The sequence below is a fragment of the Geothrix fuzhouensis genome (assembly GCF_024609325.1).
In the GTDB taxonomy this organism is placed as follows: Bacteria; Acidobacteriota; Holophagae; order Holophagales; family Holophagaceae; genus Geothrix; species Geothrix fuzhouensis.
Genome location: NZ_JANHMQ010000001.1, coordinates 1127268 through 1581026, shown reverse-complemented (window position 1 = coordinate 1581026; position 453759 = coordinate 1127268). Strand labels below are relative to the sequence as shown.

The following is a 453759-nucleotide window of genomic DNA, read 5'->3' as shown; positions in this document are numbered from 1 at the left end:
GGGTCTTAGGAAGCAAACAGGATAGGTGAGAGCATGGAAGCCGCGCCGATCCTATGGAAAACAAGTACTACACCCGTTCAAAGATTTCCGAGGCGAAATTCCGCCACCTCGTGAGGTGCTTTGCGCTCGATCTGACGGCGACGGAGACGGCCGTGATGACGGGGATCAGTTTGCGTTCCGTGAACGCGATCTACCTCCGCATCCGTGGACGCATGGCTGAGGCCTGCGAGCGCCAGTCGCCCTTCTCCGGCCAGGTGGAAATCGACGAGTCCTATTTCGGGCCTCATCGGGTCCGTGGAAAACGAGGCCGAGGTGCCGGAGGCAAGACCATCGTCTTCGGCATCCTGAAGCGCGGAGGTCAGGTGTTCACCCAGGTGGTTCCCAATTGCAGCAAAGCCGCACTGCTGGGGGTCATCCGAGGTCACGTGAAGCGGAAAACCACCATTCACAGCGACGGTTGGAAGGCTTACGACGGTCTCGTGGATATGGGCTACCAGAAGCATCACCGGGTCAACCACGGCGCCAATGAATTCGCCCGGGGGAAGAGCCACATTAATGGCATCGAGTCCTTCTGGAGCTACGCCAAGCGCCGCCTCGCCCGATTCAATGGCATCTCCAAGGCGACCTTCCACCTCCACCTCAAGGAATGCGAGTTCCGCTTCAATTGCCGCCATGAGGATCTCTACCAGACCCTCCTCAACCTGCTACGCTCTCATCCGCTTTGACCCTGTTTGCTTCCTAAGACCCCTTTTTGTTTGAACGCGGCGTTCAATTTCGAGGATGTTCAGAGAAAATCCCCTTCATCCCTTCTATCCCTGTTCAAAAAGATCTTATGAACAGGGATAAAGGGGATGGACGGGATCAACTGCTATCGACCGGAGAGGAACAGTGAGGGCCGGTGAGACGGCATACATCCTACTCACCGGCTCTCAATGTGACTCACCGGTGGAAAGAATTTCTTGGATACTCGGCACTTTTCCTCGCCCCTTTTGGTCGATTCTCCTCCTTATTTATGCCTGATCACATATCAAAGAGGGGTCATTGAAGTTCCTATTCACAGGGGGAGAACGCTCATTCTCCCTTGCCCGGGTTCAACAAAGGGGGTCCATTGATATTTTGAGCCGAACTGGAGATGGAGCTTGAACACTAGGTTTCATCATCAGCTCGAAGCACTCGTTGTTTCCCGAAAGCCAATACATCCCTGCGAAGAGCACGGAACGCATCCGAATTCGCAACTCGATCTGGGTGATCCCTGAAGGTTTGGTTGATTCGCTGTTTTTGCCGTACAGAAATTCTTAGCTGTACTTGGCTGCATCGAATCATTCGGTATTTCAAGTAGTTGCCGACTCCAGCCGGAAGTTGATATGCGGAAGGGGTGATTCTTCCTCCCTTGACCCTGACCTTGGTGCCCATCCAGTCTTTCGGCTTATCCACTTTGATGAAACCGAAGAAAAGAAATCTCGGCAACTTCACATAGACGTAACAGGTGCCTGGGCTCGAAGCGATGTCCATCTCAGGATTCCGCTGAGCCCAGCGATTAAGGTTTGGGGGAGCTCCTCCGGGCCAATCGCTGATCTCTCCATGAAGCGGAAGAATATGTTGCTCAAATTTGCCTGGGTGGGGGACTTGTCCTAACAGGAAGAGGCGCCATCTTTCCAATGCTTCAATCAAGGCTGCTTTTTGCTGATCATCAAAGTGCGTTAACTCACCGCGTGAACAAAGGAAATGTGCAGCTCTCCAAGATAGGGATACAGCGAATTTCAACATCCATGGACCATACTCAACGGATACCTTTTCTTCAGAGCACAGTGGATGAAAGACTTCATTTGCAAATGGGGTCTCGGCCTCTTCAGCTAAGAGCTGCTCGCAGCAGCCACAAAGCCAATATTCCTTGACACCATCCTGGGCGCGAAGATTTGGTTTGTCGCTGAAACGCAGATATCCGGTACCAGAGGTTTCCTTGAGCCATCGGAATACAAAAGCCGGAATTATATGGCTCTCCTTCAGTTCTCGATGCTGGAGACAGAGGCGGCAGATTGCCTGAGGCATGTAATAGCATAACAAATTCTAGCTTCATCTAATTGTCTTTGTTGTTCGTGGCTTAATTCAATTTACCGAATCGGTGGAGGAAGAATATAACATCCAAACAGACGTTAGGAATGAATGTTCCGAATCGCTGAGCGTGATTTCCGAGGCTCAGGATTAATCTGGATCATTACTCGCGATATTTTGCCGCCATGGTCTTCAGCGTCGCGGCCATATGGGTTCGTAGCGCCTTCGGTTCCAGCGCTTCGGCATCACTACCGAGCTGGAGGATGTAGCGGGTGGGGCCGTACAGGTCCGTGGCCCTGAAGCTCAGCAGCACCGTGCCACCCTTCTCCTTGCGCACTTCGACGCGGGGGAGGGCGGGGGGGGCGTCCAGGAGGGCCTGGGGCCAGTTGGAGCCGCCCACGCGGACCTTCACCTGGAAGGGCGCGGCGGGGCTGAACCAGCCGCCGATCTGGAGATCGCGGGCCTGCTCCAGGGGGCGCTTGTCGGGGATGAGGCCGCGCCTGGGGAGGGCCTTGGCCTCGACGATGCGGGCCAGGCGGAAGTGCCGGGGCTCCTGCTTGGCGGGGTCCCACGCCAGCAGGAAGGCGCCGCCGGAAAACACGTCGTGGGTGAGGGTGAAGGGCACCACCGTCCGGGCGCTGGTGCGGCCCGTGGAGGCGGCGGCATAGGTCAGCTCCAGCTCGCGGGGGCCTTCCGGATGGCCCAGGGCCATGAGCACCTGGGTGAGCATCTTCGTGTCGAGGGCCTGCTGGTCGTCAGCGCCGCCCCGCACACAGACGTGGGACTGGAGGGCGTCGAAGAGGCTCCGGTCGCGACTGCTGAGGTGGCTGTCCGCCAGGGCGCGCAGGCCTTCCAGCTGGTCGTACCACATCTCCGTGGCCGTGCCCTCCAGGGCCATGAGCGCCACTTCCAGGGCGAGCCGGGCGTGGGGCGTGATCTTGCTGTCCCAGTCCGGGGCCTTCTCCAAGGTGAAGTGGATGACGGCGGGCCGGCCTTCGCGTTCCTTGCCGAAGCGGGCGCCCTGGTCCTCCAGCAGCGTGATGGCGCGGTCCACGGTGCGCATGGCCACGCCGCCCAGCTTCCGGGCCAGCCCAGCCTTGGTGACGCCGCGATCCCCGGCATCCCGGATGGCCTCCAGCACCGCCTGGAGGCGCTCAGGCTTCACGAGGCTGGCCCCGTCGGGGCGGGGGGATTCAGGCGTTTTGCGGGACACGGAGCGGACCATGGGGACCTCCAAGTCCAGGATTGGCCAGTGACTGTCGAAGGGCAAGGGGAAGTCGAGGCCTAGTCGGGACAGCCGCTATCATGGGGCATGGAAGCGTCGGCAAGCTCAGCCTCGGGTCGTCTGGCTCACATGTTCCGGCGAGGCCGGGCCAGGCGGGCGGGCCATGTCCCCATGGACGGCCTGCCGGCGATCGCCATGAGCGCCAAGGCCGTGCAGGTGCTCTCCGGGCCTTCCGCCTTCCGATCGGAGCTTCTGGAGCGCATCGCGGGCGCCCGGCGCCGGATCATCCTGGTCTGCCTGTATCTCCAGGACGATCCGGCCGGGAGAGAGATCATGGAGGCCCTGTATGCCGCCCACCGGGCGAACCCCGGGCTGGACATCCAGGTTCTGGTCGATCAACACCGCGCCCAGCGAGGCCTCATCGGGAAGGCCAAGAGCTCAGGCAATGCGGCCATGTACCGGGAATTCGCAGCCAGGTATGGGCCTGGTGTCCGGATCCTCGGTGTGCCTGTCCACAGCCGGGAGCTCTTCGGCGTGCTCCATCTGAAAGGGTTCATCTTCGATGACAGTGTGCTGTACAGCGGCGCGAGCCTCAACGACGTGTACCTGGGCCGGGACGGACGCTACCGGCTGGACCGGTACCATCTGTTCGAGTCCAAGCCCCTGGCGGATTGCCTGGCGGAGTTCGTCCGTGCCACGTTCCTGAACCAGACGGCCGTGACCTCCTTGAACGATCCGGCCGACGCCCCCGCCGAGGGATCGGCGCATGATCTGCGAACCTTCCGGCGGGAGCTGCGGGCCTCCCAGTACGTCTTTGAAGGCGGCCCGGTCCGTTCCAACGAGGTGGCCGTCACGCCCATGGCCGGTCTGGGCGCGGGCAACCGGCTCAATGAAACGATTCTGGCCCTGGTGAAATCCGCCCAGCGGAAGCTGGTCATCTATACGCCCTACTTCAATCTGCCGGGGGAATTGCGCCGGGTCTTGTCCCGCCAGCTGGCCCAGGGCCGGGAAGTCACCATCGTGGTGGGCGACAAGGCCGCCAATGACTTCTTCATTCCACCCAGCGAGCCTTTCAAGGTCATCGGCCTGCTGCCCTACCTCTACGAGGCCAACTTGCGGCGCTTCACCAAGGCCCACCGGCAGGTCATGGCCGATGGCCGGTTGAAGGTCTACCTGTGGCACCACGCCGACAACACCTTCCACATGAAGGGCCTGTTCGTGGATGACAAGATCGCGGTGGTGACCGGGAACAACCTGAACCCCCGGGCCTGGAACCTCGATCTGGAGAATGGCCTGGTGATCCAGGATCCGCATGGGCTGCTGCGCAGCCAGCATGCCCGGGAGCGGGCCTCCATCCTGAAGCACGCCACGCGCCTGGCCGGCTTCCAGGATCTGGAAACCCCCAGTGCCTACCCACCCAAGGTTCAGCAGGCGCTGAAACCCATGAACCGTACCCGCATCGACCGGCTGCTCAACCGGTTGCTGTAACGCTCCGAGGATGGGGCGTCCTCAACCCTCAGGTCCCTGGGTGCGTCTGACGGCGGAGGTGGCGGGATACCGGACCGGGCAGGGCCCTGCCCCGGGACGAGGGGCGTTCGCGCTAGGGCGTCCAGAACCCGGAGAAGGGTTCGAGGTCCCAACCGGCCTCCGGGCGCCGGAATCGGGCCAGGAGCCCTTGGGCGGCAGGGGCCTCGGCCACCAGCACGGCGTGGCCACCGGCGTAGAGGAGGCTCCAGAGGGCCGCGCGCAGGGCGGGTTCGCCCAGGCGGGCCAGGGGAAGCTCGACCCGGGTGTCGTGGTCCCAGCCGAGGGTCGTGTTCAGGCGCCGCAGGCGCAGCATGAGCTCGCCGTGGGTGAGGCCCCCACTGAAGGGCGTTGCCTCGGTGAGCTCGTGCTCGCAGGCGTGGTAGGGGCCGCGGCCGTCCTGGTTGTTGAAGTGGGGGCCACCCAGGACCTCCGGCGGCACAGGTTGCCCGGCCGGATCCCAGGCCAGGCCCGAGGCGGCGGCGGCCAGTTCGGCGGCCCAGTCCCAGGCCGTGCGAGTGCTGCTGAAGATGGCGGAGGGCGACGAGGTGGCCAGCAGGCCCAGCGCCACCCCTTCGGTGCGGTTGCGGAGCTGGGCGTACGTGAGGGTCCCCCAGTCGGCAGTGGTCAGGGCCGGCCGGCCTTGGAGTCGCGCGGCGCGTTGGATGAGGAGGTCCCGCAGGGTGGAGGCCATGAAGCAGTGTCGCAACATCGGGGACCAGATCCGCAAAATGAACAGGGGTGATCAACCCTTTCTCCGGCGGGTGGGTCAGAGGGGTATCCGCTTTCCCATCCCATCCGGAGCCCGGCTCCGTCCCCTGGAGATCCCCATGCGTCCCGTTCTTCGCACCTTCTCCGTGCTGGCACTGCCCTTGTCCCTCACGGCCCTGGCCCTGAGCGTGGCCTGCGGCGGCGGCTCCTCCAGTTCCGCCAGTTCCACCACGCCCATGGGCACGGCGGCCGTCATCCTCACGGACGCCCCGTCGGACCAGTGGTCCGCCGTCGAGGTGGTGGTGACCCAGGTGGCCTTCCTGAACAAGGCCGACCACACGAAGGAGGTGGTGGCCTTCCAGGGCGCCAGCGCCAAGATCAACCTCGTGGACCTGGACAGCGTGGGTGAGCTGCTGGCCTCGGACCAGATCCCCGCGGGTACCTACGATGCGTTGCGCATCAGCATCGACCCGACGAGCGTGAACCTGGTGAAGGCCGATGGCACGGTCATCCCGCCCAGCCAGGTGAAGGTGGCGGGCAGCAGCGTCCTCGTGAACCTCAGCGCAGATTTCGTGGTGACGGCCAACGGCAGCAACGCCGTGCAGCTCGACTTCGACCTGGCGCATCCGCTCTTCCTGGTACAGCTGCCGGACGGCACCTGGGTGATGAACCTCCAGGTCAAGCACCGGCCCATCGCCAACGGCATGACCGGCGTGGCGCAGCTCATGTTCCGCCACCGCAAGGGCACCATCGCCTCGGTGGGCACGTCGAGCTTCGTGCTCCATACGGACAGCGGGAACGACTTGATCGTGAATGTGGGAACAGGCGCCTGGTTCTTCGACGCCGACACGAAGACGCTCGGCAGCCTCGCCGGTCTGGCCGCCGGGAAGTACGCCCTGGTTTCCCTGCGCATGCAGCCGGATGGCAGCCTCTGGGCCGTGCGGGTGTGGTACAGCGTGAACCCCCTGCAGGCCTGGTCGCCTGAGGGCCATGTCTACGGTGTAGATCAGACAAACAGCCTCATGGTGGTCAGTTCTGCCAACGGCACGCCACGGACCATCGCCATTGATCCGGACACAGCCTTCACCTATCACATGACCCAGACCTTCGGCACGGGTTCGGCAGCCCTCGCCAACCTGTGGACGGGCTTCAAGGTGCAGGTCCAGGTGAAGGATCCCCTGGCCACGCCCATGCACGCGCAGTCCGTGAACATCCAGCGCGCCGTCGACGGTGGGCGGATCAGCGCGGCCTCCACCAGCAGCTTTACCTACCAGCACGCCAGCGGCGACCACCTCCACGCCTATGACAGTGCCTTCGCCTGGTGGTACGTCGGCTTCCCGGGCCTCGCCTCCACCAATGTGGGCGCCTTCGCCTCGGCCTGCTCCGGCATGGGCGCGGGCATGATGGGGACGAGCACGCTCTCTCCGGACCTGATGCCCCGCGGCCTGAGTGACCTGGTGTGGAACGGCGGCACCAGCGCCTGGGACGCCGCCAGCGCCATCTTCATGCCCGTGGCGTTGCCGCAGGGCACCATCAGCACGTCCTACAACGGCGGCCAGCTGGGCTACACCTTCGTGGACGCCACCGCCACCACCCAGACCGTCACCGTCACCCTGAACACCACCGTGGGGATGCAGCCCCTGGTGCTGGCGGTGGCCAAGCAGTCCGGGGTGATCACAGTGACGCCGGTGGCTGCGGCCTCCTGGGCCACGGCGCTCGTCTCGTCCGCCCCGTCCCGTGTGGCCGTCGTCCCCAAGCCGGACGGCACCTATGCCGCCTGCGCGGTGGTGGTGTTCACGGGATTTTGAGCCAAGCCAGGTCCCAATAGGAAGCGGTGCCTCGGCACCGCTTCTTGTCTGGAGTCAGGGGATGGCCACCATGGCACCGACGGTGAAGTTCGGGTGGCGATTCATGAGGGGGTGGGGCGGGGGAACGTGGAGAATCTGCGTGAACCCGGCGTGCAGCAGGGCCTGGTCCCACGCCTCGGGCGTGAGGAAGCCGTGGCGCGGGCGCCAGCGGGGATCGAGCTTCACGCTGGTGAAGGCCTTGATGAAGTTGAAGAAGAATTCCAGGTAGAGCGGGGTGTCGAGACTGGGCTTCAGGCACTCGCCGATGACCAGGCGTCCCTCGGGTTTCAGGTAGCCGTGGAGGTCCCGCAACGTGGCTTCGAGATCCTGGGCCACATGCAGCACGTTGATGCCCACGATGGCGTCGAGGCTGGCAGGGGCGATGCCTTGGGCTGCGAGGGGCCGGTTCAGATCCAGGGACTGGAAGGCAAGGGGCAGGCCTGGCGCGGTCGTGCCCAGATTCCTCTGGGCCCGCCGCAGGAAAGTGGGAGCCACGTCCGTGAATCGGTACTCGGCGATGCGGCCCAGCCACCCCTGCTCGGCGCCCAGCTCGGCCACCAGCTGCGCGAAGGAGCCAGCGCCGCCCCCCAATTCGAGCACCCGGGCGCCAGTGGGCAGGCCCTCGCGGAGGGCCAACAGGGTCAAGAGGTTGTTGGGGAAATAGCCCAGGTTCCCGTTGCGGAAGTAGGCCAGCCAGAGGGGGAACAGCGCCAGATCGAAGAGCAGGGCGTCGCCGTCCTTGCCTTCCGTGAAGAAGGGGAGGATGTGGGAGCGCACGCCGTCCAAGAGGTCGAAATTGGCCGCATGGCCGGGGGCCTCGATTTCTACGGCCTCGCGGAGGCCCGCCAGATCCAGGTCCGGCTGACCCGTGAGGAGGTAGCTGTCTCCCTGCTGGGTAAGCATCCCTTCAGCCGTGAGGAACGGCAGCATCCAGGCCAGGGGCTTGCGCGCCTGATCGGGCAGCCCTTCGCAGAGGCCGTCCAGGGTGACGCCGCTTCTCAGGCGAGTCTCCCAGCCCAGGTCGAAGAGCAGCAGAAGGCAGATGCGGGCGGTGTACAGCCCGGAAGCCCGGTGCAGGGTCAGAAACGGGCGCGTGAACAGCGGCGCGATCTCCGGTCCCAGAGGGCCCAGCAGATCGAGGCTTGGCGGGGCCTCGATGAGACCGAGGCGGACGGACATCAGTCCATCATCTCGCTGATGCTGCGGCCGCCGTGGATGCGCAGGATGGCGTCGCCGAAGAGGGCGGCGGTGGAGAGCACCCGCAGGTTGGGCAGGGCCTTGGCGCGGTCGGGCGGGACCGGGATGCTGTCGGTGAGCACCAGCTCGTCCAGGTTGGCGGAATTGAGCGTCTCCACCGCGTTCCCCGAGAGGACGCCGTGGGTGACCCCCACCCGGACGGTGCGGGCACCGAACTCGCGCAGAATGCGGGCGGCTTCCTTGATGGAACCGCCGGTGGCGATCTCGTCATCGTAGATGATGGCGTCCTTGCCCTTCACGTCGCCGATGAGGGCCACGCTCTGGGCCTTTTCCGTGTCGTCGAAGCGGCGCTTGTCGATGATGGCCATGGGCACGGAAAGGCGCTTGGCGAAGTGGCCGGCGAACTTGGCCGCCCCGGCGTCCGTGGCCACCACAACGGCATTGGAGAGATCCTTGGTCTTGAAGTAGTTCGTGAGGGTGGGCGTGGCCAGCAGCTGGTCCGCGGGTTTGCGGAAGAAGCCAAGGATCTGCGGCGCGTGCAGGGTCATGGTGAGCACGCGGTCGGCACCGGCGGTCTCCAGCAGGTCAGCCACCAGGCGGGCCGTGATGGAAATGCGCGCCTCGTCCTTCTTGTCGCTGCGGGCGTAGGGGAAGTAGGGCAGCACCGCCGTGATGCGGGCGGCGGACGCGAACTTCAGCGCGTCGATGAGGATCAGCAGCTCCAGCAGGTTGTCGCTGACGGGCGGGCAGGAGGTCTGGATGACGAAGACATCCGATTCGCGTACGTTCTCTTCGATCTTCACCTTGATGTTCTCGTTGGAGAACCGGGTGATCTTCAGCTTCCCCAGGGGCATCCCCATATGCGTGGCGATACCCCTCGCCAGGTCCGGGTGGCTGCTCCCGGAAAAGACCTTCATCTCGCCAAACATGGATCCCCCGATCTCCGACCCAGTGTAGCCCACCCCCTGGGTGGAGGTCGTCACAGGGATAAAGAAGCAGCCGCCAGACCTGGTTTCGGGAGAGAAATTCAGCTTTCGTCAGCGCTGGGGCCGTAAATGGACGGAACCGGCACCTCCAGCATCCGGAGGTAGACGGCGAGCTGGGCCCGGTGGTGGATGAGGTGGTTCATGACGAAGCCGCGGTAGACGGCGATGCGGGGCATGGCGAACAGGACCTGGCCGTTGTTCTTGAGGCTCCAGACCACGTGGAAGGCCTCGTCGGAGGTCCTGGTCAGGGCGGCCAGGGCGGCCTCCACCTGGGCGTCCAGGGTGCGGAGGAGGCCTTCAGTCGTGCTGCTGGGCTTCGGCTGCCGGGCCTGGGTCTCGGGCAGGCCGAAATCCAGCTCGGTCTCGGTCATCGTGCTCACAGTCCAGCCGGGGATGTTCACCAGGTGGTTGGCCAGGTCGCCCAGGGTGAAGGACTTGGGATGGGGGCGGTAGTCCAGGTGGGCCGCGGGGACGCGCTCGATCACGCGGCGCAAGGTGGCCATTTCGTGTTCGAACTCGGGTAGGAGGGCTTGCGCGAGGGCCATGGAAGCTCCTTGGGTGGTTGAGAGACCATGGTGCCCCCAACTCCTGACAGCCTGGTGGCAGGAGTGTTTGGACAGGAATCTTTAGATCTGGTGCTTTGCCGTTCGGATTTTTCCCAGGTAATCCTCCAGGCCCCGGCCGGCGACCGCCTCGAAGGGCCCGAGCAGCTCCGTGGCCTGGATCCGGTCCACCCGGAAGGTGCGGAGGGCCTCACGGAGTTCGCACCAGGCGGCCAGGTGCCAGCGGTAACCCCAGAAGATCACGCCCAGGGGTTGGAGCACTCGCTCGGAGGTGGTCCCGTCCGCCCGGGTGTAGGCAATCCGCACCCGCCGTTGCTCGCGGAGGCCCTGGCGCAGCTCGCCGAGGAAGCGGGCGGTCTCCGGGGGGATATGGAAGTCCGGTACGAGAAAGGGCAGGTCGGACAGGGCCCGCCTCCGGTCCGGGGGCAGGACGGCCTCCACCTTCCGGAGGAGGCTCTCCGCGGCCTCCCGAAGCGAGGGATCTCCCCAGGCGGCCACGACGCGGGCGCCCAGCAGCAGGGCCTCGCCCTCCTCCGCGTTGAGCATGACGGGCGGCAGGTCGAAGTGCCGCGGCAGGCTGTAGCCCACGCCGGCTTCGCTCTCGATGGGCACACCCGAGGCCATGAGGTCGGCGATGTCGCGGTAGAGGGTCCGCTCGCTGACGCCGAGCTCCCGGGAGAGCTTGGCGGCGGTGCTGATGCGGTCGCGCCTGAGCAGCTGCACGATCTGGAACAGGCGGTCGGCGCGGCGCATGAGGATTTGGGGCTCTGGGGCGTCCGTCCGGATCGGGCCTAGACCCGACCGCCGCCCACGCGCTCGATGCGGGCGCCCACACCCTGGAGCTTCTTTTCCAGGCCGGCGTAGCCGCGGTCGAGGTGGTAGATGCGATCCACCACGGTCTCGCCCGCGGCCACGAGGCCGGCGATGACGAGGGCGGCGCTGGCGCGGAGATCCGTGGCCATGACGGTGCAGCCCGTCAGCTTGGCGGGACCGGCCACGATGGCCGTGTGGCCGTCCGTGCGCAGGTTGGCGCCCAGCCGCTCCAGCTCCATGGCGTGCTGGAAGCGGTTCTCGAAGATGCCTTCGTTGATGACGCTGATGCCGCAGGCCTGGGTCATGACGGCCATCACCTGCGCCTGCAGGTCCGTGGGGAAGCCGGGGTAGGGCAGGGTGGTGATGTCCTTGGAGCGCAGCTTCTGGCCGCATTCCCGCTGGATGCGGAGCTGACGGCCATCCTGGCCCTCGCGTTCGGTGATGACGCAGCCTGACCGCTCCAGCAGGTCCAGCAGGGCGCGCAGGTGTTCCGGCTCGCAGCGGTCCAGCACCACGTCGCCGCAGGCCGCCGCCACGGCGCACAGGTAGGTGCCCGCCTCGATGCGGTCGGGGATGACGGCATGCTCGCAGCCATGGAGGCGCTCGACGCCGGTGATGGTGAGGGTGCCCGTGCCGATGCCCTCGATCTGGGCGCCCATCTTGACGAGGAGCTGGGCCAGGTCGCCGATCTCGGGCTCCTGGGCGGCGTTGCGCAGGACCGTTGTGCCTTCCGCCAGGGCCGCGGCCATGAGGATGTTCTCGGTGGCGCCCACGCTCACCTTCGTGAAGGCGTGGTCGATGGCCTTCAGCCGGCCCTGCACCGAGGCGTGGATGTAGCCGTGGCTGATCTCGATCACGGCGCCCATGCGCTCCAGGGCCTCCAGGTGCAGGTTCACGGGCCGGGCCCCGATGGCGCAGCCGCCGGGCAGGCTCACCGTGGCCTTGCCGAACCGGGCGAGGAGGGGCCCCAGCACCAAGATGGAGGCCCGCATGGTCTTCACCAGGTCGTAAGGGGCCTTGGGATCGTCGCTGCCGGTGCAGGCGAGCTTGGCGGTCAGCTCGAAGCCCTCGCCTTGCGGTTCCAGCGTGGCGTCCGTGCCCAGGGCCTGGAGCACCTTCACCATGGTTCGGATATCCGCCACCGCGGGCAGGTTGGACAGCACGACGGCGTCCGGCGTCAGCAGGGCTGCCGCCAGGCAGGGCAGGGCCGCATTCTTCGCCCCGGACACCCGGATGCGTCCCCGCAGGGCCTGTCCACCTTGGATCACCAGTCGGTCCATCGAAACTCCAGCCTTCCAGCGTAGCCCAACCTTGCGGAGGGGGGAGGGATCACCATGCTTGAAGTGGGGTTGGGTGGAGGACGGCCCCAAAGGCTTACCCCGGTGTTCCCACCATGAAACCTGGCGATCCCCGAACCTGGATGTGGACCCGCGCCCTCGAGGTGTTGAACGAGGCTGAGCGCCTCCAGAAGCAGTTCTTCCATGTGGGCCGATCCAACTCGCCGCGCCCGGCCTGGGAGCCACCGGTGGACATCTTCGAATCCGACGGGGCCCTGCACATCGTGGTGGCGCTGCCCGGCATGTCCGTCGACCGCCTGAAGGTGCTCTGGGAAGACACGGACCTGGTGATCAGCGGAGATCTTCCCGTGCATTGGGCAGAGCGCATCGGCGCCATCCACCGCATGGAAATACCCCATGGGCATTTCGAACGCCGGATCGAAGGTCTGCCCCCGGGGCTCCAGGCCGTCCGGAATGAGCTGTGCGACGGCTGCCTGTTCCTCACGTTTCGGAAGGCTGAAGGCCCATGAACGAGAACCCTGGATCGCGGGCCGACCGCGAAGCCACTGGAGAGGCGGGGCCCAACCTGCCGAAGGATGCGACGGCCATCATCGCGGTGCGCAAACTCGAACTCTTCCCCGGCATGGTGACGGTGGTGACCATCGGGCAGGGACAACAATCCGTCATCGCGGCGCAGGAGGCCATCAAGGCTGAACGTCCGCTGGGCCTCCTGCTGCAGCGAGATCCGGCGGAGGATGAGCCGGGTCCAGAGGATCTATACCAGGTGGGAACCCTGGCCCACATCCTCCGATTCATCACGACGCCGGATGGCACCCATCACCTCATCTGCCATGGCGAGCAGCGCTTCCGGGTCGTTGAGTTCCTTGAGGGCTGGCCCTTCCTGGTCGCCCGGATTGCCCGGGTTCGCGAAGACGACACCCTGTCCAGCCCCCTGGAAGCTCGGCTGGTCACGCTGCGCCAGCAGGTTCAGGAATACGCCGAAGCCCTTCCCATGCCGCCCTTGGAGCTGATTAACGCCATCCAGCAGCTCACGGCGCCCGGGCCCGCCGCGGACCTGGTGACCGGGCTGATGGACATCAAGGCCCAGGACAAACAGGACATCCTCGAGACCTTCGACGTACGGGAGCGGCTGGACAAGGTGCTCGCGCGCATGGCCCACGCCCTGGAAGTGATCCACATGTCCCGCAAGATCACCGAGCAGACGCGGGAAGCCATGAATGCCCAGCAGCGGGAATTCCTCCTGCGCGAGCAGCTGAAGCAGATCCAGAAGGAGCTCGGGGACACGGACGAGACCGCGGCGGAGCTGGAAGCGGTTGCGAAGGCCATCACCGACGCGAAGATGCCGGAGGAGGTTGAGAAGCAGGCCCGCAAGGAGCTGAAGCGCCTGCAGCGCATGCCGGATTCGGCCGCCGAATATTCCATGATCCGCACCTACCTGGACTGGCTGACCGAGCTGCCCTGGTCCCGTGAAAGCGAGGCCGGCATCGATATCGCCGAGGCGCGGAAGATCCTGGACGCGGACCACTACGGCCTGGAGAAGATCAAGAAGCGCATGCTCGAGTACTTGGCCGTCCGCAAGCTCAACCCCGGCGGCAAGAGCCCCATCCTCTGTTTCGTCGGTCCTCCTGGCGTGGGAAAGACCTCGCTCGGCCAGAGCATCGCGCATGCCACCGGGCGGAAGTTCGTGCATGCGAGCCTCGGTGGTGTCCACGATGAGGCGGAAATCCGGGGCCACCGGCGCACCTACATCGGCGCGCTGCCCGGCACCATCATCCAGGGCATCCATGGCGCAGGCACGCGCAACCCGGTGTTCATGCTGGACGAGATGGACAAGCTGGGTGCCGGGGGGTTCCACGGGGACCCGGCTTCCGCCCTCCTGGAGGCCCTGGACCCGGAGCAGAACGCAACCTTCCGCGACAACTACCTCGGCCTCCCCTTCGATCTGTCCCACGTGATGTTCATTGGCACAGCCAATGTGCTGGATACCATTCCGGGGCCCCTCCGGGACCGGATGGAGGTGATCCACCTCCCCGGCTACACCGAGGAGGAAAAGCTCGAGATCGCCCGGCGCTACCTGGTGACGCGGCAGCTGGCGGTTCACGGGCTGACGGCGGAGCAATGCGCCTTTGAGGAAGGGACCCTCACCGCCATCGCCCGGGACTACACGCGGGAGGCCGGGGTCCGGAACCTCGAGCGGGAAATCGGATCTGTGCTCCGCCACATCGCCATGGGCGTCGCCGAGGGGGCCGTGGCGACCGTCCGGGTGAAGCCGGAGGATCTGGGCGAGATCCTCGGTCCACCCCATTTCGAATTGGAGAGCGCCATGCGCTCGGGGCGGCCAGGCGTGGCCACGGGGCTCGCCTGGACGCCCGTGGGTGGCGACATCCTGTTCATCGAGGCGGCCCGGATGCGGGGCAGCGGCAAGGTCCTCCTGACCGGCCAACTTGGCGAGGTGATGAAGGAGAGTGCCCAGGCCGCCCTGTCCCTCCTGAAAGGCCACCTGGGCGAGCTGGGCCTGGCGGGCGAGGATTTCGAACAGCTGGACGTCCACCTCCACGTGCCTGCCGGGGCGACGCCGAAGGACGGACCCAGCGCCGGCATCGCCATGTTCGTGGCGCTGGTCTCGCTGTTCACCGGACGTTCCGTTCGCAGCGACACGGCCATGACCGGAGAGATCTCCCTGCGGGGACTCGTCCTGCCAGTGGGCGGCATCAAGGAGAAAGTGCTGGCGGCCCTGCGTTCCGGAATAACCCGGGTGATGCTGCCCTCACGCAACCGGAAGGAACTGGAGGACATTCCACCCGTGGCGCGGGAGCGGCTCCAGATCATCTGGATCGACGAGGTGAATGAGGCACTCGACGCAGTCCTGGAAGAAGGTCCCGGCGGCTGAGCCGGATTCTGCTGTGACTGGCCCGTTGGACGGGTTCACCTCAGAGGATGCGTCCCACCATGGCCTTCACCGGTAGGGCCCCCCAGCTCCGTCCGTCCTGGCTCTGGGGCCGGTTGTCACCGAGAACCAGGTAGCCCTCACCGCAGCCCAGGCGACCCAGGCCGGACCGCTCCGGGTACACCACCCAGGGTTCGTCCAGGCGCTGGCCGTTGATCCGGAGGTCGGGGCCCTGCCATTCGACGGTTTCCCCGGGGAGGCCCAGCACCCGTTTTGCGGAGGAACCATGGGGCCCCTCCACCACCCAGATCTCGCCCCGCCGGGGGGCATGGCTGGCCCAGGCCCGCAGGGCCCAGCGCAGGTCGCCGTCCCTCAAGGCGGGTTCCATGCTGCGCCCCGAGACGCGCACTGGATGGACCACCAGGAGGGGAGACAGGGCCAGGGCCAGGGCGGCGAGGGGGATCCAGGGTTTCATCGTGTTTCCTTCCGGGCTCAGCCCCGCACCGCCATCCGTCTGCCCCGGCCATCCGTTAGGGCCACTTCCTTGAGCTGGGCTGGGGCCGAGACGAAGGGCGCCAGCTCGGCCAGCAGGCGCTGGGCCAGGGTCAGGGGGCCAGCCAGGCCCAGATCCGAGAGGAGCTTCCCCTGGAGCGGGGCCAGGCAGCGATCCAGGGCGGCCTCCAGGTCGCGGAAATCCACCACCACGTCGAAGCCATCCAGCCCTTGCCGGGTGGCGACGACCTCCACCGTGTAGTCGTGGCCCTCCCAGGCCTCGCCGGTCCGGAACACCACCGACAGGGGACGGGTCACGGCGGCTTCAAACAACAAGGGGGAATCGGGACTCAAGGCGGGCTCCGGAAACTGACTCCAGGTCGGGACTTCAGTTTGTCATGGCCATGGCTACACTGTCCCTTCGACCGCATACCTGATAACCGGGTGAGACAATGGAATGGCCCGCAGCGCCCCGCTGTGGCCTCTTCTGAACGTTGACTGCTGGGAGGGACCACCATGAAGGCCCTGGAAATCGCGCTGTTCTGGATCATGACGCTCGCCGCGGTCGGGTTCTTCGCCTGGACCATGCGCCTGCGGATCGCCACCATGAAGGCCGGTCTGCCGGACAACCGCTTCGACCAGCCCTGGGTGCGCCTCAAGGGCGTCTTCACCCTCGCGTTGATGCAGAAGCGCATGGTCCGCGACAAGTATGCGGGCTTCTACCACATCCTCATCTTCTGGGGCTTCTGCGCCTTGTCTCTGCGCACCATCGGGCTGGTGCTGGAGGGCCTCTTCCCCGCCTTCCACATGACCGAGGCCCTGGGCGTCTTCGGCCTCGGGTATCAGACCACCAAGGACATCTTCGAGGTGCTGGTGCTCGTGGGCATCGCCCTCGCCACCTTCCGCCGCCTGGCCGCCAAGCCCTGGCGCCTGGAAAACTCCTGGGACGCCTGGGCCACCTTGAGCCTCATCGGCGGCCTCATGGTCACGGACCTTCTGGCGGACGGCGCCTTCGTCGCCCTGCACCATCCGGCCTGGGCCGCCTGGTCTCCCGCGGGCGTGGCGGTGGCCGGCTGGCTGGGCGGACTGAGCCAGTCCGGTCTCGTCGTACTCTACAAGACGATGTGGTGGCTCCACCTGGCGACCCTCTACTTCTTTGCCAACTTCCTGCCCTACTCCAAGCACTTCCATGTCTTCACCTCGCTCTTCAACATCTACTTCCGGGAGCTGGAGCCCCAGAAGAACCTCAAGCCCATGGACCTGGAGGCCGAGCACTTCGGCATCAACCGGATCCAGGACTTCAGCTGGAAGCAGATGCTCGACTTCTACACCTGTGTGGAGTGCGGCCGCTGCCTGGAGAACTGCCCCACAACGCTCACCGGCAAGCCGCTGCGCCCCAAGGATTTCGGCAATGACCTCCGCGACTACCTGAAGGCCACGCCCCTGGAGCAGATGGGTCAGGACAAGCCTGTGCCCGAGGATCGCCTGCTCATCGGCGGCCCGGTGCCCGAGGGCTCCTATTGGAAGCGCGACGACGAAGTGGCGCCCTGGAGCAAGGAGCAGCTGGAAGGCTGGATCAGCCAGGACACCATCTGGGCCTGCACCAGCTGCGGCTACTGCGAATGGGCCTGCCCCCTGCAGATCAGCTTCGTGGACAAGCTCGTGGGCATGCGGCGCTACCTCACCCTGGAGGAGAGCAACTTCCCCGCCGAGGCCCAGGTGGCCTTCAAGGGCATGGAACGCCAGGGCAACCCCTGGAACCTGGCCCAGGCCGATCGCGCCAAGTGGGCCGAGGGTCTCAAGGTGCCCACCGTGGCCGAGAACCCCGAGGCCGAGTACCTGTTCTGGGTGGGGTGTGCAGGCAGTTACGACGCCGCGGGCCAGAAGGTCTCCCAGGCGCTGGTGAAGCTGTTGAAGGCGGCCGATGTTTCCTTCGCCATCCTGGGCACCGAGGAGAGCTGCACCTGCGAATCCGCCCGACGCCTGGGCAACGAGTACCTGTATCAGTCGGCCACCGAGGCCAACATCGAGACCCTCAAGGGCCACGGCGTGAAGAAGGTCGTCACCAACTGCCCCCACTGCCTCAACACGCTCAAGAACGAGTACCCGGCCTTCGGCGGGGACTTTGACGTCGTGCATGGCACCGAACTGGTGGCGAAGCTGATGGCCGAAGGGAAGCTCAAGCTGGACCAGACGGTGAATGCGGACCTCACCTACCACGATCCCTGCTACCTCAGCCGCATCAACGGCCAGGTGGAAGCGCCCCGCGCCATCCTCGACGCCATCCCCGGCGTGAAGCTCACGGAGATGGAGAAGCACGGCGAAGCCACGATGTGCTGCGGCGCCGGCGGCGGGCGGTTCTGGCTGGAGGAGCACCTGGGCAAGCGCGTGAACCACGAGCGCTTCGAGCAGGCCCTCGAAACCAAGGCCACCACCATCGCCGTGGGCTGCCCCTTCTGCAACGTCATGCTGAACAATGCGGCCGGTGAGACCAACCACGAAGGCGTGGCCACCACGGACGTGCTGGAGCTGGCGGCCAAGGCCTTGAAAGCCTGATCCACCCCATGGCGGGGGACCACCCCGGGGCGCGTCCCGCGTCCCGGGCCCCGCCCGGGCGGAAGATTCGTCCCCACGGCCACCACACCATGTGGTCAGATGATGGGGTTCCCGCTCACGAGGCTCCAGGTATGCGCATCGCAGCGAAGATCATCTCCCTCACGGTCGCAACTGCCACGATCGCGGGCCTGGCACTCGGAACCTTCCTCATCATCGAGGGACGGCGTACGTCGGAGCAGCGCATCGAGCAGCTCGAGCGGACCCTGCGTGCCGACTACGACCGGCGGGCACGTCTGGAGGTCGAGACGGCGGCGTCCATGCTCGCCAGGATCGCCGAGCGACAGCAGAAGGGCGAGATCAAGGCCGAGGAGGCGAAGCGGCTTGGTGCTGACCTCCTGCGCGGGCTCCGGTACGACCAGGAAGGCTACTTTTGGGCGGACACGGTGGATGGCCTGAACATGGTGCATGCCACCCAACCCATTCTCGAGGGCAAGAACCGGATCGATGCGGTGGATCAGAAGGGCACCCCGTACATGCGGGACATCATCCGGGCGGGCACCAGCGGTGGTGGCTACAGCGACTACTGGTTCCCGAAGAAGGGCGGCACCGTGTCGCTCCCCAAGCGGGCCTACTCGCTCCTGGTTCCGTCCTTCGGTTGGGTCATCGGCACCGGCAACTACGTGGACGACATCGATGCGATCGTGGCCACCGAGCGGGCGGCCGCCACCACCGACATACGGCAACGCACCCAGGTGCTGCTCGCCGTGGTCGCCGCATGCCTGATCGTGACCGTGGCGGTGTGGGCGACCTTCGGGCACCGGATCGCCCGGCCGATCGTGGCGATCACCGCCAGCCTGGGCCGTCTGGCCGGGTACGACTTCCGAGATGACGACTCGCTCCGGGCCTTCGAGGCCACGCAGGACGAGACCGGCACGATGGCCGGCGCCCTGCGCGCCATGCGGGAGGCCGTGGCCTCCCTGGTGGCCACGCTCCAGCACTCCGTCGAGGTCGTCAAGCAGGTGAGTACCCAGCTCAACGCCACCTCCCAGGATGTGAGCCACGGTTCCTCGGAGCAGGCGGCCTCCGTGGAGGAGTTGACGGCTTCCATGCAGGAACTGGCCGCGGGTGCGGCCCGGGCTGCGGAGGATGCCAAGAAGGCGAGCGAACGGGCCGCAGGGGTGGCCGAGGAGGTGCGCGTCGGGACCAGCGCCGCCGCAGAGACCTCGACGGCCATGCGCGACATCGCCGAGCGGATCGGCATGGTCGAGGATCTTGCCTACCAGACCAATCTCCTGGCCCTCAATGCGGCCATCGAAGCGGCACGCGCCGGCATTCACGGCCGCGGCTTTGCGGTGGTGGCCGTCGAGGTGCAGAAGCTCGCAGAGCGCAGCCGGGAAGGAGCCAAGGAGATCCGCGCCATCTCAGATCGAAGCGTGGACATCGCCGTGCGCGCCGAGGCGCTGCTTACCCGGGTGGCCCCTGAGGTGACGCGGAGCGCCCGAAAGCTGAAGGCCTTTTCCGACGCGGCCATGGCCCAGGATCACACCGTCCGGGAGATCAACCGCGCCCTCGAGGAACTCTCCCATGTGGTGCAGCGGCATGCGACGGCCGCCGAGGAGATGTCGGCCACTTCGGAGGTCTTGTCGTCCCAGGCTGCAGCCCTCGACGAAAGTGCCAGGGCCTTCGTGCTTGAGGGACCTGCCCACGACCTTGCCCCAGCCTGAGAGCTGATCAGGAGGCGGGTCTCGGTTTCGCCAGCGCAGTCTTGAACGGGTTCCGGGTCGCCCGGAATGGGCTGGCTGCCCGCTTTGAGGAAGCCCTCCACCATCGCGCCGATGAGGAAGCGGTTGCGGCGCAGGATCTGCTGGGCGCAGTCCTGGGGAGCCAGAGGCGGGAGGCGGGGTTCTTGTGGCGGTTGGCGTGGGCGCACTCCACCACGCTGCTCTCGGGCAGGCCCGCCCCCGAACCCGGGGCGGACGGCTTAACTGCGATCCATGTCGGCATGAGTGCGCACAAACAGAATCAACATTGCGCCCAGGGGTGAATGGCATATTCATGTAATAAGGTGATGTTGTAATCGCCTATGAACTTGTTTTTACAGTGATCACTGATCACGGGAGAGGGCCAGTGGTCCTCATCGCAGCGGCCAACGACTTCCGTTTACAGGGGGTATCTAATGGCTTGGTCAAGGATCAGTCGATGCGCGGCGACGCTTATTCGCCTCCTTTGTGTGCCCGTGCTCCTGGCCCTGGGGGTGGTGGGCGGCGCCCTATGGAGCCAGGCTGCTCCGGCCGGGATCACCGTCCTGACCCAGCTCACGGACCAGACGGTGAAGTCCGAGATTCCGCCCGAGAACCCGGTGGTGAACCTGGCTCCTTTCGTCACCGAGAAAAGGGCGGGGCTCGTGGCGACCACCTCGGACTGGGGGCCGAAGGCCGTCTATGCCTGGACCTTGACCGGGGGGACGCTCACCTCAGGCCAGGGAAGCCGCGCCATCACCTTTACCGCCGGCGTAGCCGGCACCACCCTAACCGCCCAGGTGGTCGTCACGGCCTATGGCGGCAGCGGCTCTGGGAGCGCCTCCGCCACCGTGGTGGCCGCCCCCAACGCTGAACTGGCACTGCCCTTGAAAACCCACCCCGGCGATACCTGGATGAAGGCCAGCGTGCCCCACCAGCAGGGAATGACCTACCTCTGGTCCATCGTTCCCGACAACGGCAGAGCCAGCATCACTGCCGGACAGGGTACCCACGTGATCAGCTTCTCGGCAGGCCCATCGGTGGGCACCTTCCACCTGAAGGTGGATGTCCAGAACCAGGCCGGGGATGCTGTCGCCTCCACTCGGAAGGTCACCATCCAGACGGGAACCTGGCTGGTCAAGAACGGAGGTGCATCCGTCACGAGGTACCCTTGCCAGTCCACACGCCTCCCCAGTGGCCGCGTGCTGGTGACAGGCGGCGGCGGGAACAGCGCCGAGGTCTACGATCCCGAGACGGGGCATTGGAACCTCGTCGACAGCATGGCGAACCCGCGGGACAGGCACACCTCAACCCTCCTCAACACCGGCCAAGTGCTGGTGGCTGGCAATGGCACGGCCGAGCTCTACGACCCCGCCTCGGGAACCTGGCATCACACGGGCAAACCGGGAACCTCGCGGCGCGCCTACACGGCCACGCTGCTGCTGGACGGGACGGTGCTCGCAGCAGGCGGTGACACGGCCACCGCGGAAGTCTACGACCCTGCCGCTGAGAAGTGGACGTCCACCGGCAGCATGGGCATCGCGCGGACCTTCCACACGGCCACGCGGCTGCTGGATGGGAAGGTCCTGGTGGCCGGGGGCTCCGAAGACAACCCCGTCACGGAGCTCTACGACCCGGCGAACGGCACCTGGGTTTCCACCGGCAGCCTAACCCTGGCGCGGAACGAGTGCGCGGCCACTCTGCTCGCGGATGGGAAAGTCCTCGTGACCGGAGGTTCAATCTTCCCCTGGGATATGTCCAGCGCCGAAATCTACGATCCCGGGAGCGGGACCTGGACTCCCACGGCCACCATGGGGCCAGAACGCCGCTTTCATACGACCACCCTCCTCCCGGATGGGCGGGTGCTGATGGCGGGTGGTGAACGCCGTGACAATTTCTTCTTCAGCACGGCCATCTTTGATCCCGTGGCAGCGACCTGGACAACCGCCGGCAACCTGGGAACGGGGCGGTTCGGCCACACAGCCACCCTGCTCCAGGACGGTACGGTCCTGGTGACCGGCGGCCGTGGATCCCTGTACTTCTATGATATCGCCAGTTCTGAAATCTACGACCCGGGAGCCGGGACCTGGAAGCCACTGCCTGGGCAACCGAGAGCCCCCCGCGAGTTCCACACAGCCACCCTTCTCGCGAACGGGCAGGCGCTCGTCGCGGGAGGAGAGAACTTCCCGCGAGGAAACCTAAACGATGCGGAAATCGCCGCCCCTGAAACGGGATACTGGACGCCCACAGATAACATGGGGGCGACCCGCATGAGTCACACAGCCACCTTGCTCTCGGATGGGAAAGTGCTGGTGGTAGGCGGTGACTCGCAGTCGCAGCCAGGCTTCACCACCGCTGAGCTCTACAACCCTGCTGAAGGGTCCTGGACGTCGGTTGGCAATCTAAACGAGATGCGACGCGGCTATACGGCCACGCTGCTCCCGAACGGGAAGGTCCTGGTCGTGGGCGGTTCCGGCGGAGGCATCGAATTGAAGAGCGCCGAACTCTACGAGCCCGCCACCTCAACTTGGCGACCCACGACCGGCCCCACAATCGCCCGTTCCGGCCACACCGCCACCTTGCTTCCCACCGGGAAGGTGTTGGTGGTCGGTGGTGGCAGTTTCTCTGATCCGATCGCCAACGCTGAACTCTACGATCCTGCTGGAGAGACCTGGACCGCCGTGGGAACGCTCGGAACGGCCCGCAGTGGCCACCTGGCCACCCTGCTGTCGGATGGGAGGGTACTTGTGACAGGCGGGACTGGGGTTTCCGGGACCTTGGACAGTGCTGAAATATTCGATCCCGCGACGAACGGCTGGCTCCCGACTTCCGCCATGGGATCGGTGCGCACACGCTATTCGGCTGACCTCCTCACGAACGGCAAGGTTCTGGTGGTGGGGGGTAGGGATTCTTCCAACGCCATCCTCGGCAGCGCCGAGCTCTACGACCCCGCCACGCAAGTGTGGTCACCGGCGGATAACCTGGCCTTGCCCCGGGCAGGCCATCGTTCCATCCGTTTCCCCAACGGAGATGTCATGGTCACTTTCGGTCGTGGTGGCGATCTGGTCACCGAGATCTACAGGCCCTAGACGGCAGCACATCCTTGAGCAGGTCCCGGGTCTCCCGGAGCATCGCGGCCGTGTCGTCCCAGCCCAGGCAGGCATCCGTGACGGAGCAGCCGTATTTCAAGGTGGAAAGGTCTGCCGGGATGGGCTGGTTGCCTTCCACCAGAAAGCTCTCGACCATCGCACCGATGATGGATTTATTCCCCCGCAGGATCTGATGGGCGCAGTCCTGGAGGACCAGGGGCTGGAGGTGGGGGTTCTTGTGGCTGTTGGCGTGCGAGCAGTCCACCACGATGTTCTCGGGCAGGCCCGCCTTGCGCAGGGCGACTTCAGCCAGGGCAATGCTGACGGTGTCGTAGTTGGGGCGGCCGCCGCCGCCGCGCAGCACCAGGTGACCGTGGGCATTGCCCCGGGTGCGGACGATGGCGGCGGAGCCCTGGTCGTTCAGGCCCAGGAAGCTGTGGGGCCGGGAGGCGGAGAGGATGGCGTTCACGGCGGCCGCCAGATCACCGTCCGTGGCGTTCTTGAAGCCCACGGGTGTGGAGAGGCCGCTGGACATCTCCCGGTGGGTCTGGGATTCGGAGGTCCGGGCGCCGATGGCCGTCCAGCTGATGAGGTCGCCGATGTACTGGGGCGTGTTGGGGTCCAGGGCCTCGGTGGCGGCAGGCAGGCCAACTTCGCCGATGCGAAGCAGGAACTCCCGGGCTTTCCGCATGCCCTCCTCGATGTGGAAGGAGTCATCCATGTGCGGGTCGTTGATGAAACCCTTCCAACCCGTGGCGGTGCGCGGCTTCTCGAAGTAGACCCGCATCACCAGCAGCAGGGTGTCCGCGACCTCGTCTGACAGCGCCTTGAGCCGCCGCGCGTAGTCGAGGCCGGCCACCGGATCGTGGATGCTGCACGGCCCCACCACCACCACCAGGCGGGGATCCTCCCGGGTCAGGATGCGCTGCAGGTCCCGGCGACCGCCGGCCACGGTCTCGGCCACGCCATCCGGGACGGGCAGGGCCGCGTGGACCTCGGCCGGGGAGGGCATGCGGTCGAACGAATCAATGTTGAGGTTCTCAAGCGCCTGGTGGGTCATGGCTGGGCCTTCCGGAAGAAAATGAAAAACCCCGGTCCCTTGGGAGGATCGGGGTGGTCAGTGGGATGTTCCAGGTGTCAGGCTGGACCCTCGCCGTGCCACGCACGATCCGTGTGCGGGAACCAATAATAGGTATGGAAGCGGGGGGTCATGGGCGGTCCAGGGTGTTCCATCCTGGACTGGGAGGCGCGGAACCGTCAAGGCGACGCGAGAACAGGCGAGGAGCAGGAAGGCCTGCCCACCGACCCACGCTCCGGCTTGGCTTAGCGGCGCCTGGAGTTCGTTCTGGAAATGCTGAGATATTGCTGTTTTTTTATTAGTCATATTCATATTTATCAAACGCTTGGATTGATAGATGACATGGACTAGGCTGGGGTCCTTTCTCGGGAGCCGCCATGGACCGTCGCACCCTTCTTGGAACCCTCGCCGCCGGTGCCGTGGGCGCCGGCCTGCATGCCAAGGGCCTAAGCCCCGACCCGACCGACGTGAAGCCCACCGGCCATCCCCTGGCGGAGTACGCTCCCCGCGCGTTCGACTTCGGCACAGGGCTGACTGGCCTCGGCAAGGAGTTGGTGGCCGAGCACCTCACCCTCTACAAGGGCTACGTCACCCGCACCAATGCGCTCCTGAAGGACGTGCTCGCCGCGGAGAAGGAGGGCAAAGCCAGTCCGATGGTGCAGGAACTCCGCCGGCGTCTGGGGTTCGAGTTCAGCGGCATGCGCCTGCACGAGCTCTATTTCGAGGCCATCTCCCAACACGCCGCCAAGCCCAGCTCGACGCATCCGCTCCACCAGGCCATCGCCGGCACCTGGGGTTCCTTCGATGCGTGGTGGGCCGCCTTCAAGGCCACCTGCACCATGCCGGGCATCGGCTGGGGCGCCCTCGTGAAGGATCCCGTCACCGGGCGGCTCATGAACGCCTGGTTCCAGGACCACGAGAACGCCGTGGCCGTGGGCACCCAGCCCCTCCTCGTCGTGGACGTCTGGGAACACGCCTACGTGAAGGATTACGGCGCCACGGGGCGGGCCAAGTACGTGGACGCCGTGAAGCCGCTCATCGATTGGCGCGTGATCGAGAAGCGGTTCTGATCTGCGAACCTCCTCGGGCAAGGGTTCAAGGTCCCGTCGAGAGCGGTCATACAAAATTGTCGTAATGATCCATTTCTGACACAATTTTGTAGAACCTATTGCCGGAGCCCCCATGGCCGCCTCGGAGGATGCCCTTCACCTCTCGCCCCTGCTGGAGCTGAGTCAGGCTCTGGCGGCTTCCGATATCCGGGCATCGCTGCCGCGGGTGCTGGAGATCCTGGCAGAGGCTTTCGGGGCGCTGAACGGCGCGATCCTGCTGGCCGACGAGGAGGGGACGGCCCTGCGGATCGAGGCGGCCCGCGGCCTGTCGAGCCAGGGAGTGGCGCGGGCCCGCTACCGCCTGGGCGAGGGCATCAACGGGCGGGTGCTGGCCAGCGGCAAGGCCATCGTGGTGCCACAGGCCAGCCAGGAGCCGCTGTTCCTGGATCGCACCGGCGTCCTGAAGGAGCAGAAGCGGAAGAAATCGGACATGTCCTTCTTCTGCATCCCGGTGTTCCTGGACCGGAAGACGGCGGGAACCCTCTGTCTCACGGTGCCCTTCGACCGCCACCGCGACTTCGACCGGGACACCAAGCTGCTCCAGATCGCGGCCTCCATGGTGGGCCTGGCCATGAAGGTGGCGAAGCTCGTGGCGGCAGACCGGCAGCGGCTGGTGGAGGAGAATCAGCAGCTGCGGCTGGAGCTCCGGGAGCGCTACGACCTGCATCACCTCATCGGCCACAGCCACGCCATGCAGCGGGTCTACGAGGCCGTGGCCCAGGCGGCGCCCAGCAGCACCACGGTGCTCATCCGCGGCGAGTCCGGCACCGGCAAGGAGCTGGTGGCCCACGCCCTCCACTACAACTCGCCGCGGGCGGACAAGCCCTTCGTAAAGGTGAACTGTGGCGCCCTGCCGGAGACCCTCATCGAGTCGGAGCTGTTCGGCTACGAGCCCGGCGCTTTCACGGACGCCCGTCAGCTGAAGAAGGGCCGCTTCGAGCTGGCCCATGGCGGCACGCTGTTCCTGGATGAAGTGGGCGAGCTGTCCCCGGCCACCCAGGTGAAGTTGCTGCGGGTCCTCCAGGAACGGGAGTTCGAGCGCCTGGGGGGCGTGCGGCCCGTGAAGGTGGACGTGCGGTTGCTGACCGCCACCAACCGGAACCTGGAGGCCGCCGTGAAGGCCGGCACCTTCCGGGAGGATCTCTACTACCGGCTGCACGTCTTCGAAATCTTCATGCCGCCTCTGCGGGAGCGCCAGGCGGACATCCTCCTGCTGGCGGACCATTTCGTGGAGAAGATCGCCGCGGCCCAGGGCAAGGATGTCCGCCGCATCTCCACCTCGGCCATCGACATGCTGGCGGCCTACCACTGGCCCGGCAACGTCCGGGAGCTGGAGAACGCCATCGAGCGGGCCATCCTTGTCTGCGAAGGCGGGGTGATCCACGCCCACCACCTGCCGCCCTCCCTTCAGACCGCCGAGGTATCCGGTACCGTGCCGGGGGCGGCGTTGGGCGATGCGGTGGCCGCCTTCGAACGGGATCTGCTGCAGGACGCCCTGAAATCGGCCCGGGGCAACCGGTCCCGCGCCGCCCGGCTCCTGCAGACCACGGAGCGCATCCTGAACTACAAGATCCAGAAGTACGGGCTGGAGCCGGAGCGGTTCCGGTCTTCTTGAGGTTCGATGTTACAAATTTGTCATATATACAGGATTGAATTACATTTTTGTCAATCCTGTTTGGATAAAAACCGATCATTGATTTTAAATTAAACCGAATTATTTAAATTTTTAAATACACATTGTTGGCGGTATTTCCAACAGGCACGTTCCCTGCTCTCTCTTTCGGGCACAAGGGTCCGATGGTCGGTCCCTGGACTCAAGGAGGATCGGAACGGATCGTGGCCTGGCCCGTCCTAACGGATTCCCACGGCAAAGGCCACACCGATCCCCCGCCCGAATGAAGGAGGATCTCCCATGAACCGCCGAACCCTGTACAGGGCCCTCGCGGTGGCAGCGGCCTTTGTGGCCCTTTCCCCGCTGCTTTTCGCGGCCGATCCCAACGGCGGCGCCACCGGCGGCATCCAGAACGTGCCGGCCCAGACCGCCGGCGCCCCGACGCTCCAGGAGATCGGCGCCGCGGTGGGACAGACCCGCGTGGCCCTCAACTTCGTGTGGGTTCTCCTGGCGGGCTTCCTGGTGATGTTCATGCAGGCAGGGTTCGCTCTCGCGGAGACGGGCTTCACGCGCGCCAAGAACGCCGCCCACACCATGATGATGAACTTCATGGTGTATGGCCTCGGCATCCTCGGCTTCTGGGCCGTGGGCTACGCCCTGCAGATGGGTGGCTCCGGCGCGACCATGGGGGCGGCCCTCAGCGCCCCGGAAGGCATGTCGAAGCTCATCGGACCCACGATCCACGGCAACCTCTGGGGCCTGTTCGGTGCCAAGGGCTTCTTCCTCACGGGCGCGGCCTATGACGTTTCCGCTTTCGCCATGTTCCTGTTCCAGATGGTGTTCATGGACACCGCCTTGACCATTCCCACGGGGTCGATGGCTGAACGCTGGAAGCTGTCCGCCTTCATCATCTACGCCCTCGTCGCCTCAAGCCTGATCTACCCGGTGTTCGGGTGCTGGGCCTGGGGCGGGGGTTGGCTGTCCACCCTCGGCAAGACTCTCGGTCTTGGCCATGGCTACGTGGACTTCGCCGGTTCCGGCGTGGTGCATCTCACCGGCGGCGTCATGGCCCTCACAGGCGCCATCGTCCTGGGCCCGCGGATCGGGAAGTTCATCAAGGGCAAGGCCCAGGCCATCCCAGGCCACAACCTGCCCATGGGGGTACTTGGTTGCTTCATCCTGGCCTTCGGGTGGTTCGGGTTCAATGCCGGCTCCACCCTGGCGGGCACGGATCTCCGCATCGCCGTCGTGGCCACCAACACCATGCTGGCCTCGGCCTCAGGCGCCCTGCTGGCCTACCTCTATACCTGGAAGAAATTCGGCGCGCCTGATCTGTCCATGGCCGTGAACGGCATGCTGGCCGGTATGGTGGCCATCACAGCCCCCTGCGCCTTCGTCACCGCGCCTTCGGCCGTGCTCATCGGGGCCATTTCTGGGGTGCTGGTGGTCGTGGCGGCCCTCTTCGTCGAGAACACCTTGAAGATCGACGATCCGGTGGGTGCCATCGCCGTCCATGGGGTGAACGGGGCCTGGGGGCTCATCGCCCTGGGACTGTTCGCGGATGGCACCTACGGCCAGGGCCTGAACGGCGCCGCCTCCGGGGTCACCGGCCTCTTCTACGGGGATGGCCGCCAGCTCGTCGCGCAGTTCATCGGCATCGGCGCCAACCTCCTCTGGGTCGGGGTGACGAGCTACGCGCTCTTCAAGGTGCTGGACAAGACCCTCGGCATGCGCGTCTCGCCCGAACAGGAAATGGCCGGTCTCGACTTCCATGAAGTATCCGCCCCGGCCTATCCAGGCGACGGTGCCACGGTGAACACCCCGGTGCTGGTCTTCCCCAAAATCGTGAAGCCGGCGGTCGCAGTCAGGCCGACGCCCGCACCCGTTGCCGCCCCCCTGGGAGGTGAGGCATGAAGCTCATCACAGCCATCATCCGGCCCGAGCGGCTCGAAGACGTGAAATCCGCCCTTTTCGCTGCCGAGGTCACGGGCCTGACCATCATCCGGGTGGCGGGCCACGGCGGGGAGAAGATCGCCGTGGAGACCTACCGAGGCGCCCAGATGGCGTACGAGTTCCATGAAAAGGTGCAACTCGATATCGCGGTCTCGGAACCCTTCGTGGACGTCACCATCAAGGCCATTCTCGGGGCCGCGCGCACCGGGGAGGTGGGCGACGGGAAGATCTTCGTCCGCCCCCTGGACCAGGTGATCCGGATCCGAACCGGAGAACTTGATATCGAGGCCCTGACCCCGGAACCCCTCCGCCACCACTGAACCCAACCGGGCAGGGGGGCCCACCCGCGGCGATGCCGGCCGCGGGTGGGGGAGCCTCTGCCCTCGCCTCCATCGCCTCCTCCCAGGAGTCCCCACATGTCTCTGCTCAAACCCCTTGCCATGGGGGTGGCCCTCGCTCTGGACCTCGCCGCCCAGAGCCCCGCCACTCCCCCTCCGCCCGCGCTCCTGGGCTTCACCCTGGGCGGTTCGGCCACCATCGGCTCCCAATACATCTTCCGCGGGCTCACCCAGACCGATGGGAAGCCCACGGTCCAGGCGGAACTGGACCTGGTCCATCCATCCGGGTTCTACCTCAGCACGAGCTTCAGCAACATCTCCTGGTTCACGGACCAGAACGCAGGGGTCGCCAGCGCCCCGACTGGCCTGGGGTCACCGGCCGCGGTGGGGGCGCCCCTCTACGAGCCGGGCAAGGTGAATTCCGCGGCGGTGGAACTGGATCTGTTCGGTGGCTACAAGTGGGGCTTCGCCAAGGACTGGACCCTGGACGTGGGCCTCTTCCGCTACCTCTACCCGGGCACCTACGACAACCTCGGCGCCTATCGGAACCCCGCCACCACCGAGGCCTACCTGGGCCTGAGTTACGCCTGGGCCACCCTGAAGTACTCGCAGGTCATCAGCGCGAACACGTTCGGCGTCAACAACTCCGGTGGGACGAGCTATGCCGATCTCACCCTGGCGATCCCTCTTGGTGGAAGTGGATGGACTGTGCTGGCGCATGGAGGCAGGACGGCCTACGCAACCAAGGCGAACCCAGGCTATTTCTTCAACGGAAGCTACGTGACCGGAGACAACGCGCTGTTCAGCTACTCGGACTACAAGCTCGGCATCGCCAAGGAGATCAAGGGCTACGTCCTCACCCTGGCCGCCACCGATACGGACGCCAAATCCCGCGCCGCCGACCACGACCTCACCATCTACGAGAACGTCATGGGACGGAACATCGGAAAGAGCACCGTGACCTTCACCATCACGAAGAGCTTCTGAATCGGGCGCCGTGCTTCCGGAGACATCAATGGCCGGTGGAACAGGGCTGGAAGCCTTTCAAGGTCTCGGGCCCTGGTCTTCCGCGGCTGGATTCGCGCCCTTCCTCCTCCTCCTCGCGGCCATCGCCTGCTTTCCACTGGTTCCGAAGCTCTCCGGCTGGTGGGCGCACCTGCGGAACAAGTGGGTACTGGCCGCGGTCTGTGGCCTGGTGGGCGTCGGCTTCCACTTCTCCGTGGCGGGAGATCCAGCGCGGCTGCTGGAAACCCTCCTGGACTATCTGGCCTTCATGGCTCTGCTGGCCTCGCTCTACGTGGTGAGCGGCGGCATCCACCTCTCGGGGGCATTCTCCGGGTTGCCCTGGCTGAACACGGTCTTCCTCGCTGTGGGCGCCCTGCTGGCGAACGTGATGGGCACCACGGGAGCCAGCATGGTCCTGATCCGCCCGCTGCTCCACGCCAACCGCCGGCGACGCCACAAGACCCACGTCGTGGTCTTCTTCATCTTCGTCGTGTCGAACACCGGCGGGCTGCTGACGCCCCTGGGGGATCCACCGCTCTACCTGGGCTTTCTCAAAGGCGTGCCCTTCGCCTGGACCCTGGGCCTGCTGCCCCAGTGGGCGCTGCTTCAGGCCCTCCTGCTCACCATCTTCCATTTCCTGGACGAGATCGTCTTTCACCGGGAGGAGATGGAGACCAAGCATGCCCTGGTGGAGGACCTCCGGCAGGCGGAGCGGCCCCTCCACATCCAGGGTTGGGTGAATGTGGGGCTCCTCTTGGGCATTCTCGCCGTGGTGCTGGGGGCGGGCCAGCTGCTCCTCCCCGCCCTGCGGCCGGGCTGGGGCGACGCGCGGGCGGAGGCCCTATGCAAGGTCGCCCAGATCCTTGCGCTGGGGGGCATTGTGGCCTTGGCCCTTGCGAGAAAGGCCCACCCTGCCGGCGAAGTGCCCTTCCGGCGGAACCACTTCAGCTTTGAGCCCCTTGGCGAGGTGGCGGGGCTCTTTCTGGGGATCTTCGGCGCCATGCTCCCCGCCCTGGACCTCCTGCGGGCCCACGCGGCCCTCCTTCCCCTGGACCGGCCCTGGCACTTCTTCTGGGTGAGCGGGCTCCTGAGCAGCGTCCTGGACAACGCCCCAACCTACCTCACCTTCGCCTCGCTCGCCGCTGCCAAAGCAGGCGTGATGGCAGGAGGGGGCGGCGCCTCCCTCGGAGCCCTGGCCCAGACCTCTCCAGCGCTGCTGAAGGCCGTGGCCTGTGGATCGGTGTTCATGGGCGCCAATACCTACATTGGCAACGGGCCCAACTTCATGGTGAAGGCCATCGCCGAGCACAGCGGCCTGGAGATGCCGACCTTCCTCGCCTACATGGGCTGGTCGGCGGCGGTGCTGCTGCCGCTGTTCCTCATCGAGACATTCGTGTTCTTCCGCTGATCCCAGGCCTCAGCGTGGTGTTCGGGCGGACGGTCACCCCCTGGGGCCAATTCCGATAAGCTGATCCCATGCCGCTCGATCCGCGCCTCCTCGAGATCCTCTGCTGCCCGGCCTGCCACGGCGACCTGGTGGAGAAGGCCGAGGGTCTGCACTGCCAGAGGTGCGGCCTGCTCTACCCCATCGAGGACGGCATTCCCGTGATGCTGGTGGATCAGGCGAAGCAGGTGGACCTGTGAGGCTTGACCGCGCCCAGGCTGAGTCGCTGCTCCGGCGCGTGGATGGCTGCAAGGTGGCCGTGCTGGGCGACGTGATGTTGGACGAGTACCTCTTCGGCGAAGTGAGCCGCATCTCGCCCGAGGCGCCCGTGCCCATCGTGCGGGTGGTGCGTGAGCAGGCGGTGCTGGGCGGGGCGGCCAACGTGGCGGCCAACCTCAAGGCCCTGGGGGCCGAGCCCTTGCTCATCGGCACGCTCCAGAAGGACACCGCGGGCGACCGGCTGCTGGGCCTGCTGGGCCGCCTGGGCATCTCCATCTCCGGGCTGGTGCTGGATCCCTCGCGCCCCACCATCATCAAGACCCGCGTCATCGGCCAGCAGCAGCAGATGCTGCGCATCGACCGCGAGGAGGCCGGGCCGCCGGAGGCCGCCGTGCTGATGGGCCTGAAGGACCGCCTGGAGCGCGCCCTGGGCGAGGCCTCGGCCCTGATCGTCTCCGACTATGCCAAGGGCACGGTGAACGAACCGATCATGGCGGCGGTGCGGGAGCTCTGCGCGGCCAAGGGCCTGCCCTGGATCGTGGATCCCAAGCCGGCGCACAAAGCCCTCTATCGGGGCGCGACGCTCATGACGCCCAACACGAAGGAAACGTCAGAGCTGACCCACCGCGCCGCCAAGTCGGATATGGAGGTGGCCGAGGCCGGGGGGGCGCTGGTGGCCGAGCTGGGCCTGCAGGGCCTGCTGGTGACCCGCAGCGAGCGCGGCATGGCGCTCTTCGCGCCGGACGGCGACCACCGGGCGCCCTGGATGGTGCCCACCGAGGCCCGCGAGGTCTTCGACGTGAGCGGCGCTGGCGATACCGTCATCGCCGCCTTCAGCGCCGCCATCGCCGCCGGTGCGGACTGGCGGGAAGCCGCCATGCTGGCCAATGCCGCCGCGGGCCTGGTCGTCGCCAAAGTGGGCACGGCCACGGTCACCCCCGCCGAGCTGCTGGCCCACTACCACGAGCAGGAAGCGAACTGACGGTCGGCCAGGGGTGGAAGCAGGGACAGTTCCGATCCGACGTGGGGCTCACGAAGCCGGTCCCCGGCGCAGGCTCACCGGAAGATGGCGTAGGGAATGAACCCAAGGCAGAGGAAGCCGAGGACGACCAGCCAGGTCTCGGAGGCGGGATCGAAGAACTTCTCCACGGCCCCCGGTTTGCCATCGGGCCTGACGTACCCCGGGCCGACATCCCCGGCCCGGCAGATGGGGAGGTCGGGGAGCGGCTCGCCGCGACCTGCGGCCTGGGCTAGGGCCAGGGCACGGTCGGCGGTCGCGATCTCCTCCTTCCGTTGCAGGATGAAGCGGAACCGCTCCTTGGCATCGAAGTCGAATTCGTAGGCCTGACCCGTCCATTTCGTCCCCGAGTACTCCTGCACCCGCTGGAAGGCGCGGGCCTCGGGAAGACGGTAGATGTCGAGGGGGCGGTGGCTGCCCCGGCCCTTCACCAGATTGAAGGGGGTCAGCAGGAGAAAGGGCGGGAACTCGGCCCGGAGGACCCGGACGTACTCCACCAGGGCCAAGGGACCGTAGACCAGGCCCAGGAGTCCCACCCAGGGCACGTAGGCATCCGCCGGGCGAGGCCAGTCCTGGAAGTCCGCCATCAGAATCCAGGCGGAGGCGAGGCCGAGGCCGAGGCAGAGCACCCCCATGACGGGCAGCCATCGCCTGCCATCGGTTCGATAAAGCGTTCCCTCGCCCAGACCCCGCGCCTGGACGATCCGCCGGAGGCGGTCCAGACGATCGGGCGGCAGATCCTCCAACCGGACCCGCATCAGGCAGGACCAAACGGGCGCTCGGGCATTGCCGAAGGCCGGGCTGTCCCGGTCAGGCCCTGGTAGGTCGCCTCGTCCACCTGCTCGGGATTGGCGTGGGCGAGGGCGGCGATCCACTGCGGCTGGGCCGCGACGTAGACGGAGGTGCCTGCGTCGAGGCCCCACCGGCCGCTGCCGGTGTAGAAGGCAGCCTGCCCCCAGACCGCCTGACTCGGCTGGAGCGGGTGGCGCCGGCGCTTGAGGTAGCGGGCCGCCAGATAGGTGAGTACTGCGACCCCCAGCCCGACCACCGCACCCCCGGCGATGGCGAGGTTGGCCATGAGGCTGGTGCAGACACCTGTCACCGGGTCCCGCAGGACATCGGACAGGGCGACCGAGGCCGCGATGGTGGCGATGAATCCGAGGACCACCCCGACGTACCCCCAGCGCCGCAGGGTCGCCCCCGAGGCGGCCTGGGGACGGCAGGTCCCGCAGTAGGTGAAGGTCTGATAGTAGGTGGTACGGGTCACCCAACCCTCGAGGCCCTTGTAGCCGTAGCGGATTTTCAGGTCCGCCGGACCAAGGCAGTTGGGGCAGACCGCAGGGATCACCTGAGCCTTCCCCTTCATGACGATGCGCGTCCAGTTTCGCGGCATGGGTCCTCGCAGGTGGTTGGATTGGAGGGCAGTATCGGATGATCCGGGCCCGATTCAAGTCACGAACTAGCCCAATGGCCTTGACGAAGGTGTTGGGACTGCGATCCTGGGGCGACCCCCCTGCCTGGATGCCCGATGGAGAACAGGACCTTTTCTGCCTGCCCGATCCCCCGGCCCGGCCGCCGGGCGGGGTTCGTGCGGCATGACCTGTTCCTTCTGGCGACGCTGGTCTTTCTGGCCCTGGCGGTGGTGCTGCCCCGGCTTCTCCACGGCCAGTGGAAAGGGGCGATGCTCGGCCTCCTGATCCTGGGAGGCACGGTCCTGGCCGGGATCCTGCTCCTGCTGGCGGTGGACTGGCTCCAGCAGCCGTCCGACCGGCCGGTCCAGGGTTGGTCGGAACGCTTGGCGTGCGCGATCGGCCATCTTCTGCGCTTCGCCCTCTTCGGGTCCATCGGTGCCATCATCGCTTCCGCCCTGGCCGCCAACCACCGCGTGGGGGCACACGGGGAGAACCTCGCCGCGGCGGTGACCGGCGTGCTGGCCGGCCTCCTCGGCACCGCCCTCTACCTCCACCTGGGGAAGACCCGGTTCTGGCCTGGCTTCAGGCGATTCGCGCTGGCCTCTCTGGGGGCGTTTTTCGGCGGCATCATCGGAATCCTGGGCCCTGATCCCTGGGGCGTCGACGCTGGGATCCTCCTTCCCCTGGTTGTGTTCCTCGTCCTGGCGCTCCTGGGTCGCATCGCCCCCGCGCCACCGGTGGAGATCCCTGACTCCCGGAGAGGCCCATGAACGCGCAACTGTTCGTGCTGTCCCTTTGCTTTTTGCTGGGCACCTCGCCTGTCCGCTTGGCTGCGGGCATGGCCCAGGGGGTGGAGGACCAGGAGTGGCGGGGACGGTACCACGGTGACTCCGAGACCAGCGCCGAGGTTGTGACCAACACGGCGCAGTGGAACCGGCTCTGGCGTCGCCTGGACCAGTCGGCCCCGCCCCTGGACTTCACCCGCTGCTGTGCCGTGGTGGCTTTCGCGGGGCGGCGCCCCACGGGTGGTTTCACCCTCGAATTCCTGAACGCCGTGCCCCAGGGGGACGACCTCCTTGTTCGTTGGCGGGTGCGGCCGCCAGCCCCCGATGCCTTCGTCACCCAGGCCTTCGCCCAACCCTGGAAGGTGAAGGTTCTGATGAGGCCCAAGGGCACCGTGAAGGTGGTGCGTGCGGAGCCATGAGGCCCAGCCCAGATGAAAGGTCCCATGAGTGATGAAGGCATCGAACGGGCGACCACGCAGTTCCTGGAATCCATCCAGGAGCGCTTCCAGATGGCCGAGTACGCGGATTCACGCGGCCATCGGATCGAAACCCTCCTGCCCGAAGAAGTGGCGGCACTCCGGTCCCTCATGGCACAGTGGACCGCCCAACGGGAGAGTAAGAACCTCGAACTGGTCCTGGAACTGGATGAGCGGGCCCGGAAGCATGTGGTGGCCTTCTTCGGGATCCTGCCCCTGATCGAGGCCCGGCTTCAAGGGCGCAAGGGGGGGGTCCTATACCTGGCCTGCGACGGCAACGGCGAGGCCGGGGCGCAACTGGACCACGGAGCCTTCATGCTCACGGGGTCTCCAGTGACCTTCGGCACGTGGGAGGAAGTTCTGCCCCGGTTCGAAAACGGGTACAAGCCGGTCTCCCTGGCGGACCTCTGGGTGATCGGGGACTTGGACTGGAGCGGGAACCCCGTGGGTGACCCGATCGCGGCCCAGCGCCGGGAGGGCCTACAGCGGGTCCGGATGTCCCCGGCCTGCAGCAAGGTCCTCCTGCACCAGCGCGGGAAGGCCAGCCTGGTCGCCTTTCCGCTCAAGAAGGGGGGCTGCTTCATCGCCACCGCCGCCTGCGGATCCCCGGATGCCTGGGAGGTCGAGGTTCTGCGGGGCTTCCGGGACGAACGGCTGCTGAGACGTCGCTTCGGCCGGTTCGCCGTGGACGCCTACTACCGGATCTCCCCGCCGCTGGCCCGGTGGATCGAGCGATCGCCCCGGCTCCGCCGGTGGGTCCGCCGCGCCCTGATCCAACCCCTGGCGCGCCGGTTCAAGAGAGCCTAGCTGAAGGCCTGACAGGCCCGGATCAGCAGGGGATGATCCGGCAGGATCCGGAGCCCGTTCTGGAGGCAGGCGCGGGCCTCCGGAAGCTGATCCAGCTGGGCCAGGGCCGTGGCCTTGGCTGCGTAGGCGGCTGCCACCCGGGGATCGAGTTCCAGGGCCCTGCTAGCGGATTCGAGAGCCTCGCCGAAGCGCCCCAGCTCCACCAGGGCCGTGGCCCGGTTGCTCCAGGCTTTGGCGTAGATGGGATTGATGATGAGGGCTCGCTCGGCGCTTGCCAATGCCTCGTCTGGACGGCCCTGCCAGCGGAAGAGAATCGCCTGGTTGTTCCACGTCATGACCGCCGCGGGATCCTCAGCCAGGATGCGGGCGATCAGGTCCAGGGCTTCGTCTGCAGGCAGCCGCTCAACCAGCAAGAGGGAGATGGCGTTCAATTCCGCGTAGCGTCCCGTCTCGTGGCACCTGCGGATACTCCGCTCCAACCAGGAGGAGGTTCGCTGGTCGTCCCCGGCGTCTCGGGCGGCCAGGGCTGCGTTCACGAACGGGATCACCTCCTCCGGGGCGCTTCGATGAGCGGATTCAAAACAGGCCAGAGCCCCGGGAAAGTCGCCCCGGCGCATCCGCACGCGGCCCAGGGCGCAGTGGGCCTTCCAATGGGCCGGATCCAGCCGCAGGGCCGTTCTGGCCGCGTCCTCCGCCTTTCCCAACCGCTCGAGGTTCAGCCAGGAGCCGGCGAGGTTGGCCAGGGCGTCGGCCTGGGCAGGGGCGTCCGGCTCCAGGGACGGTGGCGGTGGGGTTCCCTGCAGCCGCAGGTGCATCGCCTCCAGGGCTGGCACCAGTTCCTGGAATCCGGCCGGCCGTGCCTCGGGATCGCGCTGGAGGCAGGCGAGGATCAGGTCGGCGAAGGGGTCCGGCAGGCTGGGATCCGTGCGCCTTGGGTCGGGTGGGTCCTGTACGCGGTTGAGCCAGGGCTGGTCGTCCGGGAAGGGTCGCCGGCCGGTGACCGCCTCGAAGAGGGTCGCGCCGAAGGCGTACACATCCGTCTGCGAAGTCCGACAGGGTGCCTCCAGGTACATCTCCGGCGCGACGTAGCCGAATGTGCCAGCCAGGGTGTCCGCCTCGGCGTCTGTCCCAAGCCCCGGGCAGAGCGAGAGGCCAAAATCCGCGACCTTCACGGATCCCTCCCGCGTGATCAGGAGATTGGAGGGCTTGAGGTCCCCGTGCACGAGGCCGAGCCGCCGCTCTGCATAGGCCAGACCCCGGGCCACGTCCACGGCCACCCACAGGGCCCGGAGCCAGTTCATCCGTCCGGCCTGGATTTCGTGGTGCAGGCTTCGGGCCCCCTCGACGTACTCCATCACCAGGAAGGGCAGCCGGAGGTGCTCCTCCACGCCATAGGCCAGGACGATGTTCGGGTGGGCGCCAAGAGCAATCCATTGGGCGGCCTCAGTGTGGAAGGCGTCCAGGGCCCTGGGTCCGATGAGGTGCTGGCGGAGAGGGGTCTTGAGAGCGACCCGGCTGTCCCCTCGCCGGTAGGCCTCGCCGGTCTTCGCCTCGCAAACGTAGACCCGGCCGAAGGCCCCGTTGAGGCTGTCAAGGATGCGATACCGCGCGGCGATCCAATCACCCTTCTTGAGGGCCTCCCCAGAGGCGGCGGCCTTGATGAAGGCCTCTCCCAGCCGTTCAATCGCCGCCTTCGGGGCCAGCAACACCGTGGATCCGTACACTTCCGCCAGACGCTCGGCCGGGATCACCCCTTCCCGCTGCAGACGCTCCAACTGCGGGCCATCATCTGGGCCGCAGTGGAGGATCTCCCGGAACTGCTCAGGCGTGATCCATTCCCGTTGAAGGGCCACCAGGGCGCGGCCGGGTTCCAGTCGGGCGGAGAGGGGGGAATCCATGGGCATGGCCCTCCTCGTAGGTTTGAGGCGATCCCGGGGTCGGTGGGACCCGAGCCGTCGCCACCGCCCAACGTCACTGGGATGGAGGTCAGTTCCTCAGTTCGATGGCCAGCAAGAACCGGTCGCCCTTCGCGAGGCGTTCCTTCACCTGGGTGAAGTTCAGGTCGAAGGTCTCGGTCTCGCCGGGCTTGATGGTGCCGACTTTGGTGCCGCCAGAAGCCACGCCCAGCAGCTTGCCGTCCTTGTCCAGCACGGCCACGGCGAAGCCCGGAACCTTGGGGTATTTGGCGGTATTCGTCACCTCCACCTGGGCCCGGGTGCCGAACTCGGCGCCCTGGAGGATGTTGAAGAACCCCGGCTTCACCTCCCGCCGGTTGAAGAAGATGCTGGTGACCTTGAGGCCATCCACGTTCACCGTCAGGGGGATCATGCGATCCCAGGCGAAGGGGAGGGTCTCGGCGTAGTAGGAGAGGGAGACTTCGGCGACTGGGGCAGGCGCGGGGGTAGCCGCTGGCGGCTGAGTGGCCGGGGCCTGGGTGAGGCAGACGAGGGCGGCGAGGGCGAGGATCTGCATGTCAGTTCTTCCCGAAAAGGCCACCGAAGAGGCTCTTCTTGGGAGCGATCTCCAGGATGGGGGAATCGAAGGAGGAGCCCGCGTCCCCGCGCTCGCGCCGCAGGCGTTCAAAGATCGGACGCAGACCGGGGACTTTGTGGGCTTCCAGCCAGTTCTCGCTGTGTTGCCTGGCCACCAGGTGGTGCTCCAGGATCCGGCCTTCCTCGATCCAGGCGGCCAGCTGGGCCATGGTGAGGCTCGGGTAGATTTCCTCGCCGATCTTCAGGCGCAGCCGTTCAGCGCCAGTGTCCTCGGCCGGAGCGGGTTCAGTGGCCTGGACGGGCGAGGGGGCCGGACTCGGCGGTGCCGGGAGAGGGGACAACAAGTCCGAGGGCCGCAAGGCCTCCGTGGGCTGGCTCGGCGCGCCCGTTCGCAGGGCGGCCATGAGGTCCTCCTGGGAGAGGCGCATCGTGGCGGTGGAGGGCGCCTGGAGGGTCTCCGGAAGGTGGCCCGTGAAGGTGGGCTCGTCGCCGTCCGATCTGGGCGGCAGGCCGGGGGGGGTGGCGCCCCCCTTGCCCAGGGTGGCCTCCAGGGCCGACAGCGTGGCTTCCATGTCCGTGGGCCCGGACTCCTTGGGAGCCTTCGACGCTGAGGGGACCTCCGGCATGCCGGCGAACAACTTGCTGATGGCATCCCGGGCGGAGCTGTACGTGCCGGTCAGGGTGTCCTCGCCGACTTCCGGCACCGCGGCGTCGGGGGCCACGGGGGCGACTGAGGGCGCGGCGAAGGGGGCCACCGCTACCGGAGTTGCTTCGATCGGTGCGGCCTCACCCGGTATCCCGGGAAGGGATGTCGAGAGGCCCGACAGGGTCTTTTCCAGTATTTCCGCGTCCGTGCTCTCCAGATCGCCCAGGGTCAGGGAGGAGGGGGCCGGCGGTGCCTCCTCAAGGTGGGCGGCTGGCACCGGCTCCAGGGCAGCGGCTATGTCCGCCAGGTCGTAACTGGCGGTGGCGGCAGGGGCCTCGGGCGGCGGGAGTGGGGCCGCGTCATGCAGGGGGAACACTTCGCCGCAGGAGAAGCACCGGGCCCGGCGGAGGAAGGGTTTCAACCGCTCTGGACGCAGGCGGTATCGGGTGGAGCAGCTGGGGCAATGGATCGCTTCGGCCACCTGGAACTCCTGGAGTTTCAAGCAGGATAGCACTGCGGCGGAAGGCGGCCAAACCGCGAAGGCCCGACCCCCGGGTATCCTCATCGGACGGAGGTCCGCTTGCGGGGCGTGTTCATCACCATCGAAGGCGTTGAGGGTTCGGGGAAGTCGACCCAGATGCTGCGGCTCTCCGAGCGGCTGCGGCATCTCGGCCTGCCCCTGGTGGTATCCAAGGAGCCCGGCGGCACGACCCTGGGCCGGGAACTCCGTCGCCTGTTGCTCGAGCCCCACGCCAGCGGCGAAACCTGGTGCGCGGATGCCGAGCTGCTGCTCTTCTATGCGGACCGGGCTCAGCACTTGGAGAAGGTGATCCGGCCCGCTCTGGCCGAGGACAAGGTGGTGCTGGTGGATCGCTTCGAGGATTCCACCCGGGCCTACCAGGGCGCCTGCGGTGTCTCCGAAGCCACTCTGGACCGCCTCAGCGAGATCGTGCTGCGGGGCCTGCGCCCGAACCTCACCGTGCTGCTGGACATGGATCCGGAGGTGTCGCTCCAGCGGGTGGAGGTCCGCAACCTGTCGCTGGGGGGGGAGTTCGCGGAAACCCGCTTCGACCAGGCGGCCCTGGAATTCCACCGCAAGGTGCGGAACCGCTTCCTGGTCATCGCCCAGGCCCACCCTGCCCGGGTGGCCCTGGTGCCGGCGCGGGATCCCGTGGATCAGGTGGAAGCCTCCATCTGGGCCCGGGTGGCGCCGCTCCTGCGCAGCGCCGGGTTCCAGGTGGATTGATGTTCGCCCAGGACCTCGTCGGCCACCACGCCATCCGCCAGCGACTGCTGGACCGCCTCCAGGGGGGGCGGATCCGCGGCTCGCTGCTCTTCACGGGGCCCGAGGGCATCGGCAAGCGCCGGGTGGCCCTGGAACTGGCCCGGCGCGAGATCTGCTTCCGCCGCAACGCCTGCGGCCAGTGCGAGGGCTGCCGCATGGTGATGGGGGATGACCTGCCCTTCGAGCTGCCCAACCTGCTGCGCATCGTTCCCGAAGGGAAGGCTGGGGTCATCCGCATCGACCAGATCCGCGAGGGCCTCGATTCCGAGCGCCAGCCGCGGTTCAGCCGGGGCGTCATCGAGTGGGCCTCGCTGGCGCCTCCCGTGGGCTGCCATCGCTGGATCCTCGTGGAGGAAGCCCACCGTCTCAACGAGAACAGCGCCAACCTCCTGCTGAAGACCCTCGAAGAGCCGCCCGAGGGCACCCATTTCATCCTGGTGTCGCATCGCCCCGAAGCCCTGCTCCAGACCATCCGCAGCCGCTGCGAGCGCATCCCCTTCGCGCCTCTGGGCCCGGAGGAGGCCTGGGCCGTCGCCCTCCAGAACGGCTGGACCGAGGTGGACCGCCCCCGCTGGACCGCCCTGGGGGAGGGAGGCCTGCGCTTCCTGGACGAAGCTGCCTTCCGCCGGGCCGAGGCCCAGGTCGAGGCTTGGCTCGCGCTGCTGGGGGGGCGTTCCTTCAGTGAGGCCGGCCAGGCCCTGCTGCCCGAACGGGATTCGTCCGTGGCCCAGGGCGAGCAGCTGCGCCAACCCCTGGAGCTGCTCCTGCGTCTCCTGGCAGACGTGGCTCGGCTGCGTGCTGGCGAAGCTCCGGCGCTGGAACCCTGGCGGGAGGCCCTGGAACCCCTGGCGGCCCAGCCCCGGGACCTGAGGCCGGCCCAGGAGGCTGCCCTGGAGTCCCTGCGGAACCTGACCCGGAACCTCAGCCCCGAGCCCCTGCTGCGGGAAGTGGGACTGGCCCTTCAGGGGGCGTGATCCCGATCACCGCCAACCCCGGTACACTGGATTCAGGAGCCATGACTCCTGAACTGGAGCCCCCATGACCGACCCTCTCTACGGCCACGACCTGCTGTCCCTCCTGGTGGGGAAGGGTGGGACCTGCCGCCTGGAGGAGCTGCGTGCCGCCTCCGTCGCCGCCCACGGCGCCGCGGCCACTTACTGCAACTGCCATGGGGATACCTTCGACTTCGACGGCGTCATCGCCTTCCTGGGCAGCAAGGGCAAGATCCAGCTGGCTGATGGGACCGTGATCCTGGGCATGGCCCCCGCCTGCCAGCACTGAGGTCACTGCCGCCCCGGTCCCGTACACTGGGGCACGGGAGTCCCGCATGAAGCTGCTACGCATCAATCATCTGGGTATCGCGGCGCCGGGCCTGGACGAGGCCATGGCGCGGATGGCGCGCCTCTTCGACATGGGCGCCGACCACACCGAGGCCGTGCCCGAGCAGAAGGTGACCACGGCCTTCTTCCCCGTGGGCGAGAGCACCCTGGAGTTCCTGGAGAGCACCGATCCCGAGGGCCCCATCGGCAAGTTCCTGGCGAAGCGCGGCCCCGGCATCCACCACGTCTGCTTCGAGGTGGACGACATCGACGCCGCCGTGGCCCAGCTCCTGGCCAAGGGCGTCCGCATGATCGACCAGGCCCCCCGGAACGGCGCCCACGGCTGCCGCGTGGCCTTCATCCACCCATCAGAGACCGGTGGTGTGCTGATGGAATTGAGCCAGGGGGGCTGACGGCCTCTTCCAGGGCATCCAGGCGTCCCACATCCAGCTCGGTCATGCCGTCCGCCGTCGCGAAGATCATGGGTTTGAACCTCGCGCCCCAGCTCACCTCCTCGGCAGTGTAGGAGGTTCGGGCGTAGATGGTCTGCGAGAAGGTGTCGTCGAAGGCCTTGATGAGGACGATGAACTCGGCCTTGGCCCGGCGCAGGTCCTCGGACGTCATGCCCCGAAGGGGGCTCTCCTCGTCGATGGGATGGACCACGGTCCAGTTGGACGGGAAGAGGTGGATCTTCGAGCGCTCGAGCGGCAGCAGGGTGTAGCGGCGCAGGCCGGATTCCGGATCCTCGAACGACAGACTCACCGTCGCCTCTACTTCGATGAGCTGATTGCTGCGCATGTTGACGAGGCGGAACATGAAGCCCGTGATCTGCCGGTAGGGGGCCACCACAGCCCTGGCGCTGAAGCGCAGGCAGGCCTGGGGCCGGGAAAACCGCCCATACAGGAGGCCCGTGGCCAGGGCGAAGGTGAGGAGGCCCAGGAGGGACTCCAGGGCCGCCACGGAGCTGGCGAGGGTGCCTCTGGGGCTGATGTGCCCGTAGCCCACGGTGGTGAGCGTCTGGGCGCTGAAGAAGAAGGCATCCTCCAGGCGGGCCGAGAGCGTCTCACCGCCCGGCCGGATGAAGTGCTCCATCCCGACGCCCAGGTAGACGAGGGCGAAGAGGGCGTTGGTGACGAGGAAGGCCAGGAACAGCAGCCCCAGGAAGGGGCCCCAGCCCATGGTGATGAGGTGGTGGTAGAGGTCGTAGGCCCGGAAGCGGGGAAGGCCCAGGCGGCGCACATTGAAGGAACCGTCCTTGTTGACGCCGCGATGGGACCCCCCCTGGAGGCCCAGGCCGAGGTCGTCGGGGAGAGAGGGTCCGCGGAAGGGGGAGACCATGGCGTCCTGCGAGGAAGGGAAAGCCCAAAGTGTAGCGACAGGGAGCCGATCCGCCAGAAAGTAGGTCGCATGCTCCCGCTGGCTTGGGGGCGGGACCGGTCAGGTCAGCCCACCACTCCCAGGTACCCCAACCACAGCGCCCGTCCGAAAAACACCACGACCGGCGTGGCCAGGGCGAGGAAACAGCCGAAGGGCAGCATGGTCTGCCCGCCGGTGCGGCGGGTGAGCATGAGGGGCAGGCCCACGGCGGCGCCCAGGCCCGCACCCAGGAAGAGGATTCCCAGCATGGGACCCCAGCCCCAGAAAGCGCCCAGCCAGGCCAGCATCTTGAAGTCGCCCATGCCCAGGCCGTCGGTCTTGCGGATGGCCTTGTAGGTCAGGTTCAGCAGGGCGGGGGCGCCGTAGCCAATGACCAGACCCAGGAGGCTGGCCTGCCCGGTGACCGTGGGCTCGAAGCCGTGGTAGGCCGGGGCGGGCTGCAGGCCGTTGTGGAAGGCCAGGGCCTGGATCAGCGTGTCGCCGCGGCCCCAGGCGTTCACGAGCGTTTCGGGCCGGACCAGTTGGGGTAGGGCGAACAGAACGCCGAGGGCCATCAGGGGGAACTGGATCACGTCCGGCAGGATCATCTCCGTGAAATCCGTGAAGAACAACACCACCAGCGCGTAGGCGCAGATCACGGCCTTGACCCAGATGAGCGTTCCGAAGGGGAAGAACCAGTGGGCGCTGCCCAGGATCAGGCCGCCCAGCAGCTCCACCAGGGGGTAGCGCACCGGGATGCGCCAGCCGCAGGCCGCACACTTTCCCCGCAGCCACAGCCAGCCGAAGAGCGGCACGTTGTGCCAGGGCTTGATCTTCGCTTTGCAGGACGGGCAATGACTGGCCTTCGTCACCACGTTGCGATCCTCCGGCGCCTCCTGGGGCAGCCGGTGGATGAGCACGTTGGAGAACGAGCCCAGCAGCAGCCCGAAGGGGGCCAAGAAGAGGCTCAGGATCCAGGGTGGAAGGTCGAGAAATGGCATTGAACAACCATACCGGGGACTTCCTTCCGGTTCGCGGCAGAATGAAGGGAACACCCAGGAGTCCCCGTGTCCCGTCTGCTGTTCTGCCTCTCCCTCACCGCAGCCCTGGCCGCCCAAGCGCCGGTTCCGGTGCCCCCGACCTCACCGCCCCCCTCGGCCGCTCCCCTTCCCGTACCGGTGGCCAAGCCCCGGGTGCAGCTGCTCACCAGTTACGGGCCCATCGTGGTGGAGCTGGAGCCCGACCTGGCCCCGGAGACTGTGGCCAACTTCCTTCAGTACGTGAAGGACGGCCACTACAAGGGCACCATCTTCCACCGCGTCATCGAGGGTTTCATGATCCAGGGCGGCGGCCTGCTGGAGAACCTGGACGAGAAGCCCACCCGTGCGCCCATCGTCAATGAGGCGCCCCAGACCTTCCGGGCCGGCCTGAAGAACACCCGCGGCACCATCGCCATGGCGCGCACGGGCTCGCCCCATAGCGCCACCGCTCAGTTCTACATCAACACCGTGGACAACAAATCCCTGGACCATCGGGACATGAGCGAAGATGGCTACGGCTACTGCGTCTTCGGCCGGGTGGTATCGGGCATGGACGTCGTGGACAAGATCGAGAAGGTGCGGACGGAGTGGCGCGAGGGCCAGAGCGGCGTGCCGCAGTACCCCGTGCGACTCAAGGACGCCGTGCTGCTGCCGCAGCAGCCGTAGGTGATGGACCGTCCTGTCCTCCGCCCCCTCCTGGTCTGGATCTTCGGCGCCCTGGCGCTGGCGCTGTCTGTGTGCCTGTGTTTCCTGCTGGCCCCCTTTCTGGGTGGCCCGGGGGCCTTCTGGCTGGTGGCGCCCCGCTACATCCGTGGCACGGCCCGGGCCTTCGGCATCCGCCGGGAACTGGAAGGCTGGGAGGCGCTGCCGCCCGACCTCCGTAGCGGCGCCCGGCCCGCCGTGTTCATCGGCAATCACACGTCGCTGTTTGATCCGCCCCTGATGATCTCCACACTGCCCTGCCGGCCCGTGTTCGTGGCCAAGCGGGAACTGGCGCGGGTGCCCTTCCTGGGTTGGGTGATCTGGTTGGCGGACTTCATCTTCATCGACCGACGCGACCGCGAGGCCGCCCTGGCGAGCCTGGAGGAGGCCGCCATCCGCATCCACGCCGGGCAGGCCATCGTGGCCTTCCCGGAGGGTACCCGGAGTCTGGACGGGGGCCTGCTGCCGTTCAAGAAGGGCGCCTTCGCGTTAGCCTTCGAGGCCGGCGTGCCCGTGGTGCCCTTCGCCATCCGCGGGGGCCCGGACATCCTGCCCAAGGGAGCCTGGCGCGTGCGGGGAGGCCTCTACCGGATCACGGTCGCTGCGCCTCTGGAATCCAGTGCCTACCCCGATGCCGATGCCCTGCGTGAAGCTGCCGAAGCGGCCGTGCGCGGGCTCGTGAATAAGGCCTGAACGCCCTCCGCAAACCCGGTGAACAACCCTTCGGGCATGCGAATCGCGTGCTCCGTGGTGGACAACCGGCTAGTTGATCACCTTGATGGTCGGCGGTGCCTGCGGCCGCTGGCGATCCTTGGGGATGAAGATGGCGCCGAGGACCGACGCGATGACGCTGCTCACCAGGGCGCCGAAGAACCCCGCCCAGAAGCCTGAGACTGTGAAACCGAGGCCAAGCCGTGAGGACAAGGCTCCGGCCAACCAGAACACCAGGCCATTGATGACGAGGCTGAAGCACCCGAAGGAGCAGGCCACGGGCACGAAGGCGATGAGCTTCAGGAGGCTGCCCACGGTGGTGTTCAGGGCGGCCAGGATCACGGCCACGATCAGCAGATCCAGAAAAGTGCCATGACCCAGGCCCGGCACGACGGCGCAGGCCACCAGCAGGCCGATGGCGGAGAACAGGAAACGCAGCAGGGTCGTCATGTGGGCATCCCGTCCTTCTCTTTGGCCTGGGTGATGACGCTGCCCGGGGGCACGCTGCGGGTCAGCCACACATTGCCGCCGATGGCCGAGCCTTGGCCGATGGTGATGCGGCCCAGCACCGTGGCATTGGAGTAGATGATGACGTCGTCCTCCACCACCGGGTGGCGGGGGACACCCTTGACGGGGTGCCCGTCCGCATCGAGGGGGAAGCTCTTCGCGCCCAGGGTGACGCCTTGATAGATCCGCACGTTGCGGCCGATGATGCAGGTCTCGCCGATGACGACGCCGGTGCCGTGGTCGATGAAGAACCGTTCGCCGATCTGGGCGCCGGGGTGGATGTCGATGCCCGTGAGGCTGTGGGCGTGTTCCGTGATCATGCGCGGCAGCAGGGGCACTCCCAGCTTGAGCAGCTCGTGCGCCAGGCGCTGGTTGGTGATGGCCAGCATGCCCGGGTAGGAGAACAACACCTCATCGGGGCTGGTGGCGGCGGGGTCACCCTCGAACCCCGCCAGGATGTCCGTGGCCAGCAGACGGCGCACCTCCGGCAGCCGCGCCAGGAAGGCCCGGGCCAGTTCAAGGGCCCGCTCACCACAGTCGCCGCACGCGGGATCCGCAGCCATCATCCCCCGCTGGATCTGGTCGCAAAGGCCGTGGAGGGTGCGGTCCATGCGGGCGCCCAGGTGGTAGCGGAGAGTCTCAGTATTCAGCTCCGAGGCGCCGAAGTAGCCCGGGAAGAGCAGGGCCCGCATCTCCTCCACCAGCGCGGCCAGCGCGGTGCGGGAGGGGAACTCGCGACAACCCAGGGGCATCTCCGTGAGGGCCGAGGAAGCCTCGGCCAAAGCCTCGACCACCGCATGGAGGTCGGGCCGGTTCTCCGGAGGTCGCTTGCCAGGCATGGGGACTCCAGGTTCCGCCCGGACCGGGGTGGTCCGGTGGGACAAGGATGCCATGTCCGTAGGCCGCGCGGAGCTAGTCCCGCACGTAATGGCAGGTGTAGCCGCCCGGGTGCTTGATCAGGTAGTCCTGGTGGTATTCCTCGGCCGTCCACCAGGGGCCGGCCGGCGTGATCTCGGTGACGATGGGGCGCTTCCACTTGCCGCTGGCGTCCACCTCGGCCTTCACCCGCTCGGCGGTCTGCCGCTGGGCCTCGCTGTGATAGAAGATCGCGCTGCGGTACGAGGAGCCCACATCGTTGCCCTGGCGATTGAGCGTGGTGGGGTCGTGCATGCGGAAGAAGAAGCGCAGCAGGGCCTCGAAGGTGGTCTTCGTGGGGTCGAAGCGGATCTGCACAGCTTCGGCATGGCCCTCGTGGTGCTCATAGGTGGCATTGGGGACGGTGCCGCCGGTGTAGCCCACTTCGATGGCGATGACGCCGGGCTGTTTGCGCAGCAGATCTTCCATGCCCCAGAAGCAGCCGCCGGCCAAAGTGGCAATCTCCTCCTTGGCGACAGGCGCGGTCTTGGCTACCCGACCGAACAGGGGCAGAAAGCGGCCCAGGCCCTCGCTCTCCAGCTGGTCTACGGGCACGAAGCGCAGAGAGGCCGAATTGATGCAGTAGCGCAGGCCGCCCTTGTCGCGCGGGCCGTCATCGAACACATGGCCCAGGTGGGAGTCTGCCCCCTTGGATCGCACTTCTGTGCGAAGCATGCCCAGGGTGGTGTCGCGCTTCTCCACCACTTCATCGGCCGCCAGGGGCTTGGTGAAGCTGGGCCAGCCACAACTCGAGTCGAACTTGTCCTTGGACGAGAAGAGCGGCTTGCCGCTCACCACGTCCACGTAGATCCCATCCCGGTGGTCGTTCCAGAACTCGTTCTGGAACGGCGGTTCTGTGGCGGCCTCCTGGGTGACGCGGTACTGCATGGGAGTGAGCTTCTTCTTGAGCACGTCGGAACTAGGCTTGTCGGGCGCGGTCACGTTCACCTCTCGATTGGGCGGGGTCGGGGCCTGTTCCTGGCGGGGGAAGGCCAGGGCAGCACCCGCCAGCGCCACCGCCGCGACAGCCACCAGCCAAATGCTCCTCTTCCGCATGGATCCTCCGAATGCGGATTGGATGCCGCCGGGGGCACCGGCGTTTCACCGGATGAGCGACAATGGCGTCCCAGGGGAGGTCCCATGCGGTTCATCTTCGAGCAGATCCGGGTCGGGGGCGATCGCAACTTCGGGTACCTCCTGGGGGACCGGGAGGCAGGTGTGGGCGTGCTCATCGACCCCTCCTTCACGCCGGAGGCCGTGGTGGAGCGGGCCCGTGTTCAGGGGCTGAAGATCACCCACATTCTCAACACCCACGGCCACGCGGACCATTCCAACGGCAATGAGGGTGCCAAGGCACTGACGGGGGCCCTGGTGGCCGGTGGCCCTGGCCACCCCGGAACCCTCGACCTCACGCTCAAGGACGGGGACCGCGTCCCCTTCGGGACCTACTCGATCCGTGCCTGGCATGTGCCTGGCCACTACCACGACCATCTGGCCTTCCTGGTGGAGGGCGAGGACGCGGGCTTCACCGGGGACCTCCTGTTCGTGGGCAAGGTCGGGGGTACCCAGAGCGAAGCCGATGGCCGCACCGAGTGGACCAGCCTCCAGCGCCTGCTGCGCGAGTGGCCGCCCCACACAACCCTCTGGCCCGGCCACGACTACGGGGCCCGACCCAGTTCCACGATTGAATGGGAACGGCGCTACAACCCCTTCCTGCTCTGCCCCGACGTGGAAGCCTTCCTCAAGGCCAAAGGCGAGTGGGCGGGGTTCAAGGCAAAGCACGGGCTGAAATGAACCTTTCCGAAAGGACCGACCTCGTGACCTCGTTTGAAATGCCCCCCGAGGCGCAGACCGCCGCAGTCGATGCCGCCATCACCAGCCGCCGGTCCATGCGCGCCTTCCTGCCCACGCCCGTGCCCCGGGCCGTGGTGGAGGACATCCTGCGGGTGGCGTCGCGGGCCCCATCGGGCACCAACATCCAACCCTGGCAGGTCCACGTGCTGACCGGCGCCGCGAAGCAGCGGCTCTCCGACCGCATCCTCGCCATCTACAAGGATCCCGCCGAGCTGGCGAAGCACGAACACGAGTACGAGTACTACCCGAAGGAATGGACCTCGCCCTACCTCGACCGCCGTCGCAAAGTGGGTTGGGACCTCTACGGGCTCCTCGGCATCGAGAAGGCGGACAAGGCCCGGATGCACGAGCAGCACGGCCGCAACTACCGATTCTTCGACGCCCCGGTGGGCCTGATCTTCAGCATCGACCGGATCATGCAGATGGGCAGCTGGCTGGACTACGGCATGTTCCTGGAAAACATCATGGTGGCAGCCCGGGCTCGGGGCCTGCACACCTGTCCCCAGGCCGCCTTCACCCAGTTCCACCGCGTCATCGCTGAGGAGCTGGCCTTCCGGCCTGAGCAGATGCTGGTCTGCGGCATGGCCCTGGGCTACGCCGATCCGGCGGCGGTGGAGAACAGCCTGGAGACCGAGCGCGCCCCGGTGTCGGAGTTCGCCCGGTTCCTCGAAGGCTAGAGCATCAGGGCGTGGGCCTGAGCGTGTCGAGCCGGCCCCTTGGGAGCAGACGCTCGCCACGGTCAGTGGCCGCTGTTATCCCCCGCGAGCTTCCGCGCCAGTTCTCCCACCACGCTCTTGGCGTCGCCGAAGAGCATGAAGGTCTTGTCGAGGAAGTAGAGCTCGTTGTCGATGCCGGCGAAGCCCGGGTTCTTCGAGCGCTTGATGGCGTAGACGGTCTTGGCCTTGTCGGCGTCGATGATGGGCATGCCGTAGATGGGGCTGGTCTTGTCCGCGCGGGCGGCGGGGTTCACCACGTCGTTGGCGCCGATGATCAGGGCCACATCCGCCTGGGGCAGGTCGCCGTTGATCTCATCCATCTCCACCAGGTCGGTGTAGGGGATCTCGGCCTCGGCCAGCAGCACGTTCATGTGGCCCGGCATGCGGCCCGCCACGGGATGGATGGCGAACTTCACGGTGACACCGCGCTTCTTCAGCAGGTCGTAGAGCTCGCGGACCTTGTGCTGGGCCTGGGCCACGGCCATGCCGTAGCCGGGCACGATGACCACCAGGCTCGCCTGCTCCATGACCTGGGCCGCGCTCTCCACGGTGTCGGACTTGTAGGCCTTCTGCTCGCCCCCCGCTGCCGACGTCTGGGCCTGCCCGAAGGCGCCGAACAGCACGTTGAAGAAGGAGCGGTTCATGGCCTTGCACATGATGATGGACAGGATCAGGCCCGAGCTGCCGTCCAGGGCGCCCGCCGTGATGAGCAGCTTGTTGTTGAGCACGAAGCCCATGGCCACGGCGGACAGGCCTGCGTAGGAGTTGAGGATGGAGATGACCGTCGGCATGTCCGCGCCGCCGATGGGGATGATCAGCAGCACGCCGAAGGCGAGGGACAGCAGGATGACACCGCCGAAGGCCCAAGGCGCCCAGGGGGCCAGCGGGTGCAGCACCAGCGCCACGCCCAGGGCCAGCGCCACGCCGAAGAGGGCGAGGTTGGTCAGGTTCTGCCCGGGGTAGGTCACGGGCCGCTGGGGGATCCACTTGACCTCCTGCAGCTTGCCCGCCGCCAGGAGCGAACCAGTGAAGGTGAGGAAGCCCAGCAGGATTTCCGCCACCAGGGCCACGACGATGAAGGTGGTCAGGGCCGCTTCGTTGCGCTGCCCGTAGTAGAGGAAGAACTTCGCCGTGCCCACCAGGCCCGCGGCGAGGCCGCCGAAGGCATGGGAGAGCGCGGTCCGCTGGGGCACCGCCGTGAGGGGCACCTGGGCCAGCGGGTAGCCCACCGCCGCGCCCACCGCGAAGGCGCCGAGGATCCACCAGTAGTGGGTGCCGCCGGTGGCCATCACGCCAGCCAGGGTGCCCGCCACCGCCAGGAGCATGGCCGCCACGCCGGAGAACACGCCCTTGCGGGCCGTCTCGGGATCGCTCATCCAGCGCAGCGACAGGATGAAGAGGGCGGTGGAGACGAGATACAGGAGCTGGACGAGGGTTTCGGCGCTCACTTGGCACCTCCACCGATCGCACGCGGTGCGTGCTCCGGCTCGCCTTTGCTCGCCGAGGTGGAGCCTCCTCCTTCCCGCTTCTTGAACATCTTCAGCATGCGGTCGGTGATGAGGAAGCCACTGACGATGTTCGTGGTGGAACAGAAAATGGCCACCAGGCCCAGGGCGGTGATGTAGCCCGGGTAGTCCTTCCCGGCCGACACGATGAGGGCGCCCACCACCGCGATGGCGGAGATGGCGTTGGTGAGGCTCATGAGCGGCGTATGCAGCAGCCGCGACACGCGCTGGATGACCATCACGCCGATGAAGGTGGCCAGCATGAAGACGAACAGGGCGCCCATGTAGTCGAGCTGCCCGTGCCCGCCGCCGGCCGCGGGGGCCGGGTGGGCCCCGTGGCTTGGTGGAGTCTCAGTGTGTTCCATCAGCATCATCACGCCGTGCCTCCGTATCCGTGGATCAGCCCTGCAGCGCCTTCAGGGTGGGCCCGTGGACCACCTTCCCCTCGTGGGTCACGGCGCAGCCCTTGAGGATGTCGTCGGCCCAGTCGAGGTTGAAACGCTTGGCCTCCTTGTCCCAGAAGGCCGTCATGAAGTTCAGCAGGTTGCGCGAGAAGAGCATGCTGGCGTGGGTGGGCACCGTCGCCGGCAGGTTGAGGGGGGCGACGATCTTCACGCCGTCCACCACCACGGTCTCGCCCAGCTTCGACAGCGTGCAGTTGCCGCCACCGTCGGCGCCGAGGTCGATGATCACCGCGCCGGGCTTCATGCTCTTCACGATGGCCTCGTCGAGCAGCTTGGGTGCGAAAACCCCGCCGATGAGCGCCGTGGTGATGACCACGTCCACCTGGGCGCAGTGGTCTGCCAGCATCTTGGCCTGCAGCGCCTTGTCCTCCGCCGACAGCTCCGCGGCGTAGCCGCCGCTGGCGGAGGCAGCCTGCTTCAGCTCCACGCCGATGTATTTCCCGCCCACGGATTCGATCTGCTCCTTCACTTCGGGCCGTACGTCCGTGGCCGTGACGCTGGCGCCGAGCCGCTTGGCGGTGGCGATGGCCTGCAGGCCCGCCACCCCCGCGCCGAGGACGAAGACCTTGGCGGGCAGGGTTGTCCCCGCGGCGGTCATGAACATGGGGTAGTACTTCGGCAGTTCCAGGGCGCCCAGCAGCGCGCCCTTGTAGCCCACGATGTTGGCCTGGCTGGAGAGGGTGTCCATGCTCTGGGCGCGGGTGGTGCGCGGGATGCAGTCCGTGGAGAAGGTCGTGAGGTTCCGGGCCGCCATCCGCTGCACCGCATCGAGGTTCCGCGTGGGGAAGAGGGAGGCCAGCAGCAGCGCCCCCGAAGGGATGAGGTCCACTTCGTGGGTGCCATCGGGCCGGGCCTGGGGGGCATTCACCTTCAGCACGAACTCCGCTCCGCCCAGGAGCGAATTCGCGTCCGGGACGACCGTGGCGCCCGCATCCCGGTACGCCTGATCCAGAAAATGGGCGGCGACGCCCGCCCTGGCCTCGACCGCCACCTCGATGCCGAGGGCGACCAGCTTCTTGCAGGATTCCGGGTCCAGCGCGACGCGGGTTTCGTTCGCCCTGATCTCCCTGGGAACGGCAATCTTCATGGGGGGCCTCTGGATTGAAAAACGCGAGATGGCCCAAACGTTACCATTGATTGTCGCAAGTAGCTTTATGATGTTTTTTTACGACCACCTGATCCGCGAAGCTGTCCACGCCACCCGATGGTTTCCGAGGGGTTTCCGACGGAAGGCCCGCAGGGTGGTCCAATGGGGTTGGAGGCAGCGGCGGGGATGGACCACGGCTGGGGAGCAGGGTGGTGGGGGCAGGGACCGGCGCTGGCCTACCTGGCGGGCATGGCCGCGGCCCTCTGGCTGCTGAACCAGGCCAAGCGGTCCTTCTGGCTCTTCTCCCTGCTGGTGTTGCCCGGGACCTTCTGTCACGAGCTCTGCCACTGGACCTTTGGCCACCTGCTCAACGGTCGCCCCGTCCACTTCACGGTCCTGCCGAGGCGTGAAGGTCGTGGCCTGGTGCTCGGGGCCGTCACCCTCTCCAACCTCCGCTGGTACAACGCCTTCTTTATCGGCCTGGCGCCGCTGGTGCTGCTGCCCGCGGCCTACGCCCTCCTCTTGTGGCGTCTGGGCGGCAAGCCGACCTTGGGCTGGCCCGAGGCGGCCATGGTGTTCCTCCTGGCGAACCTTGTCTTCGGCTCCGTGCCTTCCTGGCAGGACCTGAAGGTTGCCGCCCGCTCTCCCGTGGGCTGGCTGCTGTTGGCGGGTGGACTGGCCTGGGGATGGATGCGATTGGGAAAGACGCCCGCCCCGGTACCTTCAGGAAGGTCGCCCAGCCATCAGAAGGCCTGAGGCCGATTCCGCCCAGGCCGCGATGCCCTCGGCCAGATCGGGGATTCCCGGGCCGAACCGCGCGGCGCCGATCCAGTGGAGGCCCGGTGGGAGGGCCGCCTCCACGCGCGCCATCCGGGCGCCATGACCCGGCTCCAGCAGCGGGAAGGCGCCCGGGCAAGCCTCCTCCCGCACCTGCACCGCCTCCCCCAGCTCCGGCAGCCAGCGGCGGAGCTCGCGGAAGACACCAGACCAGGCGTCCAGCGCGGACTCCACTGGATAGGCCCCACCCACGTAGGTCCGCAGCTGGAGCAGGCCCGGTACGCCACGGGGATCGCCCCCTGAGAAGGATGCAGCCCCCAGGAGACCCCGGCCCTCTGGCGGATGGATGAGCAGGCCGATCCCCCGTTCCCAGCCGGGCACCATGGCATGCCGGCTGTGCCACACGCGGAGATCCAGGCGGGGGATGGCCTCCAGGATCTGGCTTGCCTCAGGTGCCAGCGGTCGCAGCAGCTCCGCCGTCACCTGGGTCGGGAGGGCCAGCACCACGGCCCCCGCCTCGCGGGCGGGCCCCTTCCCGTGGACCCGCCACCGGCCCTCTGGCAGAGGCTCCAGGGCCCGGGCGGGGCGATCCGTGAACAGGCACCCGAGCCGGCCCGCGAGCGTGCGAGCCAGGGCACCGGTGCCGCCGGCGGGCAGGCGGGTGCGTTCAGGGCCTGCCCGCAGACCGCCGAGGAGCAGGCCTCCCCGGGCCTCCAGGCGCTTCAGGCGCGGCAGCGCCTCCAGGCCGAGGCGCTCCGGCGGTGCCGCGAGGACGCCCGCCACCAGGGCCGGCAGCAGCTCCCGGGCGAAGGCTTCCCCCAGGCGCCGGGCGAAGAACACGTGAAGGTTCTCATCCGGCCCCGATCCCGCCGGGATGAAAGGTTCCGCCAGCAGCCGCAGCTTCCCGCCGATCCCGAGCCCAGGCGCGCACAGCAGCCCCGTCAGCGTCACCGGGCTGGGCTGCCGCCGACCGGCCTTGCCCAGCCAGCGGGGGCCCTTCGGTGGCGAGGGGCGCAGCTCGAGGGTCAGCTCGTGCAGCAGGCGATCCAGGGCGCCGCCCCGGCCCACCCGAAGCCCCTGGGGGCCCCGTTCCAGGTAGCCCACTTCGCCCGCCGGGCCTGGCCAGGGCAGCGTCTGTGCCCAGCCGCCCGGGGCACCGGAAGCTTCCCATACTTCAACCTCGCAGCCGCGCCGGTGCAAATGCCAGGCCGCGAGAAGGCCGGAGAGGCCGCCTCCCAGGACGATGATGCGCGCGCTGCTCGTGTTCCCGTCCACACCACCTCGTGGCCCGCCCGCCATCGCCCCACCACGGGAACCTGGGCATCGCCAGTCCGACTATATCGAGGGCCCGCGCCGATCCGTTTCAAAACGGGGGAAGGGATCGGCGCGGGCCAGGGCCATCGTGGTCACGTGAACTCATCCACGTTCCTTGTCTTTGTTCGGATCGGGCTTCGGCCTGGGGTCGGGAGCTGGCCTGGGTCTGGACTTGTCCTTCTCGGTTGGATGGGGCGCGGGCTCCGGACGGCGTTCTAGGCTGGGCCGCTCGCCAGTCGGTGGCTGAGGTCTGGGAGCCGGCTGCGGCTCAGGACGCAGAGGCCTCCGATCAGGTTCTGGGAGGGGATGCGGCACGGGTGCCGGAGGGCGTTCCGGCGATGGCCGCACGGGCGGTTCCTCCTTGGGCTTGGGCAGCGGTCGGGGTTTCCGATCGGGTTCCGGAAGCGGACGCGGCGCGGGGGCCGGGTGGCGATCAGGCAGGGGCTGCACGGGAGGCTCTTCCTTGGGCCTGGGGACCGGATGGGGAGCGGGTTCCCGGATGGGTTCAGGGGGCCGCGGGGTGGGAGCTGGTGCTGGAATGGGGCGCCCAGGGGGCGTCTCCTTGGGCCGCGCTTTCGGCTCGGGGGTGGGGCTGGCAGGCCTCGCCCCAGGGGCCGGGCCCTTCACGGGCGGCGGCAAGGTCCTCGGCGTGGCCTTCAGGACGGCTTCCGGCACTTGGCCACCGGGGGCCTTGGCCGGCACGACATTTCTGGGCGAGAAATCGGCGGGTCTCACGGTCGCGGCCACGGGGGGTTTGCCGCGGTTGACCGAGGCCAGGAGCTCCCGGTTCCTGCTGGCAGCTTCATGCTGCCGGGTCTGCTCCGCGGTGGGCTGCACGTGTTGTTCGCTGGCCCAGGTCCGTTCCCGCTCGGTGGGGGCGGCGTTCACGCCTCCGGTGCCGCCGTTGTAGGCGGTGTAGGTGTTGTTATTGACGATCACGGTCTTGTTGTAGACGTTGGTGATGGTGGAGGTGTTTACATTGGTGACGGCCCGGTTGTAGTAGTAGCGCTGGCCTTCCCAGTAGCCGCCTTCAAAGCCTTCGCCACCGTAGCCATGGCCATAGTTGATGCCGCCGTAGAAACCCACGTGGGGTCCCCAATAACCGCGGTGGAACACGAAGTATTCGCCTTCCCAGCCCCAGTAGCCGGGGGTCCAGAGCAAGCCCACCCGGGGAATGCGGACCCAGGTACCTGGCACCCAGTAGTAGCCGTCATCGCCCCAGGCCCAGTACCCGGGCGTCCAGGCGTAATCCGGTTCGGGGATCATGGGCTGTTCGTAGACGGGAATCGGCGGGGGCCCGATGGTGATCTGGATGCTGATCTGCGCCACCAGGGCGGAAGGCGCGGCCAGGGCCAGCAGGATCCAGGTGATCCGGGAATCGAAGCGAAGGGCAAGCCGATGGTCGAGCATGGTGTGATCCTCCATAAAGCGTTCAATCGCGAGAAGCACGTCGCAACCGGGGAGACCTCTTTTCCCCCCGCTCCGACCCTGTGGTGAAGAGCACGGAAGGCACGACCTCCGAGTGCCAAGGGGCCTCCGTGGAGGTTGCTATGCATCTTCCGAGCCGTCGATCTAACGACAATTATTTAGATCAGTTAGTGCTCTTGTCCGCAGACGAGGCCGCAGGCCGATCCATCAAGTTGGAGGTGGGATCTCCCTCAATTTGAATGAGGAGAAAGCTCCTCTGCCTGCCCTGGAACACGAATTCTGGGAGACCTGACCCTCCGGCGCGTGGCGCTGCCGCCCGAGCTGCGATCAGGCGTCGCTGGACTGATCCAATGGGCGGGCCTTCGCGGTCGTCACAGCCACCACAGGAGCAGGCCCACCGGTAGGCAGAACAGCCACCCACAGCCCTTGAGCCCGAAGGTGGTGCGGTTGTAGACGCGGTTGTAGGCGGCCTTGCGCGGGTTGGTGAGCCAACCCCAGCCCCGGGGGGCCTTCAGACCGAGATCCTGACGTACCCACCGCGCCGGACTGCTGCGGGCGGCCAGGCGCTTCTTGAGAGACGGAATGCGGAGGCCGATTTTCATGAAATCTCCAGGGACACAGGGTGAGGCTTCTCGTTGGACAAAGGGTGTCGAAATCCACCCTTTCCCACAGCCAGTGGTCTGGACAGCATCAGGGCCCGGTCGCCCGGGCCCTGATCACATTCCGTGTGGCTGGGTGGAGCCGACAGGCCACTTCCCTCAGTTCTTCTGGATCTGGACGGGGCCGAACTGTTCGAGTTCAGCCTTCGCTTTCGTCCCATCGCCGACGACAACGATGGTCTGGTCCTTGGAGGCGAAGTAGGTTCGGCCGATGCGCCGAACCTCCTCCGCCTTCACCGCGTTCACTTTGGGGATGAACTCAGACAGGGCCTCGGGTTTCTGGCCATTCACCCAGTACGTCGCAAGGGTTCCGGTCAGGGCCCGGAGCATCTGGTTCTGGAACAGGTAGGTTCCCCCCATGTAGCGCTTCGCGCTCTGGAGTTCGGTTTCGCCGACGGTGGTCGTGCCCATGCGATCCATCTCGTAGAAGATCTCCATGAGGCTCGCGGCGGTGACTTCGGTCCGTACATCCGCCCGCACCATGTAGCTTCCGCCCGCCTGCCAGCCGGCGGCGCGGGCTCCGGGTGAATAGGTATAGCCCTTGTCCTCCCGGATGTTCTTCACGATCCGGCTGCCGAAGGAGCCGCCCAGGATGACGTTGGCCAATTGCATGGGGATGTAGTCGGGGTGGGTGGCCGACACGGTAGGGCGACCCACCCGCAGGGTGGATTGCACCGAACCGGGGCGGGGGATCAACAGGAACTGATGAGGGGCACTCGTGGGGGCCGCCGCCAGGGGTTGCAGCACTTCACCCGTGGCCTTCCAATCCCCGAAGGCCGCCGAGATCAGCTTGAGGGTGGCGGGCTCCTGGAAATCTCCGGAGATCACCAGCAGCGCCTGGTTCGGCTGGAATCGGGAGGCGTGGAGGGCCCGGAGCATCTCGGGCGTGGTGGCCTTGACCACGTCCGGGGTGATCGAAGCGAAGTGGTAGGGATGCGTCCCGAAGACGGCCGCCTGGAAGGCTCGGTTGGCCTTGAAGGCGGGTTGGGCCTCCTGGGCCAGCAGGCTCTGCAGGGTGTTGGCCTTGGCGAGCTCGACTTCCTTCTCGGGGAAACTCGGGTGCCGGGTGACATCGCCCAGGAGATGGATGAGGATTGGAAGGCCGTTGCTCAGGCTGGTTCCGTAGACGAACACCGCATCAGCACTGGCGAAGGCGCTGAGCTCGCCACCGATCGTCTGGAGTTCTTCGGCGAGCTGCTTGGAGGTCCGCGTGGTGGTCCCTTCATTCAGCAGGCCCGCCATGAGGTTGGCGAGCCCCTGCCGATCGGCAGGATCATGCGCCGTGCCGCCCCGGACCGCCAGGTAGGTGGTGACTTTGGGGAAACCCGGGCGGTTCACGAGCCAGACGGTGAGGCCATTCGGGAGGGTCCGCTGGGCAATGCTGAGTGGAGGAATGGGCCGGTCAGCGCCATAGGGCGGCAGGTCCTTGGGGAGCGGCGTCTCAGTGGCACCGGCCGCAAGGGCGAGTGCGCTGGTGGTCAGCAGCAGGGTGAGGGCGTGGCGGGTCAGGGTCATGTCCGGCTCCTCAGTTCTTCGCCGCGGCGGTGTGATAATCGATGACGGTGCGATTGGGATGGGTCAGGTAGGTGGTGGCGACCCGCTTGAGGTCCTCCACGGTCACCCCTTCGATGAGCCCGGGGATCTCGTTGAGCTGGGCGGCGTTGCCCCAGAGGGCCTGGGCCTTGGCCAGAGCGTCGGCACGGGACATGGGGATCTCCAGGCCCGCATAGAAATCGGCGAGCATCTTGGTCTTGGTGCGTTCCAGCTCCGCGGGCGGGACGCCCTGGCTCGCCACGGCGGCGATGATCTCGTCGATGGCGGCCAGCACCTTGTCCGCATCCGCGTTGGGCTTGTAGAGGGAGAACAGGCTGAACAGCGTCTGGCCGTCGTAGTCCCAGGCGCCCCCCAGGGGGAAGTTGAGGCCGCCGCTCGCGTTCAGCAGCAGTTCTTTGCCCTTCACCAGGCCGAGGTAGATCCGGGAGGCATCGCCACCGATCAGCAGCTCGGACAGGACTGCGGCCGGAGCGTGGTCTTTGCTTCCCCGGGCGGGCATCTTCCAGCCCACCGCCACCGCCGGCACCCGGGCCAGGGCATCCGTCCTGACCTGACGGATCTCGGTCGTGTTCAGGGGCTCCTTGAGGTCGGGCAAGGCCGGCTTGGGCTTGCCGGGAATGCCGCCGAAATACTTTTCGACCAGGGCGAACACCTCGGCGGGCTTGACGTCGCCGGCGATGCCCAGCACGGCATTGCTGGGGGTGTAGTAGGTGCTGTGGAAGGCCTGGACATCCTTCAGGTCCGCATGGTCCAGATCCTCGAACGAGCCATAGCCGTCATGGTTGTTCTCCCACCGGGAGTACGCGGCTCCGGGCAGATCCAGCCAGAAGGTGCCATAGGGCTGGTTCTTGACGTTGACCCGGATCTCCTCCTTCACCACCTCTTGCTGGTTCTTCAGGTTCTGGGGAGAGAAATCCAGGGCCTTGAGGCGATCGGCCTCCAGCCAGAGGATGGGCTCCAGGGCCGAGATCGGGGCGGACTCGATGTAGTTGGTGAAGTCGTAGCGGGTGGACCCGTTGTTGAGGCCACCGCCGCCCTGGATGACCCGGTCGAACACGCCCTTGGGGGCCACGGGTGTGCCTTGGAACATCATGTGTTCGAAGAGGTGGGCGAAGCCGGTGCGCCCCTTGGGCTCAAGCCGCATCCCCACGCGATAGACCACGCTGACCCCCACGGTCGGCAGCGCGTGGTCTTCGGAGACCACGATGGTCAGGCCATTGGGCAGGGTCTTCACTTCAATGGGCAGGCGCCAGGTTGGGCGCTGGGCCGGGGCTGTCGGGCCAGCCACCAGGGCGGACCCCAGGGTGAAAATGGTCCAGAACCTTAATCGCATTGAGAGCTCCTGAGAAAGAAACGAGGTGGTCCCCGTTTAGAAGATGCATGGGTATGGTTCCCTACCACCCTACCGGAATCCCGGCGACTGGGCATCCGGACGCGCGGATTGGGACCAAGAAAGAATCAGTAGAATTCGGATTAGATACGGAGCCCTGCAGCCGCTGGTTAGTCCACTCAGACCCTCGGACGGTCGCTACGGCTGGGCCTCCAGACAGGCCCGAGGCTTGCTCCAAAGGCCGGTAAATCCCATATGATTCGGTTCTTTTGGCCATTTTGGCGGGACCAGGCCAGGGGCTTTGCGAGTAGGTATCAGCCCGCGGACCGCGGGTCCCTGCCACAGGTTCGACGCCCAGAATGCCCGGGCCAAGGGCCGAAGAAAGGGAGCGCCAAGAAAAGAAGAAAAACGATCAGTACTTGAAGGGCTGCGAATTTGAGGCATTATCCAAGTGCAAATCACCTGGCGCCCGATGGCGCTTTCATACAGGAGGCCAGTCCATGGCCGAGAACCTCACCAAAGCTGAACTCGTCGAAGCCGTCGCCAAGACTGCCGACATCACCAAGGCCGCCGCGGCTTCCGCCATCGGCTGCTTCCTTGCTTCCATCGCCGGCCACGTTGGCAAGGGCGGGAAGGTCACGTTGGTCGGCTTCGGCACCTTCAGCCAGAAGACCCGCAAGGCGCGCACGGGGCGCAACCCCCAGACCGGCGCCCCCATCAAGATCGCGGCTTCAAAGTCGATGAGCTTCAAGGCCTCCAAGGCTGCCAAGGCCGGGAAGCCCAAGGCTGCCCCCAAGAAGGCCGCCAAGAAGAAGTAAGCGGTTTTCGTAGTCAAAGAAGGGGCCTGAGGCCCCTTCTTTTTTTGGAGTCATGGGAGAGCAGGGCCTAGGCTCGTCCAGCCTGGGGATTCGGGGCGGTGAAATCCTCGCCGGGATTGATGAACTGATCCATCTCCACGCCCTGCTGGCGGTCGTGAAGCTGCTTGTAGCGGCCCTTCATGGCGAGCAGTTCCCGATGCGTGCCCCGTTCCACAATCTCGCCGTTTTCCACCACGAGGATCTGATCGGCGCTTTCGATGGTGCTGAGCCGGTGGGCGATGACGAACGTGGTTCGGCCCGTCCGGAGCTTGTGGAGGCCATCCCGGATGAGCGCTTCGCTCTCGCTGTCGAGGCTGGAGGTGGCTTCGTCAAGCAGGAGGATGCGGGGATCCGCGAGGATGGCACGCGCGATGGCCACCCGCTGGCGTTGGCCACCCGAAAGCTTGACGCCGCGCTCCCCGACGATCGTGTCGTAGCCGAGTTCGAAGCGATCCACGAATTCATGGACATGGGCGATGCGGCCGACGGCTTCGATCTCCGCGGGCGTCGCACCGGGTTTGGCGAAGCCGATGTTATCGGCCACGGTGCCATCGAAAAGGAAGTTGTCCTGCATGACGACACCCAGTTTGGCCCGGTACTCCCGGAGCCTCAGGGACTCGATGTTCTTCCCATCCACGAGGAGCTGGCCCTGCTGCGGATGATTGAACGCCATGACGAGGGAGATGATCGTGCTCTTGCCGGAACCGCTGGAGCCTACCAGGGCGACCGTGCTGCCCGCGGGCACGTCGAAGGAGATGCCTTTCAGCACGGGCGCCCCTTCCTCGTAGGAGAAGTGCACGTCCCTGAAAGATACGGTGCCTTCCAGGGAGGGTAGCGGTTCGCGGCCGGCATCCTCCTGGTCCTCGGTGGGCATGTCGAGGATCTCCCGGATGCGGTCCAGGCCCGCGAAGGCCTCGCTCACCTGGGTTCCAATATTCGCGATTTGGACCACCGGGGCCGCCATCATGCCCACGAAGAACGTGTACATGATCAGATCTCCCAAGGTCATGCTCCCTGCAAGGATCGCCCGGCCGCCGATGATCATGATCAGGACGCCCAGAGCCCCGACGATGGCGGTGCCGAAGGCTGTGATGGCGCTGGTTCCGGTGAGGGTCCCGGCGATGTTCTTGAAGAGCCGTTCAGTGCCTTCCGCGAAGATTCGGCGCTCACGGTCCTCCGCCACATAGACCTTCAGGATGCGGATGCCGCCCACCGATTCCGTCAGGCGCCCGGTGATGTCCGCCGTGATCTCACTGCGCTTCCGGAACAGCGGCCGCAGCCTCCGGAAGGCCAGGGCCATGGCCCCGCCGAAGACGGCCAGGAAGATGACCGTGGCCAGGGTGAGCCTCCAGTTCAGCCAGAACAGCACGGCCAGGGAGATCGCGGCCGTGAGCACGCCACCCACCAGCTGGATGATGCCGGTGCCCACCAGGTTGCGGACCCCTTCGGCGTCGTTCATGACCCGGGCGATCACGACCCCGCTCTTGGTGCTGTCGAAGTAGCGGATGGGCAGGCGGAGGATGTGATCCTGGACTCGCTGCCGCATGGCCATGATGGCCCGCTGGGCCGCCACGCTCACGACCTGCGAGTTGGCGTAGCTGGTGATGGCCTGCAGCAGCGTGGCCACACCGGCGCCCAGCGCGATGGGCATGAGGAGGTGCCCGTTGTGCTTCCCGATGACCTCGTCGATCAGGTATTTCGTGCTGGCGGGCAGCACAAGGCCAGCCAGGCGGCTGATGAGCATGAGGACCAGGCCCAGGGCCAGGGAGCCCTGGTGCTGCCGCAGGAGGGCCCTGGCTTCCCGCCAGGCGCGGGCCGTGTCCACCTTGGGTTTCGTGTTGCGGTCAGTCATGGGGGCCACCTAGAGCCTCCAGGATGGACTCCTTTAGTGAGAAACGGGCTTGGGCGCAGGAGGTGGAGGAGGAGGCACCGTCTTGGGATCGGGCTGGAAGCCGGGCAGGATCGCATGCGCGAGACCGTTGGCGATCAGCTTGCGGATGACTTCCCACTCGTTGGCCTGGGGGCCGCCCGTGGCGCCGGAGATGCGGATCACCGTGGCCACTTCCTTGGATTCACGATTCTTCAACAGGTTGGCAAGAAATTGCAGGACATGCAGTTTCACCCGCTTGCCATAGGGTTTCCCCTGGTCCTTCTGCCGATCGTAGATTTTCAGGTTCTTGACCAGGGGCTTGATGTAGCCTTCGACCTGGCCGTTCTTGACCTTGATCTCGGTGTAGACCGAGATCAGGCCTTCAGCTACGTCGAGGCCCAGGTGGGCCTTCAGCAGGCCATTGAGGGCCGGCAGCTTGGCCTCCTCGACCTGGAGACGCAGGTCGAAATCCACCGGCTTGGCGGTCGAGCGGATCTTGCCACTGAGCGAGGCCTGGCCGCTGCCCATGAAGGCGCCCTGGGCATGGAACAGGGAGGTCTCCAACCCGATTTGATTGCTCAGGTGTTCCAGGTTGAGGTTCAGACTTGAAATGAACACCTGGTAGGGCGGCGTGGCCCCCAGGTTTTCGACACCGAGCTGGCTGTTTCTCAGTTTCAGCGAATCCACTTCCAGCCACAGCTTAGGGGCATTGCGCACCCGCTCGGCCAGCTTGATGACCTGCTCGGCATGCTCCTTTTCGATCGATTTGGTGGCCCGGCTGGTGACGTAGTTCACGTGCAGATGATCGAAGACGACCTCGGCGACATGAACCTTATGGGCCTCGGGTGTGTATTCCACCGAACCCTGCAGGGATAAGAGTCCACCCTTGGTTTTCACCTGGTAGCTCTGCGCCAGGGGACTCAGGCGATCCAGGGGGACTTGCTCCAGATGAAGCTCGCCCCGGGCAGCCGCGTACGGTTCCCGCAGAAAATCCGCCGCCCCTTTGAACCAGACCTTCCCCGTGTCGAACAGGACGCCCTCCATGGTCACCGGGGAAGGAAAGGTGCTCTTCGACACGGCGATGTTGCGCACATTGGTCGTGACCATGTGGATCCTGGTGATCTGGATCGGCTTGTCGGTTGCACCTCTGGACCGGTAGAGCACGGAACCGTCCTGGACCTGCACCTGGTCGAGCTTGAACGGGAAGATGGATTCCACGGCCTTCTGCCACCCCCGCCCCTTCAAACCCACGTGGCTGCGGACCTCCTCCTCGATCTGAGCGAGGTCGATGTGCAGGGCGGGGCGCACAAGGGTCAGATTTCCAGCCACCTTGAACCGGAGCAGGTCTGGAATCAGTAACGAGAACTTCAGGGCGCCAAAATCAGCCACCGGTGGATCGGGGTGGGTGGTCTGTCTGAGCACCAGATCGTCCAGATCAAAGGCGAAGCGCCAAAGGTGAGGACGGACCCGTCCGATCTTGACGGTGTACCCCTTCAGGTTCGCATTCATGGTTCGTTCGGCCCAGCGCTGCATGGGTCTCGCGAGCAGGACATCCATGCAGCCCAGCCCGATCAAGGCGAGCGCGGCTAAGCCGAGCAGGAGGCTCTTGCCACGGTGGGCCCGGGCCAGGCGGAACAGTCGGGCCCACCGGCCCGGCGGTGGAGGAGGAGCGGGGGCAGACAACGAGCCTCCCGCAAGGGGCTCATCGGAGGTGCCACAGGGGGTGTTGGTAGTCACGATTCCTGAGGGGTGGAAGGTTGCGATTCCAGGTGAGGACCTCAGTCAGTCTGGTCTTTGAGAGAAGCGCTTCGAGGAATTTGCAGGTGAGGGGCTTTGGCCCCCAAGCCAAACAGAGGGAAGCATTGATGACACCAAAAGGTATATTGTTTGTTTATAAATGTTTAAGTTGGTTCATTGGAGAATGGATTTGACCAGCCGATCAAAATGAACAAACGCTTCAATCAAAACAGGCGAAGGCCAGGAGTCCTTTGCGCAATCAGCGAGCCGCTCCTTCGGGAGCCTGCCGCTCTGGGGTGGCGCGGAGCGTCTGATCCAGGGCCATCCAGACATGGTCCGCCACGATGCGGGCCCCTTCGGCGGTGGGATGGATGCCATCGGGTTGGTTCAACCGGGGATTCATGGCGACACCCTCGAGGAGGAATGGGAGCAGGGGCACCCGGTAGGCCTTGGCCAGGCGGGGGAAGATCCCGGCGAAGGCGGTCCGATAGTCTGTGCCGTAGTTCTCCGGGAGTTGGACGCCGGCGAGCACCACCCGCGTTCCCTCCTTCCTGGCGCGCTCCAGGATGATCCGCAGGTTCCGTTCGGTTTCCGCCACCGGGATGCCACGCAACCCATCGTTGGCCCCCAGGCAGACAAACAGCACATCCACCTTCTGCTGGTAGATCCAATCCAAGCGAGCGACCCCGCCCGCCGTGGTGTCGCCGCTGACACCGGCGTTCACGACTTTCCAGGGCCGCCCCTCGGCTCGCAGCCGCGCGTCGATGAGCGCGGGGAAGGCCTGTTCTTTCGCTAATCCAAGGCCAGCGGTGAGGCTATCGCCCAGAAACACCAGGGTGCCCTGGGTCGGCTCTGACGCAGGTGCAAGCGCAGGCTCAGGTGCAGCGGAAGGCGCCGCGGTGGAACTGGGGCCTTGGGCATTCCGGTTGCAGGCGCTGGCCAAGGCGAGCATTGCGGTCAAAAGAACGGCGGAGGGGCAGGCCTTTCTCATGCCTGCAGGATGGCAGGAGTCAGAGCGCCCGTGCACCGGGCGGAATCCGGGCGCAGGCGGCTAGTCTGATGGCCAGGGGGCCGCATGATCTCCATCCGCTCGGTGTCGAAGACGTTCCTGTCCCCCTCCGGCGAACGGCTGCGCGTCTTGCAGGACGTCAGTCTGGAGATTCCCGCCGGGACGTCGGTCGCCATCCAGGGGCCCAGCGGCAGCGGCAAGAGCACGCTGCTCGGCCTCATGGCGGGCCTGGATCAGCCCACCTCCGGGGAAGTGGTCGTGAACGAGCAGGTCATCACCGGCCTCAGCGAATTGGCCCTGTCGCGTTTCCGGGCGCAAAACCTCGGCTTCGTCTTCCAGGCCTACCATTTGCTGCCCCATTTCTCTGCCTTGCAGAACGTGATCATCGCCGCGGAAATCGCGGGCCTGGCCGGGGCCGAAGCGAAGGCCCTGGACGCGCTCGCCCGGGTGGGCCTGCAGGACCGGGCCGAGCACCTGCCGGCGCAGCTCAGCGGGGGCGAATGCCAGCGCGTGGCCCTGGCGCGGGCCATCGTCGCGCGGCCTCCCATCCTTCTGTGCGACGAACCGACCGGCTCCCTGGATCCCGTGAATGCGGACCGTGTCTTCGCATTGCTCCTGGAGCTGCAACGCGACCTCGGGGCGACCCTGGTGCTGGTGACCCACGATGCGCACCTGGCGGGTCGCCTGGGGCTCCACATCGCCCTGGAACGGGGCCGGATCGTGGCGGGCGTGGCATGAGGTTCGCGCTTCGCATGGCCCTGCGGGAGGGGTCCCGCCAGAAGGGCCGCCTCCTGGTCATCGCCCTCTGCCTGGCTGTCGGTTTCGCAGCTTTTTTTGCGACCTACGGATTCAGCGCCCGGGTGCTCAGCGGCATTCGAGCCGAGTCCAGGTCCCTGCTCGGGGCGGACTTCTCCATCTCGTCCACCGGCGCCTTCCCGGACGAGGTGCTTCACAAAACGGTGGACCTGCCGGGCATCCAGGGTCACAGCCTGGTCTACGACCTGGTGAGCATGGCGCACACGGGGGAGGGGGCGGCGACCCTCAGCCGCCTGGTGGAAGTGCGGGCGGTGGATGCGTCTTATCCCTTGGTCGGAAGGCTGGAGCTCCAGGCCGCTGGCCAGAGCGCCAACGCGAAGGTCGGCGGCTCCGGAGCCGTCTTCGTGGAGCGGGGTCTGGCGGACGCCTGGGGCCTCCAGCCCCGCGCCCAGCCGACCCTGGCCGCCCGGTCGGCCCTGTCCGTCGGGGATGGTACGCTGCCGGTGGGTGGGGTCATCATTCTGGATGAAAGCCGTCAGGCCAGTGCGTTCACCCTGGGGCCCAGGATCCTGATCGATCGCGCGGACGCCGAACGCCTCGGCCTCCTGACACAGCGCTCGCGCTTCACGGGGCGCCTGCTCCTGACCTTGTCCCCTGGGGCCGATGCCGCCCGGGTTCGCAAGGAGCTGCAGGCGCTCGTGCGGACCGCCAGCCCGCGGTTGCGCCTGCGCAGCCATGAGGAAGCGGCCACCGCCCTCGCCCGGCCCATCCGGAACCTGAATCGTTTCGTCCAGCAACTGGGCCTCGCCACCCTGCTGCTGGCCATGCTGGGCGCCTGGGCGATCCTCACGGCCTTCCTGGAGGCGCGCGCCCGGGACGCGGCCATCCTCCGCTGCCTGGGGGCCGCGCCCATGGAGCCCGCCCGGGTCTACGGGCTGCTGACGATGCTGCTCCTGGCCGTCGCCCTGGCCCTGGGCCTGGCGGCGGGGCTGGGGGTGGCGGCCACGATCCCCCGCTGGCTGGGCGACCTGCTGCCGGCCGTGATCCGCCAGGGCACCGCCGCCGCGCCGCCCCTGCTGGAGACGGCCTTGGCGGTGGCCATGATCGCGCTCCTGACCCTGCCGCCCCTTGTGCGGTTGGGGGACGTGAAACCCCTCACGCTGCTGCGGGAAGGCGCGGACCTGCATGGGGGGCGGGTCTGGCTCAGCCGGGCCTGTGCCGGTCTGGCGTTCCTGCTGGCGGTGCTGCTCATCGTCCGCAATGCCCCCAGCCCGGCGGTCGGTCTCGGCACCGCGTTGGGAATGGCCGTGCTGTTCCTTCTGCTCTTTGGCGCGGCGCGACTGCTGCTGCGGATCTACCGCCGCACGGCCAAGGCGATGCCGCTTTCGCTGCGCCTGGCCTTCGGCCAGCTGGGGGCCCGCCGGGGCCTGACGGCGCTGATGATGGCGGTGATGGGTCTGGCCGTCTTCCTGACGACCGCCACTCAGTTCATCAAGGACGACATCGTCGCCCCCCTCGCGTCGCAACAGGGAGCCGGGACTCGGCCGAATCTGTTCTTCATGGACGTCCAGTCCTCCCAGCGCGATCAGGTCGTCGCTCGGCTGAAAGCCGAGACCGGGCGAGAGCCCATGGAGGCGCCCATCGTGCGGGCCCGGCTCGCCGCCATCGCCGGGAAGCCCGTGCGCGAGGCCGGGACCAAGGGGCGGGACGAGGCCCCCGAGGAGCCGCGTGGGGAGGGGTTTCGCAACCGCGAGCAGAACCTCACGTGGCGGGACCGGCCCGGTGCCTCCGAGACGGTGGTCGCCGGACGCTTCTGGGCGCCGGGCCTTGCGCAGGCGGACGAGCTTTCGCTGGAACAGGGCTTCGCCGATTCCATCGGCGCCAAGCTCGGCGATGTGCTGACCTTCGATGTGTCGGGCAACGCCGTGACGGGCAGGGTCACCAGCCTGCGCAAGGTCATGTGGCAGAGCTTCCAGCCCAACTTCTTCATCGTCATGCATCCCTCCCTGCTGCGGGGCGCCCCGGCGGTCCACCTGTTGGCGACCGAGGCCGACCCGTCGGCCAAGGCGCGCATCCAGGCGGCCATGGCCAGGGACTTCCCGAATGTCACCCTGATCGATGTGACGGATGTCGTCGCGAAGGTGGGACGGGTGCTGGACATCATCGCCATCATCACCCGCGCCCTGGCGGCCCTGATGCTGGCATCCGCCCTGCTGGTGCTGGTCGCCAGCCTCATCGCCGGTCGCCTGGGGCGGCAGAAGGATCTGGCGATGCTGCGCACCATGGGCGCCTCCCACGGCACCCTGCTGCGCAGCCTGGCCTGGGAATTCCTCGTCCTCGGAGGCAGTTCCGCGCTCCTGGCCACCCTTCTGGCCTGGGGCCTGGCCAGGGTCTACACCAGCCGCGTGCTGGAGTTGCCGACCCATCCGGGCATCGGTCTGGGCATTCTCCTGATGGTGGCGTCGGCGGCCTTGACGCTGGTGGTGGGCGTGGCCGGGAACTTCCGGGTGCTTCGTGCCAAGCCCATGGAGGTGCTGCGGGGGGAGTGAACGATCCGCGCACCAAACCGGGTACAGTCCAAGCACAGGGAGGCTGGACGGAGATGGCGCTTTCGGAGTGGGCCGCGGACTACGTGAACCTGGTGCTGGCGGTGGGTCGCCACGACCCCGATTTTGTGGACGCCTATTACGGGCCGAAGGCCTGGAAGGCCACCGCGGAGGCCGGGGCCCCGCCCCCCCTCGCCGAGCTGCAGGCCGAGGCTGCGAGGATTCTGGCCGGCGTCACGGCTGCGGAGACGCAGGCCGATGAGGCCTTGCGCGGGGACTACCTGCTCGGGCAGCTTAGGGCCGTGGCGGCGCACCTGGCCCGCCTGGAGGGCCACCGCTTCAGCTTCGATGACGAAGCCGAAGCCCTCTACCAGGTCCGCCCACCCCAGCTGCCCGAGGCCACCTTCGAAGCGGCCCTCGCCCGGTTGGATCGCCTGCTCGCCGGCAGCGGCTCCGTGCAGGAGCGCTACCAGAAGGCCCGCGCGGGCATCCTGGTGCCCACTGAGCGCGTCGATGCAGTCTTCCAGGCGGCCATCGCCGAGGCCCGCGAGCGCACCCGCCGGCACGCGCTACTGCCGGGCTCCGACCACTTCCGCGTGGAGTACGTCACCGGCAAGTCCTGGTCCGCCTACAACTGGTACCAGGGCGGGGGCACGTCGGTGATCCAGGTGAACCTGGACCTGCCCATCGCCATGGACCGGGCCCTGGACCTGGCCGCCCACGAAGGCTACCCGGGTCATCACGTCTACAACGCCCTGTTGGAGCAGCGGTTCGCGCAAGCCGCGCCGGAGGGCCGGGGCTGGGTGGAATTCACGATCTATCCCCTGTTCTCGCCCCAGTCCCTCATCGCCGAAGGCACCGCCAACTTCGGCATCGAGGTCGCCTTCCCCGGCGAGGAACGGCTGGCTTTCGAGCGCGACGTGCTCTTCCCTTTGGCGGGTCTCGATCCCTCGGAAGCCGAGCGCTGGTCACGAGTGCAGGCCGAGCTGAAGGTGCTGGCCTTCGCCGACAACGAGGCCGCCCGCGGCTACCTGGATGGCCACCTCGACCGGGCCCAGGCCGAGGCCTTCCTGGTGCGCTATTCCCTGCGCACCGAGGCCCAGGCCGCCCAGCGCCTCCGGTTCATTGACACCTACCGCAGCTACGTCATCAACTACAACCTGGGTGAGCAGCTGGTCCGGACCTGGGTGGAGCGGCAGGGGGGAACGGTCGCGGATCCGGCTCGGCGGTGGGCGGTCTTCCTCGACCTCATCTCCAGCCCACGCCTGCCCAGGGCCTTGGGCCTCTAGAACGAGAACTACCCATCTACAATGGGAAGCGCTCCTGGGAGTCATCCTGCGTCTGATCATCGCCGAGAAACCAAGCATGGGCCGCGCCCTGGCGGAAGCCCTGGGCCTGCCCGGGCGGGGGCGGAGCCTCATCGAGGGGAACGGGCTGGTGGTGACGTGGTGCGTGGGGCACCTGGTGGAGGCTCTGAATCCCGAAGGGTACGATCCCGCTTGGAAGGCCTGGCGCTGGGACCGGCTGCCCATCTTTCCTGAGCCATTCCGCTACGCGCCCATCGCGCAGACGAAGGAGCAGTTCGACGTGGTGGCGAAGCTTCTCAACCGGGCGGACATCACCGAGGTCGTGAATGCCACGGACGCCGGGCGGGAAGGGGAACTGATCTTCGATCTCGTCTATCGCCTGGCAGGCTGCGCCAAGCCCGTCCAGCGCTTCTGGACTTCCAGCCTTACCCCGGAAGCAATTCAGGCGGCCTACGCCGTCATGAAACCCGGCGAGGCCTACAGTGGCCTTCGGGATGCGGCCCGCAGCCGCCAGGAGGCGGATTGGCTGGTGGGCATCAATGCCACCCGCGCTCAGACCCTGCGCATGCGCCGTGCGGGGGCGGAAGATGGCGTGTGGAGCGTCGGGCGGGTCCAGACGCCGACCCTGGCCCTGCTGGTGCGTCGGGAACTGGAGATCCGCGACTTCAAACCCCAGCCTTTCTGGACGCTCCGGGCCCGGTTCACCCACCCCAACGGGGAGTACGAGGGCCGCTGGTTCAAGGAGCAGGACGGGCAGGTCCAAGAGCGCTTCGCCACCGAGGCGGACGTCCAAGCGCTGGCGGCGACCTTGGCAGGCAAGCCCGGGAAGATCCGGAGCGCCACGGGCCGCACCGAAAAGAAGAAACCCGAGCTGCTCTATGACCTCACGGCCCTCCAAAAAGAAGCCAACAAGCGCTTCGGCTTCACCGCCGAAGCCACGCTGGGCCTGGCGCAGAACCTGTACGAAAAGCAGCTCATCTCCTATCCCCGCACCAACAGTCGCCACCTCACCGAGGCCGATGCCCTGAAGGCGCCCCAGTGGATCAAGGCCCTGGCCCAGGGCCAGCTCACGGAGCTGCAGCCCTTCCTCGACCAGCTCCGGAAGCGCTGGCCCGTGAAGCTGGACAAGCGCTTCGTCAATGACAAGGAAGTGGAGGATCACGCGGCGCTGGTGCCCACCGAGAAGCCCGCCCGGGGCCTCGCGGGCGACGAACTGCGCATCTACGACCTCATCGCCCGGCGCCTCCTGGGAGCCTATTTCCCGGACCGGGTGGAGGCCAAGACCACCGTCATCACCGAGGTCGAGGGCGAGACCTTCAAGACCAACGGCACCGTCGTGAAGGAGGAGGGCTGGTCCGCCGTGGATCCGCCCCATCGCCGCAAAAAGACGGAAAAGGCGGTTGATCCCGCCGAGGTGGACGAGGACGCCGAGGAGGACAGCGAGGGTGGCCTTCCCGTGGTGAAGAAGGGGGACGCTGTCGAAGTCAGCTCCCTGCATCCCAAGGAAGGCAAGACCACCCCGCCCAAGCGGATGAGCGAAGGCGACCTCCTGTCCGCCATGCAGGGCGCCGGTCGGGAACTGGATGATGAAGCCTTGCGCGGGGCCATGAAGGACTGCGGCCTCGGCACCCCCGCGACCCGGGCCAACATGATCGAAACCCTCATCAAGCGCACGTACATCGAACGCAAACGCAACGTCCTGCTGCCCACCGACAAGGGCATCCGGCTCATCCAGGGCCTCCCGGCCGAAGCTCTGTGCAGCGCGGAGCTGACCGGCAGTTGGGAGGCCCGCCTGGAACGCATGCGGCGTGGCGAGGAGACCCGCGCCGCCTTCATGGCTGACATCCGTGGCTTCGTGGCCGGCGTGGTGACTGAACTCGAGGAGGCTCCCGCCCCCAAGGCCCACGGGGCCCCTTGTCCCACCTGCGGCCAGCCCATGCGGATCATCCCTAGCACCCGGCGCGGGGAGTTCTTTCATCGCTGTCTTTCCTGCAACATCGTGGAACCGGTGGCGAAGCCCCACTGATGCCCGTTTCGTGTCCAATCATCAAAAATTCAACACGGCGCACGGCCAGATCTTCTCCGTGCGCTTCTCTCCGCATCCTCCACGCCTCCGTGGTGGTCTTGTATCTTTGAATGCTAATTGGCATCACTCGCTGGCTCACCCTGCCCGCGGAACAGGCGGCCTCAAAGCCGTCCGGTCCGGACGCATTCTTTCGTCCGGGGGGTCATGGCGCGGCTGACGACCAGTTCCACATTGGGCGCGACCAGGACCTTGATCCGCCCCACGGTGGTCGGCCGGATCCCCTTGACCATGCGGGGGCGCAACAGCAGATGGCGCTGGATGCGGAGCATGCCGTCGTCCGGGAAGGACTGTTCCACTTCCGCCAGGGTGGCCCAGCGCGTCAAATAGCGGTTCTGGCCTCGGCAAGCCCAGATGCGATCGCTCTCCAGCTCGAAGTGGGTGACCAGTTCCAATTCCATGTAGACCTCCCCATCCCCGGCGCGGATGGGGAAGCGGATGGGCGGCGGCAGCAGCGTCTTCAGCTCGGTGGGGCTGAGGGGCCGGATCAGGCGATCCCGCAGGCGCTGCAGGCATTTGGCCAGGCGATCCTCGAACACCGGCTTCAGCAGGTAGTCCGCGGCGGCAAGTTCGAAGGCCTGCACCGCGTAGGAGGAGAAGGCCGTCACGAAGACCACGGGGGGACAATCGGACACCTCGGCCAGCACTTCCAGCCCGCTGAGGCCGGGCATCTGGATGTCCAGGAAGATGACGTCGACCGCCCCAGGCTCCTTCAGCCAATGGAGCAGGGCCACGCCGTCGCCCAGCTCACCCACGACCTCGCAGCCAGCTTCTTTGAGTAACCGGGAAAGCCGCTCCCGTGCCAGCGGCTCGTCGTCAACTACCAGGGCCTGCAGCTGGTTCATGACTGAATTCTACTTGGGTTGCCTCGAAACGAATGCAGGCGAGCGTGCCTTGGCCGGAGGGGCCGATGGATAGCCGGGCGCCGCCGCCGAAATGCAGGGCCAGCCGCGAGCGCAGGTTCTTCACGCCAATGCCAATGCCACTGCTGACGCCATTGATCGGGAAGGGCTGCCCCGAATTCCAGACTTCCAGGAAGATCGCCCCATCCTTGGCCCGGGCCCGGAGGATCAGGTCGCCGCCGGGGATGCTGGGCGCGATGCCATGCTTGATGGCATTTTCCACCAGGGGCTGGAAGAGCAGGGGGGGGACCTCGATCGAGTCCAGATCCTCGTCCCATTCCCAGGTGATCCGGAGCCGGTTTCCCAGCCGGATGGACTCGAGGGCCAGGTAGTCCGCGACGATCATCCGTTCTTCCCCGAGGGGCAGGCGCATGTGCTCAGACGCCACGAGGATGCGCCGGAGCAGGTCGGAAAGGTGCCGGATGGCCGTCTCGGCGGCCCTGGCGTCCTTGTGGACGAGCTCAGCCAGGCCATTCAACGCGTTGAACAGTACGTGCGGGTGGATCTGGCTCTGGAGCAGCCGATTCTTGGCGACCTGGGCTTCCGCCTGGGAAGCCTCCCGAAGCTCCTCCGAGCGCGCCCGGGCCGCGACCAGTCCTCCCACGACCATCATGGCTGGCCCCACGAGTGAGATGTATAGCTGCAGGAGCTTACCCAGGTCGAATTTGAAATTCCCATGAGTAAGGAACCAAGCATCGATGATGGGAAGCAGTGCTGAGACCAGTCCACAGGTGACCACCGATAACGCGAACCCTAGAATGAAGTTCCAGGGAGAGGGAAGCCGTCGGGGCAAAACCCAGGGTAATGGCGCCAGGAATGCGAAAGCCCCGATGTGAGTGAGCGGTGAGGAAAAGGCGCTGGCCCATATCCACCCGGAACCGGTCCGGTTGGAGGCCCATTGGTCGTGCAGAAGGAAGAGAGCCCAGAGTGAATAGCAGACTCCGATAACTCGCCAGTTTTTGGCTAACGGGAACAGAGAATTCCAGGGGTTCGCCGAATCCATGACACCTCCAGCCCTGGACTCGGCGAACCCAGGCTGACCTTCAGAGAATGGTGAGGGTGGTGGTGAGGGTGATCGGCCGGTGGTCACGGGCATGCTTGGAACCTTGGGCCTCGGTGAATCCAACGGGATGGTTCGCTGCTTGGCTGGCCTGGCTCGAGCGCTGAATGGATTCCTTGCGGAAGGAAAGGGTGGTGTTCATGGGAACTCCCAGGTAACGCCGCGGGGCGCGACCTTGTTTGTGAGCCCAACCTAAACGCCAGCCAATGGATTTCCATGAACGGTATGTAAACACACCTCCAACCGTTGAGCCCCCCAAGTGCCACCATTCAGGGGTTCGATGGTCCACTCGATCGGGACGTGTTGTCCTGAATGGCCTCCCTGAGAAAGCAGCCTGTCCATGCCTCCGCAGCCGACCTGCCAAACCGCTGACTTCTTTGTGCTTCGCAGCCCGAGCCTGCCTCTGGACGCGCTCATCCCCGAGCAGCCATCTGACCCGGGGGGCTTGCGCCTGACCCTACAGGAGCTGACCCGTCGCGACGCTGTGCGGGAAGCTTTGGCCCTTGCGTCTCCGGATCTGGCCTTTCGCGTGGATGCCTGGCTGGAAGGCACCCTGGAAATCGCCGTGGCCCGGAGTGTGGAGCGGGCCCTGGTGAAATACCTCAGCCGGATGAGCCACCGCGCGACGCCCTTTGGTCTTTTTGCTGGAGTAACCACGGGCGCCTGGGGGCCCGCGAGCCGGTTGTCCCTGGGGCCCTGGGAGGCCTGCCGCAAGGCGGTGCGGCTCGACTGGGGCGTCCTGGAAACCCTGGTGAACCAGCTGGAGGGTGATTCGGAGGTGCGGTCGCGCCTGCGTTACCGGCCCAATTCCAGCATTTACGCCTGCGCAGGCTGGTATCGGTATCTCGAATCCAGGGATCAGCCCGGAATGGGGCGCACCTACCACCTGGAGGCGGTGGAAGCCACCCCCCATCTCGACTTCGCACTGCAGCAGGCGGCACCGGGGGTCCGTCTGGACGACCTGACGACGAGCCTGGCCCAGCACCTGCAGGTCCCGCCGGCCGAGGCCCGAGCCTTTCTGGAGCAAATCATCCAGGCGCAGCTCCTTGGCGCGGAGCTCCACCCCCCGCTGACCAGTCCCGATCCCCTCGGCCACGTGATCACCACCCTGCAGGCCGATCCGAGTACCGCCCCACGGGCTGAGCCCCTGGTGAAGCTGGGCCTGGACCTGGACCGGCTGCGGGAGGCCCCCGTCGGGGCACACCCGGACGGGCATCCCAGCCTGGTGGCGTCCTTGGCCGAGCTGGGCCTGCCCACAGACACCCGGGATGTCCTCCAGGTGGACCTCTTCCGCCCGGCCGCCGAGCTGACCCTGTCGCCGGTGGTTCGTCGCGTTCTGGAAGAGGGTGCCGAAACGCTGCGTCGCCTGGCCCCGCCGCGCCCGGAGGGTCCCATGGAACGGTTTCGGGCGGCCTTCACCGAGCGTTACGGAACACGCTGGCTGCCGCTGCTGGAGGTGCTGGACGAGGAAAGCGGGATCGGGTTCGACGGGGCGCCCCCGCTGGAGGGCTCCTTGCTGGAGGACTTGCCCTTGCAGACCGCCACTCCTGCGCCCGGGCTCACCCAGCGGGACCGGTTCCTCCTCGCGCAGCTGTCCCGGTGGCAGGGAACGCCGGTCTGGGACCTGACCGACGCCGATGTGGAAGCCCTCGCCAACCCGGATCCGCAGCCCTTTCCCGCTTCCTTCGCCGCGTTGACCAGCCTGGCGGCCGCCAGCCCCGCCGCCCTGGACCGGGGCGAGTTCCAGTTCTGGATGGAGCACCATTCGGGCCCCACGGCCGCGCGGTGGCTGGGGCGCTTCGCCTCCGGGGATCCCGTCCTGAAAGCCGCCTTGCATCGTCACCTGCGGACCGAGGAGGACGCGCGCCCCGAGGCCGTGTTCGCCGAAGTGGTCCATGTGCCCGAGGGCCGGATGGGCAACGTCCTGGCCCGACCCGCCCTGCGGGACTACGAGATCCCCTTTCTCGCCACCTCCGGCGTGGCGTCCACGCACACGCTCCCCCCCTCGGACCTGCGCCTGACTGTGCGCGGCCAGCGCGTGCTGCTAGCCTCGGCGCGGCTGGGGCGCGAGGTCCTCCCCCGCCTGTCTTCGGCGCACAACTTCACCCGCGGCCCCGTGGTCTACCGGTTCCTGGCGCATCTGCAGGACCAGGACGGGCGCTCCGGCGGATGGTCCTGGGGGGCCCTGGCCGACCAGCCGTTCCTTCCGCGCGTCACCCGCGGGCGCCACGTCCTCAGCAAGGCGCGCTGGCGGATCGAAGCCCGGGAACTGAAAGCGGCCCTGGCGGGTTCCGGCGGCGGGGCCTGGGGCGCCTTCCAGTCCCTGCGGGAACGGCGGCGCCTGCCCAGGTTCGTCACGCTCACCGATGCCGACAACAGCCTGCTGGTGGACCTCGACCAGGCGCTCTGGGTGGAGACGCTGCACCACCTCGTGGCCCAGCGCTCGGGCTTCCTCCTAACAGAATGTTTCCCGCCTCCCGATCAAGCCCTGGTGACGGCGCCGGAGGGCCGGTTCGCCCACGAGCTGGTCATCCCGTTCGAGGCGCTGACACAGCGTCAATCCGGGGCGCCGGCCCTCCCGCCGTTGGCCTTCTCATCGCTGGCCCAGGTGCCCGCGGTCCGGGCCTATCCGCCCGGTTCGGAGTGGCTCTATCTCAAGCTCTACTGCGGCCCGACCAGCGCGGACCGGCTGCTGGTGGAACTGGATCCGCTGCTCCGCCTGACGCACGTGCAGGGCCTTTGGGACCGCTGGCACTTCATCCGGTACCGCGATCCCGAGCCCCACCTCCGCCTCCGCTTCCATGGCCATCCCGGGCACCTGCTCGCGGAACTGCTCCCTCGGCTCCACCAGCACCTGGAACCCTACCGGGCCGCCGGGCTGCTCTGGAAATGGCAGGTGGATACCTTCGAGCCGGAAGTCGAGCGCTACGGCGGGCCAGTTGGCTTCTCTTTGGCCGAGGCGTGGTTCTGGGCCGACAGCCAACGGACCCTGACCCGCCTCGCGGCCGGCCAGACGCAGGAGGAGCGCTGGCGCGCCGGTCTCCGCGATGTGGATGCGATCTGGGCGGCCCTGGGCCTGAGCCCCCGGGCGCGCGAAGCGCTGGCCCAGGCCACCCGGGATAGCTTCCGGAAGGAGTTCGGCGACACCGGACCCATGAGCGCGCAGATCGGCGCGAAGTTCAGGAACCTGCGGAAGGAACTGGCCGCAGGATTTCCCTTGCCGCTGGGTTCGCCCTGCGCCCCCGAACTCGGCGGCCTGTCGCGGTTGCGGGAAGCCTTCGACCAGGGTCTGCTGCAGGAGGGCCTCGAGCGTCTCGCCAGCAGCCTGGCGCACATGCACCTCAACCGCCTGCTACGGGCCAACCCCCGGGAAAACGAATGGGTCCTCATGGAATTTCTGACCCGTCTGTACGACTCCCACCTCGCACGCCTGTCTCGACACTCGGCCCTCTGATTCGGCCAAGGTCCATAAGGGGTCCTCGGCCTGGCAAACATCCGTTCAGGGGTGAAATCCTACCGTTCGGCCGGGGTTCGCTCCGCCACCGGTGGCCACTGCTAGGATCCGCTGCATGGAGGGTTCCTATGGAGACCCGCGCAATCGCGCCACGCTCATCCCTGGGAGGATTTGTGCCTGAAAACCTGGAAGCCCGCGGCTCTGAGAAGCAGGAATGGATCAACGTCCATGAGCCCTACGAGCTGCGCGATTGGGCTATCTACTTCAGTGTCTCCCGCATGAAGATCGCCGAAGCCGTCATGGCCGTGGGCCCCATGGTCGAGGACGTGAAGCGATATCTGGGGAAATGAACCACCTGCAACATAAGATGACCCGACGAACCTGCGGATCGACCCCAATCGTGTGCCAGCGATAAGTTGGATCGACTCTATTCATTAATGAAATTGATGTGATGGTGGGAGAGCTGAACCCCTCTCCAGGTTCGCGCCCTGAAGGCCGCGGAAGGTAACAGTTACCCGTGAGGACGGCCACAGAGCGGGCAACGAGGCCCTGCGTCCGCGCTGTGAGCTCCTGCCTCCGTGGGAGGGCGACCATCGCCGATCTCCTCTGCGCGGAGGAAGAATCGGCTCCAGTTCGGACCTGGAAGTGAACGCAAGTAGACTGGTTAGATCTGGCATGCAGGGCACGATCGCCGCAGGGGGAACGGATGGCTCAGGTTCGCAGCGTCATCACCGGCACGGGTAGCTGCCTTCCCCTGCGCCACATCCCGAATGACGCGTTTCTGGAGCATGCGTTTTTCGAGGGCGAAGGGCAGCCCTATCCCGCCGGTGAGACGGCGCGGATGGTGGCGAAGTTCCAGGAGATCACCGAGATCGCCGAGCGGCGCTACGTATCGGAGGATCGGGTCGCCTCGGATCTTGCCCTCGACGCCGCGGAGAAGGCCCTGGCCTCGGCCGCCATCGACCCGGAGACCCTGGACTACCTCATCGTGGCCCACAACTTCGGCGACGTGACGGAGGGCAGCCGGCAATGCGACCAGGTCCCGACCCTGGCCGCTCGGGTCAAGGCGAGGCTGCGCATCGCCAATCCCTTCTGCGTGGCCTACGACCTGCCCTTCGGCTGCCCCGGCTGGCTTCAGGCCATGATCCAGGCCGACTACTTCCTGCGCTCGGGGGATGCGAAGCGGGCCCTGGTGATCGGCGCCGAGACCCTTTCCCGCGTGTCCGATCCCTGCGACCGGGACAGCCTGATCTATGCGGATGGTGCCGGGGCCGTGGTGCTGGAGGCGCAGGCTCACGACGAACCCGTGGGCATCCTCGCGCACGCGACGCGGACCGACACCCTCGATCACGGCGGCCTGTTGCGGATGGGCCGTTCCTTCGACCTCGACCGCAACGACGGCCAGCTCTACATCAAGATGCAGGGACGGAAGCTCTACGAATACGCGATTGCCACCGTGCCGGGCCTGGTTCGCTTGAGCCTGGAGCGGGCGGGGCTCTCCCTGGAGCAGGTGGACAAGGTGCTGATCCATCAGGCCAACGGGAAGATGGACGAGGCCATCCTCAAGCGGCTCTTCCGGCTCTACGGCATGACGGAGATGCCCGCGGGCATCATGCCCATGACCGTCTCGTGGCTGGGCAACAGCTCTGTGGCCACCGTGCCCACCCTCCTCGACCTGGTGGTGCGGGGCCAGATGGAGGGCCACACGCTGAATAGCGGCGACCACGTCGTGTTCGCCTCTGTCGGCGCCGGCATGAGCATCAATGCCATGGTCTACCGCTGGCCATCTCAGAGATGATTGAGTGCTGAATGAATGGGTATGCGCGGGGTTGATGGAATCAGATCCGCTTCCCAAATTCGAATGATCGTCTGTGCGATTGGTACATATCACACCAAAGGGCTTGGGCAGACCAGGGGACTTGGATATAAGTAATGCGCCTCTCAGCCAGTGGATATGCGTTGGATGTGGCTCATCCCTTCAGAAGGAGTGCCCTTGCAGACCAAGACAACCCAGTCCCTATTCATGCGCACATCTCTGGCCGCGGTCCTGATTTCTGGCCTTGGCTGGGCGCAGACGAAGATCTCCACCACCGGCTACAACCAGCCACCCAAGGCCATCCTGGATGTCATGCGGGCGCCCTCGCCGCCATCCCCGGTGATCAGCCCTTCGCGCGACCGCCTGCTGCTGGTCGCCTGGGAGGATTACCCGTCCATCAGCCGGGTTGCCACGCCCTACCTGAGGCTAGCCGGCGTCCGGATCGAACCGAAGAACCACAGCCGGCACGATACGCCCGGCGGGTACGGGATCGTTCCCGCGGCGCTCAGCTATGAGCTGGTCCGGGTTTCCGATGGCACATCGATCCCGGTCAAGCTTCCCGAAGGGGGCATCATCCAGGCCCCGATTTGGAGTTCAAACGGGCTGCGGTTCGCCTTCTCGCGGGTGACCGAGACCTCCGTGGAACTCTGGATCGGGGATGCCCAAACCGGGGTGGTCCGGCCGATCCCCGGTGTCTGGTTGAACCAGATGCTCGGAGGAGAAGTCCAGTGGATGCCGGACCAGAAGACCCTCCTGGTCAAGGCTGTGCCCGATAAGCTGGGACCGCCTCCGGCCGCCGCTGACGTGCTTCCGGGCCCCAGCATCCAGGAGTCCATCGGCGGGAAGGGCCAGAGCAGCACCTACGAAACCCGGGATACCCTCGGCAACCCCCACGATGAGGATGTGTTCGACTACTACAGCACGTCACAGCTGACCCTGGTGGATGCCACCACCGGCGTGGTGACGCCAGTCGGCGAACGCGACCACTACCTTCAGGCGCGTCCTGCTCCCGATGGGCGCCACCTCCTGGTTTCCACGCTTCGCAAGCCCTACTCCTATGTCACGACCTTCGAGCGCTTCCCCCGGGAGGTGGCGGTCTGGGACATGGGTTCCCGATCTGCCATCACGAAGCACCTCCTGGCCTCGCTTCCCCTTGCGGACCGCGTTCCCATCCATGGGGAGCCCCTCGGCCCCCGCCAGTTCGCCTGGCGTCCCACCGAGCCCGCCACGCTGATCTGGGCCGAGGCCCTGGACGGCGGCGACTGGAAGACCAAGGTTCCTCACCGCGACAAGGTGATGATGCTGAGGGCGCCATTCGAATCGGCGCCAGTGGAGCTGTTCCGCACAGAACAGCGTTTTTCTGGCCTGATGTGGGGGGAACGGCCCGGGCTTGCGCTCCTCTACGAATACGACCACAACAAACACTGGACCCGGACCTTCATCGTCAACCCGGATGCTCCGAAGCAGGCCCCGCGGAAGCTTTGGGACCTGTCCACGGAAGAGCAGTACGCCGATCCGGGCAATCCCGTCTGGCGCCCGCTGCCGAATGGCGCGGCTGTGCTGAGGCAGGAGGGCGAGTTTATCTTCCTGTCGGGCCAGGGCGCCTCGCCTGAAGGAAACCGGCCCTTCCTGGACCGGCTCGACCTTCGCACCCTGAAAACAGAGCGCCTTTTCCGCAGTGGAAAGACTGAATTCGAGATGTTCGTCGGATTCACCGGCCCGGACTCCAAGCAGTTCCTGACCTGGCACCAGTCGCCCCTGGACCCTCCCAACGCCTACGCCCGCAGCCTGGGCAAGGGCATCAAGGCCCCGGCGGGAGAGGCGGCCTTTGCCTCGCAGCGCAAAGCCCTGACGCATATTCCGGATCCCACACCCGAAGTCCGGCAGATCAAGAAGCACCTGGTGACCTACAAGCGGGCAGATGGGGTCGACCTGTCCTTCACCCTCTATACCCCGCCGGGTTACCGGGAGGGAACCCGGGTTCCCGCCATTCTGTATGCCTACCCGCTCGACTATGCGGATCCTGCCAAGGCGGGCCAGGTCTCGGGCTCTCAGTACACCTTCACCCGGCTGAGGAACTACCGCCTCCTCCTCCTCGCAGGCTACGCGATCATCGATAACGCCTCCTTCCCCATCGTGGGTGATCCCACCAAGGCCTACGACACCTACCTCGACCAGCTGGTCGCGGATGCCAAGGCCGCCGTGGACAAGGCAGTCGAGCTTGGCGTGGTCGATCCGGGTCGCATCGGTGTGACAGGCCACAGCCACGGCGCGCTGATGGCGGCCAACCTGGTCGCCCATTCCCCGCTGTTCAAGGCGGGCGTCGCGACCAGTGGTTCCTACAACAAGACCCTCACGCCGTTCGGCTTCCAGAATGAGCGGCGCTCGGTCTGGGAGGCGCCGGAGGTCTACCGCCAGGTCTCCACCTTCTTCTTCGCCGACAAGCTGAAGACCCCGCTCCTCATTATGCATGGGGCGGATGATGCCAATCCCGGGACGACCCCGCTCCAGGCCACGAAACTCTATGAAGCCATCCGGGGCAATGGCGGGACCACCCGCCTCGTCATGCTGCCCTTTGAGCCGCACTGGTACTCAGCGCGCGAGTCTAATGAACAATTGATCTACGAGATGCTGCGCTGGTTCGATACCTATGTGAAGAACCCCCAGCCGGTGGCCACGCCCCGGAAGTGATAGCTACCTAAATCCGGGAAGCCACCCGCCCGGGTTGGCTGGAGGGCGTTTCGTCAGGAAACCCAGATCGACTTCCCACGTTCAAACCATCGTCTAGCCAGCCTTGTCATTCCAGATTGACCCAAGCGTTCCCACGCAGTGGCACAAGCCAGGAGGCCACGGGCATGCTCTCCCGTTCCGCCAATACGGCGGAGTACCGATGGAGTTGGTCCCGGTAGGTCGCAAGCTCCTCCTCCCCGAAGCTCTTGGAGTGCTTGAAGTCCAGGAGGTGGATGCAGTCCTCTCCCCAGACGACGAGGTCCGCGCGACCAAGCCCGCCACTGCTGGCTGCGCCCGCGAGGGGCAACTCCGTGCGACGACGGAGGTGGCGCCAGCCCTTGGCCTCGAATTGCTCCAGGAAGCGCAGCGCGTTCTCGCGGGCGTGAACCACAGGCGGGGCGCTGTCGAGGCAGGCCTGGAAGGCTTCTGGTTCCTCCCAGCGCACCAGGAGATCCCGGAGGAAGGCATGCATGGCTTCACCCTCCTGGCGGGCCTTGCTGCGGGTGTCGCCGGGAAGATCCTCATGGGCGTCGGGGGGCACGGTGATGTCAGCCAGGGCCGTTCGCACAGGCGGTGAGTCCGGCGTGAAGATGACCCGAATCGGCAAGGGTTCCGGCGTCGGTGCATCAGTCAGTACTTTCCAGTCCGGGTGCGCGCTAGCCAGGACCTGCCCCCACTTCGCCCAGGTCTTGAATTCGCTGGGAGGCTTGGGCTCTTTGGGATCCTTTGGCTCCTGCAGCAGCAGGCAGAGGCGCCCCTTGGCCCGCGTGAGGGCCACATAGAGCAGGTTGAGTTCGTCGCGCTTCTGTTTGGATTCCACCAGGGGCTTGAGGTCGTCGTAGGCGCGCCCAGTGAATTTCCCAAGCTTCCAGGCGAGCAGCAGCTCGCCGGTCTCGGGCTGGGTGCGGAGGTCTCCCTTTCTGAAACTGCGCGGATTCACGTTGAGCAGGGGGAGGATCACGTCGTCATACTCGAGGCCCTTGCTGCCATGGGCGGTCTGGATGAGCAGGTCCGCGTCTTCGACGGAGGCAGGCAGGTCGCCTCGCTCCAGGCCGTTCCGCTCGTCATCCAGCAGGGCGTAGGCCACGGAGGGGCTGGCGGGCAGGTCCTGCAACTTGGCAAGCAGTCCGGCCAAGTTGCGCCGTGCCCGCAGGGGCTCCAGCGAACCATGCACCTCCAGGGCTGCAATGGCCTGAAGTACGGCTCCCTGTCGCAGCAAGCGGCCTGCGATGGTCTGGGTGGAGGCCTGCCGCAGCTCGATGAGGAAACGGACGAGATCTTGGTGTGCCTCCGGCAGCAGCTCGGGATCCAGGTGACCCAGGCCGGGCAGTCCAGGACGGCCTTCGCTGCCCTGGGCCAGGGACGCCATTTCGCTATCGGTCATGCCCACCACTTGGCGTAGCAACGCCGCACAGGGGATGGGTCGCTCGGGGTGTGCCACGGCCTCCAGGGCCGCCAGGATGAGCCGCACGCCGGGGCTGTCCCAGAATCCCTCCTTGGCTACCACGTAGGGTTGGATTCCTTTGGCCTTGAGGCGCTGGAGGAGGCTCGGCAGGCGCGTGCGCTGCTTGAGCAGAAGCGCCCGGGTGCGGCTGCCGGTCTTCATGGGAGCGCCGAGGGACTTGGTCCAGCCGGCCTCCCGGGAGAGGCCCGAGATCCAATCCGCCAGGGCCGGTAGGTCACCCGAGGTCGATGGCGCAGGCGTGCGGACCAACCCCGCCGGAGGCCCGGATGGGGTAATGGGTTCCTGGGCACCGTCAAGGTCGCCGACCGTGGGATCCAGCAACGGCCAGACCTGGTCCACATAGGTGTTGGCCAGAGACACGATCTCGGGGGTGGAGCGGAAGTTGGACGCGAGGCGGAAGGCGCCCTCTCCTGCTGCGGTCAGACGATCCCGCAGCAGGTCGGGATCGCCGCCACGGAAGCCATAGATGGCCTGTTTCACGTCGCCCACACGCACCATGCGCTCAGCGCCGAGGGCCTCCAGGAAGGCATCTTGCACTTTGGACGTGTCCTGGTACTCGTCCACCAGGAGCAGCTTGGGCGCGGGCGTTTCCACTCCGTGAGTCTTGAGGCTGTCCAAGGCCTTGCGGACCAGGTCACCGAAAGTGGCCAACCCCTGGGCCTGCTTCTCAGCCTCAAAGCTCTGGAGTGCGTTCACCAGCAGGCAGCGCAGCCAGGCTTCCAGCGCGGTGACCACTGGCTTGAGGGTTGTCATCGCATCGCAAAAAGCGTCGGAGTAATAGGCCGGGGGCGGATTCGACACGCGCCCGCTCTGGGCCTGAGCCCAGCGCAGGTTCGTCTGCAGGTCTGCGCCGTCCAGGGGAACCGGGAGAAGGTTCTCCTTCTTGAAGTTGTGGAGGCCCTTGCCGCTGGGGTGCTTGGCCAGCTCAGGATCCGTGGCGAAGGGCGCCAACGCGGTTCGGGCTGCAACCACGGCACGGGTCAGCGCGTCGCGGTGGTGGCTTGGGTCTTCACCCTTCAGGTGCCCAAGGGCATCCAGGTGGTTGTCGAAGCCCTGCGAAAGTTCCTCCCAGTTCTGCTCGACCCAGGCCAGCAGCAACCGGGCGGGCACCTCATCAGCATGGCCGGCGGGCAGTGTCAGGGCTTCGCGCACCGTCAGTCGCAGCAGCCGCAGCAGGGAGGGATGGCGCACATCGAGAATGGTGTCGTTACTGCCCTCGCCCTTGCTCAGCACACGCATGGCCAGGCTGTGGATGGTGGACACCTGCAGCAGCTCGGCTTCTCGTCGCACGCGGCGCCAGTACGCGCGGGCCTTGGCGGGCGAGCCGACCCAGTGCGCACCCGGCCAGTGCGCGGCGGCTTGGGCCACCTCCCCAGCTGATTTTTTCAGGTACTGGATGCTGGGCAGGTCCTTGAGGATGGCTTCGAGGTCCTTGGCCACGGGCGCGTCGAGGTGCGGCAGCAGGTGCTGCCAGGCGGCCTCATCCAGGGCGGACAGCAGGTCCAGGGGGCGCAGCAGCCGCTCGCGCAGATCTGCTGCTGAGGTCTCGCTGAAGGTGGTGGCCAGGATCTCCCAGGGGCGGATGTCCCCACGGCCCAGCCGGGCCGTGACCAGCACCGTGAGGGTGAAGGTCTTGCCGGAGCCCGCGCTGGCGCTCACCACCAGCGACTGGTCGAGGATGCGGGAATCGCTCAGGTCGAGGGTGCGCATGTCAGTCCCCCTCCCCATCGGTCTCGACGGTCACGTCCACGGGGCGTCCACAGAGGGCCGCCAACTGACACTGGCTGCAGTGCTCGCCGGGAGTCGGCGGGAAATCCCCCGACTCCAGCCGCGCATCGAAGCGGGCGAGGTTCGTCAGCAGCTTCTCGCGCCAGGCTCCATCGGGTCCGGCCTCGGCAAGGGTGGCCAAGTGCTTGGTGAAGGGCTTTGGCTCATCCTCCTTCAGGGGAAAGAGCACCGCTGTGGCCCGTTCGCCCGGGTAGACCTTCTCCGCGAGGAGCATGTAGAGGGGGGTCTGGAGGTGGGATCCGAAGGGCGCATCGTCGTCGGCGTAGGCCTTGAGGTAGGTCTCCTTCGAGGTTTTATAGTCCACCACCCGCAGGAAGGAGAGGCTGTCACTGGTCCAGCGCTCGATGCGATCCACCTTGCCGCTGACAGCCAAGGAGCGTCCATCACCCATATCAAGCGCCACCGGTCCCAGGTTGCCCTCAAGGGCCAGGAGGGTCCGGCGCCAGGTCTCCGGTGGGGGCGCTGCGGCCTTCTTGCCCTTCGGAGCGGACAGGCGTGCAGGGTCGAGCAATGCGAGTTCGCCCTTCTCTGGGGATTCGGCCTGGACATCCCGCAGCAGGGCAGCGGCCAGATTCGGCAGCAGGGATTCCAGGCGCAGCACGGCCTGGGGCCACTGCTCCTGCGGGATGTGGCGGTCCAATTCCTTCAGCCATTGGTCCTGGTGGTCCTGCCAAAGATATTGCAGGTGCGGGATGAGGTCGTCGGCTCCAGCCTCGGGTCCAAGCCCCAATGCCGTCTGGAAGGCGGTCGGCCAAACCTCCACGCCCACGAAGGGCATCAGGGCCTCTTCCATGATGTGGTGCACGAGGATGCCCACGGCCATGGACATCCGAGTGCGCGCATCGAAGGTCTGCAAGCCCCAAACTCGCTCAGCGAATGAACGGAAGGGGCACTTGGCGAGGCCTTCGAGTGCCGTGGGGCTGGCGCTGTCCTGTCCCTTGAGCCAGGCGGCGCGGAGTCCCGGTGCATGGTCGAAGTTTGGCGCTTCCGCCAGCAGCACCTCGTTGGCCGGGCGGGCCTGAGCGGCGGTAGCTCGGGCCTGTTGGTGAGGCGACTGATCGTGGCCTTCCCAGCGCCAGCGCAGGCGACTGTGCAGTGTGGGATCAGGACACCACGGGGCCGCGCCTTCCAGCGCCGTCCAGAAGGGGCCCTGGGACTTCATGCGGCCATCCTCATCCTGGGCGGGACTGAGCACTACCAGGCGCTCGCGGGTCATGGCCAGCACCTTGTTGAAGGCGTACGCCTCCCGCTGGAAGGCGCGGGGAATCTGGTCGCCGTGTTCACTGCGGGGCAACCAGAACCGCTGCAGGGCAGGGGGGAAGGTCGCCATCGGCTCGGCTTGGCTCCAGGCCAGCAGCGCGCGGTTGAAGGCGGCCTTGCGGTCGCCGTCCAGGTCGGGGTTCTCGGCAGGTCGGCTGGGCCAGGCGCCTTCGGAGAGGTCAAGGATCAGGGTGGCGTGGGCGCCGTTCCAGTCGTCGAGGATCGTGCCAGGGGTCACCAGGCGCAGGCCCTCGACGGCTCGGGGGATCTCGCTGCTGCGCGCCGCGTCCAGAAAGGCTTCCAGCGCCAGGAGCATGTCGGCGAAGGTCCAGGTTTCGAGCCCCCAGGCTTCCTTGAGGAGGCCCAACGGCGAATAGAAATCGTCGGGATCCATGTGCAGCCGCAGGGTGGTGGCCAGGGATTCCAGGCGCTCGGCCCACTTGTGTGCCGTCTGGGTGGTGCTCCGCAGGGCGGCCAGTTCCTGCCAGATGCCCAGGGCGTAGTCCTTCACGCGGTCCCGCAGGTGCATGAAGCTGCCTTCAAACGCGGGGGTCCCACTCTGGTCAGCAAGGGCCAGGGCGTCTGCCCAGTGGCGCAGATCGTCGCGCCTCGAGGCGCGGAGCCCTGCGGATACGGCACAGGGGTCCAGCCGCTGCACGCCCATGAGCAGGGTCCAGAGCGGGCTCCAGGCTTCGCTGGCGAGGAGGGGCAGCAGGCCGCCGCGCACATGGAGCGCCACGCCTTCTTCTGCCAGCAGGGGCGCGAGGAAGGCAGCCACCGTCTGAGGCTCGGGATGGATGAGGGTGATCTCAGCCGGGGGAATGCCCGCATCCAGCCAGAGGCAGACCTGTTCGATGGCATGGCGCAGCAGGTCGAGGGGGCCTTCGACGAGCCCCCGTTGGAAGGTGTCCGCATGGGCCTTCAGGTCCAGTGGCCCCTCGAACAGGGATTCCAGAGCGGGCGACCAGGGGGCTGATCCCCAGCCCTCCGGTTCAGAAAGATCGAGGTCATTGGGGAGTCTGTCGCCATGGGCTTCCAGCCCATCGAGGAACCACGCCACGAGCGGCTGGGCACTCCCGAAGAGGCCTGAGGCCTCGCCGCCCTTCTGGGCCGCAAGCCTGAACGTGGCACCACCCAAGCCCGGCACGCAGGCCAGGGCCCGCAGGCGCGAGGGCACCAGGTCGCGAAGCCCTGCCTCCAGCGGCCCATCAGCTTCGGTCCGCTCGATCCAGAGCCCCCGCTTCCCGGCCAGTTCCAGGTCCACGGCCTGCCATAGGGCCAGGTCCGGTTCCAGGTAGCCGCCCGCTTCCACCTCCTTGAGGTAGGCCTCCATGTGGGCCAGCACACTGGCCAGGCTGTGGGCGGCCTTGGGCGGGCCGAGGTCCAGTCCGTGTGCCTGCAATTCCCGAAGGGTGGCCGGCAGCAGGCCCTGAGCCAGCAGCTCCCGGCAAGCCTGGGCACGTGCCTTCAGGGTCTCCAGGCTGGGACCCGCCGCGCGCCCCTGGGCCTTGGCCAGTCTCCGCGCCACCCGCAAGTGCAGCATAAGGCTGACGGCACCCGACACGGGCGGTCGGGGGTCGTTCAGCAGCACGCCATCAAAGGGGTCGTAGCTCATGGAGGCATCTCAAGGACTGACTTGGTTCCAGACCATCCTGCCACAGCGGTTTGGACAGAAAATGTCCGTGGGATGCTCCAGGTTATCTCTGCAGGTAGCGAGCAGCCGTCGGATATGCAATTCACCTTGCGCTTGAACCTACCCACATCGGTTCTTGAGAAGGATTGGACCTTCGAATCCATAGAGCTTCGAAAGGCCAGTGGCTTTGGTTCCATTGGGCCGCGACCGTGGTCGTTCATCGTCTTTCGCGGAGATTTTTCAGTAAATTTCCCGTATTTTGGGAAAATAGAACTCTGATCGTGCCGACTAAATACAAGTAGAGCCTAGATTTCTCTAGGCTCTTTTTCTGGTAGGGCTAACGGGATTTGAACCCGTGTTACCGCCGTGAAAGGGCGGTGTCCTGACCCCTAGACGATAGCCCCATGGGGTGGAACTTGGTGGGCCCTGCGGGATTTGAACCCGCGGCCAACGGCTTAAAAGGCCGCTGCTCTACCGCTGAGCTAAGGGCCCTTGCCGGTGGTTCCAGGCCCGCGTGCCCTCGAGCGCGCGGTGCACGCGAGCGTGCGATGCCTGAATGGGCAGGACGATCAGTGTGCCCGTGAATGGGCGTTTGGTCAACCCAGCAGCGGCTCGAGGAAGGTGCCGGGGTAGACGCAGCCCTCCTGGCGATCGGGGCCGGTGCTGAGGTAGGCGATGGGCACTTCAACGCTTTCGACCAGGGCCTCGAGGTAGGCGTGGGCTTCGGCGGGAAGGTCGCCGTGCTTGGTGACGCCGCGGGTGCTGGCCCAGCCCTTGAACATCTTTACCTCGGGCTTCAGCTCCTTCCAGTCGGCGGCGCAGCTGGGGAGCTTGGTGGTGAGGGTGCCTTCGCCGGTGCGATAGCCCACGATGAGGCCCACCTCGTCCAGGCCGTCCAGCACATCCAGCTTCATGATGGCCAGGCCATCCACGCCGTTGGTGCGGCAGGCGTGGGCGGTGATGGGAGCGTCGAACCAGCCGCAGCGGCGGGGCCGGCCCGTGGTGGTGCCGAACTCCTTGCCCACATCGCGCAGGCGCTCGCCGATGGCGTCGTGCATCTCGGCGGGGAAGGGGCCGGAACCGACGCGGGTGGTGTAGGCCTTGGCGATGCCGAGGATCTTGTCGAGGGCCTTGGGGGACAGGCCGGTGCCGGTGAAGAGGCCGCCCAGGCTGCAGTTGCTGGAGGTGACGAAGGGGTAGGTGCCGTGGTCGATGTCGAGCAGGGCGGCCTGGGCGCCTTCGAAGAGGATGCGGTCGCCGCGCTCCCAGGCCGCCACGAGGTGGCTCTGGGTGTCGCCGATGAAGGGCAGGAGCGGCTTGGCCGTGCGGAGCAGGCCTTCGACGATGGCGTCCAGGGTGGGCAGGTCGGCCGCGCCGGCGCCCAGGCGCAGGCGGACTTCCTCGTAGCCGTGGCCGATGCGCTCGGCCAGGGTGTCGGGGTGGAGCAGGTCGCCCAGGCGCACGCCCATGCGGCCAGCCTTCATCTCGTAGGCGGGGCCGATGCCGCGGCCCGTGGTGCCGATCTTGTTGGTGCCGCCTTCGCGCCAGAGATCCAGGGCGATGTGATGGGGCAGGATGATGTGGGCCTTCTCGGACAGCATCAATCGGCCCGTCAGGTCGAAGCCGCGGGTCTTCAGGCGGTCCAGCTCCTGCTGGAACACCTCGAGGTTGAGGACAACGCCGTTGCCCACCACCAGGAAGCAGCCGGGATGCAGAGCGCCACTGGGCACCTGATGCAGGGCAATGCTCTGACCGTCGACCACGACGGTGTGGCCGGCGTTGTTGCCGCCCTGGAAGCGCACCACGTGCTGGAACTTGGGACTGAGCAGGTCCACGACCTTGCCCTTGCCCTCGTCGCCCCATTGGAGGCCCAGGATCGCCAGATTGGTCCTATCCAGGCTCATGTCGCCCTCCCAGCCCTCCAGTCTACCGTTGCAGCGCGGTTCTGTCCTGGGTAGAGGCGGGTTTGGTCCCGAGTCCAGGCTCGGTTCTGTCCCAGCCGGACCGGGACAACCCGGGGGGAAGGCGCTACCCTGGTAGGCCTCCCTGGAACCATCCTGGTCCCGGGGTCATCCAATCATCCGTAAGGGTGGTCAGCAGCTAACCCGAAAGGGTGTCCCGTGTTCGAAAAATTCACCGAAAAAGCGCGACGTGTGATGTTCTTCGCCCGTTACGAGGCGAGTCAGTTCGGTGCGGAAAGCATCCAGAGCGGCCACCTCCTGCTGGGGCTGCTCCGGGAGTCGGAAAAGACCAGCACCCAGCTGCTCGAACGCATGGGCGTGCATGTGAGCGCCCTGCGGGAGCGCCTGGTGGCGGCGCTGACCCCCAAGGACAAGAAGATCACTCCCAGCAGCACCAGCATTGACATCCCCATGGAGGAGGAGGTCAAGCGGATCCTCCAGCACGCCACGGCGGAAAGCGCCAAGCTCAACCACAAGCACGTGGGGGCCGAGCACCTGCTGCTGGGCATGCTCAAGGAGGAGGGCTGTCTGGCCGGGCGGCTCCTGACGGAGGCGGGCGCGGACCTGATCGCCGCCAAGGAGATCCTGCTGGAGAGCACCAAGGAGGAGAAGATCGCGAAGAAGAAGAAGGAGCACCCGCTCCTCTCCGAGTTCGCCCGCAACCTCTCGGAAATGGCCGAGCGCGGCATCTTCGACAACCTGATCGGCCGTGAGCAGGAGGTCGAACGCATCGTCCAGATCCTCAGCCGCCGCCGGAAGAACAACCCGATCCTGCTGGGCGAGGCGGGCGTGGGCAAGACGGCCATCGTGGAGGGCCTGGCCCAGAAGATCTACGAGGGCGTGGTGCCGCCCAGCCTGGCGGACAAGCGCATCTACGCGCTGGACCTCAGCCTCGTGGTGGCGGGCACCAAGTACCGCGGCCAGTTCGAGGAGCGCCTGAAGTCCATCATCGCCGAGGCCAGCAAGGATCCCAGCGTGGTGCTCTTCATCGACGAGATCCACAGCCTCATCGGCACGGGCGCCGCGGAAGGCAGCCTGGACGCGGCCAACATCCTGAAGCCGGCGCTGAGCCGGGGCGAGATCCAGTGCATCGGCGCCACGACGCACAAGGAATACGCCAAGTACATCGACAAGGACCGAAGCCTGGTCCGGCGCTTCCAGCCCGTGACGGTGAACCCCCCGGATGAGGCCGAGAGCCTCCGCATCATCGAGGGCATCCGCAGCCGCTACGAGCTGTTCCACCGGGTGCGCTACGCCGCCAAGACCATGGAGGCCTCGGTCTACCTCTCCAACCGCTACATCACGGACCGCTTCCTGCCCGACAAGGCCATCGACTTGCTGGACGAGGCGGGGGCGCGGGTGAAGCTGCGCGTAGCGGCCGGCGGCGGTGCCAGCACCGAGGGGCAGTCCCACGAGGAGGAGCTGCACCGGGTCATCAACGAGATGAACGAGGCTGTCCTCAGCCGCGATTTCGAGAAAGCCGTCCTGCTCCGGCAGCGGGAACTGCAACTGCGCGACGAGCTCCAGAAGGATCACGGCGAGCTGACGGACGAGGACTACGCCCGCTTCCCCGAAGTGACCGAGCGGGACATCGAGGATGTGGTGGCCAGCTGGACCGGCATTCCCGTGTCGGCGCTCAAGGGCGACGAGAAGGCCACCCTGGTGAACATGGAACCCCGGATCAACGAGCGCGTCATCGGCCAGCCCGAGGCGGTGAGCGCCGTGGTGCGCGCCGTGCGCCGGGCACGCACGGGCCTGAAAAACCCCAACCGGCCCATGGGCTCGTTCCTGTTCCTGGGTCCCACCGGCGTGGGTAAGACCGAGCTGGCCAAGACCCTGGCGGCCTTCCTCTTCGGCGACCCCAAAAAGATGATCCGCTTCGACATGTCCGAATACATGGAGAAGCATGAGGTCTCCAAGCTGCTTGGGGCCCCTCCAGGCTACGTGGGATATGAAGAAGGCGGCATGCTCACGGACCGCATCCGGCGGAACCCGTACTGTGTCCTGCTCTTCGACGAGATCGAGAAGGCCCATCCCGACCTGATCAACATCCTGCTGCAGATTTTTGACGACGGTCAGGCTTCGGACGCCTTCGGGAACCTGGTGGACTTCAAGAACACCATCATCATCATGACGTCCAATGTGGGCAGCCGGGAGCTGCTGTCAGATAAGAGCCTCGGCTTTGTCGAGCAGGACGGCCGTCCCGACGCCAAGTCCGGCGATGCCATGAAGGTGCTCAAGCGGACCTTCCCGCCCGAGTTCCTCAATCGCATCGACGAGATCGTGGTGTTCAACCGCCTGGGCGACGAGGAGCTTCGGAAGATCGTCCGCCTGTTGGTGGAGGATCTCAATGTCACCCTCCAGAAGCACCGGCTCACCGTGTCCCTCACGGATGCCGCCTGCGACTGGCTGGTGAAGACCACCCTGCGGGATCGCGCCTATGGCGCCCGGCCGCTGCGGCGGGCCATCCAGAAGCAGGTGGAGGACCCCCTCGCCGAGTTGATGGTGGGTCAGGACACGGTGCCTTCTGGCTTCGTGAAGTTCGATCTGGTGGACGAGAAACTCGTCCCCACCCTGTCTGATTCCGGAGACGTGGCCGCTGGCCAGGAAACCCATCTGGTCGGAGCGCCTGAATGACGCAGCGGAAATTGGAATATAACCGGGCTCTGCCCCGGTGGTGGAAGGGCGTGCTGCCCCTGACCCTCGTAGTACTGGTGGGGGGATTCACCCTTCCGCTGGCGGCACAGGACATCGAACCCATCGTCAAGATCGAGGTGGTAGGCGCCCAGAAACAGACAGCCGAGACGGTGATCTTCAAGTCGGGTGTGCATGTGGGCGACGATCTCCGGAACGTCGATCTCAGCAGCGTGATGAGCAGGCTCTGGGCCAGCGGTTCGTTCGATGACATCAAGCTGGAGCTCGAAGACGCCCCGGGGGGCAAGAAGCTGGTCATTCGCATCAAGGAGCGCCCGCTCATCAAGGAGATCGACTACCGCGGCGGCACCGAGGTGGGCATCACCAACATCAAGGACAAGGTGAAGGAGAAGAAGCTCACCATCAATCCGGACACGGTCTACGATCCCGAGGCGGCCCGGAAGATCAAGGATCTGATCGTGGATCAGGCGGGCGAGAAGGGCTTCCGGAACCCCGTGGTGGACATCACGCTCGAGCCCATGGGCCCCGGCGTGGCCCGGCTGGTCTTCGAGGTCAAGGAAGGCGGCAAGGCGAAGATCTACAAGGTCCAGTTCCGGGGCAACAAGGTGTTCTCCAGCTCCCAGCTGCGCGGCGTCATGAAGAAGACGCGCAACCACTGGATGTTCAGCTGGCTCACCACCCATGACCTGCTGGTGGACAAGAACCTGGAAGAGGATCTGGAGAACCTCAAGAAGGCCTACTGGAAGCGGGGCTACAAGGATGTCTTCGTGGGCAAGCCGGTCATTGAGGTAGAGGACCGCACCACCGCGAAGCAGAAGAAAAAGAACGAGAAGCGCGTCAAGGAGGCGAAGTCACCCAAGTACGATCTCCGCGCCACCCTCACCATCCCCATTCTCGAGGGCCAGCAGTTCTTCGAAGGCACCTTCAAGGCCGAGGGCGGCAAGCTCTTCCGCGAGAACTACTACCCGATGAAGTACGCGGAAGTGAAGCGGGACAACCACTCGTTCCTCAAGAAGTTCTTCAACATCCGGCCTTCCATGGAGGCCCCGAAGCCGGGTGCCAAGCCCGTGCCCTTCGATCTGGACGCGGTGAACCAGACCGTGGACAAGATCAAGGAGGCCTACAGCAATCAGGCCTACATCATGTTCCGCGCGGAGAAGAAGTTCGAGATCCGCGAAGAGGACGGCGTCAAGAAGGTGGACACCACCCTGAAGCTGGATGAAGGCGAACCCTACACGGTCCGCCGCATCGAGTTCGAGGGCAACCTCACCACCAAGGACAAGGTGCTGCGCCGCAGCATGATGCTGAAGGAGGGCGACCCCTTCCGCCTCGACATCTTCAAGGATTCGCTGCTGGGCATCAGCCAGCTGAGCTTCTTCGATGTGAAGACCTCCGAACCCAAGGTGGACCTGGTGCCGGACAAGCCCCAGGTGGACGTGGTGATCCGCGGCGAGGAGGCCGGGGTCAACGAACTGCTCTTCCAGGGCGGCTACGGGTCGCTGTTCGGGTTCTCACTCGGCGTGAGCTTCTCCACCCGCAATCTGGGCGGCGGCGGCGAGACCCTGTCCGTGAGCTACAACGGCGGCAAGTTCTCCAAGAACATTTCTGTCGGGTTCACTGAACCCTACGTGTTCGATCTGCCTTACTCGTTCTCCGCTTCCGTCTCGAACGGATCGGCGGACTACGACGCCTCGCGGGTGGGCATCGCCAACGCCTACAAGCAGTACACCCGCAGTCTCGGGCTGTCTGTGGGCGCGCGCCTGAGCAACTGGTTCACCAACCAGCCCTGGGCCTTCTTCACCACCTATTCCACCGGCTACAGCTTCCGCCTGATCCGCATCGAGGGTGGCCGCAACTACTACTTCCGCGACCTGAGCAACCAGCTCACCTCCACGTTCAGCCAGAGCCTGAGCTACAGCACGGTGAATCACCAGTTCAAGCCCACCCAGGGCACCCGCGTCGCCTTCGGCCTGGAGTACGGCGGCTGGCAGTTCGGCGGTGACAAGCCCTTCCTGCGCGCCACCTGGGATTTCGCCAAGTTCGCCAACGTGGCGGACCGACACATCTTCGCCGCGAACCTCAGTTACGGCTACCTCCAGAACCTTGGTCGCGAAGAACTTCCGCTCTATGACCTCTACCGTCCCGGCGGCGAGAACAGCATCCGTGGCTACCGCTATGGCCAGGTGGGCAGCGTCCTCCTGGACAACAACGGTCAGCCCGTGGTGGTGGGCGGCAACAAGCAGTTCATCGCCAATCTGGAATACCAGTTCAAGATCGCGGACCAGTTCCGGCTCGTGTTCTTCTACGACGCGGGCAACGCCTGGGGCAGCGGCACGAAGATCTTCAGCAAGGATCCCGTGGTCTACACCCCTTACGGAAGCACCACGGCGGTCTCCTACACCAATCCCACGCTCGTGCGATCGGCGGGGGTGGAGTTCCGGTTCTTCCTGCCCATCAGCCCCGCACCTCTGCGCCTGATCTGGTCACGGAAACTGAACCCCTATCCGTTCGATACGGATGGGCGGAACGACTTCCAGTTCTCCATCGGCACCACCTTCTGATTGCTGGGGGCTGAGTCCCCCGCGTTACAATGACCCTTTCCCCTTGGAGTCTCCCCATGCGCCTGCTTGCCCCTTCTCTGGCCGCCCTGTGCCTGTCCGCTGCTTTGACCGTTCCCGCCGCGGCCCAGGAAGCCCCCCGCTTTGCCTTCTTCAGCATCAACCAGCTGGTGCGCAGCTCCAAGAAGGCCGGCGCCATCTTCTCCGAGCTGGAGATCACCGGCAAGAACCTGCAGGAGAAGCTCCAGGCCAAGGGCCAGGAATTGCAGACCCTGCAGCAGCAGCTGAACTCTCCCAGCATCGACCCCGACAAGAAGGAGGCCCTGGCCAAGAAGTACCGGGATCTGGAGTTCGAGGCCAAGAAGATGCAGGAAGACAGCCAGACGGAGTACCAGCGCGTGGAGAAGAAGGTCGGCGAAGCCATCACCAAGCTGGCCGGTCCCATCGTCGAGCAGCTGGCCAAGGAGCAGAAGTTGCAGATGGTGTTCTCCGATCAGTCGGTGAACATTCTTTCCTGGGCCGACCAGGAATGGATGAAGGGCTTCACCGCCGAAGTGGCAAAGCGACTGGACGCCAGTGAGGGTGCCGCCGCCCCCAAGTCTGCCGCGCCCAAGCCCGCTACCCCCAAGAAGTAGGAGAGGCCTGAAGGCCTGACCCGCGCATGACCGCCGCCCGACGGCTGCTCCTGCTGCTCACCGGGATCAACTTGGTGAACTACCTGGATCGGTACGTCGTCGCGGCGGTGCTTGAGCCGCTCGGGCATGAGCTGCACCTGTCCGACGCCCAATTGGGGCGCCTGACCTTGGTCTTCATTGCGGTGTACATGTGCGCCGCGCCCCTCTTCGGCTACCTGGCCGACCGCTTCCATCGCCCTCGCCTCGTGGCCGCGGGCGTCGCGCTCTGGAGCCTGGCCACTGTGGGCGCCGCGTTCGTCCACAGCTATCCGGGCCTGCTGGTGATGCGCTCCCTGGTGGGCGTGGGCGAGGCGGCCTACGCCAGCCTGGGTCCCGCCATGTTGGCGGATGGCTTTCATGAATCCGACCGGGCCAAAGTCTTCACCTGGTTCTATCTGGCCATTCCCGTGGGCAGCGCCTTCGGCTACGGGCTGGGGGGCCTGGTGGCCGGCACCTGGGGCTGGCGGGCCTCGTTCCTCGTGGCGGGCGTGCCCGGACTGGCCCTCGCCATCTGGATGGCCTTCCAGATGGACCCGGAGCGTGGGGCCATGGACGAGGCGGTTGACCCCGGGGCGGGCGAACCCTATTTCCAGCGCCTGAAGCTCGTCTTCCGGAACCGGATCTGGCTGGCCTGCACGGCCAGCTACGTGGCCTACACCTTTGCCATGGGGGGCCTCAGCACCTGGGGCCCGACCCTGCTTCAGCGGCGGTTCGCCGTCTCCACGGCCAAGGCGGGCCTCGTGTTCGGGGCGCTGGCGGTGGTGACGGGCCTCCTGGGCACCTTTCTGGGGGGATGGCTCACGGATCGCTGGCAGAAGCGCTGGCCGGATGCCGGGGCCGGCATTTCCGGCCTCACTCTGGTGGCCGCGGCGCCCGTGGTGGCCTGGGCCCTGGCCACCGGCAGTCTTGGGGTGGCCTACGCCCTGTTCTTCGTGGGCATGTTCCTGCTCTTCGTCAACACCAGTCCCGTGAACGCCCTCACGGTCAGCAGCCTGCCCGCCAGCATCCGCGCCACGGGCGTGGCGGTGAACGTGCTGTTCATCCACCTGCTGGGCGACGCCATCAGTCCCGAACTGGTGGGCCGCCGGGCGGATGCCCTCCACGCCCTCGGGGTGGCAGGCGGCGATGCCCTGGCCCGGGCCCTGGTGCTGGTGCTGCCGGCGATCCTGATCAGCGGCTTGGCCCTCTGGTGGGCCCGGCACCGGCCGGTGCACGTCTGACATGGCTGCCAGCCGGGTGGCCCGGTATCTGGCCCGCATGTGGTTCCGGAACCTGCGCTGTGAAGGCCCGACCCTGCCGCCCGGGCCCTGCCTGATCCTGCTGAACCATCCGAACGGCCTGTTGGATCCCCTCGCGGCTGCAGCTCTGCTGGACCGGCGGGCGGGCTGGCTGGCCAAGGCCACCCTCTGGAACCTGCCCCCATTGCGCCCCTTCCTCGCCGCCTTCCGGGCCATCCCGGTGACCCGCCCGAAGGATGGCGGGGCCACCCCGGAATCTATCCAACACTGCTTCCGGAAGGTTCACGAGGTGCTGGGCCGCGGCGGTTCCGTGGCCATGTTCCCTGAAGGTGTGAGCCACTCGGACGCGGACCTGGCCCCCCTGAAGACCGGTGCGGCCCGCATCGTCCTGTCCAGTCCCGTCCCGGTCTCGCTGGTGCCGGCGGGTCTGGTCTACGGGGATCGGGCCACCTTCCGCCACAGCGTCCTCCTGCGTCTGGGCGAGCCGGTGCCCTGGGAGGATCTCGCCGCTCGGGGCGCAGAGTCCGAGGCCGTGATCGAGCTGACCGCCCGCATCCGGGCGGCCTTGCAGCCCCTCACCCTGCACGCCGCCGAAGCCCGGGTGCTGGCCCTGGCCCAGGAGGTGGCCTGGCTCTTGGCGGAAGCTCCGGGAAGCCGGGTGGACCTGGAGGCCCTGCGCCGCCGCGTGCGGGCCCTGGTGCCGCATCTCGCCTCGCTGCCGATGGACGAGCTGGCGGCCCTGGAAGCCCGGGTCCACGGGGCCCAGGCTTGGCTGCGGGCCAAGGGCCTCCGGCCCGATCAGGTGGGTCACCCTTATCCGAGCGCGGAAGTCCGCCACTGGCTACCGAGCGCAGCCCTCCGCCTGGCTTTGGCGGCCCTGCTGCTGCCACTGGCGCTGCTCTTCTGGGCCTCGTACCGCCTGGTGGACTGGGCCGCGGGACGGTTCACGGACGAGGGCGACCAGGCCGCCACCCTGAAGCTGCTGGGCGGTCTGCTGGTGCATCCCCTGTGGGCCGCGGTCCTGGCGGGTGTCGGAGGTTGGCGCTGGGGCTGGCCTGGGGCCCTGGTCGCGCCGGTGGCCCTGCTGCTGGTCCTCCTGGGTCTGCCTGTCCTTGAGCGCGCCGGTGAGGACCTCCAGGCCATCCGCGGCTTCCGCCGCCGCCGAGATCCCGCCGTGCCCGAACTGCTGGAGGCCCGGAGGCAGCTGATGGAAGCCTTTCCGGGGCTGGCAAGGTAGACAAAAAAAAGAGGCGGGGCCGAAGCCCCGCCTCTTCAGATGCGACCGGTGGATCAGTGGCCGAGGATGGTGAACTGCGCAGGAAGCGCCAGCTCCTGGAAGGGAACCGGTGCGATCGGGAGCGCTGCGCCCTGGGTGGGATCCACGACGATGGAAGCGCCGGTGACGCCCATGAAATAGCGCATCTGGCGCTGGATCAGGCCGAGGTTGACCAGGTTCGAGGGATCGATCAGGGAATTGTGGTTGATGCCTGTCTGATCAAACTGGAAATAGCCTTCGTTTGGCGTGGTGTCCGTGAGGGCCACAGCCGCGTTGGCGACCTTGGGAGCCAGCGCGCCGCCGGTGATCGTGAACATGAACTGGGCGGGCACACCTGCGGGGTGGGCCGGCGTGCCACCAGCCGCGTAGGCCAGTTGTTTGAAGCCTGGTGCGATGGCCGCCGCCGCGGCCGTGCCGAGCACGGCACGGCCGCCCAGGGCGTTGCCGAGGTAGCGGGTGTAGGCATTGGGGATGGATGTTTCGCCCACGGCTTCCTGCATGGCGATGCGGCCGGAGAGCCGGCTGGGAAGCCCAGAGGCGAGCGGTGTGGTCATGGATGCGGGATCGGTGGGATCCAGAATGGACTGAGTCACGAGGAAGAACTGGTAGTAGGTGGGCGTGTTCTTGGTGATACCCACGGCCGTGAGGCCGGCCGTGACGACAGGTTCGAAGGTGGAGGCAGTGTCCTGGCCGATATAGCCCCACCGGCCTGCCGGCACGGAGAAGTAACCCTTCATGTCGTTGTTGAGCGTGGCCTGAGTGTAGGGGTAACCCGTGGCGGAAAGCGTGGTGTTCCCGGCCAGGTAGTAGCTCCCGATGATGGAACCCAGGCTGTGGCCCACAAACTTGATGTCGGCCATGGAGGGCATGGCCGCCCCGAGGCCGGCGAACCCACCGGTGCGGATCGTCAATTCCAGGCGGTCAAGGTTGAAGGCCCCTTGCTGGACGTTGGAGCGCAGGGCCAGAGGTGCGCCGTAGGCGGCAAAGTCCTGGAACCAGGCTGCGCCGGTGGTGTGACCAGGGACGGCGAGCTCGCCATGGAGAGGCTCATCGATGGCGATGACGGCCCGGCCGATGGTGGTCAGGCTCTGGGCCACGGCAAGGACGTGCTCCTTCTGGCCGCCGATGCCATGAGCGTAGATGACCAGGGGATAGCCACCACCGGGCGCGGCCGCGGTCGGGGCGATGTAGATGAAGGGCACCTGGCGATCCGTGGAATAGAACCCGGCAAGGTGGAGCCCATCCGGACGGAAGGCCTGGGTCACACCGGCGGCAGGATTGTAGGCGCCGGTGATGCCCGTGAGGTCGTTGGTCGCGGCGTGGGCGGCGACAACCACGGGATCCATGGAGAGGTCGGCGCTGTTGATCTTGCCAAGAACGACAGTCCCCACCGTGGCCGGAGCCGTGGTGGCAGTGCCCATGACCAGGCTCCAGTAGGCGTCAGGCGAAGGGTTCGTGCCCCCACGATCGAAGGTGGCCGTCACCGTGATGGTGTTGCTCCAGGTCTTGGCTGGCAGGTTGCCCGGGATGTTGGATCCGGCTGCGTAGGACCTGAGGGCGGATTCGACAGGCAGGAGCGAGGCGCCCGGTGCGGAAGGGCTCGTGGTGGTCAGGGAGATGGCTCCGGCGCCCGTGGTGATGAAGCGGCCCATCACAGCGATCTCGGATCGCTGGGCTACGGTGGTGGTGGCCGAGGCGGTGATGAGGTCATTCATCACCTTCGCATAGCCGGAGAAGAGGATGGTGGAGCCGCTGAGGACATTGGCCCGGATGGGCTCGAGGGCACCGAAGGAACCGGCGAGCGGGGTGAGGGACTTGAGGGCCTCGAAGTAGGGGGAGGCCGAGATCGGCTTGCCCGCGGTGTCCTTCACGCGGTTGGTCACCACATAGAGGTAGCGGGTTCCAGGCAGCAGCGGGAAGTTCGGGAAGAGGAACAGGTCCGTTCCGCCGGCGGTGTACTTATAGGTGAACATGCCGGACACGTCCGTGAAGCCGAGGGGGTTGTTCTCGGTGCCTGCGGCGTCCGGGGTGATCTGGAAGACCTTGACGTTGGCCGCGGTGACCGTGGTGGCGTCCACCGCTGCGGTGAACTGGAGGTAGACCGGGGCATTCAGGCCGGAGACGGCGTTGGTGCCACCCATTTCCTTGAGGTTCACGTAAGCCAGGGCCTCGGGGGGCGTCATGGGCTTGTTGGCGGCCCGGCCGGTCAGTGGATTGGCGGCCGTGGCCGTGGCCAGCACATTCGGCAGGGGCACGTTCGCGTTCGCCGGATCAAAGACAGGTGTAGTCGAACTCGGCATGCTGGCGGGGCCCGTGGCGACGATGGGGGCCTTGGAGTCGCCACCGCCGCTGCAGGCGAGGAGCGCCAGCAGGGAAGCGCCGAGGATCGCTTGGTTCAAGCGTGGATGCATCGCGTCACCTCATGGGTGGGGTTGGGAAGGTTTCGAGGATTGGTTTGATGACAATAGGCGGCCCGGGGTGGAATTGCCACATAAAAGGAGGGGCCCACGGTGGGGCCCCTCCTTACTTCGGGTAGGTAAATCGCCGGTCAATCCGTGACGGCGAAGACGACCTTGTCGTTCTTAAAACGGCTCACGGTGATGAGCTCGACCGTGGCGGTCTGCTTGTCGGCGCTGATGGTGAGCTTGTAGTGCTCATCCTTCAGGTACGAACCAGGCACCACGTTCACCTTGCCGATCTTCTTCAGGCCCAGATCTGACGCCTTGATGGTGATGGTCTTGCCGGTGCGGAGGTCCAGGCTCTGGGTGAAGACTTCATCACGCCAGTTCTTGCCGGCCCGGTCCTTGGCGAAGACGGGGATCTCGATCACGCCCTCGGCCTTCAGGGTGTCGCGGACGCCGACAACGTAGTGCAGCGAGTTGAGCTTGCCCAGCTGGACGGTGTTGTCGGCCTGGAGCTTGGTGCGCTCTTCGATGAGGTTGGCGCGCTCGGTCTGGAGGCCAGCGATCTCTTCCGTGATCTTCTGCTTCTGGCTTTCGAGATCGGTAACCTCTTCCTGCAGCTTGTCGTTCTGGGCCAAGGCCTCGTCACGCTCGCCCTCGACCTTCTCCCGCTCCTGCCGGGTGAGGTCGTTGGGGGTGATCTTGGCATGCCCCTGGGCGACCCAGGTGCCATAGGTGCCGTTGGCATAGAAGTGGTAGACCTCGAACCCGGGGGCAAGCTTTTCCATGATGGCCACGCGACTCACCAGCTTCTTGGCCTCGGCCTCAGACACGCCCTTCTTCTTCAGGAAGCGCAGGGCCATGCCGTAGTGGCTGTCGTTGGGGCGGGCGATGTCAGGCTTCGGCAGATCAGCCTTGAGCTTCGCGAGCTTCGTGTTCAGGTCCTTGATGTCCTTGTCCTTGTCCAACACTTCCTGGAGCAGGGCCTGGTAGGAGCTGTTCTTTTCGTTCTTGATGCGCTCTTCCAGGGCCTTCTTCTGGTCGTCCGTGAGCTGAAGCGTCTCGGCGTTGGGCCGGATGTCATTGACGCCGGCCTGGGCCAGCTTCTTCTGCTGCTCCGCGCCAGCCTGGTTCAGCTGCTGGTTGGCCTTGTCGGCTTCGGCCGCCTTCTGGGTCAGCTCCCGGATCTGTGGATCCTCGCGTTTGCAGGCGGTGGATACCATCAGGATGGATGCGGCCATCATTACGAGGGCCAGCGTCGGACGGCGGAAGGGAATCATGGGTTCCTCCACTGAGGGGGCTTAAGATAGCGCTTCGGGGATGGAAACATTCCACCTTAGTCCTTCAGGCTAGAGCATGGCAAGGTTTCCCGCGTCATCCGAAAGATGTAGGACCAGCAGCCTCACGATATACTTTCCGTTTCCTCCGGAAGCGCTTCCGGGGGAATTCCTAGGAGTCCCGAATGGCCGCCCAGGGGCGTCACCTGTTCACTTCCGAAAGCGTCACCGAAGGCCATCCCGACAAGATGGCGGATCAGATTTCCGACGCCGTGCTGGACGCGGCCCTCAAGGATGATCCCCGCAGCCGCGTTGCGTGCGAGACCCTCCTCACCACGGGCCTGGTGTTGGTGGCGGGGGAGATCACCACCGAGACCTACATCCCCGTCGCCGCGCTGGTGCGTGACGTGGTGAAGGACATCGGCTACGACCACCACATCAAGGGCTTCGACTACGCCACCTGCGCGGTGATGGTGACCATCGACCAGCAGAGCCCCGACATCGCCATGGGCGTGGACACCGGCGGCGCAGGCGACCAGGGCCTGATGTTCGGCTACGCCTGCCGGGAGACTCCCGAGCTGATGCCCGCGCCCATCCACTTCAGCCACCTGCTGACGCGGAAGCTCTCGGAGGTTCGCAAGAACGGCCAGCTGCCTTGGTTGCGGCCAGACGGCAAGTCCCAGGTCACGGTGGAATTCGACGGGGACAAGGTCCAGCGCATCCACACCGTCGTCATCTCCACCCAGCACGACGAGCACATCACCCAGAACTGCATCCGCGACGCGGTCATCCAGGACGTGATCAAGGCCTCGCTGCCGCAGGAGCTGCTGGACGCCCAGACCATCTTCCACGTGAACCCCACCGGCCGCTTCGTGGTGGGCGGGCCCATGGGCGACACGGGCCTCACGGGCCGCAAGATCATCGTCGACACCTACGGCGGCAGTGGCCACCACGGGGGCGGCGCCTTCTCCGGCAAGGATCCCAGCAAAGTGGACCGCAGCGCTGCCTACATGGGCCGCTACATCGCCAAGAACATCGTGGCGGCAGGTCTGGCGGATCGCTGCGAGATCCAGCTGGCCTACGCCATCGGCGTGGCCGAGCCCGTCTCCATCGCCGTGGACACTTTCGGCACGGGCAAGGTGTCCGATCAGGCCATCGTCCGCGCCGTGCGCGAGGTCTTCAGCTGCACTCCCAAGGCCATGATCGAGGCCCTGGATCTGCGCCGCCCCATCTACCGCGCTACCGCCGCCTACGGCCACTTCGGCCGCCCCGAGTTCAGCTGGGAGAAGACGGACAAGGTGGAGGCGCTGCGCGCCGCTGCCAAGTAGGCTGTCAGCTCTCAGCTATCAGTGGGAAAGGATGCGGCCCTTCGGGCCGCGTCCTTTTTGTAGTGGCTGACAGCCGAAACCTACTCCGCCCGCTCCACTCGGTTCCTGCCGCCCTGCTTGGCGCGGTAGAGGGCCTCGTCGGCCCGCTTCAGGAGCTCCTCGGCATCTGGGATCTCGGCCTTGCCTTCGCGGGCGGCGACCCCCAGGCTGATGGTCTTTCGGAGGGTCGCGTTGCCCAGGAGGTGATCCAGGTTGGCGAACTTCTCTCGCAGGTTTTCCGCAACCCGCATGGCCGCGGTGGCGTCGGTATAGGGAAGCACCAGGGTGAACTCCTCGCCACCGTAGCGCGCGGCGAGATCCGTGGCCCGGAGGCTGGTGTTCAGCATGGCGCCGATATTGCGCAACACCACATCGCCCATGGGATGACCGTAGGTGTCGTTCACAAGCTTGAAGTAGTCAATGTCGATCATCACCAACGAGAGGGGGACCATGGTGCGCCGCGCTCGCCGCACCTCCTCGTTCAGCCGGGAGATGAGGAGGCGCCGGTTCGCCAGGCCCGTGAGGGCGTCGGTGACGGACTGCGCTTCGAGCCGGGTGTTCATCTCTCTCAATTCGTCCTGGAGCCGCTTGAGCTTGGTGTGGATGCGCACCCGGGCGAGCAGTTCCTTCTCATGAAAGGGCTTGGTGACGTAGTCAGAGGCGCCCCGCTCCAGGATCTCGGCCTTGCGGTCCAGGTCGTCCTCGGCGGTGAGCATGATCACGGGAATCTGCTCCAGCTCCTTGCGGCTGGCCTTGAGGCCCAGGAACTTCAGCCCGTCGAAGCCCGGCATCACCAGGTCGCAAAGCACCAGGTCTGGGGGGGTCTCCATGATGGTCTTGAAGGCGGTGAGGCCATCCGCCGCCTCCAGGAAGTGGGTGAATTCGCCATCCCGCAGCAGGACTGCCTTGATCTCGTTGCGGATCATGGCGTTGTCGTCGACGATGAGGACGCGGCCGGCCATCAGCTGTCCCGGTGGACCGCTTGGCGCAGCTGCTCGCGCCAAGTCTCCCAGGCCCGAGGATCGAACGGGATGGCGCGGGCCAGGTTCCGGCGCATGACGCGGGTCGCCTGGAGAGGGGCCTGCCAGAGGGATTCGGGCAGGCGGGCCGCGGCATCGGCGCAGGCGGACCAGCCTTCGGGCGTCTGGCAGACCAGCAGCCACTGGTGGCCCGCTTCAAGGGCAAGGCGCACGCGGTCGTCCCAGCTCCAGTCGGCGCAGCCACCCATCTCCAGATCGTCCGGCAGGAAGCGGCCCTGGATGCCCCAGGGGTTCGAGGCCACGGAACCGCGGTGCAGGCTGGCGGGCAGGGGGGCCGAGGCGGGCGTTCGCAGGTGGGCCACCATCACCAGCCGATCGGGATGGGCCAGGGGGATGAAGGCCTTGGCGTTGAAGTCCACCTGGGTGGTGGCTGAGAGCTCGGGCAGGCCCTGGTGGCTGTCGAGGGTGGTGCCACCGAGGCCGGGGAAGTGCTTCAGACAGCCCCGGACGCCGGTGGATTCGAGGCCGTGGAGAAAGGCCCCCGCGGCGGCGGCCACCTCGGCGGGATCGGCGCTGGCGGCCCGGTCGCCGATGCCGGCCTCGGGGTGCCCGTCCCAGAGGTCGACCACGGGCGCGAAGTCCACGTTGAAGCCCAGCAGGCGGAGGCCTTCGCCCCAGAGTCGGCCCCAGGCGGCACATCTCTCCGTGCCGCCGCGGGTCCAGATCTGCCGGAGGGGCGGTGTGGGGCCCACCCAGGGCCGCAGGCGGCTCACGGGACCACCCTCCTGGTCCAGGGCCACGGCCAGGGGCAGCTCCCCCCCATAGCGAGCCTGGAGGCCGTCCACCAGCGCCCGGCAACGTGAGGGGCCGGCTTCGGGGTCTGGATCCAGGTTCCGGGCGAAGAGGATGAGACCACCCGGCGTGAACGGCAGTTCCACCGCGTGGGCATCCACGCCGCGAAAGCCGGTCCAGAGAAGCTGGTGCGGATCGGTCATGAGGCGGCCGTCCTCCCGTGGCCCAGGGTTCGCTCGTAGATCCGGGCCTCGATGAAGATGCGCAGCGCCTCCTTATCCAGCAGGTTCATCCTGGCCTCCTGGTCGAGGATCTCCAGGCTCCGTTCCACGCTTACGGCGGCCTTGTAGGGACGGTCAGAGGCGGTGAGCGCGTCGTACACGTCGGTCACGGCCATCAGGCGGCTCTGCACGGGGATGTCGGGTTCGGTCAGGTGCCGAGGGTAGCCGCGCCCGTTCATTCGCTCGTGGTGGGCGTAGGCGATGTCGGGCACGGCCGCCAGCTCGATCGTCCACGGAATCTGAATGAGGAAGCGGTAGGTGTGGGTGACGTGGCTCTGGATCTCCTCGCGTTCCTCGAGGGACAGGCTGCCCTTGGGGATCCGCAGCAGATCAAGGTCGCTGGGCTCGAAGAGGATGCGGCGGTCCCCGCTCCAGTGCTGGTAGGTGAGGTCCTCCAGCGTGTCCAACTCCTGGGCCACATCCTGGGGCAGCACGGTGGGTTCGTTGCTGCGCCGGACCAGGTCCATGATGCGCCGGGTCTCTTCCTCCTGCTCCCGCAGCAGCCGCCCGAGCTGGTCATGATCGAAGGTCTGCCCCCGGGCCCAGGCGTCCAGCATCCGGTCCCGCATGGCTTCGAGGGCGCGCTGGTGAAGGCGTTGGTAGATGCTCTCCAGGCGTTCCTGGTGGAGCTTCTTCGCCTTCACCAGCACCTGCTCGCGAACGCCTACCTTGCCGAAGTCGTGCAGCAGGCTCGCGTAGCGGATCTCGCGGATCTGGACCGGGGTGAACTGGAGTTCTCCGTACGGACCGTTCGGCGTCAGGCTCACGGCTTCCGCGAGGCCCACGGTGAGTTCGGCCACGCGGCTCGAATGGCCGGAGGTGCTGGGATCGCGGGCCTCGATGGCGGTCACGGAGGCGTTCACGAAGCCTTCGAACAGTCGCTCGATGTCGTTTTTCAGGCCGAGGATCTCCTGAGTTCGGTCCTGCACCATGCATTCCAGGTTCTGTTGGTATTCCTCGTTCTCCCGCAGCAATCGGTAGTGTTCCAGGGCCCGCCCCAGACTGGCCTCGATCTCCACCAGCTTGAAGGGCTTCTGGATGAAGTCGTAGGCCCCGCGCTTGAGGGCCTGGATGGCCGATTCCGTGGTCGCGTAGCCGGTCATGAGGATGCCGAGGCTGCGCGGATCCTCTTCGTGGATGGCCCGCAGCAGCTCCAGGCCGGATAGTCCACCCGGCATGTTCAGGTCGGTGAAGATGACCGGGAAATGCCTTTGCCGCACCAGCTTCAAGGCCTGGGCGCCATCTTCGGCACCTTCCGCGGCGTAGCCCTCGTCCGCCAGGGCTTCCACCAGCAGATTCCGGAGGTCCGCCTCGTCGTCCACGATGAGGATAGGGATGGGAGAGGAGAGGGTCACACCGGCTCCGTTGGCCTGAACCTCATCGGATGAGGACAAGTTGATGGCAAGTTTCGCATGAATAGGCTTTTTTTACCTAAACCGCCTCAAACCAAGCGGAGCGCCAGGTGAACGGTTGCCGGACGAGGGCGGCTACTGGACGGCTTCGCCCTCGACCAGGAGCTGGCCGTCGCGGACCGAGAGCAGGGCCCGGCCGCCGGGTTGGAGCTGGCCCTGGAGGATGAGGCGGGACAGGGGGTTCACGACAGACTGCTGGATGAGGCGCTTGAGCGGACGTGCGCCGTAGTGGGGGTCGAAGCCCTCGGAAGCCAGCCAGTCCAGCGCGTCCTCCGGCACCTCCAGGTCCAGCCGCTGCTCCTTAAGCAGGGCCTCCACGCGCTTGAGCTGGATTCGGGCCACGGCCTTCATGTCGTCTTGGCTGAGAGACCGGAAAATGACGACTTCATCCAGGCGGTTGAGGAACTCAGGCCGGAAGTGGCCGTGCAGGGCGGCCTGCACGGCCACCTGGGCCTTCGAGGTATCGCCGCCGGCGTCGAAGATGGCCTGGCTGCCCAGGTTGGTGGTCATGAGCACCACCGTGTTGCGGAAGTTGACCGTGCGGCCCTGGCCGTCCGTGAGGCGGCCGTCCTCCAGCACCTGGAGGAAGAGGTCGAAGGTGCGCGGGTGGGCCTTCTCCATCTCGTCCAGCAGGATCACGGCGTAGGGGCGGCGGCGGATGGCCTCCGTGAGGCGGCCGCCCTCCTCGTAGCCCACGTAGCCCGGCGCGGCTCCGATGAGGCGCGTGGCATCGGCCTCGTGGGTGAACTCGCTCATGTCGATGCGGACCAGGGCGTTCTCGTCGTCGAAGAGGAACTCCGCCAGGGCGCGGGCCACTTCCGTCTTGCCCACGCCCGTGGGACCCAGGAAGAGGAAGCTGCCGATGGGCCGCTTGGGGTCGCCCAGGCCGGCCCGGTTGCGCCGCAGGGCATCGGAGATGGCCGTCAGAGCCGGATCCTGGCCCACCACGCGCTCGCCAAGGCGTGCCTCCATGTGCAGCAGCTTCTCCACCTCGCCTTCGAGGATGCGACTCACGGGGATGCCGGTCCAGCGGCTCACGATGGCGGCCACATCGGGTTCGCCCACCTCCAGGCGCAGCATGGCGCTCTCCTTGGGCGAGGTGGCGGCGATCTGCTTCTCCAGGGCGGGGATCTCGCCGTACTCGAGCCGCGAAGCCCGCTCGTACTCGCCCCTCGTCTTGGCCTGGTCCAGCTCGATGCGCAGGTCGTCCAGCTTCTTCTGGAGGCCCCGGGTGCCCTCGATGACCTTCTTCTCGTTCTCCCACTGGGCCCGCAGGTGGCTCAGGTCTTCATTCAGCTCGGCCAGCTCCTTCTCCAGATCGGCCAGCCGGGCGCGGCTGGCGGCGTCCTTCTCCTTCGTCAGGGAATGCTTCTCAAGTTGCAGCTGCATCTCGCGGCGCTCGCGGACGTCGATCTCCGTAGGGCGGCTGTCGATCTGCATGCGTACGGCGGCGGCGGCCTCGTCCATGAGATCCACGGCCTTGTCGGGCAGGAACCGGTCGGAGATGTAGCGCTGGCTCAGGTGGGCCGCGGCCACCAGGGCGGCATCCTGGATGCGCACGCCGTGATGCAGCTCGTAGCGCTCCTTCAGGCCGCGCAGGATGGAGATGGCGTCCTCCACCGATGGCTCGTCCACCAGCACGGGCTGGAAGCGGCGCTCCAGGGCGGCATCCTTCTCGATGTGCTTGCGGTACTCGTCCAGGGTGGTGGCGCCGATGCAGCGCAGCTCGCCCCGCGCCAGGGCCGGCTTCAGCAGGTTGGCGGCGTCCATGCCGCCCGACACCGCGCCCGCGCCCACCAGCAGGTGCAGCTCGTCGATGAAGAGGACGATCTGGCCCTCGGCCTTCTCGACCTCCTCGATGACGCCCTTGAGGCGCTCCTCGAACTGGCCGCGGTACTGGGTGCCGGCCACCAGCGAGCCCATGTCCAGGCCCATGACCCGCAGGCCCTTCAGGCTCTCCGGCACATCGCGCTTGTGGATGCGCTGGGCCAGGCCTTCCACGATGGCGGTCTTGCCCACGCCGGGCTCGCCGATGAGCACGGGGTTGTTCTTGGTGCGCCGCGAGAGCACCTGCAGCACGCGGCGGATCTCCTCGTCGCGGCCGATGACGGGATCCAGCTTCCCGGCGGCGGCCAGGGCGGTGTAGTCCTTGGCGTACTTCTCCAGGCTGGCGAATTTCTCTTCAGCCTTTTCGTCCTCCACCTTCGAGCCCTTGCGGGTCTCGCGGATGGCGGACTCCAGCGTCTTCCGGTCCAGGCCGAAGCGTTCCAGCACCTTCTTGGCATCCGTGTGGGCATTGGCCAGGGCCAGCAGCAGGGCGTCCGTGGCGAGGAAGCGGTCGCCGAGCCCTCGGCCTGTGTCGCTGGCGACTTCCAGGAAATGGCGGAAGGCCGGGCCGATCTGGGGCTCCGCGCCGCCCACCGCACGAGGCAGCTTCGCCACCAGGTCCTCGGCCGCCTCGGCCAGGCCCTGGATGGATTCCGGCGCCAGGCCGGCCCGCTCCAGCAGGGGATGCAGGCCCGCCTCGGGCGCCAGCAGGGCCCCGAAGAGGTGCTGGGGCACCAGCTCCGGATGCTGATCCTGCACCGCCCGCTGCCGTGCCGCCACCAGGGCGTCGTTGGCCTTCTGGGTGAAGGGAAGGAGGGACATGGAACACCTCGGCTTCCAGGGTGGGCCAAATATGATGTCAATGCACTAAAATTTTCTTCAAAAATTTTAGTGCCGAGTGGAAAAACCTTATCGGATGGCCTCCTCCGCCAATGCCAGGCTGGCCGTAAGGCCTGGTGATTCAATGCCGAAGAGGTTCACCAGGCCGGGAACTCCATGGATGTCCTCCCTTTGGATGAGGAAATCAGGCGCGGTCTCGCCGGGGCCGTGCAGCTTGGGACGGATGCCCGCGTAGGCCGGCTGGAGGGCTCCGTCCGGCAGACCGGGCCAGTATTTGCGGACCTCCGCGTAGAAGCTGTCGGCGCGGCGGGGATCCACGTCGTAGGTCTCGTGGTCGATCCACTCCACGTCGGGCCCGAAGCGGGCCTGGCCGGCCAAGTCGAGGGTGAGATGCACGCCCAGGTGGCTCTGGTCCGGGATGGGGTAGACCAGCCGCGAGAAGGGCGCGGTGCCGGCCAGGCTGAAGTAGTTGCCCTTGGCGAACTGCCGAGGCAGGGGCGGGAGGGCCTCCAGGCGGATCCCGGCGAAGGTGCGGGCCAGCGCCAGGGCCCCCAGGCCGGCGCAGTTGAACACCCGCTCCGCCAGCAGGCTCATGGGCTCCGCGCCGCCCACATCCACCCGCAGGCCTTCCGCCGTGGCCATGCCGCCGACGACGGGGCTTTTCAGCACCATAGTTGCACCGGTGCGTTCGGCGTCCAGGGCCAGGGCCCGCATGAGGCCGTGGCTGTCGACGATGCCCGTGCTGGGGGAGAGCAGGGCTGCGGCGCAGCGGAGCCGCGGTTCCAGGCGCTGGGCCTCATTGGCCTCCAGCCACTGGAGATCAGCCACGCCGTTGGCTTCGGCCCGGAGGCGCAGCTGCCGCAGGGCCTCGATCTGCGTGTCGTCCGCCGCCACGATGAGCTTGCCGCAGCGGCGGTGGTTCACGTGGTGGGCCTCGCAGAAGGCGTAGAGGGCCCGGTTGCCGGCCACGCAGAGCCGCGCCTTGAGCGAATTCGCGGGATAGTAGATGCCCGCGTGGATGACCTCGCTGTTGCGGGAACTGATGCCCGTGCCGATGCGGTCTTCGGCCTCCAGGACCACCACCTCGTGCCCCGTCTGGGCGAGGTGCCGCGCCAGGGCCAGGCCCACGACGCCGGCTCCGATGACGATGCAGTCCACGCGTTCCATGGCTCCATCTTCGCGGCAACGGCGAGGCTGTGGGAAGATCGAGCTTTCTCGATTGAGTCCAGGGGCAGGTGTACGGGTAGGAAGGACGCTGAAAAGAAGCGGAGGAAAGCAGAGTGGTGGAGGAAAGCGGAGATCTCGAATGGGCATCCCTTACGGAGATCATCTTGGGTTGTGCAATCAAGGTCCAACGGGCCTTGGGGCCCGGACTGCTGGAAAGCGCCTACGAGGCCTGCCTGAATTACGAGCTTGAGAAGGCCGGTCTGAGAGTTGAGCGCCAGGCGCCGATCGGGATCACCTACGAGGATCTACGGGTGCCTGTCGCGTACAGATTGGATCTGCTGGTGGAAGATCAAATCGTGTTGGAGCTGAAGACCGTCGACCACCTCACCGATTTTCACGAAGCGCAGCTCCTTACCTACCTTCGCTGTTCTTCAAAACGAATCGGTTTCCTGCTGAATTTCTGGCGGTGGCCCATGAGGGACGGTGGGATCAAACGCATCTTGAACTCCAGGGTTCCTCCGCTCTCCTCCGTCCCTCCGCAACCCTCCGCTTAATTCATATTTCTTTTCTTCAAGGAACGACCCCCATGTCCACCCCGATGCTGCAGCAGATCGCCGGCCTCAAGCGCGAGGCGGGGGAGGCCGTGCTGCTCACGCGGATGGGGGACTTCTACGAGATCCTGGGCGAGGATGCCGTGCGGGCGGCACCGGTGCTGGAGATCGCGCTCACGCTCCGCGGCAAGGGCTCCGAATCCGAGACGCCCATGTGCGGCGTGCCCCACTTTGCCCTGGAGTCCTACCTCCCTAAGCTGCTGGCGGCGGGCTTCTCCGCGGCCATCGCCGAGCCCACGGCCAAGGCCGAGGAGGTCAAGGGCCTCTTGCCTCGTGCCATCAAGCGCATCATCACGCCCGGCACCTGGCTGGATGATGACGCCCGCTGGCTGTGCGCGCTCCACCGTGCTGGATCGATGTGGGGCCTGGCCCTGCTGCAGCTGGCCTCCGGCGCACTGCGGGTGTTGCCGGGCGAGGGCGAGGAAGCCCTGCGAGCCACCCTGGAGCGCCTTGGTCCCCAGGAACTGATCCTGGCGGAAGGCGCCGAGGACATCCACGAGCTTGAGGCCGCCCGCACGCGCCTGCCTGCCTGGCGCTTCGAGCCCTCGCGCGCGAAGCAGCAGGTGCTGGCCTTCTTCGGCTGGCAGCACCTGGAAGGCGTGGGCCTCGATCCCTATCCGGCCGCGCTCGGCGCCCTGGCGGCGCTGCTGGACCACGTGGAGGCCACTCAGAAAGGCCGCCCCGCGCACCTTCAGGGCGTCTCTCTGGAGCTGGGCGCGGCGGGCCCGCTGCTGGACGCCACCAGCGCCCGGCACCTGGAAGTGCTGGCCAACGGCTTGGACGGCGGCCGTGCGGGCTCGCTGCTGGCCTTGCTGGACCAGTGCCGTACGCGCCTGGGTTCCCGATTGCTGAAGGCTTGGCTGGAGCAGCCTCTGAGGGACCGCGCAGCCCTGGAGCGCCGCTGGTCCCAGGTGGCCTGGCTCACAGAGGATCGCCGCCGCACACCCATCCAGACCCTGCTGGGCCAGGTGCCGGATCTGGATCGCCTGCTGGGCCGCGTGGCCCTGAGCCTGGCGACGCCGCCGGAACTGGCCCAGCTCCGCGAGGGCCTGGCCGTGCTCCAGAAGCTGCCCGCACGGATCCAGGACGAGGGCTGGGCCTCCGAGGTGGGGGAGCTTGGCCTATGGCCGGGCGACACGCCCCTCTGCACGCCGCTGCTCACGGAACTTCAGCGCTGCCTCGCCGAGGCACCCCCGCTGGACCTGGAGAAGGGTGGGGTTGTCCGCGAAGGGGTGGACGCAGAGCTGGACGCTGTACGCCGCCTGGCCCGGGACGCCAAGCAGGTGATGCTGGACCTCGAGGAGGAGGAACGCGCCGCCTCCGGCATCAACAGCCTGAAGATCAAGTACAACCGGGTCTTCGGGTACTACTTCGAGATCACCAAGTCCAACCTGGGCGCCGTGCCCGCACACTTCCTGCGCAAGCAGACCCTGGCCAACGCCGAGCGCTTCACCACGGAGAAGCTGGTGGCCTTCGAGCAGCGGCTCCTCAGCGCCGAGAGCGACCAGGGGCGCCTGGAAGGCATCCAGTTCCAGCGCCTGCTGGCCCTGGTGCTGGAACATCGCGCGGACCTCACGCGCCTCGCCCGCGCCGTGGCCGCCCTGGACGTGTTGGCGGCGCTGGCAGAGCGGGCGCGGCTCTCGGGCTGGACCCGGCCCGAGCTGGGCGAGGACCGCGAGCTGGTGCTGGCCTCCGCCCGTCACCCCATGCTGGAGGCGCGCCTCGGCCGCGAGTGCATTCCCAATGATCTGCAGTTCAGCGCGGCCCAGCCCATGGCGGTGGTCACGGGCCCCAACATGGGCGGCAAGTCCACCTTCCTGCGCACGGCGGCCCTCCTGGTGGTGCTGGCCCAGACGGGCTCCTTCGTGCCCGGGGAGCTCATGCGCTTCGGCCTGGTGGACCGCATCTTCACGCGCATCGGCGCCTCGGACCAGCTGGCCAAGGGCCAGTCCACCTTCATGGTGGAGATGACGGAGACCGCGCGCATCCTCAACCAGGCCACCGCCGCCAGCCTGGTGATCCTGGACGAGATCGGCCGGGGTACCTCCACGCGGGACGGCTTGGCGCTGGCCGAAGCCATCGCCGTGTTCCTCCGCGACCTGAAGGGCGGCGCGCCGCGGACGCTGTTCGCCACCCACTACTTCGAGATGACGAAGCTCGCGGACGACGCCCGCATCCAGAACCTCCACGTGGAAGTGCAGGAGTGGGAGGAGCAGCTGCACTTCCTCCATCGCGTGGCGCCGGGCCCCGCGGACCGCAGCTATGGCATCCAGGTGGCGCGGCTGGCCGGCCTTCCGAAATCCGTCATCCAGAAGGCTCAGCGCCTCCTGGCCCAGGCACCCGAAGCCCCACCCCGGGCGCCCATGCCCTCACAACCCGCCCTGCCGTTGTTCGAGGTTGAGCCGGATGCGCTGCGCGGCGAGCTGGAAGCCCTGGACCTCAGCCGCATGACGCCGCTGGAGGCCCTGAACTGGTTGGCGATGAAGCAAAAGGACCGAACATGAGCGTGCCGAACCAACCCATCCGGCGGCGGGACCGGGCCCTGGACGTGGCGGCGGCGCTGAAGCTTCTGGAAGAGGCGGAGTGGGGCGTCTTGGCCACGGTGGATGCGGACGGCTGGCCCTACGCCGTGCCTGTGAACCATGTGGTCGTGGACGGAAATCTGATCATCCATTGCGCCACGGTGGGCCACAAATTGGCCAACCTGGCTTTCAACCCCAAGGTCTCGTACTGCGCCGTCACCCTGGCCGAACCCCTGCCCCTGGAACTGGCCACCCGCTACGCGAGCGTCATCCTGTTCGGCCAGGCGGAGCTGCTCACGGACGAGTGGGAGAAGCGTGCGGCGCTCCGGGCCCTGGGCCAGCGTTTCGCTGCGGGGCATCCCGATCTGGTGGAGGGCGAAATCAGCAAAGATCTCCCCCGCACGGCGGTGGTGCGCATTCGCATCGAGCGGGCCACGGGCAAGGCGCGTTGGTGACAAGAGGGCCGCGGTTCCCTAGGCTGAGACTGGTCGCTACCCCATGACTCCTTCTGACTGCCGCCCATGATCTATTGGATTGTCCACACCTTATCGCGCATCGCCGGCCGCATCTTCTTCCGGCACCGCACCCTCCACCGGGAGTTCCTTCCCGAATCCGGGGGTGCCTTGATCGTGGCCAATCATGTGAGCTTCCTGGATCCGGCCGCCGTAGGTGCCGCCTTTCGGAAACCCATCTACTACCTGGCCCGGAAGTCCCTCTTCAAGGGCGTTTTGGGGTGGTTGTTGCCCCGGATCCAGGTGCTGCCCGTGGATCTTGGCAAGGGCGATCTCGCCAGCATGAAACGCATCCTGAGCCTGCTCAAGGAAGGGAATCGCGTGCTCATCTTCCCTGAGGGAACGCGCTCGCCCGATGGCACCATACAGGAGGCCGAGGCTGGCATCGGCTTCATCATCGCCAAGGGTGACGTGCCCGTGGTCCCCGTGCGGATCTTCGGCGCCTTCGAGTGTTGGGGGCGGGGGACAACCTGGCCCCGGCCGGGCCGGATCACCATCGTGGCCGGGCCACCGGTCGATTTCGCGAGTCTTCCCGCCGACCTGACTGGTCGGGCACGGTATCAGGCCTGTGCCGATCTGGTCATGAAGGCGCTTGCGGAGATCAATCTCTAGGGGAGACCCTAGGCATCCACCCCCAAGGCATGCAGATCTGCCAGGAGGGCTTCGGGTCCTGTGTAGGTGATCCCGTGCATGCCCAGGGTGGTGGCGGCCGCGGCGAAGGCGGGGATGTCGTCGATGAAGACACAGGCTTCGGGCGGCAGGCCCAGCTTGGCCAAGGCGTCCTCGAAGATCCGGGGATCAGGTTTGAGGGCGCGAACCTCGTGGGAGAGGGTGACGGCGTCAAAGAGGGGGAAGACCTCGGTGGTTCGGATCACACGGTCTGCGTGCCAGGGATTGGTGTTGGACACCAGACCCAGCCGGTATCGGGGTTTCAGTCGCCGGATGAGCTCGAAGGTGGGGGTGATGGGCGTGAAGATGTCCGTGAAGGCGGGCACGAAGGTGTCTTCGGAGAGGGTGTGGCCGCAGAGGGACGACATGCCGGCCAGGAATTCCTGCGACGTGATGGCGCCGGATTCGTAGGTTGCGGGAAGGTCGGAGCTTTGGATGAGCTGCTCCAGCACCTCGGGTGGCTGACCGCAGAGAGGCGCGAGGGCGGTGAGAATCCGGCGATTGTCGAAGGTGCAGATGACGTTGCCGAAATCGAAGAGGATGCCGCGGATGGGGGGGCCAGAGAAGGTGGCGGAGGTGGAGGTCATGGGCGCGTCCAGGAAACGGGCCCCTCAATGTCTCGCATTCGGGAGGCCGAAGCGTAGAATTCCGCCATGCTCCAACCCCTCAGTAGAACTCGCATCCGCCTGGCCTGGGCCATCGCGCTCGCTGTGGACGCCATCCAGGTGCCGGCGGATCTCACGGGCCCCATGGGCTGGTTCCTGGGCGCAGGCCTCGATCTGATCACCATGATCATCCTGTGGGCCATGCTCGGCTTCCACTGGGCCTTCCTGCCCTCCTTCGTCACCGAAGCTGTGCCCTACCTGAATCTCGCCCCCCTTTGGACCTTGGCCGTGGCCCTCGCCACCCGAGGCCGCGGGGAGGTCCTGCCTTCCTTGCCGCCCTCTCTGCCCCTTTCCTGAAGGAGGTCCTATGCAGGTGAACATCGGAAGCTTCGACAAGACCGTGCGGATCGTCGCGGGCCTCGTGCTGTTGAGCCTCGTCTTTCTGCTGGAAGGCAAAGCCCGCTGGTTCGGCCTCATCGGTGTCGTGCCCCTGATGACCGCCTTCACGGGGTTCTGCCCGCTCTACACCGTGCTAGGTGTGTCGACCTGCCCGAAGCGGTAGCCGGGATCGCCTTCGAAGGCGACTTGCCTGTTTTTTCCACTTTGGATAACTCGCTCACTTCGTTTGGTGGGACACTTGCCTGCCTTGCGAAGGTGGGCCTGGTGCGAGCCTTCCCCCGACTCCGTAGCTGCCTCAGAGCTGTGGTGCTGCCCCCCCTGTTGATGGCGGGGTCCGGGTTCGCGTGGGCAGACGAGGCGCCTGGACCTCCCGCCCCGACGACGTTCGGCGAGAAGCTGGATCTCTACCAGATGCGGACGTATCAGTTTCTCCAACCCCGCGTGGAGCGGCTGGACCGCTGGTTCGTGCGGAAGGGGACTGAACAGCCCCTGCCGGTGCCGCCCCTTGAGCTGCGCCTGGGCCTGTATGGGCTGCTGGATCTCGATGCAGCGGATCGGTTCCACTCGAAGGGCACCATCGACCTGGACGCGAAAATCTTTCTTCCCAACGCGGACCGCTTCCTGAAGCTGAAAGTGAGCACCCTGGATCCGACCTTGACCCCAGGAACGCCTCCCATTGAAGGGCAGAGGACCGCACGGATCGGAGTTGAGCGAAGCTGGACAGACGAATTCCACGCGACCCTGGGGCTGAAGGCAAGCCTCCACCCGCAGCTCTACACCCATCTGGACTGGAGTCCGACGTGGACCGCGGGGCATTGGAAGGTCTATCCCTTCGAGCGTTTGTACTGGGAGAGCAAGGATGGCACCGGCGAAATCACCTCCCTGATGGGGGACCGGTGGCAGGGCTTCTGGAACCTTCGGCCGGCCGCTTCCTTCAAGTGGAGCGAGAAAAAACGGGAGGTCGACTGGGCGACCCAGAACGGCGGCCGAGGCTGGGAGTGGGAGGTCAGCCTCAGCCTCGGCTACATCACGGAACTCCTCCGGGAAAGCGACATCGGTCGCCGCATCAACGGCGGGGACATGGCCCGGGGTACGAGCGTCCGGTTCGGCGTCTACGGCACGCCGGGGCAGGAGAACATGTACCTCCTCACGTTCTTCTTTAAACGTGAATTGCGGAACCGGTGGATCTACTACCTCGTCGCCCCGGAGATCGAGTGGAACCGGGCCCACCACTGGGGGCGGGAATACCGGTTGAATGTCGGCATCGAGATGCTTTTGTGGCACGATCGCCTGGCTTCCAGCCCCGCGGCGAGTCACGCCCCGTAAGGGTTTGCTAGTCCACCGCCGCGCCCCGGAACTCGTCCTGCTCGTGCCGGTTCTGCTCTTCCATGAGGAGCAGGCTCAGCTCTTTCTTCAGGGCGTTGAAGCCGGGACTGGCCACGTCGCGGGGGCGGGCCAGGTCCACGCGCAGGTCGCGCTTGATGGTGCCGGGGCGATAGGTCATCACCACCGTGCGGTCCGCCAGGTAGAGGGCCTCCTCGATGCTGTGGGTGACGAAGAGGATGGTCTTCTTCAGCTCGGTCCACAGACGCAACAGCTCGTCCTGCAGGTTGCGGCGGGTGAGGGCGTCCAGGGCGCCGAAGGGCTCGTCCATAAGCATGATGGGCGAGTCCAGGGCCAGCACCCGGGCGATGGCCACGCGCTGTCGCATGCCGCCGCTCAGGTCCTTGGGATAGCGCTTGCGGAAATCCTGGAGGTGCAGCAGCTCCAGCAGGCTGTCCACCTTGGCCTGGATGGCGGCTTTGGCGTCGCCCTTGATCTGGAGTCCGAAGGCGATGTTCTGCTCCACGGTCATCCAGGGGAACAGCGCGTACTCCTGAAACACCATGCCGCGGTCGGGGCCGGGGGCGGTGACGGGCGTGCCGTCGACATGGATGTGCCCGGAGCTGGGCAGACTGAAGCCCGCGACAGCGTTGAGCAGGGTGGATTTTCCGCAGCCCGACGGACCCAGCAGGCAGACAAACTCGCCCCGGACGATCTCCAGGTCGATGGCCTTAAGGGCGTAAACATCCTGGCCGCCGCTCTGGAAGACCTTGTGCACGCCCTGGACGGAGATGTGGCTGTCCATGCTCATCCCTGCTCCAGACCACGGTGCCAGCGCAGCATGCGCGAACTGAGGCGGCTCATGACGGTGTCGATGCCCAGGCCCAGGAGGCCGATGGTGAACATGCCCGCAATGATCTTGTCGGACCAGAGGTACTCGCGGGCCTCCAGGATGCGGTAGCCCAGGCCGTTGTTCACGGCGATCATCTCGGAGACGATCACCACGATGAAGGCCGTGCCCATGCCGATGCGGGCTCCGGTGAAGATGTAGGGCGTGGCGGCCGGCAGGATGATCCGCTTGAACTGCGTGAACCGCGAGGCGCCCAGGTTGCGGCCCACGCGCAGGTAGATGCTGTCCACGTTCTGCACACCGGTGACGGTGTTCATCAGCACCGGGAAGAAGGCCCCGATGCTGATGAGGAAGATGGCCGGTGGATTGCCCAGCCCGAACCACAGGATGGACAGGGGAATGTAGGCGATGGGCGGGATGGGCCGCAGCACCTGGATGAGGGGATTGAAGAGGGCGTTGACCACCTTGCTGTACCCCATGCCCAGGCCCAGGGGCAGGGCCAGACCTGTGCCGATGGCGAAGCCCACAAGGACGCGGTAGAGGCTCCCCATGGCGTCCTGGGGCAGTTCGCCGGAGAAGCACCACTTGAGGTACGAGCCCTGGGTGGGATCGAACGCCTCCAGGGGCCGCAGATAGGCCCACCACTTGGTGAGCACCTGCATGGGCGACGGCAGGATGGTGGCGTTCACCCAGCCCATGGTGGACAGCAGCTGCCAGAAGGCCAGGGCCGCCAGCGGGACGAGGATGCCGGAGGCGGCGTGCCGGTAGCGCTTCATCCCTTCTTCACCTTCTTGGCGGGAGCCGCCTTCTTGGGAGCAGCCGCCTTCGGCTGGTCGATCTTCAGCTGCTTCTTGGCGTCGGCCAGAAGGTCGAGCTTCACCCAATCGGTCGCCTTGGGCGGCTTCGCCATCTTGCCCACGCCGTACTTGGCCATCAGGTCCGTGGTGATCTGCACATGTTCCGTGGTGATGTCATAGCTGAAGGGGGAATTGCCGATGGCGTCCAGGTAGTCCTCGGAGCTGATCTGGTTCTTGAACATATTCTCGCGGACATACTTCTCGGCCAGCTTGGGATCGTCGATGAACTTCTTGGTGGCCTCCACGAAGCAGAGCAGGAAGCGGCGGGCGACATCGCGGCGCTCCTTGTAGAGCTTCTCGGTGATGACCAGGGCGCGAATGGGCTCGCCGATGGGGGTGTCATAGGGCTTCAGCAGCTCCACGCCGAACTTCCGGTTGATGGCCTGGGAACTGTAAGGCTCGCTCTGGCACATGGCGTCGATGTTCTTGGCCATGAGGGCCTGGTTCAGGTCCGCAAAGGGGAGGTAGAGCACCAGCACATCCTTGCCGGGCTTGTCTGACCAGGTGAGGCCGGCCTTGGCCAGTTCTGCCAGCAGCAGCACTTCCTGGGCCCCACCGCGGGCCACGCCGACCTTCTTGCCCTTGAGTTCCTTCAGCGACCTGATGCCCGAGTTCGCGCCCACCACGATGCGCGCGCCGCCCCGGGCAAAGCCGGCGACCACATAAATGGGCACGCCCGCGGCACGGCCCGCGATGGCAGCATCCAGGGCCGCCGCGCTGGCGTCAATCTCACCGGCCACGATGGCGGGGTTGATGTCGATGCCCTTAGCGAACATCCGCTCGTCAATCTTGAGGTTGTACTTCGGGGCGAGTTCCTTCATGTAGGACACGGCACCGTAATGAGCGAACTTCAGATTGCCCAGGCGCACCACGTCCTGGGCTGCCAGGCTCAGGGTGGAAAGGGCTAACAGGTAGGCCAGAGGCTTCATCCGCATGGGGTACTCCTGGGGTTTGGATCATTCTAGGCCAAGGCTCCCCGCAGATGCACCGGTCAATCCTGCCGACGCCTCGCCACCATCAGCAGCTCGCGCCCTGCCCGGCGGGGATGACTGGCGGACGCTCGCGCGAGGTGGAGGATTTCGAAATGCGGGTCGGCGAGCTCGCGGCAAGTCTCCAGCGGAATGGCATGCGGCGGACCGGGGCGTCCCTGGACGTCGTCGAAGATTACGGCCATCCAAAGACCGCCGGGCCTCAGATGGCGCGCGCAGGCCTCCACATAGTCCCGGCGCCGCTCCGGGTCCATGGCCACGAAGCAGGTGTGGTCGAAGATGGCGTCCCAGGGGCCTGTCCCTGCCCCCCCGCGAGCCGCGCTGGGAGCGCCGGGCGGTGGCCCGCAAGGAAGGCGAGGTGAGCATAGTGGTTCTAAGTGATCCGAGCTTGACGCAGCGGGGTGCCGCCCGCCGCCCCAGCCCAGAGGGACGACGCCAGACGGGCGCTCCGCCACGTCAGGGCCCTTGAACAACGAGCCACGTTGTCCTGCGGGCCCTTCCTTCCGGAGCATCCCGGCTGACGTCGTCGCGGCACACGGGGGGGCAGGGACAGGCCCCGAGGGGCCGAGCTGCGGGGAGAGCCAGTCCGCGGATGACCAGATGATCCGGTCGCCGTACCGCGCCCTGGCGCCCTGCAGGGCCAGGGGCGCGAAGTCCAGGCCCGTGACTGCGAATCCCTCGGCCTCCAGTCCAGCGGCATCGTGGCCGTAGCCGCAGCCCGGCACGACGACAGAAGCGCCCGGCGCCAGTCCCGCGGCCGCCGCGTGGGCCAGGGCCTCCGCCAGCACGGGCGTGGGCTTGGCCATGTCCCAGCCGGGCCGTGCGTCGTCCTCGTACAAAGCATTCCAGTAGTTGGGGTGATCGGTCATGGCAGCTGGATCTCCTGGGCCCCCACGAACGAGGCCAGCCGTTCCAGGGCCTCGTCCAAGCTACGTTTCCGGGCCTTGGTAGCCTTGACGCTGGGCTCCCACCAGAGCCCCTTGATCTCCAGGAGGCTGCGATCGCGATGCAGCTTGGGGTCAAGCCGGCCCACCAGCCGCTCGCCTTCGAGGATGGGCATGACGAAGTAGCCGTACTGGCGTTTGGGCTCGGGCACGAAGGCCTCGAAGCGGTAGTCGAAGCCGAAGCGGCGCAGGGCCCGGGCGCGGTCGCGGAGGATGGGATCGAAGGGACAGACCAGGCGGGTCCGCTCCGGTGATTCAGGCAGCTTGGCCAGCCGCGCCTCCCAGTCCGCCAAGGCGAAGGCGGCGCGGGTCTCGCCATCGGCGCCCTCCACCTGCACCGGGACGAGGCGACCGGCTTTGGCCGCGGCTTCACACCAGGACTTGGCCTCGGGGCCTTCGAGGGCGGCCCAGAAATCCGCCAACTCCTTGGGTGTGAAGACCCAGAGCCGCTCGGCGGCGGTGGCACAGGCCCACTCCAGGTGTTCAGCCCGATCGGGGCAAGGCCGGGCCTGGTGATCGGGTAGTACGCGCTCGGTGAGGTCGTAGAGTTTCTGAAAGCCCTCGCGCCGGGGGATCATCAGCTCGCCGCTGCGCCAGAGGAAATCCAGGGCGGCCTTCTGCGGCTTCCAGCCCCACCAGGGGCCGCGCTTTTCGGGGTGTTCGAACTCCGAGGACTTCAGCGGGCCCTCGCGCTCAATGCGAGCCTTCACGTCCTTCACCACCTGCGCGCCGTCCGTGCCGCGGAAGTGGTGCTGCCACCAGGCGTGGGCCTGGATGCGTGCGCGATCGCGGGCGAAGCGGGGCTTCCACTGGGGGAAGAAGGTCGTGGGAATGGCGGAGGCGTCGTGGGTGAACCCTTCGAAGAGGTTGCGCTGGTCCTCCAGCAGCTTCCTCAGCTGCTCTGGCTGGTAGCCGTCCAGGCGACTGAGCAGGGTGAGGTCGTGGGCCCGGGCCAACACGTTGATGGTGTCCATCTGCACGAACCCCAGGCGCTCGATGAGGGCTTGGAGCGACGCCACCGTGGCCCGCCGGGTGGGGTCGTCCAGCAGGCCTTGGGCCCCCAGGAAGAGGCGCCGGGCCGCGGAGTTGGAGATGGTCTGCATCACGGAGAAATCCTGAAAGCAATTAATCTGTGGACCATGTCTTCAGATCGTCGCCGCCAGCTCCGCCCCCTGGCGGATGGCGCGCTGGGCGTCGAGTTCGGTGGCGAGGTCGGCGCCGCCGATGAGGTGGACGGAGAGGCCCTTGGCCTGGAGCGGTTCCGCGAGGCTGCGTTCGGATTCCTGGCCGGCGCACAGGATGATGCTGTCCACGGCCAGGCATCTCGCGTCGGCATCCTTGCCCTCGCGAATCCAGAGCCCCTCATCGTCGATGCGTTCGTAGTGGACGCCACCCTGCATTTTGACCTTCATGGCCTTGAGGCCGGCACGGTGGATCCAGCCCGTGGTCTTGCCGAGGCCGGCGCCCATGCGGTCGGTCTTGCGTTGCAGCAGGAAGACCTGCCGCGCCGGTTCCGGGGGCTGCGGTGCGGGCAGCAGCCCTCCGCGGTGCGCGTGGGTACCATCCACGCCCCATTCGGTCAGGTAGGCCCCCACCTGCAGCTGCGGTTCCGGCTGCACCAGGAATTCCGCCACGTCGAAGCCGATGCCCCCGGCGCCGATGACGGCAACCGTCTTGCCGGCCGTTTTCCGGCCCGACAGCAGGTCGGGATAGCTGATGACTTTGGGATGGTCCAGACCGGGGATGTGCGGCGTGCGGGGTAGGACGCCCGAGGCGAGGATGATCTCCTCGAAATCCGCCAGCAGTTCCACGGTAGCCCGCTCGCCCAGACGCACGGTAACGCCTGCAGTGGCCAGCCGGCGTTTGAAGTACCGCAGCATCTCGTAGAACTCCTCCTTGCCAGGCACGCGCTTGGCCAGATTGACCTGGCCGCCCAGTTCCGCCTGCGCTTCGAAGAGCGTGACGACGTGGCCGCGCTCCGCCGCGTGGCAGGCGAAACTCATACCCGCCGCGCCTCCACCCACCACGGCGATGCGCTTGGGGGCGATGGCGGGTGAGAAGACCAGTTCAGTTTCGTAACAGGCGCGCGGGTTCACCAGGCAGGTGGCCCGCTTGTTCTGAAAGACCTGATCCAGGCAGGCCTGGTTGCAGGCGATGCAGGTGTTGATGTCCAGCGCGCGGTCCTCGGCGGCCTTGTTCACGAAGTCGGCATCGGCCAGCAGGGGCCGGGCCATGCTCACCATGTCCGCACAGCCTTCCGCCAGGACCTCCTCGGCCACCTCGGGCGTATTGATGCGGTTGGTGGTGACGAGGGGGATGCGCACCTCCCCCTTGAGCTTCTTCGTCACCCAGGCATAGGCGCCCCGCGGCACCATGGCCCCGATGGTGGGCACTCGGGCCTCGTGCCAGCCGATGCCGGTGTTTAGAATCGTGGCGCCGGCGGCCTCCACCGCCTTGGCCAGCTGCACGACCTCCTCCCAGGTGCTGCCATCGGGCACCAGGTCCAGCATGGAGAGGCGGAAGATCAGGATGAAATCCGGGCCCACGGCCGCGCGCACGGCTTTCACGATTTCCACGGGGAAGCGCATGCGGTTTTCGTAGCTGCCACCCCAGGCATCCGTGCGGCGGTTGGTGCGGGCGGCGATGAACTGGTTGATGAGGTAGCCCTCGCTGCCCATGATCTCCACGCCGTCGTAGCCGGCCTTCTTCGCCAGAGCCGCGCAGCGGGCGTAGTCGCGGATCGTGGCCCGGACGCTGCGCTGGGAGAGGGCCCGTGGTTTGAAGGGGGTGATGGGGCTCTTCACGGCGGACGGCGCCACGCTGAGGGGGTGGTAGCTGTAGCGGCCGCCATGCAGGATCTGGAGGGCAATCTTTCCGCCCGCCGCATGCACCGCTTCGGTCACCTGGCGGTGCTTCCCCACCTGCCAGGGCCAGGAGAGTTGCGAGCCGAAGGGGGCGAGCCGGCCCCGCAAGTTGGGTGCGATGCCGCCCGTGACGATGAGGCCCACGCCACCCCGGGCCCGCTCGGCGTAGAAGGCCGCCAGCTTGCCAAAGCCGCCCCTGGCCTCCTCCAGGTTCGTGTGCATGGAGCCCATCAGCACGCGGTTGCGCAAGGTCGTGAAGCCCAGGTCGAGGGGGGCCAGCAGGTGGGGGTACGGCATGGGGACTCCAGAGGCTGCAGGCAGTGTACGGTGCCCCGGGCGTCCGCGGCTCCCGCCAGGATGCCCCGTGTCGCTACAGATCTTCCCGCCAGGCCGGGATTTCCCTGGGCCAGGCCCGCTGCCACTGCCTCTGGGCCCCGCTCGATTTCGCCATCTTGACCCGGGTCAGCGTGGGCCGTCCAATGATGGACCACTCAACCCCGCCGATCATCCTCGTCCGCTTCTCTGATTGGTAAGACCCTGGCCATGCCGTACTCATCCTGTTTCGCCCCTCGCCACGTCTCTGCCACGGGAGCGGCTTTGGCCTGCACCGGCGGGGTCCAGGAGCGCCCATGAGCAACCTGCGGGGTTTTCTTGAAAGCATCAGCATCACGGACGTGGTGCAGCTGCTCCACCTGAACAGGAAGACCGGCCAGCTGCTCCTGCAGAACGGCCGGTTCAAAGGGGTCATCTACGTGAGCGGCGGCGCCGTGGTCCATGCCGAAAGTGGGCGGGCCATCGGTGAATCCGCCGCCTTCGAACTCCTGACCTGGGAACGAGGGGAGTTCGAATTCCAGGCGGGCCCCGTCAAGCCTGTGGGGAGCATCCGGCGGAGCGTGCCCGACCTGCTCATGGAATCGGCCCGCACCCTGGATACGCGCCGGCGCCTGGGGGCCTATTTCCCATCCCTGGATGCGGTGCCCTGGACCTACCTGCCCGAGCCGGCCCTTACGGCCGGCCTGAAGCTTTCCCCCGAAGCCCGGAAAGCCATCCCGCACTTCGATGGCTACCAGGATTTCCACCAGATCATGATTTCTACCCAGCTGAACGAAACGGCCGTGCTCGAGGCGGCCTTCGCGCTGTTGGAAGCGGAGCGCCTCCAGGTGTTCGAACCCGCGGTTCCCCTGGCGCTGGAGACGCTGAAGACCGGCCTCTTCAAGAAAGGGGATCACGTGGAGCTGGGCGTCATCCACGAGTCCCGTTGGCGGGGCCTCCAGCCTTACAGCCATGGCTTCATCACCCAGGTGCGGATCCAGTGGCGTGGCGGGGTGGCCCACGAGGCGGTGCGCTTCGTTCCAGGCCTGGCCGATGGTGTGCTGTCCGCGCCCGAAGCCTTTCTCCAGAGTTGGGGCATCAGCTCCTCCGAATCCGTGGTGGTACGGCCCGCCCCCTGAACCCAAATCCCGGAACAAGCCCCCTTTCCTCGGAGCCAGACATGGTCCAAACCATTGCCGACTTGTTCTATCAGGCCTGCGCCTTCCAGTCCCCGGATGCCTTGGCCTACCGCAAGGGGGGCACTTATGTGCCCATTTCCCACCAGGAGCTGCAGGCCCGGGTGGAACGCCTGGCCCTCGCCCTGGAGGCCCGCGGCCTGAAGGCGGGTGAGCCTGTGGCCCTCATCTGCGAGAACCGGCCCGAGTGGGCCATCGTGGATTACGCGTGCGCCATCTCCGGGCTACCGTCCGTGCCGCTCTATCCCACCTTGAATGCCCCCCAGAGCGCCTTCATCCTCCGGCACTCTGAGGCCCGCATCGTCTTCTGTTCCACCGCCGATCAGGCTCGGAAGGCCCTCACCGCCAAGGGGCCGGACTCCGCTTTGACCTGGGTGGTGCAGATGGACGGCATCCCCGCCGATCCCTCCGTGATCCCATTTTCCACCCTCATGGCCGAAGGCGAGGCTCTGGAGGCCCGGCGGCCCGAAGTGCGGGCCTGGGCCCGCCAGCGGAAGCCGGAGGAGCTGCTGACGCTCATCTACACGTCGGGCACCACCGGCGATCCCAAGGGCGCCATGCTCACCCACGGGAACCTCGTGTCCAACGTGGAGCGCACCCTCCAGCTGCTGCAGCTCAAGAAGGGCGACCGCTGCCTGTCCTTTCTGCCCCTTTCCCACATCCTTGAGCGGATGGCGGGCCACTACTCGACCATGCGTATCGGCGCGAGTATCTACTACGCGGAAAGCATCGCCACCGTGGGTGATGACCTCCAGGCCACCAAGCCCACCATCATCATCAGCGTGCCCCGCATCTACGAGAAGATCTACGCCCGGGTCCGCGAGGGCGTGGCCTCCAGCAGCATCGTGAAGCGGTTCATCTTCCACTGGGCCATGTGGGCCGGGGACATGTCCGTGCCCTACCTGTACGAGAAGCAGAAGATCCCCCTCTGGATCCAGTTCCAGCTCTGGTGGAGCCGCCACCTTGTCTTCCAGAAGATCCTGGCCAAGACCGGCGGGAACATCCGCTTCGCCATCAGCGGCGGCGCGCCCCTGGCACCCAAGGTCATGGCCTTCTTCTGGGCCATCGGCCTGCCCATCACCGAGGGCTACGGCCTCACGGAGACCAGCCCCGTGATCTCCTTCAACCGGTTCGGGGAGGTGGTTCCCGGCAAGGTGGGACGCCCCATCTACGACACCTGGGAAGGCAAGCCCTACGTGAAGATCGCGGAGGATGGCGAGATCCTGGTCCAGGGCCCCAACGTGATGAAGGGCTACTGGAAGAATCCCGAGGGCACGGCGGAGTCGTTCGATGCCGAAGGCTACTTCCGCACCGGCGACATCGGCGAGCTCAGCGCCCGGGGCCTCCTCAAGATCACGGATCGCAAGAAGGAGATCATCGTCACCAGCGGCGGCAAGAAGATCGCCCCCCAGCCCATCGAGGAGCTGCTCAAGACGGACAAGTTCATCACCCAGGCGGTCCTGTTGGGCGACCGGCGCAACTTCATCTCGGCGCTGGTCATCCCCAACTTCGACAGCCTGCACCGCTGGGCTCATCAGAAGAAGGTCCCCTTCTCCAACAACCGCGACCTGGTGGCCCGCCCCGAGGTGCACCAGCTGATGATGGAGAGGGTGGAACAGATCAATCAGCAGCTTTCCAACTTCGAGCGCGTGAAGAAGGTTGCCATCCTCGATCACGAATTGAGCCTGGAGACCGGCCAGCTGACCCCCAGCCTCAAGGTGAAGCGTCGGGTGGTGAACGAGATGTACGCGACCTTGATCGAATCGCTCTACAAGGGCGCCTGAGGCTCGCTCAGCCGGCCGAGGGCCCCTTCAGCTCGATCACGTTGCCCTCGGGATCCCGGAGGTAGACGGATGGGCCGGTGCCCTCGGCCCCATAGTTGTCCTGAACCTCGCTCAGCTCGATGCCATGGGCGGCGAAGCGGGCCCGCAAGGCGGCCTCGTCGAAGGGGTCGATGCGCAGGCAGAAGTGGTCCTGGTTGCGGCCCTCCGCGCCCGGGGCCGCGCCGCCAGACGCGCCCAGCTTCCCGGCCACAGAGACCAGGTCGAGCATCGAGCGCCCCGCCCGAAGGTGGACCAGCCCCAGGTCGGGCACCCGCCGGTCCAGGCCCAGGCCCACCACCCGCGTGTAGAAGTCGGTCATGGCCTCCAGGTCAGTGACGCGAAGTACCAGGTGGTCGAGGCCGAGGATGTGCATGGCGGGTGGACCTCCGGGTCCATCAGCATAGCTGGCAACGCCCGGCGAAGCGCCTCGCGGTGGGCGCCGTCGCTGGGCGCTGGACTGGTGGCGTCAGAACCGGATGCCCGCATAGAGGCCGAACTGGCTCTTGGGCGCCATGGCCTTGAGTACATCCGCGTTGCTGGCGGAGACGTCCACCCCGCTGCTCTTGGTGGTGAGGGGGAAGGCCGCCTCCAGGCCCAGAAAGGGCTTCACCACGGGCGAGGGGATGGCGAAGCCGACGTTCACCCGGGCCCACACGCGGTTGTAGGTGGTGCTGTCGGAACTGCCGCTGAACTCACCGGACAGTTTCTCGGAGCGGAATTCCAACCCAGCCCCAACAGCCACGAAGGCCTTGAAGTTGAACATGGCCCCCGCTGACCAGTGGTTCTCCTTGAATTCGCCGACCTCCACCGAAGGCGTGCCAGGCAGGGACCCCTTCACCGTGGCCTTGGCTTCCGGCTGGTAGCCGGCGTTGAGTTGGAAGAAGGCGGGGCCCAGGTCCACCAGCGTGTAGCCAAAGCGCGCGGCCACGACCGTCTTATCGTCGGTTTCCATCGTCAGCGTGGTACCCGGCGCCACGTCCGAGTGGATCGAGGGGTACTGCTGCTGCCCGATGAAGAGTCCCACCTCGAAGGTCTGAGCCGCCAGGGGGGCGCCGAGGAGCAGGGCAAGTGCGGCTGCCTTTTTCATGGTTGTCTCCTTATTTAAAAGGGAAAGGCGGCCCATCCTTCCACCACCATCCCTGAAAATCAAGGAGATCCAGAGATCATCAATCGGGGGGATCCACCGGGTCCTGCTTTCGGACGCGTTGGTAGTGGCGGCGGGCTTTCTCCCGGTTGCCGCAGCTGGTCATCGAACACCAGCGCCGGGAGTGCCCGCGGCTGAGGTCCAGGAACAGCCAGGTGCACTGGGAGCCACCGCACTCCCGGACCGGGGTTGGAGGCTCTCGGGTCAGGAGGTCCGCCGCGGCCCGGGCGATGGGCCAGAGGGGTGCGGTGAGGTGTCGTTCCATCTCCCGCCAACGCCAGGCGGGGGCTGCGTCGCAGGCGATGCAGAGGTGAGGCAGGGCCGCCTGGAGAGCCCGGTTCAGGCGGGTCAGGTCGCCGGGAGGCACCTCCAACCCATGGCACCGGGCCGAGAACAGGCCGTACAGGGCCTCCCGGAGGCCACGGGCGGCCTGGAGGGCGGCCTCGGCGGCCGGAGGTTCCGCCTGCGCCCGGGTGGCCAGAGCCTCCGCGACTTCGGGAGCCAGGAGGCCAGTCTGCTGAGCGAAGGCCAGGAGGTGCGCATAGGTCTTCAGGTCGTCGGTGTCCGGGCGTCCCCGGTCGCCCCAGGTGTTGGCAAAGTCCAGGCTGACGTCGCCCCCGGATAACTCAAAGGGGCCCTGGACAGGGAGGGGAGGCGCTTCAGTCATGCCTCAATTATAACCCAAAAATAGGTATTGACAGGTTAGAAATGGACTTCATATTAACCTGCGTTCCTTGCCAAGGAGGTTATATATGGCCCAGTCTCAAGACCTCGCCCCCACCCGCCTGGCGGACCAACTGGAGCGTGGCTTCAGGGGGGGTGCCTGGCACGGTCCTGCCCTGATGGAACTCCTGGCCGGTGTCGATGGTCGCCTGGCCCAGTGGCGCCCAAGTCCGGCCACGCACTCCATCGCGGAGCTCGTGGGCCATCTGACCTACTGGCTGGGGGACACGGAGCGACAGATCCTCGGAGCTGAGCGGCTCCAGGGCGCGCCAGGCTCGGACTGGGGCCCCGCCGAGCTGGATTCCGAAACCACCTGGCAGGCGACCTGCACGGCCCTGGAGGAGGCCCATGGGCGGCTGTGGTCCGCCGTCCACCAACTGGAGGAAACCCGCCTCGACGAGGCGAGGTCGGGCTCGGAGACCACCATCCGGGGGCTGCTGCTGGGGATCCTCCAGCACAACGCCTATCATGCGGGCCAGATCGCATTGTTGCGGAAACAGGCCGAGGCCGCGGCGGGGAGGACGCCATGACGCCGTTGGAGGCCCGGACCCTCGAACGACTCGTCGCCCGGCGTGACCACCTCGCCGCGCTGACCTCCGCAAGGAAGGAACAACGTTGGGTGGAGCTGATGCGGCAGGTGGATGGGGCCATCGGTGCCATCGAAGTCGGCACCTGGGGCATCTGCGCGGTGTGCCACGATCCCATCTCCTCGGACCGCCTGCGCGAGGATCCCCTGGTGCGGGTCTGTCTGGAATGCCTGTCGGAGGCCGAGCGCCGGGCCCTGGAACGGGATCTCCAAGCCGCGGGGAAGGTCCAGCGCACCCTGCTGCCGCCGACCCACCTGGTCCAGGATGGCTGGGAAGTGGCCTACCACTGGGAACCCCGGGGGGTGGTGTCCGGGGATCATGTGGATGTCATTCCCGCCGCCGCACCCGGGGCTCCCCTGCATCTGGTCCTCGGCGACGTGTCCGGGAAGGGCGTGGCCGCCGCGCTGCTGCAGTCCCACCTGCATGCCCTGTTCCGGGCGCTGGTGCCCACGGGGAAATCGCTTCCCGACCTGTTCAAGCAGGCCAACGAGCTCTTCGCGGAAGCCACCTCCTCCGTGAGCTACGCGACCCTCGCCGCGTTGCGCCTGGATGGAGGCGGACGGCTCTCGATCGCCAACGCCGGCCACCCCCGGCCCCTCCTCGCCGATGGTCGCGGGGTGCGGCCGATCGAAGGCGGGGGTCTCCCGCTCGGCTTGTTCTGCGATTCCGTCTACACCGAACGGGATCTGGCGCTCGCGCCAGGCCAGACCCTGCTGCTCTACACGGACGGCTGGACGGAAGGCGCCCGGGGCGATCGCGAGTTCGGCATCGGCCGGGCCGCGGCCTCCCTGCGCCGGGGGGCCGCGCTTCCGCTGCCCGAGCTTCTGGCCTCCTGCCGAGGGGAGCTGGAGCACTTCCTGGACGGCTCACCCCATGGGGACGACCTCACCCTGGTGGCGGTGCGCAGACTGGCGGCCTGAGCCGGCGGAGCCCATCCGCCGGCTCAGGCCGGGGCTTCGTCAGGGCTCTTCGGTCTTCTCCACCACGATCACCATGCGGGTGACCACGGCGGCCAGGGCGCCCACGGCGGCGAAGACCGGCAGCAGGGCGGCACCCACCAGGCCCAAAGTGAGGGGGATCTCGATGAACGTCTTTCCCTCTTCGTTTTTCAGGATGATCCGCCGGATGTTGCCTTGGTGGATCAGCTCCTTGATCTTGTCGAGCACCTTGCCGCCCTCGAGCCGGATCTCCTCGGTGCGGTTGCGGTCTTTGGTCTCAGTGGTCATGGCGCTCTCCTTTCTGGGGTCCCCAGGTCGATTCCTCTTGAAAGATTTTTCAGCCACTGATTTCAGTGATGACGGTGATTGCGCGCGGCGAGTCTTCCGCATGGGCCCGCCCGTGCTGCCTCGTAGCAGAGAATCACTGGAATCACTGAAATCGGTGGCAAAAAAGCTTTTGATCCCTTCATCCCAGTCCCCCCTAGGCGTGGACCAGCAGGTGGCGGGCCAGCCAGACCTGGAAGCGGCCCAGCAGCAGGGCCAGGTGGAAGGTGAGGGGCACGAGGGCCAGGCCGACCAGACCGCAGAGGGCCGCGGCCAGGCCCGGATGGGCGGTGACCCAGGCGAGGCCGCCCAGGTCCCCGGTGAAGCTGCCGCCGAGATGAAGCAGGCGCAACACTGGCACGGCCAGCAGGCCCAGGCCCAGCGAAAGGGAGGTGACCAGCACCGTGAAGTAGGCGATGCCCAGGGGCATGAGCAGCAGGAAGTAGAGCAGGCTGGTCCAGGTGCGGCGGTCACTGACCAGGGTCTTCAGGCGCGCCAACCAGCCTTCGCCCTCGGGCAGCAGGGCTGGGGCCTCGGCCCCTTCAGCGCCCACCATGGCCTTCAGCAAGTGCACTTCGGCCACGGCGAGCAGCCGGGTGCCGGCCAGGAAAGTCACCGCGAAGGGAAGGCCGATGATGAGGATGGCCAAGCCCAGGCTCAGCGACAGCCCCGTCACGGCATAGGTGAAGGCGAGGATCCCCGTGGCCATGGAGAACACCAGGTAGAGCAGGGTCGTGTAGGCGCGGCGCGTGGCCAGGACCTCGAAGAAGCCGGGATGAGGTGGGGCGAGCAGGGCGGACATGACTCCTCCGGGGACATTCCAATCTACGACCGACCTGGACATCACCAAGGAGGGAACCGGTGAACACCAGGCGGGGATCGGCCAAGGGTCGGCCGGTCGCGGAAGGTCTGGGCCACCAGGGGCGATCCGGCTGCCGAACCGTGGTCTTCAGGTGCCTTCGTAGCAGGGGCCCGTCTCGCGCACCTCGACGGTGGCCCACTCGGCAGCGGGGCAGGTCAGGGCGATGGCGACCGCCTCCTCCCGGGTTTGGCAGGTGAGGTAGAAGAAGCCGCCCACCATCTCCTTGGATTCAGCGAAGGGGCCGTCGAGGAGCGAGGGTTGGCCGTTCCGCACCTGTACGCGCACGGCTTCACGGTCCGAGTGGAGTGAATGGGTGGCCACCAGCAGGCCGCGATTCTGCAACTCCTCCGCGAAGCGCAGCATCCGCTCGTAGACGGCACGCCCCGCCTCCTCGTCACGGAGGGCGCGCTGGTCGCGGGGTTCCAGGATCAGCAGCATGTAGGGCATGGGGATCTCCTTCCGGGTGGGGTGCGGGGCCTGGGTGTGCTCAGCCGCGCTCGCAAGCGGCGGCCCGGTCGAGGAGCAGCTTCCGCTCCCGGGTGTTCCGGGTGAGCCCGGCCGCCCGCTGGAACTCGGCCCGGGCCTCCCCGGCGCGGCCCAGCTTCGCGAGGAGGTCGCCGCGGATGCTCGGGAGCAGGTGGTAGTCCCTGAGTGACGGCTCGGAAGCCAGCGCATCCACGAGCTCGAGGCCCGCTGCGGGGCCAGAGGCCATGGCCAGGGCCACGGCCCGGTTCAGCTCCACGATGGGCGAGGGCATGAGGCGGGCCAGCGCCTCGTAGAGGGCGGCGATACGCGCCCAGTCCGTGTCGGTGGCCGCACGGGCGCGCGCGTGGCAGCCGGCGATGGCCGCCTGCAGCGTGTAGGGGCCCGGGGGGCCACCCAGCGCCTGGGCCAGCGCCAAGGCTTGCTCCAGGGCGGCCAAGCCGCGCCGGATGAGGAGCTGGTCCCACCGCCCGCGGTCCTGGTCGAGCAGGAGGATGGGTTCGCCGCCGGGCCCCACGCGCGCCCGCAGGCGGGAGGCCTGGATCTCCAGGAGGGCCACCAGGCCGTGGACCTCCGGCTCCTGCGGGACCAGCCCGGCCAGGATGCGGCCGAGCCGCAGTGCCTCCTCGCAGAGCCCGGGCCGGATCCAGTCCTCGCCGGCCGTGGCCGAATAGCCTTCGTTGAAGATGAGGTAGATCACCTCCAGCACCGAGGCCAGACGGTCGCGGAGCTCAGCCTGGCCGGGCACCTCGAAGGGGACCCGCGCCTCGGCCAGGGTCCGCTTGGCCCGGACGATGCGCTGCGCGACGGTGGGCTCCGGCACGAGGAAGGCGCGGGCGATCTCTCCGGTGGTCAGGCCTCCCAGCAGGCGCAGGGTGAGCGCGGTCCTGGCCTCGGGCGGGAGCCGCGGGTGGCAGGCGATGAACATGAGCCGCAGCAGGTCGTCCCCGATGGGGTCGTCCAGCTCGGCGTCGAAGGCCTCCATGGCCGTCTCCTGCTGGGCCTCGAGCTCCCGGCCCAGCTCCTCGTGCTTCCGCTCCGCCAGCTTGAGCCGCCGCAGCCGGTCGATGGCCCGGCGCTTGGCCGTGGCCATGAGCCAGGCGCCGGGATTCTCGGGCACGCCCGTTCCGGGCCACTGCTCGAGGGCGGCGACCAGGGCATCCTGGGCGAGCTCCTCCGCCAGGTCCAGGTCGCGCACCATCCGCAGGAGCCCCGCGATGAGCCGGGCGGATTCCATCCGCCAGACGGCGTCGATGGCTCGATGGGCGTCGGATGTCGTCACATGGGAATCAGACCACCTTCACCGGCGGGCCGCAACCTCCGCAGCGGCCGCGCCCGCCGGGAGGTGGCGGTCAGCCTCGGATCGCCGCCTCGATGGAGGCGATGTCGATTTTCCTCATGGGCATCATGGCCTCGAAGGCACGCTTCGCGACCGGGCCGCCCCTGGCCATCGCGTCGGTCAGGATGCGGGGCGTGATCTGCCAGCTGATGCCCCACTTGTCTTTGCACCAGCCACATTGGCTTTCCTGGCCGCCGTTTCCGACGATCGCGTTCCAGTACCGGTCCGTCTCCTCCTGGTCCTCCGTCGCGATCTGGAACGAGAAGGCCTCGCTGTGCTTGAACTGGGGCCCGCCATTCAAGCCGATGCACGGGATGCCAGCGACGACGAACTCCACCACCAGGGTGTCGCCGGCGCTTCCATCCGGGTAGTCGGAAGGGGCCTTCTGGATGGCTCCGAGGCGGCTCTGCGGGAAGGTCTCCGTGTAGAAACGCGCCGCCTCTTCCGCGTCACGGTCGAACCAGAGACAGATCGTGTTCTTGGTCATTTGGATGCCTCCTTTGGCTCATGGTGGCCGGGGCCGCCCTTCAAGGGCCCAGCGGCCTTGTAGGTGTTGAAGAGGATGCCGGACGGAAAGGCCTTCGTGCTGACCAGCTCGAATGAAACGGGCGGGTTGCCCTCGGCGAGGAAGCGCTTCCCCGTGCCCAGCAGGACCGGATAGACGGCCAGCAGGACTTCATCCGCCAGCCCATGCGCGAGCAGCGTGGACGTCAGCGTGGAGCTGCCCGAGAGGATCAGGTTCGGGCCGTCCTGGGCCTTGAGGCGGCGGAGGTCCCCGACGAGATCTGGCCCCAGGCCCTGGAACGGGCCCCACTCGAGGCTTTCCGGACGGTGGGTCGCGACGTACTTCGTGGCCGCGTTGAGGCCATCCGCCATCGGGCTGCCCGGCGCCTTGGGCCAGTAGGCTGACCAGAGGTCGTAGGTGCGGCGGCCCAGCAACAGATCGAAGCTCCCGCCATAGGCGGCCAGCATGGCCTCCCGGCCAGCGGGTGTCCGATAGGGCACGGTCCATTCGCTGTGGCGGAAATCGCCGCCATCGGCGGAGTGCTGGATCACGCCGTCCAGCGAGATGTGTTCGATGATCCGGAGGTTTCTCATTTTGGCTGGTTCTCGTGGGGGACCGCGGCCGGATCCATCCACACCGCCTCCCAGACGTGCCCGTCGGGATCCGTGAAATCGCGGGAGTACATGAAACCCAGATCCTGGATGGGGTTGACGTCCGGCATCCCGCCACTCGCGGCCGCCGCGGCGTTCATCGCATCCACCGCCTCCCGGCTCCCGCAGGAGACGGCCAGCATCACCTCGCTGGAGGTGGAGGGAGGAATGGCCCGCGTGGTGAAGGTGCGCCACTTGGCATGGGTCAGGAGCATCACGTAGATGGCCTCGCTCCAGACCATGCAGGCCGCAGTCTCGTCCGAGAACGCGGGGTTGTTGGTGAAGCCGAGGGATGTGTAGAACACCTTCGACTTCTGGAGGTCGGTGACGGGCAGGTTCACGAAAATCATGTTCGGCATCGGAGGCTCTCCTTGGGGGCGGGGCTGGCGGGGGCCTAGGCCTTATCGGCGATCTGGGCGCGTAGGCGCTCCTCCTGCTCCCGCAGTTCGGGGGTGAACTCGGGGCCGAAGTCCTCGGCTTCGAAGACCTGGCGCAGCTCGATCTCGGCCGATTCGCCCGTGGGATTGGGGCAGCGCTTGATCCATTCCACGGCCTCCGCCATGGACCGGACCTGCCAGAGCCAGAAGCCGGCGATCAGCTCCTTCGTCTCGGTGAAGGGCCCGTCGATCACGGTCCGCGTCGCGCCGGAGAACCGCACGCGCACGCCCTTGGAGCTGGGGTGGAGCCCCTCCCCCGCGAGCATCACGCCGGCCTTCACCAGCTCATCGTTGTAGCGGCCCATATCGGCCAGCAGTTTCTCATCGGGGAGGACGCCTGCCTCCGTGTGCTTGGTCGCCTTGATCAAGACCATGACGCGCATGTTCATGCCTCCTTGGAAGGGTTGGGGTTGGAAAGGTGGCTGCCGCACGGGATGGCGGCAGGCCCCGGATTCTACTCATGCGTCGAACGGGAGGCGGCGAAATCGACAGGCTTTGAAACTTTTTTTGTGATGAATTGCTAAGATCTTTATCCAGAAAGTTAACCAAGTCCATGACCGGGCCGCCCTGGTGCGCGGGCGGCCCGGTCTGGGGACGGCTGGTACCGGGGAGGGCTCAGCCCAGGTGCGGCACCCGCCAGAGGGCCAGCTCCTCGCCCAGGGAGGGGGCGGGCAGCAGGCCGTTCTCCACGGCGCCGTCGTCGCTCTCGGCCTCGCAGAGGTAGGCGGCGATGGCGCCCAGGGGCTGATCCGTCGGCACCAGCGACCAGCCCGCCGGCGCTTTCCGCGAGCCCCGCTGCCAGGACACCGACAGCTCGCCCACCGCGGCGGCCTCAAGGATGGCCCGGCCGCCCTCGATTTCCAGGGCCTCCACCACGGGCACCTGCACCTCGAAGGCGCCCAGGGCTTCCTGCAGGGTGAGGCCATGCAGGCGCAGGTGGGCCGCCACGGGCGGCGGCACCAGGTAGGCCGCCGGGCGGTCCACCACCAGGTTCCCCACGAAGCGGCCCAGGTGGGGGATGGTCACGCTGCTGGGCGCGCCCTCCAGCGTGCGGGGCGTGCGCGTGAGGATCTCCACGGGTTGCGGGAAGGCCTTCAGGTCGTAGCGCACGGCGATGCGGTTCCGCGGCGTGCGGCTCTCCGCCACGGTCTGCACCACCTCGTCCCGGTGGGCCGCCACGTAATTGAAGGTCTCCAGCATGAAGGCGTAGGCCGTGCGGACGCGCTCGGAGAAGGGGATGTACGAGTAGCACTCCAGCAGCAGGTCCATGCGGCTGGTGAGCCCACGGTAGTTGCTGCCGAAGCGCGGGTGGTGCGGGTAGGTCATCCAGCCCTCGCGCACCGGTGCGCCGGGCTCGGCCTCGCGGTCCGCATCCAGGGCCCGCTCGTCCTCCACGAAGTTGCCGTACCAGCCCGCGTCCAGGCCGTGGTTGGCCTTGAGGGCGGCGGTGACGGGCGGCAGCAGGCGGTTCCGCATGTATTCGATGGGCTCGCTTCGCCCGCTCTCCACGGTGTGGGGGATGTCGTAGGTCATGGAGAAGCGGTGCACGGAGCCGTTCGTCGCGTGGTTGTCGATGGTGAGGTCCGCCGCCCAGGGCTGGCACACGCGGGTCTGCAGCAGGCGCATCTCTGCGCCCTCGTACTTCAGGTAGTCGCGGTTCAGGTTGATCTTGGCGGCGTTCACGCGGGTGCCCACGCCGCTGTCCGGGCCCAGCTGGCCGGTGAGCTTCGGCAGGTGCAGCTTGCGGTTGCCGGGATCGATGGCGTCGTTGCCATCGGGGTTGAAGAGCGGCACCACCACGAGGGTGAGCTCCGATAGGATCTGGCCTGCATCCAGGCCGGGCTTGTTCTCCAAGAGGTCGCGCACCAGCATCAGGCAGCCTTCCTTGCCCTCCACTTCGCCCGCATGGATGCCGCTGATGACCAGCACCACGGGCAGGCCTAGGCTGCGGGCCTCCTCGGGGGTCGTCACGCCATGGGCCGACAGCACCAGCAGGGGGAGCTCCCGGCCCTGGGGGCTGGTGCCGAAGCTGGTGATGTGCAGGCGCTTGTCGGCCTTGGCCGCCAGGCCGGCAATGAAGGCCATCACATCCGCATGGCGGCTGGTCTCCTCATAGCGGGTGGCTTCGGCGCGGGTGAGCAGGGGCATGGTGTCTCCTTCCGGACTCGGTTCACAAGCTCCGTTTCAGCACGGCCATTCCCATGTGGGACACGCGGTAGCGCCCGATGGCCCGTTCGCGGATGAGGTCGTGGCGCTCCAGGTAGGTCAGGTCGGCCTCGGTGGCTCCGGCCTTGATCAGGTGGTCCCGGGCCACGTCCGGGTGCTTGGACACCAGCTGGAGCAGCATCAATTGGCGGGGGGTGATGGGTTCGGTCACGGGGGCTCCTGGCCGCTAGCTGGTCTGACGGCGGTAGCTGGCGCGGTGCAGCTCGCTGATCTGCACCGTGAGATTCAGGCGCATGCCTTCGGCGCTGCGGGGGAAGGCCTTGGCGAGGACCGGCAGCAGGGCTTCGCTGAGCTGGGCCTTCACCTCATCCGGGCGCCCGGCCAGCAGTTGCACGTTCAGCGTCACGAAGGCCCGGTCCGGGGCCCCGTCCGCGACGAGGAAGGTGTCGTGGCGGACCACACGGCTCTTGAGGTCCGCCTCCTGGAAGAGTCCCGTGGCCACCAGGGTTCCATGGATTTCCCGCAGCAGGCCCGTCCAGTCGGGCTGGTCGAGGAGGTTGTTGGACGTTTCAAGGATGCAGTGGGGCATGGCGGGTCCGAGGGCTCCAGGGCGAGCTACCGGATGCTAACGCCGATGGTCCGGTCGGCGCTGGATCCGTTTCGCGCCGCCCTTGTCCCAGTAGCTGGTCTCTTCCGCGAAGCAGATGTTCTCCAGGTCCGTCACGCGCTCCTGCAGGCAGGCCTGGGCATCCGCGATGGCCTGGTTGTAGATGGCCGGGCCGATCTCCTTGAGGCAGAAGGTGAGGAAGGTGCCCGCGCCCAGTTCGCCCAGGCTTTCGCCGTATTCCTCGGCCACGAAGCGCTGGATGGCGCCGTGCAGGCGTTTCTCGGTGTCGGGGGAGAGCTTGATGTCCAAGGGGGCCTCGCGGGATCGTCTCTGCCCTCCAGTGTGGCTGCGGTTGACCAGGGAACGAAACGATGACCAGAGGGCCGTCGAGCCCTGGCCGGATGGAGCCCGCGGTTCCACCGGAGTAGAGTCAGGCATGTCCCAGCGGGTTCTCCTCACCGGTGCCACCGGATTCATCGGTCGGAACCTTTATGGTCCCCTGATGGAGGCTGGCCTTGAGGTCCGATGCCTGACGCGAAAGCCCGCCGAAGCCCGGGGCCTCTGGCCGGATCGACGTTGGGTAGGCGGTGATATCGGTGAACCCGCGTCCCTGACCTCGGCCCTGGCGGGCTGCGAGACAGCCTACTATCTGGTCCACGGCATGGGTTCCCATGGGCCAGGCTGGGCCGAAGCGGAGCTCCGCTGGGCCGGGAATTTTGCCCGGGCCGCAGGGTCTGCGGGGGTTCGCCGGATCGTCTACCTGGGCGGTGTGGCCCCCCAGGGGACCCCTTCGGAGCACCTCCTCTCCCGCCTGAAGACCGGTGAAGCGCTCCGAGCCGGCCCGGTACCCACGCTGGAATTGCGGGCAGGCATGATCATCGGCGTCGGCAGTGCCTCGTGGACCATTGTGCGGGATCTGGCGGCCCGTCTGCCCGCCATGGTGCTCCCCGGGTGGCTTTCGTACCGGAACGAACCCGTGGCCCTGGAGGATGTCCTGGCGGCCCTCCTGGCGGGCGCGCACATCGGTCTTCCGGAAAGCACATGGTGGGACATCCCTGGTCCGGAAGCCCTCTCGGGCCGGGAGATCCTCCTGCGCCTGGCGGCCGTCATGGGTCGGAAGCCGTTGCTCCTGAAGATCCCGCTCATCACCCCGCGCCTCTCGTCCCACTGGATCCGGCTGGTGACGCGTGCCGAATACGCGGTCGCCCGCGAGCTGGTCGAAGGCTTGACCTCGGACCTGCTTGCGACCCGGCCCGGCTACTGGGAGGCGGCGGGCCTTCCGCCTCCGGTGGGGCTGGAGGAGGCCGCGCGACGCGCCATCGCCGGCGAGGCCGGGACCCTTTCCCGCGCGGGAAGTGTGGCGGAAACCCTGGCGGGCTGGCTCACACCACGGAAGCATCCCGCGCAGAGGCCCGCGCAGAGGAAGGATCCCCCCGGGGAGGCCCCATGCCTTTGAACACCCGCAGCCAGGTTCCCGCGGGCACTCCCCTGGGCCCGGATGGGCGCCTGCTCTTCGTGACCCGGGCGGCGCGGATGTTCTCGTACGGGTTCCTGTCCGTGGTGCTGGTGCTCTACCTGGCGGGGCTGGGGTTCAGCGAGGCGCGCATCGGCCTGCTGCTCACGCTCACGCTGGTGGGCGATACGCTCATCTCGCTCTGGATTACGCTCCACGCCGATCGCCTGGGCCGGAAGAAGATGCTGCTGGTGGGCGCGGCCCTCATGGTCGGCGCGGGCATCCCCTTCGCGCTCAGCGGCGACTTCACCGTGCTGGTGCTGGCGGCCACCTTCGGGGTTATCAGCCCCTCGGGCAACGAGGTGGGCCCCTTCCTGGCCATCGAGCAGGCCGCCCTCTCCCAGGTGCTGCCCGGGGAACGGCGCACCGGTGTCTTCGCCTGGTACAACCTGACCGGCTCCTTCGCCACCGCCCTCGGCGCCCTGGCCGGAGGCTGGTCCGCCCAGGCCCTCCAGGCTGCCGGTCACGCCCCCGTGGCCAGCTACCGGGTGCTGGTCTTCGCCTACGCTGCCGTGGGGATGGTTCTCGCGGTGCTCTTCACGCGGATGTCGCCGACCGTGGAGGCGCCGCCCGCCGCGGCCCACGCCAGCCGCTGGGGCCTGCACGCCTCCAAGGGGGTGGTGCTGCGCCTCTCGGCCCTGTTCTCGCTGGACGCCTTCGCCGGGGGCTTCGTCATCCAGAGCATCGTGGCCTACTGGTTCCATGTGAAGTTCGGCGTGGCGCCGGGGGCGCTGGGCTCCATCTTCTTCGCGGCCAACATCCTGGCCGGGCTCTCGTCGCTCTATGCCGTGAAGCTGGCGGCGAAGATCGGGCTCATCCGCACTATGGTGTTCACCCACATCCCCTCGAATGTGCTGCTGATCCTGGTGCCGCTCATGCCGACCCTGCCCCTGGCCGTCGCCATGCTGCTGCTGCGGTTCAGCATCTCGCAGATGGACGTGCCCACCCGCCAGGCCTACACCATGGCGGTGGTGGCCCCGGACGAGCGCTCCGCCGCCGCTGGCGTGACCGGCATCGCCCGCACCACCGGGGCCGCCATTTCGCCGGTGCTGGCCGGGCCCCTGCTGGCCGTGCCCGCCCTGGCTGGGGCGCCCTTCCTCATCGCCGGCGGGCTGAAGATCCTCTACGACCTGCTGCTGTACCGGAGCTTCCGCTCGTCGGAGGTCGGCAAGTCGGAGAAGAGTTGAACTGGACAGGGAGTGTCCATCGGATGCGGGAAGACTGGATTCTGCATCCTTGGAGGCCCCGTGGTCGCGCTCATCCTGGACTACTTCGGCGACTGGAGGACCCGCCCCCTCACCTGTCCCACCTGCGGCTGGACGGGTACCTTCGAGGAGGGCTGGACTGAGCTTTATGACGCCTTGCAGGACTGCCAGTGCCCCGGTGAGCATGGCCTGGGGGCCCGGCCCATGCTGGCCGTGGTGCCCCACCCCACCCTGGAGGAGTGGCAGGCTCACGCGGCGCGATTGTCGCCGGGGGAACGGTCCTACCTCGGCCTGATCGAGAGCGGCCGCGACCGCTTCAACCGCCTGAAGCTGCGGATGGCCAGCCAGCTGCCCGACCTGGCGGAGTCCCTGCTGGACCTGGGTTGGGATCAGGAGGGCGAGGACCTGGTGATCCGCCTGGGCCCCCGCGAGATCTGGCGCGAGCCGGTGCGCTACGAGGCCTTATGGCGCTACGAGCAGATTCTCGCCCTGCTCCAGGCCAAGTACGGGCCCCGCCTGCGCGACCTGGCCCCCACGCCCGCCGCCGAGTACCACCTCTACGGCGACAAGACCGCCTATCCCGCGGCCGTCCAGCGCCTGCGGGGCCAGCTCCGCCGAGCATGGACAACCGCAGGCATTCAAACTAAAAGTTAGATACCACCAGGTTTATAATTGGATTAAACAGATCGTTAAATCGTGTTACAACATAAAAATTACTAGGTACGGTCAATGGATTGGGATTAGGCTCGGGGCCGCCCTCTGGAGGTGGGCTTCCATGAACGTTCCACCCGTTTCATCGCGATTCTCCCGGCTGGCCTTCCTCGTGGCCCCAGCCCTGCTGGCGCCATCCTTCACGGCCCTGCAGGCCCAGAGCGGGCCCCAGCCGCCGCCCCCGCTCATGATGTTCTACCGGGAAGAGGTCAAACCCGGCCACGCGGCAGGCCACGCGGTCACCGAGTCCGCCTGGAGCCGGGTGCTCGCCAAGGGCAAGTCCACCGACCACTACCTGGGGATGACCTCGCTGACGGGGCCCTCCGAGGCCTGGTTCATCATGGGCTACGGCTCGTACGCGGATTGGGAAGCCAAGCAGAACGAGGCGGACAAGAACCCGGTCTTCAAAGGGGAGATCGATGCGATCGCCCAGAAGGACGGCGACCACCTCAGCAGTACCCGCAGCTTTCTGGGAACCCTTCGCAAGGATCTGAGCTTCGGCCCGCCCGTGGAGATCGGCAAGATGCGGTACTTCCGGATCCGCATCTTCCGCGTGAAGCAGGGCATGGGCAGGGTCTTCGAGGAAGGCGTGAAGACGGCGCTCGCCGCCTATGAGAAGAGCCATTACCCGGCTTCCTTCGCCTTCTACGAGGTCGCCGCCGGTACCTGGTCGCCGACCTACGTCGCCCTGCGGCCCATGAAGTCCCTGGGGGACCTGGACGGCATGGACGCCGCCGACAAAGCCTTCCAGGAGGCCCTCGGCGAGGAGGGCCGCAAGGGCATGCAGAAGACGTTCACGGATACGGTCAACGGCGTGGAGAATCAGCTCTTCGCCTTCAACCCCAAGCTGAGCTACCCCGCGCCTTCAGTGGTCGCCAGCGATCCCGCCTTCTGGACCCCCAAGCCCGAGAAGTAGGAGGCGAAAGACCCCATGGGGTAGCGGAACCCTGGGCTGAAGATCGCTGGAACCACCGATGTACACCGATAAAAGAATGACCTACAGTACCGTTGAACCTCAGCCCGATGCTTTATAAGACCAAAAGGTTGGAACCACGGATTTTCACTGATGGGCCCCGACCCAACATACATGGGCCCGCCGAAGGCGGCCTCCGGCCCTGCCGGAGGTCCGTGGGGGCGCCAGGCCCGCGCCCTCCGAAAAGGCACGACCCTGGCGCCCCCGCTGGAGCGCATGTTCACGAAGCACACTCCCCAAATGGAACCCGGCTTCCGCTCTAATCTGTGTGAATCCATGGAATCTGTGGATCCAAGGCCTTTTCTGTGCCATCTGCAGGTTCAGCTTTTAACCGGGTTCTCCAGCTCTTATCAGCTTTTAATCAGTGTTCATCAGTGTTCATCAGTGTTCATCGGTGTTCATCGGTGGCTGATTTGCTTTGTCGGTGGACCCTTCAACGTCGGTGGTTCCCGGTTTCGCGAAGCGCTGGGCGCGGAGGTGGAAGTCATCGGTGAACGTGCGGCGGACGGGCGGGGGTGGGGCGGCGTCGGCCTTCCGCTTGGCCTTGCGCACGTACCAGAGACCCCACGCGGCCGGTAGCAGCAGGAGCACCGGGTACTCCAGCAACACGCGCAAGAAGGTGAGCCGGAACTGGGTGGGGCGCAGGCCGTCCGCGTACCACGCATCTAGGATCCACACCTCATCCTCCGGGCGAAGCTCCGCCGCCTCAGCTTTGGCAAGGCGCAGCACCCGTTCCGCGTCGCCGTGCTTCACCGTGACAAAGTCGGTGATCTGGCTGTCCACATCCCGGTCCACGCTGCGCACCTGGACATAGGCCACCCCCGGCCGCTGGGCGTGGCAGAAGGGGTTCAGGGCCAGCAGGAAGACCTGCACCAGCAGAATCCACAGCACCGCGATCACCAGGGCCCAGAGGCCGATGAGGAGGGACCAGCGGACGACGGGGCGGGCGAGGGGCGACATGGGGGGAGTATCCCAGGAAGCGCCGCCCGGTTCACCGCTCCTTCACCGCTCCTGGCTGTTCCTCCCCGGCGCGGCAGCTTCCTCTCGGCGGGTGTCAACCGGAGCCGGCAGGCGGTCCAGGAAGGCGACGATGGCCTGGGTGGCGGCTTCGGGGCGGGTCTGCAGCAGCCAATGGGGGCCGTGGAGGGTGGCGATGTCGAGGGTGGGCAGGTGGGTGCGGAGCCAATCCGTGGCCTCGGGCGGCACCAGCCGATCTTTATCCCCGCGCAGGACCAGGACGGGCACCTGGATGCGCCAGAGGATGGGCGTGTGGTCCACGGACAGCACCGACCGCAGGCGGCCCTTCAGGGTGGCGGCGGGGACCTGGGGCAGCATGGCCCACACTCGGTCCAGCAGCGGCTCCGTGGCCCAGGAGCCCAACAGCAGGTAGCGGATCAGGAACAGGGGCAGTCGCCGGGCGGGCAGCAGCCCGAGCAGCGGTGCCGTCCAGGCCAGGCCAGGCCGGGGATTCCGGGCGAAGGTGCCGCAGAGCACCAGAGCCACCAGGCCCTCCGGTTGTTCGGCGGCCAAGGCCATGGCCACGGGGCCCGAGAAGGATTCCCCCAGCAGGATGAAGGGCCGGTCCCGGGGCAGCTGCACCCGGGCGAAGTGCAGGCAGGCCGCATAGGAGGTCAGGCCCTCCGGGTAGCGCACCACCCGCGTCCTGAACCCGCCGAGGGCCTTCACGAACGGCTCGAACATCAGCCCCGTGCCGTCCATGCCGGGGAGCAGCACCACCAGCGGGCGATCCGCAGGCGTGCGCTGAGGGGCGGGAGCCGGGGGCGACATGATCGCAGTATCCCAGCTTCAGAAGAATCCGTGACCTCGCAGGTTTTTGGCCCAGTCCTGCCAGGTGTCTCCGGATGGCTCGCAGGTAGGCTGGGGCCCCCGTCGTGCGCAGGTCCTCCAAGCTGATCCGGAGCTGGGAAAATCGCTCACGCCACGCGGAATTCTGCCGATAGACGGTGAAAGGTTTTGCAACCCCTGTCCAGACACGCTCTGACCCATTGCCTTCCAACCCCATTTCGAAACCCGTCTCCGGAGGAATCGCCCGTGATGAGGAGTCTTTGCACCTTGATGGCCCTGCTGGGACTCGCAGGGCCTGCGCTGTCGGCGCGTGGTTCGCTCGATGCGGGCCGGGCCCCGGTCTACAAGAAGGCGGCGGCTCAGGATCCCAAGCAGCTGCCCTTCAGCCTCCCCAAGGGCTTCGAGCGTGAGCGCGGCGTGGCCTGGGATGGCAAGATCGGCTGGCAGACCCCGGAGCGCGCCTGGCTGTTCGCCGTGGCGCTGGAAAGGTCCCTTGGGGACGTCATTCGTCCCGACAGCCCGTACCAGCTGAGTGTCACGGTGGTGCGGGTGGAGAAGGGCACGCGGACCTTCGTCGTCGAGTTCGCCATCCAGGACCCGTCAGGGGAAAGCCTCGAGCAGGTTCAGGTGGAAGGCGTCGGCCCCCGCGAGGGTTCGGTCGATGACGTCTTGCCCGCCGTGGCGGGCCAGATCGTCACCACGTTCCAGAAGAACGTGCTCCAGTAGGTCACGCTGCACGCTGAAGCCTGCGCCGGGCTGGCCCTGGCCAGGTCAGAGGCAGAACTCCGCGGCATTGAGGAAAGCCCTTGGCGCCACGCCGACCGCGGCGACGACCTGCCGGATGAAGTGCGCCTGATCGTAGTACCCCGCGTCAAGGGCGAGCCGGGTCAGGGGTGAGCCCTGGCGGTGCGCGCCGATGGCCCGCCGCAGCCGGAGGATGGAGGCCAGCTGTTTGGGGGAGGCCCCGACGCTCCGGCGGAACCGCTTCTCCAGCCCGTCGACGCTCAGCCCGAGGTCCTGCGCGAGGGGGCCGACGCGCACCGCGCCCGGGTCGGCGTGGATGGCTCGCAGCGTCGCCCCCACAAGCGGGTCCGCCTGCCAGGCCTTCCGCGCCTTCCGCACGAGCAGGAACCGTTCGAGGGCGTCCACGCGTTCCCGGTGGCTGCGTGCCGCCCGGATGCGGGCCGAGGCGGTCTCCACCTCCCGGGGGCCCATCAGCTCCTCGAGGGCGATGGTCGCTCCGAAGAGCTGATGCAGCGGTTGATCGAGAAAGGCCCCGGCGCCACCGTCCCGGAACTTCGCCAGGACGAGGCCGCTGCCGGCGCTGGTGAGCATGCGACGGGCGGTGACCCGCAGGCCCGTCATGACTTGATCGGGGACCGCGAGCCGCGAGGGGCCGTCCAGCAGGCTCGAGGATCCGGCGTAGCGGAAGCCGAGGATCAGCCCTGTCTCCGGCACGAGCAGCTTCTCCGTGGCCTCGTCGGCCTCGATGATCTCGAAGGTGCGGATGAAAGGGGCGAGCGCTTCGCCGGGAGCGAAGGAGTGGATCTGCATGGGGTGATCCTACCCCTGCCGGGAGTCGCTGAATTCATACAAGTTCCAAATGGCCGTCGCGACAAGAATCTGAGGGCGGCTCAGGCCGTTCCACCCGCCTCCAAAGGAGCCCCCCATGTCCGACGTCTTCCTCGATCCGAGCCGCGAACCCGGCCTCTACTTCCTGCACGACTGCTTCGTGGTACCCGAGGCCGACCGGGCGGCGTTCACGGACCGAATGGAGCAGAACCTGGCCTTCATCCGCACCCTGCCCGGCTTCCGCGGCCACCTGGTCCTCGAGCAGCGGGACGGCGCTTCCACCTTCAACCTCGTGACCCTCGCCGCCTGGGCGAGCCGCGAAGCCTACGGGGACGCGGGCCGGCAGGTCCGCACCCACTACCAGCGGCTCGGGTTCGACCTGCCTGCGGCCCTGAAGCGCTGGGGCGTCGAGATGGTGCGGGGGACCTACCAGGCCCGCCGCCCTCAGGACTTCCCAGCCGTGTAGCCGCCATCCACCATTAGCAGGGCGCCGGTGGTGAAGCTGGCCTCGTCGCTCAGCAGGTACAGCACGGCGTTGGCGACTTCCTCCGGGCGGCCCAGGCGGCCCAGGGGATGCAGCTCGATGAGGGCCTCGCGGGCGTTGGCGTCCAGCGCCGCCAGCAGCGGCGTGTCGATGTAGCCGGGGCCCACGGCGTTCACGCGTACGCCCTTGGTGGCGGCTTCGAGCGCCAGCGTGCGCGTGAGGTTCACCACGCCGCCCTTCGCGGTGGAGTAGGCCGCCGTCATGGTCTGGCCGAACAGGCCCAGGATCGAGGCACAGTTGACGATGCTGCCTCGGCGCTGCTGGTACATCTGGCGCAGCGCGGCCCGGGCCACGCGGAACACGCCAGTCAGGTTGATGTCGATCACCCGCAGGAAGGCTGCGTCGGTATAGGTGTCCGCGGGGCTCATGCCACCGATGCCCGCGTTGTTAAACACCCCGTCCAGGCTGCCGAAGTGCGCCACCGTATCGCCGATGAGCTGGTCCACCTGGCTGGTGGAGGTGACATCGCAGGGCAGGAAGAGGCAGTGGTCGGGGTGATGCTCGTCCAGCTCCTGCGCGCGCAGCTCGCCCGCGGAGCCGGGCAGATCCGCCAGGACGACCTGGGCGCCCTCTTGCAGGCAGCGTTCCCCAGTGGCCAGGCCGATGCCGCTGGCCCCGCCGGTGACGAGAATGGTCTTGCCTTTCAGGCGCATGGCAACCTCCTCGGTGGCGTGGCAGGGCAAGGCCCCGGGAAGCGCTTTCCCGTTGAGAAACATCTGGGATGGTGGGAAAGCTGGTTCTTCAGCATCGGCCTACCACGGCACCATTCTTCGCTCCGCCGGACACCGGAGCCACAGAATTTTCCAGGAAGGCCCGACCGGCAAGCCGCCGGCCGCGCGGGCCCGTTCTAGGGCCGGGGCCGGATGACGGACCGTAAATAACGGACCACCATGGGCACGATGAACATGGCGCCGAGGACGATCCACATGGTGGTGTTCGGGTCGCGGATGTAGGCGTTCAGGCGCAGGGTCGTGATGGCGATGACCGCGTAGTAGAGCATGTCGCCCGTGATCGCGAACACCCAGCCCATCACGAAGCCATGCCCCGCCGCCAGGGCCGAGGCGCGCCCGGTCATGGGGTCCACACCGAAGGCGATCATGACGAGGGCGAAGGGGCCCGCGCCGGTGCCGCCCAGATGGGCCGTGCTGCGGGCCATGGCCTCCTTCAGCGCCGCGCCAAACCGCGCCAGCACGGGGACTTTCCCCGCCAGGAGCACGAGCAGCCGGAGGATCGGTTCAAAGGCGAGGGCCAGCACCACATCGGACGCGAAGTACAGCCCGGCAGTCAGGGGCCAGGCCAGACCCTTGGCCCGGGCGAGCAGCACCCCAGCGGGGATGCCGCCCCCGACGGGAAGCAGGAAGAGCAACAGCACAGGCCACATCAAGGGATGTTAACCCGCCTGCGATGCAACCCAGGGGATGGCCCTGGGTGGATGCGGATTCCTGAACTGGCGTGGCGTGGGTTTCGTCGATCTCAACTGCTGTTTGCCACCGATTTCAGTGATTCCAGTGATTCGCTGCGACGAGGCAGCATGGGCGGAGCCGGGGGCGCCGCCGCCGTGCCTTTTGGGAGCGCGGCAACGGCGCCCCCGGTTCCCTTCCGGCCCAGCCGGAAGCCGCCTCTGGCGGGCCCATGCGGGGAACTCGCGGCGCGCAATCACCGTTCAACACTGTTTATCACCGGCACATTCATCTTGTTCATTGGTCTCAGGAGACGCTTCCCCGCCCTGCCTGGTACCGGAATGGGCCGCCGCGCTACATGTCCACGAGCTTGGGGTGGGCCAGGCGCTCGAAGTCCTTGTAGGACATGCGGATCAACTCGGTGTGGGAGCCGGCGTTGAAGGCGATCTCCGGGTCGGCCGCCAGGTGCGGCTCCACGTAGACCGGCATGCCGTACAGGTTCCCGAAGGGCGGCATGGCGCCGGGCTCGCACTCCGGGAAGTCGCCGATGAACTCGCGTTCGTCGGCCAGCTCCGCGGACATGGCCCCGGTGGCCTGGCGCAGACGCTCCAGGTCCACCTTCCGGTCGGCAGGCACCACGGCCATGGCGAGCTGGCCGTCCAGGTTCACCACCACCGTTTTGGCCATCTCCTTGCCTTTGATGTGCGCGGCCCCCGCCACCGAGGTGGCTGTGAAGGCCAGAGGATGGGGAATGACCTGGTGGACCACCCCATTCTTGGTGAGGAATTCCTTGAGCTTGGTCATGGGCATGGCAGCCTCCTCGGACCGAGAGCGACCCAAGGATGGGTCCGGGAGGCTGGAGGTGCCATCAGCGGGAGGCAAAAGGCCAAAGCTGGAACACCGATGAACACCGATAAAAGTTGATGAACACCGATAAAGCAGAATTGCCTTTTTGCCACCGATTTCGGTGATTTCAGTGATTCCCCCGCGACGAGGCAGCCTGGGCGGAGCCGGGGGCGCCGCCGCCGTGCCTTTTGGGAGCAGGGCCACGGCGCCCCCGGCTCCCTTCCGGCCTGGCCGGAAGCCGCCTCCGGCGGGCCCAGGCGGGAAACCCGCGGCGCGCAATCACCGTCATCACTGGAATCAGCGGCTGAATTTTCTTTTATCGGTGTTCATCGGTGGCTCCGCACTCTTTTTCTCCGGTGTCGTCCCGGGGCTGAAAAGCATCCATAAGCGGAGGGAAGCGGAGTGGCAGAGGAGAGCGGAGAAAAGCATGGAACGAATCCATTTTTCTCCGCTTTCCTCAGCTCCTCCGTTGTCCTCCGCTTCATCTGATCCTTTTCTCCCTGGACCTCGCCGTTGACCGGGAAAATCGCGGCACCCCTTCCGTGGGCCGCCGTTCCTGGGTAGGCTCGGTCCCCCCCTGCAAGGAGGACACCATGGCCACCGTCCAGAATCCGCAGGAAGCTACCGCCGCCTACCGGAAGAAGGTGCTGGGATTCCTGGGAAACCAGGATCCGCTCAAGGTACTCGGCACGACGGGGGACATGCTGGCGGGCATCGTCTGGGATCACGCCGGGAAGCGCCTGCAGACCCGGCCCATCGCGGGGAAGTGGACGCCCTGCGAAGTCATCGGCCACCTCTGCGACTGCGAGTGGGTCTACGGCTACCGCACCCGGCTCATCCTGTGCGAGGAGAACCCGGTCATGCAGGTCATGGACCAGGATCAGTGGGTGGTGGGGCAGCGCTACAACGAGCGCGACCCCCGGGAACTCGTCGAGCAGTTCCGCGCCCTGCGCCCCCACAACCTGCGCCTCTGGCAGAGCCTGACGCCCCAGGACCTTGCGCGCGCCGGCCAGCACAGCGAGCGCGGCCCCGAATCCCTGGGCCAGCTCCTGCCCATGCTCGCCGGCCACGACCTCCTGCACCTGGACCAGCTCAAGCGCCTGCTCATGGCCATCCTGTAGCCGCGGGATTGGTCATTCGACCCTGAAAAGACTAAAAGCGGGAACACCGATGAACACCGAAAAGGCATGATGAACACCGATAAAGCAGAACTGCTTTTAGCCACCGATTTCAGTGAGTCCAGTGATGCTCTGCGACGAGGCAGCCTGGGCGGAGCCGGGGGCGCCACCGCCGTGCCTTCTGGGAGCGCGGCCACGGCGCCCCCGGCTCCCTTCCGGCCCGGCCGGAAGCCGCCTTCGGCGGGCCCAGGCGGGAAACCCGCGGCGTGCAATCACCGTCATCACTGGAATCAGCGGCTGAATATTCTTTTATCGGTGTGCATCGGTGGCTCCGCACTCTTTTTCTCCGGTGTCGTCCGGGGCTGAAAAGCATCCATAAGCGGAGGGAAGCGGAGAAAAGCATGGAACGAATCCGTTGGCCTCCGCTTCATCTGATCCTTCATCCCTGGGGCTCGTCGTCGACCGGGGAACAGGGCGGGGCCGCCGATCGCTTGGTGAGCCACCAGCCTTCAGCTGACAGGACTGGGCGGCGTCTCCTGCCAACTGCTTTTCGCCACCGATTTCAGTGATTCCAGTGATTTGCTGCGACGAGGCAGCCTGGGCGGAGCCGGGGGCGCCACCGCCGTGCCTTCTGGGAGCGCGGCCACGGCGCCCCCGGCTCCCTTCCGGCTAGGCCGGAAGCCGCCTTCGGCGGGCCCATGCGGGAGGCTCGCGGCGCGCAATCACCGTCATCACCGGGATCAGTGGCTGAAATGTCTTTTATCGGTGTCCATCGGTGTTCATCGGTGGCTGATTCAGCTTTTTGTCTTGGATGCGGTGGCGAGCTGCTCTTCGGTGAGGCCGAAGAGGGGGGCGACGGGGCGGCCGCGGAGGCTGGCCATGAGGTAGAGCTGGCCGCGGTGGTGGGCCTCGTGCTCGGCCATGGCCCGCAGCCACTTCCAGGGAGGCTCCGACTCCGCGACGAAGGAGCGGGAGTGCCCTCCGGGGGAGGGCACGTCAGGCGGAGGCCATCTGGGCCCCGGCCGGGTTCACGCAGGGGGCCAACAGGTCGGCGTCGGTGAGGGCGCCGAAGATGGCCATGGCTTCGGCGTGACAGGCGTCCACGTAGGCGCGCACGCCGTCCAGGCCCGAGGCCAGGTCAGCCCCGTGGCCCGGGTACGCGCTTGGGCGGCCCTGCACGTTCTCCGCGTACATGAAGCGCTCCAGCCCCGCCAGGTGGCGGAACAGGTCGCCGAAGGTGAAGGCCCCGGGCACCGGCGCCCACTCCAGGTCCTCGGGCCCCAGCGCTTCCAGCACCCGCACCGTGCGGGACCGGGCGTTGCGCCAGTAGGCGAGGAAGGATGAGGTGTCCTGGAGCATGGGTGGAGTATTCCAGGAACGGGGGCAGCCATCCGAATGTCTGAATCAGCCTCGGATGAACACGGATGGAAAAGCTACCTAACGATATTCGGCTAACCAGAATGGCGTGGTGGATCTTTTCCATTCCCAACCTAGGTGCCTAGTGATTTGGGTCTTGGCGTGGGGGGTTGCATAGTTCTATTTTGACCAAGCTCGGCACCCCATTCATCGATGAAAAGAAATTGGCGAGATACGCAGTGAGCCTCTCACCTCGACCCATCACGATGGCCGGTGTGGTCGGGTATCCCAGGTCCTTGTCGATGAGTACCTCTATGGCTCCGTCCTCTGCCAACCGGATCAACTGGCCTCCATAAGCGCAGGCCACATAAATATCACCAGCGGGACCAAGGGCGACGCCGTCAGGACCATTCAGACCCGAAGCGAACACTGAGGGTTCTCCCGGCGTCCCATCTGGATTAATGGATACCTTGAGGATGGTTCCCTTATCGGTATTGGCCACAAAGAACGTGCCGTTCTTGAATGCGATTCCATTCGCCCCGAATACCCCATTCGGAGGCGGGACTAACTGATCGTGAGCCAACCAAAGGGTGGCCTCGCGTTGGCCTTTGGCGACCTTCCAGATGCCTCCATTGATGGATTCTGTGATGAACAGATCACCACGGTTATCGAAGGCAAGGCCATTAGGACAGTAGATTTCATCAGGGTTCATCGGGACGGTCAGTTCAGAACTTCCATCGGGTCTCACCGTGTAGAGCCCATGCCTCGCGGGTTCCATGAAGTTCAACATCGCGATCCAAAGGTCACCGGTCTGGGCGAATTCCATGCCCAAGGCGCCCGCATAGGCCGCATCGGGATTGTACATATCGTACAGGTGCGCGAAAACGCTGGTTTCACCCCTCGGTGTGATGCGATAGACGTCGAAGGTGACCTGATCGGAGGTGTAGACGTTGCCGTTGCGGTCCACGGTGACCCCTTCACACCAGCCGCCCGGGACATCCAAGGCCGTTTGGACCGGGCCCGGTTCACAATCCCTGGGGGTCCATAGGGGCGGCGTGGGTTTGACCCTGAGATCCAGGTACGCTTTGCGAAGGGTATTCAAGTGATGTGTGGCTCGACCAATGGTCGCTGGGCTGGGCCGAAGGGCACTCGTTTGCCCAAAGATAATGCACGGGGTGGCGAGGCCCAGGATGAGCGTTGTCATGAATTTGTTCATTGGATCCTCCCTGGTGGGTTGTGAGGCGCGTGCCTCTGTTCCATCGAAAAACCGGGATGATTTCCCCCTGCGGCTGATGCAGAGCGAAACCCCATTTTTCAGGACCAGGCAGTAATGTACGGTCGACAATTGGTTAATCAAGATTTGTTTATAAAATGATGCCTATTTTTTAATAGACTACAAGCTCCAAAATCCTTCATGTGTAGAACGGTGAGGCAGGACGCCCCACTTGTGGTGGCCAAGAGTGCCCTCCACATGCGCCATCCCCGCCGTGAAGGACTTCTAGAAGGCGCTGCGGCGGGAGGCAGCCGTTATCGCTCCAAACCAGGCGCCAATGACCCAGCCGCCTTCCGAAGTCTTTCCACCGGCCCCGCGTCCCACACACCATCAAAGACCACCCACCCGGGAGGCGCAGGGATCGACTCGTGCTGGGAGGTGCTGTGCCTCAGCCTGGGCTGGAACCTTGGACCATGTTTGGTCGATTGAGATGAATTGCAGGATCCGCCTGGATGATGGTACGCCCGCCCAAGCTCTGCCCGAACGGGGACGATTTTCCTGGAATGTGCTAAAGGTGCGGTATCAACCATTAGGCCACCGGGTGAGGGTGGCCTAATGGTTGTATTGATGGAGCCATCTACAGGATTCGAACCTGCGATCTGCTGATTACGAATCAGCAGGTCATCCCATCGGCTCTTCATGCCCGCACTTGGGGCAGATGAGGACCTGGATGGGGTCCTTGCCCCTGGGCTTCCGGGTCTTCTCGCCCATGCTGGGGTTCTTGCAGGCGGGGCAGGTGACGGGGACGGGCTTGTCCCAGGCGGTGTAGTCGCACTTGGGGTAGTTCACGCAGCCGTAGAAGATCTTGCCGAAGCGCGTCTTGCGGGGGCTGAGGCCGCCGCCGCACTTGGGGCAGGGCACGGCCAGGATCTCCTTCTTCACCGTCTTGCAGGTCGGGTAGTCGATGCAGCAGATGAACTCGCCGTAGCGGCCGTGACGCTTCACGAAGTCCTTGCCGCAGTTGGGGCACTTCTCTCCGATGGGCTCGTCCGGCGGCACGGGGATGCCCTTGGGATCGGCCTTCACGATGCCCTTGCACTTGGGGTAGTTGGGGCAGGCCCAGAAGGGGCCCCACTGGCCCTTGCGGAGGTTCATGGGCGTGGTGCCGCAGAGCGGGCACTCCGGCGCGTCCTCGGGCTCCTCCATCTTCTCGAGGTCCGCCGTGTAGTCGCACTTGTCCTTCTCGGCCTCGGCGCTGTAGTTGGTGCAGCCCACGAACAATCCGTTGCGGCCGATGCGCTTGAGCAGCACGCCCGGGTGCTTCTTCCGGTCACCGCACTTGGGGCACTTCTCGCCCGTGGGCACGCCGGCCTTCAGGTTCTGCATGTCGGTGCCGGCGGCGGCCAGGGCCTGCTCGAAGGGGCCGTAGAAGTCCGTCATGGCCTTCTTGAAGGTGAGCTTGCCGTCCTCGATGAGATCGAGGTTGCCCTCCATGCCCGAGGTGTACTTGCTGTCCAGCAGGCGGGGGAAGCCCTGGATGAGCAGGTCCGTGACCACCATGCCCAGCTCCGTGGGCCGGAAGCGGCCCTCGTGCTTCTTCACGTAGTCGCGGTCCTGGATGGTGCTGATGATGCTGGCGTAGGTGGAGGGGCGGCCGATGCCGTCCTCCTCCAGCTCCTTCACCAGGGTGGCTTCGTTGAAGCGGGCGGGGGGCTTGGTGAACTGCTGGTCCGCGTCGAGCTGCTCCAGCTTCAGGGCCTCGCCCAGCTTGAGGGCCGGCAGCAGGGCCTCGTCCTCGTCCTCCTCGTCGCCCTTGGTGGCGTCGGCGATGGACTCGGCGTCGGTCTCGGCCTTCTCGGCGCGGTAGACCGCCAGCCAGCCGGGGAAGCGCTCGATCTCGCCCTTGGCCTCGAACAGGGCCGTGTCCTTGCCCAGCTCGGCTTCCGTCTGCACCACCGTCTCGTCGAAGCGGGCGGCCTCCATCTGGCAGGCCATGGTCCGCCGCCAGATCAGGGCGTAGAGGCGGAACTGGTCCGGCTCCAGGTGCCCGCGCAGGCTCTCGGGGGTGCGGGTGATGTCCGTGGGGCGGATGGCTTCGTGGGCGTCCTGCGCCCCGGCCTTGCCCAGGTAGATGCGGGCCTTGGGGGGCAGGTACTCCTTGCCGTACCGCTTGGCGATGAACTCGCGGGTGGCCTCCACGGCCTCAGGGGCCAGGCGGGGCGAATCCGTGCGCATGTAGGTGATGAGGCCCACGGGGCCTTCGCCGAAGTCCGCGCCTTCATACAGCCGCTGGGCGTTCTGCATGGTGCGGCTGACGCTCATCTTCAGCTTCTGGGCCGATTCCTGCTGCAGCTTGGCGGTGGTGAAGGGGGCGGCGGGGTTGCGCTTCTTCTCCTTGGTTTCCAGGCTGGTGACCTTGTAGGCGGCCTTCTCCAGCTTCGTCTTGAGGTCTTTGGCCTGGGCGGCATCGGCCACCCGGCGCTTGGTTTCCTTGTTGCCCAGCTGCAGGGCCTCGCCGCCCACCTTGACCAGCTTCATCCAGAAGCTGGGCGGCAGCTTGGCGGCGAACTTGGCCTTCAGCACCCAGTACTCGACCGGGTTGAAGGCCTGGATCTCGCGTTCGCGGTCCACGATGATGCGCGCGGCCACGCTCTGGACGCGGCCGGCCGACAGGCCCCGGCGCACCTTGTCCCAGAGCACCTGGCTGACCTTGTAGCCCACCAGGCGGTCGAGCACGCGGCGGGCCCGCTGGGCGTCCACCAGCTTCTTATTAATGACCGTGGGCGCCGCCATGGCCTTGGCGATGCCCGTGGGGGTGATCTCGTTGAACAGGACCCGGCTCACGGGCAGGGTCTTGGGGGGCTTGATGGCCTCCAGCAGGTGCCAGCTGATGGCCTCGCCTTCGCGGTCAGGGTCGGTGGCGAGCACGATCTCGGAGGCGGACTTGGCGGCGGCCCGTAACTCCTTGACCACCTTCTCTTTGGCCGGGCTGATTTCGTATTCTTCCTGGAAGCCGTTCTCGATATCCACCCCCAGCTTGCGGGGCAGATCCCGGATGTGGCCCACGGAGGCCATGACCTTGTACCCCTTGCCCAGGTACTTGGTGATGGTCTTCGCCTTCGAAGGGCTTTCGACGATCACGAGCTTCTGGCCCTTCACGACGGGCTCGGCGGGGCTCGGTGAACTCGCATCGTCTTGCTTCAGCTTCCTGGCCACGGGGGAACTCCTAGGGGGCTAAGCCGCCACGTCAAAACCATGTTTCCGTCTCAAACAGAGTGGCGGCAGAAGGCGCCGAATCAGGGCCGCCAGAAAAACGCTGGCTGCCCTGAACGGCCCCTAAGGATGGAACCTAAGGGCAGAGGTTTGTCAAGTGACCGGGGTAGGGCCAAGGTCTTCGAGCAGGTCGGCAGGTGATAGGCAAATGCGTGCGGCGCCTTCCCTTAGCAAGGCGTTTGGACCCTCGGCGGAAGGATCTTCCGGTGACCCGGGGCAGACCCAGAGCTCGCGGCCGAGGTCGAGGGCGAGGCGGGCCGTGACCAGGGAACCGGATCGCAGCCGGGCCTCGGTGACGAGGACGCCCTCCGACCACGCCGCCAGCAGCCAGTTGCGCCGGGGGAAGTGCCATTTCCGGGGGGGCGCCTCGGGCGGAAAGGGGGTGATGACCCCGCCCCCGGTCGCCACCATGCGGTCCATGAGGACGCGGTGTTCCGGGGGATAGGGATGATCCAGCCCCGAACCCATGACCCCCCAGGTCGCGGCCAGGCCGGTGGTGGCCTCCAGGGCTCCCACATGGGCGGCGCCATCGATGCCCCGGGCCAGGCCCGAGAGCACGGCCACGCCAGCCTCCGTGAGCGCCTTGGCCCAGGCCCGGGTGCGCTCCAGCCCGCGCCGGCTGGCCACCCGGCTGCCCACGATGGCAAGGCGGTGGCCGCCTTCGGGCGGCAGCGTCCCCCGCACCCAGAGGGCCACGGGGTAGGGCAGGGGCGCCAGCAGGGCGTCCACCCCCGGATCCCCCGGCAGCAGCAGGCGGGCCCCCCGGTCCAGGGCCTCCTGGCGGCGGCGGGGCAGGTCGGACGCCAGGTGGGCCAGGGTGTCGGCCTGCGTCGCGGTCAGGGTGGGCTCGACTTCGGCCTGGAGGGCCGCCCAGGCCGCGGCCTTCTGGCGTTCCGGCCAGTCCAACACGGTGAAGGCGAGGGCCCAGAGGGCGAGGTCCATGCAGGGGTCCGGTAGGATGGAGGCTATCCTGGCCACCTGAAGTGGTGGAGCGCAAGGGCTTTCCCCTTGCTTTCCCTCCCCGCACGGCTACACTGGTTCTCTTGGTTGTTTTCATCTTTGGTTCGTGAGGTTCCCATGTCTCGTCAATGCGAAATCTGCGGTAAGAAGCCCCAGTTCGGGAACAACGTCTCCCACTCGAACAACGTCACCAAGCGCCGGTGGAACCCGAACATCCAGCGCGTGCGCGCCCTGGTGGGCGGCGCCCCCAAGCGGCTGCGCGTCTGCACCTCCTGCATCCAGGCCGGCAAGGTCCTGAAGGCGGTCTAACGTCAGGCACAAACGCGAAGCGGCGGCCATTTGGCCGCCGCTTCGCGTTCGGCTCAGGCCCACCTGTACACTGATCCCATGCTCCTCGCCCTCGACACCACCACGGAAATCCTGCACCTGGCCCTGATCCGGGGCGAGCGGGTGTGGGCCCGGCGGGTGCTGTCGGGCGTGGGCCGGGGGCACAGTGAGCGGCTGATTCCCACCCTGGACGAGCTCATGGCCGAGGCCGGGGCCGTCCCGCGGGACCTGTCGGGGGTGGCGGCCTGTCTGGGCCCCGGCGGCTTCACCAGCCTGCGCATCGGCGTGGCCACGGCCGAGGGCTTTGGCGTCACGGGCCTGCCGACCTGGGGCTTTTCGGCCTTCGCCCTGCGGGCCGAGGCGCTGCGCCAGGCGGGCGTGGCCGGGCCCTGCTGGGTTCTGCTGGACGGTCAGCGCAGCGAGGCCTTCCAGCAGCGCTGGGAAGAAGACGGGCCCACGGAAGCCGCCGCCAAGCAGCCCCTGACCACGCTGCCCGAGCGTCTGGGCGACGAGCCCTGGTGGGCGCCGGAGGCTTTCGCGCCCCGGGCGGAGGCCGTACTGCCCACGGGGCGAATCTCCCTGGCCGACGAGGGCGCCGCCACCTTGGCGGGCCTGGTGGCCCTGGCCCGGCGCGTGGCGCAAGGCGCCCCGGAGTCCCCGCTGACGCCCTTCTACCTGCGGGAGACCGACGCCGAGGTGAACTTCCCCCACGCCGCCGCCCATCTGTCCGAGGCGTTGCGGAGGGGCGTGGCGCGATGAAGCCGCGGCGGAAGCCCGGCCGCTGGCGGCCGGAGGGTGAGGTTCACCGGCTGGCGGAGGGCGAGCCGCTGCCGGAGTGGGTCGTGCGCCTGGACCGGCTGGTCTTCGGCGATGCCTGGACGGGCCTGTCCCCCCACGAGGCCCTGTGGGTGATCCCCGAGGTGGCCTTCGCCCGCTGGTCGCGGGTGCCCGCCGCGGGGGAGGCGGAGCTGCTGCGCATCGCCGTGGCCCCCGAGGCGCAGGGCCAGGGCCTGGGCCGCGTCCTGCTGGAGGCCTGCCAGTGCGATCTGGCGGCGGAAGGCCTCGTCCACCTCTTCCTGGAAGTGCGGCCCACCAACGCTTCGGCCCTCCGCCTCTACGAAGCCTGTAATTGGGAATTGTGCGGACGGCGGCACCGGTACTATTCCGACGGCGAAGACGCGCTGTTGTTCCAGCGGCTGGATTGAGGCCGGCCTCCTCCCCGGTTGGAGCATTCATTCGCCGCAAAAATTTAATGAAATCAATTGGTGTAATAAAATAATTTAAAGAAAAAGAGATGATTTAGTCCTTTAAATTGTTGACCTCAAGGTGTTGACCAACGTTACCAGATCGGTAATGTTAGCGAATCGGTCACATTCGAGGTCTTCATGATCGGCATCTCCCGGCAGACGGATTACGCGGCGCGGCTCGTGCTGCACCTCGCCGCCCTTGAGGCGGACGCCCGGGTATCCATCGCCGAGATCTCCAAGCTCCGCCTGCTGCCGGTGGCTTTCGTGCGCCGGCTGGCGGGCAGCCTCGTCAAGGCGGGCATCCTCCATACGGTGCGGGGCACGGGTGGCGGGATCAGCCTGGCACGGCCGGCATCGGAGATCTCGCTGCTCGACGTCATCGAGGCGGTGGAGGGCGGCATCTTCCTCAACCAGTGCCTCGACGGCAAGCACATCTGCCCCCTGTCGAACGGCTGCCCCGTGCAGGCCGCCTGGGCCGCCGCCACCAAGGCCCTGGAGGACCACCTGGCCGGGGTGCGCTTCGACGCCCTGGCCCGCGATTCCGAGGCGCACCTCGCCGCCCACCTCTCCCGCCACGCCGCCGTCCGGAAGGCCGCGTCGGCCTGTACTGTCTCCTAGCGCTCCCACTCATACCCCCCTGAAAGGAGGACACCTTGGATGTCCTAGCCCTGTCGCGCCTGCAATTCGCGGTCGCCACCTATTTCCACTTCCTGTTCGTGCCCCTGACGCTGGGGCTCTCGATGCTCGTCGCCATCATGGAGACGCAGTACGTGCGCACCGGCGACGAGGACTACAAGCGCATGACGAAATTCTGGGGCAAGCTCTTCCTCATCAACTTCGCCGTGGGCATCGTCACGGGCATCACGCTGGAGTTCCAGTTCGGCACGAACTGGTCGCGCTACTCCGCCTATGTGGGTGACATCTTCGGTTCGCTGCTGGCCATCGAGGCTACGGCTGCCTTCTTCCTGGAATCCACCTTCATCGCGGTGTGGTACTTCGGCTGGGACAAGCTGTCGAAGAAGTCGCATGCGGTGACGATCTGGCTGGTGGCCATCGCCTCCAATATCTCGGCCTTCTGGATTCTGGTGGCCAACGCCTGGATGCAGCATCCCGTGGGCTACGCGCTGCGCAACGGCCGCGCGGAGCTGTCGGATTTCCTCGCGGTCATCACCCAGCGCTTCGCCATCCTCGAGTTCATCCACACCCTGGGCGGCGCCTACCTCACGGCCGGCTTCTTCGTCCTGGGCACCTCGGCCTGGCACCTGCTCCGCAAGCATGAGACGGCCTTCTTCAAGAAGTCTTTCCGCATCGCCGCCGCCTGGACGCTGATCTTCGCCCTGTTCGAGATCGCCCAGGGCCACATGAACGCCGAGATCCTGGGCAAGGCCCAGCCCACCAAGCTGGCAGCCATGGAGGCCCACTGGGAGACGGGCCGGAACGTGCCCATGAACCTCATCGCCTGGCCCGACGCGAAGAACGAGCGCAACACCGTGCAGAGCCTGTCCGTGCCCAGCGGCCTCAGCCTGATGGCCACCTACTCCACTGCCGGCGAGGTGAAGGGGCTGAAGGACTACCCCGCTTCCGAGCGCCCGCCGGTGCTGCCGGTGTTCCTCAGCTTCCGCGCCATGGTGGGCCTGGCCTTCCTCTTCCTGGCCGTGGGGCTTTACGCCTGGTTGAAGCGGGAGCAGATCGAATCGCGCACGGGCTTCCTGCGCGTGCTGCCCTGGCTGATTCCGCTGCCCTACCTGGCCAATGAATTGGGCTGGACCCTCGCGGAACTGGGCCGCCAGCCGTGGATTGTCTACGGCTTGATGAAGACCTCGGATGCGGTCTCGCCCATCGCCCTGTCCCAGGTGGGCACGTCGCTGGTGGCCTTCTTCCTCGTCTACGCGCTGCTGGGCGCCGTGGACTTCTACCTGCTGTTCAAGTTCGCCCGCAAGGGCCCTGAAGCCGCGCCCGCGGTCGTGAAGTGAGGGAGGCGATCATGCTCGAGACCATCTGGTTCGTGATCTGGGGAGTGGCCTGGGCCGTCTACTTCATGCTCGACGGCTTCGATCTGGGCCTGGGGACCCTCTTCCCCTTCCTGGCGAAAAATGAAACCGAGAAGCGGATCCTGGTGAACGCCATGGGCCCCTTCTGGGATGGCAACGAGGTGTGGCTCATCACGGCGGGCGGCGTGACCTTCGCGGCCTTCCCGCGGGCCTACGCCATCATGTTCTCCGGCCTCTACACGCCACTGATGCTGCTGCTCTTCGCGCTGATCCTGCGGGGCGTGGCCTTCGAGTTCCGGGGTAAGGAGGACAGCCAGGCCTGGCGCGCCACCTGGGACACCTGCCTGGTGGTGGGCTCCTTCCTGCCCGCGCTGCTGCTGGGCGTGGCCTTCGCCAACATCTTCGCGGGCCTGCCCCTGGATGCCGCGGGCATCTTCCACGGCAACCTGTTCACCCTGCTGAACCCTTACGGCCTGCTCGGCGGCGTGCTCTTCGTGCTGATCTTCGCCGTGCACGGCGCCCTGTGGCTGACCACCCGCACCGAGGGCGAGCTGCAGGCGCGCGCCGGGCGCTTCGCCACGTCGCTGTGGCTGGTGGAAGCAGTGGTGGCCGTGGCCTTCCTCGCCATGACCTGGTTCAGCACTCGGCTCTGGCAGAACGTGCTGGCCAAGCCCCTGTTGCTGGTCCTGCCGCTGCTGGCGGTGGCGGGCCTGCTCTCGCTAAGGGTGTTCGCCGCCAAGGGCGCCTGGTGGAAGGCCTGGTTCGCATCTTCCGCCCTCATCCTGGGCGCGGTGCTCTTCGGTGTGGCGGGGCTGTTCCCCAACCTGCTGCCTTCCAGCCTGGACCCCGCAGCCTCGGTGACCGCCTTCAATGCCGCCTCCAGTCCGCTGACGTTGAAGATCATGCTGGGCGTGGTGCTCTGCTTCCTGCCCGTGGTGATCGGCTACCAGCTCTGGGTCTACCTGAAGTTCCGGGACACGGTAACTGCCGAAAGCGTGTCCCGCGGCCCTGCCTATTGACCTGATCCATCGCGTGTAAACCGGCTCCCCGTCCCATGGCGGGGTGGGGGGGCCTTTGTGTCCCATGCCCCGCTTCCGGGGCGATGCCAAGGAGATGTCCCATGAAGTCCCTCATCCTGCCGGTGGCTCTGGCCGCCGGGTTGCTGAGCTCTGCCCCGCTTCAGGCCCAGGAGGGCCCGTGGATGGTGCGCCTGCGCGCTGTCTCCCTCCAGCCCGCCGACAAGTCCGACGCGGCCTCCGGCCTCCCTGCCGACGCCATCCACGTCAGCTCGAAGACCATCCCCGAGGTGGACTTCAGCTACTTCTTCACGCCGAACTTCGCCGCGGAGCTGGTGCTCACGGTGCCCCAGAAGCATGACGTCACCCTGTCGGGCACCAAGATCGGCACCTTCAAGGAGCTGCCGCCCACCCTCACGGCGCAGTGGCACTTCCTTCCGGGCCGGACCGTGAATCCTTACGTCGGCGCGGGTCTGAACCTGACCCTCATTTCTGACGTGAAGCTGGCGGATGGCGCGCTGGACCTGGACAAGAGCAGCGTGGGTCTGGCCGCGCAGGCTGGCGTGGACTTCCAGGTGGCCAAGAACTGCTTCATGAACCTCGACGTGAAATACGTGCAGATCAGGAGCGATGTGAAGGTCGCCGCCACCGGCGCCAAGGTCACCACCGTGAAAGTAGACCCCATGCTGTACGGCGTGGGCGTCGGTTATCGGTTTTAACCTGTCCGGGGGTTCCGCGCTGCGCGCACACCCCCGGGCCCCCGCGCCAAGATCCGGCTGAGCCGGATCTTGGCTTGCTGTCCTGGGTTCCCCCTGCCACGCAGGCGTGGCAGGGACCTGCGGGCGCTCTGCGCCTCCGTGTTCAGCGGACGCCCGTTGGCTCCGTCAGACTCACCGAGAGGGCCTGCAGCAGGGCCGCACCGTCGCCGCGGAAGGAGCTGCCATGCATGGTGGCGAGGGTGTGGGGCCGCAGGTCCGCCAGGCGGGCCAGGGTGGCCCGGGCCTTGTTCCGGCAGGCGTAGTAGTCCATGCCTGCGCGCATGGCCTCGCTGGGGCCGAGGATGTCCCCTTCGGTGATCGGCGGGAGGTCCGCGCCGGGCTGGGTGAACAGGTCGCCGCAGAAGAGCGTGCGAGTGGTGGATACCCAGAGCAGCCCGGCATCCCACCCGTGGGGCACGTGGGGGGTGTCCAGCCACTGAATCCGGTGGCGCCCCAGGTCCAGCTCCTCCCCATCCCCCATGGCGTGGGGCGGCCGGTCGGCCACGTCCCCCATCGACACCATGGCGCTCACCCGGCTGCACAAGGGGACCGCGGCCGGCGCGAGCGCGAGGAAGTCGTTCATGGCTCCGCACTCGTCGGCCTCGAAGTGGGAGTAGGCCAGGTAGCGCAGCGAGTCGACCGGCAACACCCGCTCGATGGCGGTCCGGGTGGCATCCAAGAGACCGCGCAGGCCCGTATGGAACAACAGCGGCGCTTCGTCCCGGATGAGGATCTGGTTGAAGGTGAAGCCGCCTGGGATGGCGGAGATGGGGACCGCCGTACTGATGCGGAAGATCCCATCGGCGATTTCGTCAATGCGGGTGGTCATGGGAGGCCTCGGAGTCCGATGAAAGGATGGGGAAATCGAACGTGAACCGGCCTATGTCTCGGCCAAATCAGCCAACCCCAAAGAAGCGGCCGGGAGGCCCCCCTTGAAGGTACGGTTTAAACCTATGCCACCGAGGGCGGTCTTCCAACATGGGGTGTTGTGACACCAAGTCAATGCGCACTTATTTAATTCAATATCTGGTTTTTGCTTGGCAAGTACAGCTGCTGCGGGGCCAGCGGCACGGACAGCGGCGGCGCGGGCCTGAACCTGCGGGTCAGGCGAACCGCCCCTGGGCCGGAACCTCGCTGGCGAATCGCGTGAGGCGGTCCTCCAGGGTGGCCCGGAAGGCGCCTACGGCCTCGTCGGCGTAGGCGCGGAAATCCCTGGGCAGGCGCTGATAGCGGGCCTGCACCTGGCCCAGCGCCTGATCCCGGAGGGCCTTCAGCTCGGCCAGCCGCTGCGGAACGTCCAGGGCCGCGACAGTGTGCAGACGCGCTTCGAAGGCCCCTGACAGCTCCTGGAGGCCGGCCTTGAAGCGCTCCAGCTCCAGCAGGCTGCGCGTGATCTTGAAGAAGTGGTGGCCTTTCACGGCCAGGGTGACGGTCTCGGGCACCATCAGGGGCCGCGCGAAGAAGCCCTTCACCAGGAAGCACCAGTAGGACCAGCCGTAGCGCGAGAAGGTCTGAACGACGAGGGACCGGACGAAGGCCCGGAGCTCCATGACGTGGAGCTTCCGGCGCGACGTGCGGGGCGGCTTCATGGTCTTCAGCAGCTTCAGGCAGCGCTCGAAGTAGCGATCCGGGTGGTAGATCTCGGCCAGGATGCGCTTGTAGCCGTCGATGAGCTTCCGCGTATCCATCTTCGGCAGGAAGTTGAGGCGCAGATCGTGGGTATTGTTCCCCCCGCCGGATTCCCCCGTGAGGCGGCCCTCCGCCTGGAGGCGCCGATGGAGGCGGGTCTCGGGCAGGGCGGTGAGCAGGCCCACCATGGCCGTGGGAATGGCGGCCTCCTGGATGAACCGCACCTGGCGCTCGAAGATGTCGCCCGCGTCACTGTCGAAGCCCACGATGAAGCCGCCGGAGACCTCCATGCCCTTCCGCTGGATCTTCTGGATGCTGGCGAGCATGTCGGCCTTGAGGTTCTGCTGCTTGCCGGCGGCCTTCAAGGCACAGAGATCGGGCGTTTCGATGCCCAGGAACACCATGTTGAACCCGGCCTGGACCATCTGGTCCAACAGGGGCTCGTCGCTGGCCAGGTCGAGGCTGGCCTCCGTGAACAAGGTGAAGGGATGGTGCCGCTGCAGCTGCCAGGGGATCAGCTCGGCCAGCAGCGCCCGGACCTCGCGGCGGTTGCCGATGAAGTTGTCATCCACCAGGAAGAGGGGGCCGCGCCAGCCCTCCTCGTAGAGCAGATCCATCTCGTGGAGGAACTGCGCGGGTGTCTTGGTGCGGGGCCGGCGGCCGAACAGCTCGATGATGTCGCAGAACTCGCAATCGAACGGACACCCGCGGGAGAACTGCAGCGCCATCTCGGCGTAGTCCTTCCGCCGCACCAGGTCGAAGCGGGGCGGGGGCGTGCGCGTGAGGTCGGGCCGTTCCGTGCTGGTGTATAGCGGCTTGGCTTCTCCCTTGGCGTAGTCCTGGAGGAACAGCGGCAGGGTGATTTCTGCCTCGTTGAGCACGAAGTGGGCCACGCCCTGGATCTGGTCATGGCAACTGGTGGGGTAGGGGCCGCCGGCCACCACCGGTTTCCCGAGGGCGTTGCAGAGCTGGACGACCCGAGCCATGGACTCCTTCTGGACGATCATGGCGGAGACGAACACCAGGTCGGCCCAGGCCACGGCGGTTTCGCGCAGCGGCTCCACGTTCAGGTCCACCAGGGTGACCTCCGCCTCCTTGGGCAACATGGCGGCCACGGTGAGCAGCCCGAGGGGCGGGAACACGGCCTTCTTGCCGATGAAGGGGAGGGCGTAGCGCATGCTCCAGTAAGTGGGGGGCATTTCCGGATAGACCAACAAGACTTTGAGACCCAACTCCACCTCCCACTGGGAAGAGTGCATTAGGTTAAAGTCGGATCTATCCAGGTTGCCGCAAGCCTGCATAGGTCGGGCCAGTCAGGCCTTTTCGAACAGCACGATGCGGTTGCTGTTGGTGCCCTTGCCGTTGTTGTCCACACCCCAGATGTGGGCGGTCTTGGTGAAGGTCTGGGTGTTCACCAGCACGCCATGGGCGCGGAAGCCCGCGGCCAGGCCCAGGGGCAGGGCGACCTCGTCGAGCTTCAGCTTGCCGCCGCGCACCTCGCCCACCTCGAAGGCCACGAAGCCGCCCGGTCGGGTGACGCGGTGCAGCTCGACGAAGACCTCGCCCATGGCCTGGGACCAGGCTTCCACCGTGCGGTGGGTGCTGAGACCGCGGCCGATGGCCTCGGCGTCCAGACCGTTGAACCAGCAGCGCAGCCAGTTGTCGCCCACGTAGTCCACCACGTCGAGGAAGGGCGGCGACGTGACGATGAGGGCCACGGAGTCATCCTCAAGGGCCGGCGTGGTGCGGGCGTCGCCGGTGAGGAAGTGGGCATCCTCCGCGGCTTCGCTCAGGTTCCGCAGAGACTGGGAGTCCAGGCCCCCAAGCAGCTGCTTCGTCTTCTTCAGGATGAGCGCGTGGGTGTCGCGGTAGGGCGGGACCTGGCTCCGCTTCTCGTTGATCTGGCGCTGCTTGTCGGCACTGACGGCCTGGTTGGGCGGCAGGGTGTAGACCGAGAAGAAGCCGGGGCTGTGGCCCGTGAGGCGGTTGGTGGCCACCATGCGGATCCAGGCGTCCACGGTATCGAGCTCGCCGCGGGCAGCGCGGTCGAGGCACCAGCTCCGCAAGCCGCGAATCTCCGCCTCCGTCTCCGGATGGAAGAACATGCCGAGGTCCAGGCCATCCGAGCCGCTGGTTCGCGGGATGTCAGCCAGACGCCGGGCCACGTCGGTGGGGTCCGGCGGGGTGAGCCGGGGTTCCGCCAGCATGCGGGAGAGAGGGTTGAGGTCATTGGCGGCCACCCGGCGTCCCATGAGGGCCGCTTCCAGGGCGGTGGTGCCCCGGCCGCTGAAGGGGTCGTACACCCGCTCGCCCGGCAGGGTGAGACGCTCGATGAAGTGCCGGGGCAGCTGGGGCTTGTAGCAGGCCCGGTACGAGATCTCGTGGAGGTTGGCGGCCTGCCGCTGGCGGGAGGTCCAGAATTCGGCGGACAGCCGCGGGCGCCGCCCCGAGGCGGTCTCGACCTCATCCCAGGCCGCGTCCTCCACCGGGGCGAGGTCGGCCAGGAAGGCCCTGCTCGCGGCTGTCTCCATATCCATCCCGGCTGCCCTTCTCTGAGCATCCAGGATAGCCTGCTGGGGATGCCATCCCATCCGAAGCGCCACCCGGAACTGACGCGCCTCTACGTAGCCGTGGCCCTGGGCGTGGTGGTCATCATGATCGTCCTGGCCTACAAGGCCGTGGGGAACCGCATCGCGGCCGGGGGCCTGGACGCGCCCACGCGCTGGGCCCTTATCGCGGTAGGAACGGCCAACGTGCTGGCCATCGGGACGCTGCTCTTCATCGTGGCCCGCAGCCTGGCGAAGCTCTACTTCGAGCGCCGCAGCGGCATCCTGGGGGCCCGGCTGCGCACACGCCTGGTGCTGACTCTGTTCATCGTGGGCATCGTGCCGAGTCTGATCCTCTACCTGGTAGGCCGGAACTTCATCAACAAGAACGTGGAGCGCTGGTTCAGCCCGGAAACGGAAGTGGTGATCCGGGAGGGCCACAAGATCGCCGGGGATCTCCGGGCCGCCGCCAGGGCCCGCCTGGACTTCGGTGCGGGACAGTTGCTGGACTCGCCCTCGGCGGAGGCACCGGCCATCCGGCTGGCTTCGGGCCTGGACCTGGTGGCCTTCCTGGGGACCAAGGGCGGGGAGGGTGTGAAGGCCCTGGACCTGCGCGAAGGCCTTGAGCCGCCGGACCTGTCCGGTCTGGGCGCCGAGGCTACCCAGGAAACTGCGGAAGGCCTCTGGCTGCTGCGCAGCGTGCCGCGGGGCGACGGAAACTGGGCCGTGGGCGTCCTCCTGCCGCGGGAGGCCCTGGACCGCGTGCTGGCCCTGGAGCAGCGCTACCGGGAAAGCCAGCAGATGCGCGCCGCCCGGGACACCCTCCAGACCCTGCCGCAGAACACCTTCCTCTTCCTGACGATGCTGACGCTCTTCTTCGCGGTGTGGTCGGGCCTGGCCCTGGCCAAATCCCTCAGCGAGCCCATCCGGGCCCTGGCCAAGGCCGCCCAGCGGGTGGGCAGCGGCGACCTGGAGGTGCAGCTGCCGGAGATGGGCGAGGATGAGTTGGCCTTCCTGGCCCGCACCTTCAACGCCATGATCCGGGACCTCAAGGCCAGTCGGGCCGCCATCGAGGCCCAGGCCAGCCGCATCGAGCAGCAGCGGGCCTACCTGGGTCAGATCCTGGCGGCCCTGCCCGTGGGCGTCATGAGCTGGCGGGCGGATGGCGAGCTGCGCACCTTCAACGCCGCTGCCAAGACCTGGATGGGCCTCGAATCCTTCGATCCTTCCGAGGACAGCTGGGACTCCGTGGCCACCTTGCCGCGGCTGGGCCGCCTGCCCGAGCTGCTGGCCTCCGTGCGGGAATCCGGGCGGGGTGTGCAGGAGGAACTGCGCCTGGGCGGGGAGGGCGAGGGCCGCCCGGTGCGGGCCATCCTCGAACCGGTCCAAGGGGGCGGTGTGCTGGCGGTGCTGGAGGACCTCTCTCTGCTGGCCCAGGCCGAAAAGCGCGCCGCCTGGCAGGAGGTGGCCCGGCGCATGGCCCACGAGGTGAAGAACCCCCTGACGCCCATCCAGCTCACCGCCCAGCGCCTGCTGCGACGCACCCGCGAAGGGCGCCTGGATCTCGAGGCGGTCAAGGAAGGCGCGGAAACCATCCTCACGGAGGTGGCCAGCCTGTCGCGGCTGGTGGACAGCTTCAGCCGGTTCGCCCGGCTGCCCTCGCCCCAGTTCTCCCCCTGCGACCCCGCGGAGCTGCTCCGCCAGGTGCTGGCCCTCTACGAGCCAAACCACCCAGGCATCAAGTGGTCCATCCAGTTCCAGCTGGAGCCCATGGGCGCCGTCTGGGACGGTGACATGGTCAAGCGGGCCCTCATCAACCTGGTGGACAACGCCGTGGCGGCCGTGGATGGCCAGGGCGCCGTGTTCCTGTCGCTCACCGGCGAGAACGGGAACCTGCGCTTCGACGTGGAAGATGACGGCACCGGCGTGCTCGAAGCGGATCGGGACCGGCTTTTCGAGCCCTACTTCTCCACCAAGTGGAAGGGCACGGGCCTGGGCCTCGCCATCGTGCGCCGCATCGCCCAGGACCACGGCGGCGACGCCCGCTACCAGCCCCTGGCACGCGGCAGCCGGTTCACCCTGGTGCTGCCGAGAGCGCCGAAAGCCTGATCAGGCCTTCCGCTTCCGCCGCCGCAGCCACAGCCCGACGGGTCCCAGCACCACCCAGGCCAGCAGCACCATCTTGAAGAGCGGGGACACAGGGGGCTCCAAGCCAGGGGGCAGTGCCCCCGACCAGCCTCTCATGGCGGGCGGCTATGCTGGCTGGATGGCGCCTGGACTGGTTGGATCGGTGGGAACCTGCCTCATCGCGGGGTGCGGCTACACGGGAACGCGCCTGGCCCGGCGTCTGCTCGGGCAACGCCCGGTACTGGCTCTGGTGAGATCGGCGGCCTCCCTAGCCGTGCTGGCCCGCGAGGGGATCTCGGCGGTGCCCGCGGACCTGGACGGGGGCTCAGCCTTCCCGGTCCCGCCCGACCTCGCGGCCGTGATCTACCTGGCCCCGCCGGCGGGGCCGGACGGCGAGGACCGGCGGTTCGCGCGCTTCCTGGCGGCCCTCGGCGAGGCCCGGCCCCAGGTGCTTGTGTATGTGAGCACCACCGGCGTCTACGGGGATACCGGAGGCGTGGCGGTGGACGAGGCCGCCCCGACCGCGCCGGCGGAGGAGCGTGCGCGCCAGCGGCTGCACGCGGAGGATCAGGCGCGGCGCTGGTGCGAGGCGCGGGGTGCCCGCTGCGTGATCCTGCGCGTAGCGGCCATCTACGGCCCCCACCGCCTCCCTTTGGACCGCCTGCGCCGGGGCGAACCGGTGCTAAGGGCGGAGGACTCGGGGCCCGGCAACCGCATCCATGTGGACGACCTGGTGGCGGCTTGTCTGGCGGCCCTGGCGCGGCCGGGGGCAGGCGTGGTCAACGTGGCGGACGGCTGCCCCGAAAGCATGGCCGCCTTCACGGCCCGGGTGGCGGCCCTGGCCGGCCTACCTGCTCCCCGGAAGATCACCTGGGCCGAAGCCCAGGACACCCTGAGCCCAGGCCTCCTGGCCTTCCTGCGGGAGTCCCGGCGGGTGCTCAACCCGCGCCTCGTGCGTGAGCTGGGCCTGACGCCGCGGGGGCCGGAGGCCGGCATCCGGGACAGCCTGCGGGAGATGGGGCTGCCCGTGGCCGGGGGCTGATACGAATCCGCGCTCATGAGAACGCGACTGCGCCTCCTACAGCTTGGCTTCCAGCTCGATGGCGGCGGGGTAGAGCCAGCTGTTCTCCTTGTGGATGTGCCGGTGCAGGTCGTATTCCAGCTCAGCCAGGCCATCGAGCAGGGCGCGCCAGCTGTTGCAGGCGCCCGGCGGGGGCACGAAGCCGTCGGTGAGGTTCCGGAACAGCTCCAGGTTCTCCCCGTGCTGCAGGTGCTCCTCGAGCATGCGGGCGATGGGCATCTGCACCGTGGGCGGCATGGGCCACCGTTGGCCCTTGGCCAGGGCCAGGAACATGGGGAAGAGCATCTGCTCCTCCTTGGCCAGGTGGTCGAAGGTCTCCTGGGCGAACACCTGGAAGGCGCGGTCCAGCTCGAGCAGGCGGGGATCCTCGTCCCCGTGGACCTTCGCCACCTTGCCGGTGAGGAAGAGCAGGCGGGGGAGCGCCTCCTTGGTGTAGTCGTGGTGGATCCGGAGGATGTGCTCCACGGCCGTGGGGACATCCGTCATCCAGCTCCGGTCCTCGTCCTCTGGGGCCTTCGCCTCCATCTCCTGCAGCGCGGCCACCACGCCTTCCAGCGCGATCCCCTTCTGCTGACAGGCCTTGCCCAGGGCATCCTGGCCCTTGCAGCAGTAGTCCAGTCCCACCTTCTCGAAGACCTTCGAACGGCTGGGTTTTTCCAGCACCAGTTCGCCCACGCTGCGGTTCTCCCATTCCTGACTCATCAGGCCCTCCTCCGCCCATTCGGACGCAAGGCCAGGATCCCGCCCCGGGGACATGGCCGCCTTGACCGATCTCAAGACGCCGTCGCAATTGGACGGGAGGGCGCACAATTAGGCCATGGCCACCCGCTATCAAGGTCTCTGGTCCAAGGCACCGCTCTTCCGGACCCTGGATGCCGCGCAGATCGCCCGGGTGGGGGCGCTGGTGGAGATCCGCTCCCTGGATCCCGGCCAGACCCTCTTCCTGGCTGGCGAACCCTGCACGGGCTTCTTCGTGGTGCTGGAGGGCGCCATCCAGCTCCTCCGCCCCGTGGACGACGGCGGGGAGACGCCGCTGAACCTCGTGCGGCCCGGGCAATCCTTTGCCGAGGCGGCGCTGTTCGCGGGCGTCGGCTTCCCCGCCACGGCGCGGGCCCTGGAGCAGACGCTGCTGGCCAAGGTGCCCCGGGCCCCCTTCCTGGCGCTGCTGCGCTCGGACGCGGAGCTCTGCCTGCGGATGCTGGAGAGCCTCGCCGCCTGGCACCACCGGCTCACCTTCCAGATCCAGACGCTCCGCGCCCAGGATACGGCGGGGCGCCTGCGTTCCTGGCTGGCGGGAGAGGCCCGGCGGGCGCCGAACCGGGAGATCCTGTTGCGCGTGTCGAAGAAGGTCCAGGCGGCTCAGCTGGGCATGGCGCCGGAGACCTTCAGCCGCCACCTGCGGCAGCTGATGGATACGGGGCTCATCGCGGTGGAGGGGCCGAAGATCCGGATCCTGGGGAGTCTGGACGAGTGAAGGCCGGCCTCAGTACCGCAGGACGCTGAAGACGGGCAAGCCCTCGACCTTTTCGCGGCCGGGCAGGGAGGTCAGTTCGATGAAGACGGTGAGGGCCACGGGCTGGGCGCCGGTCTTCTGCACGAGGCGCTGAGCGGCCGCGGCGGTGCCACCGGTCGCCATGACGTCATCCACGATGAGCACTCGGTCGCCGGGGCCGAAGGCGTCCATGTGGATCTCCAGCGCATCCGCGCCGTATTCCAGGCCATAGGCTTCCTTGTGCGTGGCCATGGGCAGCTTGCCGGGCTTGCGGGCGGGCACGAAGCCCACGCCCAGCTTCTGGGCCAGGGCGCTGCCGAAGATGAAGCCGCGGGATTCCAGTCCCAGCACATGGGTGGGCTGGAGGGTGAGCACGGGCTGGGCCATGGCCGCCACAGCCTCGCTGAAGGCCTCGGCGTGGGAGAGCAGCGGCGTGATGTCGCGGAAGAGGATCCCGGCTTTGGGGAAGTCCGGGACGTCACGGACGAAGGCGCTGAGGGGAGTCGTAAGAGTCATGGCTACCTGAGGATCTGGAAAGGAGAGGGAAGCGAGGATCGCACATCCAGGGCCTCCCAGTCCAGCCGTCCCACGGCCGCGAAGGCCGGGCCTTCCGCCAGCCGGGCGCGGAAGACCGCCAGGGCGGCCTCGGAGCCTTCCACCTCGCCGGAGACCGAACCATCCGGCTCGTTGCGCACCCAGCCCGCGAGCTGGAGCGCCTGGGCTTCCCGTTCGGCAAAGCGGCGGTAGCCCACCCCCTGGACCGCCCCGTGGATATGGAAGCGCACGGTCATCGCACTACCCGTTGAAGGTCGAATCGAAGTCGGTCTGGCGGGCCAGCGTTTCGGGGCAGCCCAGGTCCAGGCGCAAGGGCGTGACGCTGGCGAAGCCCTCGAACACGGCTTCGGCGTCGCTGCCCGGGGCCTTGGCGTAGGTGGGCCCCGCATCGCCGCCGATCCAGAAGTAGGGCGTGTTCCGGGGATCCGAGCGCCGCTCCACCAGGTCGTGATAGGCGCGGCTGTCCTGGCCCGTGAGGCGGAAGCCCTGCGGTTCGCCCTTCGGGAAGTTCACGTTCCAGATGCGGTTGCTCGGCAGCTCCATGGCCTCCCAGCGTTCCAGGAAGTGGCCGATCCAGGGTTCCGCCTGCTCCAGCGAACCGTGGGGATGGATGGAGAAGGCCGCGGCCCGGGCGCCCTGGAGCCGCCCCTCGAAAGCTGCGCCCACGGTGCCCGAGTAGAACACGTCCTCACCCAGGTTGAAGCCGTGGTTGACGCCCGAAAGCACCCAGTCCGGCCGGCGGTCCAGCACCTCGCAGACGCCCAGCAGCACGCAGTCCACGGGCGTGCCGTCGCAGGCGTGGCGATCGGGCCCGATCTCGTGCAGGCGGAGAATGTTGTGCAGGCTGAGGGCCGAGGAGATGGCCGAGCGGTTGCGGTCCGGCGCCACGGTGACCACCCGGCCGAACCGGGAGGCCACCCGGGCCAGCGCCGCCAGCCCAGGGGCCCACAGGCCATCGTCGTTGGTGAGCAGGATCAGGCGTTCAGGCATGACACCAGTGTATCTGCCCCGCCCAGGATCAATCCTGGGCCAGCTCCCCGAAGAACCTCCGGTCCCAGAGCATGATGTGGCCCTTCACAAGGTCCAGGGCCAGGAAGCCGAGGAGGGCCGGCAAGTCCGTGCTCACGCCGCCCATCTCCTGTTGGAGCCCCTTGGCCTTGGCCAGGAGGCGGCCGTGCTCCTGCGCGTGGGCCGCCAGGCCGGAATAACCCACCCGGGCGAGGATGGCCTCCTCGTCGTGGAAATGCTGGGCCACGTGAGCGATGAGCAGCTGCATCCGGAGTTTCGCCTCCTCGGGATAGCGACCGCTGGTGATGGCGGACAACAGGCTGTTGGAGAGCCGGTAGAGCTGCTGGTGCTGGTGGTCGATCTCCGGGTGGCCGCATGCCAGATCGGGATCCCAGGTGAGGGCGAGGATCGAGGCTTCGCCATCGCCGCGGGCCTCCGCCGCCTTCAGGGAGGCTTCGGTGCGGTTGCGGCCCCGCTCTTTGGCCCGGTAGAGGGCCTCATCCGCCCGGCCGACCCAGGCATGGAGGCCTTCCGCTTTCTGATGCTGCGCCACCCCGAGGCTGATGGTCACCAGGCCCACCTGGGGGATGGCGTGAGCCTCCACCGCCTTCCGGATCTTCTCTGCGAGGATGGTGGCTCCGGCCAGGGTCGTGGAGGGGCAGAGCACGATGAACTCCTCCCCACCCCAGCGCACCAGGGCGTCCGAGGCCCGGAGCTGACCGCGGACGGTGTTCGTGATGGATTTCAACACCTCGTCCCCCATCCCGTGGCCAAAGGTGTCGTTGACGTGCTTGAACCGGTCCAGGTCGAGCAGGATGAGGCTCAGGGCTCCGTCCCCGCGGCCGGACAGGGCGATGAGTTGCGTCGCGCCATCCTCGAACCAGCGGCGGTTCCAGGCACCGGTCAGGCGGTCCGTGCCGGCGACCTGCTCCATCTGGTCCAGGGCCCGGCGGAGCTCGGCATTGGCGAGTTCGCTGGCGGCCTGGGCCCGGGTGAGGGCTTCCAACTGGCTCCGGTACTCGGGATCGATTGGATCCGCCATTCGGAGCCGCCGCTTGTACCACAGGCTTGCAGCCAGAGCGCCCAGCAGACCGGAGATGAGAGATGCTAGGGGAACCGCGGAACTCGACAGTACCTGGGACATGGGAGTCTCGGAGGGAGGCAGGACAGGCCATTATTGGATCAGGACCGGCGCGTATTCCATTTTGTCGTCCGGACCCGGTGTCCAGATCCGCCGAACCACCGTAACCTGTTCGGATTCCCGTCCTTCAACCAGGAGTTTCCGCCATGCGATGGTTCGCCCTCTCTCTGCTTTTGCTGGCCGGAAGTTCGACCTTGCCTGGCCAGACGGTCTTCCTGGATTTCACGACGAAACCCAAGCTGCAAGAGGTGGCCCTCCTGGACGCCCAGGGGAACCAGACCATTCCAGGCGAGGTGGAACCCCACCACCTCACGTCCATGGCCGTGCCCTTCGTGGGCCTGAAGGTGAAGGTGTGGTTCGAGCTCCCCAAGGACACACCCACAGTGCAGCCCACCCGGATCGTCCTGGGCAAGGTGAACCCCGACAAGAGCGGCGGCGTCCGCCTGGCCTCCCTCGTCAGCGAAGATGGCAAGGCCTACCTCAAAGGGCGCATCCGGATGGCCATGCGTATCGATGACGAATGCGAACCCTACCCAGAGGCGGAGCGGCCCAAGGCGACGCAGAATGCGGAGGGCCTCTGGATTCTGGACCTGCCCAGGCCCCTGCCTCCGGGGCTCTACACCCTGGTGTCGGCCACGGGGGGCGTGTCGATGTTCGGGGGCCCGAAGGTGAACGCCAAGGCACGCATCTTCAGGGTGGGCGAGGCGCCGACGGCCAAGACCGGGGCGGCTGCGCCTGCCGGCACTCCGACGGTGACCGCCCCTCCGACAGTGGCCACGCCCCCAACGGGGACCACCCCTCCGGCGACGCCTGCTCCCGCCCAGCCCCAGTCCCAGCCGGCCACCGGCCTGTAGGTCCCGGCGGTTTTCCTGCCAGGATGGAGCGCGCCCCGACCCTCCCATGGACCCCGACCTCGCCCTGACCTCCGCACTCCCGCTCCCCGGCGGGGAGGGTGAGGCCGTGGGGGTTCCGGCGGGTCGTCTCGAGGTGCTGGCCAGGCTTCGTGAAAGGATCGTGGCCTTCGCGGCATCCCGGGGTGCAGGCGCCCATGCGGAAGACCTGGCGCAGGAGGTGCTGGTGCTGCTCCACACGAAGTACGGCCATCTGGAACGGGCGGAGGACCTGGTCCCCCTGGCCTTCCAGATCCTGCGCTTCAAGCTGGCGGCCCAGCGGCGCAAGGCCGCCCGCCGGGGCGAGTACGACGCCGTGGACGTGGATACTTTCCCGCCGCCCTCGGACGCGCCGGATCCGGCCATGGTGCTGGAGCGCAAGGAGCTGCTGGCGCGGCTCATGGGGGGCATCGCCCAGATGGGGGAACGCTGCCGGGAGCTGTTTCGCCTCAAGCTTCAGGGCCGCACCTTCGCGGAGATCCAGGGCCTCATGGGGGCGGCCAGTCTCAACACGGTCTACACCTGGGATCACCGCTGCCGGAAGCAGCTGCTGGAATCCCTGGGCGGGCGCTGGGACAGCTCCGCCGGAAGGGGGGCGCCATGAAGCGCGCCGAGGCCGAGAAATTGTTGGGCGGGTACGCCACCGGCACCCTCACCGAGGAGGAACGGCGGGCGTTGTTCGAGGCCGCCCTGGAACACCAGGACGTGTTCGATAGCCTTGCTGACGAAGAAGCCCTTCGGGAGCTGCTGGCGGATCCGGCGGCCCGCGCCCACGTGCTGGCGGGCCTGGCCTCGCGCGCTGAAGGAGGAGCGCCGAAAGTTGTGCCCTTCTGGCGACGCCCAGGCGTGATCGGGGCGGCGGCTGGGGTCATCATGGCGGCCACGGCCGGCTTGGCGGTCCTGCGAAGCCCCGAAACCCAGGTACCGCTGCCCGCCGCGAAGTCGGCAGCGATCCAGGCGACCCTCCCGGCACCGTCGGCTGCCGTTCCCGTCGCTCCCGAGGCCAAGGCGACGCCTCCTCCGGTGTCAATCACGACGATTCCGGCCGAGAAAGCGGCCGTTTCCCACCGGGCCGTGGCGGTGGTGGCCATGGAGAGCCCGGCGTCCGTGGCCCAGGCGGGGGCCGCCCCGGCGGGGGTTCCCTCCGCCGCTGGGGCAGTAAGAATGGAGGCGGCACGGCAGGCGGAAGCCCGGGACGAGATGTCCAGAAAGGCAGAAGCCGGCGGCCGGAATCGAGCCTTTGCGGTGACGGAAGTGCTGAGTTCCGCCCCGGAGCCAACCCCCGCAGCCGCCTTGGCTCCGGCTGAGGGTTCAGCCCCGCCACGCCGGGCGGCCGCGAAGGCGGCGGCCCCTCCGACCCCCGGGCTGCACGCGCCCCAGGCGCCGATCTGGACCCTGGAATCGTTGGCGGACGGCACCACCCGCCTCACCGTGCTGGCCTTCCGGGAGGCCCAGGTGGTCTTGCTCCGGCGCAGGGCTGCCGGCGTCGAGGTGCTGAAGCCTGCCACGGCCGAGGACACCGGACCCTGGCAGTTCCAGCTTCGCCTGGCGCCCGGTGACGTCCTGGATCTCTATGTGCTGGATCACCCTGTCGCGGATCCGGCGCGGCTCCCGGAGACGGGCCCCGTGGACGGGTTCCGGGCGCGGATCCATCCGCCTGCGAAAAAATAAGGTTCATCGCCTCTTTCCGAGAAAAGATGAGCAGGGGTTCACGGCAAGACAGCCGCCGTCCCGAAAGCAACCGCTGCTCTCCTCTCGCCCGCCCGTCAAAGAACAAGATCTTTTCGCCACCGATTACAGTGATTTCGCTGATGGCGCCTCGGATGCTTCTCGCAGGGGCCGGCCGAAGGCCGCTTCCGGCTCCGCCGGAAGTCATGGGGGGCGCCAGGGTCGCGCTCCCCCAGGAGGGCACGGCCATGGCACCCCCCATGGAACCCATGCTGCCTCGGGCCAGGGCCCATCCTTTTTCATCACTGCAATCACTGCAATCACTGAAATCGGTGACAAGTACATCAGTCCATCACGCCATTTCCCGAAGAGCCAAAAATAATCTGCTCCGCTGAAAGGCAGGCCGCCTTCGCGACATTCCCTCGTGAACCGCGCCCTGTCGGTGCGGCCCCTCCGGGAGTTCCCATGGCACTGCACCGATCCACCACTGCCCTGTTCGCCTGCTGCGCAGGCCTGGCCGTCTCCTTCCAGGGGGACGCCCAGGCCCGCAGCCGGCCCGCGTCCAGCCCACGGGTCCAGGTTCCGGGTGCTGAAAGTCCCGATGCCACCCTGTCGCCCTACTTCTTCGTGAAGAGCGACGACGCGTCCGTGGACCAGCTGCCGCTGAAGTCCACGTCCGCCAAGGTGGCCATCGCGGGCGTCATCGCCGATGTGAAGGTGACCCAGGTCTACCGGAATACCGGCACGAAGCCGTTGGAGGCCCTCTACGTGTTCCCGGGTTCCACGCGGTCCGCGGTCTACGGCATGACCATGACCATCGGCGAGCGGGTGCTCAAGGCCCAGATCAAGGAGCGCGGCCAGGCCCGGGCCGACTACGATCAGGCCAAGCAGCAGGGGCGCAGCGCGTCGCTGCTGGAGCAACAGCGGCCCAACGTGTTCCAGATGAACGTGGCCAACATCCTGCCCGGTGACGAGATCCGCGTGGAGTTGTCCTACACCGAGCTGCTGGTGCCAACGGAAGGCACCTACAGCTTCGTCTACCCCACCGTGGTGGGGCCGCGCTACGCCGGCAAGGCAGGCACGGATTCGAGCACGGGCGAGCCCTGGGTGGCCAACCCCTATACCCACGCCGGGGAGAAGCCCGCCACCACCTTCGATCTGGAGGTGAAGCTGTCCGCGGGCCTGCCCATCCAGCGCATGGCCTGCGACACGCACCGGACCGCCATCGCCTATGACGGCAAGGCCGAGGCCACGCTGCGGCTGGATCCCAGCGAAGCCCACGGCGGCAACCGCGACGTCATCGTGAAGTACCAGCTGGCTGGGAACGCCGTGCAGTCGGGCCTTCTCCTCGACCAGGGCAAGGACGGGAATACCTTCCTGCTCATGGCCCAGCCGCCCAAGCGGGTCACGCCGAAGGACCTGCCGCCCCGCGAGTTCGTCTTCATCATGGATGTCTCCGGCAGCCAGATGGGCTTCCCCATCGAGGTGTCCAAGGTGCTCATGAAGGAGATGATCCAGGGCCTGCGGCCCCAGGACCTCTTCAACGTGATGGTCTTCGAGGGCACGTCGGCTTTCTGGTCACCCAGCGGATCGCAGCACGCTACGCCCGCGGCCACGGCGCAGGCCCTCGCCTTCGTGGGGTCCCAGCACGGCGGCGGCGGCACGGAGCTGGGCAGCGCGCTCCGGAAAGCCCTGGGCCTGCCCCGGGTACCCGGGATCTCGCGCACCTTCGTGGTGTCCACGGATGGCTACATCAGCGCCGACGGCCAGGTGTTCGACCTCATCCGCCAGAACCTGGGCTCGGCGAATCTCTTCGCCTTCGGCATCGGCAGCTCCGTGAACCGGCACCTCATCGAGGGCATGGCCCACGCGGGGCAGGGCGAGGCCTTCGTCATCACCCAGCCCGAGCAGGCCGCCGCCGAGGCCGAGCGCTTCCGCGCCTACGTGTCCTCGCCGGTGCTCACGAACGTGAAGCTGACCACCAACGGCTTCCACATCCAGGATCTCGAGCCCCTGCAGCTGCCGGACGTACTGGCGGATCGGCCCGTGATCTGCCTCGGCAAGTGGACCGGTGAGGCCAAGGGTACCGTTACGCTGTCCGGTGTCAGCGGCAGTGGCCCCTGGAGCCAGACGTTCGAGGTGGGGAAGGTGAAGGACCGCGACCACGGCGCCCTGCGTCATCTCTGGGCCCGCCAGCGCATCCAGGCCCTGTCGGACTACGACCAGTTCGGCCAGGACAAAGATCGCCAGGCGGAAGTGACGCAGCTCGGCCTTTCCTACAACCTGCTCACGGCCTACACCTCCTTCGTCGCGGTGGATACGCTGGTGCGCAACGCGGGCGGTGCCAGCACCACCGTCACCCAGCCCCTGCCATTGCCCGAAGGCGTGTCCGACGCGGCGGTGGGCGGCCTGAATGCCCAGGCCGTGGCCTACGCGCCGGCCCCGAGGATGAAGTACGCTTCGGCGCCCACGGCCGTGGTGGAAGTCATGGCCCAGGACCGGGCGGCCCGCCGGGAATCCCGCCAGGGTGTTCGCGTGGAACCCAAGATGCAGCCCTCTGCCGGCTCCCCCGCTCAGACCACCACTGGGCTCGCAACCCAGCCCGCCCTGCGCATCCTGGCCTTCTCGGGCATCACGGGCACGTCGGATCCGCGCAGCCTGCGGGGTGAGATCGAGGCCCGGTTGAAAGATCCTGCCCTGGCCGCCGCCCTGGCCAGCCTCCCCTCCGGCACGGAGCTGGAACTCAAGGTAAATGCCTCCGGCCAAGTCATGGCGGTGACCTTCAGCCAGGCCTTCCCGGGGGCTGCCAAGGCCAAGGCCCTGATCCAAACCTGGTGCCTGCGGACCTGGACCGGCGGCCTGGCCGGGCAGCTCGACCTCACCCTGGGTTTTCGGCCCTGATCCAAATGGTTCCCTTTACGCGCCTTCCTGGTTCGCCAGGAAGGCGCGGTGGCGTGAACCCCTGAAAGGGGTACCCTCGAACCATGCGAAAGCATCTGGGAGTGGCCTTGATGGTCATCCTGGGGGGCTGCAACCCGGAACCCGCCCGTCCTGCCGCTCCTGCGGAAGAGGTGGCGACCACCGCCGCGCGGGCGCGCATGGTGCGCGAGCAGATCGTGGCCCGGGGCATCTCGGACCCCCGCGTGCTTGAGGCCATGGCCCGCGTGCCTCGGCATGAGTTCGTCCCGGTCGGGCAGCGTGGCGAGGCCTACGACGACTGGCCCCTGCCCATTGGCTATGGGCAGACCATTTCCCAACCCTACATCGTGGCTTTCATGACGGCGGCCCTGGCTCCCAAGCCCGGGGATCGCGTGCTGGAAATCGGCACAGGTTCGGGCTATCAGGCCGCGGTGCTGGCTTGCCTGGTGGCGGAGGTCTACACCATGGAGATCGTGGAGCCCCTGGCCCAGCGGGCTATGGCGGATCTCAGGCGGCTCGGCTACGCCAACGTGAAGGTCCGCGCCGGGGATGGCTACCACGGCTGGCCCGAGGCCGCCCCCTTCGACGCCATCATCGTCACCTGCGCCCCGGAAGATGTGCCCCAGGCCCTGGTGGATCAGCTCAAGGAAGGCGGGCGGATGATCATCCCCGTGGGTTCCCGGTGGGGGGCCCAGGAGCTGTATCTGCTGCGGAAGACGCCCACGGGGATGAAACGCCAGGAGGTGCTGCCGGTGCGGTTCGTGCCGATGGTGAAAGGCCATTGACGAGGCCGCCATCCCCTGATGAACTGTTTCTATGCATAGAAACAGTCTGGATCGCCTGCCTGAACTGGCCTCGCTCTTCGATGGGGTGCGGGATCCGCGTCTGGTCGAAGGGTTCCTGCGGGAACTGCTCACCCCTTCGGAGATCCACGGCATCAGCTCCCGCTGGGAGCTGGTGAAGCGGCTGGACGCGGGGCAGAGCCAGCGGGCCATCGCGACGGAACTGGGGCTGAGCCTGTGCAAGATCACCCGGGGCTCCCGGGAGCTGAAGAAACCCGGCTCGGCCCTGCGGGCCATGCTGGACCGCCATCGGCGCCAGGGCTGAGTCCCGTTCCGTTTCCAGGAGTTCCCCGTGTCAAGCCGCACCCTCCTTGCCGACCAGGAGATCCCCCGCCAGTGGTACAACCTCGCGGCGGACCTGCCCCACGCGCCTTTGCCGCCCCTGGGCCCGGATGGGAACCCCGTGAATCCTGAGGCCCTGGCGGCCGTGTTCCCCATGAACCTCATCGAGCAGGAGATGAGCCAGGAGCGCTGGATCACGATTCCCGACGAGGTGCTGGAGATCCTGCTGCGCTACCGTCCCACGCCCCTGCACCGGGCCCGGGCCCTGGAGGCGGCATTGAAGACGCCGGCCCGCATCTACTACAAGAACGAGAGCGTGAGCCCCGCGGGCAGCCACAAGGTGAACACCGCCATCGCGCAGGCCTACTACAACAAGGTGGCCGGCATCCGCCGCATCACCTCGGAGACGGGCGCGGGCCAGTGGGGCAGCTCCATCGCCTTCGCCTGCGGGCAGTTCGGCCTGGCGTGCAAGGTCTACATGGTGCGCGTGAGCTTCGACCAGAAGCCATTCCGCAAGATGATGATGCGCACCTGGGGCGCGGACTGCGTGGCCAGCCCCAGCCCCGAGACGGCGGCAGGGCGCGCCATCCTCGCGGAGGATCCCGACTGCCGGGGCTCGCTGGGCATCGCCATCAGCGAGGCCGTGGAGGCGGCCGTCAGCGATCCCACCGGCCAGACGCGCTACACCCTGGGCAGCGTGCTGAATCATGTGCTGCTGCACCAGACCATCATCGGCCTGGAGGCCCAGAAACAGCTGGCGGCCCTGGGCGAGAAGAAGATCGACAAGGTCATCGCCTGCGTGGGCGGCGGCAGCAACTTCGCGGGCCTCAGCTTCCCCTTCGTGAAGGAGAAGATCGCCGGGGCCGACATCGACATCATCGCCGTGGAGCCGGCCTCGTGCCCCACGCTCACCCGCGCGCCCTACGTGTACGACCACGGCGACGTGGCGAAGATGACGCCCCTGATGGCCATGCACAGCCTCGGCCACACCTTCATGCCCCCGGGCATCCACGCCGGCGGCCTGCGCTACCACGGCATGGCGCCCCTGGTGAGCCAGACGGTGGTGGAGGGCCTCACCCGGGCCGTGGCCATCCAGCAGCTGGAGTGCTTCGACGCGGCCGTGCGCTTCGCCCGCACCGAGGGCATCATCCCCGCGCCGGAATCCAGCCACGCCATCGCCCAGGTCATCCGGGAAGCGGAGCAGGCCCGTGAGGAGGGCAAGGAGCGCGTCATCCTCTTCAACCTCAGCGGCCACGGTCTCATGGACTTGAGTGGCTACGCGGACTTCCTCGACGGCAAGCTCGCCGACCATGCCCTCTCCGACGCGGAGATGGCCCGCAGCCTGGCCTGCCTGGAAGGACTGCCGAGACCTGCAGCGCGGTAAAGGCGTCCAGGCTCGAGGTCAAAGGCCCCCTCGCTTCCCGGATGGGAAAGTGGGGGCCTTTGACCTGGGCACGATCCGATCAGGAACCGGGCGCGGCAGGGGCTTTGGCTGGCGCGGGGGACCGATCCGTCCGTTGCCAGCCCCCGCCCAGGACTTTATAAAGGTTGACCAGGTTGCTGGCCTTGGCCTGGCGGAGGGCGATGAGGCCCTGCTGCGCGGCGTAAAGAGAGCGCTGGGCGTCGAGCACGCCGAGGTAGCTGTCGATGCCGGCCGAATAGCGGGCCTGGGCGAGGCGGTAGGTCCCATCCAGTGCCTGTGTGAGCGTGACCTGGGCGGCCAGCTGGTCGTCAATGGTGCCGCGCTGGGCCAGGGCGTCGGCCACTTCCCGGAAGGCCACCTGGATGGCCTTCTCGTACTGGGCCAGGTAGATGTCGCGGTCGGCGTTGGCAGCCTTGAGGTTGGACCAGCGCGACCCCGCATCGAAGATCGGAAGGACGATCTGGGGCGTGAAGGCCCAGGCGTAGGAGCCGGACTTGAACAGCCCCGACAGCTGGTTGTCCATGGAGCCGAGGTTCGTCGAGAGGGAGATGCGCGGGAAGAAGGCCGCCCGGGCCGCGCCGATGTTGGCATTGGCGGCCTTGAGCTGGTTCTCGGCCATGAGGATGTCGGGGCGTCGCGTCAGCACTTCGGAGGGCAGGCTGGGTGCGATGTCCTTGAGGGCCTGGATGCTGTCGAGGGCGTCCGGAAGCAGGTCCGCCGGCACGGTCGAACCGACCAGGAGGCGCAAGGCATTCTCGTCCATGGCCACCGTGCGGGTGTAGCGGGCCATATCCCCGCGGGCAGTCTCCACGCTGACCTGCGCGCGGAAGGCGTCGACTTCGGAGGAGGCGCCCACCTCGAAGCGGCGGTGGACGAGTTTATAGGCGGCCTCCTGGTTCACGAGGGTGTCCTGGGCCAGCTTCAAGGCTTCCCGATCGGCCGCGAGGACGAGGTACACGTTCGCGACTTCGGCCAGCAGGGAGACCTGCGCGCTGTTGCGGGCCTGCTCCGTGGCGAAGTACTGCTCCAGGGCCCGGTTCTTCAAGCTCCGGACCCGTCCGAAGAAATCCAGTTCCCATGCGGTGATGCCCAGGTTGGCGGCGTACTGCTCGACCACCATGGACTGCCCAGTTCCCGAGACGCTGGCGGGCAGCCGCTGCTTGTTCCCGTAGGCGACCGCGTTGACCGTGGGCAGCAGCTCGGCCCGCTGGATGCGGTAGTAGGCCCGCGCCTTCTCGGTGTTCAGCGCCGCGATCCGGAGATCCCGGTTGTTGCGCAGGGCGAGGTCGAGGACCTTCCGCAATCGTTCATCGAGGTAGAACTCCTGCCAGGCGGTGTCGGTGGCTGCCTGTCCCGAGGCGCCGGCTGCGGCCTTGTACGAAGGTCCTTCTGGCCAGGCCTTGGGCACGGGCGGCTCGGGGGTGCGGTACCTCGGGGCCATGGAGACGCAGCCGGTCAGCGCCAGAGCGAGGGCGAGGGGCAGGGCGAGGGGAAGGCTGGAACAGGTTTTCGGCGACATCATGGCTGCCCCTCCTCGGAAACCACAGCCTGCGCCGGGGCGGGCTCCTGGGCCTTCTTCTTGAACAGCTGGCTCACCAGGACGAAGGACAGGGGGATGTAGAAGATGGCGATGAAGGTGGCCGTCAGCATCCCGCCAACCACCCCCGTTCCGATGGCGTTCTGGGCCGCGGCTCCCGCGCCGGTGGTCATGGCCATTGGCAGCACGCCGAAGGTGAAGGCCAGGGAGGTCATCAGGATCGGGCGCAATCGCATTCGGGAAGCCTCGATGGCCGCCTCGACGAGCCCGCTGCCCTGGGCGATGAGCTCCTGGGCGAACTGCACGATGAGGATGGCGTTCTTCGCGGCCAGGCCAAGGGTGGTCAGCAGGCCGATCTGGAAATAGACATCGCTGGACAACCCGCGGCCCCAGGTTGCCGCCACCGCCCCGAACACCCCGATGGGGAGGATCAGCAGGACCGAGAAGGGGATGGACCAGCTCTCGTACAGGGCGGCAAGGCACAGGAAGATGACCAGGATCGAGAAGGCGTAGAGGGCCGGGGCCTGGGATCCCGCCTGACGCTCCTGGAAGGAGAGCCCTGTCCACTCGAAGCCGATGCCGGCCGGCAGCTTCGCGGCGATGTTCTCCATGGCTCGCATGGCGTCCCCGGTGCTCTTGCCGAGCGCCGGCTCCCCATTGATGTTGATGGCCGGATAGCCGTTGTAGCGCTGAAGGTTCGGGGAACCCTGGGTCCATGCCCCCTTGGCGAACGCCGAGAAAGGCACCATTCCGCCGGATTTGTTGGGGACATAGATCCTGTTCAGGTCCTCCAACTGCATCCGGAAGGGGGCATCGGCCTGCATGTAGACGCGCTTGACCCGGCCCTGGTTGATGAAGTCATTCACGTAGGAGCCACCCCATGAACTGGACAAGGCATCGGCGATGGCCGCGGCCGAAACCCCCAGGGCGCCAGCCCGGTCCTGGTCGATCTGGACGTTGTATTCCGGCTGGTCGTCCGCTCCGACGGGTCGCACGCTCTTGAGGTTGGGATCCTTGGTGGCCATGCCGAGGAGCGTGTTGCGGGCCTCCATGAGCTTCGCGTGGCCGACGCCACCCCGGTCCTCCAGCTGGAAATCGAAGCCGGTGGCGCTGCCCATCTCGAGGATCGCCGGGGGGGCGAACACGAAGGCCAGGGCATCCCGGCGGGCCATCAGCTTGCCCATGGCGCGCTTCACCACGGCGGCAACCCTGAGCTCCGAGCTGTTGCGCTGCTTCCAGTCCTTCAGCTTGAGGAAGGCCATGCCATTGTTCTGCCCCACGCCAGCCATGCTGAAGCCGGACACGGACATGATGGAATCCACCGCGTCCTTCTCGTTTTCCATGAAGTGCTTCTGGACCTCCTTCATGACCCCTTCGGTCCGCTCCAGGGGCGCCCCCGCTGGAAGCTGGACCATCGCCATGAGGATTCCCTGGTCCTCCTCCGGCAGGAAGGCCGTGGGAAGGCGCAGGAACAGCAGGCCCGTCACCAAGACGATCGCCGCATAGATGGCGACATAACGAGTGCGCTTGCCGAGCACCCGCTCCAGCTGGCCGGTGAAGATATCGCGGAACCGGTAGTAGGTCCGGTCGAACCACATGAAGAAGGGCCGGGTGACCTTCCAGCCGCTCTCCGCCGCCTCGTGGCCCTTGGGCACGGACTTCAGGAAGGTGACGCAGAGGGAGGGGGTCAGGATCAGGGCCACCACCACCGACAGCAGCATGGCGGTGATGAGGGTGAGGGAGAACTGCCGGTAGATGACGCCGGTGGACCCTTCGAAGAAGGCCATGGGGCCGAACACGGCCGACAGCACCAGGCCGATGCCGATGAGGGCGCCGGTGATCTGGGCCATGGACTTGCGGGTGGCCTCCTGCACCGGGAGGCCCTCGTCATGCATGATCCGTTCGACGTTCTCCACCACCACGATGGCGTCGTCCACCAGCAGGCCGATGGCCAGCACCATGGCGAACATGGTGAGCATGTTGATGGACATGCCCGTGTACTGGATCACGGCGAAGGTTCCCAGCAGCACCACCGGAACGGCGATGGTGGGGATCAGGGTGGCCCTGAAGTTGCCGAGGAAGAGCAGCATCACCAGGAAGACCAGGACCACGGCCTCGATCAGGGTCTTCACCACCTCCTCGATGGCCACGCTCACGAACGGCGTGGTTTCGTAGGGGTAGGCCACCTTCACGCCGGCCGGGAAGAACTTCGCCATCTCGTCCATCTTGGCCTTGATGAGTTTCGAGGTGTCCAGGGCGTTCGCCCCGGAGGCCAGGCGGACGATCATGCCGGCCACGGGTTTCCCGTTGAGGCTGGTTTCGGATCCGTAGTTTTCGGTGCCCAGCTCGATCCGGGCCACATCCCGGAGATGGACCGTGGAGCCATTAGGATTGATGCGGAGGGGGATGTCCCCGAACTGTTCCGGGGTCTGCATCAGCTCCTGGACGTTGACGGTCACGTTCAGTTGCTGGCCCTTCACGGCGGGCAGGCCGCCGGCCTGACCCGCGGAGATCTGGGCGTTGTAGGCCCTGACGGCGGTCCGGATATCGTTGGGCGTGAGGCTGTAGCTGGCCAGCTTGTCCTGGTCCAGCCAGAGCCGCATGGCGTACTGGGATCCGAAGGACATGACCTCGCCCACGCCTTCGACCCGGGCCAGCACCGCTTCGATGTTGGAGGACATGTAGTCGCGCAGATCGTCGGAATTGAGGCTGCCGTCCTCGGAACGGATCGCGACGATCATGAAGAAGTTCCGGGTGGACTTGGTGACCTGGATGCCCATCTGCTGGACCGCTTGGGGCATGAGGGGCTTGGCCGTTTCCAGCTTGTTCTGGACCTTGGCCCAGGCCACGTCCGGATCGGTGCCCGGCTTGAAGGTCAGGGTGACCGTGCCCCGGCCCGAAGAGTCGCTGCTTGCGGAGAAGTAGAGCAGGTTGTCGAGCCCGGTCATCTTCTGTTCGATGATCTGGGTGACGGTGTTCTCCACGGTCTTCGCCGAGGCTCCCGGGTAATAGGCGGCCACGGTGATCGACGGCGGAGCCACGGGGGGGTACTGGGAAACGGGCAGGGCCCGGATGGCGAGGACCCCGGCCAGCATGATGATGATGGCCACCACCCAGGCGAAGATCGGCCGGTCGATGAAGAAATTGACCATGGTGCGGCTCCTCTACTTCGCAGCCGCGGGCGCGGGCTTGGCTCCGAAGGGCACGACCTTCACGGCCACGCCGGGCCGGACCTTCTGGAGGCCTTCCAGGATCACCCGGTCGCCGGCGTTGAGTCCTTCGAGGACCAGCCACTTGGATCCGATGGCTCGGTCCACCCTGAGCGTGCGCTGCTCGACCTTGTCGGAGCCGTCCACGACCATGGCGATGGCGTTGCCCTTGGGGTCGCGGGTGACGCCTTGCTGAGGCACGAGGATGGCGTGCTCCGCCACGCCTTCCTCGACGATGGCCCGGACGTACATTCCCGGCAGCAGGATGTGGTGGGGATTCGGGAACACCATGCGAAGAAGCTGCGAGCCTGTGCTCGGATCCACGGTGACATCGGAGAACTTCAGGAGCCCCGACTGGGGATACGGGGTGCCGTCCTCCAGCAGCAGCTTCACGCGGGCAGAGTCTGCGCTGCCCTTGATGCGGTTGGCGGCCATGTTCCGCTGGATGCCGAGCAGGGTGGCGCTGGACTGCGGGGAATCCACGTAGACCTGATCCAGCTGCTGGATGGTGGTGAAGGGGGGGCCCTGGTAGGCCGCGGCCAGGGCCCCGGGGGTCACACTGGACTTGCCGATGCGGCCTGAGATGGGCGCCGTGATGCGGGTGTAGCCGAGGTTGATCCGGGCGGATTCGGCCCCGGCCTTGAGAGCCTGGACCTCGGCCTCGGCCTGCTTGAAGGCGGCGGCCGCATCCTCGTAGTCCTGCTGGCCCACGGCGTTGACGGTGAGCAGTTCCTTGAAGCGTTCGGCCCGCTTCCGCATGGCGGGGAGGTTGGCCTCGGCTCGGGCCAGGGCCGCCGCGGCCGTGTCATAGGCCGCCTGATAGGGCCTCGGGTCGATCTGGTAGAGGACCGCGCCCGCCTTCACATCGGCCCCTTCCGTGAACAGCCGCTGCTGGACGATGCCGTTCACCTGGGGATGGACTTCAGCCACGAGGTAGGCCGAGGTCCGTCCAGGCAGTTCGGAGGTGATGGCCACCCGTTCGGGCTGCAGGATCACCACCGCCACTTCAGGGGTGGCCTTCGCCTGATCCTTCTTGCCGCACCCGATGGTCAGCGCACCTGCCACCAAGGCGCCGGCGATGAAAATCATTCCACCTCGATAGGGGGTCTGCATGGGAAGGCTCCAGGAAAGGCTGAGAAAAATCTGGTGGTCTGAGTGGGGATTCAAGAGCGATGGACCGTCAGTATCAATGCTGACTGAGGCCGTGATAAGTGAAATCCGCGAGACGGTCGGCCATGGCCTCGAGGGACAGCGAAGGGTCGGCCGAGGTCCAGGCCAGATGCCTGATCTCGTTCATCAGGGCGTGGTGGATGCAACTGCCATGGAGGGTGATCCCCCAGAAGTCCACCTCCTCGGGGGACAGGTCGGGACGGATGGCGCGGAGGCAGGCGCGGGCCTCCCGCACGAAGGGCTCCATGCGCGCCAGGAGGAGGTCCCTGACCTCGTGCCGGGGGGCCTGCAACTCGTTCAGCCACAGGCGGCAGGCCGGTTCCCGCAGGGGGTCCGAGGCGTCGAAGTGGGCGTCCACCTGGTGGAGGACCCGCTGGATGTGGGCGCGGAGGCGCGCCCGCGCATCCTGGGGATCCCCCGGGGCCGGATCGGGGTCCTGGAGGCTCCCGTCGCCCGTCTTGGCGGCGAAGTGGGCCAGCACGTAGCGGAAGACCTCTCGGTACAGCCCCTCCTTGCTCTTGAAGTAGTACGAGATGAGCGATGAGTTCTTGCCGGCCATGGAGGCCACGAGCCGGATGGAGGTGGCTTCATAGCCGTACTTGGCGAAGCAGGCTAGGGCCGCCTCGATCAGGGCATCGCGCGTGTCGGGGGATGGGGTGGCATCGGAGGGGCACATGGGGCATTCACGCTTAGTCGTTCGACCGATCAACAGAATCAAACGTTCGACCAAGACTGGCAAGTTAAATTTTTAAAACGAACAATACATTTTATATCTACATTTGTACCATCTCATAAATCGTGTTGTGTTGTTTGATACAATAATTAAAATTGATCAATCGTACGACAAAATTGAATTTGACCACGGACCACCGGCTTCTGCGCCCAGCCGCCCCGGAACCGCCTCGGCCGGGCGAAGGTCCACCGTGGCCCGCCCAGCCAGGCCTGGGCGGCGTCACGGACGCCGGGCATGGCGCTGCTTCACCCCTCGCGGGAGGCCTGCGGGCGGGTCCTCAGGCCGTGCAGGCAGAAATCCACCAGCAGCTCCGCCTCCTGGAAGTGGCTGCCGAAGGGCGGGAATTCACCCCACAGCACCTTGTTGAGGCCCGACATCGTCCCGTGGCCGGCCACCTGGCCCATGATCGTGGCGCCGAGGAAGGCCACTTGCGCGGCGTTCAGCTCGGGGCGGAGCACCTGGATGCAGTCCCGGATCAGACTGGTGGCGGGGCCCAGGTACTGCTGGATGAGCGGACGGAGGCTGGCCCGGGGGGAGCGGAACTCCCTCACCCAGAGGCGGGCCCGGTGGTCCTGGAGCGGCCGGGCCGCGGCCGCATCCGGAGCTGCCTGCTGATACATGAAGTGGATCTGCTCCCGCAGCAGGCGGATGGCCGCCTGCGGATCCCGCTGCTCCAGTCCCGAGGACAGCGTGGGATTCGGGAGCTGCGGCGCGGAGGTCTCGAAGATGTGCTTGAACACCTCCAGGTACAGCCCCTCCTTGTTGCCGAAGTGGTGGGACAGGAGCGACAGGGGCCGGCCCGCCTTCTCCGCGATCATCCGCATGCTCGTGCCGTCGAAGCCGTGGTCGGCGAAGCACACCAGGGCGGCCTGGAGCAGCGAGGTGCGCGTATCTGAGGTTCTGGGTTCCATCGTGGTTCCCAGGATATCCCCAGTTGGATTCGACCCACGTACGGCTGCCGCCGCCGGTTCCGCTTCGGCTTGCCAGAGGCTCCACTTCCGCGAGCGGAGCAAGGGGGAGAACCCTCGTGAGGAGGGTGCGTCAGGTGGAGAGGCACGCCTCGGGCGGTGCCACTCGGCCGAAGGCCCAAGGGGGTGGTTTGGCGGGCGCCCGGGTGGCGCCTGCTGAACCGGGTACCCCGACCTGAGGTTCGCTGTGCTCCGTACTTGGTGCCGACCCACCAAGGCGGGATTCGAACTGCGCCTGGCTGCGCCAGTCGCCGGTCTTCCTCCCGACACTCCACCTGACGCACCGTGCCTCGCACGGTGCTCCCCTTCGCCAATTGGCTCAGGGAGGCGGAGCCTCCCCCGCGTTGTCTCCGCGATCCCACTCGGAGGTGGGTCGTGCTCCGTATTTGGGAACGGCCCACCGGGGCGGGATTCGAACTGCGCCTGGCTGCGCCAGTCGCCGGTCTCGCTTCGGCGTGCCATCAAGGCACGCCTCGGGCGATCCCACTCGGAGGTTGGCCGTGCTCCGTATTTGGGAACGGCCCACCGGGGCGGGATTCGAACTGCGCCTGGCTGCGCCATTCGCCGGTCTCGCTTCGGCGTGCCATCAAGGCACGCCTCGGGCGATCCCACTCGGAGGTTCGATTCCTCTCGACCCGAAGGGTCAAAACACCAGAAGGGCCCTCTTTCGAGGACCCCCCCTGGTGTTTTGGTCGGCGCGAGAGGATTCGAACCTCCGACCCCTACCACCCCAAGGTAGTGCGCTACCAGGCTGCGCCACGCGCCGTGAACTGTTGACTCTAGACTGGGGAGGGCTTCAGGTCAAGGTTTGACTGGCCGGGATAGCCGTTCGTGCAGGGCTTTCACGGCTTTGAGGATGGGTTGCAGATCCGAGCTGGTGCGGAGGAGCCTCGGGATGGTGGGCTTGGCCCGCACGGCGGGGGCGGCGGGCAGCTCATCGGCCTCGAGGCCCAAGTCGAGGCGCTGGACGAGGTGGCCGTGGGCCAGCAGCTCAGCACAGTCGGCCACGGTGAGGCCTTCCGCCAGCCAGGCTTTGATCCGCCTCAGGCGCGGCAGCTCGTCCACATGGTAGTAGCGGAGGTTGCCCTTGCTGCGCCTGGGTTTGATGTCGGGGATGACGTCTTCCCAGTAGCGCAGATCCTTGGGGCCCACGCCAATGAGGGTGGCGGCTTCCCCGATCTTGAACCACTTCTTGTCACTCACGGCCCGCCTCCGACCGTCGTGATTCGCTCCCTGTGGGGGCCCCGCTCCGCAGGCTCCCCCGGAGCCTGCTCCGCGACCCACATGGTCGCGAGATCTTGAACCACTTCTTCTCACTCACGGCTCGCCCCCGCCGGTCGTGATTCGCTCCCCGCCAGGCATTGCTTCGCCGGCTCCGGTGGAGCCTGCCTCGCGACGGGCAGGGTCGCGATCATCTAGCTTTCCCTGGGTTCGATGCCCAGGGCCTTGAGGCGCTTGTAGAGGTTGGAGCGGTCTACGCCCACGCGCTCGGCCACGCGGGTCATGTTGCCGTTCTGCAGGCGCATCTCGCGCTGGAGATACTGGGCCTCGAACCAGTCGCGGGCCTCTTTGAGGCTGGGGAACTCGGGGAAGGAGAAGGGATCCTGTTCCGCCAGGTGCCGCGTCGCCAAGGCACCCAGATCACGGGGGCCGATCTCGGCGCCGCGGCCGAGGATGACGGCCCGTTCCATGAGGTTCTTCAACTCGCGCACGTTGCCGGGCCAATCGTGGCGCAGCAGGGTGTCCTTGGCCTCGGGGCCCAGGTGCTTGGGCGGGCGGCCGTACTGGCGGCCGATGCGGCTGATGAAGGCCTCCGCCAGGGGCAGGATGTCTTCTGGGCGTTCGCGCAGGGGGGGGATGCGCAGGGGCACCACCGCGAGCCGGAAGTAGAGATCCTCGCGAAACCGACCCTTGGTGATCTCGCCGGCCAGATCCTTGTTGGTGGCGGCGATGACGCGCACGTCCACGCCCACGGCGCCGCCTCCGCCCACGGGCTCCACGCGGCCCTCCTGGAGGGCGCGCAGGACCTTGGCCTGGGTTTTGAGCGACATGTCGCCCACTTCGTCGAGGAACAGCGTGCCGCCGTCGGCCTCGCGGAACTTGCCCTTCTGGTCGCGGACGGCGCCGGTGAAGGCGCCCTTCTGGTGGCCGAACAGCTCGCTTTCAATGAGCTCTTCGGGGATGGCCGCGCAGTTCACCTCGACGAAGGGCGCGTCCTTGCGGGTGCTCTGCTCATAGATGAGGCGTGCGACCTCCTCCTTGCCGCTGCCGTTCTCGCCGGTGAGCAGCACGCGGCCTTCCGTGGGCGCCACCAGGGCCACGTCGGCCATGAGCCGCTTCATGGCGGGACTGTCAGCCAGGAAGAAGCGCCCGCCCTCGACCTCGGCATGCAGCCGGCGGTTCTCCCGCTCCAGCTTCGACTGGCGCAGGGCGTTGCCCGTCACCAGCAGCAGGCGGTCGAGGTCGATGGGTTTCTCGAGGAAGTCGAAGGCGCCCAGCTTGGTGGCTTGCAGCGCGGTGTCGATGCTCGCGTGCCCGGAGATCATCACCACGGGCAGGTCGGGACGCACCTGCTTGGCCTGCTTCAACGTCTCCAGGCCGTCCTGACCCGGCAGCCAGACATCGAGCAGCATGAGCTGGATGCCCTCGCCATCGGGGTTGTGGAGCAGGTCGATGGCCTGCTCGCCTCGCTCGGCCTTCACGACGTGGTAGCCCTCGTCCTTGAGGGCTTCGCCCAGGGACCGCCGGATACCCGGCTCGTCATCCACCAAGAGGATGGTCGTGGGGACGCTCATGGTTCCATGCTGGGTGCGAAGCAAGCCTTTGTCCAGCAGGGGGTTGGCTAAAATTCCGCCAGCGCCTTCTCCGTTTCCAGTAAGAGCGCGCCGGCCAGTTCTCCGGCGGCCAGGTAGTACGGGTGCGCCGGTACTTGGGGCAGCTGCTCCGCCACCACCGTCACGAAGGGACGCAGGTGCTCCCGGAGTAGGCGCTGGGCCAGCTCCACCAACCGGGTTCGCTCCGCCAGGTCACCTTCGATGATCTGGCCCAGAAGGTAGCTCAGGCAGGCGAGTTCCAGACCAAGGTGGTCGGGCGGGACAGCCAGGTCCTCCTGGATGGAGATGTCGGCCTCATCGTAGATGGCCTTGAGGGGCTCCAGCACTTCGGGGGCCATGTGGTGGCCCCGGGCCTGGACGGATTCGAACAGGTGAATGGTGTCCGTGTCCTTGGCGTGATGGAAAAGCCGGGCGTACTCCACGGGCTGGTCCTGGGCCGAGAGGGTGTGTTCCACCATCCGGGCCAGGGGCGAGGCCAAGGAGGGACTGGGGCCACTCTCCAGCAGCTGCTGCAGCCCCTCCTTGAGGTCCGCATCGGGCTCCAGGAAAGCTTCGGCAAGAATCTGGGCGAGGTCCGCCTGGAGCGCGAGGGGCATGTCGAGGTTCCTCCTGAAACACGCAGAATCAGCGGGTAGAAAGATTTACCACCATGAATCAGTTTGTCTCTGTACCGGCAAAGCGGGTACAGAGAAGACACCAAGACACCAAGAAAGGCAAAGGCAAATGCAGTTCTTGGTGGCTTGGTGTCTTGGTGGTGATCAGTTGGTTTTTCCTGGAGCCTAAATCAGTTCAGCATCCCCATCTGGTGGAAGCTGCTCACCTGGCCGGCGTAGACGAAGATGTAGCGGAGCAGGAAGCCACCGATCAGGACCAGGCCCGCGGCAGTGAGCGCCAGATTGCGGCTGCCGTGGAACTCATGGCCTTTGAAGATGTTGGGGGCGAGCTCGTAGACCTCGATGGCCAGGGGCACCAGGAGGCCCATGACGAGGAAGGGACCCCAGAAGACAAAGGTGTAGGGGCCGCCCAGGATGAGGCTCAGGGCCTGCTTCACCGCGAGGGAGGACAGCTGCCCGTGGATCAGGTAGGGCAGGATGATGAACAGTTCCAGCGAGATGAACACTACGTCCAGGGTGACCAGGAACTTGATCTCGTGCTTCTCGGCGGGGGACTTCTTGTTCAGGACCATGGCCAACATCAAAGCCGCGGCCCCGCTGGAAAGGGCGGAGAACAGGAACATCTGGGCCACCAGGTTGGTGTTCCAGAAGGGCCGCGCGGAGACGGCTCCGAGCAGCACGCCGGTGTAGATGCCCACGCCGATGGAGAAGGGGAAGCCCACCATGGCGATCTTTCCGCGCCAGGACGAGATGTCCACATTCAGCCGGTGCACCTGCTTCCAGGTGGCGGGCACTTTGCTGAACAGCCACTGGCGCTCATCGGCGGTGAGCCACGCGAAGAGATAGAGGAAGGCGATCACGGTGAAGATGGTGAGGAGGTAGGACCCGATGGACATCGGACTCTCCCACCGGAAGTGGATGAACAGCTTGTAGAAGCGGTACCAGTTCCCCAGATCGAGGATGAGCAGGCCGGAACCGATTGCCACAGGCCAGGGCGCCAGGAAGGCCCCCATGCGGGCCACGCGGGCGTAGACCGGTTTGTCGTCGACGGTCATGTAGTCCGCGAGACCGGCGGCGAAGAAGAGCCCGGCGGATAGCCCGCCCAGGAAGAGGTAGATCACGATGAGGAGGCCCCAATTGAACTCGTGCATGGCTGGCTCCTAAAGCAGGTAATAGAGTTGGGGGCCGTTGCCCGTCTGGGGTTCCTTCACGCGGTATCGCCGCGTGGAGAGCAGCTCGTGGATCCGGCTGGAGGTGTCCTCCAGGTCGCCGAAGACGCGCACCTTGGAGGGGCAAGTCTCGACGCAGGCAGGGGTGTCGCCCTTGTCCACGCGGTGGCTGCACAGGGTGCACTTGTCCACCACGCCCTGCTCCTCGTTGAAGTAGCGGGCGTCATAGGGGCAGGCGACCATGCAGTAGCGACAGCCGATGCATTCGTCGTAGTTGACGAGGACTATGCCGTCCTTGCGCTGCCACGAGGCGCCGGTGGGGCACACGCGCACGCAGGAAGGCTCCGCGCAGTGGTGGCACTGCTCAGGTTCGAAGTTGATGCTGAGCTTGGGATACTCACCCTTCCGCTCTTCGTTGATCCGGTTCCTGAAGTTCCCGATGGGGACGTTGTTCTCGGCCTTGCACGCGACGACGCAGGCTTTGCAGTTGATGCATTTCCTGGAGTCGATGACGAGGGCGTAGCGTTTCTTCTTCATGGCCATGGTTCACCCCCTCAGGCGTTCGCGACTTTGACGAAGGTTTCGTGGAAGGCGGCGTTGCCGGACACCTTGTCCCAGGCCGTCTCGAGGATCACCGCGTCACTGGCGCCCACGTTGTAGACTAGGCTCTGCATCTTCGATTTCTTGCCGAAGCCGTGAAGCATGAATACGCAGTCCGGGCGGATTTCCTCTGTGACGCGGGCCTTGAGCTTCACGCTGCCCACGCTGCTGGTGACGGTCACGTAGGCGCCGTCCCGGATGCCCATCCGTTCCGCGGGCTTGGGGTTGATCCAGAGGTCGTTCTCCTTCATGAACTCGTGCAGCCAGACGTTGTTCGACTGGTTGGCGTGGGTGAAGTAGCCCACGCGGCCGAGGATCAGGCGGAAGCGGTCACCGGGTGGTTGCACCGGCGCCGTGTAGACGGGCAGCGGGTCGTAGCCCGCCTCTTGCAGGCGCTCGGAGAAGATCTCGATCTTGCCGGTCTTGGTGACGAAGCGGTGGTCGGGCGTCAGGGTCTTGCCGTAGCTGGGCTGGCCGGTGGCGGCCCAGACGCCGTGCTTCTTCATGTGCTCGGCGGCCATGGGGATGGGCAGGTCCTTGAATTCCGCATCCACCCACTGCTCGATGGTGTAGTCGAAGTAGTCGCCGAGGCCCAGGCGCTTGGCCAGCCCCTGGATGATCTCCAGGTTGGGCTTCGTGTCGTGGATGGGCTTCACCACCTGCTGGCGGTAGACCACGGCGGGCCAGATGCCCGGCATGACCTCCACGGGATCGGTGCGCTCCAGGTAGGCGCTTTCTGGGAAGACCACATCGGCATACCAGGCCATGTCGCTCATCTGCACATCAATGACGCCGATGAAGTCCATCTGCTCGATCATCTTCAGGGTCTTGGACTGGTCGGGCAGGGAGTTCATGGGGTCCTGCTTGTAGACCATCCAGGCCTTGACGGGGTAGGGCTTCCCGCTCAGTACGTTCTCGCGCAGCTTCAGGTAGACGCCGTCACTGGCGGCGGCCAGGGGGAACTCCTTCTGGACCTCGTCGACCCGCGGCGCCTTGGGCTCGTCCCAGGGCATGAACAGGAATTCGCCCTTGGGGAGCTTGGCGTTGGGCACCATGCCGCCCATCTGGTCCCAGTTGCCAACGATCGCGTTGAGGATGGCCTGGGCGCGGCGCATCTGGAAGTCGTTCTGGTACCACGAGGACCGGCGGCCGGCGTAGTAGAGGGCCCGGGCACCGGCATCGGCGAACTCGCGCGCGATGCGGGTGATGTCCTTGGCCGGGATCTCCGTCTCCTTCTCGGCCCACTCCGGCGTGTACTGCTTCACGTGCTCGGCGAGTTGGTCGAAACCGGTGGTGTAGGCAGCGACAAAGTCCTTGCTGTGGCGGTTCTCCGCGATGATCACGTGGATCATGGCAAGGATGAAGGCCAGGTCAGTGCCGGGCTTGATGGGGTACCACTCGTCAGCCTTGGCGGCGGTGACGGTGAAGCGGGGATCGAGGTAGACCAGCTTGGCCTTGCGTTCCATCACGCCGCCGATGAGGTCCATCGTGTCGGGCGTGATGATGCTCTCGAAGCGGTTTGCGCCGGACATGATGACGAACTTGCTGTTCAGCAGGTCGAAGCTCGGCACGGTGCCGAAGGTGGCGCTGTAGGCCAGGTTGACCGAGGCCAGGCACAGGGTGGGATGGCGCACGAGGTTGGGCGATCCGAAGGCCAGGCCCAGGTTCTTGAAGAAGACTTCCTGGAAGCCTTCGGTGGAGGACCAGAGGGATGCTTCCGGCCCGTACTTGCCCTTCACATCGGAAAGTTTCTTGGCGGCGAAGTCGAAGGCCTCGTCCCAGCTTACGGGCTTCCACTTGCCCTCGCCCCGGGCGCCCACGCGGATCATGGGCTGCTTGAGGCGATCCGGATCGTAGACCTGCTTGATGGCCGCGTTGCCGCGGGCACACAGCATGTCACGGGATTTCGGGTTCTCGGGATTGGGGTTCAGCTTCTTGACGAAGCCTCCCTCCACCACGGCAATGGCGGAGCACTTGTTCGGACACAACTCGCAGGTCGTCGGGATCTCCTTCGTTTCTGCGGCGGAGCTGCGCCCCTTCTTGAAGTATTTGAGGCATCCCACCTGTGTGGCGGCGACGGCCCCGGCGGTGGCGCCCGCGCTTTTCAGGAACAGCCGGCGATCCATGCGAATCGTACCCATCGTGGTCTCCCTTGGTGATACGAGGAAGGTTGTAAGAGCCGGGCCGGAGGGTTGCCCCCCCGGCCCGAGTGCTTTTGCAGCTAGAAACGCACTTCGAGGGAAGTGTAGAAATTCTTGACCGTGGCCGGGTAGGCGTACTGGAGCACGGGGTTGTTGCCCAGGTTCATGGCGGACTCCCAGTTCTGGCCGGGCTGCGCGGAGGGGCCGATCTGCCAGCCACTCATCGCGGTGGTGTACTTGTAGTCGATGTAGCCGATCCGGAGTGCGGCGTTGTGGGCGAACTTCCAGTGGATGTAGCCTTCCCACACATCGCCGCGGGCGCCGAGCTTGTCGGTGTACTCGCCGGTGGCGGGGGTGTAGGTCCACCAGCGCGGGGAACCGTGGTTGAACTCCACGCCCACGCCGAAGGTCGAGGTGGGGTCATAGCGCATGCCGGCGTAGTAGGCCGTGGCGGTTTCGCTCTTGGTGGGATCACCCATCAGGCCGCCGAAGCCGGACAGCTGCGTGAGGGTTCCGGGGGCGAAACTCCAATAGGCGCCGTACTGGGAGACCTGGCCATTCGGATGGCTCTTGAGGTACCCGCCGCTCACGAAATAGGTGAAGGTGTCACCGATCTTGTGCTTCCAGGTGGCGGTGTACTGATCGATGTCACCGAGGTTGGCGGTGGCGGTGACGTACTGGGTCGAGGGGGTCTGGCCAGGAATCGGGAAATTGATGGTGTTGCCGAAGGGGATGTCGGTCATGTTGCCCATTCGGTTGTAGCCCAGGTAGAAGTTCGCGCTCTGGACGGACTCGCCGATCTGGAAGAGCAGGGGCATGTCGAACATGGCGCCCAGCACCGTGGTGTCCTTCAGGTGCCCGATGTTGCCCACGACGGGGGTGATGGCGGAGGGATTCGTTCCGTCGAAGTTGGTAAAGTTCATGCCCACGATGGTCTGGTTGGACTTGACACTGCCGCCGCCGCCGAAGCCACTCTCGTAGCCCACGCCGTAGCAGAAGCCCAACAGGGTGCCTTCAGGGAGGCCGAGCTTATCGAGCTGGAACTTCCAGCCGATACCGTCGATGGTGGCATTCACGGCCAGGGCCTGCGGGGTGGCCTGGCGCTCGCCGCCTTCGCGGACTTCAAAGGGCGGGCCATCGGAGGTGTTCTGGCGGCCGATGGAGAGGATGCTGGCGACCGAGTTGAAGTGGTAGACCAGGCTGGCGCGTTCCACCAGGAGGGCGTCCGTGGCGGGAGTCTGGCCGGCCGAGAAGGAGGTGCTGATGGTGTTGGGCGAACCGTTGAAGGTGGGCACATCCGCCCCGCCATGGACCTTGTACATCACGAGCCGGCCCATGATCTTGGCGTTCTCGTTGATGGTGATGCCCATGTTCAGGCGAAGCCGGGTGGACCACTGGACAGAGTTGCTCCAATCCTGCGCACCCACCGGCTGGGTAATCGGCGCGAAGGGATACGGGTTGGAGGCGCTGGGGGTGTTCTGCATGAACCCCATGAACTGGTTGTAGGGCTTGAAGTGCTCCTGGGTGCTATCGAAGCGGGTGCGGAGTTCACCGCCCCACTGGATGTTGTCGCCAGCGACCTTGGTCTCGACCTTGACCAGGCGGGTATCGACTTCCTGCGCGGCGGCGGCCTTTTCTTCAACGGCCTTCAGCTCGACTTTCAGCTGCTCGATCTGTTTCTGCAGATCCTGGTTCGACTGGGCGCTAAGGGCCGCGGGCGCCAGCATGGCGACGAGGGTGAGCGCGATTCGGGAGTTCATGGTGTGAGTCTCCGAGGTGGGAGGTTCAGGGGTAGGGGGTAGGGGTTGGAGGGGAAGGGTGAAGCTGGCTCAGCCGCCGCAGGTTTCGGGCTGCGGGGAGTCGGAAGCGTGGTTCACCAGGAAGGTCTGCACATCCTTGACCTGCTCGGGCTTGATGACTGAGTCGATCTTCTCGCTGCCCTTCTTGTGCTTGCCGGCGGCGAAGTAGGCCTTCCACTGCGCCTGGGTCTTGGAGAGCGGGGTGATCTCCTTGGCGGCGCTGCCGGGGGTGTGGCAGGCCTTGCAGGTCTTCTTGAAGAAGAACTTGCCCTTGGTGTCGCTACCGCCCTGCGCGGCCAGCGAAGCCGAGAGCGTGGCGATCACGGCGAAAAGTTTCAGGGAGTTCCGCATGAAGCACATCCTTTCTGCGTTGAGTGGAATGGGATGGCGCCCGGCCGGGCAGGCCGAAGGCACTGGATCCCGGGGATCCTGTGGAAGCTTGCTACGGGCGCGTTACGAGCGCCGCTGAATAGAGGATGAACTGGTGGATAACAGGGTCAAGTCGATCGTGACTGTCGTCACTAATAATTAAATAACCACCAAGTAATTTGATTCAAAACCTTCAATTGGCATGGATCTGTAACGTTCTGCCGGGCCTCGGTAAGGGCTGTTATTGTGTGATTTCGTGAGGCCTCCCATGGATTCGTCCCGTCCCCTTCCCACCCCCGAGCAGGATGCCGCGGTGACACCCGTGATGGGGCCCGCGTTGAAGCGGCAGGTGCTGGTCTGCACGGGAAAGAGCTGCGCCGCCAACGGCTCGGAGGCCGTGCTGGAGGCCTTCAAGGCCCAGCTGATCGACGAGAAGCTGCTCTTCTTCAAGGGCAACCGGGAGGGCGAGGTGCAGTGCATCCACTGCGGCTCGGTGGGCTTCTGCGCCATCGGACCCGCTGTGCTCGTGTACCCCGACGGCATCTGGTACGCCCACGTCACTCCCGCGGACGTGCCCGAGATCATCGAGAGCCACCTCAAGGGCGGCGTGCCCGTGGAACGCCTGGTGCGCAAGCGGCTCGGCTAGGTTTCGTCTTCGAACGCGCGCCGTTCCTCGGGCGTGTCCACATCCCTCCATTCGGGCCCGTCGCAGGGCAGGAGGAGGTGGGGCAGGGCCTCGGCCAAGGCGGTGAGGGAGCATGGAGCCGAGGCGGCCACCTGCGGGCGGAGGATCGAAGGCAGCCAGCCACCCAAGGGCTGGAGGTGGCCGGCGTGCTGCGCGACGACCCAGCGGAGGGCCTGGGGATCAGCGACTTGGGCGCGGCGTGCCCAGGCTTCAAGGCTCACGGGCGTCCACCGTACCTGATCGCAGGCCACCACCCACCAGCGGAGGACGGCAGGCGCCTCCTGCGCGGCCCAAGTCTGGAGCGCCCGCGCGGGTCCTTGGCGGGAATCCTCGACCACCGTGAGTTCCGGGTGGTCCGGCAAGGGATCGCCCAGCACCTGCACCGGCGCCCCTGGGAACACGGTCCCGAACACCTGGACGAGCCGCCCTCCCCAGGAACCGCCAGCGGGATGGGCCAGGGCATGCTTGGCCTCACCCATCCTGCGGCTCTGGCCGCCGCTCAGCAGCAATAACCCGGTGGTGCTGGAAGTCACCCGCCCACCTGCCACATGCCGCTTGCCAGATGGGGGTTCTCACCGCGGCGCATGGGATGGCAATCCAGCTTTTCGGTGAGGGCCTGGCGGATGAGCCTGGCGAGGTCCTCGTGAGAAGCGTGGTTCCGCAGAGGTTCCAGCAGATCCACGGGCCGGTTCCCGAAGAGGCAGGCCTGCAGTTCGCCGCGGCTGGTGAGGCGCACGCGGTTGCAGCGATCGCAGAAGTCGGCGCTGAGGGTGGAGATGACGCCCACCTTGCCGTCACTATCGGGCAGGCGGAAGATCCGCGCGGGGCCTTCTTCCAGGCCGACCACGGGCTCCTCCTCCAAGGGGGCGCCAAGGCCCGCCTGGACGGTGGCCAGGATCTCGCTGGCGGGCATGAACTGGTCCTTGCCCCAGCCGTTGCCTTGGTAGGGCATGAACTCGATGAAGCGGACCTGGATGCCCTCGGTCTGGGCGAGGCGCGCCAGAGGGACGATCTGGTCCTCATTCCAGCCCCGCAGCACCACCGCATTGAGCTTGGTCTTGAGGCCGGCGGATCGGGCTGCCTCGATCCCGGCCAGCACCCGGGAAAACCCATCCTTGCGGGTGAGGCGCTCGAAGGCGCCGCGCTCAGCGGCGTCCAGGCTCACGTTTACGCCACACAGACCCGCATCGCGCAGTCCGCGCGCGCGCCGGGCCAGGTGGAAGCCGTTGGTGGTGAGGTGGACGCGGCCTTCCACCTCCGGACTGATGCCCGCGACGATGGTCTCCAGGTCGCGGCGCATCAAGGGCTCGCCGCCGGTGAGCCGCACCTTCCGAATGCCCAGGCTGGTGAAGACCTGGACGGCCTGCACCACTTCGTTCCGGCTCATGGCGGGAAGTTCAGCTCGCTCCAGGGCCCCGGTGCGCGGCTTGCAGTACACGCAGGCCAGGTTGCACTGCTCGGTCACTGAGACCCGCAAGTAGGTGATGTTCCGGCCGAGCCCATCCTTGAGGCCATCCCGCAGTCGTAGCATGCGGGGGGGCTGGTTGTTGCTGGGCATGGAAAAAGAGGAGGGCACGGAAGCTCCAGGTCCACCCAGGATGCGCGGAATGGTACGGCCCCGCAGGCGGATTATGCCCTCGGTCACAGAGGACTCAGGCCCCCTGCAGGGGGAGTTCGACCAGGAACCGGGCGCCCCGGCCGAGTTCGCTGTCAATCCTCAGCTCCCCGCGATGGGCGTCGATGATGCTCTGGCAGATGGAAAGACCCAGGCCCCAGCCGCGAGCCGCGTCGCCAGCCTGAGTCTGGCGGAAGGGCTGGAGCAGTTCCTGGAGCTTGGAGGCATCCAATCCTCGGCCCGTATCCCAGACTTCCAGGTGCCAGGTTCCGGCGCCCTGGTCCACGGAGGACCTGATGCCCACCTGGCCACCGCGTGGCGTGAACTTCAGGGCGTTCTCGAAGAGATTCAGCATGACCTGGTGGAGGGTGGCTGCGTCAGCCAGGATGCTCGTCCGCCCAGCCTCCGCAGAGACCTCCAGGTGAAAGGCGAGACCCTTGGCCTCGGCCTTGAGGCGCAAGACATCCTCGAACCCTTCCGTGATTTCCGCGGGGATGGTGGGTACCAGCTTGAGACTTTGGAGCAACGCCTCCGAACGACTCTGGTCAAGCAGATTCCGTACGAGGGTTTCGATGCGGTTCGCCTCCCGCTCCATCACGTCCAGAAGGTTCAGATTGGCGCTGGGCACCAATTCGCGCAGGCGGTCGAGGGTGAGGAGGATCGTGGTGAGGGGAGAGCGGAGGTCATGGGTGACCATGTCCAGCAGCTTCAGCCGGCTTTCGAGGCTGCGCTTGATCTGCTGGTGGGCCTGTTCCAAGGCGCGGTTCTGCCGGTCGAGCATGAGGGTCCGGCTTTCAATGGTCTCTTCGAGCTCGCGGGAGCGGAGGGCCAGGCTGTGGCCGCGCCACCAGAGGGCCCAGGCGAGCAGGCCCAGCAGGGCCAGGCCGAACAGGATCCGCACCAGCCAGCGCTCGTACCAGGCGGGGCTTACCACGATCGAGACGGGCGCCGCCTCCGCCCAGGTCACGCCATCGCTGGAGGCCCGAAGCTGGAACTCGTAATGGCCAGCCTTGAGATTCCGGTACTGGAGCGTGAGGCCCTGGTTCACGGGCTGCCAGCCTTCGTCCACACCCTGGAGATAGGCCTGGTAGTGGAGCTGGGAGGGCACCAGCGGGTCGCCCGTGTCGAAACTGAAGTCGAGGAACTCCGGGCGCGGAGGGACTTGCGCGACTGCGGGAAGGGCCTGGGATCCCCCGGGCCAGCGCACGTCGAGGAGCGTGGGTGGCCGCAGGGGCGTGTTGTGGAAGCCCTGGGCGCCCTGGAGGATGCAGACACCGCCGATCATGCCGATCCAGAGGCGCCCCTTGGAATCCAGCAGGAAGCCGTCGTGGTTGGTCTCCTCTGAGATCAGGCCCTGGCTGCGGCTCAGGTGGTGGAGATTACGGCCCTCCAGCAGGGTGACGCCCTTGTTGTGGCCGAAGGCCATGCGTCCACGCCCCACATCGGCGATGAAATTGATCCCTTCGTCCGGCAGGCCCTCGTTGAGTCCGAAGCTCGACCATAGGCCATCCCGCCACAGATGGAGGCCCTTCATGGTTCCGATCCAGAGCCGCCCCCGCGCATCGGTGGCCATGGCCGTCACCGTGGAGTTGGCGAAGGGCGCGTCCGGGAAGGCACGCTGGAGCTTTCCGTCAGCCAGCTCCCAGAGGCCGTAGCCCGTGGCCAGCAGGAGGCGGCCTTCGTATCGCAGGATGTTCGAGACGGTCTCATTGCCTGTCTCAAGCGGCAGGCGGTGGTGGGCCAGGAGGCGACCCTGGCCATCCAGCTCGAACAGACCCTGGTCGGTGCCCGCCAAGATGTCCGTTCCATCGCGGACCAGGGTGAGTACGGCGGCCTTCGCCATCGCCGCGGGGCCAGCCGGTGCCACCCGTCCGTTCCTCCAGCGGGCGAGTCCGCGATCCGTGCCCACCCAGACTCCGCCCGCTCCATCCGGGAGGAGGCCCCAGGTCTCGGTGGCGGGCAGGCCCTCGCGCTGGGTCCAGTGGCCAATGATGTTCCGGCCCTCTTCCACCAGGTAGATCCCCGTGCTGGCGGCCAACATGTACCGGTCGGGGGCGAGTTCGAGAATCCCCGACACCGCGGCCAGATCCTTGCCCAGGATCGCGTTGGACCCATCCAGGGTCAGCAGTTCCGGGAGTGCCTGGGCGGCGAGGCCATCGCCATCGGACCCGACCCAGAGCACGCCACGGCGATCGCGCATGGCGACGAAGATCCGATCGCGCGGAAGGCCGGTTTCCGCGGTGAGGATATGGGTGCTCCCGTCGGGTTCCCGCACCAGCACACCGTCGCCCCCCAGCGAGATCTGAAACCCTTCGCCTCGAGGGTTGAACCGGAGGCTCACCATGCGGGGCATGCGAGGGAGGCCGGCCAGAGGCTCATTCACCCACCGGCCCTGGTTCATGCGCAGCAGCGCCCCATCAAGCAGTACCCAAGCCTGTCCTCGGGAATCCACCTGGAGGTCGCGGACGCGACCGCCCGGGTGGCTCGGGGACAGGGAATACATGCGGAGGCCCTGCGGGTCCCAGCGGGCCACGGTACCGCCCTTACCCAGAATCCAGACGCCCTTGGCATGGTCCCGGGCCAGGCGTCGGATCGGCCCGCCAGGCCAGGGCGCAGGCAGTTGGACCGGGGAAAAACTTCCGTCCTGCAATCGGAACAGCCCCTGGCGGTTGCCCACCAGCACACGATCCTGGTCGTCCAGGGCGAGGGCCAGACCCTCGAAGACGCCGCCCCCTTCGGCGAGGCCGTAATTCAGGACCGTCTCCCCACGGATCTCGGAAACGCCCTCCTGACTGCCCACCCAGATGCTTCCCGAGGGCGATTCCATCAGGGCATAGATGAAGAGGGCCTTGAGTCCCTGGGGGCCAGCGAACGTCCGGAAGCCCGAGGCCCCCAAGCGGGCGACGCCGCCAGTGTTGGTGCCCACCCACAGGAAACCGCGCTGATCCTCGATCAGGGAGGTCACCTGGCTCTGCGGCAGACCGTCCCGCAATCCGAACCGGCGGAACGCGGGCTGTTGCCCCGCGAGGGGCGGGAGGAGGCCAGTGAGGCCCAGCCAGAGCCAGACCAGCATGGGGCAGAGTGAACGCATAGGCAGAGAGGATCCGTCTTAAGGAGAACCATCGGCGCGGGGAGCACGTACCGTGATCCTTGGGAGCATGGGACTATGAAAGCATGCTTGTGGACGCCCACTGCCATCTCACCGGAACCCATCTGCCCGAGGGCCAGGTGGAGTCAACCCTCGCCAGGGCTCGAGCCGAAGGCGTGACGGGGTTCATCGCCGTTGGCACCGATTTGGAAGATTCACGCACGGTTCTGGAACTCGCGCGGCGGCTTCCAGGAGTCCAGGCCAGTCTGGGCGTGCATCCTCATGAGGCCAAGACTTGGTCTCATGATACGGGCGCGGCCCTGGCGGCCCTGGCGGCAGACCCCGCGGCGCGCTTCGTGGGCGAGACTGGTCTGGATTGGCACTACGACTTGAGCTCGCGAGAGGAGCAGGAGGCCGTTTTCCGGGCCCAGATCCGCCTGGCGAAGACCCTGGGCAAGCCGCTCATGATCCACACCCGGTCCGCGCCGGAGGCCACGTTGAGCATCCTGGCGGAAGAGGGCGCCGAGGCCGTCCGGGGCATCATCCATTGCTTCAGCGAAGACCGGCCCTTCGCACTGAAGGCCCTGGATCTGGGTTTCTACCTGAGCTTCTCCGGCATCACCACCTTCAAGAAGGCCGAGGCCGTGCGGGAGGTGGCGGCCTGGGCCCCGGCGGATCGCATCCTTGTGGAGACCGACGCGCCCTTCCTGGCACCAGTGCCCTATCGGGGCAAGCCGAACGAGCCGGGCTTCGTGCGGTTTACCGCCGAGGCCGTGGCTGGCCTGCGGGGGATCTCGTCCCTGCAGCTGGCCGAACTGACCACCCGCAACCTGGAGGCCCTGTGCGGCTGGGCGCCCTCTTCCTGACCGGCGCGGCGCTGGCCGCCGTCCCACCCGCGCTTCCTCCGCCGGTTCCACCTCCGGCTCAGGCTGGGGCGGCCCGGGGCCACCAGCCCTTGCCCTGGGAGCAAGCCACGCCCCTCGCCTGGCAGGCAGAACCGTGGGTTCCCCCGGCTGAGGTGCCAGGGCTTCCCCCCGCGTCGCAAGGTCCCATGACCGTGCATCTGACCGGGGATGGCACCCTGCGGATCAGCGACGCCCGGGGTCTCATCCTGCTGCAGGCAGGGTTGCCGGGGCGCCCCCTACGGGCTTGGCGGGATGGCGGCGTCCCCCTGGCTGCGGCCTGGGGGGCCTGGGGGTTCCCGGTGGATTCTCCGCTGACTCAGGGTCTGGGGGGGCTCCGCTGGGGTGCGGATGATTTCAGACCCTTCCTCCGGGGTCTGCTCTGGGTGCTTGAAGATGGGGAGGGTTTCCTGACCGTGGTGCATCCCGCCACAGGGCGGCTGATCCACTTGCCCTTGCCGCCGGGCCGGGATGTGCGGGTGCGCTTCCTCCCGGACCGACTCGAGGTAGCTGCGGGAGATGTGGAAAAGGGCGCCCCCCGTCAGTGGTCCATCCCGTGGATCGGGTTGCTCCCCCGTCTGGCGGCCCTGGGGCCCCGCCCTGATCCGCCCAAGGTGGGCACGGCCCTCGCGCCCTTCCCTAAAGACTGAAAACTGAAATCTGAAGACTTACGAAACTGGCACGACCCTGGCTCAGTACCAACCCGGAACCGACCTTGTAGGCGCCGGCATCCAATTCACCGGAGGTCCCATGAACACGTCCTTCACTCATTCCCGATTTGCCGCGGCGCTGCTGTTGCCAGCGGCCCTTGTGAGCGCCGCGCCCCAGGCTCCTGCTGACGATGAGACGTACCAGGGCGAGGCCCCGGAGCGCTACGCCATGGTTCGCATGCTGGAGGGGGACGTTCGTATCCACAAGGGCAGCCTGGACGAGACCCTGAGTCGCGGCACTCCCATTGCAGAGGGTGATGTCGTGGAAAGCCGCGGTCGTGGCGTTCTGCAACTGGGCGACGGCACCCGCATCGCCTTCGGCGGTGCCACCCGCTTCACCGTGGCGGCCCTCTTCACGAATCAACAGGGTGAGAAGCAGGTTCTGCTGCGGCTGGACTACGGCCGCCTGCGGGTGTTGCTGGGCGGCCAGTCCGATAGCCGGTTCCGGGTCGACACCCCTTCAGGCACGGCCACCTGCTTTGACAAGGGTTCCTTCACCGTAGAGGCCGAGCGTGACAAGGTTGTGCGGCTCAAGGTTCACACCGGCCGGGTGGATTTCGCCAATGACCGGGACCGGACCCGCATCGCCGCCGGCGAGCGCCTCACGGTCTACAGCCCCCAAGATGGCCTGGATCGAGTGCGCGGCTTCAATACCTACGAAGGCGACGACTTCGACCGTTGGAGCGAGCGGGCCTTGGTGGTACGACGCGGCGAGAGTTGGGACCGGGTGCCCTCGGAACTCCGTTATTACTCCGACGAGCTTGATAGCAGCGGGCGTTGGGTCGAGTCTTCGGAATTCGGCTGGGTCTGGCAGCCCAATGGCGTCGGCGAGGATTGGCGCCCCTACTATGAGGGCCGCTGGGCTCCCTACTCGGGCGGCATGACCTGGATTTCCGACGAACCTTGGGCCTACGTGGCCTACCACCATGGCCGCTGGCACTGGAGCCTTGGCGTGGGTTGGTTCTGGATCCCCGGCATCAACTACAGCCCCGCCTGGGTGGCCTGGAACTACACGCCCGGCTACTACGGCTGGGCGCCGCTCGGCTACTACAACACGCCCTGCCACTGGGGCTACGGTGCCTGGGGCGGCGGCTACGCCTGGAACGTGGTGTCCGTGAACTACATCAATGTGGGGAACGTCCGGGGGCACATCTACTCGGACGTCAATGTCATCCGCAGCTTCAACGGCGCGACCGGCAGCACCACCTGGACCGGCGGCGGCGGCCGCGATCTGCGGGCGCCGTGGCAACGGTCACCCCTGGTTGTGTCCCACACCGAATTCCGCAATCCGGGCCAGATGCAGACGGCCTTCCAGCGCGATGTGAACCGCCAACGCCTGGCGACCTATGAGCGCCAGGCCCAAGCCACCACGGGCCGGACCATCATCCGCCGAGAGGTGTCGCCAGCGGCCGCTGCAGGCGCGCGACCCGGCGCCCCCGCCGCCGGCCCCGCGCGGGTGCCTTTCGAGGACCGCGGTCGGCGCGTCCAGGGGACCGAACGGTCCGTCACTCCCCCCGCGTCGCCCCGTGAGCGAGGCTTCGAGAATCGCCCGCGCGACCGTGCCCGTGAATTGCCTTCGCCCCAGGAGCGCAAGGCCGATCCGACCCCTGGTGTCCGCAGCACCGAACCCCGCGGACGGGTCGAGGACCGTCGTCCGGATCCGGCCCCGAGGGAGCGGCCCATGGAAACCCGGCCCCGGGTGGAGGAGCGACGCCAGGATCCCGCGCCCCGCGAGCGGAGTTACGAGTCCCGGCCTGCCCCTGAACGCCGCTACGATCCCGTCCCCCGGGAACGCCCCGTGGAACCACGGCCGCGCGTCGAGCGGGAGGAACAACGTCGCCCGGACCCTACCCCTCGACCCGCAGAGCGGGAGTACCGCCCCGCGCCGCGGGTCGACCCACCCCGCGAGGAACGCCGGGAAGCAGCTCCCGAGTCCCGCCCCGCCCCCGAGTCCCGTCCCGCGCCCGCGCCCTCCCGGCCGTCCGGCGGTGAAGGGCGAGGCGAAAGTCGAGGCGGTGGTCGCGAGATCCGGCGTTAACCATCCCTAGCTAACAGAATGGGCCCCGTCGGGGCCCATTCTGTTTCTATCGGCGTTGCCGCGTAGCGGTGGCGCTGGTGTCAGATCACCTCGACCGGATAGCTTCCCTTCTGGATCAGTTCCGAGGCGATGCGTCCCCGCAAGCGGGCGCTGCTGGTGGGGTGGAATTCGGTGAAGGCCTTCACGCCGGCCAGGGCATGACGCAGGGCCTCGCCTTCGACCACGTCCGCGCAGAGCATGCGGGCGTCGCCATGGACCTTGTGCCAGCTCTCGTTCACGTAGAGCTCGGTCATGTCGCGGGCCACCTGGGCCCAGCGGTGGCCCGACTCCACCATACGCTCGGCGCGCACCACAGCACTTTCCATGGCGTAGATCTCCATGAGCATGTTGCTCATGCGGGCCATGACTTCCTGGTTGTCGATGAGCTTCTGGCCCAGCACCTGCACGGCCAGACCCGCGGCCAGCATGCACTGGCGCTTGCTCAGCTCAACCCCGTGCTTCAGGCGCGCCAGGGGGCCGGTGAAGGTTTCGGGCTTGATCGGGTTCGAGATCTCCTTGGCCACCTGCTGGCCGAACTGCATGAGGGGCAGGTCGCCCTTCATGGCGCGCTTGAGCAGGGTGCCCGCGATGAGGAGGCGGTTGATCTCGTTGGTGCCTTCGAAGATGCGATTGATGCGGCAGTCGCGCAGGGCCTTCTCCGGCGGGTACTCGGCGCTGAAGCCGTAGCCACCGAAGGCCTGAACGGCCTCGTCCGCCACCCAGAACAGGGCCTCGCTGGCCCATACCTTGGAGATGCTGCACTCGATGGTGTACTCGTCGATGGCGGCCATCTTGTCGGCGCCGGCGGTGGGGCTGTCCCAGTTGGTGGCGTGGAGGGCTTCGTCGATGTAGCCGGTGGTGCGGAAGTTCAGGGCTTCACAGACGAAGATCTTGGTGGCCATGTCCGCCAGCTTCTGCTGGATGAGGCCGAAGGAATTGATGGACTTGCCGAACTGTTGGCGCTCCGAGGTGTACTTGATGGCGTATTCGAGGATGCGCTTCATGCCGCCCTGGCTGCCCACGCCCAGCTTGAAGCGACCGATGTTCAGGATGCCGAAGGCGATCTTGTGGCCCTTGCCCAGCTCGCCCAGGAGGCGGTCCTTGGGGATCCGGCAGTTCTCGAGGATCACGGTGCGGGTGGAGCTGCCCTTGATGCCTAGCTTCTTCTCCTCGGCGCCCGTGCTGATGCCGGGGTCGGTCTTCTCGACGATGAAGGCGCTGAAATCTTTGCCGTCCACCTTGGCGAAAATGATGAAGACATCGGCGAAACCGGCGTTGGTGATCCACATCTTGGTGCCGTTCAGCACCCAGTGATCGCCGTCGAGTACGGCGGTGGCTTTGGCGCTCAGGGCATCGGAACCGCTGCCGGCCTCGGTGAGCGCATAGGCCGCCAGCCACTCGCCGGTGGCGAGCTTGGGCAGGTAGGCCTTCTTCTGGGCCTCGGTGCCGAAGTACACGATGGGCAGGGTGCCGATGCCGGTGTTGGCGCTGTAGCTGACCGCAAAGCTGCCCTGCTTGCTCATCTCCTCGAGGACGAGCATGGCGGACCGCTTGTCTACGTCCATGCCTTCGTAGGCTTCCGGGATCTCCAGGCCCAGCAGGCCCAACTCGCCGGCCTTCTTCATGAGCTCGATGGTGAGGGGGAGGTTGAGCTTGTCGATCTCCTCGTCCCTGGGCAGCACCTCGCCCTGGATGAAGTCCCTGGCGGCACGCGCGAATTCCTTGGCGTCGTCGCCAAATTCCTCAGGGGTGAACTGGGGCATGGCCCCGATGGGGGTCAGCAGGAAACTGCCTCCCTTGACCTGCTCTACAGCGGTGGTGCTCATCTCTGTCCTCCAGATTGGGTAGGGATCACGATGGGCGGCACTACGGTTCTTGACTAGCCTCTACCTCTGGTCAATGCCGGGGATACCCAAGGTAGGCGCCGTCTCTGGTTCAATGGAAGGTCGGAGCGGAGGTTGGATGCCGGAAGGCAGGCAAGTGCAGCAGATGTTCTCGGCCATTGCCGGGAGATACGACGTCCTGAACCATGTGCTCTCCGGCGGCGTGGATTTCTGGTGGTGGTGGCGCATGGCCCGCTGCTCTGGCGCCGCGCCGGGGAAGCGGTTCCTGGACGTGGCGGCGGGTACCGGGGACTCCAGCGTGGCGCTGGCCCGCCGGGGTGCCGAGGTGGTCAGCACGGACTTCACCCACGCCATGCTGCGCCTGGGCCCCACCAAGTTCCGGAGGAAGGGGCTGACGGAGCGGATCTGGGCCTCCAGCGACGCGGACGCCCAGCGGCTGCCTTTCCGGGACGCCAGCTTTGACGGGGTCACCATCTGCTACGGCATCCGCAACGTGGAGGCTCGGACCCTTGCCTATGCTGAGTTCCTGCGCGTGTTGAAGCCCGGGGGCCAGCTCACCATCCTGGAGTTCAGCACCCCCGTGTTTCCCTGGCTGAAGGCCTTCTATGACTGGTACAGCCACCGGGTGCTGCCCCGCGTCGGCGCCTGGATCAGTGGCGATGCCTCGGCTTACACCTACCTGCCGGAGAGCATCCGGGCCTTCCCGGACCAGCCGGCCCTGGCCGCCGAACTGGCGCAGGCGGGCTTCCAGAACCCAGGCTGGACGAACCTCACGGGTGGCATCGTCGCCCTGCACACGGGAACCAAGCGATAGGTCAGCCGATGGGGTACCGGCCCTGATCCATGAGGGCCAGGGCGATGCGATTTCGCAGGACCGACAGAGGGGTCGGGGCCGGAGCGTGCATGGCGAGCAGTTCCGCCATGAGTGACTCCAGGGCTTCGCCAGAGGCCAGCTCGCCCGCCAGCATGCGGGCCTCGGACTGCACGCGGTTCCAGGCCTCCTGGGCGTAGGCCTCGGCCATGTCCCGGGCCAGCGCAGCCCAGCGATGGTTGGCGGCCGCCATCTTCCCGGCGCGGACCACGGCGGACTCCATGGCATAGAGCTCCAGCAGCAGGTTGCTGATGTGGGCCGCGGCCTCCTGGTTGTCGAGGATCTTCGGGCCGTGCTCCGCTTGGGCCAGCGCGATCACTTTGAGGGCCCGGGCCTTGGCCAGGGCCACGGTGGCCTGGAGGGTGTCCGCGGGCAGGGCGAGGGCTGCCCCAGCGGCCTCGGCCAGGGGCAGGCCGTCCGTGCCGCTGCAGCGCTTCAGGAAAGTACCGGCGATGAGGAGGCGGTTGATCTCGTTGGTGCCTTCGAAGATGCGGTTGATGCGACAGTCGCGGTAGATCTTCTCGGCGGGGTACTCGGTGCTGAAGCCGGCGCCGCCGAAGGTCTGCACGGAGTCGTCGGCCGTGGCGAAGAGGGCCTCGCTGCCCCACACCTTGGACATGGAGGCCTCCACCGCGTACTCGTCGATGGCCTTCATCTTGTCCGCGCCGCCGGTCTCGCTCTCCCAGCTGGTGTGAGCCAGGGCGTCGTCCAGGTAGCCGATGGTGCGGAAGCTCATGCTTTCGCCCACGAAGATCCGTACGGCCATGTTCGCCAGCTTCTGCTGGATGAGGCCGAAGGCGGTGAGTGGCTTGCCGAATTGAGTGCGCTCCCCGGCGTATTTCAAGGTGTATTCCAGCACCCGCTTGCCGGCGCCGACGGAGCTGGCGCCCAACTTGAAGCGGCCCACGTTCAGGATGCCCAGGGCGATGCGGGCGCCCTTGCCCTTGCCGCCCAGCAGCCGGTCTTCGGGGATGCGGCAGTTGTCGAGGATCACGGTGCGGGTGGAGCTGCCCTTGATGCCCAGCTTCTTTTCCTCGGCGCCGGTGCTGATGCCGGGATCCGTCTTCTCAACGATGAAGGCGCTGAGGTGGCTGCCGTTGATCTTGGCGAAGATCACGAAGACATCGGCGAAGCCGGCGTTGGTGATCCAGGCCTTGGTGCCGTTCAGCACCCAGTGGCCGCCCTGCAGCACGGCGGTGGTCTTGGCCCCCAGGGCGTCGGAACCGCTGCCGGCTTCCGTCAGGGCGTAGGCCGCACACCATTCGCCGCTGGCCAGCCTGGGCAGGTACTTGGCCTTCTGCTCGTGGCTTCCGAAGTAGACGATGGGCATGGTGCCGATGCTGGTGTGCGCGGTGTAGCTGGTGGAGAAGCTGGCATGCCGGGCCATCTCCTCCAGCACCAGCAGGGCGGTCTTCTTGTCCAGGTCCAGGCCGCCGTAGGCCTCGGGCACCTCCATTCCCAGGATGCCCAGGTCCCCGGCCTTGGCCAGCAGGTCGCGGGTGAGCTCCAGGTCGAGGCGGTCAATCTCCTCGTCCCGGGGCATGATCTCGCCGTTCATGAAGTCGCGGGCGGCTTCGGCGATGGCCCGGGCCTCATCGCTGCTCTCCTCGGGGGTGAACTGGGGCAGGGTGCCCGCGGGGTGAAACATGAAACTGCCGCCGCGCACGGCAAGGCTGCTGGTCTCGGTCATAGAGGACCTCCCGACCTCCTGATCATCTACCCGGAGTCAGGCCCCCTCCAGCGGGGAGTGGGGGATCTGGGTCACAAGTTGGGTGCCCTCAGAGCAGCCGCTTCTGGCCCTTGGGGTGGCTCAGGACCACCTCCTTCACGCGATGGATCCAGCCAGGGCGGTTTCCGGGCTCTAGGCGCTCAAAGGGGATGGACCGTTCCTCCAGGAGCTTGTCCACCAGCTGGTCGATGGATTCGGCGAAGAAGGCATCCGTATCCCGCACGCCGTCCGCGGCCAGCTGGCCGGAGAAGGGCACCTTGAACAGGAGGTCGTAGGTCTTCATCCAGTGGTGCATGAAGCGTTCGATGGGCAGCTGCCGGCCGAAGGCCAGCATCATGTAGGCGTAGTTGTCCAGCACGCTGCGGTCGCACACCACCACGTCATGCTGGCTGCCGGACCGGATCTCCTCGGCCATCTGGGTGAAAAAGATCCAGGTCTGGGCCTCCAGCGAGGTCTTCTGGTTGATGGGGAGGGGCGAGAGCCGTGCCACCTCCTTCACAATGTCCACGTGGACGCCCTCCCGCTTGAGGGCCGCGGCCAGCTCGTAGCAGAGCGTGGTCTTGCCCACGCCGTGGGTACCGATGAAAGCGATCTTCACTCGGCACCTCCGGTGCCTCGCCCTTCGGGCTTCGTCTTCGGCAAAGTGGCCCTCCGCTTTCGCTCCGTGCTCACGACCTTTCCCCTTCAGACTTCTGGGCGCGGCGCGCCTGGATCTCGTCCCGGAATCTCTGGGCGCATTCGGGGCAGACGCCATGGGTGAAGGTGGCTTCCGTGTGTTCGGACAGGTAGGTCTCGATCTGGCTCCAGTAGCCGTGGTCGTCACGCACCTTCTTGCACTGGCTGCAGATGGGGAGCAGGCCGCTGAGCTGTTTCACGTCGGCCAGCGCATGGGTGAGATCCTGGATCAGGCGCTCGCGCTCCACCTCCATGCGCCTCCGTTCGGTGATGTCCCGGGTGACGCCCTGGAAGCCAAGCAGGTGGCCATCCTCGCCCCACACGAGCCGCCACTGGGCCTCCACCTGGATTTCCCGGCCGTCCTTGTGCTTCACGTTCGCCTGGAGCAGGTCCTGCTCAAAAGGCTGGGAGCCGGGAGGGAGCTGGCGGGCCTTATCCATCCGTTCCCGGAACGCCTCGCTGCCTTTCCTGGACAGCGCTCGTTCCTCGGGGCTCAGGGCCATGAACTCCTCGGCGGTCCAGCCGCGTTGGCGGAGGATGGAGGGGCTGATGTAGGTGAGGCGGCCCTCGGGATCCATGGACCAGATGACATCCGTGGCGTTCTCGGCCAGCAGTCGGTACCGGGCCTCCTGGGCGGCCAGGCGCTCCTGGTCCGCCAGTTGGCGGACCCAGGAGGCCCGGGCCTGCCAGCCCAGCGCCAGCGTCAGGGTGACCACCCCCAGCAGCGCCAAGACGACGAAGGCGACCTGGTGGCGCCAGGTCCGGAGGTACTCCCGCTGGGCCAGGCCCACCAGGATGAAAAAGCGGGGTTGTTCGGCCCTCCGCAGCGTGTAGGTCCGGCGGAGGCCGTCCAGGACCGAATTCTCAGTGAACTGCAGGAAGGCGCGATCTGACCGCACCGCCTCCAGATAGGTGCCGGTGACGCGGGTATCGCCAGTCCTCTGCTGCTGCCCGGCGAAGTCGGGGTAGCGGGCGAGCAGGCTGAGGTCCTCACCGCGCAGGGACACCGAGCCCCATCGGCCCACATCCAACCGGGACATGGTTCGGGTCAGCTGCTCCGTCGGGAGGGTCGCGATGACGACGCCGAGGAAGCCACCGTCGGCGCGTTCGAGTCGGCGGGCCAGGATGATGGCCCAGGCCCCGTCGGGGCCCCTGACTGGCCGCGAGATGAGCAGGCCTGCCTCGGGAGCCTCCTTGAAGCGAAGGAAGAGGGGCTGGCCGGCCACCTCCACCATGGCCGAGGCCGGGGCGGCGTGGACGATGGCCCCTGCTGCATTGGCGATCTGGAGGGAATGGAGGATCCCCGCCCGTTGGAACTGGGCCTGGATGAGGGCGTCCAGCCTCTGGCCACGAGGGTCATGGCGGGCTTCATCCTGGATCGACTGGATGGTCAGGTCGATCCTCTGGATGGTGTCGGCCACGTTGTCTTCCAGCACCTGGCTCAGGTTCTGGGTGGTGGCTTCCGCCCGTTCCACATAGTGCCGATAGCTCAGGGTCAGCACCCAGATGGCGGCAGCCACGGCCAGCAGGTTGAACACGGCCAGCAACGCCCCCATCGCCTTGATGAAGGTCGAAGGCGTGATGCGTGATGGGCGGGGCGTGTCGCTCATGGGGCTCAGCTAGAAGAGGCTCTTCCCATCCATGGCGGCGGGTTGGGGGAGGCCGATCAGCTTCAGGAGGGTGGGCGCCACGTCGCTGAGGGCGCCGCCACTGCGTAGCTGGCGGGCCTCGAAGCCCTGGGCCACCAGGACCGCAGGGACGGGATTCAAGGTGTGGGAAGTATGGGGGTTGCCAGCCTCGTCCCGCATGCACTCGCAGTTCCCGTGATCGGCGGTGATGAAGAGGGCGCCCCCCATGGCCAAGGTGGCGTCCGTGATGCGACCCACGGCCGCGTCGATGGCCTCGCAGGCCGTGACTGAGGCGGCCAGATCGCCGGTGTGGCCGATCATGTCCGGGTTGGCCAGGTTGCAGACCAGCAGGCGGTACTGGTCCGAGCGGATGGCGGCTTCCAGCCCCTGGCTCACCTCCGCGAGGCTCATTTCGGGCTGCAGGTCGTAGGTCGCCACTTTGGGGGAGGGCACGAGGCGGCGTTCTTCGCCTTCGAAGGGCGCCTCCTGACCGCCGTTGAAGAAGTAGGTGACGTGGGCGTACTTCTCCGTCTCGGCCGTGCGGAACTGCCGCCAGCCCTGCTCGCTGATGAGCTCGCCGAGGATGTGGTCCAGGCTCTGGGGCGGATAGGCCACGGAGATGTAGGGCGCCAACTCGATGTCATAGGCGGTGAAGGTCACGAGCTGCACCTTGGGGCGGTGTTTCGGCACGAAGCCCGCGAAGTCGGGATGCACCAGGGCGTGGCACATCTGGCGGGCCCGGTCGGCGCGGAAGTTGAACCACAGCACGCCGTCGCCATCGACGATGGGGTGGAAGGCCTCGAGCTTGGTCGGAGCCACGAACTCGTCGGTTTCGCCCCGGGCGTAGGCGGCGGCGATGGCCGCCAGGGCGTCCGGCGCCTGGTGGGGGGCTTCGCCATCCACGTAGAGCCTCCAGGCCTGTTCCGTGCGGTCCCAGCGCTTGTCCCGGTCCATGGCTGTGTAGCGCCCACAGACGGAACCGATGGTCACCAGGGGGCAGGCCCGCAGCTGGAAGGTGAGCCACTGGAGGAAGCCGTCGGCGCTCTTCTGGCCGGTGTCGCGGCCATCGGTAATGGCGTGGATGGTCGTCGGCACGCCCTCCGCCTGGGCCCACTGGGCGAGGGCGGCCAGATGGGTCTGGTGGCTGTGGACGCCGCCGTCGCTCACCAGGCCCATGAGGTGCAGGCGCTTGCCCGAAGCCTTGAGACTGGCCAGCAGGGCGCCCATGGCGGGGTTCTCCCGGAAGGTGCCCCGTCGGATGGCGGCATCGATGCGAGTGAGCTCCTGCCACACCACGCGACCCGCGCCGAGGTTCATGTGGCCCACTTCCGAGTTGCCGAACTGCCCGTCCGGCAGGCCCACGGCCTCGCCGCTGGTGAGGAGTTGCGTCGTCGCGTAGGCCTTCCGCAGCGCGTTGAAGCGCGGCATGGCCGCCACGAAGGTGGCATCGAAGGCATTCCGGGGGCCATCGCCGAAACCATCGAGGATGAGCAGGGTGATGGGGCCGGAGATCATGGGAAATTCATCCTTTCTTCGCGTCGCGCTGGCGGCTCTTCAGCCCGTGCGGAAGGTTCTCTTCCGTGATGAAGCCGATGGGGCGCTGCGGGGGGACACCCTCGACCTCCTCACCCTGGATGATCTTCAGGACCATCTCCAGCTTCTGCTCCAGGGCGGTCACCCGCAGGGACAGCTCCGCCTGTCCGGTCAGCACGTGGCGCGCCTCGGCGAAGGCGGGGATGAGGACCAGCAGGGCCGGCTCATGAGTGGGGACCAGGCCCGTCAGCAGGGCCGCCCCGGCCTCGGTGAAGGCCAGCACCGGCGCGTCGGGGATGTGTTGGCGTTCCTCGGCTGTGAGGTGGAAGACCAGCGTCTCGGGGAAGCGATCGGGATGGGCCGCCACCAGGGCGGTCAGGTCCTTGAGTTCCAGGCCCAGCTGATCCGCCAAGGCCTTGTCCGGCAGGGCAGCGGCATCCCTGACCCAGAGCAGGCGGGAGAGAATTTCGACGGGAGCGGCCATGGCTATCTCTTATTTCTTCGGACGGAAGCCAATGGGCTTCTTGGCTGGGAGTGGGGGTTCCATCAGGTCCCGGATCGCCTCGAAAACCACCCGGAACTGGCCATCATATTTACGCTCCAGGGCTTCCAGCTTTCGGGCGAGGTCTGCATGCGTAGCCAGCATGGTACGCAGCAGGGTGAACGCCCGCATGATGGAGATGTTGACCTGGATGGCACGTTCGCTGTTGAGCACACTGGAGAGCATGGCCACACCCAGTTCGGTGAAGGCGTAGGGTGGGGTGCGCCTGCCACCCCAGGAACTTGAAATCACAGATTGTGATTTCAAGTCCGCCCACTCGTCTTCGCTGAGTTGGAACATGAAATCGACGGGAAATCTCTGGCTATTCCGTTTAACCGCCTGGATGAGGACCCGCGTCTCAACGCCATAAAGGGTTGCAAGGTCCGCATCTAATAACACCCGCTCCTTCCGGAAGAGGTGGATGGAGTGGAGGATCCGCTCTGCGGGGAGGGCCATCAGGGCACCTGCTCCCCATGCGGATGGGACAGCAGGTAGAGGACGGCCATGCGGACGGGCACGCCGTTCGTCACCTGGTCGAGGATCAGGTTGTTGGGGCCATCGGCCACGTCGCTGGTGATCTCCAGGCCGCGGTTGATGGGGCCGGGGTGCAGCACCACCACATCCTTCTTGGCCTGCTTCATGCGAGCGGGGTTGAGCTGGAAGAACCGGCTGTACTCGCCCTGGCCGGGGATGTACGCGCCGGTGCCACGCTCGAACTGGGCGCGCAGCATCATGATGGCGTTCTGTTCGGGAATTACGGCGTCAAAGTCGTGGTTGATCGCGATGCCCGGCCAGGTGGCCTTCAACTCCTGGGGCACCAGCGTCGGCGGACCCACCAGGGTGACTTTGACGCCCATGCGGGTGAGCAGCCAGAGGTTCGAGCGCACCACGCGGCTATTGCGGATGTCGCCCACGATGGCCACCCGCAGGCCCTCCAGGCTGCCGAAGTGCTTGCGGAGGGTATAGGCGTCCAGCAGGGCCTGAGTGGGATGCTCGTGGGCGCCGTCCCCTGCGTTCACGATGCTGGCCTTCATGTGCCGGGCCAGCAGCGCGTGCGCCCCGGGGGCGCTGTGGCGCATGACGATGAGGTCCGGGTGCATGGCCTCCAGGTTCATGGCCGTGTCGATGAGGGTCTCGCCCTTGTTGAGGCTGCTGGTGTCGGCGTCGAAGTTGATGATTTCGGCGGACAGGCGCTTCTCGGCAATCTCGAAGCTGTTGCGGGTGCGCGTGCTGTTCTCGAAGAACAGGTTCACCACCAGCTTCTTGCGCAGGGCGGGGACGATCTTGATGCTGGGACGTTCGCAGACCTCCTCGAAGGCCCGGGCCTGGTCAAGGATGGCGGTGATGTCCTGCGGGCTGAGGGGCTCGATGCCCAGCAGGTGCTTGTGGGGGAAGACGTAGCGTTCGGACGTCATCAGCAGGTCTCCACGGTCACACCGTCTTCGCCATCAATTTCCTTCAGCCGCACCGCCACCCGGTGGCCTGGGGGCACCTCCACCCGCAGGCCGGCAAAGTCGGCCTGGATGGGCAGCTCCCGGCCGCTGCGATCGGCCATCACCAGCAGCATCACCCGGCGGGGGCGGCCGTGATCCAGCAGGGCGTCCAGGGCGGCCCGGACCGTGCGGCCCGTGTAGAGCACGTCGTCCACCAGCACCACCGTGCGCTCCTTCAGGGTGAAGGGGATCTCCGTCGGGCGAACGATGGGACTGCCCACCATCTCCGTGAGGTCGTCCCGATAGAGGGTGATGTCCAGGGCGCCCACGGGGACCTGCGTCCCGGTTTGGGCCCGTAGCAGGGTGGCCAACCGCTCGGCCAGGGGCAAGCCGCGGGAGCGGATGCCCAGAAGGACCACTTCCTCCTCTGGTTGCAGACGGGCCACCAGATCCGCGGCCAAGCGCTGGAGGGTGGCTTCCATCTGGCCGGGGTCCATGGGGCAGGGGCCTTGGGCGTCGGGCATGGAACCTCCGGGGTGCGCCCCCGCGGGGCGCGCGCGCGGTCTCAAGTCTAGCCGAGGCCGGACCCGGGCCGGGGGCCCCAGAGCCCCAGATTTGAAGCCGTTCCCAATCCGCCGCCGTGAGGCGACAATTCGTAAGCCTTCCCGTCCTTCCTCTCGCCGAGGTGGCACCGCCACTCCGGCGATCCAGCCCTCCCTTCCTGGAGACCTCGTGAAAATCCTCGTGGTGGACGATTCCCCGACGATGCGGCGCATCATCATCGGCAACCTCGTCCGTATGGGCCACCCGGACGCGGTGGAGGGCGAGAACGGCCGGGTCGGACTGGAAAAGCTCGCCCAGGGCGGCGTGGACCTGATCATCACCGACTGGGACATGCCGGAGATGAACGGGCTGGAGTTCGTCCGGGCGGTGCGGAGCCAGGACACCACCCTCCCCATCCTCATGGTGACCACCCATGCGGCCACGGAGGACATCCTCCAGGCCCTCCAGGCCGGCGTGAACACCTACGTGGTGAAGCCGTTCACCCTGGAGGGGCTCCAGGCGAAGATCAACTCGCTCTTCGAGTAGGGGCCGGACCCGGGGCCCAGGCGCAGCCTGCCGGAACGACGGGCCCTGGAGCCATCCCGCCGCTCCGGGCACAATAGAGGTTTGGCCCTGGAGTCCCCGTGAGCAGCCAGCCCTTCACCGAAGTCCGATTCCTCGCCGGCCAGGTCGGCGAGACCGTCCGGCTGCGGGGCTGGGTCCGCAATGCCCGCACCAGCAAGACCCGGTTCATCGACCTGCGGGATGGTTCCGGCTTCGTCCAGTGCGTGGTGGGCGCCGCCGAGGCCGATCCTGAGAGCTACGAACTGGCCGGGAAGCTCACCCAGGAGGCCGCCATCGCCGTGACGGGCGTCGTCCAGTTGCATCCGAAGACCGGCCAGCCCGAGTTGCTGGTGAAGTCCCTGGAACTCATCGGCGGCAGCACCGATTTCCCCATCACGCCCAAGGAGCACGGCACCGAGTTCCTCATGGAGAACCGCCACCTCTGGCTGCGCAGCAAGCGCCAATGGGCCATCCTCCGCATCCGTCACACCCTGGTGAAGGGCATCCGCGATTTCTTCGACGGCGACGGCTTCACGCTGCTGGACGCGCCCATCCTCACGCCCAGCGCCTGCGAAGGCACCAGCACGCTGTTCGGGACGGAATACTTCCATGAGGGCATGGCCTTCCTCAGCCAGTCCGGCCAGCTCTACCAGGAGCCGGGCATCGCCGCCTTCGGCAAGGTCTACTGCTTCGGTCCCACCTTCCGCGCCGAGAAGAGCAAGACCCGCCGCCACCTCACGGAATTCTGGATGGTGGAGCCCGAAGTGGCCTTCGCCCACCTGGATGACGTGATGGCCCTGGGCGAGCGCATGACCAAGTTCCTGATCCAGCGCGTGCTGGAAAGCCGCCAGGAGGAGCTGAAGATCCTCGAGCGCGACCTCGCGCCCCTGGAAACCGCCGTGAGCACCACCTTCGACCGCATGACCTACACCGAGGCCGTGGAGAAGCTGAAGGCGCTCGGCAGCGACATCAACTGGGGCGAGGACTTCGGCAACGACGACGAGACCATGCTCATGAACGCCACGGACAAGCCCCTCTGGGTGCACCGCTTCCCCAAGGCGTTCAAGGCCTTCTACATGGAGCCCGATCCCCAGGACCCCCGGCTGGCCCTGGGCGCCGATCTGCTGGCACCTGAAGGCTACGGCGAGGTCATCGGCGGCGGCGAGCGCGCCTCAAGCCTCCAGTACCTCCTGGACCAGATCGAGCACGAAGGCCTGAACCGCGCCGACTACGAGTGGTATCTGGACGTCCGCAAGTACGGCAGCGTCCCCCACGCCGGCTTCGGCATGGGCCTCGAGCGCGCCGTGGCGTGGATCTGCAAGCTGCCGCACGTGAGAGAGACCATTCCGTACCCTCGCATGATGGGGACACTCAGGCCGTAGCGCTCGGCCACGAATCCGCTCCCGCAACGCGATCGCGGGCGGCAGCCTCCGCAGGGCTGCGCCCTGCTCCGACTCGGGCCAGCGGGTCCCCGCGCCGCGGGCTGCCGATGCAGCCCGCTCTGCGACCCGCTTCGTCCCTCGCCGCACGTGCGCGAGACCATTCCGTTTCCCCGCATGATGGGGACGTTGAGGACCTGACCAGCCTGATTCCCAGCGCGCGGGCTGCGCCTGTGCGTATGAAAACCGCTGCGCGGTTTTCGTCGAAGAGGCAAGCTGGTGTGCGGTGAATGAGGCCGCGCTTGTCGTTTCGCGCGGAACGCGCCTACAAAAATCGCGCAGCGATTTTCGCCCTCACAACTGCATTACAACCCCAGGAAGCTTCTGAATCGCCTCCCGCAGCGGAGTTTCCTTCGTGGCGTCGGGCAGGGTGATCCAGAAGGTGTAGCTGATGAAGGAGCCCTTGCAGTTGGCGGTGTGCTGCTCGTCGCCTTCGGCCTGGGGGCCCAGGTGGGCGAGGATCAGCTCCATGACCATGTCGGGGCGCAGTTCCTCTTGGCGCCCGATGATCTTCATGGGGACGCGGGTTGGGTAGGTGATCTCGGGGCGGCGGCAAGCTTCCATAGTCTCCATTCTACCGTTTGCTAGGCTGAAGCGTTGGAGGGCCTCTCGTGCTGGATCGTCTGAAGGACCTGGAAGTGACCTCCCGGAGGCTGGACCCCGGCGCGGAGGACCGGGCCGCCTTGTGGGAGGCCACACGGACGTACGGCGAAACCTTCCTCCAGGCCCTCTCGGAGGCTCCGGCTTTCGTGCTGAAGGACCGGCCCGGGGCAGGGTTGGCGGAGTTCCCCATTCCTGAGGCTGGGCGGCCTTTCCTCAGCATCCTGGACACCCTGGCCGAACATGTGGATGGCGTCGGGGCCAACGGGGCCTCGGGCCGTCACCTGGCCTTCATTCCGCCCTCCTCGCTTTTCGCGGGCGCCTTGGGGGACCTGCTGGCGGCGCTCACCAACCGCTACGCGGCCTACTTCTTTGCCGGCCCCGGCGCGGTGCGCATGGAGAACCAGGTCCTCGCCTGGCTGGCCCGGGAGATGGGCCTGCCCGAGGGCAGCTCGGGCAATCTGGCCGCCGGCGGTAGCATGGCCCACCTGGTGGGGGTCTGCACGGCCCGGGAGGCGGCGGGCCTCAAGGCGGCGGATTATCCGAGGGCCTGCGTGTACCTGTCGGACCAGGCCCACCACTGCCTCGTGAAGGCCCTCCGGGTGGCCGGCATGGGCGAGGCGCCGGTGCGCGAGATCCCCACGGACGCTGACTTCCGCCTGCGGCCCGAGGCGCTGGAGGCGGCCATCCAGGCGGACCTCCGCGCGGGCCTGCGCCCCTGGCTGCTGGTACCCACCGCCGGCACCACCAACACCGGGGCGGTGGACCCCCTGGAAGCCTGTGCCGACCTGGCTGCCCGCCATGGCCTCTGGATGCACACGGATGGGGCCTACGGAGCCTCCTTCGCCCTGACGGACCTGGGGAAGGCCGCGCTTAAGGGCTTGGACCGCAGTGACAGCCTGGTGCTGGACCCCCACAAGGGGTTGTTCGCGCCCCTGGGCCTGGGGGCCCTGCTGACGCGCCACCTGGAGCCTCTGCGGAAGGCCCACGCCTTCCAGGCGGACTACCTGCCCTCGCCGCCGGAGGACCTGGAGGAACTGAGCCCCTCGGAAACCACGCTGGAGTTCAGCAAGCACGCACGGGCCCTGCGGCTGTGGCTGCCCCTGCAACTCCACGGCGTAGCGGCCTTTCGGGCGGCTCTGGAGGAAAAGCTGCTCCTGGCCAGGTACGCCTACGGGCGCCTTCAGGGGGTGCCCGGGGTGGACCCTGGCCCCGCCCCCCAGCTCAGCGTGCTGGCCTTCCGGTTTCTGCCCTCCTCCGGCGACGCGGACGCCTTCAACCAGGCCTTGCTGCAGCGCCTCACGGCCCAGGGCCGGGTCTTCCTCAGTGGCACTCGCCTGAACGGAGCTTTCCACTTGCGCCTAGCTATCCTCGCGGCGCGCACCCACAAGGACGAAGTGGACGAAGCCCTGGAGCGCCTCCAAACGGAAGCCGCCAGGTTGGCTTGATCGCAACCTTTGCCACCGCGCCACGTGTAAGCGTGGCGCGCGGCTAACCGACCTCGATCTCTCGCAGATCCTTCCCCGGCTTGAAGCGGATGCTCTTGCCCTTGGGGATCTGGACGCTGGCACCGGTCTTGATGTTCCGGCCCATGCCGCGCTTGCGGGGACGGGGCTCGAAGACGCCGAAGCCGCGGATCTCGATGCGGTGGCCGTTCAGGAGAGCGTCCTTGAGTCGCTCCGTGAGCAGGTCCACCACCTGGAGGGCGGTGGCGCGCGAGCAGGGATGAACCTTCATCAGCGAATTGGCGATGTCGATCTTGATCATCGGCGACCTCGGTTCGGGAGTGGGAGAGCCAGGATAAGGGGAAGAGAGCCTAACGTGCCAGGGTGATTTTCACGTCTGTGGTAGGAGGCATGGCCATGGGCATGCCGGGCGCGGGGGGATGGACCTGGGGTGTTTGGCCCCCACCCCCTTCCCGGCCACCGCCCTGGGAAATGGACATGCTGCGTTCCATGTTGGCTTTGGCCATGTCGGAGGAACCCATGACGCCTTCGAGGCGCAGCTTGAACTCGCCCACGTTGGTGGCGCGGAGCAGGGCCTCCTCCTCGGTGATGAGCCCTTGTTTGAGCAGGAAGTAGAGGCTCTGATCGAAGGTCTGCATGCCATATTGCGCCGTGCCCTGGGCGATGACGTCCTTCAGCATCTTGGTCTTGTCTTTGTCCTCGATGCAGGTGCGCACGGTCTCCGTGGCCACCATGACCTCCACGGCGGGGACGCGGCCCTGACCGTCGGCCCGGGGCACGAGTCGCTGGGAGATGATGCCCTTGAGCACCGCGGCCATCTGGAGGCGGATCTGCTTCTGGTGGTGGGGCGGGAACACGGAGATGACGCGGTTGATGGTCTCGGTGGCGTCCAGGGTGTGCAGGGTGCTGAAGACCAGGTGGCCGGTCTCCGCGGCGTGCAGGGCCGTCTCGATGGTCTCCAGGTCGCGCATCTCACCCACGAGGATCACGTCGGGATCCTGGCGGAGGGCGGCCCTGAGGGCGGTGGCGAAGGTCTTGCAGTCGGCTTCTACCTCGCGCTGGTTCACGATGCTGAGGTTGTCCCGGTGCAGGTATTCGATGGGGTCCTCGATGGTGAGGATGTGCTCGGATCGGGTGGCGTTGATGAGATCGATCATCGCGGCGAGGGTGGTCGACTTGCCGGAGCCGGTGGTGCCCGTCACCAACACCAAGCCGCGCTGTTCCTGGCAGATGGTCTTGAGCACTTTGGGGAGCATGAGGTCGTCGATGGTGTAGATCTTCCGGGGAATCACGCGCAGCACCAGACCCACGGTGCCCCGCTGGTTGAAGATGTTGCAGCGGAAGCGGCCCAGGCTCGGCACGGAATAGGCGATATCGAGGTCGAGGTTCTCCTTGAACTTCACTTTCTGTTTTTCGCTAGCCATGATGGCGTAGGCCATAGCGATGGTGTCCTCCTGCACCAGCCGCTTGAACTGCGTCATGGGGGTGAGTTTCCCCTTGATGCGGGCGATGGGGTGGTTGCCGACCTTGAGGTGGAGGTCGCTGGCGCCCTGCTCGCAGACCACGGTGAGCAGTTCGTTGATATGCATGAGGTTCTCCCGGTAAGGGTCCGCTTATCTTAGACCCCTTGCAGGGGAAGGGAAGGGGCTGGTGTTTAAGACTCGGAAAAGGCCGGGGAATCTGGTAAAATCGAAGGTTCTGCCCGGCCTATGCCTGGGCTGCCCGGGAGCAAGATGACCCCCCTCGAAAAGATCCGCAACATCGCCATCATTGCTCACGTCGATCATGGCAAGACCACCCTCGTGGACGCCCTGTTCAAGGGCGCCCACATGTTCCGGGACAACCAGCGGGTCCAGGAACGGGCCATGGACAGCAACGACCAGGAACGTGAACGCGGCATCACCATCCTGGCCAAGACGACCTCCCTGCACTGGAGCGGCTACCGCTTCAACATTGTGGACACCCCCGGCCACGCCGACTTCGGCGGCGAGGTGGAGCGTGTGCTCTCCATGGTGGATTCCGTGCTGCTGGTGGTGGATGCCTTCGACGGCCCCATGCCCCAGACCAAGTTCGTGACCCGCAAGGCGCTGGCCCTGGGGCTGCGGCCCATCGTGGTCATCAACAAGGTGGACCGCCCCGGCGCCCGCCCCGTGTGGTCCCAGGATCAGGTCTTCGACCTGCTGATCGAGCTGGGCGCCACCGAGGAACAGCTGGATTTCCCCTGCGTCTTCGCCAGCGCCAAGATGGGCTACGCCATGCTGGACATGAACGATGCCAGCGAGACCCTGGATCCCCTCTTCGACACCATCGTGAAGCACTGCCCCCACCCCAAGGGCAGCCCCGACGCGCCCCTCCAGATGCTCATCACCCTCATGGAGTGGAGCGACTTCGTGGGCCAGATCGGCATCGGCCGCATCGTGAACGGCCGCATCAAGGTGGGCGAGGCGGTGGCCCTGGTGAAGCGCGACGGCAGCATCCAGCAGCACAAAGTGACCCAGCTCTACGGCTTCGAGGGTCTGTCCCGCATCCAGCAGACGGAAGCCAGTGCCGGCGAGATCGTGGCCATCGCGGGCATCGCGGACATCCGGGTGGGCGAGACCATCGCGGATGCCGCCAGTCCGATCGCCCTTGAGTACGTGGACATCGACGAGCCCACCATCTCCATGATGTTCATGGTGAATGCCGGGCCTTTCGCCGGCCAGGACGGCAAGTTCATCCAGAGCCGCCGCATCCGCGAACGACTCCAGAAGGAACTCCAGCACAACGTGGCCTTGCGCGTGGAGGACACGGACAGTCCGGATTCCTTCAAGGTGAGCGGCCGCGGCGAGCTGCACCTCTCCGTGCTCATCGAGACCATGCGCCGTGAAGGCTTCGAGCTCTGCGTGAGCCGCCCCGAGGTGATCCTCCACACGGACCCCGTGACCGGCGAGAAGCTCGAGCCTTACGAGGACGTGACCATCGACATCCCCGAGGCCTACATGGGCGTGACCATGGAGCACATGGGCAACCGCAAGGCCGAGATGCAGGACATGGGCAACGAAGGCGGACGCCTGCGCCTGCACTTCAAGATCCCCAGCCGCGGCCTCATCGGCTTCCGCAACGAGTTCATGACCGATACCCGCGGCGAAGGCCTCATCCACAGCCTATTCAGCCACTACGGCCCCCACAAGGGCGAGCTGGTCAGCCGCAAGAACGGCGTGCTCATCAGCATGGAGCAGTGCGAGGCCGTGGGCTTCGCCCTCATGAACCTGGAGGAGCGGGGTGTCATCTTCATCCAGCCCGGGACCAAGTGCTACGAGGGCATGATCGTGGGCGAGCACGCCCGCGAGAACGACCTGGTGGTGAACGTGGCCAAGGCCAAGAAGCTGTCGAACATGCGCTCCAGCGGCAGCGACGAGGCGACCCGCATCACCCCGCCCCGGGAGCACACCCTGGAGCAGGCGCTGGAATACATCGAGGCGGATGAGCTGGTGGAAGTGACCCCCAACTTCATCCGCATGCGCAAGCGGGTGCTGGACACGAGCGAAAGAAAGAAGTCGGAGAAGCGGTCCGAAGCGTAAGCTCACCGGATCCCTTCGGGGGCTCTCCCATGCCCAAGCCCTATCAGGCCCCGCCCCGTGCCAGCTTCCTCCAGAAGCTCGGCCCCGGCGGGGCCGCGTCGCTGGGGCTGGCCCTGGCCACCGCCTTGGGGTTGCTGTTGGTGCCCGTGGGCTTCCGGCTGCGGCGCGTGGTGACGAGCGCCGAGGGTGACCCGCTGGAGTGTGCCGACGCCATCCTGGTGTTGGGGAGACGGCTGCAAAGCGACGAACTCACGCCCGTGTACGAGGCACGGCTGGCCCACGGGGAGAGTCTGTGGCGGCAGGGCCTAGCCCCCCGCATCATTGTGGCTGGTGGCACCACCGGGAGCGCCTCCCGCAGCGAGGCTGAGGCTGGCCGGGACTGGCTGCTGGCCCGGGGTGTCCCCCCGGACGTCATTTTGTTGGAGGACCGCAGCCAGCACACCCTGGAGAATCTCTTCAACGTGCGGGCCCATCTCCGTGCCGAAGGCTGGCGCACCCTGCTGTTGGTTTCCGACCCGCTGCACCTGGCCCGTGCCCGCGCTACCGCTGTGGGCCTGGGGCTGGAGGTGCGGTGCAGCCCCTCGCCTGGCTGCCCCCCGGCGTCCGGGAGCTTGGCCTGGTGGCGGCGGGCGGTCCTCGAGGCCTTCTTTCTGCACTGGTACCATACGGGCATGTTCTACAGCCGGCTGATCGGCAGCGAACGGCAGCTCGAGCGTGTGACATGAATCCAGATAACATCCTGAAACAATTTGTGATTACAGGTGTTCGCTCTTAAAAAAAAGATAATTTTCGGATCGAATCGGCGTAGCCTCATGGGCCTAACTCAAGGAGGAGCCCATGGATACCCGAATCCTGCTTTGCCTCTCCCTCGGGGCCACCCTGGTGGCTGGTGATCCACCGGCCCTGACCTGGCCCAAGGTCCTGCGCATTGGTGTGGAGGACGTGAAACCCGGCAAGGAGGCCGCCCACCAGAAGAACGAGTTCGCCTGGTCGAAGGTGTTTGTCCAGGCCAAGAGTCCCTACCATTTCCTGGGCATGGTGCCGGTGGTCGGCGCGAACCAGGCCACCTGGGTGTGGTTCTACGACTCCCTGGCGGGCATGGAGGCGCAGCAGGCCTACATGGAGAAGAACCCCGCCCTCAAGGCCCAGATGGAGGCGCTGGCCACCAAGGATGCCGAGTTCATCACCAACTACAGCAGCGTGGCCTATGTGCTGCGGGGAGATCTCAGCCGGGAGATTGGGGACCTGGCGCCCCGTTTCTACTGGACCTACACGATGCAGGTGAAACCGGGTCATGAGGCCGAATTCACGGCCGGCGCGAAGAAATACGCCGAACTCTATGAGAAGGCGGGGCTGAAACCCCGTTGGGGTGTGTACCAGGCCCTGGCCGGGACCGCCAATCCCACCTTCCTCTGGGTGGTGCCATTGCACAGCCTGGCGGACGCAGACGCCACCATGGCCGACGACGAGAAGATCGCCAAAACCGCGGGGCCCGAGGAACTCAAGGGCCTTGCCAAGCTCACCGCCGATTGCTTCCTGCGGGAGGACGCCCAGTTGCTGGCCGTGGACCCGAAGATGAGCTACCCGGTTGCCGGCGACATCGCCGCGGACCCCGAGTTCTGGAAGGTCTGGACGGCCAAGCCCGCTGCAAAGGCCTCGGCGGCCGCGAAGTAGGGATTCCGGGACCCGGTTGGGGCCGCGGGCGCGGGGGGAGCGGGCCGGGAGCAACCACCCCGGCCCGTGGCTGAATTGAACTTGGATCAGCCGATGCCGATAGGAGGGGATCACCTGGCACCCAAGGGAGGGTTCATGAACCGCTGGATCGCCACCATCGCCTGCGCAGCCTTGGTTCTGGGAGGTTCCGCCGCCCTGCCGGCGGCCTCGCCCGTCCAGGAGGCGCCCCAGCCGGCACTCCCTTCCGTCGGTCAACCCCTCACGGACGCCACGCTGCTCCAGTTGCTCGATGGCCTGGGCTACGCCCCGAAGAAGCTCTCCAAGGGATTCCTCATCGCGATCAAGCGGGAGAGTTGGACCTACTACGTGCAGCTGGTGCTGAGCCCGGATCAGACCAAGCTCGGGATGAATGCCAACCTGGCTACCGCGGCCAACCCGGCCACCCTCCCAGCTTCCGTGTGGCTGGCTCTGCTCCAGGACAACGAGGATGTGGATCCATCCTGCTTCTACTTCAATCGGAAGCTGAACAAGCTTTACCTCCATCGCGTCCTGGACAATCACGCCATTACGTCGGCATTCCTGCGTGAGCAGATCGACAAGTTCTGCCAGAACATCAAGAGCTCCGCCGACGACTGGGGGGCTGTGAAGTAGGTTCCGGCTCCGTTCCAGGAATGCCCCGTGCCGCACTCCCCTGGGGGCTGCCAGACTGGATGGATATGGTCGGCCACTTGATTCTCGTCCCCACCCCCATCGGAAACCTCGGTGACCTCACCGACCGCGCGAAGGAGGCCTTGGCCGAAGCCGACCTGGTGGCCTGCGAGGACACCCGCCGCACCGGCGGACTGCTCAAGCACCTGGGGATCGATAAGCCCCTGCTGCGCTTCGACGACCACGCCGGAGCCGCGGCCTACGAACGGATCGGGTTGGAGCTGGCCTCGGGCCGCACCGTGGCCTACTGCAGCGATGCGGGGATGCCCGGCATCAATGACCCAGGCTTCGAGATTGCCCGGGCCGCCCGGGCGGCGGGGGCCAAGGTCACGGTGCTGCCGGGGGCTTCCGCGGTGCTGCTGGCGGTGGTGGCCTCGGGCCTGCCCAGCCATGCCTTCAGCTTCTGGGGCTACCTGCCCAACCGCGGCGAACCGCGGCGCACCCTGCTCAAGAAGCTGGGCGCCGAGGAGGAGACCGTCGTCGTCTTCGAGACGCCCCATCGCATCCACGAGACTCTGGCGGACCTGGAGGCGCTGCTGCCGGATCGCGAGATTGCCCTGGGTCGGGAGCTGACCAAGCTGCACGAGACCTGGTACCGCGGCACGCCAGCCCAGGTCAAAGAGCAGCTGGGTCGCGAAGATCGCGGTGAGATGGTGCTGGTGCTGGCGGGCGCGGGGGCCAAGCGGCTGGTCTCCGAATCCACTGCGGCGCTGGAAGGGGGCACGCTGCCGGACTGGGCCAAGGCCTACCTCGCCGCCGCCCGGGAAGGCGGCATGACCCTCCGCGAAGCCGTGAAGCCCCTCGCCAAGCACCTGGGCGTGTCAGCCTCCGACCTCTACCGCATGGCCACCGAAGTCTGAGTTTGTTCGCGGTTCCAGGGCCGAAGAGCTGGAACACAGAGGGCACAGAGGGCCGCAGAAGGCACAGAGAAAGGCAAAAGCGGTTTGAATCACTGATGAACACCGATGAAAAGCTTTGAACCGCAAGGGGTGCAGGTAAAAACAGAAAGCAGCCACGGATTTCGCTGATTCACACGGATTGAAAAGGGGTGGTGCTTTGTCAACCCTGACCTCCGGCCACGCCGGAGGCCGCCTGCGGCGGGCCCATGCACGGCGAGTCGGCGCCGCTCTGTGCCCTCTGCGTGATGCAGTTATCCTCAGCCTTGGGGCATCCTCGCACCACTGCTGTATGGGCCGATTCTTACATGGCCCCCTTGCTGTTCTCGTTCTGTTCATCGGTGTTCATCAGTGGTTCCTCGGTTCTTTGGCGCTTGGGGTTGTCTGAGCCACGGGGTTAGGCGCGACGCTATGCTGAAAGCACCGCCCGGAGCCGCCGTGCCTGTTCTTGTTCTTGCCGTCTGATGCCCCGGGATCCGCTGTCCCGCCTTCAGTGGCTGGTCTTCGCGCTGGTCAGCGCGGTGTTCACCACGGTCTACATCCCGCAGCCCGTGCTACCCGTGCTGCGCCAGACCTTCGGCGTGGGCGAGGGCACGGCCTCGCTGACTGTCTCCGCGGTGGTGTTGGGCATCGCCCTGGCGAACCTGCCCTTCGGCGCCCTGGCGGACCGCAGGGCCATCCGGCCCATCCTGCTGACGGGCGGGCTGGTGGTGGCCGCCGCAGGCGTGGTCTCGGCCCTGGCGCCGACGCTGCCGCTGCTGGTGGGGGCCCGGTTCGTCCAGGGGCTCTTCGTGCCGGCCCTCACCACCTGCCTGGCCGCCTATCTGGCCAAGGTGATGCCGGCCGAGCGGCTCAACGTGGTGATGGGATCCTACGTCTCCGCCACGGTGGTGGGTGGGCTGTCAGGCCGGCTGCTGGGTGGCTTCGTCTTTCCGCCCGCCCACTGGCGCTGGGCTTTCCTGGTGGCCGCGGCGCTGCTGTTGGCCGCCACCCTGGCGGCCTACGCCGGGCTGCCGGCGGAGGAGCCCGAGGAGACCCGCCAGGCCGAGGTCGTACGCTTCCGCGACGTGCTGTTCCGGCATGATCTGTTCCGCATCTACTGCGTGAGCGCCGGCGGTTTTTTCGTGTTCTCGTCGGTCTTCAACTACATGCCCTTTTACCTGCACGGGGCACCCTTCCACTGGTCCACCCGGGCCGTGACGCTGCTCTACCTGTCCTACATCGTGGGCGTGGTGGCTGGGCCCCTGGCGGGCCGCCTCAGCAACCGCATCGGCAACGGCACGGCCATGGTGGCCGGGTCGCTGGTCTTCGGGGTCGGACTGGCGGTCACGCTCATCTCGCAGGGCTGGGCCATGGCCCTGGCGCTCGCGCTGGTCTGCGCGGGCTTTTTCACCATCCACGCCTCGGCGGCGGGCGCTCTCAACCGCAAGCTCAGCGCCGGTCGGGGCCGGGCCAACGCCTTCTACGTGCTGTTCTACTACCTGGGCGGTGCTGCTGGCATCACCCTCAGCGGCCACGCCTATCACCTGGGCGGCTGGCACGGTGTGGTGGCCTTGGCGGCGGGCGTGCTGCTGGTGCCCCTCACCACTGGGGTCGTGGAGATGCGAGTGGCTCAGCGCGCCTGAGCCGCCTTGAGCCTGGGCGGCAGGCTGTACCAGGCGATGGTGGCGAGGATCGTCACGCCTCCCAGCAGCGCCCAGGCCGAGGGGCGCTCGCCGATGCCCAGGAACACCCAGATGGGATTGAGGACGGCTTCAAGCGTTCCCGTCACCACGGCGGCGGTGGCGGAGAGGTGCTTCATGCCGGCGTTGAACAGCAGGTAGGCAAAGCCGATCTGGAAGACGCCGAGGTAGAGGAGGATGCCGGCGTGGATGGGCGCGGGGCGGAAACCACGTAGCGCCAGGGGGGCGCAGAGGGCGGCCACCAGCAGGTTCCCGAGGATGATTGAACTGATGGGATCGACCTCCGGTCGGCGCTCCCGTTGCAGCTTGAGGGTGAGGGAGAAAAGGGCCAGGCAGAGGCCCGAGGCCACGCCGATGAGATTGCCGGCGAGGGTGCCTGCGCTCAGACGTCCAACGAAGAAGAGCGCCATGGCGCCGAGACAGACCACCACGGCGGTGAGATCCCGCCTCGCCACGGGGCGCCCGGCGAGGTGAGGCTCCAGGAACACCAGGTAGATGGGGGCGGAGAATTGCAGGAAGATCGCGTTCGCGGCGGTGGTGAGCTTGGTGGCGGCCACGAAGCAGACCAGCACACCGGCATACGAGAAGGCGCAGGCGAGGGCCAGCGCGTCCGGTCGTGGGAAGGGCCGCCCGCCGCGCAGGCGCACCACCAGCGCGATGGTGAGAGCCGCCACCAGACTGCGGGCGAAGGCGATTTGGAGGGCGCCCAGGGGCAACACCTTGATGAAGAGGCCGCTGGAGCTCCACAGCAAGGCCGCCAGAGCCACCAGGGCCGCGCCTTTCGTCCGATCGCTCGGTTCCGTCATGGGCCCATTGGACCACGACTGGCCGCGAAATCCGTCAGCCCACGGCCCCCAGAATCCGCCGCCAGCCAGTGAAGCGAATGCCGCCTTCGATGCGGAGGAGGGCCCAGCAGTCAAGGCCAGGCTCCGTGCTCGGGCCGTGCTGCTGGCCGGGGCCACAGGCCAGCCAATCGCCGGGACCGAGGTGGGCGGGGCCGTCCTGCATGACGCCGGACAGGACCATGGACAGCTCGGACCCCCCATGGCTGTGAAGGGGCATGCTCATGCCGCCGGGCATGTGCGCCAGGTTCAGCGTGGCGCCGGTGGCTGGATCCTGCAGGAGCCGGGCCACGCGGGCGCCACCGAGGCCCTTCCGGGTCCAGCGCCAGCGATCCTCGGCGGGCAGGTGTGGCCGCAAAAGGTCGAGGGCATCCTGGCCGGAAGGGCCCGCGGCGGGGATGGGTTCACCGGTGGCGTGCTGGCTTCGGCAGCCGTCGCAATGCCCCAGGTGCACCTTCAGCAGCAGGGCCGTGAGGGAATCGCCGCCCGGCTCCAGGGCTTGCCAGGCCGCCTCCTCGGGGTGATGCATGGGACCGCGCGGCACCCGGCCCTGCCGCAGGGCCGCCAGGGCGCTGTCCAGGGCGCGCTCGGCGGGGGGGGCAGGGGGTTCGGGCCAGAGGCGCCGGAGCAGGCCCGGGGTCCGCTCGAAGCTGTCCAGGAAGGTCCGGCAGGGCGGGCAGAGACTCAAGTGCAGTTTGACCCCCAGCCAGCTGAAGGGCCCCAGGGCGCCCTCCTCGTAGTCCGTGAGCAAGGCGACGACTTCGGCGCAGGTGGGCATGAGCAACGTCATCGGTCCTCCGCATGCCGGGGGGTGAATTCGGGGAGCAGGGCCCGCAGGGCCAGGCGTGCCCGGTGGACCCGCTGGCGCACCAGCTCGCGGGTGATGCCCAGGTGACGGCTGATCTCGTCTGTGTCCCAGCCCTCGAGGTCCCGCAGGACAAAGACGGCGCGCTGGTCGTCGGACAGGCGGTCCAGGCCCAGCCGGACCCTGGCCTTCAGCTCATCCTGTTCGACCTTCATCAATGCCTCCGCGTCCTCGCTCCATTCAAGAAGCAGGTCCACGTCCTTGTGATGCCCGTCGTCGCCGAAACGTGGCATCAGATCTTCGATGGCGTCCTCCCGGCGCCGGACCCGCTTCCGCCGGGCCATGAGGGCCTGGTTCACGCAGATGCGGTAGGCCCAGGTGCTGAACTTGCTGGCACCCTGGAAACCCGGCAGCTCCCGCAGGATGGTGAGGAGGGCGTCCTGGAGGGCATCCTGGCTCTCGGCCTCATTGCCGAGGATGCGGTCGATGACCCGGAAAAGCATGCCCAGGTGGGGGCGGACGAGGGCCTCGAAGGCCTCGGGGTCGCCCGTGGCCGCGGCGTTCACCAGGGCCGCCTCGGGGTGGCCGGGAGTCTGGCTCATGCGGCCTCCGGAGCGGTCCGCCGGGGCAGGCGGATGGTGAAGGCGGAGCCGAAGCCCGGCCCGCGGCTGGAGACATGCACCTTGCCTCCATGGCGGGTCACGATCTCCTTCACGAGGAAGAGGCCGAGACCCGTGCCCGCCACCTGGCGGGTCATCTCGTCGCCCACCCGGAAGAACCGGTGGAAGACCCGGGGCAGGTCCTTGGCACTGATGCCGTGGCCCTGGTCGCTCACCACGATCAGGACATCCTCGCCATCGCCATCCAAGGTCACGGTGGTCTGTCGAGGCTCGGCTGAGTACTTGTAGGCATTGGAGAGGAGGTTCTCTACGACGGTGCCCAGGGCCTTGGGATCAGCCTCCACCCACAGGGACTCGGGGGTGCATTCCAGCTTGAGGCCGAGGGCGCCCGGGCCCAGGCGATGGTCCATGCCTTCGCAGACGTTCTTGAGCCAGGGCCCCAGCTCCAGCGGCGCCAGGTGGAGCACCAGGCTGCCCGATTCGGCCCGCGCCACGTCCAGCAGGTTGCCCACCAACTCGTTGAGCCGCTCGAGATCCTTCTCCATGAGCCCGCGGATCCGCTGACGCTGCTCCGGGCCCAGTTCGCGGGTGAAGAGGGTCTCCGTCCACACCCGCAGGGAGGCGATGGGCGTCTTCAGCTCATGCGTGACCGCAGAGGTGAAGTTCCGCTGCCGCAGCTTGAGGTCCAGTTCTTCCGAGAGTTTTCGGTAGAGGAGAACGAAGCCGAACAGCACCGCGAACACCATGAAGGCGCCCTCCGTGCTGGCGCGGAAGACGGCGTGCCAGCGCTGGTCCTTCAGTTCCTGTAGGGGGGCGGGACGCACGGTGAGGTAGGCGGTCCCGTCCAACAGGAGGGGGTCATCCGGTGCCATGGGGCGTGGGATCAGCTCCACCTGAGGGTAGGCCTCCTGAATGGCCTGCCGGCGCTCGGCCAGGCCGGGCATGACTGGGAGCTGGCCCACCACCGTGCCGCTCGGAGAGGCGGGATCGCGCTGGGCATGGAGCACGTCAAGCATCTTCTGGGTGTCCATCTGCCAAGCTTGGGCCCGCGCCGCCTGCAGGGCTTGGGTGCGGACTTCCAGCAGTCGACCGGAATCCCGGATCTGCAGGCGGATCCACCAGCCGACCTGGAGACAGAGCACCACAGACACGGACAGAAAGATGATCCGTTGCAGGGGGAAGGTCTGGGCGCGTTGGGCCATGCCTCCATCTTGGCAGTGTCCCCCTATGAGGCCATCCTGGAGTCCGATGGCCACCTCGAACCCCCCTTCCGGCCCGAAGCCGATCCCGCAGCCGCCCAAGGCGGACTCGGGCCCGAAACCGGCTTCCTTCGGGTCCATGGCTGGTTCCGGTCCCAAGCCGGTCGCTCCTCCAGCCCAGCGGTCCCAGGGCTCCGAGCTGCTGGCGGAGTTGTTGCAGGCTCAGCGGCAGTCCACCCTGGCCATGCATGAGGTCCGGGACCTGCGCGCCAAGCTGAGCCGTCGTTCTCACCAGATGCAGGTCCTCCAGCATGTGTCCGAGATCCTGGCAGCCACTTCCAAGGGGGGCCAGGTGGTCAGCGTGGTCCTCGAGGTGCTGGCCCAGGAGTTCCGCTGCCCCCGCGCGGTGGTGTGGACGTTGGAGGATGGCGGCTCCGGGTATGTGCCCAAGGAAGGCGCCGGGCTCACGCGCGCCGAATGGTCAGCCCTGCGGTTGCCGGCCCCGAATCCCTTTCCGGACATGCCCCTGGTGCTGTTCCAGAGTCAGTGGCTGGACCCGCCCACGGGGGGCGCCGCTTTCGCGACGCTGCGGGGGCCCGAAGGCGCGGCCCTCTACTTCGTCCCCTTCGAACACCAGCTGCTCCTCATGGGCTTCGTGATCCTGGCCATGCCCACAGACCGGCGGGTGGAGGAGGAGGAACTGGATTCCATCTCCATCCTCCAGCGGCAGACGGCCATCTCGCTCTACAACGCCTGGCTATTCAAGGATCTGTCTGAGCAGCGGGACGCGCTGCAGCGCCAGACCCTCGAACTGGAGCGCGTGAACGACGCCCTGCGTGAGGCCGATCAGCTCAAGAGCGAGTTCCTCGCCCTCACCAGCCACGAGCTGCGCACCCCACTCACGGGCATCCTCGGGTTCACGCGCCTGGTCATGGACGGCCTCTACGATGATGCCGAGGAGATGCGGTCCATGCTCCAGGACAGCTACACCTCGGGCCAGCATCTGCTGGGGCTCCTCAACGACATCCTGGACCTGGCGAAGATCGAATCCGGCCGCCTGGAGGTTCATTCCACCCCCACGAGTCTCGGCCAGCTGCTGGATGAGGTGAAGCCCATCGCGGAGGCTTACCCCCGCAAGCCAGGCGTGGAGCTGGTCTGGTCCGACGTCAGCGGCATTCCTGAAGTGATGGTGGATCCCAGCCGCCTCAAGCAGGTGCTCCTCAACCTGCTGTCGAATGCCTTGAAGTTCACCAAGGAGGGGACCGTCAGCGTCGTCGTGGAGCGGCACCCCGGGGTCATCGCGCTCCTGGTCGTGGATACGGGCATCGGCGTGAGTGCCGAAGGCCAGAGCCGTCTGTTCCAGAAGTTCGCCCAGGCCGAAGGTGGCCATGCGCGGGAATACGGCGGCACCGGCCTCGGCCTCGTCATCTGCAAGCACCTCATGGGCATGATGAACGGCACCATCATTCTCTTCAGCGAGGGCATGGGCCACGGCAGCACCCTGAAGATCACAATGCCGATCGCCTAGGATCGGGGCGCGGGTGGTCTGTGGTTGATCGCGAGGCTTCGCGCCGCGATATGTGAAAATGATCGCTCGTGTACGGAGCCTCCATGACCTACCAACGCCGGCCCCACTTCCTCCCCTTCACCCGTCCCATGGTCGGGCAGGAAGAGATCACGGAGATCATCGACTCGATCCACAGCGGGTGGCTCACCACGGGGCCGAAGTCCGCAGCGTTCGAAGAGAAGCTGAAGGTCTACAACGGCGTGCCCCACTGCCTGGCCATGAACAGCGCCACCACGGCCCAGGAGATCACCATGCAGGTGCTGGGCATCCAGCCCGGCGATGAGGTCATCACCACGTCGCTCACCTGGGTGAGCACCCTCAGTACGGTGGTGCTGCAAGGCGGCGTGCCGGTGCTGGTGGACATTGACCCGGTGACCCTCAACATCGATCCGGCCAGGCTCGAGGCCGCCATCACGCCCCGCACCAAGGGCATCATCCCGGTGCATCTCACAGGCCTACCGTGCCCCATGGAGGCGATTTGGGCCGTGGCCGAGAAGCATGGCCTATGGGTCATCGAGGATGCGGCCCAGGCCATGGGCGCCCACTACAAAGGCACGAAGATCGGCGGCGATCCCCGCTCGATCATGAGCGTGTACAGCTTCCACCCGAACAAGAATATGACTACGGGAGAGGGCGGGGCCATCGCCTTCTTCAACGACGAGTACGAGAGCCGCATCAAGCGCCTGCGCTTCCACGGCATCGACCGGGATGCGTGGAAGCGCTTCGCCAAGGAGGGCAGCCCTCACACAGAGGTCTATGAACCCGCCCGCAAGGCCAATTTCATGGACCTCCAGGCGGCCATGGGCCTCCACCAGATCGAGAAGCTGGACGGCTTCAATGAGCGGCGCGGTGTCTTGTTCCACCGCTACCTCGAGCTGATGAAGGACATCGAGGAAGTGCGGCTACCCTGGCCCGGCGACGCGGACCACGGCCACTGCTTCCACCTCTTCGTGCTGCGCATCCATCCCGAGAAGATCGGCCTGGATCGCGACACCTTCGTGGCCGCGCTCAAAGAGGAGAACATCGGTACGGGTATCCACTACCGTCCGGCCCATATCCATCCCTGGTACCGGGACTTCTACGCGGCGCATCCTTCGCACCTGCCCAAGGATGGCCTGCCCCACAGCGAGTGGAGCGGTGAGCGCCTCATGAGCCTGCCACTCTGGCCGGGCCTCACCGAAGCCGACCAGGATCAGACCGTGGCTGCCATCCGCCAGGTGATCGCCCGGGCCAAGGCCCAGCACCTCATCACGGGGTGATCCAGCGGCCCAGACGCTCGTGGGGCAAAGCGGGCAGTGGCGCGTACACCGTCGCGTGGGGATCGTACATGTAGAGGTTGCCCACGCGGCCGGTGTAGGCGCAGGCGAACTGCTGGATCTGGTCGGCGAAGCGGGTCTGTTCGTCCCGGTCGCGGAAGATGGGCCCCCAGGTGGGGTTGAAGGCGGCCTCCACGGATTTCGTGAGAGTGTCCAGCTCGAGGCTCTGCAGCTCCGCCCGACGCTGGAGAGCTTCGGCGCTGCTGGCCAGGTGCACGGCCTCCTGGTCCAGGGCGGCGGTGGCCTCGGTGCTGAGGCGGGGCCCCAGCACATGGCGCCGCATCCGGTTGCGTTTCCACTGGTCCTGGAGCACCGAGGCTCGCCGGAGGGTGCGGCGGCGAATGGTTTCGATGCGCAGCATGTCCCGCATGTCCTGGTTCCGAGCCTCCAGCAGCTTGATCTCATGTTCCAGCTCCGGCACCAGCAGCAGGGTCCGCCAGGAGGCATTCTTCTTGGAGCGCAGCACATCGCCATAGATGTGGTCGCCCACGTAGAGAATCTGCTCGCCTTCTGCTCCCAGCTGGGCCTCCAGCCAGGCGGCGTGGCCGCCCGTGAAGCAGCGTGGCCAGCCCTCCAGGGGCACGGGGTCCGGCGTATCAAGGAAGAAGGCGGGCTTGCGGCTGCTCACCACGACCAGATCGAAGTAGTCGATCCAGCGGGGCCGGGCCGGGTCCTGCCCATCCAGCAGATGGCCCAGGACACCCGCGGTGAAGCTCCATTCGCTATTGGTGAGGAGGAAGAGCTTCTTCCCTTCGCGCTTGAGCCGGTCCAGGGCCAGCGCCAGCTGGGGATCATGCGGGATGAAGAAGTCACGGTGGGCCAGGATCTCTGTTTTCATCTCTCCGTTCCGGTGGGCGGTGTCGATGGCCCAGCGCACGTCATGGAACAGCTGCAGGTAGTTCTCGGCCTTGAGGAGGCTCTGGTCCAGGCTGTCCACCAGCCGGGCGTAGAGGTAGCCCTCGGGAATCTCGAAGAGCGTGTCGAGGTTGCGGAAGCCCTTGGCTGTGATGGACAGCCGGCGTCGCCCGTAGACGGCGTCCAGCTCCGTGCGGGGCAGGATCCGGGTGCCATGGCAGGCCCGGACCACCTGGCGCTCGCGGTTGAGCTTGAGCACGTTTCCGCGCAGCCCGTCCAGCAGCAGACCGCGCACGGCGAAGGCCGGATCGTAGGGGATCTCCAGGAGCCAAGCCGAGTAGCCGCGGTCCCGCACCAGGTACCGCACCGCCTTCTTGAAGGCCAGCTCGTCGATCTCCGGCGCCCGGTAGCGCGCCAGGGTGTGGTCCATGTCGAAGCCGATGGCCTTGATCTCACCAAGGGGCAGTGTGCGCAGGGCGAAGAGCTTGCGCTCCGGCGGCAGCCGGTCGTCCCCGTTCAGCAGCAGCGGCGGCGCGGCAAGCAGGGCGGGATCCCAGGCGGTCATGGATTGAGCGTACTCCAAGTGAAAGCCTGTAAAGATATCCACAGATTCCACAGATGGATACAGATTCTAGGGACGGAGAATCTGTGGAATCTGTGGACCTAGCTTCTTTCGGGCTCTTCGTGTCCGATGCCATGTGTAATGCTCTGGTGCCCGAACACCTCCCACGCCAGTTGCCGGAACCGCTCCGTGTGGCCCCAGTCCTTCTCCCGGTCCATCCAGAGCTTGAAGTGAATGAGTTCATGCTCGAGGATTCGGAGCTGCACGGCCTCCGGATCGTGGCAGTTCATCCCGCACACTTGCTGCGGCCACGGCCAGTCCCGGCGGCGCAGCAGGGGGATGCTGAGGCGGATCTCCGGATGCCATGTGCCGCGGGAATCCTTCTCGATCACGAAGAGCCCCGCGCACCGCGCCATGCGGGGCGACCAGATCACCGGAGGCGGCGCGAGGTTCCACCCCGCCTCGCGGAGGATGGCCTGGGCCTTGTGGCGGAGCGTGAGCGTCATGTTTTCATTCTGAAGTAGATCTCGCGTGTTTTCGCAGCCCGAAGGGGGAGCCCACAGGTTGGCTTCAATCCTTGGCCTTCCGCACCCTGGCCTTCGAGCGCTTGAAGCGGTCCAGACACGATTGACGGATGCCGATGGCTCTCGATATCCGATGGTCGGAGGTCGAGACGCTCCTACACCAGCGGCGAGAGGGCGGAGGAACTTCTACGCCGATCCCCGGGAACCCGGTTTCATCGGGAGACGGCCTCCCCAGCCACCTCAAGGGCCTAGATGGTCCAGTCGTTGGCGGTAATATCCTCCGCTGCATTACATGGACCTCCTGATGCGCGCCTCCTGTTCGGTGCGGTATTCGACGATCCGGCTCCGGTCAGCTTCGGCGAGCGCACGTCGGAGAGACGCGGCGTCAAGATCGCGGCAGTAGGCTGGCGTTCCGGGTTGCTGGCGCCAGGAATCCTTCAGGGTCCCGCCATCGACGGGATCGAAGCCGAGATCGTCGACGAGGCGGAGCACGGTGGCCTTGGCATCCGGTGCGTCCCCGCATACGGAAAGCGCGATCCGTCCTGGCGTTCCCTTGGGCGCGCCCTTCTCAAGGAGGCTTTTCGCGAAGATGTTGTTGAAGGCCTTGATCAGGGGATGACCGATCTGCTGCGCGACCCAGGGACTGTCGAGCTGGCCCTGGTCGATGGCCTCGATACGGCCATCACGGAGTTTGGGATGGTAGTTGCCGATATCGATGACGACCACGCGATCCGGCAGGTTTGAGAACAGCTCGGGCGAAAGCCGGGGGACGGCTTTGGTGGGAATCGCCAGGATGACGATGTCACCAGCCTGGACGGCATCGGCCACGGATGCGGGCGTCGCGCCGATCTTCTCCGCCAGTTCTTTCAGGCTCTCGGGGCCGCGGGCGTTTGCCATCAGGACGCGGTGGCCGAGCTTGGCGAGGTGACGGGCCAGGACCTCTCCCATGCTGCCTGTGCCGATGATTCCGATCTTGAGATGGGCCATATCCCATACCTCCCTGGTCGCACGAGATGGTTGTGAGGGCTCGTGCCGGCGTAGGTGTCTCCTGGCCGGTACGGGCCCTTCCGTTAGACCTTCTTCGTCTTCGCGGGCGGCTTGATCACGCCGGGCAGGCCCAGGAGCTTTCGGGCGGTGCCCAATTGGCCCAGGTGGTAGGTTTCGTGCATGAAATAGATGCCGACGATCTGGGCCAGTGGCAGGGTGGCCTGGAACGCGGGATGGAAATGCGATTCATCCCAGTCGGCAGAGCCGAAGGCCGTGTTCAGGGCTGCCTGCGTGTCCTCCATGGCAGCTTTGAACTGCGCCAGGGCCTGGGGCTCGGTCGCCGCCGGCCGATAGGCAGACTTGAGAACATCCCCGAGAAGTTCGTGGCGGTATTCCAGGATGTGATTGAGGATCCACGTGATGCTGTTCACGTCGTCAGAAGGAGGCAGATCGGCCTGGCTTTGGGTGATGTCGGCCAGGTTCTTCTCCAGCAGGACATCTCGATTGATGTTGAAGAGGGCGGTCCAGGGTTGGGACATCGATTGCTCCTTGGGGGGCGCGGTGGCCCGGGTGCGGGTTGAATGGGAAGATGGCTTCGCCTGCCTTAAGCAGGACTTAAGGCCATCGCAGACGAGCAAGCCCGTTTTTTAGGTTTCGACGAAGGCCTTGAGGCGCGCCAGGGCGACGTCCCACTCCTTCGAGAGGCGTTCGAGGTACTGGTGGGCGTCCTCGAGGCGCTTGGGCTCGAAGGCCCAGATGCGTTCTCTTCCCTGGCGGCTGCTCTTGACGAGTCCGGCCTCGGAGAGCACTTCGAGATGTTTGGTGATGGCCTGCCTGGTGACGTCGAACTGGCTGCTGAGGCGCGTGACCGTGAGCGGCCCTCCGGCGCAGAGGCTGACGAGCAGGCCCAGGCGCGTGGCATCCCCCAGGGCGGCGAAGAGCGGCGCCGCATCCTTCAGCCGCGCGGGGGAGAGGGCTTCAGGCCGTGACATAGCGTTCGATCCGGGGCAGCTGGCCCGCCCAACCGGCATCGTTCATGCGGAAGGCCTCGTCGCGCCGCTCGGGCGGCAGCTGGTCGAAGCCGGACTCCACCACCTTGAGCAGGGTGCCACCCTCGGCTGATTCGAGGTGGAACTCCACGAGGGTCATGGGCTCCGTCGAATAATCTTTCTTCGCATCCATGGGGTACGGATGCCAGCGGTAGGAGAAAGTGCTCTCGGCTTCCATGCGTTCGACCCGCATCTCCAGGTGGATGTGCTCGTAGTTGGGATGGGTGATCCGTCCGAAGACCGGCTGGCCGGGGAGGAAACGCCCCTCCAGCTTCATGCCGAACCACGTGCCGAACTCCTCGGCGTCCACCAGCGCCTTCCAGACCCGCGTCCGGGGCGCGCGGAGATGGATCTCCTTCCTGATGCAGTCGGTGCTTGATGTCATGACGTGTAACCTCCTGGTTGCATGTTAGGCGAATCGGGAATTGATGCAACCCCTTGGTTGCATTTTTCTCCATCGGGAGCAGACCCAGCTCTTCCGGCCCGGCGTAGGCTTGGATCGGGCCAACCCTGGAAAGGGTGGCGGAGGGAAGGAGGCGCGCCATGAGGAGGGCCCTTCCACTGTCGGAGGTGTACACCCTGCTGGAGCCTGGCCCCGTGGTGCTGCTCACCACGGCCCACCGGGGGCGCGCCAACGTCATGGCCATGTCCTGGCACATGATGATGGAGTTCAATCCGCCCCTGGTGGGCTGCCTGGTGAGCGGCGCCAACCACAGCTTCGAGGCCCTGCGGAAAACGCGGGAGTGCGTGATCGCGATCCCCGCGGCCGGGCTGGCGAAGCAGGTGGTGAAGGTGGGCAACGCCTCGGGCCGGGATGTCGACAAGTTTGCGGTCTTTGGCCTCACGCCCCTGCCGGCGAAGAAAGTGGCCGCGCCGCGGGTGGCCGAGTGCTTCGCGAACCTGGAGTGCCGGGTCGTGGATACGCGCTTCGTGAACCGGTACAACCTCTTCGTGCTGGAGGTGGTCCAGGCCTAGATCGATCCCGCGCAGAAGAAGCCGAAGACCCTCCACCACCACGGGTATGGGGTCTTCGTGGTGGATGGCCAGACGATCCGGTTGAAGTCCGGCAAACCCTGATACAACCTCGCCTTCAAAAGGCAGAGAACACCACCAAGACACCAAAGCACCAAGGAAAGCCAGGGCCATGTGCTTTTTCCGTTCTTGGTGGTCTTGGTGGTCTTGGTGCCTTGGTGGTGGAAAATGTTCTTTCCCTTCTTATTGAACGCCCGCTGATACAAGGGCCTAGGCGCTCACCTCCCGTAGGTGCCCATCCAAGTGGCCTCGCCCAGGACCTTACCTTTCACGGCTGCGTCGACTTGGCCTCGGGTTGCACCGGCCGGGAGGCCCGAGGGTGCCGAGAGGGCGATGAGGTAGAAAAAGTAGCGATGGGGCTTCCCCGGCGGTGGCGACGGCCCGTTCCAGCCCAGCCGGCCCCAGCTGTTCTTGCCCTGGTGGGCGCCGCCTGGGAGATCCGCCGTGCGGGGCTGGTCCTCCGCCAAGGACCTCGCCGTACCCGGCAGATCATAGAGAACCCAGTGGACCCAGGTGCCGACGGGCGCGTCGGGATCGTCCACGATCAGCGCGAAGGCGGCGGTGCCTGTGGGCGGCTCGCCCCACTGGAGGGCCGGGGACCGGTCGGCACCATCGGCGGTGTGGGGGCGGGGAATGGTGCCGCCATCGGGAAAGGCCGGTATCCGGAGTTCCATGCGGGCCTCCTTCCGCGCCGCCGGGCCTGCTGGTGGGACGGCCAGCAGGACGGGAAGCAGCAGCTCGATGATCATCCCCTCAAGGTACGTCTGCCCGGGGGCCACGCCCGGTCGTTTGCCGGAATGAACGTGGAGGAACCCTGCCGCGAGCACGTTGTCGCTCGCCTGGATGGAGGTGGCCCGGAGCGTCCCGGGCCGCAGATGCAGGGGTGTCTCTCCCGCAGCAGGCCATCCATTTGAAGGAGGGGCCACTCCATTCTGATCTGACTGCGGGTTGCGAGCCATTAAGCGAAAGTATTTAAGTTGATAAAAGAAATGCTTTAACGCATGGGTATGGCGCTTGCTCGAACCAACAGGTGGTTGGTGCGTGTCCAAAGAAAACCTGTACATCTCTGGGTCGTTTGAGTGACCCCCCATCACTGGACTCAGGTGAAACGGCGTCGACCACCGCGAACCTTGAAGAGCCCCCAACCACTTGAAGTTCAACCCTAGGATCCCCCATGAGCCGATGCCGCCAATCTTGGACCCTCCCCCTTGCCACAGCCTTCCTGCTCCTCGTTCCGGCGAGCTACCTATATGCCGATGACACGGCCGGGATTGCCGCAAGCCCCCTTCCGGCGGCCGCTGTCGACGCGATCCCGGTGGTGCTCGATCCAATCGCCAAGCAGAAGCTCATGGCCTCTGGCCATTACACGTCCTTTTCCAAAGGGCAGCCCCTGGTTGATTTGTGCCCCGATCCTGCTGCGGGCGCCGACATCACGCGCACCTTGAGCAGCGGCCATCCCAACATCGGCATCCAGACGCTGGTGGTGGCAGCCATGCCCGCGAGCCTCTTGGCCCGGGAAGGCCGCACCCTCGTCCTCTACAACCGGCTCCATCAGTTCCGCACGATGGCAGGCATCCAGTATTTTTCATCCACCCACGGCAAGGTCCGGACGCTGTTCACGACTTCTCATGTGGTCCAGGCCCCGGGCGACCGCCACCCCCTGAGCGATCCTCAGTATTCAGCCATCGAATCCACCCATGACCTCTTCCTGGAACAGGACGATTCCACCTTCGGCAAGAACCTGTACACCGTGACGGTAAAGGGCCACGAAGGCGGAGCCATTGAGCTCACCATGAGCAATGTCGAGCGGGTCTGGTGGGGGATCCTGCCCGTACTGGGACCAGGCGCCCTCAAGCTCACCATGGTGATCCAGGCTTCGGCCGATGGGAAATACCTCTATTTCTACGGCAACGTCGGCATCGGCGCCACGAAAGTGCTCGGCATGGAAGAACAGGTACGCACGAGCTTCTACTACCGCGTACTCGCCCTGTACCACTGGTTTGCCAAGCAGGCGGCCACGGCCTGAACGAGGCGCTCGGAGCAGGGACGGCAGGATCTGATCGTCCTCCTGGTCCGTCATTCCGGAGTCTGCATCTCCCTCAGGCCGGCACGCGTGGAGCCTGGGCGGCTTGCACGAAGTGTCCGGGAATCACCGCGCCACAGGTGGGGCAGCGGCCATCGGTGGTGAGTCGATTGACCTCGATCCGGAACCAGTCACGGACGATGAGCGGGGTCTGGCAGGTGGGGCAGCGGGTCGTTCCACCGTCGAGGTCGTGTACGTTGCCGGTGTAGACGTAGTGAAGCCCCGCGGCACGGGCGATCCCCCGCGCCCGGGTGAGGGTGGCGGCGGGCGTCCGCGGCAGGTCGGTCATCTTGTAGTCCGGGTGGAAGGCGCTGAAGTGCAGGGGGACGTCCGGGCCAAGCTCTCGCGCGATCCAATCCGACAGCGCTGCAATTTCGTCGCTGGAATCGTTCTGGCCGGGGATGAGGAGGGTCGTGATCTCGAGCCAGGTATCCGTTTCATGCCGGAGGTAGCGGAGGGTGTCGAGGACGGGCTGGAGATGGGCCGCGGAGAGCCTGGCATAGAAGGTGTCCGTGAAGGCCTTGAGGTCCACGTTGGCGGCGTCCATCTTCGCGTAGAAGGCGCGCCGGGGCTCCGCGTGCATGTACCCGGCGGTGACGGCGACAGTCCGGATGCCGCGCTCATGGCAGGCGTCGGCTGTATCCATGGCGTATTCCGCGAAGATCACCGGGTCGTTGTAGGTGAACGCGACGCTTTGGCACCCAGAGGCTTCGGCGGCCTTGGCGATGTCCTTGGGAGAGGCCTGGTCCAACAGCCGGTCCATGTCCTTCGCCTTGCTGATATCCCAGTTCTGGCAGAACTTGCACATGAGATTGCAGCCCGTGGTGCCGAAGGACAGCACCCTTGAGCCCGGCAGGAAATGATTCAGAGGCTTCTTCTCGATGGGATCGACACAGAACCCGGAGGAGCGGCCGTAGGTGGTCAGGATCATCCCACCCGCGACGTTCTGCCGGACAAAACAGACGCCGCGCTGACCTTCGCCCAACTTGCAGTCCCGGGGGCAGAGGTCGCACTGGAGGCGCCCGTCTTCAAGGCGGTGCCACCAGCGGGCCGGATGGGGAGCGGTGATCACCTTCATTTGCGGCTTCCGACCCCTGCCTCTTCATGGAACCGGTCCACGGTGAATCGGGTGATCCGGATCCGGTCGTCCCAGAAATCCTGCGAGAGGCCCGCCTTCTGCCTGAGATGGGCGAGGAATTCGGCCGGGTTGGGCATTTGATCCCAGACCTGTGGGAGGAACGCCCCCTTGTGCCCTTCCCACTCCAGGACCAGGCCATCCACGTGGGGCCGGAGCAACGTCAGCAGGTGGTTCTTGTTCTCGTACCGGATCGGTTCGAGGGGCGAGAGCAAGGAGACCTCGATGTCGGTATCGGGCCATTCGCTGAGCGCGAGGGGTGGGAAGCGGGGATCGTGGAAGGCGGCAGCCCGGGCGTTGGCAGCCACGTCCTCCCCCAGGGATTCCACGGGGGCAAGGGTTCCCATGCACCCCCGCAGGGAACCATGACGATTGAGGGTGACGAAAGAAGCCCCGGGTTCTTCGAGCCAGCTTGCCAGCGGGACAGTCGCTCCCGCCAAGCCGAGCTTTTCGGCGATGGCGCCGCGGGCGATCAGCAACAGGGTCGGGCCCCGGTCAATGGTTGCGTGCGGATGGGTCATGGGCAGCCTCCTGGGTGAATGCGAAGGCCGCATAGCCAACCACATGATCGCGGTCCCCAGCGGTGTCCCCGGAGTTGCGCAAGTCCAGCAGGTGGGGGGTCAGCCGGTGGTGGCGGGCGGCCAGCAGCAGCCCGTTCACGGCCGTGGCGCCACAGGCCTGGTCGTGGCTGGCCAGCAGCTCCAGGTCCGCAATGCTGGCGCAGGTCCGACGATCCAGCTCCTGCGCTCGGTCGTAGGAATGGTAGTGGGACAGGTCCGAACTCACGACGATCAGGGTTTCCAGCCCGCCCCAGAGAACCTCGATCACCTCCGCCACGGACTGCGCGGCCGCTTGGCCCACGGCCAGCGGTATCAGCTGGAACGCCCCAAGGGCCTGTTGGAGGAAGGGCAGTTGCACTTCGATCGAATGTTCCCGCGCATGGGCTGCCGGGCTCGTCGTCACCATGGATAGAGGGCGGAGGGACTCAGTAGCGGCGCCATCCACGGGGATCCGGCCGAGGGGCGTGTCAAAGGCCGAAGCCCCGGGGAGGGCGAGGCCATAGACGGGCACATGGTGGGTGGGACCGAGCAGCACCACCCGCTGGATGATGCCCCGCAGCCGGCTCAGGGGTGCATAGGCGCTGGCGGCGATGGGTCCCGAATAGATGTAGCCGGCATGGGGGACGATGAGGGCTTTTGGCAGGCCGAGCCAGGGGTTCGCCCCGGCCGTATCGGCGAACATTGCCTGGATGGTGCGGCCCAACTCACCGCTCTCTCGCGGATAGAAAGTCCCGGCCACCGCAGCCGTCCGGACATCCATCGTCGTGTCCATGTCGCCAGGGTAATCCCTGGGGCGGTTCGGGCCAGGGGGCGAGGGTGGATCTTTGGAAACCACCTTCCACTGAAACCAGCACCACCCGCAGGGCATCAAATGACCTGCGGAGGCGCCATCCTCCCTTCCTTCAGGGGTTGGGGTAGGAAGAGCTCAGGGCGTGGTGAAGGTCGAGGCCACGCCGGCGGGGGTCACAGTCCTCAGCAAGTGGTTACCCGTGTCCGCCACCACCAGGTCGCCCGAGGGTGTCGAGACGACGCCGCAGGGCAGGCGGAAGAGGGCGGCCGTGCCGGTGCCATCCGCGTTTCCGGAATTCCCGCCCGATCCTGCCGGGGTGCTGACGGTGCCATCCGTCCCGAGACGTCGGATCGCGTGGTTGTGGGTGTCGGCGATCCACAGCACGCCGGCGGCATCCAGGGTGATGCCCACGGGCAGGTTGAACAGCGCCGACAGCGCGCTGCCATCGGCGAAGCCGTGGGTGTTGGCCTGGCCAGCCAGTCGGGTCACGATGGCGCCCTGGGCGATCGCCCGGATGCAGGAATTTCCGTAGTCCGCGACATACAAGGTGCCGTTCGGGGCCAGAGCGATCCCGTTTGGCTGGTTGAACTGGGCGCTGGTGCCGGTCCCATCGACCAGGCCTGGAGTTCCTGCCAGGCCCGCGTAGGTGGACACGGTCCCATCCGCGGCCAGGTACCGGATGGTGTGGTTCTGGGAGTCGGCGATGTAAGTCCCGCCGGTCCCATCCACCGCCACTCCACAGGGGGCATTGAAGCGGGCCTGGCTTCCAGGGCCGTCCACCGCCCCCGGGACGCCGGGAGCGCCGGCCAGGGTGGTCACGGTGCCATCTGGGGCGATGCGCCGGATGGTGTGGTTTCCCGTATCCGCCACGATCAGGTTTCCGGTGGAGTCAAGGGCCAGGCCACCTGGAGCGTTGAACCGGGCGTTGCTGCCCTGCCCGTCCGTGGCCCCAGGCAATCCCGAACTCCCGGCCACCAGGGTCTTCTGGTTCGTGGCGTCCACTTTCCAGATGGTGTGATCGTCCATGTCGGCCACGAAGAGATTGCCCGAAGCGTCATACACCAGGCCCACGGGCGAGGTGAACTCCACCGCAGCAAGCACAGTCAAGGTGGCCACCCCACTCGTGGCTGTGCCGTTGGGATTGGTCACGGTCACCGTGTAGTTCCCAGCGTCCTCGACCTTGGGCTGGTAGAGGGTGAAGGTGGAGCCGATGGCCCCCAGAAGGTTCTGACCATCCTTCGCCCACTGGTAGGCGAGGGTGGCGGCCCCGGTGGCGGTGACCGAAAGGCTGACCGGGCGACCGGAAACCGTGGTGGCACTCGAGGGCTGTACGGTGATGGTCGGTGGCGTGCCGGGGGCAGACGCATCGGTATGGTGGCTGGAACACCCGACTCCGAGGGCAAGGAGCAGGATGGGAAGCAGGAGGAGTCTGGAACCTCGCAGGCTGTGAATGGATCGCCCGGCTGAAGCAAGCAGCGCGCGCATGGCCACAAAGCCCTCGCCAAGGTTGGGGAACCCCTGGATCATTGAACCTCCCAGAAAAAGCCCCCGAGGGCCAAGGCATGGTTGAAGGGTGGACTGGTTCTCTCGCCGAAGGGGAGGATCCCATGAATGGTGGGCTCTCCCGCTGGAAGGTTCCACGGAGGTCTCAGAACTCGAAGGTCGGTCCGCTCAGCGTCTGGGCATCAAGGATCTGGCCGTTGGGGTCGAGGGTGACGAGGCCCTGGGCCTGCCGAGGTGTCAGCTGGCCAATCTGCTGGAGGGCCTGGCCCCGCAGTTCCGGGCTCCCGCCCTCGGCGGATTCGAAGAACACGGCGCCCACGCGGTAGGTCTGCCTGGCATCCTGCAGAAGGTGCAGCTCGCGGAGCTGGCGCTCGTCCACGGGGCTCGGCGCGTCCGTCATGAGGCAGCGGGCCTGGGCGGTCTTGGGGAAGGCGATGACCTCACGGATGTTGTCCACGCCCGCCAGCAGCATGACGAGCCTATCCAGGCCCAGGGCCAGGCCGCCGTGGGGCGGGGCGCCGTAGCTGAGGGCGTCCAGCAGGAAGCCGAACTTGGCGCGGGCCTCCTCCTCGCCGATGCCGATGGCGCGGAACATGCGGCTCTGGGTCTCCGCGTCGTGGATGCGGATGCTGCCACCACCGACCTCGAAGCCGTTGAGCACCAGGTCGTAGGCCACGGCGCGGCACCGACCGGGATCCGTCTCCAGCAGGCCCAGGTCGTCGGGGTGCGGGCTGGTGAAGGGATGGTGGCAGGCCACGTAGCGTCCGCCCTCCCCGTCGTCGTCGCCGCTCCACTCCAGCAGGGGGAAGTCCACCACCCACAAAAACACGTAAGCGTTTTTGTCCAGGAGATGCTTGGCGAGGGCGGGGTCTTTCTCCTTGGCCGCGAGGTCCGTGGAGATTTTCAGGCGGAGGTCACCGAGGACCCGAGAGGTCTGAGCATCCGTTCCTACAGCGAAGACCGCCAAACCTTCACCGCCAACGCCGAGCTGGGCCTTGAGCGCCGTTTCATCCTCGGGCATGAGGAACTTCTTGAAGCTGCTGGTGAGGCCGTCCTTGCCCCACTTGGCGTAGGGCAGACCGCCGGCGCCCATCTGTTTGGCCACTTCCTGCAATTCGTCCAGCTGCTTGCGGCTGAGGGAGCTGGCCGCCTCCCCGGGGAAGAACAGGGCCCGCACGCGGCGTTGGCCCTGACTTTCGGCGGCGGCACGGAAGAGATTGAAGCCACTGGTGGCGAAGAGGTCGGTGACATCCTGGATCTTCACGCCGCAGCGGAGGTCCGGCTTGTCCGAGCCGTACCACGCCATGGCGTCCCGGTAGGACAGGCGGGGGAAGGGCGCGGTGACATCCTTGCCGACCATCTTGGCCAGCTTCACCATCAGCGGCTCGATGACACCCTGGACGTCTTCCTGGCGCACGAAGCTCATCTCGATGTCGATCTGGGTGAACTCGGGCTGGCGGTCGGCGCGCAGGTCCTCATCCCGGAAGCAGCGGCAGATCTGGACGTAGCGCTCGAAGCCCGAGACCTGGAGCAGCTGCTTGAAAAGCTGGGGGCTCTGGGGCAGCGCGAAGAACTCGCCGGCATGGACGCGGCTGGGCACCAGGTAGTCCCGGGCACCTTCGGGCGTGGATTTGGTGAGGATGGGCGTTTCGACCTCGATGAACTCCAGCTCGCGGAAGTGGTTCCGGGTGAGGTTCGCCACCTCGCTGCGGAGCACCATGTTCCGCTGGAGCTGCTCGCGGCGCAGATCCAGGAAGCGGTAAGTGAGGCGCAGATCCTCGCCCACGCCCTCATCCTCCAGGGGGAAGGGCAGGGGAGCGGCGGTATTCAGGATCCGCAGGCCCGTGAGGCGCACCTCGATGTCGCCCGTGGCCATGTTGGGATTCTTGCTCTCGCGTTCGGCCACCACGCCTTCCGCGGCCAGAACGAACTCGCTGCGCACGGCCTTGAGCTTGGCCAGAAGCTCGGGATCGGCGGTCTCCTCGTTGGCCACCAGCTGCACCAGGCCCCAGCGGTCCCGGAGGTCCAGGAACACCAGGGAACCCAGGTTGCGCACGCGCCGGCACCAGCCGAACAGGCGCACCGTCTGGCCTGCGTGGTCGAGGCGCAGGTCGCCGTTGCGGTGGGTGCGTTGGAAGTCGCCGAGCCGATCGAGTTTCATAGCCTTACAGGATCGCATCCCAGGGGGGCTGGCTCAAGCGGCGAGGCCAACGGTAGAGCTGCCACAAGGGCCCGCGGAGAGGGTGCGGTGGCCAGCCCCACCCTTAGTCCGACCCGGCCCTGGTTTTCCGGAGGGCCCGCCGCTCATGGCCGTTGGCCTCCCGGGTTGGCGAGAACTCCAGGCGGAGGAGGCCTTCCCCCGGCACTTTCTCGAAGAGGATGTCCTGCCTCACCTCGAAGATGGCCCAGGACCCGCCGGAGCCCTGCACGGAAGCTCGGAACCCGTTGGGCCCCGCATGGCATTCGTAGCGGCCGGTCTTGGGCGGCAGGCCCGGCAGGTTGGCGAACTGGGGTCGGTAGGCCCGCACCCGTTCGAGGAAGGCCTCCTCGGTGGGGTACCTGCTCGCTAGCGCCGGGTTGGCCCGGTAGAGCCGCTCCACCCCAGCGTCGGTCTGCAGTCCCAGGGCGACTCGGTGGATCACGGGCCAGGCCTGGGCCTCGACTGTCTTCGATTGCCCGAAGAGGAACAGCACCAGGACGATAGGGATGGCCAGAATCCCCAGCGCCACTTGCAGGCCAAGGGAAGCGCCCTGGCCGGACGGTTGGGTTGCTTCCCCGGACCAGTCGCCAGAGGCCAAGGCGTCCTCAGCTTTCGATGACGGGGGGGAGGGCGCGCCGGGAGGCCCGGTACCGCTCCCACCGCAGCCGGGCCCGGTCCATGTAGAGGTAGATGACGGGGGTGGTGTAGAGGGTCAGGAGCTGGCTGAAGAGGAGGCCGCCCACGATGGCGATGCCCAGAGGGCGGCGCAGCTCGGAGCCGGTGCCCATGCCGATGGCCAGCGGCAGGCCGCCCAGCATGGCCGCCATGGTGGTCATGGTGATGGGCCGGAACCGCAGCAGGCAGGCCTGGAAGATGGATTCCTCCGGGGTCTTGCCCTCCCGCCGTTCCACCTCGATGGCGAAGTCGATCATGAGGATGGCGTTCTTCTTCACGATGCCGATGAGCAGGATGATGCCGATGAAGGCGATGACGCTGAGGTCGGTCCGGAAGGCCAGCAGGGCCAGCAGGGCGCCCACACCTGCGGAAGGTAAGGTGGACAGGATCGTGAGTGGGTGGATGAGGCTTTCGTACAGCACGCCCAGCACGATGTAGACCACGAGGAGCGCCGCCGCCAGCAGGAGGGGCTGGTTGGACAGCGAGGCCTTGAAGGCCTGGGCTGTCCCCATGAAGCTGCCCCGGATCGTGCCGGGCAGGCGGATCTCCTGCTGGGCCTTGTCGATGGCCGTGACAGCATCGCCCAGGGCCACGCCCACCGGTAGATTGAAAGACAGGGTCACGGAGGGCTGCTGACCCTGGTGGTTCACGGAGAGGGCCGTGTTCCGCCGCTCCAGATGGGTGAAGGCGCTGAGAGGCACCAGGTCCCCGGTGGTGGACCGCACATAGGTGTGGCGCAGGCCATCGGGCGTCTGCATGAACGGTGTGTCCACCTCCATCACCACGTGGTACTGGTTCAGGGGGGTGTAGATGGTGGAGACGAAGCGCTGGCCGAAGGCGTCATACAGGGTACTGTCGATGGCCTGGGGGGTGATGCCCAGCCGCGAGGCCGTGGTGCGGTCGATGGTCAGGGAGGCTTCGAGGCCCTTGTTCTGCAGGTCGGTGTTGACGTCCGCCAGCTGGGGGACCGTGCGGAGCTTCTGGAGCACCCTCGGGGCCCAATCGAACAGCTCGCGGGCGTCGTCGCCCTGGAGGGTGTACTGATACTGGGAGCTGGAAGGGCGTCCGCCGATGCGGATGTCCTGGACCGGCTGCATGTAGAGGGTGCCGCCGGGGAGGTGAGCGGTCTTTCCTCGCAGGCGGGCGATGACCTGGTCTCCGGTCTCCTTCCGCTGGTCGTTGGGCTTCAGAGAACAGAACATGCGGCCAGTATTACCGCCACCGACGAAGGCCGTGACGCTCTCCACGGCAGGATCGGCCTGCACGATGGCCACGTACCCCGTCATCAGCTTCTCCATGCCCGCGAAGGAGATGTCCTGGGCGGCTTGGATCGAGCCGGTAAGCCGACCTGTATCCTGCTGGGGGAAGAAGCCTTTGGGGATCACCACGTAGAGGCCCACGGTGGCGAGCATGGTGCCCAGAGCCACGGTCAGGGTGAAGCGCTGATGCCGCAGCACCCAGGCCAGCGAGGTCTCGTAGTGCCCCATGATCCACTGGAAGGCGCGCTCCGTGGCCTGGAAGATCCGCCCATGGCGTTCCTCGCTGTGCGGCCGGAGCAAGCGTGCGCACATCATCGGCGTGGTGGTGAGGGACACCACCATGGACACCACGATGGCCACGGAGAGGGTGACGGCGAACTCGCGGAAGAGGCGGCCCACGATGCCGCCCATGAGCAGGATGGGAATGAACACGGCGATGAGCGAGATGCTGATGGAGACCACGGTAAAACCGATCTCCTTCGCGCCGTGGAGGGCGGCCTCCATGGGCTGCATGCCATCTTCCAGATGGCGGGTTATGTTCTCCACCACCACGATGGCGTCATCCACCACGAAGCCTGTGGCCACGGTAAGCGCCATCAGTGACAGGTTGTCGATGGTGTAGCCCAGCAGATACATGACACCGAAGGTGCCGATAAGTGAGATGGGCACCGCCACGCTGGGGATGAGCGTGGAGCGAACACTGCGCAGGAACACGAAGACCACCAGGATCACCAGGCCGATGGAGATGCTCAGCGCCAGCTGTACGTCCCTCACCGAGGCCCGGATGGTGCGGGTGGCATCGATGAGCACTTTCAGCTCGATGGTGGGCGGGAGCGAGGCCTGGAGCTGGGGGAGAATGGCCCGGACCCGGTCCACGGTGTCGATGATGTTGGCGTCGGGCTGGCGGAAGATGGGCACGATGATGGCTGGAACGCCGTTGGACAAGCCGCGATTGCGGATGTTCTCCACCGAGTCCGTCACTTTGGCGACATCCGAGAGGCGCAGCGCATTGCCTTTCCTGTACCTCACGATGAGCGGCTGGTATTCAGCGGCCGTCCTCAGCTGATCGGTGGTGGCCAGGGACCAGGTGGTGGTGCTGTTGGAGATGTCGCCCTTTGGCCGGTTGATGTTGGCCGCGGCGATGGCCAGGCGCACGTCTTCCAGGGCCAGGCCCTGGGCATTGAGCACGGCGGGATTCACATCCACGCGCACGGCCGGCAGCGCGCCGCCCCATACGAAGACCTGACCCACGCCCTGGACCTGGGAGAGTTTCTGCTGAAGCACCGAGGAGGCGATGTCATACATGCGCTCACGGGGAATCAGGTTTGAGGTCAGCGCGAGCATGAGGATGGGCGAATCCGCGGGATTCACCTTCCGATAGGAGGGATTGTTCGGCAGGTTCGAGGGCAGGTCGCCCCGGGCCGCGTTGATGGCCGCCTGGACGTCGCGTGCGGCCGCGTCGATGTTGCGGCTCAAGTCGAACTGAAGGGTGATGTTCGTTCCTCCGAGGGAACTGGTCGAGGTCATCTCGGTGATGCCGGCGATGCGCCCGAACTGGCGCTCAAGGGGCGTGGCCACGGAGGAGGCCATGGTCTCTGGACTGGCCCCCGGCAGCCCCGCCGAAACCTGGATGGTGGGGAACTCCACCTGAGGCAGGGGGGAGACCGGCAGGAAGGTGTAGGCGATGGCACCTAGCAGGGCCAGGGCGATCGTCAGCAGCGTGGTGGCTACCGGACGATGGATGAAGGGAGTGGAGATGCTCATTCGGTAGTGGCCCGGCGCACGCCGCGCAGGCGGCGTGCGAGGCGATCAAACGCCAGATAGATCACGGGCGTGGTGTAGAGCGTGAGGATCTGGCTGAAGATGAGGCCGCCGACGATGGCGATGCCCAGGGGACGGCGCAGTTCAGCGCCCACGCCCGTGCCCAGGGCCAGGGGCACACCCCCCAGCAAGGCCGCCATGGTGGTCATGATGATGGGCCGGAAGCGCAGCAGGGAGGCCTGATAGATGGCTTCCTCAGGCGGCTTGCCGTCCTTGCGTTCGGCCTCCAGCGCGAAGTCGATCATCATGATGGCGTTCTTTTCCACGATGCCGATGAGCAGGATGATGCCGATGAGCGCGATGACACTGAAATCCGTCCGGCAGAGCATGAGCGAAAGCAGCGCCCCCACACCGGCCGAAGGCAGCGTCGACAGGATCGTGATGGGGTGGATGTAGCTTTCGTACAGCACGCCCAGCAGGATGTAGACCGTCAGCACCGCGGCGAGGATGAGGAAGGGCGTGTTCGAAAGCGAGGCGCCGAAGGCTTGCGCCGTACCCTGGAAACCAGTCTTGATGCTGGGCGGGAGATCCACGTCCTGGCGGGCCAACTGGATGGCCTTCACGGCATCACCCAAGGATGCGCCGGGAGCCAAGTTGAAGGAGACGGTGGCCGTGGGGAACTGGCCCTGGTGGTTCACGGCCAGAGGGGAGGTGATGGTCTCGATGCGCGTGAAGGCGCTGAGGGGAACGGATCCGCCGGAGGCGGAACGCACGTAGATGGCCTGGAGATCCTCGGGCCGCTGGTACTGGCCGGGGGGGGCTTCCAGCACGACGCGGTACTGGTTCAGCTGCGTGAACATGGTGGAGACCTGCCGCTGGCCAAAGGCATCGTAGAGCGCGTCGTCCAGCATCTGGGGCGTGATGCCCAGGCGCGAGGCCGTGGCCCGGTCGAGGGTGACGCGGACCTGGAGACCCGCATTCTGCTGGTCACTGGCTACGTCGCGCAGCTCGGGCAGGGAGGAGAGTTTGTCCACGAAGCGCGGCACCCATTCGCCCAGCTCTTTGGGATCGGCGTCCTCGAGGGTGTACTGGTACTGGGTGCGGCTCACCCGGTCTTCCACCGTGAGGTCCTGGACGGGCTGGAGGTAGAGGCGGATGCCCTCGACCTTGGCCAGCTCGGGCTGGAGGCGGTGGATGACTTCACTGGCGCTCAGGCCGCGCTCTTCCAGCGGTTTCAGGTTGATCTGGATGCGACCGCTGTTGAGCGTGGTGTTGGTGCCATCGATACCGATGAACGACGACAAGCTCGCCACAGCCGGATCCTTGAGGATCTCGGCCGCGAGAGCCTGCTGTCGCTCGGCCATGGCGGGGAAGGAGACGGTCTGAGGCGCCTCGGAGATGCCCAGGATCACGCCCGTGTCCTGCACGGGGAAGAAGCCCTTGGAGATGGCGAGGTAGAGCAGGACCGTGGAGGCGAGGGTGGCCACGGCCACGACCAGCGTGCCGGTCTGATGCTTGAGCACCCAGGTGAGGGTGCGACCGTAGAAGGCGATGATCCGCTGGAAGACCCGCTCGGAGGACTGGTAGAAGCGGCCCTGCTCGGACGCCGGGGTGTGCTTCAGCAGCTTGGCGCACATCATGGGCGTCAGCGTGAGCGATACCACGGCGGACACCAGGATGGTGACGCTGAGGGTGACGGCGAACTCGCGGAAGAGGCGGCCCACGATGTCGCCCATGAACAGCAGGGGGATGAGCACTGCGATGAGCGAGACGGTCAGGGAGAGGATGGTGAAGCCGATCTGGCCCGAGCCCTTCAGCGCCGCCTGGAGGGGCGGTTCGCCCTCTTCGATGTAGCGCATGATGTTCTCGATCATCACGATGGCGTCATCCACCACGAAACCGGTGGAGATGGTGAGGGCCATGAGCGTGAGGTTGTTCAAGCTGTAGCCCAGCAGGTACATCACCGCGAAGGTGCCCACCAGCGACAGCGGCACGGCCACGCTGGGGATGATGGTGGCGGCCAGGGTCCGGAGGAACAGGAAGATCACCATGACCACCAGGGCGATGGTGAGCATCAGGGTGAATTCCACGTCCGCCACCGAGGCCCGGATCGTGGTGGTGCGGTCCGTGAGGATGGTCAGCTCCACGGCCGCGGGCAGTGAGGCCCGCAACTGGGGGAGCAGTTCCTTCACCCGGTCCACGACGGCGATGATGTTGGCACCGGGCTGCCGCTGGATGTTGAGGATGACGGCGGGGGTGGTGTTCTTCCAGGCGGCCAGGCGGGCGTTCTCCACGCCATCGTGGACGGTGGCCACGTCGGACAGCGTCACTGGGGCGCCGTTCTTGTAGGCGATGATGAGGGGGCGGTAGTCCTCGCTGGACAGCAGCTGGTCGTTGGCACCGATGGCGTAGGCCTGGCGCAGGCCGTCGAAGCTGCCCTTGGCCTGATTCACGTTGCTCTGGGCCACGGCGGTGCGCACGTCGCCCAGGGTCAGACCCTTGGCCGCCAGGGCCGACGGGTTGGCCTGGATGCGGACGGCGGGTTTCTGGCCGCCGCTGATGCTGACGAGGCCCACGCCCGGGAGCTGCGAGATCTTCTGGGCCAGGCGGGTGTCCGCGAAGTCCTCCACCTTGGAGAGGGGCAGGGTCCTCGAAGTAAGGGCCATCGTGAGGATGGGTGCGTCAGCCGGATTGATCTTGCTGTAGATGGGCGGATTGGGGAGATCACGGGGAAGGTAGGTCCCAGCGGCATTCACGGCCGCCTGTACCTGCTGTTCCGCCACATCGATGTTCAGGTCCAGCACGAACTGGAGGGTGATGATCGAGCTGCCGCCCGAGCTGGAGGAGGACATGCGGTTCAGGCCCGGAAGCTGACCGAACTGGCGTTCCAGGGGAGCGGTGATGGCCGAGGCCATCACATCGGGGCTGGCGCCGGGATAGAAGGTCACCACCTGGATGGTGGGGTAGTCCACCTGGGGCAGGGCCGAGACGGGCAGCTGGCGGAAGGCCAGAATGCCCACCAGCAGCAGCCCCGCCATGAGCAGCGACGTCGCGATCGGCCGGAGGATGAACGGCCTGGAGGGATTCATCGGCTCAGCCCTTTGTGCCAGTGGGCTTGGGCAGCACGACCTTACTGCCGGGTCGCAGTTTCTCAAGGCCATCCGTGACGACGGTTTCACCGCTCGCGAGGCCCTGCTTCACGGCCGTTTCATCGCCATTCGTGGTCAGCACTTCGATGGCGCGCATCTCTACCGTGCTGTCAGCCTTCACGACATAGACGAAGGAGCCCTGCGGGCTTCGCTGCACGGCAGCCGTGGGCACGATCACCACGCGCCGGAGGGTGTCGACCAGCAGGCGGGCATTCACGAACTGGTTGGGGAAGAGGGTGCGGTCAGCGTTGGCGAACAAGGCCTTGAGGCGCACGGTGCCGGTGGTGGGATCCACCTGGTTGTCGATGGCCGCGAGGGCGCCGGTGGCGAGCCGCGTCTTGAGGTCGCGATCCCAGGCCTCCACGGGCAGCTTCCCGTTTTTGGCGGTCTGCCCCAGCACCTTCTGGATATCGTCCGCGGGCACTGAGAACACCACGTTGATGGGCTGGATCGGGGCGATGACGGCCAGGCCGCCGGCGTCGCTGGCCCGCACCATGTTACCGGCGTCCACTTGGCGGAGACCGACCCGGCCCGCGATGGGGGCGGTGATGCGGCTGTAGACGAGGTTCAGCTTGGCGCTCTCCACCTGGGCCTGGTCGGCCTTGAGGGTGGCCTCGTATTGAGCTACGGAGGAGTTCTGGGTGTCGAGCTGCTGCCGGGAGATGATGCCCTGCTGGACCAGGCCCTGGAGGCGGTTCAGATCCGCCTGGGCGTTCTGATAGGCGGCCCGATCCTTCGCCAGCTGACCCTCTGCCTGCATTAGCTGGACCTGGAAGGGGCGTGGATCGATCTCCGCCAGCAGCTGGCCTTGGCGCACCATCTGGCCTTCTGTGAAGTCCACGCGGATGAGCTGGCCGTCCACTCGGCTTTTCACCGTGACGGTGTTCAGAGCGGTGACGGTGCCGAGACCGGTGAGGCTGACGGGCATGTCGCCCTGGCGGGCCTGGGCGGCCAAGATGGGCACGGGGCGCCCGCCCGCGGGATTGGTGCCAGCCTCCTTCTTTCCTCCCCGGGGAAGGAGGACCAGAACAATGACCGCAGCCGTTCCCAGGATGGCCCATAGGCGCCAGTCGCGGAGGAGAGCGGGGCGCCCGGCGCCGGATTCGAAAGACTGGATGGGATCGGTGGCGTCCATGCGGGAATCGATGCCTTTTCGAGCGGGTGGTGCGGAGGAGCCCGGCGGGTCGCACCGGGCGGAGAATCGGCTCTAGGGCCGGATCATGGCACGGCGGTCCGGCTCTTGGCCTCGCCCTCAGCCAGCGCGGCGGAATACATGGCCTCCAGATTGCCGATCATGGTCAGGAGGCTGCCCCTCAGGGCCTCCTGCTCCGCGGGCGACAGGCCGGCGGCCATGGACTGGTGGAGGTCTGTGGCCAAGTGCTGCAGTTCTTGGGCCAGGGCCACTGCCCCTGGGGCCAGATCGATCAGAATCCGGCGGCCATGCCGGGGATCCGGCTTGGTGGTCAGCAACCCGCGCGCGACCATCGCCTTCACCAGACGGCTGGCCGTTGGGTCGTCCATCCACACCTGCTGGGCCAGTGGATGCAGGGAGGAAGGGCCCTTCTCAAGAAGCACCAGCATCACCCAGAACTGCTGGGGGCTGAGTCCATATGGGGTCAAACGGACCCATACGACCTGCTTGAGGGTGCGGCGGACGGCAGCGGCCAGGGTTCCGAGGCCGGCTTCAATGAGGGGGTCGGGGGCATGTTCTTGCATAAGCAACAAGGCTGCGCCCGTACAACCCTCGTGTCAAGGGGTATAGCCCGGATTATTCCCCACAAAAGTCCTGCCGGCCTCGGACTGCAGCCGCTTCATTTACCTCGGGAACTGGGCCGGGTGGACTGACGCCCCCGTTCGCCCCGAGGCGACTGGCCCGAACTGGGGCGAACCGAACGAGCGGGGCCGCGGCTGCGACCACCGCCACCACCCTGGCGTCCGGTTTGAATCGGCTCGGCGGGGATGCTGGGATCGGGGGCGTAGCCCTGAATGACATCCTTGGGCAATTCCTTGCGGAGCAGCTTCTCGATGTCCTTCAACAGCCGGTGCTCATCGACGCAAACCAGCGACAGGGCCTCGCCTTCGCTGCCCGCGCGACCCGTGCGGCCGATGCGGTGGATGTAGTCCTCGGGCACCTGGGGCAGTTCGTAGTTCACCACGTGCGGCAGCATGTCAATGTCCAGGCCGCGGGCGGCGATATCGGTGGCCACCAGGACGCGGACCGCGCCCTTCTTGAAGTCCTCCAGCGCCTTGATGCGCTGGGGCTGGCTCTTGTTGCCGTGGATGGCCATGGAACTGATGCCGTCCTTGTCCAGCTGCTCGGAGAGGCGGTTGGCGCCGTGCTTGGTGCGGGTGAAGACCAGCACCTGCTCGAGCTTACGGCTGGTGATCAGGTGGGAAAGCAGGGCGCGTTTACGCTCGCGATCCACGGGATGGACGACCTGCCGAACCAGTTCGGCAGCGGTGTTGGTCGGGGTGATCTGCACGGTGGCCGGGTCCCGCAGGAACTTGGAGGCCAGCTGCTTGATCTCGTCGGTGAAGGTGGCCGAGAAGAGCAGGGTCTGCCGCTTGACGGGCAGCAGGGCGAGGATCTTCTGGATGTCGCGGATGAAGCCCATGTCGAGCATGCGGTCGGCTTCGTCCAGCACCAGGATCTCGAGCTGGCTGAAGTTCAGGTTGCCCTGGCCCTGGTGGTCCAACAAGCGGCCCGGGGTGGCGACAAGGATCTCGACGCCGGCCCGGAGGGCCTTGGTCTGGGAGTTGATGTTCACGCCGCCGAAGATGGTGGTGGACCGCAGGGGGATGTACTTCCCGTAGGTGCGGACACTCTCCTCCACCTGCATGGCCAGCTCGCGGGTGGGCGTGAGGATGAGGGCGCGGATGGGGTGGCGCGCGGGCGAGGCCGAGGTGCTGGCATGGGGAGCCAACAGCTGCAGCATGGGCAGGGTGAAGCCGGCGGTCTTGCCGGTGCCGGTCTGGGCCCGGCCCATGAGGTCGCGGCCTTCCAGCACCAGGGGAATCGCCTGGGTCTGGATGGGGGTGGGGTGTTCGTAGCCCTGCTCGCGTACGGCGCGCAGCAGCTCGGGCAGCAGCCCGAGGGATTCGAAGGACATGGTCGCTCCTGAAGGGGCCCGCCCTCGGAAAGATTCCGGAGGCCCGGTCAGGGCGAAAAGGGATGATTCGGATTGAGAAGAGGCGGAGACCGGGGGTCGCCTGCGATCGCGAAGGAAATAGTCTACCGCCATGGTCAGGATTTGGCGAGCCATCTCCGTCAGGCGAGTCCCAGGCAGTCCATCACCTAGAAAAAAGCGAGAATTAACGGTCCATTCCGCTGAGCGGACCGGTCCGCAGGGATTGGATGGTGGCGCCGATCTCACCCGGGTAGTCGGAGGCGCAGATGGTGATGGAATCCGTCAGGGCCAGTCCAATGAGCTGCACCAGGGCGGGGCGCTGGTCCGGCGGGACCGGGGGCAGGACCTGGAGCTGGATGCCCAGGTCCACCAGGAAGTCCGCCATCATCGGCAGGGCCTTGGCCTCGAGTTCCTTCAAAATGTGGCCGTAGCGAACCATGAAGGTACGCCAGACCCCCTCCATGTACGCCAGGGTGGCGCCACCTCCGAGGTCGCCGGGCGCATAGGCGCGGGCCATGAGCGACCCCATGGCGGGGCTGCGGTGAGAGGCGGCCTCCACCAGCTTGGCGCCGAGGTACGGATCCAGGTTCCGGGCCAGCAGGTCGATGCCGTATTCGAGGATGAAGTGGCAGTTGTCCGGTGTGATCAGGCCGAGGTAGCCGGTCATGCCCGCGGCGGTCAGCTGAGCCTCCAGGGTCGCCTTGAGCACCGCGGCCTTCTGGATCACATAGCCCTGACTGGTGTCCGCCAGGGTGAGGCTGGCGATGTGGGCGGTGTGGTCCGCGCCCCAGGCCTCGTTATGGCTGGCGAAGCCCCAGGCCAAGGCCCGTTCCTGCGGGGTGACGGCCACTTCCCAAGGGGCCAGGGCCTGATAGTGGGTGGCCAGGAACAGGGGATCCGTGGCGGACATGGACTTCAGCAGGTTGAAGTCGGGCGCAATGGCGCCGTACAGCAGTTCCGCTTTGTTCGTGCCGACTTCCTTGAGCTGGTAGGCCACGTAGGTATGCGTGCCCGGGCCCCAGGCCTGAAGGGCGGTGGCGGAGGCCACCAAGGCGAGGATGCGGAGGGACAGGTGCATGGTGACTCCGGTGCAAGGTCGGCCAAGGGCCGGTGGAGTTGGGGGATTTGATCAGATGGAAGAGGCGGTGCGGAGCAGGTCATCCGGGGGCGCGGGACGGCGGATCTGGCGGCGATGCAGGTGCCGTCGGCGGACCTCGAAGGCGAAGGCGTCCAGGGCCTCCAAGTCCAACGATTCCCCGTTCAGGGGCAGCGAGAGGGTCAGCAGGCCCTCCCGTTCCGTGGCATGGATGAACTGCGCGTCCGCCAATTTGGAGGGCATGCACTCCAGGGGCCCCACGAGGACGGCAGCGTCGATCTCGCCGCGGCGCCAGCCCAGGAGAGGGGCGCCGATCGTGAGCACGGCCTCGCCTTCCAGCGCCTCGCGGAGGTAAGGCGCGGCGGTGGCCAGGATCTGAGGCAGGGTCCCACGGCGCGGCCACCCGAGTTCGGACTCCAGAGCCCCTTCGGCCACAGCCAGGATCCGCTCCCGGACCCACCGCTCAACCCAGGCAGCCGGGCCGGTCTTGGCACCCTGGGCCCGCTCGGTGTATTCGGAATATTCGATGAAGTCGGTGGTGGCTTCGATATCCACCCGGAGGCCACGCGCGGCCAGGGCCCGCGCCATCTCGCCGTTGGCGAAGGGATCGAGGCGCACGTAGATCTCCCCGGTAAGCAGGACCCGGGGCAGATCCGCACCGGTATCCGACCGGCGGAGTTCTGCGAGGGCCTGGCGAAGCAGGACCGGGAGGCCATAGATGCGGCCCGTGGCCACTTCAGAGATGACCCGTGCGGCGCCGAGATCGCCTGCGGCCGTGGTTTCGAGATGGGCTGCGATGCATGCGGCCCACTTATCCCGGATGGCGTCGGCCGCGCCGGGCGTCCGCTCCGCGGCCCGAACCTGGCAGAGGGCCCGCTCCAGGGTGCCGAAGGCCGCCATGCCTGCGAGGATGAGGGCTTTGAAGCCCGTGGGCAGGCCGCGGAAATAGTCGCCGTAGGGCGGGGACCAGATCCGCACCCGCGCATCCTCGCCCAGTCGCTTCAGGATCAGCTGGTGCAGGGTTCGGTACGCCCCCATGCGGCAGGGGCCGAAGGCGGCCGGGAGGAGCAGGACCACGCGCTCCTGCGGGTGCCGCTCCAGGTAGGCGAGGAGCCCCCCCAGCACCAGGGTCATGGGCAGGCACTCCTTTCCGGAGGTCTGTCGCCGCCCCAACCGGAGCGCGGTCGCATCCGAAGGTGGCAGCACTTCCGCGCGCACGCCCAAGCCCCGCAGGGTCGCGGCGGCGGCTTCGGCCTCTGGACCCATCGGCGGGATCAGGAGGCGTTCCCCTTTGCGGTGGATTTCCTGGAAGGTGCGGGTTCCCACGCAGAGGTCCGCGGCGGGCCTGGGTTCGTGCTGGCCCTCGCGCAGCCGGTCTTCGCGGACGCAGTGGAGGAAGGCCTCCACCCGCGTCTTGGTGCCGGCGTCCCCCGCATGCCCATCGGTTTCGATGACGGCGTAAGGGCGCCCCTCCATGAGCCAGGCGAAGAACGGGACGGTGAAGCTGTCGGGCCCACAGGCGTAGTTCGAGCAGAAGATGCTGTAGAGCCCCGCTGTCCGGCGGATCTGCCAAGCGGCTCGCAAAATGCGCTGGCTGTGCCCCCAGAAGACTTCGTCGAAGATGGGCACGCCCGCGTCCATGGGCAGGCAATCCAGCGGGATGGCGATGGCGCCCTGCTCCCGGAGGATGGTGGGGACGTTGGAATTCAGCACGTCGTTGTGCAGGGTGTAGCTCCGGCCCAGCAGCACCACGGGCACGAGGTTCCGTTCCCGGCAGTAGGCCAAGGCCCGGCGGCCCAGGTCCTGCAGGTCCGCTTCGAAAGCCAGCTGGGCGGACCGGGCGGCCCGCCAGGCGGAGCGCCATTCAGAAGGCAGATCCTTGCCCAGGTCCGCGGCCAGGCGCCGGCAAACGGTGAGGAAGGCCGGGGAGTCATAGGCCCCGGGACCGAAATCCACGACGGGGGACAGCACCTTCGGTCCGCCGTCGCCCAGGCCCAGGCGCAGCACATCCGGGGCGCCTTGGGAGATGGGGCAGACCACGGCGTGAGGTTCCCCGCCCACTCTCGGCAGCTCCCGCATCATGGGCAGGAAAAGATAGTCCGGTTTGGCGTCCGCCATCCCGGCCACCAGGCCGTGGTACTGCTGCATGGGCGCGCAGAACGGGGCGCCGGCTTCTTCGATGCCCCGCTTCAGGGTGTCGCGCCCCGGCGCGGGGGCCACCTGGAGGTCGAAGCCCAGGGCGTGGAGGTAGGTGGCGAAGAAGGGGAAGGAGCCCTGAAGTTGGAACTCGCTGCTGATCCCGATGAGGGGCCGGCCCCGGCGCTCCGAGAGTCGCGCGGACACCTGGGCGACCAGCTCCCGGTGTTCCCGGAAGGGATCGGGGGCCCGGTCCGGCAGCTTGGCCCGCCGGGTGCCCTTGTCCCACAGGGAGCAGCCGCCCCCCCAGGTGAACTTGGTGCTGGTGCCGTCCACGCGCGTGGTGAGGCGGTCGATCCGGCACTTGTTCCCGGCCCCGCCGCAACCCTGCGTGGCGGTGCAGACGAACTGATCCTTGGCGGCCACTTCAGCCTGGAGGAAGCGGGCGCCATCCAGGTCGTCCACCTCCTCCCAGGCCAGCTCGCGGGCGGCCAAGAGGGCGATGCCCACGGCGCCCATGAGGCCGGGCTTGGGCGGCACGATGACCTCGGCGCCAGTCTGGCGGGCCACCGCCGCGGCCAGGGCGTCCGAGGCGAAGGGCATGCCTTGGCAGAAGATCACCTGCCCCACGGAACGGCTGCCCTTCACGCGGTTCAGGTAGTTCGCCACCACGGAGTCGTAGATGCCCGAGATGATGGTGGCCTGGGGAAGGCCGGCAGCCACGGCCGCGTCGATGACTTCGGCCATGAAGATCGAGCAGTGCTGGCCCAAGGAGATGCAGTGGTCCGCGGACAGGGCCACCTCGCCCAGTTGCGCCACGGAATCGATCCCGGTGAAGCGGCGCCCCTGCTCCTCGATGAAGGAGCCGGTGCCAGCGGAACAGGCCTCGTTCATGGCTGCGTCCACCACCTTGCCGTCGGCGAGCCGGATGTATTTGGCGTCCTGGCCGCCGATCTCGAAGATGGTGTCCACCCGCGGATCGCACTGCAGCGCGCCGGTGGCGTGGGCGGCGATCTCGTTGAGCACGAACACCGCCTCCCGGCCGTAGCATACGGAGAGCAAGGAACCCACGATCTCCCGGCCCGACCCGGTCACGCCGAAGCCCCGGAGGTGGTGCGCGGCGGCGGGGCTCGCCAGGAGGTGGCGCATGAGGGCCTGGGCGGCCGCCACCGGCGCGCCATCGGTGGGCAAGTAGGCTTCCCAGAGCACGGTCCCGCTCTCGGGCTCCAGTGCCACCGCTTTCGAACCCGTGGAGCCGATGTCGAAGCCTACGATCACCTCGACGGGAAGGGTCTCTACGGGCCCCGCAGCCAGAGGCTCGGGGGGCCCCGGCAGGCGGCGGACCCGGTCGAGGTAGAACGACAGCGGTTCGGAGGCCTCCATCACCGCGCGATCCGGCGGGCACAGCAGGGCTTCCAGTCCAGGCAGTGGTCCCGGGGCCTCGGCGGCCAGGAGGGCACAACCCAGGGCTTCCAGGTAGAGGCGGTCTTCCTCTGCGGCCTCCAGAAAGGTCATCCCGTGGGCCTCCGCGTGGCGGCGGAAGTGGGCCTGGATGCGGGCGGAACGGGCCACGCCACCGGCCAGGAGCAGGCGCTCGGGACAGACCTTCGGCTTCATGAGGGCCTGCACGTTCTCCGCGATGGCGTCGAGCAGCCCTGCGAGGATGCGTTCGCGGGATTCCCCCTTGTTGGCCAGGTGGGTCATGTCTGTTTTGAGGATCACGGGGCAGCGGCCCGACAAGGGAGCCGGATCGGTCACGCCCTGGGCGAGAGCCGAGGCCTCTTCGACGGTGAGTCCGAACCGCCCCACCAGCTGGTGCAGGAAATTCCCCGTCCCCTGCGCGCAGCGACCGTTCTCCCGATAGACCTCATGCCCGGTACCCCGGAGCTCCAGCACCGAAAAGCCGCGGCTACCGATGGACACGACGGTGGCGGGTTCGATCCCGTACCTGAACCGGAAGCCCGCGGCGAGGGCCTGGCGTCCAGGCACCCGCGCCAGGGCCACCGGGCGGCCCAGGCGACCCGTCACGGCCGCGCCAGCCACCCCATCCCAGCCCCACTCACCGAGCAGGCGCAGGAGGGCTCCTCCGGGGTCCTTTCCGTGGGTGATGCAGGCCCGCCGCGCCCAGGTCCAGCCCTCCCCCGACCGCACCAGCTCCGCGGCCTTGAGGGTCTCCGCGCCGAGGTCGAGACCGATGAACCGTGCCATGCTGCCTCCCGCCCGGGCTGTCCCGGGGTCTGCATCAGATGCGGTAGATGTAGCCGGCGATGCTCAGGGGCATGAGGGCGCCCATGACTCGATCCGCCCCGCCGGTTTCGAATCCCAGGCCCCCAGGTGGTTCAAGGCTGAGACTGCAGAGCAGAATGAAGAAATTCCTCGGAGGGGACAGGGACATCATTGGGCTCCCGGTTCGGCCTGGGTCCGCTGGATAACGTGGGTCGATCCCTGGGTAGGCGGCCAGCGGTAATGCGCGCATGTCGTCCTTTGTCGTGTCTCCAATGCCTATGATTCCTGGGATTTGTTCCCATAGGCAAGAAGGTTCATGTAGAATTCCGTGATATCCAGTCGTCAGTTCTTGCACTCAGTTCTGGCCCATGAGGGGCCTTCGAGCGGAGAGGCGATGGCACACGAAGTCCTGGAGGCGCGCCTCGAATCCTGGAAGGAGATCGCGGCCTACCTGGACCGGGACGTCCGAACCGTCCAGCGCTGGGAGAAATCGGAAGGCCTGCCCATCCACCGGCACCTGCATGACAAGCAGGGCAGCGTGTTCGCCCATCGTTCCGAAGTGGACCTCTGGTTGGCTGGACGCCGCCTTTCGCCGGGGAATGGGAATGATCCAGACGGGGAACATGGGGTGTGCGATTCGCCCGGAACGGCGGGAGACGAGGCTGACTCTCCAGCTTCACCCGCGCCCCCTCGGGAGGTGAATGAACCCGACCTCATGGCCATCCCGGCCAAGGTGCCCCTGCGGGGCGCGCGGGTTGGGCCCCTGGTCCTCTGGTCGCTCTTGGGGCTTCTCCTCACCGCCGGGGCCTGGATGCTGATCGGCCGCATCGGTCATGTACGCCCTGGGCCCGCGCTGGCGGTGCTGCCGTTCGTTAATCTCGGGGAGGAGAAGAACCAGGAATTCTTCAGCGATGGATTCACCGAGGAGTTGATCACCCAGCTGGGGCAGCAGCAGGGCGAAGGGGCGCGGGTGGTGGCCCTGCGCTCTGCCCAGGACTATCGTAATACCGCGAAACGGCCTCGCCAGATCGCCCGGGAGCTGGGCGTGGACTACTTGCTGCAGGGTTCAGTCCGGCGCGTGGGCGATCGAGTCCGAGTCACTGCGCACCTGGTCCGGGGCTACGACGAGACCCACGTCTGGGACCACAGCTATGACCGCGATGTCAGTGACGTCCTCGTGCTCCAACGCGATGTGGCGGATGCCATCGCCGACGGCATCAGCCTCCGGCTGGAACCTGGGCGCGCCCATCCCCGGGCGGTGAAACCGGAAGCCTACGTGGCCTACCTAAAGGGGCGGTTCCTCTGGAACAAGCGCACTCCACAGGACCTCTACCGGGCCCTGGAACAGTTCAGGATTGCCGCCCAACTGGATCCGACCTTCGCGCCGACCCATGTGGGGATGGCGGATTGCTATGCTCTGCTGGGTTCCGCGGAGATGGGCACCATGGCACCCAAGGAGGCCATGCCTCTGGCCAAGCAGGAAGTGATGGCCGCTCTGGCACTCGACCCGGCCCTGGCCGAGGCCCACGCCTCCCTCGGGCACATCCGCCTCATCTACGAGTGGGATTGGAGCGGTGCCGAAGACTCCTTCCGGCGGGCGATCGAATTGAATCCTGGCTACGCCACGGCCCATCAGTGGTACGCCCTCTACCTGAACGCCCGTGGACGCAGCGAAGATGCTCTGACAGAGCTGCGGAAGGCCGAGGAACTGGACCCCCTCTCCCCCGCGGTGAAGTCCGCCGTGGCCGAAGCCTACTATTTCGCCCGGCGCTACGGGGAAGCAGCCACCGCCTCGCAAAAGGCTCTGGAGCTCGACCCCAATTTCATCTTGGGATATCTGAACCTGGGCCGGGCCCTGGAGATGCAGGGGCGCTTCGACGAGGCCATCACCGCCCTGCGTCAGGGCTGGGAGCTTTCCGGTCGGGCTCCAGGCATGACGCTCTTCCTCGGTCATGCCTATGCGGCGAAGGGCGACCATCGGCGGGCCGAAGAGATGCTCGACCTACTCCGGCACCCTCCCGATTTCGGTGGCAAGCCCCTCTACGTTCCCGCCCTGTACCTGGCGGGGATCCAGGGTGGCCTGGGGGATCGCGAGGGGGAAATCAAGAGTCTGCAGAAGGCCCTGGAGGAACGCTGCGAATACCTGATCTACCTCGAGCGCGAACCCATGGCCGACCCCATTCGGAAGGATCCCCGGTTCAAGGTCCTCCTGAAAGCTGTCCGATCCTAGATTCCAGGGGTCATCTCAGCCGTGTGACCACGTCGCCCAACGGCCAGCTCTCCTGCTCGCCGGTGGCCATGTGCTTGACGGTGACGGTGCCACTGTCCAGTTCACCCTCACCCAGGATGAGGACTGTTTGCACGCCCATGCGATTGGCGGTGGCCATGGCCTTCTTGAGGGCCCCGCCGCGGGTCTCCAACTGCAGGGCGATGCCAGCGTCCCACAGGCTGCGGGCCAGCTTGAAGGCTTCTGTGGCGGCTCGTTCGCCCAAGGGGATGAGCAGGGTCGGGGGGGTGTGGGGCGCGTCGCCGCGGATCTGCTGAAGCACCATGGCCAGACGGTCGAGGCCGATGGCCCAGCCGAAGGCCGGCACCTCGGGACCGCCCAGCTGCTTCACCAGGCCGTCATAGCGGCCGCCGCCCAGCAGGGCGCTCTGGGCGCCCAGGTCGGAGCTGAGCAACTCGAAGGCCGTGCGGGTGTAGTAGTCCAGGCCGCGCACGAGGCGCGGGTTCTCTTCGAAGGGGATGCCCAGTTCCGTGAGCAGGGTCTTGAGCCGCGCATGGTGCTTGGCCGAGGCCTCATCCAGGTAGTCCGTGATCACCGGGTGCCCTGCGAGCGCCGTCTGACAGGTTTCGTTCTTGCAGTCCAGGACGCGCAGCGGATTGGACTCGATGCGCCGGTGGCAGTCGGCACAAAACTGATCCTGCCGCGCTTCGAAGAAGGCGCGGAAAGCCGCGTAGAAAGCGGGGCGCGACTCGGGCGTGCCCACGCTGTTGATGGAGAAGACCATCTGCTTCAGACCCAGTTCCTTGAGGAAACTGTGGAGCATGAGCAGGCTCTCGGCCTCGCTTTCGGGGGAGGCCACGCCGAAGCTCTCGGCGCCGATCTGCCAGAACTGCCGGTACCGGCCTGTCTGCATGCGCTCGTACCGGAACTGAGGGCCAATGTAATAGAACAGGGCGGGATCGCTGGAGGCCACCAGCTTGTGCTGGATGGCGGCCCGCACCACGCCCGCGGTGTTCTCGGGGCGCATCACCACGTCGCGCCCACCCTTGTCCGTGAACTGGTACATTTCCTTGTTCACGATGTCGGAGCTTTCGCCCACGCTGCGCTTGAACACATCCAGTTCTTCCAGGATGGGGGTGCGGATTTCGCCATAGCCGTGGCGGCCGAACACCCGGCGGGCGGTATCTTCGATATGCTGGAACCAACGCAGCTCCGCCCCGAACAGATCCCGCATGCCTTTTACCGATTGGGCCATGATTCGACTCCTGAGCCTCCTGCTCACATTCAGCCTACTGTCTTGGGCCCAGAGTCCCAAACCTACCGGTCCGCCGGTCCATCCCCCGCGGCTGAAGGTCATGGTGGATCCCGGGCACGGCGGGGACGACAGCGGCGCCAAGGGTCCCAAGGGCCTGAAAGAGAAGGCGGCTGCCCTGGAAATCGGCCGGGCGGTGGCCGCCAAGCTCGAGGCTGCCGGTTTCGAGGCCGTCTTCACCCGCGACGACGACACGTTCATTCCCCTCTGGGATCGGGCGCGGGCCGCCAACGCCCAGGGCGCCGATCTCTTCATCAGCCTCCACCTGAACGCTGCTCGAACTAGGGCCGCCCGGGGTTCCGAAGTCTACTTCCTGAGCCTGGGGAAGGGTGACGACGAGGAGGTGGTGGCCGTCGAGAACGCTGGCGCCGGGGCCGCCCCGGCTGGAGCGGACAGCGTGGTGGCGAGCATCCTGGACGACCTGGCCCAGAAGGCCTTCCTCCAGGATTCCGAGCGGCTGGCCGTGGCCATCCAGGGCCAACTGAACCGCCTGGCGGGCATCAAGGAGCGTGGCGTTAAACAGGCCCCCTTCATCGTCCTGCGGGGCGCTGCCATGCCAGCCGTCCTGGTGGAGGTGGCCTTCATCTCCAACCTGAAGGAGGAAGCGAAGCTCAAGGACGCCGCGTTCCGCGCCAAGGTGGCCGATGCCATCACCCGGGGTGTCCGCCGCTACTTCGCCCAGGCCAACGGCAGCGTGCGCCGGAGGACCGTGGCCGGGCCCAGCTGAAGGAGCGTTGGCCACCGAAGCCAAAGGCCCTGCAAGCCCTGGTGCCAAAGCGTCAACCTTGAACGAAAAGCCGATCGAAGCCATGATGGACAGTCGTAGTACCCGTAGCTCAGCTGGATAGAGCGTTGGCCTCCGAAGCCAAAGGTCGCTGGTTCGACCCCAGTCGGGTACACCAACAAGATCAGGGAGGCCGTCCGGCCTCCCTGATCTTGTTGAAGGCCTGGGGTCGGACCAGCGAGTGCATCGCCAAAGGCGGCATTAGATATGCCGCCGACGCGAGGCGGTGCAGCGAAGCGGCACAGTTCGACCCCAGTCGGGTACACCAACAAGATCAGGGAGGCCGTCCGGCCTCCCTGATCTTGTTGAGGGCCTGGGGCCGGACCAGCGAGTGCATCGCCGAAGGCGGCATTAGATGTGCCGCCGACGCGAAGCGGCACAGTTCGACCTCCTCTGGGCCGTCCGGCCTCCCTGGATTTGTTGAAGGCCTGGGGTCGGACCAGCGACGAGGCCCTGGCTCGACCCTCTGCGTCTCGGTCGTGGGCAATCGGGTGCCTGGGCCGGACCTCGGAGGGACCGTAGGAGGCATCAGCCGATGCGTTGGTATCCTTGAACCAGAAGGATTTCTCGCCGGGTGGGCCTTGACGGACCTCAATTTGCGAGGCACAATGAAATCGACTAAACCGGAGGACCCCGTGGACCGTGAACTGCTGAAGGGCAGCACTCCCCTGCTGCTGCTGTCGCTGCTCTGCGAGGGGCCCATGTATGGCTATCAGATCATCGAGACCGTTCGCCAGCGCACCGGTGGCACGTACACCCTGAAGGAAGGGGCCCTCTATCCGGCCCTCCACAAGCTGGAGGCCACGGAGTTCATCACTTCGTACTGGGAGACCCAGGAGAACGGCCGCGAACGACGCTACTACTCGATCCAGCCGGCCGGGCAAGCCTTCTTGACCGCCAAGAAGAAGGAATGGAACCAGTTCGTGGATATGGTGCAGGCCTTCGTCGGGCCTAGGGCCTGAAGGTTTTGCCTCCATGTTCCGGGCCCTTGACGGCTACCTCTCGCAAGTGGCTGCCGGCCTGAGGGGCGTGTCCCGACGGCGGCGGCTCATGCTGCTGCGGGAGTTGGAGGCCCACCTGCTGGATGAGGCCGAGGCCCGGGGCATCCACAGCGAATCGGGCATGTCGGCCCTGCTCGCTGACAAGGAGCGTCCTGGCCGCCTGGCCGAGGAACTCGCCGCGGGGGAAGGGCAAGACGCCAATCACCGCGGCGGCACGGCATTGGCGGCAGGCATGATCATCGGCTTGGCCACGGGCAGCCACATGTGGTTCGAGGGTTGGCGCTGGTACATCTGCCTGACCTTTGCCGCAGCCCAGGGTTTGGCTGTGGGCGCAGGGTATTTCTGGGCCAGGCGGCATTGGCTGCGGCTGGATCCCTGGGCGAGGATGGCTGTCGCCGTCCTGCTCACTTCCCTGCTTTCCATCCCCCTGGGGTTCACCAGCGCCCATGGGTTCAAGCCGACCCGGCTGTTCTACGGCGCTTACACCGGGTTCCTGCTGGAACAGCACAGTCAGGAGTGTCCGCTCTGGCAGACCCTCCTGGAGCCGGTCCTCTTCACGGCGTTCATGTTTGCCGTCGAAACTGGGTTCCTCGGTCGGATCCGTTTCCAATGGTGGCAGGTGCCCCTGGAGCTCAGTTTCAACGCCACCTTGCTGATCAGCGTGATGCTGGCCTTGAAGCTCCGCCGCGTCCTGGCCGAGCGCTGGGTCCTGACTCCCCAGGAACAGGGGTAATGCTCTCCGGCGTATGCGCGCAGCGCGCGCATACGCCGGGATTCCGGCTTTCCCTCTCCTGGGGAATCCCCCTTGAGAAACGGGGGATTTGGCGATAAGCTATTCGTCTTGCGTGGACAAGCCGCGTGCGTTCACCCCGCCCATGGGGGCATCCGGTCGGTCCCAGGAGGAAGACATGAAGGAAAAGATTCACCCCGAGCTGCATGACGTGAAGGTGCACTGCGCCTGCGGCAACGAATTCATGACGCGCTCCACCAAGAAGGAGTTGCGCGTGGAAATCTGCGCGGCCTGCCACCCCTATTTCACCGGGAAGCAGCGTCTGATGGACACCGAAGGCCGCGTGGAGAAGTTCAACAAGAAGTACGCCAAGAAGGAGGCCCCTGCGGCCCCTGCTGAGGCGGCCACCGAGACCACCGAAGCCTAGCTGTGAAGTTCCGAAAGACGGGCCGAGTGATCGGCCCGTCTTTTTGTTTATGCTGTCCGGGGGTTCCGCGCTGCGCGCACACTCCCGGGCCCCCACGCCCAGTTCCGGCACAGCCGGCCCAGGGTTTTTGCCCCCAGATAGGGCGCCGGATCCCGAGGTGAGCCATGCTCGATCAGCTTGAAGCCGTCGAAGCCCGCTTCCAGGAAGTGGAGGCGCAGCTGCAGGATCCCACTGTGGTGTCGGATCCCAAGCGTCTGCGCGAGCTGGCCAAGCTCCGTGCCGAGCTGGAGCCGGTGGTGCTGGCCTTCCAGGCCCAGCGCACCCGCTTGAGGCAAATGGAGGAGGCTGAGCTCATTCTGGGCGACAAGTCCATGGACGCCGAACTGCGGGAGATGGCGGAGCTGGAAATCCCCGACCTCAAGAAGGCCATCGCCGAAGGCGAGGCGGAGATCAAGCGCCTGCTCATCCCCAAGGATCCGGCTGACGAGAAGAACGTGATCCTCGAAGTCCGCGCCGGCACCGGTGGCGAGGAAGCCGCGCTGTTCGCCGCAGAGCTGTTCCGCATGTACATCCGCTTCGCGGAGCGCCGGGGCTTCAAGGTATCGGTACTAGACGAAAGCGACGCCGACGCGGGCGGGCTCAAGGAGGCCACGGCGGAGATCCAGGGCGAGGGCGCCTACAGCCTCTTCCGCTTCGAAAGCGGCGTACACCGTGTCCAGCGTGTGCCCAAGACTGAGACCCAGGGCCGCATCCACACGTCCGCAGCCACTGTGGCGGTCATGCCCGAGGCCGAGGAGGTGGATATCGAGATCCACCCGAAGGATCTGCGCATCGACACCTTCTGCTCCGGTGGCAAGGGCGGCCAGAGTGTGAACACCACCTACTCCGCCGTGCGCCTCACCCATTTGCCGACCAACACTGTGGTGAGCTGCCAGGACGAGCGCAGCCAGATCAAGAACATGGCCAAGGCCATGACGGTGCTGCGCAGTCGCCTGCTCCAGAAGGCCCAGGATGAAGCCGATGCGATCCACTCGGCGTTGCGTAAGTCCCAGGTGGGCAGTGGCGACCGTAGCGAAAAGATCCGCACCTACAACTTCCCCCAGGGCCGCGTCACCGATCACCGCATCGGCGTCACCATCCACCAGATCGACAGCTTCATGTCTGGCCAGCTCGAACCCATCATCGAACCCCTGCGGGCCGCGTTCGAAGCAGAGCGGCTGCAGGCGTTGGAAGCGTAAGGACGGGCTGTCAGCTCTCAGTAAAAGCAGAGAAGCGGGAGGCACAGCCTCCCGCTTCTCTTTTTTGGCTGACAGCTGACCGCTACTTCTTCAACGTCACCCTCTCCGGCGAGGTCAGGCTGAAGGCGACGGGTTTGCTGGCGGGAATCTTGATCACAGTGTCGGCGGTGCCGGCGGCCACGGCGGTGCCGGCGGCGGCGCCCACAGCCGCGCCACCGAGGGCGTGATCACCCTGGTTCTTCTTGTCGGACAGGAGGCCGACCAGGGCGCCAAGGGCCGCACCACCGCCGATGTATTTGGCATTGCGTTCTCCCCGGGCCGTGGCGACCACCACATGGGTGTCCGTATCGATGCCGACACCGGCGATCTCGGTGAGGCGGATGCCCAGGGCACCCTTGCCGTTGCTCAGGCGGCCTGCCGCTGCGCTCTGGGTCACGACACCCCGGGCCGAACTGCCGGCGCTCCAGACCAGCTTGCCGTCCACCACGACGTCCGAGGCCAGTGAGCCGTCCCAGGCATCCCCGGCCTGGTCCTTGTCCGTGGCCAGGTCGCGGGCCAGGGCGATCTCCAGCTTGGTGCCGGTGGGAACCTCCACCACTACGGGCTTGGGGGCTTCCTTGGCGGCCGGCGCGGAGGCGAGGACGACGGCTTCCTGCTTCTTGGCCTCAGCCCGCTTCTTCGCATCGGCTACCTGCCGTTCCAGGGCTTTCACCTGCGACTTGGTCACCTGCTTGACGGTGTCGGCATCTTCTCCGGTGATCTTGCCGGACTTGGCCTCGGCGAGCTGCTGCTCGAGTTGGGCAACTTTGGCCTCTGCAGCCTTCGCGGCCTCATCGGCCTGAATGGCGGCTTCACTCTTGCGGTTGCAGGCGATCGTCAGAATGAGCACGGCAGCAAGGGACAGGCGGGTCAGGGTAGGGCGCATGGGACCTCCTTCGGGGGGTATATAGTATGACAACTAGACAAAGTTTACCCCATGGCCACTCCCAACCTGAATCCCCGCGGTGAATCCGTGCTCCGCACCCTCATCGAGGCCTACCTCGAGGCGGGGGAGCCGGTGGGGTCGCGCCTGCTGGCCAAGCGGTTTCCCGAGCCCCTTTCCAGCGCCACCATCCGAAACGTGCTGTCCGACTTGGAGGATGAGTCCATGGTGGCGCAGCCCCATACCTCCGCGGGACGGGTGCCCACGGAGCGGGCCTATCGCTACTATGTCGACCGTTGGCTAAAGGCGCAGCCCCCGGATCCCGAGCTGGAGGGACGCCTCGCCGCAGCCCTGGATGGCCTGGAACTGGATCCCGAATCCTGGGCCCGCCATGCCAGCCGGACATTGGCGGAGGTCATGGGCGGGGTCTGTGTGGCTTTGCCGCTGCCCCTGACGCAAAGCCGCCTGGTGCGCCTTGAGTTCGTGCCCGTGGGACCGGGGCGCCTGGTGGCGATCTGGGTGGGGAGCCTGGGCGAAGTCGACCACCGCCTCATGGACAACCCCTGGAACTACGCCGACACCGTCCTCACAGAGCTGGGGAACTATGCCACCGCCCAGTTTGCGGGTCTCACCCTGAGCGAGATGCGGTCCCGACTCCTGGAAGCCCTCCAGGCCGGCGCCCAGGAGGGCGAGTCCCTCCGGACCCGGCTCCAGGACTTGGCTTCCCGCTGGCCCGAGGAGGGTCCTGCTGGGGACCCGCCGGTGCTTGTCTCCGGCCTGGGCCGGCTGGGTGGGCTTCCTGAATTCGAGGATGTGACCCGGTTCCGGGGCCTCGTGGCGGCCTTCGAGGAGCGGGGCCGTCTGGCCCGTCTCCTGAATGCCTTTGCAGATCGGGCCTCGCAGGACATCCAGCTGCTCCTGGGCTCCGAGAACCCCTATCTGGATGGCTGGCCTCTGGCCACGGCGGTGCGCACCGTCGGACTGGGCCCGGCCGGCTATGTGACCTTTGCCTTGGTGGGGCCGCTCCGCATGGACTATGGCCGGGTGATGGGTGGTCTGCGCTGGTGGTCCCGACAGATCCAGCAGCGGCAGGGCGGAGTCTGAGGGGCCGGGTTGGTTTCCAAAACAGCTCCCGGCCCGGACTGCGTATACTGCTGCGATGACCACTGATGCCCCCCGCGAGCCCCAAGCGAAGCCCGCTCCTCCTGCTGGAGAACCCGAGGATGTGGTGGACCTCAGTCTGGATGATGCCCTGGACGGGGATCTCCAGTCCGTGGCCGACGAGGTGGCCTCGGAGTATCCGGCCCCGACGGGTGAGGAGGCCGACGTACTTGAGCCGGTGGATTCGCGGGTGGACCTGGAATCGGCGCTCGCTGAAACCGAGCGGCAGATGGAAGAGATGCTCCGCCGCGAGGCTGAACTGATGGATCAGCACCGGCGCCTCGCGGCAGATTTCAACAACTTCCGCAGCCGGGCTCAGCGTGACATCGCCATGGCCGTGGAGCAGGCGGAGCGGAAGATCCTCCTGGAGATGCTGCCCGTCCTTGACAACTTCGAACGGGGACTCGGGGCGTCCTATCAGGATGTCGATTCCTTCCGCGCCGGTATCGAACTGATCCAGAAACAATTTCTCGAAGCCCTTCGCCGCATGAGCGTCGAGCCGCTTCCGCTCCAGATCGGCGATACCTTCAATGCCCTTCACGCTGAGGCGCTTACCACCTTCAGCGATCCGAATCTCCCCGATGGTGCCGTGGCCGCCGTCTACGAGCGCGGCTACAACCTCAAGGGGCAGCTCCTGCGCCCAGCCCGGGTGGTGGTGAACCGACTCCATGACTCGGGAAAACCCTAATCGCGTCCAGCCTCAGCACTGGAGATCCCTCCCTGGCATCCCATTCGTTATGAAGTAATTGATCCCACTGGAGTTTCACCCATGGCAGGCAAACTGATCGGCATTGACCTGGGCACGACGAACAGTTGCGTTTGCGTGATGGAGAGCGGGGATTCGCGCGTGATCCCCAACCGCGAAGGAAGCCGCACGACCCCTTCGGTGGTGGCCTTCACGGACAAGGGCGACGTGCTGGTGGGCCATATCGCCAAGCGCCAGGCCGTGACGAACCCCCAGCGCACCCTGTTCGCCGTGAAGCGCCTCATCGGGCAGCGGTTCATGGCTCCGAAGGTGCAGGAAGCCGTGGGCCGTCTGCCTTTCCCGGTGGTTTCCGCGCCCAACGGCGACGCCTGGCTGCGGGTAGGCGAACGCGACTATGCGCCGCCCGAAGTCACGGCCATCGTCCTCCGCTCCCTGAAGCAGGCTGCCGAAGCCTTCCTCCACGAGGATGTGACGGACGCTGTGATCACGGTCCCCGCCTACTTTGATGATGCCCAGCGCCAGGCCACCAAGGACGCGGGCAAGATCGCCGGTCTCAACGTGCAGCGCATCATCAACGAGCCTACCGCTGCGGCCCTCGCCTATGGTTTCAACAAGAAGGGCCTTAAGCAGATTCTGGCCATCTACGACTTCGGCGGGGGCACCTTCGACTTCACCTTGATGGAGATGAATGACGGTGTCTTCGAGGTGCTGGCCACCAGCGGCGATACCTTCCTCGGCGGTGAGGACATCGACCTGGCCGTCCAGAACTGGCTCGTGGAGCAGTTTCACGAGAAGACCGGCATCGACTTGTCCACGGACCGCATGGCGCTCCAGCGGCTCAAGGAGGCCAGCGAGAAGGCCAAATGCGAGCTGTCCACCCTGGATCGCGTGGAGATCCGGCTTCCCTTCATCGCCCAGGCCGCCGGTGGTCCCCAGCACCTCGAGGCCACCCTCACCCGCGAGCAGCTCGAGGGCATGGCCAAAGATCTGGTGCAGCAGACCCTTGTGCCCATCAAAGATGCGCTTGAACAAGGCGGCAAGACGCCGAAGCAGGTCGATGAGGTCATCCTGGTGGGCGGGCAGACCCGCATGCCGCTGGTGCAGCGGCTGGTGAAGGATTTCTTTGGCAAAGAGCCCAACCGGAGCATCAACCCGGATGAGGTCGTGGCTACCGGCGCCTCCATCCAGGGCGCCGTCCTCAAGGGTGATATCAAGGATCTGGTGCTCCTGGACGTCACGCCGCTGTCGCTCGGCATCGAAACCCAGGGCGGCGGTTTCGTGAAAATCATTCAGCGGAATGCCACCATCCCCACTCGGGATTCCCGCACCTTCACCACGGTCACGGACAACCAGAACCGAGTGGAGATCCACGTCCTGCAGGGCGAGCGCGAATTGGCGGAACACAACAAGAGCTTGGGCCGCTTCGACCTCATCAACCTGCCGCCGCTGCCCAAGGGTGTGCCCCAGATCGAGGTCTCCTTCGACATCGACTCCAACGGCATCGTGAAAGTGTCGGCCCGGGATCTCATGACCGGCCTGGAACAGGGCCTGAGCATCCGCCCCAGTTCCGGCCTCTCCGAATTGGAGATTCAGCGCATGATCCGCGAGGCCTTGGCCAATGCCGAAACCGACGTGAAGAAGCGGGATGCGCTGAAGTACATTGCCTCCGCCGAGGGTCTGATCTTCTCCTGCGACAAGAGCTTCACCGAATGTGGGAAGTACCTGCAGGAGAACCAGCAATTCATGATCCGCGACGTGCTCGCCCGGGCCCGGCAGGCCGTGGCCGCCCAGGATCCCGCGGGCCTGCGAGCCTGTGAGGGGCAGCTGCTCGAAGCCCAGAATCTGCTCACCGACGCCGTTCTGGCTGCCAGCGAAGCCATGATGGCCTCTCTGGATGGCGAAGACGAGGGCGCCGCCGGGCCGAACTAGCCTCAGGCCATTCCAGAGGGTCCGGCTGTGGAGCTTTTTGGGAGAGAATAGACATCTGATCGGGTTGACCCAGAAAGTGGCCCGCTGAGTGGTGGGGCTTGCCAACGCTTTCGCCAAGATGCCTGAATGAGCCGGGCGGCCCTGGTGAGGAAGGCCACGGAACGCCGAGGACTTAAGACTGAAGATTTGAAGACAGAGGATTGACCAGACATGAAGCGTGACTACTACGAAGTGCTCGGCGTTGCGAAGGATGCCGGGGCGGATGAACTGAAGAAGGCCTACCGCAAGCTGGCCATGGAACTGCATCCCGACCGCAATCCCGGCAACAAGGAGGCGGAAGAGAAGTTCAAGGAGGCCGCCGAAGCTTACAGCGTGCTGTCAGATCCAGAGAAGCGGAAGGCCTATGACCAGTACGGCCATGCGGGTCTGGGTGGTGCGGGTGGCGGCCAGCAGTTCCAGTTCGATCCCAACCAGTTCGCGGATTTCGAGGACATCCTCGGCAGTTTCTTCGGTGGCGGCCTCTTCGGGGATCTTTTCGGCGGCGGAGGCCGGCGTCGGTCCAGCGGCGAGGAACGCGGCTCGGACTTGCAGTACAACCTGAAGCTGAGCTTCCGGGACGCGATCTTCGGCAAAGACAGCGTGGAACTCAGCATCCCGCGCCTGGAGGCCTGCAGTACCTGCCATGGCTCAGGGTGCGAGGCAGGCTCCCGCCCGGAGACCTGTCCTCAGTGCCGGGGCACGGGCCAGGTGGCCATGCGGCAGGGCTTTTTCCAGATGCTCACCCCCTGTCCCCGCTGCGAGGGCCGGGGCCGCATCATTCCCAAACCCTGTCGCGAATGCAAAGGGGAGGGGCGCGTCCACCGCAAGTCCAAGGTGAGCTTCAAGGTGCCGGCGGGGGTGGACCGGGGCACTCGGCTCCGTCTGCAGAATCAGGGCGAAGCGGGGCGGTTCGGGGGCCGCACCGGCGATCTCTATGTGGTCTTCGACGTGGAGCAGGACCCGAGATACGAGCGCGATGGGTTTGATCTCCACCAGCGGCTGGAGGTGTCCTGGCCCCTGCTGGTGACCGGCGGCGCGCTCGAAGTTGACACGCCCTATGGGGCGGACAAGGTGAAGCTGGCGCCGGGAACCCCCGCGGATCACGTGGTCAAGCTCGTGAACGCCGGCGTCCCCAGGCTCCAGGGCAGCGGCCGTGGTGACCTCTACCTGCACCTGCGGGCGGCGGTGCCAAAGTCTGTCACGGCCGAACAGCGCCAACTGCTGGAGCAGCTCCGCCGCAGCCTCGACGGCGAACCCGCTGAGAGCGGTGAGGAAGGCTTTCTGTCCAAAGTATTCGGAGCCGAGAAGACTGGGAAGAAGAAGCGGAAGTAGGGATTTCAGTCTGGACTCCAGGCTGCCCCTATCTCCCCGCCACCATCACCTGCCGTTTGCCTTCCCGCTTGGCACGCAGGAGGGCGCGGTCGGCCTGTTCGATGAGGTGCCCGGCCCCGTCGGCATGCTCCGGGAAGGCGGCCACCCCGGCGCTGAGGGAGATGGTCAGGCGATTGCCTCCGATCGAGACGGGCTGGCCCAGGATGACTTCAATCAGGCGTTCCGCCAGCTTCTGGGCCCCGAGAGAGCCGGTGCTGGGCATGATGAGACAGAACTCATCCCCTCCATAGCGATAGAGGCGATCGTGGGCTCGGCAGAGGCGCTGGGCGGTCCGGGCGACAGCCTCAAGCACGATGCTTCCGGCGGGATGACCGTATTGGCTGTTCACCTGCTTGAGGTCATCTACATCGATGAACACCAGGGCCACGGATTCCCCCCTGGCGGCGGCCTCGCGTACCGTCTGGGGCAGCTCCGCCTCGAGGCAGCGACGATTCTGGGCCACGGTGAGATCGTCCTTGAAGGACAGCGCCCGGCTCTCCTCCAGGCGCCAGGCGTTGAGCAGCAGGGGCTCCACATCCTCGAAGCCCTGGAGCAGGCGCTCGGGAGGCTCCTGGGGATTCAACAACCTCAAAAGGCCCAGTTGCTCTGAGGCCGCCAGCGGGAACGCTTCGCCGCGGCGTACCAGTTCGGCGGCCTCCTGGCGGGGCAGCGGTGCCTCGGGGAACGATCCGTCGCCGGCCCGCTGGTAGTACAAATTGTCCTTCCTGAGCCAAATGGCACCGCCCCGCGCCCGGGATTGGCTGATGGCCCGGCTCAGCATGACCTTCAGGAGGTCGTCCAGCGAGGCGAGGTGAAGCATCTGACGCAGCCAACCCTCGCTGCCCAGATCCCGCTGACGCAGGTGCCGGAGCGCCTCCCGGGCCGTCTCAAGTGGGCGGTCCTGGAGCAGCACCCAGCCTGGCCTCAGCCCCAGCACGGCGCTGACCTCCTCGGCTTCTGCACGCTCAACCCACCAAAGGATCTCGGATCCCTCTGCTGGAATCAGCCGCGGGTCGGGCCGCTCCGCCACCAGCACGAGCGACCCTGCCCCTGGTCCCGGCACCACGTCGTGCCCCCATGCCTCCAGGGCCGCGCGCAACGTGGCGCCGGCCCGGGAGGGATGCGGTTCCAGCCAGTGGATGCGATTCATGGGGCTCCTGGAAGGGCAGTGCTTGGTCGGTGGTGGGCGATCAGCCCAGCGCGGCTTCCAATCTCAAGGCCAACTGGCCGAGGTGGGCGGCGAGCTGTTCCAGGGTGGGCAGCGACCCCTCCCGCTGGCTGCGCTCGGCCCGGACCCAGCGCTTCAGCAGGGTCACGGCCTGGGCGTCGCGAACCCCAAGGCGCTTGGCGTTCTGGATCAGCTTGTGGGAGAGCCGGGTGCGCTCCGCTCCCGCGGGATCCTTTTGCAGACTGGCGATGAGCTTCAAGGCCTCCTGGGCCACCTCAAGGTCCTGCCTGATAAGGGGGACCCGGGCATTGATGCGGAGCAGGAACAGTTCCAGGAACCGCAGCAGTTCGCCCAGCAGGTCCAGGCTATCCCGGAGGGCCTGGTGGACTTCCTCAGGGGATTCCAGCAGCCGACCCAGGTCCAGGATGAGGCGCTCGGCCTCCTCCCGGTCCGGCCGCCGCATCAGAGGGAATTCCGGGCTGCGGCGGAAGGCCAGCACATGCCGGTAGGCCTGGGCGAGCCCCAGGGCGAGCCGCGGCCAGTCCTGGAGTTCCATACTCAGCAGAAGGTGGGCGTGAATCGGTGGGACCTGTTCCCAGAGCCGCTGGATGCGCAACCGGAGGCGTTCACCCTCCTCCATCATGCTGGGGGATTCCGGGAAGAGCCGCTGCTGAACAGCCGGTGAGAACAGGCCGACCAGCTCGCTCATGAGCTGCTTCTGGTGGTTGACGAGCAGGCCGCGCAAGTTGTCCAGAGTGTGGGCCAGCTGGTCCGTGTCCGCCCCAGCCAGGGCCTGCTGCAGCAGGCTCCGCAGGGTCACTTGATCCTGGTGCAGGCTCAACACCGCCTGGCGGAGGTAGGCCCGGAGCCGCGGAACCTCCTGCCGTTGTGGATTCAGCTGCGCAGTCCGTCCTGGGTCGTCGGCACGGTCCGCCACGCGGCCCAGCTCGGATTCGATGACGAGGAAGGTAGGCACGGCGGCATAGAGGTCCTGGGCGCTGGCCCCGGCGTAGGGTTCCAGGGATTCCATCAACCCAAGGAGGGAGATGTGGCTGGCCAGGGCTCGCGCTACCACGGCAAAGAGGGCCCGGTCCTCTCCGCGAAGGTCCTGGAGCAGCTGCCGCAGATCCGCGGGCATGCGGTCCCTGAACAGCTCGGCGTCCATGCGTGGGAGAACCCAGCCCAAGTGGTCCCAGAGCCAACGCAGGCTCCCCCGGATCTGCTCCACCGCGGGCCAGTGGATGCCCCGATCAAGGGGGCGCAGCAGGCTCAGGCGCAGGTTCGACACCACGTGCTGCAGCAACAGCAGGGGTTCCACCCGGGCGTGGAATTCCGGGGGGATGCAGGCTTCCAGCTGTTCCGCGAGCCGCGCCAGGGATTCCTCCAGCCGGCCTTGGCCCTGGATGGCCCGGTTCACCACCTTCATCTGGGTGTTCAGGCTGGCCACGGCCTCTGGCCCCTCCTTGCAGGTCTGGAGGGCGGTCAGAATCTGTCGGAAGGCGTCACGGTGATCCTCCAGGAAGGCGGCCCACAAGACCCGGAGGGCCCCGGTATCCTCCCCCGGAGCCGGGGCCATGGCCCGGAGCGAGGCCAGGAGGTCGAGAAGCAGCCCCACCCAGGCGGGCTGTTCCTGTTCCACCCTCAGTTCCCGGTGGGCGGTCCCCGTCAGCTGGGCCAGTCGCCCCAGACCATGTTGGAGGACCAAGCCCATGGGAGCCCGGGCTTCGCCGAGCCGGCGGGGCGAGAACTGGTGCAGGAAGGCCAGGAAAAGGCCAAGGTTCCGGCGCAGGTTGGCCTGGGCCGGGGATTCCTCAGCGGCCATGGCCTCCCGCGAAGGGGCCTCCAGCAGGGGATCCAGATCGCCCGCCCCTGCCCGGAGGATGTCTTCCAGCAGGGCCAGGTCCATCCGGGAAAGACCCTTCTCCCGGATCAACTGCCGGGCCAGCATCAGGCGCTGGGGCGGGGTTCCTGGGACGGGCATGTCGAAAGCATACAATGGGCCGGACTAAGTGAAGACCGGCGGACCGGGAGATACAGCCAGACGCGGGGATGACTTCAGGAGGTGATACCATCGGCTTACCCCATCCGGAGGCAGCCAGTGGCAAGTAAGCTCGGGGAAATGCTAGTCAAGGCCCAGCTCATCACGGATGTACAGCTGGAAGACGTTATGAAAATCCAGCGGCGTGAAGGCGGCAAGCTCGGAAGCATCGTCGTGCGCCAGGGCTACTGTTCAGATCAGGACATCGTGAGCTTCCTCGGCATGCAGTACGGAGTTCCGGCCGCGGATCTGGAGCAATGGCCCCCTATCGATGCGGGTGTCATCGCCCTGATCCCGAAGGATCTGGCCCAGCGCCACAAGGTGTTGCCCCTCCAGCGCACGGGCAATGTGCTGACTCTGGCCATGTCGGATCCCACCGATATCTTCGCCATGGACGACGTGCGGTTCCACACCGGCTACAACGTGGATCCCGTCGTGTCCAGCGAGATGGGCTTGGTGCGGGCGGTCGAGAAGTACTATGGCGGCGCCAGTGGTGTGCGTCTTGCCGATAGCCAGGGCGGCCGCGCCACCATGGGCGGCGGACCCGCGGGGGCCGGGCCCATCGACACCACCGCAGCCAAGCCCTTCAACGAGCTGGACGAACAGTTCGACCTCCAGGAACTGGAGCAGGAGCTGGATGCCGACGCCGAGTTCGAGGCCACCGACGACGACGAGGAGAGCATCAACGTCGGCGCCCTGAAGAAGGGCAGCGAGGATGCCCCGGTGGTGAAGCTCGTGAACATGGTGCTCATCGACGCCATCAAGCGCGGGGCCTCCGACATCCACATCGAACCCTACGAAAAGAACTACCGCATCCGGTTCCGCATCGACGGCATCCTCATGGAGGTGATGCGCCCGAACCTGAAGCTGAAGGATCCCCTCACCTCCCGCGTGAAGATCCTGGCCAAGCTCAACATCGCCGAGAAGCGCCTGCCCCAGGACGGCCGCATCAAGCTCCGCGTGAACATGGGTGGCCGGCAGAAGGTCATCGACTACCGCGTGAGCATTCTGCCAACCCTGTTCGGCGAGAAGATCGTGCTGCGGCTGCTGGACAGCGACAAGCTCATGCTCGACCTCACCAAGCTCGGCTTCGAACAGGAAAGCCTGGATCGCTGGGATCGGCAGATCTCGAAGCCCTACGGCATGGTGCTGGTGACGGGGCCCACGGGATCTGGCAAGACCAACACCCTGTACTCCTCCATCGCCAAGCTCAACACGGTGGACACAAACATCCTCACCGCCGAGGATCCGGTTGAGTTCAACTTCCCCGGCATCAACCAGGTGCAGATGAAGGAGCAGATCGGCCTCAACTTCGCGGCGGCCTTGCGCTCCTTCCTCCGGCAGGATCCGAACATCATCCTGGTGGGCGAAATCCGCGACTTCGAGACGGCCGAGATCGCCATCAAGGCGAGCCTCACGGGCCATCTGGTGCTGTCCACCCTGCACACCAACGACGCCCCCAGTACCATCAACCGCCTCATGAACATGGGCGTGGAGCCGTTCCTGGTGGCCACCTCTGTGAACATCATCTGCGCCCAGCGTCTCGTGCGCCGCCTTTGCGCCAGCTGCAAAGCCGTGGACACCCACCACCAGCCCGAAGAGGCCCTGCGCGAGGTGGGGTTCACCCCGGAGGAGATCCAGCGGGGCATCACCTTCTACAAGCCCGTCGGGTGCGATATTTGCAACAAGCGTGGCTACAAGGGCCGCGTGGGCCTCTACGAGGTGCTGGAGATGTCGGAGACCCTCAAGGACATGATCCTCACCGGGGCCTCGGCCATCGAACTGCGCGAGCAGGGCCAGAAGGAGGGCATGATCACCCTCCGCCGCTCCGGGTGCCGCAAGGTCCTCGACGGCGTGACCACCATCGAAGAGATCATCCGCGAGACAGTCCTCTAGGCGCCGACCCACGTTTGCCAAGTTCTTTGACAGGATTAACAGGATTGAAAGCTGGATTAACAGGATTTTGAAAGAGTGGGACGGGAATGGTGGTTGGGGCTGTGCTGGAAGAACTTTCGGGACGTGTCATCGGCGCGGCGATGAGGGTGCATTCCACGCTGGGGTCTGGGTTCAGTGAAGCGGTGTACCAGAATGCCCTGGCCCTCGAGATGGCCCTGGGCGGCATCCCGTTCGAACGCGAAGTGCGGCTCGAAGTCCACTACCGGGGCGAGCTTGTCGGGCAGTACCGGGCAGATCTTCTGGTGGATGGATCCCTGACCCTTGAATTGAAAGCTGTCCAGGCCATCCTCCCCGAGCACGAGGTGCAAGTCGTCAATTACTTGACCGCCACCGGCCTGGAACGGGCTTTGCTCCTGAACTTCGGTGCCCGGAGCCTCCAAGTGAAGAAGAAGTTCCGGAGCCCTCGACTCCAAGAATCCTGTTAATCCTGCCTTCCATCCTGTTAATCCCGTCCAAGCAGTTGTTTTTCCCGAGGCCAGCATGAGTGACATTGGTGCCAACTACGTAGCTCCGCTGCAGCAGCTGCTCAAGACCATGGTGGAGTACGGAGGCACGGACCTTCACATCACCACGGAATCGGCGCCGCAGATCCGCATCGATGGGCGCATGGTGCCTCTCAAGCTACCCCCGCTGGACGCCTCCCAGACCCGCTGGCTTTGCTATGGCGTCATGACTGATCAGCAGAAGCACCGCCTCGAGGAGGATCTGGAGGTGGACTTCTCCTTCGGTCTCCAGGGCGTGGCCCGTTTCCGTGCCAACGTCTTCAATCAGCGGGGTGCCACGGCGGGCGTCTTCCGCACGATCCCCGAGAACATCCGCAGCTTCGAGCAGCTCAACCTGCCGCCCTCGGTCCAGGCCCTCTGCGACAAACCCCGCGGCCTGGTGCTGGTGACGGGCGTGACTGGTTCCGGCAAGTCCACGACCCTGGCCGCCATGGTGGACAAGATCAATGCCGAGGAGCCCGTCCACATCCTCACCATCGAAGACCCGGTGGAATACGTCCACAAACACAAGCGGGCACTGGTGAACCAGCGGGAGATTCACGCGGACACTCACAGCTTCAAAAAGGCCTTGCGTTCGGCCCTCCGCCAGGATCCCGACGTAGTGCTGGTGGGTGAAATGCGCGATCTGGAGACCATCGAATCGGCCCTGACCATTGCCGAGACGGGCCACCTCACCTTCGGCACCCTGCACACCAACAGTACGGTGCAGACCATCAACCGCATCATCGACGTGTTTCCCAGCCACCAGCAGGCGCAGATCCGAGCCCAGCTCTCGCTGGTGCTGGAAGGCGTCATCTGTCAGAGCCTCATCCCCAAAGCCAGTGGCAAGGGGCGGGCCCTGGCTCTGGAGATCATGATCCCCAACTCCGCCATCCGGAACCTCATCCGCGAGGACAAGGTCCACCAGATCTACGGCACCATGCAGTCCGGCCAGACCAAATACGGCATGCAGACCTTCAACCAGAGCCTGGCTGACCTGGTTCTCCGCAAGGAGATCACCCAGGAGCAGGCCTTCGAGTATTCGTCGAACGTGGATGAACTGCGGGAACTCATCAACCGGGGCGTGGGCCTCGGCTCGGCCGGTGGCCGCGGAGCTGCCGCGGCCCAGGCCACCACCACCAATCCCGCGTTGGGCGGGCGGAATCCCAACATCAAGTACACCTAGGCATTTCCCCTGCGACCATTAGTTCTTCACCACTGATCCATTCCTGCCTATCCTGAAGGCACCACCGTTCCTAGCCCGCCGAGGTCCGCATGCCCGCATACGCATGGAAAGGCAAGAATCGCATGGGGGAGGCCCAGGAGGGCGTCCTGGTGTCCGAATCCCGGGATGCCGCCGCCGCCACCCTGAAGCGCAACGGTATTGAAGTCACCACCATCGGCGCCATGGCCGCCAAGGGCACCAAGTCCTTCGGCAAGGTGAAGCCCAAGGAACTGGCCATCTTCACTCGGCAGTTCAGCGTCATGATCGACGCGGGCCTGCCCCTGGTGCAGTGCCTGGAGATCCTGGGGGCCCAGCAGCAGGACAAGGGCTTCCAGAAGATCATCGAAGCCGTGCGGGGAGACGTGGAGCAGGGTCTCACCCTCCAGGCCGCCCTCTCCAAGCATCCCAAGGCCTTCAATGACCTCTACGTGAACATGGTGGGCGCCGGCGAGAGCGGTGGCATCCTGGACGTCATCCTCCAGCGGCTGTCGGGCTACATCGAGAAGGCCGTGAAGCTCACTGCTAAGGTGAAAGGCGCGATGACCTACCCTGTGGCCGTCATCACCATCGCCATCGCCGTAGTGGTCATCATCATGGTCAAGGTGATCCCCGTCTTCTCCGCCATGTATGACGGTCTGGGCAGCAAGCTACCCTTCCCCACCCTGGTCTGCATGGCCATGTCCAATGCGCTCATCAACTACAGCTGGTTGCTCATCATCGCCATCGCTGTCATCACGATTGGCCTCCGCCAGTATTACAAGACACCGCCGGGTCGCCTCCAAATCGATGCGCTCCTATTGAAGATCCCCATCATTGGCGACGTGCTCCGAAAGGTGGCTGTGGCCCGATTCTGCCGCACCCTGGGCACCCTCATCAGCTCCGGTGTGCCCATCCTGGAAGGCATGGACATCACGGCCCGCACCGCCGGCAACATGGTCATCCAGAACGCCATCCTCAAGTCCAAGGATGCCGTGGAGCAAGGCCGCAACATCGCCACCCCCCTGGCAGAAACCAAGGTCTTCCCGCCCATGGTGGTGCAGATGGTGGGCGTGGGCGAGGCCACGGGCGCCCTGGACGCCATGCTGTCCAAGGTGGCGGATTTTTACGAAGACGAGGTGGACAACGCCGTGGCCAACCTCACCAGCCTCATGGAACCCGTCATGATCGCCATGCTCGGCGGCATCATCGGCTTTATCGTGATCGCCATGTACCTGCCCATCTTCAACCTGGCCAACGTGTTCGGGAAGGATTGACCGCGGCGGTTTCGCACGTCCCTTGCATGCTTTCCTGCGATCCCTGGAGGTCCCCATGTCCGGCCTGCTGTCCCGCTTGACGCCCCGCCGCTCCGGCAACGCCCGCGGTTTCTCCCTAATCGAGCTGTTGCTCGTAATGGCCCTCATCGGCATCATCAGCGCCATCGCCATTCCCACCTTCCTGGGCCAGCGCACCCGGGCCCGGGTCATTGGCGATGCCATGTCGAATGCCAAGGTGCTGTCCATGGCCCTTGAAACACGCAAAGCCGAGAATGGACTCTACGGCGGTGCAGGCACCTACACCTGGAAATCGGACGGAACCCGCCCCTCCACCGACATCGCCCCCAGCTTCACCCCCCAAGGTAATTCGCAGATGGATTACACCGTCGAGATCAAGAACGTGGGGTTGACCTACGTTTTATCCGTCAACAACAAGGGCGGGGGTGGGCTGGTCTACCAGACGGACCAATCCGGGAAAGAACTGGCCCGACAGCATTGACTGTTTGGTAAGCGTTCGTAAGCGGCCAGGGCCCCAAAAGGGTTCCCTGGCTTTTATTTCGATGGATTCCAGGGCGTTCGGAAGAACTCCTTCTCAATGATCGCCTTCAGTCGCTGGAATTCCTTTTCGTCGATATCGCCTTGGGCGATCAGGTCGTACCCCTTGAATTCCGTCTTCTCCGCCCCGCCTCCCTTGAGCGGCTTCAGGACCGTCAAATGATCTTCCTCTGCCTTGGCCAGGGAGACATCCGCGCCTCGTTCGCTGGCGGGTTTCTCGTAGATCATGGCCCAGAGTCCCTCTGGCAGGATGTAGGTGGCCTTGATGATGCCCTCGGTGGTGTACTCCCGGTACTCCTTGAGAGATCGCCTGAAGTGGGTGTCCCGAAGGGTGTGGAATCGGGCTGGCGCAAACGGCCGTGAGGCCAGCCGTGCGGGGTCTGGGACCTTTCCCGTAGTCAAAAGCTGGTCGGTCACATCCCGGAGATCCAGCAGGCTGAGGGCCCGGGCCGGTCCTTGGACCTGCTGTTGGGCGCAGCCAGGCGTGGCCACGACCAGGGGTACGCGCAATTCCCAGGGATCCAGGCCATAGCCATGCACCCCTCCCAGGCGAAGGGCCTTGGTGGCGTGGTAGAAGCGCTCCCCATGATCCGAGGTCAGCACCCGAAAAGCATCCTGGTAGTCCGGATCCTTGGAGAGCTGGTTCCAGATGGGAGCCCAGGCTTTGAGGATGCTCCGGATGCGGATCTGGTACGCCTGGTAGGGATCCTGGGCCGGAGGCTGCTCCACCAGGTCACGAGCCTCGATCTGTTCAAGCTGGCTGAAGGGTTTGAAACGGTTGGCTGGGATTTTCCACCAGCCTTGGATCTCCCCGAGTTCCTTCCTGGTGAGGAAAATGGGTTGATGGGCGAGGCAGGAATGGTAGATCACCCAGTCTGCTCCCCGCCCCTGTTCCAAGGTCTGGTGCAGTCCAGCCGCGGGGTTCGTCCACGGGTTGGTGGTGGGGAACACCCTCAGGATGTCCAGCCAGGCCGCAAACAGTGGCACGCGCACACCGAGGTTGGAATTGACGAAGTTCTCCCACCCCCGCGCGGGCATGGTGACCCGGTCGAACAGGTAGGTCCGCCCCGAGATGCTGATGGTGCCGCCATCATCAATGAAGAAACGCACCTTCTGACCACGTGCCTGGGCATCCTTTAGGAGCTTCAGGTTGACCTCGCCGGTCAGTTCCTCGATGGACGGCACCACGGTGGCGATGGAATAGAACTCTGGATCCCCCCCCCACAAGAGGTGATACAGCATGCGGGTGGCGGGCAGGGGGGAATAGACGTTCGGGTAGGACACACCCGCGAAGCTCTTGAACTCCGGTTGGGTCCGGAAGTCCCCCCGCATGCCGTCGATGCCCAGGAACAGTGCCTTGACCGGATGGCCGGATGGCGCGTGGGGGTGGGTCCGCTGGGCCAGCCAGAGGGGAAGTTCCGCCAGGCCGCCCCAGGCCGTCAGGCAGATAAGCAACACCCCCAAGCGCCGCAGCCCCCCCCAGCTCTGGCCCCGCCCGACTCGCCGCAAGCCCAGATAAGCCAACCCCACCGCCAGCCCGAGCAGCAGCAGGAGAGAAGCCAGGATCGGTAGACGGGAAAGGCCCGGGATGACCCACATGGCCGTGGGCACCTCCCACCAGTAGATCCAGTGGATCCAGACCAGCCCAGCCAGGGAGAGGAGGAAGCCTTGGGTCCAGGTCCAGCCAGACCGCCAGGTGCGATCAAGCACCAGCGTTCCGGCAGCCAAGGCTGCCAGCCAGCCAATAAGCCCCCCGACAAGGTACAAGGGGGCGATTTCGGCGAATACCAGCCGGAAGGCGAAGCGCTTGCCGTAGGTGGAAGTGAGCCCTTCGGTAATGAGCGATCCTAGTCCTGCGTTTGTGCCTCGGGCATCCACCCAAAACATGAGGAACAGGAGGACTAGCGCCAGGAATCCCGCGGCAAGAGGAGCGATCCACCGCCAAAAGGTTTGAAGCCTTCGCATCATTACCCCAAAAAAAACCGGAGGCTTGGTAGCCTCCGGTTTGAATCTATCAAAAACCACCCTACTCCAGCGCGCTAACCTTGGTCACGACATTCGTGCCATTGACGAGGCCGTCAATCATAACGCCACCGGCGATGAAGCCACTACCCGGCTTCTGTACGACGGTAACATTACTCACGACAGCCGTACCGCCGCCGGCTTGGGGGAACCAGACCTTGAAGGCGACCTGCCCCTTGGGCATGGTTGCCGCGATACCCTTGATGTCAGAGACAACAGCAGAGATGGCCGTGGTGGAGGTAGCCTGGGCGGAAACGATTGTCGCGAACGCCAACTGAGAGGCCACCCAAGGGCTACGGTCGCTCTTTGCTGTGTTGGTGAGATATGAATTCAGTGCCGCCGTAGTCTGACTATTCGGAGTGCCACCTTCCTTGAGCCGGTCCCACTGGCCGACCAGATCACCGATGCGGCCATTCAGGTTGGAAATGGAGGCCTTGTCACGGGCCCGGGCGCGCTGGCTGAGCAGGGCCGGAATGGCGATGGCGCTGATGATGCCGATGATAGCGAGCACGAGCAGCAGCTCGATGAGGGTAAAGCCCTTCTGGTTCTTCATGGAGATCTCCTAATGGGCGGTTGCCGCGACTGAAGGTATCAATACCTGTGCCAAGGGGCCAGGGAGAAATGGAACCATTGACGGGGAAAGGCATCAGGTGAGGTTTCCGCCTGTGGGGAGCCGCCGGGCCCAGCCTCCCGTCAAGGGACTGACGCGATGGGTCAGTGTCCCGGCTCCATTGCGTCCATCCATTCACACGTTTGCTGCTTGGAGTCGAGCCGGAGGGTTTCCTGGCCATCCAGGAGTACACATGCATGGAAAAGCAGGGACAGGATGAACAGGATTCTTAAGGATGAACAGGATTAACGACCAAAATTGCCAGCTTTAATCTTGTTAATCCAGCTTTTAATCCTGTCAATCCTGTCCAAGGTTTTCCAGCAGTTCCCGCGCCCCCCGGTGCCTGGGATCGAGATTGAGGGTTTCCTGGGCGGCTTTGCGGGCTTCGTCCTTCCTGCCGAGGTCGCGGAGGATCTGGCCTTTGCGCCACCAGGCGCCGGGGTAACCGGAACTGCCGCCTTCGAGGGGCTCGCGCAGCACCTGGTCGAGGGCGGCGAGGCCTTCAGGGCGGTGGAGGCCGCTGACGGCGGCCACTTTGCCCATCTGGAGTCGGAGCAGACTGGGGGCGTCCACTTGGGTGAGGTGCTCCTGGACGACCTGCCAGGCGAGGTCGGGCCGCCCACCGTGCAGGTAGGCGTCGCTGACGGCGGCCACGCCGCGGGCGCGGGTGCGGACGCCGGGCAGCAGACGGGAGGCTTCGGCCAGCAGTCGGGCGTTCTTCCCAGCCTCGCCCAGGGCCTTCTTGGCAGGTCGGCGGTCCAGGGCATCGAGCCACTGGCCCACCACTTCGGGATCCTGCGGCGCCTGGGCCAAGGCGCGGCCGAAATAGGGTTGGGCTTCCCACCACTGGTCTTCTTCCACCAGGACCAGGGCCTGGAGCAGATCCCCCCGGGCGGGGGCCACGCGCCGCAGCTGGTCGGCGCAGCGCAGGGCCTTCTTCGTGGAGCCGCCCAGGATCCCCGGCAGCAGCTCGTAGGCCAGCCCCAGGCTCATCCAGGCGGGGGCGAGGGTGGGGTCGGCCTGAGTGGCGGCGCGCAAATCATCCATGGCACCCAGGGCTCCCCGCAGGCTGCCGAGGTCGCGCTGACGGATGGCTTCGCCGGCCTGGGCCAGACCCCGGGCCAGGAGGGCATCCGCCAACCCCGGTTGCAGGGAGACCGCCCGGTCAGCGGCGGAGTGGGCCTCAGTGAACCGCTGCAGGCTGGACAAGGCCTGGGACTTGGCCGCCCAGGCAGCAGCGTTGGCCCCGTCCTGGCGCAGACGGGCCTCGGCTTCGGCCAGCACCTTGAGGTAGTGCCCGGCGTTGAGGTCGGCGCGGAAGGGATGAGCGGTGGATGGGGCGAGAGCGATGAGGGTGACGAGGGAGATGGGGGCCAAGGGGAGCACGGGCATCCCTCCAACAAAAGCGAAGACAGGATTAACAGGATTGAGGACAGGATGAACAGGATTGGGGGGAAGAACTTTTTTCGCCGCTGATTTCAGTGATTCCAGTGATCAAGCCAGTGAATCTTTGTCCCAGCGCGGCAAGGGCGCCAGGAAAGGTGCCAGGGCCGTGCCTTTTTCGGATGCGCGGCCCTGGCACCCTCCCTGACTTCCGGCAGAGCCGGGGGTGGCCTCTGGCCGGCCCATGTGGGAAGCATCCGGGGCCCAATCGCTGTCCATTACCGAAATCGGTGGCAGAAAGGCTTTCTCTTGGGGATTGACGATAATAGGGAAGATGCGCATGTTTAATGCGCATTCATGTCGGAGGATCCGTGGCATCCAAGAAGGCGGTCAATCTCAGCTTGGATTCCGATCTCCTGCGGCAGGCTCGGGAGCTGGGGCTCAACCTCTCGAGCGTGGCTGAGGAGGCGCTCACCTACGCTGTGAGTGTCCGGCTGGCGGAACGCTGGGCGGAGGAGAACCGGGCGGCGGTCGAGGCCTACAACCGAAGGATCGAAGCCCAGGGCGTGTTCAGCGACGGCCTCCGGACCTTCTGATGGTCTCGTATTCCGTGTTCCGGAACCCGAATCCAGGGACGAACACAGCCATTCCCTTCCTGCTGGATGTGCAATCGGAGGTTCTCTCCATGCTCGGGACGCGGTTGGTGGTGCCCCTGTACCGGACCGATGCCGCCAATGTCCACACTATGTCCCGACTGACCCCGGTGGTGGACTTCCAGGGACAGCCGCTGGTGGCCATAGTCCCGGAGTTGGCAGGCATCCCGCGGCGGGAGTTGGGGGCCATCGCGGGTGATCTGTTGTCTTCGAGGGGCGAGATCCTTGCGGCGATGGATCTGCTGCTAACGGGGTTCTGAAAATATTTTCCGCCACCGATTCGAGTGATTACAGTGATGGCAGTGATTAGGCTCCGGATGCTTCCCGCATGGGCCTGACACCCTCCCTAGAGCCCGTGCTGCGCTGGAACAGAGAATCACTGGATTGATCAGTGAAATCACTGAAATCGGTGGCTGAACATCTTTAGGCTTCAGGGTCCGGTCATCACTGGCAGCTGCGGCTTCGTCCTGACTCCGGGTATAGCGCGGTAGCGCGGGTTCGGCTATGCTAAGTGATTGTCTGCACACGACTCTGGAGGAGATCGCATGAGCGCCAAGGGTGGGTTGTTGGAGGGGAAGCGCGGGCTGATTATCGGCGTGGCGAACAAGCGGTCCATCGCCTGGGGCATCACCCAGAGGGTGGCCGAGGCCGGCGCCCAGCTCTGCCTGACCTACCAGAACGAGCGCCTGGGCGAGAATGTCCGCGAGCTGGCGGCAGACCTGAAGAATCCACTCCTCCTGCCCATGGACGTGGGCAGCGATAGCCAGATCGTCATGGCCTTCGACGAAATCCGCAAGAAGTGGGGCAAGCTCGACTTCCTGGTGCATGCCGTGGCCTACGCGCCCCGGCAGGCCCTGGAGGGCCGGTTCGTGGAGACCAGCCGCGAGGATTTCCGGGTGGCCCACGACATCAGCGCCTATTCCCTGGCGGCGGTCTGCAACGCGGCCCAGCCCCTCATGGCCGAGGGCGGCTCCATCGTGACACTCACCTACCTGGGTGGCGAACGGGTGGTGCCCGGCTACAACGTGATGGGCGTGGCCAAGGCCGCCCTGGAGTCCAGTGTGAGGTACCTGGCTGCTGACCTGGGTCCTCAGGGCATCCGCGTGAACGCCATCTCCGCCGGCCCCATCAAGACCCTGGCCTCCTCGGCCATTCCGGGCATCGGCTCCAAACTCAAGGCCCACCGCTCCCACACCCCCCTGCAGCGGGACACGGATCAACTGGAAGTGGGCGATGCCGGCGTCTTTCTCGTGAGCGACATGGGCCGCGGCATCACCGGCCAGGTGCTCTACGTGGACGGTGGCTTCAGCGTCATGGCGGGGTAGGCGTCGGGAGTTCGAAAGGCTTGGACAAGATTGACAGGATTAAGTGATTGATTAACAGGATTAAGGATTCAGTAAAGCTTTTGGGATCCTGTTAATCCGTCTTTCAATCCTGTTCATCCTGTCTCAGCTTTTCCCCTGGGGGGGCAAGGTTTTCTGGATGGCTAGGGCGCGCTGGGCGGCTTCGGAGCGCTGGGGCTTGGATAGGGAGACTTCACTCAGCTGGATGATGAGGACTTTGAAGGGATCGAGGCCCAAGCGACGGGCCAGGTACAGGTGGGCCAGGCCCTCCACGGGGTCCTTTTCGATACCTTTGCCGTTGATCAAGAGCAGGCCGTAGGCCATGCATGCGTCTGGATCGCGGTGCTGGATGCGCACCCGGTAGGCCTCGACTGCCCTCCGGTACCAGGTCACGGCTGTCCCGGGATCGACCTGGCGTTGAAGATCGCCGGCGAGAACCATGGCATCGGCATTGCCCTGGTTGCCGGATGCCCCGGCCCACCGGAGGGCTTCCGCGGGGTCTCTGGGCAGGCCCGCGCCCTGGTTCAGGGCCCGGGCTAGGAGCAGCTGGCTCTCCGCATCGCCCCCTTCGGCAGCCTTCCTGTACCAGTAGGCGGCCTTGGCGGGATCTTGCCGGAGGAAGCGGTGGCCGCCGGCCCGAAGCAGTCCCATGGTGCGCTGGTCGGCCAATCGGCCTACGGCCACGCCAGCCAGGCCTTTCCAGACTTTTCGTCCATCCCAGAGGGAAACGACCAGGAAGGCCACGGGGAATACTAGGGCCATGGAGTGCAGCAGGCGATGGAGGGCCTCACCGCTGGCACCGCCTTGGCGGTTGAGACGGATGGCCTGGATGGCTCCGGCGGCCAGGGTCACGCCCAGCGCCACCGCCAGCGGCAGGAGGGCCGCGATCCCGATGTAGGTCCAGTTCATGTCAGCCCTTCAGCTTCTTGAGGGTGTCCAGCACGTCCTGCACGTGGCCCTTCACGCTCACTTTGGGCCAGACGTGGCGGATGACGCCTTTGGGATCGATGAGGAAGGTGCTGCGGATGATGCCTTCCACTTCCTTGCCGTACATCATCTTCTTGCCGAAAGCGCCGAGCGGTTCCAGCAGGGTGCGATCGGGGTCGGAGAGCAGGCGGAAGGGGAGGCTCTGCTTGGCGATGAAGTTCTGGTGGCTCTTGAGGCTGTCGCGGCTGAGGCCGTAGACCTGGGCACCGAGGGACTGCACTCGGGCCAGGTTGTCCCGGAAGTCGCAGGCTTCCGTGGTGCAGCCGGGGGTGCTGTCCTTGGGATAGGCGTAGAGGACAGTCCAGTGGCCCTTGAGGTCGGCGGCCGTGACCGTCGTGCCCTGGTCGTCCTGGAGGGAGAAGGCGGGAAGGGGCTGTCCAACGAGAGCGCTCATGGGCCGTAGCCTAATCTGGACCCGCGCTCCTGGATAGGAGATCCGGCACAGGGCGGGCTAAGTTCGTGGGTTGCTGGGGAGGATGGGGCGGGGCCCGAAAGCACTGGGAACAGCCGAGACTGGATTAACAAGTTTCAAAAGACAAGATTTGCCGCTGATTCCAGTGATGACGGTGATAAAGCGGGTTTCGGATAGACGCCGCACGGGCCCGCCGATGGCGGCCTCCGGCTCGGCCGGAGGTCAGGGTGGGTGCCGCCACCGCGCCCCCTAAAAGGCGCGGCGGTGGCACCCATCCTGGAGCCCATGCTCGGGCGCGAACGGCCAATCACCGCAACCACGGAAATCAGCGGCTAAAAAACTTTTCCCTGGAATGCTGTGGAGACTCCGGAACGAGGGGGCAGTGGCCACCCGGGGCCTGTGACCGGGGACAAGCCTGGATGCGGACAGAATGGGGCCGCGGAGATGACCATGGACCTGACCGAGTATCTGGATGCCGAATGGAAGCCAGCCCTGGGCTGTACCGAGCCAGCCGCGGTGGCCCATGCTGCCAGCTTGGCTGCAGCACAGGGAACGGGGGCCATCCATGAGGTGCGCCTAGTTGTGGACCCCCGCACCTACAAGAACTGCCACGCGGTCGGCCTCCCCAATAGCGGCGGCCGCACGGGCATCCTCTGGGCGCTGGCCCTGGGTGCCTGCCTGCCGGACCCCTCCCTGGGTCTGGGCTGCTTTGCGGCGGTGGACGCGGCGATGCTCGCGGCCGCGGCGGACCTGATCGCCCGGGAGGCCATCCACATCCAGGTCGATTCCTCCCGTGCCGAACTCTCCATCGATTGCGCTGTGGCACGCGAGGGCGGCACGGGGCGGGCCGTGCTGGAAGTGGAGCACACGCACCTGGCGCGACTGGAAGCGAATGGCGTGCAGGTGGGCGGCAGCCCTGCCCGGATCGGGGCCGAGGGCGCGCCGTCCGTGCGGGCTACGGTAGGGGCCATGGGCCTCCAGGAACTGCGGAAGCTGGCGACCACGCTTTCAGAGGGCGATCGCCAGCGGCTGCGGGAAGGGGCGGCCTACAACCTGGCCATGGCCGAACATGGGGTGTCCCTGTTGCCTGCGGGCTTCGTGCCACCGCCAGGACAGGACCTCATGACCCGACTCTCCCGGCTGGTGGCCGCCGGGGTGTTCGCGCGCATGTCCGGCGAACCCCTCATGGTCGTGTCCCTGGCGGGCTCCGGGAACAAGGGGATCACCGTGTCTGTGCCGGTCACGGCGTGGGGCCAGGCTGGCGGCCACACCCAGGCCCGCATCGACGAGGCGCTGGCCTTCGGCTGTCTGGTGACCACCGCCACCACGCAGCGCCTGGGCACCTTGTCCGCTGTGTGCGGTGCCGCCAATGCCGCGGGCATCGGCATCGCCTTGGCCATCCTCCTGCTGGAGGGGGCGACCCCGGCGCAGATGGATCTGGCCGTGGCCAACATGGTAGGCAACGTGGCGGGCATGATCTGCGATGGCGCCAAGATCGGCTGCGCCATGAAGGCGATGACGGGCGTGGACGCAGCGTTCCGCTCGGCCACCCTGGCCCTGGCGAACTTCGGCATCCCCGCCACGGACGGCATCGTGGGGGTGGACGGGGACACCTCCCTGGCCAACCTGGGCCGCCTGGCCCGCCGCGGCATGACCGGGGTGGACGCCGAGGTGCTGGAGATCATGCAGGCGAAGCTCTGAAGCTCTTGGAAAAGCAGGGACAGGATGAACAGGATCAAGGGCTTCGATTAACAGGATCTGCTTATCGGCGAGCCTCAGCCTGAAAGTCTGAAACCGCAGAGGTCGCAGATGGGCGCAGAAAAGGCGTCCATAAGCGGAGGAAAGAACCATGCACCTGGCGCTCCAGCCAGGATATCCGGGCCTCCGGCCCCAGGTCGCGCTTCGCGCGGCCTGCTTCGTGGGCGGTGGCCATGGCGGCCCCTGGAAGCCGCCCGGAGTCGCCGCCCGCGGAGGGATATCCGCGGTGAGCCCGGCCCCTTCTGCGCCCTCTGTGTGCGCCCAACGGGCGCTTCTGTGCCTTCTGTGTTCCTGCTTTTCTGGCTGAGATTCGCCGATAATCAGATAACAGGATTCAAAGACAGATTTAGCCGGTGATGAACGGTGATTACGGTGATGGTGCCGCTCACACCCAAGCATGGGCTCCAGTGAGGGTACGAGGGCCGCGCCTTTTGGTGGGTGCGGCCCTCGCTCCCTCACTGACCTCCGGCCTGGCCGGAGGCCGCCTTCGGCGGGCCCTTGCGGGGCTCAGCCGAGATCTGCTTTATCACCGTCCATCACCGGCTAGTGGCAGTTCTCTTTTTGGCGGTCGGCTTGGACGCGCTCCAGGCAAGCGCGAGCACCACGGCCAAGGCGCCCCAGCCGAGTGGACTCGGGTCGGTGGCCAGGCGGGGCAGTTGTTCCAGCAGCAGGCGGCCCAGGCTGTCGTGGTCGGGGCCAGGACCCAGGCCCAGGGTAGACAGGGTGGCCTCGCCCCAGAGGGCGCCCAGCCATGCGCTGGGAAAGAGGACTGCGGCCTGCTCCAGCCCCCAGGGGGCCCAGCGGCGGAGCGTTGAGACAGGTGTGGCGCCCAGGGTGCGCTCCGCCGCCCAGGCTGGTGAATGGCGGAAGGCATCGAGCTTGCCGCGGAGAGGTGGCTCCAGGTGAGGGGCCAGGAGCAGGCCCAGCAGCAGGATGAGGGCCGCGGCGCCAATCCCCCCAGCGGCCGCGGCCAGCGGCAGCAGGAACAATACTGGCGGCAGGCTGCGGAGGGCGGACAGGGCCCCGCGCCAGGGTCGCCCCCACCAGGCCAGTAGGAGCGCCAATCCCAGGGCCAACAACGCGCAGGCGCTGGCGAACCCCACGCTGCGGCCACCCGCCAGCAGCAGCCGCAGTAGGGCGTCCCGTCCGAGATCATCCGTGCCCAGGGGATGCGCAAGTGAGGCGGCGAGGCCTCCGTGGAAGGGGTCCAGGGGCAGCTCGGGCAGCGCCAGGGCCAGCAGAAACGCGAGGCGCCACTTCACGTTGCAGCCTCCGCTTCCAGCGGTCGCGACAACAGCCAGAGCAGGGCCAGGGCCGCCACCCAAGCGGCGAGCCCGGCCCGGTCCCGCCCGGCCACACGGTCCATCCAATCCATTCCCAGCCCCGGTACACCGAGCATCCGCTCCAGCACCAGGGAGGCCGTGAGCCAGACCGGCAAGCGGGCGGCCAGCCAGCGGCAGATGAGGCGGGCCAGGGCCAGCCGCCGGACCTTGCGCACCGCCCGGGGGCCCCAGGCCGTGGGGAAGGGGAACTCCCCCGGTAGGGCCGCTGACAGCCAGCGCACCTCACTCGGCAGCGCGGCCGCAAGGAAAGCGGCGAGCCAGCCGCCCTGACCAGGAGGGCCCCACACCGCCGGCCAGCAGGCGAGCAGAGCGGCGGCCCAGAGCAGGTCGGGCGGGGCTTCCAGCAAGGCCAAGGGGCGCCGGGTCGCAAGGGCAGGTCCTCCGAGCCAGGCCAGCAACGGCGCCAGGAGGGCCAGGGCGCCCAAGGCGAGGCCAGCGGGAAGCAGGGCGTGAACGGGGAAGGGTGGCGGCGGCACCGGTCGCCAGAGGGCGCCAGGAAGGCTCCAAGCCAGGGCCAGGGCCAGGGCCCAGATGGCCATGCCCTGGGTGACGGCGCTGCGGGCCGGAGACCAAGTCACCGGTTCCAGCGCCAGCCTGCCGCTCCTGGGGTGCCGAGGTAGAGCCCCAGAGGGCTGGGTTCCACGGTGAGGCGCTTGTCCACCCAGATCACGCTCTGGAAGTCGAGCAAGGGCAGGGCAGCGGGATGTTTGGCCCAGAGGCCCTGGAGGTCGAGCCAGGCGCCATCTCCCGGTTCACGGAGCTTCGCCGCCAGTGCGGCGAACTGGGGGTCGCGCCACCCGGTGACGTTCATGGGGCCGTTCGGTTCCATGTATTCCAGCACGGCCCAGGGATGGGGCTCGAAGACCACCACGGAACAGGCGAGCTCAAACTCGCCCCGGCGCAGCCGATCCACGAGAATGGCCTGCTCCAGGGGAATTAGCCGCAGCTCGAAGCCGTCCTTCCGGGCCCGCTCCCGCAGGGCCAGCAGCAGGTTCTCGGTGAACGCCTCTCCTGATGCGTAGAGCAGCTTCAGGAGGGTGGGGGGCTTGGGCGGGCCGGCTTCGGTGTCGATGGCCTGGGGCTCGAAGCCCAGGCTCTCGGGCCACAGACCGTGGCTGGGCTTGGCATTCTGGCCGAGAAGGCCGGGGGGGAAAGCGTCCTGGCGCCAGCGCTCCAGCAGTTGCAGGGGCCCCAGGCCGGCGTGGCTCCAGACCACCAGCTGGGCATTCATGGGCTGGACCACCACGTGATGGCTGGCTGGGGGCGGCAGGGGGCGGGCCGGCGGGGCCCCGATGGTCAGCCAGCCCTTCTGGAGGGCCTGGAGCACCGTGGCCGGGTCGGGCAGCAGCCGGAACCGGATGCCGTCGATGCGGGGCTTGAGGAAGTGCTCACGGCGCAGAAAGGTCCAGGCCGCCGGTTCCTTCTGGAACAGGAAGGGGCCGGAGCCTCGCTCTGGGTGGCCCTTCTGGGCGATGGGCACCCGGGCCAGCTCCAGCAGCAGGCGACCCGGAGGCTTGGGGGAGCGGATCCACAACCGGCCATCCTGCAAGCGAGCCACGGCGCCCTCCAGGATGGCCCGTTTGGTGGGGCTGGCTTTGGGATCGCGGCTGATCTCTGCGAAGGTCCAGAGGACATCTTCCGGCGTGACCAGGCTGCCGTCTGTGAACCTCGCATCGGCCCGCAGGGTGAAGGTGATGGCGCCATCCTTCAGGATCTTCCAGGAGGTGGCCAGGCGGGGCACCGCCCGCCCGCCGAGGCCGAGGCCCACCAGGGCATCCCCCGCCAACGACTGGAGGATCCATTGCTCGTAGCTGTCACCGTGGATGAGATCGAGGGGCCCGGGATCCCGGGGCAGGGATTCCTCCACCATCTGGGCCCGGACCGGGGCCAGGGCCGCTAGAAAGACCAGGGTCAGGGCGGCGAAGCGGTTCCGCATGGTTGCAGGCTCAAGGAAGTTTCCTCCAGCATGCCCGGGCCGATGAGGCCTGCCAAGGGGTGGCCCGTCCATCACCGTCTTTCACCGGCAAAGCTGCCTTTGAATCCTGTTAATCCATCCTTCAATCCTGTTCCTCCTGTCCCCGTTTTTGCCGGGCCCGCCTGCGCTCCGGGATCGGTGTTGCTACTCTGAATGGCGGAGGCGCTGTGGCGGATCTTTCGGAGTCCAAGCTGTTCTGGTGGTGGCCGCTCATGGACCGCCACCGGCGCACCCTCTACTGGGGCCTGGTGGCCACGGTCTGGTGCAGCGTGGCGGCTTCGGTGGTGCCCTACTGGTCGGGTCGGGCCGTGCATGCCCTGGAACGCCAGGACTGGCATGGTTCGCGGGTCTTCCTGGCCTGGATGCTGGCCTTCACCGCGGTGGCGGGCATCGGCCGCTACCTCATGCGCAACACCCTCATCGGCCTCAGTCGCGATGTGGAGCGGGAGCAACGTGAATCCCTCTATACCTTCCTGCTCTCGCGACCTTTCGCTTTCTATGAGCGGCAGCGCGTGGGCGACCTCATGTCGCGCCTGGGCGACGACGTGGGCACCGTGCGCATGGCCACGGGGCCAGGACTCATGAGTTTCCTGCAGGTGCTTTCGATCCTCCCCGTGACGCTCGGCCTGATGTTCAGCACCAGTTGGCGGCTCACCCTGGCGGTCATGCTGCCCTTCTCCTTCCTGGCACTGGGTTTCTACATCATCGGGAAGTGGAGCCACATGGTGCAGCAGAAGCTGCAACTGGCCTTCTCGGCCCTCTCGACCTACAGCCACGAGACCATCAGCGGCGAACGGGTGGTGCAGGCCTTCGGCCTGGAGGAGGCCCGGGTGGCGCAGTTCGATGCCCTCAGCCGCCGCCACGCATCGCTGAGCATGAAACAATCGGTGATCTTCAGTGCCTACGCGCCCTTGTCCGCGCTCATCAGCGGCGTGTCGGCCCTGGTGCTGGTGACCTACGGCGGCAGCCTGATGGTACGGGGGGTCCTGAACCTGGGTGATCTCACCGCCTTCACCGGCTTTCTGGTGGCCCTGGCCTGGCCCATGATGAGCCTGGGTTGGTCGGCCAACCTCTTCCAGCGGGCCAGGGCCGGTCAGGAGCGGCTGGATCAGCTGCTCCACAGTCCCGAACTGCCCCTGCCTCCCGCCGAGGCCATCACTCTGCCGGACTTTCCCGCGGCGCTGGCTCTGGAAGGCCTGACCCACCGCTTCGAGACCGGGCGCGGCCTGGGTCCTCTGGACCTTGCCCTGGCGCCTGGCGACAGTCTGGCCGTGGTCGGCGGCATCGGCTCCGGCAAGACGTTGCTGTTGCAGGTATTGGCGGGCCTTCGTGCGCCCCAGTCCGGCCGCATGCTGGTGGATGGCGAGCCGCTGTCCGACGCGACCTTGCGGCGCCACTGGGCGGGCCTGGGCTGGGTGCCCCAGGAGGCCTTCCTGTTTTCGGACACCTTGCGCATGAACCTCGCCATGGGCCGCCCTGAGGCCACCGAGGAGGAAATCTGGGAGATCGCGCGGGTGGTGGCCATGGACGAGTTGATCCAGCGCCTGCCCGACGGTCTCGACACGGTGGTGGGCGAGCGAGGCGTGGCCCTCAGTGGCGGGGAGCGGCAGCGCACAGCGCTGGCCCGCGCCCTGCTGCGCCGTCCCCGCCTGCTGCTATTGGATGACGCCCTCTCCGCCGTGGATGCCGAGACCGAAAGCCGCATCCTCGAAAACCTGCGCGCCTTCCTCGGCAAGTCCACACTGGTGCTCGCCACCCACCGGGTTTTCGTGGCCGAGACTTGCGCTCGTGTGCTGGTGTTGGAGGAGGGCCGGGCCGTCCAGCTGGGCACCTCTGAGACGTTGACCACCCAGCCGGGTCTCTTCGCCCGGCTCAAGCGGCTGCAGAGTCTGGAACGGGAACTGGTCAAGGGCACGCTATGAAGGTCCTGCAGATCGACCGGCAGGTGGTGACGCGGGCCCTGGTGCTGGCTCTGTCGGCCTGGGTGGCCTTCACCATCGCCACGCTGGTGCATGCCCAGAATGCCTACTGGGCGGCCATGCCGGTCTGGGTGGTGGCTCAGGCCTCACGCGGGGTGCTGTTCGAACGGGCCCTCCTGCGGGTGCTGGGGACCCTGCTGGGTGCGGCGGTCGGGTTCGCGATCCTCCATGTGCCGGTGCACCCCTATGTGCAGTTTGCCCTGCTGAGCTTGTGGGTGGCCATCAACGGGGGACTGACCCATGTTCTGCGCGGTGTGCACGGCTACGGCGCCCTGTTGGCGGGCGTCACGGCTGCCATCGTCGTCATCCCGGCGGTGCTGGCGCCAGGGGCCTCGCTGGACCTCGCCACCGCGCGGGTGGAATGCACCCTGATCGGGGTGGTGGTGACCACCGTCATCACCGGCCTGGCCACACCCAAGTCGCCGAGCCAGGCCTTCTTCGCCCAGATCCGGGACCTTTCGGCGGATGCCATCGTCTACGCGGCGCAGGTCCTGCGTCGCGGAGCCACCGAGATGGGCGAGGAGAAACAGCGGATCCTCTCGGAAATCAGCGAGGTCGAAGCCTCCGCTCGCCTGATCCTGGCGGGCTCCTTCGAAGGCTACCGCCGCCTGCACGATGTGGATTCGCTGGTGGTGGGCACCCTCGCGGTCATGAGCGCCGCGGTTGCGTTCAAGCCGGAGGATCGGGCCGCAGCCGAGGTCCTGGCACCGCACCTGGACCAGGCTGCGGAGGGGTTGCGCGCGGAGGCTGGGGCCCCGCCATCCGGCGGGCCGGCCTTGAGGGGCGGACCGTCCGTCTTCAGCCGTCTGGAGGGCGCTCTGGCCCGCATTCTGGAGGCCAACGCCAGCTTGAGCCGTCCCCTGGTCGGCGCGACGGTTCGGCCCTTCCGCCGACAGCTTGCGGTTCTTGCGCCCCACCGGGAATGGCCCCAGGCCGGACGCACGGCCGTGGCCGCGGGGGCCGCCACATTCCTGGCCGCGAGCCTGGCCCACTGGGCGGGTTCGCCTCTGGTGGTTCAGGCGGCGGTGGGGGTCTGCATCTTTTCTCTGGTCTTGGGCTCCATGGCCCTGCCCCAGCACATCGCGCCCAAGCTGCTGACCGGGGTGGTGGGCGGAGCCACCCTCGCGATCTTCTACCGCCTTGTGGTGCAGCCGGCCTTTCCGGCCCCACCGGGCCTGCTGCTGACGCTGGTGCCCTTCCTGCTGCTGGGGGGCTTGCTTCGCGCGCATCCTCGCACGGCCCTCGCGGGCGTGGATTTCAACATGTGTTTCCTGTTGGCCAGCCAAGCCGGCATCACGGTGGCCGCCAGCGCCATGGCCGTGGTGGGGGGCTCGGCCGCGCTCGCCTCGGCGGCCTGCCTGGTGGCCGGCAACTACATTCTGATGCCCCGGAGTTCCGTTCGGCAGGCGAAGGAGACCGCCGAGGTGATCCGACGGGACCTGCTCCGGATGATCGAGCCAGCGCCGGGTGCCGCCATCGAGGACTGGCGGGCACGCGGGTCGCGTCAGATTCTGCGGCTCTCCCTGCATCTGGGCCACGCGAAGGATTTGGGCGGGCGCTGGCCCAAGGGCATCCTGGCGGTGCTCAACCTGGGGTACGCCATCGAGCAGCTGCACGAGGTCCCGGATGCCGTCGCGGGGCCCGTGAAACCGGAGGCCTTCATAGCCCTGCGACAGCTGGCCGAGGATCCGATGCAGGCCGCCGGAGCGCTGCGTAACCTGGCGGGGAGGAACCCCGGAGAGCCTTTGCGCCCAGTGCTCCTGGACCTGGCGGAGGGCCTCGAGAAATCAGCCGACCTGCTGTCGTTCGGTCGGCTTGAACGGTCCGCCGCGGCCTGATCAGGCCCCTTCGCGGAAAGTCACCTTGTTGATCTCTGCGAAGGTGGTGATGCCCATCCGGACTTTCTCGATGGCGCTCTCCCGGAGGAACTGCATGCCGCCGCGACGGGCGGCAGCCTTCACCTCGCGGGTGGGGGCGCGCTGGATGAGCAGCTCGCGGATCTCGTCGTTGAGGCCCATGAACTCGATGATGGCCTGCCGGCCCCGGAAGCCCGTGCCGTGGCAATCCACGCAACCCACCCGGTCGAACAGGGTGGCGCCGCGCAACCAGGCCTCGTCCACGCCGTTCTCCTCCAGTTCCTGGGGGCTGGGAACATGGGCGGGGCGCTTGCACTTGGGGCAGAGCACGCGGATGAGGCGCTGAGCCAGGATGCAGTTCAGGGACGACACGAAGTTGTAGACCTCGACGCCCATGTGCTGGAAGCGGCCGATGACGTCCAGCACGTTGTTGGCGTGGACGGTTGTGAAGACCAGGTGGCCCGTGAGGGCGGACTGGATGGCGATCTGGGCGGTCTCGGGATCGCGGATTTCGCCGACGAGGATCTTGTCGGGATCGTGGCGGAGGATGGATCGCAGGCCCAAGGCGAAGGTGAGACCCTTCTTTTCGTTCACAGGGATCTGGGTGACGCCCTCGAGCTGATACTCGACGGGGTCCTCGATGGTGATGATTTTGTCCTCGGGGGCCTTGATCTCGCTCAGCACGGCATAGAGGGTGGTGGTCTTGCCCGATCCTGTGGGGCCAGTCACCAGGAACATGCCGTAGGGCTCGCGGGAGAAGCGGCGCAGGCGCTTCAGCTCGTGCTCGGAGAAGCCGAGGATCTCGAGGCTGAGGGCCTGGAACTCTTCGGTGAGGTTCTCCTTGTCGAGGATGCGGATCACCGCGTCCTCGCCGTGGATGGTGGGCATGATGCTCACGCGGAAATCGATGGCCCGGCCGCGGACCTTGAGCTTGAAGCGGCCGTCCTGCGGCTTGCGTTTTTCGGCGATGTCCAGCTCGGACATGACCTTGATGCGGCTGATGATCGGCGAGGCGAACCGGCGGTCGATGGGTTCGGCGGCCGGGTACAGGCTGCCGTCGATGCGGTACTTGATCTGGAACCCCGTGGCCGTGGTTTCCAGGTGGATATCCGAAGCCCGGCGTTGGAGGGCGTTGAAGATGGTGGTGTCCACGAGCCGGACGATGGGGGCCTCGTCCTTGTCCGTGAGCCGCTCGAGGTCGAGCACTTCCTCGTCCAGATCTTCCTCGTGGAGCACCTGGATCTTGAGGGCCTCGCCGGCCTCATCCATGACTTTCTGGCCGCTCTCGGATTTCTTCAGGACTTCCTGGATCTGGGCCAGGGGCGCGCCGGCGAAGCGCAAGGGCCGCTTGAGCTGCTGCCGTAGGAGATCCTGGGTGGGGATGTCCAGGGGGTCGGCCATAGCCACCCAGAGGACGCCTTCCCGCTCCTGCACCGGCACGAAGTGGTGCTTGAGCATCAGATCGATCGGGATGGCCTGGAAGAGCGCGAACTCCACCGGCTCCCGAGTCAGGTCCAGGTTGGGGTACAGGTCCCGGGCCGGCCGGAAGCCTGTTAATGCTGGATCGCCAGTTTCGACGGCATCCGCGGGATCCGGGGGATTGGGAAAAGTCATGGAATCATCCTACTGGAAGGTGCCTCGGCCTGGATGGACGGAATCGGACCTGGATCACAAAGGACGCACCGGTTGGCTTCGATCGTTGACCTGCGCGGGACCGGCACTCCACAATGACTGGTCCTGGAGGCTCCATGCGCGGGTACGCGTCGATCCTGCTGCTGATCCTGGTAGCGGTGGCTCTGCCGATCATCATCCTGAACTTATCGCGGCTTCTGCGCCCCAGCTGGCCCAGTGCGGCCAAATACTCGACCTACGAGTGCGGCATCGTCACGACCAGCGAGGCGCGGGAGAAGTTCTCCGTTCGTTACTATCTGGTGGCAGTGATGTTCCTGGTGTTCGACGTGGAAACGGTCTTTCTGATGCCCTGGGCCATCCAGATGAAGGAATTGGCTGTTTTCGGCTTCATCGAGCTGGGCCTCTTCCTGTTCCTGCTGCTGTTCGGCTACGGCTACATCTGGTCCAAGGGAGCCCTAACATGGGAATGAACCAACCCACCGCCCTGGAGCACATCCTGATCACCACCAAGGTGGAGAAGGTCATGAACTGGTCCCGTGCCACCAGCGTGTGGCCGGTGACCTTTGGCTTGGCCTGCTGCGCCATCGAGATGATGGCTGCGGGCGCCAGCCGCTTCGACTTCGATCGCTTCGGCGCCGGCATCTTCCGCGCCAGCCCGCGCCAAGCCGACCTGATGATTATTGCCGGCACCGTGACCTACAAGATGGCGCCCATCATCAAGACCCTCTACGACCAGATGCCCGAACCCAAGTGGGTGATGGCCATGGGTTCCTGCGCCACCGCCGGCGGGCCCTTCGACTCGTACCACACGATCCAGGGCGTGGACAAGGTCATCCCCGTGGATGTCTACATCCCGGGTTGCCCACCCCGCCCTGAAGCCTTCATCTACGGGTTCCTGAAGCTGCAGGACAAGATCATGACCAGCAGCCTGGCCGACCGGTACAAGGACATCTTCGAGGAGGTCGGCTGATGTCGGAACCGAACGTCCCTCCGGTCCCGGAAGTGCCGGAGACCCCCGCCGGCCCCTACGTGTACGACTACAAGGCGGCGCCTTTCCGCCAGATCACCATGCCGAAGACGGTGCCCCTGCCGAGCTACCGGACCTACGTGGCCGAGCAGAAGGCCGCGGCCGAGGCCGACGAGGCCAAGTGGCAGAAGATGCTGGCCGACTACGAGACTGCCAAGACCAAGGCCGAGGCCGAGGGCAAGGATGCGCCCAAGCCCCCCGTCCGGTCCGTTCCCCGCAAGGATGACAACGATCTGAAGACCCCTGTGCCCGAGGAGGCAAAGGATCCCGATCTTCTGAAGCTGCAGGCCCTCCTGGGCGACAAGGTCGAGGAGATCTTCGAACAGGCCGGGGAGCTGGTCTGTCAGGTGAAGAAGGAGGCCATTCACGAAGCGCTGACGCTGTGCCGCGACGAGGCCGACCTGAAGTACGAGATGCTTGCCGACCAGTCGGGCACGCACTATCCGGCCGCCCAGGATTTCGCCTACAGCGTGGTCTACCACCTGACGAGCATCAGCCGTCGCAAGCGCCTCCGGCTCCGCATCCTCGTGCCCGAAGGCTTCGTGCCCGAAAGCGCCTGCCCCCTCTATCCCAGCGCCAACTGGATGGAGCGGGAGATCTACGACATGCTCGGCATCCGGTTCGCGAACCATCCCGACATGACCCGCATCCTCTGCCCCGAGGACTGGGAAGGCTACCCCCTTAGGAAGGACTACCCGACCGTGGGCTGGGGCCAGCGCGACATCTCCTTCCGTGAGGACCGCAGCGGCATGCTCGAGCGCATCGCCCTCCAGAAGGCCGGCCAGCTGGGCATCAACCTGAAGCAACCCAAGGCGGACTAGGAGCGGACGGTGTTCAAGAACGAGGAAATGGAGATCAACCTGGGCCCGCAGCACCCGTCCACGCACGGTGTGCTTCGGGTGAAGCTGCGGCTGGATGGCGAGACCGTCACCCATTGCCGGCCGATGATCGGTTACCTGCACCGGGGCGTCGAGAAGATCTGCGAGAACCAGTCCTTCTTCCAGGGCCAGGTCTGGACGGACCGCATGGACTACTGCTCCGCCGTGGCCAACAACCTGGGCTGGGCGGAAGCCAACGAGAAGCTGTTCGGCATCACGGTGCCGCGGCGTGCCCAGTACATCCGCACGCTGCTGAACGAGTTCAACCGCATCGCCTCGCACCTCATCTGGCTGGGCACCCACGCCATGGACATCGGGGCCCTGACGGTGTTCCTCTACGCCTTCCGCGAGCGCGAGGATGTTCTCGACATCAACGAGGCTTTCTGCGGCTCCCGGCTCACCACCACGGCTTTCCGCATCGGCGGCCTGCGCGAGGACCTGCCTCCCGGCTTCGAGAAGATGGTGCGGAAGTTCCTGGCCAAGTTCTCCGACTGCCTCGAGGAATACGAGAACCTGCTCACCGAGAACCGCATCTGGAAGAAGCGCACCATCGGGGTGGCCCGGCTCAGCGCCGAGGATGCCATCGCCCTTGGTGTCACCGGGCCCATGCTCCGCGCGGCCGGCGTGGCCTACGACATCCGCAAGGCCTTCCCCTACGCGGCCTACGCCGAGATGGACTTCGAGATCCCCACCCGCCCCGAGGCAGATACCTACGCGCGGTATCAAGTCCGCATGGCGGAGATGCGCCAGAGCGCCCGGATCATCCAGCAGTGCATGGACGGCATGCCCGAAGGGCCCGTCATGGCCAAGCTCCCCAAGATCCTGCGGTCCGAGGTCAACGAGGTCTACCACGCCACCGAATCGCCGAAAGGCGAGATCGGGTACTACCTCGTGGGCGAGAAGGGCTCGCTGAACCCTTACCGATTCCACGTGCGGGCTCCTGGGTTCATCAACCTCCAATCCCTGCCCAAGATGGCCGAGGGAGGACTGATCGCCGACGTCGTTGCGGCCATCGGCTCCCTGGACATCGTGCTCGGCGAGATCGACCGCTAGCCGACGAGGATCCCAAGACATGCCGACCCCGACCCTCATCCAGTCTCTCGTGATCACCCTCATCCAGTGCCTGCTGGTGGTGATCTTCGTTTTCGTCGTCGTTCCCCTCACGGTGTTCGCCGAGCGCAAGGTGCTCGGCCACCTCCAGCAACGCCTGGGCTCCACCCGCGTGGCCAGCGGCCACGTCGGCTTCAGCGGCTGGATGAACCGCAGGATGTGGAAGATGGGCAGGGTGCCCGTCCTCTCCTACTGGCGCGGCATCCCCGGCCTCGTGGGCGACGTCCTGAAGCTGATCCTCAAAGAAGACATCATGCCGACCAAGGCCGACAAGTTCGTCTTCTTCCTCGCCCCGTCCATCAGCATGGTGGCTGCGATCGTGGTCTTCGCCGCGATCTCCTTCGTGCCTGGTACCTTCTTCACCCTGCCCACCTGGTTCCCCTTTGTGGGCGGGCTCCCAGTGTCCGGGGGCATCGCCGACATCAACGTGGGTCTGCTCTGGATCCTGGGTGTGGCGACCGTGGGGATCTACGGCATCGTCCTGGCTGGCTGGTCCTCGAACTCCAAGTACCCCCTCCTGGGCGGCCTGCGCAGCGCGGCCCAGATGGTGAGCTATGAAGTGCCCCTGACCCTCAGCCTCCTCGCGCCGGTGGTGCTTTCCGCCAGCCTGAACTTCAGCGAGATGTCCTCGCGCATGGCGATCGGCATGCCCTTCTGGGCCCTGGTGCCCCAGGTCATCGGGTTCCTGCTCTACCTGACCTGTGGTTTCGCGGAGACCAACCGCCTGCCCTTCGACATGCCAGAGGCTGAGAACGAGCTGGTGGCGGGCTTCCATACCGAGTACTCCGGCATGAAGTTCGGGCTCTTCTACCTGGCCGAGTACATCAACATGACCGTCGTGTCAGCCCTGGCCTCCGCTTTCTTCCTCGGTGGTCCCTGGCTGCTCCCCTTCGGCCTGCAAGGTCTGTTGAATCCCTATCTGCCGGGCTTCCTGTCCTGGTTCGGGGCGCCCCACGCCATCTTCTTCGTGGCCAAGATCATCTTCCTTCTCTTCACCTACATCTGGGTGCGCGGCACCATCCCCCGCTACCGGTACGACCAGATCATGGCCGTGGGCTGGAAATATCTGATCCCCTTGGCGCTGGTCAACCTTCTGCTGGCGGCCGTCATCCGCTGCTTCGCCGTCTAAGGGGCCGTCCATGAACAAGTTCCTGAGGACCCTCCTCCCCGCCGACATCGCCAAGGGCCTGTCCGTCACCGGCAAGCACTTCAGCCAGGTCTTCTTCACGGCCAACCGCCGCAAGGTCCCGTTCCACATCGTCTCCGAGTACCCCGAGGTGCCCGCCAAGGTTCAGCCGCGGTTTCGCGGGCGCCTGACGATGCTGAAGGACGAACAGGGCGTGATCAAGTGCATCTGCTGCCTGGCCTGCGAAAAGATCTGCCCCACTCAGGTGATCACCATCGAGAAGGGCAAGCAGGAGGGGCGCAAGATGCCCTATCCCGTGCGGTACGACTTCGAGATGGAGCGCTGCATCTTCTGCGAGTTCTGCGTGGAGAGCTGCGGCTTCGACGCCATCATCCTCAACCACCAGTTCGAGCTGGCCGCCTACAACCGCGAGGACTTCTCCCTCGGTACGGTGGGGCTGGACCAGAACATGTTCGAGCCCTCGCATGTGGGCAAGTTCAGCGTGGCCGACGACTGATTCCATCCCTTCGCGCACATTCAGAGGACGTCCCATGGAACATTTCATCGAAACGATCGGCCGGAACCTGTTCGCCATTTTCGGCGTCATGGCCCTTGTCGGCGCCTTGCTCACCATCGGCTCCAGGAGCGCGATCCACAGCGTGCTGGGCTTCCTCTTCGCGATGTTGAACATCGCCGGGTGTTTCCTCGCGCTGGAGGCCGAGTTCCTGGGCGTGGCCCAGATCCTGGTCTACGCGGGCGGCATCGTGGTGCTCTTCCTCTTCGTGGTCATGCTCGTGGAAATGAGCAAGAAGCGGGAGGGTGAGGTCTTCCAGCTGCAGTCGCGGTACGCGGTAGTGGCGGTCGCGGTGGGCGTGGTGATGTTCCTGGGGGTCTTCCGCAAGGTGCTCTTCGGCGCAGCCTCGCCTGAGGCCCTGGTCCTTCGACCAGAGCTGGCCAGGGGGCTAGATGTGGCCCATCAGAACGCCCAGGCGGTGAGCCGCGGTCTGTTCGCGGACTACCTCCTGCCCTTCGAGATCCTCAGCGTGATCCTGCTGGTGGCCCTGGTGGGCGCCGTGGCGCTGGCAAAGACGGAGCGGGTGTGATGGTCAGCCTGAACGCAGTCCTCGTCATCTCCTTCCTGCTGTTCTCCATTGGCATCGCGGGGGTTCTCATCCGCCGCAATGCCCTGATCATCCTCATGTGCGTCGAGCTCATGCTCAACGCCGCCAACCTGAACTTCATCGCCTTCGCCCGCCACAGCGGTTCAGTCTCCGGCCAGGCCTTCGCCCTGCTGGTGATGGGCTTCGCCGCCGCCGAGGTCGCCGTGGGCCTCGCGCTGGTGGTGGCCCTCTACCGCAAGCGCGACACCGTCCAAGTGGACGACATCAACCTGCTGAAGGGATGACGACGACATGAGTGCCGACATGACCCTGACGCACGCCGCCACCGTAGCCTCCCAGGCGGGCAGCTACCTTTGGCTGATCCCCTTCCTGCCCTTCTTCGGGTTCCTCATCAACGGTCTCAGCGGCCGCAAGTTGCAGAGCACCAAGGTGGTGGACTTCTTCGCCCTGGGCAGTGTGGGCGTGGCTTTCCTCCTCACCCTTTGGCACTTCGTCCAGCTCGCTGGACTTCCCGCGGATGGTCGGTCCATCCACCAGAGCCTCTGGACCTGGTTCAGCATCGGCGGCGCCCATGTGCTGGGCGGCATGACCACCTACAAGATCGAGTGGGCTTACAAGTTCGATGTGCTCAGCGGCTGCATGGCCTTGCTGGTCTCGGGCGCCGGCTTCCTCATCCACCTGTTCAGCACGGGCTACATGGCGGAGGAGCGGAACGATGGCCGTTACTACCGCTTCATGGCCTATATGAACCTCTTCGTGTTCAGCATGCTGAACCTGGTGCTGGGCGCGAACATCCTGATGATGTTCCTGGGCTGGGAAGGGGTGGGCCTCTGTTCCTACCTGCTCATCGGCTTCTACTTCGAAAAGGAATTCGCCGCCGTCGCGGGCAAGAAGGCCTTCGTCACGAACCGCATCGGCGACTTCGGCTTCATGATCGGCTTCTTCCTGATCTTCCAGGTCTTCGGCACCCTCGACTACGACACGCTGATGGGCTCAGTCCGCGGCATCGCTAACATGCCGGCCATCACGCTCTACGGCCACACCGCGAGCCCCACCTGGTGGTTCAACCTCATCGGCTGCTGCCTCTTCGTGGGCGCCATGGGCAAGTCCGCGCAGATCCCCCTGTATGTGTGGCTGCCGGACGCCATGGCGGGCCCGACGCCTGTCAGCGCGCTGATCCACGCCGCCACCATGGTCACCAGCGGCCTCTACATGATCACCCGGCTGAACTTCATCTACGTGAACGCCCCGGTGGCGCTCGCCGTGGTGCTGGCCTTCGGTTCCCTGACGGCTTTCGTGGCCGCGACCATGGGGCTGGCCCAGTACGACATCAAGAAGGTGCTGGCCTACTCCACCGTGTCCCAGCTGGGCTTCATGTTCATGGGCATGGGTGCCGGGGCCTTCAGCGCCGGCATGTTCCACGTCTTCACCCACGCCTTCTTCAAGGCCAGCCTCTTCCTCGGATCCGGCGCCGTGATCGCGGCCTGCCACCACGAGCAGGATATGCGCAACATGGGCGGCCTCAAGAAGCTGATGCCCATCACGGCCATGAGCATGATCCTGGCGACCTTCGCCATCGCGGGCATCTTCCCCTTCTCGGGCTTTTTCTCGAAGGATGAGATCCTCTGGAAGGTGTTCGAGGGTTGGTATCAGCACGGCCACTACACCGGCCCGGCGCTGAACCTGGTCGCCTGGATCCTGGGCATGCTGGGCGCCTTCTGTACCGCCTTCTACATGACCCGCCTGATCGCCATGACCTTCTATGGCGAGTATCGCGGGGCGGGGAACGACCCCTACAACCTGTCGGTCCAGTCCGAGGCCCATCACGGTCACGATGACCATGGGCACGACGCCCACGCTCACGCTCACGACGCGCATGACCACCTGGAAAACGGCCTCCACGAATTGGATAAGCCGCACAACCACCGTGGAGATGACCCGGAAGACCATGACATCGTGCCGGGGCATCATCCCCACGAGGTCTCCTGGCGCATGTGGTTGCCGGTGGCCATTTTGGCTGGCCTGGCCGTGGTGGGCGGGTTCCTGAACTACCCCGAGAGCCTGCATCGCGTGCTGCCCATCGTGCCCGCCGAGTTGTTCAGCAAGTGGATCGAGCCGCTGCTCTATCAGGTGGCGCCTATCCATCACGGCGAACATGTTCCGCCGGCCATGGAGTACATCCTCATGGGCTGGGCGACTTTCGTCTGGGCTCCCGGTGCGATGGTCTTGGCCTGGTGGATCTACAAGGTGGACCCGAGCTGGAGCCGGGCCAAGGCCTTCGTGGCCCGCTTCCCGAACCTCTACCGCTGGGTGAACGCCAAGTACTATGTGGACGAGTTCTACGAGGCGGCCCTCATCGAGCCCATCAAGCGTTTCTCCGCCCAGCTCTGGAGCTTCGACACCTGGGTGGTGGATGGCATGGTGAACGGTGCGGCCCGTGCCACGGTCATCTGGGCCGACCTGTCGAACTGGATCGATCAGAAGCTGGTGGACGGTGCCGTCAACCTCGTCGCCTACATCATCCAGGAGACCAGTTCGGTCTTCCGGGGCTTGCAGAGCGGCCGGGTGCAGCACTACGCCTTCGTGATGTTCCTCGGCTTCCTCGTCTTCGCTTTCTGGAAATTCCTCGCCTAGCCCTCATTGGTTGGAGTCCCCATGTTCACCGCAAATACGACACTGATGCTGGTGGCGACCTTCCTGCCCCTACTGGGGGCGCTGGTCCTGCTTCTTGTGCCCAAAGGCCAGCGCCGGGTCTTCGAGATTGGTTCCCTCCTGGTGATGATCGTCAGCTTCCTGATGAGCGCGGTCTTCTGGTTCGGCTATGACCGCGCCAGCGATGCTGTGCAGTGGGCCCGAGCCTGGGAGTGGATTCCCTCCATGGGCGTGAAGTTCAGCGTCGGCATGGACGGCATCAGCCTTCTGCTCTGGCTACTGACCACCTTCATCGGCCCCATCGCGATCGCCTGCTCCTTCAAGTCCATCGAGGAGCGGCACAAGGAGTACTACATCTGGATGCTGGTCCTCCAGACGGCCATGCTCGGCGTGTTCATCACCCAGGACATGTTCCTCTTCTACCTTTTCTGGGAAGTGATGCTGGTGCCGATGTACTTCCTCATCGCCATCTGGGGTGGCCCACAGAAGCTCTACGCCGCCATCAAGCTCTTCCTCTACACCCTGGCCGGCGGCGTGCTCATGCTGGTGGCGATCCTCGCCATCTACTTCCTGCAGCACAAGACAACGGGCGGCTACAACTTCTCCCTGGAGAGCTTCCAGGCCATGGCGCCGGTGATCGCGCAGCAGAGCAAGACTTACCAGATCCTGCTGGCCCTGGCCTTCTTCATCGGCTTCGCCATCAAGGTCCCGATGTTCCCGTTCCATACCTGGCTGCCGGACGCTCACGTGCAGGCACCCACGGCCGGTTCCGTCATCCTGGCCGCCATTCTCCTGAAGATGGGCACCTACGGTTTCGTGCGGTTCCTGTTGCCCATCCTGCCCGGCGCCACCAAGGACCTGATGCCCTGGTTCATCGGTCTGTCCCTCATCGGCATCATCTACGGCGCCCTGGTGGCCATGATCCAGAAGGACATGAAGAAGCTGGTGGCCTATTCCTCCGTGAGCCACTTGGGCCTGTGCATGCTGGGCCTTTTCGCCCTGAATCCTTATGGCATCAAGGGCGGCATGTTCCAGATGATCAACCACGGCATCAGCACCAGCGGGCTCTTCCTCGCGGTCGGCATCGTCTATGAACGCCGCCATACCCGCATGATCGCGGACTTCGGGGGCCTCTCGAAGAGCATGCCGATCTACGCCACGGTCTTCATGCTCATGACCATGAGCAGCCTGGGCCTGCCCCTGCTGAACGGGTTCATCGGCGAGGGCATCATCCTCATGGGCTCCTTCCAGGCCTTCCCATGGGCCGCCGTGGTGGCCACGTTGGGCATCATCCTCGGCGCCGCCTACCTGCTGTGGATGTACCAGCGCGTGATGTTCGGGCCCATCACCGCGGTCAACGAGAAGATGGAGGACCTCAACCTCCGCGAGATCCTCTACTTCGCGCCTCTCGTGATCGCCGCCTTCTGGATCGGCATGTATCCCAAGCCGATCATGGACGTGATGGATGCGCCCGTGCGCAAGCTCGTCGAACAGATCACCCCCGGTTACCACGCCGCCCAGTCCCTGGCTGCCCAGCAGGCCATCGCCGCCAAGCTCGGCATGCGCGGCATGGAGGCCCCAGCTCAGCAGGAAGTGACCTCTGAAGGTCATGAGGCTGCCCCTGCCACTGGCCACGAGGTCCCCGTCCACGAAGCTCCTGCCCACGGCGGAGGCCACTGATGACCGGCTTCTCACAGGGCCTTTTGGATGCGCTCCTCCGGGATTCGCATCTGATCGCGCCCCAACTCTTCTTGATGGTCGTGGCCACCCTCATGCTTTGGCCCGGCGACCTCTTCTTCAACCGGAACGAGAAGCACAAGTGGGCGTCCATCACCTTGGTGATTCTCGCCATTACGGCGGCCCTGATCGGCCGCACGACGGATGGCGAAGGCTTCTCCCGCATGTTCCGCATGGATGGCCTCACCCGGGGCTTCCAGATGCTCTGCGTGCTCGGGGCCGCGGCCACCGTGGCCCTCAGCGTGAAGCTGCTCAACAGCATCAAGCAGCAGACGGTGGAGTACTACGCCCTGATCCTGTTCTCCCTGGCGGGCATGCTCTTCCTCTGCGGGGCCTCGGACCTGATCTCGGTCTACTTCAGCCTCGAGCTGATGGCCATCAGCATCTACATCCTGGTGGCCTACCTGCGGGATCGGGCCACCAGCGTGGAAGCCGGCGTGAAGTACTTCCTGTTGGGCGCCTTCTCCAGCGGCATCCTCGTCTATGGCATCAGCCTGCTCTACGGCGCCGCCGGCGGCACCACCACGAACCTGGCGGACTTGAACCAGGCACTGGCCCTCACCCCCACCACCAGCAACCTGCTGGTGTTCTCCGGGGTGCTGATGGTGTTGATGGGCATGGCCTTCAAGGTGGCGGCCGTGCCGTTCCACATGTGGGCGCCGGACGCCTACGAGGGCGCCCCCACACCCATCACCATGTTCATGTCCACAGCACCCAAGGCCGCCGGCCTGGCGGCCTTCCTTCGCGTCTTCGGCGCGGGTTTCCATGGCGTGACTAGCGACTGGATCCTGCCCCTCTGCTACATCGCCGGCGCCAGCATGATCCTCGGCAACGTGACGGCCGTGCGTCAGGAAAGCATGAAGCGCCTGCTGGCCTACTCCAGCATCGCCCACGTGGGCTACATGTTGCTGGGCGTGCTTTCGGGTGACGCCAGGGCAGGGGCCCAGGCCGTCTGGCTCTACATGCTCATCTACATCGTGATGAACACGGGCGCCTTCGCCGTGGTGATCTACCTCCAGGGCAAAGGCGAGGGTGAGCGCATCGAAGATTTCAAGGGCCTGGGCCGCAAGCACCCCGTGCTGGCCTTTGCCATGATGATCTTCATGCTCAGCCTGGCCGGGATCCCGCCTCTGGCGGGCTTCTTCGGCAAGTTCTACCTCTTCAAGCTGGCCATCGAACAGGGCTTCGTCACCCTCACGACGATCGCGCTGCTTACCAGCGCTGTGGGTGCCTACTACTACCTGGGCGTGGTCGCCCAGATGTATTTCCGCGAGCCGGACGGCGAACCCTCGGCCCCGATGGGTGCCACCTCCGTGTTCATCGTGACCTTGGCCTGCGCCCTGGTCCTGGTGGCCACGGCCTTCGGCCCCTGGCTGGTGGATTGGGCCTCCAAGATTACGTGGGTTTGAGCCCTCAGCCATACACTGGAAGGCGCGGGGTGACCCGCGCCTTTTCTTTGGGGGACGATTCGTGTTTTTGAGGCGCGGCAGCAAGGATGCGGACCCTGGGGAGCGGGCGCTCTGGGGAGACCTTATGTCCATGGGCCTCACCTTTCCCCTCTGCATCACCCTGGGTTTCTTCCTGGGCCGGTGGATTGGCGGGCGGTTCGGGCATCCTGCCGCGGGTCAGTGGGTCGGCCTGGCCTGGGGGATCGTCACGGCCTTCTGGGAGCTCTACAAGGTGAACCGGCGGATGGCAAAGCGGGATGCGGAGGAGCTGAAGCGCCTCAAGGATGGGAAGGACTCCGATGACCGGAACCAGGGATGAGGGCGAGGACCACCTCCGTCGCGTGACCGGAGCCATGGTGGTCCTCATGATCCTGGGCATCCCCCTCTGGGGCTTCCTGCGGTCCTGGACCGCCGCTTTCGCCTTCGGCGTGGGGGCCTTGGCCAGCCTGGCTTTCTGGACCCTCCACCGGTATTTGACCGCCCGCATGCTGACCCCCTCCGTGCGCCGGAGGTGGCTCTACGCCTTCCTGTCCCTGGGCAAACTGGCGTTGATCGCACTGGTGCTGCGTGGGATGATGGGGCGATACCCGGCGGAAGCCCTGCCGCTGGCCATTGGAGTGCTCCTCTTCGTGGCTGGCATCCTCCTGGAAGCCGTGCGCCTCGTCTTCCAGAAACCTGAAGCTCCGCCGCCCGATTGAGGTTCGACCCAGATGGAACACCACGCATCGTTGCTAGCCCAGTGGCTCACCCAGGTTCTCCACCTGTCCCAGCACCCGTGGCCCGGGTTCGCCCATGGGGCGGCCCTGTCCATCCTCGAGCGCTATGACCACCTGTTGAACGCGGCCCTGGCGGCCCTTGTGGCCATGCTCTTCACGGCCCTGGTGCGAAAGAACCTGTCTCGCATCCCCGGTCCCCTTCAGCAGATGTTCGAGGGCGTCGTTGAGTGGCTCAAGGGCATGATCAATGACAACATCGCCCACCACGGGGAGAAGCACCTGCCCTTCATCGGGACCATGGCGCTCTTCGTCTTCTTCAACAACCTCTTCGGCCTGCTGCCCGGTCTCAGCCCCGGCACCAGCAACTGGAACATCACCCTGGGCGCGGCCCTCGTGGTGTTCGGCTACTACAACTTCCAGGGCATGAAGGAGCAGGGCGTCGGCAAGTACTGGCTGCACTTCGCAGGCCCCATCTGGTGGCTGATGCCCCTGATGTTCCCCCTTGAGATCCTTGGCCTCCTCAGCCGCATCCTCAGCCATTCCCTCCGTCTCTTCGGCAACATCGCCGGTGAGCACGTGGTGGCGGGCATCTTCTTCGGCCTGATGCCCATTCTGCTGCCGGTGCCCATGATGTTCCTGGGCCTCTTCTTCGGGCTCATCCAGACGTTCGTATTCACCATGCTGGCCGTGATCTATCTCAGCGGTGCCGTCAGCCACGAACATTGAACCTACCAATAACGCGAACAGGCCGGGCCCGCTCGCGTTTTCCGCATGTGAAAAGCATTCAACCGCCCGCGGGATTCCGAACCCTTCGGGCACCACTTAGGAGCACCACCATGAAGAAGTTCCTTACCACCGCCTTCCTGTTCACCCTGGCCGCCGTCGCCTTCGCGCAGGGCGCCCCCGCCGCCACCAAGAGCCTCTTTGAAGGCCAGTTCACGGCCCACATCGCCCTCGCCATCGCCGCCGCCGGTTGCGGTCTGGCCCAGGGCAAGGCTGTGGTCGCCGCCTGCGAGGGCGTGGCCCGCAACCCCCAGGCCGCCGGTAACATCCGCACCACCATGATCATCGGTCTGGCGCTCATCGAGGCCCTCGTGATTTACGTGCTCGTCGCCGCCTTCGCCATCAAGTAGGATAAAATCGGTATTCAACGGGGCGTCTCTTTTTAAGACGCCCCGTTTTTTTATGATCCATAGTGAGAGAATCGGTAAAGATGCTCGACGTCATGCGCCATCACGCCCTTTTCCCCATGCCACCAGAAGTCACCCAGGTGATCCTCGGCGGGGGGTCCCCCATCGACCTGGATGGCCTCCGTATCCAGTCCCTCGACGAGGCCTGGACCTTCGCCCTCAACTACGGCTACGACATGAGCGTGCCCACCCAGCGGGCCCGGGTGGCCAGGATCTACGAGGATGCCATCGACTTCCTCGAGGGCGTGGTGCTCGAGGGCACGAACCTGCATGTTCCGAACGAGTTGCGGGCCGTCGGGGATCCCCTAGACCTTCTGGTCTGGGCTTCGGAGCGCCCCCGCACCTCCAGCGGTCGCTGGGCCTGCTCGATCCTGCGGGTGATGCACACCCTCTTCCATGTGGACCACAACGTGAACCTCCGGTTCCTCCCGGAGATCCAGCGTCAGGTCTTCAGCCGCTACGACCAGTTCCTTGTCTGCGAGAACGGGAACTGGCTGCTGCGGGGCGCCTACGAGGTGCCTCTGGTGGCTGTGGAGCGCAAGGAGAACAAGGACCGGGTCTCCATGCTCCTTAAGATGCTCCACAAGCCCGAGAACGTCGCCGAGACCATCTACGACCAGATCGGCATCCGCTTCGTGGCTGAGGACCGCCTGGGCGTGCTCATGGCCATCCGCTTCCTCCTGGACCATCACGTGCTGATGCCCACGCACATCAAGCCCAGCCGAAGCCGCAACCTGATGATCGACCTGGACGCCCTCGCCGCCTGGACGGAGTCATTGCCACCCCTGTTCCAGATCCAGGATCTGACTCCCGAGGCCCGGCAGGCCCTCAGCAGCACCTTGGCCCTCAAGTCCGGCGGCGTCGAACAGAACCCGTTCTCCAGCAAGGATTACTCGGCCATCCAGTTTACGGCACGCACGCTGGTCCGCCTTCCAGGACCGGGCGGATCTGCCCTGGAGGCCGTCCAGGAACGGCTCCGAGCCCTCGGGCACGGGGACTTGGCGGACCTCGCCGGGATTCCAGAGTTGATCCAGGAACAGGAGGAGTTTACTTTCTTCTTCGCACATGAAGTCCAAGTGATGGAACAATCAGGGTTTCAAAGCTCACGATCAGGTCCTGCATCCCATTCGGAATACAAACAACGCCAGCGTGACGCTGCGCGGCGGCGAGTACTTCAGGGAATTCTTCAGGAGGAATCATGCTGAACATCCAGACCCGCCAAGAGGGCACCGCTTCCGTGGTGTCGATCCAGGGCAAGGTCAACTTCGAAGTGACCGCCCAGCTGCGGGATGTGATCCGGGAAACAGTGGCCACGGCGCAGCCGAAACTCCTGGTGATCAACCTGGAGGGCGTGAGCTTCATCGATTCCTCGGGTCTCGGCCTCCTGGTCGCTGCCCGGAACAGCGTGGACAAGTCCGGCGGGAAGCTCCATCTGTCCTGCCTGCCTGCTCCGGTGAAAAAGACCTTCGACCAGACCAACCTCACCAACTACTTCTCCATCTTCGCCACCGAGCAGGACGCCCTCCGCGGCGCGTGACAGTCGGGAACGGCGCTCCCTGAAGGCTCTGCATGGCCAAGGGCGTAGTCCTGGTGGTGGATGATGAAGCGCCCATCCGGGATATCCTCAGCTTCTACCTCAAGCGGGCGGGCTACCAGGTCCTGACTGCTGGCCATGGCGTCGAAGCCCTCGGGGAGATGAGCCGCCTGAAGCCCGACCTCATCATTTCGGATCTGCGCATGCCGGAGATGTCCGGCGACGAACTCTGCAAGCGGGTCAAGAGCGATCCCGCCACGCAGGATATCTACTTCATCATCCTGTCCGCCCTGGACGGCACGGCCTCACGGATTGGCGGCCTCTCCCTGGGTGCCGACGACATGATCCCGAAGCCCTTCCATGCGCAGGAGGTGCTGGCCAAGGTGGACTCCACCTTCCGCCTCATCGGGATGCAGAAGGAGATCAAGCGCCAGAACAAGGAGCTGACCGCCTTCCAGGAGCGCGTACGGGAGGAGATGGAGCTGGCCGCGGCCCTGCAGATGGGTCTGCTGCCCAAACTTCCGGGTGAGGGGCGGGGTGTGAGCTACACGCATCGCTACCTTCCGGCCGCGGGCATCGGGGGGGACATTTACGCGGTGCTGCCACTGGCGGATGGCTGCACGGCCATGATGATCGCGGACGTGAGCGGCCACGGGGTCACCGCGGCGCTCATCTCGGCCATGGTGAAGACCTCCTTCGAGAACCAGGTGCGCCTGGGCGGCGAACCCCTGGCCTGGGCCATGGGCATGAATGAGGATCTCTGCCGCTCCACCCTGGCCGAACAGTTCGCCACGGCCTGGTTGGGCCGTCTGGATCCCGCCACGGACCGCATCCGCTACGTGGCAGCCGGCCACTGCGCCCCACTGCGCATCGTGCGGGGCTCCAGGGGCGGGCTTCAGCGTTCCGAAGTCCTGCGGGGAAAGGGCTTCATGCTGGGCTTGGATGCCCAGCTCCCCTTCCTGGAACATGATGCGGAGTTCCTGCCCGAAGATCGGCTCGTGCTCTATACGGATGGCTTGGTGGAGGTGGAGCGAGAGGATCGCACCATGCTGGAAGAGGCCGGCCTGCGCCGCATCTGCGCGGAGCTTCCCGCCGGGGCCGACGAGGCGGCGGCCTCCGTCATCGCCCAGGCCCGCGCTTTCAACGCCCCCGCGCCGTTCGTGGACGACGTGACCTTGGTGATCCTGGACCGGAAAGCCTGAAGTCCGTCCTGGGCCTGAAAACAGGAACACAGAGGGCGCAGAGAAAACCCTGACCTGTCTCTCTCTGCGTCCTCTGTGCGAACTCAGTGTCCTCTGTGTTCCTGTTTTTTCGAGGATCCGAGACGAACCTAGATTTCCGCCAAGGTCGCGGCGATGCCGACCTCCAGCTCCGTGAAGGGAGCGGTGTAGCCGGCCGCCCGCAGGCTGCGCACGTCGGCCTGGGTGAAGCTCTGGTACTTGCCGCGTAGGGCTTCGGGGAAGGGGATGTATTCGATGCGTCCCTGACCCAGGTGGGTGATGAGGGTCTGGGCGATGTCGTTGAAGCTGCGCGCTTTGCCGGTGCCGGCGTTGACGATGCCTTTCGCCATGCCCGCGCCGCCGAAGTGCAGGTTGATGGCCACGATGTCACCCACGAAGATGAAGTCGCGATGCTGCTCGCCGTTGGCGTAGCCATCCGTGCCCTCGAAGAGGCGACAGACGCCAGTCTCCTTCAACTGGCGCAGCAGCTGGTGAAGCACGGACATCATGCGGCCCTTGTGGTGCTCGCGGGGGCCGAAGACGTTGAAGTAGCGCAGCCCTACCACCGGGCTCTGGATGGCCGGCAGGAGGCTCCGCACATGCTGATCGAAGGCCAGCTTGGAGTAGCCGTAGACGTTCAGCGGACCCTCGTTCTTCGGCACGGGCTCGAAGTCCGTGCTGGCGCCGTAGGTGGCGGCGCTGCTGGCGTAGACCAGGGGCGCCTTCCGGGCCAGGCACCAGTGCAGCAGGGCCTTCGAATCGCCGAAGTTGTTCTCCATCATGTAGCGGCCGTCGGTCTCCATGGTGTCGGAGCAGGCGCCGTTGTGGAACACAGCCTCGGGCTGAAGATCCAAGGTGCCGGCGTCGAGACGCGCCCGGAACTCCCGCTTGTCCATGTAGTCGGAGAGGGTGAGGTCCGCCAGGTTCCGGGCCTTCTCCGCCCGGGCCAGGTTGTCCACCACGAGGATGTCCGTGTGCCCGCGGCGGTTCAGCTGCCGCACTACGTTGCTGCCCACGAATCCCGCGCCGCCCGTGACGATGAACATGCCCGACTCCTCTTCCACATCCAGGATACCGGCTATCCGATGGCCTCTTCCGGTTCCGGGCGCTGGAGCCGCTTCAGCAGCCTTGGTCCCAGCTCTGCCACGAAGGTGGCGGCGAGGATCAGAAGGCCACCGGCCAGCTGGCTGGGCCCCAGGTGTTCGAGGACGCCTGGGACGACACCGCTGACGGCGATGAGGGCGGTGTACACGGGTTCCAGGCTGAACAGGATGGCGCTTTCGGTGGCGCCCAGGCGGGCCTGCATGGTGCTTTGCACATAGAAGGCGAGGGTGGTGGCCAGCAGGCCCATGAAGCCGAGCGAAACCCAGGTGCCAGCCCGGGCCAGGGCGACGCCGGCGCCCTGGAAGCCGTACGGCGCGGGGAGGGCGAGCGTGATGGCCAGCGAGATGGCGCCAGTGACGGCCACCTGCATGAAGGCCAACACCCAACCCGACGAGCGACGGGAAAAGTGCGCCGTCATCACGATGTGGAATCCGCACAGCACAGCGGCCAGCAGGGTCTCGGAATCTCCCCGGTTCCAGCCCCCCCAGGCGGCCCCAGGCTCGCGGACCAGCAAAGCCAGTCCCGTGAGGGCCACCAGGGCGGCCAGGCCGTGCGAAGGCCGCAGGCGATCGCCCGCCAGCAGAGCCACCAGGGGGGTGAAGATCACGTAGAGCCCCGTGATGAATCCGGATTTCGAGGTCGTGGTGAACCGGAGGCCATCGGTCTGGAGCCAGAACAGGGTAGCCAGCACCAGGCCCAACCAGAGGCCGTCCAGGGCGTCCCGCCGCCGGATGGGCACCTTGAGCAGCAGCATCATCAAACCCAGGCCCGCCGTCCCGATGGCGAACCGGAGGGTCAGCAGCGCTCCCACGGAAAGGCCCGCCTGCAGGCAGTATTTGGTGGCAGGGAAGCCGCCACCCCACACCGCCGCGGTGGCGGCCATGGCGACGACAGCGACGAGGTGGGACTTGCGGGACTCCAGCATCCTTCCAGGCTAGCCCCGGCCCCGAGCAGGGCGAAGGATAATTCCGGATGGCATTGACGGTTTGTTGCTATTTCAAGATCGCTGCCAAGCGGATCGTCAATTCGGGCTGATCCGGGTCGTCGGTGTTCAGGGACAGTACTTCGCTGTACCTGCCGGCCTGCAGGGAGGCGGGCAACACCACGGACAGCTCCTGGGTGGCCGCTTTCGGGCCGGAGCCCTCGACCCGGACACCCGCGAGGGAACAGCGGCTTCCGGTGACGCGGAAGGGGTGGCCATCTGCCTGCTTCAGGGTGAGCTTCTGCCGCAGTTCCCGGCCGGCGGTGTCCTGGAACACCAGTTCAGCGGGAGTGGCCTGGACCGCAGGCTTCAGCTCCCACTGGATGTTCAGGGGCAGCTGGTTCATACGAGGGTTCTTGAAGTGCACCGTGGCCTCCTCGACGCCGCGGAACCGGCCGATGGGCACCTTGCGGCCGTCGAAAGCCACTTCCATGACCAGATCCTTGCCCTCCTGCCGGTAGGCGAAGGCGAGGAAAGGGGCGCCAGGGGCCTTCACGTCCACAATCTGGACGGGTTCGCCACTGCCGCTGGCGTAGCGCACGGTGCTGCGGGAAATGGCAGCCTTGGGCACGTTGTGGAAATAAACGGAATCCACGGAGGGCATGATCTCCTGCACCACTTCCGCCTCAAGGGTCAGGCTCACGGCCGGATTCTTGGGGTCATTGCTGACCACCTCGATGGATTTGCGCACGCCGCCCTTGAGGCCCCGCGGATCGAACGTGGCCTCGAGGTCCGTGCCCTCGCCGGGAGCGATCGACCATTTGCCGATCACGGTGGCGGTGCAGCCGCAGCTGGGTCGCACCTGGGTGATGCTCAGGATGGCGTTGCCGGTGTTGGTGACGTGGTACTTCGCAGCCACCTTGCGGTCCGGCGTAATCCGGCCGAAGTCGTGGTGGGTCTTGTCGAAGCTGATGATGGGCGCCTGGGCCGTGAGCGTGATGGCGGCGCAAGCGAGAAGGAGGCGACGGAGCATGCGGGACCTCGCAGGAAGACCTGTGATTCTAGCCGGAGATGAGTTCTTTCAGCTCAGCCCAGACCTGGTCGGGCCCAATCTCCGCCAGGCAGGGGTGCCCCGGCGTGAAGCAGTCCCGCTTGAAGCAGGGGGCGCAGGGGATGCCCTCCTTCCGCAAGCCACGGCTTCTGGGGCCCCAGGGCGTGGACCCGCCCGGGTCCGTGGCGCCATAGAGTGCCAAGGCCGGCGCGCCGGTGGCCGCGGCCAGGTGGCTGAGCCCCGAGTCGTTGCCCATGACCGCCGCGGCCCCGCGCATCCAGGCGGCGGCCTCCTTGAGGGTCGTCCTGCCGCAGAGGTTGATGCCTTCTGCACCGGCCACCGCCGAGCATGTGGGCGCTTCATCCGGCGAGCCGAGCACCACCACGGCGAATCCCTCGGTTCGGGCCTTCAGCAAGAGGGCTCGGAAGTGGTCCACGGGCCAGGCTTTGGACGGCCAGGTGGATCCAGGCATGAGGCAGAGGTAGCGCTGCGAGGGCTTCTCGATGGCCACGCCCGGGTCGAAGTCAGCGAAGGGCATGGGCGGCAGGTCTGGCCAGCGCCGTTTCAGCACGGCGTGGTAGCGGAGGAGGAAGGGCCCCTCCGCGTCCCAGAAGGGCCCGCTGTGGGTGTTGAAGAGGCCCGCCAGGCTTTCGTCCACGCCGATGCGCTCCGGGACCCAGGCCAGCCAGGCCGCCAGCGCGGGCCGCAGGGATTTCGGGAAGTGGATGCTGCGGGCGGCCCGGTGCTTCCGGAGGACGCGCGCCATGGCAAAGGGACCGGGCTTGCCCTCGTCCGGCAAGGCCGCGTCGCAGAACCACGTCTCCGCCACCAGTCCCACGGTGCTTTTCGGCCCCCAGACGACAAGGGGTCCAGCGTCGATCTCCCGGAGGAGGCGTAGCACCGGAAGCTGCATGGCGGCATCCCCCACGAACCGCGGGAAGCGCACCCAGGTGGCGTGGTCGGGAATCACAGCCATGGCGACAGCGCCTCCCGGAACTTTGCGGCAGCGTCGTAGTTCCGGGTCAGGGCCGTGCCGAAGGCGTGGGCCTTGGCCCGCTGGACCTCCCAGGCCGCGGGATCCGCCAGGAGCGGCCCCAGACGCGCGGCAGTAGCCCGGAGGAGGGCCCCATCGATGGCGCGCCGGTCGTCGGGCTTCCGGATGAGGAACCCGCCTTCTCCATCCTTCAGCACGGAGCCGATACCCCCCACGGTGGGCGCCAGCACGGGCACGCCTCGTTCCAGGGCCTCGATGAGGGCCAGGGGGAAGAAGCCCTCGTTGCGGCTGGTCATCACGTAGAGGTCCAGGGCCGCGAAGGCCATGCCCAAATCGGGCAGGGGGCCGAGGCGGCGGGTGCGCTCTTTCAAGGGGGATGCCTCCAGGGCCGCCTGGAGGGCCGTTGCGGTTGCCGGTTCCTCCCGTCCCGCGAACAGCACAGTGGCGCCAAGCAGGTTTTCGGCGAAGCGCAGCACGGAGACGGGATCCTTGCGGCCATCGATCTGGCCTATGTAACCCACCAATGGGCCAGTTTCCGGCAGGCCCAGCTCGCGCCGAACGGCCCGGCGCTCCTCGGCGTCCACAGGTCGGGCCTCAGGCCGCGGGTACAGGGGATGGATGATGCTGCACGGGGCGGCGCTCAGGTGCTCCCGCACGGCGTCGGTGAAGTCGTAGGTGCAGATCCAGCGGTCCACGAGGTTTCGGATGCCGCGGTACTTCCGCAGGTGGCGCTCGTAGTGCTCGTGCAGGGTGAGGACCGTAGGGATTCGCACACCGAACCGCGCCAGCCAGGGCAGGGCGCGCTGGACCCCCTTGTGGTTGCAAAGCACCAGCAGGTTCGGCCGGGTCTGGCGCAGCCAACGGAAGGCACCCACGGCCCCGGGGAGATGGATCACTTCGGCCACGTTCGGGTTGCGGGCGCGCAATTCCGGTTCGAGGTCACGTTTTCCCGGATCCTTCCGGAAGATCACGGTTACCTTCACGGGCAGATCCGCCAGCGCCGCTACCTGTTCCAGGAGCACCCGCTCGCCCCCCCCGAAGGACAGCTTCCGGTGCGCGAACACGACGTGCTTCACGGGACTCCAGCTAGGGGTTTGTTTTCAAAATGGATGCGAGCCGCGACGGGTCCAGCCGCGTGATCCAGGAAGGCGGCGGCCGCAGGGCGATGCGGGACATCGTTCAAGGCCACCAACGCACCTGGGCGCGCGGCTGGGCCCGTCCCGAAGGGCAGGGGGCAGCGCCCGGCGCGATACTGCGTCAAGCTTCTCGCCAATAGTGCCGCTATTGCCATCGTCGCTTTCCTTGTCTCGCTTGGGCGGTGCCCCCTGCGCGGCCACACCCCATTTTGAAATCAGACCCCTAAGGTTCAAGATAGGATAACTGACCTAACGCGTCACTTCTCCAGGTTGCCATGTCCCTCGCCACGACCCAACGGATCCTGCTGGTGGAGGATGAACCCGGCCTTCGGGAGGTGCTGACGTTGGCCCTGGAAGGGGCCGGCTTCCGGTGCGAGGCTGCCGCAGGCATCGAAGAGGGCCAGCAGGCCCTCCGGGAGACCACGTTCGATGGCGTGCTCTCCGATCTGAAGCTGAAGGACGGCTCCGGCATCGAGCTGCTCACCTGGATGAAGGAGCAGGGGCTGGAGACGCCGGTGGTGATCATGACCGCCTACGCCACCACGGAAACCACGGTGGAGGCCCTGAACCAGGGGGCCGTGGACTTCATCACGAAACCCTTCAAGCACGACGAGCTCATCGGCACGCTGAAGGGCCTGCTGGCCGCCACAGAACCGGCCGCGCCGCTGCCCCAGGACCTGGGCGAGCTGGTGGGCGTGGGCCCCATCATGCGGAAGATCAACGCGCTCATCGGCAAGGTCTCCCGCGCGGACACCACGGTACTGCTCACGGGCGAAAGCGGCACCGGCAAGGAGGTGGTGGCCCGGCTCATCCACCGCTATTCCGACCGGGCCAAGGGGCCCTTTGTGGCCGTGAACTGCGGGGCCCTGCCCGAGGCTTTGCTGGAAAGCGAGCTGTTCGGCTTCGAGAAGGGGGCTTTCACCGGCGCCGGGGCCATGAAGCGCGGCCTCTTCGAGGAGGCTGGCGGCGGCATCCTGTTCCTGGATGAGATTGGCGAGATGCCACTGTCCCTCCAGGTGAAGCTGCTGCGGGTGCTCCAGGAGCGCCGCCTGCGCCGCCTGGGCGCCACGGAAGAGCGGCCGGTGGACGTGCGTGTCATCGCTGCCACCAACCGGGATCTGCGGGCCAGGGCGGAGTCCGGGGCCTTCCGCGAGGACCTGTTCTACCGGCTGAACATTCTCCAGATCGAGCTGCCGCCCCTGCGGGAGCGACCCGAGGACCTGCCGGTGCTCGCCGAGCACTTCCTGCGGCGGTTCTGCCAGAAGCTGGGCAAGCCCCCCATGCAACTCCACCCGGACACCATGACCCAACTGCTGGCCTACCGGTTCCCCGGCAATGTGCGGGAGCTGGAAAACCTCATGGAGCGCTGTGTGGCGCTCAACGCCGGCGGTCCCATCACCAAGGACCTGTTGCCTGATGGTTTTGGGCAGAATCCTGCGGCGGAAGGTGGCCTCCGCCCGCCGCCCCTGACCATCCCGCCGGAGGGTTTCGACCTGGAGGCCTGGATCACCGCCCTGAAAGGCCACTTCCTCCGGCGGGCCCTGGAGGACGTGGGCGGCGTGAAGACCAAGGCCGGGAAGCGGCTCGGCATGAGCTTCCGGGCCTACCGGTACTGGCTGGCCGAACTGGGCGGCCTGGAGGCGTTGCCACAGGACTTCCCCTGGCCTGCGGACTTCCCGGCCCCCGCGGTGGAAGAAGGCGGCGGAACCGAAGGCGGCAAGGACGCATGAAGCCGATGAAACCTTGCTTTTTCAGCCATTCCTGGCACACTGGAACGCTCGGATGCGACGCAGACGAGCCCTCTCACCGGACCCTCCCATGACCCCGACCACCGCCTGCCGCCGAGACCGCGGTTTCTCTCTGTTGGAGCTGCTGGTGGCGATGATGATCATCGCCGTCCTGGGCACCCTGGGTTTCTCGCAGTACAAGAAGCACTCTGCCGCAGCCCGCTACCTCAAGGCCCAGGATGACCTCAAGATCGTGGCCGAGGGGTTGGACCAGTACTACCTGAAGTACGGTCGCTTCCCGGATTTCGGCAGCTACGACGCCATGATCGACGGCAACTCCTCGCTGGTGAAGGAAAGCCTCATCAAGACCGGCATGCCCGCCCAGGACCCCTTCGGCCAGCCCTACGAGGGCAAGTCCAGCCGCGCCACCTACGAGCTGAAGTGCGCCGGCGATCCCGGCAACCAGGAGGATGCGGGGCCCATCACCCGGACTCCCGGCCAGGTGACCGGTTCCTCCCCAGTCAGCTCATCAGGTTCCAATGCAGCCCCCAAGGCCGACACCCCGGCCGCGGATGCCGGAGCCAAGAAGTGATTGACCTCCACAAGCTGCCCCCCGAGGGCCTCCGTCTGAACGGCACCACCGAGCAGGTGACGCTGGAGGGCGGTGTCTCCCTGCGCGACCTGACCTGGTCTGTGTTCGCGCTGGCTTCCGACGGGGACGTGTTCCTGGAAGTGAAGGGCGAGGCGGTGTGGCAGGGGACCTGCAGCCGCTGCCTCGCGCCCCTGGACCGCCCCCTCATGGTGGAAAGTCAATTCCTGGGCAGCAAGGATCCGGACCTGGTGGGTCGTGGCTCCCACACCCTGGGCTCCCAGGATCTGGACGTGGTCTTCCTGCCCGAGGACCTCCTGGACGAAACCGAGCTGGTGCGTGAGCAGTTCGAGCTCCAGGCCCCCATGCACCCCCTTTGTGTCGAGGACTGCAAGGGCCTCTGCCCCACCTGCGGTAAGAACTGGAACAAGGGCCCCTGCCAGTGCCCGCCTGATTCCGTGCAGGCCCCCTCAGCGCTCAACCAGGCCCTTACCAAGGCCCTGGCGGGAATCAAGCTGGACCCGGAATCCTGAAACCCTTAACCTGAAACTTTGCATTTTCCCCCTAGGAGCAAGCCATGCCGAATCCCAAGCGCCGCCATTCCAAGGCCCGCCGCGACCGCCGGCGCACCCACGACGCTCTGGAGGTCATGAGCGCCAGCACCTGCCCCAACTGCCAGACCCCCAAGCTGCCCCACCGCGTGTGCCCCAGCTGCGGCTTCTACCGCGGCAAGCTGGCCGTCCACGTCGCCGCTACTGCCTAAGGCAGTGGACGGCCATCGCATCGCTTTGGACGTCATGGGGGGCGACCATGCCCCCCATGCCACGTTGCTGGGTGCCCGGGAGGCCCTTCAGGTTTGGCCGGAGCTCTTCCTCTTCCTCGTCGGGGATGAGGCGGTGCTGCGTCCGCAGCTAGTTCGCCACGGCTTCACGCCGGAGCTGCTGGCCCGCACGGAGTTGGTGCACGCCTCCCAGACTGTGGTCATGGATGACAAGGCCACCAGCATCCTGAAGGAAAAGAAGGACAGCTCCATCCGTGTGGCCGCCCAGCTTGTGCGCGAGGGGCGGGCCCACGGCGTGGTGTCCATGGGTCATACCGGGGCCGCCATGGTGGCCTCGAGCCTCGTCATCGGCAAGCTCGACGGCGTGGATCGGCCGGCGCTGGCCAGCGTCCTGCCCAACATGAAGGGCGGCCCCACCGTGCTCCTCGATGTGGGCGCCAACGTGGACAGCCGGGCCGACCACATTGCCCAGTTCGCGGTGATGGGTTCGGTGTACGCCGAGGAAGTCCTCGGGCTCGAACGCCCCCGCGTCGGCATCCTCAGCGTGGGCGAGGAGGACGGCAAGGGTACTGATGTCACCAAGGACGCTTCCGCCATGCTGCGTGAGATGGGGATCCGCTTTGAAGGCAATGCTGAAGGCCGGGACATCTGGAACGGGAACTTCGACGTCATCGCCTGCGATGGCTTTGTGGGCAACGTGGTGCTGAAGTCCAGCGAAGCCCTGGCCGAGGGCATCATCGGCGGCCTGCGGGACAGCTTCATGGAGTCGCCCATCACCAAATTGGCCGGCCTGCTCGCGAAGCCCGCCATGAAGCGGTTCAAGAAGAAACTGGACTACTCGGAGTACGGCGGCGCGCCGTTGCTCGGCGTGAAGGGCGTGAGCATCATCGGCCACGGCCGCAGCGACCACAAGGCCGTGCGGAACGCCATCCGGGCCGCCCTGCGCGCCGTAGAGCACCACCTCCACGAGCGCATCCAGGAGCGCGTGGCGTTGCTGCTGCCCCAGGACTGAGGCGGCTTCCGGGAAAGGATTCACCACCAAGACACCAAGACACCAAGAACTGCAAAGGCAAGTTCGTTGTCTTTCTTGGTGTCTTGGTGCCTTGGTGGTAAGCAGTTCAAGTTCGAGTGGTCGGGGAGGTTCTCTATGAGCAAGGTGGCTTGGCTGTTTCCGGGGCAGGGGTCGCAGGCGGTGGGCATGGGCGTGGCCCTGGCGGCGGCCGAGCCTGCGGCACGGGCGGTGCTTCAGGACGCTGACGCTGCCTTGGGCTTCCCGCTCTCGAAGCTCATGGCCGAGGGGCCGGAAGACACGCTGAAGCTGACGGAGCACACCCAGCCCGCCATCCTCACCCACAGCACCATGGTGGTGCGCGCCTGGGCCCACCGGCTGCCGAAGCCCGATTTCGCCGCGGGCCACTCGCTGGGCGAGTACAGCGCCCTGGTGGCCCTGGGCGCCCTGGGTTTCCAGGATGCGGTCCGCACGGTGCGTGAGCGCGGCCGGGCCATGCAGGAGGCCGTGCCCGTGGGCGTGGGCGCCATGGCGGCGATCCTGGGCATGAGCCAGGCGGATGTGGAGGCCAGCTGCGCCGAGGCGGCCGCCGCGACCGGCAAGATCGTGGTGCCCGCCAACTTCAATGGTCCCGGCCAGATCGTCATCGCGGGACATGCCGAGGCGGTGGAGGCGGCTCTGGAAGCCGTCAAGGCCAGGGGCGGGCGCAAGGTCATGAAGCTGCCCGTGAGTGCGCCGTTCCATTCCCCGCTCATGGAGCCCGCCCAGGCCCGCATGGCCCCCACCCTGGGCAACTTGGCCTTCAAGACACCCATCTGCCCCCTGGTCAACAATGTGGACGCAGCCGCTGTCTCAGCGCCCGAGGTTCTGCGGGACGGACTGGTGCGCCAGATCCCGGGCGCGGTGCGCTGGCAGGCCACCATGGACCTGCTGCTGGACCAGGGAGTCACCTCTTTCTTCGAATTGGGACCAGGGAAGGTTCTGGCGGGCCTGGTGAAACGACAGGCCAAGGAGCGGGGCCTGGAGGTCTCGGCTCTGAGCATCGGCGCCCCGGAAGACATGGCCCAATTGGGTTGACACCGCGCTGGCAGCGATTTCCCGCCGGGAAGGTGTGATGAAAAGCAATGCCCCCCAGGCGTAGGGTGGAAGAGACGACACTGCGTCTCCCAGTGTGCGGTGCCGGGCAGCGTCAAAGCGGCCCGGGGCCCGCCTACATCACCCTCAGTCCGAGGTGCCCATGCGCAAGGATCTTGTCTTCGGAATGGCCGGCTCAGGAGGCGATGGCATCGTCTCTGCCGGCGACTCCCTTCTCCAGGCCGCTTCGGCCGAGGGTTATCACGGCGTGATGACCAAGAGCTTCGGTTCGCAGATCCGCGGTGGTGAATCCTCTTGTCGCGTGCGCATCAGCACGGATCCGGTCTTGAATCCAGGCGGCAACCTTGATGTGGCCGTGGCCCTGAACTGGGAGGACTTCCTCAAGTTCGGCGCCGAGCTTCCGGTGGCTGGTACCACCGTGGTGATCTACGAGGCCGCCACCGGCGTGGCCGAGAACCAGATCCCCCTGGTGGGCGTGACGCCCCTGCAGGTGATCGCGGTGCCCATCGCCGCGATGGCCAAGGAGACCGCCGGCACCGAGCGCGCCAAGAACACTGTGGTGCTGGGCCTGATTGCCGGCTGGTTCGGCATCGGCGCGGTGGCCGTGATGAAGGGCATCTCCAAGAAGCTGGCCAAGAAAAGCCAGGAACTCGTCGAAGCCAACCAAAAGGCCTTCGATGCGGGCATGGCCTTCGCGCAGGCGCATCCCCTCAAGGCGGACATGACCATCGAACCCTCCGCGGGCAAAGGTGGCGTGAAGCTCCTGACCGATGGCAACGACATGTGTGCCGCCGCCGCCATCTTCGCTGGTTGCCAGTTCTTCGGCGGCTACCCGATCACGCCCTCTACCGAGATCATGCAGTTCTTCACCAACCACGTCTGGAAGTACGGCGGCGCCGTGCTGCAGGCCGAGGATGAGATCGCGGGCATCGGCGCGGCCGTGGGCGCCTCCTTCGCTGGCAAGAAGGCCATGACCGCCACCAGCGGCCCGGGCCTTTCGTTGAAGTCGGAGATGATGGGCCTCGCCAGCATCGCCGAGCTGCCCCTGGTGATCGTGGACGTGCAGCGCGGCGGCCCCTCCACGGGCCTGCCCACCAAGACCGAGCAGTCCGACCTCTTCGCGGCCGCCTTCTCCGCCCATGGCGACGTGATCCGCCCCGTGCTGGCCCCCACCTCCGTGGCCGACACGTTCCGCACCACCATCGAGGCCTTCAACATCGCCGAGTACTACCAGACGCCGGTGATCATCCTCTCCGATCAGGAGATCGCCTCCCGCAAGGAGACGCTGGATCCCATCGACACCAGCCAGTTCAAGATCATCAACCGCCTTGCCCCCACGGGCTCGGACCTGCAGGACTACAAGCGGTTCAAGCAGACCGAGAACCACATCAGCCCCATCAGCCACCCGGGCCTGCTCGGCGGCACCTACCTGGCTTCCGGCATCGAGCATGTGGAATCCGGCGCGCCCACGAACAGCGGCTCCGTCCATGCGCGCATGAACGACAAGCGCATCAAGAAGCTGGACCCCCTCAAGGAGCGCAAAGATCTCTTCGAGATCACCGGCAACCCCGATGCGCCGCTGGCCCTGGTGGCCTGGGGCAGCGTGGCCGGCGTCTGCCGCGAGGCGCTGCAGATGGCCCGGGCCGAGGGCCTGGATGTGAAGCTCATGGTGCCCTACCTGCTCTATCCCGTGGCCGAGCAGACCTACCGCGATTTCTTCGCCTCGGTGCAGAAGGGCCTCGTCGTCGAGCAGTCCCACCTGGCCCAGACCTTCAAGGTGCTGCGCATGCACCTCGACCTGCCCAAGGGCCTGCAGTCCCTGGCCCGCAGCGGCGCGAACCCCTTCCTGCCCGGCGAGATCGTCGCGGCCCTCCACCATCTCCTCTCGGAGCTGCAGCGCAGCCACGAGGGCAAGCTTCAGCCCCAGGAGTGAGGTTCACCATGAGCGCTACCTGCGAATTCCAAGCGAAAGACTACAAGAGCGACCTGAAGCCCATCTGGTGCCCCGGCTGCGGTGACTACTCCGTGGTGCAGGGCATCTACCGGGCCCTGGCCGCCATCGGGCGCCCGCCGCACGAGGTCGCCTTCATCTCGGGCATCGGCTGCTCCAGCCGCATCCCCGGCTACACCACGGCCTACGGCTTCAACACCGTCCACGGCCGGGCCCTGCCCATCGCCCAGGGCATCAAGCTGGCCAACCCCGACCTGCTGGTGCTGGCGGCGGGCGGCGACGGCGACGGTTTCTCCATCGGTGGCGGCCACATCGCCCACCTGATCCGGCGCAACATCGACATCACCTACATCGTGATGGACAACCAGATCTACGGCCTCACCAAGGGCCAGCTCTCACCCACCTCCCAGAAGGGTCGCACCACCTGCACCTCGCCCTACGGGAGCCTTGAGAACCCCGTCAATCCGCTGCTCTACGTGCTGGCCTACGGCGCCGGCTTCGTGGCCCAGGCCTCGCCGACGGATCTGGCAGGCATGGCCTCCACCATCGAGGAGGCCATCCGCTACCCAGGCTTCGCCTTCGTGAATGTCCAGTCGCCCTGCGTGACCTACGGCGAAGAGGCCCAGCAGATCAAGGGCCTCAAGGCCATCAGTGAATCACTGGCGGCCATGGGGCACGACCCGGCAGACCGGCTGGCGGCCATGAATCTGGCCCAGCAGTACGGCCAGAAGATGCACCTCGGTGTGTTCTACCGGAACCCCGAGCCGCCAACCACCTACGATGCCCTGGTGCGTGAGCGTCAGGCGCTGCTGGCCAAGGACGCCCTCCCCAAGGAGCGCATCCTGGACCTCTTCATCAAGAAGTGACGGGAGGCCGACCATGGCCACGCAGATTGATTTCGCCCGCTTGAGCCTCATGGATGCCCTCGACCTGGCTGTCCTGATCGAGGATGAGGCGAAGGAGCGCTACGAGGACTTCGCAGCGCAGATGGAGCAGCACCGCACCCCGGAGGCGGCCACCTTCTTCCGCCTCATGGCCGGCAACGAGGCCAAACATGGCCAGGAGCTGGCCGACCGCCGGAGCCAGCTGTTCGGCGGTCTGACACCCACTGTGACTCGGGCCATGATCTTCGATGTGGAGGCCCCGGACTTTGATGAGGCCCGGGCTTTCATGAGCCCACGCCAGGCCATGAAGGCCGCCCTGGCTTCCGAGGTCAAGGCCCATGCCTTCTTCGTGGCGGCCCTCCCCGCTTTGAAGGATGCCAAGGTCCGCGCCCTCTTCGAGGAGCTGCGTGACGAGGAGGTTCTGCACCAGACCCTCGTCAAGGCCGAGCTGGCCAAGCTCCCCCCAGATTCTGGCCTCTCGGACGACGACTTCGTAGACGAGCCCGCGGCCCAGTAGGCTGGTCGTCCAAGTCGGGGAAAGACTTTTCACCACCAAGACATAAGAACTGCTTTTCCTCTCGGTATCACCTGCGGTGATACGCGAGACAAACTGATGTCTGGTGCCTTGGTGGTGATCTTTTATCTCTGGCCTTCAGAGGAGCCGTGCCAAAGATCCGCGAGCACCATGCCCGTCAGGGCTAAGTAGGTCGTGGCGACAAGGACCAGGGCCGCCCAGGGCGCCCAGGCGATCCCGGTCCGCCCCTGGCGCAGCCACCACTGGCCCATGTCAAAGAGCACCGCCACCGCGGAAGCGCCCATGAGCCCCTTGCGACTGGCCCAGGCCGTCCGCCGAAGGTAGAGGACTGCCGCCGCCAGGAAGACCAATGGGAAGGCCACGAGATGGAGACCCCGAGCGCCGATCGTGGCATAGAGGCTGTCCGAGGCCTCCTCCATGGCCAGGGGCCGCAGGTCCTCGTAGCTGGTGATCCGGGGAAACTGGCCGCCTGGGCCGTGGCAGCTGGCGCAGTTGTTCGTGACGATGGCTTCCACGGGGGCGAAGCCCTCCCGGGCGGCACCACCCTGCACCCAGGTGCGGAACATGGCGGTCTCAGCCGGGCTGGTGTTCGGGGCCATCACGCCTTCGAGAATGGCCATGAGACGGGGTCTGGCGGCCGGAGCCTGGGCCATCCCGGCGCGTTCCTGACGGGTAGTGAAGAGCAAGCCACCCGTCAGGAAGGCCGCCATGGCCAGGAGCACGAAGGTCGCGAAGGCGCGCTCGGAGGGGGGCAGGTTGCGCAGGCTCATGACGCCCATGGTATCCGCCCCGCCGGGTCAGTCGATGGCCACGGGGCCCGTGGCTCGGCTCCGCCGCATGAGGAAAAGCAGGGGGAAGAGGCAGAAGCAGAGGATGCCCATGAACCAGAAGGTGTCCGAGAAGGCCATCATGCTCGACTGCTTGACCACCGTGCCGTAGGCGGCGCCCTGCGCCATGTGGGCCGCATCCGTCGGTGACAGGCCACCGCGGAGCACGCCCAGCTGGGTGGCCCGGTCCAGGAAGCCCTGGTAGGCGGGGTCCCCCGGCGCCAGGTGGCCGATGAGGTTGGCCTGGTGGAACTGGGAGCGACGGGACAGCAGTGTGGTGGCGATGGCGATGCCTGTGCTGCCGCCGATGTTGCGCACCAGGTTCATGAGACCGGCGGCATAGGCTGTCTTCTCATGCGGGATGTGCTGGAAAGCGGAGACGTTGATGGGGATGAAGAGAAACGCGAAACCCAGGCTCTGCACCACGCGGGAGGTCATGGCCGTCTGGAAATCCACCTGCAGGTTGAACCCCGACATCTGGATGAGGCCGAGACCGCAGGTGAAGAACCCGATGCCGATGAGCCAGCGGGTGTCGACTTTCTTCAGCAGCATGGCCACCACGGGCATCATCAGCAGCACCGCCAGGCCGCCAGGACTCAACACCCAGCCACTCAGCAGGGCGGAGTAGCCCAGCAGCGTCTGCAGGAAAATGGGCAGCAGCGCCAGGCTGCCGTAGAGCACGAAGCCGAGCACGAAGAGCATGAGGATGGAGACCGCGAAGGTACGGTCCTTCAGCAGCCTCAGATCCACGATGGGCCGTTCCTTCCGCAGCTCGTGGTAGACCGCGTAGAGCAGGGCCACCACCGCGACGACGGCGAAGAAGACGATGAAGTTCGAGGAGAACCAATCCTTGCGTTGGCCCTCGTCCAGCACGATCTCCAGCGACGCCAATCCCAGGGTGATGACACCGATGCCCAGGTAGTCGAACCGGGCGCCCTCCTTGAGGGAGATGCGGTGGAAGTTCGGGGGATCCTGCACCAGCGAGCTGGTGAGCGCGATGGACAGGAGGCCCACCGGGATGTTGATGAGGAAGATCCAGTGCCAGCTGAAATTGTCCGTGATCCATCCGCCCAGCACGGGGCCGATGATGGGCGCCAGCACCACGCCCATGCCATAGACGGCCATGGCCGCGCCGCGCTTCTCGTGGGGGAAGGTTTCCACCAGGATGGCCTGGGAGATGGGCTGGAGGCCGCCGCCGCCGAGGCCCTGGAGCACCCGGAAGAAGATGAGCCAGCCCAGTGAGGGCGCGATGCCGCAGAGGAGCGAGGCCACCGTGAAGATGCTCACGCAGGTGAGGTAGAAGCGCTTGCGGCCCATGAGGCTGGAGAAGTAGCCACCCAGCGGCAACACCACGGCATTGGCCACCAGGTATGACGTCAGTACCCAGGTGGTCTCCTCCACCGTCGCCGAGAGGTCCCCCGCGATGTGCGGCAGCGCCACGTTGGCCACGCTGGTGTCGAGGACCTCCATGAAGGTCGCGATCATCACCGTGAGGGCAATGATCCAGGGATTGATGCGGCGGTGCTGGGTCACTTCACGATCACCGTGGCCTCGACGTTCATGCCGGGGCGGAGGATGACTTTATGGGCTTCCGTTTCATCGATGTGGATCTTCACGGGGATGCGCTGGACGACCTTCACGAAGTTGCCCACGGCGTTTTCGGGGGGCAGCAGGCTCATGCGCGAGCCGGTGGAACCGGCGATGGAATCCACGTGGCCCTTGAGCACCACGCCGTTCATGTCCACCTTGATTTCCGCTTCCTGGCCGGGCTTCATCCGCGCCAGCTGGGTCTCCTTGAAGTTGGCGGTGACCCAGGTCTGGTGGAGGGGAATCAGCGTGAGGAGGCCCTGGCCCGGCTGGATGGTCTGGCCCGCTTCCACGAACTTGCGGGTGACGACGCCATCCACGGGGGCGAGGATCTGGGTGTAACCAAGCTGGAGTTCGAGGCCCTCCTGGCTGGCCCGGGCCTGGTCTACCTGGGCCAGGGCCGAGGCCAGGCGGGCTTCAGAGGCGCCCACGGCGACTTTCCGAATATCCGCCTCGCGCTGGAGGGAACTGAGCTTCTGCTGGGCGGCACGCCAGTCACCGTCGGCCACCTCAGCCTGGGTGCGGATGCCATCGAACTGCTGGGCGGAGATCTCCTCCCGCTCGGCCAGGGGCTTCATGCGCTGGACATCGGTCTTCGCCTTCTCCAGGCTGGCCCGTTTGGAATCCAGGTTGGCCTTGGCGGTCTCCAGGTCCGAGCCCTTGGCCTGCTGGAAGGCCACCCGGGCCCGTTCCAGATCGGCCCGGGCGCCTTCGACCTGGGCCTTGGCCTGGGCGAGGGCGGCTTTCGCCTGGTCCAGTTTCGCCTGGATGTCCCGGGGATCCATGGCCACCAGGGGATCGCCGGCCTTCACGGCCTGGTTGTCCTCCACCAGCACCTTGTCCACGGTACCGTAGACGCGACAGGAGACCGGCACCAGGTGGCCGTCCACCTGGGCGTCGTCCGTGCTCACGCGGTTGCGGGTGTAGAACCACATGCCAGCGGCGATGACCAGCACGATGGGCGTGCCGATCTTGAGGGCCAGCATGGCCCGGGAACCACTGGCAGGGGCTCCGCTGGGGGTGTCCGTCACGGGGGAAGCTTCTTGATTCATGGGAGTCTCCATCAGCGTGCGAAGAACGATTCCAGCTGCCCCGTGGCTCGGGCCAGGTCCGCGCGGGACTGGTTCAGGCGGTAGAGGGCGCTGATCTGGTTGTCGGTGGCGCGCGCCAGTTCATCCTGGGCGTTGATCACTTCGATGTTGTTGCTCACGCCGGCCTCAAAGCGGTGCCGGGCCTGGGTGAGCGCTTCCGTAGCGAGAGAGACGGCGAGGTTGCCCACCTCCACCTCGTGGGCCGCGGCATCCAGTTCCGCCTGGGCCACCTGGACCTCGTAGCCGACCTGGGCGCGGATGTCCCGCCGGGCTTCCTGAACCCGGCTCTGCTCGGACTTGGCGCGGGAGATGTGGGAGGACACCAGGCCGCCGGTGAACAGGGGCACCCGGAGGCCCAGTGAGATCTGGTAGGTGTTGACCCAGGGCTGGGATTGGAGGCCTGTGGACCCATACGTCCCGGTGGCCACGAGGGTGGGCAGACGCAGGCCCTGGGCGGCTTGGCGCAGGTTCTCGGCGGCCTTCTCCCGGGCATCCAGCGCTGCGAGTTCGGGGCGCTGGGTCAGACCCGCCTGGTAGGCCTCGTCGAAACCGCCCGCCGGCAGGGCGGGGGCCGCGAGGGTGTCCGTCAGATCGAGGTGGGTGCCGGGCGCCAGGTCCAGCAGGCGGCCCAGGCCGGCGAGGGCCGTCAAGCGCTGGGTCTGGGCCTGGATGAGGCGCTGGCGCTCGGTCTGCAGCTGCAACTGGGCGCGCAAGGTATCGAGCTTGGTACCCACCCCTTGCTTCTGCTGGTTCTCCGCCAGCTTGGCCAGGGCCTCCGCCAGGTCCACGCGGGATTCCCCGGCCTGCACCGAAGCCGCGGCGCGGAGGGCCCGCAAATACTGGCCCACGACCAGGGCGGCGATCTCCTCGCGCACGGCGCGTCCTTGGGCGCGTGTGGCATCCTCGGCGTGCCGGGAGGCCCGCCACTTCTTCCAGAGGCTCAAATCGAATAGGGAGACCTGGGCTTCCACGCCTACCTGGCCCCAGTTGAAAGGGCCGACGACTTCGGGGCCGTGCGGCTGCGCCAGCCCCATCAGGGCATCCAGGTTGTATTTGTTGCGCTGGCCGATGGCCTGGGCAGCCACCGTGGGCATGAGCGCCGCGGCGGCGGCCCGGCGGTCGTCGCCGCTTTCCGCGATGGTCAGCAGCGACTGCTGCACGCGCGGGTTCTGTGCCAGGGCGGTCCGAAGGGCCTGAGCCAGGGTGAGTTGCACGGTTGGGTGCGGGCTGGCGGTGGCTGCTAGGGCTGGCGCGGAGGTTGGTACGGGACCTTGGACGGGAGCTGGGCTGAGGGTAGGTGCCTGGGCCCAGGCCGCGCTCGCGCCCAGCAATGCGAGAACGAACCCCCGTCCCCCGCCGCGGACACAAGCTGCACTCTGGACCCTGGAGCTGGCGCGGGACATGGAAGCCTCCATCTGTTCTGCAAACAATCCTGGCTGGGTCATGCGGGCAGCCCGCTGTTGGCCCGGATCCGATTCAAGAACCCCTTGAGCTGCTCCAGCTCTTCCCGCGAGAAGCCGTTCAAATGCGCATTCAGCACTTTGATGGCCACCGGCGGCAGGTGGGGCAACAGGTCCCGGCCCGTCTCTGTGAGTTCCAGAAGGGTGACCCGGCGGTCCGTGCTGCTGGGCACCCGGCGTAACAGGCCCTTCTCTTCCAGGCGATCGAGCATGCGGGTCATGGAGCCGGTGTCGCAGTGGCCGAAGCGACACAGCTCGGCGGCCGTGGAAGCGCAACCCCGGGCGATTCGCATGAGGATCACCCACTGCGCCCCGGTGATGCCCATGCCCTGGCTGGCCATTTCGTCATCGAATCCAGTCAGGATCCGCCGGGAGACATCCGCGATCAGCCGCCCCAGGCTGTCCTCCGGGTTGTAGTTCTCGGGGGTGTACAGCGGTTCCGTCTCCTTTGGATCCGTGTTCATGGGAGGGGCTCCAATTAAATGCCTAAGCAATCACTGCCAGAGCAGCAATATTGAGGAATCCCTTTCCTTCTGTCAACGACCTATCGTCGTCACCCGGGCGTTTCTGGCCGGAAGGTAGACAATGGAGAGCGTCTGCAGGAGGCTGCCGTGTTCCGCGCACCCGCCCTTCGTCCAGTCCTGGTGTCCGCCCTGCTGGGGGCAGTGGTCGGCTCCGCTCAGGCGCCCCCGGCCGCCCCTCCCAAGGGCCCTTTGGTGTTACCCACCCCGGCGGCGGGGACCGTGTCCCTGGACGCAACGCTCCAGGCCCGAAGGACCACGCGGGACCTCACGGGACCTGCCCTTTCCATGGCGGAAGCCGCCTAGCTCCTCTGGAGCGCCCAGGGCGAGAACCGTCCCGGCCGCCGGACGGTCCCCAGTGCCCATGCCCGCTACCCCCTTGGCCTGTACCTCGTCACCGAGGGGAGCCCCACCCTCGGGCCGGGCACCTATCGGTATCTGCCGAAAACGCACGCCCTCCGTGCGGTTGGAACCAAGGGGGCTTCGGCCCTGTTCGGCTCCATGCCAGCGATGCAACCATGGATTGTCAAGGCACCTTCGGTGTTTGTGGTGACGGGAAGGCCCCTGAATTTGTCTTCCAGGGAGCCCGTCGCGAAGATGGACTACACCTTCTGGGAGGCGGGCGCGGCCTCCCAGGCGTTGCTGCTGCAGGCCGCGGCGCTGGGGCTCGGCAGCGGCGTGGCCTCCGGAGTGGACTTGGCCGCGATTGGCACGTCCCTGGACCTGCCGCCCGAGGAGAAGGTCCTCGTTCTGCTGCCCGTGGGGCGGATGAAGCCTGGACCCTGAGCCGCCGTGAACCTTCGGCGAGGCCGGGCCATTGAACTGGGGAGGCCGGCGCTTCGTCTACCCTGGAGGGTAAGGACGTCGTCCGCGACTCCGGAGGTTTCATGAACCCTGTCTGGCTCTGCCTTCCCACTGCGGCCCTCGTGGCCATGGCCCAGGCCACGCCCGTCCCAGCGCCAGATCGGGAGCTCACCTTCCCGGGCTTCAACGCCTTCCCGCTAAAGGGCAGCGTCAAGGCGGGCGGTGCCCATCCCTACTTCGCGGTGATGGTGGCCGGCTCTGGCCCCACAGATCGCGACTGGTCGAATCCCCTGATCCCGACGCCCAGCCACGGCGGGCGTGACTTCGCCGCCTGGCTGCAGGGGCAGGGCATCGGCTCGCTGCGCTATGACAAGCGGTTCATCGGCTCGAAGGATCCCAAGCTCGACATCTCCCTGGACGCGCAGTTGGGCGATCTCAAGGCGGCGATGCTGGCCGCCCGAGCGCAGCCCGAGGCCCGGGGGAAGAAACTGCTGCTGGTGGGCCACAGCGAAGGCGCGCTGCTGTCCCTGCTGGCGGCCGGAGAGGCGGACGCCGCCCTGCTGTTGGCCATGCCGGGCCTCAGCATGGGGCGCGTGATCCTGGCCCAGGTGAAGGCCCAGCTGGACGCGGCCGGAGCGCCCCAGGAAGTGGCCCAGGCGAACCTCGACTACCTGACCGCGGTCGAGGCCTCCATCCGGCAAGACAAAGCCCTGCCCGACGCCAGCGTCCAGGTGGCCCCCGGTGTGCTGCGGCTGGCCCGGAATCTGGCCCAGGCTGAAAGCCGGAGCTTCGTCCGCGCCACCCTGGACCTGGATCCCTGGGCCCTGGCCCAGCGCCTCCCCGTGCCCTGTGCCGTGGTCTGGGGCGACCGGGATGTGCAGACCTGGAAACCGGATGCGGTGCCTCTCGGGTTCAAGGGCACCGTGCTCGAACTGCCGGAGGCGAACCACCTCCTGAAGCGCGAGACCCGACCCCGGACGACGCTGGACGGGGCTTCGGCCTTGACGGCCTACGGCGACAAGACTCCCCTGGCGGATCTGGCTCCGGTGGCCCAGTGGCTGAAGGCCCTGAAATAGGTAGAAATCGGACGGAGGTCCTTTCATCATAGGAAAAGATCTTCCGAGGTATTCATGTTTTCCATCCGACTCCTGTCGCCTGTGATCGCTCTATTCGCAGCCCAGACGGGGCTCGCCACCGAGACATGGGACGCGGCCTCCTCGCGCCTCCAGGCCCATGTGGAGGCGCGGCAGGGGCACGGTGCCATCGTGCAGATCGAGCGGGTGGACGCGCAAACGGTCCGGGTCAGCTTGAAGGCTCTCTGGCCCCGGTTCCTCCGCGCCAGCTTCCAGGGCGGCGGGGACCGGCATCGCCTCTGCCAGCTGGAGGGCCGAGGCAGCGAGACGATCATCGGCACCGCTGCCATCGATCCCCAGACCACGTACCTGGATGTGCGGCTCCACGGCTCTGACTTCAACCCGAAGATCAGATTGCGGCTGCCCGCCCTCGGCCAGACCGAGGTGGACACCGTGCTCATGGACGGCAATCCCGACGCCTGAACGGGCCGTCCCGCCCCGCCTTGCTAGACTGGGCTCTCATCCATCCGGAGGTCCCATGTTCAGCCTGCAAGGCAAGGTCGCCCTCGTCACCGGTGCCAGCCAGGGTATTGGTGAAGCCATCGCGAAGCGCCTCGCCGCCCAAGGCGCCACGGTGGTCTGCGCGGCTCGCACGCTGAGGAAGCTCCAGGAAGTGGCAGACGCCATCTCAGCCGAGGGTGGCAAGGCGGATGTGGTGGTGGCCGACCTGGCGGATGGGGCCTCCGTGCGCGCTGCGGTGGCCACGACGGTGGAACGCCACGGCGCCATCCACATCCTGGTGAACAATGCCGGCATCACCCGCGACAAGCTGCTCATCCAGATGAAAGAGGAAGACTGGGACGCGGTGATCGACACCAATCTCAAGGGTGCCTGGACGGCCATCCAGGCGGCGACCAAGCCCATGATGAAGCAGCGCTGGGGCCGCATCATCAACATCGCCTCCGTGGTGGGGCAGATGGGCAATGCAGGCCAGGCGAACTATGTGGCCGCCAAGGCGGGCCTCATCGGCCTCACCAAGTCCGTGGCGCGGGAGTTGGCCAGCCGCAACGTCACTGCCAACGCCGTGACGCCTGGCTACATCGAGACAGCCATGACCGCGGGGCTTCCGGCGGAGGTGAAGGCCGAGTTCACCAAGCAGATCCCCCTGGGCCGCATGGGCACCGCCGACGACATCGCCGCTTCCGTGGCCTTCCTCGCCAGCGATGAGGCAGGCTACATCACCGGCCAAGTGCTCAGCGTCAACGGCGGGATGCTGATGGTCTGAGATGACCGGCTGGAGCGATTTCCCGTTCCTGGGCGCACTCCGCCGGCACCTGGTGTCCCTGCACCCCCGATGGGCCTGGCTCACCCTGGCTTGCGGCCTGCCCTGGCTGCTGCTGCCGACGCGCTGGCACCTGACGGGGACGGGCTGCCTGTGGGGCCTGTCCGCCGCGGCCTTCTGGATCGGAGCCCTGGTGCTGGGCTTCCTGGGGCTGCGCTGGCTTTGGCTCCGGTTGCTCTTCAAGGTGTCGCGCCGGCTCTGGATGATTCTGCTCCTGCTCTCCTTCCTGCCTGCGCTGACGCTCACGGCCCTGTTCGTGTCCGCGGGCTGGCTCGGGTTGGGCGCTCAGGTCGGCCGGGCCTTCCAGGGCGACTTGCGGCGCATGGAAGCCGCCCTGCGCGAGGCGGTGAAGCAGCCTTCGGATGCCGAGGCGCTGAAGGCCCTGGAGGTGCTGAGCGAAGCGCACGTGCGCCGGGTGGAGGCCCTGCCTCCGGGCATCCAGGACGGTTTCGTGGGCTTCGTCTACGACACGACGCCCGCCGGCCGGAAGCTGGTGGCGCTCCGGGCCGTGGCCGCCGAGAAGGGGCGCTACCGCCTCCTGAGCCTGGGCCTGGGCCGCATGAGCACCTCGGGCCGGGAGATCTGGGGCGGGCGCATGGACTATCGCCTGGACTGGGGCGCGGTCGAGGATGACCACGTGAAGATGAAGCAAGGGAACGAGGAGACGCCCCTGGACTTCTCGGGCTTGCGCCGGGGCATCCCGGCCGTGGCGAGCTACCAGAACGGGGAGGTCGCCCAGGGCAGGGGCCTCTTCCAGGCCTTCCGGTTGCCGCCGGTGGGGTTGCGGGTGGTGGACTGGGACTCGGGACGCCCCATGCTGCTTACGGTCACCCCGGAGACCAGTCTGGAGGAGCTGTTCCGGGGCTTTGGCTTCGGCAAGGGCGGCAACCTCTCCGGCGAGACGCTGCTGATCATCCTCGCCCTGGTGCTGGCCATCCTGGTCCTCTTCGGCTTCCAGTTGCTCGCCCTGGCCATGGGGCTGTACCTGGCGCGCAAGCTGGGGAAATCCGTGGACGGCCTCTTCCGCGGCGTCTTGCGGCTAAGCGCTGGTGACTTCACCGCCCGTATCCGGCCCCTGGGGCGGGATCAGGTGGCCAGCCTCACGGCGGCCTTCAACGAGATGGCGGCCCGGCTCCAGCGGGCCGATGTCGAGCGCGAGGAGCGGCTGCGCATGGAGGAGGAGCTGCGCGTGGCCCGCGAGGTCCAGATGCGGCTGCTGCCGGATCTGGAGGCGCTGCAGATGCCTTCGGTACGGGCCGCCATTCTGCCGGCCCGCGAGGTGGCGGGAGATTACTACGACCTATTCCCCCTGCCGGACGGCAGCCTGGCCTTCCTCATTCTGGATGTCAGCGGGAAGGGAACCAGTGCCGCCTTCTATGCTGCGGAAACGAAGGGGGTGCTGTCTGCCTTGGATAAGCAGACCCTCAGCCCGGTTGAGGTGGCCGATCGCCTGAATGGCATCTGGTGTCAGAGCCATGGCCGCCGGCTCTTCCTCACCTTGGCCTATGGCACCTTCCATCCCAGGACCGGCTGCTACCAGTTCGTGCGGGCAGGCCACCCATCCGCCTTCCTGCGCCACGCGGATGGCCGCGTCACGCGCCTCCATCCCCGGGGGTTGGGCGTGGGTCTCAGCGCCACCGGGTTCAAGGAAGCGCTGGAACCCTGTGGGGGCATCCTGGAACCCGGAGATAGCCTGATCTTCTACACGGACGGCCTGTCCGAGGCGCAGGCGCCGGATGATGCCTTCTATGGTGAGGATCGCCTAGAGGCGCTGCTCGCCGGTCCTTGCGAGGATCTGCAGGCTGCCATCCTGACGGATGTAGTGGCCTTCACCCAGGGCCGGCCACTGGCGGACGACCTCACCTTGCTCATCCTGAAACGCTGAGGGAGCCTCTCTCCGTGTCGATCTAGCGCAAGGCTTCCTTCAGCTCGCGGATGAGCTCCGGGGCCTGGATGCGGGCACTGTCGAGGGATTTGCCGAAGAGGGCCTTGGCCTCGTCCGGCCGGCCTTCGCTCCGGGCCAGCCAGGCCTGGGCACGGAGGATGTAGGGCGTCTCCTCGGTGGAGAGGGTGCGGCTCCGGTCGAGCAGCGCGCGGGCCATGCCGCGCCGACCTTCGCGGGCCATGCATTCCGCCTCGGCCGCCAGACAGTGCGTCTCCATGAGCGTGTCTCCGAGCTCCTGGTGGAGGACGAGGGACTGCCGGTAGAACATGCGGGCCGCTTCGTAGTGGCCGGCGTCACGGTTGACCTCGCCCAGGTTGTAGAGGGCCGTGGCTTCCATGGGGCGGAGCTGGGTCTTCCGGGCCTGGTCGAGGCACTGGCGCTCCAGCCCCTCGGCGCGGTCCAGTTCGCCCCGCGCCTGGGCGACGCTAGCCAGGCCCATGAGGGAGTAGACCAGGCCATTGGCGTCACCGATGGTTTCGCGCAGGGACATTGCCTGGCGGAAGAAGCTTTCGGCCCGGTCCAGGCCACCGTCCTGGGCCAGGGCCAGATCCCCCAGATTGTTGGTGATGAAAGATTCGCCCCAGCGATCGCCGTAGGCCTGCACGATCTGGAGGGCACTCTGGTAGCGGGCCTCCGCCTCCTTGAGGTGGCCGCGTTCCTTCTCGATCACCGCCAGGTTGTTGAACGACCGGGTGGCGTTCAGCTTGTCGCCCAGACGCTGGTACCTGGCCAGGGCCTTCTGGTACTCGGCTTCCGCCTCGGCGGGTTTGTGCTGGCGCTGGAAGTTCACGCCGAGGGTGGCATGGATCCCTGCCTCGAAGGAGGCGTCCCCGAGGAGGTGAGCCAGCTCCAGAGCCTCGCGGCCGGTTCGGTCCGAGGCCTCCCACTGCCCACGATCTCCTTGCCGCACAGACAGGTAATGGAGGGCCTTCATCTCGCTGACCCGGTCGCCCTGGGCGCGAGCGGACCAGCGGGCCCACTGGAACACAGGTTCGGGGGGCATATCAGCCAGGCGACTGAGGCACCGGGCGTAGCCGATGATCGCCGGGGCGAAATCCGGGGCCTTCAACGCCGCGGCCTGGAACGCCGGGGCAGCCTCCTTGAAGTCCCCCCGGTCCATGAGGTCCGCGCCATGGACATAGGCTTCCAGGGCCTCCGGGGCCACCGGCAACATCCCCTTGGGCTGGGAGATCAGGGGATCCACGGCCTTGATCAGATTGGCCGCCACCTTGCGGGCCAGGGGCAGGGAGACGGCCACCCGGCCGCTGGCTTCCCGCGTTTCCCCGCTGTGGCGGAGCTTCCCGGAGGCGTCCCTGAGTTCGTAGGCCAGGACGACCGAGTCGCCTCCGCCCCGGGAGAGGGTGCCACGCAGCACCAGCTGGGCGCCCAGGGCAGCGATCAGGCGGGCCTGGTCCTCCGGCGGGATTGGACCCCGGGGCGTCAGCCGCAGGGCCACTCGGCCCCGGGCCAGACTGTCGGCATCCACCGGGGTGAGCTTGGCCTGGCCGCCCAGGGAAGCCTCGATCATTTGGGGCAGTACCAGCTGGGTGAGAGGTTCCAGGTGGATGTCACCGGTGGCGTTCGTGAAGGGGAGGATTGCCAGTCGGGCGGGCCGTTCGCGAGTCAGGTCGGGGATGATCCCCCGGGAACTGAACCAGTTTGCGCCCACCGCCAGAACCAGGGCGCCCATCGCCGAAGCTCCGGCCCAGCGCAGGGCACTGCGGGGTCGCAGCAGATGGTCGAGTCGACGGCCCACCTGGGCTGCGGTGGGCCGCTTGAAGGGATGGGCCTCCAGCATGGACAGCAGGAGCTCCGAGGCCCCCGACGGCAGGCCACGGACCTTGAGATCCCGGCGGCTGCCCTGCACGATGGCCAGCATCCGCGCCCGCCCTTCGCCGGGGAAGGGGTGCTCGCCCGCGAGCAGTTCCCACGCCACGATGCCGAGGGAGAACACATCACTGGAAGACCCCGCCGCTTGGCCCTGGATCTGCTCCGGTGAGGCATAGCTCGGGCTCCCCATGAAGGTCCCAGCCTGGGTGATCCGCTCCCAGGCCTGGGGGGCGGAGGGTTCCTCGGCGCTGTCTTCTGCCTTCGCCCGGCCAGCCTTCTCCAGGGCTTGCAGCGTGGCCAGGGTTGGCACGCCCGAGGGGGTGACGCGGGTGTCGCCCGGGCCCGAAGGGTCCACCAGCCGCGCCAAGCCGAAGTCGAGAACCTTCACCTGGAGTTTCCGGCTGCCCGGGGTCTGGGCCACCATGATGTTGCCGGGCTTCAGATCGCGGTGGATCAACCCCTTCGCGTGGGCCGCCTCAAGCGCATGCGCCACGGCGCTGACCACCTGGAGCTTCTCGCGCACGGTGAGGTCCGGGGCCGCCTGATCCAGGGTCCGCCCCTCCAGGAGTTCCATGGCGATGTAGGTGCCGCTGGGGTTTTCCATCCAGTCATGCACTTGGCAGACGTTCGGGTGGTTGAGCTGGGCCAGGGCCAAGGCCTCTCGGCGGAAGCGCTCTGGCGCGGTGGCCTCGCGGTCCGCCCCAGCCCGCAGGGCCTTGAGGGCCACGCTGCGTTCCAGGGTGGGATCCCAGGCCTGGTAGACCTCGCCCATGCCGCCGGTGCCGAGCAGGGCCTCCACCCGGAATCGCCCCACCTGCGTGCCCGGGGCCAGGATCCGCCTCCGGGAAGAGGGCGCGGACTCGGCATTGGTTTCATTGGACATTTGGGCACCGGCGATTTTTTTTACCTTACTACCACGCGGTGCGGATTGTCACATGTCTTTGGGGCCTTTCCCCACTGCGCCCAGCACGGTCTGCTCCAGGCTGCGCAGGGTGTAGGGCTTCTGCAGGAAGGCGCTTAGGCCGCGGCCCATGAAGTCCTTGATGGATTCCTGCTCGCTATAGCCGCTGCTGAGAATCACCGGGAGCTGGGGGAGGATGCGGCGGATCTCCTGGAAAGCCTCCCGACCGTCCATGTGCGGCATGGTGAGGTCCATGAGCACCACGTCCACTTCGTCGCCCTGGTGGGCGAGGACGTCCAGGGCCTCGACACCGTTCCCAGCCATGATGACGGTGAGGCCAAGCATTTCCAGGGCGGCCGCCGCCGCTTCGCGGATCATCGCCTCGTCGTCCACGAGCAGCACCGTGACCTTCCCGGAGGGCGCGGAGATGGGGGCTGGCACGGGCGCGGCCTCGCCAGGGACCGCACTGGCGGGGAAGAGCAATTTGAAGGTGGTACCAAGGCCCGCTTCGCTGTAGATCCGAAGCCCAGCGTGGTGGCCATGGAGGATGCCCACCGTGGCCGACAAGCCCAGGCCGCGGCCGGAGCGCTTGGTGGTGAAGAAGGGCTCGAAGATGCGGGCCTGGATCTCCGGCGTCATGCCGCAGCCGGTGTCGCTCACCTCCAGAGTCACGTAGGCGCCTGGTGCCAGGTCCTGACCATGGAAGACCTGGTCGAGGTAGGCGCGGTCCACTTCGAGGCTGCTGGTGGTCAGGCGGATGGTGCCTTCGGCCTCCCCGATGGCGTCCGCCGCATTGGTGACCAGGTTCATGATCACCTGCTGGATCTGGGCCGCGTCGGCCTCCACCATGGGCAGCACTGGTGACAGCTGGAACCGGAGGGCGATCTTCTTGGGGATGGAGACCTCAAGCAGGTGGGTGACTTCCTGCACCACGTGATTCAGGTCGTAGGGGCGCACCACGAAGCGGCCCTTGCCGGAATAGGCGAGCATCTGGCGGGTGAGATCCGCCGCCCGGTGGATGATCTGCTCCAGGCTGTCCAGGTGGGGCAGGGCCGGAGATTCGGGGGCCAGCTTCAGCTGCGCCACGTTCATGTGCCCCAACATGGCGGTGAGCAGGTTGTTGAAGTCATGGGCGATGCCGCCCGCGAGGACGCCCAGGCTCTCCAGCTTCTGCGCGTGCTGCATCTGCCGTTCGAGCAGGAGCCGGGCCTCCTCCGCATCGCGCCGCTCCAGTTCCGCGGCCGCCCGGGTGGAGAAGATTCTCAGCAGCGAGGCCACCTCCGAAGGGGAGGCCGGGGAAGCGCGATGGAGTACCACCAGCACCCCGAGGACCCGGCCATGGGAATTGATGAGGGGCGCGCCGATGTAGCTGTCCGCACTCTGGTCGCGGAGCATCCCGCAGGTGGGGAAGCTCTCCTGGACCTGGTTGGCGAACACGCAGACCTCGCCGCGGAGGGCCCGCTCGCACGGTGTTCCGGCCTGATCGTACTCGAAATTCTCCACGGGAACACCCCTTGAGAGAACTGACAGGGTGCGGATCCGCCCCGCGTCGCCCGCGCTGAAACACTCTCCGATGAAGGCCACATCGGCTTCCGTGGCCTGGGCCAAGTGCTTGACCAGTTCGTGGAGGAAGGATTCCCCCGTAGCGGCCGAGAGGCCGTTGACCATGTGGAGGATCTGCTCTGCCACCCGCTTCCGTTCCGCCAACTCTCGTTCGAGGCCCCGGTTCAACTCCCGGATTTCCGCCGTGGCCTTCCCCACCTTGCGCCGGAAGCCGAACGCCACAGCGATGGATAGGGCCAGTGCCGCGAGGATGCCCAGGCCCGTCCGCCAAGCCCAGAGGGGCAACCCCGCCTTTGATTGGGGGGACAGCCAGCGGTTGATGGCTCGGTGGTACCCGGAGTCGGGCCGGCTGCGCCCGTCGCGGAGATAGGCATCCAGGGCCGCCAGCAGATCGCCGTTCTGCCCCTCTTTGGTGGCGAAATGATGGTCGAAAGGGCTGAAGACCACCGGCGTGCGCTCCACGCTGTACATGGATTCCTGGGAGAAGCCGAAGATGTTGGAAGTCACGCCCCCGTCGGCGCGCCCATCGGCCACGGCCTGGAGCACATCCGAGAAGCCGCTGTACTCGGTGAAGGAGACGGGAAGGTTGAACTGGGTGCAGAGCGCCCGGAAATGCTCACCGTTGATGTCCCCCCGCATGAGCGCTATGCGGCGGTTGCGGACGTCCAGCACGGTGGTGATGCCGGAGCCGGGATGGGTGTACAGCATGCTCCACACTGTGAACGAGGGTTCCTGCCCGTAGTCCAGGTAGCGGTCGCGCTCCGGCGTGTAGGCCACGCAGGTGAGCAGGTCCACGTCGCCGGACTGGGCCCGGTCGAGGCTTTCCTGCCAGGTGCCGGGGACGAAGCGCAGGTCCCAGCCCTCCTTGGCCGCCACCTCCCGGAGCATGTCCACGTAGAAGCCATAGGGCTGCCCCTGCCGATCCATGAAGATGGCCGGAACATTGGGGAACACCGCCACCTTGACCACCCGCCGCGGAGCTGCGGCCAAGCCGAAGGCCCAGAAGAGAGCCATCAGGGCGATCGCCAGGCGTTTCATGAATGGTGGTTGTAAAAAATGTATTTTTGGCATAGACCTGCCTATAGCTCCATCGTCACAAACCACCGGCACCTGAACTTTGCCACTATTCCAGCCGGGCCTTCCGCTCCCCGTCACGCCATCGAAGGCGCAGGGTGGCACCGGCAGGCTGCGCCAACGCGGCGGTGACGGGGTGCCCTTCGGCATCCAGGGCGAGCACGAAACCCCGTTGCAGGGGACCGGCCGGATCGAGGCCACGCAGTCGCTCCACGAGCACGGCCAGGCGCTGATCCCGCTGTTGGAGGCCCCGCAGGAGCGCCGGCGCCAGGGCGCGCTGGGCCTCGCGTACCCGTGGCTGGTCCAGCTCGCCGGCGGCGCGGCTGGCGGCCTGCCCCAGGCGCTGGCGCAGCAGGGCGAGCCGCCCCCCCACGGCGTCCAGGCCGCGGCTTGGATGGGCCAGGGCCAGGCGCTGACCCAGTGCGAGCAACCGTGTCCCGGGTGCGGCCAGCGGTTCCGCCCGCTGCAGGCCGTGATCCGTGAGCAGATTGAGCGTCGTCTCAAGGCCCCGCAGACGCCAGGCCGTCTTGGCCGTCAGGGCTTCCACGCGCCGCCGCAGCTCTGCGCCCAGGGCCACGCGATCCGGCGTGGCCAGCTCCGCGGCCTGGCTGGGCGTGGCGGCGCGGCGATCCGCGGCCAGATCCACCAGGGTGGTGTCGATCTCGTGGCCCACGCCGGTGATGACGGGGATCCGACAGTCGACCACGGCCCGCACCAACTCCGGATCGTTGAAGGCCCAGAGATCCTCCAGGCTCCCGCCGCCCCGCACCAGCAGCAGGGCCTCGCAGCCCCAGTGGGCATCCTGGAGTTCCTGGATGGCGAGGAGCGTCTCCGGCACGCAGCGCTCGCCCTGGGCCGCCGCGGGCGCGATCAGCAGGTGGATGCCCGGGGCGCGACGGGCGGTCACCTCCAGCACATCGCGCAGGGCCGCACCGCCCAGGGCCGCCACGACGCCGAGTCTTTTGGGAAAGCGGGGCAGGGGGCGCTTGGGCCGGTCGAAGAGGCCCTGGGCGCGGAGGTCGGCCTCCAGCGCCCGCAGCCGCGCCTGCAGGTCGCCCACCCCCGCGGGTTCGCAGTGCGTCACGGCCAGCGTGATCGTCCCGCCCGCCACATAAAGATTGAGACTCCCCTTGAGCACCACCCGCTGACCGTCCGCCGGCTTGTGCTGGAGGAATCGCTGTTGCCCCGCCCACACCGCGCAGGAGAGCGCCGCGCCTTCTTCTTTCAGCGTGAAGTACCAATGCCTGCCCGAGCCCCGGAAGTTCGAGACCTCGCCCACCACGCACACCGCCGCGAACGGCGGCTCCAGCCGGGCCTTGACTTGCTCCAGCAGGCGCTTGACGGAAAGAGGCGCCGATTCACTCATGGCTTGCGGAAGCGTCCCAGACCCACCGTGAGCCCTGTGAAGACGGTGTATCGGGGTGCCCCATGGGTCAGCCCCACATCCACACCCGCATCCAGCACCAGCCGCTTCGACACCTTGTAGGCTAGAGCCCAAAGATTGGAGGCGATGCGTGCATTCATCGGGGTGGCCTGGAGGGCGTACAGCTCGCCGGTGATGGACCAGGTGTCGTTAAGGTTGCGGGTGACGGAAACGGTGCCTGCGGTTTGAGTCGCGCGGCCCCCGCCCATATCAGGAGTGAGCCCGATCCAGGACTCCAGCAGGTTCACATCGATGTGGTAAGGCCCCGCATCCCGGCTGAACAACAGCGTAAGGGTGTCGCTTGGCGCGCCATTGCCGAGGCCCTGCGCCGATGGTGCCGTGGGGAAGGTGTGGGCCATCTGGATGGCCTGATCCATGCCGAACAGGCCAGCGTGGAGGTAGCACCACTGAACGCCCAGGTTGAAGTCACCCAACCCCGAGGTTGCAGGTGCGCCCGCGGGTTCCAGTGTCAGGTAGCCCGGAGAAGCAAGGCGAAGCTCCAGATCCTTCGCCAGGCCCAATTTAAGGAGGGTGGGCGTTCCGAAGCTGGGGCCATCTTCACGGAACGCGCTCCGCTGGAGACCCCATTCCAACTCCGCCACGCCTGATTGCGTGGTGAGGGCTGGGTTGGCAAAGGTCGGCCGGTTGGGATTCACCTCAATGGGAGGCTCCTCCGCCCGCAGAAGGCCGGAGAGCACGAGGCAGAGGGCCAATGGGATGCGCATGGCCATTCAGGCTAACGGATCGGGGTCGGCCGAGCCATGGGGTTGAGGGTTTTGATGGTAGCGGCGCGTCTACCTCGTAATACAATGGCGAATCATTCAATCCTTCCCATCGAGGTGGTTCCCATGCCTGGACGCACCCTTCTCTTCCGCTCCCTGATCCTTGCGTTCGCCTGCATCGGCGTGGCGCAGGCCCAGACGAAGCTGCTGCGTTTCCCGGACATCCACGGGGACAAGGTGGTGTTCACCCACGGCGGCGACCTCTGGAGCGCCCCGGCCACGGGCGGCACGGCCACGCGGCTGACGGCGCATCCGGGTCTGGAGGTGTTCGCGAAGTTCAGCCCTGACGGCAAGTGGATCGCCTTCACGGGCCAGTACGACGGCGACGAGCAGGTCTACGTCATGCCCAGCGAAGGCGGCGTCCCGCGCCAGCTCACCTTCGACCCGGCGGCGGGCCCACTGCCACCCCGGGGCGGCTACGACCACCAGGTGGTGGGCTGGACGCCGGACGGAAGCAGCGTGCTGTTCCGCGCCGGCAGCGACGCCGACGGCGTGCTGAGCCGCACGGCCCTCTACACCGTGAGCCTCAAGGGCGGCCTGCCCACCCGGCTGCCCATGCCTACGGCCGGGCCGGGCGCCTACTCGCCGGACGGCACGCGCATCGCCTACGCGCCCATGTTCCGCGACTTCCGCCACTGGAAGCGCTACCAGGGCGGCTGGGCCCAGGACCTCTATGTCTTCGACTTCGCCTCGAAGCAGCAGAAGAAGATCGCCGCCAGCCCGCGCACCGAGCGGGATCCCATGTGGATCGGCGACCAGGTGTACTTCGCCTCGGACCGCGACGGCACCCTCAACCTGTTCTCGGTGGACCCCGCCACGGACGCGGTGAGGCAGCTCACCTTCCAGAAGACCTGGGACGTGCGCTGGCCCTCCAGCGACCGCCAGGCCCGCATCGTCTACGAGCTCAACGGCGAGCTGCACGTGTTCCACGTGAAGGACGGCCGCGACCAGGGCCTCGCCATCACCGTGCCCACGGACGGCGGCGCCTCGCGGCCCGCACGCATCAGCGTGGAGAAGAACATCGAGGGCTTCGCACTGTCGCCCAAGGGCGAGCGCGCCCTCTTCGTGGCCCGGGGCGATGTGTTCACCGTGCCCATCGAGAAGGGCCCCGTGCGCAACCTCACCAACACCTCCGGCGCCCACGACCGCCTGGCCCGCTGGTCGCCGGACGGCAAGAGCATCGCCTTCATCTCCGACCTGAGCGGCGAGGACCAGGTCTACCTCGTGGCCCAGGATGGCAAGGGGAAGCCGGAAGCCCTCACCAGCGGCCTGGTGGGCCAGCTCAACGGCCTCGCGTGGGCGCCGGACGGCAAGCACCTGGCCTTCACGGACAAGGACGGCGTGGTCTACGTGCTGGGTATCCAGGACCGCAAGCTCGCGAAGGCCGCCAAGGACATCTTCGCCCGGGTGGGCGACCTGGCCTGGTCGCCGGACGGCCAGTTCCTGGCCTTCTCCCTGGCCAACCTGAACGGCACACGCAGCCTCCACGCCTGGGGCCTGGCGGACCAGCAGCTCCACCGCCTCACGGGCGAGCTGTTCACAGTGGCCGATCCCGCCTGGGATCCCGAGGGCAAGTACCTCTACACCCTCAGCCGCCGGGACTACGCGCCCCAGATCAGCAACCTGGAGTTCGATTTTGCCGGCAACCGCAACACCGACATCGTGGCCTACACCCTGACAAAGGCGGTGCCTCATCCCTTCCCGCCGGAAAGCGACGAGGTGGGGGCGGCGCCGGAGAAGGCCACCCCTGAGAAGGCTGGGCCGGAGAAGAAGGAGGAAGGCGGCAAGAAGCCTGAGGCCTCCAAAGCCCCCGTCGCCGTGCGCATCGACTTCGTCGGCTTCGAGCAGCGCGGTGTGCGCGTGCCGGTGCCCGCGGACAACCTGGGCGGCCTGGAGGCCGTGAAGGGGTTCCTGCTCTACAGCAAGGCCGAACCCTTCGTGTACGGCGAGACCAATGGCCGCCGGCCCGGCGGCGGCGCCCTGTGGATCTTCGACCTGAAGAAGCGCCAGGAGAGCGAGCTGATGGCGGGCGTGCAGGGCTGGGTGCTGAGCCAGGACGGAAGCAAGGTCCTGGCCCGGGCCGGGCAGGGGCCCGCGGCCTCGTACCAGCTCATGGACGCCAAGCCCAAGGCCACGGAGAAGAAGACGGTTTTCACGAAGGCCCTCTACGTGGACCGCATCCCCGCGGAGGAGTGGCGCGAGGTCTACGACGAGACCTGGCGGCGGTTCCGCGACTTCTTCTACGTGAAGAACATGCATGGCTACGACTGGAAGGCCCTGCGCGAGCAGTACCGTCCCTGGCTCCAGCACGTGACCCACCGCTCGGACCTCACCTACGTGCTCACGGAGCTCATCTCCGAGCTGAACATCGGCCACACCTACACCGACGGCGGCGACCAGTTCCTGCCCGAGCGTGCCAAGGTGGGCCTCCCCGGCGCCCGCTTCGAGCTGGATGCCGCCGCGGGCCGCTACCGGCTGGCCCGCATCTACCGCGGTCACAACGAGGAGCCCAAGTACCGCAGCCCGCTGACGGAACCCGGCGTGGACGCCCGGGAAGGCGACTACATCCTGGCCATCGACGGTGTGGATCTGAAGGCCGACGACAGCCCCTACCGCCTGCTGCGGAACAAGACCTTCCCCGTGACGCTGACCCTGAACGCCAAGCCCAGCCTCGAGGGCGCGCGGCAGGTCACCTACAACCCCATCCAGAGCGACGCCAACCTGCGCTACCTGGATTTCGTGCTGCGTTCGAAGGAGACCGTGGACAAGCTCAGCGGCGGCAAGGTGGGCTACCTCCACATCCCCGACATGGGCGGGCCCGGCCTGTACGAGTTCATCAAGTGGTACTACCCGCAGATCCGCAAGGAGGGGCTCATCGTGGATGTCCGCGCCAACGGCGGCGGCAACATCAGCCAGATGATCCTGGAGCGCCTGGGCAAGAAGCTGCTGGGAACGCGCTTCGGCTACGCGGGCGAGCACCCCTCCACGTACCCGTCCACCGTGTTCCACGGCCCCATGGTGGCGCTCGTGAGCGAGACCAGCGCCAGTGACGGCGACATCTTCCCCTACCACTTCCGCTTCGCAGGGCTCGGACCCCTCATCGGCAAGCGCACCTGGGGCGGCGTCGTGGGCGGCGGCAGCACGCCGCTGATCGACGGTGGCAGCGTCTTCGTCCCGCAGTCCGGCACCAACGCCCCCACCGGCGAGTGGATCATCGAGGGCCAGGGCGTGACGCCGGACATCGAGGTGGAGAACGATCCCGCCTCCCTGCTGGCGGGCCACGACCGCCAGCTGGAACGGGGCGTGCAGGAGGTGCTGAAGCGCATGGCGGAAACGCCCATGCACCTGCCCAAGCGGCCGGCGGATCCCGTGAAAACCAAGGGTCTTAGGAAGCAAACAGGATAGGTGAGAGCATGGAAGCCGCGCCGATCCTATGGAAAACAAGTACTACACCCGTTCAAAGATTTCCGAGGCGAAATTCCGCCACCTCGTGAGGTGCTTTGCGCTCGATCTGACGGCGACGGAGACGGCCGTGATGACGGGGATCAGTTTGCGTTCCGTGAACGCGATCTACCTCCGCATCCGTGGACGCATGGCTGAGGCCTGCGAGCGCCAGTCGCCCTTCTCCGGCCAGGTGGAAATCGACGAGTCCTATTTCGGGCCTCATCGGGTCCGTGGAAAACGAGGCCGAGGTGCCGGAGGCAAGACCATCGTCTTCGGCATCCTGAAGCGCGGAGGTCAGGTGTTCACCCAGGTGGTTCCCAATTGCAGCAAAGCCGCACTGCTGGGGGTCATCCGAGGTCACGTGAAGCGGAAAACCACCATTCACAGCGACGGTTGGAAGGCTTACGACGGTCTCGTGGATATGGGCTACCAGAAGCATCACCGGGTCAACCACGGCGCCAATGAATTCGCCCGGGGGAAGAGCCACATTAATGGCATCGAGTCCTTCTGGAGCTACGCCAAGCGCCGCCTCGCCCGATTCAATGGCATCTCCAAGGCGACCTTCCACCTCCACCTCAAGGAATGCGAGTTCCGCTTCAATTGCCGCCATGAGGATCTCTACCAGACCCTCCTCAACCTGCTACGCTCTCATCCGCTTTGACCCTGTTTGCTTCCTAAGACCCAAACCAAATAGGTCTGGTGGTCTAACCGCCGCGATTTGCGCCGATAAAATCCACTCTGGAAGATGTTGCCACAAGGGCCGGGATCTGACCGAATCCGGCCCTTGTGGCGCAAATGTGTTTTTGGCTTGGTGGTCAGACCGTCGCGCGGTACTGTTCTGCAACCGATTCGGAGGTCGATAATGTTTTTAAGCATCCTTGCAGCCACGCTGCCCCTCATCGTTCTGCTCATCGGCATCCCGCTGTTGATGAAACCCGCGGCGAAGGTGGCACCCATCGCCCTGCTGGTGACGGTGCTCGCGGCCATCCTCGTGTTCCACTTTCCGGCGAAGGTGACGGTGCTGGCAGCTTTCCAGGGCGGTCTCACCGGCCTCTTCCCCATCATGTACATCCCCTTCGGCGCGCTGGTGGTCTACAACGTTCTGAAGGCCACGGGCTGGATGGACAAGATGCAGGGCGCCATGGCGAACCTCACGGTGGACCGCCGCGCGCAGGCCCTGCTCATCGCCTTCGGCTTTGGCGCCTTCCTGGAAGGCATCTGCGGCTTTGGCGCCCCGGTGGCCATTCCCGCCAGCATCCTCATCGGCCTGGGCTACAACCCGATGATGGCCGCCCTGGTGTGCCTGGTGGCCAACACGGGTCCCGTGCCCTTCGGTTCCCTCGCCATCCCCACCGTGACGCTCGCCAAGACCACGGGCCTGGACGTGATGAAGCTCTCCCAGATGACGGGCCGCTTCATGGCGCCTCTGGCGCTGATCATGGCCTTCGCCACGGTCTACGCCATGTCCAAGTCCAAGGGCCTGAAGGGCGCCCTGGGCACGATCCTGGTCTCGGGCCTCAGCTTCTCCATCACCCAGTTCCTCGTCTCCAACTTCATCGGCGCGGACCTCACCTCCGTGCTGGCGGGCCTGGTCTGCCTCGTGGCCACGGCCCTCTACCTGAACTTCCAGAAGCACGCTCAGCCCTGGCTCTTCGAGGGCGAAGCCCCGGCCACCGAGGAACGGCGCGAGTTCCATTTCAAGGAACTGTTCCTCTCCTGGCTGCCCTACCTGCTGCTGGCCGTGCTCGTCATCGCCGTGAACCTGCCCAGCACCAAGCCGCTCTTCGACGGCAGCGCACCCGGCTGGAAGTGGGTGCTTCTCAAGGCCCAGATCTACAACCCCGGCAAGCTCTACGCGTTCACCTGGCTCCAGAGCCCCGGCACGATCATGCTCATCGCCGGCCTCATCGCCTTCCCCTTCATGGGCATCAGTTACGGTGTGATGGGCGAGCAGTTCGGCAAGACCTTCAAGCAGATGATCCCCTCCTTCATCGCGGTGGCCAGCATCCTCGCCATCGCCGAAGTGATGAACATGGCTCTGCCCATCATCGATCCCAAGACCAAGCTGGCGGTGGTCGGCGATCTCGCCACCAAGCAGATCTCCATGGTGGCCACCATGGCCAACGGCATCGTGGCCCTGGTCAGCCGGAACGTATATCCGTTCCTCAGCCCACTCTTCGGCACCCTCGGCGTGTTCCTCACGGGCAGTAACACTTCGGCCAACGCCCTCTTCGGCAACCTGCAGAAGCTCACCGCCAACGGCATGGGCCTGTCCGACATCCTCATGGCCTCGGCGGGCAGCGCGGGCGCCTCCGCGGGCAAGATGATCTCGCCCCAGAGCATCGTCATCGCCGCCACCGCCGTGGGCCTGGCCGGCAAGGAAGGCCTGATCATGCGCCAGACCATCAAGTACACGATCCCCTACGTGATCCTGCTGGGCCTCATGGTCTTCGGCTTCGCGTTCATGTTCCCGGGACTCGTGCCGTAAGGAATTGAAAAGAAGTGGACAGGATTAACAGGATGAAAGGCTGGATGAACAGGATTCAAGAACGGTCGGCTTTTGAATCCTGTTCATCCTTCTTTCCAATCCTGTTCATCCTGTCCCAGCCTTTCGTCTTTCTAGGGAGGGTGCGACCCATGCGCATCATCGTGGCTCCGGATTCCTTCAAGGGCAGTGTGTCGGCCCTCGGTGTGGCGGAGGCCATGGCGCGGGGCATCCATGCGGTGTTTCCGGCGGCGGAAGTGCTCAAGGTGCCCATTGCCGATGGCGGCGAGGGCACGGTGGAGGCCTTGGTGGCCGCCACGGGCGGACGCCTCATGCACACGGAGGTGCGTGATCCCCTGGGCGAATCTGTGCGCGCCCACTGGGGCATCTCCGGTGACGGCACCACCGCCTTCATCGAGATGGCCTCGGCCTCGGGCCTGCCCCTGGTGCCCAAGGAACGCCGCGATCCGCGCATCACCAGCACCTTCGGGACCGGCGAGCTGATGAAGGCGGCCCTCGAGGCGGGCCTGCGGAAGCTCGTCATCGGCATCGGCGGCAGCGCCACCAATGACGGCGGCACGGGTATGGCCCGGGCCCTGGGCGTGCGCTTCCTGGATGCGGAAGGCCGCGACCTGCACGAAGGCGGCGCCGCCCTGGCGCGCCTGGCCCGCATCGATCTGTCCGGACTGGATCTGCGCCTCGCCCAGGCCAGCGTCCTGGTCGCCTGCGACGTGGACAATCCCCTCTGCGGTCCGCGGGGCGCCTCCGCCGTCTACGGCCCTCAGAAAGGTGCCACGCCGGAGATGGTGCAGGAACTAGATGCCGCCCTTGGTGTCTTCGCCAGTGTGGCCACCGCCGCTACCGGCCGCGACATCGCCTTGCTCCCTGGTGCCGGCGCTGCCGGGGGCCTCGGGGCGGGCCTGCTGTTCTTCACGCCGGCCAGCCTGCGGCCCGGCGTCTCCATTGTGCTGGAGACCACGGGCTTCGAGGCCCTGGTCCAGGGCGCGGACCTGCTCATCACCGGCGAAGGCCGCACGGATCTCCAGACCGCCATGGGGAAGGCACCCGTGGGCGTGGCGGCGGTGGCCAAGCGCCATGGCGTACCCGTCATCTGCATCGCCGGGGGCCTGGGCGATGGCGCCGACGAGGTGCTGCGCCATGGCATCGACGCCCTGGCCACCACCGTCCCCCAGCCCATGAGCCTCGAAGACTGCATGGGCCAGGGCGCCGCCCTGGTGGAGGCCGCCGCCGCCCGGGCCTGCCGCCTGGTGAAGGTGGGCATGGCGCTGCGCGGTTGACGCCAGGTAGCCCCTTGCCGTCGGGGGAACATCTGCAATTGTCTATACACACTTTCGACCTGGAGCGCCCCATGACCACGACCCTCGAGTTCCGAGACGCCGTCCTGTCCAGCTATCCGGATGTCTACACGCCGGAGGCGATCCGCGCCCTGGAGGCCCTGGCTCCCCTGGACGACCGCCGTCGGGAGCGCATGGCTGCGCGCCTGGCTCTGCGGAAGCGCCGGGCCGAAGCGGGTGAGCGCATCGGCTTCCTGGATCCCACGGTCCTGATCCCAGGCAAGTCCTTCACCGTCGCCGACGCCCGCGCCGGGAACTTCGACGGGGCCGTGATCCCGCCGGACCTCCAGCGCCAGTGGATCCAGGGCACGGGTCCGGCCACCAAGCCGCGCTCGGATGTCCGCTCTGGCATTCGCAACGTCGCCTATGCCCTGCTCTCCGGCGCGGACGGCTGGATGTTCGACGGCGAGGACGCCCTGGGCCAGGTGGACACCATGTCACTCGACAACCACCGCAACCTCAAGCTGGCCATCGCCCGGGATCCGCTCTTCCTGGAAGTGGCCGAGGAAGTCAGCCGCGAGATGAACCAGTGGGCGATAGGGTTCTTCGGCCACCCGATCATCGAGGACTGGCGCAAGCAGCTGGACTTCACCACCGTGATCTTCCGTGTGCGAGGCCTGCACCTGGAGGACCGCCACATCCGGCGGAACGGCCACGGCTTCTCCGCCTCCATCGCCGACATGGTGCTCTACGTGGTGAACAACCACGAGCGCCTCCGGGCCTTAGGCCGCAGCCTCGTCCTCTACCTGCCCAAGACCCAGACCGCCGAGGATGCGGCCCTCTTCAACGCCATGCTGGTGGCCCTGGAGGAGCACCTGGGCCTCGCCGTGGGCACCATCAAGGCCTACGTGCTGGTGGAGCAGCTGGAGCAGTGCTTCCAGCTCATGGAGATCCGCGCCGCCCTGTCCCCCCACTTCGTAGGCTTCAACACGGGCCGCTGGGACTACATCAACAGCGTCTCGGACGCCCTGGCCTGGGACAAGGCCTTCGTGAACCCGGACATCAGCGCCATCACCATGACCTACGGCTACATGCGCACCTACGAGGACCGCGTGCGCCGGGCCATGAACACGCCGGACCGGAACGGCCGCTTCGCCCTCTGGCAGGGCGGCATGGAGCCCAACATCCCCGTGGGCAGCGAGACTGGCGTCACCGCCAGCATGAAGCGCGCCGTGGCCGGCGCCGAGCGCGAGCAGCGCGAGGGCGCCTCGGGCAAGTGGGTGGCCCACTGGAAGATGGTGCACATCGTGCGCCCCGTGTGGGAGCGCGTAGGCCAGGCCAATCAGATGGGGCGCGCCTTTCCGGCCCTGGCCTACGGGCCCGAGGATGCCGCCGGCCTGATGCAGCTAGAGCCCGCACCCCGCACCATCGCGGGGGCCCGGGACCTGCTCTCCGTGGCCCTCCAGTACGGCAACGCCTTCCTGCGCGGCTTCCAGGCGGCGGCGCTCAAGCCCGCGGACTTCTTCGGCAACGATGATGTGCTCTACCTCATGGAGGACATGGCCACGGGCGAGATCCGCCTCTCCATCCTCTGGGAGTGGCTGCACAAGGGCGCGGCCTTCACAGAGGCCGATGCCGCCACCGGCACGGCCGTGGGCGACCGGCTGACCCCCGCCCTCTTCGCGCGCCTGGTGGACGAGGAGTACGCCAAGCTCCGCAAGGCCAGCAATCGCGACGTCCACGACGACTCCAAGGACACCACGCTGCCTGTGGCCCGGGCTATCGTCCAGGCCTACGTCAACAGCCCCGTGAAGGCCCCCTGGTACGTGGATCTCCTCAACCTGAACCTGGGCCTGGAGGACCTGGCCGAGGCCGAGCAGCGCATCGCCCGGTTCTTCGAGACCTTCAAGAAGGACGGGACTCGGATGACGGAGAACCTGGATTTCTGAGGGAAGAGCGGAGACAGGATTAACAGGATGAAAGGCAGGATTAACAGGATTAAAATCTAATGGGCAATAGGTCGAATTACTTCGACGGTGGATTTTCTGCCAGATTCTGCTTGAACCAATCGTGGACAACCACATCTATGGGTTGAAGTCGAATGGCCAACGAAATGTGGTCCTCTCCCGGAAGAATGAGTAAACGGCTTCCGATCGGGGAACCAGCACTCAGCCGTTGGCTATGATCAGGGGGAACCATTTTATCGTCTGCCCCGTGAATGAATAGGATCGGACCTTTGACGGCCATCGCGGCCTTCGGTACATCCACCTCGGCCCATTTGAATCCTGCTTCTCCGGGTGCTCCCTGGATGGCTTGTTGGATCGTGCTCTCGGGCACCCACCAGAGCAGTCGTCTGAATGGAGGGAACTGTTGGACCATGGTTCCAATGGCTGACTGGGGGTCTGCAAACGGCTCAATAGCAACAACAGTCGCGATTCGGGGATCGGCGCCGGCCCACTGGATGGCCACACTGGCTCCCAGCGACACCCCGATCACTCCGACTTTACCCGGCACCAGTCGACGTGCAATTAAAGCATCCAGGACAGACCGCATGTCCTCTACCTCGAATGCGCCAAAGCCGACCCATTTCCCTGATGACCCTCCATGTCCCCTGAGATCCACCATCACACAGCGAAATCCCTGCTGGGCCAGGGAGACAGCCCAATGAAGCATCTGCTCCTTTTGCAGTCCGAACCCGTGGAGGAGGATCACAGTGCCCTTTGGCTCGACTATGAATACTTCGGGTTTCTTAAAGGACATCTGAACCTCAGCCACGAACGCATTCTCCGATTTCTGCTGAGAATCGTTGTAGACCAAGTGCCAGTCTCCAGGCTCAACTACCGTTGCTTTCAGTAGGATCTCAGGAGTGCGGGCGGTCACCGACACAGCCGTGAAGACATCGGTCGTGGCACCAAACTTGAGAGACGGTGTCGACTGAAGATTCGGGGCTCTGACCAACCGACGGGCCAAGATGGTATGCGTGCAACCTGTGCATACCAGGGTGAACATCATAAGCAGGAGGTGATGTTTCATGACCTAATCGTAACCAGGGACTCCGGCTCGACAGTCCGGGTCTAGGCTTGCACCGTCCCTTCTTTCGTTATCGTTATCAGAGCCACCAGACACCCATTTTCCTCTAAGCACCTGTCCAACCCGGACACTGATGTAATCGGCTCCTCTGACTAATAGCAGTCCCTTGCCCTCATCCTGTTAATCCTGTCTACGCTTTCCGCAGTTTCGCCGCGAAGGCATCCAGGGCGCGGTAGTAGGGATCGATGCTGGGGATATAGTGGCGCTCGCCGGCGGCGTGAGGGCCGATGCCGGTCTGGCCCCAGACCACGCCCTGGCCCTTCGGCGCGAAGCGGGCGGAAGTGCCAGCCCCTTTGCGTCCGATACGGATGTCGCCACCCGCAGCTTCGATGCCCCCCAGCAGGGCCTTGAGATAGGGATTCTCCGGGTCGCAGGCCACGCCGGGTTCCCAGGCTGCGGGCACGAATTCCAGCTCCCGTTCCGCAGCCATGGCTTCGATGGCGGCGCGCAGGCTCGAGATGTCGTCCTGGGGGATGGGCCGGAGTTCCACGCCCAGGGCGCCGCGGTCTGGCGTGATGTTGTAGACCCCAGGGGTGCCCACCTGGATGTAGGCGAAGCGGGCCAGGGACTGCCAGCCGTCCGAGGCCTTGAGGGTGAGGCGCTTCGCGAACATCTCGCGCAGGGCCTCGCGGGCGCCCAACAGGCGCTCGGTGAGATCGCTGCCTCCCGCCAGGCCGCTGTGGCCGCGGGTGCCCTTGGCCACCAGCTCGAAGCGGAGGACGCCGCGGTTCTGGGTGCAAACTTCGCCCCACAGTTCTGTGCCCTTCTCGCCGGTACGCTCGCCGGCTACGAAGAAGGACGGTTCATAGCCCGCTTCCTCCTTGAGCACCTTCAGGACGTGGGGCGTGCCCATGGGCTCGAGCTCGCCATTCTCCTCGTTGCCGAGCATGAGGAGGCTCACGGGCGGGTAGGGAGCCCCCTTCTTGAGGGTGTCCTTCATCCACACCAGGTAAGTGGAGAGCACGGTCTTCATGTCCGCCGCACCGCGGCCCCAGAGGTAGTCGCCCTCGATTTTCGGCTCGAACTGACTGTCGTCGGGCTCGGGCTCGACCACGTCGAAGTGGCCGCAGAGCATGACCGGGGCCTGCTCGCCGCCAGGGAAGTGGGCCAGCACGGCGGGGAAGGTGGCCTGATCGAAGTAGCGGACGGGCACGCCGTGGTTGCGCAGGTAGTCGTAGATGAAGGTGGCCGCCCGGTGGATCTCGGGCATGCGTTCCTCGGGGCAGGCGGTGACGCTGGGGATGCGGATCAGCCGCTGGGAGACAGACAACACTTCCGCGGTCTTGGTCACGAACCCTGATTCCACCAGCTTTTCGGGCTGGGGCCGGAACCGCACGGGGGCCTGGGGATCCAGATGCACCTCGTCCCGGGCGTGCTCCACGAAGTCCTGGAGCTTGTTCTGCTCTGCGCCGAGGTCCGCCAGGTGGCCGGTGACGGTCTCCACTTCCTCGCGGACCTGGGCCTTCCGCGCTTCCGCCAGCTCGACGAGGAGGGCGGGCGGAACGATGTCCGAGGTGCCGAGTTTGGCCTTCAGCTTCTGGCGCATCTTCTCGGCGGTGCTGGGCGCGCCTTCGACCATCTCCTGCAGCGGCTGGAGATCCTCCCAGAAACCAAGCGCCTCGGCCAGCGGCCGCAGCTGGTTGAGCGTCCAGGCCAGGAAGACGCGCATGGCCACGGGCTTGGCGGTGAGGGGATCCTCGATGACGGCATTCAGGCCTTCCTTGGCCGCCAGTTCCTCGTTGCGGCGGGCCCTGGTGATGTCCTCGGCGTCATAGCGGAACCCGCGGGCGAAGTCGGGATCGGCATAGAAGCGGAGCAGCAGCAGGTGCTTAAGGGTGAGGTTGGCGACATCGAGGGCCAGCTCGTGGCCGGGATCGTCGGTGCGCACTTCCACGCGGGCCATGGGCAGGTCGATGCGGGCGAAGAGGTTCTGCCGCTCGATCTGCGCGGCCATGTCCTCCACGTTCCGGGTTTCTCCGGCGGCGAAGAGGCCTCGGGCGTAGATGTCATGCAGCTGGTCGCTGGTGACCTGGATGAGGCGCTCCACGGGCTCGACCTGGGAGCGGGCGCGCACGGGGATCCAATTGTTGTTGCCGAAGCGCACGCCGCGGCGCACCAGATCGTAGGACAGGCGCAGGTAGTCGGCGTGGCTGCGGTTCAGATCCGGCACGTCCAGGGCGGGTGGGTTCGGGAAGGTGAGGTTCCGCACCGATTCATAGGGCGTGAGCCGGACGACGGGCTTGCCGTCCTCCTCCGAGGCCTGGAGCGGTGTGCTGGCGCTGGTGGCGATGAAGAGCGCCGCGAAGGCCCGCATGAGCCGCGTGCTGGTGATGTAGACCTTGTTCTTGTAGGCGTCCAGATGGTTGTCACCACGCTGCGCGTCGGGCAGGTGCATGAAGTCCCAGGCCAGCATGGGTTCGGGCAGGCTCAGGTTGGAGTGGGTACCGGCGGTGGCCAGCTCGGTGCCGTAGATCTCGACGCAGCGCTGCAGGTAGCGTCGCTTGGCCAGGTGCCAGGACATGGGCACGCAGTCGGGCCCGATCTCTGGCAGCACGAGCAGATTGCCGTGCCAGTAGTGCAGGGGTTCCCCGAAGGCGCGACCCGCCTTGTGGAGGGCGTTGATGAGGGCGGCCTCCAGCAGGCGGCCTTCGTACACCGCGCCCTTGGGCGTGTGGTAGGGCCGCGTGACCCACTCGATCATCCAGTGGAAGACTTCCAGCTGGTGGTACTCCTCCGTCCAGGGGGCCAGCACCTTGGTCCGCAGGTGGTCCACGAACGACATGCGATCCGGCCCCGTGCCCACGGTGAGCAACGGGCGGAACTGCGGGTCCACCAGGTTCCATTCCAGCTCCAACCCGCAGAGGCCGCCCGAGGGTCGGGTCTCCAGCGCCGTCTGGCGTGCCAGCTGGAACTTCTCGACGAAGGCGTTCAAGTCGAACACGGGTGCTCCGGATCAATCGGCTAAAGAAAAACTCATCACCACCGAGGCACCAAGAACTGAACAAGCCTTTTTCTTCTTTTCTTGGTGCCTTGGTGTCTTGGTGGTGAATCTTTTTCAACTCTGAAGGGACTTGAGCGCCGCCACGAGCCGCTCGGCGGCACCCTGGGTGCGTTCGACGGGGGTGGCGTAGGAGAAGCGGATCCACTCGGCGCCGTAGGGGCTGAAGAACGCGCCCGGAACGACGGCCACGCCGTGCTCTTCGGCCAGATACTGGCCCATGGGCTCGGAATCGGCCCAGCCTTTGGCCGCGAAGGAATCCGCCACCTTGATGAAGGCGTAGTAGCCCTGGCCGATGATGTGGGTGAGCTTCTGCTCCTTCAGGTAGCCGCGCAGCCAGGCGCGGCTGGTGCGGGTGGGGCTTGCGATGGGGGCGCTGGCGGTGGCGAAGCCCTTCTCATAGGCGGCCATGGCCACGGCCAGGCTGAAGAAGGAGGGGATCACGGTGTGCGAGGCCTGGGCCACGATGACCTTGACCACCTCCGCGTCCGCCAGCAGATGGCAGTTGCGGATGTTGGAGCCGCCGAGGCTCTTGGTGAGGCCGTCGAGCACCATCAGATGCTTGCGCAACGCGGGCTCGAAGGCGCGCAGGAGGACATTCACATCGTAGGGCTCGCCATCACCCACCGCGTGGTACATCCAGTCGAAGAGGACATAGGCCACGCCGGCTTCCAACGCGGTGCGGGCCAGGGCGATCTGGCGCTCCAGCGTGAGGGTCTGGCCCGTGGGATTGTCGGGGCTGGTGATGACGAGGCCCGCGATCTTGCGGTTCGACTTCGCGGCTTCCGTGACGCAGGCGCGGATGCCGTCCTCGGAGTAGGCCCAGCCTTCCTCGGCCCGGCCCGGAGCCCACATCACGTTGGCGCCGATGCCGTAGGGCCCCCAGTTGTAGCTGATCCAGGGCACGCGACTGACCACGACCACATCGCCCTGGCGGCCGTGGCCCAGGGCCAGCATGGCTTGGTAGGCCTTCTGCAGGCCGTCGCGGCCGCCCTGGGTACCGATGACATTGGCCGTGCCCCAGCCCGTGTCCGGCGCCAGCTTCCAGTAGGTTTCCGCCACGCTCTTGCGGTACGCCTCGGTGCCGAAGGGCATGTCGTAGGCGGTGCCATGCTGCTTCTGCAGCTCGAAGGCCCGATCCAGCAGCGCCTCGGGCACGCCCGGGAGCGAGGCCCCGCCGTCACCTTGGCTGGCGTCGAAGACCGGGACGCCTGGCTGCTTCTCCTGGAACACCTTCAGGGACTTGTTGATGAGGAACATGCGGGAGGCGGGAATCGGCGCCAGGCGTTTCAGATGGTCGCTCACCGGGACGAGGTTGGCCTCAGGCACGGCAAAGGCGGGCGTTTCAGGGGAGAGAAGGGCAGCCATGGATCCTCCCGATACGAAAATGTCGCCCCTGCGGCAACCCGGGGGCGACAAGCATTGGTTAAGATTACCAGCCCAGGCCATGGGCTCAAGTTATAGAACCTTATATATCAATAACTGATGGTTATGAGCCAGTGGTGAAATCAAGATGCTTGAACGGTCGGGCGGAAGGGCCGGCATAGTCCTCCACGCAGTGTCCATGCCCGAGGAGGAGGTACCGGTAGCTGAGCAGGCCTTCGAGCCCCACGGGTCCGCGGGCATGGATGCGGCCGGTGCTGATGCCGACCTCGGCCCCGAACCCATACCGGTAGCCGTCGGCGAAGCGGGTGGAGGCGTTGTGGAAGACGCCGGCCGCATCGACCTCAGCCAGGAAGCGGGCAGCGGCCGCGTGGTCCTCGGTCACGATGGCTTCCGTGTGGCCGCTGCCGTGGGCGCGGATGTGGGTCAGGGCCTCGTCGAGATCCGCCACCACCTTCAGGGCCAGGATGGGGGCGCCGTATTCCGCATCCCAGTCGGCTTCCATGGCCTTCCCGAGCGTGGGTACAAGGGCCAGGCAGGCGGGACAGCCGCGCAGCTCCACGCCCCGGGGAACGAGATCCTCCACCAGGGCCGGCAGCAGGCGAGCCGCGGCCCAGCGGTGGATGAGGACCGTCTCCACCGCGTTGCAGGCCGCCGGGTACTGCAGCTTCGCGTCCCGCACCAGGGCCACGGCCATGGCGGTGGCCGCGGCCGCGTCGAGGTACATGTGGCAGACCCCATCCGCGTGACCCAGCACGGGGATGCGGGTGGCGGCCTGGAGGCTCTGCACCAGCTCCCGGGAGCCGCGGGGAATCACGAGATCTACCAGGTCGGGACGCTGCAGCAGAGCCGCCACAGCCTCGCGATCCGGCAGGCCCTGGACCGCGGGTTCGGGTAGCCCCTCCTCCACCAGCGCCTGTCGGACCAGGGCCAACAGCGCGGCATTGGAATGGCGGGCCTCGCTGCCACCCTTGAGCAGCACGGCGTTGCCGCTCTTGAGGGCCAGGGCGCTGATCTGGATCAAGGCGTCCGGCCGCGCCTCGAACACCACGCAAAGCACGCCCAGGGGGCAGGTGACGCGGGTGAGTTCGAGGCCGTCATCCAGCAGCCGATGCAGCTGGACCTGGTGGAGGGGATCAGGCAGGGTCGCGACCGCGCGGACCCCCTGGGCCATCGCCGCCACCTTGGAAGCATCCAGGTGGAGGCGCTGGAGGGTGGCGGCGGGGAGGCTGTCTCCAGCCGCCCGGATATCTTCGGCATTCGCCACGAGGAGGGCAGGTGCCTGACGCTCCAACAGGTCGGCCAGCCGAAGAAGAACCGCCGAACGGACCTTGGAGGGCGTGGTGGCCAAACGACGGGACGCATCCCTCGCGCCCTGGGCCATGGCCTGGATTTGAAGGGGGCTCAAAGAGGCTTCGCTCATGACTGGACTCCCCTGGGGCCGGCGAGGAAAAGGGTGCCAATGGATTCGCCGGCGAGGATCTGATCGAGCACTCCGATGGTAAGGCCCGAGGCCAGCACCACGGGTACGCCAGCCTGGGTGGCGGCTCGGGCCGCCGCCACCTTGCTGACCATGCCGCCCCGGCCACGGCCCGAGGTGCCCTCGAGCGTGACCTGAAGATCGGCGCCGAAGGGGATCTCAGCCAGGGGCGTCGCGTCCGCATGCAGGCCCGGGTTCCGGGTGTGCAGGGCCGTCACGTCGGACAGGAGGACCAGGAGATCGGCCTCGAGATGGGCGGCCACCAGGGCCGACAGATGGTCGTTGTCGCTGAAGATGGGGTTACGACCCGGAGAAGGGCGCTCCAGCTCCAAGGTGGAGACGGTGTCGTTCTCGTTCAGCACGGGGATTGCCCCCAGTTCCAGCAAGGTCTCCAGCGTGCGCCGGAGGTTGCCGTGGCGGAGGGGATCGGCGAAGTCGTCCTCGGTGAGCAGCACCTGCGCCGCGCACAGGCCCATGCGCGCGAAGCCCTCCTGGTAGATGGACATGAGCTGGCCCTGCCCGGCCGCGGCGCAGGCCTGTTTCTGCGACAGGCCTTCGGGCTTGATGCCGAGCTGTCGGGCTCCAAGGCCCACCGCGCCTGAAGACACCAGCACGGGTTGCGCCCCCCGGCGGTGGAGGGCGGCCACGGTTTCCATCAGGCCGTACAGGCGGCTCAAGGCCGGTCTGCCTTCGGTATCCACTACGACTTGCGTGCCGAGCTTCAGCACGATGCGCTTCGCCCGGGCGAGGTTCGCCCGGCCGAGAGAGGCTTCCGATCGATGGGTCATGGGAACTGCCGAAAGAAAAACCCCCGGGCTGGTGGGCACCGGGGGTGAAGTGAGCGGATCGGCTTGGCGACGGGCTCAGATCCCTCCCACCGGCGCACCGGGGATGGGCTGGCTGGGGATCGGGTTGAGGGTCGCGACAGGAATCATGGTCTGCCAAGTGTGCCGACGGAGGCTGGAGGGCGCAATGGGAATCCTTCGGACCAGGCCAGCCGGCCGTGGGGGGCTTCGATGAGCCGTCCCGGGCTTGACCGCGGGGGATCTTGCTAGGATCTCTTCACCGGCGAGCCGTTCGCTGGCATCGGAAAGGACCATCACCCTTGACCCCTGTTCGGCGGGAGACGACGGCCAAACGTATCGAGATCGCCGATGCTGCCCTGCGCGTCATCGGCGAGAAGGGCATTGCGGAGCTGACCTTCGCCAACCTGGCGGCGGAGCTGGGGGTGACTCCCGGGGCGCCTTTCCGGCACTTCAAATCCAGGACCGAGATCCTCGAAGAGGTGGCCGACCGGGTGGTGGACCTCGTCGGGTCGGCCTTCCCGGACCCGCAGCTGCCGCCCCTGGAGCGCCTGTCGCGGCTCTTCCTCGCCCGGGCCGAGGCGGTGGGGAAGAACCTGGGGATCGCCCGCCTCATCTTCTCCGACCAGTTCGCCAAGGCCCTGCCGAAGGATGCGGCCGCCAAGCTCCGGGGCCTGGTGGGGCACACCCGCGGGTACCTTCTCGACATCTTGAGGGAGGCCGCGGATGCGGGCCTGGTGCGGCGGGACATTGCGGCCGAAGACCTGCTGGTCACGGTCCTCGGGACCCTCCAGCACCTGTCCTTCCTGATGGCCCTGCCCAAGGATGGCCTGGGATTCGAGCGGCCGGACCCGGCGAGGGCGCTGGATACCCTGCTGACCCTGCTCAAGCCCACGGCCCCGGCCGTTCGCACAAGGCCTGCGCGAAAGGCCTGAGGCCGGCCCGCCGGCACCCGCTGTGATCTGGGGCAGGAAGCCGGGGCCTGGCCACCCGTGGGCGGGAGCCTGCCCCTCGGGGGTCTCCTGACGACCGCCGGGTCGTCTGTTAATCATAAATATATTTAATATCAATATTTATTTAAAAAAGAAAACAAAGGTAAACAAAAAAGGTTGAAGTAAGTAAATTTTTATTTACTCTCAAATCCGGGCACGGCCGAGGTCCTCCCCGGAAGCCACCCGGTCCGGCGCCAGCCGCCCCCCCCCACCCTTGGATGGAGTCGCACATGAAGATGCCCGCGCGATGGTTGCTCTTGCCGATGGCCCTCCTCGGAGGGATGCAGGCGATGGCCGAGGAGCCGCTGACCCTGTGGGAGGCGATGCGGCGGGCCGCAGAGGCCAACCCTGCCATCCGCAGCCGGCAGGTCGAGGTGGCGCGCCAGACGCTGGAGCAGGACATCGCCCGCGGCCAGCACTATCCCAAGCTCGACCTCTATGGCGGCGTGACGCACTACGGCTACCCGTCGTTGGTCACGCCCATCCGCCAGGCGGGGGTCTTCCCGCCCATGGACAAGGACATCTCCACCCTTGGCGTCACCCTCACCCTGCCGGTCTACAGCGGGGGGAAGCTGGCCGCTGGAGAAACGCTGGCGGCACAGCACCGGGAGGCGGCGGTCCAGGCCCTCCGCAGCAGTGGGCAGGACCTCCTGTTCAACGTGGTGGCCACCTACGCCAGGGCGCTTCATTTCAATCATCTCAGGAAGGCGCTGGATGCCCGGCTGACGGCGCTCGAGCGGGAGGAGAAGGACATCGGCCTGCGCATCGAGCATGGGCGGGCCGCGCGGCTCGAGCTCATCCGGCTCCAGACGCAGCTGTCCCAGGCCCGCCATGACGAGATGGCCATCGCGCAGGGGGAGAGGGACGCCCTTTCCCTGCTGGCCTCGCTCATGGGGGACAGCCGCCCGGCATCGGTTCTGGCCGATTTCGGCGGGACCGCACCGGCGGTCCCGGGCACGGAGGAAGCGGCCCTTGGCCGCGCCCTCCGGCATCGCCCCGACCTCCTGGAGCTTCAGGCCATGGAGAAGGCGGCCGGGGCGAAAACCGACATTGCCCGCGGCGACCGCCTCCCGCAGCTCAACCTGGTGGCCAGGGCGCAGAAGGCCGCGGGAAGCGATTCGACGGTGTACAACGACTGGCAGGCGGGCCTCCAGTTGTCCATCCCGCTCTTCGACGGAGCGGTCCGACGCCGGCGGGTCTCCCAGGCCCGGCTCGAGGAGAGGCGGGTCCAGCTCATGCAAGAGGACGTGCGCAACCGCCTCGCGGCGGAGGTCCAGCAGGCGCGTGGAACCCTCTCCGAGGCGCAGGCAAGGCTGGCGACGGCCCTCCAGGGTGAGTCGGAGGCCGAGGAGGTGCTGCGCATCGAGACTCTGCGGTACGACAGCGGAGAGAGCACCATCACCGATCTCCTGCTCGCGGAGTCGGCCCGGTGGGGGGCCGTGGCCACCCGCCTCCAGGCCGAGTACGACATCGCGGTGAGCCAGGCGCGGCTGCTGAGGGCGGTCGGCGAGCTCGCGCCCGACAGCTTCAAGCCGGTCTCGGCAGATGGAGGCGCGGCCGGGCCCTCGGACCCGGCAGGGGCAGGCCGGCGGGAGGCTCCGGCCACCCGCCACGTGGGCGCGCCGCTTTCGGGGTTCGAATTCTGACCCGCCGTCCTGCCCACGGCCGCCTTGGCGCGTCGCCGGAGCATTCCAACTCGCGAGGAGAGTCCCATGAACAAGAAGAAACTGGTCATCGCAGCCATCCTGGCCTCTGTCCTGGGGGGCCTGGCGATCTGGAGGCTCGGGCCCTGGCATGGCCGGCGGGACGGAGGACCGGTGCTCGCTTCCGGCACTGTGGACGCCACCGAAGTCCTCGTGTCATTCCGGGTGCCCGGGGTCCTCCGCGACCGGCCGGTGGAGGAAGGCAGCCACGTCAAGGCTGGCGACCTGCTGGGCGCGCTGGATGACCGCGAGGCGGTGGCCCGCCTCCATCAGGCCGAAGCCGCGGAACAGGTGGCCCGGGCGCGTCTGCAGGATCTCCAGTCGGGGTATCGCCCGCAGGAGATTGCCGAGGTGCGCGCCCAGGCCGAATTGGCCCGGGCGAACCTGACGAACCTTGAAGCGGAGTCCAGGCGTTCGGAGGCGCTCTACGGGGGAGGCGCCGTCAGCCGGCAGCGCCGCGACAAGGACACGACGGCCGCCGCCGTGGCCGTGGAGCAGTACCGGGCCTCCGAGGAGCGGCTGAAGCTCCTCCAGAGCGGCTACCGGCCCGCGGCCATCCAGGGTGCCCGGGCCCAGCTGGCCGAGGCGCAGGCGGCCGTGGAGGCCGCGCGAGTCCTGCTGGGGGACCTGCGGGTGACGGCACCGGTGGAGGGCATGATCACGCGGACCCACGCCGAGAGGGGCGAGACCCTGGGGGCCGGCCGGCCGGTGGCAACGGTCACGGACATCTCGAGGCCCTGGGTCCGGGTCTACATCCCCGAAAGCCTCATCGGACTGGTCCGCATCGGGGCGCCGGTCCGTATCAAGGTGGACACCTTCCCCGGACGGGAGTTCGCCGGGCGGGTGAGCTATGTGTCCCCACAGGCGGAGTTCACGCCGAAGAATGTGCAGACGCAGGAAGAGCGGGTGAAGCTGGTCTTCGCAGTCAACGTGGTGATGGACAACCAGGACGGCGCCATCAAGCCGGGAATGCCGGCAGACGTCGCCATCGACACCAGCCATGGGGCGGGAAGGTGAGCGTGCCGACCACCTCCCCTCTCCCGCCGTCGGCCGGCATCATCGAGACAGAAGGCCTGGGGCGCGCTTTCGGCGAGCTCTGGGCGGTGCGGGGCCTGACGCTGAACGTCCGCCGCGGCGAGGTCTTCGGCCTGGTGGGGCCGGACGGCGCCGGCAAGTCCACCATCATCCGCATGCTGACGGGCATCCTCCCGCCCACTGAAGGGGCGGCCACCGTGGCCGGCTTTCCCATCGAGGGGGGCGAGGAGCAGCTCAAGACCCGCATCAGCTACATGTCGCAGCGGTTCGGTCTGTACGCGGACCTCACCGTCGAGGAGAACCTGAGTTTCTACGGCGATCTGTACGAGGTCCCCAGGCGGGAGCGCGGCCCCCTGGAGGAGCGGCTGCTGGGCTTCTCGAATCTCACCCCGTTCCGCAAGCGGTTGGCGAGCAACCTCTCGGGAGGGATGAAGCAGAAGCTCGGCCTGGCCTGCGCGCTGATCCACAAGCCAGAGATCCTCTTCCTCGATGAGCCCACCAACGGCGTGGATCCTGCCTCCCGCCGGGACTTCTGGCGCATCCTCTACGCGATGCTCAAGGAGGGGGTCACCGTCTTCGTCTCCACGGCCTACCTCGACGAGGCGGAACGCTGCTCAAGGGTCGGGCTCATGCATGGCGGCCGCATGATCCAGTGCGACACGCCCCAGCGGCTGAAGCAGGGGATCCCCGGCCGGTTGGTGGAGCTGGAGGCCGGCCAGCCCCGGGCTGCGCTCGAAATCCTCTCGGGACGGTTCGACAGCGGCCACGTCAGCCTGTTCGGAGGGAAGCTCCACCTCTATGCCGACAGCGAGGAGGAGGTGGCGCAGGCCCTGGCGGCCCTGGGCGAGGCGGGCATCGAGGTGCTCGGAGCGAAGAGCATCCCGCCGACCCTGGAGGATGTGTTCATCCAGCAGGTGACGCATACCCCTCAGGAGGCCGTCTCATGAACCGCGAAAACGCCGTGGAGGTCAAGGACCTGACCCGGACTTTCGGGAGCTTCGTCGCGGTCGACCGCCTCACGCTGGAGGTCGGGCGCGGAACGGTCTTCGGGTTCCTGGGGCCCAACGGAGCAGGCAAGTCCACCACCATCCGCATGCTCTGCGGACTTCTCCTGCCCACGTCGGGCGAAGGCCGCGTGGCCGGGCTCGACGTGATGACCGAGTCGGAGGCCATCAAGCGGAGCATCGGCTACATGTCCCAGAAATTCTCGCTCTACGACGACCTCACCGTGGAGGAGAACATCGACTTCTACGCGGGGCTCTACAGCGTCCCGAAGGACCGGCGCCAGGAGCGGAAGGCCTGGGTGCTGGAGATGGCCGGCCTCGCGGACAAGCGCCGCACCCTGACGAGAACCTTGGCGGGGGGATGGAAGCAGCGCCTGGCCCTGGGTTGCGCGGTCCAGCACGAGCCGCCGATCCTGTTCCTGGATGAGCCCACCTCGGGGGTGGATCCCCTGTCGCGCCGCCGGTTCTGGGACCTGATCGCCCAGATGGCCCGCCGCGGCACGACGGTGTTCGTCACCACCCACTACATGGAGGAGGCGGAATACTGCGACGAGCTGGCCCTGATCTACCGGGGCAAGATGATCGCCCGGGGCACGCCCCACGAGGTGAAGGTGCTCCTTCCGGACGACATCCTCGAAATCCGGGTGGAGCGGCCCTTCGAGGCGCTGGAACGGCTGGAGGCATCGGGCCTCGTGAGAGAGGTGGCCCTGTTCGGCGGTGCCCTGCATGCGGTGGTCGGCGAAGCGGGCACCGGGGCGCCAGCGCTGGCGCGGTTCCTTGAGGAGCAGGGGTTCGTGGTGGAGGCGATCCAGCCCGTGCCTCCTTCTCTCGAAGACGTCTTCGTCTCCCTGATCGAGCTGGAGGATCGCAGGAATCCGGCGGGGGCGGAGGAATGAACAGGCCTGCCCTTTCCTGGATCCGCCTGGCCGCGCTGGTGAGGAAGGAGTTCATTCACATCTCGCGGGATCCCCGCTCCCTGGCCATGGCGTTCCTCATGCCGATGATCCTGCTGATCCTCTTCGGCTACGCGATCAGCATGGATATCAAGACGCTCGATCTGGCGGTCTACGACCAGGACAAGAGCGCCGCGAGCCGGCAGTACGTGGAGGGCTACCAGGCCTCCGGCTACTTCCGCGTCGCCGGCTCGATCGAGGACTATGCCTCCGCCCGGGCCCAGCTGGATCGCGGACAGGTCCACCTGGCCCTGGTCATCCCGAGCCACTTCGCCCGCGACCTTGAACAGGGGCGGAGCCCCAAGGTCCAGGTGATCGCGGACGGGACGGACGCCAACACGGCCACCATCGCCCTGGGTTATGCGGAGGCGGTCACGAACCGGTTCAGCACGGTCCGGCAGCACGCCACCATCGAGCTGGCCGTGGATAACCGCGTCAGAGTCTGGTACAACCCTGACCTGAAGAGCCGCTGGTTCATCATCCCGGGGCTGATCGCGGTGATCATGTCCGTGATCACCGCGCTGCTCACCTCGCTCACCGTATCGCGGGAGTGGGAGAGCGGGACCATGGAGCAGCTGATCGCCACGCCGGTCCAGCCGATCGAGCTGTTCCTCGGGAAGATGGCGCCTTATTTCGTGATCGGCGTGGCGGACGTGCTGTTTTCCGTGGCCATGGGCGTGTGGGTTTTCGGCGTGCCGCTCCGGGGCAGCTTCCTGTTCCTGCTTGGCGTCAGCTCGATGTTCCTGGTGGGGGGGCTGAGCCTCGGCATCCTCATCTCGACGGTGGCCAAGTCGCAGCTGGTGGCGAGCCAGCTCGCGATGATCCTGACCTTCCTGCCTGCCTTCCTGCTCTCCGGCTTCCTCTATTCCATCGACAACATGCCGCGGTTCCTCCAGGTGGCCACCCATGTGGTCCAGTCGCGCTATTTCGTGGACGTCCTGAAGGCCATCTTCCTCAAGGCCAGTCCGCCGCGGTTCTTGGCCGAGGACCTGGCCTTCCTCGGGCTGTTCGCGGTGGTGGTGTTCGTCGCGGCCCTGCGCAAGTTCAAGAAGAAACTCACCTGAGGGAGAAGACCATGTGGGAGCGGATCTATCGCATGCTGGTGAAGGAGTTCATCCAGGTTCTCCGTGATTCGCGGATGAAGGCGCTGATCTTCGTGATGCCCGTGATCCAGCTGATCATGTTCGGCTACGCAGTGACCACGGATGTGGACCATATCCGGACGGCGCTCTGCGATCTCGACAAGAGCCCGCAGAGCATGGCCCTGATCGAGCGGTTCACCGGGTCGGGCTACTTCTCGTTGGTCGAGAGCACCGATAGGCCCGGCCGTCTGGGCGAGCTGCTCGACCGGAGCCAGGCCACTCTGGCCATCCAGATCAACCCCGGCTTCGCCGATGATCTGCGGGCGGGCCGACAGGCGGTGATCCAGACCATCGTGGATGGCACCGATTCCAATACGGGCACGGTGGCCATGGACTATTCGCTGCGTATCACCCAGGCGTTCTCGCGCGAGGTGGGCGCTCCGGTGGCGCTGGCCGGCCTGGCGCAACCCGGGCTCGCGCCCATCGACCTGCGCACCCGCGCCTGGTTCAACCCGGACCTGAAGAGCCGCTACTTCAACGTGCCGGGGGTGATCGCCGTGATCCTGCTGCTGACATCGCTGCTGCTCACGTCCATGGCGGTCGTCCGCGAACGCGAGATCGGGACCATGGAACAGCTGATGGTGACCCCGATCCTCCCGCTGGAGCTGATCCTCGGGAAGACGCTCCCATTCGCCCTGATCTGTCTCGCGGACGTGCTTGCGGTCACCGCAGTCGGCGTCCTCTGGTTCCACATCCCCATTTACGGGAGCCTGTGGCTCCTGCTGGCGGGAGCCATCCTCTACCTGATGTCCACCATCGGGGTCGGGCTGTTCATCTCGACCATTTCCCACACCCAGCAGCAGGCCCTGATGTCGTCCTTCTTCTTCTATCTGCCGGCGGTGCTGTTGTCCGGGTTCATGTTCCCCATTTCCAACATGCCCCGGGCGGCCCAGTGGCTCACCTACCTCAATCCGCTGCGCTACTTCCTGGTGATCATCCGCGGCATCTTCCTCAAGGGCAGCGGGCTGGAAGCCCTCTGGCCCCAGTTCGCGGCCCTCGCCATCCTGGGGATCGCGCTCCTGTCCATCAGCTCCACGCGCTTCCAGAAACGGATGGCGTGACATGCGCGGCCTCCTTCACGGCATGCGACGTCTCATCGCCTCGGCGGCTCTGCTGCTCTCCCCCACTCTGCTCCGGCCCGCGGATGCGCCGCCCCTGCGCGAGGTGATGGCGGGCCTGGGCCGGCACATGGAGGCCATCACGGCTGCCATCAGCCGCGAGGACTGGCCCTCCGCGTCGGCCGGGGCCGCCCGGATCGCCGGGCATCCCCAGCCGCCGATGTTCGAGAAGATGCGGATCATGGGCTTCGCTGGAACCCGGGTGAACCAATTCAGGGCCTACGACACAGAGGCGCGCCGGCAGGCCCGGGCGGTCGGGGCAGCTGCAGATGCCGGAGACGGCCCTGGGGCCATTCTGGCCTTCGCGAAGCTCCAGGAGAGCTGCCTGGGCTGCCACCAGGCCTTCCGGAAGGCCTACATCCAGCACGTTCGCGGGGCCCGCTGACCCGCACCCGCGTTCCCGGATCAGCCCATGACTCTGACCCTCTCCATCGGAGGCGGCTGGCGGTCTCCGGAATGGCACCACCGTCATCGCAGGAGGAGGGCATCCATGGAGATCATGCACGTTCTTATGACAGAGCACCGGACCATCACGAGAACCCTGGGCCTGCTCGAGCGAGTGGGGCTGTCAGTCCTGGCTGGCGACGCGCAGGCTGTCCTGGACCTAGCCAGCTTGTTGGCATTCTTGCGCGACTTCCTGGAGCAGGGACACTGCCGAAGAGAGGAGGCTGCCTTGTTTCCGCTGATGGAACAGTGTGGAATGGCCTGGGGAAGCGGTCCGTTGAAGGTGCTAGCCGCTGAGCATGCGACAGGGCGCAGGCAGCTCCTGCAGATGCAGAGCCTTCTCGGGGAACTGGACCGTGGGGAGGAGGATGCGCGGGACCAGATCTTTCTAGAGATCCGGTCGTACCGTGACCAGCTGATGGCGCACATGCGAAAAGAGGACCAGGTGATTTTCCCAATGCTGCAGCGCGTGCTTCAGCGGGTCGGATCAGTGAGGAAGGTGGGCTGCAAGGCGTGGGTCCACGAGCCATCCGTGCCCGGAGGGTTGCCGCCGGCCCGGTTTGAGATCCTGGGCTGGCTGGAGGGGCGCTATGGAGGGTGAGGCCGAGAGGATGGTGCCGATTTAGTTCCTGCGGCCGCGCGCGGGCTGGAATGGGTCAGGCCGAGGCCGTCCTAAGGGCCTGCCACAAGGCCTCGACGTGGCGGCGCTCCGTGGTCTCCGCGCCGATGCTCACGCGAAGAATCTGTTTTCCCTTGAGCAGGGAGGGTGTGAGGTAGGCCTTGCCGGCCTCGTTGATGCGGCGGGCGATCTCCAGGTTGTGGATGGCGAGGGCGGTCTCGCCGAGGCCCGGTTGCCGGTGCCGGAGGCAGACGGTCTGGAGGGGCACCGGGGCGAGGCGCTCCCAGTCCGGAGCCGTGTCCACCTGGTCCTTGAGCCACTGGGCATTCGCCAAGTCACGCCGGATGCGGGCCTGGAGACCCTCCACGCCGACATCCATGAGGTAGAACCACAACTTCAAGGCCCGGAACCGGCGGCCCAGCTGGATGTGCCAGTCGCGGAAGTTGCTCACCTGGCCGTCTTGGGCGGTACGCAGGTAGCTGGGGTTGGTGCTCATGACGCGGATGAGGTGCTGGGGATCGCGAACGTAGTACGCGCTGAGGTCGAAGCCCACACCCATCCACTTGTGGGGATTGAACACCAGGCTGTCGGCCCGCTCGATGCCTTTCCACATCCAACGGCACTCGGGCAGCACCATGGCCGTGCCCGCCAGGGCCGCGTCCACATGGAGCCACATGCCGTGCTGCTCGGCGAGGTCCGCCAGGGCGGGCAGGGGATCCAGGGCCGTGGTGGCGGTGGTGCCCACGGCGCCCACGATGGCGCAAGGGCGCAGGCCGATCTCGATGTCCTTCTCGATGGCCGCCTGCAGCAGGTCCAAGCGGATGGCGTGGCCCTCGTCCGTGGGGATGAGGCGCAGGTAGTTGCGGCCGAAACCCGCCAACAGCGCGGCCTTCTCAATGGAGCTGTGGGCCTGGTCCGAAGCGTAGACCACCAAGGGCGCCTCCCCGCTCTGGAGGCCTTCGGTGTTCTGGGCGTAGTCCGACACCTTCTCCCGGGCACAGAGCAGGGCGGTGAAGGTGGCCGTGCTGGCGGTGTCGTGGATGACGCCGGTGAAGGCCGTGCTCAAGCCCACCATCTGGCGCAGCCAGTCCATGACCACTTCCTCGACTTCCGTGGCCGCGGGGCTGGTCTGCCAGCTCATGCCCTGGGCGCCGAGGCCCGACGCCGCGAGGTCGCCGAGGATCGAGCTGTAGCTGGTGTTGCTGGGGAAGTAGGCGAAGAAGGATGGATGGTTCCAGTGGGTGATGCCGGGCAGCACGTCCCGCTCCAGGGCCGCGAGAGCCTGGGCCACGCGACCCCCATGTTGGGGTGGATGGTCCGGGAAGGCAGCCCGGATCTCGCCGGGCTTCACCTGGCTCATCACAGGCAGGCGCTCGAGATTCTCGCGGTAGTCCGCGATCCAATCCACGAGCTGGTATCCGAGGCGGCGGAATTCTTGGGCGTCCATATCCCCTAGTGTGCCCGCTTTGCGAGCCGAGTCACGGTGGCATGCACCCCCTGGACTACCTGGGCCATCCGGGCGTAGTCGAGGCGGTCGGCCGTGTCCCGGTCCGTGTGGTAGTCGGTGTTCCGGTAGAAGGCCGTGTCCGTGACCATGACCGCCGTGAACCCCTGGTCCCAGTAAGGGTAGTGGTCCGAGAAATCCATGCCGGGGACCCAGCGGGGGCCGTTGAGGGATTTCACGGGAAGGGGCGTGGTTCCGCGCATGGCCGCCTTGACCTGCCGGGTCAGGCCGATATCGTCAAACCGCCCGGCCACCAAGAGGAAATTCCCCCGGTCGGGATAGACGAGCTCCAGAAGCGAGGAGGGATAGCGCTGGCTGTGTGGGGCCTCTGTGAAGCGGCCGACCATTTCCAGGACGATGACAGCGGCCACCTCAGCCCCGGTGTCTTTCAACAGGCGGGCGTGCCGGACGCTGCCCATCTCCGGCGTGCGAAAGAAGGGGGGCTCCTCCAGGGTGTAGGCCACGAGATCCACGCGTTGGGCGGGCGCCGCCCGGCCGAAGGCCCTGGCCAGCTCCAGCAGGCAGGCCACGCCGCTGGCGTTGTCATCCGCACCGGGGAGCTCGCCGTGGGCGTCGTAGTGGGCGCCCACGACGAGCCGGGGCCCATCTTCGGGGCCGAAGGTGGCGATGACGTTGGCGGAGGCTCGGCCCCGCACCTCGAAGGCCTGCCGGGAGACTCGGCCCCCTGATTTCTGGAAGGCGGTCTCGATGTAGTCCGCCGCTTTCGCCAAGCCAGGGCCCCGCCAGTCCCTCGGGAGGCAGGCCTCCGACAGGTAGCGCACATGCGCTTCCAGGCGACCCACCTCCACTGGAATGGCCGCTTCGCCCCGCGGCGAGGTAAGCAGAGGCTGCATGACCAGGAGCCCCCCGCCGGCGCCGGAGGCGAGGAAGAAAAGGAGAATGCCCGCCAGGACCTTCCAGCGGCGCAGGTGATCCCACCTCCAGTAGGTCTCCGGTACGGCGGATGCAGAGGGGCTGTCCAGGACAGGCATACCGCTAGTGTCTCCCAGATGGGATGGCCGTGGCAGGGCTTCCAGTGTCCTGCGGGCTGGCGGCCGGGGGGCTCAGCCGGGGATGATGGAGGGTCTGCTTCAGGAAGGAATCTCATGGACATGGTCATCGATTTCCCCGGTGGTGCGCGGGTGGATGCGCACTTCGGCCCCTTCACGGTGCAGACCGATCAGCCCGCCCAAGCGGGGGGCGAGGGCTCGGCCCCCAGCCCCTTCGCGCTGTTCCAGGCCTCCCTGGGCACCTGCGCCGGCATCTACGTGCTGAATTTCTGCCGCCAGCGAGAGCTCCCGACCGAGGGCATCCGCCTCGTCCAGCGGACCATACCGGATCCCGCCACGGGGATGGTGGGGCGCGTGGAACTGGAGATCCTGGTGCCGCCGACGTTCCCTGAGAAGTACCACGACGCCCTCGTGCGCACCGCCAGCCAGTGCACAGTGAAAAAGCACATGGATCATCCCCCGGCGTTCAGCGTGAAGACCCTGGTCGAGGGCTGAGGTAGATCACGGAGAAAGGTCTTTTTGCCACCGATTTCAGTGATTTCAGTGATGAAAAGATAAGGCCCTGTCCTTGGCAGAATGGGCTCCTTGGCGGGCGCCAGGGCCACGCCCTCTTGGGGGTGCGCGACCATGGCGCCCACCAAGACTTCCGGCGAAGCCGGAAGCGGCCTACGGCCGGCCCCTGCGGTAAGCATTCGAGGCCCCATCACCGCAATCACTGAAATCGATGGCTGAACAAATCGCCCGAGTCGGCCACGGCTTTGAGGTTGTTCTCGCCCGACAGTGGCCTACTCGTAGCGGAGCGCCTCGATGGGATCCTGTTTCGCGGCCTTCAATGCGGGCCACAGCCCGAAAATCAATCCCACCGCGGTGCTCACGCCGAAGCCCAGGATGATGCTCCAGAGGGGCGCGGCGGCGGGGAACTCGAAGACCAGGCGCACCAGCATGGCGATGCCCAGGCCCACGGCGATGCCGATGGCGCCGCCCACGCCCGTGAGGCTGATGGCCTCCACCAGGAACTGCATGGCGATGTCTTTGCGGGTGGCGCCCAGGGCCTTGCGGACGCCGATCTCGCGGGTGCGCTCGGTGACGCTCACCAGCATGATGTTCATCACGCCCACGCCGCCGACAAGAAGGGCGATGGCGGCGATGAGGACCATGGCGCCCGCGATGCCGCCGGTGATCTGCTGGAAGGTCTTGAGCTGGGCCTCGCTGGTGAAGATGGCGAAGTCGTTGGGTTGGCTGGCCTTCAGGCCCCTGCGGGCACGGAGGATGGCCACTTCCTGGTCCATCATCTCGTACATCCGCTTCGGGTCCTTGGGGACCGTGGCGATGTGGATGGTGTCGCCACCGCCGTTCTTCACCTGGGGGAACATCTCGTCGAAGGTGCTGATGGGGATGATCAGGATGTTGTCGGCGTCGCCACCGAGGAAGCTGCCCTTCTTCTCCAGCAGGCCGATGACGTTGAAGGCCACGCCGTTCACCAGGACCGTGCGCCCGATGGGGTCCTTCTTGCCGAACAGGGCCTCGGCCGTCTGGGGCCCGATCACGCAGGTGCGGGCGGTGTGGGTCACATCGGCATCCACGAAGAACCGGCCGTCCTGGATGAAGGCGTTGTTGGAAGGTGCGTAGTCGGGATTCGTGCCCACGAAGGTGGGGTTGTTGCCCTCCTGGCCCTCGGGCGTCTTGACGGTGAGGTTGGCGGCATCGTTGCCGAAGAGGTAACGCTCCTGGGATACGGACGCGGCCAGGGTGGCTGTCTCTTTGAGGGCTTCGGCATCCTCGATGGTGAGGTCGCGTCGACGCTTCTGGTCTTCAGGCAGGCGTCCGCCGCCGAAGCGCGGCTCATATTTCTGGAACTGAACCAGCGTGGTCCCGAAGCTGGAGAAGCTGTCGGTGACCGCGTCGTTGAAGCCCGAGACGAAGCTCACCATGGCGATGACCGTGGCCACACCCGCCACGATGCCCAGCAGGGTGAGGAAGCTCCTCAGCTTCTGGGCCACCATCGCACGCATGGCGAACCGCACGTTCTCGGTGCCGATGCCCCTGAATCCCACCTTCCGCCTGGTCATGCTCACTCCGCCCGGATCGCGTCGATGATGACGAGGTTGGAGGCCCGGTAGGCCGGCAGGAAGCCCGCGGCAAGTCCCACGAGGGTGCTGAGGAGGATGCCGGTGAGCACGATGCCGGGCGTGATCTGGGCGGGGAAGTCCGCCAGGGCCCGGACGGTGAAGGCGCCTGCGGAACCTACCAGCACGCCGATGACGCCGCCCGCGGCGGACAGCAGGGCGGCCTCGAGGAGGAACTGGTGCCGGATGTCGCGCTTCCTCGCCCCGAGGGCCATGCGGACGCCGATCTCCTGAGTCCGCTCCACCACGCTCACCAGCATGATGTTCATGATCACGATACCGCCCACACCAAGGCTCACGCTGGAGATGAGCATGAGGAGGATGAAAGCCGCGCTGCTGATGGTCTTCCAGAGTTCCTGCAGGCTCTCCTGCGTGAGCATGCCGAAGGGGTCGGGGCTGCGGAAGCTGGTGTGCCGCATGGCTCGGAACAGAGCCCGGACCTCATCCATGGAGGCATCCAGGCCTTCCACGCCGTTCCTCGCCTTGATCTGGAGTTCCAGGCTCTCGTTCGAGGCCATGAAGTTCTTCCGATAGACCTGCAGGGGGATGTAGATGCGGCCGTCCTGGTTGAAGCCGATGCTTCGCCCCTGCTTGGGCATGAGCCCGATGATCCGGAAGGGGAGGCCGCGGATCAGGACCGTCCGGCCCACCGGGTCCAGGTGGGGGAAGAGTTCTTCGCGGGTATCGGCCCCGATGACGGCGACGTTCGTGGCCGCATTGTTCTCGTTCTCCGTGAAGAACCGGCCCGCCTCGAAGTCCAGATTGAAGAGGTCCGCGAAGTTGGGGGTGATCCCGATCACGGCGATGCTGTCCAGATGCCGAGTCCCACTGTTCACTGGCATCGCGTTGCCCGCGGCCGCGGAGACCTGGGAGGCTTCCTTGAGGATGCCGCTGGAGAGCCGCTCGTACTCCTGCCAGGTGATCGGCGGACGCTTGAGGGCGTCGATGAACTCCTTCCGGCTGCGGATGATCCCGAACTTCTGGACGACGTAGACGTCCGGGGCCAGGACGATGATCTTCTCCTTCACGTAGGTGTTCAGGCCGGAGATCACGCCCACCACGGCCACGATGGTGGCCACGCCGATGATGACGCCCAGCAGCGTGAGGAAACTGCGCAGGGTGTGGGCCCGGATGGCCCTCAGGGCGGCGCGGAGGAGTTCGAGGGGAGTCATGGGGGGTCCGGTTAGACCGATGGGCGGGCTTGGCCCGACCAGGAGGTGGGGGTCCGGGGGGACATCGTGAGCGAAGCGAACAGGCGGTCCCCCTGGATCATGATTAGGCCTTGGCCTCGTCCTTCTTCTTCGCCTTCTCGACCCGGACGGCCTCGCCGCCCTTCAGGTCACGCAGGGCGCGATTGGGGCCGGTGATGAGGGTTTCGCCGCCCTTGAGGCCGGAGAGCACCTCCACGGAGAGGTCGCCCATGAGGCCGGTCTTCACGGCTGCGAACTTGGCCTTGCCGGCCTCCATCAGGAACACGCCCTCTTCCTCGCGGGGGGCGCCGGGCTTCCGGGTCTCACCGGGCTTGAGCTTGATCTCACGCATCACCAGGGCCTGGAAGGGGATGGCCAGGGCCTGGTCGCGGCTGCCTGTGTAGATGTCCGCCTGGGCTGAGAGGCCGGGCTTGATGGTGAGGGGCGGATCCTTGATCCAGACCTTCACCTTGAACTTGGTGGCCTCGTTGACGGTCAGCTTGAGGATGGGGCTGCCGCCCACCTCGGTGACCTGGCCCTGGAACGTCTGATTGGGATAGGCGTCGATGCGGACCTGGGCCTCCTGGCCCTGCTTCACGCTGGGGATGGAGGCTTCGTCCACTTCCATTTCCGCCTCGACCTTGCTCATATCAGACACGGTGAGCAGCACGGTGCCGGGCTGGTTCTGGATGCCGGGCACGGCGGTCTCACCCAGCTCGATCCGCCGTGCTGTGACCACGCCATCCATGGGCGCGGCGATGGTGGAGAAACCCAGGCCCACATGGGACTGGCTCACGTTCGCCTTCGCCTGGTCCGTCCGGCGGCGAGCGGTCTCCTGGGCAGCCTGGGCGGTCTCAAAGGCGGTCCTGGCCCGCTCGAAGTCCGCCACGGAAATGATGCCTGCGGTGCGGTTCGCCTTGGCGCGATCAAAGTCGGAACGGGCCTGGGCGAGGTTGGCGGTCGCGGAGATCAGATCCGACTGGGCCGCGTGCAGATTGGCCTGCATGGCCTCCGTGTTGGCCCGGGCACTGCGGGGGTCGATCTCCATGAGGAACTGGCCCTTGTGGACACGGTCCCCTTCTTTCACAGCCAACCGAGTGACCTGACCCATGATGCTTGCCGAGATATCGGCCTTGGTCACCGCCTGGATCTTGCCGTTCGCGCTCACCTTCGCCTGGAGGTTCTCCCGACCCACAGTGGCCACCTGCACGGCCATGCCCTTGTCGCGCATGCCGGCAATGCTCAGGCCGCCGATCAGTACGACCGCCAGCCCCCCACCGAGGATCCACATCTGCTTCCGGGTCATGTCAAAGGCCTCCCCAACGGGCTGGATTCATCTAATCTTCGCGCAGACAGACAAGGGGTTTAGTGGCCCTGTCGATCATTAATGAAATCAATTTCTATTGACCATCTTCGTCAATTAGAAAATGATTTCATCTGGAGGATCTACTGTGGCGCACCGCTCCCTCGGCCCCACCATCTTAGCTTTCCTTGTGGCTGGGCCCGCATTCGCCGCAGCCGCCGGTAGCGGGACGCTCACGGGGCGGGTGACGGATGACCAGGGCCGGCCTGTGGCCAAGGCCCAGGTCCGCCTGGAAAACCGGGTCTCCGGGTTCCACCTCGACGTGGTCACGGATGGTTCAGGGGTCTACACGGCCTACAACATCCCGTTCAGCGACTACCACCTGGAGGTGGCGGCGCCGGGGATGCAGGAGCTGCATCAGAACCTCTCCGTGCGCTCGAACCTGCCCACCCGGCTGGACCTGAGCCTGAGGGCCGCCCAAGCTTCGGCGACGGTGGCGGTGGAGGACACCGTGTCTCTGGTGGAGGCCCACCCTTCGGCCCACATCGATATCGACCACTCCACCATCGAGAAGATCCCCACCTCCGTGCAGAGCCGGGCCATGGAGAGCATCCTCCTCACCACCCCGGGCTTCATCCAGGACGAGAACGGGCGGTTCCATTTCCGGGGCAGCCACGGGCAGGTGACCTACGTGGTGGATGGCGTGCCCATCACGGATCAGGTGCAGTCCACCTTCTCGAACTCCCTGGACCCCTCCCAGGTCGAGAGCATGGAGGTGATCACCGGGGGCGTGAGCGCCGAGTACGGCGGCAAGCCGGCGGCGGTGGTGAACCTCACCAGCAAGTCCGGCCTGGGTTCGACCCAGGCGTTCCAGGGCGATGTGTCCATGGGGGTCTCCCGGTTCAGCACCCGGGAGCTGTCGTTCGGAGCCCGGGGCGGGACGGCCGCCTTCGGCTACTTCGTGACTGCCACCACCTCGGCGAGCGACCGGTTCCTGGATCCCGTGAACTTCGAGAACCTGCACAACCACGGGACGACGAATCGCCTCTTCAGCCGCTTCGACTGGCTCCTGGGTGCCAGCGATGTCCTCCGCTTCTCGGTCAGCGGGGGCCGCACGGACCGGGACGTGGTGAATCTGGCCTCCCAACAGGCAGCGGGCCAGGATCAGCGGGTCCACAACACGGACGCCAACCTGAACCTGGGGTGGACCCACCTGCTGGGCGCGGACCGCAGCCTGGACGCGGCGATCTTCTACCGGGGCTCTACCTCCCGCCTGGACCCCACCCGGGACCTCCAGCCGGGCTTCAGCAACGGCGGGCCGGACACCCCGGTCTGGCTCCGCTCCGACCGGCGCCTGGATAACCAGGGCGTTCTGGTCGGGTACACCCAGCGGAACGGGAACAACACCCTGAAGCTCGGCCTCCAGTACGTCCGCTATCCCCTGCATGAGCGGTTCGATCTGGCCATCACCGATCCGTCGCAGGTATCGGGTCCTGCCGATCCGCTGTATCCCTACACCGCCGCTGGCGGGGGCAACATCCTGCGCTTCGCGGACGGATTCGTGCCCTCCCTGGCCTCGGCCTACCTCCAGGACGACCTCAAGGCCGGTCGCTGGACGCTCGCCGCAGGCCTGCGGTACGACAGCTACAAGGGCCGGAACTTCACCCAGAACGAGCTGCAGCCCCGGCTGGGTGTCACCTACACGCTGCCCGGCACGGGCACGCTGGTGCGGGCGGTCTACGATCGGCTGCTCATCACGCCGGAGAACGAGAACCTGGCCTTCTCGACTTCCCAGACGGCCTGGAGCCTGGTCACCCAGTCGGCCTCGGCCGCGCCCCAGTTGCGGGGCGAGACGCAGGACAGTTACCTCCTGGGCCTGGAACAGCAACTGGGCCAGGTCGCACGGGTCAGCCTGGACTACTGGTGGAAGGACAGCCGCAACGCCGCGGACAACAGCCAGTTCCTGAACACCGGGATCCTCTTCCCCATCTCCGCCTGGAAGGGCCGGTTCCATGGGATGGACCTCCGGGTGGATACGGTCGTGCTCAAGGGCTGGTCCGCCTATCTGAGCGCAGGCACCGTCCGTACTCTCTTCTATAGCCCGACCATCGGGGGCCTGGATTCGGCCAACCCCACGGTGAACGGTCCGGACGGGACGCCCTACCTCATCGACCACGACCAGAAGCTCACAGCCCAACTCGGGGTGCGCTACGAGCAGGGTGGCTTCTTCACCCAGGCGTCTCTCCGCCACGACTCCGGCCTGGAGGCGGGCGATCCCACCACGGTCGCCGGGAATCCGGACTATGCCTTCGGCATCCCCTATGTGCGGGCCGAGCACGACAGCCTGGTGGGCCTGAACTACCGCATCAAGGCGCGGACGGTCCTGGACCTCAACGCTGGGCAGGAGTGGAAGCTGAAGCGCGGGCGGCGCGTGTCCGTGGGCCTGGACCTGCTGAACGCCACGAACGAGAAAGGTCTCTACAACTTCCTCAGCACCTTCGGCGGCACCCACGTCATCCCGCCCCGGACCTTGGCGGCCCACCTCAAGCTGAAGTTCTGAGGGCGGCTACCTGGTTTTCGTGAACGGGTGCTCGAAGCTCAGGTAGAGGAAGATGGCCTTCTCGCCGCGGCTAGCGCCCACGCCGATGGGGAGGGCAAGGCCGGGGACGATCTGGAGCCCGCTCGGGAAGTTATAGGCCCACCGGATGCCGGGGGAAAGGAAGGACGTGCTCTGCCGATCGGTCTGATTCGGGCCTGTCACCATTTCGCCGTTGGTGTAGACGTATTCCAGCATCACGTTGAAGCGTGGATTCGCCAGCCAGATGAAGCTCTGGCCGAGCAAGAAGTCCTGGGTGGTGGCGCGGTCCCCGTTCATGTTGATGGCTCGAGGCGTGTGAGTGGCCCCGGCATTGAAGTGGCCCACGAAGGCACTGCCCACGGTGAAGCTCACGGGCAGGTTCACCTGGAAGCCCGTGGCCCCCTTGCCGTAGCCCCGCTTCTCGTCACCGGTGGGCAGCAGCACCGTGAACCGCGGCGCCACGGCCACGGGCGCATTGCCGTCTCCCACCAACTGGTAGCGGTAGTTCAGGGCCACATCCCCGAAGGCCTGCTTCCCATCGAGGGAGAGGCCCAGCCGTTGCCAGGGCAGGGTGAAGCTGAGCTGGTGTTCCAGTCCACCTACGGGCCACTCCTGAGTGAAGGTGTAGATCCAGTCCTTGCTCTCCTGGTAGCGGGTGAAGGTGCTGATGTGCTGCACCACCCCGGGTTCCTGGTTGTAGGCCTCCTCCACGAGGAAGGAGTTGTCCTGGATGGGTCCTTCCTTCTTCTCCTGGGCCGACAGGGAGGCGGCGAGGAGGAAGGCGGGAAGGAGGCGGCAGAGGAGGGGGGAGGTGAAGGTCGTCATGGTTGTGATATTGAGTCTCAAAAATAAATGATTCAAGACCTCTGGGTTGTGAAGTGATTCGCGTCACTGGGGCTGCGCAGGGCCCCCGGTCCATTGGATCGGGCCGGGCCTTCTCGAATCAAGGGCGGGAAGCTGGGTTCGGCATGGATACGTAGTGATACGATGGTTATTCGCCCATGTTTGGAGAACCCATGTCGTTCGGAATTCCACGCCTCATCCTACCTCTGCTTGCGTTCGTCCTGGCCTCCGCTCCCGTGCGGGCTGAGGAGGGCATGTGGACCTTCGATAACCTGCCGACGAAGAAGATCCAGTCGACTTATGGCTGGGCTCCCGACCAGGCTTGGCTGGATCACGTGCGCCTTTCGGTCCTCCGTTTTCCTGGGGGCTCCGGTTCCTTCGTGAGCCGGGACGGCCTGGTGCTCACCAACGAGCATGTGGGCCGGGGCTGGCTCCAGCGCGTGAGCAGCAAGGAGGCGGACTATGTGAAGAACGGCTTCGCCGCCGCCACCCGGGAGCAGGAGATCAAGGTACCGGGCCTTGAACTCATGACGCTGATGGCCATGGACAACATCACGGATCGCCTGGCCAAAGTTGTGAAGCCTGGGACCCCCGAGAAGGAGATTCTGAAGGCCCGCCATGCCGAGATCGACAAGATCAAGAAGGAGATGCAGGAGAAGAGCGGCCTCACCTGCGAGTACGTGACGCTCTACCAGGGGGGAGAGCACTGGATCTACTCCTACAAGAAGCACACGGACGTGCGGCTGGTCTTCGCGCCTGAGCTCCAGATCGCCCTGTTCGGCGGAGACTACGACAACTTCACCTATCCACGCCACAACCTGGACTTCACCCTGTTCCGGGTCTACGAGAACGGCAAACCCTACACGCCCCCCGAGCACTTGACATGGACCCAGACGGGCCTGAAGGCCGGCGACCTGACCTTCGTCATCGGGCATCCTGGCAGCACCAAGCGGCAGGACACCTTCGCCCAGATGGTCTATTCCCGGGATCTCGCCATCCCCATGCGCCTGGCCGGGCTGGAGCGCCAGAAAGAGGTCCTGGTGCAGTACGGCAAGACTTCGCCCGAGGCCGCCCGGCAGGTCGGGACCCAGATCCTCAGGATCGAGAACAGCCTCAAGGCCCTTGGCGGCTACTTGTCCGGGTTGAAGAACAAGGAGGCTCTGGCCCGCATCGAGGCCGCCGAGAAGGCCTTCCGGGCCAAGGTGGCGAAGGATCCACGGCTTCAGGCCGAGGCCGGGCCCAGTTGGGGCCGGATCGAGGCGGCCCTGAAGGTGGCCCGAAGCCAGGCCAAGGACAGCGCCTATGTCGGCACTGCGCACTCCACCCTGCTGGGGTACGCCTTGTCGCTGGTGCGGATTCCGGACGAGGAATCCCTGCCCAGCGAGAAGCGGCTGCCCGAGTACAGCGACACCAACCTGAAGGCCGCCAAAGCCCGGCTGGGCGTCCCCGCCCCCTACTACCAGGAGCAGGAGGTTTTCGTCTTCACCCGCGGGCTCGCCGAGGCTGCCAAGCAACTGGGGCCCCAGCACCCCTTCGTGAAGGCGATGCTCGGGGGCAAGTCCGCAGCCGATGTCGCCAAGGCCGCGGTGACTGGGTCGAAGCTCGGGGATCCGGAAGTCCGCAAGGCCCTCCTGGCCGGCGGCAGGAAGGCCATTGCCGAAAGCCAGGATCCGATGATCCTCCTGGCGAAGAAACTGGACCCCATCGGGCGCACCCTCCGCAGAAAGCAGGAAGAGCAGGTCCAAAGCGTGATCACCGAGCACAGCGCGCGCATCGCCAAGGCCCGCTTCGCGGTCTACGGCAAGGGCACCTACCCGGATGCGACCTTCACCATGCGCCTCACCTATGGTCCCGTGGCGGAGTTCCCCGCCAACGGCACCCTGATCCAGCCCTTCACGACCTTTGGCGGCCTCTACGACCGGTATGACGGCTGGGGCGGCAACGCCGCCGGGGCCCACGATGGCGCCTGGCGCCTGCCCCAGCGCTGGCTCGACAAGCGCGGCGCCCTTGATCCGAGCATGCCCTTCAACTTCGTCCACAAAGTCGACATCATCGGTGGCAATTCAGGCTCCCCCGTGGTGGACCGCAAGGGCGAGCTGGTGGGCCTCATCTTTGACGGCGACATCGACATGCTGCCCGGCAACTACTTCTATGACGACACCGCCAATCGCGGTGTTTCCGTGGACGCCCGGGCCATCGTGCATGCCCTGGACAAGGTCTACGGCGCTTCCAGCCTCGTGGCCGAGCTGACCGGGAAATGATTTTTTAACCGCAGATGGCGCAGATGGCGCAGATGAAAAGAGATCTTTTATCTGCGGCCATCTGCGTCATCTGCGGTTCCCATTCTTGATGTTCTTTTTGGAGTTCTCATGCGACGCCTCTCTGCCCTCGCCCTCCTGCTCGCACTGCCCATCCTCCGTGCCGAAGACGGCATGTGGACCTTCGACAACCTGCCACTGAAGCAGCTCAAGGAGAAGTACGCCTTCGAGCCGGGGAAGGATTGGATCGACCACGTCCGCCTCTCCACCCTCACCCTGGGCGGCTGCACCGGTTCCTTCGTGAGCGCGGATGGTCTGGTGCTCACCAACCATCACTGCACCCGGGGTTCTCTCCAGCGCCTGTCCACCAAGGACCGCGACCTGGTGAAGGATGGGTTCGTGGCGGCCACGCGGGACCAGGAGATCAAGCTCCCCGGCCTCACCTACCGCACCCTCATGGCCATGGAGAACGTGACGGAGCGCGTGGCGAAGGCCGTCAAGCCCGGTCTCGGCGAGAAGGCCGCTGCCGCGGCCCGGGCCAAGGAGCTGGATGCCATCAAGGCAGAGTTGGAGAAGGCCAGTGGCCTCACCTACGACGTGGTGAACCTCTACCAGGGGGGCGAGACCTGGATGTACGGCTTCAAGACCTTCAAGGACATCCGTCTGGTGGCCGCCCCCGAGATCGCCGTGGCGGCCTTCGGGGGGGACTACGACAACTTCACCTACCCCCGCCATGACCTGGACTTCTCCATGGTTCGCGTCTACGAGAACGGCAAGCCCTACCACCCCGCCCACCACCTGACCTGGAGCACCGAGGGCCTGAAGATGGGCGATCTCACCTTCGTGGTGGGCCACCCCGGCCGCACCAGCCGCCTCCAGACCTTCGCCCAGATGAAATACGACCGGGATTTCGGCATTCCCGCTTATCTGCGGAACGCCGACCGCACCCGCGCCATCCTCGAGGAATACGGCAAGCGTGACGCCGAGCATGCCCGGCAGGTCCAGACCCTGATCCTGGGTGTGAACAACGGTTCCAAGGCCAACGAGGGTTCTCTGGCCGGCCTGAAAGATGCCGAGGCCATGAAGCGCATCGAGGACGCGGAGAAGGCCCTGAAAGCCGCCGTGGCGAAGGATCCCAAGCTGACCGCAAGCACCGGCAAGAGCTGGGCGCGCATCGAACAGGCCACCCAACTTCAGAAGGGTTTGCTCAAGGAGGCCCGTTCGGTCGGCTCGGCCCGTTCCACGACGTTGGGTCAGGCCCTGGCCTTGGTGCGTCTCGCCGAGCAGCAGGAGCTTCCCGTGGAGAAGCGCCTGACGGAGTACCGGTCCGAGGGCGGCCTCAAGGTCCTGAAGACCCGCCTCAGTGGACCCGCCATGGGCATGATGGGGCAGGGTGCCAACCCCGAATTGGAAACCCTTCTCTTTACGCGCGGCCTTGAAGATGCGGCTCGCGAACTGGGCCCCCAGCATCCCTTCGTTGTCGCGATCTTGGGCGGCAAGAAGCCCGCAGACGTGGCCAAGGCCGCCGTGGAAGGCACGAAGCTGAATGATCCGGCCGTGCGCAAAGCCCTGATCGAGGGCGGAAAGAAGGCCGTGACCGAGAGTGGCGATCCCATGATCGTGCTGGCCCGCAAGCTCGAGCCCATCCTGCTCGGCCTGCGGAAGAAGCAGGACGACGTGAGGGCCATCCTGGAAGAGCACGGCGCTCGTATCGCCAAGGCCCGCTTCGCCGTCTACGGCAAGGCCCTGCCACCGGACGCCACGGGGACCCTGCGCATCACCTACGGGGCCGTGGCCACCTATCCGGCCAACGGCACACTCCAGCAGCCCTTCACCACCTGGGCCGGCCTCTACGATCGCCACTTCGGCTGGGGCGGCAACGAGGCGAAAGACTACACCGACTGGCGTCTGCCTCAGCGCTGGCTGGACCGCATGGGCAAGCTGGACCTCCGGACGCCCCTCAACTTCTCCCACGCCGTGGACACCACCGGCGGCAACTCCGGCAGCCCCGTGGTGAACCGCAAGGGTGAGCTGGTGGGCCTCCTCTTCGACGGCAACATCGAAGGCAACGCCGGCCGCTACTACTACGATGAGAAGGTGAACCGCAGCGTCTCCGTGGACGCTCGCGCCATCCTCGAAGCGCTGGTCAAGATCTACGACGCGCCGCACCTCGCCGCCGAGCTGACCGGGAAGTAATTCTGTACGACTGAACGCCAGGGGCCCTTCGGGGCCCCTTTTCGGAGTCCCCATGCGCCTCACCGCTCTCGTCCTCCTGCTTGCCGCCCTGCCCGCGCTGCGCGCGGACGAGGGCATGTGGACCTTCGACAATATTCCCGTGAAGCAGATCAAGGCCAAGTACGGCGTGGATCTGGACGCGACCTGGCTGAAGAACCTGCAACTCGCCACGGTGCGCTTCCCCGGCGGCACGGGGGCCTTCGTGAGCCGCGACGGGCTGGTGGTGACCAACCACCATGTGGGCCGGGGCGCCATCGCCCAGGTGTCCACGGCGCAGACCGACCTGGTGCAGAACGGCTTCACCGCCGCCCGGCGGAGCCAGGAGATCCAGGTGCCGGGCCTGGAGCTGATGATGCTCGTCTCCATGAAGGACGTGACGATGCGGGTGAACGGCGCCGTGAAGCCCGGCATGGCGGACCAGGAGGCCCTGGCGGCCAGGCTCAACGCCCTGGCGGATCTCCGCCGGACCGAGGAGGCGAAGACCGGCCTCACCTGCGAGCCGGTCACTCTCTACCAGGGCGGCGAGTACTGGCTCTACCGCTACAAGAAGTTCAGCGATGTGCGGCTCGTCGCGGCCCCGGAGCTCCAGGTGGCGGCCTTTGGCGGCGATCCCGACAACTACACCTATCCCCGCCACAACCTGGATTTCTCCCTGTTCCGCGTCTACGAGGACGGGAAGCCCTACCGGCCCGACGCCATCCTGCCCTTCAGCGCCAAGGGCGTGGCCATGGGCGAGCTGACCTTCATCTCGGGGCATCCGGGCATCACCTACCGCCAGCAGACCTACGCCCAGATGGCTTACGCCCGCGACCTCGGCATCCCCTTCCAGCTCCGTACCCTGGAGCGCCAGGAGCAGGCCCTCCAGGCGTATTCGGCCACGTCGCCCGAGGCGCACCGCCTCGCCGCCGAGTCCATCTATGGCCTCCAGAACGGGCACAAGCGGCTCAGCGGCCAGCTGCTGGGTCTGGCCAAGCCGGAGAACCTGAAGAAGGTGGCGGCGGCCGAAGCCGCCCTGAAGGCCGCCGTGGCCAAGGATCCCGGCCTGCAGGCCCGCGTGGGCGAAAGCTGGGACCGGGTGGCCCAGGCCGTGGAACGGCAGAAAGCGCTGCTGAAGGAGGCCACCTACCTCGACAGCGGCCGCGGGACCCTGGTGGGCCGGGTGGCCACCCTGCGTCACGCCCTCACCCTGGTGCGGCTGGCGGACGAGCTGGCCAAGCCCTCGGCCCAGCGGCTCAGCGAGTTCAGCGAGGGCAACCTCAAGGCCACGCGGGCGCAGCTCCTCTCGCCCCGGCCTGTGCGGAAACCCATCGACGCCACACTGCTGGCGGCGGGGCTGCGGGAAGCCCAGGAGGAACTGGGCGCGGAACATCCCTTCGTGAAGGCCCTGCTGGGGGGCCAGACGCCGGAAGCTGTGGCCAAGGCGGCCGTGGAGGGCACGAAGCTGGATGATCCCGCCGTGCGGAAGGCGCTGGCCGAAGGCGGCAAGGCCGCGATCGACGCCAGCACGGACCCCATGATCCTCCTGGCGAGGAAGGTCGATCCCTTCGGCCGCGCCATCCACACGCGGCTGGAGGCCGAGGTCACTGGCGTCTTCAACGAGCAGGGCGGGCGCATCGCCGAGGCCCGCTTCAAGGTTTTCGGCCGGGCCGTCTATCCGGACGCCACCTTCACGCTTCGGCTGGGCTACGGCCCCGTGGCTACCTACGCCAACGGCACCGGCACGCTGGCCCAGCCTTTCACCACCTTCATGGGGATGTACGACCGGCACCTGGGTTGGGGCGGCAATGCCGCGGCAGCCGAGGGCGGAGCCTGGACCTTGCCGGAGCGCTGGCTCAAGCGGCAGTCCAAGCTGGATCTGGCGACCCCCTTCAACTTCATCTACGCCTGCGACACCGTGGGCGGCAACAGCGGCAGCCCCGTGGTGAACGTGAAGGGTGAGTTCGTGGGCATCAACTTCGACAGCGTGTTCGAAGGGCAGGGCGGCTACTACGTCTACGACCCCGACACCAAGCGCGCCGTGGCCACGGACGCGCGCGCCATCCTCGAGGCCCTGCGGAAGGTCATGGGCGGTGGCTACCTGGCGGACGAGCTCCTCGGACACTGAAGCGCCGGGTACCTGGACTGGGGAATACGAACGCCGAGGGCCTTTTCGCCACCGATTTCAGTGATTCCAGTGATTGAAAAGATGGAAAGACAGGCCGCTGTCCCAACGCAGCATGGGCTCCATGGGGGGCGCCAGGGCCGCGGCCCCTTGGAAGGCCCCGACCCTGACGCCCCCCCATGACTTCCGGCGAAGCCGGAAGCGGCCTTCGGCCGGCCCATGCGGGAAACAGCCGGGGTTTGATCAGCGAAATCACTGAAATCGGTGGCGAAATGCTTTTTTTGTTCGGCAGACCCGTGAAGAGGTGTCCGTGCTGGGCCGGTCCCCATTCGCGCGCTTCCTCTTCCGGCTGACGTTCCCCCGATCACGAGGTTGTGTGAATCTGTGGATCACACTTTCTGTTCAAGAGGCGACAGGTGGATCTGTATCTTTCGTGTTCCCTTACCGGCGGACGCCAGGACCAGCCCGTGGTGGCGGCCCTGGTGGACCGCATGGAGACCCTGGGCCACCGCGTGCTGACGGCGCACTTGGCCGACGCATCCGCCATGGCCGCGGACGGCGGCCTGTCGCCTGAGGCCGTCTACGAGCGCGACACCGCCTGGCTCCGCGCCAGCGAGGTTGTCATCGCCGAGGTGAGCACGCCCTCCCACGGCGTGGGCTTCGAGATCGCCTATGCCCTGGAGCGCGGCAAACCCGTGCTCTGCCTGGCCCGCGAAGGCGTCCGTGTCAGCAAGATGCTCACGGGCATCCGCCAAGAGGGCGTCGCCTTCCGGACCTACGGGGCCGTTGATGAAGCGCTGGCGCACCTGGAGACCTTCCTAGCGCGATAATGCTGACGAGATCCTGAATCCTACGGAGGACGCCATGTCCGAGGCCGGCACCACCCGACGCGATCTGTTCAAGCTGGGGGCCGCCGCCGCGGCGGGCCTCGTCGCCACCCGCCTCGCGGCAGTAGAGGCCGTCGCGGGCGCGGAGCCCGTGATCCACCATCCCACGCCCCACGCGCCCTTCAACCCCGCCACCGCCGAGGCCATGCCCACCCGCAACCTGGGGCGCACGGGGCACAAGGTGGGGATCTTCAGCCTCGGCGGCCAGGCGTCCATCGAGAAGCCCCACAATGAGAAAGTGGCCATCCCCCTCATCGAGCGGGCCCTGGACCTGGGCGTGAACTACTGCGACACCTCCGCCCGCTACGGCGGCGAGGCCCGCTGGAGCGAACAGTACTTCGGGCAGGTGATGAAGCGGCGGCGGGCCGAGGCCTTCCTCGCCACCAAGACCCACGACCGCACGGCGGACGGCTCGCTGCGGCTGCTGGAGACCTCGCTCAAGCTGCTCCAGACGGATCACGTGGACCTCTGGCAGCTCCACGCCATGAGCACCATGGACGATGTCGAGCGCGTCTGCGCGAAGGGCGGCGCCCTGGAGGCCTTCCAGAAGGCGCGCGACCAGAAGCTGGTGCGCTTCCTGGGCCTCAGCGGCCATACGGACCCGGACGTGCTGGCCGAGGCCATCCGCCGCTTTCCCTTCGACACCGTGCTCATGGCCTTCAACGCCGCCGACACCTGGCACCTGCCCTTCAAGAAGACCTTGCTGCCCCTGGCCGTGGAGAAGGAGATGGGCATCATCGGCATGAAGATCCCCGCCCGCGGCCGCCTCCTCGCCGGCGTCCAGCCTCCACCCCCCGAGAAGCAGCGCGGCCCCGCCAAGCACGACCGCCCCGGCACCCTCACCATCAAGGAGGCCATGCGCTACGCCCTGAGCCACCCCGTCAGCACCATCATCATCGGCGTGGACAACATCGCCCAGCTCGAAGAGAACGTCCGCATCGCGGGGGAGTTCTTGCCACTGAACTTGGCTCAGCTGGAAGCTTTGGAACAGAAGGTTCGGCCCGTCTATGGGCAGGCGCAGTGGTACAAACGGGATGCGCCGGCGAATCCTGGGAAATGAAAAGGAATATTAGCCACCGATGAACACAGATGAACACCGATAAAAGATGATGAATGTCGGTGAAGGATGGACAACTCGTAGGTTCTGGTCGATGATGCTTGCCAAGAAACCCTGACGGATCGTTGGCCACCGTTGCATTACGGTGATTCGTCTAATTCAAAGTTAGGTTTCATATCAACATGACTCACTCCTACTACTCTCAGAGAAAAGGCAGTAATCCTAACAAGGAAGGTCTGCCCCTCCATGACTTGGTCAATATATTTGTACGTGTGTACTTACAGATGGCTGAAGAAGGTTTCTTCACTGAGGCCTTTGGGTTCGTTTGTGTGGATCTAGGCTATTGCCCTGGGAAGATTCGGGATATCAAGTTAGCCATCCTTCTCGCACTTAGGAAACATGACTTATGGCCTATCGATGAAGCCTTTGTTTGTTACAACGAAGATGATTTATTCGACATGATCGAATTTCTTTTTCAGCACGTCTCGAAGCCTGTTGATGGCAATTTACACAACTATAATAACTGTGGGATGCACTGGGAAACCTTCAATAAAGCAGACGGTCAATCTGAGTACAGAACCCGAGTAAACGAACTGCTCACACATCACTCAGGTCACTTCGAATTATCCAAATCGGGTGAAATCTTGCAACAAGCCGAGGCTGGCTTCGAACCGATTTTTGATGCCGATGTACCATCTAGCGATAGCAATATCGTGGATAGAGTTGAATCAGCTGTCTTGCGCTATCGCAGGCACCGGTCGACTATCGACGATCGCCGTCAAGCAGTGCGCGATCTAGCCGATGTTCTTGAATATCTCAGACCTAAAGTGAAATCCCTTCTATCCTCTGCTGACGAAAATGATCTTTTCAACATTGCGAATAATTTTGGCATCAGACATCACAACGAGAAACAGAAAACATCCTATGACACCAACCTCTGGCTGAGCTGGATGTTTTACTTTTACTTGTCCACCATCCATGTCCTATTGCGGAAAATCGAACATGATCGCCCTTGAAACCTAACCGTCCGCTCAACTCGGACACTGCTTGCCTTGCCTTCCGCTCTCCGGCAACGTCTCGCTTTCTCGGCTCCGCTCGCCGCCTCGGTGCAGGGGGGGGGCGGTTAGCTTCCTTCGTCAGGCCGCGACAGTGTCCACTCACACCCATACGGAGATTTCCCGGAATGGACATTCCAAGGATCTTCAACATCACCGAAAGCGCTCATCGCATCCATAACCCGTTCACACCGGAAAAACTGGCCACGCTCGGCGTTGCGCTGCGCCTGGAATCGGGGGCCCGAGTGCTCGACCTCGGTAGCGGTTCGGGGGAGATGCTATGCACCTGGGCACGCGACCACGGCATCGTCGGCTTCGGCATCGACCTGAGCCAGCTGTTCACCGAGCAAGCGAAACGCCGGGCTGAAGAACTCGGCGTCGCCGATCGAGTCCAGTTCATCCATGGCGATGCTTCCGGTTATGTCTCGGATGAGAAGGTCGGCGTGGCCGCCTGTGTCGGTGCCACCTGGATCGGCGGGGGCGTCGCCGGCACGATCGAGCTTCTGGCAAGGAGCCTGCGCACCGGAGGGATCATCCTCATCGGTGAGCCCTACTGGCGGCAGCTACCTCAGACCGGGGATGTGGCCAAGGGGTGTCTTGCCAACGCGATCTCGGATTTTCTCCTGCTCCCGGATCTTCTCGCGTCTTTCGGCCACCTTGGCTATGACGTCGTTGAAATGGTTCTCACGGATCAAGACGGCTGGGACAGATACGAGGCGGCTCAATGGCTCACCATGCGCCGATGGCTTGAAGCCAATCCCAATGACGAGTTCGCGAAGGATGTTCGAGCCAAACTGACCTCGGAACCCGAGCGCTACGCTGCTTACACGCGTGAATACCTGGGCTGGGGTGTATTCGCGCTGATGCCGCGGTGAGCCTGACCTCTTGCTGGCTTCGCTCAGCGCTTCAGCGCCTCAGCGCAGGCGGGGCCGGTTCGCTTCATGTGTGGTGTAGGTTCCTGGTCCGCGACTCCGACCGGCTGGAGGTCTGAATGAGGGAAAACCCGCCGATCATGGTGCTGGCCGAAGAATCGCCTGAGGAAGTCACCTTTCGCTTCAGGGGCCGCCGGTGGGCGGTGGCGACCCTGATCCCGGGAGTGGCCCTGCTTTGGCTGGTTCGCTACCTGTACCTCTTGGGCCGCTCCCAAACCTGGATGTTGGTGGTCGTGGGGGTGTTCGGCCTGATGCTGGTCTATTCGAGTGTCTACAGCGCCACGGCGGATCAATGGCTGACGGTGTCGGGCCTCCGGAAGACGGTCCGGTTCCACAAGAAGAACCTGTACGGCCGCGTGGCCTGGGAGAAGGCCCCGGGGGAATTCCGGAACATCCGGGTCGGGCGATACACCCGACCCTCCAACTGGCACATCGCCCTGGTGGGCCGCGATGGATTCGAGCTCTATCTTGGTGAACATGCCTTCGGCGCCTTCACCCTGGAACGGGCCATCCAGGTGGCGGCCAAGGTGAGTCAACGGACGGGCATCCCGCTCGAGGCCCCGAATCAAATTTAAGGGCCCATCCCTTTCCTCCGTTTTCGAGGTGCTCATGGATCAGGCGATCTCTCCCCTCCGGGCCGCGCAATCGCTCACGGAGCTGTGGTCCCCGAGGGTCATCGGCGAAGTGGATGAGGCCTACGTCAAGGTGGCGCGGCTGCACGGCCGCCTGGCCTGGCACGCCCACGAACACGAGGACGAGCTGTTCTATGTGCTGGCCGGCGTGCTGACCCTGGAAATGGAGGACAAGACGGTCCGCGTGGGCCCGGGGGAGTTCTACGTGGTGCCCAAAGGCGTCCGGCACAATCCCATCGCAGACGAGGAGTGTCTCGTCATGCTGCTGGAACGCAAGACGACCCGGCACACGGGGGACGAGGTCACCGACAAGACGCGGTCCCTGGAGGATCAGCTCCGGCCCCTCTAGACGGGCCTATGATGAGGGTTCTTTCGGGGGCCTGGTGCGCGAGGAATCGGTGGCTTCACCGGACAGTACGGCGGTTCGGGTGGCCTTGTGGCGGGCGCTGCATCTGGAGGTGGACGCGCCGCCGCCGGTGTTCCGGGACGAGGTGGGGCTGCGGCTGGCGGCGCCAGAGGCGGGGTGGCGGGAACGGCCGGATATGGCGCCGTTCACGCGGCCCTTCCGGGCGTCCATCGTGGCGCGGGCGCGGTTCATCGAGGACTGCGTGGAGGAACAGGCCGCCCGGGGTGTCGCTCAATATGTGCTTTTGGGCGCGGGGCTGGACACCTTCGCCCAGCGCCGGGCCGACCTCGCTGCCCGCATGACGGTCTTCGAGGTGGACCAGCCCGGGCCCCAGGCCTGGAAGCGTCAGCGGCTGGTGGATCTGGGCTACGGCCTCCCGGCCTGGCTGCGGCTCGTGCCCGTGGACTTCGAGGCCGGCGACGGCGAGTGGGAGCGGCTGGCGGCGGCGGGCTTCGACCCGGCGGGCCCGGCGGTGGTGGCCTCCACGGGCGTGAGCATGTACCTCACCCGGGAGGCGGTGGCGGCCACGCTGGGCCGGGTCGCGGCCCTGGCGCCAGGCTCCACGCTGGTGATGTCCTTCCTGGTGCCCCTCGATATGGCCGATCCCGAGGTGCGCCCCGGCATGGCGCGGGCCATGGAAGGCGCCCGGGCCAGCGGCACGCCCTTCCTCAGCTTCTTCGACCCGTCGGAGCTGGTGGCCCTCGCCCGCGAAGCCGGCTTCCGCGAGGCGCGGCACGTGTCCTCCGGCACCCTGGCCCAGCGCTACTTCGCGGGCCGCACCGACGGTCTCCGTCTCCCCAATCCCGCCGAGGAACTGCTGGTGGCGACCACCTGACGGCCATTCAGGGCCCTGCGGCCCAGGACGCCTCAGCGCCCGTTCCGCGCGGCCTCCTGGGCGTGGAACAGCGTCCGGGCGCTCTGCCGCCAGGCCGGCAAGCGCAGCGCGAACACCAGGCCGCCCAGGAAGCAGCCGGCGCCGCCCAGGGCCACGGTGAGGGGGGCCCCGAGGTGGTGCGCCAGGGTGCCGCCGAGCAGCGCGCCGATGGGGGCCATGCCCATGAACATCATCGAGTAGACGGACATGACCCGGCCCCGGAGGGCATCCGGGACCATCATCTGGATGAGGGTGTTGCTGGAGGCCATCTGCACGATCATGCCGAAGCCCACGGGCAGCATGAGGAGCACGGAGAGCGGGAAGGTCCGCGACAGCGAGAAGGCGATGAGGGCCGCGCCGAAGCCGGACGCGCAGGCGGCGATCCAGGTGCCGAGGCCCTTCGGGCTGGGCCGCAGCGCCAGGGTCACGGCCCCCGCCAGGGCGCCTACTCCGGAAGCGCCCATGAGGGTGCCCAGGGCTCTGGCCCCGCCGTGGAGGATCTGGCCCGCGAAGATGGGCATGAGCACGCTGTAGGGCATCCCCAGGAGGCTGATCAGGCCCAGCAGCAGGAGGAGGTCCCGGACCGGGCGGGTCCGGCGCACGTAGCGGAACCCTTCGAGGATCGAGTGGCCGCTTGGCGCGGGCCGGCTGGGGGCGGGCTCGAGGTGCATCGCCAGCAGCCCGGCGATGACCGCGAGGTAGCTCACGCTGTTGATGAGGAAGCACCAGCCCTCCCCCACGGAGGCCACCAGCACGCCGGCCACGGCGGGGCCCAGGATGCGCGCGCCGTTGAACATGGAGGAGTTCAGGGCGATGGCGTTCATCAGGTCGGTCCGCCCGACGGTCTGGGCCACGAAGACCTGGCGGGCCGGGATGTCGAAGGCGTTCACGATGCCCAGCAGCAGCGAGGTGGCGATGATGTGCCACAGGTGGACGTGGCCCGTGAGCGTCAGGAGGGCGAGGATGAGCGTCAGGCCCATGGAGGCGCTCTGGGTGATGACGATCAGCCTGTGGGGCTTCATGTGGTCGGCGGCCAGGCCGCCCACCGTGGCCAGGAGGAACACCGGGATCTGCCCGGCGAAGGCCACGAAGCCCAGCATGGTGGCCTGGCCCGTGAGCCGGTACACCAGCCAGGACTGGGCCACGGTCTGCATCCAGGTGCCGATGAGTGAGATCAGCTGGCCCGAGAAGAAGAGGCGGTAGTTGCGGTAGCGCAGGGCGCGGAGGGCTTCGGGGAGGCCAGGCATCGCCCGATTCTACCGGGCGGCTGGGGACGCTCGGCGCCGCCTGGAAGCGGTGGATCAGAGCGCGCGCCGGCGCGGGGACTACTCCGCTCGCAGGGCCTCGATGGGATCCAGGGAGGCGGCCTTCCGCGCCGGGAGCACCCCGGCGGCGGCGCCCACTCCCAAGGTCATCACCAGGGCGGCGACCACCGCTTCCGGAGGCGTCGCGAGGGGCAGGCCCGGCACGATCAGCCTGAGGAGCGCCTGCACCAGCAGCCCGAAGGCCAGCCCCGCCACGCCTCCCCCGGCCGCCAGCAGGATCGCCTCGAGGAGGAAGAGGGCCTGCACGGTCGAACCCTCCACGCCCAGGGCCCGCAGGAGCCCGATCTCGGCCGTGCGCTCGTGCACCGAGATCCACATCACCGTCAGGATGCCGACCGCCCCCACCACCAGCGAAATCCCGGCGATGGCGGTGACCGCCAGGGTCACGATGCCGATCACGCGCCCGAAGACGTCCAGCATTTCAGTCTGCGTGGTGATGGTGAAGTCCTCCTCGCCGCGGTGCCGGGCCATGAGGGCCGCTCGGACCTGCGCCACGAGCGCGGGGATCCCCTCACTGCTGGACGCGAGCAGGTCGATCTCCTGGAGTTCGGACAGATTGAACAGGCCCATGGCGGTGCCCACGGGGATGTAGGCCGTATCATCCAGATCGAAGCCGAGCAGCTGGCCCTTGGGCTCCATGACCCCGATGACGACCAGGCTCTCGGAGCCGATGCGGACCCGCTGACCAAGGGGCGAGGCCGTCCCGAAGATCTCGCGGGCGAGCTTCGGGCCCAGGACGGTGAGGGAGGCCCGTCTCCCCGAGTCCAGCGGAGGGAGGAAGCTGCCCTGGGCCGTGCCGACGCCCCACACCCGGGGCAGCTCATGGTTGACACCGTAGATGTAGACGCTGCGCCCCCGACCGCCGAACTCCACCCGTCCCTGGCCCATCGCTACCGGGATCATGGCGTCGACACCGGGCAGGCGGCGGAGGGACCCCGCGTCTTCGGGGGTGAGCTGGTGGGTGGTACCGCCGAACACCCCTGGGATGCCCATGGTCTTCACCTTGCCGGGATTGATCGCCATGAGATTGGTGCCGAACTGGCTGAACTGGGACACGATGTACTGGCGCGTGCCCTCCCCCAGCGAGGAGAGCAGCACCACCGCCGCGACGCCGATGCCCACGCCGAGCACGGAGAGCGAGGATCTGAGCCGGTGCCCCGCCACGGCCCCGAGGACGAAGCGGAAGAGCTCGGACGAAGGGGCGGCCATGCTCACCGCCTCGCCAGGGCCGCGACCGGGTCTAGCCGAGTCGCCCGTCGGGCCGGCCACACGCCGAAGCCCACGCCGACCAGGAAGGAGAGGCTCAGGGAAGCGGCCACCGCCCACGGGGGGATCGCGGCCGGGAAGTCTGGATAGATCAGCCCCAGGAGCCGCACGCCGAAGGCTCCCACCGCCAGCCCGAGCAGGCCGCCCAGGGCCGCCAGGATCGTGGCTTCGGCGAGGAAGGCCAGGAGGATCTGGGGTTCCGCCGCGCCCAGGGCCTTGAGCAGGCCGATCTCCGCGCGCCGCTCGGTCACGGACACGAGCATGACGTTCATGATCCCCACGCCCGCCACGACCAGGGAGACCGAGGCGATGCCCGCGAGAGTCAGGGTCAGGGCGCCGAGGATGGCGGAAAAGGAGGACACCATGGCGTCCTGGGTGTAGACCGTGACATCCTCCGCCCGATGCCGCTCCTTCAGGAGGGCGAGCGCTTCGGCCTTGGCCTGGTCCATGTCCGCGAAGATCCGCACCTCGGCCACGATGCGGAACAGGCTGGTGCGGTTGAACAGGCGCATGGCCGTCTTCACGGGGACGAACGCCGCTTCGTCCAGGTCGAACCCGAGCACCGAAGGACCGCGCGGTGCCAGGACCCCGACCACATGGAAGCGGGCGGGCCCGACGCGGACCATCTGGCCCAGGGGATTCTCCCCGCGGAACAGCTCCTGGGCGGCGCGCGTCCCCAGGACGATCTCGGTGCCCGCCCGGTCCGAATCCCCGGGCGGCAGGAAGCTGCCGGAGGCCAGCTTAAGACGGCGGATCTCAAGGTATTCGGCCGTGGTCCCGAGGACCGGGACCGCGCGGCCCAGGCCCTGGAAGCGCAGTGTCTCGGTAGCCACTACGATGGGCGCCGTGCGGCGCAGGCGGTCCAGGCGGGCCAGGGCGCCGTGGTCCTCCAGGGTGAGGTCGTGCGTGACTCCTCCGAACGGCACGCCCCCCGTGGTTTCCACCTTCCCGGGCAGGACGATGATCAGGTTCGATCCGAGGGCGGCGAACTCGTCCACGATGTAGCGACGGGCGCCTTCGCCCAGGGCCGTGAGCGTGAGGACAGAGGCGATCCCGATGGCCACGCCCGCGACCGAGAGCGCGGTCCGGAGCCGGTGGCCCCGGAGGGCCCCGATCGCAAAGCCGAGCAGATCCAGGAGGGCCACCCTAGGCCTCCACCGTGGACGTGAGGACTTCCGGCGGGCCCGACAATGCCCCATCCGTGAGATGGACGACCCGTTGCGCGTGGCCGGCGAGGACCGGATCGTGGGTGACCACCACCAAGGTCAGTCCCTGCCTGTTCATGGCCTCGAGCACGCCCATCACCTCCTGGGCCGAAGCGCGGTCCAGGTTGCCCGTGGGTTCGTCCGCGAGCAGGACCGCGGGGTTCATGACCACGGCCCGGGCGATGGCCGCCCGCTGGCGCTCCCCTCCCGAGAGCTGGTCCGGCCGGTGGCCCGCCCGGGGCAGGAGGCCCACCGACGCGAGAGCCCGGGTCGCCCGCTCCCGCCGTTCGTCCCGGGCGATCCCGCCGAACAGCATGGGCAGCTCCACATTGCCCTGCGCGGTGAGCCGGGGGAGCAGGTGGAAGAACTGGAAGACGAAGCCGATCCGGTTCCGCCGAAGCAGGGACCGCTCCCCGTCCGGCAGGGAGCCCACCTCCCGGCCCTCGAAGCTGTAGCGGCCCTGGGTGGGGCGGTCCAGGCAGCCCAGGATGTGCAGCAGCGTGGACTTGCCGGAGCCCGAGGGGCCGATCAGGGCGACGTACTCACCCGCGGCGATGCTCAGGCTGACATCCCGCAGGGCGTGGACCACGCCCTCCCCCATTGGGTAGGTGCGCCACACGCCCTGGAGGCCGATCATGGCCCCTCCCGACCCTGTTCATGGGCCCGATCCTGAGCATGGGCCCTGGCGCCGGGCCGGATCTCCGCGGAGTCCCGCGCGGTGACCACCCGTTCGCCCGACGCGAGGCCCGACAGGATTTCCGTGAACTGCCAGTTGCGGAGGCCGGTCTGCACCGTCCGCTCCACCAGGCGGCCGCCCTCCAGCACGAGCACCTTCCCGCCTTCGGCGATGGCGGAGGTGGGAACGCGGAGCACTCCGTCCCGCCGGGCCAGGATCACTTCGACATCGCTGGAGGTGCCGGGCAGGAAGCCCTGCGCCAGGCGCGGATCCACCAGGACGACCTCGATTTCCACCGTGCGGTTCTGCTCCTGCACATCCAGGACGAAGGGCGCCACCCGGTCGAGGCGGCCCGCCAGCTTTTCGCCGGGGCGGGAGTCGATGGTGATCCGGGCGGGCTGCCCGACCTTGACCCGCTGGGAGTCGACCTCGTCGATGGGGGCGCTGATGTAGAGGGAAGCTGGATCGAGGAGATCCAGGACGGCAGGGATGGGAATGCCCGGGGGCGAGGGTGTGATCCATTCGCCCACCTCGCCGGAACACTCCGCCACGATTCCGGAGAAGGGAGCCCTGACCTCGGTGAGGGCAAGCTGGGCGTTGGCCAGCCGCACCTGGGCCCGAGCCTCGTCCAGGGTGGCGCGCAGGGCTTGGCAGGTGGCGGCGGTGCGGTCCCGGGTGCTCTGGAGGACATCGAGGTTCTGCGGGCTGAGGACGCCATCCCGCGCGAGGGCCAGGCCCCGGGAAAGTTCCTTCTCGGCGAGGTCGGCCGCGAGGCAGGCCTCCTGCGTCCGGGCCTCGGCGGTGCGGACCTGTTGTTCCGCGAGGCGCAACTGGGCCCGCTGGACCGAATCGTCGAGCTGAAGGAGAAGGTCCCCCGCGGTCACCCAGCTGCCCTTCCGGTGGGGCAGGGCGGTCACGAGCCCACCCAGCTGCGGCGACAGCTTGGCGCGGTGGTGGGCCTTGACCGTGCCGGCCCGGGTGTTGGTGATGATCTCCTCCACCGACCCCATCTCGACGCGGGCGACCTTCACTTCCAGGCCTGCCCCCCGGAAGACCAGCAGCCTCAGGATCACCGCCCCGATCCCGACCGCGAGGAGGAGGACGGCCCAGCGAGGCACCTTTCTCATATCTACCAATCTAGGTCCCCGAGGAAACCCAGGAAGGGTCGATCGCTCCTTCCAAGGCCCAGGCATGGATTTCGAGTCCATGTTGCCTCGGGGAACGCATCCCAGGAACTTCAGAGGGTCAGGCAGGACGGCGATCGAGCCCCATGGAGGTCATCCATCCAGCCTCGAATAGATGTCCGGCCGCCGGTCTTTGAGCGCTGGGAATCGTTCCCGCCAGGTACGCAGAGCGGCCAGGTCGAGGTCCCCGACGACCAGGCCCTCGGTGGCATCCCCCTTCACGAGGACTTCTCCGAAGGCATCGTGGATCGCGGAGGCGCCGGGGTACTCCAGGTCCATCGCATCGCGGCCCACGCGGTTGACGCCGCAGATGGCCATCTGGTTCTCGATGGCCCGGGCGGCGAGCAGCGTGGACCATGCGGCAATGCGGCGCACGGGCCAATTGGCGGGGAGGAAGACCACTTCGGCGCCCCTGGCAGCCAGGGCACGGAAAGGTTCGGGGAAGCGCAGGTCGTAGCAGATCTGCAGGCCGCAGCAGATGCCGTCGATCTCGAACACCGGACAGTCCGTGCCGCCGGAGTAGTGATGATGCTCCTCGCCGTAGGAGAAGGGGTGGATCTTCCGATAGGTCGCGAGCAGCGAGCCGTCCGGCGCGGTGACGAAGGCCGCGTTGCGCGGGTGGGGCGCGTGGGTTTCCACGACCGTGCCCACGAGGTAGACGTCGAACTCCCGGGACAGCGCCGCCACGGCCTCCGTGGTGGCGCCGGGGATGGGTTCGGCGAAGGGCTCCGGCGCCATGGTGAAGCCCAGGGTGAACAGCTCCGGGAACACCGCCACCCGCGCGCCTGAGCGGGCCGCTGCCTCCACGAAGCCGCGGGCCCGGGCCAGGTTCGCGGCCGGATCCTGCCAGACCGTGTCCTGCTGGACGAGGGCGACGCGGAGCGTGGTGGGGTTCATGGAACGATCCTAGATCCAACCCCGAGGAAAAAGGTGGGAACCGCAGATGACGCAGATGAACGCAGATGAAAACCAAGATGCGAAGGGTGAATTCATCTGCGCCATCTGCGGTTCAAATCCAGACTTTTACGCCTGGCGGAACCGCGCTGGATCCAGGGGCCCGGCGGTGGCCTTCCGCAGGTAGCAGTCGGCGGCAAGCTGGCCCACGGCGAGGCCGCTGGTCATGCCGTGGCCGCCCAGGCCGGCGGACCAGAACAGGCGCGGATTCCAGGGATCCCAACCGATGACGAAGCGGCGGTCCGGCGCGAAGGTGCGCAGGCCGGTCCAGTAGCGGGTGATGGGGCGCTCCGCCAGGTCGGGCGCCAGCTCGCGCAGGCTGGCGAAGAGGCCGTCGAGCACGGAGGCATCGGTATCCGGCTGGCGCCCGCGGGGAGGCAGGGGCACGGCCACCTCCTCGCAGGGGCACATGAGGACGCCACCGCTCTCGGGGCGCAGGTAGAAGGGCCGGTCCACCCACCAGGCCCAGGGTTCCTGCTGGGGATGGGCGGCGCCACTCCACACCAGGGAGCGCCGCAGGGGGGTGTAAGCGATCTGCGATCCCGCCAGGCGGCCCAGCTCTCCGGCCCAGGCGCCCGCGGCGATGGCCAGGGCCCGTGCATGCAACGGCCCGCGATCCGTGTCCAGGTCGAACCCGTCCTGCGTCGGATGAATTCCGCTCACGCCGCAGCCGAAGCGCAAGTCGGCGCCTCCGGTCCGGGCGCCGTCGGCACAGGCCTGCAGCAGGCCCGCGGCGTCGATGACCCCATCGCCAGGGATGGCCAAATGTTCGGCAGCCCGGAGGCCGGGCAGGGGGATGCCTTCGCCGCGCTGGACTTCTACGCCGTGGCGAGTCGCCTCGGCCTCGAAGGCGTCCAGGGGACCGCGCGCCACGCTCACCAGCAGGCCGCCACCGGCGGTCATCAGGCCAACTTCCGCCAGGCGCCGGCAACCTTCCACGGTCAGGGCCGTGTGCTCGTCGCGGCCCGTCAGCGACCGGGCCACCGCGGCATTGTGGCCGCTGGCGTAGGTGCCGGGCTGGTCCTCCCGATCCAGGAGGACGAGGCCCCGCTGACCGGCCCGGGCCAGGTGGAACGCCAAGCTCAATCCGGCGATGCCGCCGCCGATGATCGCAAGCTCTGCCGTCTCAATCGTGCCCATGCCTTTATCGTAAACGAAACGTTGAGAGCGGCCTGGGTCTGGAGTGGCGGTTGGAGAGCACGAGCCGCGATCGATGTGCAAGCAGGGTGGTTGAGCTTTGGTGGGACTATCGATGCGGATGAGATAGGGTCCAAACTATCTCGACAACAAGAACCAGAGGATCACGGAGCACGGCATGACTCCCCATTTCCCTTGCCGGAATCACTGGAAATTTTTTGGCGTAGTGCTGCTCGTGGGCCTGCTTACGTGGACCCTGCCCCTGCGTAGCCAGACCAAAGATTTCACCATTTTCCCCAGGTACAAGGCCCTGGCCCCCACCCTGGATAAGGTGGACCGGTTGGTTGCCGACCGGCAGTTCGATCAAGCCCGGGCATTGATCAGGTCCTGTTTGGCCACAATCCCGGATCACTTCGAGGCTCACTACTACCTGGCCCTCATGGCTTACGACATGAAGGACTACGAAACGGCTCTGGCCTGTATCGAGCGTTCAATGGCCAGCCTCGGTGAACTGGACCGGCTCTATCAGGTCGAGATCGCCAAATTGGAGGCCTCAAACAGACAAACCATCGAATTGCTCGAGGGCGCTCTTAAGTATACGGACTTGGGTGCCGGCAATAATGGGTGCTGGGAAGGCGATATTCTTAGCCTCAAAACCGCGATTTCCATGGAGAAGCGGAAAAGCGGGCCATTGTCCCGGGGTGCGGACCCCTTCACCATTCCCAGGGAGTACCCCTTTCTTCAAGGCAACTGCCTCTTTCGGCTCGGACGGCATGCCGAGGCCAAGGTCCAGTATCGGGATGCCCTCAAGGTGGATTCAACCTACAGCAGCGCCTGGAATAACCTCATCAACGTCCTCTGGGTTGACCGGGAGTACGATCAGGCCACGGCCTCCCTCCACCTGGCTGAGGCCGCGAAAGTGCAGATCGATCCCAAACTTCGGATGGCGGTCATGACGGCCGGAAAGTCGGCCTTCGAGGGAGCTGCGAGGGCCATCCCGAACTAGGGCGCCTTCCTGTAGTCTAGGTCCGAGGCCCACGGGACCTGGGTTTGAGGCCTCTCCGCCCCTGAATGGCTGTGATTTTCATCAAGGATTCCGGGATTCCATCTGACTGGAAGGCATATGATGAGAATCTCCGGAGGTTATTCCGTGCGGTCGATCCTGCGCGCCATCCTGGCCGTTGCGCTGCTCCTGGGCGGCGTGGGCGGGGACTGGGCGCTGGCCGGGGACCGGGCGGCAGCACCTCACGAATGCTGCTGTGGGATGATGCCCGGCGGCATGGAGGATTCGTGCCCCTGCCCGAAGCCCGAAGGGAACCGCACGCCCCAGCGGGGTGCCTGCGCCGAGCGCCAGGTGGTCGTCGCTCCTGCGGCCCGCCGGGCGGAACAGGGCGCACGCCGGACCGAGCCCCGACCCGAACCCGTCGGCTGGGCCCGTGCGACTTCGGAGGTTGCCGAAATCCTCCCCATCGCCATCCAAGGTGGTCGTGACCCGGATCTGGGACGGCACCTCGCACGACTGAATACGCTCCGGATCTGATCGGAAATGATGCGAAGCTCTGCCTGCTTTTGAGCGGGCCCACGCCTCTTTCCCTTCTCGGAGTTCCCCATGCGCACGCTGCTGCGCCTGGCCCCGGCCCTGGTGCTCGCCGCACCGGCCTTGGCCCAGGCCCCCCATTACAACCCCCCAGCCATCTCTCCCCAAGCGGCCGATCCCGTCCTGGCCTCCCTGCTGGCGGACGCCCTCGGGAAGCACCCTGACGTCCAGAAGGCCGACGCGGCGGTGCGGATGGATCAGGAACGCATCCCCCAGGCGGGTGTCCTGCCGGATCCGTCCTTGTCGCTGGGCCTCCAGAACGACGGCTTCAAGGAACTCCAGATCGGCAAGATGGAGACGAGCTATTACAGCATCGCCTTCACCCAGCCGTTCCCCTGGCCAGGCAAGCGGGGCCTGCGAAAAGAGGTGGCGGCGGCGGGAGTGGATCTGTCCGAAGCCACCCGCTCCCGGGTGCTCCTGGGCCTGGAGGCCGATGTGCGGCGCGGCTACGCGGCCCTGCTCCTGATCCGCGGACAGAAGGAGTTGCTGACGCAGCAGTCCGTCTTCCTGGAACAGGCCGAGCGCCTGGCCCGCACCCGCTACGAGGTGGGGCAGGGCAGCCAGGGTGATCTGTTGCGGGCCCAGCTGGAACTCACGCGCCTGAAGCAGGCGGCCTGGTCCCTGGAGGCCGAGGAGCGGTCGACCCTCGCAGGCCTGAACCGCCTCCGCCAGCACGCCCCGGCGGACCCCATCGCCACCACGGCCGTGCTGGCGGACTTGCCCGAGCCTGGGCTCCTCACCCCGGAACAGGTCGAGGCCCGCAGTCCCGAACTGGCTGGCGCGCGGGCGAGCGTGCGCCAGACCGAGAAACTGTTGGACCTGGCGAAGCTGGACCGGCGCCCGGATTTCGCCGTCACCGCGGGCATCATGCCCCGGGGCAGCCTGGATCCCATGTGGCAGGTGGGCGTGAGCATCTCCCTGCCCATCTATGGCCGGCACAAGCAGCAGCGGGCCATCGCCGAGCATGAGCACCACCGCCTCGGCCAAGGCGCAGAAGTGGAATCGGTGCGCACCCTGCTCCGCCAGCGCACGGAGGAGCGCACCATCCAGATCGAGACGCTGCGCCGCACCCGGGACCTCTACCGTGAGGGCCTGCTGGTGCAGAGCGAGGCCAACTTCAAGGCCTCCTTGGCCCAGTACGAGACCGGCCGCGCGTCCTTCCTGAGCACCCTTGAGGCTCTCAACGGCTGGGTGGGAGATCAGGGCGCCTACCTGCAGACCCTGGCCCAACTCCAGGCCCAGCACATCGCCCTGCGCGAGGCTGCCCTCGGTCCCACGACCCCCATCAGTGGCGGGTTCCTGGCCTCGGCCAGCCTGGCCTCCGGAGCCGCAGCAGCCCCCACCGCTTCAACCTCCGCCAAGGTTCCGGGCCAGGCCCAGGACAGCGGCCCTGCTATGCCCAAGATGTAGGAGAACTCCGATGAGCCTCGAGCAACCCACCTTCGAACATCCCGCCGCATCCCGCGCCTCACGCATCCGCACCCTCGGCCTGGTGGCCTTGGGTCTCGTCGCGGGCATCGGCGGCACGCTCCTCCTGCGGCCCTCCGCGAAGCATGACCACAACCACGAAGCTGCCAGCGCGACGGCGCCCAAGAAGCAGATGTACCAGTGCCCCATGCATCCGCAGATCATCCAGGACCACCCGGGGACCTGCCCCATCTGTGGCATGGAACTCGTGCCCATGGCGAGCGAAGCCCCCAAGGAAAAGGGCAGGATCGTCTACTACCGCTCCCCCATGAACCCGAGCCAGACGTCCCAGGTCCCCATGAAGGACGAGATGGGGATGGACTATGTGCCGGTCTATGAAGGCGATCTCCAGAGCGAGGGCGCGGGCCTCGAGGACCACGCCGCGGTGAAGATCGATCCTGAGCGCCAGCAGCTCATCGGCCTGCGCACCGAGAAGGTGGCCGAGGGGGCCGTGAGCGGCGAGCTGCGCGCCCTGGGCCGCGTGGCCGTGGACGAGACCCGCGTCCGCAAGGTGAACGTGAAGGTGGAGGGTTTCGTCGAGAAACTCTTCGTGGATTTCGTCGGAAAGCCCCTGGCCAAGGGGCAGCCTCTGTTCAGCCTCTACAGCCCCGACTTCGTCAGCGCCCAGCGGGAGTACCTTCTGGCCCTCAAGACCCAGAAGGCTCTGTCAGGCGGATCGTTGCAGAGCAGCGGCGGGGATTTGCTGGAGTCGGCGCGGCGCCGTCTCACGCTGTGGGACGTCCCGCAGGCGGCCATCGATAACCTGGAGAAGACTGGCGAGGTCCTGCGGGCCCTCACCCTGCGCAGCCCCATCTCCGGTGTCGTGACGGCCAAGAATGTGGTGGAAGGCGCCCGCATCACACCTGCGGACATCCCCTTCGAGATCACGGATCTCAGCCGAGTCTGGGTGCTGGTGGATGTCTACGAAGCCGAGCTGAGCCGCGCCAAGGTGGGCACCCCCGCCGAGCTGACGGTCCAGACAGCCCCCGGCAAGATTTTCAAGGGGCGGATCGCCTTCGTGGATCCGGTCATGGATCCCAAGACCCGCACCGCCAAGGCCCGCGTGGAGTTCCCGAACCCCGGGGGTGTCCTGAAGCCCGAGATGTTCGGTGACGTGGTACTCAAGGGCCAGGGACGGAAGGGCCTCATCATCCCTCTGGATGCGGTGTTGGATGCCGGCACCACCAAGGTCGCCTTCGTGGCCCTGGGCGACGGGAAGTTCGAACCGAGGGAGGTCACCACGGGAACCACCGTGGGAGAGAAGGTGGAGATCCGCTCCGGCCTCAAGGCCGGCGAAGAGGTCGTCGTCCGGGCCAACTTCCTGGTGGATTCTGAATCCCGCCTGAAGGCGGCCCTGGCCCAGATGAGCCAGAAGGCGACCAACACCGAGGGCCCGAAGGCCCCTGCCCAGCCGGCGCCGTCCGGCCACCAGCATTGAGGGGGCCGATATGAGCGCACACGTGGGCTACGACCCCGAACACCCGACTTTCCTCCAGCGGATCATCCGCTTCTCGGCGGAGAACCGCTGGCTGGTGATGGCCGCCTCGGTGGTGTTGATCGCCATGTCCTTCTGGACCATGCGGAACATCCCGCTGGATGCCCTGCCGGATCTCAGCGACACCCAGGTGATCGTCTACACCAAGTGGGACCGGAGCCCCGACATCGTCGAGGACCAGGTGACCTACCCCATCGTCACGGCGCTGCTCGGCGCGCCGAAGGTGAAGGCGGTCCGCGCCCTGTCGGATTTCGGATTCTCTTATGTCTATGTCATCTACGAGGACGGCACGGACATCTACTGGGCCCGATCCCGCACGCTGGAGTACCTCAGCAAGATCACGTCGAGCCTGCCTCCTGGCGTGACGCCGGTCATCGGTCCTGACGCCACCTCCGTGGGTTGGATCTACCAGTACGCCCTGGTGGATCACAGCGGGAAGCACAGCACGGATGAGCTGAGGTCGCTGCAGGATTGGTTCCTCCGCTACTCCATCCAAAGCACGCCCGGGGTGGCTGAGGTGGCCACGGTGGGCGGCCAGGCCCGGCAGTTCCAGGTCCAGGTCGATCCCAACAAACTGGCGGCCTACCGGATCCCCATCGATTCCGTCATCGGTGCCGTCAAGTCGGCCAATTCGGAGGTCGGCGGACGCCTGGTGGAGTACAGCGGGCGCGAGTACATGGTCCGGGGCCGCGGCTACGTGAAGACCACCCATGATCTCGAACAGGCGGTGCTCAAGGCCGAGAACGGCACGCCGGTGCGCCTGGGCGAGGTGGCCACGGTGACCTTGGGGCCCGAGATGCGCCGGGGCCTCACGGACCTGGACGGCCAGGGGGACGTGGTCGGCGGCATCGTGGTGATGCGCCAGGGTGAAAATGCCCTGAACGTGATCGAACGCGTGAAGACGAAGATCAACGAACTGAAGCAGGGGCTCCCCGAGGGCGTGGAAGTGGTCACGGTCTACGACCGCTCCGAGCTGATCCACCACGCCATCAAGACGGTGAAACACAAGCTCATCGAGGAGATGATCGTCGTTTCGATCATCATTCTGATCTTCCTCTGGCACGTGCCCTCGGCCATCGTGCCCATCATCACCATTCCGGTGAGCGTGGCGCTCGCGTTCATCCCGATGTACGGCATCGGCCAGAACGCCAACCTCATGAGCCTCGCCGGCATCGCCATATCCATCGGCGTGCTGGTGGACGGAGCCATCGTCGAAGTGGAGAACGCCTACAAGAAGATCGAACGGTGGATCGCGGCCGGAAAACCCGGGAGCTTCTACCACATCAGGCTCGAAGCCTTGATGGAGGTGGGGCCGAGCGTCTTCTTCTCCCTGCTGGTGGTGGCGGTGAGCTTCCTGCCCATCTTCACGCTGGTGGACCAGGAAGGGCGGTTGTTCAAGCCCCTGGCTTTCTCCAAGAACTTCGCCATGGGCATCGCCGCGCTCCTGGCGCTGACCCTGGATCCGGCCATGCGCATGCTCTTCGCGCGCATCGAACCCTTCCAGTTCAAGCCGAGGTGGCTGGCCTGGACCTTCACCCAGCTGGCCGTCGGGAAGTACTACGCGGAGGAAAGGCATCCCATCAGCGTCTTCCTGCACCGGATCTACGAGGGGCCCTGCCGCTTCGTGGTGAAGCATGCCAAGGCGACCATCGGCGTAGCTGTGTTGCTGGTGCTGGCCACGATCCCTGCCTTCATGAGCCTGGGCAGCGAGTTCATGCCGCCGCTGAACGAAGGGACGCTGCTTTACATGCCCTCGACGCTGCCGGGTCTAAGCCAGACCGAGGCCCAGCGCATCCTCCAGGTGCAGGACCGCCTGATCCGCACCGTGCCGGAAGTGGCGGGCGTCTTCGGCAAGGCTGGACGGGCCGACACGTCCACGGACCCCGCGCCCTTCTCCATGATGGAGACGGTGATCACCTTGAAGCCCGAGGACCAGTGGCGCGAGAAGCCCCGCTGGTTCAGCGCCTGGGCCCCGGATTTCCTGAAGGCCGTCCTGCGCCCGGTGTGGCGGGATCGCATCACCCAGGAGGAGATCGTCGCCGAGCTGGACCGCGTGGTGAAACTCCCGGCCATCCCCAACGCCTGGACCATGCCCATCAAGGCGCGGCAGGACATGCTGTCCACCGGCATCCGCACGCCCGTGGGCCTCAAGATCAACGGCGCGGACCTGGACACTATCCAGAAGGTCGCCGTGGAAGCGGAGCGCATCCTGTCGGGCGTTCCCGGAACCCGCAGCGCCTTCGCGGAACGCACGGCCCAGGGCTACTTCCTGGATTTCGTGCTGAAGCGGGACCAGCTGGCCCGCTACGGCCTCAGCGTCGAGCAGGCCAACATGCTGGTGATGACCGCCGTGGGCGGCGACAACCAGAGCACGGTCTACGACGGTCGGGCCCGGTACCCCGTGAATGTGCGTTACGCCCGGGACTACCGCGAAAGTCCCGATGCCTTGAAGCGGGTTCTCGTCCCCACGCCGACGGGCGCCCTGGTGCCCATGGAGGAGATCGCGGACCTGCAGTGGACCAATGGCCCTGCCATGATCCGCGACGAGAACGGCCAGATGAACGGGTACGTGCTGGTGGATTTCGACACGTCGAAGCTGGACGTGGGCACCTACGTCCAGCGGGCCAAGGCCGCGGTGGAGAAGGAGCTCAAGCTCCCCGCGGGCTACAGCCTCACCTGGTCAGGACAGTACGAAAACATGATCCGCGTGAAAGAACGCCTGAAGATCATCCTGCCCATCACCCTGGTGCTGATCTTCGGTCTGCTCTACGCCAACACCAAGAGCGCCTTCAAGGCCTCGGTCGTGATGCTGGCCGTGCCCTTCAGCGCCATCGGCGCCTTCTGGCTTCTGTGGCTGCTCGGCTACAACATGAGCATCGCCGTGTGGGTGGGCCTCATCGCCCTCATGGGGCTCGATGCGGAGACCGGCGTCTTCATGCTGCTCTTCCTGGACCTCAGCCACGACGAGGCCCGGAAGGAAGGCCGCCTGAACACCACGGGCGACCTGGTGGAGGCCATCATCCACGGGGCCGTGAAGCGCGTGCGTCCCAAGGCTATGACCGTCTTCGCGGCCTTCATGGGCCTGCTCCCCATCATGTGGAGTACGGGTACCGGCGCCGACGTCATGAAGCGCATTGCCGCGCCCATGGTGGGCGGCCTGGCCACCAGCTTCCTGCTCGAACTGCTGGTCTATCCCTCCATCTACTACCTCTGGAAGCGCAAGGAGGTGGTGGAAGGCCCAGTCACGCCTGAACCCGTACCGGAACCGGTCTGACGCCTTGAAAGGCATACCTGCTCGTGACTTCCCGATTGCTCCCCACGGCGGTGCCCACAAACGGCCCAGGTTCCGCCGACGCTTCACGGGCCGACCATTGCACAAGGACCTCCCATGCTCAACCTTCTGCTGACCCTGGCCATCGCCGCCAGCCCCCAAGCCAAGCCCGCCACGAACACCAAGTGCCCCGTCCTGGGGGGCAAGGTGAGCGAAAAGTCCAAGACCGTGGCGGTTCGCGGCCAGGAATACCGCCTCTGCTGTGGTGGCTGCGACGCGACCCTGCTGAAGAACCCAGACAAGTACCTCGAAAAGGACGGCACACCGAAAAACGCCAAGAAATAGTGGATAGACTAGAATATTACCCGGAGGTCATATGCTTCATACCGCCCTGCTCACCCTGGCCGTCCTGGCCGCCCCTGCGCCCGAGAAGGCCAAGCCCGCCACCAACACCAAGGATCCCGTCTGCAAGATGACGGTGGATGCCAAGGCCGCCACCGTAGTCGTCAGGGGCCGGGAATACCGCGTGTGCAGCAAGTCCTGCGGCGCGACCCTCCAGAAGGACCCGGACAAGTACCTGGGCAAGGACGGCTCGGTAAAGGCTGAGAAGAAGTAGCCCGAACACCTGCGATTTCCAGGCCCCGGGGAAAGCGGAAGCCGATTCCGCCCCCCGGGGCCCCGCCGTGTTTGGGTATCCACGAGAGCAACCTTTGTCATCGTAATAATTATTGATATTTATTAATTGTAGTCGAAAAATTAACATCTCTTAACCGTCGAGAGTAGGATCGTGGCCCTAGGTTGGGATGAAAGCCCCAGCTTCATCGCCTTGGAGGTTCCATGCGCTACCTGGTTCCCTTCCTCCTTCCTGCCTTCCTGTTGGCTGCTCCACCCGATCAGGCCCGGACCGATGCCCTCGTCCGGGAGGCCCGGGGCCATCTGACCGCTCGCGCCTTCCAGCTGGGTCTCGACCAGCACCTGGGCTTCGCCTTCAAGAATCGGGTTGCCGATGCCTTCGGCGAGGACCACGTCCGCCTGGACCAGACCTACAAGGGCGTTCCCGTGCTCGAAGGCGAGGCCATCGTCCACTTCCGGAATGGCCGGGTGCGAGCCGTCACGGATGACTTGGTCCGCGGGCTGGCCCTGAGCGTGGAACCCACCCTCGGTCGCGCCGAAGCCCTGGCCGCCGCCCACGCGGCCCTGGCCCCCCGCGGGAGCTACACCTACGAGCCAACCGCGACCCTGGTCGTGGCCAGCATCGAGGCCAACGAACCCGGCCGCGCCAACCGGCAGGTGCTGGCCTACCACATCCACACCGAGTTGGAGAACGGCGCCCAGGAGACCAAACACACGGACTTCCTGGTGGACGCCCACTCGGGCAAGATCCTCGAGTCCTGGGATACCCTCCGAACCGCCGGGGCCAGCGGAACGGGCAAGTCCCAGTGGTACGGGACGGTGACCCTCAACACCAACAGCACCGGCACGGGCTACGAGCTGCGGGACATGACTCGGGGCACAGGTGGCACCTTCAACAACAACGTCACGACCAACCTGCTCAACGGCACCTCGGGCACAGGTACGATCTTCACGGACGCCGACAACGCCTGGGGCGACGGGCTGCAGTACAACGGCACGCCGGGTATGAGCGCGAACGCCCAGACCGCGGGTGTGGATGGCCACCGGGGCATGCAGGCCACCTGGGACTTCTACCTGAATGCCTTCAGCCGGGATGGCATCGACGATGCTGGCCGGGCCACCTTCAGCCGCATGCACTACAGCAGCCAGTACGACAACGCCTTCTGGTCCGACAGCTGCTTCTGCATGACCTATGGCGACGGCCAGGTGGGAGGGTCTGTCGGCGAAGCGGATCTGGATACCGCGGGCCACGAGATGAGCCACGGCGTGTGCTCAGCCACTGCCAACCTGCAGTACCGCAGGGAGTCCGGCGGTCTCAACGAAGCCAATTCAGACATCTTCGGCACCCTGGTGGAGTTCTACACTCTGAACAACAGTACCGGCAGCTTCATCCCCAGCACGGCCGGTCCCGGGCCCATCACTGCCAACTACAAGCTGTTCGAGAACAGCTGGGGCCACGCCTACCCGAATGAGGCCCTGCGCTGGATGTACAAGCCCAGCCGCGACGGCCGCAGCCCGGACTTCTACAGCAAGACCCTCGGCCGACTGGATGTCCACTACAGCTCTGGCGTGGCGAACCATTTCTTCTTCCTGCTGGCCCACGGCAGCCAAGTGGACGACCTCTGTGACAACATCGCCTCGCCCATGACCAACGACGTCACCAGCATTACTGGCATCGGCAACGACAAGGCCGGCCGCATCTGGTACCGGGCCCTCACCGTCTACATGACCAAGCGCACCGACTACGCGGGTGCCCGGGTCGCCACCCTGAACGCGGCTGCGGATCTCTACGGGGCCGGTTCCACCGAGTACGCCACCGTGAACACAGCCTGGCTGGCGGTGAACGTCAAATAGGGCGGAGCGTCCAGAACGCGCCACGCGGCGGCCGATGGGCCACCGCGTGGCGCACTTTCGCGCCGGCTCAAAGCGGGGGCAGGCCGAGGGTTCGCAGCAGGGCGGTCAGGGCCTTGAAGGCTGGATGATCCGGATCGCCTTCGTCATCCACGGCCAGGAGATTGCGCGCCTTGCCGGGTCCCTGGACTTCGATCTCGTACCGGTAGCAGTCGCCATCGATGGGCTCGTGGCTGCTGGTCAGGTCGGTCAAGTCCTCCAGCTGGAGGGCGAGGATCCGGTGGGACTCGGCGTCGAACCGGGTCGCATCCACGGTGCCGAGCAGCTCTTCGATGCCCCCAGGTCCGCCGGTCTTTCGGATGGTGAGGATCATGGCTCCTCCGCGGCGCTCACGGCAGGTCCTGGCGGGGGCCGCATGGGCGGGCCGGAAATGTAGGGTCGCCGGCGATGGGTGTCAATCGACCCAGAGATCAGGTTCCGTACCTGGATTCCACCAGCGCGTCAGTTTGCGCCCGGAGTAAGGTCGGAGCAGTCCTTCAGCACATCCAGCCAGGCCTTGAGGATGAAGGCCGTGGCGCCCCACAAGGGGGCCTGGGGCAGCTCGAGCCTGGGCACGTCCAGGGCCAGGCCGTGGCGCTCAAGCCGCTCGATGGTCCAGGGCGCTTCCATGAGGGGTGCCAGCGGCAGCATGAGGACCTGTTCCAGCTCGTGATCCAGATGAAATCTGGGTTCGGGATGCTCCCAGCGGAAGAAGACCGGGGTGAAGCGCACCCGGGCCTTGGCCACACCATCGGGGAAACAACCCAATTCCCAAAGCCCTTCGGACACCCCGATCTCCTCGGCCACCTCGCGTCGGGCCGTGGCGGTCAGATCCCGGTCGCGGGGCTCCACCATGCCGCCGGGGAAGGCGAGCTCGCCCGGGTGGTGGGGTGCGCCGTAGCCGCGCTGGGCCACCACGAGCTTGCGGGCGCCCGCTGGATCGCCCCAGAGGATCACCCCCACCGCCGCGCGCCGGGGATCTTCAGGGATGCGGGCGCTGATCTTGTGCGGGTTCGGTCCGAGCTGTGGCCGCCGCAGGCTTTCCGCGATGCGGGGCCAGGGGACCGGCGGAGCTTCGGCCGGGGGGCGCCAGGTGCTCATTTCACCTTCCCGAACACGGATCCCTTCACCCGTTCCACGGTGTAGACTCCGCGAATGCGGCGCAGGCTGGCCATGAGCTCCACGAGGTGGGTCCGGTCGCGCACCCGCAGGGCGATGTGGAAGAGGCCGGCGCCCTCCTCCGTGGCCGAGCCGTGGAAGCGCTGTACGTTGATGCCCACGCGCTGGATGCCTTCGGAAATGGCGGCCACCATGCCGGGCCGGTCCTCGGTGGTGAGGGCGATCTCCGTGTCGTAGAGCTCCGTCCCGTGTTTGCCCCAGGCCACGTTCACGCGGCGCTCGGGATGCATGGTCCCCTTCGTCAGCTGGGGACAGTCGGCCCGGTGGATGGCGGTGCCGCGGGTGCGGGTGATGTAGCCAACCACCTCGTCGCCCCAGATGGGTTTGCAACAGGCGGCCAGGGCATAGAGGATGCCGGCGGTATCGCCCACCACCACGGAATCCATGAGGTTCGAGACGTTTTCCTTGGGCTTGGCGCGCTCGGGCTCGGGGATCAGGGGCTCAAGGAGCTTGTGGACCGTGAGGCGGCCGAAGCCCAGGGACGCGTGGGCGGCATCCCAGTTCGCCAGTTTGAGTTCGATGAGCCGCGCCTCGAGCTTGGCCTGGGAGTCGGGATCGTCCAGGCGCACGCCCATGGTGCGGGCCTCGCGCTCCAGCCGCTCACGGCCCAGGGTGATGGCGTGGGCGCGCTCCTCTTCGCGGATGAAGGCCTGGATGCGGCTCTTGGCGCCGGCGGACTTGACGAAGCCCAGCCAGTCCCGGCTGGGCTTGTGGTCGGGCCGCGTGAGGATCTCCACACGGTCCCCGTTCTGGAGGGTGTGCTTGAGCGGCACCATGCGCCCGTTCACCTTGGCGCCCACGCAGCGGTGGCCCACCTGGGTGTGGATGGCGTAGGCGAAGTCCACGGGCGTGCTGCCTTCCACCAGGCTGCGCAGGTCACCCTTGGGTGTGAAGACCTGGATGCGGTTGAAGTTCAGCTCACCACGCAGGTTGGCCACCAGGTCGCGGCTGTCCTGGGCGTCCTGGTGCAGCTCGACCATGCGCCGGAGGAAGGCCACTTGGTTGATCTCCAGACGGTTGGCGATGCGGCCGTCCTTGTAGGTCCAGTGGCTGGCGATGCCGGCCTCGGCGTGGAGGTGCATCTCCTCCGTGCGGATCTGCACCTCGAAGATGTCCCCGGAGTTCATCAGCACGGTGGTGTGGATGCTCTGGTAGCCGTTCTCCTTGGGCAGGCTGATGTAGTCCTTGAACTTGCCGGGTACGGGCCGGTAGAGGCCGTGCACAAGCCCCAAGGCCGTGTAGCAGCTGGCCCGGTCCGGGCAGATGATGCGGTAGGCCAGCCAGTCGTGGATGTCTTCGAACCCTTTGGCCTGGGCGCCCATCTTCTTCCAGATGCCGTAGAGGTGCTTCACGCGGCCGGTGACGTGGGCGTTGATGCCCTGCTGGCGGAGGATGGCCTGGAGCGAGCCGTGGATCTCCTGGATGGTGCCGGCAAGCTTGGCGCGCTTGGCCTCCACCGCGTTTTTCAGGTATTCGTACTGCTCGGGTTCCAGCTGGCGGAAGGCCAGATCCTCCAACTCCAGGCGCACCAACCCCATGCCCAGGCGGTTGGCCAGGGGGGCGTAAAGTTCCAGCGTCTCGCGCGAGATCCGGCGGCGCTTCTCCTCCTCCATGACCCCCAGGGTCTTCATGTTGTGCAGGCGGTCCGCCAGCTTCACCAGCAGCACGCGCACGTCCTTGCCCATGGCCACCAGCAGCTTGCGGACGTTCTCGGCGTTCAGCAGATGCTTGTCCGTGAAGGCCAGTTTGCTCATCTTCGTGAGGCCGTCCACGATCTCGCCGATCTCGTCCCCGAACTGCGCTTTCACCTGGGGCAGGGTCATGAGGGTGTCTTCCACCACGTCGTGGAGGAGGCCACAGGCCACGCTCGCGGCGTCCAGCCGCCAGTCCGCCAGGCTCTGGGCCACGGCCAGGGGATGGAAGAAGTAGGGCTCGCCACTCCGCCGGAGCTGGGTGGCGTGCATGTCCCGGCCCACGGTGAAGGCCCGGCGGAGCAGGGCCACATCCCCCTTGGGGTGGTGCTGCAGGAAGGCCGCCTTCACACGGTCGAACGCCCCTTCAAGCGTAAGGCAACTGTCCCCTTCGCAAGCCGTGCCTTCCCCCTCGCGGAGGACGGGCTCCAGGACTTTCCCAGGTACGGCCATGCTCGAGTGTCGCGCAGCCATTGTCCATATGCCAGACCGGAAGTGCGGGAAACAGGGGGGAAGGAATTGAAGTTGGAACCGCAGATGACGCAGATGGCGCAGATAAGAAGGATCGAATGCCAGGTTCGGCCCACCCGGCCTTGAAGTGGTCATCTGCGAGAATCTGCGCCATCTGCCGTTCCCTGCCTTTCCTGTCCTTTCAGTCCTGCCCCACACTCATCAGATGCCGCGCCGCTCCGCTCCCGACGATGCCTCCGCCTACAAGGGCTGGACGCGCCCAGGTCCTGTTCCTCCGGGCGGGGTGGACTTGGAGCCGGGCGAAACCCTGGACGGCCTCTGCGGGTATTGGCGGATCTTCCAGCTGAAGCGGGGCAACCGGTTCAGCACGGACGATCTGGTGACCGCCTGGTACGGCACCACCTGGTGCCCCCGCGCCGGCCGCATCGCGGATCTGGGCTCGGGCATTGGCAGCGTGGCGCTCATGGCCGCCTGGCGTTGCCCGGGTGCCGTGGTGCATACGGTGGAGGCCCAGGAGGAGAGCCTGCGTCTGGCTCGGAAGAGCATCCGCTACAACGGGCAGGAGAGCCGTATCTTTCCGCGTCTGGGGGACATCCGCGATCAAGGCTTGTTCGAAGGGGAAGCCCCCTTCGACCTGGTGACGGGCACGCCGCCCTACTGGCCGGAAGGCCAACGTCTGGCTGCCGCCCACCCCCAGTCGGTGCCCGCGCGCCTCGAGGTGCGCGGCAGCATCACGGACTACGCGATGGCCGCAACCCGGATTCTGGCCCCGGGCGGGCTCTTCGCCTGTGTCTTCCCCAACGATCAGCGGGCCCGCGCCCTGGCCGCCCTGCACGACGCCGGCCTGCTTTGCCTCCACCGCCGGGAGATTGTCTTCAAGGAGGGCGAACCGTACGGCCTGGATGTGTTTGCCGCCGGGCGGCGGAGGGACTACCCGGAGGATTTCGAGGCTCGGGCCCAGTGCCCGGAGGTCGAACCGCCCATCCTCATCCGGCGAGTCGATGGCAGCGTGGATCCCGCCATCGCCCGCCTGAGGTTGGCCGTGGGCTTTCCTCCGGGGCTTTGAGTGGCAGGCGGCCGTGCCTACTGGAACCGCAGGTCCGACTGCGCCAGGGCATAGGCGAAGCTGGCTAGCGCGGCGGCGTTGAAGGCCAGGTCGTCCGGGTCCACTTTGTCGACCGTGTCGGCCTGGGTGTGGTGGATGTCGAAGTAGTGGGTGGCCGCATGGCCCACACCGATGCCGGGGACGCCTTCGGCCACCATGGGGCCCACGTCCGCGCCGGAGCCGCCCAGCCGGAGCTCCACGACACCGAAGGGTTCGAGACTCGCGCCCAGGCTTTTCAATGAGGCCAACGCGACCGCTTTGGCCTCGGGCTTGGCCTTCTGCAGGTCCAGGCTGAAGGCCTTGATCCGCTCGCTGCCCGAGTCGGTCTCGAAGGCGGCGACGATCTTCCCGAGCTCGGCCCGGTGGGCGTCCCGGTAGGCGAGGCCGCCGCGCAGCCCGTTCTCCTCGTTGGTCCACAGGATCACGCGGATGGTGCGGCGGGGCTTCAGGCCCAGGGCCTGGATGAGACGCGCGGCCTCCATGGCGGCGACGGTGCCCGCGCCGTCGTCCTGAGCGCCCTGACCCACATCCCAGCTATCCAGATGGCCGCTGAGGATGACCACCTCATCAGGCTTCTCCGAACCCCGGATGTCGGCCACGACATTGGCGGAAGGCGCATCGGGCAAAGTCTTGGCGCCCATCTCCAGCTTCAGGCGGATGCGCTCGCCCCGGTCCTGCATGCGCCGCATCTGCGTGGAGGCCTCGATGGTGACGGCGGCGGTGGGGATCTTCGGATAGGCGGCATCGTAGTCCATGACGCCGGTGTGGGGGGTGTCCAGGCTCACGGGGCCCACGGAGCGCACCAGGGCGGCCACGGCACCGTAGCGGGCGGCGTGCGAGGCGCCGTCGTGGCGATAGACCACCGTCCGGCCGTAGCCCTTGAAGGGCACGTCATAGAGGACGATCTTCCCCTTCACGGCCGTGCCGAGCTTGTCGAGCTCGTCGAAAGATCCCACCACTACCACGTCCGCCGTGAGCCCGCCCTCGGGGGTGCCCACGCTGCCGCCCAGTCCCAGGAGGTTCACACGCTGCGGCGTAGGCAGCAGCAGCTCGGCGGATTCGTGGCCCCGCACCCAGTGGGGCACCATGGCGGGTTCGGCGTGGACGTTGGTGAGGCCCGCGGCCTTCAGACGCGCCTGGGCCCATGCAATGGCCTGATCCAGCTGGGGCGAGCCGGACAGCCGGTTCCCGATGCGGTCGCAGAGCCAGGCGAGATCCGCATAGGCGCCGTGGGTCCGGAAGGCCTCGGCCCGCAGCCGCTCGGCCGTGGCGTGGAGGGGAGCAGGAGCGGGCTGGGCGCCCAGGGTGGCGGCCACGAGACAGAAGAGTAGGAGGCGGCTTGGATTCATGCCTCATCTTACTGGGCAATTGTGAAGAATCACGGCTTTTTTGCCAGGGCCTCGATCTGCGCCTTCACCGTGTTCGTCAGCGGGTTGGGAATGGGAATGCTCAGGCTGTACTGCTGAATGAGCCAGCGATCCCCTTCCCGCGTCAATACGCCCGTACCCCGGGCGGGCCCCAGGTTCGGGGTCGCAAGGTCCTCGTCAAACCAGGCGGTTCGGCCATCTTGCGACAAGGTGATCGCCCGCCGCGTGGCCTGAAAGGTCCAGGCCTTCCCGCGTTTGAAGATCGGGTGGGCCCAGGCCTGGAAGGTGGCCTTCGTCCAGCGTTCCGTCGGATCGGTGCCCAGGAACACGGCGTCCTTGGCGAGATGGCTGAAGTAGCGGCTTTCGTCGGCCTGGGCTGCCGCCAAGTGCCAATCGTCCAACACCGCAGCGGCAGCCTGCTCGCCAGGTGACTGGGCCGGTAAAACCAGGGCGGGGCAAAAGACCAGGGCAGGGAGCAGGGCGACGCGCACGGGAACTCCAAGGGGAAGGGTCAACGGCGCCGGGCCAGTTCCACCCGTACCCGCATCCGGCCGCTGGCATCGGTCTCCAGAACCTCCCACGACAGGGGGCCGCTCCGGCCCTTGGGATTCTCGCCAGGGCCCAGGTTGAAGGCGGCGTCGTCAAGTTCCCAGCGCCGACAGGGGAACCGGGGCTTCGGGGGCTCGTGGGTGCCGGGATGGGCGTCCACCACGCGCATGGGGCCTTTGGGATCATTGGGGCTCAGCAGCGAGGGGTCGATGTGGGCCACGATGAGGCCCTCGTAGCCGGGGCCGAAGCGGCCACCCACCCGGCCCCGCTCGAAGCCCCAGGGGCGCCGGACTTCCAGGCTGAAGAACTGGCCCTTCTTGCGCGGATCGGGCAGGGTCACCCACTGGGGGTCGGCGCCCGGAGCGCGGGAGACCGGGGCGATCCAGCCCTCCCAGCGCCGGCCCTTCACCGCGAGGTGGCGGACCTGGTCCCGGAAATGCCCGCGGTACCAAAGGTCTGAGCGCACCCAGGCGGAGGGATGCGAGGGGCTGTAGCCCGTGTCCTCCACCCAGGGCCCCTCCTCGGGATGGGAGCGGTCCCAGCCGCGGTATTGACCCGCGTCCATGAGGTCCCAGATGCCGGCGGTCAGGGGATCGTCACACCCCAGATAGAGGTCGTCCACGCGGTGCTCGCCCATGGCATGGAAGGCCTCGTGGACGATGTTCCCGAGGGGGACTTCTTCCGTCATGAAGATCAAGGGCCAGCGCCGGGAGCGGTCCCAGGGCAGGGGGAGCAGCAGGCTCACAGCCTTGAGGTCGGCTTCGTCGGCGGTCAGCGATTGGGGCTTGCCGGGCGTGATGATCCAGAGGTGGTCAGGCTTGCCATCAGGGTGGAGGGCCCCGGTGCGATTATCCAGCCGGTCACAGTCGCCGAGGTTCTCCCCCTGCAGGCGCTCCACCACCCATTCGGACATGGCCTGCTTCTGGGCGTCAGTCCGGGGAGTTGGAAAATCGGCACTCCGCAGCTTGAGGAAGCGGCCCTCGACGAAAGACAGAGCGCCCTTGCTGACTTCGTACAGGTAGTTGGCCGCGCTGGCCACGCCGGGGCGGCGGGAGAAGAGCAGCTCCCGCAGCGCGCCATCCGGCAAATTCGAGGGCGTATCCGTGAAATCGAGGCGCACGATGAAGACCGCTTCCTGGCGATGCCTGGGCTCAGGGCTGAGGGCGATGTCACCGCGCCACTCGGCGGCGGGCACCAGATCGCGCCGCCAGCCATCCTTTTCCACGGCCAGCACGCTGTCTCCGGGCTCCAGGTCCAGGTGGAAGCGGCCCTCTGCATTGGTCACGGCCAAGGGCGGATCAGTGTCAGGCGATACCCTCGGCTGGCGATCTGGATAGACACGCACGCCGGCCAGCCCACGGTGGCCATCGGTGACGCGGCCCTCCAGGGTGGCGGCAGGGGAGGCCAGGGCAACGAGGAGGCCGAGGGCGGCTCCGAAGCCGCGGTTGGAACAAAGGGTCATGCCTGGCCGACAAGTTTCTGCAGGTGAGCCAGCCGGGCCAGCAGGGCCACGCGGCGGCGGGTTTCGGGCGCCACCAGCGGCTTTTCCAGGGCATCGGCCACGGGCTCCTGGAGGCGCGACCAGGTCTCCAGCTCGCCGGGATCGTGCATCAGGAGGATCGGCAGGTTCGTCAGCTCTTTGGATTGATGCAGCGCCATCGCCAGGGCTTGGGCGCTGCCTTCAGACAGATCCGTGTCGAGTACCAGCAGATCGGGCTGGTGGGCGAGGATCTGGGCCCGAGTCTGGCTTTCGCCCTGGGCCTCAAAGTAGGTGGCCTGGTCCTTGCCGAAGTGATTCTGGACCTGGGTCAGCACCATCGCGTTGGCAGACGCCACCACGACCTTGGGGCGGGCCGGGGCCAGCGGCCCCGTGCGGAGAGACAGGGTGCGGATGCGGAGGTGGGTCTGCACACGCACCTGCAGCAGCAAGGTGTTGGCGGGCTTTCGGATGAAATCGTCAGCCCCAGCCGCATAGCTGCGGTCCTTGGCATCCCGGCTCAGGGCGGTCAGCACCAGCACGGGGATGTCGGCGGTGGCCGGGTCCGCTTTTATGGATTCACAGGCTTTGAAGCCATCCAAGGAGGGCATGACCACGTCCATGATCACCATGTCGGGCCCGGGTCCGCCGGCCTTGAGACACGCCAGAGCCTCTTCGCCGTTGGCCGCCACCAGAAGCCGATGTCCCAGCGGCTGCAGCTGCGCCTCCAGGACTCGGCGCTGCAGGGCATTGTCCTCCACCATCAGAATGGTCATGGGAGACGCGAAGTGGGACAAGCGGACTCCTTGCTCTCGTGGCTTGAGGGTATAGGCCCTATCGGTTCCAATCAACAGCAGGATGCAGATGGAGTAGGTAAAACCCCGCAGACAGCAAGGGTTTCCAACGGTACAATGGCCAGTTCGAGGTTCCTCAGTGGCTCATCCCAGTCTCATCCGTAATTTCTCCATCGTCGCCCATATCGATCACGGCAAGTCCACCTTGGCGGACCGCCTGCTCGAGCTGACGAAGACCGTGGCTGGACGGGACATGCAGGCCCAGATCCTCGACGACATGGATCTGGAGCGGGAACGCGGCATCACCATCAAGGCCCATGCGGTGACACTGAAGTACCTGGCGCTGGACGGCCAGACCTACACCCTGAACCTCATCGACACGCCGGGGCACGTGGACTTCACCTACGAGGTGAGCCGCAGCCTCGCCGCCTGCGAAGGCGCCATCCTGGTGGTGGATGCCACCCAGGGCGTGGAGGCCCAGACTCTGGCGAACACCTACCTGGCCCTGGAGAACGGGCTGGAAGTGTTTCCGGTGCTGAACAAGACCGACCTGCCCAGCGCCGATCCCGAGCGAGTGCTGGAGCAGATCGACACGGTCATCGGCCTGGTGGACACGGCCCATGCCGTGAATGTCAGCGCCAAGACCGGCGAGAACTGTGGGCTGGTCCTGGAGCAGATCGTGAAGTGCATCCCGGCGCCGCAGGGTGACCCCGACGCACCGCTCCAGGCCCTGGTGTTCGACTGCTACTACGATGCCTACCGCGGCGTGGTGAACCTCATCCGGGTGATGAACGGGACGCTGAAGACCGGCGACCAGATCCGCTTCATGTCCACGGGCAGCGAGCACCGGGTGGACGAGATCGGCATCTTCGACCCCAAGATGGACAAGCAGGAATCCCTGTCGGTGGGCGAGGTGGGCTACCTGGTGGCCAACATCCGGCAGCTGGTGGACGTCAAGGTCGGCGATACGGTGACGCACGCGGTGACGCTCACGACGAAGCCAGCCACCCAGATGTTGAAGGGCTTCAAGGAAATCCAGCCCGTGGTGTTCGCGGGGATCTTCCCCACCTCCAGCGACGATTACGAGAACCTGCGCAATGCCATGGACAAGCTGCGCCTGAACGACAGCAGCTTCACCTACCAGCCCGAAACCTCAACGGCCCTGGGTTTCGGCTTCCGCTGCGGCTTCCTGGGCCTGCTCCACATGGAGATCGTGCAGGAGCGTCTGGAGCGGGAATTCGATCTCGACCTCATCACCACCGCTCCCAGCGTGCGCTACCACGTGCACCTGACCGATGGCACCGAAACCGACGTGGACAATCCCTCGAAGCTGCCGCCCCTGCAGAAGATCGCCAAGATCGAGGAACCCATCATCGAGGGGACGATCCTGACCCGCACGGATTTCGTGGGCGGCCTGATCAAGCTTTGCGAGGAGCGCCGGGGCATCCAGCAGAAGCTCGAGTACGTGAGCCAGGACCGCGTGATGCTGATCTACGAGCTGCCCCTGAATGAAGTGGTGCTGGACTTCTACGACAAGCTGAAATCCCTGTCGAAGGGCTATGCCAGCTTCGACTACCACATGAAGCACTACACCGAATCAGACCTGGTGAAGATGGACATCCTGGTGAATGCCGAGCCCGTGGATGCGCTCTCCCTCCTGGTGCACCGGAGCAAGAGCCAGGCCCTGGGTCTTGCGCTCTGCCAGAAGATGAAGGAGGTCATCCACCAGCAGATGTTCGACGTGGCCATCCAGGCCGCCATCGGCAGCAAGATCATTGCGCGGACCAATGTGAAGGCCCGGCGCAAGGACGTGCTTGCCAAGTGCTACGGCGGCGACGTCTCCCGCAAGAAGAAGCTCCTCAACAAGCAGAAAGAGGGCAAGAAGCGGATGAAGTCCATCGGCAACGTGGAGATTCCGCAGGAAGCCTTCCTGGCGATCTTGAAGGTTGAAGGCTAATCGCGGGCGGGACTAGGTATCTTTCCCGCCGTTCTTGATCTCGCCAGACTCGACGAGGTTGGCCAGCAGGCGCTGGAGCTCGTCATCGCCGAGGATGCCGCGGCGCTGGAACAGGCGGATCATGCCGAGCACCAGGGCGCGAGTCTGGTAGGTGTCCAACGGGGGAATCGATTCGCGCAGCGTCTTGCCATGGATGAGTTCGGAGGGCGCCGCCGGCCGAGCTGCCTCCACCGGCTCGAAGAAGCGGAAGGGATCAAGGTTTGCGGGTTCTTGAACCGGGGCACCGTGGCTGCCGAAGAAGGGGTCTGGCGGGAAGGCTGCCTCAGCGGCGCTGCCCGAGGTAGGCAAGGGCAGCGGGTCGAGGCTGAAGGTGACCGGAAGCGCCTCACCCTCCGCCTGGTCGGCGCCCACGTCCACCCGCACAGGTGCCCCGGGGGCAGGCACCTCCAGGTTCCGGTAGAGATCGCCGATGGCCTTCCGGAGCGCGCTATGGGAGGCCACCACCGGCTGGATGTGCAGGCCCGAAGCGAACCTGGCGCTATCCACGGCATTCAAATCCGAGGGGTCGGACATGGCCAGGACCAGCGACTTGGGCTCTTTGACCGAGATGGGGAGCACTGTGAACTGGTCCGCCAAGCGGTAAGGCACGAGCTTCAGCACCTCCGGCGGCACCGCCAGGTCCCGCACGTCGACTTGAGGCACGCCGGTCTGGTGGCTGAGGAAATCCATGAGGATTTCCTCGGTGATGTAGCCGAGGGCCACCAGGTTGCTGCCCAGGCGCCCACGGGCGATCTTCTGATGGGTAATGGCGCTTTGAAGCTGGGCTGGCGTGATGAGGCCAGCCTCCACGAGCATTTCGCCCAGCCGTTTGATCGGTTGCTGCATGAGGGAGTCCTGGGGCTTAGGTCTTCCGGGGATGCACAGAGGTTGGCCCCCAAGGTAACGTCATTCAAGGCTTTTGTGGGCTGGGGGGAGCATGGATTCTGAAGATCTCTGGCGTGCGGTCTTGCACGATTTCAACAATCTGGTGACGGGGCTCCAGGGAGTCATCGACCTGGGCGACCCGGACCTCCCGTTCGATCCGCACAACCATGCAAGGTTGGAGACGATTCTCGCAGATGGCAAGACCCTCATCGCCCAGGCCCGCGCCATGGCCCTGGGCCGCCTGCCCCTTTCCGAGCCGGTCCCCTGGGAGGATTGGGAAGCTGGAGTACGGGCGCGCCTCGACGCCACCGGCAGCCTCTTCCGATGCCCGGTGGAACTGGTGGATGCAGGAGCGAGAGGCGCTCCCTGGCCCGCGCCCCTGCTCCAGGATTGGGTCGTGACCTTCACCAGGCAGATTCTCCCCTGGGCCGCGCCCGGTCCCCTGCGCCTGGAAGCTCAAGTCGACCTCGATGCCTGGGTGCTTCGCTGGCTCACCGATGCCCCGCTCCCGGTCGCTTTGGAAGCCGAACCAGCTCCGGAAGCGCCGCGAAATCTGGCTGGGCTATGGTTGCGCGGCATGGCCAGCCACATGGACCTGACGTTCGAGACCTCCCATGATTTCATCCAGGCCCGCATTCCCCGCGAGAGTGCCGCAACGACCCAGTTCAAGGATTTCTGATGCTCCAGGCTCTACCTCCCGTTCCACCCGCAGCCGTGGTGGAGGTCACCGCCACGCGCTTCCCTGAGGACCCCGCGAAGGTGCCCGCCTCCATCACGGTCCTCACGGCCAGGGAGCTGGCGGAGCGTGGCGCCACGGACCTGGGTGGCGCTCTAGGGCTTCTGGCCGGTGTCGCCATCGCCCCTGGCGGAGATGGCGGTCCGGCCGGCAGCGTGCCCGAGTTCTGGGGCCTGAAGGAGTTCGACGCCTTCCTGCTCGTGGTGGACGGTGTGCCCTGGGGCGGTGCATTCAATCCGGCCCTCTCCACCTTGAGCCTCGAAGGCGTCGAGCGCATCGAGATCCAACGCGGCGCGGCGCCGGTGATGTACGGCGCCACCTCGTTCGTGGGTGTCATCCATGTCATCCGCGGCCTGCCAGCCGATGCCAAGGGTTCCGTCCGCTTGTCCGCGGGAAGCCACGGGAGTTTCGGAGGGGCGGTCTCCCTCCGGCTTCCGGCGGGGGCCAACACGGACAGCACCCTCACCGTGGATCACGACAGCCAGGGTTTCGAGGATGCCCGCACCGGCTTCCAGCGCACCCACCTTCTGTGGCGGAACCGCTTGCAGGCCCTGGATGGGGTGCTCCGTTTCGATCTGGAGGGCACGGCCACGGACCAGCAGCCCGCCAGCCCTTTCCCCCGCGTGGGCAGGGCGCTGACCGACCAGGTGCCCCTCGACGCCAACCACAATCCGGCCGGGGCCCACCTCGACGACCGGCGGGTCACGCTTACCACGGGCTATGACCGCGCGCTGGATGCCGCCACGTTGTGGTCCAGCACCCTCTCGGTGTCCCGGGCCCGGCAGGACGCCTTCCGCGGCTTCCTCACGGACGTGAGCGCCGCGGCTCCCAATGCCCACGGCTTCCGGGAGCGCATCGACCTCACAGATGTCTACTTCGATTCGCACCTCACGTGGACGGGCCGCTCCAACCTTAAGGTGGTGGCCGGTCTGGATCACCTCCATGGCCAGGGCCGCGGTCGGGGCGGGGACTTCGACTACTTCGTGAACCTCGATGGATCCGGTGCCCCCGGGGCTGCCGACCTCCCCAGCCAGGCGGACATCCGCATCGACGATCGGCGCGACTTCTCAGGCCTCTACGCCTTCGTCCAGTGGCAGGCCGCGCCCCGCCTGACGCTTGAGGCGGGCCTGCGGCTCACGCGGGCGGAAGAAACCCGTCGCACGTCCACGCTGGATTTGACCAGTGGAGCCGTTGAGGGCGGATCCGACGCCCGGGCCACCACCCGCCTGGGCGGCAGCGCCGGTGCCACCTGGACCGCCTGGCAGCGCGGCGAGGACCGCGTGAATCTCTACACGGGCTTTCGCAGCACCTTCAAGCCCGCGGCCATCGACTTCGGCCTGGATAGTGGCGCCCGGATGCTGAAGCCTGAGACCGCCACCAGCTACGACCTCGGCCTCAAGGCGGAGCTTCTGGGCCGGCGGCTCGCCCTGGAGCTCGGCACCTTCCTCATGGACTTCGAGAACCTGGTGGTGCCCCAGTCCGTGGCCGGTTCACCGGGGCTCGCGAACGCCGGCACCGAGCGGTTCCAGGGCGTGGAGGCTAGCGCAGCCTGGCGTCTCACGCACGACCTGGCAGCCCGGCTCGCCTACAGTTACCACGACGCCCGCTTTCGCGACTACGCCAAGGATTTCGGCGACGGCACCCTCACCCAACTGGCCGGGAAGCGATTGGAGATGTCGCCCTACCACCTCGGGGGCCTGGGCCTCGCCTATGCGCCTGCCCGAGGCCTCACCGCCTCCGCGGAGATGTCCTATGTAGGGGCCGTGTTCCTCAATCAGCGCAACACCGCCCCGGCCGGCGGCTATGCCACCTGGGCGGCCAGCCTGGGCTGGCGGTGGGAGGGCTGGGAGGTCCGCCTGGACGGCCGGAATCTCACGGACCGCCGCAAGCCCGTGGCCGAGAGCGAGCTGGGGGATGCCCAGTACTACCTGCCGCCCGGCCGACAGGTGGCCCTGAGTGCCCGCTACCGGTTCTGAGGGCTCAGAGCCCTGAAAAGCTTGGACAGGATGAACAGGATGACAAACAGGATTAAAAGGATCTGATTATCGGCGAGACTCAGCCAGAAAAGCAGGAACACAGAAGGCACAGAAGCGCCCGTTGGGCGCACACAGAGGGCGCAGAAGGGGCCGGGCTCACCGCAGACATCCCTCCGCGGGCGGCGACTCCGGGCGGCTTCCAGGGGCCGCCATGGCCGCCGCCCACGAAGCAGGCCGCGCGAAGCGCGACCTGGGGCCGGAGGCCCGGATGTCCTGGCTGGAGCGCCAGGTGCATGTTCCTTTCCTCCGCTTTCCTCGGCTCCTCCGCAAACCTCCGCTTATGGACGCCTTTTCTGCGCCCATCTGCGACCTCTGCGGTTTCAGACTTTCAGGCTGAGGCTCGCCGATAAGCAGATAACAGGATTCATTTCCTTGGCCTGAATCCTGTGAATCCAAAGAAATCCTGTCAATCCTGTCCAGGTATCTTTTTCAGTACACTCAAGGGTTTGGGCGGTGCGATGAAGTTCCACATTCAGACCTGGGGCTGCCAGATGAACGACCACGACGGCGAGAAGTTGTCGGGGTTGCTGTCGGCGGAGGGCTTCGAGGCGGTGGATGCCGCGGAAGACGCGGAGCTGGTGCTGCTGAACACCTGCTCCATCCGAGAAAAGGCCGTGCACAAGGTCTATTCAGAGCTGGGCCGGCTCCGTGAGGAGAAGCAGCGGCGCCCCCTGCTGGTGGGCGTCACGGGCTGCCTGGCCCAGCAGGAGCAGGCGGCTCTGTTCAAGCGGGCGCCCCACATCGACTTCGTGCTGGGCACCATGGCCCTGAAGCAGCTGCCGCGCCTGGTGGCCGAAGCCCGGGCCGGCAAGGCCCGGGTGATGGACACCGGCGAGTATCCGGACAACCACCTGTTCCCGCCCGCCGTCACGCGCCGCCGGGACACGGCCAAGGCCCTGGTGACCATCACTGAGGGCTGCAACCACGCCTGCACCTACTGCATCGTGCCCACTACCCGGGGGGCCGAGCGCCACCGTCCCTACGAGGACGTCTTGGCCGAAGTGTGGGGCTTGGTGGAACGCGGCTACCGCGAGGTGGAGCTGTTGGGCCAGAACGTGAACAGCTATGCGGGCGGCTGCACCTTCGCGGACCTGCTGGAGCGCGTGTCCGAGGTCGAAGGCCTCGAATGGATCCGCTTCACCACCAGCCACCCCATGAACTTCACGAAGGATCTGGCCCGGGTGCTGGTGACGAATCCCAAGGTGGTGCCCTTCCTCCACCTGCCCCTGCAAAGCGGCAGCGACCGGGTGCTGAAGCGCATGCTGCGGGAGTACACCGTGGCCGAGTATCTGGAGCGCCTGGGCTACCTGGGCGAAGGCCGCGCGCGGATGACCCTCAGCACGGACTTCATCGTGGGCTTCCCCGGCGAGACCGACGAGGACTTCGAGGCCACCCTGCGCGTGCTGGATGAAGTGGCGTTCGACGGCTCCTTCAGCTTCATCTATTCACCGCGACCAGGGACGCCTTCGCTGCGCCTCAAGGATGACCTGCCCATGGCAGAGAAGTCCGCTCGGCTGATGCGCCTCCAACAGCGCCAGATGGAGCTGACCCGCGCCAGCAATGAGCGATTCGTGGGGCGCGAGATCCCCGTGCGCGTGGAGGATCACGGTCCCAACGAAAACGGCTGGTGGTTGGCCCACAGTGGCGAGTGGAAGACGGTTCACCTGATGGTGGAACCCGGCCGGCAGCTGCCCTTCGGCGAGCTGGTGCAGGCGCGGGTCACTATGGCCAGCCCGCATTTTTTGGGGGCCGAACTGGTCTAGCAGCCTTCAGCCATCAGCCTTCGGTGGAGATGGTGAGGCACCAGCGGCGGGTCTCGCCGGGAGGCAGCAGGAAGCCACCCGGCTTGTCGGCGAACTCCCCGTCCCAACCTTCGGGGGCCGCATAGCCCTCCCAGGGCTCGATGCAGAGGAAGGCGGGGCCGGGATCGGGCTTGGCCCACAGGCCCAGGTGCGGGAAGCCCTCCCACCGCAGGGTGAGGGTCGGTCCGCCTTCGGCCTCGAAGCGGAGGCTTTGGCTCCGGGATTCCAGGAAGATCAAGGCATCCTCGGCGAACAGATCTTGGTCGAGTGGCAGCACACGCCCTTGGATGGGGGTGGCCTGTGGGGTTGGATCCAACAGCCCCCCAGGCGTCAGGCGCCGGAGGGGGCCGGGTTCGTCGGCCTCGAAGACGAGGCAATGCGCGGCCTTGGGAAGGTGGGGCACCAAGGGCCATCGGAAGGCCGGATGCAGGCCCAGGCTGGCGGGCAGGGGCGTGTCGCGAGGGTTGCGCAGGGCGATATCCATGCGCAGGGAGGTGGCCTTCAAGGTGTAGGCCACCCGCAGCAGGAAGGGGAAGGGGTAGACGGCGCGGCCGCCTTCGTCGTCGCGCAGTTCCACGGTGCAGGTGGTGGCAGTCCCTTCGAGCAGGGCGAAGTCCCGATCCCGGGCGAAGCCGTGCCGCGGCATGGGGAAGGCCTCGCCCCGATGTCGCAGGACGTCACCCTGCAGGCGGCCGACGATGGGGAAGAGCAGGGGAGCGTGCCGGGGCCAGAGGGGGCCTGCCTCCCACAGCAGGTCAAGGCCGCCCAGGCGCAGGGACTGGAGCTCGGCGCCCTGGGCTGAGATGACCGCTTCAGCCGCGCCGGTGTGCAATCGATGGATGTCCATGCACGAGATTATCCCTGCCATGGTAGATTTTCCCCGCCAAGCCTGCCGCTTTCCTCCGGGAGCCAGCCATGCCATTCACGGCGGACGTCATCGCGACGACCCTCCACGCGCCCCTCGCGAACGTGGAGAAGCACTGGCCACTGGTGGTGGAGGCCCTGAGCGCGCTCAAAATCCTGGATCTGACCACGGAGGTGGCCGCCATCGCCACCATCGGGGCGGAGAGCTACCTCTTCGCGCCGGAGCGGGAGCAGGGCAGCGACGCCTACTTCCGGCGCATGTACGAGTTCAAGCGCGCCCTGGGCAACACCGAGCCCGGCGACGGGGCCAAATACTGCGGCCGGGGGTTCATCCCCGTGCTGGGTAAGGCTGAGTACGCACGCTTCGGCAAGCTGGTGGGCGTCGATCTGGTGGAGGATCCGGACCGGGCCTTGGAACCAGCCCTGGCCGCCCGCATCCTGGCCTACGACTTCATGCTCAAGGAAGTGCCGAAAGCCGCCGCCGAGGGTGAGTGGGTGAAGGTGCACCGCCTGGTCCGCAGCGACCTTTCTGGCTGGAAGCGGTTCAACGGCATTCTCATCCCCCTGCTGAGGCTGCTGCCCGAGCAGGGGTGAGACGAAGGCCTGTGCGCGGACGACGGGAGCCATCCGGCCAGTGTGCCGGGTCGCCTTGCTCCGGCCCAGTCGCCATCTACGGCTTTCCGTTTCCGTGGAAAGTGGCAACAGCCTTCAAACCATCTGCCATTTGGTAGAGGTCAGTGAGATCGCTGATCGGCGTACGGGTTTCGATCTTCTGGGTATCGAATACTCCTACCGCCTTGCTCTTTGAATTGAAATAGAAGCGGCAGATCGGCTTGCGATTGTTATCGTCATACAACACCGCACAATAACTTTGCGCATCGCGAATCGCGACCTTCTTCGGCTCCACGACTTCTCTAAGGATCGCTCGAACGATGTAGAAGGCCTCCCATTCTTCCGGGGTGGTAATGATCTTCTCTTCTTCCTCTTGGGGAGGAACGACTGGCTCCACTGGCTCGGTGATATTCGATCCGTTATCAGCTAGAGCAACCTTCAGCCGGTCACTGATCTTGTCGTTGACCAGTTGCTGAAAAGCCCGCTTGGTGAGGGTGGCGAATTGATCTTTCACAACCTGGGTCATTCTTCCGCTGTAGACCTTCCCTGCCAAAAGCCGCACAAACTCTTCGGAAGGGCTGTGGAGTTGCTCGTTAAGCACCCGCTGGATCTCCTTCGTGTATTTGAGATCCGTAGCGGTGGAGAGGATATTGCTTATGTCGAAAGTAGACTTGGTGAACTTCTTGAGTTCCTCTGCATCCTGATCCTTGAAATCCAGCAAGTTGAATTCTAGAAACGGCTTGGCATCCATCATGTTTGGCTGATCCAGGTCGGTGTAGAAGAAATAATGGATGCCGTTTGTGAGGACTCCAAAGCGGGTTTCGGTGACTGTGAAGTAGCGGAACAGCTGAGTGGCAGTGATCTTCTTCAGGTCCGTCCCGTACTTCTTGCATTCCATGATGATGATGGGTTTCCCATCTCGAAGGATGGCGTAGTCCACCTTCTCGCCCTTCTTCACGCCGACATCCGCGGTGAGTTCAGGTTGGACTTCCGTGGGGTCGAACACATCGAAGCCAAGCGCTTTGATGAAAGGAAGGACGAGGGCGTTCTTAGTCGCCTCTTCAGTCTGGAGATGTCCAGCCTGATTCGGAACACGAGAAGCAATCAGCCGAAGTTGATCGAGGAAATCCATGGTGGCTCCCAGAGATATTCAATGTGATCTCACTAAAGATAAACAGGGTTAGCATAGATACTCAATTGCTCTGTTGCTCCATTGCATGGTTCATCCCGGGAAATGGCAAACGCATCTGCAAGGCGTCTATTCAACGCTAGCCACCAGGCGTAAATCGCGCAGATTCCCTGTGGGACAGCTAAATTCTTCATAGATCGAAGGCGGACGCTCAGGCGCACCGCCTGGAAGTGTTTGAAAAGGGTTTCAACTCCATCCACGGGTTGACCTGGGTACCCGAGGCAAATTGGTGCGCCCGACCAGACTCGAACTGGTACTCCGTTTCCGGAAGCGGATTTTAAGTCCGCAGCGTCTGCCATTCCGCCACGGGCGCGTGGCTCCAGCCTAACGGCGCTTCGCCGCCCATGGTAGCGTCGAGCCATGGGGACCCGTTCCGTTGCGCTGCTGCTGGTGATCTTGCCCGCCTCCCTGTCCGCCCAGGTCCGGGACCTGCGGGAGTTCTACCGGGAGCGCTGTGTGGCCTGCCACGGGGCGGAGGGTACTGGCCGGGGTCCCAATGGCGCCCGTCTGGGCGGCGGATCCCTTTTGGACCTCCGGCGCATGGCCCGGCAGGAGGAGGCGGGCCTGGTGATCACCATCCTCAGGGGTCGTGGGGCCATGCCAGGTTTCGGCCGGCAGCTCACGGAACCGGAGGCCCGTCGCCTGGTGACTGAGGTGCTGCGGCCCATGGCCTCACACAAAAAACGCTGAGGGGTCTTGCGGGAGCCGGCCCAGGACCCATCCTGGCCTGGTGTTTCAACATCCAACGAGGTGGCCATGCGGATCGTCGTGCTGCTCTCCTCCCTCCTCCTTGCTACTGGTCTGGGGGCTCAGACCCCCATGAAATCAGTAGACGAGCTGCGGGCCTTTTTCTCCCAGAACTGCGTGAAGTGCCACGGCCCGGATGGGTCAGCCCACAGCGCCGAAGGGAAGAAACTGGGCGGGTTCGATTTCACGGACACCAAAAAGGCCGCGAAGGAAACCGATGCCGACATGGAGAAGACCATCCGCAAGGGCATCTTCTTCGGCTTCGTCATGCCCTCCTTCAAAGACCGTCTTACCGAGGCCGATCGGGCACTCATGGTGAAAGAGGTGCTTCGGAAGGCCGAGAAGGGCAAAGCCATCGTGCCGCGATAGGAGGCGGGCCGATAGGATGAAGGGATGCCCGGCGCCGCCCACGATCCTTCCACCCACCCCCTGCTCCGCAATCTGAACGCCCCCCAGCGGGAGGCCGTCTGCCATGCCCATGGGCCGCTGCTCATCCTGGCGGGTGCCGGATCGGGCAAGACCACGGTGATCACGCGCCGCATCGCCTGGCTCATCGAGGAAGAGGGTGTCCATCCGGGCTCCATCCTGGCCATGACCTTCACGAACAAGGCGGCCGAGGAGATGCGGGAGCGCGTCCAGCGGCTCGTCTCTGTGCCCGCCGCGCAGATGTGGGTGAGCACCTTCCACAGCTTCTGCACCCGCATCCTCCGGCGCGAGGGTGAGCGCACACCCGTGGGCCGGGATTTCGTTATCTTCGATCCGGCGGACCAGAAGAGCCTGATGAAGCAGGTGCTGGCGGAATTGAAGCTACCCGAGAAGCAGTTCCACCCGAAGAAGGTCCTCGAGCTCATCAGCGACTTCAAAAACCGCTGCCTGCTGCCAGAGGAGGCCCGCGAGGAAGCCCTGGATCCCTGGACGCGCAAAGTCCTGGATGCCTACGACCTCTACCAGAAGGGCCTGAAGAACCACCGGGCATGTGACTTCGACGACCTGCTGCTCTACACCGAGCGCCTCTTCCGCGAGTCCGTCATCCAGGCCCAGTACGGGGAGCGCTTCAAGTTCATCCTCGTGGACGAGTATCAGGACACCAACCGCGCCCAGTACCTCCTCGTGCAGCACCTGGCCCGGCGGCACCACAACCTGTGCGTCGTGGGCGATGAAGATCAGTCGATCTATGGCTGGCGTGGCGCGGACATCCGCAACATCCTGGATTTCCAGCAGGACTTCCCCGAAGCCGTGCGCATCGAGTTGCTGCAGAACTACCGGTCCACGAAGAAGATCCTGGACGCGGCTTCCGAGGTCATCGCCAACAACTCCCAGCGCGTGGAAGGCAAAGGCGCCCTGATCACCGACCTGGGCGACGGCGAGTCCATCACGTTCAAGCTCACGGACGAGGGGCGCCTGGAGGCAGAGTGGGTGGTACAGCGCATCCAGGAGCTGCGGTACCGCGAGCCAGACGCCAAGGTGGCTGTGCTCTACCGCGCCAACTGGCAGTCCCGCCAGATGGAAGAAGCGCTGCGCGCCCAGAACCTGCCCTACCGGCTGGTGGGCGGCGTGAAGTTCTACGAGCGCCAGGAAGTGAAGGACCTCATCTCGTACTTGCGCCTCATCTCGAACCCGTTTGACCTGGTGAGCTTCCGCCGCTGCGTGAACGCCCCCACCCGTGGCGTGGGGCCCACCACGCTGGGGAAGATCGAGGGCGCCATTCCTGAGGGCGGCACACCGCTTGAAGGGCTGGCCATCCTGCTACGGGCGGGCGAGCTGAAGGGTCGGGCCCAGCGCGAGATGGGCAAATTTCTCGAGCTCTTCCACCGGGCCGGCGCCGAACGGGAGGCCCAGGACCTGGCGGGACTGGTGAAGTGGGTGCTCCAGGAAAGCGGCTACCTCCAGAGCCTGGAGGACGAGGCTACGCTGGAGGCCGAAGGACGCATCCGCAACCTGGAGGAATTCCTTAGCGCCGCCGCTGAATCTGAATCGCTGGGTCTGCGCCTCTCGGAATTCCTGGACCGCATCACCCTCGCCTCGGATACGGACCAGCTGGAAGAGTCCGCCCACCTCAGCCTCATGACCATCCACTGCGCCAAGGGCCTGGAGTTCCCCTTCGTCTTCGTCATCGGCATGGAAGAGGATGTCTTCCCCAATCGCAACGCCCGCGAGACGCCTGAGGGGCTGGAGGAGGAACGCCGCCTCTTCTACGTGGCCATCACCCGTGCCCAACGCCGCCTCACGCTGAGCGCCGCCCGGCGGCGCCGCATCATGGGTACCGAGATGCTTTCCATGCCCAGCCGTTTCCTGCGGGAACTCCCGGCGGAGGCCCTGACGGCACCCATCCGCTGGGGCACTGAGCTCTACCAGTCTGGTGAAGGCGTGCGGCCGGGCAGTTCCTTCACCCGGGGTGCGGGCGGCGGCTCCGTGGCCTCGGAACTCCAGCGCATCCGCAGCTTCTTCGACCGGGTGAAGGACACCCCGATGCCATCCTCCGACTCGGATGGCGGCCTGCGCGCCGCACCGGCCGAGAAGGAAGATCCCAATGCGTTTCCAGCTGGCACCAGGGTGAAGAGCGCCCGCTTCGGCGCGGGTACCATCCTGGCTGCCTCGGGGCGCGGGGAGGGCCTGACCTACACGATCCGTTTCGACCAGGGCGGCGACCGGCGCATCATGGCCCGGTTCGGGGGATTGGAGCGGGTCTGACCCGCACTTACAGCAGATCCTCCAAGGCCGAAGCCGCGGTGGGGAACTGGTAGCCGAAGCCAAGAGCCTGGGCATGGGCCGGGATCAAGAAGGCGCCCTGGAGCAGCAGGCTGGTGGCCATCTCGCCCAGCATCACCTTGGCGGCAGTGGCGGTGACGGCGCCTGGTACCGGGAACAGGGGGCGATGGAGGCGTCGGGCCAGCAGGTCGGTGAAGACCTCGTTGCTGACAGGTTCTGGCGCCGTGCCGTTGAAGGGCCCCTCCCAGGCGGGGTTGCGAGCCGCCTCCATGAACATGGCGACCAGGTCATTCAGGTGGATCCAGCTGAGGCCCTGCTGGCCCGATCCGAGTTTGCATCCCAGGTAGAGCCGCACCGGCAACGCCATCTTCGGCAGAGCGCCACCATCCCGAGCCAACACGACACCGATGCGGATCCGGGCGACGCGGACGCCGATATCCGAGGCTGCCATGGCCTCCGCCTCCCAGACCCGGCAGACGTCGGCGAGAAACCCGGCCCCTGCTGCGGCGCCCTCGTCCATGGGCGCCTGGCCCCGAGCCCCGTAGTAGCCGACGGCCGAGGCGTTCACCAAGGTTTTCGGCGGCCGCTGGCAATCCTTCATCGCCTCCACCAGACGACGAGTCGCGAGGATCCGGCTGTCCCGAATGGCGGCCTTGCGGGCCACGCTCCAGCGTTTCTCCGCGATCCCCTCGCCCGCCAGGTTGATGACGGCATCCGTGCCGTCGAGCAGGGCGGTGAGGTCTTCCCAGCCCTGGGCGTGGGCACCTGTGGGCAGACCCGCCCCAACGGGATTCCGGGTCAGCACCGTCACCTGCGCGCCCAGATCCAGGAGTGCCTGCACCATCGGTCGGCCCACCAACCCCGTACCGCCGGCGACCACCACCCGCCTAAGACCTGGACCCGTCATGGGCATCTCCCAGCACGAATATAAGTTAAGTCCTAAGCTCCGGCGCTATTCTTGAACCTTGGCTTTGAGTCCCGTGGACTCCTTCTGCCGAGGCGACCATGCGCTACCTGCTCTCCAACCTGCCGCTGAACCTGGGCGAGGAAGCGCTGGACTTGGCGAAGCCTCTGGCCCACGCCCTGGGCGGCGGACCGAAGGACTATCGCGCCGTGACCCTGGAACGCCGCAGCCTGGATGCCCGGCACAAGGGAGCCATCCGCTTCCTCACCGCGCTCAGTTTCGAGACTGATCGCCGGCTGGAGCTGGGGCAACTGCCCGGTGGCCTGAAGCTGGATCCGGCAACGGAGCTGGCGCCCTACGCCGTGGTGCCGCCGCCACGTCGGCCCCGCGTGGTCGTGGTGGGCAGCGGGCCTGCAGGCACCTTCTGTGCCTTGCGCCTGCTGGACTACGGCATCGAGCCGATCGTGCTGGAGCGCGGCCCCGCCATGGGCGAGCGGGTGAAGGCCATCGCCGGCTTGTGGAAGGATGCGGTGCTCGACCCCGAAGCCAATGCCCAATTCGGCGAGGGCGGGGCCGGCACCTTCAGCGATGGGAAGCTCACCACCCGCATTGGTCATCCAGCCACCCGCTACGTGCTGGAGACCTTCGTGCGCTTCGGAGCGAATGCTCGGGTCCTCTACCTGGCCAAGCCCCATGTGGGTACGGATGTCATCCGGCGCTGCGCGGTGCTCATCCGGAAGGAAGCCGAGGCGCGTGGCGCCCAGTACCGTTTCCGGGCCCGGCTGGAGGATGTGCGATTCGATGATCGGGGTTGCGTTCGTGCGGCTGTGCTTGCCGATGGCGAGGAGATCCCCTGCGAGGCCCTGGTGCTGGCGCCGGGCCACAGTGCCCGCGACACCTTCGAGATGCTGCACGGCCATGGTGTCGCCATGCGCCAGAAGCCTTTCGCCATGGGCGTGCGTGTGGAGCATCCCCAGGATCTCATCGACCGCTCGCAATACGGCCCCAGCGCGGGGCATCCGTCGCTGCCCGCCGCGGACTACAAGCTGGTCTGCAACTTCGGTCTGAACCGGGCCGCCTACAGCTTCTGCATGTGCCCCGGGGGCGAGGTCATCCAGTGCAGCAGTGAGCCCGGCGGCGTGGTGGTGAACGGCATGAGCAACGAAAAACGCGATTCGGGTTTCGCCAACTCGGGTCTGGTGGCCAAGGTGAACACGGCGGATTTCGGCAGCGACCACCTGCTCGGCGGCATGTATTTCCAGCGCACATGGGAACAGGCTGCCTACCGCGCCGCGGGCGAGACCTATGGTGCCCCGGCCATGTCGGTGCAGGATTTCCTGAAGGGCCGCGCCACCGGACGCCTGCCACGCACCAGCTTCAAGCCCTTCGCCGTGGCTGCGGACCTGCGCACCTGCCTGCCGGAGTTCGTACGGGAGCAACTGGCTGGCGCGTTGCCCACATTCGATAAGAAGATCCACGGCTTCGCCAGCAGCCAGGCCATCCTGCTGGCCATCGAGAGCCGCACCAGCAGCCCCATCCAGCTCCTGCGGGGCGAAGATGGGCAGTCCGTGTCCCACCCCGGCCTCTACCCCTGTGGCGAGGGCGCAGGCTTCGCGGGCGGCATCACATCCGCCGCCGTGGATGGCATCCGCGTGGCCGAATGGATCGCCCAGTCTGCGGGCGCCCCCGTGTTCCAGTCCTTCGAGAAGCAGGTCCGGGTTGGTGATTTGGCGAACGAGTACTAGCCTAGGCGGGTTCAGGAACCTGGATGATGCGCCATTCCTCCCCGAACTGCTCCAGGAAACCCAGCGAGTAGCAGCGGAAGAACACGAAGATGGGCAGGAAGGCCACGGAGCTGAGGTAGGGCAGGATGGCCACGCAGCAGGTGAGGCAGCAGCCGACCAGGATCAGGATGGTGGCGGGGATCCAGAGCAGGAGGGTCATCAGGTAGAACCCGACGAATCGCCAGCTGTTCCCCGGCAGGAACTCGCGGCGGAAGAGGGCCCAGGCTTCCGAGGTGCCCACGTTCCGTTGGTACATGATGGGCACCACGAAATCCCGGAGCAGCAGACTGATGGCAGTGATCACCAGGAGCCCCAGAACCAGGGCCGCTCCTGCCGTGAAGACCGCGGTGAGGGCGGAAGTGCCGAAGGTCCGGCCCTGGATGTCGGGCAGGGCGATGAGGGCGCCAAGACCGCCACAGACGATGAGGAGGGCCAGTGTGGCCAGGAGCAGCAGCAGGCGGAAGCGGAACAGGCGATTGCCAAGGTCCTGGAAGCGAGTCCAGGGTTCCACGATCTCCGCCCGGTCCCGGGCCACGCCGTCCAGGAACATGAATGTGCCCCGGCTGCCCAGCCACTGGAACAGAACGGCCAGTCCCAGGGCCAGAACGAAGAGCACCACACCCAGGGCGATGACCAGCGGCAGATGGTGGGCGATCCACTCCCTCACAGGGCCGAAATCCGGGCCGGTCCCGCGGTAGGAATGGTTGAAGGGATTCCCATTGAAGTTGAAGGATCCGCCGCTCCCCAAGTGGGCGAGGAAGGCGGAGAACCCCAAAACGAACCATTTCCGGGCACTGAAGGGCTCGAAGAGGATGCGCCGGGCATGGGCCAGCGCGGGTTGAATGGGATCGAGGATGGAGATCATGGTGTCCCATCATTCCACAATCGGGATTGGGCATAGAATGACCCCTCGCCCTCGCGCACCCGAAACGAGCGCGCATCCGCCCCGGAGGAACCATGTTCGAATCCGCGGAGCTCGGCCACAAGATCGACAAGGACGTGTGGGACCGGGAGGTTCCCGCCCTTCGCGAGGCCCTTCTGGACGCGCAGTTCGACCTCACCACGGCGAAGTTCCCGGTGATCATTCTCGTGGCGGGCGTGGATGGGGCCGGCAAGAGCGAGACCGTGAATACGCTCAACGAGTGGATGGATCCACGCCACATCCAGACCCACGGTCTGGCTGAGCCTTCGGATGAAGAGCTGGAACGACCCTACATGTGGCGCTACTGGCGCCTGCTGCCTCCCCAAGGGAGGATGGGGATCTTCGATGGTTCCTGGTACACGTGGCCGATTCTCGAGCGGGCCAATGGCCGCATCAAGACCTCGGACCTGGACCAGGACATGACCCGGGTGGCGCGCTTCGAGCAGATGCTCATCCACGAGGGCGCCCTGGTGCTGAAATTCTGGATGCACCTGGGCAAGGGGGAGCAGAAGAAGCGGTTGAAGAGCCTGGAGAAGGATCCGAAGACCCGCTGGCGCGTGACGCCCCGGGATTGGAAACATTTCGAGATGTACGACACGTTCCGGCAGGTGGCTGAGCGGGCTCTGCGTTCCACCAGCACGGCCGATGCGCCCTGGATCGTGGTGGAGGCCACCGACCCCCACTACCAGCGCCTCACGGTAGGGAAGATCCTGCTGGAGCGGCTGCGGGCCCGCCTGGACCATCCTGCCCCGGTGGTGCCTGCGCTGCCCCTGCATCCGCCGCCGCCCTCCCTGGACGGCGTGGACATCCTCAAGGCCTTGGACCTCTCGAAACGGATCGACGACAAGAAGGAGTACGAAGATGAGCTGCTCACCCTCCAGGGGAAGCTGAACCTGCTCACACGGCATCGGAATTTCCGGAAGCATTCGGTGGTGATGGCCTTCGAAGGTGTGGATGCGGCGGGAAAGGGTGGGAGCATCCGCCGCATCACCCAGGCCCTGGACGCTCGCCATTACCAGATCCATCCCATCGCCGCGCCCACAGAGGAGGAGCGGGCCCAGCCCTACCTCTGGCGCTTCTGGCGGCACCTGCCGCGTCGCGGGAAGGTGGCCATCTTCGACCGCAGCTGGTACGGCCGCGTGCTGGTGGAGCGGGTGGAGGGGTTCTGCTCCGAAGCCGACTGGCAGCGGGCTTATAGCGAGATCAACGAGTTCGAGGACCAGCTCGTCCGCAGCCGTACCATCGTCCTCAAGTTCTGGCTTTCCATCAGCCAGGAAGAGCAATTGCGCCGCTTCCAGGAGCGCCAGGATACGCCCTTCAAGCGATTCAAGCTCGGCGAGGAGGACTGGCGCAACCGCGAAAAGTGGCCTGCCTATGAGGCCGCCATCTGCGACATGTTGGACCGCACCAGCACTGAGATCGCCCCATGGACTCTCGTCGAAAGCGAGGACAAGCACTACGGCCGGATCAAGATCCTCAGGACCCTCGTGCAGCGGCTGGAGGAGGAAATGTAGGATTCAACGACTGGGATGACCCATTCTGGCGAGATCTTTTTCCATGCTGACCCACCCCCCACTCCCACCACCTCAGGCCACTCAACCCGCTGAGGAACTGCCACTCCTCCCCGGCTCGGACCCCATTATCCTCGGGGCATTCCAATGGGCGCTCGCGCATTCACCCAGCTTGCAGGAGGTGGTCCGGCAACTGCCCGGGGCGGATCGGAAGGCCCGCTATCGGTTGGTTCCTGGTATGGCTCACAACTATGGGGAGCTCCGCATCCGACCGTTGGAGGACATCTACGACATCGACATCGTGGTGCCCATCCTCGCCTGGACCCGATGTGGGGACGCACTTGAGCCATGGGTGGCCAGCGCGCTATTCGTGGCCCTGGAGACCGCGAGCAAAGGGCGATACAAGGAGACCGGCGATCCGCAGCGCCTTCATTTCATTGGAAAGACCAGGGAAGAAGCCTTCGCCTTCCAGGCCAAGGTCCGAGAGGAACTGGCCTTGGCGGATCCGGTGCGGATGACCGACCTCCCTGACGGGCAAGTCATCTTCCGCTACGGGTTCGAGCCCGGGACTTACCCACCTTCGGTCTCGCGGGATGCACCCCGATTCTCCAAAATCCCGAGGCGCCGCCCCCTTCCTCCGGGCATGCACTGAAGCCTAGGAGGCACCCGCTGCGTTCGATGGTTCAGACCGCCCGCTCCTTGCCGAAGACGCGGTCCAGCACAAGGCCGGCGGTTTCCTCGATGCTGCGACCGGTGACGTCGAGGATGGGCCAGCGGCGGTGCTGTTTGAAGATTTCATCGGCATAGACCAATTCATCGAGGATGTGGCCCAGGTCGCTGTAATTGTCTGCGCTGCCCGCGGCGCCCAGGCGCTTCAGGCGGTAGGCGCGGATTTCCTGGAGGCGATCCGGCTGGATGGTGAGGCCCACGATGCGGCCCTGGGGGATGGTGTCAAGTTCCGGCGGCAGCGGGACACCAGGCACCAATGGAACATTGAGCACCTTGTAGCCCTCCATGGCGAGGTACATGGAGAGGGGGGTCTTGCTGGTACGACTGATGCCGACCAGCACAATGTCGGCGTCGGGCAACCCGCCCATGTCGATCCCATCGTCGAACTTCAGGGCGAACTCGATGGCCTCGATCCGGCGGAAGTACTTGTCCCCGACCGCATGGAAGCTGCCGGGACGCTCTTCCGGGCGCTCCCGCAGGTAGAGAGCCAGGGTGTCCAGCAGGTTGCCGAAGAGGTCCACCTGGGTGAGCCGCAGCTCGGCGCAGCGGTCCGCCAGGTAGAACCGCATCTCCCGGGAAACGGTGGTGTGGATGATGACGGCCCGCTTCTCCGCGGCCATCTGGAGCACCCGATCCATGTCCTCCTGGGACCGGACGTTCTGGAACCGCCGCACCAGGGCGGAGCTTTCCCCCTTGGAGAACTGGGTCAGCGCCGCCTGGACCATGCGCTGGGCGGTCTCGCCGGAACCTCCGGACACCACGTAGATGGGCTGTCTCTCCATGGGAATGAGCATACCCTGGGGCGATGGAACCGCTGTCCCGTAGTGTCGCCTGGTTGGCCTTCGCCCTCCCGTCCGGAGTGGCGATCGGCGGCCTGGCTTTGGTCCTCGCGCGCTGGGCGCGGATCCACCGCCGGGCGAAGGCGGATCCAGAGGCTCTCCTGCTGTCAGCGGTGTCCGGCAGCCTGAGGGAGCGGGGCGAGTTGGCCTCCTCGCTGGGAGAGCTGCGCACCGTCCATGAGCGGCTCCTGGATGCCTTGCCCACAGGCGTGCTTTGGGTGGACCAGCGCCTGCGCCTGGCGGCGCTGAACCGGCGTGGATGCGATCTGCTGGGGGTCCGGCCCGGGGTTGTGGGTCTGGAGGCGGCCTTTGTGCTGGAGCCCTTTCCCTGGCTGCGGGAAGCCTTGGGGCGGGATCCCGGTCCGGCCTGGCGCTGCTCGGCTGGGGGCCGTCGCTGGCGGCTCCAGCGCATCGAGGCTCCGGATCGCATCGGCGCGCTCGTGCAGTTCGAGGACGTCACCGAGGCCGAGATCGAGGAACACCGTCGCCAGCTGCGGGAGCGCTTTGCGGACCTGGGCGAGATGACGGCGGGGGTGGCCCATCAGTTGAAGAATGGCCTGGCGGTCATCAAGGGCCGGGGGCAGATGCTGAAGCGCGCCGGCCTCGGCGAAGCCGCGGGGGACCTGCTGGAGGAGACCGAGGACCTGGAGCGGATGGTCCAACGTTTCCTCCAGTGGGCCAAACCGCTGGACCCGGCGGCGGAACCGCTCCGCCTGGAGGAGGCGGCGGCCCAGGCCCTGGCGGAGCTGAAGCGCCGTTCGATGAGCCAGGGCCGCCAGCTGACGGCGGAGGGGGAGGGCGGGGCCATAGGCGACCCGTTGCTGCTCCACCAGGCCCTGGTGAATCTGCTGGAAAATGCCTGTCAAGCCACGCCCCTCGGCGGCCGGATCCTGGTGCGGATTGCCGAGGGGCGGATCGATATCCTGGATGATGGGCCGGGCCTTTCGGAGGACGCCGCCCTCCGCATGCTCCGGCCCTTCGAAAGCGGCCGCCCCGATGGCACAGGCCTGGGGCTACCGCTGGCACTGAAATGGCTCAATGCCCAGGGGGCCGACCTGCGCCTGGCGCCCCGCCCAGAGGGTGGCACCTGCGCGGAGATCCGCTGGTAGGGACGCTGGTAACTTGTTGACATGAGAATCGCCCTGCTTCAGCTCAACGCCCGCCTTGGCGATCCCGAGGGCAACGGCCGAAGGGTGGAGTCTGCCTATGCTGGGGCCGTGGCCGCCGGAGCGGAGCTGGTCCTGGCGCCGGAGCTGGCGATTCCAGGTTATCTCGCCGAGGACCGGCTTTGGGAGCCGGCCCTGCGCCGGCGCATCGAGCGGGAATCCCACCGGCTGGCGGCCCTTTCCGGCCCCGTGCCCCTGGTCTTCGGCACGGCAAGGTCGGCCCCCTCGGGGCGCCTCTGGAACGAGCTGTGGTGGTGCGAGGACGGCGCCCTCCGCCACTGTGCCCACAAGCGCGTCTTGCCCAGCTACGACGTCTTCGACGAACACCGCTACTTTGAGCCGGACCCCTCGCCTCAGCCGCTGGTGGCCTTCCGCGGCCAGCGAATTGGCCTCTCCATCTGCGAGGATCTCTGGGCGGATCCGCAGCTGGGGAATGCCCCGGTGGACTACGGCATCGATCCGATCGCGGATCTGGCGGCGGCCGGGGCCACGCTGATCCTCAATGGCAGCGCCAGTCCCAGCGCCCTGGGCAGCTACCTGCCGTCGGGCCGTACCGCGCCCTGGGCCATCCCCTCGAAGGATGCTCAGCGCTGTCGCCTGCTGCCCGGGCTGGCACAGAAACACCGGGTTCCCATTGCCTACGCCAGCCGGGTGGGCGCTGAAAGTTGGCTGCTGTTCGACGGCGGGTCGGGGCTGGCACTCCCGGATGGGCGCTGGCAGGGCTGCGAACCCTTCCACGAAGGCCTGCTCATGGTGGATACCAGCCTGCCCGGTGAGGCGTGGCGGACGGTGGAAGAGGGCTCTTGGCTACGAACCGCCTTGGTGCTGGGGATCCGCGACAACCTGGCCAAACAGGGGCTCGAGGCGTTGGTGATGGGGCTTTCCGGTGGCATCGACAGCGCCGTGGCCGCCGCCCTGGCGGTAGAAGCTGTCGGCCCCGGACGCGTCCTGGGCGTGGCCCTGCCCACCCGGTTCAGCAGCGGGGAAAGCTCGGCCCTGGCGGAGCAGCAGGCCCGGCAGCTCGGCATCTCCTTCCTCAGTCTGGATGCGGATGCACCTTTCGCGGGTTTCGCCGCCGCGCTTGAGCAGGCCCTGCCGGGGCGCGCCTTCAGCCTGACCGACGAAAACCTGCAGAGCCGTTGCCGCGGCAGCCTGCTCATGGCCATGACATCCGAACCGGAGGTTCACCGCCGGCTTGGCACGGGCCATGTCGCCGTGTTGAATACGGGCAACAAGAGCGAAGCCGCCACGGGCTACTTCACGCTCTATGGCGATGGCATCGGGGCCTTCGCGCCGCTGGGGGACTGTCTCAAGGCCCGGGTCTACGCCGTGGCCCGGGAACTGGGGGAGGCCGTCCCCCGCGGCGTGGTGGAGCGCGCGCCCACCGCGGAACTGCGGCCAGATCAGACGGACGAGGCCAGCCTGCTGCCTTACGCCCAGCTGGACGCCATTCTGGGCACGGCCCTTGAAGCCCAGCGACCCGAGGAGGGACTTGCTGAAGATCTGGCCCTGCTGCTGGAGGGCCCGGCCCTGGAGCAGGCGCGGGCCGGACTGCCCCGCATTCTCGGACTGCTGCGCCGCACTGAATTCAAGCGGCGCCAACTGCCATTTGCCTTCAAGGTGAGTCCCAAGGCCTTCGGGGCCGGGCGGAGGATTCCCCTTACGGCGATTTGAGGTTCTTCCCGGGGGTTCCCTGCTGCATGTCTTCAGGCGGCGCAACGCAAGGCACTGATTCCGGGGCCTATGAAAACCCGCATTGCCGCGATATCCTGGCGCTTCTGGCCGGTGTGGCGAAATGGCAGACGCGACGGACTCAAAATCCGTTTCCCCCTAAAGGAGTGTCGGTTCGAGTCCGACCACCGGTACCAAGGACGGGCCCCGAAGGGGCCCTGTTGGTTTGGTGAGTTGTCTCATGGTAGGGATGGCGGCCCCGGGCCTGCGCGGGAAGAGGGCCAAATCGGGGTCTGCCAGGCAACTACACCCATGTCATGGGAAAGCACAATCTCCTTGATCTAAAGATCGCGGAAGTCTACATTCAGCTGTCAGTCCCCTGTATGTAGATCCGCTAGTTAGCCTGCCTGTTCGCGATGGCCCCTGACCGGATCCCAGTGCTTTCATCACGAAAAGGATCTGGACCATGGATGTTGTTTGGAACACCCGCTACA

394 protein-coding genes, 6 tRNA genes and 2 pseudogenes (1 of these 402 cut by a window edge) are annotated in these 453759 nt (G+C 66.5%); 201 read left to right on the top strand and 201 right to left on the bottom strand.

Annotated elements, in window-relative coordinates:
- Positions 1-53 precede the first annotated feature (53 nt).
- Entirely contained in the window at positions 54-725 is a 672-nt protein-coding gene (locus NOV74_RS07155) for an IS1595 family transposase (protein ID WP_257309989.1), read from the top strand.
- A gap of 421 nt (positions 726-1146) precedes the next feature.
- Here NOV74_RS07155 and NOV74_RS07150 read toward each other — a convergent pair whose 3' ends face one another.
- Both NOV74_RS07150 and NOV74_RS15330 read right to left on the bottom strand, forming a co-directional pair.
- On the bottom strand, positions 1147-2049 hold the full coding sequence (locus NOV74_RS07150) for a hypothetical protein (protein ID WP_257310535.1): 903 nt from the start codon (positions 2047-2049) through the stop codon (positions 1147-1149).
- 166 nt (positions 2050-2215) lie between these two features.
- Entirely contained in the window at positions 2216-3277 is a 1062-nt protein-coding gene (locus NOV74_RS15330) for a helix-turn-helix transcriptional regulator (protein WP_306672302.1), read from the bottom strand.
- Positions 3278-3448: 171 nt separating this feature from the next.
- Between NOV74_RS15330 and pssA the strand changes: the two genes are divergently transcribed.
- Positions 3449-4765: a CDP-diacylglycerol--serine O-phosphatidyltransferase gene (pssA, locus tag NOV74_RS07135; RefSeq protein ID WP_257310529.1), complete on the top strand. Its 1317-nt coding sequence runs from the start codon at positions 3449-3451 to the stop codon at positions 4763-4765.
- A gap of 112 nt (positions 4766-4877) precedes the next feature.
- On the opposite strand, the gene NOV74_RS07130 is transcribed toward pssA, so the two are convergent.
- Entirely contained in the window at positions 4878-5513 is a 636-nt protein-coding gene (locus tag NOV74_RS07130; protein WP_257310527.1) for a hypothetical protein, read from the bottom strand.
- 118 nt (positions 5514-5631) lie between these two features.
- Between NOV74_RS07130 and NOV74_RS07125 the strand changes: the two genes are divergently transcribed.
- Positions 5632-7320 carry a DUF4382 domain-containing protein gene (locus NOV74_RS07125; protein WP_257310525.1) on the top strand — a complete coding sequence of 563 codons (1689 nt, stop codon included), beginning with the start codon at positions 5632-5634 and terminating at the stop codon, positions 7318-7320.
- Between the two features lie 54 nt (positions 7321-7374).
- On the opposite strand, the gene NOV74_RS07120 is transcribed toward NOV74_RS07125, so the two are convergent.
- The 5 genes from NOV74_RS07120 to murA all read right to left on the bottom strand — a co-directional run bounded on the left by NOV74_RS07120 (position 7375) and on the right by murA (position 12198).
- Complete coding sequence (locus NOV74_RS07120; RefSeq protein WP_257310523.1) at positions 7375-8538, bottom strand: class I SAM-dependent methyltransferase; 1164 nt, start codon at positions 8536-8538, stop codon at positions 7375-7377.
- Positions 8538-9485: a ribose-phosphate diphosphokinase gene (locus NOV74_RS07115; RefSeq protein WP_257310521.1), complete on the bottom strand. Its 948-nt coding sequence runs from the start codon at positions 9483-9485 to the stop codon at positions 8538-8540. Before NOV74_RS07115 ends, NOV74_RS07120 begins: the two co-directional genes overlap by 1 nt.
- Positions 9486-9583: 98 nt before the next feature.
- The gene (locus NOV74_RS07110) at positions 9584-10087 is read right to left on the bottom strand and encodes a DinB family protein (RefSeq protein WP_257310519.1); all 504 of its coding nucleotides are present in this window, start codon (positions 10085-10087) and stop codon (positions 9584-9586) included.
- Between the two features lie 81 nt (positions 10088-10168).
- On the bottom strand, positions 10169-10858 hold the full coding sequence (locus NOV74_RS07105) for a helix-turn-helix transcriptional regulator (protein ID WP_257310516.1): 690 nt from the start codon (positions 10856-10858) through the stop codon (positions 10169-10171).
- A 38-nt stretch (positions 10859-10896) separates the two neighbouring features.
- Positions 10897-12198: a UDP-N-acetylglucosamine 1-carboxyvinyltransferase gene (gene murA, locus NOV74_RS07100; RefSeq protein ID WP_257310514.1), complete on the bottom strand. Its 1302-nt coding sequence runs from the start codon at positions 12196-12198 to the stop codon at positions 10897-10899.
- Positions 12199-12311: 113 nt separating this feature from the next.
- On the opposite strand from murA, the gene NOV74_RS07095 reads away from it, so the two are divergent.
- Together NOV74_RS07095 and lon are read left to right on the top strand one after the other, a co-directional pair.
- Positions 12312-12725 (top strand): Hsp20/alpha crystallin family protein, encoded by a 414-nt coding sequence (locus NOV74_RS07095; protein ID WP_257310512.1) that lies wholly within the window; start codon positions 12312-12314, stop codon positions 12723-12725.
- A complete protein-coding gene (gene lon / locus NOV74_RS07090; RefSeq protein ID WP_257310510.1) occupies positions 12722-15106 on the top strand; it encodes an endopeptidase La in 2385 nt (794 codons plus the stop codon). The genes NOV74_RS07095 and lon overlap by 4 nt, the downstream gene beginning before the upstream one ends.
- Before the next feature lie 40 nt (positions 15107-15146).
- On the opposite strand, the gene lepB is transcribed toward lon, so the two are convergent.
- Both lepB and NOV74_RS07080 read right to left on the bottom strand, forming a co-directional pair.
- Entirely contained in the window at positions 15147-15578 is a 432-nt protein-coding gene (gene lepB / locus NOV74_RS07085; protein WP_257310508.1) for a signal peptidase I, read from the bottom strand.
- A 17-nt stretch (positions 15579-15595) separates the two neighbouring features.
- Positions 15596-15949 (bottom strand): 6-pyruvoyl trahydropterin synthase family protein, encoded by a 354-nt coding sequence (locus tag NOV74_RS07080; protein ID WP_257310505.1) that lies wholly within the window; start codon positions 15947-15949, stop codon positions 15596-15598.
- A 162-nt stretch (positions 15950-16111) separates the two neighbouring features.
- On the opposite strand from NOV74_RS07080, the gene NOV74_RS07075 reads away from it, so the two are divergent.
- The 3 genes from NOV74_RS07075 to NOV74_RS07065 all read left to right on the top strand — a co-directional run bounded on the left by NOV74_RS07075 (position 16112) and on the right by NOV74_RS07065 (position 22979).
- A complete protein-coding gene (locus NOV74_RS07075) occupies positions 16112-18151 on the top strand; it encodes a (Fe-S)-binding protein (protein ID WP_257310504.1) in 2040 nt (679 codons plus the stop codon).
- 131 nt (positions 18152-18282) lie between these two features.
- Positions 18283-19875 carry a methyl-accepting chemotaxis protein gene (locus NOV74_RS07070; RefSeq protein WP_257310501.1) on the top strand — a complete coding sequence of 531 codons (1593 nt, stop codon included), beginning with the start codon at positions 18283-18285 and terminating at the stop codon, positions 19873-19875.
- A 512-nt stretch (positions 19876-20387) separates the two neighbouring features.
- The gene (locus NOV74_RS07065; RefSeq protein ID WP_257310499.1) at positions 20388-22979 is read left to right on the top strand and encodes a Kelch repeat-containing protein; all 2592 of its coding nucleotides are present in this window, start codon (positions 20388-20390) and stop codon (positions 22977-22979) included.
- Here the strand turns inward: NOV74_RS07065 and NOV74_RS07060 are convergent.
- Positions 22957-24039 (bottom strand): 3-deoxy-7-phosphoheptulonate synthase, encoded by a 1083-nt coding sequence (locus NOV74_RS07060; protein ID WP_257310497.1) that lies wholly within the window; start codon positions 24037-24039, stop codon positions 22957-22959. The genes NOV74_RS07065 and NOV74_RS07060 overlap by 23 nt on opposite strands.
- A 395-nt stretch (positions 24040-24434) precedes the next feature.
- On the opposite strand from NOV74_RS07060, the gene NOV74_RS07055 reads away from it, so the two are divergent.
- The 8 genes from NOV74_RS07055 to rfaE1 all read left to right on the top strand — a co-directional run bounded on the left by NOV74_RS07055 (position 24435) and on the right by rfaE1 (position 32719).
- Positions 24435-25127, top strand: a complete 693-nt coding sequence (locus tag NOV74_RS07055) for a superoxide dismutase (RefSeq protein ID WP_257310496.1) — start codon at positions 24435-24437, stop codon at positions 25125-25127.
- A gap of 112 nt (positions 25128-25239) precedes the next feature.
- Positions 25240-26781: a sigma-54 interaction domain-containing protein gene (locus NOV74_RS07050; protein WP_257310495.1), complete on the top strand. Its 1542-nt coding sequence runs from the start codon at positions 25240-25242 to the stop codon at positions 26779-26781.
- Between the two features lie 297 nt (positions 26782-27078).
- Positions 27079-28692: an ammonium transporter gene (locus tag NOV74_RS07045; protein ID WP_257310493.1), complete on the top strand. Its 1614-nt coding sequence runs from the start codon at positions 27079-27081 to the stop codon at positions 28690-28692.
- Positions 28689-29051: a P-II family nitrogen regulator gene (locus NOV74_RS07040; RefSeq protein ID WP_257310492.1), complete on the top strand. Its 363-nt coding sequence runs from the start codon at positions 28689-28691 to the stop codon at positions 29049-29051. Before NOV74_RS07045 ends, NOV74_RS07040 begins: the two co-directional genes overlap by 4 nt.
- 96 nt (positions 29052-29147) lie before the next feature.
- Positions 29148-30056 carry a TorF family putative porin gene (locus NOV74_RS07035; protein WP_257310491.1) on the top strand — a complete coding sequence of 303 codons (909 nt, stop codon included), beginning with the start codon at positions 29148-29150 and terminating at the stop codon, positions 30054-30056.
- Between the two features lie 28 nt (positions 30057-30084).
- Positions 30085-31482, top strand: coding sequence for a sodium:proton antiporter (locus NOV74_RS07030; protein ID WP_257310489.1), 1398 nt, complete (start codon positions 30085-30087; stop codon positions 31480-31482).
- 68 nt (positions 31483-31550) lie between these two features.
- The gene (locus tag NOV74_RS07025) at positions 31551-31718 is read left to right on the top strand and encodes a Trm112 family protein (RefSeq protein WP_257310487.1); all 168 of its coding nucleotides are present in this window, start codon (positions 31551-31553) and stop codon (positions 31716-31718) included.
- Positions 31715-32719 carry a D-glycero-beta-D-manno-heptose-7-phosphate kinase gene (gene rfaE1, locus NOV74_RS07020; RefSeq protein WP_257310485.1) on the top strand — a complete coding sequence of 335 codons (1005 nt, stop codon included), beginning with the start codon at positions 31715-31717 and terminating at the stop codon, positions 32717-32719. Before NOV74_RS07025 ends, rfaE1 begins: the two co-directional genes overlap by 4 nt.
- 74 nt (positions 32720-32793) lie before the next feature.
- Here the strand turns inward: rfaE1 and NOV74_RS07015 are convergent, their stop codons facing one another.
- Together NOV74_RS07015 and NOV74_RS07010 are read right to left on the bottom strand one after the other, a co-directional pair.
- Positions 32794-33513 (bottom strand): hypothetical protein, encoded by a 720-nt coding sequence (locus tag NOV74_RS07015; protein ID WP_257310483.1) that lies wholly within the window; start codon positions 33511-33513, stop codon positions 32794-32796.
- Positions 33513-34148: a hypothetical protein gene (locus NOV74_RS07010; RefSeq protein ID WP_257310481.1), complete on the bottom strand. Its 636-nt coding sequence runs from the start codon at positions 34146-34148 to the stop codon at positions 33513-33515. Before NOV74_RS07010 ends, NOV74_RS07015 begins: the two co-directional genes overlap by 1 nt.
- A 135-nt stretch (positions 34149-34283) precedes the next feature.
- On the opposite strand from NOV74_RS07010, the gene NOV74_RS07005 reads away from it, so the two are divergent.
- The 3 genes from NOV74_RS07005 to NOV74_RS06995 are packed head-to-tail and all read left to right on the top strand — an operon-like array spanning position 34284 to position 36235.
- Positions 34284-34937, top strand: coding sequence for a hypothetical protein (locus NOV74_RS07005; protein WP_257310479.1), 654 nt, complete (start codon positions 34284-34286; stop codon positions 34935-34937).
- A complete protein-coding gene (locus NOV74_RS07000) occupies positions 34934-35371 on the top strand; it encodes a protease complex subunit PrcB family protein (protein ID WP_257310477.1) in 438 nt (145 codons plus the stop codon). Before NOV74_RS07005 ends, NOV74_RS07000 begins: the two co-directional genes overlap by 4 nt.
- Positions 35372-35395: 24 nt before the next feature.
- The gene (locus NOV74_RS06995; protein ID WP_257310475.1) at positions 35396-36235 is read left to right on the top strand and encodes a CFI-box-CTERM domain-containing protein; all 840 of its coding nucleotides are present in this window, start codon (positions 35396-35398) and stop codon (positions 36233-36235) included.
- Here the strand turns inward: NOV74_RS06995 and NOV74_RS06990 are convergent.
- The 3 genes from NOV74_RS06990 to NOV74_RS06980 all read right to left on the bottom strand — a co-directional run bounded on the left by NOV74_RS06990 (position 36232) and on the right by NOV74_RS06980 (position 39854).
- On the bottom strand, positions 36232-38139 hold the full coding sequence (locus NOV74_RS06990; protein ID WP_257310473.1) for a serine/threonine-protein kinase: 1908 nt from the start codon (positions 38137-38139) through the stop codon (positions 36232-36234). The two genes, NOV74_RS06995 and NOV74_RS06990, sit on opposite strands and share 4 nt — an antisense overlap.
- Before the next feature lie 82 nt (positions 38140-38221).
- Positions 38222-38707, bottom strand: a complete 486-nt coding sequence (locus NOV74_RS06985; RefSeq protein ID WP_257310472.1) for a hypothetical protein — start codon at positions 38705-38707, stop codon at positions 38222-38224.
- A gap of 1 nt (position 38708) precedes the next feature.
- On the bottom strand, positions 38709-39854 hold the full coding sequence (locus tag NOV74_RS06980; protein ID WP_257310470.1) for a zinc-ribbon domain-containing protein: 1146 nt from the start codon (positions 39852-39854) through the stop codon (positions 38709-38711).
- A 108-nt stretch (positions 39855-39962) separates the two neighbouring features.
- Between NOV74_RS06980 and tmk the strand changes: the two genes are divergently transcribed.
- The 4 genes from tmk to mce all read left to right on the top strand — a co-directional run bounded on the left by tmk (position 39963) and on the right by mce (position 42390).
- Positions 39963-40619 carry a dTMP kinase gene (tmk, locus tag NOV74_RS06975; RefSeq protein WP_257310574.1) on the top strand — a complete coding sequence of 219 codons (657 nt, stop codon included), beginning with the start codon at positions 39963-39965 and terminating at the stop codon, positions 40617-40619.
- On the top strand, positions 40619-41632 hold the full coding sequence (locus tag NOV74_RS06970) for a DNA polymerase III delta subunit-related protein (RefSeq protein ID WP_257310468.1): 1014 nt from the start codon (positions 40619-40621) through the stop codon (positions 41630-41632). Before tmk ends, NOV74_RS06970 begins: the two co-directional genes overlap by 1 nt.
- Before the next feature lie 64 nt (positions 41633-41696).
- Positions 41697-41939 (top strand): DUF2492 family protein, encoded by a 243-nt coding sequence (locus tag NOV74_RS06965; protein WP_257310466.1) that lies wholly within the window; start codon positions 41697-41699, stop codon positions 41937-41939.
- 46 nt (positions 41940-41985) lie between these two features.
- Positions 41986-42390, top strand: coding sequence for a methylmalonyl-CoA epimerase (gene mce / locus NOV74_RS06960; RefSeq protein ID WP_257310465.1), 405 nt, complete (start codon positions 41986-41988; stop codon positions 42388-42390).
- Here mce and NOV74_RS06955 read toward each other — a convergent pair.
- A complete protein-coding gene (locus tag NOV74_RS06955; protein ID WP_257310463.1) occupies positions 42335-43315 on the bottom strand; it encodes an ion channel in 981 nt (326 codons plus the stop codon). The genes mce and NOV74_RS06955 overlap by 56 nt on opposite strands.
- Positions 43316-43419: 104 nt before the next feature.
- Positions 43420-44334 (bottom strand): prepilin peptidase, encoded by a 915-nt coding sequence (locus NOV74_RS06950; protein WP_257310461.1) that lies wholly within the window; start codon positions 44332-44334, stop codon positions 43420-43422.
- A 66-nt stretch (positions 44335-44400) separates the two neighbouring features.
- On the opposite strand from NOV74_RS06950, the gene NOV74_RS06945 reads away from it, so the two are divergent.
- A complete protein-coding gene (locus tag NOV74_RS06945) occupies positions 44401-45039 on the top strand; it encodes a peptidylprolyl isomerase (RefSeq protein ID WP_371748410.1) in 639 nt (212 codons plus the stop codon).
- Positions 45040-45042: 3 nt separating this feature from the next.
- Positions 45043-45768, top strand: a complete 726-nt coding sequence (locus NOV74_RS06940) for a lysophospholipid acyltransferase family protein (RefSeq protein ID WP_257310459.1) — start codon at positions 45043-45045, stop codon at positions 45766-45768.
- 69 nt (positions 45769-45837) lie between these two features.
- On the opposite strand, the gene NOV74_RS06935 is transcribed toward NOV74_RS06940, so the two are convergent.
- From NOV74_RS06935 to NOV74_RS06925, 3 genes are all read right to left on the bottom strand, one after another.
- A complete protein-coding gene (locus tag NOV74_RS06935) occupies positions 45838-46236 on the bottom strand; it encodes a phage holin family protein (protein WP_257310457.1) in 399 nt (132 codons plus the stop codon).
- Complete coding sequence (locus NOV74_RS06930) at positions 46233-47132, bottom strand: serine O-acetyltransferase (RefSeq protein ID WP_257310455.1); 900 nt, start codon at positions 47130-47132, stop codon at positions 46233-46235. Before NOV74_RS06930 ends, NOV74_RS06935 begins: the two co-directional genes overlap by 4 nt.
- A gap of 73 nt (positions 47133-47205) precedes the next feature.
- On the bottom strand, positions 47206-48264 hold the full coding sequence (locus NOV74_RS06925) for a bifunctional methionine sulfoxide reductase B/A protein (protein ID WP_257310453.1): 1059 nt from the start codon (positions 48262-48264) through the stop codon (positions 47206-47208).
- Between the two features lie 84 nt (positions 48265-48348).
- On the opposite strand from NOV74_RS06925, the gene NOV74_RS06920 reads away from it, so the two are divergent.
- Together NOV74_RS06920 and NOV74_RS06915 are read left to right on the top strand one after the other, a co-directional pair.
- Positions 48349-49002, top strand: coding sequence for a hydroxyacylglutathione hydrolase family protein (locus NOV74_RS06920; RefSeq protein WP_257310452.1), 654 nt, complete (start codon positions 48349-48351; stop codon positions 49000-49002).
- A gap of 38 nt (positions 49003-49040) precedes the next feature.
- Positions 49041-49739 (top strand): nitroreductase, encoded by a 699-nt coding sequence (locus tag NOV74_RS06915; protein WP_371748421.1) that lies wholly within the window; start codon positions 49041-49043, stop codon positions 49737-49739.
- Positions 49740-49801: 62 nt separating this feature from the next.
- Here NOV74_RS06915 and NOV74_RS06910 read toward each other — a convergent pair whose 3' ends face one another.
- From NOV74_RS06910 to NOV74_RS06900, 3 genes are all read right to left on the bottom strand, one after another.
- Positions 49802-51226, bottom strand: a complete 1425-nt coding sequence (locus tag NOV74_RS06910) for an NAD(P)(+) transhydrogenase (Re/Si-specific) subunit beta (RefSeq protein ID WP_257310449.1) — start codon at positions 51224-51226, stop codon at positions 49802-49804.
- Positions 51223-51567, bottom strand: a complete 345-nt coding sequence (locus NOV74_RS06905; RefSeq protein ID WP_371748420.1) for an NAD(P) transhydrogenase subunit alpha part 2 — start codon at positions 51565-51567, stop codon at positions 51223-51225. Before NOV74_RS06905 ends, NOV74_RS06910 begins: the two co-directional genes overlap by 4 nt.
- Before the next feature lie 115 nt (positions 51568-51682).
- Complete coding sequence (locus tag NOV74_RS06900; RefSeq protein WP_257310447.1) at positions 51683-52834, bottom strand: Re/Si-specific NAD(P)(+) transhydrogenase subunit alpha; 1152 nt, start codon at positions 52832-52834, stop codon at positions 51683-51685.
- 186 nt (positions 52835-53020) lie between these two features.
- Here NOV74_RS06900 and NOV74_RS06895 point away from each other — a divergent pair, with 186 nt between their 5' ends.
- Positions 53021-53590: a hypothetical protein gene (locus NOV74_RS06895; protein WP_257310445.1), complete on the top strand. Its 570-nt coding sequence runs from the start codon at positions 53021-53023 to the stop codon at positions 53588-53590.
- Here NOV74_RS06895 and NOV74_RS06890 read toward each other — a convergent pair.
- The 5 genes from NOV74_RS06890 to NOV74_RS06870 all read right to left on the bottom strand — a co-directional run bounded on the left by NOV74_RS06890 (position 53558) and on the right by NOV74_RS06870 (position 59899).
- The gene (locus NOV74_RS06890; protein WP_257310444.1) at positions 53558-54886 is read right to left on the bottom strand and encodes a protoporphyrinogen/coproporphyrinogen oxidase; all 1329 of its coding nucleotides are present in this window, start codon (positions 54884-54886) and stop codon (positions 53558-53560) included. The genes NOV74_RS06895 and NOV74_RS06890 overlap by 33 nt on opposite strands.
- 141 nt (positions 54887-55027) lie before the next feature.
- Positions 55028-56335 carry a hypothetical protein gene (locus NOV74_RS06885; RefSeq protein ID WP_257310442.1) on the bottom strand — a complete coding sequence of 436 codons (1308 nt, stop codon included), beginning with the start codon at positions 56333-56335 and terminating at the stop codon, positions 55028-55030.
- 389 nt (positions 56336-56724) lie between these two features.
- Entirely contained in the window at positions 56725-56955 is a 231-nt protein-coding gene (locus NOV74_RS06880) for a hypothetical protein (RefSeq protein WP_257310441.1), read from the bottom strand.
- 156 nt (positions 56956-57111) lie between these two features.
- On the bottom strand, positions 57112-58527 hold the full coding sequence (locus NOV74_RS06875) for a M16 family metallopeptidase (protein WP_257310439.1): 1416 nt from the start codon (positions 58525-58527) through the stop codon (positions 57112-57114).
- Between the two features lie 10 nt (positions 58528-58537).
- Positions 58538-59899, bottom strand: coding sequence for a M16 family metallopeptidase (locus NOV74_RS06870; RefSeq protein ID WP_257310438.1), 1362 nt, complete (start codon positions 59897-59899; stop codon positions 58538-58540).
- Positions 59900-60396: 497 nt separating this feature from the next.
- Here NOV74_RS06870 and NOV74_RS06865 point away from each other — a divergent pair, with 497 nt between their 5' ends.
- The gene (locus NOV74_RS06865) at positions 60397-60714 is read left to right on the top strand and encodes an HU family DNA-binding protein (RefSeq protein ID WP_257310437.1); all 318 of its coding nucleotides are present in this window, start codon (positions 60397-60399) and stop codon (positions 60712-60714) included.
- A gap of 67 nt (positions 60715-60781) precedes the next feature.
- Here NOV74_RS06865 and NOV74_RS06860 read toward each other — a convergent pair whose 3' ends face one another.
- The 3 genes from NOV74_RS06860 to NOV74_RS06850 all read right to left on the bottom strand — a co-directional run bounded on the left by NOV74_RS06860 (position 60782) and on the right by NOV74_RS06850 (position 65351).
- Positions 60782-62605 carry an ABC transporter ATP-binding protein gene (locus NOV74_RS06860; protein WP_257310435.1) on the bottom strand — a complete coding sequence of 608 codons (1824 nt, stop codon included), beginning with the start codon at positions 62603-62605 and terminating at the stop codon, positions 60782-60784.
- A gap of 33 nt (positions 62606-62638) precedes the next feature.
- The gene (locus tag NOV74_RS06855) at positions 62639-64306 is read right to left on the bottom strand and encodes a DUF748 domain-containing protein (RefSeq protein ID WP_257310433.1); all 1668 of its coding nucleotides are present in this window, start codon (positions 64304-64306) and stop codon (positions 62639-62641) included.
- A gap of 313 nt (positions 64307-64619) precedes the next feature.
- The gene (locus tag NOV74_RS06850) at positions 64620-65351 is read right to left on the bottom strand and encodes an arylesterase (protein WP_257310431.1); all 732 of its coding nucleotides are present in this window, start codon (positions 65349-65351) and stop codon (positions 64620-64622) included.
- Positions 65352-65435: 84 nt separating this feature from the next.
- Here NOV74_RS06850 and NOV74_RS06845 point away from each other — a divergent pair, with 84 nt between their 5' ends.
- From NOV74_RS06845 to NOV74_RS06830, 4 genes are read left to right on the top strand one after another with little or no spacing between them, the layout of a single operon-like run.
- Positions 65436-66107: an ABC transporter ATP-binding protein gene (locus NOV74_RS06845; RefSeq protein WP_257310427.1), complete on the top strand. Its 672-nt coding sequence runs from the start codon at positions 65436-65438 to the stop codon at positions 66105-66107.
- Positions 66104-68674 carry an ABC transporter permease gene (locus tag NOV74_RS06840; protein WP_257310426.1) on the top strand — a complete coding sequence of 857 codons (2571 nt, stop codon included), beginning with the start codon at positions 66104-66106 and terminating at the stop codon, positions 68672-68674. Before NOV74_RS06845 ends, NOV74_RS06840 begins: the two co-directional genes overlap by 4 nt.
- A gap of 53 nt (positions 68675-68727) precedes the next feature.
- Positions 68728-69960 carry a hypothetical protein gene (locus NOV74_RS06835; RefSeq protein WP_257310424.1) on the top strand — a complete coding sequence of 411 codons (1233 nt, stop codon included), beginning with the start codon at positions 68728-68730 and terminating at the stop codon, positions 69958-69960.
- Positions 69887-72004 (top strand): DNA topoisomerase 3, encoded by a 2118-nt coding sequence (locus NOV74_RS06830; RefSeq protein WP_257310569.1) that lies wholly within the window; start codon positions 69887-69889, stop codon positions 72002-72004. The genes NOV74_RS06835 and NOV74_RS06830 overlap by 74 nt, the downstream gene beginning before the upstream one ends.
- 161 nt (positions 72005-72165) lie before the next feature.
- On the opposite strand, the gene NOV74_RS06825 is transcribed toward NOV74_RS06830, so the two are convergent.
- The 3 genes from NOV74_RS06825 to NOV74_RS06815 form a co-directional block, all read right to left on the bottom strand.
- Complete coding sequence (locus NOV74_RS06825) at positions 72166-72906, bottom strand: LytR/AlgR family response regulator transcription factor (RefSeq protein ID WP_257310422.1); 741 nt, start codon at positions 72904-72906, stop codon at positions 72166-72168.
- On the bottom strand, positions 72878-73576 hold the full coding sequence (locus NOV74_RS06820; RefSeq protein WP_257310421.1) for a sensor histidine kinase: 699 nt from the start codon (positions 73574-73576) through the stop codon (positions 72878-72880). The genes NOV74_RS06825 and NOV74_RS06820 overlap by 29 nt, the downstream gene beginning before the upstream one ends.
- A gap of 430 nt (positions 73577-74006) precedes the next feature.
- A complete protein-coding gene (locus tag NOV74_RS06815; RefSeq protein WP_257310419.1) occupies positions 74007-74165 on the bottom strand; it encodes a hypothetical protein in 159 nt (52 codons plus the stop codon).
- Positions 74166-74363: 198 nt separating this feature from the next.
- Between NOV74_RS06815 and NOV74_RS06810 the strand changes: the two genes are divergently transcribed.
- The 4 genes from NOV74_RS06810 (at position 74364) to NOV74_RS06795 (ending at position 81984) form a co-directional block, all read left to right on the top strand.
- Entirely contained in the window at positions 74364-77477 is a 3114-nt protein-coding gene (locus NOV74_RS06810; RefSeq protein ID WP_257310418.1) for a lantibiotic dehydratase, read from the top strand.
- 173 nt (positions 77478-77650) lie between these two features.
- The gene (locus NOV74_RS15465) at positions 77651-77827 is read left to right on the top strand and encodes a DUF3606 domain-containing protein (protein WP_257310416.1); all 177 of its coding nucleotides are present in this window, start codon (positions 77651-77653) and stop codon (positions 77825-77827) included.
- Between the two features lie 356 nt (positions 77828-78183).
- Positions 78184-79275, top strand: a complete 1092-nt coding sequence (locus tag NOV74_RS06800; RefSeq protein ID WP_257310414.1) for a 3-oxoacyl-ACP synthase III family protein — start codon at positions 78184-78186, stop codon at positions 79273-79275.
- Positions 79276-79500: 225 nt separating this feature from the next.
- Positions 79501-81984, top strand: coding sequence for an alpha/beta hydrolase family protein (locus NOV74_RS06795; protein WP_371748419.1), 2484 nt, complete (start codon positions 79501-79503; stop codon positions 81982-81984).
- 106 nt (positions 81985-82090) lie between these two features.
- Here NOV74_RS06795 and NOV74_RS06790 read toward each other — a convergent pair whose 3' ends face one another.
- The 5 genes from NOV74_RS06790 to NOV74_RS06770 all read right to left on the bottom strand — a co-directional run bounded on the left by NOV74_RS06790 (position 82091) and on the right by NOV74_RS06770 (position 90073).
- The gene (locus NOV74_RS06790) at positions 82091-85198 is read right to left on the bottom strand and encodes a UvrD-helicase domain-containing protein (protein ID WP_257310410.1); all 3108 of its coding nucleotides are present in this window, start codon (positions 85196-85198) and stop codon (positions 82091-82093) included.
- A 1-nt stretch (position 85199) separates the two neighbouring features.
- Positions 85200-88151, bottom strand: a complete 2952-nt coding sequence (locus NOV74_RS15320) for a PD-(D/E)XK nuclease family protein (protein WP_306672294.1) — start codon at positions 88149-88151, stop codon at positions 85200-85202.
- A 347-nt stretch (positions 88152-88498) separates the two neighbouring features.
- Positions 88499-88573: transfer RNA gene (locus NOV74_RS06780), tRNA-Glu, on the bottom strand.
- Between the two features lie 13 nt (positions 88574-88586).
- A tRNA-Lys gene (locus NOV74_RS06775) sits at positions 88587-88661 on the bottom strand.
- 104 nt (positions 88662-88765) lie between these two features.
- Positions 88766-90073 (bottom strand): adenylosuccinate synthase, encoded by a 1308-nt coding sequence (locus NOV74_RS06770; protein ID WP_257310408.1) that lies wholly within the window; start codon positions 90071-90073, stop codon positions 88766-88768.
- Positions 90074-90289: 216 nt separating this feature from the next.
- Here NOV74_RS06770 and NOV74_RS06765 point away from each other — a divergent pair, with 216 nt between their 5' ends.
- The 5 genes from NOV74_RS06765 to NOV74_RS06745 are packed head-to-tail and all read left to right on the top strand — an operon-like array spanning position 90290 to position 98492.
- The gene (locus NOV74_RS06765) at positions 90290-92767 is read left to right on the top strand and encodes an ATP-dependent Clp protease ATP-binding subunit (RefSeq protein ID WP_503473174.1); all 2478 of its coding nucleotides are present in this window, start codon (positions 90290-90292) and stop codon (positions 92765-92767) included.
- Positions 92764-95346, top strand: coding sequence for an outer membrane protein assembly factor BamA (bamA, locus tag NOV74_RS06760; protein ID WP_257310404.1), 2583 nt, complete (start codon positions 92764-92766; stop codon positions 95344-95346). The genes NOV74_RS06765 and bamA overlap by 4 nt, the downstream gene beginning before the upstream one ends.
- A 56-nt stretch (positions 95347-95402) precedes the next feature.
- Positions 95403-95978, top strand: a complete 576-nt coding sequence (locus NOV74_RS06755; protein WP_257310402.1) for an OmpH/Skp family outer membrane protein — start codon at positions 95403-95405, stop codon at positions 95976-95978.
- 26 nt (positions 95979-96004) lie between these two features.
- Complete coding sequence (locus tag NOV74_RS06750; protein ID WP_257310400.1) at positions 96005-97237, top strand: spinster family MFS transporter; 1233 nt, start codon at positions 96005-96007, stop codon at positions 97235-97237.
- 1 nt (position 97238) lies between these two features.
- Positions 97239-98492, top strand: a complete 1254-nt coding sequence (locus NOV74_RS06745; RefSeq protein WP_257310398.1) for a 1-acyl-sn-glycerol-3-phosphate acyltransferase — start codon at positions 97239-97241, stop codon at positions 98490-98492.
- A gap of 53 nt (positions 98493-98545) precedes the next feature.
- Here the strand turns inward: NOV74_RS06745 and NOV74_RS06740 are convergent, their stop codons facing one another.
- A complete protein-coding gene (locus tag NOV74_RS06740; protein WP_257310396.1) occupies positions 98546-100942 on the bottom strand; it encodes an Ig-like domain-containing protein in 2397 nt (798 codons plus the stop codon).
- Positions 100943-101079: 137 nt separating this feature from the next.
- Entirely contained in the window at positions 101080-102213 is a 1134-nt protein-coding gene (locus NOV74_RS06735; RefSeq protein WP_257310394.1) for a hypothetical protein, read from the bottom strand.
- Positions 102214-102395: 182 nt separating this feature from the next.
- Between NOV74_RS06735 and metK the strand changes: the two genes are divergently transcribed.
- On the top strand, positions 102396-103538 hold the full coding sequence (gene metK, locus NOV74_RS06730; protein ID WP_257310392.1) for a methionine adenosyltransferase: 1143 nt from the start codon (positions 102396-102398) through the stop codon (positions 103536-103538).
- A gap of 80 nt (positions 103539-103618) precedes the next feature.
- On the opposite strand, the gene NOV74_RS06725 is transcribed toward metK, so the two are convergent.
- From NOV74_RS06725 to NOV74_RS06705, 5 genes are all read right to left on the bottom strand, one after another.
- Positions 103619-104539 (bottom strand): diguanylate cyclase, encoded by a 921-nt coding sequence (locus NOV74_RS06725; RefSeq protein WP_257310391.1) that lies wholly within the window; start codon positions 104537-104539, stop codon positions 103619-103621.
- Entirely contained in the window at positions 104539-105552 is a 1014-nt protein-coding gene (locus NOV74_RS06720) for a glycoside hydrolase family 3 N-terminal domain-containing protein (RefSeq protein WP_257310390.1), read from the bottom strand. Before NOV74_RS06720 ends, NOV74_RS06725 begins: the two co-directional genes overlap by 1 nt.
- Positions 105549-106985 (bottom strand): HD domain-containing phosphohydrolase, encoded by a 1437-nt coding sequence (locus NOV74_RS06715; RefSeq protein WP_257310389.1) that lies wholly within the window; start codon positions 106983-106985, stop codon positions 105549-105551. The genes NOV74_RS06720 and NOV74_RS06715 overlap by 4 nt, the downstream gene beginning before the upstream one ends.
- A gap of 132 nt (positions 106986-107117) precedes the next feature.
- On the bottom strand, positions 107118-109691 hold the full coding sequence (locus NOV74_RS06710) for an ATP-dependent Clp protease ATP-binding subunit (RefSeq protein WP_257310387.1): 2574 nt from the start codon (positions 109689-109691) through the stop codon (positions 107118-107120).
- Positions 109692-109778: 87 nt separating this feature from the next.
- Complete coding sequence (locus tag NOV74_RS06705) at positions 109779-110876, bottom strand: NAD(P)/FAD-dependent oxidoreductase (RefSeq protein ID WP_257310384.1); 1098 nt, start codon at positions 110874-110876, stop codon at positions 109779-109781.
- 113 nt (positions 110877-110989) lie between these two features.
- On the opposite strand from NOV74_RS06705, the gene NOV74_RS06700 reads away from it, so the two are divergent.
- The 4 genes from NOV74_RS06700 to NOV74_RS06685 all read left to right on the top strand — a co-directional run bounded on the left by NOV74_RS06700 (position 110990) and on the right by NOV74_RS06685 (position 115133).
- A complete protein-coding gene (locus tag NOV74_RS06700) occupies positions 110990-111430 on the top strand; it encodes a GxxExxY protein (protein ID WP_257310382.1) in 441 nt (146 codons plus the stop codon).
- A gap of 32 nt (positions 111431-111462) precedes the next feature.
- Complete coding sequence (gene mutS / locus NOV74_RS06695; protein WP_257310380.1) at positions 111463-113991, top strand: DNA mismatch repair protein MutS; 2529 nt, start codon at positions 111463-111465, stop codon at positions 113989-113991.
- Positions 113988-114464, top strand: coding sequence for a pyridoxamine 5'-phosphate oxidase family protein (locus tag NOV74_RS06690; protein WP_257310378.1), 477 nt, complete (start codon positions 113988-113990; stop codon positions 114462-114464). The genes mutS and NOV74_RS06690 overlap by 4 nt, the downstream gene beginning before the upstream one ends.
- A 66-nt stretch (positions 114465-114530) precedes the next feature.
- Positions 114531-115133 (top strand): lysophospholipid acyltransferase family protein, encoded by a 603-nt coding sequence (locus NOV74_RS06685; RefSeq protein WP_257310376.1) that lies wholly within the window; start codon positions 114531-114533, stop codon positions 115131-115133.
- A gap of 8 nt (positions 115134-115141) precedes the next feature.
- Here NOV74_RS06685 and NOV74_RS06680 read toward each other — a convergent pair whose 3' ends face one another.
- Positions 115142-115777, bottom strand: coding sequence for an HAD family hydrolase (locus NOV74_RS06680; protein WP_257310374.1), 636 nt, complete (start codon positions 115775-115777; stop codon positions 115142-115144).
- A gap of 66 nt (positions 115778-115843) precedes the next feature.
- On the opposite strand from NOV74_RS06680, the gene NOV74_RS06675 reads away from it, so the two are divergent.
- From NOV74_RS06675 to NOV74_RS06665, 3 genes are all read left to right on the top strand, one after another.
- Positions 115844-116152, top strand: a complete 309-nt coding sequence (locus NOV74_RS06675; RefSeq protein ID WP_257310371.1) for a hypothetical protein — start codon at positions 115844-115846, stop codon at positions 116150-116152.
- Between the two features lie 10 nt (positions 116153-116162).
- The gene (locus NOV74_RS06670; protein WP_257310369.1) at positions 116163-116357 is read left to right on the top strand and encodes a YgaP family membrane protein; all 195 of its coding nucleotides are present in this window, start codon (positions 116163-116165) and stop codon (positions 116355-116357) included.
- 101 nt (positions 116358-116458) lie between these two features.
- The gene (locus tag NOV74_RS06665) at positions 116459-117520 is read left to right on the top strand and encodes a hypothetical protein (protein ID WP_257310368.1); all 1062 of its coding nucleotides are present in this window, start codon (positions 116459-116461) and stop codon (positions 117518-117520) included.
- 7 nt (positions 117521-117527) lie between these two features.
- Here NOV74_RS06665 and NOV74_RS06660 read toward each other — a convergent pair whose 3' ends face one another.
- Genes NOV74_RS06660 through NOV74_RS06635 form a run of 6 tightly spaced genes read right to left on the bottom strand, consistent with a single transcriptional unit; the run spans position 117528 to position 124318 of the window.
- Positions 117528-118328, bottom strand: coding sequence for an ABC transporter ATP-binding protein (locus NOV74_RS06660; RefSeq protein WP_257310366.1), 801 nt, complete (start codon positions 118326-118328; stop codon positions 117528-117530).
- Positions 118325-119143: an ABC transporter permease gene (locus tag NOV74_RS06655; protein WP_257310365.1), complete on the bottom strand. Its 819-nt coding sequence runs from the start codon at positions 119141-119143 to the stop codon at positions 118325-118327. Before NOV74_RS06655 ends, NOV74_RS06660 begins: the two co-directional genes overlap by 4 nt.
- Positions 119140-120159: an ABC transporter substrate-binding protein gene (locus NOV74_RS06650; protein ID WP_257310363.1), complete on the bottom strand. Its 1020-nt coding sequence runs from the start codon at positions 120157-120159 to the stop codon at positions 119140-119142. Before NOV74_RS06650 ends, NOV74_RS06655 begins: the two co-directional genes overlap by 4 nt.
- Positions 120160-120215: 56 nt before the next feature.
- On the bottom strand, positions 120216-121082 hold the full coding sequence (locus NOV74_RS06645) for a class I SAM-dependent methyltransferase (RefSeq protein WP_257310361.1): 867 nt from the start codon (positions 121080-121082) through the stop codon (positions 120216-120218).
- A complete protein-coding gene (locus NOV74_RS06640; protein ID WP_257310565.1) occupies positions 121079-122260 on the bottom strand; it encodes a winged helix-turn-helix domain-containing protein in 1182 nt (393 codons plus the stop codon). Before NOV74_RS06640 ends, NOV74_RS06645 begins: the two co-directional genes overlap by 4 nt.
- Before the next feature lie 42 nt (positions 122261-122302).
- Complete coding sequence (locus NOV74_RS06635; RefSeq protein ID WP_257310359.1) at positions 122303-124318, bottom strand: NADPH-dependent 2,4-dienoyl-CoA reductase; 2016 nt, start codon at positions 124316-124318, stop codon at positions 122303-122305.
- A gap of 332 nt (positions 124319-124650) precedes the next feature.
- On the opposite strand from NOV74_RS06635, the gene NOV74_RS06630 reads away from it, so the two are divergent.
- Complete coding sequence (locus tag NOV74_RS06630) at positions 124651-125472, top strand: DUF4388 domain-containing protein (RefSeq protein WP_257310357.1); 822 nt, start codon at positions 124651-124653, stop codon at positions 125470-125472.
- Between the two features lie 41 nt (positions 125473-125513).
- On the top strand, positions 125514-127313 hold the full coding sequence (locus tag NOV74_RS06625) for an AMP-dependent synthetase/ligase (protein WP_257310355.1): 1800 nt from the start codon (positions 125514-125516) through the stop codon (positions 127311-127313).
- A gap of 7 nt (positions 127314-127320) precedes the next feature.
- Here the strand turns inward: NOV74_RS06625 and NOV74_RS06620 are convergent, their stop codons facing one another.
- The 3 genes from NOV74_RS06620 to NOV74_RS06610 all read right to left on the bottom strand — a co-directional run bounded on the left by NOV74_RS06620 (position 127321) and on the right by NOV74_RS06610 (position 129163).
- Entirely contained in the window at positions 127321-127725 is a 405-nt protein-coding gene (locus tag NOV74_RS06620) for a VOC family protein (RefSeq protein ID WP_257310354.1), read from the bottom strand.
- A gap of 93 nt (positions 127726-127818) precedes the next feature.
- Positions 127819-128439 carry a hypothetical protein gene (locus NOV74_RS06615; protein WP_257310352.1) on the bottom strand — a complete coding sequence of 207 codons (621 nt, stop codon included), beginning with the start codon at positions 128437-128439 and terminating at the stop codon, positions 127819-127821.
- Between the two features lie 79 nt (positions 128440-128518).
- Positions 128519-129163, bottom strand: coding sequence for a CGNR zinc finger domain-containing protein (locus NOV74_RS06610; RefSeq protein WP_257310350.1), 645 nt, complete (start codon positions 129161-129163; stop codon positions 128519-128521).
- 85 nt (positions 129164-129248) lie between these two features.
- Here NOV74_RS06610 and NOV74_RS06605 point away from each other — a divergent pair, with 85 nt between their 5' ends.
- The gene (locus NOV74_RS06605; RefSeq protein ID WP_257310347.1) at positions 129249-129749 is read left to right on the top strand and encodes a DinB family protein; all 501 of its coding nucleotides are present in this window, start codon (positions 129249-129251) and stop codon (positions 129747-129749) included.
- Entirely contained in the window at positions 129746-130726 is a 981-nt protein-coding gene (locus tag NOV74_RS06600; protein WP_257310346.1) for a SpoIIE family protein phosphatase, read from the top strand. The genes NOV74_RS06605 and NOV74_RS06600 overlap by 4 nt, the downstream gene beginning before the upstream one ends.
- A gap of 39 nt (positions 130727-130765) precedes the next feature.
- Here NOV74_RS06600 and NOV74_RS06595 read toward each other — a convergent pair whose 3' ends face one another.
- From NOV74_RS06595 to NOV74_RS06540, 12 genes are all read right to left on the bottom strand, one after another.
- Positions 130766-131032, bottom strand: a complete 267-nt coding sequence (locus NOV74_RS06595; RefSeq protein ID WP_257310344.1) for a DUF4342 domain-containing protein — start codon at positions 131030-131032, stop codon at positions 130766-130768.
- 193 nt (positions 131033-131225) lie between these two features.
- The gene (locus tag NOV74_RS06590; protein WP_257310342.1) at positions 131226-131870 is read right to left on the bottom strand and encodes a sensor domain-containing protein; all 645 of its coding nucleotides are present in this window, start codon (positions 131868-131870) and stop codon (positions 131226-131228) included.
- Positions 131871-132017: 147 nt separating this feature from the next.
- The gene (locus NOV74_RS06585) at positions 132018-132377 is read right to left on the bottom strand and encodes a YciI family protein (RefSeq protein WP_257310341.1); all 360 of its coding nucleotides are present in this window, start codon (positions 132375-132377) and stop codon (positions 132018-132020) included.
- 40 nt (positions 132378-132417) lie between these two features.
- Entirely contained in the window at positions 132418-133650 is a 1233-nt protein-coding gene (locus NOV74_RS06580; protein WP_306672382.1) for an RNA polymerase sigma factor, read from the bottom strand.
- Between the two features lie 115 nt (positions 133651-133765).
- Positions 133766-134239, bottom strand: a complete 474-nt coding sequence (locus NOV74_RS06575; protein ID WP_257310336.1) for a VOC family protein — start codon at positions 134237-134239, stop codon at positions 133766-133768.
- Positions 134236-134850 carry a dihydrofolate reductase family protein gene (locus tag NOV74_RS06570; RefSeq protein WP_257310334.1) on the bottom strand — a complete coding sequence of 205 codons (615 nt, stop codon included), beginning with the start codon at positions 134848-134850 and terminating at the stop codon, positions 134236-134238. Before NOV74_RS06570 ends, NOV74_RS06575 begins: the two co-directional genes overlap by 4 nt.
- Complete coding sequence (locus NOV74_RS06565) at positions 134847-135266, bottom strand: VOC family protein (protein ID WP_257310332.1); 420 nt, start codon at positions 135264-135266, stop codon at positions 134847-134849. Before NOV74_RS06565 ends, NOV74_RS06570 begins: the two co-directional genes overlap by 4 nt.
- Before the next feature lie 35 nt (positions 135267-135301).
- Positions 135302-135727 carry a YciI family protein gene (locus tag NOV74_RS06560; protein WP_371748418.1) on the bottom strand — a complete coding sequence of 142 codons (426 nt, stop codon included), beginning with the start codon at positions 135725-135727 and terminating at the stop codon, positions 135302-135304.
- A gap of 232 nt (positions 135728-135959) precedes the next feature.
- Complete coding sequence (locus NOV74_RS06555) at positions 135960-137492, bottom strand: M14 family metallopeptidase (protein ID WP_257310330.1); 1533 nt, start codon at positions 137490-137492, stop codon at positions 135960-135962.
- Between the two features lie 22 nt (positions 137493-137514).
- The gene (locus NOV74_RS06550; RefSeq protein ID WP_257310328.1) at positions 137515-137721 is read right to left on the bottom strand and encodes a hypothetical protein; all 207 of its coding nucleotides are present in this window, start codon (positions 137719-137721) and stop codon (positions 137515-137517) included.
- A 15-nt stretch (positions 137722-137736) separates the two neighbouring features.
- The gene (locus tag NOV74_RS06545) at positions 137737-138099 is read right to left on the bottom strand and encodes a 5-carboxymethyl-2-hydroxymuconate Delta-isomerase (RefSeq protein WP_257310326.1); all 363 of its coding nucleotides are present in this window, start codon (positions 138097-138099) and stop codon (positions 137737-137739) included.
- A 36-nt stretch (positions 138100-138135) separates the two neighbouring features.
- Entirely contained in the window at positions 138136-138426 is a 291-nt protein-coding gene (locus NOV74_RS06540; RefSeq protein WP_257310324.1) for a DUF2164 domain-containing protein, read from the bottom strand.
- 127 nt (positions 138427-138553) lie between these two features.
- Between NOV74_RS06540 and NOV74_RS06535 the strand changes: the two genes are divergently transcribed.
- From NOV74_RS06535 to NOV74_RS06520, 4 genes are all read left to right on the top strand, one after another.
- Complete coding sequence (locus NOV74_RS06535) at positions 138554-139573, top strand: NAD(P)H-binding protein (RefSeq protein ID WP_257310322.1); 1020 nt, start codon at positions 138554-138556, stop codon at positions 139571-139573.
- A complete protein-coding gene (locus tag NOV74_RS06530) occupies positions 139564-140817 on the top strand; it encodes an MFS transporter (RefSeq protein ID WP_257310320.1) in 1254 nt (417 codons plus the stop codon). The genes NOV74_RS06535 and NOV74_RS06530 overlap by 10 nt, the downstream gene beginning before the upstream one ends.
- A 60-nt stretch (positions 140818-140877) precedes the next feature.
- On the top strand, positions 140878-141489 hold the full coding sequence (locus NOV74_RS06525; RefSeq protein ID WP_257310318.1) for a hypothetical protein: 612 nt from the start codon (positions 140878-140880) through the stop codon (positions 141487-141489).
- Positions 141490-141610: 121 nt separating this feature from the next.
- Entirely contained in the window at positions 141611-142462 is an 852-nt protein-coding gene (locus NOV74_RS06520; protein WP_257310316.1) for a hypothetical protein, read from the top strand.
- 438 nt (positions 142463-142900) lie between these two features.
- Here the strand turns inward: NOV74_RS06520 and NOV74_RS06515 are convergent, their stop codons facing one another.
- The gene (locus NOV74_RS06515) at positions 142901-143479 is read right to left on the bottom strand and encodes a hypothetical protein (protein WP_257310314.1); all 579 of its coding nucleotides are present in this window, start codon (positions 143477-143479) and stop codon (positions 142901-142903) included.
- Between the two features lie 42 nt (positions 143480-143521).
- Complete coding sequence (locus tag NOV74_RS06510) at positions 143522-144307, bottom strand: alpha/beta fold hydrolase (protein WP_257310312.1); 786 nt, start codon at positions 144305-144307, stop codon at positions 143522-143524.
- Positions 144308-144574: 267 nt separating this feature from the next.
- Between NOV74_RS06510 and NOV74_RS06505 the strand changes: the two genes are divergently transcribed.
- Positions 144575-145051: a hypothetical protein gene (locus tag NOV74_RS06505; protein ID WP_257310310.1), complete on the top strand. Its 477-nt coding sequence runs from the start codon at positions 144575-144577 to the stop codon at positions 145049-145051.
- Positions 145052-145096: 45 nt separating this feature from the next.
- Here NOV74_RS06505 and NOV74_RS06500 read toward each other — a convergent pair whose 3' ends face one another.
- Positions 145097-145879 (bottom strand): helix-turn-helix domain-containing protein, encoded by a 783-nt coding sequence (locus tag NOV74_RS06500; protein WP_257310308.1) that lies wholly within the window; start codon positions 145877-145879, stop codon positions 145097-145099.
- A gap of 115 nt (positions 145880-145994) precedes the next feature.
- Between NOV74_RS06500 and NOV74_RS06495 the strand changes: the two genes are divergently transcribed.
- Positions 145995-146363, top strand: a complete 369-nt coding sequence (locus NOV74_RS06495) for an antibiotic biosynthesis monooxygenase family protein (protein ID WP_257310306.1) — start codon at positions 145995-145997, stop codon at positions 146361-146363.
- Here NOV74_RS06495 and NOV74_RS06490 read toward each other — a convergent pair.
- From NOV74_RS06490 to NOV74_RS06480, 3 genes are all read right to left on the bottom strand, one after another.
- Entirely contained in the window at positions 146342-147094 is a 753-nt protein-coding gene (locus tag NOV74_RS06490) for an SDR family NAD(P)-dependent oxidoreductase (protein ID WP_257310304.1), read from the bottom strand. The genes NOV74_RS06495 and NOV74_RS06490 overlap by 22 nt on opposite strands.
- A gap of 194 nt (positions 147095-147288) precedes the next feature.
- Complete coding sequence (locus NOV74_RS06485) at positions 147289-147822, bottom strand: hypothetical protein (RefSeq protein WP_257310302.1); 534 nt, start codon at positions 147820-147822, stop codon at positions 147289-147291.
- Between the two features lie 373 nt (positions 147823-148195).
- Positions 148196-148651, bottom strand: coding sequence for an aminoacyl-tRNA deacylase (locus NOV74_RS06480; protein ID WP_257310300.1), 456 nt, complete (start codon positions 148649-148651; stop codon positions 148196-148198).
- Between the two features lie 629 nt (positions 148652-149280).
- Here NOV74_RS06480 and NOV74_RS06475 point away from each other — a divergent pair.
- Positions 149281-149808, top strand: a complete 528-nt coding sequence (locus tag NOV74_RS06475; protein ID WP_257310299.1) for a DinB family protein — start codon at positions 149281-149283, stop codon at positions 149806-149808.
- Between the two features lie 791 nt (positions 149809-150599).
- Here the strand turns inward: NOV74_RS06475 and NOV74_RS06470 are convergent.
- The 5 genes from NOV74_RS06470 to NOV74_RS06450 all read right to left on the bottom strand — a co-directional run bounded on the left by NOV74_RS06470 (position 150600) and on the right by NOV74_RS06450 (position 156589).
- Positions 150600-150800, bottom strand: coding sequence for a DinB family protein (locus NOV74_RS06470; RefSeq protein WP_257310298.1), 201 nt, complete (start codon positions 150798-150800; stop codon positions 150600-150602).
- A 1-nt stretch (position 150801) separates the two neighbouring features.
- On the bottom strand, positions 150802-151164 hold the full coding sequence (locus NOV74_RS06465) for a DinB family protein (RefSeq protein ID WP_257310296.1): 363 nt from the start codon (positions 151162-151164) through the stop codon (positions 150802-150804).
- A 139-nt stretch (positions 151165-151303) separates the two neighbouring features.
- Positions 151304-152128 carry an SMP-30/gluconolactonase/LRE family protein gene (locus NOV74_RS06460; RefSeq protein WP_257310294.1) on the bottom strand — a complete coding sequence of 275 codons (825 nt, stop codon included), beginning with the start codon at positions 152126-152128 and terminating at the stop codon, positions 151304-151306.
- 927 nt (positions 152129-153055) lie between these two features.
- Positions 153056-155590, bottom strand: coding sequence for a type I DNA topoisomerase (gene topA, locus NOV74_RS06455; protein ID WP_257310292.1), 2535 nt, complete (start codon positions 155588-155590; stop codon positions 153056-153058).
- Between the two features lie 150 nt (positions 155591-155740).
- Positions 155741-156589, bottom strand: a complete 849-nt coding sequence (locus NOV74_RS06450) for a DNA-processing protein DprA (protein ID WP_257310289.1) — start codon at positions 156587-156589, stop codon at positions 155741-155743.
- Positions 156590-156724: 135 nt separating this feature from the next.
- On the opposite strand from NOV74_RS06450, the gene rpmB reads away from it, so the two are divergent.
- From rpmB to NOV74_RS06415, 7 genes are all read left to right on the top strand, one after another.
- Complete coding sequence (rpmB, locus tag NOV74_RS06445) at positions 156725-156916, top strand: 50S ribosomal protein L28 (protein ID WP_257310287.1); 192 nt, start codon at positions 156725-156727, stop codon at positions 156914-156916.
- Between the two features lie 78 nt (positions 156917-156994).
- A complete protein-coding gene (tsaB, locus tag NOV74_RS06440; RefSeq protein ID WP_257310286.1) occupies positions 156995-157693 on the top strand; it encodes a tRNA (adenosine(37)-N6)-threonylcarbamoyltransferase complex dimerization subunit type 1 TsaB in 699 nt (232 codons plus the stop codon).
- Positions 157690-158139: a GNAT family N-acetyltransferase gene (locus NOV74_RS06435; protein ID WP_257310284.1), complete on the top strand. Its 450-nt coding sequence runs from the start codon at positions 157690-157692 to the stop codon at positions 158137-158139. The genes tsaB and NOV74_RS06435 overlap by 4 nt, the downstream gene beginning before the upstream one ends.
- 180 nt (positions 158140-158319) lie before the next feature.
- Positions 158320-158799, top strand: coding sequence for an RrF2 family transcriptional regulator (locus NOV74_RS06430; RefSeq protein ID WP_257310283.1), 480 nt, complete (start codon positions 158320-158322; stop codon positions 158797-158799).
- 35 nt (positions 158800-158834) lie between these two features.
- Entirely contained in the window at positions 158835-160154 is a 1320-nt protein-coding gene (locus NOV74_RS06425) for a cytochrome ubiquinol oxidase subunit I (RefSeq protein WP_257310281.1), read from the top strand.
- 11 nt (positions 160155-160165) lie between these two features.
- The gene (cydB, locus tag NOV74_RS06420; RefSeq protein WP_257310280.1) at positions 160166-161191 is read left to right on the top strand and encodes a cytochrome d ubiquinol oxidase subunit II; all 1026 of its coding nucleotides are present in this window, start codon (positions 160166-160168) and stop codon (positions 161189-161191) included.
- A 101-nt stretch (positions 161192-161292) separates the two neighbouring features.
- The gene (locus NOV74_RS06415; protein WP_257310278.1) at positions 161293-161907 is read left to right on the top strand and encodes an OmpW/AlkL family protein; all 615 of its coding nucleotides are present in this window, start codon (positions 161293-161295) and stop codon (positions 161905-161907) included.
- Positions 161908-162049: 142 nt separating this feature from the next.
- Here NOV74_RS06415 and NOV74_RS06410 read toward each other — a convergent pair whose 3' ends face one another.
- The 3 genes from NOV74_RS06410 to NOV74_RS06400 all read right to left on the bottom strand — a co-directional run bounded on the left by NOV74_RS06410 (position 162050) and on the right by NOV74_RS06400 (position 166112).
- On the bottom strand, positions 162050-162775 hold the full coding sequence (locus NOV74_RS06410; RefSeq protein ID WP_257310277.1) for an oxygen-binding di-iron domain-containing protein: 726 nt from the start codon (positions 162773-162775) through the stop codon (positions 162050-162052).
- A 274-nt stretch (positions 162776-163049) separates the two neighbouring features.
- Entirely contained in the window at positions 163050-164753 is a 1704-nt protein-coding gene (locus tag NOV74_RS06405; protein ID WP_257310275.1) for a B12-binding domain-containing radical SAM protein, read from the bottom strand.
- Positions 164754-164888: 135 nt separating this feature from the next.
- Positions 164889-166112, bottom strand: a complete 1224-nt coding sequence (locus tag NOV74_RS06400) for a DNA methyltransferase (RefSeq protein ID WP_257310273.1) — start codon at positions 166110-166112, stop codon at positions 164889-164891.
- Positions 166113-166154: 42 nt separating this feature from the next.
- On the opposite strand from NOV74_RS06400, the gene NOV74_RS15315 reads away from it, so the two are divergent.
- Complete coding sequence (locus tag NOV74_RS15315) at positions 166155-168230, top strand: sensor histidine kinase (protein ID WP_306672292.1); 2076 nt, start codon at positions 166155-166157, stop codon at positions 168228-168230.
- Between the two features lie 181 nt (positions 168231-168411).
- Positions 168412-169290 (top strand): NAD-dependent epimerase/dehydratase family protein, encoded by an 879-nt coding sequence (locus NOV74_RS06385; RefSeq protein WP_257310272.1) that lies wholly within the window; start codon positions 168412-168414, stop codon positions 169288-169290.
- A gap of 36 nt (positions 169291-169326) precedes the next feature.
- On the opposite strand, the gene ric is transcribed toward NOV74_RS06385, so the two are convergent.
- Positions 169327-170031: an iron-sulfur cluster repair di-iron protein gene (ric, locus tag NOV74_RS06380; RefSeq protein WP_257310270.1), complete on the bottom strand. Its 705-nt coding sequence runs from the start codon at positions 170029-170031 to the stop codon at positions 169327-169329.
- A 115-nt stretch (positions 170032-170146) separates the two neighbouring features.
- On the opposite strand from ric, the gene NOV74_RS06375 reads away from it, so the two are divergent.
- On the top strand, positions 170147-170803 hold the full coding sequence (locus NOV74_RS06375; protein ID WP_257310268.1) for a Crp/Fnr family transcriptional regulator: 657 nt from the start codon (positions 170147-170149) through the stop codon (positions 170801-170803).
- A gap of 9 nt (positions 170804-170812) precedes the next feature.
- Here the strand turns inward: NOV74_RS06375 and NOV74_RS06370 are convergent, their stop codons facing one another.
- The 4 genes from NOV74_RS06370 to NOV74_RS06355 are packed head-to-tail and all read right to left on the bottom strand — an operon-like array spanning position 170813 to position 173528.
- A complete protein-coding gene (locus NOV74_RS06370; protein ID WP_257310266.1) occupies positions 170813-171337 on the bottom strand; it encodes an adenine phosphoribosyltransferase in 525 nt (174 codons plus the stop codon).
- 2 nt (positions 171338-171339) lie between these two features.
- Positions 171340-171612, bottom strand: a complete 273-nt coding sequence (locus tag NOV74_RS06365) for an acylphosphatase (RefSeq protein ID WP_257310265.1) — start codon at positions 171610-171612, stop codon at positions 171340-171342.
- 4 nt (positions 171613-171616) lie between these two features.
- A complete protein-coding gene (gene surE, locus NOV74_RS06360) occupies positions 171617-172366 on the bottom strand; it encodes a 5'/3'-nucleotidase SurE (protein WP_257310263.1) in 750 nt (249 codons plus the stop codon).
- A 28-nt stretch (positions 172367-172394) separates the two neighbouring features.
- Positions 172395-173528 (bottom strand): diguanylate cyclase, encoded by a 1134-nt coding sequence (locus tag NOV74_RS06355; protein WP_257310261.1) that lies wholly within the window; start codon positions 173526-173528, stop codon positions 172395-172397.
- A gap of 143 nt (positions 173529-173671) precedes the next feature.
- On the opposite strand from NOV74_RS06355, the gene NOV74_RS06350 reads away from it, so the two are divergent.
- The 7 genes from NOV74_RS06350 to NOV74_RS06320 all read left to right on the top strand — a co-directional run bounded on the left by NOV74_RS06350 (position 173672) and on the right by NOV74_RS06320 (position 181510).
- Positions 173672-174379 carry a hypothetical protein gene (locus NOV74_RS06350; protein ID WP_257310259.1) on the top strand — a complete coding sequence of 236 codons (708 nt, stop codon included), beginning with the start codon at positions 173672-173674 and terminating at the stop codon, positions 174377-174379.
- A gap of 46 nt (positions 174380-174425) precedes the next feature.
- Positions 174426-175019 carry an RNA polymerase sigma factor gene (locus NOV74_RS06345; protein ID WP_257310257.1) on the top strand — a complete coding sequence of 198 codons (594 nt, stop codon included), beginning with the start codon at positions 174426-174428 and terminating at the stop codon, positions 175017-175019.
- Positions 175016-176086, top strand: a complete 1071-nt coding sequence (locus NOV74_RS06340) for a hypothetical protein (RefSeq protein WP_257310255.1) — start codon at positions 175016-175018, stop codon at positions 176084-176086. The genes NOV74_RS06345 and NOV74_RS06340 overlap by 4 nt, the downstream gene beginning before the upstream one ends.
- A 462-nt stretch (positions 176087-176548) precedes the next feature.
- Positions 176549-178984 carry a VIT and vWA domain-containing protein gene (locus tag NOV74_RS06335; protein WP_257310253.1) on the top strand — a complete coding sequence of 812 codons (2436 nt, stop codon included), beginning with the start codon at positions 176549-176551 and terminating at the stop codon, positions 178982-178984.
- An 83-nt stretch (positions 178985-179067) separates the two neighbouring features.
- On the top strand, positions 179068-179787 hold the full coding sequence (locus NOV74_RS06330) for a protein-L-isoaspartate(D-aspartate) O-methyltransferase (protein WP_257310252.1): 720 nt from the start codon (positions 179068-179070) through the stop codon (positions 179785-179787).
- Positions 179788-179818: 31 nt separating this feature from the next.
- Positions 179819-180109 (top strand): Trp family transcriptional regulator, encoded by a 291-nt coding sequence (locus NOV74_RS06325; protein ID WP_257310251.1) that lies wholly within the window; start codon positions 179819-179821, stop codon positions 180107-180109.
- A 27-nt stretch (positions 180110-180136) separates the two neighbouring features.
- On the top strand, positions 180137-181510 hold the full coding sequence (locus tag NOV74_RS06320) for a TrpB-like pyridoxal phosphate-dependent enzyme (RefSeq protein ID WP_257310249.1): 1374 nt from the start codon (positions 180137-180139) through the stop codon (positions 181508-181510).
- A 79-nt stretch (positions 181511-181589) separates the two neighbouring features.
- Here NOV74_RS06320 and NOV74_RS06315 read toward each other — a convergent pair whose 3' ends face one another.
- The 14 genes from NOV74_RS06315 to NOV74_RS06250 all read right to left on the bottom strand — a co-directional run bounded on the left by NOV74_RS06315 (position 181590) and on the right by NOV74_RS06250 (position 198674).
- Positions 181590-183071 carry an efflux transporter outer membrane subunit gene (locus NOV74_RS06315; protein ID WP_306672290.1) on the bottom strand — a complete coding sequence of 494 codons (1482 nt, stop codon included), beginning with the start codon at positions 183069-183071 and terminating at the stop codon, positions 181590-181592.
- Entirely contained in the window at positions 183068-186238 is a 3171-nt protein-coding gene (locus NOV74_RS06310) for an efflux RND transporter permease subunit (RefSeq protein WP_257310247.1), read from the bottom strand. The genes NOV74_RS06315 and NOV74_RS06310 overlap by 4 nt, the downstream gene beginning before the upstream one ends.
- Positions 186239-186250: 12 nt before the next feature.
- Positions 186251-187408 (bottom strand): efflux RND transporter periplasmic adaptor subunit, encoded by a 1158-nt coding sequence (locus NOV74_RS06305; RefSeq protein WP_371748409.1) that lies wholly within the window; start codon positions 187406-187408, stop codon positions 186251-186253.
- A gap of 73 nt (positions 187409-187481) precedes the next feature.
- Positions 187482-188141: a TetR/AcrR family transcriptional regulator gene (locus NOV74_RS06300; RefSeq protein WP_257310243.1), complete on the bottom strand. Its 660-nt coding sequence runs from the start codon at positions 188139-188141 to the stop codon at positions 187482-187484.
- Positions 188142-188443: 302 nt separating this feature from the next.
- Entirely contained in the window at positions 188444-189109 is a 666-nt protein-coding gene (locus tag NOV74_RS06295; protein WP_257310241.1) for a TetR/AcrR family transcriptional regulator, read from the bottom strand.
- A 746-nt stretch (positions 189110-189855) separates the two neighbouring features.
- Positions 189856-189932 (bottom strand) — tRNA-Pro (locus tag NOV74_RS06290).
- Positions 189933-189967: 35 nt separating this feature from the next.
- A complete protein-coding gene (locus NOV74_RS06285) occupies positions 189968-190369 on the bottom strand; it encodes a helix-turn-helix domain-containing protein (protein ID WP_257310239.1) in 402 nt (133 codons plus the stop codon).
- A gap of 212 nt (positions 190370-190581) precedes the next feature.
- Complete coding sequence (locus NOV74_RS06280; RefSeq protein WP_257310237.1) at positions 190582-191961, bottom strand: sigma-54-dependent transcriptional regulator; 1380 nt, start codon at positions 191959-191961, stop codon at positions 190582-190584.
- A gap of 47 nt (positions 191962-192008) precedes the next feature.
- On the bottom strand, positions 192009-192596 hold the full coding sequence (locus tag NOV74_RS06275; protein ID WP_257310236.1) for a TorD/DmsD family molecular chaperone: 588 nt from the start codon (positions 192594-192596) through the stop codon (positions 192009-192011).
- Between the two features lie 188 nt (positions 192597-192784).
- Positions 192785-193765, bottom strand: a complete 981-nt coding sequence (gene nrfD / locus NOV74_RS06270) for an NrfD/PsrC family molybdoenzyme membrane anchor subunit (protein ID WP_257310234.1) — start codon at positions 193763-193765, stop codon at positions 192785-192787.
- A 9-nt stretch (positions 193766-193774) separates the two neighbouring features.
- Positions 193775-194326: a 4Fe-4S dicluster domain-containing protein gene (locus NOV74_RS06265; RefSeq protein WP_257310231.1), complete on the bottom strand. Its 552-nt coding sequence runs from the start codon at positions 194324-194326 to the stop codon at positions 193775-193777.
- An 11-nt stretch (positions 194327-194337) separates the two neighbouring features.
- The gene (locus NOV74_RS06260) at positions 194338-196524 is read right to left on the bottom strand and encodes a molybdopterin-containing oxidoreductase family protein (RefSeq protein ID WP_257310229.1); all 2187 of its coding nucleotides are present in this window, start codon (positions 196522-196524) and stop codon (positions 194338-194340) included.
- Positions 196525-196604: 80 nt separating this feature from the next.
- Complete coding sequence (locus NOV74_RS06255; protein WP_257310227.1) at positions 196605-198284, bottom strand: DUF3373 family protein; 1680 nt, start codon at positions 198282-198284, stop codon at positions 196605-196607.
- 69 nt (positions 198285-198353) lie between these two features.
- Positions 198354-198674 (bottom strand): c-type cytochrome, encoded by a 321-nt coding sequence (locus tag NOV74_RS06250; RefSeq protein WP_257310226.1) that lies wholly within the window; start codon positions 198672-198674, stop codon positions 198354-198356.
- A 286-nt stretch (positions 198675-198960) separates the two neighbouring features.
- Here NOV74_RS06250 and NOV74_RS06245 point away from each other — a divergent pair, with 286 nt between their 5' ends.
- Positions 198961-199338: a (2Fe-2S) ferredoxin domain-containing protein gene (locus tag NOV74_RS06245; RefSeq protein WP_257310224.1), complete on the top strand. Its 378-nt coding sequence runs from the start codon at positions 198961-198963 to the stop codon at positions 199336-199338.
- On the opposite strand, the gene mobA is transcribed toward NOV74_RS06245, so the two are convergent.
- The 3 genes from mobA to NOV74_RS06230 form a co-directional block, all read right to left on the bottom strand.
- A complete protein-coding gene (mobA, locus tag NOV74_RS06240) occupies positions 199335-199910 on the bottom strand; it encodes a molybdenum cofactor guanylyltransferase (RefSeq protein WP_257310221.1) in 576 nt (191 codons plus the stop codon). The genes NOV74_RS06245 and mobA overlap by 4 nt on opposite strands.
- Complete coding sequence (moaA, locus tag NOV74_RS06235) at positions 199907-200953, bottom strand: GTP 3',8-cyclase MoaA (RefSeq protein ID WP_257310219.1); 1047 nt, start codon at positions 200951-200953, stop codon at positions 199907-199909. Before moaA ends, mobA begins: the two co-directional genes overlap by 4 nt.
- 76 nt (positions 200954-201029) lie before the next feature.
- Complete coding sequence (locus NOV74_RS06230) at positions 201030-204083, bottom strand: sensor histidine kinase (RefSeq protein ID WP_257310217.1); 3054 nt, start codon at positions 204081-204083, stop codon at positions 201030-201032.
- Between the two features lie 83 nt (positions 204084-204166).
- Between NOV74_RS06230 and NOV74_RS06225 the strand changes: the two genes are divergently transcribed.
- From NOV74_RS06225 to NOV74_RS06215, 3 genes are all read left to right on the top strand, one after another.
- A complete protein-coding gene (locus NOV74_RS06225; RefSeq protein ID WP_257310215.1) occupies positions 204167-204946 on the top strand; it encodes a TatD family hydrolase in 780 nt (259 codons plus the stop codon).
- Complete coding sequence (locus tag NOV74_RS06220; protein ID WP_257310214.1) at positions 204922-205632, top strand: hypothetical protein; 711 nt, start codon at positions 204922-204924, stop codon at positions 205630-205632. Before NOV74_RS06225 ends, NOV74_RS06220 begins: the two co-directional genes overlap by 25 nt.
- Positions 205633-205732: 100 nt before the next feature.
- Entirely contained in the window at positions 205733-207730 is a 1998-nt protein-coding gene (locus tag NOV74_RS06215) for a DUF6600 domain-containing protein (protein ID WP_257310212.1), read from the top strand.
- Between the two features lie 80 nt (positions 207731-207810).
- On the opposite strand, the gene NOV74_RS06210 is transcribed toward NOV74_RS06215, so the two are convergent.
- Positions 207811-209595 (bottom strand): acyl-CoA dehydrogenase FadE, encoded by a 1785-nt coding sequence (locus tag NOV74_RS06210; protein WP_257310211.1) that lies wholly within the window; start codon positions 209593-209595, stop codon positions 207811-207813.
- Positions 209596-209731: 136 nt separating this feature from the next.
- Between NOV74_RS06210 and ubiE the strand changes: the two genes are divergently transcribed.
- The gene (ubiE, locus tag NOV74_RS06205) at positions 209732-210427 is read left to right on the top strand and encodes a bifunctional demethylmenaquinone methyltransferase/2-methoxy-6-polyprenyl-1,4-benzoquinol methylase UbiE (RefSeq protein ID WP_257310209.1); all 696 of its coding nucleotides are present in this window, start codon (positions 209732-209734) and stop codon (positions 210425-210427) included.
- 1 nt (position 210428) lies between these two features.
- Here the strand turns inward: ubiE and NOV74_RS06200 are convergent, their stop codons facing one another.
- From NOV74_RS06200 to pyrR, 8 genes are all read right to left on the bottom strand, one after another.
- The gene (locus tag NOV74_RS06200; protein ID WP_257310207.1) at positions 210429-212174 is read right to left on the bottom strand and encodes an acyl-CoA dehydrogenase FadE; all 1746 of its coding nucleotides are present in this window, start codon (positions 212172-212174) and stop codon (positions 210429-210431) included.
- 88 nt (positions 212175-212262) lie between these two features.
- Entirely contained in the window at positions 212263-212811 is a 549-nt protein-coding gene (locus tag NOV74_RS06195; protein ID WP_257310205.1) for an ATP/GTP-binding protein, read from the bottom strand.
- 70 nt (positions 212812-212881) lie between these two features.
- Complete coding sequence (locus tag NOV74_RS06190) at positions 212882-214498, bottom strand: PAS domain S-box protein (RefSeq protein ID WP_257310203.1); 1617 nt, start codon at positions 214496-214498, stop codon at positions 212882-212884.
- 9 nt (positions 214499-214507) lie between these two features.
- The gene (gpmI, locus tag NOV74_RS06185; protein ID WP_257310201.1) at positions 214508-216031 is read right to left on the bottom strand and encodes a 2,3-bisphosphoglycerate-independent phosphoglycerate mutase; all 1524 of its coding nucleotides are present in this window, start codon (positions 216029-216031) and stop codon (positions 214508-214510) included.
- Between the two features lie 7 nt (positions 216032-216038).
- Positions 216039-216533: an ORF6N domain-containing protein gene (locus tag NOV74_RS06180; RefSeq protein ID WP_257310199.1), complete on the bottom strand. Its 495-nt coding sequence runs from the start codon at positions 216531-216533 to the stop codon at positions 216039-216041.
- 9 nt (positions 216534-216542) lie between these two features.
- Positions 216543-217046, bottom strand: a complete 504-nt coding sequence (locus NOV74_RS06175) for an ORF6N domain-containing protein (RefSeq protein ID WP_257310197.1) — start codon at positions 217044-217046, stop codon at positions 216543-216545.
- On the bottom strand, positions 217046-218005 hold the full coding sequence (locus NOV74_RS06170) for an aspartate carbamoyltransferase catalytic subunit (RefSeq protein WP_257310195.1): 960 nt from the start codon (positions 218003-218005) through the stop codon (positions 217046-217048). Before NOV74_RS06170 ends, NOV74_RS06175 begins: the two co-directional genes overlap by 1 nt.
- Positions 218005-218547, bottom strand: a complete 543-nt coding sequence (gene pyrR, locus NOV74_RS06165) for a bifunctional pyr operon transcriptional regulator/uracil phosphoribosyltransferase PyrR (RefSeq protein WP_257310194.1) — start codon at positions 218545-218547, stop codon at positions 218005-218007. The genes NOV74_RS06170 and pyrR overlap by 1 nt, the downstream gene beginning before the upstream one ends.
- A 208-nt stretch (positions 218548-218755) precedes the next feature.
- Here pyrR and NOV74_RS15460 point away from each other — a divergent pair, with 208 nt between their 5' ends.
- Positions 218756-219112 (top strand): response regulator, encoded by a 357-nt coding sequence (locus NOV74_RS15460; RefSeq protein ID WP_257310193.1) that lies wholly within the window; start codon positions 218756-218758, stop codon positions 219110-219112.
- 98 nt (positions 219113-219210) lie between these two features.
- Positions 219211-220512, top strand: coding sequence for an asparagine--tRNA ligase (asnS, locus tag NOV74_RS06155; protein WP_257310191.1), 1302 nt, complete (start codon positions 219211-219213; stop codon positions 220510-220512).
- Positions 220513-220863: 351 nt separating this feature from the next.
- Here asnS and NOV74_RS06150 read toward each other — a convergent pair whose 3' ends face one another.
- Positions 220864-221133 carry a DUF493 family protein gene (locus NOV74_RS06150; RefSeq protein ID WP_257310189.1) on the bottom strand — a complete coding sequence of 90 codons (270 nt, stop codon included), beginning with the start codon at positions 221131-221133 and terminating at the stop codon, positions 220864-220866.
- Between the two features lie 47 nt (positions 221134-221180).
- Between NOV74_RS06150 and NOV74_RS06145 the strand changes: the two genes are divergently transcribed.
- A complete protein-coding gene (locus NOV74_RS06145) occupies positions 221181-222617 on the top strand; it encodes a pyridoxal phosphate-dependent decarboxylase family protein (protein WP_257310187.1) in 1437 nt (478 codons plus the stop codon).
- Between the two features lie 43 nt (positions 222618-222660).
- Here NOV74_RS06145 and NOV74_RS06140 read toward each other — a convergent pair whose 3' ends face one another.
- Both NOV74_RS06140 and NOV74_RS06135 read right to left on the bottom strand, forming a co-directional pair.
- Positions 222661-222936, bottom strand: a complete 276-nt coding sequence (locus NOV74_RS06140; protein ID WP_243286548.1) for an HU family DNA-binding protein — start codon at positions 222934-222936, stop codon at positions 222661-222663.
- A gap of 49 nt (positions 222937-222985) precedes the next feature.
- The gene (locus NOV74_RS06135) at positions 222986-224224 is read right to left on the bottom strand and encodes a type IV pilus twitching motility protein PilT (protein ID WP_257310178.1); all 1239 of its coding nucleotides are present in this window, start codon (positions 224222-224224) and stop codon (positions 222986-222988) included.
- Between the two features lie 144 nt (positions 224225-224368).
- On the opposite strand from NOV74_RS06135, the gene typA reads away from it, so the two are divergent.
- From typA to NOV74_RS06105, 6 genes are all read left to right on the top strand, one after another.
- Positions 224369-226195 carry a translational GTPase TypA gene (typA, locus tag NOV74_RS06130; protein WP_257310177.1) on the top strand — a complete coding sequence of 609 codons (1827 nt, stop codon included), beginning with the start codon at positions 224369-224371 and terminating at the stop codon, positions 226193-226195.
- A gap of 29 nt (positions 226196-226224) precedes the next feature.
- The gene (locus tag NOV74_RS06125) at positions 226225-226920 is read left to right on the top strand and encodes a YdcF family protein (RefSeq protein WP_257310176.1); all 696 of its coding nucleotides are present in this window, start codon (positions 226225-226227) and stop codon (positions 226918-226920) included.
- A 112-nt stretch (positions 226921-227032) separates the two neighbouring features.
- Complete coding sequence (locus tag NOV74_RS06120) at positions 227033-227869, top strand: hypothetical protein (protein WP_257310175.1); 837 nt, start codon at positions 227033-227035, stop codon at positions 227867-227869.
- Positions 227870-228004: 135 nt separating this feature from the next.
- The gene (locus tag NOV74_RS06115) at positions 228005-228520 is read left to right on the top strand and encodes a hypothetical protein (protein WP_257310173.1); all 516 of its coding nucleotides are present in this window, start codon (positions 228005-228007) and stop codon (positions 228518-228520) included.
- Between the two features lie 65 nt (positions 228521-228585).
- On the top strand, positions 228586-229437 hold the full coding sequence (gene rsmI, locus NOV74_RS06110; protein ID WP_257310171.1) for a 16S rRNA (cytidine(1402)-2'-O)-methyltransferase: 852 nt from the start codon (positions 228586-228588) through the stop codon (positions 229435-229437).
- Positions 229438-229937: 500 nt separating this feature from the next.
- A complete protein-coding gene (locus NOV74_RS06105) occupies positions 229938-231098 on the top strand; it encodes an MFS transporter (RefSeq protein WP_257310169.1) in 1161 nt (386 codons plus the stop codon).
- On the opposite strand, the gene NOV74_RS06100 is transcribed toward NOV74_RS06105, so the two are convergent.
- The 4 genes from NOV74_RS06100 to NOV74_RS06085 are packed head-to-tail and all read right to left on the bottom strand — an operon-like array spanning position 231086 to position 234762.
- On the bottom strand, positions 231086-231961 hold the full coding sequence (locus NOV74_RS06100; RefSeq protein WP_257310167.1) for a DMT family transporter: 876 nt from the start codon (positions 231959-231961) through the stop codon (positions 231086-231088). The two genes, NOV74_RS06105 and NOV74_RS06100, sit on opposite strands and share 13 nt — an antisense overlap.
- A 34-nt stretch (positions 231962-231995) precedes the next feature.
- Positions 231996-232787: a cupin domain-containing protein gene (locus tag NOV74_RS06095; protein ID WP_257310166.1), complete on the bottom strand. Its 792-nt coding sequence runs from the start codon at positions 232785-232787 to the stop codon at positions 231996-231998.
- Positions 232784-233404 (bottom strand): RNA polymerase sigma factor, encoded by a 621-nt coding sequence (locus tag NOV74_RS06090; RefSeq protein ID WP_257310165.1) that lies wholly within the window; start codon positions 233402-233404, stop codon positions 232784-232786. Before NOV74_RS06090 ends, NOV74_RS06095 begins: the two co-directional genes overlap by 4 nt.
- Positions 233401-234762: a sensor histidine kinase gene (locus tag NOV74_RS06085; RefSeq protein WP_257310163.1), complete on the bottom strand. Its 1362-nt coding sequence runs from the start codon at positions 234760-234762 to the stop codon at positions 233401-233403. The genes NOV74_RS06090 and NOV74_RS06085 overlap by 4 nt, the downstream gene beginning before the upstream one ends.
- Between NOV74_RS06085 and NOV74_RS06080 the strand changes: the two genes are divergently transcribed.
- Both NOV74_RS06080 and NOV74_RS06075 read left to right on the top strand, forming a co-directional pair.
- Positions 234761-236149 carry a sensor histidine kinase gene (locus NOV74_RS06080; protein ID WP_257310161.1) on the top strand — a complete coding sequence of 463 codons (1389 nt, stop codon included), beginning with the start codon at positions 234761-234763 and terminating at the stop codon, positions 236147-236149. The genes NOV74_RS06085 and NOV74_RS06080 overlap by 2 nt on opposite strands.
- Positions 236150-236232: 83 nt before the next feature.
- Complete coding sequence (locus NOV74_RS06075) at positions 236233-237447, top strand: DegT/DnrJ/EryC1/StrS family aminotransferase (RefSeq protein WP_257310160.1); 1215 nt, start codon at positions 236233-236235, stop codon at positions 237445-237447.
- On the opposite strand, the gene NOV74_RS06070 is transcribed toward NOV74_RS06075, so the two are convergent.
- From NOV74_RS06070 to NOV74_RS06045, 6 genes are all read right to left on the bottom strand, one after another.
- Positions 237437-238924, bottom strand: a complete 1488-nt coding sequence (locus NOV74_RS06070; protein WP_257310159.1) for an HAD-IG family 5'-nucleotidase — start codon at positions 238922-238924, stop codon at positions 237437-237439. The two genes, NOV74_RS06075 and NOV74_RS06070, sit on opposite strands and share 11 nt — an antisense overlap.
- 98 nt (positions 238925-239022) lie before the next feature.
- The gene (locus NOV74_RS06065) at positions 239023-239427 is read right to left on the bottom strand and encodes a SprT family zinc-dependent metalloprotease (RefSeq protein WP_257310157.1); all 405 of its coding nucleotides are present in this window, start codon (positions 239425-239427) and stop codon (positions 239023-239025) included.
- Between the two features lie 306 nt (positions 239428-239733).
- Positions 239734-240588 (bottom strand): NADPH-dependent F420 reductase, encoded by an 855-nt coding sequence (locus tag NOV74_RS06060; protein ID WP_257310561.1) that lies wholly within the window; start codon positions 240586-240588, stop codon positions 239734-239736.
- Positions 240516-240971, bottom strand: coding sequence for a DinB family protein (locus NOV74_RS06055; RefSeq protein WP_257310156.1), 456 nt, complete (start codon positions 240969-240971; stop codon positions 240516-240518). The genes NOV74_RS06060 and NOV74_RS06055 overlap by 73 nt, the downstream gene beginning before the upstream one ends.
- Before the next feature lie 108 nt (positions 240972-241079).
- Positions 241080-241424 (bottom strand): ArsR/SmtB family transcription factor, encoded by a 345-nt coding sequence (locus tag NOV74_RS06050; RefSeq protein WP_257310155.1) that lies wholly within the window; start codon positions 241422-241424, stop codon positions 241080-241082.
- Positions 241411-241866, bottom strand: a complete 456-nt coding sequence (locus NOV74_RS06045) for an SRPBCC family protein (RefSeq protein WP_257310153.1) — start codon at positions 241864-241866, stop codon at positions 241411-241413. Before NOV74_RS06045 ends, NOV74_RS06050 begins: the two co-directional genes overlap by 14 nt.
- A gap of 158 nt (positions 241867-242024) precedes the next feature.
- Between NOV74_RS06045 and NOV74_RS06040 the strand changes: the two are divergent.
- Positions 242025-242558: pseudogene (locus tag NOV74_RS06040) on the top strand (flavin reductase family protein).
- A gap of 173 nt (positions 242559-242731) precedes the next feature.
- Here NOV74_RS06040 and NOV74_RS15455 read toward each other — a convergent pair.
- On the bottom strand, positions 242732-243439 hold the full coding sequence (locus tag NOV74_RS15455; protein WP_257310150.1) for a YbhB/YbcL family Raf kinase inhibitor-like protein: 708 nt from the start codon (positions 243437-243439) through the stop codon (positions 242732-242734).
- Between the two features lie 248 nt (positions 243440-243687).
- Here NOV74_RS15455 and NOV74_RS06030 point away from each other — a divergent pair, with 248 nt between their 5' ends.
- Positions 243688-244539 carry a DUF6675 family protein gene (locus NOV74_RS06030; RefSeq protein WP_257310148.1) on the top strand — a complete coding sequence of 284 codons (852 nt, stop codon included), beginning with the start codon at positions 243688-243690 and terminating at the stop codon, positions 244537-244539.
- A gap of 73 nt (positions 244540-244612) precedes the next feature.
- Here the strand turns inward: NOV74_RS06030 and amrS are convergent, their stop codons facing one another.
- The 14 genes from amrS to NOV74_RS05960 all read right to left on the bottom strand — a co-directional run bounded on the left by amrS (position 244613) and on the right by NOV74_RS05960 (position 266383).
- A complete protein-coding gene (amrS, locus tag NOV74_RS06025) occupies positions 244613-245674 on the bottom strand; it encodes an AmmeMemoRadiSam system radical SAM enzyme (protein ID WP_257310146.1) in 1062 nt (353 codons plus the stop codon).
- On the bottom strand, positions 245671-246252 hold the full coding sequence (amrA, locus tag NOV74_RS06020) for an AmmeMemoRadiSam system protein A (RefSeq protein WP_257310144.1): 582 nt from the start codon (positions 246250-246252) through the stop codon (positions 245671-245673). The genes amrS and amrA overlap by 4 nt, the downstream gene beginning before the upstream one ends.
- Positions 246227-247063, bottom strand: coding sequence for an AmmeMemoRadiSam system protein B (gene amrB / locus NOV74_RS06015; RefSeq protein ID WP_257310141.1), 837 nt, complete (start codon positions 247061-247063; stop codon positions 246227-246229). The genes amrA and amrB overlap by 26 nt, the downstream gene beginning before the upstream one ends.
- 153 nt (positions 247064-247216) lie before the next feature.
- Complete coding sequence (locus tag NOV74_RS06010; RefSeq protein WP_257310133.1) at positions 247217-248608, bottom strand: SMP-30/gluconolactonase/LRE family protein; 1392 nt, start codon at positions 248606-248608, stop codon at positions 247217-247219.
- 121 nt (positions 248609-248729) lie between these two features.
- A complete protein-coding gene (aspS, locus tag NOV74_RS06005; RefSeq protein WP_257310131.1) occupies positions 248730-250745 on the bottom strand; it encodes an aspartate--tRNA ligase in 2016 nt (671 codons plus the stop codon).
- A gap of 103 nt (positions 250746-250848) precedes the next feature.
- On the bottom strand, positions 250849-251382 hold the full coding sequence (locus NOV74_RS06000; RefSeq protein ID WP_257310129.1) for a hypothetical protein: 534 nt from the start codon (positions 251380-251382) through the stop codon (positions 250849-250851).
- A 7-nt stretch (positions 251383-251389) separates the two neighbouring features.
- Positions 251390-254482, bottom strand: a complete 3093-nt coding sequence (locus NOV74_RS05995) for a multidrug efflux RND transporter permease subunit (protein WP_257310127.1) — start codon at positions 254480-254482, stop codon at positions 251390-251392.
- Complete coding sequence (locus NOV74_RS05990) at positions 254479-257568, bottom strand: MdtB/MuxB family multidrug efflux RND transporter permease subunit (RefSeq protein ID WP_257310124.1); 3090 nt, start codon at positions 257566-257568, stop codon at positions 254479-254481. Before NOV74_RS05990 ends, NOV74_RS05995 begins: the two co-directional genes overlap by 4 nt.
- A gap of 4 nt (positions 257569-257572) precedes the next feature.
- The gene (locus NOV74_RS05985) at positions 257573-258763 is read right to left on the bottom strand and encodes an MdtA/MuxA family multidrug efflux RND transporter periplasmic adaptor subunit (RefSeq protein WP_257310123.1); all 1191 of its coding nucleotides are present in this window, start codon (positions 258761-258763) and stop codon (positions 257573-257575) included.
- 83 nt (positions 258764-258846) lie between these two features.
- Positions 258847-259344 (bottom strand): MarR family winged helix-turn-helix transcriptional regulator, encoded by a 498-nt coding sequence (locus NOV74_RS05980; RefSeq protein ID WP_257310121.1) that lies wholly within the window; start codon positions 259342-259344, stop codon positions 258847-258849.
- Positions 259345-259439: 95 nt separating this feature from the next.
- A complete protein-coding gene (locus tag NOV74_RS05975; protein WP_257310119.1) occupies positions 259440-260738 on the bottom strand; it encodes a DEAD/DEAH box helicase in 1299 nt (432 codons plus the stop codon).
- Between the two features lie 202 nt (positions 260739-260940).
- Positions 260941-261834, bottom strand: a complete 894-nt coding sequence (locus tag NOV74_RS05970; protein WP_257310116.1) for a hypothetical protein — start codon at positions 261832-261834, stop codon at positions 260941-260943.
- A 51-nt stretch (positions 261835-261885) separates the two neighbouring features.
- Positions 261886-266196, bottom strand: coding sequence for an acyl-CoA dehydratase activase-related protein (locus tag NOV74_RS05965; protein ID WP_257310114.1), 4311 nt, complete (start codon positions 266194-266196; stop codon positions 261886-261888).
- 34 nt (positions 266197-266230) lie between these two features.
- Positions 266231-266383 (bottom strand): hypothetical protein, encoded by a 153-nt coding sequence (locus NOV74_RS05960; protein ID WP_257310112.1) that lies wholly within the window; start codon positions 266381-266383, stop codon positions 266231-266233.
- A gap of 225 nt (positions 266384-266608) precedes the next feature.
- Here NOV74_RS05960 and NOV74_RS05955 point away from each other — a divergent pair, with 225 nt between their 5' ends.
- On the top strand, positions 266609-268444 hold the full coding sequence (locus tag NOV74_RS05955; RefSeq protein ID WP_257310110.1) for a tetratricopeptide repeat protein: 1836 nt from the start codon (positions 266609-266611) through the stop codon (positions 268442-268444).
- A gap of 10 nt (positions 268445-268454) precedes the next feature.
- Here NOV74_RS05955 and hisS read toward each other — a convergent pair whose 3' ends face one another.
- Positions 268455-269696 carry a histidine--tRNA ligase gene (gene hisS, locus NOV74_RS05950; protein WP_257310108.1) on the bottom strand — a complete coding sequence of 414 codons (1242 nt, stop codon included), beginning with the start codon at positions 269694-269696 and terminating at the stop codon, positions 268455-268457.
- Here hisS and NOV74_RS05945 point away from each other — a divergent pair.
- From NOV74_RS05945 to prfA, 6 genes are all read left to right on the top strand, one after another.
- The gene (locus tag NOV74_RS05945) at positions 269695-270480 is read left to right on the top strand and encodes an N-acetylmuramoyl-L-alanine amidase family protein (RefSeq protein WP_257310106.1); all 786 of its coding nucleotides are present in this window, start codon (positions 269695-269697) and stop codon (positions 270478-270480) included. The genes hisS and NOV74_RS05945 overlap by 2 nt on opposite strands.
- A 98-nt stretch (positions 270481-270578) precedes the next feature.
- Positions 270579-270655, top strand: a tRNA-Arg gene (locus tag NOV74_RS05940).
- Positions 270656-271172: 517 nt separating this feature from the next.
- A complete protein-coding gene (locus NOV74_RS05935) occupies positions 271173-271499 on the top strand; it encodes a PadR family transcriptional regulator (protein ID WP_257310104.1) in 327 nt (108 codons plus the stop codon).
- Positions 271500-271512: 13 nt separating this feature from the next.
- A complete protein-coding gene (locus tag NOV74_RS05930; protein WP_257310102.1) occupies positions 271513-272271 on the top strand; it encodes a hypothetical protein in 759 nt (252 codons plus the stop codon).
- Positions 272272-272446: 175 nt separating this feature from the next.
- Entirely contained in the window at positions 272447-272695 is a 249-nt protein-coding gene (gene rpmE, locus NOV74_RS05925) for a 50S ribosomal protein L31 (protein ID WP_257310100.1), read from the top strand.
- Between the two features lie 164 nt (positions 272696-272859).
- Complete coding sequence (gene prfA, locus NOV74_RS05920) at positions 272860-273933, top strand: peptide chain release factor 1 (protein WP_257310099.1); 1074 nt, start codon at positions 272860-272862, stop codon at positions 273931-273933.
- An 82-nt stretch (positions 273934-274015) separates the two neighbouring features.
- Here prfA and NOV74_RS05915 read toward each other — a convergent pair whose 3' ends face one another.
- Entirely contained in the window at positions 274016-274858 is an 843-nt protein-coding gene (locus NOV74_RS05915; RefSeq protein WP_257310097.1) for a hypothetical protein, read from the bottom strand.
- Between the two features lie 51 nt (positions 274859-274909).
- Between NOV74_RS05915 and NOV74_RS05910 the strand changes: the two genes are divergently transcribed.
- The 4 genes from NOV74_RS05910 to dnaJ all read left to right on the top strand — a co-directional run bounded on the left by NOV74_RS05910 (position 274910) and on the right by dnaJ (position 280022).
- The gene (locus NOV74_RS05910; protein ID WP_257310095.1) at positions 274910-275959 is read left to right on the top strand and encodes an HrcA family transcriptional regulator; all 1050 of its coding nucleotides are present in this window, start codon (positions 274910-274912) and stop codon (positions 275957-275959) included.
- Positions 275960-276014: 55 nt separating this feature from the next.
- The gene (locus NOV74_RS05905; RefSeq protein ID WP_257310094.1) at positions 276015-276704 is read left to right on the top strand and encodes a nucleotide exchange factor GrpE; all 690 of its coding nucleotides are present in this window, start codon (positions 276015-276017) and stop codon (positions 276702-276704) included.
- 81 nt (positions 276705-276785) lie between these two features.
- A complete protein-coding gene (gene dnaK / locus NOV74_RS05900) occupies positions 276786-278651 on the top strand; it encodes a molecular chaperone DnaK (RefSeq protein ID WP_257310093.1) in 1866 nt (621 codons plus the stop codon).
- Between the two features lie 210 nt (positions 278652-278861).
- Positions 278862-280022: a molecular chaperone DnaJ gene (gene dnaJ, locus NOV74_RS05895; RefSeq protein WP_257310091.1), complete on the top strand. Its 1161-nt coding sequence runs from the start codon at positions 278862-278864 to the stop codon at positions 280020-280022.
- Positions 280023-280050: 28 nt separating this feature from the next.
- Here dnaJ and NOV74_RS05890 read toward each other — a convergent pair whose 3' ends face one another.
- The gene (locus NOV74_RS05890) at positions 280051-281211 is read right to left on the bottom strand and encodes a GGDEF domain-containing protein (protein WP_257310089.1); all 1161 of its coding nucleotides are present in this window, start codon (positions 281209-281211) and stop codon (positions 280051-280053) included.
- Positions 281212-281251: 40 nt separating this feature from the next.
- Positions 281252-283210, bottom strand: a complete 1959-nt coding sequence (locus NOV74_RS05885) for a hypothetical protein (RefSeq protein ID WP_257310087.1) — start codon at positions 283208-283210, stop codon at positions 281252-281254.
- A gap of 138 nt (positions 283211-283348) precedes the next feature.
- Between NOV74_RS05885 and pilB the strand changes: the two genes are divergently transcribed.
- The 5 genes from pilB to NOV74_RS05860 all read left to right on the top strand — a co-directional run bounded on the left by pilB (position 283349) and on the right by NOV74_RS05860 (position 288682).
- On the top strand, positions 283349-285163 hold the full coding sequence (pilB, locus tag NOV74_RS05880) for a type IV-A pilus assembly ATPase PilB (RefSeq protein WP_257310085.1): 1815 nt from the start codon (positions 283349-283351) through the stop codon (positions 285161-285163).
- Between the two features lie 86 nt (positions 285164-285249).
- Entirely contained in the window at positions 285250-285648 is a 399-nt protein-coding gene (locus tag NOV74_RS05875; RefSeq protein ID WP_257310083.1) for a GxxExxY protein, read from the top strand.
- A 55-nt stretch (positions 285649-285703) separates the two neighbouring features.
- A complete protein-coding gene (locus NOV74_RS05870; RefSeq protein ID WP_257310081.1) occupies positions 285704-286891 on the top strand; it encodes a type IV pilus twitching motility protein PilT in 1188 nt (395 codons plus the stop codon).
- 89 nt (positions 286892-286980) lie between these two features.
- Positions 286981-288183, top strand: a complete 1203-nt coding sequence (locus NOV74_RS05865) for a type II secretion system F family protein (RefSeq protein WP_257310079.1) — start codon at positions 286981-286983, stop codon at positions 288181-288183.
- Positions 288184-288238: 55 nt separating this feature from the next.
- Positions 288239-288682 (top strand): type IV pilin protein, encoded by a 444-nt coding sequence (locus tag NOV74_RS05860; protein WP_257310077.1) that lies wholly within the window; start codon positions 288239-288241, stop codon positions 288680-288682.
- 53 nt (positions 288683-288735) lie between these two features.
- Here NOV74_RS05860 and NOV74_RS05855 read toward each other — a convergent pair whose 3' ends face one another.
- The 3 genes from NOV74_RS05855 to NOV74_RS05845 form a co-directional block, all read right to left on the bottom strand.
- Positions 288736-290448: an alkaline phosphatase family protein gene (locus NOV74_RS05855; RefSeq protein ID WP_257310075.1), complete on the bottom strand. Its 1713-nt coding sequence runs from the start codon at positions 290446-290448 to the stop codon at positions 288736-288738.
- 316 nt (positions 290449-290764) lie between these two features.
- On the bottom strand, positions 290765-291313 hold the full coding sequence (locus NOV74_RS15300) for a prepilin-type N-terminal cleavage/methylation domain-containing protein (protein WP_306672286.1): 549 nt from the start codon (positions 291311-291313) through the stop codon (positions 290765-290767).
- A 354-nt stretch (positions 291314-291667) separates the two neighbouring features.
- The gene (locus tag NOV74_RS05845; protein WP_257310073.1) at positions 291668-292762 is read right to left on the bottom strand and encodes a tetratricopeptide repeat protein; all 1095 of its coding nucleotides are present in this window, start codon (positions 292760-292762) and stop codon (positions 291668-291670) included.
- Positions 292763-293124: 362 nt separating this feature from the next.
- Between NOV74_RS05845 and NOV74_RS05840 the strand changes: the two genes are divergently transcribed.
- The 3 genes from NOV74_RS05840 (at position 293125) to NOV74_RS05830 (ending at position 294731) form a co-directional block, all read left to right on the top strand.
- Positions 293125-293349, top strand: coding sequence for a type II toxin-antitoxin system CcdA family antitoxin (locus NOV74_RS05840; protein WP_257310072.1), 225 nt, complete (start codon positions 293125-293127; stop codon positions 293347-293349).
- Positions 293349-293666, top strand: a complete 318-nt coding sequence (locus tag NOV74_RS05835) for a CcdB family protein (RefSeq protein WP_257310070.1) — start codon at positions 293349-293351, stop codon at positions 293664-293666. Before NOV74_RS05840 ends, NOV74_RS05835 begins: the two co-directional genes overlap by 1 nt.
- Positions 293667-293951: 285 nt before the next feature.
- Complete coding sequence (locus NOV74_RS05830) at positions 293952-294731, top strand: enoyl-ACP reductase FabI (protein ID WP_257310068.1); 780 nt, start codon at positions 293952-293954, stop codon at positions 294729-294731.
- Positions 294732-294854: 123 nt separating this feature from the next.
- Here NOV74_RS05830 and NOV74_RS05825 read toward each other — a convergent pair whose 3' ends face one another.
- Positions 294855-295658 (bottom strand): tetratricopeptide repeat protein, encoded by an 804-nt coding sequence (locus tag NOV74_RS05825; RefSeq protein ID WP_257310066.1) that lies wholly within the window; start codon positions 295656-295658, stop codon positions 294855-294857.
- A gap of 1 nt (position 295659) precedes the next feature.
- On the bottom strand, positions 295660-296130 hold the full coding sequence (locus NOV74_RS05820) for a peroxiredoxin (protein ID WP_257310064.1): 471 nt from the start codon (positions 296128-296130) through the stop codon (positions 295660-295662).
- A 468-nt stretch (positions 296131-296598) separates the two neighbouring features.
- Here NOV74_RS05820 and NOV74_RS05815 point away from each other — a divergent pair, with 468 nt between their 5' ends.
- Entirely contained in the window at positions 296599-297849 is a 1251-nt protein-coding gene (locus NOV74_RS05815; protein ID WP_257310062.1) for an L-serine ammonia-lyase, iron-sulfur-dependent, subunit alpha, read from the top strand.
- A gap of 593 nt (positions 297850-298442) precedes the next feature.
- Here the strand turns inward: NOV74_RS05815 and NOV74_RS05810 are convergent.
- The 3 genes from NOV74_RS05810 to NOV74_RS05800 are packed head-to-tail and all read right to left on the bottom strand — an operon-like array spanning position 298443 to position 301185.
- Positions 298443-299168, bottom strand: coding sequence for a hypothetical protein (locus NOV74_RS05810; RefSeq protein WP_257310060.1), 726 nt, complete (start codon positions 299166-299168; stop codon positions 298443-298445).
- Positions 299165-299827, bottom strand: coding sequence for a hypothetical protein (locus tag NOV74_RS05805; protein WP_257310058.1), 663 nt, complete (start codon positions 299825-299827; stop codon positions 299165-299167). Before NOV74_RS05805 ends, NOV74_RS05810 begins: the two co-directional genes overlap by 4 nt.
- Entirely contained in the window at positions 299824-301185 is a 1362-nt protein-coding gene (locus NOV74_RS05800; protein ID WP_257310056.1) for an ABC transporter substrate-binding protein, read from the bottom strand. Before NOV74_RS05800 ends, NOV74_RS05805 begins: the two co-directional genes overlap by 4 nt.
- Positions 301186-301391: 206 nt before the next feature.
- On the opposite strand from NOV74_RS05800, the gene NOV74_RS05795 reads away from it, so the two are divergent.
- The gene (locus tag NOV74_RS05795) at positions 301392-303146 is read left to right on the top strand and encodes an ABC transporter ATP-binding protein (RefSeq protein WP_257310054.1); all 1755 of its coding nucleotides are present in this window, start codon (positions 301392-301394) and stop codon (positions 303144-303146) included.
- Positions 303143-305041, top strand: a complete 1899-nt coding sequence (locus NOV74_RS05790) for an FUSC family protein (RefSeq protein ID WP_257310051.1) — start codon at positions 303143-303145, stop codon at positions 305039-305041. The genes NOV74_RS05795 and NOV74_RS05790 overlap by 4 nt, the downstream gene beginning before the upstream one ends.
- Here the strand turns inward: NOV74_RS05790 and NOV74_RS05785 are convergent, their stop codons facing one another.
- Entirely contained in the window at positions 305042-306673 is a 1632-nt protein-coding gene (locus NOV74_RS05785) for a GspE/PulE family protein (RefSeq protein WP_257310050.1), read from the bottom strand.
- 134 nt (positions 306674-306807) lie between these two features.
- On the opposite strand from NOV74_RS05785, the gene NOV74_RS05780 reads away from it, so the two are divergent.
- From NOV74_RS05780 to NOV74_RS05695, 18 genes are all read left to right on the top strand, one after another.
- Positions 306808-307161 carry an NADH-quinone oxidoreductase subunit A gene (locus NOV74_RS05780; RefSeq protein ID WP_257310048.1) on the top strand — a complete coding sequence of 118 codons (354 nt, stop codon included), beginning with the start codon at positions 306808-306810 and terminating at the stop codon, positions 307159-307161.
- Complete coding sequence (locus NOV74_RS05775) at positions 307152-307661, top strand: NADH-quinone oxidoreductase subunit B (RefSeq protein WP_257310047.1); 510 nt, start codon at positions 307152-307154, stop codon at positions 307659-307661. Before NOV74_RS05780 ends, NOV74_RS05775 begins: the two co-directional genes overlap by 10 nt.
- Positions 307661-308539 carry an NADH-quinone oxidoreductase subunit C gene (locus NOV74_RS05770; protein WP_257310046.1) on the top strand — a complete coding sequence of 293 codons (879 nt, stop codon included), beginning with the start codon at positions 307661-307663 and terminating at the stop codon, positions 308537-308539. Before NOV74_RS05775 ends, NOV74_RS05770 begins: the two co-directional genes overlap by 1 nt.
- Before the next feature lie 9 nt (positions 308540-308548).
- Complete coding sequence (locus NOV74_RS05765; protein ID WP_257310044.1) at positions 308549-309649, top strand: NADH-quinone oxidoreductase subunit D; 1101 nt, start codon at positions 308549-308551, stop codon at positions 309647-309649.
- A 19-nt stretch (positions 309650-309668) separates the two neighbouring features.
- Complete coding sequence (locus NOV74_RS05760; RefSeq protein ID WP_257310043.1) at positions 309669-310835, top strand: complex I subunit 1/NuoH family protein; 1167 nt, start codon at positions 309669-309671, stop codon at positions 310833-310835.
- 10 nt (positions 310836-310845) lie between these two features.
- Complete coding sequence (locus NOV74_RS05755) at positions 310846-311349, top strand: NuoI/complex I 23 kDa subunit family protein (protein WP_257310041.1); 504 nt, start codon at positions 310846-310848, stop codon at positions 311347-311349.
- A gap of 34 nt (positions 311350-311383) precedes the next feature.
- A complete protein-coding gene (locus NOV74_RS05750; protein WP_257310039.1) occupies positions 311384-311935 on the top strand; it encodes an NADH-quinone oxidoreductase subunit J family protein in 552 nt (183 codons plus the stop codon).
- A complete protein-coding gene (nuoK, locus tag NOV74_RS05745) occupies positions 311935-312237 on the top strand; it encodes an NADH-quinone oxidoreductase subunit NuoK (protein WP_257310036.1) in 303 nt (100 codons plus the stop codon). The genes NOV74_RS05750 and nuoK overlap by 1 nt, the downstream gene beginning before the upstream one ends.
- A gap of 19 nt (positions 312238-312256) precedes the next feature.
- Positions 312257-314587, top strand: coding sequence for an NADH-quinone oxidoreductase subunit L (gene nuoL, locus NOV74_RS05740; protein WP_257310035.1), 2331 nt, complete (start codon positions 312257-312259; stop codon positions 314585-314587).
- A 21-nt stretch (positions 314588-314608) separates the two neighbouring features.
- Positions 314609-316285 (top strand): complex I subunit 4 family protein, encoded by a 1677-nt coding sequence (locus NOV74_RS05735; protein ID WP_257310033.1) that lies wholly within the window; start codon positions 314609-314611, stop codon positions 316283-316285.
- A complete protein-coding gene (locus tag NOV74_RS05730) occupies positions 316285-317751 on the top strand; it encodes an NADH-quinone oxidoreductase subunit N (protein WP_257310032.1) in 1467 nt (488 codons plus the stop codon). Before NOV74_RS05735 ends, NOV74_RS05730 begins: the two co-directional genes overlap by 1 nt.
- 124 nt (positions 317752-317875) lie before the next feature.
- On the top strand, positions 317876-318109 hold the full coding sequence (locus tag NOV74_RS05725) for an AtpZ/AtpI family protein (protein WP_257310031.1): 234 nt from the start codon (positions 317876-317878) through the stop codon (positions 318107-318109).
- A complete protein-coding gene (locus NOV74_RS05720) occupies positions 318090-318488 on the top strand; it encodes a hypothetical protein (RefSeq protein WP_257310030.1) in 399 nt (132 codons plus the stop codon). The genes NOV74_RS05725 and NOV74_RS05720 overlap by 20 nt, the downstream gene beginning before the upstream one ends.
- 12 nt (positions 318489-318500) lie before the next feature.
- Positions 318501-319232, top strand: a complete 732-nt coding sequence (gene atpB / locus NOV74_RS05715; protein ID WP_257310029.1) for a F0F1 ATP synthase subunit A — start codon at positions 318501-318503, stop codon at positions 319230-319232.
- 110 nt (positions 319233-319342) lie between these two features.
- Positions 319343-319639: an ATP synthase F0 subunit C gene (locus tag NOV74_RS05710; protein WP_257310028.1), complete on the top strand. Its 297-nt coding sequence runs from the start codon at positions 319343-319345 to the stop codon at positions 319637-319639.
- Positions 319640-319719: 80 nt separating this feature from the next.
- On the top strand, positions 319720-320901 hold the full coding sequence (locus tag NOV74_RS05705; protein WP_257310027.1) for a TIGR04552 family protein: 1182 nt from the start codon (positions 319720-319722) through the stop codon (positions 320899-320901).
- Positions 320895-321233, top strand: a complete 339-nt coding sequence (locus tag NOV74_RS05700; RefSeq protein ID WP_243286474.1) for an anti-sigma factor antagonist — start codon at positions 320895-320897, stop codon at positions 321231-321233. The genes NOV74_RS05705 and NOV74_RS05700 overlap by 7 nt, the downstream gene beginning before the upstream one ends.
- A gap of 32 nt (positions 321234-321265) precedes the next feature.
- Entirely contained in the window at positions 321266-322432 is a 1167-nt protein-coding gene (locus NOV74_RS05695; protein WP_257310026.1) for a PP2C family protein-serine/threonine phosphatase, read from the top strand.
- A 128-nt stretch (positions 322433-322560) separates the two neighbouring features.
- Here NOV74_RS05695 and rfaD read toward each other — a convergent pair whose 3' ends face one another.
- The 5 genes from rfaD to NOV74_RS05670 form a co-directional block, all read right to left on the bottom strand.
- Positions 322561-323496, bottom strand: coding sequence for an ADP-glyceromanno-heptose 6-epimerase (gene rfaD, locus NOV74_RS05690; protein WP_257310025.1), 936 nt, complete (start codon positions 323494-323496; stop codon positions 322561-322563).
- Positions 323497-323528: 32 nt separating this feature from the next.
- On the bottom strand, positions 323529-324479 hold the full coding sequence (locus NOV74_RS05685; RefSeq protein ID WP_257310024.1) for a DMT family transporter: 951 nt from the start codon (positions 324477-324479) through the stop codon (positions 323529-323531).
- Between the two features lie 67 nt (positions 324480-324546).
- The gene (locus tag NOV74_RS05680; RefSeq protein ID WP_257310023.1) at positions 324547-325509 is read right to left on the bottom strand and encodes a DUF1573 domain-containing protein; all 963 of its coding nucleotides are present in this window, start codon (positions 325507-325509) and stop codon (positions 324547-324549) included.
- Between the two features lie 28 nt (positions 325510-325537).
- Positions 325538-326503 carry a glycosyltransferase family 9 protein gene (locus NOV74_RS05675; protein ID WP_257310022.1) on the bottom strand — a complete coding sequence of 322 codons (966 nt, stop codon included), beginning with the start codon at positions 326501-326503 and terminating at the stop codon, positions 325538-325540.
- Positions 326494-327597, bottom strand: a complete 1104-nt coding sequence (locus tag NOV74_RS05670; RefSeq protein WP_257310020.1) for a glycosyltransferase family 4 protein — start codon at positions 327595-327597, stop codon at positions 326494-326496. The genes NOV74_RS05675 and NOV74_RS05670 overlap by 10 nt, the downstream gene beginning before the upstream one ends.
- 335 nt (positions 327598-327932) lie before the next feature.
- Between NOV74_RS05670 and NOV74_RS05665 the strand changes: the two genes are divergently transcribed.
- The 9 genes from NOV74_RS05665 (at position 327933) to NOV74_RS05625 (ending at position 336210) form a co-directional block, all read left to right on the top strand.
- A complete protein-coding gene (locus NOV74_RS05665) occupies positions 327933-329387 on the top strand; it encodes a sigma-54-dependent transcriptional regulator (protein ID WP_257310019.1) in 1455 nt (484 codons plus the stop codon).
- Positions 329388-329475: 88 nt separating this feature from the next.
- A complete protein-coding gene (locus tag NOV74_RS05660) occupies positions 329476-329976 on the top strand; it encodes a type II secretion system protein (RefSeq protein WP_257310018.1) in 501 nt (166 codons plus the stop codon).
- Complete coding sequence (locus NOV74_RS05655; protein ID WP_257310017.1) at positions 329973-330506, top strand: YceD family protein; 534 nt, start codon at positions 329973-329975, stop codon at positions 330504-330506. The genes NOV74_RS05660 and NOV74_RS05655 overlap by 4 nt, the downstream gene beginning before the upstream one ends.
- 44 nt (positions 330507-330550) lie before the next feature.
- Positions 330551-330736 (top strand): 50S ribosomal protein L32, encoded by a 186-nt coding sequence (gene rpmF / locus NOV74_RS05650; protein ID WP_257310015.1) that lies wholly within the window; start codon positions 330551-330553, stop codon positions 330734-330736.
- A 4-nt stretch (positions 330737-330740) separates the two neighbouring features.
- Positions 330741-331766, top strand: a complete 1026-nt coding sequence (plsX, locus tag NOV74_RS05645; protein WP_257310014.1) for a phosphate acyltransferase PlsX — start codon at positions 330741-330743, stop codon at positions 331764-331766.
- Positions 331767-331901: 135 nt separating this feature from the next.
- Positions 331902-332840, top strand: a complete 939-nt coding sequence (fabD, locus tag NOV74_RS05640) for an ACP S-malonyltransferase (protein WP_257310013.1) — start codon at positions 331902-331904, stop codon at positions 332838-332840.
- A gap of 160 nt (positions 332841-333000) precedes the next feature.
- Entirely contained in the window at positions 333001-334791 is a 1791-nt protein-coding gene (locus tag NOV74_RS05635) for a 2-oxoacid:acceptor oxidoreductase subunit alpha (RefSeq protein ID WP_257310011.1), read from the top strand.
- Between the two features lie 8 nt (positions 334792-334799).
- Entirely contained in the window at positions 334800-335675 is an 876-nt protein-coding gene (locus tag NOV74_RS05630) for a 2-oxoacid:ferredoxin oxidoreductase subunit beta (protein ID WP_257310010.1), read from the top strand.
- A 13-nt stretch (positions 335676-335688) separates the two neighbouring features.
- The gene (locus NOV74_RS05625) at positions 335689-336210 is read left to right on the top strand and encodes a ferritin-like domain-containing protein (RefSeq protein WP_257310009.1); all 522 of its coding nucleotides are present in this window, start codon (positions 335689-335691) and stop codon (positions 336208-336210) included.
- Between the two features lie 122 nt (positions 336211-336332).
- Here the strand turns inward: NOV74_RS05625 and NOV74_RS05620 are convergent, their stop codons facing one another.
- The 5 genes from NOV74_RS05620 to NOV74_RS05600 are packed head-to-tail and all read right to left on the bottom strand — an operon-like array spanning position 336333 to position 341657.
- On the bottom strand, positions 336333-336998 hold the full coding sequence (locus tag NOV74_RS05620) for a hypothetical protein (protein ID WP_257310007.1): 666 nt from the start codon (positions 336996-336998) through the stop codon (positions 336333-336335).
- Between the two features lie 27 nt (positions 336999-337025).
- Positions 337026-338588: a DHA2 family efflux MFS transporter permease subunit gene (locus NOV74_RS05615; RefSeq protein WP_257310006.1), complete on the bottom strand. Its 1563-nt coding sequence runs from the start codon at positions 338586-338588 to the stop codon at positions 337026-337028.
- Positions 338585-339694: an HlyD family secretion protein gene (locus NOV74_RS05610; protein ID WP_257310005.1), complete on the bottom strand. Its 1110-nt coding sequence runs from the start codon at positions 339692-339694 to the stop codon at positions 338585-338587. The genes NOV74_RS05615 and NOV74_RS05610 overlap by 4 nt, the downstream gene beginning before the upstream one ends.
- An 11-nt stretch (positions 339695-339705) precedes the next feature.
- Positions 339706-341136 (bottom strand): TolC family protein, encoded by a 1431-nt coding sequence (locus tag NOV74_RS05605; RefSeq protein ID WP_257310003.1) that lies wholly within the window; start codon positions 341134-341136, stop codon positions 339706-339708.
- Positions 341137-341174: 38 nt separating this feature from the next.
- Positions 341175-341657, bottom strand: coding sequence for a MarR family winged helix-turn-helix transcriptional regulator (locus NOV74_RS05600; RefSeq protein WP_257310002.1), 483 nt, complete (start codon positions 341655-341657; stop codon positions 341175-341177).
- 147 nt (positions 341658-341804) lie between these two features.
- Between NOV74_RS05600 and NOV74_RS05595 the strand changes: the two genes are divergently transcribed.
- The 6 genes and pseudogenes from NOV74_RS05595 (at position 341805) to NOV74_RS05570 (ending at position 346818) form a co-directional block, all read left to right on the top strand.
- Positions 341805-342020, top strand: coding sequence for a hypothetical protein (locus tag NOV74_RS05595; RefSeq protein WP_257310001.1), 216 nt, complete (start codon positions 341805-341807; stop codon positions 342018-342020).
- 24 nt (positions 342021-342044) lie between these two features.
- Positions 342045-342500, top strand: a pseudogene (locus NOV74_RS05590) (nitroreductase family protein); the annotation flags it as partial.
- A 101-nt stretch (positions 342501-342601) separates the two neighbouring features.
- Positions 342602-343594 carry an alpha/beta hydrolase gene (locus NOV74_RS05585; RefSeq protein ID WP_257310000.1) on the top strand — a complete coding sequence of 331 codons (993 nt, stop codon included), beginning with the start codon at positions 342602-342604 and terminating at the stop codon, positions 343592-343594.
- A gap of 54 nt (positions 343595-343648) precedes the next feature.
- Positions 343649-344074 carry a hypothetical protein gene (locus tag NOV74_RS05580; protein ID WP_257309999.1) on the top strand — a complete coding sequence of 142 codons (426 nt, stop codon included), beginning with the start codon at positions 343649-343651 and terminating at the stop codon, positions 344072-344074.
- Between the two features lie 55 nt (positions 344075-344129).
- Positions 344130-344876, top strand: coding sequence for a 3-oxoacyl-[acyl-carrier-protein] reductase (fabG, locus tag NOV74_RS05575; RefSeq protein WP_257309998.1), 747 nt, complete (start codon positions 344130-344132; stop codon positions 344874-344876).
- A 1-nt stretch (position 344877) separates the two neighbouring features.
- Complete coding sequence (locus NOV74_RS05570; protein WP_257309997.1) at positions 344878-346818, top strand: PP2C family protein-serine/threonine phosphatase; 1941 nt, start codon at positions 344878-344880, stop codon at positions 346816-346818.
- A gap of 22 nt (positions 346819-346840) precedes the next feature.
- Here the strand turns inward: NOV74_RS05570 and NOV74_RS05565 are convergent, their stop codons facing one another.
- From NOV74_RS05565 to NOV74_RS05550, 4 genes are all read right to left on the bottom strand, one after another.
- The gene (locus NOV74_RS05565; RefSeq protein WP_257309996.1) at positions 346841-349591 is read right to left on the bottom strand and encodes a serine/threonine-protein kinase; all 2751 of its coding nucleotides are present in this window, start codon (positions 349589-349591) and stop codon (positions 346841-346843) included.
- Between the two features lie 48 nt (positions 349592-349639).
- Positions 349640-352210, bottom strand: coding sequence for a response regulator (locus NOV74_RS05560; RefSeq protein ID WP_257309995.1), 2571 nt, complete (start codon positions 352208-352210; stop codon positions 349640-349642).
- 85 nt (positions 352211-352295) lie between these two features.
- The gene (gene xseA, locus NOV74_RS05555; RefSeq protein ID WP_257309993.1) at positions 352296-353612 is read right to left on the bottom strand and encodes an exodeoxyribonuclease VII large subunit; all 1317 of its coding nucleotides are present in this window, start codon (positions 353610-353612) and stop codon (positions 352296-352298) included.
- Positions 353609-354394, bottom strand: coding sequence for a transporter family protein (locus tag NOV74_RS05550; RefSeq protein ID WP_257309992.1), 786 nt, complete (start codon positions 354392-354394; stop codon positions 353609-353611). Before NOV74_RS05550 ends, xseA begins: the two co-directional genes overlap by 4 nt.
- A 123-nt stretch (positions 354395-354517) precedes the next feature.
- On the opposite strand from NOV74_RS05550, the gene NOV74_RS05545 reads away from it, so the two are divergent.
- The 5 genes from NOV74_RS05545 (at position 354518) to NOV74_RS05525 (ending at position 363624) form a co-directional block, all read left to right on the top strand.
- Positions 354518-357856: a S41 family peptidase gene (locus NOV74_RS05545; RefSeq protein WP_257309991.1), complete on the top strand. Its 3339-nt coding sequence runs from the start codon at positions 354518-354520 to the stop codon at positions 357854-357856.
- 28 nt (positions 357857-357884) lie between these two features.
- Positions 357885-358556 carry an IS1595 family transposase gene (locus NOV74_RS05540; RefSeq protein ID WP_257309989.1) on the top strand — a complete coding sequence of 224 codons (672 nt, stop codon included), beginning with the start codon at positions 357885-357887 and terminating at the stop codon, positions 358554-358556.
- A 201-nt stretch (positions 358557-358757) separates the two neighbouring features.
- Complete coding sequence (locus NOV74_RS05535; RefSeq protein WP_257309987.1) at positions 358758-360383, top strand: L-lactate permease; 1626 nt, start codon at positions 358758-358760, stop codon at positions 360381-360383.
- Between the two features lie 149 nt (positions 360384-360532).
- Complete coding sequence (locus tag NOV74_RS05530; protein WP_257309986.1) at positions 360533-361678, top strand: glycerate kinase; 1146 nt, start codon at positions 360533-360535, stop codon at positions 361676-361678.
- 71 nt (positions 361679-361749) lie between these two features.
- A complete protein-coding gene (locus tag NOV74_RS05525; protein ID WP_257309985.1) occupies positions 361750-363624 on the top strand; it encodes an aldolase/citrate lyase/malate synthase family protein in 1875 nt (624 codons plus the stop codon).
- A gap of 76 nt (positions 363625-363700) precedes the next feature.
- Here the strand turns inward: NOV74_RS05525 and NOV74_RS05520 are convergent, their stop codons facing one another.
- From NOV74_RS05520 to proB, 5 genes are all read right to left on the bottom strand, one after another.
- Complete coding sequence (locus tag NOV74_RS05520) at positions 363701-364708, bottom strand: alpha/beta hydrolase (protein WP_257309983.1); 1008 nt, start codon at positions 364706-364708, stop codon at positions 363701-363703.
- A 187-nt stretch (positions 364709-364895) separates the two neighbouring features.
- A complete protein-coding gene (locus tag NOV74_RS05515) occupies positions 364896-367706 on the bottom strand; it encodes a M20/M25/M40 family metallo-hydrolase (protein WP_257309982.1) in 2811 nt (936 codons plus the stop codon).
- A gap of 114 nt (positions 367707-367820) precedes the next feature.
- Positions 367821-369131, bottom strand: coding sequence for an aminotransferase class I/II-fold pyridoxal phosphate-dependent enzyme (locus NOV74_RS05510; protein WP_257309981.1), 1311 nt, complete (start codon positions 369129-369131; stop codon positions 367821-367823).
- A gap of 121 nt (positions 369132-369252) precedes the next feature.
- Complete coding sequence (locus NOV74_RS05505; protein ID WP_257309979.1) at positions 369253-370569, bottom strand: glutamate-5-semialdehyde dehydrogenase; 1317 nt, start codon at positions 370567-370569, stop codon at positions 369253-369255.
- The gene (gene proB, locus NOV74_RS05500; protein WP_257309978.1) at positions 370566-371414 is read right to left on the bottom strand and encodes a glutamate 5-kinase; all 849 of its coding nucleotides are present in this window, start codon (positions 371412-371414) and stop codon (positions 370566-370568) included. The genes NOV74_RS05505 and proB overlap by 4 nt, the downstream gene beginning before the upstream one ends.
- 317 nt (positions 371415-371731) lie before the next feature.
- On the opposite strand from proB, the gene NOV74_RS05495 reads away from it, so the two are divergent.
- From NOV74_RS05495 to NOV74_RS05455, 9 genes are all read left to right on the top strand, one after another.
- Positions 371732-372364 (top strand): TetR/AcrR family transcriptional regulator, encoded by a 633-nt coding sequence (locus tag NOV74_RS05495; RefSeq protein ID WP_257309977.1) that lies wholly within the window; start codon positions 371732-371734, stop codon positions 372362-372364.
- Between the two features lie 287 nt (positions 372365-372651).
- Positions 372652-374067: a TolC family protein gene (locus tag NOV74_RS05490; protein WP_257309976.1), complete on the top strand. Its 1416-nt coding sequence runs from the start codon at positions 372652-372654 to the stop codon at positions 374065-374067.
- A gap of 66 nt (positions 374068-374133) precedes the next feature.
- The gene (locus tag NOV74_RS05485) at positions 374134-375141 is read left to right on the top strand and encodes an HlyD family secretion protein (protein WP_257309974.1); all 1008 of its coding nucleotides are present in this window, start codon (positions 374134-374136) and stop codon (positions 375139-375141) included.
- A 2-nt stretch (positions 375142-375143) separates the two neighbouring features.
- Entirely contained in the window at positions 375144-376106 is a 963-nt protein-coding gene (locus NOV74_RS05480) for an ABC transporter ATP-binding protein (RefSeq protein ID WP_257309973.1), read from the top strand.
- Complete coding sequence (locus NOV74_RS05475; RefSeq protein WP_257309971.1) at positions 376103-377059, top strand: ABC transporter ATP-binding protein; 957 nt, start codon at positions 376103-376105, stop codon at positions 377057-377059. Before NOV74_RS05480 ends, NOV74_RS05475 begins: the two co-directional genes overlap by 4 nt.
- Positions 377056-378180 carry an ABC transporter permease gene (locus NOV74_RS05470; protein WP_257309969.1) on the top strand — a complete coding sequence of 375 codons (1125 nt, stop codon included), beginning with the start codon at positions 377056-377058 and terminating at the stop codon, positions 378178-378180. The genes NOV74_RS05475 and NOV74_RS05470 overlap by 4 nt, the downstream gene beginning before the upstream one ends.
- 11 nt (positions 378181-378191) lie before the next feature.
- Positions 378192-379319 carry an ABC transporter permease gene (locus NOV74_RS05465; protein ID WP_257309968.1) on the top strand — a complete coding sequence of 376 codons (1128 nt, stop codon included), beginning with the start codon at positions 378192-378194 and terminating at the stop codon, positions 379317-379319.
- A 1-nt stretch (position 379320) separates the two neighbouring features.
- Positions 379321-379761: a hypothetical protein gene (locus NOV74_RS05460; RefSeq protein ID WP_257309967.1), complete on the top strand. Its 441-nt coding sequence runs from the start codon at positions 379321-379323 to the stop codon at positions 379759-379761.
- 27 nt (positions 379762-379788) lie between these two features.
- Entirely contained in the window at positions 379789-380421 is a 633-nt protein-coding gene (locus NOV74_RS05455; RefSeq protein WP_257309965.1) for a hemerythrin domain-containing protein, read from the top strand.
- A gap of 55 nt (positions 380422-380476) precedes the next feature.
- On the opposite strand, the gene NOV74_RS05450 is transcribed toward NOV74_RS05455, so the two are convergent.
- Both NOV74_RS05450 and NOV74_RS05445 read right to left on the bottom strand, forming a co-directional pair.
- Positions 380477-381886 carry a pyridoxal phosphate-dependent decarboxylase family protein gene (locus NOV74_RS05450; RefSeq protein WP_257309964.1) on the bottom strand — a complete coding sequence of 470 codons (1410 nt, stop codon included), beginning with the start codon at positions 381884-381886 and terminating at the stop codon, positions 380477-380479.
- 5 nt (positions 381887-381891) lie between these two features.
- Positions 381892-382935 (bottom strand): M28 family peptidase, encoded by a 1044-nt coding sequence (locus NOV74_RS05445; protein ID WP_257309963.1) that lies wholly within the window; start codon positions 382933-382935, stop codon positions 381892-381894.
- 114 nt (positions 382936-383049) lie between these two features.
- Here NOV74_RS05445 and NOV74_RS05440 point away from each other — a divergent pair, with 114 nt between their 5' ends.
- On the top strand, positions 383050-383448 hold the full coding sequence (locus NOV74_RS05440) for an OsmC family protein (protein WP_257309961.1): 399 nt from the start codon (positions 383050-383052) through the stop codon (positions 383446-383448).
- Between the two features lie 290 nt (positions 383449-383738).
- Here the strand turns inward: NOV74_RS05440 and NOV74_RS05435 are convergent, their stop codons facing one another.
- The 3 genes from NOV74_RS05435 to NOV74_RS05425 all read right to left on the bottom strand — a co-directional run bounded on the left by NOV74_RS05435 (position 383739) and on the right by NOV74_RS05425 (position 387575).
- Positions 383739-385022 carry an ABC transporter permease gene (locus tag NOV74_RS05435; protein ID WP_257309960.1) on the bottom strand — a complete coding sequence of 428 codons (1284 nt, stop codon included), beginning with the start codon at positions 385020-385022 and terminating at the stop codon, positions 383739-383741.
- Between the two features lie 2 nt (positions 385023-385024).
- Positions 385025-386251 carry an ABC transporter permease gene (locus tag NOV74_RS05430; protein WP_257309959.1) on the bottom strand — a complete coding sequence of 409 codons (1227 nt, stop codon included), beginning with the start codon at positions 386249-386251 and terminating at the stop codon, positions 385025-385027.
- Positions 386252-386354: 103 nt separating this feature from the next.
- Positions 386355-387575 (bottom strand): efflux RND transporter periplasmic adaptor subunit, encoded by a 1221-nt coding sequence (locus tag NOV74_RS05425; protein ID WP_257309958.1) that lies wholly within the window; start codon positions 387573-387575, stop codon positions 386355-386357.
- 145 nt (positions 387576-387720) lie between these two features.
- Between NOV74_RS05425 and NOV74_RS05420 the strand changes: the two genes are divergently transcribed.
- A complete protein-coding gene (locus tag NOV74_RS05420; protein ID WP_257309957.1) occupies positions 387721-390132 on the top strand; it encodes a TonB-dependent receptor in 2412 nt (803 codons plus the stop codon).
- Positions 390133-390138: 6 nt separating this feature from the next.
- On the opposite strand, the gene NOV74_RS05415 is transcribed toward NOV74_RS05420, so the two are convergent.
- The gene (locus tag NOV74_RS05415; protein WP_257309955.1) at positions 390139-390975 is read right to left on the bottom strand and encodes a transporter family protein; all 837 of its coding nucleotides are present in this window, start codon (positions 390973-390975) and stop codon (positions 390139-390141) included.
- 191 nt (positions 390976-391166) lie between these two features.
- Here NOV74_RS05415 and NOV74_RS05410 point away from each other — a divergent pair, with 191 nt between their 5' ends.
- The 10 genes from NOV74_RS05410 to NOV74_RS05365 all read left to right on the top strand — a co-directional run bounded on the left by NOV74_RS05410 (position 391167) and on the right by NOV74_RS05365 (position 403391).
- Positions 391167-393254, top strand: a complete 2088-nt coding sequence (locus tag NOV74_RS05410) for a S46 family peptidase (protein WP_257309953.1) — start codon at positions 391167-391169, stop codon at positions 393252-393254.
- Positions 393255-393362: 108 nt separating this feature from the next.
- Positions 393363-395447 carry a S46 family peptidase gene (locus tag NOV74_RS05405; RefSeq protein WP_257309952.1) on the top strand — a complete coding sequence of 695 codons (2085 nt, stop codon included), beginning with the start codon at positions 393363-393365 and terminating at the stop codon, positions 395445-395447.
- A 52-nt stretch (positions 395448-395499) separates the two neighbouring features.
- On the top strand, positions 395500-397590 hold the full coding sequence (locus NOV74_RS05400) for a S46 family peptidase (RefSeq protein WP_257309950.1): 2091 nt from the start codon (positions 395500-395502) through the stop codon (positions 397588-397590).
- 413 nt (positions 397591-398003) lie between these two features.
- A complete protein-coding gene (locus tag NOV74_RS05395; protein WP_257309949.1) occupies positions 398004-398417 on the top strand; it encodes a nucleoside 2-deoxyribosyltransferase in 414 nt (137 codons plus the stop codon).
- A gap of 34 nt (positions 398418-398451) precedes the next feature.
- A complete protein-coding gene (locus tag NOV74_RS05390; RefSeq protein WP_257309947.1) occupies positions 398452-399534 on the top strand; it encodes an aldo/keto reductase in 1083 nt (360 codons plus the stop codon).
- A gap of 179 nt (positions 399535-399713) precedes the next feature.
- Entirely contained in the window at positions 399714-400547 is an 834-nt protein-coding gene (locus NOV74_RS05385; protein WP_257309946.1) for a hypothetical protein, read from the top strand.
- 167 nt (positions 400548-400714) lie between these two features.
- Positions 400715-401461, top strand: coding sequence for an SAM-dependent methyltransferase (locus tag NOV74_RS05380; RefSeq protein ID WP_257309944.1), 747 nt, complete (start codon positions 400715-400717; stop codon positions 401459-401461).
- A 116-nt stretch (positions 401462-401577) separates the two neighbouring features.
- Positions 401578-402093 carry a hypothetical protein gene (locus NOV74_RS05375; RefSeq protein ID WP_257309942.1) on the top strand — a complete coding sequence of 172 codons (516 nt, stop codon included), beginning with the start codon at positions 401578-401580 and terminating at the stop codon, positions 402091-402093.
- 34 nt (positions 402094-402127) lie between these two features.
- Positions 402128-402499: a cupin domain-containing protein gene (locus NOV74_RS05370; RefSeq protein WP_257309941.1), complete on the top strand. Its 372-nt coding sequence runs from the start codon at positions 402128-402130 to the stop codon at positions 402497-402499.
- A gap of 34 nt (positions 402500-402533) precedes the next feature.
- Positions 402534-403391: a class I SAM-dependent methyltransferase gene (locus NOV74_RS05365; RefSeq protein ID WP_257309939.1), complete on the top strand. Its 858-nt coding sequence runs from the start codon at positions 402534-402536 to the stop codon at positions 403389-403391.
- A gap of 32 nt (positions 403392-403423) precedes the next feature.
- Here the strand turns inward: NOV74_RS05365 and NOV74_RS05360 are convergent, their stop codons facing one another.
- The 7 genes from NOV74_RS05360 to NOV74_RS05330 all read right to left on the bottom strand — a co-directional run bounded on the left by NOV74_RS05360 (position 403424) and on the right by NOV74_RS05330 (position 411180).
- Positions 403424-404677 carry an MFS transporter gene (locus tag NOV74_RS05360; protein ID WP_257309938.1) on the bottom strand — a complete coding sequence of 418 codons (1254 nt, stop codon included), beginning with the start codon at positions 404675-404677 and terminating at the stop codon, positions 403424-403426.
- A 78-nt stretch (positions 404678-404755) separates the two neighbouring features.
- The gene (locus NOV74_RS05355) at positions 404756-405964 is read right to left on the bottom strand and encodes an ABC transporter permease (RefSeq protein ID WP_257309937.1); all 1209 of its coding nucleotides are present in this window, start codon (positions 405962-405964) and stop codon (positions 404756-404758) included.
- A gap of 2 nt (positions 405965-405966) precedes the next feature.
- Complete coding sequence (locus tag NOV74_RS05350; protein WP_257309936.1) at positions 405967-407166, bottom strand: ABC transporter permease; 1200 nt, start codon at positions 407164-407166, stop codon at positions 405967-405969.
- 1 nt (position 407167) lies between these two features.
- The gene (locus NOV74_RS05345) at positions 407168-407863 is read right to left on the bottom strand and encodes an ABC transporter ATP-binding protein (protein WP_257309934.1); all 696 of its coding nucleotides are present in this window, start codon (positions 407861-407863) and stop codon (positions 407168-407170) included.
- The gene (locus NOV74_RS05340; protein ID WP_257309933.1) at positions 407860-409029 is read right to left on the bottom strand and encodes an efflux RND transporter periplasmic adaptor subunit; all 1170 of its coding nucleotides are present in this window, start codon (positions 409027-409029) and stop codon (positions 407860-407862) included. Before NOV74_RS05340 ends, NOV74_RS05345 begins: the two co-directional genes overlap by 4 nt.
- Positions 409030-409179: 150 nt before the next feature.
- The gene (locus NOV74_RS05335) at positions 409180-409983 is read right to left on the bottom strand and encodes a carbon-nitrogen family hydrolase (RefSeq protein WP_257309931.1); all 804 of its coding nucleotides are present in this window, start codon (positions 409981-409983) and stop codon (positions 409180-409182) included.
- Between the two features lie 126 nt (positions 409984-410109).
- Entirely contained in the window at positions 410110-411180 is a 1071-nt protein-coding gene (locus NOV74_RS05330; RefSeq protein ID WP_257309930.1) for an NAD(P)/FAD-dependent oxidoreductase, read from the bottom strand.
- A gap of 175 nt (positions 411181-411355) precedes the next feature.
- Here NOV74_RS05330 and NOV74_RS05325 point away from each other — a divergent pair, with 175 nt between their 5' ends.
- From NOV74_RS05325 to NOV74_RS05290, 8 genes are all read left to right on the top strand, one after another.
- Positions 411356-412183: a tetratricopeptide repeat protein gene (locus NOV74_RS05325; RefSeq protein ID WP_257309927.1), complete on the top strand. Its 828-nt coding sequence runs from the start codon at positions 411356-411358 to the stop codon at positions 412181-412183.
- Between the two features lie 144 nt (positions 412184-412327).
- Positions 412328-412717 (top strand): hypothetical protein, encoded by a 390-nt coding sequence (locus tag NOV74_RS05320; protein WP_257309926.1) that lies wholly within the window; start codon positions 412328-412330, stop codon positions 412715-412717.
- Between the two features lie 69 nt (positions 412718-412786).
- On the top strand, positions 412787-414184 hold the full coding sequence (locus NOV74_RS05315) for a TolC family protein (protein ID WP_257309924.1): 1398 nt from the start codon (positions 412787-412789) through the stop codon (positions 414182-414184).
- 10 nt (positions 414185-414194) lie between these two features.
- Complete coding sequence (locus tag NOV74_RS05310) at positions 414195-415679, top strand: efflux RND transporter periplasmic adaptor subunit (protein ID WP_257309921.1); 1485 nt, start codon at positions 414195-414197, stop codon at positions 415677-415679.
- Positions 415680-415689: 10 nt separating this feature from the next.
- Complete coding sequence (locus NOV74_RS05305; RefSeq protein WP_257309920.1) at positions 415690-419010, top strand: efflux RND transporter permease subunit; 3321 nt, start codon at positions 415690-415692, stop codon at positions 419008-419010.
- 114 nt (positions 419011-419124) lie between these two features.
- Complete coding sequence (locus NOV74_RS05300) at positions 419125-419352, top strand: hypothetical protein (protein WP_257309918.1); 228 nt, start codon at positions 419125-419127, stop codon at positions 419350-419352.
- 31 nt (positions 419353-419383) lie between these two features.
- Positions 419384-419623, top strand: coding sequence for a hypothetical protein (locus NOV74_RS05295; protein ID WP_257309916.1), 240 nt, complete (start codon positions 419384-419386; stop codon positions 419621-419623).
- Between the two features lie 221 nt (positions 419624-419844).
- Positions 419845-421494, top strand: a complete 1650-nt coding sequence (locus NOV74_RS05290; RefSeq protein WP_257309914.1) for a M4 family metallopeptidase — start codon at positions 419845-419847, stop codon at positions 421492-421494.
- Between the two features lie 67 nt (positions 421495-421561).
- Here NOV74_RS05290 and NOV74_RS05285 read toward each other — a convergent pair whose 3' ends face one another.
- From NOV74_RS05285 to NOV74_RS05275, 3 genes are all read right to left on the bottom strand, one after another.
- Positions 421562-421864, bottom strand: a complete 303-nt coding sequence (locus NOV74_RS05285) for a hypothetical protein (RefSeq protein WP_257309912.1) — start codon at positions 421862-421864, stop codon at positions 421562-421564.
- Between the two features lie 128 nt (positions 421865-421992).
- Positions 421993-422631, bottom strand: coding sequence for an NUDIX hydrolase (locus tag NOV74_RS05280; protein ID WP_257309910.1), 639 nt, complete (start codon positions 422629-422631; stop codon positions 421993-421995).
- Entirely contained in the window at positions 422628-424853 is a 2226-nt protein-coding gene (locus tag NOV74_RS05275; RefSeq protein WP_257309908.1) for a RelA/SpoT family protein, read from the bottom strand. The genes NOV74_RS05280 and NOV74_RS05275 overlap by 4 nt, the downstream gene beginning before the upstream one ends.
- 223 nt (positions 424854-425076) lie before the next feature.
- On the opposite strand from NOV74_RS05275, the gene NOV74_RS05270 reads away from it, so the two are divergent.
- Entirely contained in the window at positions 425077-425937 is an 861-nt protein-coding gene (locus NOV74_RS05270; protein ID WP_257309906.1) for a tRNA1(Val) (adenine(37)-N6)-methyltransferase, read from the top strand.
- 17 nt (positions 425938-425954) lie between these two features.
- Here NOV74_RS05270 and NOV74_RS05265 read toward each other — a convergent pair whose 3' ends face one another.
- The 4 genes from NOV74_RS05265 to NOV74_RS05250 are packed head-to-tail and all read right to left on the bottom strand — an operon-like array spanning position 425955 to position 430166.
- A complete protein-coding gene (locus NOV74_RS05265; RefSeq protein ID WP_257309905.1) occupies positions 425955-427325 on the bottom strand; it encodes a M20/M25/M40 family metallo-hydrolase in 1371 nt (456 codons plus the stop codon).
- Positions 427326-427354: 29 nt separating this feature from the next.
- Positions 427355-427834 (bottom strand): nuclear transport factor 2 family protein, encoded by a 480-nt coding sequence (locus NOV74_RS05260; protein ID WP_257309904.1) that lies wholly within the window; start codon positions 427832-427834, stop codon positions 427355-427357.
- A gap of 20 nt (positions 427835-427854) precedes the next feature.
- Complete coding sequence (locus NOV74_RS05255) at positions 427855-429354, bottom strand: carboxypeptidase-like regulatory domain-containing protein (RefSeq protein ID WP_257309881.1); 1500 nt, start codon at positions 429352-429354, stop codon at positions 427855-427857.
- The gene (locus tag NOV74_RS05250) at positions 429351-430166 is read right to left on the bottom strand and encodes a response regulator (protein WP_257309879.1); all 816 of its coding nucleotides are present in this window, start codon (positions 430164-430166) and stop codon (positions 429351-429353) included. The genes NOV74_RS05255 and NOV74_RS05250 overlap by 4 nt, the downstream gene beginning before the upstream one ends.
- Before the next feature lie 136 nt (positions 430167-430302).
- On the opposite strand from NOV74_RS05250, the gene lepA reads away from it, so the two are divergent.
- The gene (lepA, locus tag NOV74_RS05245; protein ID WP_257309877.1) at positions 430303-432120 is read left to right on the top strand and encodes a translation elongation factor 4; all 1818 of its coding nucleotides are present in this window, start codon (positions 430303-430305) and stop codon (positions 432118-432120) included.
- A 12-nt stretch (positions 432121-432132) separates the two neighbouring features.
- Here the strand turns inward: lepA and NOV74_RS05240 are convergent, their stop codons facing one another.
- Entirely contained in the window at positions 432133-433005 is an 873-nt protein-coding gene (locus tag NOV74_RS05240; RefSeq protein ID WP_257309876.1) for a cyclic di-GMP-binding domain-containing protein, MshE-related, read from the bottom strand.
- Positions 433006-433096: 91 nt separating this feature from the next.
- On the opposite strand from NOV74_RS05240, the gene NOV74_RS05235 reads away from it, so the two are divergent.
- From NOV74_RS05235 to miaB, 3 genes are all read left to right on the top strand, one after another.
- Positions 433097-433723 carry a hypothetical protein gene (locus NOV74_RS05235; protein WP_257309874.1) on the top strand — a complete coding sequence of 209 codons (627 nt, stop codon included), beginning with the start codon at positions 433097-433099 and terminating at the stop codon, positions 433721-433723.
- Complete coding sequence (locus NOV74_RS05230; protein WP_257309873.1) at positions 433723-435756, top strand: TonB-dependent receptor; 2034 nt, start codon at positions 433723-433725, stop codon at positions 435754-435756. Before NOV74_RS05235 ends, NOV74_RS05230 begins: the two co-directional genes overlap by 1 nt.
- A 518-nt stretch (positions 435757-436274) precedes the next feature.
- Positions 436275-437579 carry a tRNA (N6-isopentenyl adenosine(37)-C2)-methylthiotransferase MiaB gene (gene miaB / locus NOV74_RS05225; protein ID WP_257309871.1) on the top strand — a complete coding sequence of 435 codons (1305 nt, stop codon included), beginning with the start codon at positions 436275-436277 and terminating at the stop codon, positions 437577-437579.
- Between the two features lie 13 nt (positions 437580-437592).
- Here miaB and NOV74_RS05220 read toward each other — a convergent pair whose 3' ends face one another.
- On the bottom strand, positions 437593-438465 hold the full coding sequence (locus NOV74_RS05220) for an aldose 1-epimerase family protein (RefSeq protein WP_257309869.1): 873 nt from the start codon (positions 438463-438465) through the stop codon (positions 437593-437595).
- 68 nt (positions 438466-438533) lie between these two features.
- Here NOV74_RS05220 and NOV74_RS05215 point away from each other — a divergent pair, with 68 nt between their 5' ends.
- The gene (locus tag NOV74_RS05215; RefSeq protein ID WP_257309867.1) at positions 438534-439076 is read left to right on the top strand and encodes a hypothetical protein; all 543 of its coding nucleotides are present in this window, start codon (positions 438534-438536) and stop codon (positions 439074-439076) included.
- 76 nt (positions 439077-439152) lie between these two features.
- Here NOV74_RS05215 and NOV74_RS05210 read toward each other — a convergent pair whose 3' ends face one another.
- Together NOV74_RS05210 and NOV74_RS05205 are read right to left on the bottom strand one after the other, a co-directional pair.
- Positions 439153-440226 (bottom strand): type I restriction endonuclease, encoded by a 1074-nt coding sequence (locus NOV74_RS05210; RefSeq protein ID WP_257309865.1) that lies wholly within the window; start codon positions 440224-440226, stop codon positions 439153-439155.
- A gap of 284 nt (positions 440227-440510) precedes the next feature.
- Positions 440511-440596, bottom strand: a tRNA-Leu gene (locus NOV74_RS05205).
- Positions 440597-440643: 47 nt separating this feature from the next.
- Between NOV74_RS05205 and NOV74_RS05200 the strand changes: the two genes are divergently transcribed.
- The 3 genes from NOV74_RS05200 to NOV74_RS05190 all read left to right on the top strand — a co-directional run bounded on the left by NOV74_RS05200 (position 440644) and on the right by NOV74_RS05190 (position 443721).
- Complete coding sequence (locus NOV74_RS05200; RefSeq protein ID WP_257309863.1) at positions 440644-440973, top strand: c-type cytochrome; 330 nt, start codon at positions 440644-440646, stop codon at positions 440971-440973.
- Positions 440974-441039: 66 nt separating this feature from the next.
- The gene (locus NOV74_RS05195; protein WP_257309862.1) at positions 441040-441399 is read left to right on the top strand and encodes a c-type cytochrome; all 360 of its coding nucleotides are present in this window, start codon (positions 441040-441042) and stop codon (positions 441397-441399) included.
- A gap of 24 nt (positions 441400-441423) precedes the next feature.
- Positions 441424-443721: an ATP-dependent helicase gene (locus tag NOV74_RS05190; protein ID WP_257309860.1), complete on the top strand. Its 2298-nt coding sequence runs from the start codon at positions 441424-441426 to the stop codon at positions 443719-443721.
- 7 nt (positions 443722-443728) lie between these two features.
- On the opposite strand, the gene NOV74_RS05185 is transcribed toward NOV74_RS05190, so the two are convergent.
- A complete protein-coding gene (locus NOV74_RS05185) occupies positions 443729-444646 on the bottom strand; it encodes a TIGR01777 family oxidoreductase (RefSeq protein ID WP_257309858.1) in 918 nt (305 codons plus the stop codon).
- 98 nt (positions 444647-444744) lie between these two features.
- Here NOV74_RS05185 and NOV74_RS05180 point away from each other — a divergent pair, with 98 nt between their 5' ends.
- Positions 444745-446388 (top strand): NAD(P)/FAD-dependent oxidoreductase, encoded by a 1644-nt coding sequence (locus tag NOV74_RS05180; RefSeq protein ID WP_257309856.1) that lies wholly within the window; start codon positions 444745-444747, stop codon positions 446386-446388.
- Position 446389: 1 nt separating this feature from the next.
- On the opposite strand, the gene NOV74_RS05175 is transcribed toward NOV74_RS05180, so the two are convergent.
- Positions 446390-447292, bottom strand: a complete 903-nt coding sequence (locus NOV74_RS05175; protein ID WP_257309854.1) for a DUF7544 domain-containing protein — start codon at positions 447290-447292, stop codon at positions 446390-446392.
- Between the two features lie 92 nt (positions 447293-447384).
- Here NOV74_RS05175 and pap point away from each other — a divergent pair, with 92 nt between their 5' ends.
- Positions 447385-448863, top strand: coding sequence for a polyphosphate:AMP phosphotransferase (pap, locus tag NOV74_RS05170; protein WP_257309853.1), 1479 nt, complete (start codon positions 447385-447387; stop codon positions 448861-448863).
- A gap of 235 nt (positions 448864-449098) precedes the next feature.
- A complete protein-coding gene (locus NOV74_RS05165) occupies positions 449099-449512 on the top strand; it encodes a hypothetical protein (RefSeq protein ID WP_257309851.1) in 414 nt (137 codons plus the stop codon).
- A 31-nt stretch (positions 449513-449543) separates the two neighbouring features.
- On the opposite strand, the gene NOV74_RS05160 is transcribed toward NOV74_RS05165, so the two are convergent.
- Positions 449544-450371, bottom strand: coding sequence for a pyruvate, water dikinase regulatory protein (locus tag NOV74_RS05160; protein ID WP_257309849.1), 828 nt, complete (start codon positions 450369-450371; stop codon positions 449544-449546).
- A 23-nt stretch (positions 450372-450394) separates the two neighbouring features.
- Here NOV74_RS05160 and NOV74_RS05155 point away from each other — a divergent pair, with 23 nt between their 5' ends.
- The 4 genes from NOV74_RS05155 to NOV74_RS05140 form a co-directional block, all read left to right on the top strand.
- A complete protein-coding gene (locus NOV74_RS05155; protein WP_257309847.1) occupies positions 450395-451537 on the top strand; it encodes a sensor histidine kinase in 1143 nt (380 codons plus the stop codon).
- A 21-nt stretch (positions 451538-451558) separates the two neighbouring features.
- A complete protein-coding gene (gene nadE, locus NOV74_RS05150; protein WP_257309846.1) occupies positions 451559-453268 on the top strand; it encodes an NAD(+) synthase in 1710 nt (569 codons plus the stop codon).
- Positions 453269-453375: 107 nt separating this feature from the next.
- Positions 453376-453462 (top strand) — tRNA-Leu (locus NOV74_RS05145).
- A 269-nt stretch (positions 453463-453731) separates the two neighbouring features.
- On the top strand, positions 453732-453759 hold the 5' portion of the coding sequence (locus NOV74_RS05140; RefSeq protein WP_257309844.1) for a bacteriohemerythrin. 377 nt of this gene lie beyond the right edge of the window; only the first 28 of its 405 coding nucleotides appear in the window; it begins with the start codon at positions 453732-453734; its stop codon lies off the right edge, out of view.

Excerpts from the sequence above, each read along its gene's own strand:
- NOV74_RS07155 (WP_257309989.1), top strand. The coding sequence starts at position 54 with ATGGAAAACAAGTACTACACCCGTTCAAAGATTTCCGAGGCGAAATTC.
- NOV74_RS07150 (WP_257310535.1), bottom strand. The coding sequence starts at position 2,049 with ATGCCTCAGGCAATCTGCCGCCTCTGTCTCCAGCATCGAGAACTGAAG.
- NOV74_RS15330 (WP_306672302.1), bottom strand. The coding sequence starts at position 3,277 with ATGGTCCGCTCCGTGTCCCGCAAAACGCCTGAATCCCCCCGCCCCGAC.
- pssA (WP_257310529.1), top strand. The coding sequence starts at position 3,449 with ATGGACGGCCTGCCGGCGATCGCCATGAGCGCCAAGGCCGTGCAGGTG.
- NOV74_RS07130 (WP_257310527.1), bottom strand. The coding sequence starts at position 5,513 with ATGTTGCGACACTGCTTCATGGCCTCCACCCTGCGGGACCTCCTCATC.
- NOV74_RS07125 (WP_257310525.1), top strand. The coding sequence starts at position 5,632 with ATGCGTCCCGTTCTTCGCACCTTCTCCGTGCTGGCACTGCCCTTGTCC.
- NOV74_RS07120 (WP_257310523.1), bottom strand. The coding sequence starts at position 8,538 with ATGTCCGTCCGCCTCGGTCTCATCGAGGCCCCGCCAAGCCTCGATCTG.
- NOV74_RS07115 (WP_257310521.1), bottom strand. The coding sequence starts at position 9,485 with ATGTTTGGCGAGATGAAGGTCTTTTCCGGGAGCAGCCACCCGGACCTG.
- NOV74_RS07110 (WP_257310519.1), bottom strand. The coding sequence starts at position 10,087 with ATGGCCCTCGCGCAAGCCCTCCTACCCGAGTTCGAACACGAAATGGCC.
- NOV74_RS07105 (WP_257310516.1), bottom strand. The coding sequence starts at position 10,858 with ATGCGCCGCGCCGACCGCCTGTTCCAGATCGTGCAGCTGCTCAGGCGC.
- murA (WP_257310514.1), bottom strand. The coding sequence starts at position 12,198 with ATGGACCGACTGGTGATCCAAGGTGGACAGGCCCTGCGGGGACGCATC.
- NOV74_RS07095 (WP_257310512.1), top strand. The coding sequence starts at position 12,312 with ATGAAACCTGGCGATCCCCGAACCTGGATGTGGACCCGCGCCCTCGAG.
- lon (WP_257310510.1), top strand. The coding sequence starts at position 12,722 with ATGAACGAGAACCCTGGATCGCGGGCCGACCGCGAAGCCACTGGAGAG.
- lepB (WP_257310508.1), bottom strand. The coding sequence starts at position 15,578 with ATGAAACCCTGGATCCCCCTCGCCGCCCTGGCCCTGGCCCTGTCTCCC.
- NOV74_RS07075 (WP_257310504.1), top strand. The coding sequence starts at position 16,112 with ATGAAGGCCCTGGAAATCGCGCTGTTCTGGATCATGACGCTCGCCGCG.
- NOV74_RS07070 (WP_257310501.1), top strand. The coding sequence starts at position 18,283 with ATGCGCATCGCAGCGAAGATCATCTCCCTCACGGTCGCAACTGCCACG.
- NOV74_RS07060 (WP_257310497.1), bottom strand. The coding sequence starts at position 24,039 with ATGACCCACCAGGCGCTTGAGAACCTCAACATTGATTCGTTCGACCGC.
- NOV74_RS07055 (WP_257310496.1), top strand. The coding sequence starts at position 24,435 with ATGGACCGTCGCACCCTTCTTGGAACCCTCGCCGCCGGTGCCGTGGGC.
- NOV74_RS07050 (WP_257310495.1), top strand. The coding sequence starts at position 25,240 with ATGGCCGCCTCGGAGGATGCCCTTCACCTCTCGCCCCTGCTGGAGCTG.
- NOV74_RS07045 (WP_257310493.1), top strand. The coding sequence starts at position 27,079 with ATGAACCGCCGAACCCTGTACAGGGCCCTCGCGGTGGCAGCGGCCTTT.
- NOV74_RS07040 (WP_257310492.1), top strand. The coding sequence starts at position 28,689 with ATGAAGCTCATCACAGCCATCATCCGGCCCGAGCGGCTCGAAGACGTG.
- NOV74_RS07035 (WP_257310491.1), top strand. The coding sequence starts at position 29,148 with ATGTCTCTGCTCAAACCCCTTGCCATGGGGGTGGCCCTCGCTCTGGAC.
- NOV74_RS07030 (WP_257310489.1), top strand. The coding sequence starts at position 30,085 with ATGGCCGGTGGAACAGGGCTGGAAGCCTTTCAAGGTCTCGGGCCCTGG.
- NOV74_RS07025 (WP_257310487.1), top strand. The coding sequence starts at position 31,551 with ATGCCGCTCGATCCGCGCCTCCTCGAGATCCTCTGCTGCCCGGCCTGC.
- NOV74_RS07015 (WP_257310483.1), bottom strand. The coding sequence starts at position 33,513 with ATGCGGGTCCGGTTGGAGGATCTGCCGCCCGATCGTCTGGACCGCCTC.
- NOV74_RS07010 (WP_257310481.1), bottom strand. The coding sequence starts at position 34,148 with ATGCCGCGAAACTGGACGCGCATCGTCATGAAGGGGAAGGCTCAGGTG.
- NOV74_RS07005 (WP_257310479.1), top strand. The coding sequence starts at position 34,284 with ATGGAGAACAGGACCTTTTCTGCCTGCCCGATCCCCCGGCCCGGCCGC.
- NOV74_RS07000 (WP_257310477.1), top strand. The coding sequence starts at position 34,934 with ATGAACGCGCAACTGTTCGTGCTGTCCCTTTGCTTTTTGCTGGGCACC.
- NOV74_RS06995 (WP_257310475.1), top strand. The coding sequence starts at position 35,396 with ATGAGTGATGAAGGCATCGAACGGGCGACCACGCAGTTCCTGGAATCC.
- NOV74_RS06990 (WP_257310473.1), bottom strand. The coding sequence starts at position 38,139 with ATGCCCATGGATTCCCCCCTCTCCGCCCGACTGGAACCCGGCCGCGCC.
- NOV74_RS06985 (WP_257310472.1), bottom strand. The coding sequence starts at position 38,707 with ATGCAGATCCTCGCCCTCGCCGCCCTCGTCTGCCTCACCCAGGCCCCG.
- NOV74_RS06970 (WP_257310468.1), top strand. The coding sequence starts at position 40,619 with ATGTTCGCCCAGGACCTCGTCGGCCACCACGCCATCCGCCAGCGACTG.
- NOV74_RS06965 (WP_257310466.1), top strand. The coding sequence starts at position 41,697 with ATGACCGACCCTCTCTACGGCCACGACCTGCTGTCCCTCCTGGTGGGG.
- mce (WP_257310465.1), top strand. The coding sequence starts at position 41,986 with ATGAAGCTGCTACGCATCAATCATCTGGGTATCGCGGCGCCGGGCCTG.
- NOV74_RS06955 (WP_257310463.1), bottom strand. The coding sequence starts at position 43,315 with ATGGTCTCCCCCTTCCGCGGACCCTCTCTCCCCGACGACCTCGGCCTG.
- NOV74_RS06950 (WP_257310461.1), bottom strand. The coding sequence starts at position 44,334 with ATGCCATTTCTCGACCTTCCACCCTGGATCCTGAGCCTCTTCTTGGCC.
- NOV74_RS06940 (WP_257310459.1), top strand. The coding sequence starts at position 45,043 with ATGGACCGTCCTGTCCTCCGCCCCCTCCTGGTCTGGATCTTCGGCGCC.
- NOV74_RS06935 (WP_257310457.1), bottom strand. The coding sequence starts at position 46,236 with ATGACGACCCTGCTGCGTTTCCTGTTCTCCGCCATCGGCCTGCTGGTG.
- NOV74_RS06930 (WP_257310455.1), bottom strand. The coding sequence starts at position 47,132 with ATGCCTGGCAAGCGACCTCCGGAGAACCGGCCCGACCTCCATGCGGTG.
- NOV74_RS06925 (WP_257310453.1), bottom strand. The coding sequence starts at position 48,264 with ATGCGGAAGAGGAGCATTTGGCTGGTGGCTGTCGCGGCGGTGGCGCTG.
- NOV74_RS06920 (WP_257310452.1), top strand. The coding sequence starts at position 48,349 with ATGCGGTTCATCTTCGAGCAGATCCGGGTCGGGGGCGATCGCAACTTC.
- NOV74_RS06915 (WP_371748421.1), top strand. The coding sequence starts at position 49,041 with ATGCCCCCCGAGGCGCAGACCGCCGCAGTCGATGCCGCCATCACCAGC.
- NOV74_RS06905 (WP_371748420.1), bottom strand. The coding sequence starts at position 51,567 with ATGGGCGCCCTGTTCGTCTTCATGCTGGCCACCTTCATCGGCGTGATG.
- NOV74_RS06900 (WP_257310447.1), bottom strand. The coding sequence starts at position 52,834 with ATGAAGATTGCCGTTCCCAGGGAGATCAGGGCGAACGAAACCCGCGTC.
- NOV74_RS06895 (WP_257310445.1), top strand. The coding sequence starts at position 53,021 with ATGGACCACGGCTGGGGAGCAGGGTGGTGGGGGCAGGGACCGGCGCTG.
- NOV74_RS06885 (WP_257310442.1), bottom strand. The coding sequence starts at position 56,335 with ATGCTCGACCATCGGCTTGCCCTTCGCTTCGATTCCCGGATCACCTGG.
- NOV74_RS06880 (WP_257310441.1), bottom strand. The coding sequence starts at position 56,955 with ATGAAAATCGGCCTCCGCATTCCGTCTCTCAAGAAGCGCCTGGCCGCC.
- NOV74_RS06875 (WP_257310439.1), bottom strand. The coding sequence starts at position 58,527 with ATGACCCTGACCCGCCACGCCCTCACCCTGCTGCTGACCACCAGCGCA.
- NOV74_RS06870 (WP_257310438.1), bottom strand. The coding sequence starts at position 59,899 with ATGCGATTAAGGTTCTGGACCATTTTCACCCTGGGGTCCGCCCTGGTG.
- NOV74_RS06865 (WP_257310437.1), top strand. The coding sequence starts at position 60,397 with ATGGCCGAGAACCTCACCAAAGCTGAACTCGTCGAAGCCGTCGCCAAG.
- NOV74_RS06860 (WP_257310435.1), bottom strand. The coding sequence starts at position 62,605 with ATGACTGACCGCAACACGAAACCCAAGGTGGACACGGCCCGCGCCTGG.
- NOV74_RS06850 (WP_257310431.1), bottom strand. The coding sequence starts at position 65,351 with ATGAGAAAGGCCTGCCCCTCCGCCGTTCTTTTGACCGCAATGCTCGCC.
- NOV74_RS06845 (WP_257310427.1), top strand. The coding sequence starts at position 65,436 with ATGATCTCCATCCGCTCGGTGTCGAAGACGTTCCTGTCCCCCTCCGGC.
- NOV74_RS06840 (WP_257310426.1), top strand. The coding sequence starts at position 66,104 with ATGAGGTTCGCGCTTCGCATGGCCCTGCGGGAGGGGTCCCGCCAGAAG.
- NOV74_RS06835 (WP_257310424.1), top strand. The coding sequence starts at position 68,728 with ATGGCGCTTTCGGAGTGGGCCGCGGACTACGTGAACCTGGTGCTGGCG.
- NOV74_RS06825 (WP_257310422.1), bottom strand. The coding sequence starts at position 72,906 with ATGAACCAGCTGCAGGCCCTGGTAGTTGACGACGAGCCGCTGGCACGG.
- NOV74_RS06820 (WP_257310421.1), bottom strand. The coding sequence starts at position 73,576 with ATGATGGTCGTGGGAGGACTGGTCGCGGCCCGGGCGCGCTCGGAGGAG.
- NOV74_RS06815 (WP_257310419.1), bottom strand. The coding sequence starts at position 74,165 with ATGAACACCACCCTTTCCTTCCGCAAGGAATCCATTCAGCGCTCGAGC.
- NOV74_RS06810 (WP_257310418.1), top strand. The coding sequence starts at position 74,364 with ATGCCTCCGCAGCCGACCTGCCAAACCGCTGACTTCTTTGTGCTTCGC.
- NOV74_RS06800 (WP_257310414.1), top strand. The coding sequence starts at position 78,184 with ATGGCTCAGGTTCGCAGCGTCATCACCGGCACGGGTAGCTGCCTTCCC.
- NOV74_RS06795 (WP_371748419.1), top strand. The coding sequence starts at position 79,501 with ATGCGCACATCTCTGGCCGCGGTCCTGATTTCTGGCCTTGGCTGGGCG.
- NOV74_RS06790 (WP_257310410.1), bottom strand. The coding sequence starts at position 85,198 with ATGCGCACCCTCGACCTGAGCGATTCCCGCATCCTCGACCAGTCGCTG.
- NOV74_RS15320 (WP_306672294.1), bottom strand. The coding sequence starts at position 88,151 with ATGAGCTACGACCCCTTTGATGGCGTGCTGCTGAACGACCCCCGACCG.
- NOV74_RS06770 (WP_257310408.1), bottom strand. The coding sequence starts at position 90,073 with ATGAGCCTGGATAGGACCAATCTGGCGATCCTGGGCCTCCAATGGGGC.
- bamA (WP_257310404.1), top strand. The coding sequence starts at position 92,764 with ATGACGCAGCGGAAATTGGAATATAACCGGGCTCTGCCCCGGTGGTGG.
- NOV74_RS06755 (WP_257310402.1), top strand. The coding sequence starts at position 95,403 with ATGCGCCTGCTTGCCCCTTCTCTGGCCGCCCTGTGCCTGTCCGCTGCT.
- NOV74_RS06750 (WP_257310400.1), top strand. The coding sequence starts at position 96,005 with ATGACCGCCGCCCGACGGCTGCTCCTGCTGCTCACCGGGATCAACTTG.
- NOV74_RS06745 (WP_257310398.1), top strand. The coding sequence starts at position 97,239 with ATGGCTGCCAGCCGGGTGGCCCGGTATCTGGCCCGCATGTGGTTCCGG.
- NOV74_RS06740 (WP_257310396.1), bottom strand. The coding sequence starts at position 100,942 with ATGCATCCACGCTTGAACCAAGCGATCCTCGGCGCTTCCCTGCTGGCG.
- NOV74_RS06735 (WP_257310394.1), bottom strand. The coding sequence starts at position 102,213 with ATGATTCCCTTCCGCCGTCCGACGCTGGCCCTCGTAATGATGGCCGCA.
- metK (WP_257310392.1), top strand. The coding sequence starts at position 102,396 with ATGGCCGCCCAGGGGCGTCACCTGTTCACTTCCGAAAGCGTCACCGAA.
- NOV74_RS06725 (WP_257310391.1), bottom strand. The coding sequence starts at position 104,539 with ATGGCCGGCCGCGTCCTCATCGTCGACGACAACGCCATGATCCGCAAC.
- NOV74_RS06720 (WP_257310390.1), bottom strand. The coding sequence starts at position 105,552 with ATGACCGATCCGCACCAGCTTCTCTGGACCGGCTTTCGCGGCGTGGAT.
- NOV74_RS06710 (WP_257310387.1), bottom strand. The coding sequence starts at position 109,691 with ATGTCCCTCCTTCCCTTCACCCAGAAGGCCAACGACGCCCTGGTGGCG.
- NOV74_RS06705 (WP_257310384.1), bottom strand. The coding sequence starts at position 110,876 with ATGGAACGCGTGGACTGCATCGTCATCGGAGCCGGCGTCGTGGGCCTG.
- mutS (WP_257310380.1), top strand. The coding sequence starts at position 111,463 with ATGTCCACCCCGATGCTGCAGCAGATCGCCGGCCTCAAGCGCGAGGCG.
- NOV74_RS06690 (WP_257310378.1), top strand. The coding sequence starts at position 113,988 with ATGAGCGTGCCGAACCAACCCATCCGGCGGCGGGACCGGGCCCTGGAC.
- NOV74_RS06685 (WP_257310376.1), top strand. The coding sequence starts at position 114,531 with ATGATCTATTGGATTGTCCACACCTTATCGCGCATCGCCGGCCGCATC.
- NOV74_RS06680 (WP_257310374.1), bottom strand. The coding sequence starts at position 115,777 with ATGACCTCCACCTCCGCCACCTTCTCTGGCCCCCCCATCCGCGGCATC.
- NOV74_RS06675 (WP_257310371.1), top strand. The coding sequence starts at position 115,844 with ATGCTCCAACCCCTCAGTAGAACTCGCATCCGCCTGGCCTGGGCCATC.
- NOV74_RS06670 (WP_257310369.1), top strand. The coding sequence starts at position 116,163 with ATGCAGGTGAACATCGGAAGCTTCGACAAGACCGTGCGGATCGTCGCG.
- NOV74_RS06660 (WP_257310366.1), bottom strand. The coding sequence starts at position 118,328 with ATGAGCATGGACAGCCACATCTCCGTCCAGGGCGTGCACAAGGTCTTC.
- NOV74_RS06655 (WP_257310365.1), bottom strand. The coding sequence starts at position 119,143 with ATGAAGCGCTACCGGCACGCCGCCTCCGGCATCCTCGTCCCGCTGGCG.
- NOV74_RS06650 (WP_257310363.1), bottom strand. The coding sequence starts at position 120,159 with ATGCGGATGAAGCCTCTGGCCTACCTGTTAGCCCTTTCCACCCTGAGC.
- NOV74_RS06645 (WP_257310361.1), bottom strand. The coding sequence starts at position 121,082 with ATGACCGATCACCCCAACTACTGGAATGCTTTGTACGAGGACGACGCA.
- NOV74_RS06640 (WP_257310565.1), bottom strand. The coding sequence starts at position 122,260 with ATGCAGACCATCTCCAACTCCGCGGCCCGGCGCCTCTTCCTGGGGGCC.
- NOV74_RS06635 (WP_257310359.1), bottom strand. The coding sequence starts at position 124,318 with ATGCCGTACCCCCACCTGCTGGCCCCCCTCGACCTGGGCTTCACGACC.
- NOV74_RS06630 (WP_257310357.1), top strand. The coding sequence starts at position 124,651 with ATGAGCAACCTGCGGGGTTTTCTTGAAAGCATCAGCATCACGGACGTG.
- NOV74_RS06625 (WP_257310355.1), top strand. The coding sequence starts at position 125,514 with ATGGTCCAAACCATTGCCGACTTGTTCTATCAGGCCTGCGCCTTCCAG.
- NOV74_RS06620 (WP_257310354.1), bottom strand. The coding sequence starts at position 127,725 with ATGCACATCCTCGGCCTCGACCACCTGGTACTTCGCGTCACTGACCTG.
- NOV74_RS06615 (WP_257310352.1), bottom strand. The coding sequence starts at position 128,439 with ATGAAAAAGGCAGCCGCACTTGCCCTGCTCCTCGGCGCCCCCCTGGCG.
- NOV74_RS06610 (WP_257310350.1), bottom strand. The coding sequence starts at position 129,163 with ATGACTGAAGCGCCTCCCCTCCCTGTCCAGGGCCCCTTTGAGTTATCC.
- NOV74_RS06605 (WP_257310347.1), top strand. The coding sequence starts at position 129,249 with ATGGCCCAGTCTCAAGACCTCGCCCCCACCCGCCTGGCGGACCAACTG.
- NOV74_RS06600 (WP_257310346.1), top strand. The coding sequence starts at position 129,746 with ATGACGCCGTTGGAGGCCCGGACCCTCGAACGACTCGTCGCCCGGCGT.
- NOV74_RS06595 (WP_257310344.1), bottom strand. The coding sequence starts at position 131,032 with ATGACCACTGAGACCAAAGACCGCAACCGCACCGAGGAGATCCGGCTC.
- NOV74_RS06590 (WP_257310342.1), bottom strand. The coding sequence starts at position 131,870 with ATGTCCGCCCTGCTCGCCCCACCTCATCCCGGCTTCTTCGAGGTCCTG.
- NOV74_RS06585 (WP_257310341.1), bottom strand. The coding sequence starts at position 132,377 with ATGCCCTACATGCTGCTGATCCTGGAACCCCGCGACCAGCGCGCCCTC.
- NOV74_RS06580 (WP_306672382.1), bottom strand. The coding sequence starts at position 133,650 with ATGGAATCCGCCCGGCTCATCGCGGGGCTCCTGCGGATGGTGCGCGAC.
- NOV74_RS06575 (WP_257310336.1), bottom strand. The coding sequence starts at position 134,239 with ATGACCAAGAACACGATCTGTCTCTGGTTCGACCGTGACGCGGAAGAG.
- NOV74_RS06570 (WP_257310334.1), bottom strand. The coding sequence starts at position 134,850 with ATGAGAAACCTCCGGATCATCGAACACATCTCGCTGGACGGCGTGATC.
- NOV74_RS06565 (WP_257310332.1), bottom strand. The coding sequence starts at position 135,266 with ATGCCGAACATGATTTTCGTGAACCTGCCCGTCACCGACCTCCAGAAG.
- NOV74_RS06560 (WP_371748418.1), bottom strand. The coding sequence starts at position 135,727 with ATGCGCGTCATGGTCTTGATCAAGGCGACCAAGCACACGGAGGCAGGC.
- NOV74_RS06555 (WP_257310330.1), bottom strand. The coding sequence starts at position 137,492 with ATGCCCCTGCTCACCCGCGCCGAAGCCACCCGCTATGAGGAGACCAGC.
- NOV74_RS06545 (WP_257310326.1), bottom strand. The coding sequence starts at position 138,099 with ATGCCCCACTGCATCCTTGAAACGTCCAACAACCTCCTCGACCAGCCC.
- NOV74_RS06535 (WP_257310322.1), top strand. The coding sequence starts at position 138,554 with ATGTCCCAGCGGGTTCTCCTCACCGGTGCCACCGGATTCATCGGTCGG.
- NOV74_RS06530 (WP_257310320.1), top strand. The coding sequence starts at position 139,564 with ATGCCTTTGAACACCCGCAGCCAGGTTCCCGCGGGCACTCCCCTGGGC.
- NOV74_RS06520 (WP_257310316.1), top strand. The coding sequence starts at position 141,611 with ATGAACGTTCCACCCGTTTCATCGCGATTCTCCCGGCTGGCCTTCCTC.
- NOV74_RS06515 (WP_257310314.1), bottom strand. The coding sequence starts at position 143,479 with ATGTCGCCCCTCGCCCGCCCCGTCGTCCGCTGGTCCCTCCTCATCGGC.
- NOV74_RS06510 (WP_257310312.1), bottom strand. The coding sequence starts at position 144,307 with ATGTCGCCCCCGGCTCCCGCCCCTCAGCGCACGCCTGCGGATCGCCCG.
- NOV74_RS06505 (WP_257310310.1), top strand. The coding sequence starts at position 144,575 with ATGAGGAGTCTTTGCACCTTGATGGCCCTGCTGGGACTCGCAGGGCCT.
- NOV74_RS06500 (WP_257310308.1), bottom strand. The coding sequence starts at position 145,879 with ATGCAGATCCACTCCTTCGCTCCCGGCGAAGCGCTCGCCCCTTTCATC.
- NOV74_RS06495 (WP_257310306.1), top strand. The coding sequence starts at position 145,995 with ATGTCCGACGTCTTCCTCGATCCGAGCCGCGAACCCGGCCTCTACTTC.
- NOV74_RS06490 (WP_257310304.1), bottom strand. The coding sequence starts at position 147,094 with ATGCGCCTGAAAGGCAAGACCATTCTCGTCACCGGCGGGGCCAGCGGC.
- NOV74_RS06485 (WP_257310302.1), bottom strand. The coding sequence starts at position 147,822 with ATGTGGCCTGTGCTGTTGCTCTTCCTGCTTCCCGTCGGGGGCGGCATC.
- NOV74_RS06480 (WP_257310300.1), bottom strand. The coding sequence starts at position 148,651 with ATGCCCATGACCAAGCTCAAGGAATTCCTCACCAAGAATGGGGTGGTC.
- NOV74_RS06475 (WP_257310299.1), top strand. The coding sequence starts at position 149,281 with ATGGCCACCGTCCAGAATCCGCAGGAAGCTACCGCCGCCTACCGGAAG.
- NOV74_RS06465 (WP_257310296.1), bottom strand. The coding sequence starts at position 151,164 with ATGCTCCAGGACACCTCATCCTTCCTCGCCTACTGGCGCAACGCCCGG.
- NOV74_RS06450 (WP_257310289.1), bottom strand. The coding sequence starts at position 156,589 with ATGGACCTCGCCCTCTGGGCCCTCGCCTTCACCGTGTTGGACTGGCCG.
- rpmB (WP_257310287.1), top strand. The coding sequence starts at position 156,725 with ATGTCTCGTCAATGCGAAATCTGCGGTAAGAAGCCCCAGTTCGGGAAC.
- tsaB (WP_257310286.1), top strand. The coding sequence starts at position 156,995 with ATGCTCCTCGCCCTCGACACCACCACGGAAATCCTGCACCTGGCCCTG.
- NOV74_RS06435 (WP_257310284.1), top strand. The coding sequence starts at position 157,690 with ATGAAGCCGCGGCGGAAGCCCGGCCGCTGGCGGCCGGAGGGTGAGGTT.
- NOV74_RS06430 (WP_257310283.1), top strand. The coding sequence starts at position 158,320 with ATGATCGGCATCTCCCGGCAGACGGATTACGCGGCGCGGCTCGTGCTG.
- cydB (WP_257310280.1), top strand. The coding sequence starts at position 160,166 with ATGCTCGAGACCATCTGGTTCGTGATCTGGGGAGTGGCCTGGGCCGTC.
- NOV74_RS06415 (WP_257310278.1), top strand. The coding sequence starts at position 161,293 with ATGAAGTCCCTCATCCTGCCGGTGGCTCTGGCCGCCGGGTTGCTGAGC.
- NOV74_RS06410 (WP_257310277.1), bottom strand. The coding sequence starts at position 162,775 with ATGACCACCCGCATTGACGAAATCGCCGATGGGATCTTCCGCATCAGT.
- NOV74_RS06405 (WP_257310275.1), bottom strand. The coding sequence starts at position 164,753 with ATGCGCTACGCCCTCCCCTTCATCGGCAAGAAGGCCGTGTTCCCGCCC.
- NOV74_RS06400 (WP_257310273.1), bottom strand. The coding sequence starts at position 166,112 with ATGGATATGGAGACAGCCGCGAGCAGGGCCTTCCTGGCCGACCTCGCC.
- NOV74_RS15315 (WP_306672292.1), top strand. The coding sequence starts at position 166,155 with ATGCCATCCCATCCGAAGCGCCACCCGGAACTGACGCGCCTCTACGTA.
- ric (WP_257310270.1), bottom strand. The coding sequence starts at position 170,031 with ATGAGTCAGGAATGGGAGAACCGCAGCGTGGGCGAACTGGTGCTGGAA.
- NOV74_RS06375 (WP_257310268.1), top strand. The coding sequence starts at position 170,147 with ATGGCCACCCGCTATCAAGGTCTCTGGTCCAAGGCACCGCTCTTCCGG.
- NOV74_RS06370 (WP_257310266.1), bottom strand. The coding sequence starts at position 171,337 with ATGACTCTTACGACTCCCCTCAGCGCCTTCGTCCGTGACGTCCCGGAC.
- NOV74_RS06365 (WP_257310265.1), bottom strand. The coding sequence starts at position 171,612 with ATGACCGTGCGCTTCCATATCCACGGGGCGGTCCAGGGGGTGGGCTAC.
- surE (WP_257310263.1), bottom strand. The coding sequence starts at position 172,366 with ATGCCTGAACGCCTGATCCTGCTCACCAACGACGATGGCCTGTGGGCC.
- NOV74_RS06355 (WP_257310261.1), bottom strand. The coding sequence starts at position 173,528 with ATGTCCCAGGTACTGTCGAGTTCCGCGGTTCCCCTAGCATCTCTCATC.
- NOV74_RS06350 (WP_257310259.1), top strand. The coding sequence starts at position 173,672 with ATGCGATGGTTCGCCCTCTCTCTGCTTTTGCTGGCCGGAAGTTCGACC.
- NOV74_RS06345 (WP_257310257.1), top strand. The coding sequence starts at position 174,426 with ATGGACCCCGACCTCGCCCTGACCTCCGCACTCCCGCTCCCCGGCGGG.
- NOV74_RS06340 (WP_257310255.1), top strand. The coding sequence starts at position 175,016 with ATGAAGCGCGCCGAGGCCGAGAAATTGTTGGGCGGGTACGCCACCGGC.
- NOV74_RS06335 (WP_257310253.1), top strand. The coding sequence starts at position 176,549 with ATGGCACTGCACCGATCCACCACTGCCCTGTTCGCCTGCTGCGCAGGC.
- NOV74_RS06330 (WP_257310252.1), top strand. The coding sequence starts at position 179,068 with ATGCGAAAGCATCTGGGAGTGGCCTTGATGGTCATCCTGGGGGGCTGC.
- NOV74_RS06325 (WP_257310251.1), top strand. The coding sequence starts at position 179,819 with ATGCATAGAAACAGTCTGGATCGCCTGCCTGAACTGGCCTCGCTCTTC.
- NOV74_RS06315 (WP_306672290.1), bottom strand. The coding sequence starts at position 183,071 with ATGATGTCGCCGAAAACCTGTTCCAGCCTTCCCCTCGCCCTGCCCCTC.
- NOV74_RS06310 (WP_257310247.1), bottom strand. The coding sequence starts at position 186,238 with ATGGTCAATTTCTTCATCGACCGGCCGATCTTCGCCTGGGTGGTGGCC.
- NOV74_RS06305 (WP_371748409.1), bottom strand. The coding sequence starts at position 187,408 with ATGCAGACCCCCTATCGAGGTGGAATGATTTTCATCGCCGGCGCCTTG.
- NOV74_RS06300 (WP_257310243.1), bottom strand. The coding sequence starts at position 188,141 with ATGTGCCCCTCCGATGCCACCCCATCCCCCGACACGCGCGATGCCCTG.
- NOV74_RS06295 (WP_257310241.1), bottom strand. The coding sequence starts at position 189,109 with ATGGAACCCAGAACCTCAGATACGCGCACCTCGCTGCTCCAGGCCGCC.
- NOV74_RS06280 (WP_257310237.1), bottom strand. The coding sequence starts at position 191,961 with ATGAGCGTCCCCACGACCATCCTCTTGGTGGATGACGAGCCGGGTATC.
- NOV74_RS06275 (WP_257310236.1), bottom strand. The coding sequence starts at position 192,596 with ATGCCCCTCGCGCTCCAGGCGGACCTCGCCCAGATTCTTGCCGAAGCT.
- nrfD (WP_257310234.1), bottom strand. The coding sequence starts at position 193,765 with ATGCACGAGTTCAATTGGGGCCTCCTCATCGTGATCTACCTCTTCCTG.
- NOV74_RS06265 (WP_257310231.1), bottom strand. The coding sequence starts at position 194,326 with ATGGCCATGAAGAAGAAACGCTACGCCCTCGTCATCGACTCCAGGAAA.
- NOV74_RS06260 (WP_257310229.1), bottom strand. The coding sequence starts at position 196,524 with ATGGGTACGATTCGCATGGATCGCCGGCTGTTCCTGAAAAGCGCGGGC.
- NOV74_RS06255 (WP_257310227.1), bottom strand. The coding sequence starts at position 198,284 with ATGAACTCCCGAATCGCGCTCACCCTCGTCGCCATGCTGGCGCCCGCG.
- NOV74_RS06250 (WP_257310226.1), bottom strand. The coding sequence starts at position 198,674 with ATGCGGAACTCCCTGAAACTTTTCGCCGTGATCGCCACGCTCTCGGCT.
- NOV74_RS06245 (WP_257310224.1), top strand. The coding sequence starts at position 198,961 with ATGGATTCGTCCCGTCCCCTTCCCACCCCCGAGCAGGATGCCGCGGTG.
- NOV74_RS06230 (WP_257310217.1), bottom strand. The coding sequence starts at position 204,083 with ATGCGTTCACTCTGCCCCATGCTGGTCTGGCTCTGGCTGGGCCTCACT.
- NOV74_RS06225 (WP_257310215.1), top strand. The coding sequence starts at position 204,167 with ATGCTTGTGGACGCCCACTGCCATCTCACCGGAACCCATCTGCCCGAG.
- NOV74_RS06215 (WP_257310212.1), top strand. The coding sequence starts at position 205,733 with ATGAACACGTCCTTCACTCATTCCCGATTTGCCGCGGCGCTGCTGTTG.
- NOV74_RS06210 (WP_257310211.1), bottom strand. The coding sequence starts at position 209,595 with ATGAGCACCACCGCTGTAGAGCAGGTCAAGGGAGGCAGTTTCCTGCTG.
- ubiE (WP_257310209.1), top strand. The coding sequence starts at position 209,732 with ATGCCGGAAGGCAGGCAAGTGCAGCAGATGTTCTCGGCCATTGCCGGG.
- NOV74_RS06200 (WP_257310207.1), bottom strand. The coding sequence starts at position 212,174 with ATGACCGAGACCAGCAGCCTTGCCGTGCGCGGCGGCAGTTTCATGTTT.
- NOV74_RS06190 (WP_257310203.1), bottom strand. The coding sequence starts at position 214,498 with ATGAGCGACACGCCCCGCCCATCACGCATCACGCCTTCGACCTTCATC.
- gpmI (WP_257310201.1), bottom strand. The coding sequence starts at position 216,031 with ATGATCTCCGGCCCCATCACCCTGCTCATCCTCGATGGTTTCGGCGAT.
- NOV74_RS06180 (WP_257310199.1), bottom strand. The coding sequence starts at position 216,533 with ATGGCCGCTCCCGTCGAAATTCTCTCCCGCCTGCTCTGGGTCAGGGAT.
- NOV74_RS06175 (WP_257310197.1), bottom strand. The coding sequence starts at position 217,046 with ATGGCCCTCCCCGCAGAGCGGATCCTCCACTCCATCCACCTCTTCCGG.
- NOV74_RS06170 (WP_257310195.1), bottom strand. The coding sequence starts at position 218,005 with ATGACGTCCGAACGCTACGTCTTCCCCCACAAGCACCTGCTGGGCATC.
- pyrR (WP_257310194.1), bottom strand. The coding sequence starts at position 218,547 with ATGCCCGACGCCCAAGGCCCCTGCCCCATGGACCCCGGCCAGATGGAA.
- NOV74_RS06150 (WP_257310189.1), bottom strand. The coding sequence starts at position 221,133 with ATGGAAGCTTGCCGCCGCCCCGAGATCACCTACCCAACCCGCGTCCCC.
- NOV74_RS06140 (WP_243286548.1), bottom strand. The coding sequence starts at position 222,936 with ATGATCAAGATCGACATCGCCAATTCGCTGATGAAGGTTCATCCCTGC.
- NOV74_RS06135 (WP_257310178.1), bottom strand. The coding sequence starts at position 224,224 with ATGCATATCAACGAACTGCTCACCGTGGTCTGCGAGCAGGGCGCCAGC.
- typA (WP_257310177.1), top strand. The coding sequence starts at position 224,369 with ATGACCCCCCTCGAAAAGATCCGCAACATCGCCATCATTGCTCACGTC.
- NOV74_RS06125 (WP_257310176.1), top strand. The coding sequence starts at position 226,225 with ATGCCCAAGCCCTATCAGGCCCCGCCCCGTGCCAGCTTCCTCCAGAAG.
- NOV74_RS06120 (WP_257310175.1), top strand. The coding sequence starts at position 227,033 with ATGGATACCCGAATCCTGCTTTGCCTCTCCCTCGGGGCCACCCTGGTG.
- NOV74_RS06115 (WP_257310173.1), top strand. The coding sequence starts at position 228,005 with ATGAACCGCTGGATCGCCACCATCGCCTGCGCAGCCTTGGTTCTGGGA.
- rsmI (WP_257310171.1), top strand. The coding sequence starts at position 228,586 with ATGGTCGGCCACTTGATTCTCGTCCCCACCCCCATCGGAAACCTCGGT.
- NOV74_RS06105 (WP_257310169.1), top strand. The coding sequence starts at position 229,938 with ATGCCCCGGGATCCGCTGTCCCGCCTTCAGTGGCTGGTCTTCGCGCTG.
- NOV74_RS06100 (WP_257310167.1), bottom strand. The coding sequence starts at position 231,961 with ATGACGGAACCGAGCGATCGGACGAAAGGCGCGGCCCTGGTGGCTCTG.
- NOV74_RS06095 (WP_257310166.1), bottom strand. The coding sequence starts at position 232,787 with ATGACGTTGCTCATGCCCACCTGCGCCGAAGTCGTCGCCTTGCTCACG.
- NOV74_RS06090 (WP_257310165.1), bottom strand. The coding sequence starts at position 233,404 with ATGAGCCAGACTCCCGGCCACCCCGAGGCGGCCCTGGTGAACGCCGCG.
- NOV74_RS06080 (WP_257310161.1), top strand. The coding sequence starts at position 234,761 with ATGGCTGGTTCCGGTCCCAAGCCGGTCGCTCCTCCAGCCCAGCGGTCC.
- NOV74_RS06085 (WP_257310163.1), bottom strand. The coding sequence starts at position 234,762 with ATGGACCCGAAGGAAGCCGGTTTCGGGCCCGAGTCCGCCTTGGGCGGC.
- NOV74_RS06075 (WP_257310160.1), top strand. The coding sequence starts at position 236,233 with ATGACCTACCAACGCCGGCCCCACTTCCTCCCCTTCACCCGTCCCATG.
- NOV74_RS06070 (WP_257310159.1), bottom strand. The coding sequence starts at position 238,924 with ATGACCGCCTGGGATCCCGCCCTGCTTGCCGCGCCGCCGCTGCTGCTG.
- NOV74_RS06065 (WP_257310157.1), bottom strand. The coding sequence starts at position 239,427 with ATGACGCTCACGCTCCGCCACAAGGCCCAGGCCATCCTCCGCGAGGCG.
- NOV74_RS06055 (WP_257310156.1), bottom strand. The coding sequence starts at position 240,971 with ATGTCCCAACCCTGGACCGCCCTCTTCAACATCAATCGAGATGTCCTG.
- NOV74_RS06050 (WP_257310155.1), bottom strand. The coding sequence starts at position 241,424 with ATGTCACGGCCTGAAGCCCTCTCCCCCGCGCGGCTGAAGGATGCGGCG.
- NOV74_RS06045 (WP_257310153.1), bottom strand. The coding sequence starts at position 241,866 with ATGACATCAAGCACCGACTGCATCAGGAAGGAGATCCATCTCCGCGCG.
- NOV74_RS06030 (WP_257310148.1), top strand. The coding sequence starts at position 243,688 with ATGAGCCGATGCCGCCAATCTTGGACCCTCCCCCTTGCCACAGCCTTC.
- amrS (WP_257310146.1), bottom strand. The coding sequence starts at position 245,674 with ATGAAGGTGATCACCGCTCCCCATCCGGCCCGCTGGTGGCACCGCCTT.
- amrA (WP_257310144.1), bottom strand. The coding sequence starts at position 246,252 with ATGACCCATCCGCACGCAACCATTGACCGGGGCCCGACCCTGTTGCTG.
- amrB (WP_257310141.1), bottom strand. The coding sequence starts at position 247,063 with ATGGACACGACGATGGATGTCCGGACGGCTGCGGTGGCCGGGACTTTC.
- NOV74_RS06010 (WP_257310133.1), bottom strand. The coding sequence starts at position 248,608 with ATGATCCAGGGGTTCCCCAACCTTGGCGAGGGCTTTGTGGCCATGCGC.
- aspS (WP_257310131.1), bottom strand. The coding sequence starts at position 250,745 with ATGAAACTCGATCGGCTCGGCGACTTCCAACGCACCCACCGCAACGGC.
- NOV74_RS05995 (WP_257310127.1), bottom strand. The coding sequence starts at position 254,482 with ATGAGCATCTCCACTCCCTTCATCCATCGTCCGGTAGCCACCACGCTG.
- NOV74_RS05990 (WP_257310124.1), bottom strand. The coding sequence starts at position 257,568 with ATGAATCCCTCCAGGCCGTTCATCCTCCGGCCGATCGCGACGTCGCTG.
- NOV74_RS05985 (WP_257310123.1), bottom strand. The coding sequence starts at position 258,763 with ATGGACGCCACCGATCCCATCCAGTCTTTCGAATCCGGCGCCGGGCGC.
- NOV74_RS05980 (WP_257310121.1), bottom strand. The coding sequence starts at position 259,344 with ATGCAAGAACATGCCCCCGACCCCCTCATTGAAGCCGGCCTCGGAACC.
- NOV74_RS05975 (WP_257310119.1), bottom strand. The coding sequence starts at position 260,738 with ATGTCCTTCGAATCCCTCGGGCTGCTGCCCGAGCTGCTGCGCGCCGTA.
- NOV74_RS05970 (WP_257310116.1), bottom strand. The coding sequence starts at position 261,834 with ATGCACCTGTCCCTCCGCATCCTCGCCTTGGTGGCCTCCGCCACCGCC.
- NOV74_RS05965 (WP_257310114.1), bottom strand. The coding sequence starts at position 266,196 with ATGGCACGGTTCATCGGTCTCGACCTCGGCGCGGAGACCCTCAAGGCC.
- NOV74_RS05960 (WP_257310112.1), bottom strand. The coding sequence starts at position 266,383 with ATGTCCCTGTCCCCTCCGAGGAATTTCTTCATTCTGCTCTGCAGTCTC.
- NOV74_RS05955 (WP_257310110.1), top strand. The coding sequence starts at position 266,609 with ATGGCACACGAAGTCCTGGAGGCGCGCCTCGAATCCTGGAAGGAGATC.
- NOV74_RS05945 (WP_257310106.1), top strand. The coding sequence starts at position 269,695 with ATGATTCGACTCCTGAGCCTCCTGCTCACATTCAGCCTACTGTCTTGG.
- hisS (WP_257310108.1), bottom strand. The coding sequence starts at position 269,696 with ATGGCCCAATCGGTAAAAGGCATGCGGGATCTGTTCGGGGCGGAGCTG.
- NOV74_RS05930 (WP_257310102.1), top strand. The coding sequence starts at position 271,513 with ATGTTCCGGGCCCTTGACGGCTACCTCTCGCAAGTGGCTGCCGGCCTG.
- rpmE (WP_257310100.1), top strand. The coding sequence starts at position 272,447 with ATGAAGGAAAAGATTCACCCCGAGCTGCATGACGTGAAGGTGCACTGC.
- prfA (WP_257310099.1), top strand. The coding sequence starts at position 272,860 with ATGCTCGATCAGCTTGAAGCCGTCGAAGCCCGCTTCCAGGAAGTGGAG.
- NOV74_RS05915 (WP_257310097.1), bottom strand. The coding sequence starts at position 274,858 with ATGCGCCCTACCCTGACCCGCCTGTCCCTTGCTGCCGTGCTCATTCTG.
- NOV74_RS05910 (WP_257310095.1), top strand. The coding sequence starts at position 274,910 with ATGGCCACTCCCAACCTGAATCCCCGCGGTGAATCCGTGCTCCGCACC.
- NOV74_RS05905 (WP_257310094.1), top strand. The coding sequence starts at position 276,015 with ATGACCACTGATGCCCCCCGCGAGCCCCAAGCGAAGCCCGCTCCTCCT.
- dnaK (WP_257310093.1), top strand. The coding sequence starts at position 276,786 with ATGGCAGGCAAACTGATCGGCATTGACCTGGGCACGACGAACAGTTGC.
- dnaJ (WP_257310091.1), top strand. The coding sequence starts at position 278,862 with ATGAAGCGTGACTACTACGAAGTGCTCGGCGTTGCGAAGGATGCCGGG.
- NOV74_RS05890 (WP_257310089.1), bottom strand. The coding sequence starts at position 281,211 with ATGAATCGCATCCACTGGCTGGAACCGCATCCCTCCCGGGCCGGCGCC.
- NOV74_RS05885 (WP_257310087.1), bottom strand. The coding sequence starts at position 283,210 with ATGCCCGTCCCAGGAACCCCGCCCCAGCGCCTGATGCTGGCCCGGCAG.
- pilB (WP_257310085.1), top strand. The coding sequence starts at position 283,349 with ATGCTAGTCAAGGCCCAGCTCATCACGGATGTACAGCTGGAAGACGTT.
- NOV74_RS05875 (WP_257310083.1), top strand. The coding sequence starts at position 285,250 with ATGGTGGTTGGGGCTGTGCTGGAAGAACTTTCGGGACGTGTCATCGGC.
- NOV74_RS05870 (WP_257310081.1), top strand. The coding sequence starts at position 285,704 with ATGAGTGACATTGGTGCCAACTACGTAGCTCCGCTGCAGCAGCTGCTC.
- NOV74_RS05865 (WP_257310079.1), top strand. The coding sequence starts at position 286,981 with ATGCCCGCATACGCATGGAAAGGCAAGAATCGCATGGGGGAGGCCCAG.
- NOV74_RS05860 (WP_257310077.1), top strand. The coding sequence starts at position 288,239 with ATGTCCGGCCTGCTGTCCCGCTTGACGCCCCGCCGCTCCGGCAACGCC.
- NOV74_RS15300 (WP_306672286.1), bottom strand. The coding sequence starts at position 291,313 with ATGAAGAACCAGAAGGGCTTTACCCTCATCGAGCTGCTGCTCGTGCTC.
- NOV74_RS05845 (WP_257310073.1), bottom strand. The coding sequence starts at position 292,762 with ATGCCCGTGCTCCCCTTGGCCCCCATCTCCCTCGTCACCCTCATCGCT.
- NOV74_RS05835 (WP_257310070.1), top strand. The coding sequence starts at position 293,349 with ATGGTCTCGTATTCCGTGTTCCGGAACCCGAATCCAGGGACGAACACA.
- NOV74_RS05830 (WP_257310068.1), top strand. The coding sequence starts at position 293,952 with ATGAGCGCCAAGGGTGGGTTGTTGGAGGGGAAGCGCGGGCTGATTATC.
- NOV74_RS05825 (WP_257310066.1), bottom strand. The coding sequence starts at position 295,658 with ATGAACTGGACCTACATCGGGATCGCGGCCCTCCTGCCGCTGGCGGTG.
- NOV74_RS05820 (WP_257310064.1), bottom strand. The coding sequence starts at position 296,130 with ATGAGCGCTCTCGTTGGACAGCCCCTTCCCGCCTTCTCCCTCCAGGAC.
- NOV74_RS05815 (WP_257310062.1), top strand. The coding sequence starts at position 296,599 with ATGGACCTGACCGAGTATCTGGATGCCGAATGGAAGCCAGCCCTGGGC.
- NOV74_RS05800 (WP_257310056.1), bottom strand. The coding sequence starts at position 301,185 with ATGCGGAACCGCTTCGCCGCCCTGACCCTGGTCTTTCTAGCGGCCCTG.
- NOV74_RS05790 (WP_257310051.1), top strand. The coding sequence starts at position 303,143 with ATGAAGGTCCTGCAGATCGACCGGCAGGTGGTGACGCGGGCCCTGGTG.
- NOV74_RS05785 (WP_257310050.1), bottom strand. The coding sequence starts at position 306,673 with ATGACTTTTCCCAATCCCCCGGATCCCGCGGATGCCGTCGAAACTGGC.
- NOV74_RS05780 (WP_257310048.1), top strand. The coding sequence starts at position 306,808 with ATGCGCGGGTACGCGTCGATCCTGCTGCTGATCCTGGTAGCGGTGGCT.
- NOV74_RS05775 (WP_257310047.1), top strand. The coding sequence starts at position 307,152 with ATGGGAATGAACCAACCCACCGCCCTGGAGCACATCCTGATCACCACC.
- NOV74_RS05770 (WP_257310046.1), top strand. The coding sequence starts at position 307,661 with ATGTCGGAACCGAACGTCCCTCCGGTCCCGGAAGTGCCGGAGACCCCC.
- NOV74_RS05760 (WP_257310043.1), top strand. The coding sequence starts at position 309,669 with ATGCCGACCCCGACCCTCATCCAGTCTCTCGTGATCACCCTCATCCAG.
- NOV74_RS05755 (WP_257310041.1), top strand. The coding sequence starts at position 310,846 with ATGAACAAGTTCCTGAGGACCCTCCTCCCCGCCGACATCGCCAAGGGC.
- NOV74_RS05750 (WP_257310039.1), top strand. The coding sequence starts at position 311,384 with ATGGAACATTTCATCGAAACGATCGGCCGGAACCTGTTCGCCATTTTC.
- nuoK (WP_257310036.1), top strand. The coding sequence starts at position 311,935 with ATGGTCAGCCTGAACGCAGTCCTCGTCATCTCCTTCCTGCTGTTCTCC.
- nuoL (WP_257310035.1), top strand. The coding sequence starts at position 312,257 with ATGACCCTGACGCACGCCGCCACCGTAGCCTCCCAGGCGGGCAGCTAC.
- NOV74_RS05735 (WP_257310033.1), top strand. The coding sequence starts at position 314,609 with ATGTTCACCGCAAATACGACACTGATGCTGGTGGCGACCTTCCTGCCC.
- NOV74_RS05730 (WP_257310032.1), top strand. The coding sequence starts at position 316,285 with ATGACCGGCTTCTCACAGGGCCTTTTGGATGCGCTCCTCCGGGATTCG.
- NOV74_RS05725 (WP_257310031.1), top strand. The coding sequence starts at position 317,876 with ATGTCCATGGGCCTCACCTTTCCCCTCTGCATCACCCTGGGTTTCTTC.
- NOV74_RS05720 (WP_257310030.1), top strand. The coding sequence starts at position 318,090 with ATGACCGGAACCAGGGATGAGGGCGAGGACCACCTCCGTCGCGTGACC.
- atpB (WP_257310029.1), top strand. The coding sequence starts at position 318,501 with ATGGAACACCACGCATCGTTGCTAGCCCAGTGGCTCACCCAGGTTCTC.
- NOV74_RS05710 (WP_257310028.1), top strand. The coding sequence starts at position 319,343 with ATGAAGAAGTTCCTTACCACCGCCTTCCTGTTCACCCTGGCCGCCGTC.
- NOV74_RS05705 (WP_257310027.1), top strand. The coding sequence starts at position 319,720 with ATGCTCGACGTCATGCGCCATCACGCCCTTTTCCCCATGCCACCAGAA.
- NOV74_RS05700 (WP_243286474.1), top strand. The coding sequence starts at position 320,895 with ATGCTGAACATCCAGACCCGCCAAGAGGGCACCGCTTCCGTGGTGTCG.
- NOV74_RS05695 (WP_257310026.1), top strand. The coding sequence starts at position 321,266 with ATGGCCAAGGGCGTAGTCCTGGTGGTGGATGATGAAGCGCCCATCCGG.
- rfaD (WP_257310025.1), bottom strand. The coding sequence starts at position 323,496 with ATGTTCATCGTCACGGGCGGCGCGGGATTCGTGGGCAGCAACGTAGTG.
- NOV74_RS05685 (WP_257310024.1), bottom strand. The coding sequence starts at position 324,479 with ATGCTGGAGTCCCGCAAGTCCCACCTCGTCGCTGTCGTCGCCATGGCC.
- NOV74_RS05680 (WP_257310023.1), bottom strand. The coding sequence starts at position 325,509 with ATGCTCCGTCGCCTCCTTCTCGCTTGCGCCGCCATCACGCTCACGGCC.
- NOV74_RS05675 (WP_257310022.1), bottom strand. The coding sequence starts at position 326,503 with ATGGCTGTGATTCCCGACCACGCCACCTGGGTGCGCTTCCCGCGGTTC.
- NOV74_RS05665 (WP_257310019.1), top strand. The coding sequence starts at position 327,933 with ATGTCCCTCGCCACGACCCAACGGATCCTGCTGGTGGAGGATGAACCC.
- NOV74_RS05660 (WP_257310018.1), top strand. The coding sequence starts at position 329,476 with ATGACCCCGACCACCGCCTGCCGCCGAGACCGCGGTTTCTCTCTGTTG.
- rpmF (WP_257310015.1), top strand. The coding sequence starts at position 330,551 with ATGCCGAATCCCAAGCGCCGCCATTCCAAGGCCCGCCGCGACCGCCGG.
- fabD (WP_257310013.1), top strand. The coding sequence starts at position 331,902 with ATGAGCAAGGTGGCTTGGCTGTTTCCGGGGCAGGGGTCGCAGGCGGTG.
- NOV74_RS05635 (WP_257310011.1), top strand. The coding sequence starts at position 333,001 with ATGCGCAAGGATCTTGTCTTCGGAATGGCCGGCTCAGGAGGCGATGGC.
- NOV74_RS05630 (WP_257310010.1), top strand. The coding sequence starts at position 334,800 with ATGAGCGCTACCTGCGAATTCCAAGCGAAAGACTACAAGAGCGACCTG.
- NOV74_RS05625 (WP_257310009.1), top strand. The coding sequence starts at position 335,689 with ATGGCCACGCAGATTGATTTCGCCCGCTTGAGCCTCATGGATGCCCTC.
- NOV74_RS05620 (WP_257310007.1), bottom strand. The coding sequence starts at position 336,998 with ATGAGCCTGCGCAACCTGCCCCCCTCCGAGCGCGCCTTCGCGACCTTC.
- NOV74_RS05610 (WP_257310005.1), bottom strand. The coding sequence starts at position 339,694 with ATGAATCAAGAAGCTTCCCCCGTGACGGACACCCCCAGCGGAGCCCCT.
- NOV74_RS05605 (WP_257310003.1), bottom strand. The coding sequence starts at position 341,136 with ATGTCCCGCGCCAGCTCCAGGGTCCAGAGTGCAGCTTGTGTCCGCGGC.
- NOV74_RS05600 (WP_257310002.1), bottom strand. The coding sequence starts at position 341,657 with ATGAACACGGATCCAAAGGAGACGGAACCGCTGTACACCCCCGAGAAC.
- NOV74_RS05585 (WP_257310000.1), top strand. The coding sequence starts at position 342,602 with ATGAACCCTGTCTGGCTCTGCCTTCCCACTGCGGCCCTCGTGGCCATG.
- NOV74_RS05580 (WP_257309999.1), top strand. The coding sequence starts at position 343,649 with ATGTTTTCCATCCGACTCCTGTCGCCTGTGATCGCTCTATTCGCAGCC.
- fabG (WP_257309998.1), top strand. The coding sequence starts at position 344,130 with ATGTTCAGCCTGCAAGGCAAGGTCGCCCTCGTCACCGGTGCCAGCCAG.
- NOV74_RS05570 (WP_257309997.1), top strand. The coding sequence starts at position 344,878 with ATGACCGGCTGGAGCGATTTCCCGTTCCTGGGCGCACTCCGCCGGCAC.
- NOV74_RS05565 (WP_257309996.1), bottom strand. The coding sequence starts at position 349,591 with ATGTCCAATGAAACCAATGCCGAGTCCGCGCCCTCTTCCCGGAGGCGG.
- NOV74_RS05560 (WP_257309995.1), bottom strand. The coding sequence starts at position 352,210 with ATGAAACGCCTGGCGATCGCCCTGATGGCTCTCTTCTGGGCCTTCGGC.
- xseA (WP_257309993.1), bottom strand. The coding sequence starts at position 353,612 with ATGAGTGAATCGGCGCCTCTTTCCGTCAAGCGCCTGCTGGAGCAAGTC.
- NOV74_RS05550 (WP_257309992.1), bottom strand. The coding sequence starts at position 354,394 with ATGCGCATCCCATTGGCCCTCTGCCTCGTGCTCTCCGGCCTTCTGCGG.
- NOV74_RS05545 (WP_257309991.1), top strand. The coding sequence starts at position 354,518 with ATGCCTGGACGCACCCTTCTCTTCCGCTCCCTGATCCTTGCGTTCGCC.
- NOV74_RS05540 (WP_257309989.1), top strand. The coding sequence starts at position 357,885 with ATGGAAAACAAGTACTACACCCGTTCAAAGATTTCCGAGGCGAAATTC.
- NOV74_RS05535 (WP_257309987.1), top strand. The coding sequence starts at position 358,758 with ATGTTTTTAAGCATCCTTGCAGCCACGCTGCCCCTCATCGTTCTGCTC.
- NOV74_RS05530 (WP_257309986.1), top strand. The coding sequence starts at position 360,533 with ATGCGCATCATCGTGGCTCCGGATTCCTTCAAGGGCAGTGTGTCGGCC.
- NOV74_RS05525 (WP_257309985.1), top strand. The coding sequence starts at position 361,750 with ATGACCACGACCCTCGAGTTCCGAGACGCCGTCCTGTCCAGCTATCCG.
- NOV74_RS05520 (WP_257309983.1), bottom strand. The coding sequence starts at position 364,708 with ATGAAACATCACCTCCTGCTTATGATGTTCACCCTGGTATGCACAGGT.
- NOV74_RS05510 (WP_257309981.1), bottom strand. The coding sequence starts at position 369,131 with ATGGCTGCCCTTCTCTCCCCTGAAACGCCCGCCTTTGCCGTGCCTGAG.
- NOV74_RS05505 (WP_257309979.1), bottom strand. The coding sequence starts at position 370,569 with ATGAGCGAAGCCTCTTTGAGCCCCCTTCAAATCCAGGCCATGGCCCAG.
- proB (WP_257309978.1), bottom strand. The coding sequence starts at position 371,414 with ATGACCCATCGATCGGAAGCCTCTCTCGGCCGGGCGAACCTCGCCCGG.
- NOV74_RS05490 (WP_257309976.1), top strand. The coding sequence starts at position 372,652 with ATGAAGATGCCCGCGCGATGGTTGCTCTTGCCGATGGCCCTCCTCGGA.
- NOV74_RS05485 (WP_257309974.1), top strand. The coding sequence starts at position 374,134 with ATGAACAAGAAGAAACTGGTCATCGCAGCCATCCTGGCCTCTGTCCTG.
- NOV74_RS05475 (WP_257309971.1), top strand. The coding sequence starts at position 376,103 with ATGAACCGCGAAAACGCCGTGGAGGTCAAGGACCTGACCCGGACTTTC.
- NOV74_RS05470 (WP_257309969.1), top strand. The coding sequence starts at position 377,056 with ATGAACAGGCCTGCCCTTTCCTGGATCCGCCTGGCCGCGCTGGTGAGG.
- NOV74_RS05465 (WP_257309968.1), top strand. The coding sequence starts at position 378,192 with ATGTGGGAGCGGATCTATCGCATGCTGGTGAAGGAGTTCATCCAGGTT.
- NOV74_RS05460 (WP_257309967.1), top strand. The coding sequence starts at position 379,321 with ATGCGCGGCCTCCTTCACGGCATGCGACGTCTCATCGCCTCGGCGGCT.
- NOV74_RS05455 (WP_257309965.1), top strand. The coding sequence starts at position 379,789 with ATGACTCTGACCCTCTCCATCGGAGGCGGCTGGCGGTCTCCGGAATGG.
- NOV74_RS05450 (WP_257309964.1), bottom strand. The coding sequence starts at position 381,886 with ATGGACGCCCAAGAATTCCGCCGCCTCGGATACCAGCTCGTGGATTGG.
- NOV74_RS05445 (WP_257309963.1), bottom strand. The coding sequence starts at position 382,935 with ATGCCTGTCCTGGACAGCCCCTCTGCATCCGCCGTACCGGAGACCTAC.
- NOV74_RS05440 (WP_257309961.1), top strand. The coding sequence starts at position 383,050 with ATGGACATGGTCATCGATTTCCCCGGTGGTGCGCGGGTGGATGCGCAC.
- NOV74_RS05435 (WP_257309960.1), bottom strand. The coding sequence starts at position 385,022 with ATGACCAGGCGGAAGGTGGGATTCAGGGGCATCGGCACCGAGAACGTG.
- NOV74_RS05430 (WP_257309959.1), bottom strand. The coding sequence starts at position 386,251 with ATGACTCCCCTCGAACTCCTCCGCGCCGCCCTGAGGGCCATCCGGGCC.
- NOV74_RS05425 (WP_257309958.1), bottom strand. The coding sequence starts at position 387,575 with ATGACCCGGAAGCAGATGTGGATCCTCGGTGGGGGGCTGGCGGTCGTA.
- NOV74_RS05415 (WP_257309955.1), bottom strand. The coding sequence starts at position 390,975 with ATGACGACCTTCACCTCCCCCCTCCTCTGCCGCCTCCTTCCCGCCTTC.
- NOV74_RS05410 (WP_257309953.1), top strand. The coding sequence starts at position 391,167 with ATGTCGTTCGGAATTCCACGCCTCATCCTACCTCTGCTTGCGTTCGTC.
- NOV74_RS05405 (WP_257309952.1), top strand. The coding sequence starts at position 393,363 with ATGCGACGCCTCTCTGCCCTCGCCCTCCTGCTCGCACTGCCCATCCTC.
- NOV74_RS05400 (WP_257309950.1), top strand. The coding sequence starts at position 395,500 with ATGCGCCTCACCGCTCTCGTCCTCCTGCTTGCCGCCCTGCCCGCGCTG.
- NOV74_RS05390 (WP_257309947.1), top strand. The coding sequence starts at position 398,452 with ATGTCCGAGGCCGGCACCACCCGACGCGATCTGTTCAAGCTGGGGGCC.
- NOV74_RS05385 (WP_257309946.1), top strand. The coding sequence starts at position 399,714 with ATGACTCACTCCTACTACTCTCAGAGAAAAGGCAGTAATCCTAACAAG.
- NOV74_RS05380 (WP_257309944.1), top strand. The coding sequence starts at position 400,715 with ATGGACATTCCAAGGATCTTCAACATCACCGAAAGCGCTCATCGCATC.
- NOV74_RS05375 (WP_257309942.1), top strand. The coding sequence starts at position 401,578 with ATGAGGGAAAACCCGCCGATCATGGTGCTGGCCGAAGAATCGCCTGAG.
- NOV74_RS05370 (WP_257309941.1), top strand. The coding sequence starts at position 402,128 with ATGGATCAGGCGATCTCTCCCCTCCGGGCCGCGCAATCGCTCACGGAG.
- NOV74_RS05360 (WP_257309938.1), bottom strand. The coding sequence starts at position 404,677 with ATGCCTGGCCTCCCCGAAGCCCTCCGCGCCCTGCGCTACCGCAACTAC.
- NOV74_RS05355 (WP_257309937.1), bottom strand. The coding sequence starts at position 405,964 with ATGGCCGCCCCTTCGTCCGAGCTCTTCCGCTTCGTCCTCGGGGCCGTG.
- NOV74_RS05345 (WP_257309934.1), bottom strand. The coding sequence starts at position 407,863 with ATGATCGGCCTCCAGGGCGTGTGGCGCACCTACCCAATGGGGGAGGGC.
- NOV74_RS05340 (WP_257309933.1), bottom strand. The coding sequence starts at position 409,029 with ATGAGAAAGGTGCCTCGCTGGGCCGTCCTCCTCCTCGCGGTCGGGATC.
- NOV74_RS05335 (WP_257309931.1), bottom strand. The coding sequence starts at position 409,983 with ATGAACCCCACCACGCTCCGCGTCGCCCTCGTCCAGCAGGACACGGTC.
- NOV74_RS05330 (WP_257309930.1), bottom strand. The coding sequence starts at position 411,180 with ATGGGCACGATTGAGACGGCAGAGCTTGCGATCATCGGCGGCGGCATC.
- NOV74_RS05325 (WP_257309927.1), top strand. The coding sequence starts at position 411,356 with ATGACTCCCCATTTCCCTTGCCGGAATCACTGGAAATTTTTTGGCGTA.
- NOV74_RS05315 (WP_257309924.1), top strand. The coding sequence starts at position 412,787 with ATGCGCACGCTGCTGCGCCTGGCCCCGGCCCTGGTGCTCGCCGCACCG.
- NOV74_RS05310 (WP_257309921.1), top strand. The coding sequence starts at position 414,195 with ATGAGCCTCGAGCAACCCACCTTCGAACATCCCGCCGCATCCCGCGCC.
- NOV74_RS05305 (WP_257309920.1), top strand. The coding sequence starts at position 415,690 with ATGAGCGCACACGTGGGCTACGACCCCGAACACCCGACTTTCCTCCAG.
- NOV74_RS05300 (WP_257309918.1), top strand. The coding sequence starts at position 419,125 with ATGCTCAACCTTCTGCTGACCCTGGCCATCGCCGCCAGCCCCCAAGCC.
- NOV74_RS05295 (WP_257309916.1), top strand. The coding sequence starts at position 419,384 with ATGCTTCATACCGCCCTGCTCACCCTGGCCGTCCTGGCCGCCCCTGCG.
- NOV74_RS05290 (WP_257309914.1), top strand. The coding sequence starts at position 419,845 with ATGCGCTACCTGGTTCCCTTCCTCCTTCCTGCCTTCCTGTTGGCTGCT.
- NOV74_RS05285 (WP_257309912.1), bottom strand. The coding sequence starts at position 421,864 with ATGATCCTCACCATCCGAAAGACCGGCGGACCTGGGGGCATCGAAGAG.
- NOV74_RS05280 (WP_257309910.1), bottom strand. The coding sequence starts at position 422,631 with ATGAGCACCTGGCGCCCCCCGGCCGAAGCTCCGCCGGTCCCCTGGCCC.
- NOV74_RS05275 (WP_257309908.1), bottom strand. The coding sequence starts at position 424,853 with ATGGCCGTACCTGGGAAAGTCCTGGAGCCCGTCCTCCGCGAGGGGGAA.
- NOV74_RS05270 (WP_257309906.1), top strand. The coding sequence starts at position 425,077 with ATGCCGCGCCGCTCCGCTCCCGACGATGCCTCCGCCTACAAGGGCTGG.
- NOV74_RS05265 (WP_257309905.1), bottom strand. The coding sequence starts at position 427,325 with ATGAATCCAAGCCGCCTCCTACTCTTCTGTCTCGTGGCCGCCACCCTG.
- NOV74_RS05255 (WP_257309881.1), bottom strand. The coding sequence starts at position 429,354 with ATGACCCTTTGTTCCAACCGCGGCTTCGGAGCCGCCCTCGGCCTCCTC.
- NOV74_RS05240 (WP_257309876.1), bottom strand. The coding sequence starts at position 433,005 with ATGCAGCAACCGATCAAACGGCTGGGCGAAATGCTCGTGGAGGCTGGC.
- NOV74_RS05235 (WP_257309874.1), top strand. The coding sequence starts at position 433,097 with ATGGATTCTGAAGATCTCTGGCGTGCGGTCTTGCACGATTTCAACAAT.
- NOV74_RS05230 (WP_257309873.1), top strand. The coding sequence starts at position 433,723 with ATGCTCCAGGCTCTACCTCCCGTTCCACCCGCAGCCGTGGTGGAGGTC.
- miaB (WP_257309871.1), top strand. The coding sequence starts at position 436,275 with ATGAAGTTCCACATTCAGACCTGGGGCTGCCAGATGAACGACCACGAC.
- NOV74_RS05220 (WP_257309869.1), bottom strand. The coding sequence starts at position 438,465 with ATGGACATCCATCGATTGCACACCGGCGCGGCTGAAGCGGTCATCTCA.
- NOV74_RS05215 (WP_257309867.1), top strand. The coding sequence starts at position 438,534 with ATGCCATTCACGGCGGACGTCATCGCGACGACCCTCCACGCGCCCCTC.
- NOV74_RS05210 (WP_257309865.1), bottom strand. The coding sequence starts at position 440,226 with ATGGATTTCCTCGATCAACTTCGGCTGATTGCTTCTCGTGTTCCGAAT.
- NOV74_RS05200 (WP_257309863.1), top strand. The coding sequence starts at position 440,644 with ATGGGGACCCGTTCCGTTGCGCTGCTGCTGGTGATCTTGCCCGCCTCC.
- NOV74_RS05195 (WP_257309862.1), top strand. The coding sequence starts at position 441,040 with ATGCGGATCGTCGTGCTGCTCTCCTCCCTCCTCCTTGCTACTGGTCTG.
- NOV74_RS05190 (WP_257309860.1), top strand. The coding sequence starts at position 441,424 with ATGCCCGGCGCCGCCCACGATCCTTCCACCCACCCCCTGCTCCGCAAT.
- NOV74_RS05185 (WP_257309858.1), bottom strand. The coding sequence starts at position 444,646 with ATGACGGGTCCAGGTCTTAGGCGGGTGGTGGTCGCCGGCGGTACGGGG.
- NOV74_RS05180 (WP_257309856.1), top strand. The coding sequence starts at position 444,745 with ATGCGCTACCTGCTCTCCAACCTGCCGCTGAACCTGGGCGAGGAAGCG.
- NOV74_RS05175 (WP_257309854.1), bottom strand. The coding sequence starts at position 447,292 with ATGATCTCCATCCTCGATCCCATTCAACCCGCGCTGGCCCATGCCCGG.
- pap (WP_257309853.1), top strand. The coding sequence starts at position 447,385 with ATGTTCGAATCCGCGGAGCTCGGCCACAAGATCGACAAGGACGTGTGG.
- NOV74_RS05165 (WP_257309851.1), top strand. The coding sequence starts at position 449,099 with ATGGCTCACAACTATGGGGAGCTCCGCATCCGACCGTTGGAGGACATC.
- NOV74_RS05160 (WP_257309849.1), bottom strand. The coding sequence starts at position 450,371 with ATGGAGAGACAGCCCATCTACGTGGTGTCCGGAGGTTCCGGCGAGACC.
- NOV74_RS05155 (WP_257309847.1), top strand. The coding sequence starts at position 450,395 with ATGGAACCGCTGTCCCGTAGTGTCGCCTGGTTGGCCTTCGCCCTCCCG.
- nadE (WP_257309846.1), top strand. The coding sequence starts at position 451,559 with ATGAGAATCGCCCTGCTTCAGCTCAACGCCCGCCTTGGCGATCCCGAG.